This window comes from Burkholderia sp. 10_S31 (assembly GCF_056930375.1).
On the sequence record NZ_JBXOWK010000001.1, the window covers coordinates 1,993,863 to 2,450,859 of the forward strand.

Genomic DNA, 456,997 nt, shown 5'->3' on the forward strand with positions numbered 1-456,997 from the left:
CCGATAGCCCAACTCGAGGCCTACGACGTTCACGTAGAAATCGCGCAGCGTATCGAGCGTCGCCCGATCCGCGCGCAGGTTGTAATGATTGAGTCCGATCACTGTCATGGCAGATTGTCCGGTGCTTGCAAGGTGCGCGGTGCACAGCATCGCGCACTGAACCGCATCCTGTCACCCCCGAATGCCTTTGACCGGCGCAGCCGGACGCGCGAGCCCGCGGGCCGGCAGCGGCGTCGACATCACGATCGACGTGCGCGTTTCGCCGTACAGGTTGATGCGCTCGATCAGTTGCTCGAGGTGCGCCATGCTGACCGCGACGAACCGCATCACGTACGAATCCGCGCCGGTCACGTGATGGCACTCGACCACTTCGGGAATCGTCTCCAGCAGCTTCAGGAATTTCGCCTTCGCCGGCTGCGGCACCGTGATGCCGATCAGCGCGCTCACCGGGTACCCGGCGGCGGCCGGATTGACCCGCGCCGTGTAGCCTTCGATCACGCCGGCCGACTCGAGACGCTTCACGCGTTCCGTCACCGCCGGCACCGACAGGTGAACCTGGCGCGCCAGCTCCGTGTAGCTGATGCGGCCGTTGGCCTGCAGCAGCGCGAGTATCTTCCAGTCGAGTTCGTCCATCGTGGTGGAGTTTTTAAGCTGAAGCAGCCATTTTTCCTTAAAAACCGCCTTCAGCGGCGACCGGACTTTCCCTACGATGACGTTTCAAGCCACGGGATGTCGCGAGGAGCCGGCCATGCTGTTCATCAAGTCCGTCGTGATGGGATTGTCGATCGCGGTGCCGGTCGGCCCGATCGGCATGCTGTGCATCCAGCGGGGCCTGAGCCGCGGCTTTCGTGCTGGGTTCGCGACGGGGATCGGCGCCGCATGCGCCGATGCGATCTACGGGCTGCTCGGTGCGCTGGGCGTCGCCGGCATCGTCACCGCGTTTCCGATGCTGACCGTCGCGCTGAAAATTGGCGGCGGCGCGTTCCTCGTGTGGCTGGCCTGGACCATCGCCCGGCAGGCGCCGGCCGCGTCGGCGACACAACGCGATTTGCCGCGCACGACCGTGCTGCGCGATTTCCTGACGACGTTCGGCCTGACGCTGTCCAACCCGATGACGATCCTGTCGTTCGTCGGCATTTTCGCGGCGCTCGGCCCGCTGGCGGGCACGCATGGCGACGCAATGGGGGCGACCGTCGCGCTGATGGTCGTCGGCGTGTTCCTGGGTTCCGCGACGTGGTGGCTGTGCCTGAGCGGCGCGACCGCCGTATTGCGCACGAAGATGTCGCTGACGTTCATGCACGGGCTGTCGCGCGTGTCGGCCGTCGTGATCGCGGTGTTTGGCGCGATCCAGTTGATCGCGGGTGTGCGAGGCGTCGTATGGTCCTGATGCGCACCGCAGCGCGATCGAACGCGCCCGCTCGCGCACGACGACGGCATCCGGCACCCGAAATCGTGTCCGCAGCGGCACCCGCGACCGCGGGCGCCGCTGCACCGACCGCCCCGGTCAGAACGTATAACTGACCTTGCCGAACGCGGTGCGGCCGAGCGTGTTGTAACCGTACGCGGTCATGTACTGGCGGTCGAACAGGTTCGACAGCGTCGCCGACACCGTCAGGTGCGCATTGATCTTGTACGACGCGCGCAGGTTGACGGTCAGGTACGACGGCAGATACGTCGTGTTGGCCGGGTCGTCGAATGTCGTGCCGCCGTAGCTCGCCGTTGCCCCCGTGCTCAGCGCGTGCAGGTGCAGTTCGTCCCAGGTGTGGTCGATATTCACGCTGACCGTCTGGCGCGGCCGGCGGTTGAGCCAGCTGTCGTTGGTTTCGTCCTGCGGATTCAGGATGCCGACGGCGATGCTCACCGGCGTCGAGCGGCCGATCGTGCCCTTGTACGACAGGTCGATGCCGCGGATATGCGAGCGGCCGATGTTCATCGGCGAGAACGTCGCGGGGTTGTACGCGATCAGGTTGTTGATGCGCGTGTCGTAGATCGCGGCGCTGAACGTGCCGTACGCGGTGTTCGCGTCGAGCGCGGCCTCGACCGAATCGCTGCGCTCCGGATTCAGGTTCGGATTGCCGTAACCGGGGTAGTACAGGTCGTTGAACGCCGGCAGGCGAAACGCATTGCCGTACGACACGCGCGCCGTGTACACCGGCGTGATCGCCCACGACAGCGCAGCGTTGCCGGTGTTCACGGCTTTCCCCGCGATGATCTCGTGACGGCCCGCGACGAACATCGTCACGCTGCCGAGCGTCGCCGATTGATGCAGCGAGAACGCGGAGTCATTGCGCGTCGGCACGCCTTCCGGCATGTCGACGGGCAGGAACGCCTGCTCGCGCGTGAAGTCGTACGCGACTTTCGTCTCGCCCGACAGCGGCAGGCCGAACAGGCGGAAGCCGTGTTCCTGATGCGTCAGCGACGTCGACGAGCTGATGCGCTGCGAGTTGATCTGGTCGGTCGAAATGGACGGGTCGCTCGCATACAGGAACTGGCGGTCGTTCGCATAACCGAACGACTGGTCGAACTGCGTGTCGGGCGTGATGTCGAGATGGAACGCGATGCCGGTCGTCAGCTGATGATCGAGCTGTCGGTTCGCAAAGCCGGCGTTGTCATAGGACAGGTCGGAGCGGTGATACAGCGCGAACGTCGAGATCGACCAGTTGTCGCGTGCGTAGCCGAGGCGTGCATCGAGGTCCTGCGCGTGATACGGATTGCGGCCGTCCTCGTGGTATGGCAACACGGGCCGCGTTGCGTCGATGCCGGCCGTGTTGTAGTCGTGCAGCCCGAGCGAGTAGGTGAGTCCGCCGAGTGCGGCGAGCGGCCCGGTGGAGGGCACGGTGCCCGACGTGCGCAACTGCGTGTCGAAGGTCTTGTTCGAGCCGCCGCCGAACGACACGGTCGTCTGGTTGGGTTGGCCGGCGGCGCGGCGCGTGAACAGCTGCACGACGCCGCCCATTGCGTTCGCACCGAACGACGCGGCGGCCGGCCCCGAAATCACCTCGACGCGCTCGAATGCTTCGGTCGGCAGGTCGGCCCACGGCGCGATGCCGGTGGTCGGCGAGCCGATCCGGATGCCGTCGATGAACACCGCGACCTGGCTGGCCGACGAGCCGCGGATGCTGACCGATGCCGACGCGCCGGGGCCGCCGGTCGTCGAGACGGTCACGCCCGGCAGTGTCGCGAGCGCCTGCGTGATGCTCGGATCGCTCGGCGACAGCCGGTCGAGGTCGGCGCGCGTGAGCACCTGCGTCGTCGCATAGCGCTGGTCGAACGACTCGGGCAGGTGCCGCGTGTCGGTCACGGTGATCGTCGGGAGGTCGGCGCCATTTGCAGGCTGGGACGGCTGCGCGGGTGCCGTGTCGCCAGCGGCGTGGGCGATCGGGGAGAGCAGCGCGGTGGCGGCGGACGTGGCGAGAAGGTGGCGAAGATTCATGATGCGGCGAGCGTGATCGTGTTGCAGGTACGGCGTACGCGCGGGAAGACGCCGCGCATGCCGGCGGCGCAGCGGCGCGACGCTTCCGGCGTGGAAGCGGAGGCGGAAAGATGGGACATCCGAAGGATCCTGAGGTCGGGCCGTCCATGCAACGGGGCGACCGCCAAAGGCGGTGCCTGGCGCGCCGGGACACCCCGCCCGGTGCGGCTGCTTGGACCTCGGGTCGATGGCAGGTCTCCTGGCTCGCGGGTCGTCATTCGCGCCGGCCTTCCCGGTTTCCCAGTGGCGTGGAGTGGCGCGGATTCGCCGCTTACAGTTGCGGGGGCAGCCGCAGATTCGAGGCGCTGCCTCTCCTGCGTTCCCTTTTGATCCCGTCTCCGGGAACCATCAGCGCGCAAGCGTAATGGCGAGCGCTCGGGCGCGTCAATTATCGAAGCACGCGGGGATGCGAAAAAACGTCATTGTTCGGCGAATTTTTTCTATTTCCTTTCGCTCAAGGCGCCCGAACCGCGCTTCATGTCTGATGAAACGGGATCTCGGCGGCGCCGCAATCGCGCCGGAATCGGCTCGGTGCGATGCCCGTCCATCGCACGAACGCCCGCCGAAACGCTTCCTCGCCACCGAATCCGAGATGCGCTGCAATCCGCGCGACCGGCCAGTCCGACTCGCGCAGGCAGCGCCGCGCGACGTCGGCGAGGCACTGCTCGCGCAACACGTGATAGCCGCTGCCTTCGGCGGCCAGCCGCCGCCGCAACGTCGCCTCGCTCACGCCCAGCCACGTCGCCAGCTCGGCGAGCGCCGGCAGCGCCTGCTCGCGCGCGAGCGCCGCATCGAGAAAGCCGCGTACTTGCTGCGCCCATGACACGACGGCCGGCGCCGCATCGATCAGACGAAACGGAAAATCGACGAGGAAGGCGGCAAGCTCACCCGGCTGGCGGATCACGCGGGCATCGAGCCGCGCCGCATCGAACGCGAATCCATAGGTCTTGCGACCGATGTCGACCGGCGCGTTGAACAGCCCGAGCAGCGGCATCGCGTCGTCGCGGCGCGGATGGCCGAGCCAGACTTCGTCCGGCCGCAGCGGCTGCCCGATCAGCCAGCCGAACAACTGCAGATAGCAGAACAGCCCGGTCAGATCGACGAGGCATGCGGCCCGGCTGCGCGTGCGGCGCAGCGAATCCATCCGGAACGTCGCACGAGCGTCGCGCACCGTGAGCGACAGCGTGCCGGCACGCGGCGTCAGCATCTCGCAGAACTCGGCCGCACAGCGGATCGCATCGGCGAGCGTCGCACAACTGAGCAGGCAGCGGCACATCAGATCGACTTCCTGCTTGCGCATCGGCGGATGGCCGTCGCCGCGCGCGACCTGCGCCTCGAGCCGCTCGATCGCGTCGCGGTACAGCGCGACGAAGCCGCCGGGCGTCGCTGCCGTCGCTGCCGTTGCGGTCGTTGCGTCCGGCGTCGCGCGCGGTTGCGCCTGCGGCGCACCGCTGCGCGCCAGTTCGTCGAGCAGGCGCACGCCGAGTCCCGGCAGCACGCGGCCGCGTGCCGGCATTGCGCGCTGTTTCATGTCTCTCCCGATCTGAGCGTTGCGACAGGGGTTGGTGAGCGGGCCGGTAGGGGTTCGCCGACCGTCGCCACGCAAGAATGCTATCCACACCGGTTGCTTCCGGCCTCGCCGGAACGGCGTAGGCGGCCGGTTTTGCTTCCCGCCACGAACCACCCGAGACGACCCGCGAATGATTCAGATCGTAGACGAAATCACCCTCGCGCCCGAGCGCATTTCCGACGTGCTGGCGCTGCTGCACGACCGCTATCTGCCGGGCCATGCGGCGCGTGGGCTCGTGGCGGCCGGCCGCTGGGTGTCACCGCCCGTCGCGGTGCCGGGGCAGCCGAGCACGCTGTGGCTGACGTGGCAGGTTGCCGACGCGCCGTCGTACTACCGGATGCGCGCGCTGACCGACGGCGACGTGGTCGCGTTCTGGATGGCCGTCGACGCGCTGTGCGACACGCGTCGCCGCCATGTGATGACGGACGCCGATGCGCCGCTGCCCGCGCTGACGGAGGTCGACCATGCGGCATGACACGGCCCAGATATACGTTTCGGCGATCGACGATGCCGGCGCATTCGAACGTGCATTGCGCGACGCCGCGCATGCGCTGCCCGGCGCAACCCGCGTGGCGCTCGCGCGCAATCTCGAAGGCTGCTGGGGCGCGGGCGGCTACACGCTCGACGTATTGCGCGACGAACGGGCGACCGTTCAAGCGACGGATTTCACCGCGCTGTCGCGTGTGCCGGGCGTCGTGCGGATCGACGGCGCCGCGTGCCGCGCGATCGGCGGCGGCCTGCGCGAGCCGGCGTTGCGCGACGGCGTATGGCGCACGCTGATGCTGCGTGTGCGGCCGGAGGCCGGCGAAGCGCGCGTGCGCGACCTCGAGCGCGAACTGCTGCGCATGCCCGCGTTCATGCCCGGCATCCGCAACTGGCGGCTGAGCCGGAGCGTGGCGCCCGGCGGGTGGACCCACGTCTGGCAACAGGAGTTCGCGCACGTCGGCGACCTGCTCGGCGAATACCTGCTGCATCCGTATCACTGGGGCTGGGTCGACCGCCGATTCGACGCCGAAAGCCCCGACTGGACGGTCGATGCGCTCTCGCATGCGTTCTGTCCGCTCGCGTCGAGCCTGCTGGCCGACACGGCGGCGTGACGCGCGGCGCGCATACGACCCGCCGCAATGCAAACGACAACACTGGAGACACCACCATGCGAGCCTTGCTGATCGACCGCGTCGGTCATTCCGACGCGCTGCGACTGGCCGACGTTCCCGCACCGAAGCCGGGCCCCGGCGACGTGCTGATCCGCGTCGCGTACGCGGGCGTCAATCCCGCCGACTGGAAATGCCGCGAAGGCTATCTCGGCGCGTTCATGCAGATGACGTTTCCGTTCGTGATCGGTTTCGACGGGGCCGGTGTGGTCGAGGCGGTCGGCGACGGTGTCGAGGGTTTCGCGCCGGGGATGCGCGTGTTCGCGCAGACCGACGTCGGCGCGGGACGCTGGGGCGCGTATGCGGAATACGTCGCGGTGCGTCACGACTCCGTCGTGCGCCTGCCCGATGCGGTGGGCTTCGCGGAAGCGGCGGCCACGCCGACGCCTGCGCTGGCCGCGTGGGCCGGCCTGTTCGACGACGGCGGGCTGCGTGCGGGGCAGACCGTGCTCGTGCACGGCGGCGCGGGTGCGGTCGGCACGTTCGCGATCCAGCTGGCCGCCCAGGCGGGCGCGCGCGTCGCCGCGACGTGCTCGGCGCACAACCGCGCGAGCGTCGAATCGCTTGGCGCGGCGGCGAGCATCGACTATCGCGCGCAGGACATCGCCGCGGTCGTGCGGGCGTGGGCGCCCGGCGGCGTCGATCTCGTGCTCGATGCGGTCGGTGGCGACACGCTGCCCGACGCACTCGACCTGCTGGCACCGGGCGGCACGCTCGTGAACATCATGACGCTCGCGGCGGGCGATGCGCAGCGGCTGGCTACGACGGATGCCGAAGCCGCGCGGCGCGGCCTGCGCACCGCGATGACGTATAGCCGGATGCCGAGCGGCGCCACGCTCGCATCGATCGCCGAACGGCTCGGCCGGCGCGCGTTGCGCGTGCCGCGCTTCGACAGTTTCCCGCTCGAACAGGCTGCACGCGCACTCGATCTCGTTCAAACGGGCGACGCGAAAACCAAGTTCGTGCTGCATGTTGTGGATATCGCGGGCTGACGCCGCACGGTCCGCACGCAACATCACCTTCACCGGAGACATCATGACCGACACCCGAACCGCGACGCTCGCGGGCAAATGCGCGCTCGTAACCGGCGCGAGCCGCGGCATCGGCCGCGCGATCGCGCAGCGCCTCGCGTCCGAAGGCGCGACCGTCGTCGTGACGGCGCGCAGCCTCACGCAATCGGCGACGACTGCCGGCACGCTCGCCGAAACGGTCGCACTGGTCGAACAGGCGGGCGGCCGCGCGATTGCGCTCGCCGCCGACCTGTCGAACCCGGCCGAGCGCGATGCGCTCGTCGGACGCGCGGCCCAGGCCGCCGGCGGCCTCGACATCCTCGTGAACAATGCGGGTGTGGCCGACTACGCGTGCGTCGACGCGATGCCGATGGCGATGTTCGACACGACGATCGAGCACTATCTGCGCATCCCGTTCGCGCTGAGCCAGGCCGCGATCCTGCTGATGCGCGCGCGCGGCGCCGGCTGGATCGTGAATGTCGGCTCGGTCACCGCGCTCGCGCCGCCGCGGCCGTTCGACGATTTCTCGCGCGCGGGCGGCGCGACCGTCTATGCGGCGGTCAAGGCCGCGCTGTCGCGCTTTACGCAAGGCCTCGCGGCCGAACTCGAAGCCGACGGGATCGCGGTGAACCTGGTCGCGCCGAGCACCGCGATCCGCACGCCGGGCGCGGCCCGTTATATCCCCGAAGGCTATCCGACCGAGGACGTCGCGTATCTCGCGGAAACGGCGCTCGCGCTGTGCAGCCTGCCGGCGCGCGAGCGCACGGGACTCGTCACGCACAGCCTGCATTTTCCGCTGTCGCAGGGGCTCGCGGTGCGCTCGCTCGACGGCCGCACGCCGTTGCCGCCGCCCGAGATTCCCGCGTACGCGCATCCCCGCATCGACCCGACAGGACGCTGACATGACGTATTCGATTCGCTTCGACGGCGGCACCGCGGTGATTACCGGTGCGGCCAGCGGCATCGGCAGCGGGCTCGCGCGCCATGCCGCCGCGCTCGGCATGCGCGTGGTGCTGGCCGACCTCGACGCGGCGAAGCTCGACGCGTTCGCCGCGACGCTCGACACCGACGTGCTGTGCGTGCCGACCGACGTCAGCCGGCCGGAGGCCGTCGATGCGCTGGCCGACGCCGCATGGCAGCGCTTCGGCGGCGTCGACCTGCTGTTCAACAACGCGGGCGTGATGGCGACCGGCTTCAGTTGGGAAATCACGCCGGAACGGTTCGAGCGCAGTTTCGCGATCAACGTGCACGGCGTGCTGAACGGGATCCGCAGCTTCGTGCCGCGAATGCTCGAGCGCAACCTGCCGGCGCGCATCGTCAATACCGCGTCGGTCGGCGGGTTCCTGCCGAGCCCGTTGATGTCGCCTTACTCGGCGACGAAATTCGCGGTGGTTGCGCTGACCGAATCGCTGTACGGCGAGCTGAAGATGCTCGGCGCGCCGGTCGGCGTGTCGCTGCTCGCGCCGGGCCCGGTGCAGACGGGCATCTTCAACGACCCGTTCGGCGCCACGCACGACCGGCCCGAGGTGCAGGGTTTCGTCGAGACGATGCGCGCGATGCTGAACGCGCACGGGATTACGCCCGACGCATTCGCCGCGCGGGTGTTCGACGGCATTCGAGACGGGCGCTACTGGCTGATTCCGCAGCCGGAGACGATCGACGGCGCGCTGCAGCGGCGCACCGCGGACATCCTCGCCGCGCGCGATCCGTCCCTGCCGTCGTTGTGAGGTCGCGATGCGGGCCGGCCGTGCGATGTGACCGGCCCACGCGGCATTACATATGCGTGCCGGAGCGCGTGCGGCCGCTCGGATCGCCGCCGCGATCGGGCGGCGTATTGTTCTGATCGATCTTCGCGAGCACGAAGCCGGCGGCCGGCAGCGCGGCGGGCGAACGATGGGTGGCCTGCGCGACAAGGGCGTGCGGCGACGTGGCGGGAAAACCGGATGACGTCACGCCCGGTTGAGCGAACGCCGGGAGGGATGCTGCCGCGAGGGCGGCAGCGACGATCGCGTGCGTGTTCATGGCGACTCCTTCTTCACGACTGACCTGACTGCGGGACGACCTAATCAGTCTAGGGCGCGAAACTTAACGCGACGTGAAGCAGCGGCGGCGTGCGGATGACAGGATGTTCATATCAGTCATCCGCGCGCCGCGACGGTCATGCGGCCGCGGACACCAGCGCGCAGAAGTTCTCGAGATCGACGTTGCCGCCGCTGATCACGATGCCGACGCGCTTGCCCCTCAGTTCGTCCTTCATCCGGCGCGCGGCTGCGAACGACAGGCAGCCGGTCGGCTCGACGACAATCTTCATACGGGTCGCGAAGAAGCGCATGCAGTCGACCAGTTCCGCGTCGGTCGCGGTCAGGATGTCGTCGACGTCGCGCCGCAGGATCGGGAACGTCAGGTTGCCGAGGTGCTGCGTCTGCGCGCCGTCGGCGATCGTGCGCGGCGTGTCGATATGCACGATCGACCCGGACCGGAACGATTGCTGGCCGTCGTTGCCGGCTTCCGGCTCCACGCCGTACAGCTTCGCGTGCGGCGACAGCGCGCGCGTCGCGAGCGCCGTGCCCGACAGCAGGCCGCCGCCGCCGAGCGGCGTGAACACCGCGTCGAGCGGCCCGACTTCATCGAACAGTTCCTTCGCCGCCGTGCCCTGGCCGGCGATCACGTCGGCGTGGTCGTACGGCGGGATCAGCGTGAGCCCGTGCTTTTCCGCGAGCGCGCGGCCGATCTGCTCGCGGTCTTCGGTGTAGCGGTCGTAGGTCACGACGTTGCCGCCATAGCCGCGCGTCGCGGCCATCTTCGCGGCCGGTGCGTCCTGCGGCATCACGATCGTCGCCGGGATGCCGAGGATGCGCGCCGACAGCGCGATCGCCTGCGCATGGTTGCCGGACGAGAACGCGACGACACCGTTGCGGCGCTGCGTCGCGTCGAAGCGCGACAGCGCGTTGAACGCGCCGCGGAACTTGAACGCGCCCATGCGCTGCAGGTTCTCGCACTTGAAGAACACCTGCGCGCCGAGCGCTTCGTCGATCGTCCGCGACGTCATCACGGGCGTGCGGTGCGCGTGGCCTTCGAGCCGTGCCGCGGCGGCCGCGACGTCGTCGTAGGTGGGGAGGGTCGGCGTGGTCATGAGTCGCTCGTCGGAAGAGTCAGTCAACAGGTAAGCGGGCGTGCCATGGGCGCGCATCCGCATCACGCATCATTTCGCATCGTTGTATACGGTCGCGCGCGACACGCCGAGGTGCTGCGACACGATTTCCATCGCGCGGCGCACTTCGAGGAAGCCGTCCGTCTTCAGCGTCTGCATCAGCTCGCGGCGCTGCTCGGTCTTCAGTTCGCGCGGCGTGGTCGCGAGGCGCGTCGCGAACGCGTCGATGCGCTGCCGGATCGCGTCCGCGCCCGCCGGGTCGAGCGTTTCGGCGACCGGTTCGCCTTCGGTGCTGCAGAACTGGTGCAGCATCCCCTGGAAGCCGCGGAACAGCGTGACGTCCGCGTTCAGGCACAGCGCGGCCACGTAGCGGCCGCTCGAATCCTTGATGCCGATCGACGTGCTTTTCGCGGTGCGGCCGTCGGCGAAGCGGTTCGCGTAGTTCGCGAGCACCTGCGGAAAGTCGTCGTCCGCGATGCGGGCGAGGCCGAGTTCGGTCGCCGGATCGCCGACCGCGCGGCCCGACAGGTTGTTGTGAATCGCGAGGATCGCATGCTCGGGCGTGCGCAGGTCGTGCACGACGACCTCGGTGAACGGCGCGAACATCGCGCCGAGCCCTTCGGCGATGCGCAGCACCTGCTCGATCAGCGACGCCTGTTCCGACTGTGGTTTGGAACGGGGCGCGGTCATGCGTTGGCCTGGACGGTGGGGGTGTCGGTCGTTTCCGGCCGCGTGATGTCGGCCAGGAGCGGGCGGGCGATTCGCACGTAGTCGGATGCGTCGAGCACGACCGAGCGGTCGAGGCGGCCCGCGTTGAACGCGATTTCATCGTTCAGTTCGATCAGCGCGGGATCGACGACGAGCGTCACGTTGGCATCGAACGCGAACGGCGGCACGGCGCCCATCACGCAGCGCGTGACCGTGGCGGCGAGTTCGGGCGGCGCGAGCGTCGCCTTGCGGCGGCCGAGCGCGTCGGCGACCTTGCGGAAATCGATCTTCAGGTGGCCGGGGATCACTGCGAGCGCGGTGGCGTCGCCGCCGTCCTTGAACGTGCAGAGCATCGCCTTCGCACCCTGTTCGGGACGCGTGCCGCGAATCGCGGCGATCACGTCGGATTTGCCTTCGGCCGGGTGATCCAGCACGCGGAACCGTGCGCCGGAGGTATTCAACAGTGTGCACAGCGCGTCGAAAACGGGGTAGTCGCTCATGTCGTTCCGGGAAGGAGGAGGCGCATTGCGGTACGCGGGGACGGCGCGCATCGGTTGCCGTCGATGAATTGTCCAAGTATAGACGTTTTGTCATGTGTGTGGCAAAAGCGCGAAGCATGAATCGCCGTGCCTGTCCTCCCACCAACTGCCGAAAGGACGTTTCATATCGTGGAATGCGCGGCGCATTCCCGACGCGTCGCCTTTCCGCCGCTTGAAAATCTGTTTTGCATTGCAAAACGGGCTGCTTATCTCATTGAAAAACAAGAGAAATTTATATCTTATGTCTTATATAAGAGTTGATCGGCGATGCATCGCGCAGCGTTACTATTGAGTCCATGCAGTTCGCTTCGTCACACGGAGCGGGCAGGCTGAACCCTTTACTCAAATGCGCTTCGTTCCCAGGAGATTGACATGTCCCAATATCAAGACGACATCAAGGCAGTGGCTGGCTTGAAGGAAAACCACGGCAGCGCGTGGAACGCCATCAGCCCCGAGTATGCCGCTCGCATGCGTGCCCAGAACAAGTTCAAGACGGGCCTGGATATCGCGAAGTACACCGCGAAGATCATGCGCGCCGACATGGCCGCGTATGACGCCGATCCGGCCAAGTACACGCAGTCGCTGGGTTGCTGGCACGGCTTCATCGGCCAGCAGAAGATGATCTCCATCAAGAAGCACTTCAACAGCACCGAACGCCGCTACCTGTACCTGTCGGGCTGGATGGTCGCCGCGCTGCGCTCGGAGTTCGGCCCGCTGCCGGACCAGTCGATGCACGAAAAGACCTCGGTCAGCGCGCTGATCCGCGAGCTGTACACGTTCCTGCGCCAGGCCGATGCCCGTGAACTGGGCGGCCTGTTCCGCGAGCTCGATGCTGCCAAGGACGCCGCTGCCAAGGCCGCGATCCAGGAAAAGATCGACAACCACGTGACGCACGTCGTGCCGATCATCGCCGACATCGACGCAGGCTTCGGCAACGCGGAAGCAACGTACCTGCTGGCCAAGCAGTTCATCGAAGCGGGTGCATGCTGCATCCAGATCGAGAACCAGGTGTCCGACGAGAAGCAGTGCGGCCACCAGGACGGCAAGGTCACCGTGCCGCACGAGGACTTCCTCGCGAAGATCCGCGCGATCCGCTACGCGTTCCTGGAACTGGGCGTGGACGACGGCGTCATCGTCGCCCGTACCGACTCGCTCGGCGCCGGCCTGACCAAGCAGATCGCCGTGACGAACGCGCCGGGCGACCTGGGCGACCAATACAATGCATTCCTCGACTGCGAAGAGCTGTCGGCCGACCAACTCGGCAACGGTGACGTCATCATCAAGCGCGACGGCAAGCTGCTGCGTCCGAAGCGCCTGCCGAGCAACCTGTTCCAGTTCCGCGCCGGCACGGGCGAAGCGCGTTGCGTGCTCGATTGCATCACGTCGCTGCAGAACGGCGCCGACCTGCTGTGGATCGAAACCGAAAAGCCGCACATCGCGCAGATCGGCGGCATGGTCAGCGAAATCCGCAAGGTGATCCCGAACGCGAAGCTGGTGTACAACAACAGCCCGTCGTTCAACTGGACGCTGAACTTCCGTCAGCAGGCATTTGACGGGATGAAGGCAGCAGGCAAGGACGTGTCGGCATACGACCGGGCGCAGCTGATGAGCGTCGAGTACGACGAGACCGAACTGGCCAAGCTCGCCGACGAGAAGATCCGTACGTTCCAGGCCGATGCGTCGCGTGAAGCAGGCATTTTCCACCACCTGATCACGCTGCCGACGTACCACACGGCTGCGCTGTCGACCGACAACCTCGCGAAGGAATACTTCGGCGACCAGGGCATGCTCGGTTACGTGGCCGGCGTGCAGCGCAAGGAAATCCGCCAGGGCATCGCGTGCGTCAAGCACCAGAACATGTCCGGCTCGGATATCGGCGACGACCACAAGGAATACTTCAGCGGCGACGCAGCGCTGAAGGCGGCGGGCAAGGACAACACGATGAACCAGTTCTCGTAATCGTCTCACCCGCGGCACAACGCCAACCCGTCACATCGCGGGTTGGCGTTTTTTTTATCCGCGCACGGCCTTCACGACATACTGGCTCGTCGGCACCACGTCGATCTTGTCGAAATCGATGAAGCGTGCGCAGCTGTCCATCATCTCCGCGACGTTGCGCTGGAACTTCGCCTCGTCGCCGAGCGCATCGAAGAACGCGTACGGATCGGTCATCGCCGCAGCCGGGAAGCATTCCTCGACGATCGCGTCGTAGCCGGGCGCCGCATGCGTGAGCGCACGCACGACCACGTTCTGCACGTACAGGAAATTGTCCTGCGTATCGATCGCGACGCGCGTATGGTGACCGTGCCACACGTCGAGCCACGCTTCGTGCGTGAGGCGCGGCGGGCGCTTCAGGAACGCGAGCTGCGAGAAGCCGCTCGTGCGCTCGCCGGGCCGCGCCGGAAAACGCGTGTTCGGAATCGGCTGCGACTCGGTGACGAGATACGCGGCCATGTGCGGGACGATCGCGCGCACCGCGTCGTCGAACGGCTGTCGGAACATCGGGTTCGCGCTGTCGATCCACACGGCGACGATCCCGTCGATGCCCGGGTGCGTGTTGGTCTGCTTCAGGCCGGCGGCCGGTGCGACATCGGCGTCGGCGACGTTCACCTGCACGCCGTGCGCGCCGAGCGACAGCAGCTTGTCGGCGAGCTGCGCGCGCACGTTGCGGCTCCACTGCTCGGGCGCGACCTGCGTATCGCGCCACAACACGTAAATGACTTTCTCCATTGTTCCGGCTCCAGGGGGAATGACGGGATCGGCGGCGCTGCCGCCGGGTTTCAGGAAACGCTGACGGCCGCACCGGCCGCATCGTGTGCGCCAGGCGAGAAGCGGTTCGCGGTCAGCGTGAACGACGGTGGAATCGGCGACGTGACGGTTTCGAACAGCCGCTCGTGGCGCGTTGCATGAATGCGCCACACGCCGTCGTGCTTCACGTACTGGTCGTCATAGAACGCGGTACCGTGCAGCAGGTAGTTGTCCTCGAGATTGATCGCGTGATCCTCGAGAAACCACACGCCGCACGCATGATTGGCTGACACTAGCGTGAGCTCGGGGTGATGGCCGTGATGCATCGTCAGGAAGGTCGGCTTGCCGATCAGCGCGCGCAGGCTCGACACAAAGGCATCGCGGCCGTCGTACGCATAGCGGCCGCCGTACAAACGCGCTTCGCAGTCCTCGGTCAGGCATTGCGCGAGCAGCGACCAGTCGTGCGTGTCGACCGCGCGGAAATATCGGTACTTCAGCTGGCGGATCTGCTCGTACTCGTGGAGCGTGCGGGTCGTCTCGTCCATCGCCGTATCTCATGGTGGTGTCGTTCGATGGTAGGAATGAAGCCGCCTGCGTCACATCGTCTGTTCGGACGAACACTGCGGCGGCGCTCACCTTCACCGATACAAGGGCGCCGGTTTCATCCAAACAGGTGATGGCCGGCATCTCGTACGCCTGTAACGTGGCGTCGACGCGGCTTCGATCCGCGCACACGAGACCAAGGAGACGGCATGACCCCGATCGAACGAATGGAAGTGCGCGTGCGCAGGCTCGAGGACGCCGACGCGATCCGCCGCCTGAAGGCGCGCTACTTCACGTGCTGCGACCGGAAGGATCCCAAAGGAATGCGAGATTGCTTCACGCCCGGCACCGTGCACATCGACTACGGCCGGATCGGCACGTTCGAGCACCGCGATGCGCTCGTCGACGTGTTCGAGCAGCTCGGCTGCCACCCGCACATCGTCGAGATGCACCACGGCGTGAATCCCGACATCACCGTGCTCGACGACACGCATGCACGTGGCACGTGGGGCCTGCATTACCAGATGCTCGACACCCGCACGCGCACGCTCACGCAGCTCGGCGCGACCTACGACGACGAATACCGGAAGGTCGACGGCGAATGGAAGATCGCGGCCACGCGTTGCGTCGTCACGTCGACGCTGTCCGCCCGCTATGACGGCGATGCGCCGGGCGTGCTGTTCGCCGGCGCGCAGCCGCCTGCCGCGTGACGGCGCGCACTACTCGCATCGATCGAGAACATCCCCAGGAGACATCGAACATGACACAGAACCACGAGGCGCCGGTTGCCGTCGTGACGGGCGCGTCGCGCGGCGCGGGCAAGGGTATCGCGCGCGCGCTCGGCGCGGCCGGCATGACCGTCTACGTGACGGGCCGCTCGCAGCACGAAGGCGACGCACCGCTGCCCGGTACGATCCACGAGACCGCGCGCGAGATCGATGCGCTCGGCGGCCGCGGGATCGCCGTCGCGTGCGACCACGCGGACGACACGCAGGTGAAGGCGCTGTTCGAGCGCGTCGAGCGTGAAAGCGGGCGGCTCGACATCCTCGTCAACAACGCGACCTACCTGCACGACCAGCTGATCCTGCCGGGCCCGTTCTGGGAGAAGTCGCTCGACCTCGTGAACATCCTCGACGTCGGGCTGCGCTCCGCGTACGTCGCGAGCTGGCATGCGGCGCCGCTGATGGCGAAGCGCCGCAGCGGACTGATCGCGTTCACGTCGTCGTTCGGCGCGAGCTGCTATATGCACGGCGCCGCGTACGGCGCGCAGAAGTCGGGTGTCGACAAGTTCGCGAAGGACATGGCCGTGGACCTGAAGCCGTTCGACGTCGCGGCCGTGTCGATCTGGATGGGGCCGCTGCGCACCGAGCGCACGACCCGCGTGTGGGAAGAACATCCGGACCTGTACAAGGAATTCTCGCTCGTCGCCGAAAGCCCGGAATTCACCGGCCGCGTGATTCGGGCGATCCACGCCGATCCGCAGCGCATGGCGCTATCGGGCCAGGTGCTGGTCGGCGCGGAAGCCGCGCTGCAGTACGGCATCGAGGATCTCGACGGCAAGCAGCCGCCGTCGTATCGCGAGCTGCTCGGCGGGCCCGTGCAGGCGCATCCGGCGATCGTCGCGTAAGGAGCGGGCATGGGCATCCTCGAAGGCAAGGTCGCGCTCGTGACGGGCGCGGGGCAGGGCGTCGGGCAAGGCGTCGCGCACGCGCTCGCGGCCGAAGGCGCGCACGTGGCCGTGGTCGGCCGCACGCGCGACAAGCTGGTCGCGACCTGCGATGCGATCCGTGCACGCGGCGGTGTCGCGGAGCCGTTCGTGTGCGACGTGATGGACGACGCGCAGATCGCGCAATGCGTCGACGCGGTGGTCGAGCGGTTCCGCGGCGTGCAGATCCTGATCAATAACGCGCAGGTCGTGCCGCTCGGCCGCCTGCTCGACGTGACCGACGCGGATTTTCTCGCGGGCCTCGAGTCGGGGCCGATCGCGACGTTGCGGATGATGCGTGCCTGTCATCCGCACCTGAAGGGTTGCGGCGTGATCGTCAATTTCGCGTCGTCGGCCGCGGTGCGCTGGGACACGTCGGGCTACGGCGCCTACGCGGCGACCAAGGAAGCGATTCGCGCGCTCACGCGTGCGGCGGCATGCGAATGGGGCGCCGACGGCATTCGCGTGAACGCGGTCGCGCCGCATGCGCTGTCGCCGGGGCTGAAGGGCTGGGTCGACGCGAATCCGGACGAGGCCGCCGCGTTCTTCCGCACGATCCCGCTGGGGCGCGTGGGCGACTGCGAGCAGGACATCGGGCGCGCGATCGTGTTTCTCGCAAGCCGCGACGCCGCGTACCTGACGGGCGCGACGTTGCCGCTCGACGGCGGGCAGGCGTACTGGGGCTGACGGCGAGCGCGGGGCGACCGCATCGGCGCAGCGTCAATCATGGGCCGGCGTGCATGCGCGAGTGCCGCGCGTCGCGGCCGGCCAACCGGAATCGGAACGTATCGAAGAGAGAACGACATGGGTCGACTGGAAGGGAAGGTGGCGCTCGTCACGGGCGGCGCGCGCGGAATGGGCGCGGCGACATGCAGGCTATTCGTCGAAGAGGGCGCGCGCGTCGTGATCGGCGACGTGCTCGATGCGGAGGGCGAAGCGCTTGCGCGCGAGCTCGGCGACGCGGCGCGCTTCATGCGGCTCGACGTGGCCGACGAAGCGAACTGGGCGCGTGTCACCGATGCGACGGTCGAGCAGTTCGGCCGCATCGACGTGCTCGTCAACAACGCGGCGGTGCTGATGTTCGGCGCGATCACCGAGTTGTCGAAACGCGATTTCGAGCGTGCGGTGTCGGTCAATCTCGTCGGCACGTTCGTCGGCATTCGCACGATCGCGCCGCGCATGATCGCGCAAAAGAGCGGGTCGATCGTCAACATTTCGTCGGTGGACGGGCTGCGCGGCGTGAACGCGCTGGCCGCCTACGTGTCGAGCAAATGGGGCGTGCGCGGGCTGACGAAGGTGGCGGCGCTCGAACTTGGCCATCAAGGCGTGCGCGTGAATTCGATCCATCCGGGCGGCGTGAACACGGCGATGTCGAACCCGACCGGCGCACCGCTCGACGAGGTCAACAAGCACTACACGCACGTGCCGCTGCAGCGCGTCGGCTTGCCTGACGAAATCGCGCGCGCGACGCTGTTTCTCGCGAGCGACGAAGCGTCGTACTGCAACGGCGCCGAGTTGTCCGTCGATGGCGGGATGGCGGCAGGCGCGTATTACCCCGGATTGCCGGGCGCGCCGTTTTGAGCGGTAGCGCACACAACGCATGCGCGACGGATGTTTGTGTACGCAACCTAATTCAGGGTTTGCCTGAGTAGCGAAAACGCGAATTCGGGCCGCGACCGTTCGGGTGCATCGCATGCGAACGGTCGCGCCGGAATTTCCATCTTTGCGGAACCCTTGCGGGGCGGACGTTCCAGCCGTTTCGTCCCCAAAGCGCACGCGTCGACGCAATAAAAGGAACCTGCCGGCAAGCGACATGCCGGCACGTCGTCATAGTTGTTTCTTGTTGCAACGCAACGCCCGACCAATAACGGCGATGGTATGCTGGCCGGCATGGAGTTGTACGGCAGGTTGCTTGCATGGCGAAACTCGCGTTCGCACGCTCATACGAGACATCACATTCTCTCGCCCGCATCGCGGCATCGACACGCGCTCCGCTCGCGTGTCCCGCCTTGCGCGTCGCTTCAACCTGCGCTCCGACCGCATTCCCCATCTCGCGGGCTCGCCCCGCATCCCCCATCCCCGCCCAATACCCAATAATCTGGAGACGTTTCCATGTCGCAAAACTCCCTGGCCGAAGCGACGCACGGCCCGCTGATCGCTCCCCCGGCATTCGTCAAGCATCGCAAACTGATCGAGTGGGTGTCGCGTATCGCGGCGCTCACGGAGCCCGAGCGCGTCGTGTGGTGTGACGGCTCGCAGGAAGAGTACGACGCGCTGTGCCAGGCGATGGTCGACCAGGGCACGCTCACGCGTTTGAACCCGGCGAAGCGCCCGAACTCGTACCTCGCGCAATCCGATCCGTCGGACGTCGCGCGCGTCGAGGATCGCACGTTCATCTGCACGCAATCGCCCGACGACGTCGGCCCGACCAACAACTGGATCGCGCCGGACGAAATGCGCGAAACGCTGAACGGCCTGTTCCGCGGCTCGATGCGCGGCCGCACGCTGTATGTCGTGCCGTTCTCGATGGGCCCGCTCGGCTCGCCGATCGCACATGTCGGCGTCGAGCTGTCCGACAGCCCGTACGTGGCCGTGAACATGCGGATCATGACGCGCATGGGCCGCGAGGTGTATGACGTGCTCGGCGAGGACGGCGAATTCGTGCCGTGCGTGCACAGCGTCGGCCATCCGCTCGAAGCGGGCCAGAAGGACGTGCCGTGGCCGTGCAACCCGGTCAAGTACATCGTGCATTTCCCCGAGACGCGCGAGATCTGGAGCTTCGGTTCCGGCTACGGCGGCAACGCGCTGCTCGGCAAGAAGTGCTTCGCGCTGCGCATCGCATCGACGATGGGCCGCGACCAGGGCTGGCTCGCCGAACACATGCTGATCCTCGGCGTGACGTCGCCGGCCGGCAAGAAGTATCACGTCGCGGCGGCGTTCCCGTCCGCGTGCGGCAAGACCAACTTCGCGATGCTGATTCCGCCGCAGGGCTTCGACGGCTGGAAGGTCACGACGATCGGCGACGACATCGCGTGGCTGAAGCCGGGCCGCGACGGCCGCCTGTACGCGATCAACCCGGAAGCCGGCTTCTTCGGGGTTGCGCCCGGTACCGGCGTGAAGACCAACCCGAACGCGATCTCGACGCTGAAGGAAAACGTGATCTTCACGAACGTCGCGCTGACGGAAGACGGCGACGTGTGGTGGGAAGGCCTGACCGACACGCCGCCCGCGAAGCTGACCGACTGGCAGGGCAACCCGTGGACGCCTGAAATTGGCAAGGAAACCGGCCGCAAGGCCGCGCATCCGAACTCGCGCTTCACGGCGCCGGCGTCGCAATGCCCGTCGATCGACGCGGACTGGGAAGACCCGGCCGGCGTGCCGATCGACGCGTTCATCTTCGGCGGCCGCCGCTCGACGACGGTACCGCTCGTGACCGAAGCGCGCGACTGGGTCGAAGGCGTGTACATGGCCGCGACGATGGGCTCGGAGACGACTGCCGCGGCGGCCGGCCAGCAGGGTGTCGTGCGTCGCGACCCGTTCGCGATGCTGCCGTTCTGCGGCTACAACATGAGCGATTATTTCGCGCACTGGCTGAAGCTCGGCAAGCAGCTCGAAGGCGCGGGCGCGAAGCTGCCGAAGATCTACTGCGTGAACTGGTTCCGCAAGGACGCGAACGGCAAGTTCGTATGGCCGGGCTTCGGCGAGAACATGCGCGTGCTGAAGTGGATGCTCGATCGCCTCGAAGGCAACGGTGGCGGCGGCGAACATGCGTTCGGCGTGTCGCCGGCCTACGACGACCTGCACTGGGACGGGCTCGACTTCACGCGCGAGCAGTTCGACGCGGTGACGTCGATGAACGCCGACGAATGGCGCGAGGAGCTGAAGCTGCATGCAGCGCTGTTCGACACGCTGAAGCTGCGCCTGCCGACCGAGCTGACCGACACGATGAAGAAGATCGAGCAGCGCATCGGCGGCTGACGATCCCAATCGAAGTCATGAAGTAGCGAAGTACCGACGTAGTGGCATCGACGTCCCGCCGCCGGCACCCATTGCCGGCGGCGGGACGTTGTCGTTTCAGCTTCGTTTCAGCTTCGTTTCAGCTTCGTTTCTGCTCGGCACGTGCGCAGGCCGTGCGCCTACGCGCCGCACTGCGCGACCACTTCGTCGACCGCGCGTTGCACGTCGCCGCGCCGGTAGCGCAGCAGCGCGATATCGGCGGGATCCGGCTCGTACGACACGACGTTGCCGCGCCCCGTATAGATCGCGATGTCCGGCAGCAGCGGATGCTCCTGGTCGAGCGACGGCACCGTTTGCGGATTGCCGGCCGCGCGGAAGAACGCCGCGAAGTAGTCGGCGAAGCTCAGGTTCTCGTCGCCGACGAGATACGCCTTGCCCGATTCGCCGCGCTGCAGCGCGCCCCAGATCGCTTCGGACAGCGATTGCGTCGAGATGAAGTTGCTGCCGCCGGCCGGCCCGTACACCGGCAGCCCGGCGAGCTTGCCCTGCGCATAGCCCGTGTACGCGGCGAACATCTCGTTGCGCAGTCCCGGCACCGACCCGACGACGAATGGCGCATTGACGCTGCACACGGCGAACGACACCGACGCGAGCGCGCGCACGCGTTCGTCGGCGAGATGGCGCGAGCGCACGTACGGCACGGTGTCGACGAGCGCCGGCGCGACCTGCGGATAGAAGCTGCCGACCAGCACCGCGCGCTTCACGCCGGCATCGCGCGCGAGCGCGAAGAAGCGCGGCACCGCGTCGACGTTCGCGCGCTCCCAGTGCGCGGCTTCGTCGGTGCCCGGCGGCAGGTGGCGAATGTCGTTGCCGGCCGCGAACACGACCGCGTCGAACGGCGCGAGATCGTCGCGCGTGAAGTTGCCGGCCACGTAGTCGCGCAGCAGCACGTCGAACCGCGCGAGCGCGCTGCCGGGCGGCGGCGGCTTGCGCGCGGCGAGCGTCACGTCGTTGCCTTGCGCGTGCAGATGCAGCGCGGCATGGCCGCCGATGAGGCCGGTACCGCCGATGATCAGGATTTTCATGGTGTCTCCGGTGGCGGCACAGGTGCGCCGCTTGAACTGAACCGATGATTGAACGGATGAAGCCGCGCGAACGGCGGCGGCTCAGAAATTGAAGCCGTTGCCGGTGACGACCGGCATGTTGGTCCAGAAGCCGTTCGGGTCGCGATACCAGCCGGCTGCCGCGAGTGCGCCGCCGTCCACGTGCAGCGTCGTGCCGGTGACCCACGCGGCGAGCGGGCTCGCGAGGAACAGCGCGGCGCCCGCGATGTCGCCGGCCGTACCGAAGCGTCCGAGCGGAATCCAGCGCGGGATGTGCTCGCGATGCTCGGCCGCGACCATCGCGCTGACCGGCACCTGCGGCGTCTCGGTGGTTTCCGGCGCGATCTGGTTCACGCGGATGCCGGCCGGCCCGAGCTCGAGCGCGAGGCTTTTCGTGAAGCCGGTCAGCGCGGCCTTGAACGACGCATAGACGGTGCAGTTCGGAATCGCGCGAAAGCCTTCGATCGACGACACGCCGACGATGCTGCTGCCCGCGCCGCGCTTGCGCAGCAACGGCAGCATCGCACGCGTGACGACGAACACCTGGCGCAGGTTCACATCGAACAGCCGTGCGATGTCGTCGTCGGTATGGTCGTCGAACGGCTTCGCGATCTGCAGGAAATCGCCGACGTTGTTGACGAGCACGTCGAGGCCGCCGAAGCGCGCGTCGATGGTCCGCGCGAATGCGTTGACCGCGTCGCGGCGTGTGACGTCCACGGTGCCGACGAGCGCGTCGACGCCCGCGGCTTCGAGCGCCTGACGCACGTCCTGCGCGCGTACAGGGTCGCTCTCGGCCACCGCGACGCGCGCGCCCGCCGCGCCGAACGCTTCCGCGCACGCACGGCCGATGCCCGCGCCGCCGCCGGTGACCAGCACGGTCTTGCCGGTGTATGAAATCATCAGGACACTCCTTCGAACGGGAAAACCGCGAGCCGCGTCACAGCGACGCAACCAGTTGCGCGTTGTCGATCCGCAGTTCCGTGCCGTTCACGAAGCGCGATTCGTCGGATGCAAGAAACAGCACGAGATTCGCGACGTCCTGCGGATCGCACATGCGCGCCATCGGATCGTTGCCGATCCCGAGCTCGGCCGGATCGAGCCCCGGCATCAGCGCCTGCGTCATCGGCGTCCAGATCCCGTCCGGATGGATCGAGTTGCAGCGGATCCGGTAGCCGCTGCGCTTGCAGTGCACGGCGACGCTGCGCGCGAGCGCCGTCACCGCGCCTTTCGAGCCGGTGTACGCGCACATCATCGGCAGGCCGCCGAGCGCGGCGACCGACGACATCATCACGATCGAGCCCGGCGTGTCGTTGTCCTTCATCGCGCCGATCGCGTACTTGCAGCCGAGGAAATAGCCGTCCGCGTTCACGCGCAGCACGCGCCGCCAGGTGTCGAGGCTCGTGTCCTCGATCGAGCCGACCGGACAGATCGCCGCGTTGTTGACGAGCACGTCGAGGCGGCCGAAACGCTCGAGCGTCGACGCGATCGCGTGCCGCCAACCGTCCTCGTCGGCGATGTCCTGATGCACGAACAGCGCGGTGTCGCCGATTTCGCGCGCGAGCGCGCGGCCCGCGTCCTCGTCGATGTCGGTCAGCACGACGCGTGCGCCCTCGGCGGCCAGCAGCAGCGCATCCGCGCGGCCGACGCCGCTTGCCGCGCCGGTGATCAGCGCGACCTTGTTTGCGACTCGATTCATGTTGGGTCGTTTTGCGTGGTGGTTGAAGGAAGGCGCTCGCCCATGCGGCGCTCGGCGCTCGGCGCCCGGCCGGCCTTGACCGCGTCGAGCGCGGCCGTGCCGTAGATCTGCGCGATCGTGTCGTCGACGCGCGGGTTGGTGCGCAACTCGTGGCCGCCGTCGACCGCAAAGCTCTGGCCGGTGACCCAGCCCGACTCGGGGCCCGCGAGATAACGCACCGCATGCGCGATCGCTTCCGGTTCGCCGAGCGTGCCGAGCGGAATTTGCTCGAGGAAGCTGTCGACCAGCGCGCGGTTGTCGAACATCGGCGCGGTGGCTTCGGAGCGCGTGAGGCCCGGCCGCACCGCGTTCACGCGGATCTTCGCGCCGGCCAGCTCCTCGGCCGCGCCGCGCACCAGCGCCTCGAGCGCCGCCTTCGCGGTGCAGTACGCGCTCAGCCAGCGAAAATTGATTTGCGCGGCCGTCGACGAGATGCAGACGATCGTGCCGCCGCCGCTGTCGGCGAGCCGCGGCGCGGCGTGGCGGATCGCGGTGAACGCGCTGTGCAGGTTCAGGTCGATTTCCGCGCGGAAGCTGTCGGCGTCGTGCATCAGCAGTGGCCGGAACCCGGCGCCGCCGACGGTCGGCACGACGATGTCGAGACGGCCGTCGAGTGCCCACGCGGTGTCCAGCGCGGCCTGCAGGTCGCCGTCGTCGCAGGCGTCGCCCGCGTGGATCGCGACGCGGCTGCCGGGCACCGCGTCGGTCAGGGATCGCTGCGTGCGTTCGAGTGCGTCGCGGCGGCGGCCCATCAGCACGACGGCCGCGCCATCGGCGATGAGCGCCTGTGCGCAGGCCGCGCCGATACCGCCGGCACCGCCCGTGACGAGCGCGGTGCGGCCTGCGAGGGGAAGGGACGAGCGCATCGTTCAGCCCTCCAGCGGCAGGTCCTGCGACCAGTCGACGTGCAGCGTGCGCGCGGCGAAGCGCCACGTGCCGCCGTCGAACACGCAGCGGTCGCGATAGCGCATCCCCCAGTCGAGCTTGCGCTTGACGCCATCGCGCATGTACACGTGACACGCGACGCCGTAGGTCTCGACATCGGCCTCGCCGCCGTCGAGCGTGACGAGCTGGTTGTGCACGTGATGCTGGGTCGTTTCGTAGCGCTCGATCACGCCCATGCCAGCGACGATCGCGTCGCGGTCGTCGAAGCGGAAACCGGGGCCGTCGAGCTGCGCGTCGGCGGTGAAGAGGGTGGCGAGGCGCGGCCAGTCGCGCCGGTCGACGGCTTGCGCGTAACGGCAGGCGAGCTCGTACAGCGCGTGGCGGGGATGCGAATCGGTCATGCGTACTCCCGTGAATGAACGGAAAGACTCGGCCGCGCCGCGAGCGCGGACGCGGCGGCATTGCGACGTCGACGCGCAGGTTCGCATCGGACCGATCGATCCTCATCATCCATACGGAGCAGGGCAAGGATCGGGGAAAACACCGGGATCGACGGCAGCGCATCGTCCGATGCTGCGATGCGGCGGCGAATGCGTAGCCAATTGCAGCAAGCCGCGACAGAGGCTTTCCGGATCCAGGCGACGGCTCGGGCGTTCAGTAATGCCGCAACGCGGAATGTCGAAGGGAACCCGCTTCGCGTTTGCCCCTAGTCGAAATGGACGATGGCCGGCGGGCCGGCGCTGGCTACCGTGCAGTCATCCGGTGCTGCTGCCTGCTTGCCCGAGGCCGGTGCGCCGGACACGAACCGCGACAGCGGCCAACCGGAGGGGACGACGATCATGAGACTGACGACTCGCAAGCTGTGCGTACTGGCGATGGGTACGTTCGCGGCCATGGCAATGGCGCGATATGGTGCCGAGCAGGTCCCGTCGCCACCGTATGCGGCCGGCATCCTGCAATGCCGCACGGTCGACCCGAACGGCCTGCCGACCGGTTGCGTGCCAATCGATCCGTCGCACTTCGGGTTCGCCGCGTTGCGCGGCATGTAACACCGGCGCGGCCGCGCGACGCGCCGATTCGATGCCGCGTCGGCGCCGTCGCGATGCGGCGGCGTTCGGACGGACGGGGCCTGGTCGAGCGCCGCGATACCTGCGATATCCGCGATACACGTGCTGAGTGTCGCCCGGCGCGTGCTGCCCATCCGGTTTCCTGCTGTCGTTCGACTTCCCCGCCCACGGCACCGAGCGCGATTCGCATGCACGCCGTCGAGCGCTCGCATCGGCCAAGCGCCGCTGTTCGTGTCGGGCTTGCCCGGCGGTGCTGCGCCCCGGCTGGCACCTTTCACCGATTCCCTTCACGCCGACCCATTACCCACATGTCATCCGAATATTCCCTGACCCGCCCCCTGAACGTCCGCGACGTGCATCGCTGGGACGCCGAACACGATGTCGTGATCGTCGGCTTCGGCGCGGCCGGCGCGTGCGCGGCGATCGAAGCCGCGAGCGCCGGCGCCGACACGCTGATCGTCGAGCGCGCGTCGAGCTACGGCGGCACGAGCGCGCTGTCCGGCGGCGAGATCTACCTCGGCGGCAGCGGCGGCACACCCGCGCAGCGGCAGGCCGGCTTCCGCGACGACACCGAGGACCTGTACCGCTACCTGATGCTCGCGGGCGGCCGCGACGCGGACGAAGCGAAGGTGCACCTCTATGCGAGCGAGAGCCTCGCGCACCACGACTGGCTCGTCGCGCAGGGCCTCACGTACAAGAACACGTTCATCGCCGAGCGGATCGTCGAGCCGGAAACCGACGACTGCCTGATCTGGTCGGGCAGCGAGGAAGCCTGGCCGTTCAGCGAGGCCGCGAAGCCGTGCCCGCGCGGCCACACGCCGCAATGGCCGGGCTGGGGCGGCGGGCAGATGCTGATGCGCGTGCTGGCCGAGCGCGTGCAGGCGCTCGGCGTATCGACACGCTACGACACGCGCGCACTGGCGCTGATCGTCGACGATGCAGGCGCCGTGCTCGGCGTCGTGCTGCGCGCATACGGCGAAACGGCATGCGTGCGGGCGCGCCGGGCGGTGATCCTGTGCGCAGGCGGCTTCGCGATGAACCGCGACATGGTGCGCAAGCATGCGCCGCAGTTTCTGCGCTCGGACGAACCGATCGGCAGCCCCGGCGACGACGGCTCGGGCATCCTGCTCGGCCAGAGCGCGGGCGGCGCCGCGATCCACATGGACCAGGGCTTCGTGAGCCTGCCGTTCTACGCGCCCGAATCGCTGATCCACGGGATCTTCGTGAACGCGCGCGGCCAGCGCTTCATCAACGAGGACGGCTATCACGGCCGCACCGGCCATCACGCGTTCCACCAGGCCGACGACCGGATCTACCTGCTGGTCGACCAGGCGACCTACCAGGAGCCGCCCACGATCGCGCGGATCGGCATCGCGGCAGCGGGCGAGACGTGGGAGGAAGTCGAGCGCGACCTGCAGATGCCGGCCGGCACGCTGACGGCGACCGTCGAGGTCTACAACCGCCACGCGGCCGAAGGCGCCGATCCGCTGTTCCACAAGGCGAGGAAATGGCTGAGGCCGCTGATCGAGCCGCCATTCGTCGCGCTCGATTGCCGGATCGACTACGCGTTCTATCCGCATTTCACGCTGGGCGGGCTCGATACGCTGCCGACCGGACAGGTGCTCGACGCGGCGCGCGTGCCGGTGGCGGGCCTCTATGCGGCCGGCCGCACGACCTGCGGGCTGCCGCGCTGGGGTGCCGGGTACAGCTCGGGACTGTCGCTGGCCGACGCGACGTTCTTCGGCCGGCAGGCCGGTCGTCACGCCGCGTGCTCGGCGAGCGAGGCGTTGCGCAGCGCCGCATGATGTAGCGCACGCGTCGTGCGGAAAGGGAAAGCGACGACGCCCCGGGCAACCGTGTTGCACCGGGGCGTCGTCGTTTCAGGCGGATGTCGGCGGATCGTCCGTGCGCCGTCAACCAAGGTCGAGCGCGTTCGTCAGATCGCCCGGCGGCGTTGCGCCGCGCGACGCGAACGCCTTGTCGCGCGCGGCGACGCCATCGAGCGGTGCAAGGCCGTGCACGCGGCTGATGAAGCGCAGGATCGAGTTCGTGTCGTACATCGTGTGATCGACGTAGCCCTTCTTCGCGAACGGCGAGATCACGAGCGCCGGAATCCGCGAGCCGGGGCCCCAGCGATCGCCGACCGGCGGCGCGACGTGATCCCACCAGCCGCCGTTCTCGTCGTGCGTCATCACGATCACGGTGTTCGCCCACTGCGGGCCGCGCCGGATGCGCTCGATCACGTTCGCGATGTGGCGATCGCCGGATTCGACGTCCGCATAGCCCGCGTGCATGTTCAGGTTGCCCTGCGGCTTGTAGAACGTGACGGCCGGCAGGCGGCCCGCGTCGATGTCGGCGATGAAGCGGTTGGTCGACGGCTCGTCGCCGAGGCCTGCGTCGCGCAGGTGCTGGCGGCGCGCGTCGGTGCCCGGCGCATAGTTCGCGAAGTAGTTGAACGGCTGGTGGTGGTACTGGAAATCGGGCACCGTGCCCGTGTCGCGGTGCTCGAGCGCGTACTGCCACGCGCCGCTGTACCACGCCCAGTCAACGTTCTTTTCCGACAGGCGATCGCCGATCGTCGCGTAGCCCTGCGGCGGCATCACGCGATGGTCGGCCGGATCCGCATAGGCGGCGTTGCCCGGGTCGGCCGGCGGCACGTAGCTCGGCTGGTACGGCGGCGCCATCGTGTTGACGCCGTAGCCGTCGGGCGTCAGCGGGCCGTCGACCGCGAACTTCGGCGGGCCGTCGAGCGCGGACGCGGGCGAATCGGCGGCGAGCGTCAGGCGCGTGCCGGCCGGGTCGTCGCCGTCGACCTTCGACAGCAGCTTCGCCGCGTGCGGATGCTTGTGCGCGTCCGGATAGATCGGCGGCTGCGCGGAAATCAGGAACATGTGATTCATCCACGAACCGCCAAAGGCCGCCATGAAGAAGTTGTCGCACAGCGTGTATTGCCGCGCGAGGTTCCACAGTCGCAGCGTGTCGGCGGAATTGCGGTAGTGGCCCATCACGAGGCCGCCCGAATCGGCCCACGCGGCGAACTGGTTGTTGCGGCCCGCGGCGATCTGCATCTGGTTCTGGTAGAAGCGGTGCCACAGGTCGCGCGTGATCACGCCGTTCGGCAGCGGCTTGCCTTGCGCGTCGGCGATCCGGAACGGCGCGTTCGGCAGCTTGTCGAGGTCGCGCTCGGCGATCGCGTAGCGCTTGCCACCCACTTCCTGCGCCTGCGGCACGAGCCCGCCCCAGATCTTCGGCAGCACCGGCAGCGACGTCTTGCCGTCGCGATCGAGCTGCTGCGCATGCTCGGGCTTCACCTCGCTCAGCGGATATTGCACGCCCGGGAAATCCCCGTACAGGTTCGTGAAACTGCGGTTCTCCGCATAGATCACGACGATGTGGCGCACCTGCCGGCGCAGCGCTTCGTCGAGCCGCAGGTCGGCGGCGGAGCGCTGCGCACCGCCCGGCGTGGTCTCGCAGCCGCCGAGCGCGACGCCCGCGCCGAGCGCGGCGAAGCCGCCGAGCAGGCGGCGGCGGTCGGGATCAACGGGAAGGTCGTCGGGGCGATCGGGGGTGTCGTTCACGTCGTGTGCTCCTCGAATGGTCGGTTGTCGTTCGATGCGCGGCAGCGTCGCACAGCCTGCCGCGACGCGGGACGGCACGCAACAGCCGGCGTTGCGCACGGGCGGGGCGATGCCCGGTGCGAGGTCGACTGTCACAAAAATGTCACGAAGGCGACTATAACGCGGCCGGCGACGTCGATGAAAGGTATTTGTCGGACGATGCGGGACGCCTGCGTGAGAGCTAGACTGGAAGCACGGGCGGCGCGTTGCGGCGCGCTGTCCGCGCGAACGGCGCCCGGCGGTGCCTTCGCGGTGTCATTCATGCGACGAAACGAGGCGACGATGGCGCGGATGCATTCCGTGTGTGCGTGGCTGCCGATGCCGCGCGCCGGCAGGGCGTGCGGGCTCGAGCAAGCGCGCCGCGCGGCGCGACCGGCCGGCCCGATGCCATGGACAGGAAATTCGATTACGCAGGATTGCTGATCGCGGCGGGCTTCTTCGTGCTGTTCGCCGCGCAGTTGGTGATGCTGCGCCCGGCGTCGACGATGATCGCGTACAGCGACTTCCATCGGCTCGTCGCCGCGCGGCTCGTCGACGATCTCGACATCGGTCCGACGTCGATCACCGGCACGCTGAAGATGCCGCAGGCCGGCACGATGCTGCCTGCGTCCGAAGTCGCGGCCGTGAAGGAGGACGGCACGCCGCCGCGCTTCGTCACGAACCGCGTGACCGACCCGCAGCTGATCGATACGCTGACCGCGGCCGGCATCCGCTTTCACGGCGCGTCCGACACCGGCTGGATCACGTCGCTCGCGTCGTGGCTGGTGCCGCTTGTCGCGTTCGTGTTCATCTGGAACCTGATGCTGCGCAAGCGCGGTGGCCTGCAGGACTTCACCGGGATGGGCAAGAGCCGCGCTCGCGTGTACGTGCAGCAGGAAACCGGCATCACGTTCGACGACATCGCGGGCATCGACGAAGCGAAGGCCGAGCTGCAGCAGCTCGTCGCGTTCCTGCGCAACCCCGATCGCTACCAGCGGCTCGGCGGCAAGATCCCGAAGGGTGTGCTCGTGGTCGGCGCGCCCGGCACCGGCAAGACGCTGCTTGCACGCGCGGTGGCCGGCGAGGCCGCGGTGCCGTTCTTCTCGATCAGCGGCTCGGCGTTCGTCGAGATGTTCGTCGGCGTCGGCGCAGCGCGCGTGCGCGACCTGTTCGAGCAGGCGCAGCAGAAGGCGCCGTGCATCGTGTTCGTCGACGAGCTCGATGCACTCGGCAAGGTGCGCGGCGTCGGCCCGATGTCGGGCAACGACGAGCGCGAGCAGACGCTCAACCAGCTGCTCGTCGAGATGGACGGCTTCCAGGCCGGCTCAGGCGTGATCATCATGGCCGCGACCAACCGGCCGGAGATTCTCGATCCCGCGTTGCTGCGCCCGGGGCGCTTCGATCGTCACATCGCGATCGACCGGCCCGACGTGAACGGCCGCCGCCAGATCCTCGGCGTGCACGTGAAGCGCGTGAAGCTCGCGGCCGACGTCGACCTTGGCGAACTCGCGTCGCGCACGCCGGGCTTCGTCGGCGCCGATCTCGCGAACGTCGTCAACGAGGCCGCGCTGCATGCGGCCGAACTCGGCAAGCCGGCGATCGGGATGGAGGACTTCGACGAGGCGATCGACCGCGCGTTGACGGGGCTCGAACGCAAGAGCCGCGTGATGAACGCGCAGGAGAAGCTGACGATCGCATATCACGAAGCCGGCCATGCGCTCGTCGCGGAAAGTCGCGCACACTGCGATCCGGTGAAGAAGGTGTCGATCATTCCGCGCGGCGTGGCGGCCCTCGGCTACACGCAGCAGGTGCCGACCGAGGATCGCTACGTCCTGCGCCGCAGCGAATTGCTCGATCGCATCGATGCGCTGCTCGGCGGACGCGTCGCGGAAGAGCTTGTGTTCGGCGACGTGTCGACGGGCGCGCAGAACGATCTCGAACGCGCGACCGCGATGGCGCGCCACATGGTCATGCAGTACGGGATGAGCGACAAGATCGGGCTGGTGAGCTTCGACGACGGCGAGGCGCGCACCGGTATCCCGGGCGCATGGCATGCGGGCGACGGCCGCTGCAGCGAGCACACCGCACGGATGATCGACGACGAAGTGCATATGCTGCTGACCGATGCGCATGCGCGTGTCGCGGCGACGCTCGGCGAACGTCGCGATGCGCTCGAGCGGATCGCGCGACGGCTGCTCGCGCGCGAGGTGCTCGAACGCGATGCGTTGCAGGCGCTGATCGACGGGCGCGAGGAGCCTGACTCCGGGCCATCCATGACCGATCGCGGGCCGTGCGCGGGCGCGAATGCGCCGGAGCAGGCGTCGGCGGTCGAGCGCGATTTCGTCGCATACGGGCCGCCGCGCGAACCCGAGCGCTGAAGCGCGGATCTCTCGCGCAGCCCGCGGGCGGCCACGATCGCGCCGCACCGGCGCTGCGACTCACACTTGCCGGCGCGCCATTGCGCCGGCGTTCCTTTTCCTCTTTCCAGTCACGGAGTCGCCATGAGCGAGGCGCACGTATCGGTCGATGTCGCGCAGCATGCGCGTTTCAGTTTCGAAGTCACGTTTGCCGGCACCGAGCTTTCGCCGGTGCTCACCGACGAACCGCCGCCGCTCGGCGCCGGGCGCGGCCCGAATCCCGTCCGGCTGCTGGCCGCGGCGGTTGCGAGCTGCCTCGCGGCGAGCTTGTTGTTCGCGCTCGAGAAACAGCGCGCCGATCCGCAGCCGGTCACTGCGCATATCGAGGTCGACATGGTGCAGAACGAGGCGGGCAGGGTGCGGGTCGGCGCGATGGCCGTGACCTTGTCGGTCGGCAAGGCGTGGGCCGATCTCGCGGCGGCGACGCGCATGCTCGACCGGTTCGATGCGTATTGCGTGGTGACCGAGAGCATGCGCGAAGGCATACCGATCTCGGTGGCGGTGCAGGACGTGAACGGTGCGGTGCTCGACCGCGAGATGACCGGCGTGTGAGCGTGCGTCAGGACTCGGTCGCGGCGGCGACTTCCGCCGCTTCGGCGAGCGCGTCGAGAAAGCGCGTGCGCCACCAGTGCACGTCGGTCTTGCGCACGATCGCCATCAGCGCGTCGTGACGCTGGCGGCGTTCCTCGAGCGGCATCGCGAGCGCGCGCTGGATCGCCTGCGCGGTGCCCTGCGTGTCGTACGGGTTGACGAGCAGCGCGGATTTCAGCTGTTCGGCCGCGCCCGCGAAACGCGACAGCACGAGCACGCCGGGGTCGGCCGCGTCCTGCGCGGCGAGAAACTCCTTCGCGACCAGATTCATCCCGTCGCGCAGCGGCGTGACGAGCGCGACGCGGCTCGCGCGGTAGAGGCCCGGCAAGCGCTTGCGCGCGACCGTGCGGTGGATGTAGCGCATCGGCATCCATTCGAGTTCGCCGTAGTCGCCGTTGATCGCGCCGCACAGGCTGTCCATCTCGCGCCGCAGGTCGTCGTACGCACCGAGATCCTCGCGGCTCGGCGCGGCGATCTGGATCAGCGTCGCGCGGTCGCGGTTCTCCGGATACTGTTCGAGCAGCTGGCGAAACGCATGCACGCGCTGCGGCAAGCCCTTCGTGTAATCGAGCCGGTCGACGCCGACGAGCAGCTGGCGGCGCGAATACTCGTCGCGCATCCGCTCGAACATGTCGATCCCGTCGCGATTCGCCGCGAGCGCCGCGAATTCGTCGACATTGATGCCGATCGGGAACGCGCCGGCCGACAGCGTGCGGCCGAACGCGCGCAGGCGGCCGTCCGGCAGCCGCGCGGCGCCGGCTTCGGCCTCGACGTAGTGTTCGAAGTGCAGCAGATCCGATTCGGTCTGGAAGCCGACGAGGTCGTATGCGAACAGCGAGCGCATCAGCCACTCGTGCTCCGGAATCGCGGCCATGATCGGCGGCGGCGGCATCGGAATATGCAGGAAGAAACCGATCGGGTTCGTGCAGCCCATCGCGCGCAGCTCGGCCGCGAGCGGAATCAACTGGTAGTCGTGAACCCAGACGGTATCGTCGGGGCGCAGCAGCGTGCTCAGCTTGCGCGCGAACAGCTGGTTCACGCGCCGGTAGCCGTCCGCGAAGCGCCGGTCGAACTGCGCGAGATCGAGCCGGTAGTGGAACACCGGCCACAGCACGTTGTTCGAGTAGCCGAGGTAATACGCGTCGTAATCCTGCGGATCGAGATCGATCGTCGCGAGCTGGATGCCGCCGACGTTCTGGATCTGCACGTCGTCGCCATGTGCGGGACGCTCGCCTTCACCGCGCAGCCTGCCGCTCCATCCGAACCAGACGCCGCCCGATTCCTGCAGGCTGTCTTTTACGGCCACGGCAAGCCCGCCTGCCGCGGCTTTACGGGGATCTGCGATGCGATTGGATACGACGACGAGTCGGCTCACCAGCTCTCCTGCGAATGGTTGGGGAAGGTTCGTGCGGCCAGGGCGTGAGGCGGACGCCGCCATCGACGCGAGGTACGATGGGGCCGCGATACGGGCGGACGGGAATCAGGGCACGCGATTCGCCGTTCGAACGTGGAGTGCTTTTTTAGGATACTCGTCATTCGGCCGATTTAAAAGTGCATGACCGGGATCAGCGAATCGGCATACCCGGCGCGATGCGCGTCGTTCCGTGCATTTGGCGGGCGGGACCGGAAATTGCGCGGCAGGGTGCGCGGGGGAAGCGGAGAGGAGAGAGCGGGGGCGCAGACGAGGGCGAGCGATGGTGTTCGTCACGCATGCGCTGTCGATCGCAGCGATTCCGATCGACCGTGGTGCGCGTTGTCGAAGCGACGCGTGCGAGGATGCGTGCCGCGAGGACGTGGAGCATATCGCGACACGCGTGGTGTATCACGTCGGCACGTCCGCGCGGGCACAACGACACCGCCGCACGCAGACAGCACGCAATGCGCAGCCGGGCCGTGTAATGCGCGGCCGCGCATCGTGTCCTGCATGGCAGGAGGCTTGATCGCGTTACACGGCGGTAGCCTGCCAGCGCGACGCGCCGTCGGCCGCGTGAGTGCGCGCGTGTGCCGAGGTCGCATGTTCGCCACCGGCCGGCATCCGGAACGCGGACACCGTCCCCGACAGCTCGCGGCCCTGCGCTTCGAGCGACTTCGACGCGGCTGCGGCCTGTTCGACGAGCGCCGCGTTCTGCTGGGTCGTCTCGTCCATCTGCGTGATCGTCAGGTTCACCTGGTCGATCCCTCGGCTCTGTTCGGCCGATGCCGCCGCGATTTCGCCCATGATGTCGGTGACGCGCGCGACGGCCTGCGTCACGTCCGACATCGTCTTGCCGGCTTCGCTCGCGAGCGCCGAACCATCCTGGATCGTCCGCACCGACGCCGAGATCAGTTCCTTGATTTCCTTCGCGGCGGTCGACGAACGTTGTGCGAGGCTGCGCACCTCGCTCGCGACGACCGCGAAGCCGCGGCCCTGTTCGCCCGCGCGCGCCGCTTCGACGGCCGCGTTCAGCGCGAGGATGTTGGTCTGGAACGCGATGCCTTCGATGATGCCGGTGATGTCCGCGATCTTCGACGAGCTGTGGCCGATTTCCGTCATCGTGTCGACCACGCGGCCGACCACCGAGCTGCCGCGCTGCGCGACGTCCGACGCATTCGCGGCGAGCGTGCTCGCCTGCTGCGCGTTTTCCGCGTTCAGGCGCACCGTCGACGTGAATTCCTCCATCGTCGCGGCGGTTTCCTGCAGCGATGCCGCCTGTTCCTCGGTGCGCTGGCTCAGGTCGAGGTTGCCCGATGCGATCTCGCCCACCGCGTGCGCGATGCTGTTCGACGAATCGCGCACGCGGCCGACGATGCCGATCAGCCGTGTATTCATCGTGTGCAATGCGTCGAGCAGGTCGCGCGTCTCGTCGTTGCCGCTCACGCTGATGCGGCTGCCGAGATCGCCGTTGGCCACCGTGCGCGCGACGTCGACCGCCGCGACGATCGGCACCGTGATCTTGCGCGTCAGCCACAGGCCGCCGCCCACCGCGACCGCGAGCGCGATCAGGCAGATGGCGGACAGCACGTTGCGCTCGGTCGTGTAACGATCCGCGAATGCCTGCGCGATCGCGAGTTCGCGCTCGTGCGTATAGGTTGCGTACGCATCGGTTGCGCGAACAAGTTGCGCGAGCAACGGACGGCAGCGATTGTCGATATCGGCGGTCGCATCTTCCTTCTTGCCGGCCTGCGCGAGCCCGACGATATTCAGCGCGACGGGCCCGTAGCTCGCTTCGACGCGCACGATCTCGGCGACCAGTTCGGGCGCGCGATCGGTCGTGTCGGTGGCGTTCGCCATCATGTCCTTCAGTTTCGCGAGATGGTCCTGCACGTCCTTGTGCGCCTGCTGCACTTCGGCCAGTTCGAGCTGGATGTCGGACGGCGTGGTCACGAGCACCAGGTTGCGCGCGGCGATCGCGCGCCGGTCGACCGACGTACGGATTTGCGCAGCCAGGTTCGCTCGCGCGTTGACGCCGTTCACGTACCGGGAAAACTCGTCGTTCGTATCGGACAGTGCTTTCAGCGCCATGCCCGACACGATCACGACGACCGCGGCGAGCAATCCGAAGCCGCCAAGCAGTTTTGCTTTGATGGTTATTCTGGCGATTTTCACGAGATGCCTCTCTGCGAGTGGGTGGCGAGGGGATTTATTGTTCGACCGGATACGGGCTCGTGCCGTCATTAACGGGTGTATCGGATATTTCTTTACCCTTCGAAAACCCTGATTTCGATTTTTTCTCGCCGGAAACCCCGATGGGAAGGCCTCTTTGATCTAGATCAAAAAAGCCGGCGATCACTGATGATTCTCACGTTCATACGCGGAACTCGATATTGGTCATTATCGAAAGTTAATAGATTCGAGATCGGTTGATCGAACCATCCGATCGATTGCATTTTTGATTGATGGGTGAACTGCGCATTTATTTTTGCGCGGTCTGCGGTGCGATTCGGTCCCGTAAAACGGGTGCACGGACGTGCGCCCGGTCGAACGGCCCGCGACCGGTGCGGCAGGCCGTTCGACGGTCAGAACGTCGTTCGCAGGCCGGCCATCACGCTGCGGCCGCCTTCGGGTGCGAAGCCGCGTACGACCGAGGTCGCGTAGCGGATCTCCTGGTTCGTCAGGTTGTCGCCGCGCAGGTAGGCGAGCCAGTGCGTCGCGCCGACGCGGAACTTGTATGTGAGCATCACGCCGAGCGACGTGTAGCCGTCCGTCGAGAAGTCATTGTCGGGCACGCGGTGCTGCGACCACGCATGCGTGACCTGCGCGCGCGCACCGAACGGGCCATAGCCATAGTCGGCCGCGAGCGTCGCACGCAGCGGTGCGATGCGCGGCAGCGGCTGGCCGGTGTCGACGTTGCGCGCATGTGTGTAGTCGGCGGTCAGCTCCAGGTCGACCGTATGGCCGCGCCGCGAGAACGCGCGCCACTTGCCGTCGAGTTCGACGCCGTAGAACTCGGCGCGCACGCCGCGATAGATCGCTTCGTCGAGCGCCTCGCCGGTGCCGGGCGCGACCGGTTCGCCGTCGTCGTTCACGAGGCGGCCCGTGTTGTATTCGGTCAGGTAGTTCGAAAAGCGGTTGTAGAACACGCCGACGCTGCCGCGGTTCGGGCCGCTCGCATAGCGTAGCGACAGGTCGGTCGACACGGCCTTTTCCTTCGACGCGTTCGGGTTGCCGATCAGGAACTGGCCGGTTGCGTCGTGCGGGCCGTTCGAGTACAGCTCGTAGAAGGTCGGCGCGCGTTCCGTGTACGCGACGTTCGCCGCGACCGACCACACGGGCGTCAGCGAGAACAGGGCGCCGGCTGACACGCTGCCGGCATTGAAGTCGCGCGGCTGCGCGAGCGCGAATTTCTCGACGCCGGCCGGATCGGGATCGACCTTCACGTGCTCGAAGCGGCCGCCGAGGCTCAGCTTCAGCGCCGGGTCGACCTGCCATTCCTCGAGGCCGAACAGCGCGACGCTGTTCGTGCGCGTGGACGGCACGAGCATTTCGTCGCCGAGCGCCGAGAACGTGTTCTGGCCGAACTGCACGCCGATCGCGCCCTCGAACGGGCCGATCCTGCGATGCCGCGCCTCGATGCGCGCCTCGTAGCCGCGGTTGCGGAAGGTCGTCGCCGTTTCGCCGTTGTCGACTTCCTTGTGGCGATAGTCGGTGTACGCGAAATCGAACTTCAGCTTCGTGAACGGGCCGCTCAAGTTGCGCACCTCGGACGCGAGCGCGAGGCGTTCCTGGCGCATCCGCAGGCGCACGTCGTCCTCGGCGACGGAGCCGTAGTTCGATTCGTAGCCGCTGTACGACAGACCCGCGAAACCGTCGGCCCACGTGTACGACGCGCCGACGGCGCCGCCGTGTACGCGGCCGTCGCTGTTCGGGACGTTGCCGGCCGGTTGCGGCGTGTCGGGATCGTCGAGCGCGCGTTGCTGGCTGCTGCGCGCATCGCCGGGAATCCGCAACCTGCTCGTTTCGCGGTCGAATGCGTCGACATGGAACGCGAAGCGGCCGTTGCCGCCCTCGACCTGTGCGGCGCCTGCGCGCACCGAATTCGCGCCGCCATAGCGCGCGTCGAGCGCACCCGTCACGCCTTCGATCGCCTCGCGCGGAATCCGGTTGTCGATCGTGTTGACGACGCCGCCGACCGCGTTGCCACCGTACAGCAGCGCGGCCGGCCCGCGCACGATCTCGACGCGCTCGATCGACAGCGGGTCCTGCGGCACCGCGTGGTCGTACGACAGCGACGATGCGTCGTACGCGGCAACGCCGTTCTGCAGCAGCCGGATCCGGTCGCCATCCATCCCGCGGATGATCGGGCGGCCGACCATCGGCCCGTAGGTGGTGGTCGACACGCCGGGCAGGCCGTCGAGCGTTTCGCCGAGCGAATCGGCCTGGCGGCGCGTCAGCGCGTCGCCGGACAGTTGCACGGTCGGCGCGATCAGTTCGGTGTCGCCGAGCGGGTTCGCGGTCACGAAGATCGGCGCGAGCGGCGTGGCTTGCGTCGGCGTTGGTGTCGATGGGGCGGGCGTATCGGCCTGCGCGTGCGCGACGGCGGCGAACAGCATCAGCGAAACGGGCGAGAGCGGGCGAAGCGGGAGACGAGGGAGGTCGCGCATGGTCGGTGAATCGGTTGGAATGGGTTGGAATCGGATCGGGAAACGGGGCATGCGGGCGTCAATCGATACGATATATTGTTGCATCATCGGCGCGCAGTGACCCGCTGGAACATGATTTGGCGATGCCGGGCCGGCCAATGAGAACGGGGGGCAGCGGGCGAGCACGTGAAATGATATGTTATATCATTTCGAATTCAAAGCAAAACGGCGTCGGGCTGCAGGGTTTTCGACCAACGGCTGAAATAGCTGCGAAAGCAGAGGCGGGTCGTAAAACCGGCGCCGGGGCCGGTGGCCCGCGCAACCTGCCGCGCGATGGATCCGCCGCGCTCGCGCGCGTTTCTCGCCCCGTTGATGCGTATCAAGGCGTTCCGGTTTCCAGCCCGGATACTGGCTCGGTCATCGACCAGACAGGAGCGACACGTGACACAAACCATGAAAGCGGCCGTGGTACACGCGTTCGGCGAACCGTTGCGGATCGAGGAAGTGCCGATCCCGACGCCGGGCGCGGGCCAGATCCTCGTCAACATCAAGGCGTCGGGCGTCTGCCATACCGACCTGCATGCAGCCGACGGCGACTGGCCCGTGAAGCCGACGCTGCCGTTCATTCCCGGACACGAAGGCGTGGGAATCGTCGCGGCGGTCGGGGCGGGCGTCACGCACGTGCGCGAGGGCGATCGCGTTGGCGTGCCCTGGCTCTACACGGCATGCGGTCACTGCGAGTACTGCCACACCGGCTGGGAAACCCTTTGCCACGGACAGCAGAACACCGGCTATTCGGTCAACGGCAGCTATGCCGAATACGTGCTGGCCGATCCAGACTACGTCGGCCATCTGCCGGCGCAGGTGGCGTTCGACGAGATCGCACCGATCCTGTGCGCGGGCGTGACGGTCTACAAGGGCATTCGCGTCACCGACACGCGTCCGGGCCAGTGGCTCGCGATTTCAGGCATCGGCGGGCTCGGTCACGTGGCCGTGCAATACGCGCGTGCAATGGGCCTGCACGTCGCGGCGATCGACGTTTCCCCGGCGAAGCTCGCACTTGCGCGCGAGCTTGGCGCACAGCTGACGATCGATGCGTCGGCCGACGATCCGGCGAAGATCATCCAGAAGGAGATCGGCGGTGCGCACGGCGTGCTGGTCACGGCCGTGTCGCGCAGCGCGTTCGCGCAGGCGCTCGGGATGGTGCGGCGCGGCGGCACGGTGGCGCTGAACGGCTTGCCGCCTGGCGATTTTCCGTTGCCGATCTTCTCGACCGTGCTGAACGGCATCACGGTGCGCGGCTCGATCGTCGGCACACGGCGCGACCTGCAGGAATCGCTCGATTTCGCGGCGGACGGGCTGGTGCGTGCGCATATCCATCGCGACCGGCTCGGCAACATCAACGACATATTCGCGCGGCTGCGCGAAGGGAAAGTCGACGGTCGCGTCGTGCTGACCGACATGCATTGACGCACTCGGGCACGCCGCCGCGACGCGCGGGACGTCGCGGCGGCGCTGCGCTCACGCGCGCATCACGGCGCGAAGAACACGTCGGTGCGGTTCGTCAGGTTGCCTGCGCTGGTCTGGACGAAGAACGGATGGAACGACGACGACGGCAGCACGTCGAGCCCCTGGTAATCGCCGATGAAGAAGCCTTCCGCGTTGGGCGCGATCTTCATGTCGAACGGGCCGCCGACGCGCCGCTCGTCGGCGAACGTCGCGCCGCCGTCGTGCGAGATCTTGCGCCAGAACCCGGTCGGCAGCGTCGTCGTGTTGCCGGCCTGCAGGTCGCGGAAGTCGTAGTAGGTGACCATCACCGCGCCGGCGTTGTTGACGCGCACCGACGGATTGAACGCCGGGCGCCCGGTCGGCGTGTTCACCTGCAGCGGCGCGCTCCAGCTCGCGCCGCCGTCCGTCGACATCGACAGCGCGATCTCGTCGTAGCTGCCGCCGTTGAAGCGGCTGTCCTGCCAGACGACGTAGAGCTGTCCGGACGCCGGATCGATCGCGGGCTCCGGAATGATGTCGCCGGTGCGCACGGGCTCGCCGGTGTTCGGATCGGTCACGCCGACCGTCTGCAGCCCGGCGATCACCTGCGGCTTCGTCCAGGTGGCGCCATCGTCGGTCGACTTGACGAATGCGACCTTGCCGGCCGCCTTGCTGAACGGCGGCTGGATCAGGTCGAAGAAGTCGTAGAGCGTGCCCGTTTTCGGATCGACGACGATCTGGTTGCCGATCGTCTGTTGACGCGACGGCGTGTTGACGATAACCTTCGCGCGGCTCCAGGTCTTGCCGCCGTCGACCGTCTTCGAGAAGAACGTCGGCCCGCGGTAGGCGGCCGTGTGCAGGTTCGCGTACGGGTTGCCGTTCGGCAGTTCGAGGCGGTCCCACACGGCATAGGCGGTGCCGGCCTTCACCGGGTTCGCCGTCACCGATTCCTTGTCGTTGAAGAACTGCGTCGTCGGCTCGTCGTTCGCGATCAGCACGGCCGGGCTGCTCCATGTCTGTCCGCCGTCGGTCGACACCGATGCCGCGACCGCATTGCTGTTGTTCGACTGGTTGAACGAGATCGACACCGAGTACGCGGTGCCGTCCGGCCCGAACGACACCCACGGGTCGGAAGCGCGTTCGTACTTGAGCCCGCCGGGCGCGCACGCGCTGAACGGCTGCGGCGTGCGTGCCCAGGTCGCGCCGCCGTCGAACGTATAACCCGCGACGAGCCCGTGGGCGCCGCCGTTCGACCAGCGGTCCTGCTGCCACACGCCGATCATGTTGGTCGGGTTCGCCGGGTTCACCGACAGCCACGGTTCGACCTCGGCGTTCACGTAGTTCGTGCCGGGGCCGCCGATCGTGCAGGCGGCGAACGGACTCGGGCCGGACACGACCACGGGGTCGGCATGGGCCGCCGCGGCGGCGGCCATCGCTACTGCGGCAGACAGGCGGGTGACGCGGGTGACAAGGGAGGGGGACACGATCGTGCGTCGCATGGACTGCTCCTCGTTGACGTGCGGTGGCGACGGCGCGGCGACGCAACGCGAACCGGTACGCGGCAACGGATGCCGTGCAACGCGTCGGGTCGTGTGGTTCAGGAGGCCGCTTCGGTCATCGCTATCCGCGTGTGCTGGACGCCGCCAGCACGTCGGTTAAGACTCCTCTTCTTTTCATTGCTTGTCGGGCGCGTCTTGGGATGTGGACCCGACGGGAAGGCCAGTCCGTGCATACGACGAATGCAGCGAAGTGGATTGCAATGTAGGCGATCCCTATGCGCCAAGGGATGCAATTTTTTGTAACAGAGCGTAGTCGGAAAGCGTTGCCGAAGCGGTGCGTCAGGAACGCAAAATTTGCCGCCGTGAATGCCGGAAAGGCGAATCGAAAACGCGAATCGCAATCGCTTTCGGTTGCGACGCTCGGGTCGTATCGTATCGATGGCGTGCCGCGTGCCGCGTGCCGCGACTGACGCGACGCGTTGTCCGTGCCGTTCAGCGCTCGGCCGGAAAGCGGTCCTGCAATGCGTGCAGCCAGCGCGCGACGACGTCGAGTTCCGCGTCGGAAAATCCGTCGCACAGCTTGCCGTTCAACTCACGCAGCAGCCCGCGCGCACGCTTGAGCGCCGCATGACCTTCGTCGGTCAGGAACAGGCGCGTGGCGCGCCCGTCGTCCGAATCGGCGTGACGCGCGAGCAGGCCGGCCTTCGCCATCCGGTCGGCGAGCCCCGTCATCGCGGACGGCGCCAGTTGCAGCGCCGCGCCGACTTCACCGATCAGCGCGCCGTCCTGCTTTGCGAGGCAGAACAACACGCCGGCCTGCGCGGCACTCGCGCGCGAATCGGTCTCGGCCTTGCGGTCGACCCAGCGCTGCACGCGCCGCTGGCCGATGTTCAACAGGAAAAACAGTCGTCGGTGTTCGCTCAAGCTCGGTTCCCGGCAGCAATGGAAAGGGACGGGCGGCCCGCTTCGCGCGGCGCGTCGAGCGCTTGCGCGAGCCAGTCGGCGACCGCGGGCCACAACACGGTACCGGGCCGGCTGCGGAAGAAGCCCATGTGTCCGACCGGCCCGCTGCCTGCGGCGTGCGGATCGATCTGGCGGCGTTCGACGGCCGCCCGGGTCAGGTAGCTTACCAGCAGGTCGATCGCGGGCGGGTTCGCCCACGGATCGTCGTCGAAGCCGAGCGCGAGGATCGGCAACCGCTGCTTCGAGAAGCGCTCGGCCGCGCCGAGCGTCGGATCGTCGAAGAAGTAGCGCGGCAGCGTGGTCCAGCGGCTCCATTCTCGGAACACGCCGGCGGGGAGGTCCTCGCCGAGGCCGAGCCGCTTGCCGGGCACGTAGCCGAGCAGCGCGGACGCGAGCGGGCCGAGCACGCGCAGGATCAGCCGCACCTTCAGCCGTTCCGCCGCGCGGGAAATCAGCCGCGTGCTGCCTGCATGCGCGGCGACGAGCACGGCCGCGCGCAGGTGCACAGTGCCGGCCGACAGCCCGATCGCGTGGCCGCCGACGCTGTGCCCGACCGCCAGCAGCGGCAGCCCTTCGTACGCATCGCGTGCCCACGCGATCGCGGCGCCGACGTCGAGCTCGACCCAATCGCGCATGCGCGCCTGCAGCGCGCTCAACCGCGCGGGCCGCGACGCGCCAATGCCGCGATAGTTGTAGGTCAGCGCCGCGAAGCCGCGCTCGGTCAGGAAGCGCGCGAAGCCCGCATACAACCGCTCCGGCACAGCGGTTGCCGGATGGATCAGCACCAGCGCGCGCGGTGGCGCGTCCGGCGACCACAGCGTGCCGCGCAGCGTGTAGCCATCGGCAGCGGAAAACTCGATGGGTTCTGACGTCATGGCCGTTCTCGTTCCGGGTTTTATTTCGTATACGAAATATAGTTCGTGATTTATTTCGTGCGCGAAATATCTATCGAGGAATCATTCGAACGGGTTCCCTGCAACCCGGCGGACGGCGTCGCTACGTGGCGGCCTTTCCATAAAATATTTGCATCTTTGCAAAGCAGAATATTGCGTTTGTCTCATGACGCGGATCGACGTATCTTCACCGGTTCCATCCCGTTCGCCGGCCGCCTGGCCCGGCGGACCAAAGGGCGCCCCCATCACGCGGCAGCCCGCCAACCTCCGGGGAGATCACGTTGTTGAGCCGAATCGTCACAGCGCTGCTGCTCGCGCTAGCCGCGCAGCCGGGCATCGCGAAAGACACCGTCACGCTGCGCGTCGGTGAACAGAACTACTTCAACATCCAGGCGTCGATGGAGGCATCCGGCGTGTTGAAGGACCTGCCTTACTCGATCGAGTGGAAGCACTTCCAGGCCGCCGCGCCCGTCGCCGAGAGCCTGAACGGCAACGCGATCGATATCGGCTTCCTCGGTGATTCCGCGCTGCTCACGCTGGCCGCGCGCGGCGCGCCGGTGAAGGTCGTCGCGGTGTCGCGGCAGAGCCTCGACGGCGTCGCGATCCTCGTGCCGAAGCACTCGCCGGTGCGCACCGTCGCCGACCTGCAGGGCAAGACCATTGCCGTGTGGCGCGGCGCGTGGAGCCAGCAGCTCGTGCTGCGCGCGCTCGAACACGCCGGCTTGCGCGCGGATTCCGTCAAGTATGCGTACCTGATGCCGATCGATGCGACCAATGCGCTCGCGAACGGCTCGGTCGACGCCGTGTCGCTGTGGGAGCCGTTCGTCAGCACGCTTGCGCTGCGGCAGGGCGCGCGGCCGGTGACGACCGCGCAGGGGCTGATGCCCGCGCTCAGCTTCGTCGCCGCGAACGAGCAGGCGGCTACGGCCAGGCGCGCGGAGATCACGGATTTCCTGAGGCGTGTGGTGGCCGCACGCCAGTGGGTCGACAGCCATCCGCGCGAGTACGCGGACCTGTGGGCGAAGCGCGCGAAGCTCGAGCCGGACGTCGCGTACCGCTGGCTCAACAACGCGCACCAGCGCGTGGGCCCCGTCGACGACACGGCCGCGAAGGATGCGCAGAACACCGCCGACTTCCTGCACAAGGCCGGCGTGATTCCGGCCGCGTACGACACGGCGAAGCTGCTCGACCGCTCGTATGCAGGCGCGTTCGCGGTGCCTGCGCAGAAGACGGCCGCCGCTCCGTGACCGTGCCGCCGAGTCGTCCCATTCCGATCCACCGCCAGAATCACCAGAAGGACAACCCGACATGCCTGTCGACATCATCGGCATGATCACCGCGACACCCGGCGCGGAGGTCGACGTACCGGGCGGCGCCGCCGTCCAGCCCGACTATGTGCGGCGCTTCGCGCAGGCGCACGAAGCCGCCGGCTTCGACCAGGTCCTGGTCGGCCATTTCAGCAACGCGGCGGATGGCTTCATCGTCGCGTCGTTCGCGGCCGCCGCGACCGAACGCATCCGCATCCTGCTCGCGCACCGGCCGGGCGTGATCGTGCCGTCGGCCGCCGCGCGGCAGATCGCGACGCTCGACGTCTTCACCGGCGGGCGGCTCGCGCTGAACGTCGTATCGGGAGGCGACGACATCGACCTCCAGCGCGACGGCGATTTCGTGCCGCACGACGCACGCTACCGCCGCACCGGCGAGTATCTCGACGTGCTGAAACGGATCTGGCTCGCCGATGCACCGGTCGATCACGACGGCGCGTTCTACCGGCTGCGCGGCGCGTCGCCGGTCGTGAAAGGCGCGCAGCGGCCGCACGTGCCGATCTATTTCGGCGGTTCGTCGCCGGCCGCGCTGGCCGTGGCCGGGCAGCACGCGGACGTCTACATGACATGGGGCGAGCCGCTCGCCGCGGTGCGCGAGCAGGTCGCGCGCGTGCGGGCCGCTGCGGCGCCGTTCGGACGCGCGCCGCGCATCAGCGTGTCGTTCCGGCCGATCGTCGCGGATACCGAAGCCGCCGCGTGGGAGAAGGCCGAGGCGATCCGCGAACGCGTGCGTGCCGCGCGGCTCGCGAACGGCCAGCCGATCGATGGCCATGCGCCGCAGAACGCGGGCTCGCAGCGGCTGATGGCCGCGGCCGCGCAGGGCGACGTGCTCGACGAGCGGCTGTGGATGGGCGTCGCGAACCTGACCGGCGCGCGCTGGAACTCGACCGCGCTCGTCGGCACGCCCGAGCAGGTCGCACGATCGCTCGGCGCGTATTACCGGCTCGGCGTGTCGACGTTCCTGATTCGCGGTTTCGATCCGCTCGACGATGCGCTGGCCTATGGGGGGGATCTGATTCCGGCGATTCATGCACATGTGGCGGAACTCGACCAGCATCACGCGGCGGCGACGGCATAGGCGACGACGCGACGACGGTCGATTCTTCGTTTCGCCCCGGCATTTCGATCGTGAAGTGCCGGGGCGATTTCATTTCGTGCATCGGTGCGTCGGCCCATCGCGTCAGAACGACGGCAACCCCGGCGGATTCGTCTCCGCGCGCGCCACCGCCTCGCTCTGCAGCCCCCAGCGCGCGAGCGCCTGCCCGTAGCGGCCGTTGCCGATCAGCGTGTTCGTCGCGAGCGTCAGCGCCGGCGCGAGCCCGCTGCCGCGACGCGTCGCGATCGCGACATCGGCGTTCGCCGGCCAGCCCGCGTTGACGACGCCGACCCGGCGGATCTTGCCGTCGCGCGCAGCCTCGTATGCGAGCGACGCGTTCGGATTCAGCTCGGCATCGGCGCGGCCCGACAGCAGCGCGACGCGTGCCGCCGCATCGTCGTCGAAATAGAGCAGTTCGGTCGCTTTCGATCCCTGCGCGACATTGCGGCGGCTCCACTCGAGCAGGATGCGCTCCTGGCTCGTTCCCGCACCGGTGATGATGCGCAGGCCCGCGACGTCCTTCGGTTCGGCGATCCTCGCGATCGGGCTCGCGGTGCGCACGTAGAAGCCGTGCAGCCCGAGCCGGTAGGTCGTGAAGTCGTACTTCTCCTTGCGCTTCTCGGTCACGCCGACGTTCGAGATCACCGCGTCGTACTTGCCGGACGTGAGCCCGAGCGGCCAGTCGGCCCACGCGATCGGCACCAGCACCAGCGTGCGGCCGAGCGCGTCGGCGACGAGCTGCGCGTAGTCGGGATCCGCGCCGACCACCGTGCGCGCATCGGTCGCATAGGTCGACACCGGCGGCGCGTGCGGCGAGATCGCGACCGTGAATGCGCCATCGCGCACCCAGCGATAGTGGCTTGCCGCGCGAATCGCCGCGTCGTCGCGCGATGCGCGGATCCGGCCGGCCTGGCGCGGATCGAGGCCCGCCGTCGCGGCGGCCGCATCGGCTGCATGCCAGCGCAGGCCGGATGCGACCGCGAGCGCGGCGGTCATGAACTGGCGTCGGTCGATCATCGGCGGTCTCCTCGCAGGTCGTGAGCCGCTTGCATCACAGCACCCGCGACAGGAACGCGCGCGTGCGCGGATGAGTCGGCGCGTCGAGCACGACGGCGGGCGGACCCGACTCGACGACGCGGCCGCGCTCCATGAACAGCACGTTGTCCGCGACTTCGCGCGCGAAGCCGATTTCGTGCGTGACGATCACGAGTGTGGTGCCCGAGCGCGCGAGTTCCTTGATCACGTCGAGCACTTCGTTGACCAGTTCGGGATCGAGCGCCGACGTCGGCTCGTCGAACAGCAGCACCTTCGGACGCAACGCGAGCGCCCGCGCGATCGCGACGCGCTGCTGCTGGCCGCCGGACAGCTGGCGCGGATAGGCATCGGCCTTGTCGGCGAGGCCGACGCGCGCGAGCAGCGTGCGCGCGGTGCGCTCGGCGGCATCGCGCGTGACGCCCGCGACGGCAACCGGTGCCTCGATCAGGTTCTCGAGCACCGTCAGGTGCGGAAACAGGTTGAAGTTCTGGAACACCATCCCGACCGCCGTGCGCCGCTTCAGCACGTCGCGCTCCTTCAACTCGTGCAGCACGTCGCCGTCGCGCCGATAGCCGATCAGCTCGCCGTCGATGTCGATGAAGCCGTCGTCGACGCGTTCGAGATGATTGATCGTGCGCAGCAGCGTCGACTTGCCTGAACCGGACGGCCCGACGATCACCGTCACGCTGCCGCGCGGCGCGACGAACGACACGTTGTCGAGCACGCGTTGCAGGCCGAACTGCTTCGATACGTTGTGCACGGCAATTTCGCCGCCGGTGTGCGGCACCGGAGCGACTGCGGCGTGATCGCGGGCCGTTGCGGCGACTGTCGCGTTGCGTGCCGCGGCACGCCGCCACAGCGCACCGACGCGCACCAGCACGAACGTCAGCGCGGACGGCGGCGGGTTGCGCAGCGCGCCGCGCGCATAGTGGCGTTCGACCTGCACCTGGATCGCGGACAGCACGGTCAGGATGATCAGGTACCAGACGGTCGCGACCATCAGCAGCGGAATCACCTCGAGATTGCGGCGATAGATCACCTGGACCGTATAGAACAGCTCGGGCATTGCAAGCACGTACACCATCGACGTGCCTTTGGCGAGCGTGATCAGGTCGTTGAACGCCGTTGGCAGGATCGCGCGCATCGCCTGCGGCAGCACGATCCGCGCGGTCTGACGGCCGCGCGGCAGGCCGAGCGCGGCGGCGGCTTCGAGCTGCCCTTGGTCGACCGCGAGAATGCCGCCGCGAATCACCTCGGCGGAAAACGCCGCGTGGTTCAGCGTCAAGCCGAGCACGGCCGCGAGGAACGGGCTGATCAGGTCGGTGGTCGGCGTGTCGAACCATACGATGTCGGTGAACGGCACGCCGAGCCGCACGTGTTCGTACAGGTAGCCGAGGTTGTTGAGGATCAGCAGCAGCACGATCAGCGGAATCGACCGGAACAGCCACACGAAGGTCCACGCGCTGGCGGCGAGCAGGCGCGAGCGCGACAGCCGGGCCAGCGCGACGAACGCGCCGAGCGCGAAGCCGAACACCGCGCCGAGCAGCGTCAGCACCAGCGTGCGCGCGAGCCCGGACAGCACCGGCGGCGACAGGAACCATTCGGCGAACACGGGCCAGCCCCATTGCGGGTTGCCGAGGATCGAACGCAGCGCGAGCGCGATCAGCACGAGCGCGAGCACGGTGCCGGCCGTGCGCGACCGGTGCCGGGCCGGCACGATCCGCAGGTGCGTGCCGGTGTTGCGCACGCCGTGGGAGGTGAGCGGCGGCAGCGTGCCGCCGAGATGGGTCGTGTCGCTCATGTCGGTGTAGGTCCTCGATCGGGTCGGTCGGAAGCGCCGGGCGTAGCGGGGCGTCGGCGCATCGGCGTTACGCGTGCGCTTCGGCCGCGTCGTCCTGTTTTTGCGCGGCGTCCGGCGCCGCATGACGGCTTGCCTTGCGTGGCAGGCCGAGGTGGTCGCGCAGGGTGCTGCCCGGCAGGTCGCGGCTGTAGCGGCCGCGCGCCTCGAGCACCGGAATCACGAGGTCGACGAAGTCGTCGACGCCCTGCGCCTGTACAGGGAAACCGAGGATGAAGCCGTCGCCGGCACCGGCGTCGTGCCAGCGGATCAGTTCGTCGGCGACGTGCTCGGCCGTGCCGATGAAGTTCGGGCGCGGCGTCGCGACGGCGAGTGCCGTCTCGCGCAGCGTGAGATGCTTGCGTTTCGCGTCGGCCTTGATCCGGTCGGTGGTCGAGCGGAAGCTGTTGCGGCCGAGGTCGCCGAGTTCGGGGAACGGCGCGTCGAGCGCGTACTGCGTGAAGTCGTGGTGATCGAAGTAGCGGCCGAGATAGGCGAGGGCCTCGTCGATCGTCAGCAGGTCGCGGATCGCCTGGTATTTGTCTTCCGCCTCGGCAGCCGTGCGGCCGACGATCGGCCCGACCCCGGGGAAGATCTTCACGTCGCCCGGCTGCCGTCCGTGCTCGACCGCGCTTTGCTTCACGCGCCGCGTGAACGCAGCCGTTTCGTCGAGCGACGGCGAATGCGTGAACACGGCGTCCGCATACTTGCCCGCGAGCCCGATGCCCGTGTCGGACGAGCCGGCCTGGAAGATCACCGGCTGGCCCTGCGGCGAGCGCTGGATGTTCAGCGGGCCGGCGACCTGGAAGAAGCGGCCGTGATGGTCGAGCGTGTGGAGCTTGTCGCGATCGAAGAAGCGCCCGGTCGCGCGATCGCGCACGAAGGCGTCGTCGTCCCAGCTATCCCACAGCCCCTGCACGACTTCGAGGTATTCGTCGGCGATCTCGTAGCGCAGCGCATGCTCGGGATGCGCCTTGCCGAAATTCTTCGCGGTGCCTTCGAGCGGCGTCGTCACGACGTTCCAGCCCGCGCGCCCGCCGCTGATCGCATCGAGCGACGCGAGCTGGCGCGCGACCGTAAACGGCTCGCTGTACGACGTCGAGATCGTGCCCGCGAGCCCGATCTTCCGGGTCGCGACCGCGAGCGCCGACAGCACGGTCAGCGGCTCGAAGCGGTTCAGGAAGTGCGGGATCGACTTCTCGTTGATGTAGAGGCCGTCCGCGACGAACGCGAACGCGATGCCGGCGGCTTCCGCCTTGCGCGCGATGCCGATCGCGAAGTCGAGGTTGATGCTCGCGTCCGGCGGGTTGCTCGGGTGCCGCCATGCGTTCATGTGGCTGCCTGCGCCTTGCAGCATCAGGCCGAAGGGAATCGATCGTCGGGTCGTCATGGGAGCGTCACGCGTTCTGGTCGGGGGTAAGGGAACGTTCGGCCGAAAGGGCCGCCTGTACGGGCGTGATCGACTGCGCGCCGCCGAGCCATTCGGCCGACGCGAGCCGCGCCGCGTAATCGGTCACCGGCGAGTCGATCACGAACGCGTCGACGTCGAGCCGCCGGCTCAGCGCATCGAGCGTGCGGTGCACGCGCTCGGGCGTATCGGCCAGCACGGTCGGGCGCAGCTCGTCGATCCGGTAGTCGGACGCGCCGCTTTGCCGCGCGAATTCGGCAGCGGCCTGCGCGCTCGCGAGGTTGAAGCTCTGGCCGCCGGCGAACTGCAGCTTGAAGATCTTGAGCGATCCGATCAGTTGCTCGGCCTCGTCGCGGGTCGGCGCGGCGACTGCGTACAGCGCGACGAGCGCTCGCGTGCCGCCCGCGTCGCGATACGCGGCCAGCGAGCGCTCGAGGTTCGCGTCGTCGCCGTTGAAGTGTCCCGCATAGCAGAAGCGCCAGCCGTGGCGCGCGGCGAGCGCGCCGCTGTCGGGCGAACCGCCGAGCAGGATGCGTTCGGGCGCGTGTGGCGGCACCGGCATCGCGAGCGCGCCGGCAAGCGGATGATCTTCGGCGACGCCCCAGCCGAGGAACGCATCGAGCGCCGCGAGCTGGCCCGCAAAGTCGGGCTTCTTCGCCTTGTCGTGAAACCACTGCAGCGCGCGTGTGGTCAGCGGCAGTCCGCCGGGCGCCTTGCCGACGCCGAGATCGACGCGGCCCGGCCCGAGCGCGGCGAGCAGCCTGAACGACTCGGCGACCTTGAACGGGCTGTAGTGCTGCAGCATCACGCCGCCCGAGCCGACGCGGATGCGCGACGTGTGCGCGAGCAGGTGCGCGACGACGATCTCGGGCGCGGAGCTCGCGAAGCCCGGCGCGCCGTGATGCTCGGCGACCCAGAAGCGCTCGTAGCCGAGCTGTTCCGCGCGCTGCGCGAGGGTCGTCGTGAAGCGCAGCGCGTCGGCGGCGGTCGCGCCGTCGGCGATCGGGCTCTTGTCCAGCAATGAAAGCGAATAAGACATGGTGTTCGGCGTTCCTGCACAACGCGTGGAAGGGACGGCGCTCAGCTCTTCGGCAAGCCCGGCGGGTTCGTGCGCGACTGGTCGATCGCTTCGGAGGCGAGGTTCCAGCGCTCGAGAATCTGCTGGTAACGGCCGTTCCTGATCAGCCCGTTCAGCGCGACGGTCAGCGGATCGGCGAGCCCGCTGCCGCGGCGCGTCGCGATCGCGATGTCGGCCGTGCGCGGCCAGCCGCCGCTGATCGCGCCGACGAGCCGCGTCTTGCCTTGTTGCGCGCTCTGGTACGCGAGCACCGAGTTCACGCTGAACACGGCATCCGCGCGGCCCGACTGCACGGCGACGATCCGCATCGCCTGGTCGTCGTAGTACTGGACCTGCACCGGCTTCAGGCCGTGCGCGACGTTCTCGCGGTCCCACGCGAGCAGGATTTTTTCCTGGTTGGTGCCGGCGTCGGTCACGATGCGCAGCCCCGCGACGTCCTTCGGTTCGCGGATCGACTGGATCTTGCTGTCGTTGCGCACGTAGAAGCCGACCTGGTCCTTGCGGTAGGTCGAGAAATCGAACTTCTGCTTGCGCTCCTCGGTGACGGTGACGTTCGAGATCACCGCGTCGACTTTCCCCGATTCGAGCGCGAGCGGCCAGTCGGCCCACGCAAGCGGGACGATCTTCAGCTTGCGGCCGAGGCTGTCGGACACGAGCTGGCCGACGTCCGCGTCGAAGCCGATCACCGTGCGCGCGTCGGTCGCATACGAGCTGATCGGCGGCAGGCTCGGTGCAACGCCGATCGTCAGCGTGCCGGCTTCGGCGAACTTGAATGACGCGGGCACCGCGCGCTCGACGGCCGCATCGACCGTGCCGCGCGGACGGCCGCGCTGCTCGGGGCTCAGGTCGAAGGTCGCGGCGGCGGCGGTGATCGCGGTCACGCCGATCAGCGCGGCGGCCAGCGTGCGGATCGCGCGCGGCGTGAAGGGTGCGGCTCGTTGCATGGATGCGTCCTGTCGTTGTCGTGTCGTACGGAATGGAAGTGGATGAGGCGGGGCGTTCAGCGCGGCAGCACTGCTTCAGGCAGCGGCGCCCACAGGTCGGCGAGCGTCGACGTGCGCGACGGATCGGCGAGATCCTTGCCGAAGCGCAGGTGGAAATACGCTTCGGGCTCGATCGACGAATCGAACAGCCGCGTATAGCCGGTGCGGTCGTACAGCGCCCACGCTTCGGGCTGGCGAAAGCCGGTGGTCAGATACACGCGTCGATAGCCCTGCTGCGCGGCGCGCAGTTCGAGCGCGTCGACGATCAGGCGTGCGAGCCCCTGGCGGCGCAGGTCCGCGCGGGTCCAGATGCGTTTGAGTTCGGCGGTTTGCGCGTCGTAGCGCTTGAACGCGCCGCCGCCGATCGTTTCGCCGTCGCGCAGCAGCAGCACGAACGCGCCTTCGGGCGGCGCGAACAGCCCGGCCGGATAACGCGCGAGTTCGTCGCGTGCGGACGCGCGGCTGTCGGGGCGGTACGCGTCGTAGCGCGTCGCGTATTCGTCGATCAGCGCGTCGATCAGCGGCTGGGCGCGGACGTCGAGCGGTGTCGTGTCGATGATGCGGTCGTTCGTGGCCATGGGCATCGCGAAGGGCGCGCGATGCGGACGTTCCTGGCGGGGGCGGGGCACACGGCCCGTCCGGTCTGTTCCGTTATCGCGACGCGGTTGTCGTGATGGCGGCGGCCGTTGGGTATCCTGCGAGACATCCGGCGTGCCGCCGCCGTTTGGAACACGTTAGCGGTGCGGACGGCAAAGGCGAACGAAGCAATTTCGATAAGGATTTCGCGGGGGAAGTCAGAAGGCTTGCAGGGGAAGGGGCGACGAGGAAGGTGCGCATGCGTCGAATTTCCTGTTCCACGCACGCGCAATGCCGAACGGCGAGCGTGAACAGGCCCCTAGGCTGCGCGCACTTCGGCAAGCAGATCGGGATGACGATCCAGAATCTTGAGCAACTTCACCAGGGCAAGCGGAGGGTTCGTCTTGCCGGTTTCGTAGCGCGAGAACGCATTGACGCCGCCGCCGAATAGCTCTGCCGCCTCGCGTTGATCCAGCATCAGCTTCTTGCGCACCTTCGCAATGAACTTCGGGTCGACGATGGTCGAGTTCACCTGCTTGTTGAACTCGCCTATCGCTTCCCCAAGCCGGGTTGCCTCGTCGATATCAAGCACCGACTCTCCGCAGGCCGGACAGAAGTCGCCGGTTATATCGCGAACGACGGTCGAGCGGCCCTTGTACGTGTAAGGGATGTCTCGTGTATCACGGACCAGTTTCGCGGCACCGCACGCAGGACACTTCATTTTCATCGCGCCTTGAAAGACACGATCAACACGTCGTCTATCACGGTCGGTTTCAGATATACGTCGCCGTTCACGGTGCGACGCCAATAGACGTCCTGCCAGATCGTGTGGTCGGCGTAGGTCGTCATGCTCTTGTAGAAATCGGCGGTGTCCAGCGACATCACGACACCGATTGCCTCCGTTTCCGTGAAACCCGGTTGCCGGGCGCCGAATACCGCACTCGTCGTCATCCGGACGCTGCCGATCTCGATGAGTGCCTTGACCCGGGACAGCTTGCAGTGAGGCGTTCTCTTTTCCATCTGCGATCATAACCAAAAGGGTTAATTTGTCAGGTTGGTTAATGGCGCACGCGTGCCGTCCGCGATTACCGGCAGACAGCACAGGAAAGAGATGGATCCGGATTTGGCCTATTGACCGATGAGGCGCGGCGGCGTCGACGCCTCCGCCAGCTGAAACAGGCAATCGCCGCGTTGCACCTGCGCGGGCACGCGCTTGCACACCACTTCGCCGTCGCCCTTGAAGCGATGCAGCACCGGCTCGCGCAGCGGCGTATCGGGGAAGTGCACCCATGCGGCCGGCTGGCCGGCCGTCACCTGGTCGCCGAGTTCGACGAGCGGTTCATACAGCCCGCGTTCGTACGCATAGACGAAGTGGCGATCGCCGTCGACGCGCAGGAAGCGCGTGACGGTCGGCGGCGCGTCGGGCACGAGTGGGCCGCGCAGCAGGCCGATATGACCGAGGTAGTGCAGCAGCCCGTGGCGGCCGAGCCGGATCAGCGCCGGATCGGCCATCCCCGCACCGCCGAGTTCGGTGACGATCGAGATCGCGCCTTGCCGGCGCGCGGCCGATGCCGAATGCACCGGGTTCGGCGCGTGCAGCAGCGCGTTCGGCAGCCCGAAGGCCACGAGCAGCCCGTTGAGCTTCGCGGCTTCGTCGTCGTCGAGCGGATCGATCGCGAGCATGTTGCCGCCCTGGTACAGCAAGGAACTGCCGCCCGAATGCAGGTCGACCAGATACTGCGCGCGCGACAGCAGCGCATGCTCGATGTAGTGCGCGATCATCTGCGTCGGCGTGCCGGCCGGATCGCCGGGGAAGCTGCGGTTCAGGTTGCCCTCGTCGAGCGGCGACACGCGCAGGCCCGCGTCCGCCGCGGGGAAGTTCGCCATCGGCAGCAGGATCAGTTGCCCGCTGATCATCTCCGGATCGATCTCGCGCATCAGCTGCGACACGATGATCTGGCCTTCGTATTCGTCGCCGTGGTTGCCGGCCATCACGAGTGCGACCGGACCGTCGCCGTTGCGGATCGACGCGATCGGGATCGGCAGCCAGCCGTATGCGGAGCGATGCACGGAATGCGGCAGGCGCAGGTAGCCCGCATGCTTGCCTTGTGCATCGAGGTCGATTTCGCAGTGGATGGGATTTCGGTGTGAAGAGGAGGCGGTCATGGCGGCATCGTTCGAAGAACGGGAATCTGCCATCTTATCGGGAAACGCCCGCCGCGCGGCGGGCGCGGTGCGCGCGGCGCCGAATGCCGTCACTCGACCCATGCGCGAAGACACGACATGCGCAACGGGACCAGCCGCGTGCGATGTTGCAGCGCTGAAACGCTTGCGGGCTCGCGCGCGCCGCGTTGCGCGTCAGCCCCTTGTCGCGACAGGGCCGGCACGCGCGATCGCGTCAACGCCCCGACGTTTCAGCTTCGATACGGCCTTCTTCCCACAGCGCCCAGAAGCGGCTGCCGGCACGATACGGATTCGCGCGTCGCGCCGCATGATCGGTAACGCCCTGGCGAAAGGCGCCGTACAGCGTCAGCGGCGGGTTGTCGACGCACACGGCTTCACGGGCGGCGGTCGTGCGGCGCTCGGAAACGAGCCGCCGGATCAGCGAGGCACCGTCGATCACATCCAGTTGATCGATCGTTTCTGCGCGACTGAGGACTTCGACGGTATTCATGTGCGGGCTCCCCTGACATCCTCTTTTCCAGTCAAGGAGCAATAAGAGTGCCAACCATGAAACACCGCGCAACGCTGAGATCGTGCGGGCTTCTGCGGCGATCGTGACGCGCGGCGCGGGCCGATGTTACGGAACACGTCACGTGACATGGCCGTGCGACGCGAACACATGCGCGCACGCGCCGTGCCAGGCAACGTGTTGCGGAAATGAATCGCGGGAAGCGAAGGGACGTACAGGGAAGCGCGGTAACGGGCGACGGAAACGGGCGGCGGAAACGAGGGCGCCAGTGCGTTCAGCTCGCGGCCGCAGGCGCCACGCGGCGGCTGCCGGCCGAATAGAAGCGGTAGATCCCCTTGCCGGCGGACTTCGCATCGTACAGCGCGCTGTCGGCCTGCCGGATCAGTTCGTCGGGCGAGCCGTGCCCGTCGTCGAGCGCGATGCCGATGCTGATCCCGAAGCTCACGGTTTCGCCGATCGACAGCGTATACGGCGCCGAGATTTGCTGGATGATGCGCGCGGCGAGGACCGAGCAGGCCTGCATCGTGGTGGCGTCGAGCGCGACGACGAACTCGTCGCCGCCGATCCGCGCCGCCAGCTCGCCGGCCGGCAGCGTCTTGCCGAGCCGCTCGGCGACCTGCGTGAGCACTTCGTCGCCGGCCTGGTGGCCGAACCGGTCGTTGATCGCCTTGAAGCCGTCGAGGTCGAGATACATGACGGCGAGCGTGGCGCTCGGCAGCCGCGGCCGATGCGCGAGCATCCGCTTGAGTTCCGCATGCAGTTCGTGGCGGTTCGGCAATCCCGTCAGCGCGTCGTGCCGCGCGAGGTGCCGGATGTGCTGCTCGGTGCGGCGGCGCGCGGTCACGTCCTCGACGATGATTACCGCGTTGCCGTCCGGCACGCGATGGCGCGTCAGTTCGAGTTGGCGGCCGTCGGCGAGCGTGATGTCGAGCGGCTCCGGTTCGTCGTGGCTCAGCCAGACGTCGCATTGCGCGGCGAGACCGGCGCCGTCGGGATCGGTGACCGTGTTCGTGCCCAGCGCCGCGACGACGTCGGGCAGCGGCGTGTCCAGCATGATTTCGCGCGGAGAGCCGAACAATTGTGCGGTGCGCCGGTTCGCGACGATCACGCGGCTCTCGCCGTCGATCATGCAGAGGCCGTGCGGCATGTAGGTCAGGGCGGCGTCGAAGTGCGCGACGAGCTCGGCATTGCGCTGGCGTGCGGCGATCAGTGCGACCAGCACGCGGTAATGGCGCTGGACGACCGTGCGCATGGCGGCAAGATAGATCACGAGCGGAGGTAGCAGCAGCCATGCGCCCGGCCGGGAGACCAGCAGCGCGCCGATGCCGATCGGCACGACGCCGAGCGTGACCTGCGTCATCGCGAGCCGCGGCAGCGCCGAATTGCGCGACGCGATCCCGCCGAACACGCCGCCCGCGACCATCACCGACAGCGTGCCGAGCTCGACGTCGGGCGCATCCACGCAGCCCATCACGCCGAGGCCGAGCACGAAGCACGCGGCGAGCGACACGGGCGCATAGCGCCGCGCCCAGTATTCGGCGCGATCGTCGCCGGCGGCGCGGCGTATCGTATATGCGCGTGCGATCGCGAGCCGCGCGGCGAGCAGGGCGACGTCGACGACGAGCCACACGAAACACCACAGTTGCTGGAGCCGGATCAGCGCGATCGCCGCGACGAACGCGCTGGCGAGGCCGGATAGTGCCATCGGCCGCACGTCCTCGAACAGCGTGACGAGCATCGACGGGCGCAGTGCGGCCGTCACGCGGTGATTGCCGCAGGGGGGGGTGGCGAGAACAGCGTTCAGGAGGCGTGCCTTGACTGCCATGGCTTTTTTGACCTCGACACGATGCGATTCACCGCCGGCCGGCCCGCACGGCACGTGGCGGGATGACCGGCGAGCCGGATGCGCACGACATTACCATGAAACATCGACCGAGCGTGCCGTGCGGGCGCGTCGGCAAGTAGTCGTAAACCACGGCCGCGAGAGCCTTGCGCATTCGCCGGCGCGAGGGCAGGATCGTTGCGGACGGGACGATGTCGGGTAGCCGCCCGTGGATCGGATTCGCCGCGCGCCGCACGTGGCCTGCCGATGGCGCGCGATCGGCGGACGGTGCTCGATGCGGCCCCGCGCCGCCGCGTTGCCTCGCGCGGATGCCACCCGCGACCGGCCGCCACAGCCCGTCTGAATCCGATCATAAGAAATCCAATAAGTAATTCATGCGAGAAATACTATAGGCGATATATCCAAAACAATGCCAGAATGCGCGCCGCTCCGAACGCCGCGACACCCGATCGCCGTCCGAGCCGCATCAGGAGGTTATCCCAATGAAAAACCACGGCCTGTCACGGCGGGGTTTTCTGAAAGCCAGCGTGCTGGCGGGCGTCGCGGTCTACGTCGCGCCCATCGGCAGCCGCGCGTTCGCGGCGCTCTTCGAAGAAAAACTCCTCACACCCGTCAAATGGGATAGCGTCACCGGCATCCCCCAATTCCGCATCGACGGCATCGCGAAGGTCACGGGCGCGAAAGTGTTCGCCCGCGACGTGCGCGCGGCCGACATGCCGCACTGGCCGCAGCAGCAGTCGCACGCGCTGATCCTGCGCGTCACGCAGGCCGACCGCATCTACGCAGGTTTCGACCTGTCGCTGCTCGGCGACGAACTGAAACCGGACCGTGTGGTCACGGCCGACGATCTCGCGCGCGACGGCGTCGCATTCCCGGCGTTCTACGGCGACGACATGCTGCTGCCCGCGGGCAAGACGCCCGCGTATCTGGGCCATGCGGTCGCGATCCTCATCTATCACGACTTCGCGCGCTTTCGCTTCGCGAAGAACGCGCTCAAGTTCCGCGACGACGTGATCCGCTACGGCGCTGTCACCGGCCCGCTCGAGCGCGATCCGTGGGGCACGTTCCGCTATGTGCGCGTGGGCGGCAAGACGGCCTACGACGACGATGTCTACTCGAGCCTGAAGGACGCGCCGATCTTCCCGAGCATGATGCGCAAGCACCTGCCGGTCTGGCCGGACGGCAAGGAGCACGGCAAGCTCGACGAGCAGGGGATGTTCCTGGCCGGCCAGATCGCGGCCGAACTCGATCGTCCGTCGGCCGACTGGCTCGTGTTCGACCGCGAGTACAACACGCAGTCGGTCGATACCGCCGCGCTCGAACCCGACAACGCGAACTGCTGGTACGACGCCGCGACGCAGTCGCTGCACCTCGTCGTACCGACCCAGTCGCCGCTCGAAGTGGCGGAGAACGCGGCCGCGATGGTCGCGAAGTGCCGCTTCTCGGTGAAGAAGCTGTTCGTGCATCCGTGCTACACGGTCGGCTACGGCTCCAAGGATCACTTCAACGTGCCGTTCTACGGCCTCGTCTGTGCGCTGTATGCGGACGGCCGCCCGGTGCGGTTCGCGAACGATCGCTACGAGCAGTTCCAGACGTCGCTGAAGCGTCACGCGTTCAAGATGCATTACCGGATCGCGGTGGATCGCAACACGGGCCTGCTGCAGTCGTTCAAGGGCGACTTCGAGGCGAACGGCGGCGGGCGCTCGAACTTCTCGCCGTCGGTCGCGATGGTCGGCGCGACGGCCGCGCAATCGATCTACTACTTCCCGAAGAGCGATCTCGCGGCGGTCGCGATCGCATCGCGCGCGATCGACGCCGGCTCGGCCCGCGGCTACGGCACGCTGCAGAGCATGGCCGCGACCGAGATGGCCGTCGACGAAATCGCCGCGCAACTGAATCTCGATCCGATCGATTTCCGCCTGCGCAACGCGCTGCGTTCGGGGATGAAGAACACGCAGGGCGCGATTCCCGCGGGCGCGCTGCGCGTCGAGGAAGTGCTGGAGCGTGCGAAGCAGCATCCGCTGTGGACGCGGCGCGCCGCGCGCAAGGCCGAATTCGAGGCAGCGAACCCGGGCAGGCGCTACGGCGTCGGCTTCGCGTGCGTGCAGAAGGATTTCGGCACGGGTGCCGAGGCATCGTTCGCGAAGGTCGAATTCGACGAGAACGGCAAGGTGTCGCTGCATCACACGGCCGCCGAGATCGGCACCGGGATGTCGACGTCGCAAGCCGTCGCGGTCGCGAAGTGGCTCGGTCGTCCCGCGACCGAGGTGCGCGTCGCGCTGACCGAATGGCCGGACCTGCCGGTCGAGACGAGCGGCGATCCGTATCTGATGTCGCAGGCCGACCAGGACCGCCTGAGCGCGAACCCGCGCTGGTCGCCGGGCTATGCGTCGCCGTCGAGCGCGACGAACTCCGCGTACTACTTCACGCACAGCACGCGCGAAGCCGCGCGCGCGGTGTTCCGCTACGGGCTGTGGCCGGCCGCGATGTCGATCTGGACGCGCGGCCTCGGCGGCGGCCAGGCCGCGCCGTACACGATCCGCATCGAGGACGCGCGCTGGGTCGACGGCAAGCTGACCGCCGACGGCCTCGAGCCGCTGACGTTCGAGCAGCTCGCGAAGCAGGCGCATGCGCTCGGCCTGCCGACCGGCGCCGTCGTGCACGTGTTCAACCGCTGGCAGTGGACCGACGCCGAGTTTGAAGTAGGCGGCGCGGTCGATCGTCTGCCGATCGACGGGCTGTCGCTGCGCGTCGGCGCGCCGAAGACCGGCGACGATGGCCCGATGCCGGGCACCGCCGCGCCGGCAGGCGCGACCGCGATGCGCGGCACGCTGGCGCCGACCGCGAACGGCTACCGCGTGCTGGACCGCAAGCGCGTGTTCATCCCGCCGACGAGCCGCAACAACGCCGCCGTCACGTACTACACGGCAGTCGGCACGCTCGTCGAGCTGGCCGTGCACGAGGCGACCGGCAAGGTCGAGCTGCTCGCGCATCACTCGATCATGGAGTGCGGCAATCAGATCTCGCCGCAGCTCGTGTCGGGCCAGTTGCAGGGCGGCCTCGCGATGGGCATCGGCCATGCGCTGCACGAGTACCTGCCGCTTTACGAGGATGGCCCCGGCAACGGCACGTGGAACTTCAACCGTTACCAGCTGCCGCGCGCGACCGACGTCGCCGTGTGGTCGCAGACGGGCGACATCCTGCCGCCGCTGTCCGAGACCGATCCGCCGAAGGGAGTCGCCGAAGTGGTGATGATCCCCGTCGTTGGTGCGATCGTGAACGGCATCGCGCATGCGATCGGCCATCGTTTCACCGATTTGCCGGTGACCCCGCAAAAGATTCAGGAGGTGCTCGCATGACGACCGCCCAAACCGCGGCTTCGGCCGCGAGCGCCAGCGCGACGGCGACCGGCGCGTCCGCGCCTGACGCGGCTTCGGCCGCTCCGGCATCCGCGCCGGCCGCACCCGCTGCCGCGCCGGTCGCCGTCGAGCGTCCGCTCGTCCGCTTTCAGCAGAAGCCGCTGTCGGTGAACATCAATGGCAAGTCCGTCGGCCCGATGCAGGTGCCCGAGGAGCTGATGATGATCGAGTTCCTGCACGAGTACGCGGGCCTCACCGGTTCGCGGCTCGGCTGCGGGCAGGGCATCTGCCACGCATGCGTGGTGATCGTCGACAAGCCGGACGGCACGAGCGAGGAAATGCGCACCTGCATCACCGGCGCGCACTTCTTCCACGGCCGTTCGATCCGCACGATCGAAGGCCACGCGAAGCGTAACGAAGCGGGCGAAGTGGTCGAGCTGTCACCGATCCAGCAGAAGTTCCTCGAGCACTTCAGCTTCCAGTGCGGCTACTGCACGCCGGGCTTCGTCAACGCGGCGACGGTGCTGATCGAGCGCCTGAAGCGCGAGCCGATCGCGAAGGCCGACGTCGAGCGCACGATCACCGATGCGCTGAATGCGCACATCTGCCGCTGCACGGGTTACGTCCGCTACTACGAAGCCGTGAAGGACGTGATTTTGACGACGCCGGGACTCGTGAAGGACGCCGCATGAAACGCACATTCGCCCATCGTGCCGCGCGGGCCGCAGGCTTGCCCGCACTCGCGGCCGCCTGCGCGCTGCTGCTCGCCGCCTGCGGCGGCCATGACGCGCCGGCCTCGAGCGCGGCTTCCGGCGCGCCCGGTGCCGACCCGGTCGCGCGCGGCCGCTATCTCGTGAAGGCCGCGGACTGCGCGGCGTGCCACACCGCGAAGGACGGCGCGCCGTTCGCCGGCGGTGCGCCGCTCGAATCGCCGTTCGGCACGTTCTACGGCTCGAACATCACGCCCGACAAGGATCACGGGATCGGCAGCTGGAGCGCGGACGACTTCTACGCCGCGCTGCACGACGGCAAGGCGCCGGGCAAGCGCCTGTATCCGTCGATGCCGTACACGTCGTACCGGCAGCTCACGCGTGCCGATACCGACGCGATGTACGCGTACCTGAAGACCGTGAAGCCGGTTGCGCAGGAAAACCGCGCGCACGAACTCAAGTTCCCGTACAACCTGCGCTTCGGCATGGTGTTCTGGGACATGGTGTTCCTGAAGGACAGCCTGCCCGACGCATCGAGCGGCCAGTCCGCCGACTGGCAACGCGGCCGCTATCTGGCCGGCGCGCTCGGTCACTGCGCGGAATGCCATACGCCGCGCGCGTTCACCGGCCAGCTCGACGGCGCGAAGCCGTTCGCGGGCGCCGCGCTCGGCCGTGTGGCCGCACCGGACATCACGCCGGCCGGCCTCGCTGCGCGCGGCTGGACGGGCACCGACCTGCAGACGTTCTTCGGCGTCGGCATCGCGCCGCAAGGCTCGGCGTTCGGCGAAATGTATCCGGTCGTGCACCTGAGCACGCAATACCTGACGAAGGACGACCTGCGCGCGCTGTCCGTGTACCTGCTCGGCGATACGCCGCCGGCGCCGCAGCCGGTGAAGCCGGTGTCGGCCGACGCCGCGCAGCTCGCGGCCGGCCGCTCGGTGTATCTCGCGGTGTGCGCGGGCTGTCACGGCTTCAGCGGCGAAGGCAAGCCGCACGTGGCGGTGCCGATGAACGGCAATTCGACGCTGCGTCAGGGCGACTCGCGCAACCTGCTGGTCGCGATGCTCGACGGCATCGACGAGCAGAAGTTCGCCGGCTTCGAGAACCTGCAGCCGATGCCGGGTTTCGCGCACACGCTGAGCGACGACGAACTCGCGCAGCTCGCGAACTACCTGCGCGCGACGTGGGGCGGCCAGCCCGCGAACGTCACGCCGGCCGACGTGAAGGCCATGCGTCGATAACGCGTGTGGTGGAGCGGGGCGTCGCGCACGACGCGGCCGGTTTCCGGCTGCGCTCGCGCATGACGTCCCGCTCGAACCTGTCCGACGGCGCCTCAGTAACCGCCGCCCCCTCCGCCACCACCACCTCCACCTCCGCTGCCGCCCGCACCGCCATACCGGCTCATGCCGGGGCCTTGCGATACGCCGCCGCCCGACGACGTACATCCCGCCGACAGCACCAGCATCAGCGCCGCGAGCAGTGCCGCGGCCAGTCTTGCCGAGTTCATTTCACTCTCCTTTCGCCGCGCAGGCTGCGCGGCCACGCGGTTCGCGTGAACCGGCGAGCGCGCGATGACGAAACGTTTCCGGCGGGCGGTTTATTCCATGCTTTTTGCGTATCGGTCCAGATCGACATTCGCACCGACAATTTCCTGTTCTCGCTGGTGCTCGCTGGTGGCGATCGGGTTCGTCGCGTATGCGCGGTACCATCACGCGATCCTGCGCCGCAGCACGCGCGAATTCGGCTGGAAGCACATCGCGTGGCTGCTGCCGTGGTTCGGCGGGCTCTGGCTGCTGTCGTGGCTGGGCGGGATCGGCGGCGGCCTCGGCGCGATCGGTTTCGGCCGGGACAGCCTCGCCGTGTCGGTGTGGAGCGTGATCGTGTACGTGATGGCGCTGCGCTGCGCGCCCGGCCGCGACGAGACGGCCGGGATGATGGTGCGTATGAACCAGACGAGCTGAGTCGCATCGCAACGACGCGCAGCCGGGGCGAGCGGTGCGCCCCGGCGAGTCGCTGCATGACTGGCTACGGATGATGCGTGGCCGGATGCCGCCACTGCGGCGGCATCCGCTCAACGATAGACAAGGTCGGCGCGACGATTCTGTGCCCATGAATCTTCGTCGTGGCCGAGCGCGACCGGTTTTTCCTTGCCGAGGCTGACCGCTTCGAGTTGCGAGGCCTGCACGCCCAGCGTTTCAAGCGCGCTCATGACGGCCTGCGAACGGCGTTCGCCGAGCGCGAGGTTGTATTCGGACGTGCCGCGTTCGTCGGTGTTGCCCTGGATCAGCACATGGCGCGACGGATGGCTGCGCAGGTAGTCGGCATGCGCCTGCAGCAGCGACTGGTATTCCGGCTTCACGGAATACTGGTCGAAGTCGAAATAGACGCTGCGCTTTGCGAGCGGGCTGTTCGGATTGTTGAGATCGTCGGCCGAAACCGTGGCGACCGCCTCGCTCGAGGGCGCCGGTGCCATACCGGCATTCTCGGGCGTTTTCGCCGCGTGGTGGCAACCCGCCAGCAGGGCGAAAGCTGCCAGCACCGCAAATCGGTTCGTTTTGCTCATTGTGCGTCTCCTGCGGTTGACTGCGTGGAAAGCGTCGCGGGTGCGAACCGGCATGTCACGAATCCGGCCGAGACGGCACGAAAGTGCCGGCTTCCGTGCGTCGTGCGATGCACTTTCGTAAGCCAGCGATGTGCCATATGAAAGATTGTCTCCGCAGGAACGCCGAATCACGGCGCCGCTGCAACTAGATTAGGAAAAATGTCACAGCGTGACCAGTTTCTTCGTCTATTTCGCGCGGAAACGGGGCAGGACGCATTCTTGCTTGCGCGAGCGGCGCGGGATGCGCGATTCCGCAGCAGCGGGCAGCGGCGTCACGCGTCGCCGTGCTCGTCCCGGCCGATCACGAGTTCGGTGCGCGACGTGAACAGATAGCGCGGTACGTCCAGGTTCTGCGGCGCGGGCTTGTCGCGGAACACGCGCCCGGCGAGATCGTAGGTCGAGCCGTGGCACGGGCACAGGAATCCGCCCGGCCAGTCGTCGGGCAGGTTCGGCTGCGCACCCGCCTGGAAGCGCGGAATCGGCGTGCAGCCCAGATGCGTGCAGACGCCGACCACCACCAGCAGGTTGCGGCGATTGGCCCGCGCGCGGAACGGATTGCGGCAATAGTCTGGCAACGGCATCGAGAACGGATGCAGCGTGGCGGGATCCGCGACCATCGGCGTGGCTTTCGTCACGGCATCGAGCATCGCGGCCGTCCGGTTGACGATGAAGACCGGCTTGCCGCGCCATCCGACCGTCATCATCGCGCCTTCGGCGAGCCAGCCGATGTCGACCGTGACCGGCGCGCCGGCTGCCAGCGCACTGGCCGGCGGCGACAGCGAGTCGACGAACGGAATCGCGGTCGCGAGGCAGCCGATGCCGCCGGTGACGGTCGTCGCGATGAGCAACGTGCGCCGCTGCACGTCGATCGTTTGAAGCGGCGGGGAAGGGGTGTCCATGACGTGCTCCGCCTTCGTCGAAGGGCGCTGTGCACCAGGAGGGCGCGTGGCGCGCGGGCAACATGCAGCGCCGCGCCCGCAGCGCGTGCGCGTTGTGTTGCGTTGCGTTGCAATCCCGGCTTTTCGCTTGCGCAGGCGCGTGCGGCGCAAGCGTGTCGGGCACGGAATGGCCGCGCACCGGCGCGGCCATTCCAGCGTAGGCAGCGACGATTAAGCGAGGCTTAAACCGCGACCGCCTGTCGGGCGCGAACCAGCGCAGGTATCAGAACTTGTGCCGCAATCCGAGCGCGACGACGACCTGGTTGCTGTTGGCGGATGGCGTCATCGTCCACACGGTTGCGTTGAACGCCGGATTGCCGTTGCCGCCGCTCACGCTTTGATAGACGGCTTCGAGATACGCGTCCGTGCGGTTCGAGAACGCATAGCCAGCCTGCGTGACCACGTGGTTCCATTTCGGGCGCGTCTGGCCCGTGCGCGTGTCGAAACGGCCCATCGTGTACGTGTACGCGGCGGACAGGCTGAACGCCGGCGTGACGCAATAGCGGCCGTCGACCGTGAAGTTGTCGAAGACCAGCGATTCACCCTTCAGCGGCGTGATGCCGCCGCCCTGGAGCACGCCGCTCACGCCGTCGGTGGCCGAGTGCGACCACGCGGCGCCGACCGAATGCAGACCGAACGCATAGCGGCCGGCCACGGCCCAGACCCGCTGGTTGCCGCCCGTGATCGTCGCCGAGCCGTCGACCGTGCTCAGTGCGCCGTCCGGGTTCGACGCGTTGCGGTCGCGGCTGATCTTAAGGTAACCGGCGCCGAGCTTCAGCGGTCCGTTCGCATAGCCGAGCCCCGCGCTCCAGACGGCGTTGTTCGAGAATGCGCCGGCCGTGTTCGAGAACCCGTACAGCGCGCCAAACGTCAGCCCGCGATACGTCGGGCTCGTGTACTTCACCGCGTGATTGATGCGCAGGTTGCGGTTCGAGTCGTCGTTGTCGTACGGGTGTACCGCGAGATTGCCACCCCAGCCGGGGCCCGACGCACCAAGCGGCGTCACGAAATCGAGGATCAGGTCGTACTGGCGGCCGAACGTGAGCGTGCCGGCCGTGCGCGAACTCACACCGATCCACGCCTGACGGCCGAACATGTCGACGCCTTTCTGCGACAGCTTGCCGGTCGTGCCCGAGAAGCCATTTTCGAGCGCGAAGACCGCGGCTGTCCCGCCACCGAGATCCTCACGGCCGCGCAGCCCCCAGCGCGATGCGTTCAATGCGCCGCTCGTCAGCGCGACGCTGCCGCTGCCCGGAGAACCGGCGCCTTGCGTCCGCTGATTGGTTGCGTAGGTGATCGACGTATCGATCAGGCCGTACAGCGTCACGCTGCTCTGCGCGTGCGCGACGCACGGAATGAATCCGGCCACGCAAGCAGCAATCATGGTCTCCGGGAGCGCACTGGTGCGACGGCCGGCGTGCGTCACAGCAGCGCGCGTGCCGGCGGGCTGTCCAGTCTTATAGGAATGCATAGGATTTTTTATCGTTGGTCTCCGGCCCGATCGCCGGTGGGTCGCGTCGGCACGTGGGCCGACGGATCGAGCGGTCATTATTGGAGATCGTGTGACGGTCGATTAAGGCGCTGCACAGGAAAGGTCCGCTGCGAAATTGCGTGGAATCGCAACGTCGCCCGATTTCGGGTTTCCTGGAAACTTGCGCTTAGCGCTGGTGCATCGATTGCAGCGAACTCGACGCGAACGCCGACGCGGGTTGCTGTCATTTTTCCTGATGGATGTACTTTACATCCGATTTACAAGTGCTCCCTCGCATCAATCTGCGCCGTGTCGATGCTTTTTATGCGATGCGCTCCACGTCAAGAAGCAGTTCGCTGTCAGTCAACCTCTGAAAATTTCCGCGACGCACGATTGCCCTGACGCCACTCCGACATGCGGTACATGCCGGAGAGGGTCAACAAGTGGACGTACATGCTCAGGACTGGTTGCGGGAGACGCAAGGGGGTTGCACCATGAATTCAAACATCAGATCAAATTCGACAACGGGCAGGGCGCTTACGCCAGTTCCAGTGTCCCTTGCAGACCGACGGCCAGGTTTGCGGGGTGGTTGCTGCGTCTGTTTGCGCCGAGCAATATCCACAACCACCTGCTCGACATCGGCCTGCGTGAACTCACGCTGCTTCTTTTTGCCCGGTTGAGGTGCGTTGCGATTCGTCTTGGTCGAGTCACCTCGATGCGCTCGGGATGGCGCTTTACCAATCCGGCTGTTATCGCGTTGTGCTTGAAGGGCTTGCGCGACCTGCAGCACGTGACTCAAACGCTTGCGTTCGACAACGGCGGCTTGATCGATCTCGGCCAGCCGGTCGTACTGCCTGCAGGGCAGCACGCGACCCTCTGTTCGGAGTTCCATGCGCCCATCCGGGTACTCCCAAACCTCGATCGTTCGGTCGATCAGCTTCCGATTCTCCGGCGTATCGTCCAGCAAGTACATCACCCGGTCGTACTGCACCGTGAGCGATTTCGTCACTTTCCGCGGCTCGCGCCACGTCATCACCAAGTCGAGATTCTCGTCGGCGCGCAGCGATCGGTGTGCATTGAAGTCGCTCTTCGGCGGCTTTGCGAAGCGTGTGTTGTAGGCGGCCATGAAGGAGGGCGCGTAAGCGTTGGCGTCGGCCACCGTGTTGATCCCACGCAGCCGCATCTCCTTGACCAAGCGATCCTGCAACGTCAGATGTGCTCGCTCGACTCGCCCCTTGGCCGGACTGCTGTTTGCGCAAAACGTATCGATGTTCAGCTCGTACATCGCGCGGCCAAAGTGCGTCACCCGATTACCAGTCTTGCCCGGCGTTGTATTGCGGAACACGCTGTACTTGTCGCTATAGAACGCCCCCGGTTTGCCATGGCGCTCGATATACGCTCGCGTCGCCTCGAAGTAGCTGAAGGTCGATTCGGTCTGCGTGAAGTGCAGCATCATCAACCGGCTCGTCGCATCGTCGACGTATACCAGCAACGTGCAGGCCGGCGCCCGTTCCTCGAACCACCGATGGTCGCTGCCGTCGATCTGGATCAGTTCACCCAGGCACGCCCGCCGTGCTCGTGGCTGATAGACCTTCGGCGGTCGTTGCCGGCGTGGCACCCACAAACCAGCTTCCGTCATCAGCCGCCGTACCGTTTCCTTGGCGAGCTGGATGCCGTGGCATTCCCGAAGCTTCTCGCACGCTAGTGTCGGCCCGAAATCGGCGTAGCGATCCCGGATGATCGTCAGGGCCCGCTGGGCCAACTCCGCATCCAGCCGCCGGTTGCCAGGACCGCCACGCTTGCGCGAGGTCAGGCCCACCGCGCCAGACTCCCGGTATCGAATCACCAGCCGCTCGATCTGCCGGACCGTCAGGCCCAAGCGTTCGGCCGCGCGGCCAGGCTTCACGCCCAAATCCACTACGGCCTGGATTACCTTCAGACGGTCGAGTTCTCTCATGTTCAATGTCACCAGTGCTGTTCGGTGCATCGCCGGCTCCATGATCTGACGGGGAGCCGGCAAGCTTACCGAGGTCCAAACGCGACATTTCTAAATGGCTAGAACACGACATTTCTAAAAAGCTACTACAAGATTTAACGTTGATAATTCACGTTATGTAAAATTCAAGGCATGTCTGGGGAGCCGTGTAGACTAGCCTTGATTGCCTGCAATGCGCTCCAGTGCAGTCAGTGACACTCTGGAAAAGGACGGTATTCCCCTCCCCATTCATCTTCGTATCCGGCAATCCTAAGTCCGGACGCTGTTGTGCCCTCGAATCTCCGGGTCATTGGGTCGAAATGCCATTTCGACGGATCGTGCGGATCAATTGATTGCAATTGCCTGCGCAACTCGGCTGCATTCCAGTGGTCAGGGAAGAAGCTCTTGTTCGTGGCAACGGTTTCCCAACGATTACCGACTTCGATTTCGATCTGTCCTTTGTATGCTCCATGGAGACAGGGGCCACCGAGCGGAGTCACTCGAACGGGATATAGCTTGGGTTCGCCCGGGCCGGCGCCCCAGTCTCGAATTCGCCTTCGCTGTGGACGATTAAGGTGGAAGCCACTCAGTGGCGGGTCATTATTTCGATTGAGATCCCCGAGTATATGCGCAAGGTCCCACGGGAAATTATTATTCGGTTGCGCGCTACTGGATCGAAATCCAAGCGGATCGGTCCAAACTGTTGAATTTGGCCCGTAACGATACAAATTGACTCCAGCAGCCAAGCCTAAAGGGTCCTTGGATATGAAGCCTCCGAGAAACGGGTCGTAGTATCGATGTCGGTTGTAATGTAGCCCTGTTTCTACGTCCCAATACTGCCCTTGAAGACGAATCGGGTTGTAGTCGTTCGTGTTCATTGGAGCCGTCGATCCGCTACTGATGCCCGTAGACCAAACCTCACGTCCGTTGGAATCGATCATTTGGGTTGGGCAACCATTTATATCACGTCGGTAGTAGGAAATCCGACGATTGCGCCAATTTTTGGAACGGGTATTCGCTGCTTCGGCATCGCTAACGCAGGCTAGTGGAACAAACGTATCTGGATAGTAGACCCATTCTTGGTGTTTTCGAACTCGCCCTTCAGGCTGTCTCGGGGCTTGATCCTCATCGAGCATCAAGCCATAGGGCAATCGATATGCTGGATGTCCTCCATCGCCTTCAGCGAGTTCAGCCACGAGCGCATCGCCGTCCCAAAAAAAGTGGCTAACGCTTCGCCGCGCTGTTGTAGCGAATTGGAACGTTGCTTGCGTTCCTGCACCATGCACTGCGAGAGTCGTCTTCCTGAGTCGACGGCGAAAAGCATCATAGATATACTGCGTTCGAATGTTAAGTGCGCCATCGCCTGGTTCAGAGTCCGACGATCGAGGTCGAGTTGCCAACGACTCGATCAGTAGCCCTTGTGCATCCCATTGGAGTGCCAAATCCTGTTGTGATTCACGTTTCCATATCAAATTTCCTCGCTGATCGTACACCCAGCGGGGATCGTTTGATTCCTCATCAAGAATCCGATTTCCGCGGTTGCCCCTTATGTTGATAATCTTTCTTTGCGGCCCATTTCGAGTTCGAATGCTAAGTAAGTCTCCAGCAGAATCGTATGCGAATTCTTGCAATTTACCGGTAGGATCGAGGTGTGCGGTCAGCCTTCCTACAGGGTCATACTGGTAACCCTCGGTGCCGAAGCGGGAGTCACCCTTCCCGATCACTTCGCCATTAGCGTTGTACGCATATTCGCTGGCGAACAAAACGCTGGTGCCAGTGAGCAGTGTATGTTTCGCAAGTAGTCCGTCGGACGTGTACGAGATTTCACGCCGCATCTCTGCTCCAAGATGTTCGAGAATGACTTGTCCGAGTGGATCATGCTCGAATGTAATGGGCATCGCGTCATCGATCTGGATCGAGTTGACTGTATCGAGGGCGTTGTAACCATAGCGAACAGTATGTGTCGTAACGATGCCGCTTACGTTGAGTTGCGTTTGACGCTCAATTCGGTTACCGGCGGCGTCGTATGTATGCAGAATCACAAAATCGTTGCCCTGTCGCTCCTCCGTTACACGACCGACAGCGTCATAAGCTAGCTCGATTCGACTATCTGGATTTTCTGCGACTATCAAATTTCCATGGCAATCGTAGGAAAAAAAATCAGCACGAATCGCATCAGGTTGCCGTGGATCCGGCATTCGTTTCTGCACGAGACGGTCGAGCGTATCCGTTTCATATTCGATCGTTTGTCCCAACGGATCAATGCTACGCAACAACGCACCCGTTGCGCCGTATTCGTACCGCTGTGGTTGACCCCAGTAGTCAACCTCCTCGACTATGCGCCCCAAGGGGTCGCGCTTTATCTGATGCAGTTGGCCGCGCTCATTGACTATACCAACCAGACGAGCTTCAGTGTCGTAGCGGTATTCGACCACGCCACCATCCGGTGCCAAGTGTTTGCTGATATGTCCAAGCGGAGAGTATTCCAATTGGGTGACCTCGCCATCTGGATTGCGATAGCGTGTCAGGTTCCCGTTGGCATCGTAACTGTAAGAGGTTTCCCGTTCTCCCTGTTCGATCGCCCGTATGAGGTTGCCGTTGCGATCATATTCGTAGCGACTCATGTGGCCTAACGCGTTGACTGTCGCGATGATATTGGCTCGGGCATCGAAAGTATATCGGGTGCGATGTCCGAGCGCGTCGATTACCTCTGCGAGATTTCCATCGTGATCGTAGTCGAAGCGCGTCACTGCACCTCGTGGTCCCGTATGCCTGACAAGCTGACCAAGCCAGTTGTACTCGTAGTGCATGCGCGTCTGTATCGGTGTAGTCTGCGCAAGCAGATTGCCATGTTCATCCCATGCGTAGTGCCATTGCCTGTCTCCGGGTGCAGTTACACATATCGGCTTACCAAATTCGTTGTACTGGGCGTATACGGCAGTTCCATCCGGTAGCGTCTGCGTAACCAGATTTCCATATTCGTCATATCTCCATGTCGTAGTGCGCCCGGCTGAATCGATTTTTTCGCTCGTACGGCTCCGGGCATCGTATCGATAATTCGTTACGTTCCCGAGTGGATCGATTCTTGCGACCGGTATGCCTCGCTCGTTCGCCTGTAGGATCGTTTGGTTCCCTAGCGAATTTGTGATCCGCGTTTCCCGATGCGTGATGTCGTAGTCAAAGCGGTAGTCGACGAGGCCGCTTTCACCCCACGCGTGATCGACCCGCCACACATCGTCATCGTAGTGTCGATGGCTGTAGTAGAACGTTATTCCCCGCGCGCTTGTGTGACTTGCCATCCGATGATCGTCGTCATATGTGAACCGATGTGGGTGGTTCATCGCATCGAATACGGTAATCAGATTCCCGTTTCGGTCGTGCTCGTAGCTGACGAGGGGGTGGATACGGCCGCTTGTGTCAATTAGCGTCAAGGTAGCGAGCAGACTTGAATGGCTTCCGATCTGGCTACCGGACCTTGGATCACACCTGATAACGCGTCCGGTTTTACCATCGCTCTTCCATTCAACGAGGCGCACCAGGTTTCGATCCGGTCCGCGCTCGAATGTCCACGCGTTGCCGCTGAGATCGGCCATCCGTTCAATGGGAAGAATCAATGCGGCACCCTCAGTGAGCGTGGCTACCGCATGTTTCCAGCGTTCCGGCAACACAAATTCATGTTCGATCCCGGCATACGTACGCAGGACAAGGCGATCATCTTGCCGGTACAAGGCATGTCCATACTGCCAGTCATATACACAAGTCTGTATCCCAACCGTCTCCGGCATCGTGTCGAAAGCCGTCGAGTGATCCGAAAAATATGCGGCGACACCCACTGTTCCTGAGTTCCGCATCAATTTCAAATGGACATCTGCAAGTGTCCTCCAGCCGACGCCAACTGCTCCATCCTGCATATCGTGGCTCGCATAATGGCGATCCCACACCAACGGGAGGCGGCCGGTGATCGTGAAATCGTGTTGCTGTACAACCACTTCTCCCCTGATTGCATCGACAGGCTCTGCGTGAAGCACCTTGCACCGCAGAAATCCCGACTTCAAATGCAATTTATCCGCCAGCGTCTTCGCCCACTCCGACCCGCGGAATGCCTTGAACAAGCCCTTCGCAAGCGCCGCCATGTTGACGATCGGCGGCCCGCCCACCAGCACGGGTCGTCCGGTCGGAATCGGCAGCATGAATGACGTCGGCAACGACAGATGCTCGCGCTTCGTATGCGCACCGTTGTGCGTCGGCGGCTCCAGCCCGAGCGCCCAGCAACTCATTGCCGGCAACGCCAGAAATGCCATCGGGTCGTTGTTCGCGAGGACGGTCTTGCTGCCCATGTACGCTTCCGCGTCGTTCGATGGGTCCGGATCGGGGGGCGCGAACGATTCGCCGAGCGGGAAATGCAGCGCTGGCGCATGGAATGCGTGCGTGCCGGCGGTAGCACGCAGCATTCCGTTCACGAAGATCGGCCGACCTGCGATGCTGCCCATCCCGACGCCGGCACCCATCGCGTTTGCGATATCGCCTGCAGTCTTTGCACCCTTCAGCGCTTGCGCGACAGTCGGATCCTTCGCCAACTTTTGAAGCTCACCGGAGGCGTCTTTGAGCGTGTCGTCGAGTTTCTTCGCGTCGTCCGGGTGGTCTTTGAGATATTCGACCGCCTTTTCCTCGACGATCGTGAAGGCGATCGCGCCGATGACGCCCAAGGCGGCGTTCACATATTCGCGCAGGTCGAGCATGAACCCGATATGGGGGTGCGGCAGGAACACGGGCGTCGGGCTCGGCGCCACCAACACCGAATGCAGGTCGACGCCGACGACCGGATCGAGATGCTTGACGGCTGGAAGTGCCACGGTTTCGGCCTCCGCTCAGCGCCCGCCGCGCAACGCAGCGACCTTCTCGCTCAACGCGTTGCGCCGCCGGTCCATCGCACCCAGTTGCGACACCATCCACTCGACAACCATCGGCAGGTTACTGTTCGCCCGCATCGGCTCGTCGATCATCAACCCCGCATCGAGCGCATTGAACCCGGCCTCCAGCGCATGTTCGCGCTCCCCTGCCCGCTCCCAGCACACGGCGCTCATCCGCCACGCCTCGACCGTCATCAACCCATCTTTCGCCGCCGTAGTCGACGCCGCCGCACGCTCGTAGCAGTAAGCCGAGTGCGCATAATCCTTGTGCGTCAAATGCACGCTCGCCTCGCCGAACAACCCGTTCGCAACGAGCTTGTGCCCTGCCGGATGCCCGGCCTCGACCGCGCGCATGCCACTGCTGGCGGCGCTCTGGTAAGCCTCGATCGCCCGCGCCCGATCGCGCCATTTCAGATACGCGGCTCCCGCAATCAGGTGCACGACAACGCATTGATCGAACCACTGCTCGCACTCCGCAACCTTCAGTGCCGCCGCACGCAATTCCTCCAGCCGAGAGGGATTACCGCCTTCGATCATCTCGGTCAGCATCACGAAATGCCGTCGAAACTCACCGCTCGGCCCGCGCTCCCCCGATTCCGCCAGCAGCTCACGTGGCACACTCGCCATCGAATACTTGCCTTGCACGACGCGCACCGCGGTGCGATGCCGTTGCATGAGCGCCGCAAACGGCGCGATATCGATACGCGGTACGACAAAGCGCACACGCTCGGCAAGCTGCGGCGCGACCGCAATGATCGACAGCAAATCGTCCATCCATCGCACCCACGCCGCGTTATCCCGCACTTTCAGCGGCTCCAGCACGAAAACCATCGCCGGGAAAATGTCCGGATGGTGCTGCATCAGGCTTTCGGCAACTGCGAAGAGATACAGCATCGGATTCTTGCCATCGTCGTACGGCGCCTGCCAGTCGGCACGCATGCCCTGAGCATCGGATGCCTCCCGCCGGCTGTCGTAGAATGCGATGAGCTCGTCCGCCAACGCTGTCGCATAACCGGCTTCATTGACGAACGACGCCCGCATGGTCCTGACCGCGCACGACGTTTCGTCCTGGACCTGGAAATACAGCCGGACGAGCTCCGCATCCGTCTCGTCGGTCTGCCAGATCATCAATCGCGCGTCCTGCTCTTTCGCGAAACTCATCCAGTCCGAATGCGCATCCATGAACCTGCGCTCCACCGGATTGGTCGGCTGCCAGTTCTGCATTCGTGCGAGCCTCCGTCAGGGATTCAGTTTCAGGACGGCACCTTCGACCGTGTGTTCGGCGGTCGCCGACGACGTCACCGTCTTGCCGTTTACGCTGTGGCTTTCCGTGCCGGTCGACGTCACGTTGATGCCCTGGATCGCGATCGTGCCGTCGCTCTTCATCACGATGCTGGACATCCCGCAGACGAGCGAAAGCTGGTCGCCGGCGTTGACGAGCACCTGATGCTGCACGTTCGTCGTATGGTTCGCGCCGACATTGACGGTGTGTTCGCCGCCGACCGTGTGCGTATGGGCATTCGTGATCGTCGACGTTCGCGTGCCGATCTCTTCGGTGTGCGCCGAGGCCACCAGCGTCTTCATGTCCTTCGACGTCGTCTGATACATCTGTCCGACGTTCAGCGTCTTGCCTTCGCCGATCGTTTCGGTCTTGGCATGTGTGACCGACTCCGTGTGGCTGCCGCCGATCGTCGCCTCACGATCGGACGCGATCGTCACGGTCTCCTTCTTCCCGACCGTTCGTGTCCGGTTCCCGCCAACCCCATGCGTCTCATCCACCCCGATCTGCGCGACCCGGCTCTTGCCGATATTCACCGTTTCGTTCTGCCCGACGCTCCTTTGCCGGTTGTTCTTCACCTGCATCGTCTCGTCGTTCCCGACCGTATGCGTGTGGTTGTTCCCGACAGAAAGCGTGTGATCGGCCTCCGTCTCCGCGTCGAAATTCCGCTCCGCATGCATCCACAGCTGCTCGGCGCCCTTCTTGTCCTCGAACCGGAACGCGTTCGCGTGCTCGGTCGTCCCGCCCGGCGACGACCGCGACAACAATCCGCTCTGCGTCGCACTCCCCGGCAGCCCCCACGGCGGCATCTTCTCGCCGTTGAAAACCCGCCCCGTCACGATCGGCTCGTCCGGATCGCCATTCAGGAAATCGACCACAACTTCATCGCCCACGCGTGGAATCTGCACGCCCCCAAACCCACCCCCGGCCCAAGGACTCGACACCCGCACCCAGCACGACGAATCCTGGTTGCTCTGCCCATACCGATCCCAGCGAAACTGCAGCTTCACGCGCCCATACTGATCGGTCCAGATTTCCTCCCCCGGCGGCCCGACCACGGTAGCCGTCTGCGGCCCATTGGTGCGCGGCCTCGGCGTCTCTCGCGGCGACCGGTAAGGCAGGCTCGACGGCTGCACGATCATCATCGTCTGATGCACGACGGCCTCGGCGCCCTGATCGCTCGCATACGCGTTCTCCTGAAAGCGGTACTGGCACCGCACGATCAAATATTCGCGATTCTGGTCAGCACGCGGGCAATGCTCGAGCGTGAACAGATACCCGGGCGCGGCACCGCGCACGTCCGTCTCGGCACTCGCCCGCTCATGCTCGGCCTGCTGTTCCTCGAGCCTTACGCGGCTGTAATGCGCACCCGGCGCATCGTTGCGATACCCGCCCGGCCATTCGAACGACGCGAAGCTGTCGTGATCGTGGCCGCGCGGATCGACCTTCTGCGACGAAAGATCGGCGCGCGGCTTCGTATAGTCGTAGTCGGTGGTCTGATGCTTGCCGACGCTTACCTCCTGAGCGGGCAGCCACGCGTCGATGTGCTCCTCGTCGGCGATCGCGGTTCGATCCCGTGCGATGTACGGGATCGTTTCGTAGCCGGGCAACGCGACGTGCGACGACATCGCATCGCATAGCACGAGCGTGTGATTGTCGGCCGCGTGCCGGAAATAGAAATAGATGCCCTCGAATTCCATCAGCCGCGACACGAATGCCGTATCGGTCTCGTTGTACTGCACGCAGTACTCGCGCGGCACATAGGATTCGGTCAGCTTGTTCTCGATCGGAAAGCCATACGGCGCCAGCACTTCCTGCACGATGTCTGGCACGGTGCGGTTCTGGAAGATCCGGCAGTCCGAGCGGCGCGTCGCGAGCCACAGCCACGGCCGCACGACGAGCTCGTAGCCGTAGTGCCGTTCGGCGCGCCGGCCGGCCAGCGTCGCGCGTGCGACGATCCCGTTCAGGTATCGCGTCGACAGGTCCTGCTGCTCGATCCGCACGGTCACGGGCTTGCCGAGCAAGTCCTTCAGCGACAGGCTGTGGCTGTCCGCCAGCGCCTCGATCCGGAATTCGAACAGGCGGCCGAGTTCGTCGCTGCCGTCGAGCGTATGGAATTTCAGGTCGTCGCCGTGCGGGCTGTCGAGTGTGAATACGCGATTCACGTCGTTCCCTCCTCGTCGAACCGGTAAGCGAATTCGCCGCCGGCCGCGCTCACCTCGATCGACGCCAGCGCACGCCCTTCGAGCGTGGCCTCGAGAATCGTGCGGCCGATGCGTGGCATCACGGTATGCGTGAGGATCGCGTCGACCATCCGGCCGCCGGATTCGATGGTCCGGCAGCGTTCGACGATCAGCGCGGTCGCCGCGTCGGTGCACTGCAGCCGGATGCCGTGATGCAGGTCGATCCGCTTCTCGAAGCGTCGCAACTGCAGCTCGACGATGCGTGCGAGCGTCGCATCGGTCAGCGGGTAGTAAGGCACGACGGTCAGCCGGCCGAGCAGCGCGGCCGGGAACACGTCGAGCAGCGGCGCGCGCAGCGCATCGGCGAGCGTCTGCATGTCGGGCAGGCGATCAGGATCGCGACACAGCTGCATCACGCGATCGGTGCCGATGTTCGAGGTCAGCAGGATCACGGTATGCCGGAAGTCGATGTCGCGCCCCTCGCCATCCTCCATCCAGCCTTTGTCGAACACCTGGAAGAAAATCTCGTGCACGTCGCGATGCGCCTTCTCGATCTCGTCGAGCAGCACGACGGTGTACGGCCGGCGGCGCACGGCCTCGGTGAGCACCCCGCCCTGTCCGTAGCCGACGTAGCCGGGCGGCGCGCCCTTCAGCGTCGAGACCGTGTGCGCCTCCTGGAATTCGCTCATGTTGATCGTGATCGCGTTGCGCTCGCCGCCGTACAACGTGTCGGCCAGCGCGAGCGCGGTCTCGGTCTTGCCGACGCCGGACGGCCCGCACAGCAGGAACACGCCGTGCGGCTTGGTCGGATCGTCGAGCTTCGCGCGCGCGGTCTGGATCCGCTCGGCGATCAGTTCGACCGCATGCCGCTGGCCGATGACGCGTTCGCCGAGGGTCTCGGCGAGCTTCAGCACGGCCTGTGTCTCGTCGCGCACCATCCGGCCGAGCGGGATGCCGGTCCAGTCGGCGACGACGGCGGCTACGGCATGCGTGTCGACCGAGGGCAGCACGAGCGGTGCGTCACCCTGCAGGCTGGCCAGCGCCTGCTGTGCGGCGGCCAGGCGCGATTGAACATCGGTGCGTGCTGCGGCGGAAAGTTCGCGCGACGGATCGTCGTCGAGCAGCGTCGCGCGCGACTCGACGATCGCCGTCAGCGCTTCGCGCTCGGCCTGCCAGCGCATGTCGAGCCGATCGAGTTCCGTCTGCACGGCGGCAAGCTCGGCATCGATCGCGTCGCGCCGCGCGGTGTCGCCGCTGCCTAGCGCGCATTCGCGCCCGACCCGTTCGCGCTCGACTCGCAGGCCGTCGATGCGCCGCCGCGTGTCCTCGATCGGCGCGGGCACCGCGTGCTGGCTGACGGCAACGCGCGCGCAGGCCGTATCGAGCAGGCTGATCGCCTTGTCCGGCAGCTGCCGCGCGGGGATATACCGATGCGACAGCGTCACGGCGGCCTGCAGCGCGTCGTCGAGCACCAGCACGCGATGGTGGGCTTCGAGTTTCGCGGCGAGGCCGCGCAGCATCGTCACCGCGGCCGCCTCTTCGGGTTCGAGCACGTGCACGAGCTGGAAGCGCCGCGTCAGTGCGGGATCCTTCTCGATGTACTGCTTGTACTCGGACCACGTGGTCGCGCCGATCGTGCGCAGCAGGCCGCGCGCGAGCGCCGGCTTCAGCAGGTTCGCGGCGTCGCCGGTGCCGGCCCCCCCGCCCGCGCCGACGAGCGTATGGACTTCGTCGATGAACAGGATCGCCGGCTGCTCGGACGACATCGCCTCGTCGATCACGCCGCGCAGCCGGCTCTCGAACTCGCCCTTCACGCTCGCGCCGGCCTGGAGCAGCCCGATGTCGAGCAGATACAGCGCAACGTCGCGCAGCGACGGCGGCACGTCGCCGGCGGCGATCCGCAGCGCGAAGCCTTCCGCGACGGCCGTCTTGCCGACACCGGCCTCGCCGACCAGCAGCGGGTTGTTCTGTCGGCGCCGCAGCAGGATGTCGACGATCTGGCGGATTTCCGCGTCGCGCCCGACAACGGGGTCGATCTCGCCGGCCCGCGCGCGGGCGGTCAGGTCGACGGCGAAGCGCGCAAGGGCCGACCCTTCCGCGGGCGGTACACCGCGCACCGCGGCGGCGCCGCCGGCGCCCGAGCCCGCATTGGGATGCGCGGCCGGTGACGCCTCCGGCGAGCCGTCGACGATCGATTCGAGTTCGTCGGCGAGCACGTCGGGCACGATGCGCTCGAACTCGCGTGCGCTCGCGTACAGCACGTTGCGCAACTGCGGCGTCTTCAGGATCGCGAGCAGCAGGACGGCGCCGCGAATCCGCGTCGCGTCGTATTTCAACGTGGCATAGACCCACGCGCGCTCGACCGCGTCGTCGATATGCACGGACAGGTCCGACACCGATCCCGCGCCGCGCGGCAGCCGGTCGAGCGCGGCAACCAGCCCGCGGTCGATGGCCGCCTCGTCGATCCCGAAACGGCGCAGCACGCGCTGCAGGTCGCCGTCAGGCCGTTGCAGGAGCTGCTTGAGCCAGTGCGCGAGTTCGACGTACGGATTGCCGCGCAGCCGGCAGAATCCGGTCGCCTGCTCGAGCGTCTCGTAGAGGAGCGGATCGAGTTTTCCGAACAGGTTGACGCGGCCGATATCGGACATGACGGTTCCCGTTTAGGCGGTTTCGCGATGAAGGGCGGCGCCGGCACGCGGCGGGCCGCCACGGCGCGCGTCGTAGCGGACGACGAGATCGCGTGCGGGCCCCGCTTCGAGCCGCTGCCCGAGCCACGCGGTACGGCCGAGGCCCTGCGGCGCGCCGAGCGCGATCGCCGGTACCGCATCGGCCGCCAGTTCGAGCTGCACGTCCCAGTCGAACTCGATGCCGACGTATTCGCGCACCCATTGCGCGAGCTGCCGCGCGTGCGGGCCGCCCGGCAGGAAGCACCGGTAGGCGTCGAGCGACAGCGGCCCGAGCACGATCCGGAAATGCGACTGCGCGTCGCGCACCGCGATGCCGAGTGCGACGCCGCCGACGCGCAAGGTCGGTCGCGTCGCGCGGATCACGCAGCGCTGCGAGCGTTCGATCGCGACCCAGCGCGGCACGTGCTCGACGATGCGCGCGTCGACGCCGAAATGGCGCCGCAGGATCTGCACGAGCCCTTCCGGATTGCGCGTGTGCCGTACGAGATGGCCTGCATGGAAATAAAGCGCGTGCGGCGCGAGCGTGCCGGCTGCTGGGCGTTCGGCATCGGCCCGCGCGGCCGGCCTGTCGCCATGCGCGGCGCGCCCGACCAGGCTCGCGATGTACGCGTCGAACTGCGCCCTTCCGGGACGATCGAGGCTCACCGTCGGCTGCGCATCGGCCCATGCTCGGTAGAACAGCAGGATCAGCCGGTGATGGAACAGGTCCGCGAACGCGGTGAAGGTCGAGTCGTCGTGTTGCGCTGCGCGTTCGTGCGCGTATTCGGTCAGGTGGGTCGGCAGCGGTCCGTTCGGCCCGAACAGCCCGAAACCGTGGATCGCGATGCGCGGCCGCGCGGTGCCATTGTCATCGTCGTACGCGCCAGCCAGCATCGATGCCGCGAACGCGAGCGACGGCTGCTGCCCGAGCCGCACCGGTTCGTCGCGCGGCCGCGCGGCATGGCCGAGCGGTGCGCGGCCGGGCGACAGCGCATCGAGCCAGCGCAATGCCTCGAACAGGTCGTAGCCATGCGGCGCGGCACGCAGCCGTGCCCACCACGCGTCGCGGCGTGCGTCCTCGGTGGCCGGTCGAGCGCCGGGCGGCGTGCCGTGTTTCATATCGCGGGCCGCCTGCCGATGCGCGCCGGCCAGTGCGCGAGCGTGCCGCGCTGCGCACTGGTCAGCACGCATTCGGCGAACGCGTTGATCGAGACGTGGCGCGCGAAGAACTGTTCGAGCACCGCGCCGAGCAGGAACGGGCTGTCGCCGGAGAACGCATGGTCGTCCACGGTCACGTCGACCTGCACGCCGCGTCCGAACATCAGTGGCCCGAGCGCCGGCAGCCGCCGGAACACGGGCGAGAACGCGACGCGCCGCACGCCGTCGATCTGCCGGCGCATCGCGGCATCGGCCGGGTCGGCGTGCAGGCCGAGCAGCTCGCGCAGCGCATGCGCGCCCTCCTCGTCGTCGAGATCGGTCATCGTCTGCCGGGCCAGCCCGAGATGACGGATGAGCCGCCAGGCCGTCTGCGCGTCGGCGATCGGCGGGCGCGGCCGCGACGGGCCGCGAATCGCGACGATCCGCTCGACGGGGGCCGAGATGCGCAGCGTGAACGCGTTCGCGTCGCCGGGCGGCAGCAGCAGCGCGAGATCGCGGTTCGTGCACAGCGTGTCGACGGACAGGTAGCGCATCGTTTCGTCGTACGGCGCGCACTGGCTGTCGACGAGCGACACGTAGGCCTCGCTGCCGACGTAGCCGGTGCGTGTGCCGTTCGCGCGAGCCTGCGCGGACACCAGCCGAGGCTCGCGCCGCACCGTGTAGTACGCGCCGTAGTTGCCGTCGTCGCTCGCGAACGACGCGTGAAACGGCCGGAATTCGCGCGACTGGCCGTCGTCGCGCTGCTCGCTCGCGAGCCGCTGCACCGCATAGATCTCGTGGTCGAGCGGCCGGCTGCGGTCGACGACGACATGATGCTCGCGCGCGCCCGGCTGCACCCGAATGCGATCGCCGCGGCGCGCGAACAGGTTCACGGCCGGCGTGCAGTTCAGCGCCAGATGCCGCGCATCGACGGCCGCCTCGAGCGCCGCGTCGTGCCGGTCGAACAACACGGTCAGCTCGCACTCGTCGCCGGTGGCGCGCGCAAGTGCGGCGCGCAGCCCGCCGATGCTGAAGAACAGGAAGCGTGCCGGAAACGCGAAATACTCGCGCAGCAGCCGGTAGCCGTGGAAGCTGCGCCCGTCGTCGGGCAGGATCGCCTGCGCCGGATCGAAACCCTCGTGGACGATCGCGTCGGCGTCGAGCGTGTGCAGCCAGCGCGGCGGCTGCCCCGGGTCGTGGCAGACGGCGCCGAGCGCATGCGCGGCGATCAGTTCGAGCAGATGCAGCGCGTCGCGCTCGGGGCCTGCGAGATGAAAGGTCAGCCGATCGAGCGACAGTTGCGAGAGTTTCGTGCCGCCGCGCGCCTTCAGCCGGATGCGCAGCGTGCCGCGCACGTCCTGGCGCGCCGGCACGGCGCCGCGCGGCAGCCACGACGGCGCGCCGGTGACGGCCGCATCGGTCAGCTCGAGCGGCCACAGCGTCAGGTCGTGCGCGGTGCGGAATTCGCACGCGGTCTGCTCGGACGCGGCCGGCCGCGCGCGCAGCGCGGTACCGGCCGGCAACCGCCAGCCCTGCGCGAGGCTGCCTTCGTTCAGCATCGGCGCGAAGCGCATGATCGCCATCGACGGCAACGGCGCGAGATAGCCGGGATACACGGCATCGAGCAGCGCCTGCGTGAAGCGCGGAAACTCGGCGTCCATCTTCAGTTGCACGCGCGCGGTGAGGAAGCTGAAGCCTTCGAGCAGCCGCTCGACGTACGGATCGGGCGGCCCCGATTCGTGCAGCCGCAGCCGCGCGGCGACTTTGGGGAACTGCTGCGCGAATTCGTCGCCGAGCTCGCGCAGGTACGCGAGTTCGCGGTTGTAGTAGTCGAGCAGGCGCGTATCCATCGTGTCAGCTTCCCGCTGCGGACTGCAGCGACATCGCGCCCGTCTCGAGATCGAGGTCGGAGCGCAGCACGAATTCGACCGGGTGCGGAATCGACCACAGCGTGCCGCGGATCTCGAACAGCAGCACGTTGTGACGCCGCTCGCCAGCGCGCCCGCCCGATGCATCGGCGATGCTGCGGACCTCGACGCTGTCGGGCGCGATGCGCGGCTCGAAGCGGACGATCGCGTCGCGGATCGACGCCTCGACCGACATGCGTTCGACGCCCGACATCGGCTTGCCGACGAGCGGGCGCATTCCGTAATTGAGCACCGACGCCTGCGCGTGCGCGAACGCGGCCCAGTCGACGAAGCCGTCCTCGCCGTTGCGCGTATTGAGCAGCCACGCGAGATCGCGCAGCACGGCCGCGCGCAGGCGCTCGGCGCCGATCCATTGCGTGCCGGGCGGATCGGTCGCACGCTGCGGTGCGTCGTCGGTCAGCCGGTCGAGCAGCGCGGGCTGCAGCCGGTCGCGCATGCCGCCGTGCCGGCCGTTGCGGGTTCCCGGGTCGTCCATCGTCATCGGTCCGCCGTCACATCTCGGTGTTTTCCTTGATGTTCCAGCCGACCGACACCTCGGCGCCCTTGCCGCCGTTGTCGTTCTGCTGCCAGTACTGCTTCTTCACCTTCGCGGCCTGGAAGCCGTAATGCATCATCAGACGGTCGGCCGCGTCTCCCGGATCGATGCCCGCGACCTGCGCGGACGTGACCAGCACTTCCTGCAGCGTCACGCGCATGAACTCGATCTGCGAGCCGCCGGTCTTGCACGCGGAGATCTCGACTTTCGGCAAATGCTTGCCGCTCGCGCAGTTCTTGATGATCGCGGGCGCGCCCTTGTCCATGTACGCGGCCACGACGAGATCGTTGAAGCTCGCCTTGCCCGCATTGCCGCCGCTGCCGCTGGCCATCGCGCCCGGCTGGCTCGCGCCCCACGTGAACGACTCGATGTCGGTCCAGCCCTTGTGCTGCGCGTCCGCCGATTCGCCGGTCACGCCGTCCACCTTCATAAACATTGCCACGCCCATTGCCGTCTCCGTTTCGGTGCGAAATCAGGTTGAATGCCGGGTTGAGTGCTGTACGGAATGCCGCTTGCTGCTCACTCGTTCGCCGCCTTCGCGGACGGCAGCCGCGAGATCAGCCGCAGCGACACGGTGAGCCCTTCGAGCTGGTAGTGCGGCCTCAGGAAAAATTTCGACGTGTAGTAGCCGGGGTTGTCCTCGACCTCGTCGACGACCACCTGTGCAGCCGCCAGCGGCTTGCGCGCCTTGGTTTCCTGCGACGAGTTCACGGGGTCGCCGTCGACGTAGTTCATGATCCAGTCGTTCAGCCAGCGCTCCATGTCGTCGCGCTCGCGGAACGAGCCGATCTTGTCGCGCACGATGCACTTCAGGTAGTGCGCGAACCGGCAGCACGCGAACAGGTAAGGCAGGCGGCCGGACAGCCGTGCGTTCGCGGTCGCGTCGGGGTCGTGGTACTCGGCCGGCTGGTACAGCGACTGCGCGCCGATGAACGCCGCGAAATCCGAGTTCTTCCGGTGCACGAACGGCATGAAGCCGTTCTTCGCGAGCTCGGCCTCGCGACGGTCGCTGATCGCGATCTCGGTCGGGCATTTCTGGTCGACGCCGCCGTCGTCGGTCGGGAACGTATGGCTCGGCAGCCCTTCGACCGCCCCGCCCGACTCCACGCCGCGGATCGACGAGCACCAGCCGAACTGCTTGAACGAACGGTTGATGTTGGCGGCCATCGCATACGCCGAGTTCGCCCACGTGTAGCGATCGTGATTCGCGGCGTCGGTGTCTTCCTCGAAGTCGAATTCGTCGACCGGATTGGTGCGCGCGCCATACGGCAGCCGCGCGAGAAAACGCGGCATCGCGAGCCCGACGTAGCGTGAATCCTCCGACTGCCGCAGGCTGCGCCATGCCGCGTATTCGGTGTTCTGGAATATCTTGGTCAGGTCGCGCGGGTTCGACAGCTCCTGCCACGAGTCCATCTGCATCAGCTCCGGCGACGCGCCCGCGATGAACGGCGCGTGCGCGGCCGCCGCGATCTTCGACAGCTCGCCGAGCATCTCGACGTCGGGTGGGCTGTGATTGAAGTAGAAGTCGCCGACGAGGCAGCCGAACGGCTCGCCGCCGAACTGCCCGTATTCCTCCTCGTAGATCTTGCGGAACAGCGGGCTCTGGTCCCACGCGACGCCCTTGTAGCGCTTGAGCATCCGCCCGACCTCGTTGCGCGATGCCGGCAACGCCTTGATCTTCAGCAACTCGTCGGTCTCGGTGTGCGTGACGAGGTAATGCAGGCCGCGCCACGCGCCTTCCAGCGTCTGGAATTCGTCGTGATGCAGGATCTGGTTGATCTGCTCGGACAGCTTCCGGTCGATCTCCGCGATGATCTGCTTCACGCTGCCGTATGCGTCGGTCGTCATGCCGACCGTATGTTCGAGCGCCTGCTGCGCGAGCGTGCGCACCGCGCGCTCGACCGACTCGCGCGCCTCGGCGGTCTTCGGCTTGAACTCCTTCTGCAGCAGCGCGGCGAATTCGCCGTGTGCGGCGGCCGGTTGCGCGGCGTCGTGCGCATCGCGCGTATCGGCACGGGACTGGACAGGATCATTCATCGCGGGCCTCCGGTTGGGTCGCGTTGCCGCCCTGCGTGTCGGCGCGTGGTTCGCGCACGAGCGTCTTCAGCAGGTCGGGATCGTTGATCGCGCGCTCGATCAGCTGTTCGGCGCCATGCTTGCCGTCCATGTACGACAGCAGGTTCGACAACTCGGTGCGCGCATCCAGCAGCCGGCGCAGCGCGTCGACGTTGCGTGCGATCGCCGCCGGCGAGAAATCGTCGATCTGCTCGAACGTCATGTCGACGCTGAGCATCCCGTCGCCCGTCAGCGTGTTCGGCACCTGGAACGCGACGCGCGGCGCGACCGACTTCATCCGCTCGTCGAAGTTGTCGACGTCGATCTCGAGGAACTTGCGCTCCGGCAGGTCCGGCAGCGGTTCGGCGCGCTTGCCCGCCAGGTCCGCGATGACGCCCATCACGAACGGCAGCTGCACCTTGCGCTCGGCGCCGTAGGTCTCGACGTCGTACTCGATCTGCACGCGCGGCGCCCGATTGCGCGCGATGAACTTCTGTCCGCTGCCTGCCGCCTTGGTTCTGTCCGTCATCGTCCACTCCTTCACATCGATCAGATTGCGTGTACGTTGCCGCCGCCTGGGTCGCGGCCCTGCTTCATTCGCTCCGCTCGCCGCTCAGCAGGTCCAGCTTCGGCAGGCTTTCCGGAGCGAGATCCCGGATGATTTCGTAGAAGTCGAGCGCGAGCAGCCGCTGCGCGCGCCGCAGCAGCAGCGGCGCCGGGTGGCTCGGCTCGTGCAGTTCGAAATAGCGGCACATCTTGTCGAGGCCGAGCCGCACGTCGTCGCGGCTCGTGACCTCGGCATCGCGCCAGGCCTGCCCGTTCGGCAAGGTGGCCGGTACGGATGCGGCTTGCGCGGCGCCGGACGCGGCCGGCGTTGCCGGAATCGAACCGTCCGGCGCGGCTGGCTGCGGCACCGGCGCGGGCGCCGGCATCTCGCGGACGATGCGTTGCAACGCCTTCTCCGTATCGCTCTCATCGGGCGCCCATTCGCTACCGAGCCGGTCCGTCACCCGTGCGCGGATCGCGTCCAGCGAGTGCAGCGCGGCGCGCACCGCATCGATCGGCACGCGGCCGTCGTCGCGCGCGGTCGATAGCGCGGCGAGCAGACTGTCGCGACTGACTGCCGCCGGGCCGCCCGCTTCGTCGCGGCCGTCGAGCGCGCGTTCGCCGTCGCGCACGTTCGGGCCGCCATCGAACAGCGGTTGGCGCCGCGCCGCACGCGCGCACTCGTGCGCACCGGCGACATCGGCGAGCGCGTTCATCCGCGGCGTCGGGTCCGGTTCGCCGTCGGCATCGAGGTGCGGATGAAGGTCGTCCCACCAGCGCTCGAGCAGGCTCGCAACGATCGCGAGCCCGTCCGCGTAACCGGCGATGCCGTGCTGCTCGGTCCAGCTGCGCGCGAGATACGCGACGACGCGCAGGTCCTTCGTCCGCTCGCTCAGCGCGAGCGCGAGGCGCTCGACCGTGCGCCAGTCGGGCATCTCGGCCGGGATCACGGTGTCGCCGTACTGCTGCTCGGCGCGCGGCGTCGCCCGCTCCTGAAGCTGCTGGAAGTCGGCGTCGTATTCGAGGTTCGGGCCGCATGGGGCATCGGGCGCGACGTCCGCGAGCACCCGGCCGATCGGATCGGCGCGCGGCGTCGCCGCCGGCAGGCCCGGCGAGGGCGAGGACAACGCGGCGGCGGCTAGCGCCGCTTGGCTGACGTCATTCGAATGCATAGTCGATGCTGACCGGTTTGCTGCCGAAGTCGATCGCCACGGTGCGGTGCAACGGCGGCAGCGAGCCGTTGCGAATCTCGATCTGATAGACGCCCGGTGTCAGCGACACCGAGCGCAGCGGCGGGCTCGCGCCGCGCCGAGCGCCGTTCACATACACATCGCCCCACGGGCGTACGTTGAAGCGGACCTGGACGGTTTCCTGCTTCGTCGGGCGCTGCTCGGCGGCGGCCGGCGCACTGACCGCGGCGACGGCCATGTCGGCCTCCGACGGCAAGGTTCGCGTCGGAACGGACGCGTTCGCGGACGGCGACGCGGCGGCCTCCGACGGTGGCACGTTGACGACGCGCTCCGATGCGTCGAGGCTGCCGGCCGGTGCGATGGTCGAGCTCGAACCGGATGGCGACGGCGTGGCGCCCGCGATGTCCGTGGCGGTCGTCGCCACCTGCGGCGCGGGGACCGTGGCTACGACGGCGGGTGCGCTCGCCGGTGTGGCGGCCAGCGCCGGCTGCGGCACCTGTGCGGACGATCCGGCCGGCAGGCTCGACGGCGGCACGACGATCGGCGTCGGACCGTGCTGGGTGAGCATCGCATCCGGTGTGCTGGCCGAGGAAGCGGTGCCGGCCAGCGGCTGGCTCGCACCGGCTTCGGTTTCATCGGCGATCCGCGTCGGGCGCGACAGATAGGTCGCGGCGATGCCGACGGCGATCAGCGCGACCAGCGCGCCACCTACGTAGGTCGGTATGCGCCGGTTTCCTGCCGCGATGAACGACGGGCGGCGCGGGGGGCGAGCCGGCGGTGATGTACCCGGAGGTGACGCTGAAGTGGAAGCACCCGCCTTCGACGCCGAAGACGTACCATCTTCCGGCCCATCGCGTTCGGCAGCGGGCGTGGCAGACAACGTATCCGGTGTGCTCACTGGACTTTCCGGCGGCTCAGGCTTCGACGACCGTCCGTCCGATGCCGCATCGCCCGACGCCGTCCCGCCTTCACCGACAGCTGTCGCGGCCACAGCCGACGCTTTGTCCGCCGGGCCGGAAGCACCGGAAGCACCGGAAGCACCAGCCACGCCCGAAGCCTCGGAAACACCCGAAGCCGCCTTCCCTTCCCCGCCTCCCCCCGCATCGACCACCGGCGGCGCAACGGCCGCGCCATACCCGCCGCCCGAGCGGTCGACGTCCCGCAACCCGAGTTCGGCCGCGAACGCCGCGACCGACTCCGGCCGATCCGGGATCCGCAACTGCAGCGCGTGATCGATCGCCGCGAGAAACGCCGGGCTGTACATCTCGCCGGCCGGCAACTCGCGCGACGCGAGCGGCCGGTACGTGTCCTTGATGCTGCGCACGACGGCCGCCGGCGGCAACTCGCCCGTGATCATCGCGTGCATCACCGCGCCGAGCGCATAGAGATCCGTCCACGGCCCCTGGCTGAACGCGGGATCATCGGTGTACTGCTCGATCGGCGCGTAGCCGGGCTTGATCATCATCGCGCCGTCGTCGACGAGATCGCCGATCCGTTTGCGTGCCGCGCCGAAGTCGAGCAGGATCGCGCTGCCGTTCGGGCGGATCAGCACGTTGTCGAGCGCGACGTCGCGATGAAAGCATTGCGCGCGATGCAGCGTGTCGAGCGCGCCGAGGAGCGCGCCGACGATGTGGCGCAATTGCGTCTCGCTCATCCGCACGCCGCCGTCGAGCAGTTGCTTGAGCGTGCGTCCTTCATAGAACGGCATGACCATGTACGCGGTGCCGTGGCTTTCCCAGAAGTGCAGCACCTTGACGAGCCCCGGATGGTCGAATTGCGCGAGCAGGCGCGCCTCGTTCAGGAACGCACCGCGTCCCGCGTCGAATGCCTGCGCGAACCGTTCGGAGCGCAGCGACACCGTGTAGTCGCCGCCGCGCGTCGCGAGCATCGACGGCATGTATTCCTTGATCGCGACCGCGCGCCGCAGCGTGCGGTCGAACGCACGATAGACGATGCCGAAACCGCCGATACCCAGCACCTCGTCGAGCTGCAGCTCGCCGAGGCGATGACCGAGCGGCAGCGGCCGCACCGTGAATTCGGGCGCGCCGCCGCGGGTCGCCGTGTCGTGCTCGTTGTCTCTCGATAAAGGGTCCTTCATGTCTACCTCGCGATACCGCATCCGGGTTGCCCGCCGCCGGCCGCTAGCCGCCGAACAGCGTCATGAACAGCGCGTTGTCGGGCACGCCCGTATGCGCATGCGTGCGCAGCGGCGAGCCGTCGGCGCGATTGGTCCACCAGAAGCTCGTCCCGCCGTGCGGATCGAAATAGCCGGACAGCCCGGGCCATGCGGCGAGCGCTGGCCGCTCCGGCAGCGTCGACGGCATCCCGTCGACGGCTTCCGCGGGTAGCCCGCCGCCCGGCGCGAGCCGCACGCGCTCGAGCGTCTGCTCGAGATCGACCGGCGCGCGCGCATGCCGGATCGCGTCGAGCAGCGCATGGCCGATCTGCCAGTAGAACGCGTCGGCGGTGTCCGGCAGCCCGTTCCAGTCGTCGGCCGCCGGCATCGGCAGCGTCACGATCACCGGGTAGTAGCGCCCGACGCGGTCGCAGCTCGGCGCGAGACAGCCCGCCTGCACGCACGACGCACCGGCGCCCGCCGGCACCAGGAAATTCCAGACCGGCGCGACCGTGTAGTGGCGCGCGATCTCGTCCGGGCCGCGCTGGCGCATCGCGGCCATTCCCTGCTGAAGCCAGCGTTCCCACCAGAGCGCGAGCGCGTGCGGCAGACGGCTGTTCACGAAGTCGCCGGCGCCCGGAATCTTTCCGTACCAGGCCGGGGCGTCGCCATCGGCGCGCGTGAGCGGCGGGATGCGGCTCATTGCTTCGGAGGGCATGTAAAGGACTCCATCTGGGGCAGCCTGAACGGATTGCGGACACTGCCGGCATTCACCTGTAGCACGAGCGGTTTGCCGTCGACGGTAAAGCGCGCGATCATCTGGTCCGAGCCGCGCCCGGCCGACACGGCCGCGCGGTCGAACAGCCGATGCAGCGCCCACGGCCCGCCGGTCGTGAAGCCGTCGGTCGCGCCGGCCTGCCCCGACACCTGCAGCCGCACCTGGTTGCTGCCGCGCGGGCCCGGCCAGTCCACCGCGCTCTGCACGAGCGGGCCGTGCGCGTAGCGGACGATCTGGCCGTCGACGTCGAGCACCATCTCCGTGATCGACGGGTCCATTTCGAGCGGCTGGATCTGTACCTTCAGTTGCGCGGTGCGCGCGCCGCCGCCGAAATAGGCGTCGCGGATCACCGCGGCCTTCTCGAACGACGCAAGCATCGCCGTCGCCGCCGGATCGGCATCCGCATTGCGGTTCGCGAAACGCCACGGGTGCGACGTCGTATCGACGATCGACTGCAGGTTCTTCTGGAAGAAATCGTCCATCAGGCCGCCCGGCGCGAACATCTGCGCGAAATCCGCCGGTGCGACGTCGCGCGACGCTCCGCGCGCGAACGGATAGCGGCCCGCGATCGCCTGCCGGCAGAAGTCGCCGACGTTCGCGCCGGCCCGCTGCGCGACGCTGCGCTGCTCGACGGTCGCGACGCTGCCGTTCGCGACGTTCGACAGGTCGTCGAGCACTTCGCGGAATGGCGTGGGCAGCCGCCCGGCCTGCGCGCGCAGCCGCGCGGGCGCGTCGGACGGCGGCGGCTGGGCGCCGCTGCGCAGCGCGTCGTCGGTGGCCGTCAGGTACGTATAGAGCGCGTCGATCGACTTCAGCACCGCGTCGAACGCCTGCGCCTGGTCGCCGCTGCCCGGCGCGAACGCGCGTAGCCCGGCGAAATGACTGTCGACCACCTGCTCGGGGCTCGCGGGCGCCGCGGCGGATGGATTCGCGTCGCTCGCGCCCTGCCCCGCGAAGATCTGCGACAGCGAACTGCGCGCCTCGTCGACCTTGTCCTGGGCGCGCGACGCGAGATTGCGCGCCCCGCCCGGCGTATCGCCGAGCGCCGTGTCGCGCGCCAGCGCGATCATCAGCCGGGTGAGCGGCGAATCCGCCGACGACAGCGCACGCGCGACCTGGATGCTCTGCGCAAGCGTTGCCGTGTGCTGCAGCTTGATGTCGGCGAGATAGTCGTCCCAGATCTTCAGGTAGTCGTTCAGGTACAGCTGGCGGATGTCGCGCGCCCACGCGGCAGCATCGTTCGGCCCGGGGATCTCGGACAGCCCGAGGTTCAGCACCCACACCTCCTCGTGCCCGTACGCATCGACCTCGCCGGCGAGGCGCGGCGAGAACACGTTGCGATAGCCGTTGCGCGTATAGAGGCCCGGCACGCCTTCCGACAGCGGCTTGCCGCCCTGGCGGCGGAACACCAGCGATGCGTCGGGCCCCACCGCGCGCGCGACGCTGAAGTCGAACGCGGAAGTCGCCGGCCGCAGCGTGCGCGTGAGCTGGCGGTACAGCCGCTGGGAGAACGGCACCTGCCGCAGCCGGTCGCGCACGTCGGCCACGAGCCGCTCGTTCATCGGATACGGCGACACCGCCACCCGGTTGCCGAACAGCGCGGCAAGATGCGCGCGCAGCGCCGAGCGTTCGGCCGGCGAGAAATCGGGCGGCAACGAGCGCTCCATTTCGAGGTCGACGACGGCCTGCACGAACGCGGGATCGTAGTGCGCGCTGTCGTACAGCATCAGATAGGCCTTCAGCGCCGCATATGCGTAGTCGGTTTCGTCCGGCCGCGCATCCCTCAGCGCGGATTCCATCCGGCGCGCGGCGATCGGCAGCAGCACGTCGTCGAGCGCGCGCCGGTACACGGCGTCGACGGCCTCGTCGATCTTCTCGCCCTGGAAGAGCCCCCAGCGGTACGCGAGCGGCGGATGCGACCGGTCGACGCCGCCCGCATTCGCGAGCCCGCCGAGCGCATCGAGCACCGGCAGCAGCCGTGCGATGTCGGCCGCATCCGAGAACTTCGCGCTGGCGATCTGCGCATCGACGGCAGGCACGCGCTGCGCGATCCGGTCGAGATACGCGCGATTGTTCGAGTAGCTGCGCAGCCACGCGGCTAGCGCGATCACGCTCACGACGGCCAGCAGCGCGTAGCCGGCGATCTGCAGCACGCGCCGCTTCTGATGCCAGCGCAGGTCGCTGCCGGCGAGCGCGGCTTCGCGAAAGATGTGCTCCTGCAGCAGCGATTTCAGAAAGAAGCTGCGCCCGGTCGAGCCGACCTGCGCGACCGGCGGCACGCCCTCGATCTTCAGGAAGCGCTTGATGCCGCTCATCACGCGGTCGAACGCGGTGCCTTCCTGCGTGCCGCTCGTCAGGTAGACGCCGCGCAGCATCGGCATCGGCTCGAAGCTCGACACGGAAAACACTTCGGCGACGAACTGGCCGAGCATGTCCTGCAGGTCGGCGACCTGCTGCGGCAGCAGGTACGCCATCTCGCGCTGGCGCGCATCGGTCTGCGTGGCGAGCAGCTCGGGCAGCCCGTCGTTCAGCCGCTGGTGCAGCAGCCGGTATTCGCGGTCGAACGCGGCGCGCAGGTCGAAGCCCGGCGCCTCGCTCTGCGCGAGCGGGAACGTGAATCCCCACACCTGCGCGCACTCCGCGCGGCCGAAGCCGCCGAAGTACTCGGCGAAGCCGGCCAGCAGGTCGGCCTTCGTCACGAGCAGGTAGACGGGAAACCGGATGCCGAGCTGCGCGCGCAGTTCGAGCAGCCGCTTGCGCAGCACCATCGCGTGCTGCGTGCGCTCGGCCTCCGACGCGCCGACCAGGTCGGCGACGCTGATCGTCAGCATCGCGCCGTTCAGCGGCTGGCGCGTACGGTATTTCTTCAGCAACTCGACGAAGCCCTTCCACTCGGCTTCGTCGAGCACGCGATTGCCTTCGTGCGTCGTGTAGCGGCCGGCCGTGTCGATCAGCACCGCGTCGTTCGTGAACCACCAGTCGCAGTGGCGGGTGCCGCCCACGCCGCGAATCGCCGCGCGGCCGAACTGCTCGGCGAGCGGGAAACTGAGCCCGGAATTGACGAGCGCAGTCGTCTTGCCCGAGCCCGGCGCGCCGATGAACACGTACCACGGGAGCTGGTACAGATACTGGCGCGACATCCGGTCGAACCAGCGCGCCAGCCCCTTGCGCGCGGTATCGGCCTGCCCGAAGCGGACTTTCTTCAGCAGCGTCGCGGCCTCGTCGAAGCGGCTGCGCAGCTCGTCGAGCTGGGCCTTGGCCGGATCGTCGGCAGTGGCCGGCCCCGGTGCGGCTTCGCGCAACTGGTTGAGCAACTGCGCATTCAGGCGGCTCGCATGCCAGCTTCGCCACGCCACGCGCGCGCCCCACGCGGCGAACAGCACGGCGATCGTCACCGCGCGCGCCCAGGCGCTTTCGAGCGGCTGGACCTCGGCGAACGCGAACAGCGGCCCGGCGAGCCACACGAAGCACGCGAGCAAAACCAGACCGGCGAAGGTCCAGATCTCCCGCGACGGCAACGGCCGGACGAAACGCGCGACAGCCTGGTTCATGTCAGTTGGCCCCCTGCGTCGCGCTCGCGCCGACGGCGGCACTGCCGGGCGCCGGCAGCAGCGTGATCTCGACGCGCCGGTTCAGCGCGCGGTTCGCGGGCGTATCGTTCGGCGCAACCGGATCGAGCGTGCCGCGCCCTTCCGCCGCGAGCCGCTCCGGATGGTCGAGGCGCGCGGCGATCATGCTGCGCACGGCCTCCGCGCGTTCGCGCGACAGGTCCCAGTTCGACGCGAAGCGTGCGGTATGCACCGGCGTGTCGTCGGTATAGCCGGTCACGCGCACGTTGCCGGGCACCTGGTTCAGCGCATCCGCGACGCGCGCGAGCACCGGCGCGTAACGATCGATCACCGACGTCGAGCCGGACTTGAACAGCCCGTCGCCGCGCAGCACGATCACGCTGCGATCGGCGTCGTCGCGCACCGACACGAGGCCGGCTGCGATCTCGGGCGCCAGGAATTTCGCGACGCGCGGCGCCGGCGCCGGGCGCGGCGGTGCCTGCGCGGGCTGCAGCTTCGGCACGTGCAGCGCGTCGATCGATGCGAATAGCTGGTCCGAATGCCCGGCAAGCGCGAGGCGCAGCCCGACGAACACGCCGAAGCCGATCAGCAGCGCGAGCGCCACGCACACCCACAGCGGCACGACGAAGCGGCGCGACACGTCGCGCGTGACGACGTCGCGCCAGTGCGGCGACAGCGCGGGATCGAATTCGCCGCGCACCGAACGGATCGTGTGGGCCAGTTGCCAGCGCAGCGCATCGAGTTCCGCGTGACCGTTGTCGAGCACCCGATAGCGGCCCTCGAAGCCGAGCGCGAGACAGAAGTACAGCAGCTCCAGCAGGTCGAGATGCTGGCGCGGCTGCTGGGACAGGCGTTCGAGCAGATGGAAGAACTTCTCGCCGCCCCAGGTTTCGTTGTGGAACGACACGAGCAGGCTGTGCGACGACCACACGCTGCCGCCCCACGGCGTCAGCGCGGCCGCTTCGTCGAGCGCCGTGCACAGACAGTAGCGCGCGCCGATGATCGCCTCCGACGGCACGCCGGCTTCCTGTGCGCGCGCCTCGAACTGGCGGATCTCGACGACGAGATGCTCGCGCAGCCACGCCGGATTCGGATGATGGACGGTCGAGCGGATCTGCGGCACCAGATTGAGCAGCGGGTTCGCGGCCGCGACGAGCGGGTTCGTGCCGCTCGCGGCCCAGCGGCCGGGGCGCGGCTGCGTGGCCGTCGGCCCGGCCGCACCGGACGCCGTGGCCGGATGCATGCCGCCCGGATTCGGCGGCACGAATCCGCCTGCGCCGGCGGAGATCGAATCGGAGGAAGAATTCATCGCGCTATCCCGCCCTCACCCGCGTATCGCCCAGAACTCCATCGAGAGCCCCGGGAATTCGCCGGCGAAATGAAATGCCAGACCGCCGGAGCGCGCCAGTTGTTTCCACAGGTCGCTGCCCTTGTCGATCTCGAAGTACGTATGACCCGCGTGATACGGGATCTGCCGCGGCGCGACCGGCAACTGGCGCATCGTGATGCCCGGCAGCTGCAACTGCACCAGGTCGCGGATCCGCTCGACCGGGCCGAGCTTTGCCTGCGCGGGAAAGCGCGCGCGCAGGCTGTCGGCCGGCACGTCCGCGCGCACCGCGAGCACGAAGCCGGCCGTGTCGCGCAGCGCGGGATCGGCGAGTGTCGCGACCCGGATGCCGTTGCCCGCGTCGCGCAGCTCGATCTGGATCGCGTTCTGCTCCAGCACCGTCGACAGCGACCGGCGCAGCTCCGTCATCAGTTCGGCGAAGCTCGTGCGCAGGTCGTCGTGCACGTAGACCGCGAGCGACTGCGGGCGCCGCCCGGCCGCCGTGAACGTGCTGAGGTCGCACGCGAGCTTCAGCCAGTCGCAGAACAGCGTCTCAGGATGCGTCGCGACGTCCTGCTGCGCATGCCAGGTCAGCGCCAGATAGCGGTTCACGAGCTGCAGCAGCAGGAAATCCGCGACTTCCGACACGCCGCCGCGCCCCGGTTCCGACAGGCGCTCGCCCAGCGCTTCGCTGCGCTGCGTGAGCAGTCCGTGCAGTTCGCGCGTGTACGCCAGCAACGCGGCATCGCGCTGCGCGACGAGGCGCGGCGGAATGTAGCCGTCGTCGACGAGCAGCCGCGCGTCGGTGCGCCGCTCGACGATGCGTACGACGCCGAGCGCATGCCAGTCGCCCGTCAGCTCGGTGGCGAGCATCAGCCGGACGTTCAGGCGCCCCGTCTGCAGCAGCGCGGGGCCGAGCGCGACCGCGTTCGCATCGGCCACTTCATGCTCGCGCACGACGTAGCGCGCGACGTCCGCATTGCCCCCGTTGGCCGCACCGGCGCCGAACGACACCTCCTCGCCGCCGCCGCGCCACAGCGGCAGCGCGAGCACGACGAGCTGGTCCTTCGCATCGGCCGGCACGTCGAGCGGTTCGGGCAGATCGTCGGGATGCGACAGGTCGAACGGCGTGCCGTCTCGCATCACGCCCGCGGCCGCGCGCAGCGCGACCTTGCCGAGTGCGAGTTGCTCGCGGTCGATCTCGAGCGTGTCGAAGCCCCAGTAGAACCCCTGCAGCGGCAGGCAGCGCAGCGCGACGTAGCGTTCCCAGTGCCGTTCGAGCTGCTGGAAATGCTGCGGCCGCAGGAACATTCCTTCGGTCCACACCACGCGCTGACGCAATGCGGCGACCGGCGTCGCGGACATCGTCGGTTCCGTCATGGGCGCCCCCGTGCGTCGTTCAACGCGAGACCGCCGTTCCTGACCGCGATCGACAGCTTCAGCTCGCCGGGCGACGTCTGCCAGAACTTGTATACGTTGAGCTGCTTCGCGCGCGGCAGCGGCACCGTCAGGCGCCAGCGGTTCTTGTCGAGCATCCGGTATTCGGCGACCACGCCGATCGCGCCGGCCTCGACATTGCCGCGGTAATGCAGCGTGCGCGATTCGCCCGGGCGCAGGATCACGCGGTCGGTGCCGAGCAGGTCCGCGCCGAGGATGTTCTCGGGCTTGTCCTGGAGCGAGAAGAAGTCCGCACCGTCGAACGCCGACGCCGCGCGCAGCTGGAACACCTTCAGCACGATCGGCGAAGGCTTGCGGTTGACGTCCGGGTTGACGTCCGGCGCAACGTCGACCGTGATCGCATACGGCACCGCGGCGGCACGCTCGGTCGCACCGCATCCGGGCAACAACAATGCACATCCCAATACGATGAACCCGCTCGACCGCCATCGCATATTTCACCCTCGCAGCGCAATAATCCCCCCGCCGATTTCCATACGCGAAATTGGCGCTCCGCCTTAAAAAGGGACAATCAATTGACCGGTAATTATGTGACTTGCATATCCTTCCACTAAAATTTCATTCGGCAATTTATTCTTGTAAAAAGCCGGGTCAAATCGCCAATTACGGGCCGGGATCGAAATTGGGGAGGTGACGATGGATTGAATTGAAGTCGGTCATTTTGAGAAGACGTGTTAATCCGACCGGTTCGCCGCGGCGGCCCGGTTCTATTGCATGGATACTTGCTGTATGGACGCAGAACCCAGGCTCGCCGGCTGTCGACGGTGGGTGGCTCGCGCCCCATGGGTCGTGCGCGGCTGTTTGCATGGCCCGAATGACCGGCCCGCTTTTCCGGTCATTGACGGGCGCCGAACAAACAACTGACGAATCCCAAAAGCACAGCGAACTATAGAATCGATTTTCAGGATTAACAAGCCGAAAACCCGTAATCGATTTGAGTAACAACTCGAATGCAATTTGCAAAATGAAACAAAACGTAACGGCGGCTTCGATCGGCATGATTGGCACTAGAATCCAACAGCGTTTGTTCATCACCTTCCAATTACGCAAATATTTCATTTCAGAATGAAAGGCCGATCAACGATCGTGATTTTTCTCGGCGCCTTGTTGCTGGGAATCGGCGGGTGCAGCACGTCGCCCACCCAGTCGGCGGCGCGCGCTGCGGTCGACAGCGCGCGCGCCGCCTATGGCGCCGGCGACTACGGGCGCACGATCGCGATCCTGAGCCGCGCGAAGGAGATCGACGGGGCCGACACCGATACGCAGGTTGCCGCGCACAAGCTGCTCGCGTTCAGCTATTGCGTGACGAACCGCATCGCGCAGTGCCGCGCCGAATTCTCGAAGATTCTCGACCTCAACCCGCGCTTCGACTTGTCCCCCGCCGAGAAGGGGCATCCGATCTGGGGGCCCGCGTTCGAATTCGCGCGCCGCAGACATGCGTCGTCATCCTGACCGAACCGGTTTCCCCGCGAGCGCTTCATCACCGAGCGACGTATGACATGCAACTGATCGTGATCGAACACGCCGGCGAGCCGGTCGAAAGCGACTCCTACGACGCCGTCGTATTCCACCCGCCCGGCGGCACCATCGGCCGGGCCACCGACAATCATCTCGTGCTGCGCGACGACACCCGGCAGATCTCCCGGCTGCAGGCCCTGCTGCAGGTCGGCGACGACGCGTGCCTGCTGAAGAACCTGAGCAGCGTGTCGACGATCGAGGTGAATCGCGAGCCCGTCGGCTATGCGCAGGAGCGCCCGCTCAATACCGGCGACATCATCCGCATCGGGCCGTACGTGCTGAGGGCCGAGCGTGACGACGGACAGGACGCACCTGTCGTTGACATGCCCGCCGATGCCGGCGCGCGCGCCGACCCGCCGCGCGCGCCGGAAGCGGCCGCGCGCACGCATGGCGAAGCGAAAGGCGCCGGCAACCGGCTGTGGGGGCTGCTGCAGGATCGCCTCGTGCCGCGCGGCAAGGCGACGGACGCCGGCACGCGGTCCGGCACGGCACGCAAGAACGCGGAGCAGCCGGCGAGCCGCACCGCGCCGGCCGCATCCTCGGTGCCGTCGCAGCGCGACCTGAATCAGCTGTCGATCGATCCGCTCGACCTGTTCGCGCAGTCGTCGCCCGATATCGGCGCATCGGGCTCGGCGTCATCGGCCGAACGCGGCAACGCGGGGCGCGACGCCCCCTCCGCGACGCAGGCCGACCATGCGCCCGAGTGGACGCAGCACGTGCGCGTGCAGCCGGCGGCGCCGCATGCCGAGACGCAACCGGCCGACGCGCCGGCCCCGCAGCCGCGCCGCGTGCCGACGCCCGATGAATTGCTGAGCGCGTTCTTCGAGGGCGCCGGCCTCGATACGGCCGCGGAATCGCATCAGTGGTCGGCCGAGCAGCTGTACATCGCGGGGCAGTTGCTGGCGCTGTTCGCGAACGGCACGGTCGAGCTGCTATCGTCGCGCAGCATCCTGAAGCGGGAGGTGAAGGCGCACATGACGATGCTGCTCGATCGCGAGAACAATCCGCTGAAGCTGCTGCCGGACGGCGGCGCGGTGCTGCGCCAGATGTTCGGATTGCCGCTGCCGGGCTTCATGTCGCCGCAGAGCGCGGTGAGCGACGCATTCCAGGATCTGCATGCGCACCAGATCGGCATGGTCGCGGGCATGCGCGCCGCGCTGATGGACCTGCTGACGCGCTTTTCGCCGCAACGACTGCGCGAGCGCGACGATGCGATGCGCTGGTACGAGAAGCGCGTGCCCGCGCTCTACAAGGCGAGGATGTGGGATCGCTACGCGGCGACCCATCGCGACACGGTGTTCGCGATCGAAGACGATTTTGCGTCGGTGTTCGGCAAGGCGTTTCTCGCGGCGTACGACGCGGAAGTGGAGAGCTATCGTGGCAGCAGCCGGCATTGAGCGGCGGGCGCTGCCGGTGCCGCATCGCGACGGACGGAAATAATGTCGCGCATTCGCCTTCGTGCGCCGTGGGTCCCGCGTGCTCGACTGGAACGACCGCCACGACCGGGCGTCGTTGACGCGATCGGCGCGGGCATCGCCGGATCACGCGCGGCTTGCGCCCGCGCCCTGTGCGAGCGCAAGCCGCAATGATATGCGACGGCACCGCACGATGCGGACGCAACCATCCCGTACGGAGCGCAGAAAAAAGGCCGGGCAGAACGCCCGGCCTCCGGCAACGCGACGTGCGCGCCGCGCAAACGGCAGCACGCATGCGGTCGAACGGTCGTCAGACCGCCATCACCGTCACCGACTTCGTGACGAGATACGGCTCCAGCGCTTCCGGCCCACCTTCCGACCCGTAGCCCGAATCCTTCACGCCGCCGAACGGCATTTCCGGCCACGGCGTCGCGGGCTGGTTGATCCACAGCATCCCGACTTCGAGGCGCTGCGTCAGCAGGTGCACGTTCGCGAACGAGCGCGTGAACGCGTAGCCGGCCAGCCCGAACGGCAGACGGTTCGCTTCGGCGATCGCGTCCTCGAGCTTGTCGAAACCGCGGATCGCGGCAACCGGGCCGAACGGCTCGTTGTTGAACACGTCCGCTTCGAGCGGCACGTTCGCGATCACGGTCGGCGCGAAGAAGTTGCCTTCCGAGCCGATCCGTTCGCCGCCGGTCTCGATGCTCGCGCCGACCTTGCGCGCGTTGTCGACGACCGACGCCATCGCGGTCAGCCGGCGCGGATTCGCGAGCGCGCCGAGCGTCGTGCCTTCCTCGAGGCCGTTGCCGACCTTCAGCCCTTCGGCGTGCTGGACCAGCGCGCGTGTGAATTCGTCGCGGATGCTGTTGTGCACGAGGAAACGCGTCGGCGAAATGCACACCTGGCCCGCGTTGCGGAACTTCGCACCGCCGGCGGCCTTCACCGCCAGCGCGACGTCCGCATCTTCGGCGACGATCACCGGTGCGTGGCCGCCCAGTTCCATCGTCGCGCGCTTCATGTGCTGGCCTGCGAGCGCCGCGAGCTGCTTGCCGACCGGCGTCGAGCCCGTGAACGTCACCTTGCGGATCACCGGATGCGGAATCAGGTACGACGAGATTTCCGCCGGATCGCCGTACACGAGACCGATCACACCGGCCGGCACGCCCGCGTCGACGAACGCGCGCAGCAGCGCGGCCGGCGATGCCGGCGTTTCTTCCGGCGCCTTCACGAGGAACGAGCAGCCGGTTGCGAGCGCGGCGCTCAGCTTGCGCACGACCTGGTTGACCGGGAAATTCCACGGCGTGAATGCCGCGACCGGGCCGACCGGTTCCTTCACGACCGTCTGCTGCGCGCCGAGATTGCGCGGCGGCACGATCCGGCCGTACACGCGGCGGCCTTCGTCCGCGAACCATTCGATGATGTCGGCGGCCGACAGCACTTCGACACGCGCTTCCGTCAGCGGCTTGCCCTGCTCCTGCGTCATCAGCGCGGCGATCGCGTCGGCGCGCTCGCGCACCAGCGCCGCCGCCTTGCGCATCGTCGCCGCGCGCTCGTGCGCGGGCACCTTGCGCCATGCTTCGAAACCGCGCTGCGCCGCAGCCAGCGCGCGATCGAGATCGGCGATGCCCGCGTGGGCCACCTTGCCGATCGCCTTGCCCGTCGCCGGGTTCACGACGTCGATCGTCTTGCCGCTCGCGGCGTCGACCCACTCGCCGTCGATCAGCAGTTGTGTATCCGTATAAGTCACGTTAGCCATCCAGACACCCCAGTTTTGCGTCGATAAAACGCGCGCTGCCGCGAACGGCCGCGCGCCGGTTGACAGAAAGCGCTGCGTTGCCGGGTGCGCTGCACCCGGTAATGTTCGACGACAGGCGCGCGGCACGCATGCCCGTCGTCATCCGCCACGATCGGCCGCGCTCAGCGCGCGGCCGCCGTCGCCTTGCGGAGTTTCGCGACGTCCGCCGCCTGCACGGCCGGTGCGCCGTTGTTCCAGCCGGCGCGCATGAACGTCAGCACGTCGGCGATCTGCCGGTCGTTCAGCTCGTTCGCGAATGCCGGCATCGGATACGCGGACGGCACGCCGCCGATTACGAGCGTGTCGCTGCCGTTCAGCGTCACGTTGATCAGCGACGATGCATCGGCCTCGAGCACGTTCGGGTTCCCGGCGAGCGGCGCGAGCAGCGGCGCGTAGCCGCGGCCGTCCGCACCGTGGCAATGCAGGCAGTAAGCGTTATACACCTTTGCGCCCGGATCGTTTGCCGGCCGGCCCAGCGCGGTCTGCGTCGCCTTCGGATCATAACGGTAAGGCGGCGCGAGCGTGCCGCCCGCCGCCGGCAACGATTTCAGGTAGCGGGAAATTGCCGCCAGATCGTCGTCGGTCAGTTCCTGCGTGCTGTGGTTGATCACGCTCACCATCGAGCCGAACGCGGTCGCATGCCGGTTCGCGCCGGTCTTCAGGAACTGCGCGACATCCGCGTCGCTCCAGCGGCCGAGCCCCGTATTGTGCTCGCCGGTCAGGTTCGACGCGAACCAGTTGTCGATCGGCGCGCCCGACAGGAACGCCGCGCCGCTTTCGTCCAGCGCCTTCTCCTGGAAGCCGGCGCCGCGCGGCGTATGGCACGACCCGCAGTGCCCGAGCCCCTGCACGAGATAGGCGCCGCGGTTCCACATCGCGTCCCTGGCCGGCTTGTCGGCGTATGGCGTCGTGTCGAGGAACACCGCGTTCCACAGCGCCAGCGGCCAGCGCATGTTGAGTGGCCACGGAATGTCGGATGCACGGTTCGCCTGCTTCACCGGCTCGACGCCGTGCATGAAGTACGCATACAGCGCCTTCACGTCGTCGTCGCGCAGCTTCGCGTATGACGGATACGGCATCGCCGGATACAGGCGATGGCCGTCCTTCGCGACGCCCGCGCGCAGCGCGCCCGCGAACTCGGCTTCCGTATAGCCGCCGATGCCGGTGTCCGGATCGGGGGTGATGTTGGTCGTGTAGATCGCGCCCATCGGCGTGACCATCTTCAGGCCGCCGGCGAACGGCGCGCCGCGCGGCGCGGTATGGCACGCGACGCAGTCGCCCGCTTTCGCGAGATACGCGCCGCGTGCGACCAGTGCGCTGTCGGCCGGCGCCGTTTGCGCGGCCTGCGCCGCCGTGCCGGCCATCAGCGCCGGCAGCACGAGCAGCGATGCGCCGAGCGTGCGGGCAGCGCGATTCAGGTGTTTCAGACGATGCGGGGCGAGGTTTCGCATGATTCGTCCCTCCCCTCAGGCCGTCTTCAGCTGGCTGCCGACGGGCAGCTTGCGCAGCCGCTTGCCGGTCGCCGCGAAGATCGCGTTCGACAGGGCCGCCGCGGTCGCGGCGGTGCCCGGTTCGCCGATCCCGCCCGGCGCGTCGCCACTCTTCACGAGATGAACCTCGATCGGCGGCGTTTCATTGATGCGCATCATCCGGTAGTCGGTGAAGTTGCTCTGCACGACGCGGCCGTCCTCGATCGTGATCTCGCCATACAGCGCGCCCGTGATCCCGAAGATGATGCCGCCCTGAACCTGCGCCTCGATCGTGCTCGGATTCACATACATTCCACAGTCGACCGCGCACACGGCACGCCTGACCTGCACTTCGCCATCCTCCACTGCGACGTCGATGACGATCGAGAAGAAGCTGCCGAACGCGTGCATCACCGATACGCCGCGCCCTTGCCCCTTCGGCAGCGGCGTGCCCCAGCCGGCCGCCTTCGTCGCGACGTCGAGCACGTTGCGCGCCCGCGGCGTCTTGTCGAGCAGCGCGCGGCGATACTGGACAGGGTCGGTCTTGGCCTGCGCGGCCAGTTCGTCGATGAAGCTCTCGACGACGAAGGTGCTGCGCGTCGGCCCGACGCCGCGCCAGAACGCGGTCGGGATGTGGCGCGGCTCCTGGCGCACGTAGTCGACGAGCTGGTTCGGCAGGTCGTACGGCAGGTCGTTTGCAACCTCGACCGCGTCGGGATCCACGCCGTCCTTGAACGCGGGCGGCGCGAAGCGCGCCATGATCGACGAGCCGACGATCCGGTGCTGCCATGCGACCGGCTTGCCGTTCGCGTCGAGGCCGGCCGAGATCTTGTCGTAGTAGTACGGGCGATACATGTCGTGCTGGATGTCTTCCTCGCGCGTCCACACGACCTTCACCGGCGCGTTGACCTGCTTGGCGACCTTCACGGCCTGTCCGATCATGTCCGTCTCGAGGCGCCGGCCAAAGCCACCGCCGAGCAAATGGTTGTGCACGACGATTCTGTCGGGCGCGAGGCCCGTGAGCCGCTGCACGGTATCGCGCGCCCGGGTCGGCACCTGGGTGCCGACCCAGATTTCGCAACCGTCTGCGCGCACCTGCACCGTGCAGTTCACGGGTTCCATCGTCGCGTGCGCGAGGAACGGTTGCTCATAGACGGCATCGATGCGCGTCTTCGCGTTCGCGAACGCGTTGCCGACGTCGCCGTCCTTGCGCGCGACGGCACCCTTGCCGTTTGCCGCGGCTTGCGCGAGATCGGCGACGATGTCCTTCATCGACACCTTCGCGTCCGCACCTTCGTTCCATTTGACGACGAGCGCCGATGCGCCGCGCTTCGCGGCCCACGTGTGATCGCCGACCACCGCGACCGCGTTGTCGACGCGCACGACCTGGCGCACGCCGGGAATCTTCTTCGTCGCGGTATCGTCGACGCTAGCGACCGTACCGCCGAACACCGGGCTGTTCACGATCGCCGCGTACAGCATGCCGGGCAGACGCACGTCGAGCCCGAACTGTGCGGTGCCGTCGACCTTCTCCGGCGAATCGAGCCGCTTCACCGGCTTGCCGATCAGCTTGAAATCCGCCGGCTGCTTCAGCGCGACGTCCTTCGGCACCGGCAGCTTCGACGCGGCAGCGGCGAGTTGGCCGTACGATGCACGCCGGCCGCTCGGCGGGTGCTGCACTTCGCCGTTTTCGGCCCGGCAGGCGGCAGGCTCGACGTTCCATTGCTTCGCGGCCGCCGCGATCAGCAGCGTGCGCGCGGTCGCGCCGGCGCGGCGCAGCGGCTCCCACGCGTAGCGCACCGACGTCGAGCCGCCCGTCAGTTGTCCGCCGAGCAGCGGATCGAGGAACAGCTTCTCGTTCGGCGGCGCATGGTCGAGCGTGACGTTCGACAGCGGCACCTCGAGTTCTTCGGCGATCAGCATCGGCAGCGCCGTGTAGACGCCCTGGCCCATTTCCACTTTCGGCATCACCAGCGTGACCTTGCCGTTGCGGTCGATCTGCACGAACGCGTTCGGCGCGAATACGCCGGCGCGCGCGCTTTCGTCCGCATCGCCGCCGATCACCGAGCGCCGCGCGTCGTCGCCCGCTGCCGGCATGCTGAAGCCGAGCAGCAGGCCGCCGCCCGCCGCCGCGCCGAGCGACATGCCCGCCTTGAGAAACGAACGGCGCGACACGCCCGCGCCGGCCCGACCTGCATCGATCAGTCCTTGCGACATGTCAGCCTCCGCAGAGCCGCATCAAACTCGGATGGATGTGCGTTCGGGAGATGGGGGGGCTGCGCCCCCCCAAGAGAACAAAGTGAGCGTGGAGGTTGTTTCATCTCAGGCTCCCTTCGCAGCATGCTTCACCGCCGCGCGAATCCGGTTGTACGTGCCGCAGCGGCAGATGTTGCCGGCCATCGCCGCGTCGATGTCGGCGTCGCTCGGGTTCGGGTTCGATGCGATCAGTGCCGTGGCCGCCATCACCTGCCCGGACTGGCAGTAGCCGCACTGGACGACGTCGAGCTCGCGCCACGCCTCCTGGACCTTCTGCCCGGCCGGCGTTGCGCCAACGGCTTCGATCGTCGTGATCTTGCGGCCTGCGACGGCCGCGACCGGCAGCACGCACGAGCGTGCGGCGACGCCGTCGAGATGCACGGTGCACGCGCCGCATTGCGCGATCCCGCAGCCGAATTTCGTGCCGGTCAGGCCGACGACGTCACGCAGCACCCAGAGCAGGGGCATGTCGTCGGGGGCGTCGACCGTACGGTTCTCGCCGTTGATATTGAGGGTGACCATTCAGCCTCCGGGGCCGGTGTATTGGGGAAGCGGCGCGACCGGCGCGCCGGGTGGTTCGCCGCCGCGGCGCGGCACGCGGCGGCTGCCGCGCAGCCCGGCCGGGGGCGAGCCGGGCGGTGGTTCAGCGCGGGTTATTCGGCCGCGTCGATGCCCGACAACACCTTGATGACGGGCGGCGCCGAGAACCAGTCGGCCGACTTGATGCGAAATGCGGTGAAGTGCGGGCTCGCGAGGTGCGCGTCGAACGCGGCCTGATCGTCGTAGATCTCGAACAGGTGCAGCGCCGGCGAGCCGTCCTGTTCGCGGAACAGGTCGTAGCGGCGGTTGCCGGGTTCGGCACGGGTTGCCGTGACCATGCCGCGCAGTTCGGCCTCGACGGCCTGCGCGTGCTCGGGTTTCGGAAACACCGAAGCCATCACATAAAGCGCCATGTTTTTACTCCTTGGGAAAGGGAATCGAGCATGCCACAAGCCGGCGTCGGGCGACGCCAGCGTGCAAGCGGACGTGTCGTGTCAGGCCAGTTCGTCCGGCCCCACACGCACGACGACCTTGCCGAAATTCTTGCCGGCGAGCAAGCCGATCAGCGCATTCGGCGCATCGGCGAGATCGGGGACGACATCCTCGAGCGTCTTCACCTTGCCCTGCGCGACCCACTCGCTCATCTCCTTCAGGAACGACGCATAGCCGGTCGCATAGTGATCGAGAATGATGAAACCCTGCATACGGATGCGCTTGCGCAGGAGGGTGCCCATCAGTGCCGGCACGCGGTCACGGCCGCTCGACATTGCGGTGTCGTCGTACGCCGCGTCGTTGTAATGCGCGATGATGCCGCACACCGGCACGCGCGCATGATCGTTGAGCAGCGGCCACACCGCGTCGAACACGGCACCGCCCACGTTCTCGAAATAGACGTCGATGCCGTTCGGGCAGGCCTCCTTCAGCTTGGCCGCGAATTGCGGATCGCGGTGATCGATGCAGGCGTCGAAGCCGAGCGCGTCCTTCACGTATGCGACCTTGTCGGCGCCGCCCGCGACGCCGACCACGCGGCAGCCCTTCAGCTTCGCGATCTGGCCGACCACGGCGCCGACCGCCCCGCTCGCGGCGGCGACGACTACGGTTTCGCCGGCTTTCGGCTCGCCGATCTTGAGCAACCCGGTGTACGCGGTGAACCCGGGCATGCCGAGCACGCCGAGCGCATGCGACGGATGCGCGAAGTCACGGCCAAGCGGAATGAGATCGCTGCCGTCGGACAGCGCATAGTCCTGCCAGCCGCCGCTCGCGACGACCAGGTCGCCTTCGCGATACGCGCTCAGGTTCGATGCGACGACACGGCTGACCGTGCCGCCGACCATCACGTCGCCGAGTTCGACCGGCGGCGCATACGACGGCGCGTCGCTCATCCGGCCGCGCATGTACGGATCGAGCGACAGCCAGACCGTGCGCAACAGCACCTGACCGGCACCGGGCACCGGCACGTCGCCGGTCTCGGTGCGGAAGTCGTTCGGGGTGGGTGCGCCGACCGGGCGCGCGTTCAGGATGATTCTGCGGTTTGCTGCCTTGCTCTGCGGCATGGGAACCTCCGTCAACAGGAATGGATGTGCAACGGGCACGATCGAATCAATGATCGACAACCGCCGTGCGCGAGATTGCGGCCGTGTCGGCGAATCGGCCGGCGCAGCCGCAGCCTCGCGGGTAAAGCAATCGGACTTCAGCGTGAGTAGACCAGTCGTCTAGAGCCCACGCAAAAACAAGGCGCGCCTATGCGCGCCCGGGTTACGGCTGCACACCGTCGGGCTCGACGGGCGGCAGGTTCAGCATCCGCCGTGTTTCGAGCATCGCGCGCTCGAGCGGTTTGCGGTTGCGGTGAATCTTCTCCAGCAGCGTTGCGCCGAGCCACAGCTCATAGAGGATCGCGGCCGTATGGGCTGGATCGTCGACGCCGCCCAGCGAACCGTCGGCCAGCCCGGCCTCGATCCCGCCCGCGAGCCGCTCGATGATCTGGCCGGTGCCCCGCCGCAGGACCGCACGCATTGCCTCCGACAGGTCGGACACCTCCGCGCCGAGCTTCACCGCGAGGCACTTGCCCTCCGGATCGTCCGCGCACTGCGTGTGCAGCCAGTTGCCCCAGTACGTCATCAGGCGCTGCGCGCCCGTGCCGGCCTGATGCTTGAGCAGGTTGTCGAGATGCTCGAGATAGCCATCGAAATACGATTCGAGCAGCGCCTCGCCGAATGCCTCCTTCGAGCCGAAGTAATGGTAGAACGAGCCCTTCGGGATGCCCGCCGCGGCGAGAATCTCGTTCAGACCGACCGCCGAGAACCCCTTGTGGAGCATGATCGGCTTCGCGATATTCAGGATGTGCTGGCGGACTTCCGCGCCCGAAGATGCATTCATGATGGCGTATCTTAGCAACGATTAGACCGGTCGTCTAGTAACGCCGAGCCGGTGAATTGAGCGGCACTTTACCCGAATCGCGCCGCGTCGCGGACGTGTTGTCGCCGCACCGTGGCGCGCATGTCACGCGAGCTTGGGGGCGCGCTTCCTGGCGACTGGCTTTGCCGCCCGCAGGCTGCCGCCGGCAGGTCGACCCGGCGCCCTGCGCACGGGCGGGTGCGCCGTGCGTTCGGCACGCAGCGCGTCGAGTTCGCCGACATACGCGGCATTGGCCGCACGAGCACCGTCGAGCTGGCCTTCGAGCATGCCGCAGCGGTGTTGCGTGTCGGCCAGTTGCGTCTGCAGCGCCGCGAGATCCTTGCGGTGCTGCGTATCGCGCTGTTCGGCGCGCGTGGTGGCTGCGTCGAGTTCCTTTTGCAGCCGTGCGGCAGCGAGCCGTTCGCGATCGATTTCCTGAAGCGCTCGCTTCTCCGATGCGCGCAGGCGCTCCTCGGCCCGGCCCGCGTCGTCGCGCAGCCGGTCGAGCTGCGACGTGAAATCGGCGCGCGCCTGCGCAAGCGCGCGATCGGCGTCCGCGTTGTCGGACTTCAGCCGGTCGACTTCCGCTTGCAGCGCGCGGCGCGATGCCTCGTCGGCCGCCCTCGCCTGTTCGAGTTCCTGGATACGTACCTGCGCCGCCAGCAATGCACCCGTGCGTTGCTCCAGCGCGGTTTCGGTGCGGGACAGGTCGGCTTGCAGCGCGGCGACTTCCGCTTTTGCCGCGACGCGCGCGGCTTCGACTTCGGTGCGCAATGCATCGAGTGCGGCGGCGGCATCGTTGGTCGAGCGGTTCCACAACGCGGCGACGAGTTCGCCCGCTGCCGCCTGCAGATCGGCCGGCAAGTCCGGATGCTCGATGCGCACGCGGCTCTTTTCCCGCAACTCGGCCCAGAACTCGCCGAGCACCGCCGTCGGCGTGCTCATGCTGCCCTTGCGCACGAGCTGGTAAAGCCGGTTCGCGGTGGGCGTGATGCCGAAGCGGAAGAACATCAATGCGCAGACCTCGCGATACAGCTCGCGGGTTTTCGGGAAATCGGCCTTCAGGCGGTCGATTTCTGCGATCAGGCGGGATTCGTCGGCAGCGAGGTCGGACATGGCGGTTTGCTCTGTGATTTTATGAATAATATAACGTAAACCGCTAAATATCCAATCATCCGGCATTATTGATTTGACATTATTTCTATAATGTCGAGATCTGGTTGATCTTCGGCGATGCCGCGCTCGCGCCGTCCGTTTGCACAAAGTTGTTCCTGCCGCGACGACGCGAGCGGAAAGCGCACTCCAGGCGCACGGTGTTCTACGAATTGCATGCCGCGCGGCCGAATGCCATGAATAACGATGCACTCGCCCGCATCGGCGCACCGCGTGAAGTTGAGGAGGCGATCCGGGCAAACCGAGCGCCCGGTCGGCCTCTCGAAACTTATCGGTCAGGTGCAGACGATGGTGGACGAATCCGTCGAGTCGGCCGAGTCGGCCGAGTTTGACGCGGCGCACTCGGTTGCGCGGTGGATCGGGCGGCCCAATCTGGCGCTGAGTAACGCAAGGCGGCTGGACTGCTGGATACCGTCACGGGATCGCGATCGCGAACTGGCTGGCCAGTCCAGTGCCGAACACGGCGACCGTGTCGCCCGCGCTCTCTTCCGCGAGCTGCGCGCTGAAACAGCCGGTGCGAAAAATGTCCGGCATCAGGATCGCGCGATCGTCGTCGATTGCATTGGGCAGCCGGATCTGGCTTGCGTGCGCAAGCGGCACGCGCGTACTCGGCCTGCAGCCCGTTGAACGCGCCGCTGTCGGCCGGGTCGCCAAAGAACGCGATACCCACACTTGGGCTGCCGGGGTTCGCGACGTCGCATTGCGCGGTGTAGCCCGCGCGACAGTACGCGCAACTGCCGCATGCGCTCGTCGATGGAATCAGCACACGATCGCCGCGCCAAAGGTTGCGCACGTCGCGCCCAACGGTCTCGACGATGCCGACACCTTAATGGCCGAGGATCGTGCCCGGCTTCATCCCGCCTAACGTGCCGCACACCATGTGCAGGTCGGTGCGGCAGATCGCACTGGCCGTCAGGCACACGATCGCGTCGGCCGCCGCATTGATTTCGGAATCGGGCACCGTGTCGATGCGAATGTCGTCGATGCCGTGAGATACGACTGCTTTTATATCAGGCCCTCCTTATTCGAACGTTCTCGTACTTGCCGAGAAAGGAAACAACCAAGGAGGCAGACCCGAATTCTCCCCGCCCCGAGAGAAGTGCAGTTTAGTCGGAAGCCGCCGCAGGTTCAGGCCGCAATTAGTTCAAATTCGTTTGATGCTCAACGACGAGCGTTCGATTCGACACGTGAGCGGCGTACGTCGAGCAACCTGGCCACCCACCGTGCCTCCCGCTACGCTGGACCCGCCTGCGCGAATCCGAACGTAAGGCCGAAAGCGTCGAGGATCGTCGTCGCGGTGCTGGCCATTCGCTTGGCCATTGCCTCCGGGGTCTCGCGCATGGCGCCCTGGCGAAGCCAGTGCACCGCCGCCCACACCAATCCACCGCCAAGCACCGTCAGGCAATCCTGCTCCGCTTCCGTTCGGACTCCTTCATAAGGCGGAAGGAGGCGGCCGGCAACGAACGTCACCAATTCATCGAAAAACGCCGATGTCGCCGCGTCGTTGAATACGGTCAGATAGAAAGGCTCATGCGCATGCAGATGCTCAAGAATCAGCGCGGTTTCCACCTCCATTGACTTGACGAAAGCGGCATTCGGCGGGTTCAGCAGCTTGCCTTGCTCCTCGACGAACGCAAAAGCGTTGTCGAGCCTCACCAACGCCGCCCGCTGAGCGGCAGCCTGAAGGTCGGGAAAGTGCTGATAGAACGTAGGACGCGCGACGCCCGCGCGCTGCACCAATTGAGCAATGCTGAGTTTGCTCAGCGGCGCCTCATCGAGCAGTTCGCTCACGGCACGAACGAGAGCGTCGTAACTCCGTTGAAAGCGAGGATCGGCGGGATTAGGGCTTACATCAGGTGGCATAAAAAGATCTGGACACGTGGTTTTGTCTATTTTACATTTGTTCAATAGATTGAGATGCGATGCTCCGACATACCTCTGAAAGGCTATTGAAATGAAATCCTCCGCCCTCGTTCCCCAGCCGCCCCTGAAACCCGTCATCGGTCATCTGATGGAGGTCCTCGGGCCGTCCCCGCTTGCAAAGATGATGGATCTTGCACGCACTTACGGGCCGGTCTATTGGTTCGAGGTGTTCGGGCAAGGTTACTACGTTGTCAGCGGACAAGCACTTGTGAATGAAGTGTGTGATGAAAGCAGATTTCAGAAGTGTGTACACCAATCTCTGCTCGAGCTTAGACCCGCGATCGGGGACGGGTTATTTACGGCATTCAGTGACGAACCGAATTGGGCAAAAGCGCATCGTGTGCTGATGCAGGCGTTCGGCCCGCTCAGTATCTGGTCGATGTTCGACAAAATGGTCGACATCGCTGACCAGATGTTTCTCCATTGGGAGCGGTTCGGCCCGGAGACCCCGGTCGATGTGTCCGATCACATGACTCGACTGACGCTCGATACGATTGCCCTTTGTGCGTTTGATTGTCGTTTCAACAGCTTCTACCGTGAAGACCAGCATCCGTTTGTCGATGCCATGGTCAACACCCTCAGCGAGGCGGGAAAGCGCGAGTTGCGACCAAAACTTGTTTCGAAGTTGATGGTCAATCGCAGTCGAAAGTTCGACGCGGACATTGAAGTCATGCGATCGCTCGCGACCAAAATGATCGAAGACCGGCGGAAGAACCCGCACGACAACGAAGAGTCGATGGACCTGTTGGACCGAATGCTGAACGGCATCGATCCGGTGACGGGAGAGAAACTCGATGATGAGAATATCGTCTTCCAGATGATCACATTTCTCATCGCCGGACATGAAACGACCAGCGGGCTGCTGTCTTTTGCGACCTATTTTCTTCTCAAGAACCCGGATATCTTGCAGAAAGCGCGAGATATGGTCGACGAAATCGTCGGTAGCGAGACACCGCGGATCGAGCATCTCGCACGACTTCGCTACATCGAACACATCCTCATGGAGACGTTGCGAATCTGGCCGACGGCGCCGGCATTCGCGGTGACACCGCTCGCCGACACCACGTTCGGCGGGAAATATGCCGTTTCTCCAGACGACATCATCATGATCCTGACGCCCATGTTGCATCGGGATGTGAGCGTTTGGGGCGAGGACGTCGAGGCGTTTCGTCCGGAGCGATTTGCAGCGGAGAATGCGGAGCAGCTTCCCCCCAATTCATGGAAACCCTTTGGCAATGGTGCGCGTGCCTGTATCGGCCGCCCTTTTGCCATGCAGGAAGCCCATCTCGTTCTGATCATGCTGCTGCAGCGATTCGATTTCTCTTTCGCAGATCCGAACTACGAGCTGAATGTCGCCGAAACGCTCACGCTGAAGCCGACCGGTTTCCGGGTGAACGTGAAACCGCGGGCCCGAGGTGCGCTCAAAGTGCCCGATACGGCCCTTCACGCCCCCCCGAGCGCTCAAAGCACCAGCGTCGCCCCGCTTCAGTCGATCCCTGCCGGCGAAGATCTGTCGAACATGCTCGTCCTCTTTGGGGGAAATACAGGTTCCGCCGAATCCTTTGCTAGACGTATTGCAGGGGACGCGAGTCGTCACGGATTTCACGCCACGTGCGCTCCCCTCGACGACTTCGCAGGAAAAATCGACGGATATCCTGCAATTGTGATCGTCACCGCTTCCTACGAAGGCCAGCCGCCGGACAACGCCAAATCATTCGTCCCGTATGTCGAAGCGCTGGATGACGGTGCGCTGGACGGCGTGAATTTTTCGGTTCTTGGGTGCGGCAACAAACAATGGGCACGGACATACCAGGCGATTCCCAAGCGAGTCGATGAAGCGCTCGAGAAGGCCGGTGCGACGAGAGTGCACTTCAGAGGCGAGCTCGATTCCGGTGGCGACTTCTTTGGTGAATTCGACCGTTGGTATTCCGAAATGTGGAATCGCTTTGCGATCAGCGCCGGGAAGGACGTCTCGGTCGTTCAACATAACGATGTCGCACTGAAAGTAAGCTTCGCCGACAGTTCCCGTGAAAAAGTGCTGAATATCGGCGACATGGCGCATGCGTCCATCGTCGACAATAGAGAGCTGGTTGATATTAGCGTGGCTGGCAGCCGCTCCAAAAAGCATATTGAATTGAAACTTCCGGAAGCGATGACTTACCGGTCGGGAGATTACCTGGCCGTTCTGCCCCGCAACTCGAAAAATAACGTCGATCGCGTCTTGCGTCGATTTCGCGTGAGCTGGGACACTCAAGTGGTGATCGAAGGAACGTCGAGTAATCCACGCCTTCCGCTCGGCCAGGCAATCGGCTGCGGTGAACTGTTTTCGAGCTATGTCGAACTCGCCGTTCCCGCAACTCGATCACAAGTGTCCAGCCTGGCCGCGGCCACGCGTTGCCCGCCCGAAAAGGTCGAGCTCGAGCGCCTGAGCGCCGACGATTTCGAATGCGAGATTCTGGGAAAGCGGACAACCGTCATGGATCTGCTCGAACGCTTCGGCTCCGTCGATCTGTCGTTCGAAAAGTTCCTCGATATGCTGCCCGCGCTGAAAGCACGCCAGTACTCGATCTCGTCTTCCCCGCTCTGGAAGGCAGACCATGTCACGCTGACGGTAGCAGTGGTCGATGCACCGGCGCTCTCCGGCAATGGTCGTCATGAAGGGGTGGCGTCGTCGTATCTCGCGCGACTCAACACGGGTGACAGCCTGTCCGTTGCGGTCAGGCCGTCGAATGCACGCTTTCGACCGCCAGCCGAACCCGATCTTCCGATGATTCTGATCTGCGCGGGTTCCGGTATTGCCCCATTCCGCGGCTTTCTGCAAGAGCGCGCGTTACAGAAACAGCGGGGAGAGAACGTCGGCACGTCGTTACTCTTCTTCGGGATCGATGACCCTGACGTCGACTTTCTCTATCGCGACGAACTCGGCGAATGGGCACGATGTGGTGTGGTCGAAGTGATGCCGGCTTATTCAAACCGCCCGGAGGAAGGTGCTCGCTTTGTTCAAGACAAAGTCTGGCTGGAACGCGAGAAAATCGCCGCACTGTTTGCGCAAGGTGCCACCGTCTTTGTCTGCGGGGATGGAAAGAATATGGCGCCTGCCGTACGTGCCACGCTTGGTCGCATTTATCAGGAGGCAACTGGAGAGAACGATGAAAGCGCCAGCGCGTGGATTGACACGATGGAGCGGGAGCATGGCAGATATGTTGCCGATGTGTTTGCATGACAGCGACGGGGTTCATGCCGCCTCCGGTCGCTTTAGAAAAGGGAAAGAAATTTCGACCTGCCCCGCCACCGCTTCCCGGAACTCGCGCGACTAGTTCTTCGATCCCGGCCTGCGCCCTATTTTCCTCACGCCCTTCACTCTGGTTCCGGTCGAGTTCCGACCGGAACCAGATGGGGAATTTTCCCACTCGCTTCTAAACGGCGTCGCCATGATGGAAAAGGCAGCGTGCGAGCATGGTTCGCAGTCGCGCGAAACTTCGGATATCGGTCGGCAAAAAGATCCAGAGTCCTATATAAACCGATCGGCTCTCCGGTTCATCGTCGCGGCCAACGGCAACGCGATGGCCGTGGCCTCCGCAAGACGCCAACTCTGGTTCGCGCATTCATCCCTCTCTGGAGGCGTTGTTGTTGCGTCACCTCTGGTCGTCTCGAGACCAGACGAGATAGCACAACTGGCGCAATACCCGAACAGGAATCTTCGGCCCTGTCTGGTCCATCGAGCTTCCCTCTCGAGCTTCCCTCTCAAATCGAAATTCGGGCCTCAGCTATACGTCGATCTATTCCGGTTCACGGCTCGTTTCGCAACTCAGGGGGCACACTCCACTCGACCGCGTCGGATCGACCTCATGCCTTTCAATTACTGCAGGCTTCGGAAAGCGACGGGTTAACCACGATCGACCGCCGATGAACACCATGTTAACTTCACCGATCATAAGACTTGATCATTTGACCATATCAGGCATGAGCGTGCCTTCCCACCGAAAACCTCCGCGAATGGCTCCATGCATGCCACCTCCTGATACGTGTAATAGATCACCCATATGTCGCGACAAACGCGGAATGAATGCGCGTTTATTCGTCGTAGGCCACCACATCATCACCAACGAGACAGCCCATGAAGATTGACCTGACGAATCGCATTGCGATCGTGACCGGCGCCGGCGCGGGTCTCGGGCGCGAGCATGCGCTGCTGCTTGCCCGGCTGGGGGCAAAGGTCGTGGTTAACGACCTGGGCAGCGACGTAAACGGCAGAGGCGGCTCCGCCACGGCCGCCCAGCGAGTCGTCGACGAAATCGTCGCTGCCGGCGGCGAGGCGGTCGCGAACAGCGCATCGGTTACCGATTCCGAACAGGTTCAGCACATGGTCGACCAAGCGCTTTCGCGCTGGGGTCATGTCGATATCCTGGTGAACAACGCCGGCATCCTGCGCGACAAGAGCTTCAGCAAGATGACGCTCGACGACTTTCGCGCGGTGATCGACGTTCACCTGATGGGCGCGGTCAACTGCTCGAAGGCCGTGTGGGAATCCATGCGGGAACGGCGCTACGGTCGCATCGTGATGACGACCTCGTCGTCGGGCCTGTACGGCAATTTCGGACAATCGAACTACGGTGCCGCGAAGATGGCACTGGTCGGCCTGATGCAGACACTGGCCATCGAAGGCGAGCGATACAACATCCGCGTGAACTGCCTTGCTCCGACGGCCGGTACACGCATGCTCGAAGGCCTGATGTCGGCGGACACCCTCGACACGCTGTCGCCTGCGTCCGTCAGCCCCGCCGTCGCGGTGCTTGCCGGTGAAGAGGCACCTACTCGGTTGGTCCTGTGCGCAGGCGCGGGCAGCTTCGAGGCCGCACATATCACCTTGACGCCCGGCATCCATCTCGGGACCGGCGACCAGGTCGCTCACCAGCTCGCCCAACGCCTCGACGAGGTGACGAACCGCAGCGGCGAGACGGTTCCTTCATCCGGTGTTGCCCAGGGCGATCTCGAGCTCAAAAAGGCCCGCATCGCCTCTTCGAATACGAAGGAGCATTTCGATGCGTGACGAGTCCGGGACGGCTGCACGCAAACCTGACCGCGATCTGAGTGGCCACACGGCTGACGGACGTCGTCATGCAGGCACCCGGCTTGCTCTACCCCGGTTGTCGCCCCTCGTCGACACGGAACTGGGCATAGCCGAATGGTTCTCCATTGATCAGCCTTCGATCAATAAGTTTGTCGACTTCACAGTGACCGGCAATCGATTTATGTGGATGAGGAACTTGCACGCGCAAGATCGTCCGTCGAAACCATCGCCTACGGGTTTCTCGCGCTTTCGATGCTTTCCGAGTGGGCTTCCAACGCTCTCCCCGAGGTCAAAAGGCAGCAGAACTAGATCAATTTCAGATTGAACAGCGTGCGCTTCACATTGAAGCAGGTCACGATGCGAAACATCACGAGCATCCAGTTGACCGTTGGCGTAATGGTGGAAATTAAGAACCATCACAAGCCAGCCATCGTGGCGGAGTGGATGATGCCGATCAACTCATAATTTCCCTGAATGTTTCCCGGTTCGATCGATTTGAAACAGTAATTTCGCATTCCAGAATTTATTGAATAAATTCGAAAATTTGCCAAGACTCTAGATACTCACTCATTCGATTCCATGACTAGCGAACTCACCCTCTCCCGTCGCGACGTGGAGTTCATTCTTTTCGACTGGCTGCAGGTCGAATCTCTTACCCGTCGGCAACGGTTTGCCGGGCAGGACCGATTCGACTACACATCCGTGCTGGATGTGTACGAATCGCTTGCCACGGATCTCTTCCAGCCGCATAACAAAAAGAACGACAGCAACGAACCCGCATTTGACGGAGAACGCGTCACCATCAACCCGGAAGTGGGTGTCGCATTGCGTGCATTTTCGGCCGCCGGCTTGATCAGCGCCTCGTTCCCCAACGAATGGAACGGCATGAGCCTGCCGAGCACCGTGGAACGGGCCGGCATGGCGTATTTGCTGGCAGCCAATCCGGGAACTGCAGGCTACGCGTTTCTCACCATCGCCAACGCCAATTTGCTAATGGCCCACGGCGAGCGAGACCGGGTGGAGCACTACGTCAAGGCCATGGCGGAAGGGCGATGTTTTGGCACGATGTGCCTGTCGGAGCCGCAAGCCGGATCAAGTCTTGCAGATATCCGCACGCGCGCGGTTCCGAGTAAAGACGGCCGCTACCGCCTGTTCGGCAACAAGATGTGGATCTCCGGTGGCGATCACGAGATTTCCGAGAACATTGTCCACTTGGTATTGGCAAAGATTCCCGATGAAAACGGGCAACTTCCTCCGGGCGTTCAAGGGATATCGCTCTTCACCGTACCGCGCAAGTTGATCAGCGCCGACGGACTGCCTGGCGAGCGAAATGATGTCGTACTCGCCGGTATCAATCACAAGATGGGTTACCGCGGCACTGTAAATTGCCTGCTGAATTTCGGTGAGGGTCGCTACCGTCCGGAAGGCGAAGCGGGCGCAATCGGGGAGATCGTTGGCGAGCCCGGCAAAGGGCTGGCCTACATGTTCCACATGATGAACGAGGCGCGTATCTCGGTCGGCCTCAGCGCCGCCGCGATTGGCTATACAGGCTACCTTCACTCGCTGGATTATGCGAAGACGCGCCTGCAGGGCCGGACACGCGGTGACCGATCGCCCGCATCAGGACAGGCCCCCATCATTCGTCATGCCGATGTCCGGCGCATGCTGCTCGCGCAAAAGGCATATGTATCCGGTGCACTCGCGTTGTGTCTGTATGCGGCTCGACTTAGCGACGATATCCATTCGCAAGAAGACGTCAACGACCGCGAAGAGGCGCATTGTCTGCTTGACCTGCTCACCCCCGTCGTCAAGAGTTGGTCGTCCCAATGGGGCCTCGTCGCCAACGATCTCGCCATTCAGGTTCATGGCGGCTACGGTTACACGCGCGAATACAACGTCGAGCAGTTCTATCGCGACAATCGGCTCAACCCGATACACGAAGGCACATTCGGTATTCAGGCGCTCGACCTGCTTGGTCGGAAGACTCGCGCAAACGGCGGTACCGCCATGACAGCGCTCGACAGGAAAATTGCCACGACGGTATTCAGGGCACGGTCGATCCGTCCGCTCCAGGACCATGCCGGCACACTCGAATGCGCGTGGGAGCGCATCCGCATCGTCACCGACGCGTTGCACCGGCTCGACGACCCGGAAGTCCAGTTGGCGAATGCGGCTGCCTACCTTGAAGCATTTGGCCATGTCGTCGTCGGCTGGCTTTGGCTCGACCAGGCGATCGTGGCCAACACGCTCGAGAACGGCCCTACCGGAAGCGACTTCCATCGCGGCAAGCTCGCAGCGTGCGACTACTTCTTCGGGTGGGAAATGCCCAAGGTAGCTGCGTGTCTCGCCGTGCTCAATCCAGTGGAAACAACCCCTCTGACGATGCCGGAGCATTGGTTCTGACCCGTGTGAGACGCCTCCATTTCGTTGCTTTCGTTTAATTTTTTAGGATATCAATATGATTGATGCTGTCATCGTTTCCACCGCGCGCACGCCGATCGGCAAGGCATATCGTGGCGCATTCAACCTAACGCACTCGCCCACCCTGCTCGGTCACGCAATCAGGCATGCTGTACTGCGCGCCGGTATCGAACCGGATCGCATCGAGGACGCCGTCATCGGTTCGGTACTCAACGCGGGAACCGCCGGCAACAATATCGCCCGACAAGGTGTGCTGGCGGCCGGGCTACCTGCTTCAGTCGGCGCACAAACACTTGACCGGCAATGTGCGTCAGGCCTGATGGCGATCGCCACGGCCGCCAAACAGATCATGTGCGACGGGATGCAGGTCGTTGTCGCGGGCGGCCAGGAAAATATCTCTGCGGTACAGACCCGCTACTTCGAGTGGACGCGCGCCGACCAGGATCCCAACGTGCTGGCCGTGCAACCCGCCGCATACATGCCGATGCTCGAGACCGCCGAGTTCGTTTCCCGCAAGTACGGGATCTCTCGGGAGGTGCAGGATCAGTACGCGCTCGATTCCCAGCTTCGCACTGCCGCGGCACAAACGGAAGGCCGTTTCTCGAACGAAATCGTCCCGATCACGACTCAGATGCTGGTCGTCGACAAAGTGACCGGCGAAACGTCGCGGAAGGAAGTCACGCTCACGCAGGATGAGGGAAATCGTCCCGGCACGACGCTCGAATCGCTTGCCTCTCTCGCACCGGTGGTTGACGGTGGCGTTGTAACCGCCGGGAACGCAAGCCAGCTTTCGGACGGCGCAAGCGCCTGCGTTCTGATGAATGGTAAGACTGCCGAACAGATCGGCGCAACGCCCCTCGGCATCTATCGCGGCATGACCGTCGTCGGCAATGCGCCCGAGGAGATGGGCATCGGTCCCATCTACGCGATCCCCAAGCTCCTGAAGCTTCATGGCCTAAAAGTCGACGACATCGGCCTGTGGGAGCTCAACGAGGCATTTGCATGCCAGGTGCTGTACTGCCGCGACAAGCTGGGAATCGATCCGGCCCGGTACAACGTCAACGGCGGCAGCATTTCGATCGGCCATCCGTACGGGATGACCGGTGCCCGTACGGTCGGCCATGCACTGATCGAAGGCAAACGACGCGGCGCGCGCTACGTCGTCGTATCGATGTGCGTGGGGGGCGGAATGGGCGCAGCCGGTTTGTTCGAAGTTGTCTGACGGAACGCGCCTTTTCCCGCAAAGCGAATGGGGCGGCAGCCCCGCTAATGCGGGGCCACCACCTAATGTTTTCAGTGCTTGCGCCAAGGTTGGAACAACTTTATGCAAACTAACGCGGACCAGCGAACGTCGTCCGCGGGCAGCCGATCGTCGCGCTGAGGTTGCCTGTCAGGGATGGTTGTCGTCGCGTCCGATTCTTCATACACTTTTACGGATCCCTCCTGTCTGGAGACCCGAAATGGTGGACGTCAGATTGAGCGTGCCGCTGGTCGATCAGAGCGGCGCAAAAAAAACGAAGTCAGGATCCAGAGCGCTGAAAAACGCATGCTGGTATGCCGCGGCGTGCATGGTTTCGTACTACCACCGTCCTGGGCCGCGCCTGGGCATGCCGGCGCTATGGCAGGCGGACCAGGGGCTCCCGCCGGAAAAGATCGCCGACTTGTGCGCCATTGAAGGACTCGTGCCACTTGATCAGCCTACGGTCATTACGCCCGAGTGGCTCGCCGCGGTACTGACCGAGTCCGGTCCGATCTGGGCCGCAGGTCATTTTCTGGACAGGCCCGACCAGCCTCGAATCGGTCACGTGATCGTCATCACGGGCATCCAGCAACGCACCGTTCATTATCACGACCCGGAGGGGCCTCCCCCGCGCACGATGCTGCTGGGGACGCTCGATGCCGGAAGGTGGAGACCCGATGGGCTGCTGGTGAAGGATCGGCGCCGCTACTGAATGCGGGCACTGTGCCGCAGTTGCCTGTCGGCGCGTCATCCCGTCACTGTTGTCGTCACATTCAAGCATCTCGGCCGGCTTTGATCACTCATCGAGAGGCGCATTCGCAAGTACGCGCGTGACGAGCCGGGCATGGGCTTCCATTTCGATGACGTATGGCAATGGCGTGATGAAGCTTGCGACATGTAGTGCTGTATTGCTCCGTCATCCATCGCGGTGGTCATGCGGTAACGCCACGGACTTTCCGTGCGACGCCGTTGTAGAAGTAGGTGAAACAGCGCGGCCCTGACGCATACGCGGTATCGATCTGCTCGAACTCGAAACCCGCCCCCTCGATCAGCGACCGGATCGGACGGTTCAGATGGCAGCCGCCGCTGAGGCAGCACCATGCGGGCGTCAGGCGATCCTGCCAACGGCGTACACCGGGTTCCGGCGCAAGGCCGTGCTCGACGAACAGGAGTCGCCCTGCGGGCGCCAGCACGCGTCGGATTTCCCGGAGCGCCCGCCGGCATCAGGGATCGAGCAGAGCGTCCAGGTACTCACCACCGTGTCGACGCTTTCGTCCGACAGCGGAATGCATTCCGCGGACGCCATCAGGAAGTCCACCGGTGCACCGGCTTGCACGGCGCGAGGGCGCGCCATCTCGACCCGTTCCGTCGAAGGTTCCAGTGCGAATACGCCACGTACGCCTTTGCGGTAGAGCGGCAGGTTCCGGCCCGATCCGGCGCCGATCTCGAGCACGCGCCCCGCTGCCCCTGAGATCACACGCTCGCGATACGGCACCAGCATCGCATTGCGCATCGCCATATCGACATCCCCGCTGAAATCGGCCGCGCACGAAACGAAAGAGGCTCGCACCGCGCGAGCCTCTTGTTCATGATGCCATGATCGCCGTTCCGTACCCGTCGACCGCAGTCGATGTATCGGCAGACGAATCCATTCGATATCGATGCGGCGGCATACGACATGCCGCGCCGATCACCCCAGCGGCACCACGCTCCCGAGCAGGATCCGCACGAGCGTCGCCTGGCGCGTCACTCCCGTCTTCGAGAAAATCGCGCGCAGATGCGTGCGCGCCGTGTTCTTGCTGATCCCCGATTCCTCTGCTGCCTCCTCGAGCGTCAGCCCGTTCGTCAGCAGCAGCGCGAGCGACGTTTCGGCGGGCGTCAGGTCGAACAGCTTGCGGATGATTTCCTGTGCGCCCTGCGGCTTGCGGTCGGGATCGCGCAGGAACAGCGTGACGGCCGGCCGGCGCTTGTTGTCCTCCGACCAGTCGGACAGCAGCACGGTGCGCACCAGCAGCCCGAGGCGCGGCTTGTCGAAGCCGCGCGTGATCGGCATCGCCTCGACGATCGCCGCGGCCGTGCCGTGGTGCCCCATCACCGCGTGGCGGATCAGCCGCTTGAGCGTGCGATTCTCCTGCGCATCGGTCGCCTCGATTGTGCCGCGCGCAATCGTCAGACCGTTGTTCTGCTTCAGGATCTCATCGGCGACGCTGTTCATGTCGATGATGGTGCCGTTCTCGTCGAGTGTGATCGTGCCGATCTGCATCCGGTTGATCGCGTTCGCGTAGATCGACCGCTCGACCTCGGCCGTGTCGAGCCGCGAATGCAGCTCGACCGCGCGCTTCAGGTGCGGCAGCAGCAGCGCGCAGATCGCCTTGTCGCGCGCGGAGAACTGCTTCGACGCGTGGTTGCGGCACACGCGGAACCGGCACTCGACGCCCGACGGCGTGCGCAGGTCCGCGCCGAGGATGTAGCGCACGTCCTGCGGCTTCAGGAACTGCTTGTACAGTTCGCTCGACAGCCAGCCCGTATCGCCGAACACGTCGTCGACCGTGACCACGCGATCGGCCGGCAGGCCAACGAACGGGTCGAGCGAATAGTAGTAGTTGTTGTACGAGGCCTCGCCGTCACCCGGCACGACCGGGCCGAATTCCGATGCGTGCACGGACAGCGGCGCGCGACGATCGCTCGCGGCCGCACGCAGGATCAGCGTTACGTAGTTGGCCTGCAGCAGCCGGCGAACCATCTCGAGCGCGCCTGCCCAAGGCGGCGTTTCCATCGGCCCCTGGTAGATGCGCGCCATCAGCTCGCTGAAATCCGCGACGCCGATGTCGGCCTCTTCGCTCGTTGACTGGCTCTCCTGCGGGGCCCATCTCGTCTCCATCAGCACGCTCCATCCTCCATGCAACTTGTATTCGGTGCGATTCATCCGCGCCGCCATGATTAAGACGCGTCTTAATTCCGGCGTCATCGGGACATTCACTGAATGGTGAGCTTTGGCCATTCGGGCGCGCGAACCATCGTCCAATCGGATGATGTGGCGCCCTGCCCGCTGCGCTGGAATGCCCGTCAGGCCGTGCCGACAAGCGTCCGGCGCGGCCTCAGGGAAAACCGCGACGCGGGTTTACCTGATTCAGACCGCATCCGATTCAGACAGGAGTTCCAATGCCGCTCGACCCTCAGGCGCAGGCGCTGCTCGCCGCGCTCGCCCAAGCGCCCGCGATCGATTTCGATCGACTGACCGTTCCCGCGTACCGCGCGAACCTTGCCGGAGGCAACGCCTTCGCACCAGGTGATGCGATTGCCGCCGAAGAGGACTGGCAGATTCCCGCCCCGGGGCGTCAGTTATCCGCACGACTGTATCGGCCCGACGCCGACGGGCCGTTGCCGCTGACCGTGTTTTTCCATGGCGGCGGCTTCGTCGCGTGCGGCATCGATTCGCACGCGAATCTGTGCCGCAGCCTCGCCAGACGGGCGCGCACGCTCGTGCTGTCGGTCGATTACCGGCTCGCGCCGGAAGCGCGCTTCCCGGCGGCCGCGCAAGACGCCTGCGATGCCGTGCGCTGGGCCGCCGCCAGCACGCGCGATCTCGGCGCGCGCGCCGGTGCGATCGCCGTGGCCGGCGACAGCGCGGGCGGCAACCTGGCTGCGGTCGCCGCGCTGCAGCTGCGCGGCTCGGGCGTCGCGATCGCGCACCAGTTGCTGCTGTATCCGGTCGTCGATTGCGCGACCGAGCATCCGTCCTACGAATCGCTCGGCGAAGGCTATTTCCTGACGGCGGACGCGATGCGCTGGTTCAAGCGCCAGTATTTCGACGACGACGCCGACCGCGCATCGCCGCTCGCGAGCCCGCTCGCCGCGGCGGACCTTTCGGGTGCGGCGCCGGCCACCATCGTCAGCGCGGAATTCGATCCGTTGCGCGACGAGGCCGAAGCGTATGCACTGCGTCTCGCGCAGGCCGGCACGCCGGTGTCGCTCGTCCGCTGGCCAGGCCAGCTGCACGGCTTCGCGAGCATGCTCGGCGCGGTCGATGCGGCCGATCGGGTGCTGACGTTCGGCGCCGATGCGCTGCGTCGCGCATTTGACGCGACGGAGGCGCAATGACGCTCGCCGGTACGCTGGAAATCGTCGACGAGCTGCGTGCGGGGCGGATGGTCCTGCTCGTCGACGAAGAGGATCGCGAGAACGAAGGCGATCTCGTGATCGCGGCCGATCACGTGACACCCGAAGCGATCAACTTCATGGCGCGCTTCGGGCGCGGGCTGATCTGCCTGACGCTGACCGCCGAGCGCTGCGAGCAGCTGAGGCTGCCGCCGATGGCCGATCGCAACGGCACACCGTTCGGTACCGCTTTCACGGTCAGCATCGAGGCAGCCGAAGGCGTGACGACCGGCATTTCCGCGGCCGATCGCGCGCGGACGATCCGCGCGGCGGTGCGCTCGGGCGCGCGGCCCGACGATCTCGTGCAGCCCGGCCACGTGTTTCCGATCGCCGCGCGGCCGGGCGGTGTGCTGGTGCGCGCGGGGCACACGGAGGCAGGCTGCGATCTGGCCGCGCTCGCCGGGCTCACGCCCGCGTCGGTGATCTGCGAGGTGATGAACGACGACGGCACGATGGCACGGCTGCCCGAGCTGAAGGCGTTCGCCGCGCATCACGGGCTGAAGATCGGCACGATCGCGGACCTGATTCATTACCGCCGCGAGCACGAATCGCTCGTCGAGCGCGTCGGCGAACGGCCGCTGCATACGCCGTGGGGCCGGTTCCGCGCGATCGAGTATCGCGACACGGTGCACGGCGCACCGCATCTCGCGCTGGTGCGCGGCGAGCCCGATCCGTCGGCGCCCGTGCTGACGCGCGTGCACGAATGCCATTCGCTGCTCGATCTGCTCGACGCCGAGCCGTCCGCGCATTCGTGGCCGCTGCACGCGGCGTTGCAGCGGATCGATGCAGCCGGCTGCGGCGTCGCGGTGCTGCTCGACTGCGACATGCGTGGCGACGCGATGCGGACACCGGCCGGCCATGCACGCCACGACGGCCGCGTCACGGGGATCGGCTCGCAGATCCTGCGCGAGCTCGGCGTGCGGCGGCTGAATGTGCTGTCGAGCCCGTTCCGGCTGCCGGCGCTGTCGGGGCACGACCTGGAGATCATGGCGTTCATCCCGCTCGGTGACGACGATCCGGAAAGCGCACGTGCCGCGCATGCGAGCCCGCTGCGGGCGGCGTGACGCAGCGCGGGCGGGCTCGCGTCGCCCTTCCAGCATCGATCCACGGGTTGCCGTTTGACAGGCTATCGTTTGTTTTTGTTAAATACAGTCTCAGGTTTGTATTTTGACGATACATGCCATAGGCTGTATTTTTCGATTACAAGCGATCGCCTGTCATTTCGCGGAGAGCCCATGGCATTCCCTGTCCAGACCTTGAGCCAGTTGCGCCCCATCCTCGTCGGCTTCCGGAAGTCGGCGGGGTTCACGCAGGCGCAGCTCGCCGCCCGCCTCGGCGTCACGCAGCAGTCGTACGCGCAGCTCGAAGCCAATCCGTCCGCGGTCAGCATCGAACGGCTTTTCAAGGTGCTGAACGTGCTCGGGGTTCGCCTGTCGCTCGATCCACGCACGCCGGACGACCCAGCGGCACCCGACGACACGGCCTCCGCTCCCGCACCCAAGCGCGCACCGGCCGCGCGCGGTCGCTCATCCGGCCCATCCGGCGCGTCCGATACACCGGCCCGCGCACCGGCCGCGGCGAAGGCCCCGTCCGCCGCCGCGCGCAAACGGCCTGCCGCGGCGACACCGGGCAAGCCTCGGGGCACCAAGCGGGAGGACTGGTGACGATGGTCCGCCGCCCCCGCCATGATCGCCTCGACCTGTGGATGAACGGCATCCCGGTCGGGTACTGGGAAGTCCGGCGCGGCGTCGAGCGCCTCGTCTACCTGCCCGCGTGGGTCGACGATCCGCAGGGGCGTCCGCTGTCGCTGTCGTTGCCGTTCACGCCCGGCAACCAGCCGCACCAGGGCGCGATCGTCGCCGACTACTTCGACAACCTGCTGCCGGACAGCCAGCCGATCCGCCGCCGCATCGCGCAGCGCTACCGGCTCGGGTCGACCGCGCCGTTCGAACTGCTCGCGTCGATCGGCCGCGATTGCGTCGGTGCGCTGCAGTTGCTGCCGCCCGACGAGAGGCCAGTAGACCTCCAGGCGATCGACGGCACCGTGCTCGACGATGCGGCCGTGGCCGACGTGCTGCGCCACGCGACCGCCGCGCCGCTGCCCGGCCACGCGGAACCGGACGGCGAGCTGCGGCTGTCGATCGCCGGCGCGCAGGAAAAGACCGCGCTGCTGCGCCACGGCAACCGCTGGCTGCTGCCGTCGGGCAGCACGCCGACCACGCATATCTTCAAGCTGCCGCTCGGGCGCGTCGGGAACATGCAGGCCGACATGCGCACGTCGGTCGAGAACGAATGGCTGTGCTCGAAGATCGTCGCCGCATACGGGCTGCCGGTCGCCGCGTGCGACATCGGCCGGTTCGACGACCAGAAGGCGCTGATCGTCGAGCGCTTCGACCGCCGCCCGTCCCGCGACGGCACGTGGATCCTGCGGCTGCCGCAGGAGGACATGTGCCAGGCGACCGGCACGCCGTCGGGCGCCAAGTACGAATCCGACGGCGGCCCGGGCATCGCGACGATCATGGGGATCCTCGCGAATTCCGCCGATGCCGCGCAGGACCGGATGAACTTCTTCGTCACGCAGCTCGTGTTCTGGGTGCTCGCGGCCATCGACGGTCACGCGAAGAATTTCAGCATCGCGCACCTGCCGGGCAATACGTATCGCAGCACGCCGCTGTACGACGTGCTGTCCGCGCATCCGATCATCGGCACGCGCCGCAACCAGCTGCCGCCGCGACGCGCGCGGCTCGCGATGGCCGTGTGCGGGAAGAATCGCCATTACGTGATCGGCGATATCCAGCCGCGTCACTGGATCGCGCAAGGCGCCCGCGTCGGCCTGACCGAGGACGACGTGCGCGCAGCCATGGCCGACGTGGGCGCACGCACGGAACCGGCGATCGCCGACGTCGCGTCGCGCATTCCAGCGGACTTCCCGGCGGACGTGGCCGATGCGATCTTCGACGGGATGCGCCGCCAGGCGCGCAAGCTCGGTGCGGCCGACTAGGCGATGCGCGCGGCCGCGCACCGGCGGCGGGTCATCCATGCGGACGATGCGCCACCGTGCCGACTCCGCACAATGGTCGCCGTGCCCAATCCCGACGCCCGCCCGACATGGAACCCGCCGCCCTCGATACCGCGTTCAGCCCGTTGCAGATCGGCCCGCTGACGCTGCGCAACCGCCTGATCAAGTCAGCGACCAACGAAGGGATGACGCCGAACGGCGTGCCGTCGCGTGCGCTCGTCGGGTTTCATGAGCGCATCGCCGAAGGCGGCGCCGCGCTGACGACCGTCGCGTACTGCGCGATCAGCGACGACGGCCGCACGTTCGTCGACCAGGCGCGGCTCGATGCGCCGACGGTCCGGCAATTCCGCGCGCTGACCGACGCGGTGCATCGCCACGGCGCGGCGGCGTCCGCGCAGATCACGCACGGCGGCTGCTTCACGTTCCTGCCGTCGCTGTCGACGAAACGGCCGTTGAGCGCGTCGGGCGGGTTCAACAAGGTCGGCGTGATGAGCGGCCGCTTCCTGAAGCGGGCGATGACGCGCGACCAGATGACCGTCATTGCCGACGAATTCGCAAATGCGGCGCGGCATGCGCGTGACGCGGGCTTCGACGCGGTGGAGATCCACATGGGGCACGGTTATCTGCTGAGCCAGTTCCTGTCGCCGCTGTACAACCGTCGCCGCGACGCGTATGGCGGCGATGCGGCGCGTCGCGCGGCGTTCCCCGTCGAGGTGCTGCGCCGCGTGCTCGATGCGGTCGGCCGCGATCTCGCCGTGGTCTGCAAGATCGGCGTGACCGAAGGCGTGCGCGGCGGCGGGACGGCCGACGACGCATGCGAGATCGCGCGGCGGCTCGAGGCCGAAGGCGCGCACTTGCTGATATTGAGCGGCGGGATGAACGTCGAGTCGGTATGGCAGCTGTTCGGCAGCCCGCTGCCGGGCGACGCGCGCGCAAACGCCGACAACGCGATCGTGCGCGCCGCGATGGCGCTGCAGAAACTCACCGAGCCGAAGATGGGCGCGTTTCGGGAGATGTATTTCCTCGAGCATTCGAAGAAAGTGCGCGCGGCCGTCAGGATGCCGCTCGCCTATCTCGGCGGCGTGCGTTCGCGCGAAAACGTCGCGCTGGCGATGCGCGAAGGATTCGACGCGGTGGCGCTTGCCCGCGCGCTCGTGTTCGAGCCGGGCTTCGTAAACGGGCTGCGCGACGGCCGCCTCGCGCAGTCGGGCTGCACGTCATGCAATCGCTGCGTCGTGTCGATGTACACGCCGGGTGGAACTGCATGCGCGCTCAAGGAGCCGCACGACCCGGCGCCGAACCGCGTGCCGGCCGCGGGCGCTTGAAGTCAGGCGGCCGCTGATTCCGTGGCCGCTGCCGCTCAGCCTGCGTCGCGCGCGCGGGCCAGCGCCGCGAGGTTCCCTTCGCCGAATCCGTGGTGTCCCTGCCGCTGCACGATCTCGAAGAAGATCTCGCCGGGCCGGCGCTTGACGAAGGTCTGGAAGAACAGGCGCGGCACGCCGTCGCTGCCGATTTCGCCGTCGATCAGCACCGCGCGGCGGCGCAGCGCATCGAGATCGACGCCGTGCCCCGGCAGCCGCGCATCGACTTCGTCGTAATAGCGCGCCGGCGGCTCGATGAATTCGACGCCGTTCGCGCGCAGCGCATCGACGCTCGCCAGGATGTCGTCGGTCGCCAGTGCGACGTGCTGGACGCCTTCGCCCGGATGGTCCGGCAAATACGCATGCATGAGTTCGGTGCGCCGCGTGCCTTCCTCATAGACCGGAATCCGCACCGCGCCGCACGGCGACACCATCACGCGCGAATCTTCCGACACATGCCAGTGCGCGTCGATTTCGTGGATTTCGCGGAAGTGCAGCAGGTCGTGGTAGAAGTCGAGCCACTCGCGCATGCGCCCCGCGCCGACCGTCTGCGTGAAGTGGTCGACCTGCTGCAGGCCCGTGCCCGCGCAATCGAGATCGGTATGCGCGGTCGAGATGTCGATCGGCCGGAAATCGATGTCGAAGATCGAGATGTCGCCGACGCCGCCGCGCTGGCCGTCCCGCCCGCGCCAGCGGTCGACGAAATAGAGGTGCGAATCGCCGATCCCCTGGATCGCGGGAATCTTCAGTTCGCCGACCCCGATCCGCTCGCCCTCGAACGCCCACGCGCCGAGTTCGATTGCCCGCTCGAACGCGCGCCGCGCGCTGGCCACGCGCAGCCCGATCGCACAGACGCCCATCCCGTATTCCTCCGCATAGCGCGCAGCGAACGAATCGGGTTCGGCGTTGATCAGGAACTGCATCTGTCCTTGCCGGTACAGCGTGACGTTCTTGCTGACATGGCGCGCAATCGCCTTGAACCCGAGCTGCTCGAAGCGTTGCGCGAGCGCGCTCGGCACCGGCGCCGCGAACTCGACGAATTCGAGTCCGGCCATCCCGAGCGGATTGGCGGCCGGATCGGCAACGGGCGGCGTATCGCTGGACAGGGGGTGGGAATTGCCGGGCATTCCAGTCTCCGGAGGCATGCGGTCGATGGGGATGACGCCCGGCGCGTGCGGCACGCCCGGCCGAGGTGACGGCCGGACATCCGCCCGATTCGGGTGCGGTTTTGATGGTCCCGATTTTAACCAGATCGTTCACGGCGGCACACCCTGACCGAACGGGATATTCGTCCATCGCCTAGTGCAAACCCGAAAATCGTTCGATAATCGCACACAATCGAACGATAATCGCGCAATTTAACCGATCGGCCAATTGCCGTGACGGAGCGCGCGCCCTATTCTCCGTTCACCCTTCGACTTCAATGCAGCATCGGACGCGGCGCCGCCGCGATTCCACGATGCGCCGTGCCAGGAGACTTCGCCATGACCCCAACCTTCGACACCCTCGACGCCGCCGCCGGCGCCCGCGCGCGCAGCCAGGCCCGCAAGGCCGCGATCGGCAGCTTTGTCGGCGCCGTCGTCGACTGGTACGACTTCCTGCTGTACGGGATCGTCGCCGCGCTCGTATTCAATTCCGAGTTCTTCCCGAAGATCAGCCCGACGATGGGCACGCTCGCTGCATTCGCGACCTTCGGCGTCGGCTTCCTGTTCCGCCCGCTCGGCGGCGTCGTGTTCGGCCATTACGGCGACCGGCTCGGCCGCAAGCGGATGCTCGTGCTGACCGTGATGCTGATGGGGCTGTCGACCGTCGCGATCGGCCTGCTGCCGAGCTTTGCGACGATCGGCTGGTGGGCGCCCGTGCTGCTGGTGCTGATGCGTGCGATCCAGGGCTTCGCGGTCGGCGGCGAATGGGGCGGCGCGGCGCTGATGGCCGTCGAAAGCGCGCCGAAGCACAAGAAGGCGTTCTACAGCAGCGGCGTGCAGGTCGGCTATGGCGTCGGGCTCGTGCTCGCGACGGGCATCGTGTCGATCCTGAGCCATACGCTCGGCGAGGCCGCATTCAAGTCGTGGGGCTGGCGCCTGCCGTTCGTGTTCAGCATCGTGCTGGTGCTGATCGGACTGTGGGTCCGCAAGAGCATGGACGAGTCGCAGGAGTTCGTCGAGAAGGTCGAACACGGCAACCGCAAGCTGCGCCTGCCGGTGCTCGAGGCGCTGACGCGCCATCCGAAGGCATTCCTGCTGATCGTCGCGCTGCGGCTCGCCGAACTGTTCACGATGTATATCGTCACGGCATTCGCGCTCAGCTATTCGACGTCGAATCTCGGCATGTCGCGTGACCTGTTCCTGAACATCGGCCTGCTGGTCGGTGCGGTGAGCTGCGTGACGATCCCGTGCTTCGCCTGGATGGCGGACCGCTTCGGCCTGCGCCGCATCTACCTGATCGGCGCGCTGATCGGTCTCGCGTCGGCGGTGCCGTTCTTCGTCGCGCTGGAGGCACGTTCGATCGCGTGGATCGTGGTGTTCTCGATCCTGTTGGCCAACGCCGCGCACGACATGGTCGTGAGTGTCCAGCAGCCGCTCTTCACCGAGCTGTTCGGCGCGGAATACCGCTATAGCGGCGCGGGCGTCGGTTATCAGTTCGCGAGCGTGGTCGGCGGCGGGTTCACGCCGTTCATCGCGGTGGCGCTGGTCAGTCTGGCCGGCGGTTCGTGGCACCTCGTCGCCGGTTATCTCGCGGTGGGCTGCCTGATCTCGCTGGTGGTCGCCGCGCGGATGCGGGCGGCGCAGTGAGGGAATGACCGGATGGCCGGCCCGATACGCGGCCGGCCATTTCCGCACCGGCTGCCATCCCCGGCCAGCCGGTCAGGCCCCGCCTCCACCCAACGTCAAACACGGTCAATCCCGCGCGCGGAAGCCCATTTTCCCCTCTGAACATTCCACGCCGCCCGCCGACCAATGGCATCATATGGGCCTACGTCAGTCACCGATACGCCCCCATATCATGTCGAATCTCATCGTCCACGGCGGCAACCCGCTGCGCGGGGACATCAAGCCGTCCGCGAACAAGAACGCCGTCCTGCCGATTCTGTGCGCCACCCTGTTGACCGATCGGCCGCTGCGCCTCGTCGGCGTGCCGGACATCACCGACGTGCGCAAGATCCTCGACATCTTCCGCACGCTCGGCAGCGACGTGTCGGTCGATTTCACGACAGGCATCCTCGAGCTCCACCATCGCAACACGGCGTTCGACCCGGCCGTCCACCGCCTGCCCGAGGCGATGCGCTCGTCGATCATGCTGATTCCGCCGCTGCTCGCGCGCTTCGGCGTCGCGCGCCTCGAGAACGACGTGAAGGGTTGCACGCTCGGCGTGCGCGAAATCGATCCGCACGTCGAAGTGTTCGAGCGCTTCGGCGCGCATATCGAGCGCACGCCCGATTCGCTGATCGTTCGTGCCGACGGCCCGCTGACGGCCAACGATCACTGGCTCGACTACGCGTCGGTGACGACCACCGAAAACTTCGCGCTGTGCGCGACGGCGGCAAGCGGCACGTCGACGCTGATGAATGCGGCGTCCGAGCCGCACGTGCAGGAGTTCTGCCAGTTCCTCGCGATGATCGGCGTCGCGATCGAGGGCATCGGCACGTCGCGCCTGTGCGTGACGGGCGGCGGCAAGCTTGGCGGCGGAGAATTCCGCTTCGCCGAGGATTTCCACGAAATCGCGACGTTCCTCGCACTCGGTGCAATCACGGGCGGCGATATCACGGTCCGCAACTCGTCGCCGGAGCATTTCCCGCTGATCGACCGCACGTTCGCGAAGTTCGGCGTGAACGTTACACACCGTGACGGCTGGTCCCGCGCGGAACGCGACGGCCCGCTGCGCGTGCGTCGGCCGTTCACGCAGAACATCCTGACCAAGGTCGAAGCCGCGCCGTGGCCGTACCTGCCGGTCGACCTGCTGCCGATCTTCATCGCGCTCGGCGTGCGCGCGGAAGGCAGCGCGATGTTCTGGAACAAGGTCTACGACGGCGCGCTCGGCTGGTCCGGCGAACTGTCGAAGTTCGGCGCGCACGTGCTGCTGTCCGATCCGCACCGGCTGATCACGTTCGGCGGGCTGCAACTGACGCCTGCGCGCGTCGAGAGCCCGTACATCATCCGCGTCGCGATCGCGCTGCTGATGGTGGCCGCGAGCATCGAAGGCCGCTCGGAAATCATGAATGCGCTGCCGATCCGCCGCGCGCACCCGCATTTCGTCGAAAACCTGCGTTCGGTCGGCGCGAACGTCGAGTGGACGAGCAGCGAGTAACGGCAATCGGGATGCGGCGAGCGTAACGCGCGCGCCGCATCCGACTGTCCCGCTTTTCACATTCGGCCGGTGGCATCGATACGCCGGAAAACCCTCTTCAGCCATCGGTGGCCGTCGCGTTCGCCCATCGTCATGCGTCCCCGCCAGCGGACCAGAAACCCTCAGCGTTCAGGCAAACGGATTTCGCAACATCGGGCCGCCTTGTACTCGCAAGCCGTCATGCATGTCTTCGGTGTACAGGTATTCACACCCCTCGATCGAAGCAGTTGCCACGATGCACGCGTCGTAGAAAGACAAGCGATGCCACTCCGCCAACCGTCGCGCGAGGTCGTGCGTATCGACAGTGATCGGCACGATATGGCACAAACTCCTGATCGGCTCCAGAAACTTCCCCACCTCACGCCACGGCATCCGCAATTTCCGGTGGCAAACGCTGGCGACTTCATTCAATACCTGAACGCTGATGGTCGGCCGCCGAAGGAACAACGCTTCCGCACGGTTTGCCTTGGTTTCGTCCCCGGACAGCAGATAAAGCACGACATTGCTGTCGACGAACGATTTCTCGAACTCAATCCTGCTCATTCGCATCGTCCCGGCTGAACTTGAAATCGGCGGGCAACTTGCCCCTGAAATGCCTCAAGCGCTGCAGAAGCTCGTCGGGCCTGGGCTTGCGACTTACCGCGAAGACCCGAGGGCTGTCGACCACGATTTCGATATCGTCCCCTTCGCGGAGCTCCAGTGCGTCGACCACACTGGCCGGAAGGCGAACCGCCAGGCTATTGCCCCACTTTGCAACCTGCATATGAGCCTCCATGGATATACGTGAAAGATTGTATATCTTCAATGTGAATCAGCAAGCTAGCCGAATGGACGGTTCGGATATCGCGCACTCGTCTTCCTCCACGACTCGCGCGATAATCGCCCACTCCTGCGCGAACACCGCGCACGTCCTGACACGCCACCACCGCCCCTCGACGATGAAAAAGCCCGATCTCGACCGACGCGACTGGATTGCCGGCCTTGAAAAAGGCCTGATGATCCTCGAGGCGTTCGACAGCCAGCACGCGCGAATGACACCGACACAGGCCGCCGCCCGCACCGGGCTCACGCGCACGGCCGCGCGGCGCTACCTGCTGACGCTGGAATCGCTCGGCTACGTGTACACCGACGGCAAGCTGTACGGCCTCACGCCGCGCGTGTTGCGGGTCGGCTGGTCGTACTTCGATTCGGCGCGCCTGCCGCGCACGGTCCAGCCCTATCTGCAGCAACTGAGCGCATCGCTGAACGAATCGGCCTACGTGAGCGTGCTCGACGGCTGGGAGCTCGTGTTCATCGCCCGCAACGGCGTGTCGCGCGTGATGACGACCGGCTTCGTGCTCGGCGCGCGCGTGCCGGCCCCGCTGACGTCACCCGGCGTCGTGCTGCTCGCGCATCATCCGGATCGGGAGGCGGTCCGCGCATGGCTCGCCGATACCGCACTCGCGCCATTCACGCCGAACACGATCACCAACAAGGCACGCCTGCTCGAACAGGTCGACCACGCGCGCGACGCGGGCTTCGCGGTGATCGAGCAGCAACTGCAGGTCGGCGTGCGCGGCATCGCGGTGCCGCTGAAGAACCGTCACGGCGAAGTCGTCGCCGCGCTGAGCACGAACATGCCGATCGGCGCGGAATCGACGGACGCGGCCGTGCGGCGCGTGCTGCCGCATCTGCAGGAAACCGCGCTCGCGATGCTCAACGTGTTGTAGGGATTCGGGCAAGCGCGTACGCGGTACGCCCCCTGACGGTCACCCGATCCGCCACCACCGTGGCAGCAGATCGCGCACCTCCCGCCTTCGGTAACGATCGTCGATCAGATGCACGACGCCCTCGTCGTGCTCGGTGCGGATCACGCGCCCGGCAGCCTGCACGACCTTCTGCAAGCCCGGGTACAGATACATGTAGTCGTACCCGTTGCCGAAGCGCGCATCCATCGCGCGCCGCATCTGTTCGTTGACGTCGTTGACTTGCGGCAGCCCGAGCGTCGCGATGAACGCGCCGATCAGCCGTTCGCCGACGAGATCCACGCCTTCCGAGAACGCACCGCCGAGCACCGCGAAGCCGACACCGCGCCCGCCCGCGTCGAAGCGCGCGAGAAACGCGTCGCGCTCGCTTTCGGCCATGCCGGGCGCCTGGGCCCACACGGGTACGTCCGGATGGCGCGTCTGCATCAGCGCGACGACGCGCCCGAGATAGTCGAAGCTGCTGAGAAAGCCGAGGTAGTTGCCGGGCCGCGTCGCATACTGCGCGGCGATCAGGTCCACGATCGGTTCGAGCGAACGGTCGCGATCGCGCCAGCGCGTCGACACGTGGCTCGCGACGCGCACGGTCAGTTGCTCGGCGCGAAACGGCCCGTCGACGTCGAGCCAGCCCGTGTCGGCCGGCAGCCCGAGCGTGTCGCGATAGAAATGAAACGGGCTGAGCGTGCCGGAAAACAGCACGGTCGCGCGTGCGGCTTCGTAGCGCGGCGCGAGAAAGCCGGCCGGGATCACGTTGCGCACGCACAGCGTCGACTGGATGCGGCGTCGGCGCCCGGCCGGCGCGCCCCCGTCGGGCTCCGACTCGCGTGGCAGCGGCTCGCCGTGCAGCGTCGCGTCGAAGATCGACGCACCGTCGAACGCATCGGCGAGCACACCGAACTGGATCGCCTCGAAATGAAAGCGCAGCAGCGCATCGCCGTTCGCGCGCGGCGCATCGGTCAGATGCTCGCCGATCGCCGCGACAAGGTTCTGCACGGCCGACACGATCGGGCCAGGAATCTCCGGGTACGCCGCGTAGCGCTCGGCCTGTGCGCGATTCACCGTCCCCCACGCACGCGCGAGCCGGTCGAATGCCTTGCGCAGTGCCGCCGGTGCTGCCTCGCGCGCAGCCGCGAACGCGAACGGGTCGAGCGACGCGCTGTACATCTTGCGTGCGCGATCGAGCAGGTTGTGCGCTTCGTCGACGAGCACGCCGACGCGCCACTGGTTCTGCTGCGCGAGCGTGTGCAGCATCGCGCTGCCGTCGTAGTAGTAGTTGTAGTCGCCGATCACCATGTCGGACCAGCGCGCCAGTTCCTGCGCGAGGTAGTACGGACAGATGTCGTGCGCGAGTGCGGTCTCGCGCACGGTATCGCGATCGAGCAGCCCCGCCCCGATCGCCGCGTCGCGCGCGGCCGGCAACCGGTCGTAGAAACCTTGCGCGAGCGGACACGATTCGCCGTGGCACGCGCGGTCCGGATGCTCGCACGCCTTGTCGCGCGCGACGAGCTCCAGCACGCGCAGCGGCAGCGCCGGCGTACCGGCGCCGAGCGTCGTGGCCGCCTCGAGCGCGAGCGCGCGGCCGGGCGTCTTCGCGGTCAGGAAGAACACGTGATCGAGCTCGCCCTCGCCGCACGCCTTCAGCAGCGGAAATACCGTGCCGAGCGTCTTGCCGATGCCGGTCGGCGCCTGCGCGATCAGGCAGCGTTCGTCGCGCGCCGCTCGATAGACCGACACCGCCAGCTCGCGCTGACCGCTGCGGAATTGCCCGTGCGGAAACGTCAGCGCGCGCAGCGCCGCATCGCGGGCCGCGCGATGCGCGGTCTCGCGCTCGGCCCAGCCGACGAAGCACGCGCACTGCTCGGCGAAGAACGCGGCGAGCACGCTTGCGCTCAGCGTTTCCGTCAGCACGGTCTCGCGCTCGGACACGATGTCGAAATACACGAGCGCGACGTCGATTTCCGCGAGGTCGCGGGCGTCGCACATCAGGTGCGCATAGACCTTCGCCTGCGCCCAGTGCAGCGCGCGGTGATTGGCCGGCATCGCATCGAGGCTGCCGCGATAGGTCTTGATCTCCTCGAGCCGGTTCGCGACCGGGTCGTAGCCGTCCGCGCGCCCGCGCACGGTGAGCGTGCCCCAGGTACCCGCCAGCGCGATCTCGGTCTCGTAGCGCGCGCCGCGCTTCGACGTGACGGCACCGTGACCGGCAATGCCTTCGAGCGCGGTCGGCGCGGGCGTGAAGCGCAGGTCGAGATCGCCGCGTCGCGCGGTGAACTCGCACATCGCTCGCACCGCGACGACATAGCTCATGCGGACAGCCCCGCCGCTTCAACCTGCTCGACGCCGGCGCCTGCCCATTCGACATCGACGACACGCACCGGAATGCCATGTGCGATGCAGTACGCTAGCCAGCGCGTCTGGTTGTCCTGCAGCCGGTCGCCGGGGCCCTTCACCTCGATCAGTTCGTAGCGCTGCTCGTCCGGCCAGAAACGGACGAGGTCGGGTAGCCCCGAACGATTGCCGCGGATGTCGGCGAGCAGGCGCGTGAACCACAGCCGAAGGTGCGCCGGCGGCAGGCAGGCGAGCGCCTGGTCGAGCAGTTCGTCGGTCAGCACGCCCCAGAACACGAACGGCGATTGCAGCCCCATCTTCGTTGCATGGTGCCGGCGAATCGTGTCGCGATATGCCCCCGAGTCGAGTTGGGCGAAACAGCCGGCGAACGCATCGGTGCGGCGCACCGCGAAATCGGGCGCGTGCAGGTCGGCCGGGCCGCGCTGGAACGGGTGAAAGAACGCGCCGGGCACGGCCGCGAACACGGGCTCCCAGCACAGCAGCCCGAACAGCGAATTGATCAGCGTGTTCTCGACGTAGTGAACCGGCGCGTCGGGCTGTGCAAGATGGTCGCGCACCGCGAATTCGACGCTGACAAACGCGTCGGGACGCGCCAGCACGAGCGTTTCGCGCGGCACGTCGGGCGCGCTGCCCGCGCGTTCGACCCGTTGCCCGAGACGGCGCTGCAGGCGCGGCAGCATCCGCTCGACGCGCTGGCGTTCCTCGTCGCTTTCGAAGCCGCTGCGCGCCTCGAGCGCCAGCGTGAGCGCATCGTCGTCGCATCCGCAGCGTTCGAGCACGCGAATGCGCCGATGCCGGCTGCCCGGCCACGCACTGCGCGCATAGGCGTCGAGCGCGGCGGTCCAGTCGGCGCGCCGCTCGCAGGTCTGCCCAAGCGTAAACAGCAGCTTCGCGCGGCGCGTCGCGAGCCACGGCTGCGCGCAGCCGACCGCGTCGATCGCCCGCAGCAGGTCGTCGAACGGCAGGTCGTCGGGCCACGCGTCGAGTGCTTCGCGGCACGTCTGCAGCGCGAGATACGTATCGACGTCGGCTCGCTGCTGGAACGCGCGCGACGACGGCGCGAACGGCACGCTTTCGTACTGGAACACGCCGAGATCGGCGAGCACGAATTCGCTCCAGTCCTGATGAAGATTGCCGAAGAACATCAGCCGCAGCCGGTCGCACAGCGCACCGACCGTCACGCGCAGCACGCGATCGTCGGCCTGCGCGCACCACGCGTCGAGCGGTTGCGCAACCTCGTGCGCGGGCCGCAACCGTTCGAGCCAGTCGGGCTTGCGCTCGCCCGCGTGCGCGGCGAGCGACGGGAACATCTTCAGCAGATCGGCCTTGGTCGACAGCGCGAACAGTTCGTCGAGCGTGAGCGCGGGCGCCGGATCGACCCAGCCGAGTTCGACGAGCGGCGCGGCCGCGTCGAGCGTGCTGCCGATTTCGTCGTACACGAGCTTGCTCGCCCGGAAGTCGGATCCGCTGCGCATCAGCATCCGCACGAGCAACGCGCGCGATGCTTTCGGCAGCCGCGCGAAATGCGCGAGAAACGCGTGTTCGTGCGCGTCGAGCAGGTCGTCGTAACGCTCGCCGAGCCAGGCCAGCGCGCGTTCGAAGTTGGTCAGGTAGTAAAACGCCGGAGGCGTCGGCGATGCAGGCGTCACGGGGATCGATCACTGTACGTTTGTACAGGTCGGAATCATATCAAATGTGACGAAAAATACCGCATGCCGCGCACCGCCCGGCCGCGCCCGCGGGTCCCTCGCCGATCAGAACTGGTAGTTCACCGACATGTCGAACACGCCGTTCGTCGACTGCTGCGTGATCGGGCTGCGCCGTGCACGGCCGACGAGCTGCTCGATCGCGCCGTCCATCGTCACGAACCAGTGCTTGTTGACGAACCAGACCATCGTCACGCCAGCGCCGAACGACTTCATCCCCGCGCCCGACGAATAGGCCGGCAGCCCGGAACGCGCGGACGCCCCCGGGCTCACGCCGAACCAGCTGTTCATGTAGCGCGAATCGGCGAACGACACGGTCGGCCCGGCGAACCAGAAGAAGTGTTCGTTGCTGCCCGGCATCGGCATGTACGCGGAGAAATCGCCGACCCAGCCGTTCGAGCCGCCGATGCTGCGCCGGACGTCCGCGCGCAGCACGAGCGGGAAATCCTTCGAGATCACATAATCGGCCGCGAGCTTCATCACCGGCGCCGCGTTGATGTTGTCGAGCCCGTTCAGGTGGTCGAGATCGTCGGCCGAGCGGCGTCCAAGGTCATAGCCGACCGACATGCTCACGCGCCAGTTGGGCCCGCGCAGCACGTTCGCGCCGAGCCCCTCGCCCGTCGACAGGAAGAACAGGTCGCGATAGCGCAAGTCGAAGTTCGGGCCGCCCATCACGCGATATCGATCGGAGCCTGCGTAGCGCGGCTGCAGCGTCATCGCGGCACCGACGCTGACCTGCCACGTGCGGACGGTCGGGTTGAACAGTTTCTGCAGCGGGACGCCCGCCGAGTATTGCCATTCGCCGAGCGGCGAAGGCGTCTGGGCCGACGCGTCGCGGGCACCGGACGCCGCCAGCGCGGCGAAGGCCGACAGGCCGGACACGAACCGGCGGGTGCCGGGCGACAACAATGGGCGGGCAACGGTCATCAAGGCGGTCTCCGTCGGTTGCGCGAAACGAACCTGAGGGAAAGCGCGTCGCGCCTGACCGGCTGCAACGGCAGGCAGCCGGCGGCGCGAACGTAGCGTGCGCTGAATTAGTGAACATCCTACGCGACGCGCGCGAAGCCGCAAAGCGCCCGTTGAGCACGGGCACTTTGCCGGCCCCCGGCACGCGCCAGAGGATGGTTGCGGAATCAGAAACGCTCGACGTGATAGTCGCCGGCGAGCGCGGCCGGGCTGCGCTTCGACATCATGCGCGAGAAGCCATCCGCGAGCCGCCCGAGCGCGAGCTGCTTCTGGCTCGCGTCCCAGTGCGTGTAGGTGTCGTAGGCGGTGTCGTCGAACGACACGGTGACGGCGACCGGGTGGCCGCTTGCGCGAAAACCGATATGCAGCACGCCGCCCGGCAACTCCTCGATGTGGTAGCGCAACGAACGCGACTCGAAATAGCGGCCCAGCACCTGGGCGATCGCGCGCTTGTCCGGCGATTGCACGTGAATGTCCATGATGGTCCTCCTTTCAGTGATCGCGCGGCCGGCCGCGGTTCGCTGCGCCCGCCCGGCATCCGTATCGGCGGCGGCCGCGATGGCGGATCGCCCTGCGGCAGGCCCGGCGGCACGGGCGGATCGACCGGATCGTCGTGCTCGGGCAGCGTCGGGTCGGGATCGACGTCGGGCGTCGGTTCGGGACGGTGCAGCATGGATCGCGTGTTCATGTCATTCCTGCGCGGCGGCTCGCGCGTGTCGATTGGCGCGGCGACCGGGCGCAAGCGGCGTGCCCGCTCGCCGGTGCGGCCGCGCGGCCGGTCATGCGTCGCAAGCCGCCGTCACGTCACCCGCCCGCGCGTGCGCCCTTCGGCGGCGAGCTGCACCGCGCGCGGACGGATCGGACGGCGCACACACCGCGCGCGCTCCGGCCCAGCGTACACGGTATGTTTCAGTTCGCGAACCTCGTTCCTCCCGTCGAACATGCGCCTCTCGGGCCGATAGACCGGCGATTCGCACTTCCAGGTCGCAAACCGCTCGCACACGTGACTGAAAACGCCACCGCACCCGTTCGCGTCGTAACGTATCCTTTTTCCGTGGGTTCATTCATCACGATGTCCTCTCGTCCATGCCGGCGGCTCTCGGGCCATGTGTTCGCCAGTCCGGCCGGCCCGGCGGCTGCAAGCGCCATGCGGCCCATATTGCGCGGCACGGCGCTTGCGTCCGTCGTTACCAGCAAGGAGGTTCGATCATGACCGTTTTCGCTACCGGCCGCCGCGACGCCGTGTCACCGGCTGCCGGCCTGCTTCCCCTCGCCGTGTCGCGCAAGCCGTCCGATGACAAGACGGAGGAGCGTATCGACGAAGGGCTCGAGGAGACGTTCCCGGCCAGCGATCCGCCCGCCGTTGGCGGTGCGACCCGTATCGACCCCGCCAAGCCGTCCAGCGAACGCGACCGTCGCGCGCCCGACGCCCCACCACCGCCCCGCGATCACGGCTGACGTCGGCACCCGGCCTCCCGATGCGCGGCAGCGTAGCGCCGGGCCGGCACAACCGGAGTGAACTGATGAAACGCATGGAACGTGCATGGCACGAAGTCAGCGGCGCGGCGGGCGTCGTGGCGCTCGCCGCGATCGAGAGCGCGCTGGTATTTGCCATCGTTTTGATAACGGGCGTCGGCCACTGAGCATCATCGCTCGCGGCCCGGTCGCGACTGCCGCCGTGGAAGATGTACAAGCCGACTGGCAAATTTCTCCACGGCCCTGCCGCGCGGCGCCGGCGTGTGCCGCTTGAACGCGGCACGCGTCCTGCTTCCGGATCGTCTCGCTCACGAAGGAGGCGTTCATGTATCGCGTCAACGAAATCATGTCGCGCGACGTGGTGTGCGTCGCGCCGACCGACACGATTCGCCATGCGGCCGAATTGATGCAGCGCTTCGACATTGGCGTGCTGCCGGTCTGCGACGGCACCGAGCTCGTCGCGATCGTGACGGACCGCGACCTCGCGGTGCGCGCGCTGTCGCACGGGCATTCGCCCGACACCGCCGTGAAGGCCGTCGCGTCGACACCCGTGCAGTGGTGTGTCGAGGACGATGGCGTCGGCGACGTCCAGCAGCGGATGGCCGATGTGCAACTGCACCGGATGCCGGTGCTCGACGCCCGGCACCAGATCGTCGGCATCGTGTCGCTGGGCGACATCGCAACGCGCGCAGGCGGCCCGGCACGCGACGAGCTGGCAAATACGCTCGAGGACGTGTCGTTGCCACGCCACCGCTGACCGGCCCCTCGCTCGTGCGGCTCGCGATTCGCGTGCGCCGCGCCGCCTCGATCAGGAGAAAACGCGATGACAACGGACAGACCGTCGCGCACGCATGCGCGGATTGTCGGCGACAGCGGCCATTCGGCCGGCGGACCGGGGCCGGACGTGATGGCCGCCGGCATGCTGGAGGACGATCACGTGCTGACGATGGACGGCGACGACATCGGCAAGGTCACGAACATCATGCTCGACGTCCGCTCGGGCCGGATCGCGTACGCAGTCGTGTCGTCGGGCGGTTTCCTCGGGATCGGCGACAAGCTGCTCGCAGTGCCGTGGAACGTGCTGACGCTCGATGTCGAGCGCCGCTGCTTCGTGCTGCCCGTGCCGACCGAGCGCGTACGCGAAGCGCCGGGCTTCGACAAGGGCCGCTGGCCCGCGATGGCCGATCCGACGTGGGCCGAGGCGCTGCACGCGTATTACGGTGCGTCGCCGTACTGGCTGATCGAGGAAGGCGAAACGGCGCTCGACTCGCCGCCTTACGAGGCGTCGCCGGGCGGCCCGGAGAACGACACGCGGCGGCATTGACCGACGCGCGGGTCTGCCGCACTGGTGATGCGGATCAGCGCGCGGCCGCGACCGAATGCTCGAGCTCGCGCGCGGCGCTCAGGTGCGCCTTCAGCATCGGCAGCATGTTGGCGGCATACGCGCGAAGCTGCGGGTCTCGCCCGTTGCGCGCCTCAGCTTCGTAGAGCCTGATCGTCGCCTCGTGCGCGTTCGGTCCTGCCAGCGCGATATAACCCTTGTCAAACGCATGGCCAGTCTGGGTGCGCAGCGTCGTCACCGCCGGATCGACGAGCATGCGCGCCTGCACGGGCAAACCCTTTTGCGCGCCGAGCCGACGCAATTCCGTGGTCATGCGGCCGTGGTCGTCGAGCATCCGGCGCGCGAACGCCTTCACGTCCGGATTCGACGACCGATCGAGCGCGAGCTGGCTCGCCTGCCATTCCGTCTTGCCGACGATGCCGGCCTTGTCGACGAATTCGGCGTCGATGCCGCTCGGCCGCCGCGTCATGTCCGCTTCGTCGGCAGTCTCGCCCGGACGGATCACACCTGGCGCCACGTGAACGGACGATGCAGGCGGTGCCTGCGCATGCGCCGGTGCGAACGTCGTCGCGCCGAGCGTCGCGAGCATGGCCGGTACCAGCATGCGCGCGGTGCCGGCAAGCACGACGAATCGGCGCGAGTTCCTGACGTTCTCCGTCATCCGGATCTCCGTATCCGTCGACGGATCGGCCCGATCGAACGCCGCAGCCCATCCGTCTTGCGAGGCGATGCGCGGTCGTGAACCTGCGCGTCGATGTTGTCGGAGGCCAGCCCGCGCTCGGCGACGAGCGCCGCCCGGATCCGGGACGCGATCGTCGCATCACGCAGTTGGCCGCCTCCGGCCGACACCCTGCTCGCGAGCTTCGCCGGCACGCGCTCGTCAGCCGATGCGTAGCGCGGCGTCGCGAGCCATGCACACGACGGCACCCGTATGCTCATGATCGGCGCGACGGACGGCATGCGCCCGAGGTGCGTTGGCCTCCCTCTGGTGTCGTCGCGCTGCGTCCTGTCCGATCCCTGCATCGTGCCTCCTCGCGGGTGCGCGGATGCCCGCGTGTCAGCGGTGCCGTCCGGTTGGCGCCGCCCCATCGGCGGGCGACACGTCGGCGATCACGCCGGCGAGTGTCGGCATGTCGACCGGCTTGCACAGATACGCGTCGAAGCCGGCGGCCATCACGCGGCTCCGGTCCGCCGTGCCCGCATGCGCGGTTACCGCAACGACGGGCAGGTGCCCGACGCCGTCGGGCAGATGGCGGATGTGGTCGATCAGCCAGAAGCCGTCGCCGTCGGGCATCGCGAGATCGGACAGCACGACGCTCGGGTGCTGCCGTGCGACCAAGTCGAGCGCATCGTGCCCCGATTGCGCGGTCGATACCTGCGCGCCGAGGGTTTCGAGCGCTGCCGCAAGGCTTGCGCGCGACGTCGCGTCGTCGTCGACCACCAGCACGCGCTGGCCGTCCAGCGCGACCGCCGTGGACGCACCGCTCGGCCGCACCGGATGGCCGGTCGGATCGTCGGCGTCCCACTCCACCGGCAGGACCACGGTCACGGTCGTGCCGCGTCCCGCGCCTGCGCTCGTCGCCGCGACCTCGCCGCCGTGCAGCCGCGCGATGTTGCGCACGATCGACAGGCCGAGCCCCAGCCCGCGTTTCGGCGACGCGGACGCGCCTTCCGGCCGGTTGAACGTATCGAACAGATGCGGCAGGCGTTCCGCGGAAATGCCCTGCCCCGTATCGGCGACCGACAGCCGTACGCGCGCGCCGGCCCGGGTCAGCGACACCTTGATGCGGCCGCCGGGCGGCGTGAACTTGATCGCATTCGACAGCAGGTTCGACAGCACCTGGCGCATGCGCTCGCTGTCCGCGGAGATCACGCAGTTGGACATCGCGCACGCGGTCGACAGTTCGAGCCCGTTCGCCTCCGCGGTCGCGCCGAGTTCGCGCACTGCCTGGTGCACGATGCGCACGAGGTCGACCGGCGCGCGTTCGAGCCGCATCCGCCCCGTCGCGAGCGACGATGCGTCGAGCAGGTCGCCGACCATGCGCGACAGCGATCGCGCGCTGCGATCGATCGCGTCGATCGCCTGGTGCGCGAAGCCTTGACCGTTGTCGCTGCGCAGCACCTCGACCCAGCCGTAGATCACATTCAGCGGTGTGCGCAGTTCATGCGACACAGTGGCCAGCAGTTCGTCCTTCAGCCGGTTCGACTCGTCGGCCTGCACGCGCGCGTCGCGCGCGCCGCGCAACGAACGCAAGTCGCGCCGCTCGTCGCGGCGGCGTTCGTGCGCTTCGCGCAGCGTCATCGACAGGCCGGTGCAGTTGCCCTGCGCGTCGACGATAGGCGACGCCGCGAAGGTCGCGCGAAAGCCGCCGCCGCCGCGGCGCAGGCACAGGATGTCGAGTGGCCCGGCGGGCACGCGCGCATTCGCGAACGATGCGGGAAGCGGATGCAACCGCAGCCAGCGCGGCGCGATCAGCGTCGTGACGTCGTGTCCGATCGCCGTCGCCGCGTCGATGCCGAAGAGGCGCCGCGCGGCCGGGTTCCAGCTCGTGATCCGCCGCGCGACATCGAGGCCGACGATCGCGTCGGGCGATGCGTCGACCACGCGGCGCAGCAGGATGTCGTCGAGCGAGCGCGCCGAGGGTGCCGGTTCGCGGCGCGACGTGCGCGCGTCGTCCTCTTCAGCATCCTCGGCCCCGCGCAGCCGATCGTTTGCAAGCAGCGGCTTGACGGCCGTCACGAGCACGCATTCGACGAAGCTGATCGCGATGAAGGCGCCGGCCTGCGTCAGCCACGCGGGCAGCAGCGCATCGCGCCACCACAGCGCGCCGATCACGGCCACGCTCACGGCGGTCGCGGCTAGGCCGCCGCCGAACGACGTCAGCCACGCCGCAGCCGCGACACCGACGTAGAAAGGCAGCGGCGCAAACGGTTCATGCACGCCGACGACGTGAATCGCCCACGCCTGCAGCGCGGACGCCAGCCCGACGGCCAGCACGACCCATGCGCCCTGCCGAAACAGCTCACGGGTAAAGGTCCTCATCGTGTCCCTGCATCGCGCCGGCAACCGTCGCGCGACGGCATGCCGCCTCAGCGGTCGGCATGCCGTCAAGCGTGCCGCGCGAGCCTTCAGGCCCCCGCAACTCGCGTACCCGCGGGATGGCGTTCGAAGACCTGGCCGCGCAACCCGCGTTGACGGCGTCGCTGTCGCGTCGGTCCGCCGCGTGCCGTGTTTGCGCGGCGCGCGCTTGCAGGTGCGTTTCGATTTTTCATTCGGCGGGTGTAAAAAGGCATCGGTGGCCTATCCCCGGCTGCCGCATACCGGCATCGCGATGCGGCGATCGCGTATTTCTTCCGGCATCGCATCGAACATTGGAAATTTCTATACCGCGGCACCTTCCGCACCGTTCCGCTGTCGATAATAAATATTGCAACGAAGGGAATGCGCGATGCCGATTTTCAAAACGGCCCGCTGACACCTATGGCTGAATCCGCAAACCGTCCGAAGCAACGCGCCGACGCGCGCCGGCTGTCCGGCCGCTCCGCGGCGATGCGCACGCTGCTCGGCCGTATCGAGAAAATTGCTCCGACCCGCGCCAGCGTGATGATTGCCGGCGAAAGCGGGGTCGGCAAGGATATCGTCGCGCGACGGCTGCACGACCTCAGCGCGCGCCGCGACGGGCCGTTCGTCCCCGTGAACTGCGGCGCGATTCCGGCGGACATCGCCGAAGCGCAATTGTTCGGCCACGAGAAAGGCAGCTTCACCGGCGCCGTCGCGCAACGGGAGGGATTCTTCGAAGCCGCGTGCGGCGGCACGCTGCTGCTCGACGAGATCGCGGAAATGCCCGCGGCGCTGCAGGTCAAGCTGCTGCGTGCGCTCGAATCGAACGCGATCGTGCGCGTCGGCGGCACCGAGTCGATTCCGCTCGACGTGCGCATCCTGTCGGCGACCCGCCACAACCCGGCCGAAGCCGTGCGCGACGGCCGGCTGCGCGAGGATCTGTTCTACCGTCTCGCCGCGTTCGCGCTGTATGTGCCGCCGCTGCGCCAGCGCAACGGCGACGTCGAGGCGATCGCACATGAATTCGTCGAGGCCCTCAACGCACGGCACCGCTCGCACAAGCGGCTGACCGACGCCGCGATCGCCGCGCTGCGCGCGTATTCGTGGCCCGGCAACGTGCGCGAACTGCACAACACGATCGAGCGCGCGTACATCCTGGCGGACGACGGCATCGACGTCGCGCTGCCGAAGCCGACGCCGCTGCCCGACCAAACGTCGGACGACGCGATGGCGCTGCCGCTCGGCGCGACGCTGCACCACGCGCAGCAGCGCTTCATCGCGGCGACGCTGGATCACTTCGACGGCAACAAGCCGCAAGCAGCGAAAGCGCTCGGCATCAGCCTGAAGACGCTCTACAACCGGCTCGCGCTGATGCGCGACGGCGGCCACGCCTGAGCGTCGCCGCGCGCGTAACGCGCGGCGGCTCGAGTTGCGTCACCCGGCGCAGGTCAGGCGACCCTGAACTGCCCGACCGTCGTCGCGAGCGCGTTCGCCTGCGTCTGCAGCGCGGTTGCGGCAGCGGTCGACTGTTCGACGAGCGCCGCGTTCTGCTGCACCATTTCGTCGAGTTGCGTGACCGCGCGGTTCACTTCCTGGATGCCGCGCGTCTGCTCGTTTGCGGCGTGCGTGATCTCGGAGATGATCGTCGTCACGTTGGTGACGTTCGACACGATCTCGCGCATCGTGTCGCCGGCCTGGCGCACCTGCTCCGACCCGGCCGACACGCTCGCCACCGTCGACTCGACCAGCACCTTCACCTCGCGCGCGGCCTGCGCGCTGCGTTGCGCGAGGCTGCGCACTTCCTGCGCGACGACCGCGAAACCACGACCCTGCTCGCCGGCACGCGCCGCTTCCACGGCCGCATTCAGCGCGAGGATGTTGGTCTGGAACGCGATCCCGTCGATCACGCCGATGATGTCGCCGATCCGGCCCGACGCTTCCTCGATCTTTCCCATCGTCGCCACGACGTCCGACACGACCACGCCGCCGTGCGACGCGATCCGCGATGCCGCGGCCGCGCGTTCGTCGGCCTGGCCGGCCGCGGCCGCCGACTGGCCGACCGTCGCGGTGATCTCTTCCATCGATGCGGCCGTTTCCTCGAGGCTCGCCGCCGCCGATTCGGTGCGCGACGACAGGTCCTGGTTGCCCGCGGCGATTTCGTTCGCGGCCGTGCGCACCGATTCGCTCGCGTCGCGGATCTGCCGCATCACGTCGTGCAACTTGTCGACGAAGCTGTTGAACGAGCGCGCGATATCGGCCACCTCGTCGCGGCCTTCGGCCGGCAGGCGCTGCGTCAGGTCGCCCGTGCCCGAACCGATCGACGCCATGGCCTGACGCACCTGCGACAGGCGGCGGAACGCGGTCGTGGTGATCGCACCGACGATCAGCGACGCGACGCCGACGATCACGACCAGCGTGATCAGCGACGCGGTCAGCAGCGAGCGCATCCCGGCCGTCGCTTCCGCCTTGTCGAGCAGCACCAGCGCATACCAGTCGGTGCCCGGCACGGCCTGCGCGCGCGCGAGCTTCGCGTCGCCGCCGACGTGCACCTCGACCGGCACGGTAGCCGCGACCAGCGACGCGGCGCTCATGCCGCCGAGCTCGGGCGACACGTCGGTAACCGGCTTCAGCGTGAGCTTCGCGTCGGGATGCGCGACGACGTGGCCGCTGCTGTCGATCAACATGCCGAAGCTCGCGGGCGTCGGGTGGATCGACTTCACGTTCGCGATCACGCTGTCCATCGCGACGTCGGCCGCGACGACGCCCTTCAGCGCGCCGTCGCGCAGGATCGGCACCGCGAACGTGACGACCAGGTTGCCCGTGCCCGCATCGACGTACGGCGGCGTGACGACCGGCTTGCCGGCCTGCGCGGCCTGCTTGTACCACGGACGGCCGGTCGGATCGTAGTCGGGCGGGATACCGGTCGGGTCGGAGAAACGGAACGCCTTGTCCGCGTAGCCCGCGTACACGTTCGTGAAGCCGCCGGCCGCGGCCATCTGCTTGAACACCGACAGCGGATCGGGCGACAGCGCGGCATCCTGCAGCGACGCGATCATCCGGCTTTTCGTCGCGACCCAATCGCCGATGCCGACCACGTGGCCGCTCGCGACGGATGTCAGGTTGCGGTCGATCGCGTCGTCGTTGTACGAGCGCGCGATGAAGTAATTGATCAGCGTGGTGGCGACGAGCGCGAATACGACGATGGCGACGCACGCGGCAAGGATGCGGGTCCGGATGGACGAGAACATGGCAACGACTCAATAAGGGAGCGCGAACGCCCGGTGGACGAATTCACCGGGTAAACGGCATCCGCGCGGCTTACTTGAGGCCGTTGCGTCAATTCGATCAAACGTATGAAGAAATATGCGGCCGGGAACGCCCGTGGCGTCGGCCGCGGCGAGCGTCCGTCACAGACGGCGACTGGTACTCGTATCCGGCTCCTTGCTCGATGTACTGGACGGCATGTCGCGCTCGAGTTCATCCTGCCTGCGCATCCGTTCGCGCAGGTGACGAATCGCGAACACGTGGATGTAGTCGTGCACGCGGGCATCGGACGACAGCGCACGCACTTCGTCGTCGAGCATTGCGCGCAGCTGATCGGCGCCGATCGCACGCTGTTCGGCAACGGCCTTCAATGAATCAAGCAAATTGTCCTGTGACATCGACGGGCTCCTGACGGTCGAGGAACGAAAGGAAAAGATGACGCTACCGGAAGATTAGAAACTGGATGGCCGCCCGGCGTACGATGCGCCGAAACGTGTTTGCGCGAGATCAACGACACGTTGCGTGCCGCCGCGCCGATCCGTTGCCGGACCGGCGGCATGCGCGATTCGCGGCGCCCATGGCCCGCGAACGACTGGAAGGATTGCCACGCCACCCCGCGGCGCGGCACCGCCGATCGCGCAGACGATTGACCGTCGCGCGACGTCGGTGCAGGGGAGAACTTAGACCGTCCGAAATCCTGCGTCAAGCGACGCGCGCAGGCCGCAATTCGTCTGTTCGAATGCACCGGATCGGGGTGCCGGGCACCGTGCGCCGGCCCGCCCCGGCGCGGCTGATCGTCGGTTCGGCGTGTCAGCGGATTCCGATACGCCGCACGCAATGCCTGACAGCAACTTCGGCGCGCGCCGATTGGCAGCGCGGTGTCGGTGGGCGGATACTGATGTCATGAACGATACGTTCATACCCGGTCATCGCTCAGCCGGCCTTCGAGCCGGCACGCGGGGTCCGGTGCAGGAGACCAATCATGGCATATCGCAACTTTTCGGCCCGGAGCGGACAGCGGCGCGCGCGTGCGCTGTCCGCGCCCGCCGTGCCGACCGGTATCCGCCCGCCCGAGGATCTCGACGCGTTGCTCGCGCTCGCGCGCGAATCGGGTTTGCTCGTCACGCTCGACGGGCAGATCGGCCTTGAAAAATACCAGAGCGTCGCGGGATCGGTGCTCGCGCTGCAGCGGTTCGCGGCTGCCCTCCGCGCGCGGGCCGGTGCCGCCACGCCGGTCGTTGCGGGGCCGCGCCGCAAGACGCGCCCTGGCTGGCCGCGGCTGCGCAATCGCACGCCGGGCGGACGAGGACGGCCGCATGGCGTGCGTCGGCGCGCATGCGTACGGCGCGGCGCCGGCTGCCGGCGCGACCAGCGAGTGCTGCGTGCCGCGTGACAGCCTGAACGCAGCCGATGCGGCACGGGGCCGTGTGCGGGCTGCGACGACTGCGATACCCATTCGGCAGCGAGCGCTGCGCGCCGGGCATGCGCCAGCGCAGTGCATGCCGCCATCCACACCGATCCGCCATTTCGCGATCGCGTGCCGCCACGCGCCGTTCCACACGGCGACATCGACGAGAAAAATACCTGCGAGGAAAGTAGTCTGCACGGGGCCAGGAAAGCGGACGGGGTGAAAGACACCCCGTCCGTCGTTCCAAGGCAGCCGCCGGCTGCCTACCCTCGTGCCGGAGAGTTCTTGAGCGGCTCACGCGCCACGCGATGCGTGACGCGGCTCTGGAAATCGGTCGATCGCAACGGCGTCGGATACGTGTCCGTTCGCCCGTGTCGAACGCGTTGAATCGAATCGCAGCGTCGCATACGGACGACAGACCATCCGCCAGGCCGAACGTCGTGTCACTGTCTCACGAGCGGCGCACGACGTTTCTGATGCAGGTCAACGAAAGCTTGCTTCGCATCCATCGCATCGCGATCTTCATGCGTCGCCGCGCACGAGCAGCACCGGCACCTGCGCGAGATGCGCGACCCGGCGCGCGACGCTGCCGATCAACCAGGCGGCGATGCCGCGCCGGCCGTGCGTGCCGACCACCAGCAGTTCCGCATGCCAGTGCACCGCGTCGCGCATCAGCGCATGGGCCACGTCGTCGCTGGTCGGTCGGGTTTCGACGATGCCGCGCTTGGTCGGGTTCCCCGTTGCGTGGAACAGCGGGCCGATCCGCGCCAGCGCATCCTCCCCCTCCGCGCGATACGCATCCTCGAGCGCGCGCACCGGCACGATATCGGTCAGGCGAACCGCGCGATCGACGACATAGGCTGCGTACAGCAACGTCGTCGGCACCGCGAAACCGAGCCCGACGCGCACCGCAAGCAGCGACGGCTCGCTGCCGTCGACTGCGAACATCAGGCGCTGCAGCGGCCCTTCCGACGGCCGCGCATAGTCGGCGGGCACGATCAGCAGCGCGCAGCGTGCGCGCGCGGCCAGCGTGTCGGACATCGCGCCTTCGACGAGCCGAAGCAGCCCGTGGTGCGGATTCGCGCCGACCACGAGCACGTCGGCATGCCATGCCGACGTGTCCTTCGCGAGTGCATCGGCGACCGTGCCGCCCGTGACCGACGTATCGATGATCACCTGCTCGATCTCCGCGCCGCTGCCGGCGAACAGTTCGGCGGTGCGCTCGAGCGTCGCCTGCGCTTCGCGCGTCATCTCCTCGCGCGCCGATGCCAGCAACGCGTCGACGCGCGGGATGTCGGGCAGCACGAGGCGCGGATTGTCGATCGCGCAGACGATGCGCACCTGCATGCCGGGACGCAGCAGCGTTCGCGTGTAGCGCGCGGCGGACAGCGACTCCGGCGTCAGATCGACGGCCAGCGAGATCCGCGCAAGTGGCGGGATGGTCGGACTGGATGGCATGGCGAAGGCCTCCTTGCGGACGCGTCGTCGCGGACGACGACCGGAGCTTCGCGCGGCAACGGCACGCGGCGGACGGACGGCGCGGTCGCAGGGATCGGCGGATGGTCACGCGAAGCGCGGACAAGCGATTCAAACAGCATATGACGTTCGGCCCGCGCGTGCATGATCGTGATCAATACCCGCGCGGGCCGTGCGACGCGGCTGTGGGTGTGGCGGGCGACGACGGGATCAATCGCCTTCGGCACGAACGAACGCGCGTCGAATGTGCGTAATCAAACGCGCGCAATATGCAGGCGGAATTCTAAGAATAATCAGAGGTGTTTCGCGCCAGCCGATTTTCGCGCGAATGAGAAGCGTGAAATCGACCGCGGAATCGGGACGTGCGCGGCATTCCGCGCACGATTTATTTGGACAACGTCGCCCGCACCGTATATTCGCCGCCGAGCGCGGTGCCGTGGTCCGGCCGCACGAAATACCGCGACGCGTCGAGATCGGTCGGCATCGGTTCGACCGGATAACCGTGCTTCTCCCACGCGTCGAGCCCGCCCTTCAGCGCCTTGATGTTGTGCAGCATCTTCTTGCGCTGCATCTTCGCGATCAGGCGTTTCGCGGTGGCCTCGTTCGGACACACGCAATACACGACGATCGGCCGCTGCAGCAGCGCCGGATCGAGCAGGTCAGGCGAATCGAGATCGACCGGCACGGCGCCGGCGATCCGGTACGGTTCGCGTTCGCGGATCGCGCGCGGCCGCACATCGAAGATCAGTGGCGGTTCGTTCGACGTCATCATCTCGACAAGTTGCGGCGGCGAGATGCGCACCTGCGCGAGATAGCGGCGGAACTGCACGCGGCGCACCCAGCGGTACAGCAGGAACGTGATGAAGATTGCGAGGAACGCGTCGAGGATCGTGCCGCCGCTCGCGCGCACCCACAGCACGAACTGGACGATCTGGTCATGCACGGCCGCACCGCCGATGAGCCAGAACGCGGCCCACAACGACGCGCCGGCCAGATCCCAGAACAGGAACACGCCGATGCCGATCGCGGTCGTGCCGAGCAGCGGTGCCGACACGAGGCCGAGGCCCGGCAGGAATTTGGAGAGGACGAGCAGCGGCGCGCCGTATCTTTCGAATACATTACGCGCGAAGCGCAGCGTCGTGTCGAGCGACAGCGAGAAGCGCACGAGCCCATTCAGCAAGCGCCGGCCGCGCGTGCGGCCCATGAAGAACCACAGCGAATCGGCCAGCATCGTCGCGCCGATCGCCGCCGCGAACATGCTTGCCCAGGACGCCTGCCCCATCGCCGCCATCGTACCGCCGAGAATCAGCATCGGCACGGCCGGGACCGGCACGCCGAGCTGCGTGATCAGTACGCTCGCGAACACGGCCCACGGGCCGAGCGACGAGGGAATCGCAATGGGAAAGTGCCACACGGCGGCGCTCCTGGAAGACATGCGGACCGTGCGACGGGGGCGGCCATCGGTACGGCTGGCAGCGATCGCCGCGGCACGTCCGCAGCCGATCCTGCACCACGGTGCATTCTAAACGGGTTTGGCCGGGACCGTACTGAACGGCTGCCGTCGGAGGCAGCCGGCACGCTCACGCGTCGGGGCGCTGCGCGAGCCCCGCGACGTATTCCGCGTACTCGGGAAACGCGGCGGCGAGTGCCGTCGCGTCCGCGAGCTCGAATTCCGCGAACTCGAACCCCGGCGCAACCGTGCAGCCGACGAGCGCGACATGCTCCGGCGACGCGCAGCGCGCGCCGAACCAGCGTCCGGCCGGCACGACGGCCTGGAACACGGTGCCCGGATGCGTGAGCGGGTTGCCGAGCCGGTGGATCGTCAGGCCGTCGTGCTCGTCGAGCACCCACACCTCGAGCGGATCGCCCGCGTAGAAATGCCAGACCTCGTCGGAGCGGATCCGGTGCCACGACGAATACGCACCGTCGCACAGCAGGTAGTAGATCGCGGTCGACGCTGCGCGCTGCGCGCCGTCGGCCGGACGCACGACGGTATCGGCCGCGCGGTAGGTTTCCCGGAAATAGCCGCCTTCGGGATGCGGCTGAAGATCGAACTGGTGAATCAGGTCGGCGGCAGAGATCGGCATGGCGGATGACGTTGGTAAAGTAGGAAACCGGGCACGCGACGCACGGCACGGCCGATCGGAAATGCGATCGGCCGCCGTCGCGTGCCGCTGCGTCGATCGCCGCGGCCATGCACGCGGCGACTGGATCGCGCGCGCAACGCAGCGCGCGCCGATGAAGCGAACACCGTTCGATGCTGCCAGAAGTGCGGGCGACGATGCAACCGGCGCGGCACGATCACGCCCGTGCCGGACGATGCATACGCGATACATCGATACGTCGATCGATGCATCGGACGCATCGCTGCATTCACCACCACGCCGGCATCCGCGCATCAGCGCCCTGCCCGCGAACGCTCACGTGTCGGCGCCGCGCCGCCCCGTCACGCGGTTGCCGCCGCGGCCGGCTCGTCGTGCCTCACCAGCAGCACGGGCCGGTCGGCCGCGCGCAGCAGCGATTCCGCGACACTGCCGAGCAGCAGCCGGCGCAAGCCGTGCCGCCCGCTCGTCCCCATCACGATCAGATCGGCGCCGGCCTCGGCCGCCGTGCGCATCAGCACCACGGCGACGTCCTCGCCGTACGCGTCGAGCGCGCGCACGGTGCCCGGCACATGCTGCTGCGCGAGCACCGCTTTCGCGTCGTCGAGCACGGGCGTCGCCGCATCGGCTGCCGCCGCGTCGCCGTCGCGTTCGGCCGCAAAGCCCGCATCGACGTCGACGAGTTGCGGCCGGTGCTCGACGACATACGCGCACGTGACCTCGCCGCCGGATGCCGCCGCGATCCGAATCGCCTCGTTCAGCGCGAGACGCGCGCTCGGGCTGCCGTCGAGCCCGACGAAAATCCGCTTGTACATGTCCGCCCTCCGACCGGGCACGCGCCGCGCATCGCGCAACGACGCGCCCGTCACCGCAAGCCGGCCCGATGCCGGCTCGCCTGCCGAACAGTCTGCCCCACGTGCCGACGCGCCGGTTGACGCGCGTCAAACGTCGCCGGAACGCCCGCTGCACCGCCCGGCTATCGCATTTTTAGCTGACCCTATTACAAAAAACGTGTAAAACGCGCACAATTTCATCTTGAAAATAGACATCGCACGCGGCCGGTGCGAGTTTTTCCCGGTTTTGCCGCGCTGCCCGAGCGCCACGGGCCACCCCGACACCAGAATGGCCGATCGAATGACCGCCAGTGGAACCCCGTCGCGTGACGCCCGAGGGCCCACGCGCCTCCAGACCATGTTACGCCAGCCGCTCGCGGCCGGCGTCGTTGCGCTGTTCGCCGGCGCGGCGCTGTCGCTCGGCGTCGCGCTGCTCGTTCGCGGGCAGTGGCAAGGCGCCGTCCATTCGCGCTTCGAACGCCGCACGGCGCACGTGACGGCGATGTTGCGCCACGAGCTGCAAGCCGGCGTCGCCGTGCTCGAAAGCACACGCGGCGCGTTCGTGCTCGCGCCGCAGATGACGCCGGAACAATGGCGCCGATACGCCGATACGCTCGACCTCGACAGCGGACGTTCGCCGATCCGGCAGCTCGGCTATGCGCCGCTGTCGCCCGCGACACGCAGCGCCCTCGCCGGCAGCGCGCCGATGCCGGCCGGCCCGCTCGCGGTGGCGGCGCTCAGTGCGCCGGTGTCGAGCGCAGCCACCGTGCATTTCGGCGCATCCGATCAGGTACCACTGGCACGCGCGCTGCACACCGGCGATGTCGCACTCGGCATCCATCCTGCCAACGACGATACGTCCCGCGATACGCGCACCCTCACGCTGTTCCTGCCCGCGACGGCTTCGCCGCACACGGCCGTCACGACGGCCGGCCTCCACGAAGCCGGTGCCGACGGCGTGCTGTTCGCGCAAGTGAGCCCGAGTCGCCTGGTCGAGCGCGCGCTCGACACGGAACGCGGGCTCGACCTGCGGATGAGCGCCGGCGACGATCCGCACCCGATCGCGAGTGCCGAGACGACGACCGACGAGGCCTCCGCGTCGCCCGACCTGATGCGGCGCTCCGACCAGTTGAATTTCGGTGGCACCGTGCTGACGCTCGCCTATTCCGCGGACGGCCGCCCGAGCGCGACCGGCGCGCAGCGCGCGGCTGGCACCGTGCTCGCCGCCGGGCTGATCGCGTCGTTCGCGTTCGCGGCACTCGTCCACGCCCTGCTGCGTGGGCGCGCCGGCAACGTCGATACCGGCGCCAGCAGCCGCGGCATCCTGAACGAGGCGCGGATGATGGGCATCATCCGCTCGTCGATGGAAGCGATCATCACGATCGACGAGAAGCAGACGGTCGTGATCTTCAACCCGATGGCCGAACAGGTATTCGGCGTATCGGCGATGGAGGCGATCGGCGCGCCGCTGTCGCGCTTCATCCCCGAGCGGTTTCGCGCCGCGCATGCGAAGCACGTCGACCAGTTCGGCGTGACGGGCGTGTCCGAGCGGCAGATGGGCCGCCAGCGCGTGTTGTTCGGGCTGCGCGGCAACGGCGAGGAATTCCCGATCGAAGCGTCGATCTCGCAGATCCGCGATGCATCGGGCAAGCTCTATACGGTGATGCTGCGCGACATCACCGAGCGGCAGCGCGCCGAGAATGCGCTGAAGCAGTCTCGCGAGGAACTGCGCGAACTGTCGGCGAACCTGCAGAACGTGCGCGAAGAGGAAAAGACCCGCATCGCGCGCGAACTGCACGACGACCTGGGCCAGCAATTGACCGCACTGAAGATGGACCTGTCGGTCGTCGAGCAGCAACTGCGCGCGCCGGACCATGCGCAACCCGACGTCGGCGTGCTGTCGCACCTGCAGGGCATGCGCCGGCTGATCGACGCGACCGTCGCGTCGGTGCGGCGCATCGCGGCGGACCTGCGCCCCGTGATGCTCGACGATCTCGGCCTCGTGCCCGCGATCGAGTGGTTGGCGAACGACTTCACGAACCGCTACGGCATCGACGTCGAACGCCAAATCGAAACCGGCGGGCTCACGTTCACCAGCACGGGCGCGACCACGCTGTTCCGGATCGTCCAGGAAGCGCTGACGAACGTCGCGCGCCATGCGGACGCGACGCGCGTCACGTTGCGACTCGACATCGAGGAAGGCTTCTGCGTGCTGCGCGTGGCGGACAACGGCCGCGGCGCGGCACCGGGCGGCGCCGTCCACGAGGACAAATCGTTCGGCCTGATCGGCATTCGCGAACGCGCACACATGCTGGGCGGCAGCGTGACGATCGACACCGCGCTCGCGCGCGGCTTCTCGATCACCGTCGCGTTCCCGCTCGGCACCGTTCAACAGGAAACCACCCTCACATGATCAAGGTGCTCATCGCCGACGACCATACGCTCGTGCGCGACGGTCTGCGGCATATCCTCCAGAACGCCACCGGATTCGAAGTGGCCGGCGAAGCGTGCGACGGCCCGTCGACGATCGCGCTCGTACGTTCGACGCCCGCGCAGGTGCTGGTGCTCGACCTGTCGATGCCGGGCCGCAACGGCGTCGAGCTGATCAAGCAGATCAAGGACGAGAAGCCCGCGCTGCGCGTGCTCGTGCTGACCATGCACGCGGAACAGCAATACGCGGTGCGCGCGTTCCGCGCCGGTGCATCGGGCTATCTGACTAAAGAAAGCGCGAGTGCCGAGCTGGTCGGCGCGGTGACCAAGGTTGCGTCGGGCGGCGTCTACGTCAGCCTCGCGATGGCCGAACAGTTCGCGCAGAGCCTGAACGAGCCGGCCGAGACGCTGCCGCACCAGCGGCTATCCGATCGCGAGTTCGACGTGTTCCGCCGGATCGCCGCCGGACAGACGCTGACCGAGATCGCGCAGGCACTGTGCGTGAGCGCAAAGACGGTCAGCACCTACAAGACCCGGATCCTGGAAAAGATGCAGATGCCGCACGAAGCGGCGCTGGTTCGCTACGCGATGCGGCACAAGCTGCTCGACGAAACGGACGACGTCTAGGCGACCGGACCGGCGAACCGTGCCGGCTGCCGGCGCGCTACGCGGCCGTTACTTCGCCGGCACCGGGCACGCGAGATCGCCTTCCTCGCAGGACAGATAGCCCTTCAGCGTCTCGTTGCGCGTCTTGGTCAGATCGTCGAGGCAGGTCGACACGACCATCGGGTACACGCTGCCGCCTTCGGCGTTCGCGCTGGAGAAGTTGCATTCGGCATCGCGGTAGGCGATCCACGCGCGCTGCGCATTCACGAGTTTCTCCGCGAGCGGCTTCGCATCGCGCAGGCGCGCGGTGACGGCCTGGTAGGTGCGGTTCAGTTCCGCGTCGGATTTCTTGTACGCGCGGTCGGCACACGCCGTCATCGTTGCCTGATCCGTCGCATCCGCACAATTCGCCTGCGCATGGACAACGTTTGCCGTCAGCGCCAGCGCGCACAGCAGACCGGTCGAGACACGCATGGATGCTCCTGTTTGTTTTCGTTGATTCGAGGAACGTGGTGTCTGGCTTGCCGCCGCGCCTCGGCGCGCGGCGTCGCAGACCAGCCGGCGCTACCCCTTTCGCTGCGGCTGCCGCAGCGTGCGAGGCCGACCGCGATGCTAGCGCACACGCGGCGGATTGTCAGCCGGCGCGACGCTTGCCGCGGATGCAAAAAAGCCCGCACTCGACATCGAGCGCGGGCTTTTCGCTACGGTCTCGCCGGCGGCCAGGAGGCCGCACTGCGAACGGCTTAGTGGCCGAAGTACACCGACGAACGGTCGGCTGCGGCCGGTACCGTCACGCGCAGGCCCGACTGCGACGTCGCGACCGGGTTCGCGCCGTAACCCGTTGCGTCGGCCTGTGCGCCGGTGTTCTGTGCCGCGGCGATCTTTGCCTGTGCGGCCTGGATGTTTTCCGGATAGTTCATCCAGTCGTTCGGGTTGTAGCCGGCCTTCTCGAGCTGGACCAGCTCGGCACGCACTTGTGCGCGCGTGAGCGGCTGCTGGTTCGATTGGGCGAACGAGACGACCGGTGCGGCCACCAGAGCGGCCAGTGCAACTGCCTTGATCAGCGATTTCATGATGCGTTACCTCCAGATTGTTTTGTCAGGCGCTTCGGACTCGGTAGTCGTTGCGCATGAGTAAAAGTCTAGGCGGCGCGGCTATCAGGGTAAATACTTAAATCGCGAATTCACTGTTGACCGAATTCCGCACAATTGCCATGCCTTCCGCCCAATCATCAGATGATTTTGGTTGCATTCGCACCCAATAGGCACCCAATAGGCGCCCACAAGGCAGCGGCGCGATCGGCATGTACCGCCTGGGCGAACAGATCCACCGGATCCTCGAGAGCCGCCCCGCGGCAGTCGCGTTTGCCCGATGTGAAACGGCGACCGCGTATCAACGAACCTGATCGGCTTCCACATCTCCGATCGACAAGTCGAACAGCAGCGCCTTGAGGCGAATCCGGTCGGCGGCGGCGATTTCGCTGAAAGCGGCGTGGTGAAGCGTCCAGCCCGGCGTCGCCGGATCGGCGTGCACCGCGCGCACCGTGCCGTCGAGCGTCAGTAACGCGATGCGATCCCCGTCCGTGTACGGCAACTGCACGCTCAAAGACTCGCCGGCCGCCGCGAGCGGCCGGTCGACCGCGATCGACAATCCGTTCAGGCTCAGATCGCGAACGATCCCGATGCCGTCGGCCTGCGCCGACCCGCCCGTGCAGCAGGCCGCGATCCGTACCGGCACGCGCGGCTCCGCGCGCGTGCGCAACCGGTCGACGAAGCCCGGCGGCGAAAGCACCATGTACGGCGCGCCGCCCGGGGCCTGTACCGCTTCGACCGTCGCACCAAAGCGCGACACCGCCGACCGGCCGATTGCGACCGCCTCGACGTCGTCGCCGCGGGTGAAATCGAGCACGACCGATGGCTGCGGTTCGACGAACAGCACGCCCGATGCGCCGACTCCGATCAACCGGCAGCGCTGCAGCACGCGGGTCGCGCCGACCCGCCGGCGGATGCCGATCGCGGCACCGGCCGACAGTCCCATGCGTGTGGCGGCCGGCACGGTGTCGTGCGCCGGCGCGGCGGGCTCGTCGTCATCGCGCCTGCGGACGGGCCGGAAGTGATCGAACAGGAATGCATGCTGCGCCGGATCGCGCAGCGTGGTGCCGGCGGGCAGCAGCGCGGCGCCGCCCGCATCGTAGAGATCGAAGCCGAGGGGGACGCCGGCAGAGACGTCATCGCGCGCGAGCGCGACGTGATCGGTGATAAGCCGCATCGGAAAGGCGCGGAGCGACCGCGCGAGCTGTCGTGACAACGCTATTACGGCAGCATCGCGCGAAATCTGAACGGCTCGTTACTCCGAACCGCTGGTCGCGTCGGGTGAAACCGGAGCCGGAGCCTGGGTCGACGACGGTGCCGCCGAAGGCGGGACGGCCGGTGCGGAGCCGAGCCCCCCGCCACCCGTGTTGCCCGAACTCGTCGCGCTGCCTCCCGCGGCCGGCGGCTGCACGGCCTGCGGCTGCGACGCGCCCGCCGACAATGCAGCAGCCGATGCCGCCACCTCGGACGCCGGAATCCATTCCTCGACGATGCCGCCGGATGCCGCCTCGGGCGCCGACGCGGCCGATGCGGCCGATGCCGCCGCTGCGTCCGCCTCGGGCTGACGCTCGATATGCTGCGTCCTGACAGGGGGCGATGCCTTCTTCGGCTCGGGCCCGAACCATCCGTCGAACAGGTCGGTCACTCGCTCGCGCACCGACGCGAACCAGCCGGGCGACGGCTCGGTATCGAATTTCAGCTTCGTGTCGACGATCCGTGCGCGTTGCGCGCGCTGGAAGAAGTCGCCGACGATCGGCAGCGCGCTGTGCGCGCCTTGCCCCCAGTAGTCGCTGCGCAGCGTCACGCGGCCGTCGTCGAAGCCCACCCAGGCCCCGGCGACGAGCCCGGGCTGCATCAGGATGAACCAGCCGTCCGCGTTGTCCTGCGTGGTTCCGGTCTTGCCGGCCACGTCGCCGCGAATTCCGAAGCGCGTGCGGATGCTGCCGCCGGTGCCGCGCGTCACGACGTCGCGCATCACGTCGAGCAGCGTCTTGTCGGTTTCCGCGTCGAGCGCGCGCTCGGGCGGCGCCGGCGCGTATTCGGCGAGCACGTCGCCCTGGCGGTTCTCGATGCGCGTCACCATTTGCGGCTCGACGTACAGTCCGCCGTTCGCGATCGTCGCGTACGACGCGACCATCTCCTTCAGCGTCACGGGGCTCGTGCCGAGCGCCAGCGACGGCACGCGCTCGAGCGGGCTCTCGCGCACGCCCATGTCGCGAGCGAGCCGCGCCACGGCCGCCGGGCCGACCTTTTCCATCACCTGCGCGGTGATCCGGTTGCGCGACAGCGCGACCGCGTCGCGCAGCGTCATCGGCTTGCCCGACGGCGGCACGTCGTCGTTCGGCCGCCAGACCTCGCCGCCCTTCAGCGGAATCTCGACCGCCTGGTCGATGAACGTGTCGTCCGGCTTCATCCCGTTCGCGAACGCGACGCCATAGACGAACGGCTTGAAGGTGGAACCCGGCTGGCGCCGCGCCTGCGACACGTGATCGAACGGCTCGTTCGTGAAGTCGCGGCTGCCGACCCACGCGCGGATCTGCCCGTCGCGCGGATCGATCGCGACGAAGCCGGCCTGCACGTCGGTCTTCGCCTTGCACAGCGCGCGCATGAAACCGTGATCGGCGGCGAGCTGCTTCATCGCGGCCGCATCGTTCTTGCCGGCATCCTGCGCGGCCTTGTACTCAGGCGACTCGCGCATGAAGATGCGGAACACCTCGTTGTCGGTGCCGCAGCCGTCGCGGCCGCTCCACGCGTTGTTCGCGATGCCCTGCAGCTGGTTCGCCTGCTGCGTCAGCGCCTGGGTCGCCATCTGCTGCAGCCGCGAATCGATCGTGGTGCGCACGATCAGCCCGTCCGAATAGATGTTGTAGTCGTTGCGGTCGGCCCACGCGATCAGCCATTTTCGCAGTTGCTGCGCGAAATGCGGCGCGGGTCCGGGCGGCTCCTTCTGGCGCTCGAAGTCGATGCGCAGCGGCCGGCGCTGCAACTGCGCGAACTGCGCGGGCGACAGCTTGCCGTACTTCACCATCTGGCCGAGCACCGTGTTGCGCCGCTGCAGCGCGCGCTCGGGGTTCAGCACCGGGTTGTAGTAACTGTTGCCCTTCAGCATCCCGACGAGCGTCGCGCTGTCGAGCACGTCGAGCTCGTCGGCCGACTTGTCGAAATAGGTGCGCGCGGCCATCTCGACGCCGTATGCGTTGTACAGGAACGGCACCGTGTTCAGGTAGGTCTCGAGGATCTGGTCCTTGCTGTAGACGGCCTCGATCTTCAGCGCGGTGATCGCCTCCTTCACCTTGCGCGTGAGCGTCGGCGCGCGGCCGATCTCGTCCGGATACAGGTTGCGCGCGAGCTGCTGGGTGATCGTCGAACCGCCCTGGCGGTCGCCCGAGAACGTATGGAGCGCGGCCGACGCCGTGCGCTTCCAGTCGAGGCCGTGGTGCTCGTAGAAGCGATGGTCCTCGGTCGCGATCAGCGCATCGACCATGTGCGGCGAAATCTGCTTGAGCGACACCCATTCGCGGTTCGACGGCTTGAATTCGGCAAGCAGCTTGCCGTCGGCGGACAGCACCTGCGCAGGCTGGTCGACGCGCGCCTTGCGGATGTCGCCGATGCTGGGCGTGAACGGAATCAGCACCAGCACGTACAGCACGAACAGCGCCGGCACGGCGGCGGCCGCGCGCAGCACGCCGCGGCGCGTCGGATGACGGAGATGGTGCCAGGCGACGGCCAGAACACGCTTGACGGGCACGGCGGCAGCGGCCGCGACGGGTTGGGCGCGCGCGACCCATTTGGCACAGAAGTCACGCACTGACGACACGTTTCGGCGATTCACGCGGGTGGGGGATCTGCTGGAAAGGCTGCATCGTACCAAACTCGCGCGGCACACCGGCCCGCTGCCGGCCCGCGCCGGTGCAAACAGCGTCCGATCGCGCATTTTTACAACAAAAAAGGCGCGCGCCCCGCAACGGGACGGCGCGCCAAGCCTGGTACAACCGGGTGCCGTGCGCCGGCGTTCAGCGCACCAGAAAACCGTAGGTCAGCGGATCGCGTTCGTCGACGATCCAGTTCGCGAATCCGCAGATGTGCGCGCTGCCCTCCACTTCCGGGATCACGGCCGGGATGTCGCCGACCGTCGTCTCGCGCAGCACGCGTCCCTTGAACACCGTGCCGACGATCGATTCGTTGACGAGCGTGTCGCCGGCCGCGAGCAGCCCGCGCTGGTACAGCTGCGCGACGCGTCCGCCCGTGCCGGAGCCGGTCGGCGAGCGATCGACCTCGCGATCCGCGAACACGCAGCAGTTCGCCTGCGTCGAGCCCGGATGGCGCGGCGCGTTCGCGATGATCGTGCCGTAGATATGGTTGATTTCCGGGATCTCCGGATGCACGACCGGATACTTCGCGTTCGCGGCGGCCTTCACTTCCGCGCCGAAGCGGATCAGCTTCTCCACCGCCGCTTCGCGCACCGGCAGGTCGAACGGCGCGCCGTCGACATAGAAGTAGAACGCGCCGCCGTACGCGATATCGCCGGTCACGGTGCCGAACGACGGCGTGTCGACCGACACGTCGCGCTGCCAGATGAACGACGGCACGTTGACGAAGCGCACGGGCCCCGCGTGCTCGCCGTCCCATTTGACGAACGCCTCGATGAAGCCGCACGGCGCATCGATGCCGACGCGCGTCTCCGGCACCGTGCGCTGCACCCAACCGAGCTCGACCGCGGCGGTCGACAACGCGATCACGCCGTGCCCGCAATGGTCGCTGTAGCCCTCGTTGTGCACGAAGATCACGCCGAAATCCGCATTCGGCGACACCGGCTCGGTCAGGTAGCCGCCGTACATGTCGGCGTGGCCGCGCGGTTCGAACATCAGCGCACGGCGAATCTCGTCGGCGTTCTCCTTGAGCCAGGCGCGGCGCTGGACGATCGTGTCGCCCGGCAGGCGCGGCAGCCCGCTCGTGACGATGCGGAACGCTTCGCCGCCGGTATGGACTTCGACGGTGGAAAGGGATCGGGAGATTTTCATGAGGATCGAAAGCGTGAAGACGAAGGACGGCGCGCCGGCGCCGTCCGGTGACGGTTACTTCGCGTACGGTTCGGGCAGCCCGTTGCGGATCACGTAGACGGTGGTCGGCGCGCCCTTCAGGTCACCGTGTTCGTCGAACGAATAGGTCCCCGCGACCCCCGCGTATCTGGACTTCGCCAACTGCGCGATCAGCTTCGCCTTGTCGGTGGTCGTGCCCGCCTTGACCATCGCGTCGGCGAGCAGCTTCACACCGTCGTAGTAGTTGACACCGTAGACCTGCGTCTCCGTGTGATAGGTGTCGTGGTACTTCTTCAGGAATTCGCGGCCGGCCGGCGTTTTCTCGAGCGCGACGCCGCCCTGCGCGCAGTAGACGATCGACGCCGCGTCGCCCGCGACCTTGCCCATGTCGGCCGAGCAGATGCCGTCGCCGCCGAGCAGCTTCGCGCGCAACCCGCGCTGCTTCATCTGCTTCGCCATCGGCGCGCCCTGCGCCGCGTAGCCGCCGAGGAAGATCACGTCGGGATTGCTGGCCTTGATCTTGGTGAGAATGCCGAGGAAATCGGTCGCCGACGAGTTGGTGTACTCCTGGTCGACGATCTTGATCCCGTTCGCCTTCGCGACGCTCGCGAACTGCTCGGCGACGCCCTGCCCGTAGGCGGTGCGATCGTCGATGACCGCCGCGGTCTTCGCGTTCAGCGTCTTCGCGGCGAAGGTCGCCATCGTGCCGCCGAGCTGTTCGTCGCTCGCGCCGATCCGGAAGATGTTCTTGAAGCCCTGGCGCGTGAGTGCCGGATTCGACGCGACCGGCAGGATCGGCACGCCGGCATTGGCATACACGCGCGACGCGGGAATCGCGACGCCCGAGTTGTACGGCCCGAGCACCGCGACGACGCCCTTGTCGACCAGGTTCTGCGCGACCTGCACGCCAGCCTTCGGGTCGGCCTGGTCGTCCTCGGACACCAGCTTGAACGTGACCGTCTTGCCGGCCACCTTCACACCCGCCTTGTTGAGCTCGTCGACAGCGAGGCGCGCGCCGTTTTCATTGTCCTTGCCGTTCGCGGCTTGCGGGCCGGTCAACGGCGCCGAGTGGCCGATCGCCACGACTTCCTGCGCGTGCGCGGAAGTCAGCGCGCCGGCGGCAACGGCCACCGAAAGCGCAGTTACGAAATGTCGCATGGTGGTGGCTCCCGATTGGTTTTGTGTGAAACCAATGTAGGACACGCGTGGTCACCATGCAAGCAATTTCAAAATAACCCGTACGGCTCTGGTCATGTTTCAGACCAGAATGATGTGGCACGTGTTACTTCGGCGTGATGTCGCGCCGTACGCGCAGGATGTGCTGCTCGACGTAGAAGGCGGCCGCATCGGCATCGCCGGACACGATCGCCTCGTAGATCAGCCGGTGCTCGGACACGTAGAGCCGGATCCGACCCGCGTCGTAGATGCCGTCGTCCTTCAGCCGCTTCCACAGCGGCTGGTCCATCGTCTTCGCGACTTCGTCCGCGATCTTCACGATCAACGCGTCGCCGGTCATCAGCGCGAGCTGCCGGTGGAACAGCCGGTCGCTCTCGTTCCATAGCGCGCGCTGCTGCGGGTCGCCGATATCGGTGATCGTTTCCATCTGCGCGAGATAGCCTTCGGCGACGGGATCGGCGCGGCCGTGCGCGGCCGCGAGGCGAGCGATCGCGGGCTCGAGGATGAGCCGCACGTCGAGCGTCGACGTCGGGCTGAAGTCCGCATCGGGCGCGCCTCGCGAGTCGCCGCGCTGCGCGAGCACGTCGAGCGGCGCCGGCACGACATAGGTGCCCGAATTGCGCTTCGTGAACACCAGCCCTTCGTTCTGCAGCGCGCCGAGCGCCTCGCGCACCGCCGGCCGGCCGACCTGGAACAGCGCCGCGAGCTCGCGCTCCGACGGCAGCCTCGAATCGGCCGCATAGTGCCCCGCACGGATCTCGTCGCGAATCTTCTCCGCGACCTGCTCGTAGATCTGCAGCGGCCGGAAACCGGCTTCGAGGGATTCGGGGCGCGCGGACATCATCTGGGGCTCCTGCCCGGTCGGGGCCGTGGTTCGGGAATGGATGCGCACTATACCGAAGCGGCACCAGGGCCGGTAGGTAGACGGCCCATCTGGACGGATATTAGAACCAAAATCGGCAATCCGCATGATTTTCCGGGTTGCCGGACAGCCGTCAACTGGTATAGATTTGATCCAGACCGTCTGCCGCCGCGAGTCCGGCGGCTTCCGTGGCGAGCGCGCCATGCGCCCGTCGTTCACGCCCACCGACACAACCGACCGACACGATGACCGCTCTCTCCCGCATTCCCGCTTTCGATGCCGCCGAAACGGCCGCGCTGCTCGACTACCCGGCGCTGCTCGCGACGCTCACGCACACCGTCGCCGAATATGCGGCGGGCGAGATCGTCAGCCCCGAACGGCTCGTCGTGCCACTGCAGGCGGGCGGCGTGATGCTGTCGATGCCGTCGAGCGCGCGCGACCTCGCGAGCCACAAGCTCGTCAACGTGTGCCCCGGCAACGGCGCACGCGGGCTGCCGACGATCCTCGGCCAGGTGACTGCATACGATGCGACGACGGGCGAGATGCGCTTCGTGCTCGACGGTCCGACGGTCACCGGGCGCCGCACCGCGGCCGTCACCGCGCTCGGCATCCAGGCACTGCACGGCGCCGCGCCGCGCGACATCCTGCTGATCGGCACCGGCAAGCAGGCGGCCAATCACGCCGAAGCGCTCGCGGCGATCTTTCCGGACGCCCGCCTGCACGTGCGCGGCTCGCGCGCCGACAGCGCGGCCGCGTTCTGCGCCGCGCACCGCGCGCAGGCGCCGCGGCTCGCACCGCTTGACGGCGACGCGATTCCCGATGCGATCGATGTCGTCGTCACGCTGACGACGAGCCGCACGCCCGTGTATCGCGAAGCGGCACGCGAAGGTCGCCTCGTGGTCGGCGTCGGCGCGTTCACCGCGGACGCCGCCGAGATCGACGCCGACACCGTGCGCCACAGCCGGCTCGTCGTCGACGATCCGGCCGGCGCGCGGCACGAGGCCGGCGACTTGATCGTCGCGAAGGTGGACTGGCAACAGGTCTCGTCGCTCGCCGACGTGCTTTGCGGCGCATTCGAGCGCAGCGGGCCGCTGCTGTTCAAGAGCGTCGGCTGCGCCGCATGGGATCTGGCCGCGTGCCGCACGGCGCGCGATGCGCTGGACGCGCGCCAACGCGGCTGATTGGAGGGAGCGACAGCGGCGAGCACCGTCGGCCTGCGCGCGCGTCCGGCATCGCGACGCAGGCGCCGCCGCCTCTTTCCCGCACGCGTTGTAGGAAACGCCCTACAACGCGTCGCAGCGGCCTACACAAACTTCCAATTCGGCCGATTTCTTTTTTGGCAGCGCAACACGATACTGCCGGCATGAATGCCAGCATGCCACCCACCGCCGCGCTCCGGGTGTTCCTCGTCGATCACGCCGTCGCCGTCCGGCAGCGAATCGCGCTGCTCGTCGGCGCGATCCGTGGCGTCGTGGTCGTCGGCGAAGCCGAGGACGGCCAGGACGCGTGGACGCACATCCGCAGCAGTCACGCGGAAGTCGTGCTTGTCGATCTGCGGCTCGCGGACGGCAGCGGTCTCGATTTGATCGGGATGCTGTCGAAGGCCACGCCGCGCGTCGTCACGATCGTGCTGACGAACCACTCGGCGCCGGCATTCAGAGAGGCATGCGCGACGGCCGGAGCCGACTACTTCTTCGACAAGACCGTCGAATTCGACGCCGCATGCCGCACCATCGAATCCCTGGTGCTCGCTCGCGTGCACCACCCCTGACCGAGCCGGAGTGACTCATGTCTACAGCCACCGCCTGCGCCGCCCCGTCCGTCGCGCCTCGGCCAACGGTTCCGCTTCGCGCGGTCGCGCGTACCGAAGCCGCCAAGCATCCGGCCGCGCGCTGCTCGGTCTGCGCGATGCGCTCGATGTGCCTGCCGCCCGACCTGACCGCGGACGAATACGGCCGCCTCGACGCGATCATCTGCTCGACCCGGCAGGTTCGCCAGGGCGACGCGCTGTTCCGCATCGACGATCCGTTTCACAGCATCTACGCGGTGCGCGCGGGCTCGTTCAAGACGGTGATGATGCATCGTGACGGCCGAGAGCACGTGACCGGCTTTCAGATCGCCGGCGAAACGCTCGGCATGGACGGCATCGGCAGCGGCCAGCACTGCTGCGACGCGATCGCGCTCGAGGACAGCGTCGTGTGCATCATCCCGTTCGGCGCGCTTGAGGCGGCATGTCGCGAAATGAAATCGATGCAGCATTTCCTCTACCAGATGCTGAGCAGCGAGATCGTTCGCGAATCGAGCCAGATGCTGCTGCTCGGTACGATGTCGGCCGAGCAGCGCGTCGCGCATTTCCTGCTGAACCTGTCGTCGCGCTTCGAGGCACGCGGCTATTCGGCATCGGAATTCAACCTGCGGATGACGCGCGAGGAGATCGGCTGCTATCTCGGCATGAAGCTCGAGACCGTCAGCCGGATGTTCTCGCGGTTCCATCGGGATTCGCTCGTCGAAACGCGCGGCAAGCGCGTGCGGATCATCGACGCGCAGGCGCTCGCCCTGGTCTGACGCACGGCGGGCGCGGCGAGCGTCATTGCACGGCGGCGCCCGTCGCGACCGCACGCAACGCGGCCGCTTCAGGCCCGCCGGCCTGCCACGCGGACAGCACCTGCTCGGCTTGCGCGAACGCACGGCGCATCACCTCGTTCACGTCGTCGCCGGAGTTGCATGGCAGCGACGCCGGCACGCGATCGTGCATGACCAGCTCGAGCCGCACGTCGTAGGCGCGGCCGCCGTCGGCGGTCGTGCGCAACTCGATCGACAGCCGGCACTCGTCGAGCCGGGCGCGGAATCGTTCAAGCTGCACCAGCTGTGCGCCCGCTTCGGCTTCGAGCGCCGCGCAATCCGTGCATCCGACGCAGACGATCTGCATGCCCACGCCCATGATGTTCCTCCTGACGGGGTCGGCGCTGTCGACCGCGTTATCTTTCCCTGTGTGTCTCTGTCCCGCGCGCGGCGCGATTGCTGCCCCGGCGATCACTGCCCTGGCAGCATTGCAGCCACTCACCTCTGCGCACGAGGCGGTTCACACGCTGAATGTCTGAGAGGCCTTCATTTCGATCCACGTCATCCCGGCCCGCAGCCCTTCGATCGCGGCTTCGTGTTCGGTCGGATATGCATGACTGTGCTCGAACGTGTGATGAAAGCGCGCCGCTCCCGTCCCGTGCTCGACCGACACGCGGCAGCGGAACTCGCCGGATTCGCACGGCCGCGTCTCGACTTCGACCGACCAGTCGCGTTCATGAATCGTGCCTTGAAGTGTCATGCATCCTCCCGCGGTATCAGTCGTCCATCCGGAAGTGACCGCTGTGCAGCAACACCGGTCGGCCGCCGATTTCATCGAGCATTCGTCGTGCCATCGCCTCGATCGCCGAGCGGTGCGCTTCGAACGCCTGCAGCAAATCCCGCTCCAGCAGCGACGGCGCACCGAAATGGTCTTCCAGTGCTTCGGCCGTGATCGCGCATTGCACGCAACGGCCGTCGACCAGCGCCGAAAACGCGACGACCAGATCGCGCGCGCAATATTCGGGCGGTTCCGGTGGAAAGGCAATCTGCATCTGTCCGCCTGTCATCGTCGAGACGATCTCATGACGTGAGCATAGCGGCTCGCACGGCCGCGCACTTGACCCACGTCAACCGGTTCGTTGCGCCGCACGATGGCGGCCCCCTTCGCATGGCCGGACCGGCGTTCAGCCCGCGTCCGCGTCGATCGTCGCACCGCGCTCGGCCAGCAATTCGCGCAGCACGCTGCGATGGCAGCGGCGCTCGTCCTCGCAGTAGCAGCCGATCGAGAACGCACTCGTCGCCGACAGCGCGGCGAGCAGGTCCAGCACCTTCGGCGCGTCGCCGTGCGCCATCTCCGCGCGGAAGTGGCGCGTGAACGCGCGCCATTCGGCGTCGGTTTCGGCAGCCAGCGCCTGCGCGACGAGTTCAGGGCTCGGCGACAGCGTCGGCAGCCATACATCATAGTAGTTGCGCGATGCGAATTCCGCCTTGGGTACGCCGCGCGGCGGTCGCCGCACCGTGCCGATCCTCAGGCCCTCGCCGGCCGCGCGCGGCGTGCCGAGCCGTACGATTCGAATAGCCATGCCGCTCCTTCGTCATGCGTTCGATTCCGCATCGTACCGCCGCGCCGTCGCCGCGCAACAAAAAACCGGCTGCCTCCAGGGGAGACAGCCGGTTTCGGCGATGCAATCGGGCGCCCGTGGGCGCGCCGGTCAGACGCCGCTCTTCAGCACCTTGCCGATCGCATCCGCGACGATGCCGACGTTCGAATCGTTCAGGCCCGCGACGCACATGCGGCCCGAACGCAGGATGTACACGCCGTGCACTTCGCGCAGCGCGTCGACCTGCGATTCGGTCAGGCCCGTGTACGTGAACATCCCGCGCTGCTTCACGTAGCGCGTGAGCGCTTCGCCGCTGACGTGGTCGCGCAGGCCGTCGTGGATCGACTGGCGCATCCGTGCGATGCGGCGGCACATCGCGGCGAGCTCTTCTTCCCACTGCTTGCGCAGCGCGGGCGTATTGAGCACGGTCGCCACGACCTTCGCGCCGTAGGTTTGCGGGTTGCTGTAGTTCGAGCGCACCGCGCCGGCCAACTGGCCCAGCACGCGCTCGGCCGCGGCCGCATCCTCGCAGACGACGCTCAGGCCGCCGACGCGCTCGCCGTACAGCGAGAAGTTCTTCGAGAACGAGTTCGCGACGAGCGCCGGCACGCCGCGGCGGGCCAGTTCGCGCACCGCGAACGCATCCGCGTCGAGGCCCGCGCCGAAACCCTGGTACGCCATGTCGACGAACGGCAGCAGTTCGCGCGCCTCGATCACGTCGATCAGCTTCTCCCACTGGCCTTCGTCGAGATCGACGCCGGTCGGGTTATGACAGCACGCGTGCAGCAGCACGATGCTGCGCGCCGGCAGCGCGTCGATCGCCGCGAGCATCGCGTCGAACTTCAGGCCGCCCGTCGCTTCGTCGTAGTACGGGTAGGTGTTCACCGTGAAGCCCGCGCGCTCGAAGATGAAGCGGTGGTTTTCCCAGCTCGGGTCGCTCAACCACACCTGCGCGTCCGGGAAGTAGCGCTTCAGGAAATCGGCGCCCACCTTCAGCGCGCCCGAGCCGCCGAGCGTCTGCACGGTCGCGATGCGGCCGGTCGCACGCGCCGGGTGATCGGCGCCGAACACGAGTGCCTGCACCGCGTCGCGATACGCGGCGAGGCCGACCATCGGCAGGTAGGGCTTCGGGCCGAGGTCGCGCTGCAGCGCGGTTTCGGCTTCGCGCACGGCACCCATCACGGGAATCCGGCCTTCGGCATCGAAATAGATGCCGATGCTCAGGTTGACCTTCTGATCGCGCGGATCCTTCTGGAAATTCTCGTTGAGCGTCAGGATCGGATCGCCCGGGTACGCGTCGATGTGTTCGAACATGGCTATGTCGGTCTCGTTTGGAAGAAGGGTCGTGGTGCCCGTGTCAGCGCGCGGACGCGCCGTCGCGAATCGCATAGCCCGCATTCTTCTGACGGAAGCGATACCCGATCGCGAGCACCGCGAGCCATACGGGAATCAGGTACACCGACAGACGGAGATCCGGCGTCAGGTACATCACGACGAGAATGCCGGCCATGAATGCCAGGCACAGGTAATTCGTGAAAGGATAGCCCAGACTGCGGAAGGAAGTCTGCTCTCCCGCGATGCGCTTGGCCTGGCGGAATTTCAGGTGGATCAGCGTGATCATTGCCCAGTTGATGATCAGCGCCGACACGACGAGGCCCATCAGCACCTCGAACGCCTTGCCCGGCATGAAGTAGTTGACCAGCACACACGCGCCGGTCGCGAGCGCCGACGCGCCGAGCGCGGCGAGCGGAATGCCGCGCTTGTTCACCGAGCACAGCACCTTCGGCGCGTTGCCCTGCTTCGCGAGGCCGAACAGCATCCGGCTGTTGCTGTACACGCCGCTGTTGTAGACCGACAGCGCGGCCGTCAGCACGACGACGTTCAGCACGTTCGCGACCAGGTTGCTGCTCAGCGCGTGGAAGATCAGCACGAACGGGCTGCCGCCGGTGACGACCTTCTCCCACGGATACAGCGACAGCAGCACCGCCAGCGCGCCGATGTAGAAAATCAGGATCCGGTAGATCACCTGGTTGGTCGCGCGCGGAATGCTGCGCTTCGGATCGTCGGCCTCGGCCGCGGTGATGCCGATCAGTTCCAGCCCGCCGAACGAGAACATGATCGCCGCCATCGACATCACGAGCCCCGATACGCCGTTCGGGAAGAAGCCGCCGTGCTGCCACAGGTTCGCGATGCTCGCTTCCGGCCCGGCATGGCCGCTCGCGAGCAGCCAGCCGCCGAAGCCGATCATCCCGACGATCGCGACGACCTTGATGATCGAGAACCAGAATTCCGTCTCGCCGTACGACTTCACGCTCGCCAGGTTCAGCAGGTTGATCGCGACGAAGAACACCAGCGCCGACACCCAGGTCGGCACGCCGGGCCACCAGTACTGCACGTAGATGCCGACGGCCGACAGCTCGGCCATGCTGACGAGGATGTACAGCACCCAATAGTTCCAGCCGGACAGGAAACCGGTGAAATGACCGACGTACTTGTCGGCGAAGTAGCTGAACGAGCCGGCGACCGGCTCGTCGACGACCATCTCGCCGAGCTGGCGCATGATGAAGAACGCGACGACGCCGGCCACCGCGTAGCCGAGCAGCACGGACGGGCCGGCCATCTTGATCGTCTGCGCGATGCCGAGGAACAGCCCCGTGCCGAGCGCGCCGCCGAGCGCGATCAGCTGGATGTGCCGGTTCTTCAGCCCCCGCTTCAGGCCGTCCTTCTCGTTTCCAGAAACCATGTCTTCTCCATTCTGCCCGCCTCCGCCGGAAGCGGTGCGGCGCGCCTCGGTGTGCCGGGCGCTGTTTTGCTGTGCCGGCAGCCGTTCGTGGAGCCGCCGGGTTGGGGACTGCAATCTTCGCGCGGCGATGCCCGATGCCTGTCGGCAGGCCCGCCATACCGGACGCCGACCGTCGCCCTCGTCCGCATTGCTGCGGACGCACACGAAAATCCGGCGTCAGTTTAGCGTCGCGACCGTGAAATCGGGTTGCGTAACCCGCTCATGCAAACCCTACATTATGAGATAAGATTGCGTCCGGGAGACAGATGAGGAAACAAAAATGCCTGAACCGGTTCTCGATCGCATCGATCGCCACCTGCTGTCGGTGTTGCAGGAGAACGGCCGCGCGTCGAACCTCGACCTGGCGAAGGCCGTCGGCCTGTCGCCCGCGCAGACGCTGCGGCGCCACCGCCGGCTGGAGGAGATCGGCGCGATCCGCCGCTACGAAACCCGTCTGTGCCCCGATACGCTCGGGTTCGGCGTCACCGCGTTCGTGCACGTGACGATGGAGCGCGGGCATATCCGCGACCTGTCGAAGTTCCAGAAACTCGTGTCGGATCTCGCGCAGATCCAGGAATGTTTCTCGGTAACGGGCGATATCGACTACGTGCTGAAGGTCGTCGCGCGCGACCTGAAGGGGCTCTCCACGTTCCTGCTCGAAACGCTGATGCGCATTCCCGGCGTGAGCGGCGTGCATTCGAGCGTGTGTCTCGACGAAATCAAGTGCACGAGTGCGATGCCGGTGGAAGGCTGAAGCGCTGCCGCACGACACCCCGGGCAGCGCGCTCGGCAGCCGTGCTCACCGCACCGCCTCGAACGCGCCGATCAGCAGCGCGCCCGAAGCAATCACGAGGCACCCGCCCGCGCGACGCCGCGTCAGCCGCTCGCCGAGATACGCGCGCGCGATCAGCGCGGCGAACACCACGCTCGTTTCGCGCAGCGCCGACACCGGGCCCATCGGTGCGCGATCCATCGCCCAGATCACGATCCCGTACGCAAGCGCCGCGAATACGCCGCCGCATGCGGCTTTCGCCGTTTCCCCGACGTCCCGCGTGAGCCGCAACGGCCCCGCGCGCAGCCGGTAGTACGCGGCCATCAACAGCGCGGTCAGCACGAACATCCACGCGGTATAGCCGACCGTGCTGCCGCTTTCCCGCACGCCGATCCCATCGACGACGCTGTACGTGGCGATCGATACGCCGGTCGCGAACGCGGTCGGCAACACTTGCGTCATCCGGTGCTGCGCGCCGCGCCCGCGCTCGAGCCCGATCGCCATGATGCCGGCGCAAATCAGCACGAGTCCGCATTGCGCGCCCGCGTTCAGGCGCTCGCCCGCGAACGCCGCCGCGCCCAGCGTGACGAGCAGCGGTGCGGTGCCGCGCGCGACCGGATACGCGACCGTCAGGTCGCCGTGCTCGTACGCGCGCACCAGCAGCAGCGTATAGACGACGTGGATCACCGCCGACGCGACGACGCACGCCCAGCTCGCGGGCGTGATCGGCGCGGCGGCAGGCAGGAACAGCAGCGCGAACAGCCCGATCGCGATTTGCAGCACCGTGGCCGAGCGCAGCCGGTCGCCGCTGCTGCGCACGAGCGCATTCCATGACGCATGCAGGAACGCGGCGCACAGGACGGCAAACAGAACGGGAATCGGCACGTTGAATACTCGCTGACGGCCGGCAACGCGAAATCGTCGCCGCGGGCCGATCATCGTATGAATGCGTCACCCGATTGTCAAAAACGTGCGTGGCGCGACGTCGCGGGCGAACCGGCCCGCCGCGCGCTGCGGCCCGCCCCGCGCGGCATTCGCGGCAACGACCGCACACGCCGCCGAATGTGTCGCCCAGGTGGCATCCGCAGCGTTCCTTTCCGTTTTCTTTCGCACCGCCGCGCGTCGTAATGAAATCGATACCGCGGCGCAATCCTCGCGAAACCGCTCCGCCCCCATATCTTCATACCGGGCTGTTTCAATGCCGGTGCTCTATCAATGAGCTCCGCGCCGAACCGACACGGCGACGGGGCCGACCTCCACCATCTAACACCTACCTGGAGTTTCCCGATGTTCCGTCAAGCCTTGCTCGTCACCGCCTGCGCAGCCGCAACGCTCGCGCTGTTCGCCTGCGGCGGCAGCGACGATCCCACGTCGACACCCGCCGTGTCGTCGCAGGATGCGCTGAAGACCGCCACGCCGATCAAGCACGTCGTCGTGATCTACGGCGAAAACGTGTCGTTCGACCACTACTTCGGCACCTACCCGAATGCGACGAACCCGTCGGGCGAACCGGCGTTCACCGCGAAATCCGGCACGCCGACGATCAACGGGCTGACGGGCACGCTGCTCACCGCGAACCCGAACTTCACGAACACGGCCAACGGCACCGACGCCGCGAACCCGTTCCGCCTCGATCGCACGCAAGCGGCAACCGCCGACCAGAACCATGCGTACACGGCCGAGGAGCAGGCCGAAGACAACGGCCTCGCCGACCTGTTCCCGAAATACACGGGCAAGGCCTCGTCGGGCGGCGCCGGCGCGTTCGGCACGAAGGGCCAGGTGATGGGCTACTTCGACGGCAACACCGTCACCGCGCTGTGGAACTACGCGCAGCGCTTCGCAATGAGCGACAACGCATATACGACGGTCTACGGCCCGTCGACGCCGGGCGCGCTGAACGTCGTGTCGGGCCAGACCAACGGGATGCAGATCGTCAAGACGTCGAAGCAGCCGTCGACGCTCGCCGCCAGCTCGTACTACATCAACGACGGCCAGGGGGGTCTCACGATGATCAACGACGTCGACCCGGGCTACGACGTGTGCTCGAGCACGACCGACCAGGCGATGATGAGCGGCAAGAACATTGGCGACCTGCTGAACGGCGCGAAGATCACGTGGGGCGGCTTCATGGGCGGCTTCAACCTGTCGACGACCAACGGCAACGGCACGACGGGCTGCGCGCGCAGCATGATCGCCACCGCCGTGAACGCCGCGACGGCCGACTACATCCCGCACCACAACTGGTTCCAGTACTACGCGTCGACCGCGAACCCGCAGCACACGCGCCCGAGCTCGGTTGCGGCGATCGGGTCGAGCCTCGAAGCCGACGGCAAGACGGCCGAGCCGGCGAACCACCAGTACGACAGCGACGACTTCTTCGCGGCCGTGAAGGCCGGCAACTTCCCGTCGGTCAGCTTCCTGAAGGCGCCGGCCGCGCAGGATGCGCACGCGGGCTACTCGGACCCGCTCGACGAGCAGGCGTTCGTGACGAAGGTCGTCAACTTCCTGCAGCAGCAGCCCGACTGGCAGAACACGGCCGTGATCGTCACCTATGACGACTCGGACGGCTGGTACGACCACGTGTACACGGCACCGACCCGTTCGTCGTCCGACGCGGTCGACCAACTGAACGGCAACGGCAAATGCGGTTCGGGCGGCACCACCGGCCTGAACGGCGGCACCGTGAACGGCCGCTGCGGCCCGGGCGTGCGCATCCCGCTGGTCGTGATCTCGCCGTATGCGAAGCAGAACTACGTCGACCACACGATGATCGACCAGGCATCCGTCGTGCGCTTCATCGAGGACAACTGGCTCGGCGGCCAACGCATCGGCGGCGGTTCGTTCGATGCGACGGCAGGCGACCTGCGCGGGCTGTTCGACTTCTCGTCGAAGCCGAATACGGCACCGCTGTATCTCGATCCGACGCAAGGCACCGTGCTGAGCGCGGCGCCGGCGATCTGACCGGCATTGCGTAACCGGTAGCAGCAAGCAGCAGGCCGGCGCATCGTGCGCCGGCCCTTTCCATTTAATGCGCCGCCTGTACACGGCGCCCGACTTTCGACCGACAGCATGACAGCTCGTCCCGCGTTCTCGTCTCCCGACGCATCCGGCGCCGCCGCGCCGCGTTCCCCTGCCCGCCTGCTGCGCCGCGCGGCCTTCGTGACCGGCGCGGCCGTGCTTGCCTATGGCGCGTTCGCGGTCGCATTCCCCGCGCGGGTACCCGCGGCGATCGGCGACGTCGTCGCCGACTGGACCGGCGCGAATCCGCATCCGGTCGTGCTGCAGCGCCCGGCCGCGCAGCCGCTTTCCGCGGTTGCGCAGCTCGGGCGCGCGCTGTTCTTCGATCCCTCGCTGTCGGCATCCGGCAAGCAGTCGTGCGCGTCCTGCCATAGCCCCGATCATGCGTACGGGCCGCCGAACGCGCTGGACGTCCAGCCGGGCGGCCTCGTGATGACGCAACACGGGTTTCGGCCGCCGCAATCGCTGATGTACCTGTACCGTCAGCCGAACTTCAGCATCGGCCCCGATGCCGGCGAAAACGATGCCGCGCCGAGCATCGCGCAGCAGGCCGCATCCGCGGCCGGTGTCGTCAAGGCGCAGAAGGTGGCCGGCACGTCGGCCGCGCCGCAGCTCGTGCCGCAGGGCGGGATGTTCTGGGACGGCCGCGCCGATACGCTGCAGCAGCAGGCGTTCGGACCGCTGCTGAATCCGGTCGAGATGGCGAATGCGAACATCGACGACGTCGCACGCAAGCTCGCGCAACCGTCGCATCGCGCGCAGTTCGAGCAGTTGTTCGGCGCGCGCGTGTTCTCCAGCCCGCAGCTTCTGGTGTCGGAGGCGATGTTCGCGATCGCGCGCTATCAGGTCGAGGATCCGTCGTTCCATCCGTACAACAGCAAGTACGACCGCTGGCTCGAGGGCCGCGCGCGCCTGACGCAGGCCGAGTTGCGCGGGCTGCGGCTCTTCAACGATCCGGACAAGGCGAATTGCGCGGGCTGCCATCTGTCGAAGCCCGGCAAGGACGGCCTGCCGCCGATGTTTACCGACTATCAGTACGAGGCGCTCGGCGCGCCGCGCAACCAGTCGCTCGCGCAGAACCGCAATCCGGCGTTCTACGATCTCGGCGTGTGCGGGCCGTTCCGCGAGGATCTGAAGGACCAGACGCAGTATTGCGGAATGTTCCTCACGCCGACGCTGCGCAACGCCGCGACGCGCCAGGTGTTCTTCCACAACGGCGTGTTCCATACGCTCGATCAGGTGATGGCGTTCTACAACGAGCGCAGCATCTCGCCGCAGAAGTTCTATTCGCACGGTGCGGCCGGCAAGGTCGATGAATACGACGATATTCCGGTGAAGTACCGCGCGAACGTCGACGTGACCGATGCGCCGTTCGACCGCAAACCCGGCGACAAGCCGGCGATGACCGCGCAGGACATCAAGGATATCGAAGCGTTTCTCGGCACGCTCACCGACGAGCCGGTGCGCTGAGGGGCCGGCCGCTCGTAGAGCGCGTTGTGCGCCTTGGTCGGCGCGACGTCGGCGTAGCGTTGCGCGAAGGTGGTGTAGGTGTGGCGGGCGGACAGGTCGTTCGGATCGGTCATGCGGCATCCGTCGGCGGGAATCGGGGGTTCGATTCTGCACGATCGGGGCGCGGATGGCGATGTTCGGATTCCGCCGCTGCGGCGCCTGCGGACTAGCGCGGGTTTTCGGCCCGATACGTGCTGTTCGGGCGCAGGACGAGCTTCTTCGTGGCAGCGTCCAGTTCCTTGCCGTGATACAGGTCCATGCACTTCAGGAAGTCGAATTTTACGTCCTTGATTTCCGATTCGACAGCCGGATTCCGGTAATCGCGTGCAAGGTACTTCGCCACCAGCGCATGAACGACATCTGACGCACGCTCCATGTCGTAGTAGGTCCAGTCGCGCAACGCATTGACGCTGCTACCGATATCCTTGCCGACATCCGGCGCCTGCTTGTAAGCAGTAGCCAGGCACTCCGCGAGCACCATGTCCTTGAAGTTCTGGAGATAGGTCCGTGAGCCAGCCTCCGGCGAGGCGTGAGCCTCTCTCCCTGAAACCATCGCCGGTTGAATCGCAACGCACGCCAGCATGATTGCGAGCCGGGTTCTCTTCATGACAAACTCCAAAAATTCGCGCGATCCGTACGATACCGTGCGCCCGGTTCGTTGAAATAGCAGTGGTCGTAACACGTACGTCCGTTAAACAGCGTGGCGTGGCCCTGTGCATCGCTCCACCCCGACACCTCGAACAGGATGACGCCCTGTCGGGCCGCGAGTGGTCCGCCGTTCGAAGGCGGATACTTGACACCCTCGGCCTTCCCCACCGTTGCTCGAGAAAGCGGATCAAGTCCCTGACACGAAAAAAGTATTGCCGATTGTCTCCGCCCGATACCGTTTGTCCAGGAATACGGGGAATCACCATGCCGGCCTCGCCGAGGATGTAGCTCATCCTCACCGCGCACGTATTGCTCCATCGCTCTGTCGGGCTCGGATTGTAGATGTTTTTCTCAACGTATCCACCTATCACTTTCGCAACACGCTCGCCGGAATTGGCCGAATCGTAGATTCGCTGAGATGCCGCCCATGCGACGGCAAATGACGGTCGTTTCACTATGGCTCCTTGTTGTTGGAATGAATTCGATTGGAGGAAACACCATCGGAAAATCGCAATTGCTGGCGCCTTCCGAATCCCCTCGCGGCCCTCGAACTCGAACGTGATGATGCACGAAGTGAAAGTTTTTTGTAATGACGGCGGTCGCGGCAGCACGGACCCGCAAGCCGCTTCGCGTATCACCTCCCCCTCGTTTTCCCCAACGCCGACCACCTTGACTCCCGTTGCCCGATCGACATCACTTCGCACATCACAAGTGTGATCACAGCTCGCAGATCAAACCCAGGAGAACCCGCCTTGGCACCCCGTATCGTCCCGCCCGCACTGAAAGCAATCGAATCGGCAACGATGGCCGAAAAGGTCTACCAGCAACTGCGCGAAGCGCTGATGAGCGGCCGCTTCGCGCCCGGCCAGGCGCTGAGCCTGCGCAGCGTCGCCGAGGCGGTCGGTTCGTCGACGATGCCTGTGCGCGCCGCGCTTGCGCGGCTGCACGCCGAACGCGCGCTGGTCGACGGCCCGAACCGCGCGCTCGTCGTGCCGCCGATGACGCTCGACATGCTCGACGAACTGCGCGACGTGCGGATCGCTCTCGAAGGTTGCATCGCCGAACGTGCCTGCGCGCGGATGACCGACGCGCAGATCGCCGCCGTGCGCAAGACCTGCGCGACGATGCAGGCACAGGCCGAGGCCGGCCGTTCACGCGCGTACCGGCAGAGCAATTTCGCGTTCCACAGCGCGATCTACGCGCACGGCGCGAGTGAAAGCACGCTGGCGATCGTCGAGAACCTGTGGATGCGTGTCGGACCGTTCCTCAACATGGTCGCGCTCGATTTCCCGCACATGCGGCGTTCGATGGACGCGCACCGCGCGATCGTCGATGCGCTCGAACGGCTCGACGGCGCCGGCGTGCGTGCCGGCATCGCGCTCGACATCGGCGGCGCCGCGCATGATCTCGCTGCGACGCTGCGGGCCGAGCAATCCCCGCGGCGCGTGAACGCAAAGCCGTAGCAGCAGAATTTCGCGGCAGCCAGCCCACGAGCGACGCCGCACCCGATAACTTCAACGACGGAGACTACCCGGCATGACAGCTTCCGACCTGCTGAAACCCTATGACGGCCTGCGCGTCCTCGTGACGGGTGGAGCCTCGGGCATCGGTCTCGAGATCGCCGACACGTTCGCCGACTGCGGCGCGCGCGTCCATGTGTGCGATGCATCGCAAGCCGTGATCGCGGCGCTGGCCGACCGGCCGTCGCGCACCGCGATCAGTGCGGCGCTGGCCGACGTAGCCGATCCGGCCGCGGTCGAGCGCGTGTTCGCGGATGTCGCGGCGATGCTCGGCGGCCTCGACGTGCCGGTCAACAACGCAGGCATCGCGGGCCCGACGGGCGGCATCGACGAAATCGACCCGGCGCAGTGGGAGCAGACGGTTGCGATCAACCTGAACGCGCGATTCCAGTTCGCGCGGCGCGCGGTGCCGCTACTGCGTAACACGCAGCACGGCGGCGCGATCATCGCGCTGTCGTCGGTCGCGGGGCGGCTCGGCTACGCGTTCCGCACGCCGTACGCGGCAACCAAGTGGGCGGTCGTCGGTCTCGTGAAAAGCCTCGCGATCGAGCTCGGGCCGCTCGGCATCCGCGTGAATGCGATCCAGCCCGGCATCGTGCGCGGCCTGCGGATGCGCCGCGTAATCGAGGCGCGCGCGCAGCAGCTCGGCACCGGCTACGACGAGATGGAAAAGCGCTATCTCGAGAAGATCTCGCTGCGACGCATGACGGATCCGGCCGAAATCGCCGCGACCGCGCTGTTCCTGTGCTCGCCGGGCGGGCATGGCAGATCTCCGTCTGCGGCAACGTCGAAGTGCTCTGACGCCTCCTGCATCGCTCACCGTAAGGAATCCATCCGTGGCAAACGCTCGCAAAGTCATCATCACCTGCGCGCCGACCGGCGCGATCCACACACCGTCGATGTCGCCGTACCTGCCCGTGACGGCGCATCAGATCGAGACAGCCGCCGTCGCGGCTGCTCAGGCCGGTGCCGCGATCCTGCACCTGCACGCGCGCAACCCGTCGGACGGCAAGCCAACGCAGGATCCGGCAGTGTTCGCCGAATTCTTGCCACGTATCAAGGCGCAGACGGACGCGGTGATCAATCTCACGTCGGGCGGCAGCCCGCACATGACCGTCCCTCGACGATGCATGCCGCCTCCCGACCCGCCGCTCTCACTCCGGATACGTGACGCGCTCCGGCTCGCGCCGCATGATCACCCTCCCGCGGCGAACCGACAGCGTGGCCTTCGCCTGCCGGCGCACGGCTTCGTAGTCGCTGTCCGCGTCGAGCACGACGAGGTTCGCCGGCCGCCCGACGGCGATCCCGTAACCGTCGCCGAGATGCATCGTCGTCGCGCTGTGATCGGTCACGAAGTCGAGGCAGCGCTGCAGGTCCTGGTAGCCCATCATGTGGCAGATGTGCAGGCCGGCGTCGAGCACGCGCAGGATATTGCCGTTGCCGAGCGGATACCACGGATCCTTGATCGAATCCTGCCCGAAGCACACGTTCAGGCCCGCGCGATCGAGCTCCGCGACGCGCGTGAGCCCGCGCCGCTTCGGAAACGTGTCGAAACGCCCCTGCAGATGGATGCTCTCGGTCGGGCACGAGACGAAGTTGAGACCCGCGCGCTTCAGCAACCGGAACAGCTTCGAGCAGTACGCGTTGTCGTACGAGCCCATTGCGGTCGTGTGGCTGGCCGTCACGCGCGCGCCCATCCCGCGCACCCGGGCTTCTTCCGCGAGCACTTCGAGAAAGCGTGAATGCGGATCGTCGGTCTCGTCGCAATGCACGTCGACGAGGCAGCCGGTGCGCTCGGCCAGTTCCATCAGGAAGCGGATCGAGCTGACGCCCTGCTCGCGCGTGTTCTCGAAATGCGGGATCCCGCCGACGACGTCCGCACCGAGATCGATCGCCTGCTCCATCAGCGCACGGCCGCCGTCGAACGACTCGATGCCCTCCTGCGGAAACGCGACGATCTGCAGGTCGATCAGCCCGCGCGCCTCGTCCTTCACTTCGAGCATCGCCTTCAGCGCAGCGAGCGTCGGATCGGTGACGTCGACATGGGTGCGCACGTGCTGGATGCCGTGATCGCGCAGCATGCCGATTGCCGCATGCGCACGCGTCTTCGTGTCCTCGTGCGTGATGGTCGCCTTGCGCTCGGACCAGCGCTCGATCCCCTCGAACAGCGTGCCGCTCATGTTCCAGGCCGGCTCGCCGGCCGTGAGCACGGCATCGAGGTGGATATGCGGCTCGACGAGCGGCGCAATCGCGAGGCGGCCGCCCGCGTCGAGATCGTCAGCGCCGGCCGGCGCTATCGGCGCGGTTTGCGCGTCGATTCGCGCGAACCTGTCGCCATCGATGCCGATCGTGAACAGCCCGTCGCGGCCGCGCAGGCGTGCATTGAAGAGGTTCATGTAGGTCCAGTGCGTCGTGCGGCGCCGGTGCGCCGCGTGGTGGGGAAAAGCGCTGCGGGTGATGTGTGCGGCGCTCAGTTGAAGTCTTCGATCTTCAGGCCGGTCGCCGCGCTCATCTCGTCGTTCGTCACGTCGCGCACGTGTTTGCCGAATATCCACACATGCCGGCCAGGGTCGCGGGCGCGATACGTGCGATCGCCGTAGAACTGGTCGGCCGGCGCCTGCAGAATCTCCGCGCCGGCAGCACGCGCATGCTCGCAATGCGCGTCGATATCCGCGTCGGCAGGAAGGTGCACATGGACGCTCTGCGTGTTGCGGTCGCCGGTGTCTTGCGGCGATGCGATGAAGTCGGCCCATGCGCCGCCGAGCGTGACGAGGCCGTCGCCGAATTGCATTTCGGCATGCGCGATGTCGCCTTCCGGCGTGGTGACGACGATCGAGCGCTCGAAACCGAATGCGCGTTCGAGCCAGTCCAATGCGCCTTTCGGGTCGCGATAGCACAGCGCGGCACTGAAGGACGGTCGGCGAGGCATGGCCATGGGTGTCTCCGGATGATGAACTCGGACTGCCCATTCTCCGCGCACGCGGTGCCGCGATCAACTCCCGTGCCAACGCCACGCGTGTTGTCAATGCGCGATACGGCATGCGCGGCAACCTCGCATCGCACACCGTACCGCCGGCGAAAACGCATGGCATCCGGCTGCGGCAACGGTTTGTGAACGCCGTGTGACGCACTCTTGCGCGACTCGCAATGGAGCGCTCGCGCCCCGAGCGCCGGAATCGGGCGAACGCGCCCCTACACTTGCGCCGAACTTTGATCACCGTCCCACACGCAGGAGCAGTTACATGAACAAAACCCTGATTGCCGCCGCATCCGCCGCCGCACTGTTCGCCCCGTTCGCGCACGCGCAGAGCTCGGTCACGCTGTACGGCCTGATCGACGCCGGCATCGCGTACACCAACAACGTGAATGGCAGCGCCCAGTGGCGCATGGCCAGCGGCACGATCAACGGCAGCCGCTTCGGCCTGCGCGGCAGCGAGGATCTCGGCGGCGGCCTGAAGGCGCTGTTCGTGCTGGAGAACGGCTTCAACGCGAACAACGGCGCGCTCGGCCAGGACGGCAAGCTGTTCGGCCGGCACGCATACGTCGGCCTGAGCAGCGCCGGCTACGGCACGCTGACGCTCGGCCGCCAGTACGACACGATGGTCGACTTCGTCGCGCCGCTGTCCGCGACGGCCGGCGATTTCGGCGATACGGGCTTCGCGCATCCGTTCGACAACGACAACCTGAACCACTCGGTGCGCATCAACAACGCGGTCAAGTACACGAGCGACTCGCTCGCGGGCTTCAAGGTCGGCGCGCTGTACGGCTTCTCGAACTCGACGAACTTCGCCGGCAACCGCGCGTACAGCGTCGCGGCGAGCTACACGAACGGGCCGCTGAAGCTGGCAGGCGCGTACCTGCAGATGAACGGCACGAAGGGCTCGACGAGCGCGAGCCCCGGCGCGACGGACGTGGCCGAGGCGAAGGGCGTCAGCCAGGGCGGCTGGTCGGTGGGCGCGGACCGCATGCGCACGTATGGCGGTGGCGTCAGCTATGTGTTCGGCCCGGCGACCGTCGGCTTCGTCTACACGCGCTCGCAGTACGACAACTCGGGCTCGTTCGGCTCCACCGGCCAGGTCGCGTTCAACAACTACGACGTGAACGTGCGCTATGCGGTGACGCCGGCCGTCAGCCTCGGCGCAGCCTACGTCTATACGGACGGCAGCGTGTCGAACCCGGACAGCAAGCACGGCACCGATCCGAAGTGGCACCAGGTCGACCTGCAGGCGGTGTACAAGCTGTCGCGCCGCACCGACGTGTACGCGGAAGCGATGTACCAGCACGCGTCGGGCCGCGGCTACCAGGCGTTCATCAACACGTCGGGCGGCGCATCGAGCACCGCGAACCAGATCGTCGGCACGATCGGCATGCGCACGCGGTTCTGAGCGCCGATCCGCATGACGTGACGGCGCGTCGCCCGCCGGCCATGCCCCCTGCCGCTGCAGGCGAGGCCGGTCGACACGGGCGACGCGCCCCAATGTTGTGCCATCTGGAAAGCTGCCTGCCGGGAATCGGGGTTTTTGTGACGATGCGCGCTGCATAGACTGGCGTCGACGGTTCGGATCGAACCTAGTTCGCCGAACCGGCCACCTATCCCATCCACAGGAGAACATCGTGAAATCGCTCGTCGTCACCGCCGCCGCTGCCGTCCTGCTTGCCGCACCGGCCCTGTCGTTCGCCCAGTCGGCGCAATCGCCCGTCACGCGTGCACAGGTGCTGCAGGAACTGGTCGACCTGGAGTCGGTCGGCTACAACCCGGCGCGCGGTGAAGCGGGCAACTATCCGGAAGACATCCTCGCCGCGCAGGCGCGCCTGAACGCGCAGCGCATCGCCGGGCATCGGGCCGCGCAAGCCGCGTACGGTCCGGCGGGTGCGCCCGCAACCGAATCCGGCGTCGCGGCGAAGCCCGCGCTGTGACGACATGACGACGCGCGCCACCCGGAGCGATCGTCTGCTCCGGGTGGCGCGCGGTTCATGGCCGCATCATGCGGCCTCTCCCCTCGTAACGTGCGACGTCCGGCGGGCCGATGCTCAGGCGGCCTGCGGTTCGCGGTCGATCGCGTTCAGCATCTCGACGTCGCGCGCGATCATCCCCGGCACCTGCGCGCGCAGCATCTCGACCCAGGTACGCACCTTCGCGTCGACGAAGCGGCGCGACGGATACAGCGCATACACGTTCATCTTCTGCAGGATGTGCCCGGGCAGCACGCGCACGAGCGTGCCGTCGTGCAGCGCGTCGATCGCCGAATACAGCGGCAGCATGCCGATCCCGATGCCGTCGCGGATCGCGAGCGCGAGCGACTCGGCCGTGTTGGTCTGCACCGGCCCCGCCACGTGGATCTGCTCGACGCCCTCGGCGCCTTCGAGCACCCATTCGTGGGTCGGGAAAGCCGGCGTGCAGAGCGTCAGGCACGCGTGTGCACCGAGATCCTCCGGGCGTGCCGGCGCGCCGTGGCGCTTCACGTACTCGGGCGACGCGCACAAGATGCTGAAGGTCGAGCCCAGCAGATGCGACACGAGCTCCGAATCGGGCAGCGACGACGCGGTGACGACCGCCATGTCGCTCGTGCCGTCGAACAGGTCGGGCATGCGCTGCGACAGCGACAGCTCGATCGACACGTCCGGATACTGCGTGTGATAGCGCGTCAGCGCGGGCATCACGTAGTGATGGCCGACGCTCGCGAAACTGTGCATGCGCAGCACGCCGGCCGGCCGCTCGTGCGCGCAGCTCGCCTCTTCTTCGGCGCGATCGACGTCGGCAAGAATCTGCCGGCAGCGCCGCAAATAGCTTTCGCCGGCCGACGTCAGCGCGAGACGGCGCGTCGAACGATTCATCAGACGGGTGCGCAGGCGCGCCTCGAGCTCGGACACGGCGCGCGACATCGCGCCCGTCGTCGAATTCAGCGATTGCGCGGCCGCGGTGAAACTGCCCGTCTCGACGACGCGCGTAAACACCCGCATGTTTTGTAGGGTATCCATTCCTGTAAGCCACCTGTAGCGGAGCCGCTATTTTCCTCCAGCGGATGCGGCAGATTGTTACGCGGCCTGCAACTATCGTTTCCCCGTAGCTGCGTTAATGCCCGCGCGCCGCACTCCTACAATCGGCGCCTCACCAGTCGAACGGGCCTGTCCGGACGCGCCGCGGCACCTTGCCCGGCCCCGCCCCGGCCCCCCCTCTTTTCATGAAGCCACAACCTGCGATCGAGCGACCTTCCGTCGAACCCGCACGATGGAGAGCCTGGCTCGATCCGCTCGGCGGCGCCGCGCGCGACTGGGCCGCGAGCGACGGGACGATCTGGCTCCACCTCGCCAAGACCGTGCTCGCCGCGCTGCTCGCGATGGGCATCGCGATGCGGCTCGAGATGTCGCAGCCGCGCACGGCGATGACGACCGTGTTCGTGCTGATGCAGCCGCTGTCGGGGATGGTGTTCGCGAAAAGCTTCTATCGCGTGCTCGGCACGGCGGCCGGGCTCGTCGCCGCACTCGCGCTCGGCGGGCTGTTCGCGCAGCAGCCGGAGCTGTACATGGCTGGCATCACGCTGTGGATCGGCACCTGCATCGCGCTCGCGGTGCGCAACCGCCACTTCCGCTGGTACGGATTCGTGCTCGCCGGCTACACGGCCGCGCTGATCGGCCTGCCGTCGGTGATGACGCCGCAGACGCTGTTCCAGTCCGCGCTCACGCGCGCCGCGGAAGTCGCGCTGGGCATCGCGTGCTCCGGCGCGGTCAGCGCGCTGATCCTGCCGCTCAGCTCGGCGAAGGCGCTGATGCGCTCGCTGACCGCCCGTCATGTGAAGTTCCCGGCATTCGCGGCCGGCGCGCTGTCGGGCGACCTCGCACGCGGCGATTTCGAACGGCGCTTCGCCGATTTCGTCGACGAGATCGTCGGCTTCGAGGCCAATCGCGCGTTCGCCTCGTTCGAGGATCCGCACATTCGCGCGCGCAGCCGCCGGCTCGCGCGGCTGAACAGCGAGTTCATGAATGCATGCACGCGCCTGCATGCGCTGCACCAGCTCATCAAGCGCCTGCGCGCGAACCGCTCGGACGCCGTGCTCGACGCGCTCGCGCCGCACGTCGACGGGCTCGCGCAGCGGATCACCGCGTTGCGCGACGAGCGCCAGCGCGGGATCGCGTCGACGACCGGCGCGCTGCTCGAACTGCGCCGCTTTCACGGCGCGTTGCCGAAGGCCGCGCGTGCGTCGCGCCGCGAGATCGAGGATCACGCGGCCGGCGGCCTGCTCGACTTCGATACCGCGATCGAGCTGATGTATCGCTTCGTCGGCGAGTATGTCGGTTATGCCGACACCTATGCATCGCTCGACCGCGACGATCATGCGTTCGAACGCTCGGTCACGCATTACGCGGTGAAGACCAATTCGTTCTTCGTCGGCTTCGCATTCCTGCGCACGCTCGTCGCCGTCGGCGCGATGAGCGCGTTCTGGATCGCGTCCGAATGGCCAAGTGGCCCGCTCGCCGTGATCGCCACCGCGATCGCGTGCGCACTGAGCTCGATGTCGCCGCGCGCGCCGAAGTTCGTCGCGCAAATGGCGGTCGGCGCGGCGTTCGCGACCGCGGTCGGCTACGTGTTCCTGTGCTACGTGTATCCGAACATCGACGGTTTTCCGCTGCTGTGCGCGGCGCTCGCGCCGGTGCTCGGCCTCGGCGCGTTTCTCGCGATGCGCCCGGGCCTGTCCGGCTACGGGATCGGTTTCGCGGTGTTCTTCTGCCTGCTCGCAGGCCCCGACAACGCGATCGCGTATACCCCCGAGGTGCTGATCAACAACGGTTTCGCCGTCGTCGTCGCGATGCTTGCCTGTTCGATCGTGTTTGCCGTGGTGTTTCCGACCCACATGCCGTGGCTCACGTCACGTATCGCGCACGATCTGCGCCGCCAGGTCACGCTCGCCTGCGAAGGCGCGCGCCAGGGCCTCTCCGCGCGCTTCCAGTCGAGCACGCACGACCTGATGGCGCAGCTGCGCACGCTGCTCGTCAAGCGCACGCGAGAACATCGCGACGCGCTGCGCTGGATGCTGTCGACGCTCGAAGTCGGTCATGCGGTGATCGACCTGCGCGACGAACTGCACGGGTTCTGCGAATCGAAACCGCCGCAGACGCTGCGCTGGACCGCGTCGGTCGATGCGGTGCTGCGCGAGCTGCCGCGTTTCTTCGACGATCCGACGCCGGTCCACCACGCGCGCACGCTGAAATCCGTGAACCTGGCGATCCGCGCCGCGCAGCATACGCTGCACGCGTGGTACGCGGTGCCCGATGCGCGCCATCGCATGCAGCGCATCGTCGGCTGCCTGCACTTCATCCGCAGCGCGCTGCTGGACAAGGACGCGCCGTTCAACCGCCACCGTCATTGATCGTCGACGGCGCTCGACGGCACTCGACGGCACTCGATGCGTGCGCAACGGCATCCTTGTTCCGATTGGAAATAAGCTCTGCACCCCTGGCGATTAATCTTCAAGCAGTGCGAGCCTATAGTTTCCTCACTGCCAGCGAGACTGGCACTGACCCAGGAGAAACTGAAATGAAGCCGCTGCACCTCGCCCTCGTTGCCCTGTCGCTCACCGCCGCTGTCGCGCATGCCCAGCCCGCGCCGGCCGACCTCGCGCAGCAACCGGCGAACCGCGCCGAAACCGTCCAGGCTGCCGGCCGCGTCGATCGTGCGCAATCGAAGCAGGAAGACCCGAACGCATGCGTCGGCCCCGTCAGCTTCTGCAACGTCTACTTCGGCAGCTGAGCATGACCCCGCGTCGTCACGGCCAGGCCCGCCGCGCACGCATCGCACGCATCGCATGCATCGCATGCGCGCGCGCACGACGCGCCGGCCGATCGCCGCAACGACCCTGCCCGCCACGCCGCTTCGAGTGAAGCGGCGCATGCCGTTTCAGGCGCCGCGTCCCGGCCGCCACCCCACTTCGCGCAATGCATCCAGCAAGCGCGCCTGCCCCAGCCCTTCGACCCGCGCGCCGCGCGATTCGACATCGCTCCCCGCGACCAGCGCGTTCACGATCGCTTCCTCCACCGCTTCCGCCGCCGCGACGAACAGCGCCGAAATGTGGTCGTTGTTCACCATCTTCACGTCCGTCGTCAGCGCACCCTTGCTGCCGTAGTTCGCGGCAGGCAGCCCGTCGTTGCCCGTTGCAAAGGCCAGGAAGATGTCGCCGCTCGAATCCTCGGTGCCGCCGCCGACGCGGGCCAGCCCGACGCTCGCGCGCTGCGCGAGGCGCGTGCACTGATGCGGCAGCAGCGGCGCATCGGTTGCGATCGTGACGACGATCGAGCCCATCCCGGCTTCGCCTGGCGCACCGGGCGCGCGGAACGGCGAAGGCACGTGCCGCAGCACTTCGCCGACCGGGTACCCGGCCACGCGCAGCATCTCGCGCACGCCGTAGTTCGCCTGCACGAGCGCGCCGACGGTCCAGCCGCCCGCGTCGGCCGCGACGACCCGCGACGCGGTGCCGATGCCGCCCTTGAACTCGTGGCAGATCATGCCCGTGCCGCCGCCCACGCCGCCTTCGGCGATCGGCCCCGACTGTGCGGCGGCCAGCGCACACTGCACATGTGCGGCACTTACGTGCTGCCCCCAGATGTCGTTGAGCAGGCCGTCGTAGGTTTCCATCACGACCGGCATGCACCAGTACACGCGGCCGGCCGCCGCTTCGCGTTCGTTCGCGACCAGCGCGTCGCGCACCGTGCCGACGCTGTGCGTGTTGGTATAGGCGATCGGCGTCGTCAGCAGGCCGGCTTCGCGGATCCATTCGAGCCCGGTCGCGTCGCCGTTGCCGTTGAGCACATGCACGCCCGCGAAGCACGGCGAATCGTGCGCGGCGCCCGCGCGCGGTTCGATAACGGTGACGCCGGTGCGGATCGATGCATCGCCGTTCTCGACGCTCAGCGTGCAATGTCCGACCCGCACGCCCGGCACGTCCGTGATCGCGTTGAAGCGGCCCGGCGTGCCGAGTCCGATGCGGATGCCGAGATCCCTCGTGCGCATGATGCAATTCCTCCAGTGTTTCGATGGTTCGATGTTTCGGTACGGCAAGGTAACGACGCCGCGTTCAGAGCGAGCGGAACGCATCGCTGTGGCGCGCCCAGACCGCATACATCGCGAGCGCGGCCGCCAGCAGAACGCCGATGATGATCAGGTCGGTCGGCTTCGTCGCCGTCGCGAGCGTCGTGTAGAGCGTGTACGCGGCGCCCGCGACCGCGACGAGCGGCGTCACGGGCCACAGCGGCATCCGGTAGTGATGTTCGACGTCGCGGCGCACGAACCGGCTCGCGAGCGCGGCCAGCCCGACCACCAGATAGATCAGCAGCAGCAGGTCGACCGTGAACGCGGTCAGTTCGTCGAGGCTCGATACGAACACGAGCCCCGCCGACGGCACCGCGAGCGCGATGGTTGCGAGCCACGGCGATTCCAGGCGCGGATGAATCGTCGAGAACGCGCGGTTGCAGGTGCGCGACCAGAGTGCGTGCCTGCCGCTGCTGTACAGCAGGCGCCCCATCGTGATCACGATCGCGATGATCGCGTTGAACACCGACAGGAAGATCCCGCCGCTGACCACGCGCGACACCGTCGGGTTGCTCAGCGAGCGCACGACATAGCCGATCGGGTCGGCGCTCTTGGTCAGCTCCGTCAGCGACGGTGCGCCGAGCACGATCGCGGTAAGCGGGATCAGTTCGACCACGAGGATCACCAGCAGCGAATAGATCACCGCCTTCGCGACGTTGCGGTTGCCGCCGCGCAGGTCTTCCGCGAGATACGCGGCGGAGCCGAAGCCGTTGTAGCAGAAGATCGCCGTGCCGATCGCGGGCACTATCGCCGCGAGCGTGGCCGGCACCAGCGCATTGCCGCTCGCGACGACCGGTGAGACCAGCACGTCGGCACCGCGATGCGGAGCACCGAAACCGAGCCCCGCGATCAGCATCAGCACGCCGATCTCGACGACGAGAAACGCGCCGGTGATCCACGCATTCGTCTTGATGTTCAGCATGCCGAGCAGATAGCTGAGCAGCACGATCGTCAGCGCGACCGACTGGTTGCTGAAGTGCGTGCCGAGCGCGTTGTTCAGGTACGGCGCCGCGCCGCTCGCGAGCACGGCCGGAATGAACACGCTGACGGACAGCACCGCAATGAAGGTCAGGTAGCCGGGCAGCGTGCCGAACACGCGCTTGGCCATCACGTACTCGCCGCCTGCGCTGCGGTGCGCGGCGCTGAGCTCGGCGTAGCAGAGCGCGAACGCGAGCGCGAGCACGCCGCCGAGCAGGAACGACAGCACCGCACCGCTGCCGGCCTGCTGGATCGCGAACGGCGCGATCACGAAGATCGAGCTTGCGGGCGTCACGCCCGACACGGTGATCATCACCGCGTCGCGCACGCTGAGCGTCTGCGACAACGCGCGCGGCGCGTCTTCCGTGGCAGGCGTCGCTTGCAGCGTGCCCGTCGATTCCGACATCATCGCCATTTCGTTCTCCTGTGCTCCTATGCCCCACATTTTTGAACACCCATACTCGGGTCCGATTGATTGCGTGGCAGTCTAGGAAGCCAATTTCAGGACCGCTATTCCCCCTTCGTGTTACGCCCTTCCGGTGGTGGTATGGATCGTCTCTTCTCCGAAATCGCGATGCACCAGGCGCTCGGCCGCGCAATCGATCATCTCGGCCAGCCGCGCTTCTGGCGTTTCCTGGTGCTGCTGCTCAACGAAATGGTGCCGTTCGACAACGCGCTCGCGACCGCGATCGGCCGCGACGGCGTGCCGCTCGTGCTCGACGAATACGACACGGGCGGCACCGACAGCGCGTCGCCGGTGCCGCTTTACCTCAACGGGTTATATCTGCTCGATCCGTTCCTGCAGGCCGCGCACGACGGGCTCGCCGACGGCTGCTACCGGCTCGAGGAAGTCGCGCCCGACCTGTTCCGGCAGAGCGAGTATTTCCTGAGCTATTTCCGCGATGCGGTCGGCGACGACGAAATCCAGGTCCTGCTGCGGCCGCATCCCGACCTGCTGCTGTCGCTGTCGCTCGGTGCATCCACGCGCTTCGACGTCGAGCCGCTCGGCAAGCTGACAGCCGCGATGCCGTGGGTGCTCGCGGCGATCCGGCAACACTGGCGGCTGGTGGGCGACGCGACGCGCGTGACGCCCGACGCCGATCTCGGCGCGCGCGTCGAGCAGGCGCTCGCGCGCTTCGGCGCGGGCGTGCTGACCGATCGCGAGATGTCGATCGCGCGGATGGTGCTGCGCGGCAATTCGTCGAAGGCGATCGCGGAGCGGCTGGCGATTTCACCGGAAACGGTGAAAGTGCATCGGCGGCATCTCTATGCCAAGCTCGGGATCTCGTCGCAGCCGGAGCTGTTTTCGCGGTTCATTCAGGCGCTCGGGGAAGATGCTGCGGGATAAGCGCATCGCCGAAGGCAGGCCACTTCAACCGCCCGATTCGATGAACCCGCCATCGGGCGCCTGATGCGGCACATACCAGCCGAAATACACCTCGGCCTCGACGATTCGTCCGTCGCGCACATGCAGCCGCTCCGCGTTCCGGAATCGCCTGCCCGCGCTCGTTTCGGCTTCGTACACGACGAACACGTATTCGCCGTGCACGGCGACATCGACGAACTCGAAGCCTGCCAGCATCGCGCTGTTCGGCCAGCAGCGCGCCAGGTATGCATCGCGGTCGAGCCGGTTGTCGAGCGGGCTCGTGAAATGGAAATCCGGCGCGATCAGCGCTTCGATCGCGTCGCGGTCCTTGTCGACATACGCGCGATAGCTCGCGCGCGCAACGTCACCGGGGTTGACAGGCATCGTCGTTACCTCCGCGAAGGGCCGGGACCGACGCGACGGCCCGCGTCGCCCCGAGGCATCGTTCAAATACGTGCAGGCGGCACACACGAGCGCGACCGAGCCCGCGCCCGCAGATAGGCGCGCCCGTCCGGCACGATGCCATTCACGAAAATCCGCACCGCCCGCCGCGCACGCGCCGCACCGCGCTTTCCGCGGCAACTCGCCGATGCCGTGGTTGCCCGTTTCCGCACGCGCGGGCATGATGTCCGCCAGCGTGCCGGCTGGGTCCAGCCGCCTCGGCGGTCCGGCCGTGCCGCGATCGGCGAGCCGTCCGCGCGCGATCGCCGCCATCTTCGAGCAATCCGCGTGCCGGCCGTGGCCGCCCACCTCATTGAGTCCATGTCACTACGCGCATTCAGAACGCTGGTCGCAATCGCCCGATACCGCACCTTCGCGCGCGCCGGTGAAGCGATCGGGCTCACGCAGTCCGCCGTGAGCCTGCAGATCAAGACACTCGAAAGCGAATACAACGTCCAGCTGTTCGACCGTTCGCGCCGCCAGCCGGTACTGACCGAAGCCGGCAACATCCTCGTCGCGCAGGCCGAGCAGGTGCTCGCGATGGTCGACCGGATTCCCGATGCGCTCAGCGACGAGAAGAAGCTCGTCGGCCGCCTGCGGATCGGCGCGATCCAGACCGCGCTGTCGGGCCCGCTGCCCGATGCGCTGCTTGCGCTGCGCGATGCGCATCCGTCGTTGCGCGTGCACGTATCGGCCGGCATGTCGGTCGAACTGGCGAACCGCGTCGCGGCCGGCGAACTCGACGCCGCGATCACGACGCGCCCGGTGCGCCCGCATCCGGCGGCGCTCACCTGGACCACGCTGTACGAAGACCGCTTCTGGCTGCTCGCGCCGCCGCACTACGCGGAGCGCGACGCGCGCACGCTGCTCGAGGCGCTGCCGTTCATCCGCTTCGATGCGCAGGCGTGGGCCGGCCGGATGATCGCCGCCGAGCTGCGCCGCATCGGCGTGCGCGTGCGCGAGGAGATGGTGCTCGACAGCGCAGAGACGATCGCGCGCATGGTCGCGCGCGGGCTCGGCGCGGCGATCGTCGCACTCCCCGACTCGACGCTCGCGCGTCTGCCGCCCGTCACGCGCTTGCCGTTCGGCCAGCCGCAGATGGGCCGCGCGGTCGTGCTGCTCGAACACCAGTCGCGCCCGGCCGAGCGTTTCGCGCGTGCGCTGGCCGCCGAAGTCACCGCGACATCGATGAGAATTTCTCATTGAACACCCGATAATTAACCATTATTCCTGCTGCATTCGCGTGTTAACTTGGCGGCATCGTCACTCTTTCGATCGCGCGCCGCCATGTCGCCCGCTGGATGGACTCCCGCTTCGCTCCGCTGCTCCGCCTGCCTGCCGTCCCGTCCGGCCCACCTGAAGGCACGCCGATGATCGGCCCGATCCTGCTCGCGCTCGCGCCGGTCGCGCTGCTGGTCGCGTTCGGCCACGGCCTGCGGCGCACGGGCTTCATCGCCGATGCATTCTGGCCGCACGCCGAGCGGCTTTGCTACTACGTGCTGCTGCCCGCGCTGTTCGCGGACGGTCTCGCGAATGCACGGCTGCAATCGTTGCCCGTCTTGCCGCTCGCGGCGGCACTGGTCGGGTCGACGGTGCTCGTCGCGGCGCTTCTGCTGCTGGTCCGCCGATGTGTGCAGGTCGACGGCGCCGGCTTCACGTCGGTGTTCCAGGGCGCGGTGCGCTTCAACAACTATGTTGGCACGGCACTCGCCGCAGGACTGTTCGGTGCGCACGGGATCGCGCTCGCGGCCGTGTGCGTCGCGGCGATCGTGCCGACCGTGAACCTGATGTGCGTGCTGGTGTTCGCGCGTTACGGCGAAACGCGGCTCGGCGCGTGGGCGCTCGTGCGCCAGATCCTGTCGAACCCGCTCGTCGTCGGCTGCGCGCTCGGGATCGCGATGCAGGTCACCGGCGTTGCGTTTCCGGCCGCGGTCGAACCGGCCGTGCGTGCGCTTGGCGCCGCGTCGATGCCGCTGGGCCTGCTGTGCGTGGGCGCGGCACTGAGATTCGATGCGGCGCGCGGATGGCTGCGGCCGATGTGCATCGCGTCGGCATTCAAGTTCATGGCGATGCCGCTCGCCACGCTCGCGGCCGGCCGCCTGCTCGGGCTCGGCGATGCCGCCCTCACCATCGCGCTGCTGTTCCAGGCGCTGCCGACGTCGTCCTCGTCATACATCATGGCCCGCCAGCTCGGCGGCGACGCGCCGCTGATGGCCGGTATCACCGCGTTCCAGACGATCGCCGCCGCGCTCGCGATGCCGGCCGTGCTGACGGCGCTCGCCGCAGCGCCCGCGTTTCGCTGACGGGGCGGCCCGGCACCGCCCGTCAACGCCCGTCAACGCCAACACCAGCGGCAATCGCCGTAGAACCGTCCTGAATCCGCGCCGTCGTGCGCCGACACCGTGTCGTTGCGCGAGACACACGCGCCGCCGATGCGCCCCCGGTTCTTCTCGCAGCGCTGCCAAAAACCGCCTATGGTGAATGGAGCGGGTCCGTTCAGCCGTCATTCGACTTCGCGTCGCTCGCACCGGCTGCCACGGCACCGTGTTCCGGCACCATTCCCCGCGATCGTGCGCACGCCCGGCCGTGCGCGCGATTGCGCCGCCCACCGGACTACAAGGAGGTACTCATGAAAGCCGTGCTGCTCGTCAGTTCCGCCGTGCTCGCCATGGCGTCCGTTTCGGCCTCGGCTCAGGGCTCGATCACCAAAGTCGAAAACGGCGCGCTCGTCGCCGCGAACGGGATGACCGTCTACGCATTCGACAAGGACAAGCCCAACGCCGGCACCAGCGCATGCACGGGCCAATGCGAATCCTTCTGGCCGCCGTACAAGGCCAGCGCGACCGACGTCCCGGTCGGCCCCTACACCATCGTCAAGCGCGACGACGGCAGCCCGCAATGGGCCTACAAGGGCAGGCCGCTGTATTTCTTCTCGAAGGACATGAAGCAGGGCGACCGCAACGGCGACAACTTCAAGAACATGTGGCACGTCGTCGCCCCGTAAGCGCGCCTTCCACGCGTTGCGTGTCGGCACGGCCGCGGCACGCGTAAAAAAGCCCGCCCCGATCGCCGATCGGAGCGGGCCTGTGCGTCCTTGCGCCGGCTGTACGACGACACCCGCCGACAAGCAGGCGTCGCGCGCAGCCGGAACGCGCGTCAGCGGTTCGACGGGAAGCTGAACACAGTCCCTTCGCGCACGCCGGCCGACGGCCAGCGCTGCGTGATCGTCTTGCGCTTCGTGTAGAACCGCACCGCATCCGGGCCGTACGCATGCAGGTCGCCGAACAGCGAGCGCTTCCAGCCGCCGAACGAGTGGTACGCGACCGGCACCGGCAGCGGCACGTTGATGCCGACCATGCCGATCTGGATGTTGTCGCCGAAGTAGCGCGCCGCCTCGCCGTCGCGCGTGAACAGGCACGTGCCGTTGCCGTACTCGTGCGCGTCGATCAGCGCCATCGCCTCGTCGAGCGACTTCAGGCGGATCACGCCAAGCACCGGCCCGAAGATCTCGTGCTGGTAGATCGGCATGCCGGGCTTCACGTTGTCGAACAGGCACGGGCCGAGGTAGTAGCCGCCGTCGTGGCCGTCGACCTTCACGCTGCGGCCGTCGACGACGAGCGTCGCGCCCGCCTCCACGCCCGCTTCGACGAAGCTCGTCACCTTCTCGAAATGCTGCTTCGTGACGAGCGGCCCCATGTCGACGCCGGCACCGTTGCCCGGGCCGACCTTCATCTTCGCGATCTCGGCCTTCAGGCCTTCGACCACCTTGTCGCCCGTTTCATCGCCGATCGCGACGACCAGCGGGATCGCCATGCAGCGCTCGCCGCACGAACCGTACGCGGCGCCCATCAGCGCGTTCACCGCATTGCCGATGTCGGCGTCGGGCATCACCACCGCGAAGTTCTTCGCGCCGCCGAGTGCCTGCACGCGCTTGCCGTGCGCGCAGCCGGTCGAGTAGATGTATTCGGCGATCGGCGTCGAGCCGACGAAGCTCACCGCCTTCACACGCGGGTCGGTCAGGATCGTGTCGACGGCTTCCTTGTCGCCGTTCACGACGTTCAGCACGCCCGGCGGCAGGCCAGCCTCGAGCGCAAGCTCGGCCATGCGCAGCGTCGACGACGGCGTGCGCTCGGACGGCTTCAGCACGAACGTGTTGCCGCACGCGACGGCCATCGGCCACATCCACAGCGGCACCATCACCGGGAAGTTGAACGGCGTGATGCCGGCGGCGACGCCGAGCGCCTGGAACTCGCTCCACGAATCGATCGCAGGGCCGACGTTCTTGCTGTGCTCGCCCTTCAGCAGTTCGGGCACGTAGGTCGCGTATTCGACGTTCTCGATCCCGCGCTGCAGTTCGCCCATCGCGTCGGCGAGCACCTTGCCGTGCTCGGCGGTGATCAGCGCGCACAGTTCGTCCGCGTGCTCCTCGAGCAGCGTCTTGAAGCGGCTCATCACACGGGCGCGCTTCAGCGGCGGCGTGTTGCGCCATGCCGGGAACGCGGCCTGCGCGGACGCGATCGCGGCTTCGACGGTCAGCTTGTCGGCGAGCGCGACGCTCTTGTGCGATTCGCCGGTGGCCGGGTCGAACACCGGCTGGACGCGGCTGCCGCCGTCGACGCGCTTGCCGTCGATCAGGTGGCCGACGGTGGAGGTCACATTGCTGTCGTGTTTCATCGTTCAGACTCTTTCGTGAATTCGGTTGTCGCAGGGAGCGGCTCGCGGCTCAGTCCACTTCGTTCAGCGCATCGGACAGCGCGTTGACCAGGTTATCGATCTCGCGCTTTTCGGAGATGAACGGCGGCGCGAGCTGGATCGTGTCGCCGCCGTAGCGCACGTAGAAGCCCTTCGCCCAGCAGCGCATCGCGATCTCGTACGGGCGCCGTGCCGGCTCGCCCGGCAGCGCCGCGATCGTCAGGCCGGCCGCCAGCCCATAGTTGCGGATGTCCGCGATATGGCGCTGGCCCTTGAGCCCATGCACGGCCGCCTCGAAATGCGGCGCGAGGTCGCGCACACGGGCCACCGCGTCTTCCTTCACGAGCAGGTCGAGCGCCGCGACGCCGGCCGCGCAGGCGACCGGGTGCGCCGAGTACGTGTAGCCGTGCGGGAACTCGAGCATGTACTCGGGGCCGCCCGCGGCCATGAACGTGTCGTAGATTTCCTTCGTCGCGATCACGCCGCCGAGCGGCTGCACGCCGTTCGTCACCTGTTTCGCGAAATTCATGATGTCCGGCGTCACGCCGAACGCGTCGGCACCCGTCATTGCACCGGCACGGCCGAAGCCCGTAATGACTTCGTCGAAGATCAGCAGGATGTCGTGCGCGGTACAGATATCGCGCAGGCGCTTCAGATAGCCCTTCGGCGGAATGACCACGCCCGCCGAACCGGAGAACGGCTCGACGATCACGGCCGCGATGTTCGATGCGTCGTGCAGCGTGATCAGGTCGAGCAGGCGATCGGCCAGATCGGCGCCGTTCTCGGGCATCCCGCGCGAGAACTTGTTCTCGGCGAGTTGCGTGTGCGGCAGGAAATCGGCGTCGAGACCCTGGCCGAACAGCTTGCGGTTCGCGCCGATCCCGCCGACCGAAATGCCGCCGAAGTTCACGCCGTGATAGCCCTTCTCGCGGCCGATCAGGCGCGTCTTCGTGCCCTTGCCCTTCGCGCGCCAGTACGCACGGGCCATCTTCAGCGACGTGTCGGCCGCTTCGGAGCCCGAGCCCGTGAAGAACACGTAGTCGAGGCCGGCCGGCGTCAGGTCCTTGATCTTGTTCGCGAGCTCGAACGACTTCGGATGGCCGAACTGGAATGCCGGCGCGTAGTCGAGCTGCGCGACCTGGCGGCTCACGGCTTCGGTGATTTCCGTGCGGCCGTGGCCGAGGCCCGTGCACCACAGGCCCGACAGGCCGTCGAAGATCTTGCGGCCTTCGCCGTCCGTGTAATACGCGTCCTTGGCCGACACGATCATGCGCGGGTCGGACTTGAACTGGCGGTTCGCCGTGAATGGCATCCAGTGGGCGTCGAGCCACGCTGCATCGGTGCGGACGGCGGTCTGATCCTGTTGGGCGGCAATGGTGGTGTCGGTCATGTCGGTCGGCGCGGCGCGCCCCTCCTCCTTATGTTGATATTGCGCATTGTCGGGACGCCAATTAGTCTTTTGAATATCGCAATATCAATGTTCACTTGCGCAACTATGCAAGCAAAGAAACCGAAGAGCCGCGCGCTGCTCGGGCAGCTCAGCGACATGGATCTCCGCCTGCTGCGGGTCTTCAAGGGGGTCGTGCAATGCGGCGGGATGGCGGCGGCCGAGCTGGAACTGAATATCGGCATCTCGACGATCAGCCGCCACGTGAAGGATCTGGAAACGCGCCTCGGCCTCGTGCTGTGCCGGCGCGGCCGCGCGGGCTTCACGCTGACCGCCGAGGGGCAGACGGTGTATGAGGAAACCCTGCGGCTGCTCGCGTCGATGGAAGCGTTTCGCAGCAGGGTCGACGGCATTCACGACAAGATGGGCGGAGAACTGCATGTCGCGGTGTTCGACAAGACGGCCACCAACCCGAACGCGCGGCTCGGCGACGCGATCCGCCAGTTCGCCGACGAAGCCCCGGACGTCGCGCTGAACCTGCACGTCGCGTCGATCAACGAGGTCGAGCGCGGGATCATCGACGGCAGCTATCAGGTCGGGATCATCCCCGCGCACCGCAACTCGGGCAGCCTCGTGTATTCGGAACTGTTCGACGAACGGATGCTGCTGTACTGCGGCCGCCAGCATCCGCTCTTCGACGCGCCGCACGGCAAGCTCACGTGGACGACGATCCGCAACCACGCGTTCGCCGGCCTCGGCTTTCATTCGCCGAACATGGAGCTGAGCCATCGCGCGAAGCTCACGCGCAGCGCGACCGCATCGGACCAGGAATCGATCGCGACGCTGATCCTGTCAGGCCGCTATCTCGGCTTCCTGCCCGACCATTACGCGGAAAGCTTCGAAAACAAGGGATTGATGCAGGCGATCGCGCCGCACCGCTTCAACTACCGGTGCCGGTTCGTGAGCCTGCTGCGGCGCTCGCCGCGGCCGTCGCGGGCGGCGCTGCTGTTCCAGTCGTGCCTCGAAGCCGCGCATGCGGCGGCGCGACCGGGCGGCACCGGCGGCGACGCGTAACCGGGCTCAGGCTTCGCCTGCGCCGCCGTCGGGATGCGACTGCCGCCGCACCCGCATCAGGAAATACACGGCGACCAGCGCGGCTGCGAACCCGGACGCCGCGCCGACGCCGAGCGCCCAGCGCGGGCCGAGATGGTTCGCGACCCAGCCCGCCACCGGCGCGCCGATCGGCGTGCCGCCGAACGCAACCGCGAGCCGCAGCGCCATCACGCGCCCGCGCATCGCCGGCTCGGTCGACAGCTGCATCAGCGCATTGGTCGACGTGGTGAAGGTCATCGCGGCGATCCCGGTCAGCACGAGCGCCGCCGCGAACAGCCAGTAGCTTGGCGCGAGCGCGCCGAGCGTGCAGCCGATCCCGAACGTCGCCGCGCCGATCCACAAGTGCCGGAACAGCGGCCGTTCGCGGCGCGCCGCGAGCAACGCGCCCGAGATCGTGCCGACCGCCATCATCGACGACAGGATGCCGAAGCCGCGCGCATCGACGTGGAACACGCCGGCCGCCATCGTCGAGATGAACAGCGGGAAATTCAGCCCGAACGTGCCGATCAGGAACAGCATCACGAGCGTCGCCTTCAGGTCCGAGCGATGCCAGACGTAGCGGAACCCGTCGAGCAGGCTTCCGCGCGCATGGCCGGCGCGCGTGTTCTCGCGCAGTTCGTCGGCGCGCAGCAGCGACAGCGACGCGAGCACCGCGACGAAGCTGATGCCGTTGAGCACGAACGCCCAGCCCGTGCCGACCGACGCGATGATGAAGCCGGCCACGGCCGGCCCGATCATCCGCGCCGCGTTGAACGACGTCGAATTGAGCGCGACGGCGTTCGCGAGCTCGCGGTCGCCGACCAGCTCCGCGACGAAGGTTTGCCGCACCGGTGCGTCGAACGCCGATGCGCAGCCGAACAGGAACGCGAACAGGTAGACGTGCCACAGCTGCACGATGCCCGTGACCGTCAACAGCCCCAGCGCGAGCGCGAGCCCGCCCATCAGGGCCTGCGTCGTCATCAGCAGCCGGCGCTGATTGAAGCGGTCGGCCGCATAGCCGGTCCACGGCAGCAGCAGGAGCTGCGGGCCGAACTGCAGGGACATCACGATACCGACCGCCGACGCGTCGTGGTGCGTGAGCTGCGTGAGCACCAGCCAGTCCTGCGCGGTGCGCTGGATCCACGTGCCGACGTTGGACACCAGCGCGCCGGCCGCCCACACGCGGTAGTTGAAGCTGCGCAGCGAGCGGAACACGCCCGCGGCCGGCACGCTCATGGCCGCCGCGGCGCGTTGCCGCCGTGCAGCGCGCCGAAGTGCCGCGCGAGAAACAGGCCGAGCGCCAGCACGCCAAGGCCGAGCGCGGCCGCGTCGGCCGTGCGCGCGAGGTCGAAATCGCCGACCCGGCGCAGCAGCACATAGCCGATCGCGAGATTGACGACACCCCACACGACGTTCACCGTCGACGACGACAGCCCGCGGCCGGGCGGATTCGCGAACGGCGTCTGGAACGGCTCGCCGCGCAACCCGCTGACGAGATGCGGAACGGCATTCGCCAGAAAGGCGCCGCCCAAAAAATACGACACGAGATGCAGGATGTTCATGTTCGGGCGCTCCTCCCGCCGGGTGGGTCGATCGGGTTCACGGGCGCGCCGCGTCCTGGAATTCGGCAAGCCGCTGCAGCAGCTGCACGGCCGACGCGAGCTCGGCCTGCTCCTGCGCCGACAGCTGCGCATGCAGCGCGCGAAACAGCCAGTCGTCCTTGGCCGCGCGGTTGGCCTGCAGCCGCCGGCGGAATTCCGGCGTGAGCGCGATCAGCGTTTGCCGGCCGTCGCTCGGATCGGCTGCGCCGCTGACGGCGCCCATCGCTTCGAGCGTCGCCACCGTCATCCGCATCGACTGCGGCCGCACGCTTTCCGCCCGCGCGAGCGCGGAAACGGTCGCGGGGCCGTCGCGGTCGAGCCGCAGCAGCACCGACTTCTGCGAGGACGTGAGATCGTTCGGGTGGGTTTGTTCCCGCATCCGGCGCATGAGCTTGCTGACCGAGATGCGGAGTTCGCCGGCAAGACCGACCACGTGCGGTGCTTCCGGGGGCGAGGATGGCGTGTTCATGAATTCACGATAGCATATATACAGCAAAACTGTACAGTTAAGCTGTATATATCGGTGTGGGGAAAATGCGTGTCCGAGCCTCCGGCGGCCGGGGCGATCCGTTTATGCCCGCTCTGCTGCCCGATCAGGCTCTGCGATAATGCGCACTTCCCGTTTCCGCTCCGCCTCCGCCATGACGCAGCCGTCTGCCCCGCTCGCCACCGACCTTCCGCCGATTTCGTGCCTGCCCGGCGACGCGCTGCCGTGGCTGCCGATGAGCGCCGACCTGCCGGGGCTTGCGATCAAGTATCTGCATATCAATGCGGCGGAAGACACGCTGACCGCGCTGCTGAAGATGCCGGCCGGCGGCACGCTGCCGCGTCACCGTCACGACGGCGAGGTATTCGTCCATACGTTGCAGGGTGCGTGGCGCTACCGCGAGTACGACTGGATCGCGCAAGCCGGCTCGACGGTGCTGGAGCCGGCCGGCTCGGTGCATACGCCGGAAACGCTCGGCGCGCCCGGCGACGACGTGATCACGCTCAACGTGATGCGCGGCGACCTGGTGCTGCTCGACGACGACGGCCGCGAGACCGCGCGCGAGAATTGCCGCGTCGCGCTGCTGCGCCAGCGCAAGCATGCGCGCACGGCGCCGCATGACGCCACGGCGTTCGTCACGCGCTGAGCCAACGGTTTCGGGCCTCGTCGCGCCGCTCTGCGCTTGATGCACGGTCTGCCCGAGGTGGACACGGGCGGACGAATCGCGCCGATGCCACCTGAATCGCCCGTCGTCAAGGCCGGTTCGACCCGCTTGCCACGCATTTCTCTCGACGATAAGATTTTTACAATTGCAGTCCCCCAAGCAGCGCCACCCGGCATTCGTCCGATCATCGGCGCAATCGACCGTCGCGGAATTCGACCATGCGGTTCCGTATGTTCACCACCGGGGCTGGCGACACGCCCGGCTCTTCCCCCGTCACCGCCGCCCATCGACCGGCGCTTGCGCCGTTGCCCGAACTGGAGACCGTGTGCCGTCTCGCCTGCGCGCATTTCGGCGCGGCCGGCGCGTTCGTCACGCACGCTGAAGCCGGCGCGCAGCGCGTGGCGGCGTCCGACGGCACGCTGCCTGCGACACTCGACCCCGTATTCTTCCCGTCGCCTGTCGAGCGCGTAACGACTGCCGACCGACGATGCGTCACGCCCGGCGCCAGCCGTTCGTTGAGCGCCGCACCGCGCGTCGTCGCGGCGTGCGAGCTCGTCGCCCCCGACGGCACGATGCTTGGCGCACTGTGTGTCGCCGACACGACGGACCTGACACTCGATGCCGCACAACGTACTTTCCTGTACGACCTGGCGACGCTGGCCGAACAGGCGATCGGCCGCGCGAGCGCGCAGGCCGCGCTGCGCGAGCGGCTCCACGTCGTCGAGGAGCACAGCGCGCTGACCGCGCTGGCGCTGACCGAAAGCGGCACCGGCGTGTGGGATCGCAACGTGGAAACCGGCGAGATCCACTACTCGGCGGCGTGGAAGGCGCTGCTCGGCTATGCGCCGCACGAGCTGACGAGCCGCATCGAGGAGGCGTACGAACGGCTGCACCCGGACGATGTTGCCGACGTGAAGGCCGCGATGCTCGCGCATTTCGAAAGCCGCACCGACAGCTACGCGGTCGAGCACCGCATCCGCTGCAAGGACGGTACCTACAAATGGATCTGCAGCCGCGGCAAGGTCATCACCCGCGACAGTCATGGACGCGCGCTGCGCATGGTCGGCACGACCACGGACATCACCGCGCTGCGCGAGCTCGCCGGCCGGCTGAGCGAGTCCGTCACGCTCGTCACGAACCTGACCGACCAGGTTCCCGGCCTCGTGTTCCAGCTGCGGCAGACCGCCGACGGTCGCCGGTCCTTTACGTATGCGAGCGCGGGCGTGCGCGACATCTACGAACTGACGCCCGACCAGATCGCCGGCGACGCGGATGCGGTCGAAACCCGGATTCACCCGGCCGACCTGGCTGCGTACCGTCAATCGCTGCTGGCGTCGGCCGCGCGACTGGCACCGTGGCGGCTCGAATACCGCGTGCTGCTGCCGGACCAGGGGATGCGCTGGCGCGAAGGCGACGCGCGCCCGCAACGCATGCCTGACGGTGGCACGGTCTGGCACGGTTTCATCACGGATGCGACCGAGCGCAAGCACATCGAGACCGAACTGCACCGGATGGCGACGACCGACCATCTGACGCAGTTGTCGAACCGCCACGCGTTCATGCGGCAGAGCGAGATCACGTTGCGCAGCGTGCGGACGACCGGTCATGACGCCGCGGTGCTGATGCTCGACCTCGATCACTTCAAGGCGCTGAACGACCGCTGGGGCCATCCGCTCGGCGACCGCGCGCTGCGTCATTTCGCGCGGCTGCTGCTCGCGGAGATTGGGCCCGACGGCATCGTCGGCCGCGTCGGCGGCGAGGAGTTCGCGATCGTGCTGCCGCACGCCGGGATCGACGCGGCGTGCGCGCTTGCACAGCGCGTGCAGCAGCGCGCGGCCGACACGCGGCTCGTGCACGAGGATCAATTGCTCGCGCTGACCGTCAGCATCGGTATCGACGCAATGCGGACGTCGGACTTTGGTGCGTACCAGTCGCTGTCGCGCGCCGACAAGGCGCTGTACGTGGCGAAGGAACGCGGCCGCAACCGGATCGAGGTGTATCGGGCCTAGCCCGTACCCCACGCGGTGCGCCGCCGCGCCGATGCATCATTCGATCAATGCATCGCGTAACCCGACGTGGCGCACACGGCTCGGCACCTCGAACCTCGGCACCTCGAGCAGCACGCAGCCGATGAAGAACGGCACCGCGACGAGGCCGTACATCGCGTCGGTCAGCCCGAGATCCTGCCGCATCCGCAACTGCGCGCAGCCGATGGTGCAGCGATCGAGGATCGACACGATGTAGCAGACGCACAGGAACGGCACGATCCTGCGCGATGCCGACGCGGCGGTACAGCGCGTCGTTGTCCGGCGCGCGGGAACCGGATGCGACGGCGAGCGCGGGCTGCACGAACAGCTTGAAGCCGGGCCGACATCGATCGTCTCCTCGACGAATGCCGATGCGGCACGGGCAGCACACGCGACGCCGGCAACGGCCGGCATTCAGGCGCGCTGCGCGGGTTCACCCTTCACGCCGAGCATCAGCGCGGCGCCGCTCAGCGCGAGCAGCGCGGCCAGCAGGTACACGGCGAGATCCATGCTGCCGGTATGCGTGCGGATCAGCCCGATCACCCACGGGCTGACGATGCCGCTCGTGATCCCGATGCTGCTGATCAGCGCGATCCCGGCTGCGGCCGCGTTGCCCGACAGGTAGCGGGTCGGCACGGCCCAGAAGATCGGCAGCGCGGCGAAGATCAGCGTCGCCGCGATCGACAGGCACGCGAGCATCGCCGCGAAGCTGTGCAGATGCAGCGTCAATGCCGCGAGCGCGAGCCCGCCGCCGATCGTGCAGCACGCGAAGTGCTTGCGGCGCTCGCCGGTGCGGTCCGAGCGGCGCGCGATCAGGATCAGCCCGACCGCGCCGACCGCATTCGGCACGACCGTGTAGAGGCTCACGGCCACGACGTCGGTCACGCCGAAATCGCGGATCATCAGCGGCATCCAGAAATTGAGCGTCAGCGATGCGCAGGTCAGCGAGAAGTAGACGAATGCGAACAGATAGACGCGCGGGTTCGCGAGCGCGGCGAACAGGCTGCGTTTGTCGTGCGCGCCATGCGCGGCGCCGTGCGTACGGCTGTCGCCGCACAGCGCGGCAACGCGCGCCTTTTCGTCGGACGTGAGCCACGCGGCGTCCTGCGGACGGTCGACCAGGTACGTGAACGCGAAGCACGCGAGCACGATCGCCGGCGCGCCTTCGATCGCGAACATCCACTGCCAGCCGTGCAACCCGAGCACGCCGCTCATGTCGCGCATGATCCAGCCCGACATCAGGCCGCCGAGCACGCCCGCGACCGCGACGCCCGCGAAGAACACCGAGATCGCCGCCGCGCGCCGGTTCGCCGGGAACCAGTAGGTCAGGTACAGCACGATGCCGGGAAAGAAGCCGGCCTCGAACACGCCGAGCAGGAAGCGCAGCACGTAGAAATGCGACGGTTGCGACACGAACATCATCCCGGTCGACGCGATGCCCCACAGCAGCATGATCCGCGTGAACGTGCGGCGCGCGCCGAAGCGCGCGAGCAGCAGGTTGCTCGGCACCTCGCAGAACACGTAGCCGACGTAGAACACCGCGGCGCCTAGGCCGTACATCGCATCGCTGAAGCCGAGGTCGTGCTTCATCTGCAGCTGCGCGAAGCCGATATTGATGCGGTCGAGAAACGACACGACGTAGCAGAGGAACAGGAACGGCACGATCCGCCACGCGATCTTGCGGAACAGCAGCGCATCGCCGGCATCCGATGCCGATGCGGACGCCGATGCGGACGCCGATGCCGATGCCGATGCGGACGCGGATTCGTATGAGGAAGTCGACGCCGCGGCACTCGCGTGCGCGATCGTCGCTTCGGCGGGAAGCGATTGGGGCATGTCTCTCTCCAAACGGGCCGCGCGATTTCGAGCGCAGCAGTCTCCGCGGGCGTGCATGCGCCCTGCTTTCTTGTGAGATCGGAATTCGGCGCCGTGCAGCGCGGCGCGATGCCGCCGCCGTTCAGGGGCCTTCAGGAAAACTTCCGGAAAACGACGGGACGTCCGCCCGGACGCCCCGCCGCCGCGACCCGCTCAGTCCTGCAGCGCGTCCCACATTTCCTTGTCGCGCTGCGCGGTCCAGATGCGCGGATGCGTGATGCCACTCGCCTCGTCGAACGCGCGCGACACGTCGAACGGCAAACAGTGTTCGTAGATGAACACCTGGCCGAACTTCGGATCCATCGCTTCGCGCGTGAGCGCCATCGACGCCTTCAGGTCGAGCTGGCGCTCGACGGCCTTGCGGCCTTGCGCGAGCAGCGTCGTCACGAAGTCCTTCGTGTAGTCGAGGCCCTTGTCGACCTCGGCCGGATTCAGCAGCGCGGGGCCACGGCCCGGCACGAGCTTTTCGGCGCCGAGCGCGCGCAGCGCCTCGAGCGTGGCCGGCCACTGTTCGAGCTGCGCGTCGCCGCAATAGCAGGCCGCGTCGTATTCGACCAGGTCGCCCGAAAACAGCACCTTCTGCGACGGCAGCCAGACGATCGTGTCGCCCTTCGTATGGCCCGAGCCGACGTGCATGATCTTCACTTCGAGCTTGCCGAGGAACAGCGTGATCTCGCGCTCGAACACGAGCGTCGGCCAGGTCAGGCCCGGCACCGTCTCGACGCCCGCGAACAGGCGCGGGAAGCGCTCGATCTCCGACTTCATGTCGGCCTCGCCGCGCTCGACGATCATTTCGTAGGTGCCGCGGCTCGCGATCACGTGCTGCGCGCCTTCGTCGAAATACGCGGACGCGCCGAGCACGCGCACCGCGTGGTAGTGCGACAGCACGACGTGCTTGATCGGCTTGTCGGTCACGCTGCGGATCTTCGCGATCAGGTCCTGCGCCATCGCGGGCGTCGCGGTCGTGTCGACGATCAGCACGCTGTCGTCGCCGACGATCACGCCCGAGTTCGGGTCGCCTTCGGCGGTGTATGCGTACGCGTTCTCGGACAACTGCGTCCAGGTGACCTTCTTCTCTTCCAGATCGGCTTGGGATGCGAATGCTTTGGCCATGTTGCGTTCCGTGGCTGCGAGCCATGTGTTGAGGGGAGTGAACGGATCATCGACCTGCATCGATAATTTGTCAATGACAAATACGCTTGCTATTGTCTAATACGGGTAAACCTGCGGGCTGGCGCATCAAATGGCGTCGGATACCATGCGGGGTTTCGTCAACGGAAGAACCATCGCGTGCAGAACCACGAAGTCAGCGCAGACGACGCGCCGCCCAAGGCGCAGCGCGGGATCCAGAGCGTCGAGGTCGGCGGCCGCCTGCTCGACGCGCTCGCGCGCCGGCGCAAGCCGCTCGGGCTGTCGGAGCTGGCGGCCGCGGCCGACCTGTCGACCGCGCAGGCGCATACCTATCTCGTCAGCCTGACGCGGCTCGCGCTCGTGAAACGCGACGCGCTCACCGGCAACTACGAGCCGGGGCCGCTGTCGCTGCGGCTCGGGCTGATGTCGATCGAACGGCAGCCGGCCTATCGCGCGGCGCTGCCGCACGCGGCGCGGCTCGCGGAAACGGTCGGGCTGAGCGTCGCGCTGTCGGTGCCGGGCGCGCTCGGGCCGACGATCGTGCGTATCGAGCACGGCGGCTATCCGCTGCACGTGAACCTGCACGTCGGATCCGTGATGTCGCTCGATACGACGGCGACCGGCCGCGTGTTCCGCGCATTCGGCGACACCGCACTGCTGGACGCGATGGCGGCCAGCCAGGCAGGCGCCGGCGACACGCTCGCGGGCGCGGAAGGCGACCAGCCCACGTCCGATGCCCGCGCGTGGCAGGCCGAACTCGACGCGATCCGCGCACGCGGGATCGAACGCGGCGTGGATCGGCCGAGCCCCGGCGTCAGCGCGATGTGCGTGCCGGTGCTGGACTCGGACGGACGCCTGCAACTCGCGTTGACGGTGATCGGTTCGACCGGGTCGATTGATGTCGGCTGGGACAGCCCGATCGCGACGGCGTTGCGCGATGCGGCGCGGCAAGCCACCGCGTCGCTCGATGCGGGACGCGACGTGCAGTCGTCGCCGCCAGTCGCTACCGCGGCTGCCCAGCGCATGCCGCCCGCGCTCGCTGACGACGCGAAAGCGCAGCGCGGCATCAACGCGCTCGACAGCACGGGCGAACTGCTGCTCGCGCTCGTGTCGGCAGGCCGGGCGCTGCCGCTGCGCGATCTCGCGGCGGCGGCCGGGATGCCGGCCGCGAAGGCGTTTCCGCATCTGGTGAGCCTGCAGAAGATCGGCCTGCTGAGCCGCGACGATGCGGGCTGCTTCGACGGCGGACCGCTCGGCCAGGCGCTCGGCCTGATCGCGATGCAACGCGTGTCGCCGACGCGCGACGCGGAAGCCGAGATCGTCGCGCTGGCGGCGGCGACCGACATGAGCGTCGCCGCGGCCACGCTCGGGCCGCTCGGGCCGACCGTGATCCGCCTCGAGGAATCCGCGCGGCCGCAGCACGTGAGCCTGCAGGTCGGCACGGTGATGTCGCTCGTGAATACGGCGATCGGGCGGATCTTCGCGGCCGGCATGTCCGACGACGTGCTGGCCGGCTTGCTGGCCGACGAGCCTGTGCGCCTCGCCGGCGGCGCGACGCAGGCCGACGCCGCGTTCCGTGCGCGGCTCGCGGCGATCCGTACGGACGAACTCGATTTCGCGTTCGACGCGCCGGTGCCGGGCATCGGGACGATCGCCGCGCCCGTGTTCGATCACACCGGCAACATCCGGCTCGTGATCGCCATCATCGGCTCGTCGCGCGGCTTCCCGCGCGGGCCGGACAGCGAACTCGCCCATACGCTGCTCGCCGCGACGCGCCGGCTGTCGTGGCGGTTCGGGTGGATCGGCGAGTAATCGCCGCCCCTCGCTGCCGCCCCCTTCCTCCCCGCCTGGCACGCCTTTTCTGCTCCTCATTGCGAGGCCGTGCTCGCCGCAGCCTCGTCACGCCTGTCCACTTGGCAATGCCGATTGCGGATGCGGTTCATGTTGCGCAGCAGCAACAAAGATTGTCAGAAATTCTCATATAACGAAATCGAATTTCACAAAGCGGTGACGCTCCTTTATGATTAGGGTTATCCCTAACTCACCACCTACATGGGGCTTCGTCATGCAAACGTCTAATGTCTCCGATCGTTCCACCCAATCCGCTGGCTGGCTCGCACGTGTTGGCGAGCTGCTTGCAGAAGCATGGGCACTGCACCTCGAGAACTGCGAAGTCATCGCTGAAGCGCACGCACGCCTGCCGCGCTAAGCGCTGCGACTGGCCGCCGGCCGGCGGCACGATATCCGGCTGATCCGCTTGCCGGGACGCGCGCCGCAAGGCCGCCGCGTCCGGCATCGGTGTATCGGCGGATAACGTAAAAGACCCGATTTGAACGCGCTCACGCGATGTGAGCGCTGTGATGCAGATGCCAGCGCCGGCACCGCCGAGGTGTTGGCCGCCGCTGACCGGCGTGGCTGACCATTGCTCATGCAATGTGCGGGTGCATCGCACCGCACCGGGTCGTCACGGAAGATTCATCCGTTTTCCCGTTCTACTCGAACTTTCCTCGTACATCTGCCGTCGAGCCGCGCGCACTGGCCGCGACAGCCCGACTCCCCCTTTCTTTCGCACAGCCGCGAACGGCGTCGTCACGACGACGCGCGGTCCGTCGCTGCCGCGGTCACACCTGAATCGACGGCACGTCTTTCATGCACCGCAGCGCGAACATCGAGCGGCTGTGGCGAATGCTCGAAATCCGGTACAGCTTCTCGCGCAGGAAGCGCTCATAGCCGGCCGTGCCATCCACCGCGACCTTGATCCAGTAGTCGTATTCCCCCGACACCAGGTAGGCCTCGAGCACTTCGGGGAGTGCCGCGAGTTCGGCGCCGAAGCGCGCGAGCGCATCGTCTTCGTGGCGATCGAGCGTGACTTCGAGAATCACGATGTCGGCATAGCCGAGCATGCGCTGGTTGACGAGTGCGACGTAGCCGTCGATGTAGCCGTCGAGTTCGAGCTGCCGCGTGCGGTTCCAGCATGCGGTGGTCGACATGCCGATCTGTTCGGCCAGTTCGGCGTTCGACAGACGCGCATTTTTTTGCAGTGCACCGAGGATCTTGCGGTCCTGGTTGTCGAGGGTTTTCGGCGTGCGTTCGCGGGTGGCCATGACAATAAGAATCTTCTACTGAAAATCGGCATTCTAGCCGAATAAGATTCCGGATCGGGGTCGGTTTTGCCGGAAAACAGGAAACCTTTTAACCGGCCCGCTTGATACATTTTCTCCATGCCTGTTGTCCGGCACGCTCCCCGCGACAACCCCTTCGCAGCGGAACGCCCGGCCGCAATCACGAGTTGCGGCGCCGGACACGCAGGCATGCAATGTCCCGCCTCCCGCGCACCTATCCGGTTGCACGGGCCGGCGCCTGATCCTCCGTTTTCCGCACCTCCCGTCATGTCGTTCAGGCTTTATCTGTCGTTCCTCGCTGCGTCCGCTGTCCTCATCTACGCCCCCGGCCCCGTCAACCTACTCACCATGAACCAGGCCCTGCGCGCCGGCTGGCGCCGTGCGCTGCCGTGCGTGTGGGGCGGCACGCTCGCCGTGCTGCTGCAACTCGCGCTGACCGCGCTGTGCCTGAATTCGTTGGTCAACCTCAACGAGCACGCGCTGACCGTGCTGCGCTGGGCCGGCGCCGCGTATCTCGTCTGGCTCGGCTGCAAGCAATGGCTCAGCCGTGCGCCGGCAACCGCGCCGGCCGCATCGACGCAAGCCGGCAGCACCGCACCCGACACCGACACCGGGCGTGCGCTGTTCTGGCGCGGCGTCGCCACCTCCGGCCTGAACCCGAAGACGCTGCTGTTCTTTCCGTCGTTCTTTCCGCAGTTCATCGTCCCGAACGCCGACTGGAGCCTGAACGCGCAGTTCCTGCTGCTGGCGACGACCTTCGCGCTGCTGTTTGCCGGCGGCGTCGCGTCGATGGCGCTGTTCTCGCACCGGCTGAGCCGGGCGCTGAAACGGCCGGCGCGGATGCGCGCGATGAATCGCGTGACGGGCGGGCTGCTGGTCGGGATGGGCGCGATCATGGTCGGCTGGAACTGAGCGACCGCGCGGGTGCCGTTCTGTACCGCCGACGCCGCGCGACCGGTGCCGGTCGACGCGCGGCCGGTACAATCGCGCGATGCCCGAATTGCTCACCTACGGCGGCCTGTTCGCCGTGTCGATGGTCGCCGCGACCCTGTTCCCGCTCCAGTCCGAAGCCGTGCTTGCCGGCCTGCTGCTCGCCGGGCGCGAGCCCGCGTGGGCGCTGGTGCTCGTCGCGAGCGTCGGCAACGTCGCGGGCTCGGCGATCAACTGGGCGCTCGGCCGCGGCATCGAGCACTTCCGCGAGCGCCGCTGGTTTCCGGTGAAGCCGGCCGCGCTCGCGCGCGCCGAGCGCTGGTACGCGCGCTACGGCCGCTGGTCGCTGCTGCTGAGCTGGGCGCCGGTGATCGGCGATCCGCTGACGATGATCGCCGGCGTGCTGCGCGAGCCGCCGTGGACATTCCTCGCGATCGTGACGATCGCGAAGGTCGGGCGGTATCTGGCGGTGGCGTGGCTTGTCGTGCATTGAGGCGCATGAGGCATTGTCCTGCTGGATTGTGTAGGTCTTGCCAGCCGGCAATCAATTTGCCGCTTACCGATAAACGGCACAAAATGCAGCCATGATCCAGTCGTTCAAATGCAAAGACACTCGGCAGTTGTTCGAAACGGGACGTTGCCGACAATTCGCCAACATCGCCGATGTGGCCATGCGTCGTCTTACGCAGCTTGACAATGCGGAAACGCTCGATGCAATGAAGTCTCCGCCCGGCAACCGATTTGAGGCATTAAAAGGTGACCGCATTGGCCAGTACAGCATCGGAATCAACGGCCAATGGCGTGTGTGCTTTACGTGGGGCGATGACGGACCGGCCGATGTTGAAATCGCCGACTATCACTGAATGGAGCTTGACATGACCCGGTTCAAAAACGGTATGCGCCCGGTCCATCCGGGCGAAATTCTTCGTGAGGACTACCTCATCCCGCTCGACATGAGCGCGAATGCGCTGGCTGGCGCACTTGGCGTCACTGCCGGCCGCATCAACGATATCGTCCGTGAGCGGCGCGGCATCACGGCCGATACGGCGCTGCGCCTTGCCCGCTACTTTGGCGGCGATCCGCAAACGTGGCTGAACCTGCAAGCCACGTATGATCTGAAAATCGCCGAGCGTGACCACGGCCGTGAGATCCAGAAGCGTATCGAGCCTCGGGAATTCGCCCACGCCTGACATGACGAGGCGCGAAACCGCACCGCATCCCTGACAACTGACCACCCGTCGCCCGCCTCCGGGCGATCGGGTTGCTGGCTGCCGCGCACCTGAGCGCACCGATTACTTCTTGTCCCCCGCCAGGTCGATCGCCTTGTCCGACCCGACCGCATTGCGCAGCTGGAATTTCTGGATCTTGCCGGTCGACGTCTTCGGCAACTCGCCGAAGCGCACGACCTTCGGCACCTTGAAGCCCGCGAGCAACTGCCGGCAGTGCGCAATGATCTCCTCCTCGGTCGCGCTCATTCCGTTGCGCAGTTCGACGAACGCGCACGGCACCTCGCCCCACTTCGGATCGGGCATCGCGACCACGGCCGCCACCTCGACGGCCGGATGCCGGTACAGCGCATCCTCGACCTCGATGCTCGAGATGTTCTCGCCGCCGGAAATGATGATGTCCTTGCGACGGTCCTTGATGCGGATATAGCCGTCCGGCGTCAGCACGCCGAGATCGCCCGTATGGAACCAGCCGCCGTGGAACGCCTCGTCGGTGGCCTTCGGGTTCTTCAGGTAGCCCTTCATGCAGATGTTGCCGCGGAACATGATCTCGCCGAGCGTCTCGCCGTCGGCCGGCACCGGCGCCATCGTGTCCGGGTCGAGCACCGTCGCGCCCGCTTCCAGGTGATAGCGCACGCCCTGCCGCGCGTTCAGGCGCGCGCGTTCGTCGTCGGGCAGTGCGTCCCAGTGCGCCTGCTTCGCGCACACGGTCGCCGGGCCATAGACCTCGGTCAACCCGTACACGTGCAGCAGGTCGAAACCGATCTCCTTCATCTTCGCGATCACGGCCGGTGCCGGCGCCGCGCCGGCGACCATCGCGTGCACCGTGTGATCGATGCCTGCGCGGAACTCGGCCGGCGCGTTCGCGATCGCGCTCTGCACGATCGGCGCGCCGCAGTAATGCGTGATGCGTTCGCGGCGGATCAGGTCGAACACCGTCTTCGCGTCGAACTTGCGCAGACAGACGTTCACGCCCGCGCGCGCCGCGACGGCCCACGGGAAGCACCAGCCGTTGCAGTGGAACATCGGCAGCGTCCACAGATACACCGCGTGCTTCGGCATGTCCCATTCGAGGATGTTGCTGATCGCCGCGAGATACGCGCCACGATGGTGATAGACGACGCCCTTCGGGTCGCCGGTGGTGCCGGACGTGTAGTTCAGCGCGATCGCCTCCCATTCGTCGGCCGGCAGCGTCCACGCGTAGTCGGGGTCGCCCGCCGCGACGAATGCTTCGTAGTCGGTCGCGCCCGCGAAGCGCGCGGGGTCGGCCGGCATCGCGTCGGCGACGCTGACGATCTTCAGGCCCGGCACTTCGAGCGCCGCACGGTGCGCGAGCTCCGCGTATTCGGTGTCGACGATCAGCACCTTCGCTTCGCCGTGCCGCAGCATGAACAGCACCGACGAGATGTCGAGCCGCGTGTTGATCGTGTTGAGCACGGCGCCCGCCATCGGCACGCCGAAATGCGCCTCGACCATCGCCGGGATGTTCGGCAGCAGCGCGGCAACCGTCTCGCCGCGCGCGACGCCGGCCTGCGCGAGCGCGCTTGCGAGCTGCTTCGCCCGCGTGTAGGTCTCGCCCCACGTGCGCCGCACGTCGCCGTGCACGATCGCGAGGCGCTCGCCGTAGACTTCGGCCGCGCGGACCAGAAAGTCGATCGGCGTGAGCGGCACATAGTTGGCGTCGCGGCGGCCGAGTCCGGCCTCGAACATCTGCGTCATGATCCTGTCTCCCGTTTTCTGTCGATCGGCGCGTGCGTCGACGCCGCGGCGCACGCTTCGATCTCGTATCCAGCCGGAGTGCATGCACCCCGATGCGTTTTGATGTGGTTCAATTGCCGACAGACTAACGGGCGCTATTGTGAGCCGTCTGTCATCGAAACGACAGAGTGCGCTTCGAGCGCTGCGCGTTATCCCTATCCTCGCAAACCCGCACCCATGCACGACCACCCCGTTGCGCCGCCCGACGCGGCCGCTCTCTCGGCCAACGCTCCGGCCAACCCGCCGCTCGAACCGGGCCCGTTGCCCGCCCTGTCCGTGCTGTTCGGCCAGTGCGCGTGGTTCCGCGCACTGGCGCCGGAACACCAGGCGCTCGTGCTCGCGCAGTCGCGCGCCGAACAGCGCGAGGCCGGCGACGTGATCGCGCAGCGGCTCGCGCCGTCCGAATACTGGATCGGCGTGCATCGCGGGTTGCTGAAGCTCGCGATCTTCAACGCGTCGGGGCGCGGCTGCACGTTTTCCGGCGTGCCGTCGGGCGGCTGGTTCGGCGAAGGCAGCGTGATCAAGCGAGAGCTGCGCAAGTACGAAGTCGTCGCCGTCCAGCGCTCGATCGTGCTGTTCGTGCCGGTCGACACGTTCCACGCGCTGCTCGACACGAGCCTGCCGTTCACGCGCTTCGTGATCCATCAGCTGAACAACCGGATGGGCGAATTCATCGCATCGATCCAGAACAGCCGGCTGCTCGATGTCGACGCGCGCGTCGCGCAGGCGCTCGCGCAGCTGTTCAATCCTGCCCTGTACCCGGACACCGGCCCGTCGCTCGCGATCTCTCAGGAGGAACTGGGGATGCTCGTCGGCGTATCGCGGCAGCGGATCAACCAGGCGCTGCAGCAACTCGAGAAACTCGGCGTGCTGCGGCTCGCGTACAACCAGATCGAAGTCGTCGATCTGGCCGCGCTCGCGCGGGTCGGGATGGAACAGATCTGAGCGCGGCCCGATGAACGGAATCGTCGTGGCTGCCGCATGCGCATCCGGTGCGGCAGCCGCTTCCGGATGCTTGCGTCCGCACCCATTTCATCCGACGAATCGGCCTGTCATCGCCGCGCCCCAACCTGACAATTTCGCCAGTTTCGCGTCAGTAACCCGTTCAGCCCCGACGCCTATCATTCGGGTTCCCTTCACCGACGCCTGATCACCGCCTGTCCCGCTGCCTCCATGTGGATCGTCAATCTCGCGCTCAGGCGCCCCTACACGTTCATCGTGATGGCCATCATGATCGTGCTGGCCACCCCGCTTGCGCTGATGCGCACGCCCGTCGACGTGCTGCCTGCGGTCGACATCCCCGTCATCAGCGTGATCTGGAATTACAACGGCTTCTCCGCGAAGGAGATGACCAACCGGATCACGGCCGTCCATGAACGGATCCTCACGACGACCGTCAACAACATCCAGCACATCGAGTCGACGTCGCTGCCCGGCATCGCGGTCGTGAAGGTGTTCCTGCAGCCCGGCGCGAACGTGCAGACGGCGATCGCACAGACGGTATCGTCCGCGCAGGCGATCGTGCGGCAGATGCCGCAGGGCGCGACGCCGCCGCTCGTGATCACCTATTCCGCGTCGAGCATTCCGGTGATCCAGCTCGGGCTGTCGAGCGAGACGCTCAGCGAACAGTCGCTCGCCGACATCGCGCTCAACTTCCTGCGCCCGCAACTGATTACCATCCCGGGCGCGCAGATCCCGTTCCCGTACGGCGGCCGCACGCGCGTGGTCGCGATCGACCTCGATCCGCAGGCGCTGCTCGCGAAGGGCCTCACGCCGGCGGACATCGTCAACTCGATCAACGCGCAGAACCTCGTGCTGCCGACCGGCACCGCGAAGATGGGCCAGACCGAATACCGGATCGACACGAACGCGTCGGCCGACACGATCGCCGACATCAACAGCCTGCCGGTCCAGACCGTCAACGGCGCGACGACCTACCTGCGCGAAGTCGCGTCGGTGCGCGACGGCTTCGCGCCGCAGACCAACGTCGTGCGCCAGAACGGCCAGCGCGGCGTGCTGATGTCGATCCTGAAAACCGGCGACGCGTCGACGCTGAAGGTCGTGTCGGACCTGAAGGCGCTGCTGCCCAAGGTGATCCCGACGCTGCCTGAAGGGCTCACGATCACGCCGCTGTTCGACCAGTCGGTGTTCGTCAACGCCGCCGTGCAGGGCGTGATCCACGAGGCGTTGATCGCCGCCGTGCTGACCGCGATGATGATCCTGCTGTTCCTCGGCAACTGGCGCAGCACGCTGATCATCGCGATCTCGATTCCGCTGTCGATCTTCACGTCGCTGATCGCGCTGTCGGCGCTCGGCGAGACCATCAACATCATGACGCTCGGCGGGCTCGCGCTCGCGGTGGGGATCCTGGTCGACGACGCGACCGTCACGATCGAAAACATCGAGCGGCACCTGCATCTCGGCACGCGCCGGGCCGCCCCAAGCGTGCCGAGCAGCCCCCTCGGGGGGCAGCGACCGGAGGGGGCGTGGGGGTCGTCGTTCAGTACCAACCTGCACGACGCGATTCTGGAAGGCGCGGGCGAGATCGCGGTGCCCGCGTTCGTGTCGACGCTGTGCATCTGCATCGTGTTCGTGCCGATGTTCTTCCTGACGGGCGTCGCGCGCTTCCTGTTCGTGCCGCTCGCCGAAGCGGTGGTGTTCGCGATGCTCGCGTCGTACGTGCTGTCGCGCACGCTCGTGCCGACGCTCGCGATGCTGCTGTTCCGCCCGCAGCAGGCCAGCACCGGCCCCGACCATTCGACGTCGCGCTTCGCACGTATCCATCACGCGTTCAACGCCGCATTCGAGCGGCTGCGCGCGTGGTACGTCGTGCTGCTCAGCATGCTGCTGGTGCGCCGCCGCTTCTACGCGATGTGCTTCCTCGGCTTCTGCGTGCTGTCGACCGGCCTCGTGTTCGTGCTCGGCCGCGACTTCTTCCCGAACGCCGATTCCGGCAACATCCGGCTGCACATGCGCGCGCCGACCGGCTACCGGATCGAGGAAACCGCGCGCCTCGCCGACCAGGTCGAACGCGTGATCCGCGAAGCCGTGCCGCCCGACGAGCTCGGCGCGATCGTCGACAACCTCGGGCTGCCGATCAGCGGCATCAACCTGTCGTACAGCAACAGCGGCACGATCGGCTCGCTCGACGGCGAACTGATGATCGCGCTGAAGCCGGGCCACCACGCGACCGAGCACTACGTGCAGGTGCTGCGCACGCTGCTGCCGCAGCGCTTCCCGGGCGTCGAGTTCTTCTTCCAGCCGTCCGACATCATCACGCAGATCCTCAACTTCGGTCAGCCGGCCGCGATCGACCTGCAGGTGCTCGGCAACGATCTCGCGAGTAACATGGCTATCGCGAGCAGCCTGATGAAGAAGATCAGGCAAATCCCCGGCGCCGTCGACGTGCACGTGCTGCAGCGCAACGACGCACCGACCCTGGTGGCCGACATGGACCGTACGCGCATGCAGCAGCTCAGCCTTTCCGCGCAGAACGTCGCGCAGAACATGCTGATCTCGCTGTCCGGCAGTTCCCAGACGACGCCGTCGTTCTGGATCAATCCGCGCACGGGCGTCCAGTACCCGCTGCAGATCCAGACCCCGCAATACGACATCTCGTCGATCGACGACCTGCTCGGCACGCCGATTTCCGCGAGCGGCCGCACGGGCATGCCGCTGCAACTGCTCGGCAACCTCGTGCAGATCCATCCCGTCGCGAGCCCGGCCGTGATCACGCACTACAACATCCGCCCGGCGATCGACCTGTACGTGAGCGTCGAGGGCCGCGATCTCGGCTCGGTCGCGGGCGAGATCGACCGGATCGTGTCCGACGCGCGCGCGACGCTGCCGCGCGGCACCGACCTGACGGTGCGCGGCCAGGTCGAGACGATGCGCACGTCGTACATCGGCCTCGGCGCGGGTGTCGCGATGGCGATCGTGCTGGTCTACCTGCTGATCGTCGTGAATTTCCAGTCGTGGCTCGACCCGCTGATCATCATCAGCGCGATGCCGGCCGCACTCGCCGGCATCGCGTGGATGCTGTTCATCACCGGCACGCACCTGAGCGTGCCCGCGCTGACGGGCGCGATCATGACGGTGGGCGTCGCGACCGCCAACAGCATCCTGGTCGTGTCGTTCGCGCGCCAGCGCCTCGCGGCCGGCGCGCCGCCGCTCACGGCCGCGCTGGAGGCCGGCGCGACGCGGATCCGCCCGGTGCTGATGACGGCGCTCGCGATGATCATCGGGATGGTGCCGATGGCGCTCGGTCTCGGCGAAGGCGCCGAGCAGAACGCGCCGCTCGGCCGCGCGGTGATCGGCGGGCTGCTGTTCGCCACCGTTTCGACGCTGTTGTTCGTGCCGCTCGTGTTCGGCGGCGTGCATTCACGGCTGGCCCGCCGGCGCGCGCGCCAGGCCGGACACTGACTTTCGCCCACCCCAAACCCGGTTGAATTGGTTGAATTCATGGAAGAGAAACATCACAGCTCCGTCGGCATCCAGGTGGACGAACACGGCATGCACCTGCCGGCGCGCACGTCGGTGTCGCGGCGCGGGCGGATCGTACTGATCGTGATCGGCGTGCTGCTGGCCGCGGGCGCCGCACGCACGATCGTCGTCAACGTGCTGAACCGCAGCCGGCTCGACGCGGTGGCGGAGCAGAACACGCGCCAGTACGTAAACGTCGTGCATCCGGTCGATGCGGCCACCGGCGGCAAGCTGACCCTGCCCGGCACGCTGCGCGGCTTCGTCGAGGCGCCGATCTTTGCGCGTGCGAGCGGCTACGTGCTGCGCTGGCAGGCCGACATCGGCGCGCACGTGAAGCAGGGTCAGGTGCTCGCCGAACTCGATACGCCCGAGCTGAACCAGGAACTCGCGCAAGCCACCGCGCAGCGCCAGCAGGCGCAGGCCGCGCTCGCGCTCGCGAAGACGTCGTTCGACCGCGCGCAGCAGCTGCGCCAGCGCGATGCGGTGTCCCAGCAGGAACTCGACGACCGGCAAGGCGCGTTCAACCAGGGCACCGCGAACCTCGCAGCGGCCGATGCGAACATGCGCCGGCTCACCGAACTGAAGGGCTTCCAGCGCATCGTCGCGCCGATCGACGGGATCGTCACGCAGCGCAACGTCGACGTCGGCGACCTCGTCAATTCCGGCAACGCGGGCCGCTCGCTGTTCACGGTCGTGCAGGCCGACCGGCTGCGCCTCTACGTGCAGGTGCCGCAGGCGTACGCGCAGCAGGTGAAGGTCGGCCAGCACGTGAGCGTCGCGCAGGCCGAACTGCCCGGCCAGACCTTCGACGGCACGATCACGCGCACGTCCCAGGCAATCGACGTGGCGACGCGCTCGCTGCAGATCGAGATCACGCTGCCGAACCCGGACGGCCGGCTGCTGCCCGGCGCCTACGTGCAGGCGACGCTGCCGATGACGCCGGTCGGCCGCCTGCAGATTCCGGCCAACACGCTGCTGTTCCGCGCCGAAGGGCCGACGGTCGCGACCGTCGACGCGAACGGCCAGGTGCGCCTGAAGGCGGTGACGGTCGTGCGCACGATCGGGCAGACGCTCGAAGTCGACGGCCCGCTCACGCCGACCGACCGCCTCGTCGCGAACCCGAGCGACGCGCTCGCGAACGGCGACACGGTCGTCGTGCAGGCACCGCCGGCCGTGAAGCCGGCCTCCGCGGTCGCGGGAGCGAAGTCGTGAGCGCGATGCGCGCCCGCCTGCGCCCCACGGCCGTCGTGACCGTCGTGACCGTCGTCGCGGTGGCAGCCCTCGCCGGCTGCACGGTCGGCCCCGACTACCGGCGCCCCGCCGTCGAGACGCCGGCCGCGTGGCGGCTCGACCCGGCCGATGCGTACTGGCGCCCGGCCGCGCCGGCCCGTGCGCCGCTCGATCCGGCCTGGTGGACCGCGTTCGGCGACGCGCAGCTCGACGCGCTGGAAGCCGACGCGCTGCGCAACAACCAGAACCTCAAGGCCGTCGCCGCGCGCTACGACCAGGCGAAGGCGACGCTCGCGTCGGTCGCGTCCGCGCAGTATCCGGCCGTCGGCCTGAACGCGAGCGGCCAGCGATTCAGGATTTCCGCCGACCGGCCGCAGACCAACTACGCGACGACGAGCATGTCGACCGTGCAGAACGAGATCCAGGTCGGCGCGAGCGTCAGCTACGAACTCGACCTGTTCGGCCGCGTGCGGCGCAGCGTCGAATCCGCGCAGGCCAGCTCCGAACAGGCACGCGACGATTTCGCGAACGCGCGCCTCGTGCTCACCGCCGATCTCGCGTCGAGCTACTTCGCGCTGCGCGAGCTCGACACCGAGATCGACGTCGTCAAGCGTTCGATCGACCTGCAGCAGAAGGCGCTCGACTACGTGAGCGCGCGTCACGACCTCGGCGCCGTATCCGGCCTCGACCTGCTGCAGCAGCGCTCGCAGCTCGATGCGACGCGCACGCAGGCGCAGCTGCTGATCCAGCAGCGCGCGCAGGTCGAGACGGCGATCGCGACGCTGGTCGGCACGCCGGCCCCCGCGTTCTCGCTGCCGCCGCGCGTGGTGCCGATCAACGCGCCCGCGCTGCCGACCGGGATGCCGAGCGACCTGCTGCAGCGGCGCCCCGACGTCGCGTCGGCCGAGCGGGCGATGGCCGCCGCGAACGCGCAGATCGGCGTCGCGCGCGCCGCGTATTTCCCGCGCATCGCGCTGTCGCCCGACATCGGCTGGGACGCGACGCGCTTCTCGGGCCTGTTTACCGTGCCGGCGCTGCTGTGGTCGGTCGGCGCGTCGGTCAGCCAGCCGCTGTTCGAAGGCGGCAAGCTGAAGGCCGGCGTCGATTTCGCGCAGGCCGGCTACGTGGCGGCGCAGGCCAGTTACCGGCAGACCGTGCTCACCGCGTTCCAGGAGGTGCAGAATGCGGTGACGGGCCTGTCGGTGCTGGCGCAGGCCGCGCAGCAGGCGTCTGCCGCCGTCGACGACGCGCGCAAGCTCGTGTCGCTCGCGCAGGACCGCTATGCGGGCGGCCTGACGCCGTTCATCGACGTGCTGACGGCCCAGCAACAGTTGCTGACGAGCGAGCGTCAGGCCGTGCAGATCCAGGGCCAGCGCGCGGCACTCGTCGTGTTTCTCGCGAAGGCGCTCGGCGGCGGCTGGGACAGCGGCGCGACGAACGGCCCCGCACCGACCGACGTCGCGACGGCCGGCCCGCAGCCCGCCGCGGGCGTCGGCCCCTAACCCGGTTACGCGAACCAAGCCTATGAAAGTCCTGATCGTCGAAGACGAACCGAAAGTCGTCGAATACCTGAAGAGCGGCCTGACCGAGGAAGGCTGGGTCGTCGACACCGCGCTCGACGGCGAGGACGGCGCGTGGAAGGCCGTCGAATTCGACTACGACGTGGTCGTGCTCGACGTGATGCTGCCGAAACTCGACGGCTTCGGCGTGCTGCGCGCGCTGCGCGCGCAGAAGCAGACGCCGGTGATCATGCTGACCGCGCGCGACCGCGTCGACGACCGCGTGCGCGGGCTGCGCGGCGGCGCCGACGACTACCTGACCAAGCCCTTCTCGTTCCTCGAACTGATCGAGCGGCTGCGCGCGCTCACGCGCCGCGCGCGCGTGCAGGAATCGACGCTGATCTCGATCGGCGACCTGCGCGTGGACCTGATCGGCCGCCGCGCGACCCGCGACGGCACGCGCCTCGATCTCACCGCACAGGAATTCCAGCTGCTCGGCGTGCTCGCGCGGCGCAGCGGCGAGGTGCTGTCGAAAACGACGATCGCCGAGCTCGTGTGGGACGTGAACTTCGACAGCAACGCGAACGTCGTCGAGACGGCGATCAAGCGCCTGCGCGCGAAGCTCGACGGCCCGTTCGCGGAGAAGTTGCTGCACACGATCCGCGGCATGGGCTACGTACTCGAGGCGCGCGAGGACGCCGACAGCGAGAGGCACGCATGAAACGCTCGATCACCCTGCGTCTGTCGGCGATGTTCGGCATCGTGTCGCTGCTCGTGTTCACGCTGGTCGGCTGCGGGCTGTTCGTGATGATGGAGCGCCAGCTGTTCGCCGAACTGCGCGCGACGATCGACACGCGCGCGAAGGTCGCGCAGATGATCGTGTCGCATGCGACGACGGCCGTGCGCGGCCGCCTGATGCAGGAGAAGCTCGCCGACCTCGAACCGCCCGACGGATCGACGCGCTACCAGATCGAGAGCCCCGACCCCGACTTCCGCTTCGGCCACCCGGTCGACGGCGTGCCCGTCGGGGAACCGTTCGGTGCGTTCCAGCAGTACGCGCTCAACCACAGCAGCTACGACGTGATGACGAAGACCGTCCCGATTGCAGGCAGCGGCGAACGCCCTAACCTGAAGCTGATCGTCGCGTCGTCGTGCGAGCGCACGCAGCGGATGCTGCGCCATTTCGTGTGGACGCTCGCCGCGCTGATCGCGATCGCCACCGTGATCACGCTGCTGCTGGGCCGCGCGGTCGCGCGCTTCGGGCTCGCGCCGCTCGAACGGCTGTCGCAGGATGCGGCGGCCGTCAGCGCCACCAACCGCCGCCAGCGGCTGCAGACCGACGCGCTGCCCACCGAGCTGCGCGATCTCGCCGCGTCGTTCAACGGCGCGCTCGAGCGCATCCAGCAGACCTATGCGCGGCTCGAGGCGTTCAACGCGGACGTCGCGCACGAGCTGCGCACGCCGATCAGCATCCTGATCGGCCAGACCCAGGTCGCGCTGACGAGCCGCGACCGTTCGGTCGACCGGATGCGCCAGACGCTGCAGTCGAACCTCGAAGAGTTCGAACGGCTGCGCGTGATCATCAACGACATGCTGTTCCTGTCGCGCAGCGATCGCGGCGAACGCGCGACCGACCTGAAGCACGTGTCGCTCGCCGACGAAGTGCGGCGCATGCTCGACTTCCTCGAGATTCCGCTCGACGAAGCGAAGCTGCGCGCCGAACTGCACGGCGATGCGCGCGCGGCCGTCGACCCGTCGCTGTTCCGCCGCGCGATGACCAACCTGCTGATCAACGCGATCCAGCATTCGGCGCCGGGCGCGACGCTGAACGTGACGATCACGCGCCGCGACACGCTCGTCGACGTGTCGGTCGCGAACCCCGGCGAGCCGATCGATCCCGTGCAGCGCTCGCACGTGTTCGAGCGCTTCTACCGGCTCGAGGAAGCGCGCGCGAACAGCAAGGAGAATCACGGGCTCGGGCTGTCGATCGTCAAGGCGGTTGCGGAGATGCACGGCGGCAGCGTGTTCGTCGCGTGTTCGGGCGGTGTCAATACGTTCGGCTTCTCGGTGTCGACTCAACCCTGCGGCGGCAGACCGCTGCGCGCGCCCGATGCCGGCGACCCGCAAGGCCTGCAGCCCGCGCACGCACCGCGCGCATTGCACTGACGGCGGTCGCCCCGCCGAGGGCAGTTTTCTTCAATACGGGCCTGCGCCGCTTCTTTAGTCTCGATGCGACTTTGACATTCGCATGGAGGCACCTGATGAGCATGCTGGTTTCGATGGCCGCGTTCGCGCTGGCGTCGTCGATCACCCCCGGTCCCGTCAATATCGTCGCGCTCAGCGCGGGCGCGCGCCACGGTCTCGGCGCAAGCCTGCGCTATGCGGCCGGCGCGACGCTCGGCTTCGTCGCGCTGTTCCTGCTGATTGGCCTCGGGCTACACGCGGCGCTCGCGCGCTGGCCGATGCTGACCACGACCACCCAATGGGCGGGGATCGCGTTCCTGCTTTACCTCGCGCTGCGGCTCGCGCTCGACGACGGCCGGTTGTCGGCCGATCCCGACGCACGGAATGCGGCCGGTCCATCGGCCGCGGCCGGTGCGGCGATGCAATGGCTGAATCCGAAAGCGTGGCTCGCGTGCGTGGCAGCGATGGGCGCGTATGCGGCCGACGGCGACCGCGCGCAGGTGTGGCAATTCGCGGCGCTCTATCTGGTGATCTGCTTTGCGTCGATCGCGTGCTGGGCGTATGCGGGTGCGTCGCTGCGACACCGGCTCGCGAATGCCCGGCGGATGCGGCTGTTCAACCGCGCGATGGCGCTGCTGCTTGCAGGCAGCGCGCTTTATCTGCTCGATATCTAGCGTCGTTGCTTCGGTGTGTGAGGTCGCTGCGGATGCCGCCGGTGGTCGATGGCGGTGGTCGATGGCGGCGGTCGTCGTCGGCAAGCGGTGTGCGGTGCCGGCACCGCCTAACGTTTACCGTTCAGCTCGCGGCGCTTCGATACTGCCCCGGCGTGGCGGCCGCGATACGCCGGAACGCGCGCTGGAAATGCGCCTGGTCGGCAAAGCCCGCATCGAGCGCGACGTCGGCGATCGGCCTGCCGCGGCGCAACTCCGCCCGACCGTACTGCACGCGCCGATCGATCAGGAACGCATGCGGCGTCATCCCGTAGCGAGCGTTGAACGCGCGGATAAGGTACGACGGCGACAGGTCGGCGGCCGCGCAGATCGCATCGAGCGTGACGGCCTGACGGCAATGCGCGGCGATGTAGTCGGCCGCCCGCGCGAGCTTCGCATTGTCGACGCCGCGTCGTGCAGCGCCGGGCAGTTCGCGATCGAGCGCACCGTGCAGCCGCGTGAAGAATTCGACGGCCGCGCTTTCCTTGCCGAGCGGATCGACGCCGGGCGCGACGAGCGTGCGGTAGAAGCGGCCGAATTGCGCGAACAGGTCGCGCCGTTCCGTCAACTTCGGCGAAAACCCGTGAAAATCGCTGTTCGGATCACGCCCAAGCGAATGCTGCAGATGCGCGAGCCACGGCACGTCCACGTAGACCATCCGGTACGCCCATGCGTCGGGGCCGTACGGATTGCATGCATGCACCTGCTCCGGATCGATGATCACGAGCACGCCGCGCCCGACATGCTCTTTCGTCGCCCCGTTCAGGTAGGTACTCGTGCCGCCGACGATCGCGCCGAGCGAAAACGTGTCGTGTGTGTGCTTCGCGTAACAGATCGTTCGCCCGTCGTCGACGGTGCGCGCCTCAATAAACGGCAGCGCGGCGTCGCGCCAGAACGGCGACGGCACGGCGAGGGTGTTGGCGGAACGGCTCACGCGACAGGCTCCCGGATCGGACGGCGAACGCACACCGTACAAGACTGCTCGGCACGATGCAACAGCGAGCCGACGCTTCCTGCCCGAATCGCCTAAGCTTTGAATTCCGGCCGCCGCGGCAGACGCGGCGGATTCCGTTCCCTCTCGTTCCCTCTTCCAACCGGTACGCTCATGCACATCGATCTGACAGGCAAGACCGCGGTCGTCACCGCTTCCACCGCAGGCATCGGGCTGGCGATCGCCGAAGGGCTCGCGCACGCAGGCGCACGCGTCGTCATCAACGGACGCAGCGACAAGTCGGTCGAAGCCGCGCTCGCGCTGCTGCGCACCGCGGTACCCGACGCGAACGTCGACGGCGTCGCCGCCGACCTGTCCGACGCCGCCGGCGCCGTGCGCATCACGCAGCACACGCCCGAGGCCGACATCCTCGTCAACAACGCGGGCATCTACGGGCTGAAGGCATTCTTCGACATCGACGACGACGAATGGACGCACTACTTCCAGATGAACGTGATGTCCGGCGTGCGTCTCGCGCGGCATTACCTGAAGGGCATGCTCGAGCGCAACGCGGGCCGCATCGTGTTCATTTCGTCGGAATCGGGGCTAAACATCCCGGTCGACATGATTCACTACGGGTTCACGAAAACCGCGCAACTGGCGATCGCGCGCGGGCTCGCGAAGGTCGCGGCCGGGACTAACGTGACGGTCAATTCGGTGCTGCCGGGGCCGACGATGTCGGAAGGCGTGCGGGCGATGCTGAAAGCGACGGCCGACGAAACGGGTCGCAGCATCGACGACGTCGCGGTGGATTTCGTGCGCAGCCAGCGCGCGAGCTCGATCATCCAGCGGCCGGCGACGACGGAGGAAGTCGCGAATCTCGTCGTGTACGTGTGCTCGCCGCAGGCGTCGGCGACAACAGGCGCGGCGTTGCGCGTCGACGGCGGCGTGGTCGATACGATCGCGTAGGAGTAACGGGTGCTTGTGGTGGCATCGGAGCGGCGGGTCAATCCAAGAATTGCTTTGCCACGCCGCTGCCGCCGTACGCCGGCCGACCGGGCGGGCGTTAAACACTGGCCCGCGGGGGGAGGATTTTCGTCGGCGCGAACTTGTACCCCATCCTGAACGGCAGCCGGAATGTCAATTGCGCGAGACCGAGATATAGAGACCATAAAAAAATTACCGAATCGGGAATCAGAAACTTAATTTCCAATACATCACCTTGCATGACATTGCTGAACATCGAATTTCGGAAGATACGCTATATCAAATGAACTAGACCTCTTCTCCACCACATCAATCACATCAACTCCAAATTGATTGCTCACTACTATATATTTTTTGTCGACACTAAAGGCAGCATCATAAACGGCACCACCGTACACCTGACTTTCGATAATTTCTATTTTTGACCCCAATGAAAATACAGATATATGCATCACCTGGGGATAACTTACATCAATCTTGTTGGGCAGTCCAAATACAACCAACATCGAGTTATCAAGACTAAATACCCCTCCATGAATGGCATGCCCTACCCTTTGCAGACCCGAAATTTTTACCGTCTTTTTCTATTGCCATTCGACCACGAACGACATCGGTCGCCAAATAACGCCCATCACACGAACTGACAACTTCCGCACTCACGTCACCGAGAGATATTAAAAGCAAAATCAAAGAAGAATATTTTCTCACACCACATCCCATAGCACTTGATATGCATCTTTCATCTCACACCAATACAAAGGAGGACTTTTTGCATCATACGGATTGGCCATTTTAGTTACTGCTAGCCGCTTGAACTCGGAGTCGCTTGGCAAGCTTACATTTCCGCCTTGAAAACCGCAACCCCAAAAGAGGCGCCGGGCGATTTAATTTCCACACCCCTACATCTACAATATAAAACCCAAAACGACTAGAGACAAGTATCGATTCTTGATTGGAGCCAATCGCAACATCACATATCCCGCCATCTATGCCCACCTCATAATCAAACGCAACCTCGACTTTAGCATATAAATAGAAATAAAATCTGCCTGCGACCCACGAAGGTCTACTGCACTTCTATCCAGCAGAGCGACAAGCCATCGACGCCATATTGTTCAATAACTCTTCCCATAACCCGAGGCATCTTCAATGTTCCGGTATCGCCCACCAACTCTTTTTTACCGATATCGAGCAAAAATGACCAACAACCCTCTCCTAATTACTTGGTTACTTCACCGGAGATAAGTTGGGATATTTTTTCTCGAGCACCTTACGAATCGACTCAGCATCTTTGTAACGCGCATGAATGGAGCGCCCATCAGCGAGATCGCATTCACATTGATCCAAGAAAGGTGCACTGGCATCACTTTGCAGCGCAGCAAAAACAACCCCCGTTCGAGGGTCACCGATAAGTTTGTAGATATAACCGTCATAGTACTCCCCACCATAATCGTAATGATTAAGCGGTGTTCGCACCAAAATAACCACCCTCTTATCTTCTCGATCTCGCCCAAAATTCACAAAAAACACATCAGATATTTCCGGGGCCCCATCATCTTTCAAATAGCGATCAAATAATACGTCATGCCAAACGCGGCTTTCATCAGCAAACAGCATATGCGCATCAAGTATATATGGTCTATTATCTTTAGAATAACCAGGCACCTTAGATGTGTTCGCCACAAAATAAATATACACCCCTTGCATCACAGGACCAGCATCAACAAGCGGCGACTGCAATTTATGATTTTCGTCAGCACGAGCCTTCACCGCATCCTGAACGGCGGAGGGGATGGCGGCGCGAGACCAAGGTGTGGACAACAAAAAAAATATCAGAAATGAGATGCTAAATGCAAAAAATCGTTGTTCACGCATAACAGTCAACCCTCGCTCAACGAAAAACTCCCGAGCACCGCAAAGATATTACCTCTCCAAGATCAAATCGCAATCACCCCTCCTCTTGACGCCTTAAATTTGTTTCTGCTACAAAGTTTGACGCATCATTAAGGAAAAAATATGCATAACGAAAAAACTGTTGACGCGCAGGCAATCCACCAGCACCTCCTACCAAGCGAAAACATGCCTTGACGTCAAAATCGCCAGCACCTTTGTCGGCCTTTTTGTCAATTCGAGTTCTGACCCAGAAATAGCCAGCAGAATCCGCAGCCACTTCGGCATCACTTTGAAGAAGAAGTGGATTAGGATCACTCGTAAAATCCCTGGCACAGGGTGGTCTCAAGAATCAAGTGCAACGTTTAGCCAATCCGGCGGCAGTCAATTCCATCGCCATAGCCTCTTCAGGGGTTTTCCAGTTGAGGGTTTGGCGAGGGCGGCCGTTCATCAGTTTGGCAATGTCGTTCAATTGCATCTGGGTGACGCCTGACAGGTCGGCCCCCTTGGGCAGAAACTGGCGCAGCAGGCCGTTGGTATTTTCGTTGCTGCCCCGTTGCCAAGGGGCGTAGGGATCTGCGAACCAGATGTCCAGATTCAGTCGTTCAGCCAGCTCGACATGACAAGTCATTTCCGATCCACGATCGTACGTCAGGCTCTCACGCAGAAAGGCCGGGAGCTTCTTCATCTGGCGCGTGAACCCCTCCAGTGCGTCCTGGGCCGTACACCCATCCATGCGGCACAGCACGACGAACCGGGTCTTGCGCTCGACCAAGGTACCGACGCAGGAGCGATTGAAGGCGCCTTTGATGAGATCGCCTTCCCAATGACCGGGCCATTGGCGCGTTTCGATTGCCTCGGGTCGATGGATGATGCGCAGTTCTTCCGGTACAAAGCTCTTGCGGGCCAACGTCTTGCGCGCGTTGCCGCGCACCGGCTTGTTCTGGCGCAGGGCCTCGATCATCGCCTGCTTCAAGCCGCCGCGGGGATGGGTATAAATCGCCGCGTAGATCGTTTCATGACTGACGCGTTGCTCGGGATTATCTGGATGCATCTCGCGAAGTTTGGCAGCAATTTGCTGCGGCGACCAGCGCCGATAAACCAGGTCGTGATGCACTTGCCAGTACAGCGCGCTTCCTGTTGCCAGCTTCGCCGGACGCCGACTTCGCTCGCGGCGCGCCCGGTAGGCTCTAGCCGCGCTCGTGGCGTCATAACAGCGAGACGATTCCGTACGATTGCGTGCCAGTTCTCGCGTGATCGTCGACGCGCTGCGACCAAGCAGCCTTGCAATCGCCCTGACGCTCGTGTTTCTGGTCCTCTCGATCATGATCGCCGCGCGCTCTTCGGCGCTCAGATGCTGGTATTTCGTCATTGCAACACCCTACCTCATCCAAGGTGTTGCACTTGAAACTAGAGTCTAAGCAGTACTCGCCATATTCCCGATAACCCTTTCTCCAAGTTAGATGAATTAACCCACGCCCACAGAAACGCGGGCCGTCGCCTAGTTTTATATTCTCGCCAGCAATCGCTTTACTCTGAACCTCCGCGGGTCGCTGAGCTATGTATGTTGCGCGATCCCTGCCTTTCAAGAAGCCAAGCCTGCCCAGCCACGCATTCTTATTATCAAAATCGAAGGCCGCATCACTCGCAGAGTAGCTCTCGTACATTTTTCGAAAATATTCCGCATTGCCATTCTCTCTTGTCGAGCATAGTGCACCTGTTTCTTTTAATACCTGACCGAGAAAATGCGCCCTTCGAAGACTGCCATTTCCCAACCCGTATTTACGATACACATGATTGAGCGCCAACCACATCCGCCGAGGCGACTCCCCCCGAGCATCGCTGTTTCCTTCTGTAAATCGCTTATTACTCTCCGCCCATGAAATATCGCCGCCGGCGTCGGGCATTGAACTACGAGGAAGCAGTTGAATTTGCTCTCTCAAATCCAACCAGCCGCATCGTCTGAAGTGACGAATGAACTCAAGCGGATGAAAAAACCACAGCTTCTGCCCTGCTGGAATCCCCGTTTTGTCCCAAAACTGAACTTCCTTCAGGTACTTGAGGAAATCCCTGTAGCCCTTCTCGTTACCGTGGTAAAAGCCGCCCTCATCGAGCAGCCTCGCATAGCGTCCCTCGTTGTTCGTGCTATCCCACTCACTCGGCGCGTGACAGACAAGGCCGCGCAACTGCCGCCGTACCGGGGCAGTCGACAGCACTCTGATCTTGTGAGCTTCCGGCGCCTCCCCTGTCACCGCTGGCACTTCGTGCGAAGCAGCATCGTTCAGCATTTTCTTCAGCGCATCCACATCGCACAGTCCGTCACTGCTGAACGGCGTATTGCCCTCACTGACTTTCTGCCAACCCACAGAAGACAGGAAGTCCGCGTCGGAGAACTTGTGGATGCTTGAATCATTGATATCGATGTAGCCAGCCTTGTCTGCCGCCCAGTTGACCTGCATCCACGTCGCGCGCGCATTTGCCGCCAGAGTCTGGGACGGCGACAGGATGCGGCCAAAGCGCAGCAGCTCGTAGCCATCGCTTGGACAAGGCGGATAAAGCGCCGTCGCACGCTTGTACAGATCGTATTCGTAGTCCTTTTCCTCGACGGGTTGCGGCGTGAGCAGCGTGCGAGTGCCGTCTTGCGCCAGACTCCAGACATTGGTGTATTTCGAGCCGACGCTGAAGTAGGTCTCAACGAGCAACGGCAGGGAGTTTGAGCCCTCTTGACCGGGCTTGAATTCAATCCCATGCAACTTGTTGCGGGCATCGGCCTTCTCAGGCAAACGGCGAAACCTGCTGCCTGCCGGAATGACGAAATACGCATGCCCCCACCAGTCCGTTCCGGTTGGCGGGTTGGGCGTGCCGTTACCCAGCTGCGTACGCCCGAAATACGCGTCGAAATCCTTCGGCAACATGAAGATCTCGAAATGCAAATGCGGCATACCCTCATATTCGCCACGCCACCCCAACACATCCTTGCGCCGAACCTTCTTGCCCTCCCCGGAGACCGCCGGCGTCACCTCCCCCTTGTTCACCGAACCGGTCGGCATGCGCAGGAACTCGGGCATATCCTTGGCGTTCGCACTGTGCTGCTGATACTCGGCCAGCGGCAGCAGATGCATGTACAGCGAATAGAACGTCAGCGTGCGGCCTTCTCCAGTCTCGGTCGTATGCTTGAGCAACACAAATCCCGTATGGCTCACGCCGCCGTCAACCCCATGCTGACAAACGCGATAGGCAACGACCTCGCCGTCGGCAATCGCGTGCACCTTGCCCTTCGTATCGGGCTGAAGATGCACGCCGCAATGCCAGCGCCGATCAAACGCAATCGGATAGACGCCGTGGTCACATTCGAACTTGTCCACCGCATCCATCATCGGATCGGGGTTCGCACCGGTCGGGACCGCGAGACCGGCTTTGGGCAGAAACGGCGGGCTGATAATCATGATCGTTATTGTGTGTGGCTGTATTTGGAGCTGGGCTGGTAGTCGCTCACCGGCAATTACGGCAGGCTGATGGACGTATTGCCGGGCTCTTCGAACGTGAACGAGGCCGCCCTGATACGGAATTCACCCAGACAGTCGAAAACGACGTTGCCGTTCTCGATGGTCATCGACGCGTCGCCGCTGGCCACCATCGCACTAGTTTTGGCGTTCACGAGCACATCCATATCGGGAAAACCGTGCCGTCGGATGTTCGCGAGTGAAACAGACCGGCAGAGAAACGTCTATGGGCCGGACGCCGATATGACGCGACGCTCCCATGCCGTCCGCGAGCAGCCGGTCATACGTATATGGGCAATCGTTATAGAAGGTTTCAGAATGATCGCGGCCACCGCAAAGCGGTGGCCGCGGCACGCGGGATCAAACGCGAAGTCTGTAGACGCGTCGATGGATTTCGTGCGCAGCGAGCACGCGACGTCGATCATCCGGCGGCCGGCGCAGCGGAAGGAAATCGCGAATCTGGTGGTGTACGTGTGCTCGCCGCAGGCTTCGGCGACGACGGACGCCGCGCAGTGCGCCGACGGCGGCGTGCTCGATACGATCGCTTGATGGCGCGGATGGCCCGAATGACGAGCACGGCAGGCGCGGCGACGCGCCTGCCGTGCTATCGGGAAGCGGCCTTGTCCGGCTGGAGCGTGCCCTTGCGATCGGCGTCCATGCAGGTATCGAAGCCGTGTTGCGTGACGACCCCGGCGTTGTCGAATACGACGAAGAAAGTGCGGTGATCGTTGCCGTGCTCGATGAAGTAGTTGTAGCAGACGCCGCTGCCGTTGCGGACCATCCATACGCTGCGCGGGTTGCCGCCCGCGCGGACGACGTCGGCACGGGTTGCACCGTGCCGCGACGCGGCCCTCGCCAGCGGCGTGCGCGAATACGAGAACGGCAGCCACGAGTCGAACCATGCGCAGCCATGCAGCATCAGGCAACTGGCGGCCAGCGACAGCGTCGCTGCGGGACGGGACATCGAAATCAATCGCATGCTTGGAGAAATCTGCTGCGCCCTGCCGGCGTGATCGAAAGCCTCATGCTACTCGACCTTTGGGTCCGGATCGAAAAGAAATGTTGAGACTTGTGTCCGATGCGCCGCATCGCGCCGGTCCGCCCGATTTCGATCGTCACGAATCGTTGGGCTACCGGGCGGATTCGCGCGCACGTGCGCATCGTTGCGCCGATGTGCCGAATCGGTGCAACGGCCGTCATCGTCATGCGACCCATTCGGCCCACAGCATCGTCAGCACCGTCATCAGCGCGGGGCCGACGAACAACCCGATCAGCCCGAACGTCTCGGCACCGCCCAGAATGCCGAACAGCACGAGCAGGAACGGCAAGCGGGTTGAACTGCCGATCAGCACCGGCCGCACGAAATGCTCGGCGACGAACACGACCACGAAGCCGACCGCCAGCACCACGACGGCCCACGCGGTCGCCCCCTGCACGAACAGCCAGAGCGCCGCGCCGCAGAATACGATCGGCGCGCAGAACGGTAGCATCGCGGCGACCGCCGTGACGAGACCGAGCAGCGTCGCGTGCGGCACGCCCGCGAGCGCATACGCGACGCCGAGAATGGCGCCCTCGCCCAACCCGACGACGACCAGTCCCGTTACCGTGCCGTACACGGCCGCGACCATCCGTTCGATCAGATCCGCACCACCGCGGCCGAACGCGCGCCGCGCGCCCTGCAGCAACGCGCCCGACAACTTGTGGCCGGCCCTAAGGATCACGAACAGCGTGACCAGCATGAAGCCAAACTCGAACAACGCATGCGCGAGCTTCGAGCCGAACTGCCGCCCGAATGCGATGAACTTCTCGCCGCTCGCACCGTGCATCGCGGTAGCCGCATGCAGCGGATGACCGAGATTGGCTTGCCACCAATCGGTGATCTGCGCGGCACCGTACGGCAGCCGACTGACGACGTCCGGCAACGGAATGCCGTTGTCCTGGATCGAGTGCAGCCACATGCGCAGGTCGTGCTCCTGCGAGATCGCCTGGCCGAGCGCGAGCGCGACCGGCAGCACGACCAGCAGCGAAACGCCCGCGGTAATCACGGTCGCGATCAGGGTCGGCCGGTCGCGAAACCAGCGGTCCGCTTCGAAACGTTTCAGCAACGGCCACAGCGCAATCGCAATCACGCAGGCCCACGCGATGGCGGGAAGGAAGTCGCGGATCACCCACAGCGCGAGCACCAGCAGCGCCGCATACAGCACGACGCGGGCGATCTGCTGCGCGCGCGGCCGCGCGGCGGAATCCTGGGACGGCGAGACATGTGCGCGCATGGCACCTCGGTCGAAATGAAAAAATGGCGGCTCGCGCAGGCCGGAAGCCTGTACGAACCGCCATTCTATCCATCGGCACCGCAACGGCATGCGCACGCCATGTCATGCATCGTCAAATGCGTGCCGCGAACGCCGCGCCGCCGCGCGATGCAAGCGGGCTCAGGCCACCTTGTCGGCGACGCGATAGCGTTCGAGCCAGTGCGCGTACGGCGCGGGCAGCGTCCACGACGGACGCTCGACGCCGAGCTGCCTGGCCGCGTAGTACGGCCAGTGCGGATCGGCCAGATGCGCGCGGCCGACCATCACGAGATCGAGCTGCTGCTCGGCGACAACGCGATTGGCGAGTTGCGGCGTGTCGATCCCCCATGCGGACGACACCGGCAGGCCGGTCTCGCGGCGCACGCGCTCCGCGACCGGTGCAAGGAACGCCGGGCCCCACGGAATCCGCGCGTCGGGCGTCGAGAAACCGACCGACACGCTCAGCATGTCGAGCCCTTCCTGCTTCATCCGCTGCGTGAGCGCGATCGATTCGGCGAGCGTTTCTTCATCGCGACCGTCGTATTCGATCACGCCAAGACGCGCCGTCAGCGGCAGGTGCTCCGGCCAGACCTGGCGGACGGCCTTCAGCGTGTCGACGAGGAAGCGGCCGCGGTTTTCGGCCGAACCGCCGTACGCGTCGTCGCGCTGGTTCGAATGCACGGAGAAGAAGCTCTGGCCGAGATAGCCGTGCGCGAAATGCAGTTCGAGCCATTCGAAGCCGAGGTCGCGGGCGCGCTTCGCCGATGCGACGAAGTCGGCCTGCACGCGGGCGATGTCGTCGAGCGTCATCGCGCGCGGCATCTTCGGCAGGTGCGCGCCGAACGGTACCGCCGACGGTGCGATGGTCTGCCAGCCGCGCGGATCGCCGTCGGCGATATGGTCGTCGCCTTCCCATGGACGGTTCGCGCTTGCCTTGCGGCCCGCATGCGCGATCTGGATGCCCGGCACCGCACCGGCCGCCTTGATCGCCGCGACCGACGGTGCGAACGCGGCGGCCTGCGCATCGGTCCACAGCCCGGCGCAGCCCGGCGTGATGCGGCCTTCCGGCGACACAGCCGTCGCCTCCGCGATCACGAGGCCCGCGCCGCCGCGCGCGATGCCGGCCAGATGCACGTGATGCCAGTCGTTGACGACGCCGTCTTCGGCGACGTACTGGCACATCGGCGGCACCGCGATGCGGTTGCGCAGCGTGACGTCCTTGAGTTTGAACGGTTCGAACAGGGCAGACATCCACCACTCCTTTGCTTGGTTCTACGAAACGACTGGATGAGCCGCCGAGCGGTACGCACGGCGGAGCGATTCAGGCGGTCGCCGGGCCGGTCGCGCCCGGTGACGCAAACGGCCTGGCGCCGGTCGCGCCGGCGCCGGGCCGGCTTACTGACGGCCGAGCTTCGCGAGCAGCGCCTCGGCAGCGGGTTCCGACGACGCGGGGTTCTGCCCCGTGATCAGCAGCCCGTCGGTAACGACGTGCGGCGCCCAGTCGGCGCTGCGCTCGAACTGCGCGCCGTTGGTCTTCAGCATGTCCTCGACGAGGAACGGCACCACTTCCGTCAGCTCGACGGCCGCTTCCTCGCTGTTGGTGAAGCCCGTCGCACGCTTGCCGCGCACGACCGATTCGCCGGTTTTCGGGTCCTTCACGTGGCGCAGCACGCCCGGCGCGTGGCACACGGCCGCGACCGGCTTGCCGGCCGACAGCGCGCGCTCGATCAGGCCGATCGAATGCAGATCCTCGGCGAGATCCCACAGCGGGCCATGCCCGCCCGGATAGAACACCGCGTCGTAATCGTCGGCCGACACGTCGGCCAGCTTGCGCGTGGCGGCAAGCTCGGCCTTGGCTGCCGGATCCGCATCGAAGCGGCGCGTCGCGTCGGTCTGCGCGGCCGGATCGCTGCTTTTCGGGTCGAGCGGCGGCTGGCCGCCCTTCGGCGATGCGAGCGTCAGCTCGACGCCCGCATCCTTGAACGCGTAGTACGGCGCGGCCAGTTCCTCGAGCCAGAAGCCGGTTTTCTTGCCGGTGTCGCCGAGCGTGTCGTGCGAGGTCAGGACAACCAGAATCTTCATGATCGGACACTCCTTCGAAATGGGGGAACGGGGCCGCGTCGGACGGCAGCCAGCGAGACGCACGCCGCGTGCCGGCGACGACGGTGCGCCTGCCGGTTAGTCCGCTGGCAAGCGTCAACGTGCCGCCCCGTATCGAAAATGTTGCTCGCCTCTATTAGACCAGTCGTCTAGAGGTGGCTCGAAAAAAAACGACGGCGTCTCCTGCACGGCCGGCATCGCGGCGCGAATTGGCATTTTCGCGTCCGGCTGAGTGCGGCAGGAAGCGGCGTCGCATTCATGAGACCGGATGATACCTCCCGATTAGACCGGTCGTCTAGTAACGTCGCATTCGGCCCTGTCGGTGTCATGGCTTTTGCGGCGGGCGCGCTGCGCAAGTCCGTTGCCGATCGCGCCCCGCACGCACGCACCGCCGCGATCGGCTAGCCTTGCAGCGGCCCGTCCGTATCGCCGGCCTCGATCACCGGCATCTCGAGTCGATGGCCGCGGACGCCGTCCGCGAGCAATCCCAGCATCAGGTCCGCCAGCGAACGTCCGGTCGCATGTCCGGTCGGCTGCACCACTGCCGTCACCCGATGCGGACGCGCGACGTCCGGCGGCACGCCGTCATAGACGATCAACGACATGTCGTGCCCCAGACGCACCCCGTTGTCGACCAGCGCGCGGAACGCGCCGCCGCCGGCGATATTGTTGTCGACGAGCAACGCCGTGGGCCGTTCGGTCCGCGCGAGCAACGTCTGCACGCCCTGCTGCCCACCGTCGCGCGTAAACGGACACTCGACGAGCAGCGCCGGATCGGCCTCGATGCCGGCCTCGCGCAGCGCCGCGAGATAGCCGGCACGACGCTGCATCGCGAAATTGAGCGACAGCGGCGCGCTGATCATCGCGATGCGCCGATGGCCGAAGCCGATCAGGCGCCGCACGGCATCGCGCGCGCCCGCTTCGTTGTCGAAATCGAACCATGCGTAGGGTTCGGCGGTTTGCGTGCGGCCATACGCGATGTACGGAAACGCGTTCGACCGCAGGTAGGCGATGCGCGGATCGTCGACCAGCGTGCGCGCGACGATCAGCCCGTCGACGAGCTTGCCGTCGACGAGCCGTCGATACGTGTCCAGCTCGGCGTTCGGCCGCGCGGCCGCGACGATGAAGTCGAGATTGCGCTCGGCGAGCCGCTCCGTGATGCCCGCGACGACTTCGCCGAAACGCGGATCGCCGAGGTCGCCCGCGCCGAACGGATACACGATGCCGATCGCATCGGAGCGCCCCGTCGCCAGCCGGCGGGCGGTCGGGTCCGCGACATAGCCGAGTTCGCGCGCGGCCTTCATCACGCGTTCGCGGGTCGCCTCGCTCACGTCGTCATAGCCGTTCAGCGCGCGACTGACCGTCGTGCGCGACAGCCCGAGCGCCTCCGACAGCGCCTTCAGATTCACCTTCACGTCGCTCCTCGCGTTGTGTTTTCCATCCGTCCGAGCCACTTTCTGGCAATTATTTCCGAACAGTAGTTATTACCGTCAAATATTTATCTTTTGACGTCCAAACCGGTTTGAAATAGCATCCAAACCGGTTTGGACATCGATGCCGCCGTCAGTCGTTCCCTTTCACCGTCAACGGAAAACAACGCCGACATGACTTACTTTCCTTTTTGCCGCGCGACCGCGGCCAAACGTTTGCTGTTCGCCGGCGCCGCACTGGCCGCCTTCTCGTCCGTTTCGCATGCGCAGACCGCCGGCGCTCCCGCGCCGACGCCTCACACGCAGCAGGCATACGACCCCGAAGGCAACTTCACGATGCGCTGGACCCGCGCGGACATCCGCCAGATCGTCGCGCAGTCGCATACGGCCGGCGCCGACAAGAACTCGCTGCCGCAAGCGCTGACGATGCCGGACATCCCGCAGGATTTCCCGCTGATCAATTCCAACGTGTGGGTGTGGGACACCTGGCCGCTGGCCGACCTGCGCGCGAACCAGCTCAGCTACAAGGGCTGGGAGGTGATCTTCTCGCTCACCGCCGATCCGCACGCGGGCTATACGTTCGATGACCGCCACGTCCACGCGCGCATCGGCTTCTTCTATCGCCGCGCGGGCATTCCCGCGTCGCAGCGGCCCGCGAACGGCGGCTGGACCTGGGGCGGCCATCTGTTCCCGGACGGCGCGAGCGTCAAGGTGTTCGGCACGTCGCCGATGACCAACAACGCCGAATGGTCGGGCTCGGCGCGCCTCACGCACGGCGACAACGTCAGCCTGTATTACACCGCGACGTCGTTCAACCGCTCGGCGCCGGGCGGTGCCGACATCACGCCGCCGCAGGCGATCATCACGCGCGCCGACGGCCATATCCACGCCGACGACAAGCACGTGTGGTTCAGCGGCTTCGACGATCACAAGGCGCTGCTGCAACCGGACGGCAACTACTACCAGACCGGCCAGCAAAATACCTACTTCTCGTTCCGCGATCCGTTCGTGTTCACCGATCCGGCGCACCCGGGCAAGACCTACATGGTGTTCGAAGGCAACACGGGCGGCCAGCGCGGCGCCCGGACCTGCACCGAGGCCGATCTCGGCTACGCGCCGAACGATCCGTACAAGGAAGACCTGAACGCCGTGATGAACTCGGGCGCAGTGTATCAAAAGGCCAATGTCGGCCTGGCGGTCGCGACGAACCCGCAACTCACGGAATGGAAGTTCCTGCCGCCGATCCTGTCGGCCAACTGCGTCGACGACCAGACCGAGCGCCCGCAGATCTATCTGAAGGACGGCAAGTACTACCTGTTCACGATCAGCCACCGCACGACGATGGCCGCGGGCGTCGATGGGCCGGACGGCGTCTACGGCTTCGTCGGCAACGGCATCCGCAGCGACTTCCTGCCGCTGAACGGCGGCAGCGGGCTCGTCCTCGGCAACCCGACCGACTTCTCCGCGCCGGCCGGCGCGCCGTATGCACAGGACCCGAACCAGAACCCGCGCGAATTCCAGTCGTATTCGCACTTCGTGATGCCGGGCGGGCTCGTCGAGTCGTTCATCGATGCGATCGGCCCGCGCCGTGGCGGCACGCTCGCGCCGACGGTGAAGGTCAACATCAATGGCACGTCGACGGCGGTCGACCGCACGTACGGACGCAGCGGCCTCGGCGGCTACGGCGACATCCCGTCGAACCTGCCGGCGACGGGCGACGGTCACAACGGCGGCCCCGGCACCCGGCCGTAACCATCACGGCGGCATAGCCTGTCCGTTTTGCAGGTGCGCATCGCGCGAGTCGCGTGTGCGCCTGTCCTTTTGCTACGCAGACCGCGCATGCCGCCCTTGCCGGCGGCATGCGCCCTTCTTTCCCGCTTCGCGCGGCGAAACGGGCCCCCGCATGAGATCGACGTTTTCCCGCTTTTCCTTCCGGCTCGCCGGACTCGTATTCGCGTGTGCGGCTGGCGCGCAGGCGGCGCACGCGGCATGCGCCGCGCCGCCCGCGAACGCGACGCCGCAATGGCGACCCGCCATCCATTACACGCCGCAACGCAACTGGATGAACGATCCGAACGGCCTCGTCTACGAAAACGGCCGCTATCACCTGTTCTATCAGTACAACCCGCTCGGCCACGACTGGGGCAACATGTCGTGGGGCCATGCGACCAGCACCGATCTCGTCCACTGGCGCGAGCAGCCGGTCGCGATGCACGCGAATGCCACGGAGGAAATCTTCTCCGGCTCGATCGTCGCCGACACGCACAACACGTCCGGCCTCGGCACGCCGGGCAAGACGCCGCTCGTCGCGCTCTATACGAGCGTCTACAAGGCCGGTTCCGGTCACGCACCCGGCACGCAGGCACAGTCGCTCGCGTACAGCCTCGACCACGGCGCGACGTGGCAGCCCTACGCGCACAATCCGGTGCTCACGCTCGACCCGGAGTCGAAGCAGTTCCGCGACCCGAAGGTGTCGTGGTACGCACCGGGACGCTACTGGTTGATGACGACCGTCGTCGCCGACGCGCACGTCGTGAAGCTCTACCGTTCCGACGACCTGGTCCACTGGTCGTTCCTGAGCGACTTCACGCTGCCGGACGTGCCGCATGCAGGCGCGCTGTGGGAAATGCCCGACCTCGTGCCGCTGCCCGTCGACGACGATCCGCGGCACATCAAGTGGGTGATGATCGTCAACGTCAACCCGTGGTCGATCGCCGGCGGTTCCGGCGCGATGTATTTCGTCGGCAACTTCGATGGCCGTACGTTCGTTCCCGATCGCGTCGCGCCGGCCGGTTCCGATCCCGCTCAATTCCGCTGGGTCGATCATGGCGCCGACTTCTATGCAGCCGGCACGTTTTCGGGTGCGCCGGGCGCCCGCCCTGTCGCGATCGCGTGGATGAGCAACTGGGACTACGCGGCGAAAGCGCCGACGGCACCCTGGCGCGGCGCGACGACATTGCCGCGCGAGTTGGCGCTGAAGACGATCGGCGGCGAACCCACGCTCGTCGTGACGCCGGCCGCCGCATTCGATGCGTGGGCCGACGGGCGGCCCGCCGTGCATGAAGGCGATCTGAGCGTCGACTCCGCCACGCGCATGCTGCCGGCCGCGACGCGCGGCGTGGTCCAGCGCATCACGGTGACGATCGCGCCGCAGCGCTCGGCCCGCGCGGGCTTGATCGTGCGCGGCTCGGCGGACGGTGCGATCGGCACCCGGATCGTGTACGACACCGCGAAACGCACGCTGACGCTCGATCGCTCCCGCTCTGGCGCAACGGATTTCGCCGGCACCTTCAGCCGCGAGCACATCGTCGATCTGCCGCTCGAGCACGGACGCCTGCAGCTCGAGATCGTCGTCGATCGCGGGTCGGTCGAAGTGTTCGCGAACGGCGGCCGCACGGTGCTGACGGACCTGGTCTTTCCGCCGCTCGATGCGGACCGCGTCGCTGTGTTCGCCGAGCATGGCAGCGCGACGTTCTCGGGGCTGACGGTAACGCAGCTCGATGCGCGCGACCCAGCCCGTGACGCCTGTGCATCGCGCTAGCGATACGGATTGACGGCGGGGGCTGCGCCGCCCGACGTCACGTCAGGCGAGGCAGCCCCCGCCGCTTGTACGCTCAGAGCAGCCCCATCCCGCCCGACGCGATGATTTCCGCGCCGACGATGAATGCGGACTCGGGCGCGCTCAGGTGCAGCACCGTCGACGCGATTTCGTCCGGCGTGCCGAAGCGGCCGATCGGGACGAGGCCCTTGATCTTGTCGGCCGTCTCGTCGAGCGTGGCCGCATCGAGCCCGAGCTTGCCGTACAGCGGCGTCTGGACCGGCCCGGGGCTCACCACGTTCACCCGCACGCCGTGCGGCAGCAATTCCGTCGACAGCGTCTTCGCGAACGAGTTGACGGCCGCCTTGCTCGCCGCATACACGGACGAACCGGGCATCCCGATGTGCGCATTGATCGAGCCGTTGATCACGATCGATGCGCCGCGGTTCAGCAGCGGAACGAGCGCCTGGATCTGGAAATACGCGCCCTTCACGTTGGTGTTGAACACGAGGTCCCACATCGCCTCGTCGCTATCCGCGAACGGCGCGAGTTTCGCGACGCCCGCATTGATGAACACCGCGTCGAGCCGCGCGCCGGACGCCGCGATCGCGTCCGCCAGCGCCCGCGCCGACGCAACGCTGCCGGCCTCGTTGCGGATCGCGAGCGCGCCGTCGCCGAGCGTCTCGCGCGCGGCGGCGAGCGTCCGCTCGTCGCGGCCGGTGATGATGACCCGCGCGCCTTCGGCCGCGAATGCCCGTGCGGCCGCGAGGCCGATGCCGCTGTTGCCGCCCGTGACGAGTACCGTCTTTCCTTCGAAGCGTTGCATGATGTTCTCCTGTGAACCTGTGAGTTGACCGTGAACACAGCATGCGCGCGGCGCCCGGCCATGCCGTACGACCGGCGCGGCAGACATGTTCGAAATCTTCGAACATGTCTGCCGGGGCCTGCCGGTCGCGAGCCCGGCTGACGCTCTCAGCCCGTCACGTCGATCCCGTCGAGCAGCCGCTGCGCGAGCCTCGGTTCGCGCAGTTGCTCGAGCCACCATTGCAGCGCGCGGCCGTCGCGGTCGCCGCGCCACGCAACATACAGCACGTTCGGCTCGCGCGGATCGACCGTTTCCTTCTCCACCAGCTCGCCGCGCGCGAGCAACGACGCGACCCGCCGGCGCGGTACCCAGCCGACGCCGAGCCCGTCGCGCTGCGCGAGGATCTTCGCGCGCATCGACGGCACGGCGAGCACCGCCTGGCCGCCGAGCAGTCCGTACGCACGGCCGGCCGTGCGCCGCGACGAATCGGCGACGACGACTGCGCGATGCGCGCCGATCGCGTCCCGGGTGAGCCGCTCGCTCGCCGATGCCAGCGGATGGCGCGGCGATACCGCGAACACCCATTCCATCACGCCGAGCTCGAACCACTTGAAGCCCGGAATCGCCGGCGGCTCGTTGGTCGCGCCCACGACCAGATCCGCGCGGCCGTCGCGCAGCGCTTCCCAGGTGCCGCCGAGCACTTCGTGCGTGAACCGCAACGACACGCCCGAATCGAGCGCATCGAACGCGTGCACGACCGGCAGCAGCGTGTCGAACTCCAGCACCTCGTCGCTGACGATCCACAGCCGGTCCTCCCAGCCGCTCGCGACCTGCCGCACGCGCTGCGTGAGCCGGGCGACATCGAGCGCGAGGCGCGACGCCTCGTCGGTCAGCAGCTGCCCGGCCGGCGTGAGCTGCAGCCGGTAGCCGCGCCGATCGAACAGCAGCGCGTCGAAACGCGCTTCGAGCTGTCGCGCGGCGTGCGACACAGTCGACGGCGCCTTGCCGAGCCGTGCGGCCGCCCGCGACAGGCTGCCGGTGGCGCGGATCGCATCGAGCAGCGCGAGTTCGTCTTCGGACAGCATGAGTTGCACTCCGGTCGGGGGGGTGTGGTGGATCGTAAGGCAGCGGCGGGCGGCGGTCCAATCGAATGACGCTGTGCGCGGGGTGCGGTGGATGCCGGGCCGGCCGGTATTCATCTTGAAGCGGGTCTCGCGAATCCGGACGGCCTTGCGTCCAGCGCTCATCGCTCCGGCAACGGCACGCGCCTTCCCGGGCCGCCCGAAGTCGTTCGCGTGTTCCCGGAGGCCATTCAGGCGATGAACTTCCGGTATGCTGACCGGCATCAAATCCGGACATCCGAGGTAACCACTGCGATGGACATCGCGATCCGCATCGAAGGCCGTCACGACCTGACCGGGCAAATCTTCCGGCAATTGCGCACCGCGATCGTCGACGGACGGCTCGAGGGCGGCGCTCGGCTGCCGTCGACGCGCGATCTCGCGAAGCAGCTCGGCGTGTCGCGTAAAACGACGCTCGACGCGTTCGAGCGGCTCGTCGCCGAGGGCTACCTGAACACACGCGCGGGCGACGGCACGTTCGTCGCGGACGGCCTCGCGCGGGTTCCGCATGCGGCGGCGGGCTCGACGCCGTCGCTCGTCGAGGACACGCCGCGCGTCCACGCGGTCGACGCACGGGCGCTGTGGGACGACCTGCCCGATGCGCTCGCGATGCCCACGCCGCAGGACTCGCCCGCCTTCGACTTCCGCGGCGGCGTGACCGACAAGACGCTGTTCCCGTTCGACGCATGGCGCCGCTGCCTGCATCACGCATTGCGCCAGCAGGCGCGCGGCCCCGGCCAGTATCACGACCCGGCCGGCGATCCGCAGTTGCGCGGCGCGATCGCGCGCTACGTCGGGTTCAGCCGCGCGGTTGCCTGCGGCTGGGACGACGTGCTCGTCACGCAGGGCGCGCAACAGGCGCTCGACCTGATCCCGCGCGTGGTCGTGCGGCCCGGCGACGTCGTCGCGGTCGAGAATCCCGGCTATCCGCCGGCTCGCGCGGCGTTCGCGTCGCTCGGTGCGACGGTGATCGGCGTGCCGGTCGACGCACACGGCCTTGTCACCGAGCGGCTGCCCGACGACGCACGGCTCGTCTACGTGACGCCGTCGCACCAGTTCCCGCTCGGGATGCCGATGACGCTGGACCGGCGCGTCGCGCTGCTCGAATGGGCGCAGCGCCGCCGCGCGGTGATCATCGAGGACGACTACGACGGCGAGTTCCGCTTCGAAGGCCGGCCGGTGGAGTCGCTGAAGAGCCTCGACCGCACGGGCCTCGTCGCGTACGTCGGCACATTCTCGAAGACGATCTTTCCCGAACTGCGCATCGGCTACGCGATTCCGCCGCGCGCGCTGCGCGGCGCGCTCGCGAAGGCGAAGCAGATCGTCGACTGGCATACCTGCACGCTGACGCAAGCGGCGCTCGCGCGCTTCATGCTCGAAGGCGATTTCGCGCGGCACCTGCGGCGCGTGCAGAAACACTACGACGCGCGCCGCAAGATGCTGCTCGCGCACCTGCGCGGCGACCTCGCGCCGTGGTTCGACACGATCGTGCCGACCGCCGGCATCCACCTGGCCGCGCACCTGAAACCGGGGCTCGACGAAGCCGCACTGGTCCGCGCGGTCCGCGGGCACGACATCGGCCTGTACGGGATCTCGGCATTCCACGTCGGCTCGGCGGCGCGCGCGGGGCTGCTGTTCGGCTATGGCGGAATCGACGCGCTGCGCATCGACACCGCGCTCGCGAAACTCGCCGAGCTGCTGGGTTCGAACAGCTTCGGCAGCTCGCCACTGGTTACCTGAATTTCGCCAGAATTGGTCATTCAAGCGGGCCAGTTGCACGCTTAAAGTGGGTCCTGTCGCGCCACCGTGCGCACCCAACCGAAAAAGGACCTGCCATGCAACCGCGCCTGAACTTCTATACCGCCAGCCCGAACGCGATCAAGGTAATGCGCAACGCCGAGGAATTCATCGCGAAGAGCTCGATCGAGAAGCCGCTCGCCGAGCTCGTCCGGCTGCGCGCGTCGCAGATCAACGGCTGCGCGTTCTGCGTCGACATGCACACCACCGACGCACGCAAGGGCGGCGAGACCGACCGACGCCTGGCGACGGTGGTCGTCTGGCGCGAAACGCCGTTCTTTACCGACCGCGAACGCGCGGCGCTCGAATGGACCGAAGCGCTGACGCTGGTCGCCGACAACCACGTGCCCGATTCCGTCTGGGAAGCCGTGAAGCCGCACTTCAGCGACACGGAACTGTTCGAGCTGTCGATGCTGATCGCGACGATCAACACGTGGAACCGCTTCGCGATCGCGTTCCGCAAGATGCCCGAGTAAGGAGACGACGATGATGCATTCCCGCTCCATGCTCCGCCGCGCGCTCCTGTGCACGGCGCTCGCGCTCGGCGCCGCGCTGCCGGCCGCCGCCCACGCGCACGGTGCCGACGACAACGTGCACGCGATCATGCGGCAGGCCGTGCCCGAAGCGCCCGGCAAGCTCGCCGTCGTCGCGACCGTCGACTATGCGCCCGGTCAGTCCTCCGAAGCGCACAAGCACCTCGGTTCGGTGTTCGCGGTCGTGTCGAAAGGCGAAGTGCTGTCGCAGGTGAACGGCGGCCCGGTGCGCCGCTACCGCGCCGGCGAAGGCTGGTACGAGGCGCCCGGCTCGCGCCACCAGGTGTCGCGCAATGCAAGCGCGACCGAGCCCGCGCAGCTCGTCGTGTTCGGGCTGACGGGCGAGCACGAGCCGCTGAAGTCGCCGATCGATCAGTGACGACGTTTCAGGCGCGCGCGCCGGGCACGCGCCTGTTTCATGACCCAGACCGGTTTCCCCGCCGGTTGCGTGCGGATGCCTCACCGGTTTCCGCCGCTTCGCCCGCCATTTCCCCCCGCCGCTTCCTCATTAGCCGCTCCCTACACAGCGCCCCCCGCACGCGGCCGTCCGTCGCGCGACCTCCCCGCTCGTCCGCACCGCCATGCGACGCACGCCCGATCGCGCTCGTCGCGCGCGAAAACCCTTTCTTGAAATTAACTAACTCATCAATTAGCGTCGTCTGCATGAACGCGAAATCCACCGTCGCCAGGCCGCGCGGGCGCCGCCCGTCGGTGGAGGACTTCGACCTGCGCGATCACATGCTCGATGTTGCGATCCAACTGTTCGCCGAGCGCGGCATCGCCGCGACGACGGTCGCACAGATCGCCACGGCCGCCGGCGTCACGTCGGCGATGGTCCATTACTACTTCACGAATCGCGAGCAACTGCTCGATGCGATCGTCGAGGAGCGGCTCGCGCAAGTCATCGCGTTCGTGTGGCGGCCGACCGCGCCGCAGATCGAAGGCGATCCGTTCGCGCTCGTCGCCGAACTCGTCGACCGGTTCTTCGACGTTACGCATCGCATGCCCTGGCTCCCGTCGATCTGGCTGCGCGAGATCGTTCACGAAGGCGGCCTGCTGCGCGAGCGGATGGTCCGCCGCATTCCGCTCGAGCATGTCGGGCGTTTCGCCGAACGCATCCGTGCCGCGCAGCAGGCCGGCACGCTGAACCCATCGCTCGAACCCGCATTCCTGTTCCATTCGATCATCGCACTCGTGATGCTGCCGCTCGCGACCGCGAAGCTGTGGCAAAGCGCGCGCGGCCTGCCACCGATCGATCGCGACGTGCTGCATCGCCACGTCCGCGCGCTGCTCGACTCCGGACTGCAGCGGCCCGCCCCCGCGCCGGATGCGCGTTCTCGCGCGCCACGGAGGCCGTCGTGAGCACCGCCTGCCCGCTGCCGCTCGCGCTGGCCGCCGCCGCGCTGCTCGCCGGTTGCGGACGGCCGGCAGACACCGGCGCGACCTACCAGGGCTACGTCGAAGGCGAATTCGTCTACCTGTCGTCGTCGCAGGCGGGCACGCTGACGCAACTGTCGGTCGAACGCGGCCAGGCCGTCGCGGCCGGCACACCGGTGTTCGCGCTCGAGGCCGTCAGCGAAACGGCCGCGTTGCAGCAGGTGCAGCATCAGCTCGCGGCCGCACGCGCGCAGCTTGCCGACCTGCAGACCGGCAAGCGCGCGCCGGAGGTCGCGGTCACGCGCGCCCAGCTCGCGCAGGCCACCGCACAAGCCGCGCGGGCCGCCGCGCAACTCGCGCGCGACGAACGCCAGTACGCGGCCGGCGGCGTGTCGAAGCAGCAGCTCGACGATACGCGCACGGCCGCGCAGACCGCCGCCGCACAGACGCGCGAGTTGCAGAACCAGGTCGAAGTCGCCCGTTTGCCGGGCCGCACGCAGCAGGTCGCCGCCCAGGCCGCGCAGGTCGACGCCGCGCAGGCGGCAGTGGCCGAAGCACAATGGAAGCTCGACCAGAAGCGCATCGCCGCGCCCGCCGCCGGGCGCGTGTACGACACGCTGTACCGCGTCGGCGAATGGGTGCAGGCCGGCAATCCGGTCGTGCAGATGCTGCCGCCGCAGAACCTGAAGGTACGCTTCTTCGTGCCGGAGGCGGCCGTGGCGTCGCTCGCCCCCGGGCGTACGATCGCGATCCACTGCGACGGCTGCGCGGCCGACGTGCCCGCACGCATCACCTACGTGTCGCGCGAAGCCGAGTACACGCCGCCCGTGATCTACAGCAACGAGAGCCGGGCCAAACTCGTGTTCATGGTCGAGGCGCGTCCGGCGCCCGCCGACGCGCCGAAGCTGCATCCGGGCCAGCCGGTCGCCGTGAGCGTGCGATGAACGTGCCGCCCGCTCCGTACGCGATCGACGTCGACCGCCTGAACAAGCGGTTCGGCGACAAGCATGTCGTGAAGGACGTATCGCTGCGCGTCGCGCGCGGCGAGATCTTCGGCTTTCTCGGGCCGAACGGCAGCGGCAAGACCACGTCGATCCGGATGATGTGCGGCCTGCTCACGCCCGACTCGGGCAGCGGCACCTGCCTCGGCTACGACATCGTGCGCGACAGCGCGCAGATCAAGCGGCGCGTCGGCTACATGACGCAGCGCTTCTCGTACTGGGAAGACCTGTCGATCCGCGAGAACCTCGATTTCGTCGCGCGCGTGTACGGGATGGCCGACCGCCATGCGGCCGTCGCGCGCGCGCTCGACGGGCTCGGCCTCGCGAGCCGCGCGGACCAGCTCACGGGCGCGCTGTCGGGCGGCTGGAAGCAGCGCCTCGCGCTCGCCGCGTGCATGCTGCACGAGCCGGAACTGCTGCTGCTCGACGAACCGACCGCCGGCGTCGATCCCGCCGCGCGCCGCGACTTCTGGGAAGAACTGCACCGGCTGGCCGCGCAAGGAATCTCGGTGCTCGTCAGCACGCACTACATGGACGAAGCCGAGCGCTGCCACAAGCTCGCGTACATCGCGTACGGCGAACTGCTCGCGCAGGGCACGTCGGCGGAGATCGTCGCGTCGCAGCACCTGTCGACGCGCGCGGTGGCCGGCGAGCACCTGGCCGAACTGTCCGCGCGCTTGCGCACGATGCCGGGCGTCGACCAGACGGTCGTGTTCGGCTCGGTGCTGCACGTGAGCGGCCGCGATCGCGCGCGGCTCGACGCGACGCTCGCGCAGGTGTGCGGCAACGCGTCGTTTCAGGTCGCGCCGATCGACACCGGGCTCGAGGACGTGTTTATTTATATGATGGGCCGCGCGCCCGGCCCCGCCGGCGGAGCGCCGTCATGAGCGCGCGGGCGAGCATGCGCGGCGCGTTCTCGGTCGCGCGCTGGTGGAGCATCGTGCTGAAGGAATTCCTGCAGCTGCGTCGCGATCGCGTGACGTTCGCGATGATCGTCGGCGTGCCGATCATCCAGCTCGCGCTGTTCGGTTTCGCGATCAACACCGATCCGAAGCATCTGCCGACCGCGGTGATCGTTGCCGATTCGAGCCCCTTCACCCGCAGCTTCATCGCCGCGATGCGCAATTCCGCGTACTTCGACATCGTCGAAACGCTGCCCGACGAAGCGGCCGGCCGACATGCGCTCGCGCGCGGCGACGTGCAGTTCGTGCTGAGCGTGCCGGCCGATTTCTCGAGGCGGCTGCTGCGCGGCGAACACCCGTCGCTGCTCGTCGAGGCGGACGCGACCGATCCCGTCGCGACCGCGTCGGCGATCGGCGCGCTGCCCGGTCTCGTGCAGCCCGTCGCGGACAAGGACCTGACGGGCCCGCTCGCGCGCCTGAACGGCCGCCCGGCCGCGTTCAACGTCGTGCTGCACCGCCTGTACAACCCCGAAGGCATCACGCAGTACAACGTCGTACCGGGCCTGATGGGCGTGATCCTGACGATGACGATGGTGATGATGACGGGCCTCGCGATCACCCGCGAACGCGAGCGCGGCACGATGGAAAACCTGCTCGCGACGCCGGTGCGGCCGATCGAGGTGATGACGGGCAAGATCGTCCCGTACGTGTTCATCGGGCTGATCCAGGTGTCGATCATTCTCGCCGCCGCGCGGTACGTGTTCGAGGTGCCGTTCGTCGGCGGCGTGTTCGCGATCTACCTGTCCGCGCTGCTCTTCATTGCCGCGAACCTGACGGTCGGCATCACGCTGTCGTCGCTCGCGCAGAACCAGTTGCAGGCGATGCAGCTCGCGGTGTTCTATTTTCTGCCGAACATCCTGCTGTCGGGCTTCATGTTCCCGTTCGCCGGAATGCCGAAGTGGGCGCAGTTCATCGGCAACCTGCTGCCGCTCACCTACTTCAACCGCCTCGTGCGCGGCATCCTGCTCAAAGGCAACGACTGGGCCGACCTGTGGCCGTCGGTATGGCCCGTCGCACTGTTCACCGTCGTCGTGATGAGCGTCGCGCTGCGCTTCTACCGGCGCACGCTCGATTAGGGGCCGCGCGATGAAACCCGCTTCGCGTCGCCCCTCCCACGCTGCCCGCTGCAGCGCGCTGGCCGCCGTTGCGCTGCTCGCCGGGTGTGCGGTCGGGCCGGACTTCCGCGCGCCCGATCCGCCGGCCACGCAGCAGTACACGCGCGACGCCGCACCCGCTACCACGGCGGCCGCCGGCGGCCCGGCGGGCGACGCGCAGACGTTCGCGTCGTCCGCGCACACGCTGCAACGCTGGTGGACGCAGTTCGGCTCCGAACCGCTGGACCGTCTCGTCGATACCGCATGGCACAACAGCCCGACGCTCGCCGAGGCCCGCGCGCGGCTCGACGAAGCGCGCCAGAACCATGCGGCGCAAGCCGGCGCGACGATGTTGCCGCGCGTCGACGCGAACCTCTCCGCCACGCGCGAGCAGGTCGACATCGCCGCGTTCGGGCTGCCCGCCAACGTGCCGAATCCCGGGCCGTTCACGCTGTATGACGCGTCGGTGAGCGTGTCGTACGCACTCGACGTGTTCGGCGGCAACCGGCGCGCGCTCGAAGCGCTGCGCGCCCAGGTCGACTATCAGGCGTACACGCTCGACGCCGCGCGCCTGACGCTCGCGGGCAACGTCGTCGCGACCGCGATACTGCGCGCGTCGCTCGCGCAGCAAGTCCAGCTCACCCGGCAGCTCGTCGACGCACAGGCGCGGCAGTTGCGCATCGTCGAAGCGCGCTTCGCGGCGGGTGGCGTGTCGCGTGCCGACGTGCATGCGCAGCGCGCGCTGCTCGCGCAGACGCAGGCCTCCTTGCCGCCGCTCGCGGCTCGCTACGCGCAGGCCGGCCACCGGCTCGCGATCCTGCTGGGCGCGCCGCCGTCCGGCGATGCACTGCCCGAGCTCGCGCTCGATGCACTCGCGCTGCCTCGCACGCTGCCGGTCGCGCTGCCGTCGACGCTTGCGCGCGAACGGCCAGACATCCGCGCGGCGGAGGCCGTGCTGCATCAAGCGAGCGCGAACGTCGGCGTGGCCACCGCGAACCTGTATCCGCGTTTTTCGATTTCGGCGGGGATCGGGTCGGAGCGCACGCGCATCGCGGATATCGTCAGCGGGCTCAATGTGTGGAACGTCGGCCTGGGCCTGACGCAGCCGCTCTTTCACGGCGGCGAGCTGCGCGCGAGGAAACGCGCGGCCGAAGCGGCGTACGCCGCCGCGTTCGCAAGCTATCGGGAAACCGTGCTGCTGGCGCTTCAGCAGGTTGCCGACGCGATGCGCGCGGTCGAACACGATGCCGCCGAACTGCAGGCGAGAGACACCGCCGCGCAACAGGCAGCGGCAAGCAACGCCATTGCCGGCGACCGTTATGCGACAGGCGGAATCAGCCTGTTCAACCTGCTCGACACGCAGCGACAGGCCCTGCAGACCGCGCTCGACCGTACCCGCGCGCAAGCCGACCGGCTTGCCGATACGGCGGCGCTGTTCCAGGCGCTGGCGGGAAACTGGGCGGACGATTCGCACCACTGATCGGCACGATGGCTCGGGCATGCTTCGTCAAACCCGCGTGATGGAGAAGCGCGCCCGCGCGACGTGCTCCGCGCGAACCCACGAAAAAAACCGGCCCGAAGGCCGGTTTCTTCATACCGCATGCCGTGAGCGGCGCTTGCGCGCCGCGCGACATCAGAAGCGGTGGATCATGCCGACGCCGACTGCAACCTGGTTCTGGTTCGAACCTGCTGCCACGCCGTCGCCGATCTGGGTCGTCGCTGCCTGGATGCCGCCAGCCTTGTTCAGCGTGTTGCCGGTCGCGTGCTGGTAAGCCTCGAGTGCGTACAGGCCCGTGCGCTTCGACAGGCTGTAGTACTGCGACAGCGTGACCTGGTGGTACTTGGCCGCGCTCGAGATGCCGTTCGACTGCGTTGCCGCCGTGTATGCATAGCCTGCCGCGAAGTCCCACTGCGGCGCTGCCTTCCAGTGCAGCACGGCGCCTGCCGTGTTGAAGATCGCCGTGTTGCGGAACGCCGAACCGACGCCCGGCACGTACTGGACGTTCGTGTACGACACGGACACGTCCCATGCCGGCGTGAACTGGTAGCCGGCCGTCACACCGAGGCGCTGCTGCGTTTGCGCCGTCTGGTAGCCGCTGTTGATCGCCGACACGGCCGGCTGGCCGCCGCTCGTGACCGTCGAGTTGTCGCCCCACACGCCGCCGCCGAGCGTCGAGTTGTTGACCTTCTGGAAGCCGACCGCGACGCCTGCCGGGCCGTTCAGGTACTGGATCGCCGCGCTCCACGTCGAGCCGCGGTTCACGCTGCCTGCGACGCCGCCGAACGAGTACGAACCGCCGACCGTGAAGCCGTAGAACTTCGGCGACATGTAGACCAGCGAGTTGTTCGCGCGGTAGCTCGTATCCAGCGAGTCGATATCACCCGGGTGCGCGCCGTATGCGCCCGTCAGCCACGTCGTCGGGCTGTACGGCGACAGCAGCGTGTAGTACGCGGTGTACTGGCGGCCTGCCGTCAGCGTACCGTAGATCGGGTTCGTCATGCCGACCCATGCCTGGCGGGTGAAGATGCCGCCCGCCCATTGCGATGCGCCGTTGTTCGCGTTGAAGCCGGCTTCCAACTGGAAGATCGCCTTCGTGCCGCCGCCGAGGTCCTCGCTGCCCTTCAGGCCGAAACGGCTGCCGGCCCAAATGCCGGTGCCCATCGACACTTTCGAGTGGCCGCCGCTCGTCGCGCCGGTCGACGGCGCTGCGTTGTTCTGGTAAGCGATAGCGTTATCGACGATACCGTACAGGGTCACGCTGCTCTGGGCGTGGGCTGCGGTAGCGGCTGCGAGACCCACTGCCGTCATGGCGAAAGCGACGCGCTTTTTCATTGATTCTCCGTCCTCAAAGAATGATTTCTTTTCTGGTGTGGTTTTATGCACATGTGCGAGTACATGCCGGTGCGATTCTGACGGATTACCAATCGTTTCCCAATACGCACAGTCGGTCATCGTATGATCGACGCAACGCACGGGTTCACCAAATGGTTACATAACACCTGAAAACGCTTACGCGGTGGGGCTCTCCGGCATTTCCCGGTGAAAACCCTAGCTTTACATTTTTACTGGTGCAACACGACCGTCCGATGTTGTCAGACGCCTTCGGCAACGTTGTTCTTACAAATGCACGACCGCGGCCGACGCCGCGATCCACGCCGCCGCGCAGGATCGCTGACGTTCATGACAGCCACATTTCGGGAAGCGAAATTTGAAAACGTTTCAGCCCGTGCGCGGGAGAACGGATGGGAGCGGCCCGGCGAGCGCGGGTCGAAGGAGGATGCCGGCGCATCGCGCCGGCGACATGCGATGCGACGCGGGTCAGGCGATCCGCGCGTTCACGGCATCGACGAGCGTGTTCATCCGCGCACGGATCGCCGCGTTCGAACCGACCAGCGTGAGCGACGACGCCATGATCCGGTAGATCCGCTTGCGCGGCACCTTCGCCGGCCTCGCCGGATCGAGCCACGCAGCGTGGCCGGCCAGCAGTTCGAGCGTTTCCAGGCCGATCATGATCGGCCACAGGCAGGCGAGCCGCAGCCGCACGAAGCGGCGCGGAATCGCCAGCGTATAGAGGCACGCGTCGCGATACTGCGCGAGCGTCACGCGCAACAGGTCGACCAGCACGCCGCGCGCACGCGCCGACGCGTCGGGTGACATCAGGTCGGCAACGCCCACCCGGTGCGCGGCCAGCACGTCGTCCGGCAGGTAGCAGCGGCCGATCCGCAGGTCCTTCGCGCAGTCGCGCAGGATGTTGGTCATCTGCAGCGCCTTGCCGAACCGGATGCCCTTCTCGCGCATGTCCGCCAGGTCCCAGCCGCGCGCGGCCCGCGTGTGCGCGCCGGTCATGTCGGTCCAGAATTCGCCGACGCAGCCGGCGACCAGGTACGTGTAGCGATCGAGCCTGTCGCGGTTCGGCAGCGACGCGACCTGCCCCGACTGCTCGTCGGGGAACGTGCGCAGATCGAATTCCATCCCCGACGTCAGCGTCGCGACGACCTTGCGGATCGATGCGCGGTCCGCGTCCGGCTGCGCGCGCAGCAACGCGAGCATCGGCTGCATCGAGCCGAGCAGCACGTGCTCGTGCGAATCCGTCTGCATCCGCGTCACGTCCTCGAGCGAGCGCGACAGCATCACGCCATCGCCGAGCCGCTCGATCTCGTCGCGCAGGTCGGTCAGCAGCGCCGCGCGGCGATCGGGCGCGACGAGCGCCGTGTCGGCGATCGTGTCGGCCGCGCGCGCGAGCAGGTAGGCCAGGCCGACCGGGTCGCGCATGCCGTCGGGCAGCACGCGCAGCGTCAGGTAGAAGGAGCGGGAAACGTTCTTCAGCAGGTCGCCGAGCAGGTAGGCGGGATCGGTTCGAGTCGTCATGGGTCGGTAAAAATCGGCCGGCGCGGGCCCCGGACACCCACGGGCGCCGGGCGCCCGCGCCGGCCCGCGAGTCGCCGCATCGTCGTGCGCGGGCGGATGTCGGCCCGGCGCGGCGATGCAAAAGTCCCGCAAGTTTAGTGCATCCGGCGCGCCGGCTCGCGGAGACGGCCGGATCGCACCGCGCGCACCGCCGCGCTTTCCACCATCCCGCGCGCTCGACCCCACAACAAAACAGAAAGGCCGAAGTAATACATATGTAATGATCCGGTGCGACGATCGCGTCCCATTCGATCCCGCGCGGCCCGGCACGACACACGGCGCGGCCGGATCGACCGCCCTTTCATCGACTTCCGTTTCGAAGGTTCATCGACATGCTCCTCACGCGCCCGACCGCCCAGCGCTGCATCCCGTTCGCCTGTGCCGCCGCCCTCCTGCTTGCCGCCTGCGGCGGCGATGAGGTGTCGGCATCCGATCCCACGCAGCCGATCTCCGCGAAGGTCCAGGTGGTCGGCCATCGCGGCGCGAGCGCGCTGCGCCCCGAGCACACGCTCGCGTCATACCGCAAGGCGATCGAGGACGGCGCGGACGTGATCGAGCCCGATCTCGTCGCGACCCGCGACGGGGTTCTCGTCGCGCGCCACGAAAACGAGATTTCGGGCACGACGAACGTGTCGACGCTGCCGCAGTTCGCGAGCCGCAAGGCGACCAAGACGATCGACGGCGCGCAGTTGACCGGCTGGTTCACCGAGGACTTCACGCTCGCCGAGCTGAAGACGCTGCGCGCCCGCGAGCGCATTGCGCAAGTCCGCCCGGCGAACACCACGTACAACGATCAGTTCGAGATTCCGACCTTCGACGAGATCGTCGCGCTCGCGAAGCAGATGTCCGCGCAGACCGGCCGCACGATCCACCTGTATCCGGAAACCAAGCACCCGACCTACTTCCAGTCGATCGACCTGCCGCTGGAGGACCGTCTCGTCGACGCGCTGCTGAAGGATCCGTACACGGCGCGCACGGCGACCGTCTACATCCAGTCGTTCGAGGTCGCGAACCTGAGGGCGATCCGCAACCGGATCAAGTCGAGCCAGCCGAACTGGAAGCTCGTGCAGTTGATGGACGAAGCCGGCCAGCGTCCGTACGACTTCGTGAAGGCGAACGACAAGCGCACCTATGGCGACCTGTCGACGCGCGACGGGATGCGCGAGATCGCGTCCTATGCGAACGGCGTCGGCCCGTACAAGACGTCGATCATCGCGGTCGCCGCGGACGGCACGCTGCAGCAGCCGACGCCGTACGTGCGCTACGCGCACGAAGCCGGCCTCGTCGTGCATCCGTACACGTTCCGCCCGGAAAACAACTTCCTGCCCGCGTCGCTGAAGGACGGCGGCACGCCGGCCACGCGCAACACCGCAGGCTCGGTGCGCGAGATCCAGGCGTACCTGCGCGCAGGCATCGACGGCTTCTTCACCGACGATCCGGCCGTCGGCCGTACAGCCGTCGATACGTTCAAGCGCTGAATCCGCTGAACACGACGAGCCGCTGAACACGCAACCCCCGGGCGCGGCGCGCATCGCGCCGCGCCCGGGGGTTGCCGCGCCGTGGTCAGATCACGCGGAAGTGATGCGTGCCGTCGCGCTTCAACTGGTCGACCAGCCCGTATTCCCAGTCGAGATACGCCTGCATCGCGGCGGCCGCGTTGTCGGTGCCTTCGTACGGGCGCCGGTAGCGGTCGACACGCGGCGACGCCAGATGCGTCTCGCCGTGCTCGAGCGGCAGCCCCGCGTCGATCCACGCGGCCGTGCCGCCGGTCAGCACCGAGATTGCAGCGGAAGCCGGCAGCAACGCACGCGCGTCGTCCGCCGCGAATCGCGCGAGCAGGCTCGATCCGCACGTGAATACGTAGCGCTTCGCCGGCGGGATCGCGGCGAGCGCATCGCGCAACTGCGCACGCACGACGAACCACGCGCCGGGGATATGGCGCTTCACGAAGTTCGCGCTGGTCGTCACGTCGACGATCGCGATCTCGCCCGCAGCCGCCTCCTTCAGGCAGCCCGCGAGCGTCGCGGGCGACACCTCGGTCACCTGCGGCGGCACCGGCACGTCGCGCGGCGGCTGGCCGCGCTCGACGAACGCCGCCGTGCCGGCCGGCTCGATCACGCGCACGTCCCATCCCATCTGCGCGAGCCACGACGCGGTCATGTCCGCACGCACGCCGTCGTCGTCGGCGAGCACGATCCGCGCGCCGCGCACGGCCGCGTGATGGTCGGTCTCCTGCACGAGCTGCCCGCCCGGCGTGCTCAGGAAGCCCGGCAGATGGCCGGCCTCGTATTCCTCCGGCGTGCGCACGTCGAAGCGATACAGCGTACGGCCCGGCTCGTCGAGCGCGGCGACGCCCACGAGCGCAATGCGCGGCACGCCGGCACGCTCGGCCACCGCGCGCGCGGCACGGCGCGCTTCCTCGCGCTGCGTGGTATCGACGTCGTCGGGAAAGCGTCGCGCGGCGCCGCGCTCGAGCGTCTGGCCGGCGAGCGTCCAGCCGATCGTACCGTTGCGCAGCGCGGCGACCGGGTTCGGCAGGCCCGCGTTGATCAGCGACTGCGTGCCGATGATGCTGCGCGTGCGGCCCGCGCAATTCACCACCACCTGCGTGGCCGGATTCGGCGCGAGCGCGCGCACGCGCAGCACGAGTTCCGCGCCCGGCACGCTCGTCGACGTCGGGATGTTCATCGTCTGGTATTCGTCGAAGCGGCGCGCGTCGACGATCACGACGTCGGCCTTCGCATCGATCAGCGCCTGCACTTCCTGCGCGGACAGCGACGGCGTATGGCGCTCGGCCTCGACCCATTCGCCGAACGACTTGCTCGGCACGTTCACGTCGATGAACAGTTCGCCGCCCGCGGCGAGCCAGCCCGCGAGACCGCCGTCGAGCAGCCGCACGTCGGTATAGCCGAGTTGCGCGAGCTTCGCGGCCGCACGCGGCGCGAGATCCTCGCCGCCGGCTTCGCCGAATACGACGATCGGCGTATCGCGGCGCGGAATGCGCGTCCACGCGTCGAGTTCGAGTTTCGACAGCGGAAAGTTGGCGGCCCACAGCGGATGGCCCTGCGCGTACGGATCCTCCTCGCGCACGTCGATCAGCGCGAGTTCATCGCGGGCCAGCAGGCGCGCGCGTACGTCCTGGTACGACGCGACGGGGAAACGGGAAGTGGAATCGGCGGATTGCGTCACGATGTCTCTGTCGGATTCGGTTGAAGTCGGTGAAGAACGATGCAAACGGGAAACGGATGAATCTCGCGCGTGCCGGCGTACGCCCTCAATGGGCCGTATCGACGGCATGCGGCAACGGGCATTCGGTCACGCGTTCGAATAGCCGGACACGAACGGCTTTACGGTGCCGTCGTCCTGGAACACCGCGCGTTCGACCTTGCCGATGTTCGCGCCGTATACGTGGATGCTGATCGACACCTGGTCCGCGAATGCGTTGGTCACGCGATGGACGTCGCCGATGCGCGGCGACACGGCCTCGACCTCGCCAGGCCGCAGCCGCACCGCGTCGCCGGCCGGCACCGGCTTGCCGGTTTCATCGAACCGGTACGGCTGCGAAAGCTCGCCGCCGCGCAGCATCCCGATCAGCCCCCACACCGTGTGGTTGTGGATCGGCGTCGTCTGGCCGGGCCCCCACACGAAGCTGACGACGGAAAACCGCTCGTCGGGATCGAGATGCAGCAGGTACTGGCGGTAGCGCTCGGGATCGGGCTGCGCGAACGCGTCGGGCAGCCAGTCGTCGTGCGCGACGAGGGCAGCGAGCAGCGCGCCGCCCTCGTCGAGGATGCGCGCCTCGTTCGCGCCGGACGCGAGCAGTGCGCCCAGCCCGTCGACGAACGGACGCAGCGGCGTCTGCTGCAACGAAAGCGTACTCATCGGCTGTCTCCTCGAATATGATGCCGAATATGATGGATCGTCATGATGCACCCGAAATACCATGCAGAACAAACATGAAAATTAGCGATATCGACGCTTTTGCAGCGGTCGTCCGCTGCCAGACGCTGAGCCAGGCCGCGACCGAGCTCGGGATGACGCAGCCCGCGATCACGCGGCGCGTGCAGAATCTCGAGGAAGCGCTCGGCGTCACGCTGCTCGACCGCAACACGAAGCCGCCGCGCCCGACCGACATCGGCAGGCAGGTATTCGAGCAGTGCCGCGCGATCCTGCGCGAAGTCGATGCGTTGCGCGAGCTGACGGCCGGCCAGCGGCCGCCCGCCGGCGAATTCCGCGTGGGCCTCACGCAAGGCCTCGGCGAGCTGATGCTGCCCGGCCTGATCGCGCAGCTCGCCGCGCAGTGGCCTGCGCTCGCCACGCAGGTCACGACCGCCTGGGGCGGCATGCTCGTCGAGCGCATCGCGCGCCGCGAGCTCGATGCGGCACTGGTGTTTCTGGCCCGTGAGATGGTGCTGCCGCCGCAGGTCGACGGCGAAAGGCTGCTGGCCACGCGGCTCGTCGCGGTCGGCCGCAAGGGCGACTGGCCGCGCCGCAGCTACCGCCTCGCCGACTGCCACGCGCGCGGCTGGGTGCTCAATCCCGACGGCTGCGGGTTTCGCGCGGGCCTGCGCCGCGCGCTCGACGCGCAGGGGCTGCCGATGCCGGTCACGCTCGACACTCATGGCCGCGACCTGCAATTGCAGAGCGTCGCGAACGGCTTCGGCATCGGGCTGATGCCGAAGCCGCTGCTCGAAGGCAGCCCGCTGCGCGATGCGCTCGACATCGTGCCGCTCGCCGATTTCAAGCCGCAGATCGATCTGTGGCTGCTGCACCGGCAGGATGCCGCGCGCTTTGCGGCGCCGCTCGCGGCCGTGGCCGCGCATGCGCGCACGGCATTCGCGCTGCCGGCTGATGCCGGCGAGCACGACGAGGCCGCTTGACCGCGATCGACGACGCCTCCACGGTGTCGCCCCGTTTGCACTGACCGCCACACCGCTCGGCTCACGCATCGTTTCGATCGGGTGCCGGCGCATCGTGCGACGTCCGGGCCGTCTCCGCGTTCGCGGTTGCGGTTGCGGTTGCGGTTGCGGTTGCGGTTGCGGTTGCGGTTCGCGCGGGCGCGTCGCGTGACGTTCTCCCAGCGTCCATGTTCATCGTTGCGTTTCGCGCCGCAGCCTCGAGCGCCGCGCGTCCGGCCGCCACCGCGATCGCATCGTCCTGCGGCGTATGCACGCGGCTGCACAGCACGTCGCGATAGTGACGTTCGAGCGGATTATGGCGGCTCAGTCCGTGATTGCCCGACAGCTTCAACGCGTGCTCGACCGTGCGGATCGCCTGTTCCGTCACGGCCCGCTTGACGAGGCCGCTCGTCGTCACCGCCGGCGCATCGTTCGCATCGGTGCGCGCGATGTGCGCGTCGAGCAGCACGCGGTTCGTGTGCAGCCACCCTTCGATCTCGCCGACGGCCTCCTGCACGCGCGGCAGCGTCGCGAGCGGCGCACCGAGCCCGCTCGGCGCGCGCGTCGTCGCAAAATCGAGCAGCCAGTCGCGCGACGCGCGCGCCACCGCATCGTAGAGACTGCCGAGCAGCGCGACCATCCAGGCCTGCTGGTCGGCCTGCGCGTCGACATCCGCATGACTCGCGGCCGACACGGCCCACGCATCGGGCGCGCGCACGTCCACCGCATGATCGGCGGGCAGCCGCACGTCGTCGAACACGACCTCGTGGCTGCCCGATGCACGCAGGCCCAGGTGATTCCAGCTTTCGATCACGCGAATGCGCGCATCGTCCTCCGCGTCGCGCTCGCGCCGCACGAGGAACACGCCGACACGCGGCTCGCGCTCGTCGGTGCGGGCCCACACGGCCAGCCAGCGCAGCGCCGGGATGCCGGTGCTGTACAGCTTGTGACCTGACAACCGCCAGCCGTCGCCGTCGCGACGTGCAACCGTTTCGGGCAGGCCGCCGCGCGACGGCGACCCGAGCGCCGGCTCGACGCGCAGCGCATTGATCAGCGCGCCTTCGTCGACCGCACTGTCGAACACCGCACGCCGCAGACGCGCGGGCCAGCGGTTGTCCGCTCGGCCGAGCGCGCGATGCTGCAGATACGTCATCGTCAGCACCAGCGCGGTTGCGGGATCGGCGCGCGCGACCGCGGCCACGATGCGGCTCGCCTGCGCGAGCGTCGCACCCGCGCCGCCATGCTCGCGCGGCACGACCTGCGCGATCAGCCCGGCGCGATGCAGGCGCGCGAAGTTCTCGTGCGGAAAGCGGCCGTCGACATCGTTGCGCGCCGCGTCGGCGGCGAGTTCGGGCGCGAGACGCTCGAGCAGCGCGGCAACGCGTGCGTCGTCGGCAGGCAGGTGACGCAGCGACGACTGCGGCGGCAGCGGCGAGGAAGCGGCAAGGCTGGCGGACATCGGTACGGATTCCCTCGGTGACTGGGTAGCTGGGTGTCTGGGTAACGTAATAGCGGTAACAGCGGAGATCGATCGGCAACTGGCGCGGCGGCTGGTGAAGCCGGCAGCGGCTGGTGAAGCCGGCAGCGGCCGGCCGTAGATTCGCGGACATGATCGTGAGCATGTGTCGTGCATGCATCCGCATTCGAATCGGCCGCGAATCGCATGCCGATCCGGTTCCTGTCACGCGCACAAGCCCCGCGAACACTCGGGCGGCGCCCTTTCGATCCGATCTCGAGCCCACAGCGTATGCGCAACGCACACGCACCCAAACCATGCAAATCTGATATTCAAATCGGGATTGATTATTTCCATTCCGCATGATCCCGACGGTAATCTGCGCTCCATCCCCGCCCCTGCCGGCCGTCGCTAGCCGTGTCGGGCCGTCCTTGCATCGGAGACCCAGATGAGCGTCGAATTCATCGGCATGATCCAGAGCCAGAAGCAGTCGGAAATCCATCCGCCTGCCGGCCCCGTCGTCGACCCCGACTACGTGCGCGACTTCGCACGTGCCCACGAAACGGCCGGCTTCGACCGGATCCTCGTCCCGCACCACTCGACCGGCCCGTCGGCGACGCTGACGATCGCGTTCGCAGCGGCCGCGACCGAACGCATCCATTTCATGCTCGCGCATCGCCCGGGATTCACCGCGCCGACGCTCGCCGCTCGGCAAATCGCGACGCTCGACCAGTTCAGCCGCGGCCGGCTCGCCGTGCACTTCATCTCCGGCGGCTCGGACAGCGAGCAGCAGCGCGACGGCGATTTCCTCGATCACGACGCGCGCTATGCACGCACCGACGAATACCTCGGCATCCTGCGACGCATCTGGACCGAAACGCAGCCGTTCGACCACGACGGCGCGCACTACCGCTTCAAGCAGGGCTTTTCGGAAGTGAAGCCGTTCCAGCGGCCGCACGTGCCGATCTACTTCGGCGGCGCATCGGAAGCGGCGCTGGAAGTCGCCGGCAAGCACGCGGACGTCTATGCGCTGTGGGGCGAATCGCTCGACCAGGTCCGCGACCTGACGACGCGCGTGCGCGCCGAAGCTGCGCAGCACGGACGGCAGGTGCGCTTCTCCGTGTCGTTCCGGCCGATCCTCGCGGCGACCGAGGACGAAGCGTGGGCGCGCGCACACCGGATCCTCGACGAAACGCGCCGGCTGCGGGAAGCGGCCGGCCTCGGCACCGGCGGCCCGCAGCAGAGCGAAGGCGCGCGGCGCCTGCTTGCCGCGGCCGAACGCGGCTCGCGCGTCGACAAGCGGCTGTGGACCGAGATCGCGAAACTCACCGGCGCGCGCTCGAATTCGACCGCGCTGGTCGGCACGCCCGAACAGGTCGCCGACGCGCTGCTCGACTACTACGACCTCGGCGTGACGACGTTCCTGATTCGCGGTTTCGATCCGCTGGAAGACGCGATCGACTATGGCCGTGAACTGATTCCGCGCGTACGCAGCACCGTCGCGGCACGCGACGCGGCGCGCCGTGCCGCCTGACGCGAAGGGGAGCCGCCGATCATGTCCGCCGTCCTGTCCTCGTCCTTGCCCGCGCGCACCGCGTCGGGTCTCGTACTCGCCGATACGCCGCGCCAGCATTTCTGGTTCGATCCGCCCGCGCCGCGCGTCGACGTCGCCGCCGAGCGCCGCCACCGGCAGGAGCGGCTCGCGGCCGCGTTCCGCCTGTTCGCGCGCTTTGGCTTCGCATCGGGCCTCGCCGGCCACATCACCGCGCGCGATCCGGAACTGCCCGACCACTTCTGGGTGAATCCGCTCGGCGTGCATTTCTCGCGGATCAGGGTGTCGGACCTGCTGCTCGTCAACGCGCGCGGCGAAACCGCGATCGGCGACCGGCCGCTGAACAAGGCCGCGTTCGCGATCCATGCGGCGATTCACGATGCGCATCCGCACATCGTCGCGGCCGCGCATACGCATTCGACCTACGGCAAGGCATGGTCGACGCTCGGCCGCCCGCTCGATCCGCTGACGCAGGACGCGTGCGTGTTCTACGAGGACCACGCGCTGTTCGACGACTTCACGGGCATGGTCGTCGATACGAGCGAAGGCGCGCGAATCGCGCATGCGCTCGCAAAGCCCGACGGCACCACGCACAAGGGCGTGATCCTGAAGAACCACGGAATCCTGACGGCCGGCCCGACGGTCGAGGCCGCCGCGTGGTGGTACATCGCACTCGACAATGCGGCGCACACGCAATTGCTGGCCGAAGCGGCCGGCACGCCGCAACCGATCGATCACGCGACCGCGCAGCACACGCACGGCCAGATTGGCGGCCCCGAGGGCGCATTGCATGCGTTCGACAGCCTGTTCGCGCGCGTCGTCGCCGACGAACCCGACCTGCTCGACTGAGCGCCCTTCCGCACGACCGGAACCGGAGACCACACGATGACCGAAACCACCGCACCCGCGCCGACCGGCGCCCCTGACGACAAGCGCCGCCGGCTGCTGCGCGCGGCCGGCGCCGCCGCGCTCGCCGCGCCGGCGATCACGCTCGGCCGCAAGGCCTGGTCCGCGCCGCCGCTGAAGAAGCTCACGTTCGCGTGGAATCAGAACGCGTTCTGCCTGACGCCGATCGTCGTCGCGCAGGAGCACGGCTTCTTCGAGAAGAACGGGCTGAAGGTCGAGCTGATCAACTACAGCGGATCGACCGACCAGTTGCTCGAATCGATCGCGACCGGCAAGGCCGACGCGGCGGTCGGGATGATCCACCGGTGGCTGAAGCCGCTCGAAGCCGGCTTCGACGTGAAGATCATCGGCAGCTCGCACGGCGGCTGCGTGCGGCTCGTCGGCGCGAAGACGGCCGGCGTCACGACGCTGCAGGCGCTGAAGGGCAAGACGGTCGGCGTCAGCGATCTCGCCGCGCCCGGCAAGCACTTCTTCTCGATCCTGCTCGCGAAGAACGGCATCGATCCCGAGCGCGACATCACATGGCGGCAGTATCCGGCCGACCTGCTCGGCGTCGCGGTCGACAAGGGCGAGATCCAGGCGATCGCCGACGGCGACCCGAACCTCTACCTGCTCGAGAAACGCAGCAACGGCGCGTATACCGAACTCGCGACGAACCTGTCCGGCGAATACGCGCGCAAGGTGTGCTGCGTGATCGGCGCGCGCGGCGACCTCGTGCGCAACGACCGGCCGGCGGCCGCCGCGCTCGCGCGCTCGATCGTGCAGGCCACCGAGTACACGCACGACAACCCGAACGAAGCCGCGAAGGCGTTCGCGAAGTATTCACCGAAGATCAGCCCGGACGACCTGCGCAAGCTGTACGCGACGCTGACCTATACGCACCACCCGACCAACGTCGACCTGCAGCAGGAAATCGCGTTCTATGCGGACGATTTCCGCCAGATCAACGTGCTGAAGAAGAGCACCGACCCGCAGCGCTTCGCGCAGCAGGTCTATGCGAACGTGCTGGGGTGACGCGATGTCGACGATCGAACACACGTCCACCGCCCGCACCGCGTCGGCCCCGGCCGCCACTGCTGCCGCTACGCCCCGTGCCGCCTGCACGGCTTGCGACGCGACGCTCGCGGCCCAAGCCCGCCGTGCGCGCACCTGGCCGACCGGCGTCGCCGCGGCGCTTGCGTGGGCCGTGCTCGGCGCGATCACGCATCTGTGGCCGAACCGCGTCGTCGGCTTCACTGACTGGGCGTACACCGACACGTTCGGCACCGCCGCGTGGAGCATCGCCGCGCTGCTGCTGATCGCGGCGACGCTTGGCCATCGCGTGCCGGCCACGCGCGCACGGCTCGCCCGCGTGCGCGCGGCCGGCCCGTGGCTCGTCGCGCTGCCGCTCGTGCTCGCCGCGTGGGAAATCGTCACCGCGAAGACCGGCTGGCTGCCGACGCCGTTCTTCGCGCCGCCGCAGGCGCTGATCGAGGTCTACGTCGACGACTGGCCGCGCCTCGCCGGCAGCGCCGGCAATACGCTGAAGCTGCTCGCGCTCGGGTTTGCGTACGGCGTCGCGGTCGGGTTCGCGGTCGGCGTGTCGATCGGCTGGTCGCGCCGCATCGGCTACTGGGTGCATCCGGTGCTGCGCGTGCTCGGCCCCGTGCCGGCCACCGCGCTGCTGCCGCTCACGTTCTACTTCTTTCCGACGAGCTACTCGGCGGCGGCGTTCCTGATCGCACTGTCGACCGGCTTCCCGGTCGCGGTGCTGACGTGGTCGGGCGTCGCGAGCGTGAACCGGCAGTACTACGACGTCGCGCGCACGCTCGGCGCGAACGCGCGGTTCCTGGTGTTGCGCGTCGCGATTCCGGCCGCGCTGCCGCACGTGTTCGTCGGCATCTTCATGGGGTTAAGCGCGTCGTTCACGGTGCTCGTCGTCGCCGAGATGATGGGCGTCAAGTCGGGACTCGGCTGGTACCTGAGCTGGGCGCAGGGCTGGGCATCGTACGTGAACATGTATGCGGCGCTGATCGTGATGGCGCTGCTGTTTTCCGGGTTGATCGCGCTGCTGTTCGCCGTGCGCGACCGTGTGCTCGCGTGGCAGAAAGGAACCGTCAAATGGTAAGCACCGCCGTTCTCGAACCGTCCGTTGCCACGCCCCCCGCCACGCCGCCGCGCGGCGCGCGCATCGACATCCGCCGCGTGAGCCATGCGTTCGACGGCCCCGGCGGCCCGCTGCCGGTGCTCGACGACGTCACGCTGTCGGTCGCGGCCGGCGAATTCGTCGCGTTGCTCGGCCCGAGCGGCTGCGGAAAATCGACGCTGCTGCGGCTCGTCGCGGGCCTCGACGCCGCGCGGCAAGGCACGATTGCGCAGGACGGCGCGCCGATCGAACGGCCCGATCCGTCGCGCATCGTCGTGTTCCAGGATCCGACGCTCTACCCGTGGCGCCGCGTGCGCGCGAACGTCGCGCTTGGCCTCGAAGCGCGCGGCGTGGCACGCACCGCGCAGCATCGCGTCGACGATGCGCTCGCGCGCGTCGGGCTGCAGGAATTCTCGAACGTGTTTCCGCATCAGCTGTCGGGCGGGATGGCGCAGCGCGTCGCGCTCGCCCGCGCGCTCGTCAACGATCCGCGCCTGCTGATCCTCGACGAACCGCTCGGCAAGCTCGATTCGCTGACGCGGTTGACGATGCAGGCCGAGCTGACCGCGCTGTGGCAACGCGACGGATTCTCCGCGCTGCTCGTCACGCACGATGTCGAGGAAGCGCTGTTTCTCGCGCAGCGCGTGATCGTGTTCGGGCCGCGCCCTGCACGCATCGTCGCGGAACTGCGCGTCGACCTGCCCTATCCGCGCCATCGCGGCGACCCGCGTCTCGCCGGGCTGCGCCATGAAGCGCTGCGGCATCTCGGGCTCGATGCGAGCTGGTAGATGCGCGGTTCCCTTCGCAGGATGGCCGGTGCGCGGCAAGGACCGCGCCGATGAACGCGCCGCCGTTCGCCGACTGGGCGCGCCTGTTCCTGCAACTGCTCTATCGCGCGCAGATCGCGTTCGCACGCATGCTGCATGCGGCCGGCCTGACCGGCGATGCCGACGGACAGGCCACGTGGCCCTGGGCGCACCGGATCGCGCTCGAAACGCTGCGCATCGATGCGGGACTCACGCGCCAGCTCGCGTTCGCGGGCACGGCGACCGCGCTCGCCGTGGCGCTCGGCTGCATCGCACTCGTGTCGCGCAAGTGGCGTGCCGCATCGGCAATCGCCGCGCTGGCCGTGGCGTGGTTCGCGCCGTGGCCGCCGGCGTCGCTGTGGCTCGCGCCTGCGGTGCCCACCAGTTTCCAGCGCAGCCCCGTGCCGTTTTCCGTCGCGAACGTGATGCGCGGCGCGCACCTGTATGCGCAGCATTGCGCGGCCTGTCACGGCGCGGACGGCCGCGGCGAAGGGCCGCTCGCCGCGACGCTCGCGCACTGGCCGCCGACCTTCGCGGGCGCGCTGCTCGCCCGGCGGCTCGACGGCGAACTGTACTGGCGCGTGCGGCACGGCACGCGCGACGCACGCGGCGCGGCATCGATGCCGGGCTTTGCCGCGACGCTCGGCCCGGCCGACACATGGGCCGTGCTCGATTACCTGAAAGCGCTGTCGGCCGGCAGCGGCGCGCGGGCGGAAGGCGCGTGGCCCGTGCCCGTTCCGCTGCCGGCGCTCGACGTGCGCTGCGGCAACGCCACGCCGCAACCGCTCGAGCGCTGGCGCGAAGGCCAGCGCGTGCGCGTCGTCGCGCTCGCGCCGGGCGGCACGCCGCCGCAGGAAGACCCGCGCTGGCAGACGCTGCTCGTCGTTGCCGACGACACGCTTGCACTGCGAGCCACCGGCCCGCGCGCGAACTGTGTCGCATCGACGCCCGATGCATGGCACGCGTTCGCGACGATCGCGGGCGTGCCGCCCGCTACGTTCGGCGGCACGCAACTGCTCGCCGACCGGCGCGGCTGGCTGCGGGCGCGCGCGTTGCCGGGCAGCGCGGGCTGGTCGGCATCCGACCTGCTGTGCCGCTCGGATGCCGCCGCGCGACCGTCGGCTGCGACCCCGAACGTCGATCCGCTGACCGCGCTGCTGCTGCGCGTGGATGCCGAACCCGTGCGCGACGTGCAGGCCGGGCTTCCGCACTGAATCTCCGCACTGAATCTCCGAACTGAATCCCCGAACCGTTTCCCCGCTCGACCGAACTTCACGATGAATCCGACCCGACGCCACTTCCTCGCACAAGCAGGCACCCTCGCCGCCGCCATCACCGCCGCTCCGGCCGCACTCCATGCGCAATCGGGCGCGCGGCCGCTGCTGCGGGCCGGCGACCAGAAAGGCGGGCTGCGCGCGCTGCTCGAAGCGGCCGGTGAACTGAACGGCCTCGCGTACGACATCGCGTGGACCGAATTCCCGGCCGCCGCGCCGCTGGCCGAAGCGTTGAACGCGGCGGCCGTCGACTGCGGACCGATCGGCGACGCGCCGGTGATCTTCGCGCTCGCGTCGGGCGCCCGCATCAAGGTGATCGGCGCGAACCGCTCCGACCCGTACGGCACCGCCGTGCTCGTGCGGCCGGACGCCACGCTGCAAGGCGCCGCCGACCTGAAAGGCAAGCGCATCGGCACCACGCGCGGCTCGATCGGCCATTTCGTCACGCTGAAGGCGCTCGACGCGGCCGGCCTGCCGCCCGATGCCGTATCGTTCCGCTTCCTGCCGCCGGCCGACACGATGCTTGCGCTCGCAACCGGTTCGATCGACGCGTGGGCGACGTGGGAGCCCTATACCGCCCTCGCCGAAACGAGCGGTCGCGCGCGCGTGCTGGTCAACGGTCGGGGCCTGTGGTCGGGCTTGAGCTACGTCGCGGCGACCGACGCTGCGATCGCGTCGAAGCGCGACGTACTGCACGACTTCCTGCAACGCGTCGTGCGCGCGCAGGTCTGGTCGTACCGGCACGTCGACGCGTATTCCGCGGCACTTGCGCGCATCATCGGCATCCCGTCGGCGGCCGCGAAGCTGCAGTTCGAGCGCCGCAACACGCGCTGGCTACCGATCGACGCGACGGTAATCGCCGGTCAGCAGCGCACGGCCGACTTCTACCTGAAGGCGGGGCTGCTGCGCCAGCCGCTCGACGTGCGCGCGACCTTCGACCTCGGCTTCGCGCTCGCGTGACCGGCCGAGCGGCGGCGTACGACCGCCCGAACGGCTTTCGCACGATCTGGCACAATCGCGATTCGACCATCCCGCCTTTTTCAGCCAGCGTCATGCCAGCCATCTCCGAACTCTTCATCTACCCGATCAAGTCCTGCGCCGGCATCGCGCTGTCGCGCGCGCAACTGCTCGAAACGGGCCTCGCATACGATCGCCACTGGCTGATCACCACCCCGGACGGGATGATGATCACGCAGCGCACGCACCCGCGCCTCGCGCTGATCCGCACCGCGCTCGACAGCGATGCGCTCGTGCTGAACGCGCCGGGCATGCCCGAGATCCGCACGCCGCTCGACGGCGACGCGACGCCCGCCACGCCGAAGATGGCCGCGACCGTCTGGCGCGACACCGTCGACGCGATCGACACGGGCGCCGACACCGCCACGTGGCTCACCGAATTCCTCGGCACGCCGTTGAAGCTCGCGCGCTTCAGCGCCGACGCGCGTCGCGGCTGCAACCGCAAATGGACCGGTGACATCGACACGCACACGCAGTTCGCGGACGGCTATCCGCTGCTCGTGATCGGCCAGTCGTCGCTCGACGACCTGAACGCGAAGCTCGTCGCGAAAGGCGCGCCGGCGATCCCGATGAACCGCTTCCGCCCGAACATCGTCGTGTCGGATCTCGATGCGTATGAAGAGGATTTCGTCAAGCATCTCGACGCCGACGGCGAGACGCCCGTGCGCCTGCGCCTCGTGAAGCTGTGCACGCGCTGCCCGATGCCGACGATCGACCAGGTCACCGGTACGCCGAACCCGGACTGGCCGCACGAGCCGACCGACACGATGCAGACCTATCGCGCGAATCCGAACTATGACAATGCGCTGACGTTCGGCATCAATGCGATCGTCGTCGAAGGCGCGGGTGCGTGGCTCAAGGTCGGGCAGTCCGTCGAAGCGGAGATCGGGTTCGGCGACTGAGGGTTGCGGCGGACGACGCGTCGTGTGAGTCGCCGCCATTCGCCGCGACTGCTTTGCACGCGGCGCCTCTTCTACCGCGCCGCCTGAACCGCCGGCAGCCTCACCGCCACGATCAATCCGCCGCCCGCCGCATCGGCTAGCGTCACGCTGCCCTGATGCACGCGCGCGATCTCCCGCACGATCGACAGTCCGAGCCCCGTGCCTTCGACCGTCTGCGTCTTGCTGCCGCGATGGAAACGCTCGAACACGGCGTCGCGCTCGTCAGCCGGAATGCCCGGCCCGTTGTCGATCACGTCGAGGCGCGCATGCTCGCCGTCGCGCGACACGCGCACCGTGATCACCGCGCGATCGCCCGAGTAGCGAATCGCGTTGTCGATCAGATTGCCGATCATTTCGCCGAGCAGGTCCGGCTGCCCGAGCACGTCGACATCGGCCTCGTGCTCGAAACCCAGGTCGATGTCACGCGAACGGGCGACAGGCGACCAGTCGAGCGTCACGCTGCGCGCGAGCCGCTGCAGCGCGACCGGCTGGTGCGCGATCGCATGGCCGCTGTCCGAATCGAGCCGCGACAGCGACAGCAGTTGCTGGACAATTTTCGCCGCCTGCCGCACCGCGCCGTTCACGCGCCGCAGATGCACGTTCACGCGCGGCTGCTCGTCCGGGCGCAACGCCAGCTCGACGCCGGCCTGCACGGCCGCGAGCGGCGTCTTCAACTGATGGGCCGCATCCGCGAAGAAACGCCGCCGCGCGACCTGCATCCGCTGCGTGCGGCCGATGTACTGGTTGATCGACTCGACGAGCGGCGCGAGCTCGCTCGGCATGCCGCCGGTGTCGAGCGGCGTCGGATCGCCGTCGCTGCGCGCGGCGACCGTCGCCGACAGCCGGTTCAGCGGCCGCAGCCCGCGCCCGACGCCGAGCCAGACGATCCCGAGCGCGAGCACGACGAGCAGCCCTTCCTGCAGCAGCGAGCCCATCAGGATCTCGCGCGCGAGCGCCTGGCGCGCCTCGATCGTCTCCCCGACCATCACCCATACGATGCGCGTTTGCGCGGTCGGCACGTCGTGCACCGGCACGCGCAGCGCGGCCATGCGCAACTGATCGCCGCGATAGACGACATCGTAGTAGCGCGTGACGAACAGCGCGCCGTCGCCCTGCGGCAGCGGCAGGTCCGGATAGCCGGTGATCGTGCGGCCGTTGTCCTCGCGGATCAGGTAGTAGATCTTGCCGCCGTCGCCCGATTCGAACATCTCGAGCGCGAGATACGGCAGGTCGACCTCGATCTCGCCCTCGGTGAGGCGAACGCCTTCGCGGATCGACTTCAGCGACGACGACAGCGTGCGGTCGAACGCCACGTGCGCGGCGCTCATCGCGCGCTGATACGTGAGCCACGAGTCGAGCGCGAGCAGCCCGAGCAGCGGCAGCAGCAGCCACAGCGCGACCTGCGTGCGCAGGTTCGGGCGGTGCCACGCCCGCCGCCGGGCCGCCCCGAGGTGGGCTTGCGCGCCCTCCGGGGGCAGCGCACGCAGGTGAGCGTCGGGGTGGTTCATCCGACCGCCTTCGCCTCGAGCAGATACCCGAGCCCGCGCAGCGTGACGATCGCGACGCCGGTGTTCTCCAGCTTCTTGCGCAGCCGGTACACGTAGATCTCGATCGCATCCGCGTTGACCGACTCGTCGAGCCCGAAGATCTTCTCCGACAACGTCTCCTTGTTGATCGCGCGGCCGTTGCGCAGGATCAGCACCTCCAGCACCGAGCGCTCGCGCGGTGTGAGCGGCAGCGCTTCGCCGGCGAGGTGGAAGCTGCGGTCGATACTGTCATACGAAAGCGGCCCGCATTCGACCCGCGCATGCTCGTGGCCGAGGCTGCGCCGGATCAGCGCGCGGGCGCGCGCCTCCAGCTCGGTCAGCTCGAACGGCTTCGCCAGGTAATCGTCGGCGCCGAGATCGAGCCCCTTCACGCGGTCCTCGACCGAGCCGTGCGCGGTGAGGATCAGCACCGGCACCGGATTGCGGCGTGCGCGCAGCCGCCGCAGCACCTCGAGCCCGTCGAGCTTCGGCAGCCCGAGATCGAGGATCACCAGCGCGTAGTCCTGCGTGCGCAGCACGTGATCCGCCGCCTCCCCGTCCGCCATGTGATCGACCGCGAAGCGCGCGGCGCTCAGCGCGTCGTTCAACGACTGCGCCAGGTTCGGGTTGTCTTCGACGAGCAGCACACGCATGGGGACCTCGGGAAATCCATGACACAAAGGACGCTATTGTGAACCGAAATGAAAGCGGGCTGAAAGTGCCTCGCAATTAACATCCGCCTCACTCGAACAACACACACGCATCACTGGAGGAAGACAATGCCGTTTGCACCGAAGCAGCTCGCCGCCGCGCTGGCGATCGTCCTGGGCATCGCCACCGGCGCCGCCATCGCGCAGGTTCCGGCCGGATATCCGGGTAACTACCAGGGTGTCGTCGACACCGCGAAGAAGGAAGGCAAGCTGATCGTCTACTCGACCACCGACACGGGCCTCGTGCGTCCGCTGATCAAGGACTTCGAAAGCCTGTACGGCGTGAAGGTCGAGTACAACGACATGAACAGCACCGAGCTGTACAACCGCTACATCAGCGAGAACGCGGCCAGCAGCACCAGCGCCGACGTGCTGTGGAGCTCGGCGATGGACCTGCAGGTCAAGCTCGTCAACGACGGCCTGATGGCGTCGTACGATTCGCCCGAGAGCCCGAACGTGCCGCAATGGGCGCAATACCAGAAGCAGGCATACGGCACGACGTTCGAGCCGCTCGCGATCGTCTACAACAAGCGCCTGATCCCCGAGAACGAGGTGCCGAAGACGCGCGCCGACCTGATCAAGCTGCTCACCACGCAAGCCGACAAGTTCAAGGGCAAGGTCACGACCTACGACATCGAGAAGTCGGGCGTCGGCTTCAACTACCTGACGCAGGACGCGCACGTGAACGAGAAGGTCACGTGGGAGCTCGTGAAGGCGATCGGCACGACCGGCCCGAAGCTGCAGTCGAGCACCGGCGCGATGATGGAGCGGATTTCTTCGGGCGAGAACCTGATCGGCTACAACATCATCGGCTCGTATGCGTACGCGAAGGCGAAGAAGGACAAGTCGATCGGCTACGTGTTTCCGAAGGACTACACGCAGGTCGTGAGCCGCCTGGCCACGATCTCGAAGAAGGCGAAGAACCCGAACGCCGCGAAGCTGTGGGTCGACTACCTGCTGTCGAAGCGCGGCCAGACGCTGATCGCGAACCAGGCGAACCTGTACGCGATCCGCACCGACGTGACCGGCGAAACCTCGGCCGCGAGCCTCACGAAGGAACTCGGCGATTCGCTGAAGCCGATCCCGATCGGCACCGGCCTGCTCGTCTATCTCGACCAGTCGAAGCGGCTCGCGTTCCTGAAGCAATGGCAGCAGGCAATCAAGCGCTGATCTGCTGACCCGCTGACCGCGGGCCGCCCGCCGCACGTCGCGCGGGTGGCCCTTTCCCCTTACCGATTTCCTAGAGGCGGCCATCCGGATGGCCGCAGGGGTGAACTCATGCTTTCAACCAGCACACGGGCAACGGCGCCGGCCGTTCCGCCCACCACCGACCCGGGCGGCGCGATCCCCGCGCTGCCGGCCAACGGCCTGCAGCCGCTCGCCGGCATGCTGCGCTGGATCGTCGTCGCGGTGCTGACCGTCGCGGTCGCGCTGCCGCTCGGCTTCATCCTGTTCCAGAGCCTGCTGTCCGCACCGTTCTTCGACGCGAACAAGACGCTCGGCGTCGAAGGCTTCCGCTTCATCTTCACCGATCCGGACTTCTGGTTGGCCGTGAAGAACTCGTTCATCATCGCCGGCGGGATGCTGTTCATCTCGATCCCGCTCGGCGGCATCCTCGCGTTCCTGATGGTGCGCACCGACCTGCCCGGCCGCCGCTGGCTCGAGCCGCTGCTGCTCACGCCCGTGTTCGTGTCGCCGATGGTGCTCGCATTCGGCTACGTCGTCGCAGCCGGCCCGGTCGGCTTCTACTCGGTGTGGTTCAAGGAACTGTTCGGGGTGCAGAACGTGCCCTGGAACGTGTACTCGATCTTCGCGATCACGGTGATCGTCGGCCTCACGCACGTGCCGCACGTGTACCTGTACTCGTCGGCCGCACTGCGCAACCTCGGCTCGGACGTCGAGGAAGCCGCGCGCGTGACGGGTGCCCGCCCGTTTCGCGTCGCGCTCGACGTGAGCCTGCCGATGACGATGCCCGCGCTGCTGTTCGCCGGCGTGCTCGTGTTCTTCCTCGGCTTCGAGGTGTTCGGGCTGCCGCTCGTGCTGGGCGATCCGGAAGGCCACCTCGTGCTCGCGACCTACCTGTACAAGCTGACCAACAAGCTCGGCGTGCCGTCGTATCACCTGATGGCCGCGGTCGCGGTGTGCATCGTCGCGATCACGTTCCCGCTCGTGCTGCTGCAGCGCCGCCTGCTGAAGACGGCCAACCGCTTCGTCACCGTGAAGGGCAAGGCCGGCCGCTCGACCGTGCTGCCGCTCGGCGTGTGGCGCTGGGTCGCGCTCGCGATCGTCGCGCTGTGGCTCGTGCTGACCGTGATCGTGCCGATCTCCGGCATCGTGCTGCGCGCGTTCGTGACCAACTGGGGCGAAGGCGTGCCGCTCACCGAAGTGCTGACGCTGTCGAACTTCGTCGAGCTGTTCGAGCAGGACAACCTCGTGCGCGCCATCGTCAACACGCTCGGCATCGGCGTGATCGGCGGCGCGCTCGCGATCGGCTTCTACTCGCTCGTCGCGTTCGCCGGCCACCGCCGCCACGACTGGGCGACCAAGCTGCTCGACTATCTCGTGCTGCTGCCGCGCGCGGTGCCGGGCCTGCTCGCCGGTCTCGCGTTCCTGTGGATCTTCCTGTTCGTCCCGGGCCTGCGCGAGCTGAAGAACTCGATGTGGAGCATCTGGATCGCGTACACGGTCGTGTGGCTCGCATACGGGATGCGGCTCATCCAGAGCGCGCTGCTGCAGGTCGGCCCGGAGCTCGAGGAAGCCGGCCGCAGCGTCGGCGCGACGCGCAGCCGCGTGTCGCTCGACGTCACGCTGCCGCTCGTTCGCTTCGGCCTGCTCGCCGCGTGGCTCCTGATCTTCATGATCTTCGAGCGCGAATACTCGACCGCCGTCTATCTGCTGTCGCCCGGCACCGAGGTGATCGGCGCGCTGCTCGTGTCGCTGTGGGCGACCGGCGCCGTCGACCAGGTCGCCGCGCTCTCTGTCATCAACATCGCGATGGTCGGCGCCGGTCTCGGCGTGGCCCTGCGCTTCGGAGTGAAACTTCATGGATAAGCTCATCGTCGACGACCTGCATCTCAGCTACGGCGCCAACCCGATCCTCAAGGGCGTGTCGTTCGAACTGAAGGCCGGTGAAGTCGTATGCCTGCTCGGCGCGTCTGGCAGCGGCAAGACCACGCTGCTGCGCGCGGTGGCCGGCCTCGAACAGCCGTCCGACGGGCGCATCCAGCTCGACGACCGCGTGTTCTTCGACGGCGCGCAGCGCGTCGACCTGCCCGTCGAGCAGCGCTCGCTCGGCCTCGTGTTCCAGTCGTACGCGCTGTGGCCGCACCGCACCGTCGCCGACAACGTCGGCTACGGGCTCAAGCTGCGCCGCGTCGCGGCGGCCGAACAGAAGCGCCGCGTGCAGACCGCGCTCGACCAGCTCGGCCTCGGTCACCTCGCCGAACGCTTTCCGCACCAGTTGTCGGGCGGCCAGCAGCAGCGTGTCGCCATTGCACGCGCACTCGTCTACAACCCGCCGGTGATCCTGCTCGACGAGCCGCTGTCGAACCTCGATGCGAAGCTGCGTGAAGAGGCGCGTGCATGGCTGCGCGAGCTGATCGTGTCGCTCGGACTGTCCGCGCTCTGCGTGACGCACGACCAGGCCGAGGCGATGGCGATGTCCGACCGCATCCTGCTGCTGCGCAACGGCCGCATCGAACAGGAAGGCACGCCGGCCGAGCTGTACGGCGCGCCGCGCTCGCTGTACACGGCCGAATTCATGGGCAGCAACAACCGGATCGACGCGCGCGTCGCTTCCGTCGATGGCGAACGCGTGACGCTTGCCGGTGACGGCTGGGAACTGCAGGCGCTCGCACGCGACACCTTCGCACCGGGCCAGGACGCGCAGGCCGTGATCCGCCTCGAACGCGTGCAGGTCGCCGACGGCCCGGGCGCGAACCGGCTGCAGGCCGATCTCGTCACGTCGATGTATCTCGGCGACCGCTGGGAATACCTGTTCCATTGCGGCGAGATGCGCCTGCGCGCGTTCGGCCACGTGCCGCGCGCAGCCGGCAAGCACTGGATCGAATTCCCGACCAACGACTGCTGGGCGTTCGCGAAAGCGGGCTGACCCAGGCGCGGCGGCCGGCGCGCCGCCGCACATGCATTCAGGCGCGCATCCCGTTTCGACACAGGTTCGGCGGACGCTTCACGGTGTCCGCCGTGACGTGCTGCGCGCTGCGTAACCGTTTCACCCAACCCACAAGAACCAAGGAGACACCGTCAATGAAGTCACGCGCAGAACGTTCCCTTCGCACCGCCGTCCTGACCGGATCGGCCGTCGCAGCCGGCCTCGCGGCAGGCGCCGCGCACGCGCAGTCGTCGGTCACGATGTACGGGATCATGGACGCCGGCATCGAGTACACGAACCATGCGGCACCGGAGGGCGGCAATGCGTTCAAGCTGAAATCCGGCAACAAGAACACGTCGCGCTGGGGCTTGCGCGGCGTCGAGGATCTCGGCGGCGGGCTGAAGGCCGTGTTCCGCCTCGAAAGCGGGATCGATCTCGCGAACGGCGCGCTCGACGACGGCCCCGACTCGATCTTCGCGCGCCGCGCGACGGTCGGCCTGAAGGGCAAATGGGGCGAAGTCTCGCTCGGCCGCAACTTCACCGTCACCTACGACTACATGCTGCCGTTCGACCCGATGGGTTACGCGCAGAACTACTCGTGGGCGACGTCGTCGATGGCGACCGGTGGCCGCAAGGACGGCCTCTTCACGCGTTCGTCGAACGCCGTGCGCTACGACGGCGAATTCAGCGGCTTCAAGTTCGGTGCGCTGTACGGCTTCGGCAACGTGCCCGGCAGCGTGAAGACCAGTTCGAAGTACGACTTCGCACTCGGCTACGAAACCGGCCCGTTCGCGGCGGTCGTCACGTTCGACCGGCAGAACGGTGCGGCCGACAGCGTCACGCCGGCCGATACCGTCAACACTATCCAGGGCATCCACGCGGGCCTGAGCTATGACTTCGGCAATCTGAAGACAATGGCCGGCTATCGCAACTATCGGCGCACGTATCACACGAGCGCCGCAAACCAGTTGAGCGATATGTATTGGCTCGGCGGCTCGTACCAGTTCACGCCGACGTTCTCGATGATCGCGGCCGTCTATCACCAGAACATCAAGGGTGGCACCGATGCCGATCCGACGCTGGTGTCGGTGCGCGCGCAATACGCGCTGTCGAAGCGTACGGTGCTGTATGCGGCCGGCGCGTTTGCGATCGCGCAGCATGGGGAGAAGGTCGGCGTGTCGCGTGATTTCAACGGGTATGGCACCACGCAGGTCGGCGTGACGGCGGGGATTCAGCAGCGGTTCTGAATCTGACGTGCGGCACGGGCGGCGGCATGAGTCGTCGCCCACCCGCCTCCATGCTGCGCTGTCGCCACGGCCCTGGCGCGTCCTCGTGCGGCGAGCCATACCGCACTACGCGGTCGCACACGTACTAATCGCGCATATCTACGGCAACATGGCCTTCCATCGTTCGATCTGTGCAGGGGGAAGCTTGATCTCTCCATCGCTATCCACCGCAGTATCGAATATTATGGATTCCTTAGTCCATATCAAGCGAACAGCATCCGGGTACTCGTAAGTCCGCTCGGCAAGCAATTGCATGTCGGATGTCCGATAGAGCCGAAGAAGGATCCGATCTCCTCCCAGGTAGGCGTATTGCGCCGTGTAGCGCCCCCCGTCGTTCCTGGAGCGCTCGGTATCAAACTGTGTTGCTCGAGCGCGCACACGCGCATCCTGATAGTAAGAGCCCGCGAAGCACAAAAAAGTGACAGTTGCCAGACCTAAACCGAGCACTTTCATTCCCGACTTCATTCGTGCGGCACGCCCCTCTTTCCGTGCAAGACTGCATAAGATAACTATCAGAATGCACACTGCGATTCCGATCAACGCGATTTCTGCAAGTGCAACCAAACCTGCCCCTTGCATGGCGGTCGCCAATCCGTTCATTCGAAGTACACCGTTATTGGTTCAGCGAGCATGATCGGCCTATAGTCCGAAAATACAATGAAGTCTCCGCCTCGATGGTGCCTGTCTTGCCACTCCCGGAACGAACGGTTCCGGACCGGATAGTAAACCTTCCCTGGTTCATAGAGGTTTGCGGCCGTACTGCCGGACACGACGGGAAAGTCGAACCAGGGCTGCTCTGCGAGATTCGCTGCCGTGTAACTCGGCACGATAACCACACCGTTTTTGCTCCAGTGGCCCAGGTACTGGGATCGTGAATCTGTTGCCCCGTCGAAGGAATAGCCATCCCTGACGTATACGACAATATTCGTAACCGTCGCCTTCCTGTTCTCCGCATCGAAAATGACGCGTGCTACTGCCGCATAAAGGTTGAATGCCCCCAACGCGCCGGTCAGGTCGTCAGGAACACCGGCATCCGGAAGCCGCCGTACGGCCTGCAGTGCCTTCTGCTCAAACGAGCTTTCTACCGCTGCTCGCTGAAACTGGAATCCTTTGTGTAGCTTGCGAATATCGTAGCCGCTGACCGTCCAAGGCGATACTTCTCCGCGACCACGGTAGCGGCCGATAATGTCTTTGAGGGCCTCGTATGCACGCGAACTGTATATATCGGTATTTACCAGGTTATCGTATGCCTTCCTGGCACGCGCGTGCTTGAGGACCCAATCCAGTCTTATGGTAGTCCGATCGACCATTGACTCAGGGTAGAGTTCGCCATTCTGGTTGATCTCGTTCTGCTGATCTTTTGATGTGGGCGAGTAGTTGAGCTGCCCCGCAAACCAACGCTCCATCAGTTTCGCCGAAACTGGCATATGCTCTTTGCGCATTGCATCGGGAATTTGCTGAATATCGAAAGGCGGCACCACCCTTTCCTTCTCCGTCGGCTTCGGTTGCTTGGGCGGAACAGGTGCATCCAACCACTTCTTGAAACGAGAAAACGCAGTCGCGACCTTTTCGATATCGTCCACGCTCTTGTCGAGCGAGTCACGCTTGTCGACCTGCGCAACGGGCATAGATTGCTCTACTGGCGACTCGCTCGCCGGCGGCGCCATTGTCAGTGATAGGCCAAGATCACACGCCGGGATTCCCCATCGTCCCCGTCGCATAGCTTCCATTTCCAAATCAGCTTGTTGATCCTGAAGTACGGAATCCTATCGTTATCGCTCACCGTGGCTTCCCCTCGGGTTGTAGAATCCCGGACCTTACAGATTCACTCACCGGTTCACAACGTTACGCATGCGCCGTTCATCAAGAATCACAGATTCGACGGAGTCGCCAACGCGGAAAACTCGTGTCGTGAAACAAGCGGCAGGCAGTCCCGCGGTTCGGGACAAAGCACCCAAGCATCGTTGTCAACTGTGAACGGCGACCTCGTCATTCGTAGCCCATTCCGAACTCTTGCGCTTGCCGGCTCAGTTCTTCCATTGCATCGATGCTAACCTGATCGCGTTCCGTCTTGTAGCGCGTCAGATCGGACAAGCGCACACAACGGTGCTTTCCGGTTTTGTGATACGGCAGCGCCTTCGATTCGAGAAGCTTTATGAGATGCGGCCGCGACACATTGAGCAAGTCAGCCGCTTCCTGCGTCGTCAGCCCAGCATGAACAGGCACGACCTTGACGGCGTTGCCATCGGCGAGTTCAGCGAGGATGTCAACCAGCAGGCGCAGTGCAGACGTCGGGAGTTCGACTTGATGCGCGCAATTTTCGTCGTCGAAAATCTGGATGCGCTGTATTTCGAGCCTGTCAGATTTTTAGTGTGCCGAGGTCATGAGACGATAACGGAAATAACGTCCTATGACCGAAGCAACCGTGACGAAGAAGAGCAAGAATCCGAAGGCACCGAAGCTGTTTCCCGATGAGCTGATCGATCAGTTGCTTGCCCAGGTGCAGGGCAAGGATGCCGAGTCGATCCTGGGCGAATCGGGTTTGGCCGGCCAGCTCAAGAAGCAGCTGGCCGAGCGCATGCTCGCGGCCGAGCTGAGCCACCATCTGGAAGCCGAGACTGAGCAAGGCAAGGCCGGCAATCACCGCAACGGCACGAGCCCCAAGACGGTCCTGACGCCCAACGGCGAACTGAGGCTGGATATTCCGCGCGATCGGCAGGCGACGTTCGAGCCGCAATTGGTCGGCAAGTATCAACGCCGGCTGCCCGGCTTCGACGACCACGTCATCAGCATGTACGCACGCGGCATGAGCGTACGCGAGATTCAGGGTCATCTGCTGGAACTGTACGGACTGCAGGTGTCGCCCGACCTGATTTCCACGGTCACCGATGAAGTGCTGGCCGACGTCGAGCAATGGCAGCAGCGTCCGCTCGAAGCCATGTATCCGATCGTGTACTTTGACGCGCTGCGACTGAAGATTCGCGACGAAGGTATGGTCAAGAACAAGGCGGTGTATCTGGCGCTGGGTATCCGCGCCGACGGCCGCAAGGAAGTGCTGGGTTTGTGGATCGAGCAAACCGAAGGCGCCAAGTTCTGGCTGAAAGTCTTCAATGAGCTGAAGAACCGCGGCTTGCACGACATCCTGATCGCGGTGGTCGACGGTTTGCGCGGCTTCCCCGAAGCGATCGAGGCGGTCTATCCGGCCGCCCAAATCCAGACCTGCATCGTGCATCTGATCCGCAATTCGCTGAATCTGGCGAGCTGGAAGGACCGCAAGCCGCTGGCCGCCGCGATCAAGCCGATCTACCAGGCCGCCACGGCCGAGGCGGCGGCAGCGGCGCTGGATGCCTTTGCGCAAAGCGAGTGGGGCCGCAAATTCCCTACCGTCGCGGCCATGTGGCAGCGCCAATGGGAGCAGGTGATTCCCTTCTTCGCCTATCCGCCCGAGGTGCGTCGAATCGTATATACGACCAACGCCATCGAGAGCATGCACATGCAGTTGCGCAAGATCGTCAAGAATCGCGGCCACTTCCCGAGCGACGAAGCCGCCAGCAAACTGCTGTATCTGGCCTTGCGCAACATCGAAAAGGATTGGAAGATGCCGCCTATCACTTGGCGGCAAGCAGTCAATCAATTCGCCATTCTGTTCGGCGAGCGATTCACCGCCGCCATCAGCTGAGACTTTTTAACCGACCTCAGCACACGAAATTCCTGACACGTCCTGTATTTCCGTTCGCGTGGCGAGGCAAGCCGCCAGCGCACGCTGCCCTTCGACAGCCGCCTGCACCTCGCGGTCCACGGGCAAGATCGTGTCAGACGTCGACGTATGGGGCATCGCGCACTCCAATATAGGTTTTGGAATGCGAAATCTTAATCTCAGTCAACGAAATTCGATCGAACTCTATGGAACTAGCAACCTCCGGTATCGCTCAATACGTCGCATCCCGCTTCGTCGCCACCTCGCCCTTCCCCTTGAACCGCACCGCCAGCGCCTCCGCCCCCCTCGCCAGCAGCGTCGTATCGACTCCCACCGCGACAAACAACGCCCCCGCTTCCAGATACCGCCGCGCCGCCGCCTCATCCGCGCTGAGAATCCCCGGCGCCTTGCCGGCTGCCCTGATCGCCCGGATCGCGCCGTCGATCGCCGCTTGCACATCCGGATGCCCCGGATTGCCGAGATGCCCGAGATCGGCAGCGAGATCCGCCGGACCGATGAACACGCCGTCCACGCCCTCGACCCGCGCAATCGCATCGATCGCGTCGAGCCCCGCACGCGTCTCGACCTGCACGAGCACGGCCATCTCGTCGTTCGCACGATGCAGATAGTCACCGACCCGATTCCACCGCGACGCGCGCGCCAGCGCACTGCCGACCCCGCGAATGCCGTGCGGCGGATAACGCGTCGCGGCCACCGCCGCGCGCGCTTCGTCGGCGCTCTGCACCATCGGCACGAGCAGCGTCTGTGCGCCAAGATCGAGCACCTGCTTGACGATCACCGGATCGTTCCACGGCACGCGTACGACCGGATGCGACGGATACGGCGCGATCGCCTGCAACTGCGCGAGGATCGTCGGCACCGTGTTCGGCGCATGTTCGCCGTCGATCAGCAGCCAGTCGAAACCGGCGCCCGCGACGACTTCGGCACTGTATGGATCGGCGAGCCCGAGCCACAGCCCGATCTGCGCGTCGCCGCGCGCGAGCGCGGCCTTGAAGACATTCGACGGAATCTGCATCGCTCGCTCACCTCACTCGAAGTAGCACTGGATCGTCCCGAGCGGGCCGTAGTCGACGCTGAACGTGTCGCCCGGCCGCGCTGCGCACGGCCGCGTAAACGAGCCGCCCAGCACGATCTGCCCCGGCTCCAGCGCGACGTCGAAGCGTGACAGCCGATTGGCGAGCCACGCGACGCCATTGGCAGGATGATTCAGCACGCCGGCCGCGACACCCGTTTCCTCGACCACGCCGTTGCGCGACATGATCGCGGCAACCCAGCGCAGATCGACGTCCTGCGGCCGCACCGGCCGCCCGCCGATCACGACGCCCGCGTTCGCCGCGTTGTCGGCGATCGTGTCGAACACCTTGCGCGGCCGCTTCGTATCGGGATCGATCGACTGGCTGCGCGCATCGATGATCTCGAGCGCGGGCACCACGTAGTCGACCGCGTCATACACGTCGAAGATCGTGCAGTTCGGGCCGGTGAGCCGCTTGCCGAGCACGAACGCGAGCTCGACCTCGACGCGCGGCACGATGAAGCGTCCGGTCGGGATCGTGCCGCCGTCGTCGAAGAACATGTCGTCGAGCAGCGCGCCGTAATCGGGTTCGTCGATCTGCGACGTGTTCTGCATCGCCTTCGACGTGAGGCCGATCTTGTGGCCCTTGAGCGTGCGACCTTCCACGAGTTTCAGTGCCACCCACGCGCGCTGGATCGCATATGCGTCGTCGATCGTGATGTCGGGATGGTCGAGCGAGATCTGGCGGATCTGCGTGCGTTCGCGCTCGGCGTCGTGCAGACACCGTGCGAGCTGGTCGATGATGGCGGGTTCGAGCATGGTCGGATCGGGAATGGGTTCAGCCGGCCCGCTTGTAGCGGGCGTGGATGTTGTTGTGTTTGTACGAGCCGCTTTCGCTGAACTCGGTGAGTTCCATCGACAGCGCGAGATAACGCTTCGCGTAGAGCTCCGCGAAATGCGCCTTGATCGCGTCGAACAGCGCGTCGCACGCGGCCTTCTTGGTCTCGTCGCTGCGGCCCGAGCCGATCTTCAGCGTCACGTGGACGAACGCGTCGTCCTCGGTGCCGTCGGCGACGCAGTAGTCCTGCAGCTCGATCGCACGCGAGCGGATGCCGCCCGTCGGAAACACGCCGCCCTGCGCGATCAGCGTGGCGTTGATCGTGCGCAGCAGCGTGGGAATGCGCGCGTCGTCGCGGATGTTCGCGGTGTATTCGACGACGATGTGTGGCATGGCAACGCTCCGGATAGGTGATGCGGCGCTCAGGCGAGCGGGAAGATCGCGTTGATCTGCCCGGTGCCCGAGCTCGCGAAATAGTCGGTGACGATCTCGACGGGCTTGTCGTAGCGATCCCAGCCGAGCAGGCCGAGCAGCATCGCCGTGTCGTGCATCCCGCCTTCGCCGTGACAATGCACGTTGTACTCGGGCAGCATCGCGCAGAAGGTCTTGAAATCGCCCTGCTTCCACAGCTCGACCACGCGCAGGTCGACCTGCCGGAAGAATTCGCGGCTGATCTGGTGGATCGATTCCTCGGGGCTGCCGTTGTCGTTGAAGCGATGCGACAGCGAGCCACTCGCAAGGAATGCGACGTTCGAATCGCTCTTCTCGATCGCTTCGAGCAGCGCCTCGCCGAAGCGCCGGCTCTCGTCGAGCTGATGCCACATGCACCAGCCGGCGATCGACACGACCTTGAAGTGCTGGTCGCCGTTCATGTAGCGCATCGGCACGAGCGTGCCGTATTCGAGCTCGAGGCTGTCGATCTCGTGCGCGCGCGTCGCGATGCCGCGCGCGCTGGCCGTCTCGGCGATCAGGCGGCCGAGTTCCGGGTTGCCCGGATACGCGTACTGCATGTCGCGGATGAAATGCGGCAGCTCGTTGCTCGTGTAGATTCCCGAGAAGCGCGCATTGCAGTTCACGTGATAGCCGGCGTTGACGAGCCAGTGCACGTCCGACACGACGATCGTGTCGACGCCGAGCGCACGGCAGCGCTCGCCGATCAGCCGATGGCCGCGGATCGCTGCCTCGCGGCAGCCGTGATGCTTGCCGGGCAACTCCGACAGGTACATCGACGGCACGTGCGTGACCTTCGCGGCGAGGGACAGTTTGCCCATCATCAAGTCTCCGTATTCTTTTGCGCCGAAACGCCCCGCGCCCGTTACACGCCCCAGCGGGGAATGTGATGCGAACCCATCGAGATGCACACGTTCTTGATCTCCGCGAACACCTCGAAGCTGTACTCGCCGCCCTCGCGCCCGGTGCCCGATTCCTTCACGCCGCCGAACGGCTGGCGCAGGTCGCGCACGTTCTGGCTGTTCACGAATACCATCCCGGCCTCGATGCCGCGCGCGAGGCGATGCACCTTGCCGACGTCCTGCGTCCAGATGTACGACGCGAGCCCGTAGGACGTGTCGTTCGCGAGCCGCAGCCCTTCTTCCTCGTCCTCGAACGGGATCAGGCACGCGACCGGCCCGAAGATCTCTTCCTGCGCGATGCGCATCCGGTTGTCGACGTCCGCGAACACGGTCGGCCGCACGAAGTTGCCGTGGCGAAGATGATCGGCGAGACCGGCCGGCTTGTCCGCGCCGCCCGCGACCACGCGCGCGCCTTCCTGCTCGCCGATGCGGATGTAGCCGGTTACCTTCTCCCAGTGCTGGCGCGTGATCATCGCGCCGAGCTGCGTGCCCGGATCGGACGGGTCGCCGACCACCAGGTTGTTCGCGCGGCGCGCGAATTCCTGCACGAAACGGTCGTAGATCGTGCGCTGCACGAAGATCCGCGAGCCCGCGGTACAACGCTCGCCGTTGATCGAGAAGATCGTGAACAGCGACGCGTCGAGCGCGCGGTCGAAATCGGCATCGTCGAAGATCAGCACCGGCGACTTGCCGCCAAGCTCCATCGAATACTTCTTCAGGCCGGCGCGTTCCATGATCCGCTTGCCCGTTACCGTGCCGCCCGTAAACGACACCGCGCGCACGTCGGGATGGCGCACCAGCGCATCGCCGGCGGTCGCGCCGTAACCCTGCACGACGTTCAGCACGCCCGGCGGAATGCCGGCTTCGAGCGCGAGCCGGCCGAGCTGGTCGGCCGTCAGCGGCGACAGCTCCGACATCTTCAGCACGGCCGTGTTGCCGAGCGCGAGACACGGCGCCGTCTTCCACGTCGCGGTCATGAACGGCACGTTCCACGGCGACACCAGCGCGCACACGCCGACCGGCTGGTACAGCGTGTAGTTCAGCATCTGGTCGTCGACCGGATACGTGCGGCCGTTCATCTGCACGCACACTTCCGCGAAGAAGTTGAAGTTCTCGGACGCGCGCGGAATCAGCTGTTTGCTCGTCTGCGCGATCGGCAGGCCGGTGTCCTGCGTCTCGAGCGCGGCGAGCATCGGCACGTTCTTCTCGATCAGTTCGCCGAGCTTGCGCATCAGCTTCGCACGCTCCTTCGCAGGCGTGTTCGCCCACTTCGGAAACGCTTCCTTCGCCGCGCGCACGGCCGCGTCGACTTCGGCCTCGCCGGCCGACGCGACGTCGGTGATCACGTCGCCCGTCGCAGGGTTCAGCGTCGTGAAGGTCTCGCGGCTCTCGACTTCGCGGCCGTCGATCCAGTGCTTGATGGTCATGCTCTCTCCTTGGGCGACGGGCTCAGCCGGCGCGATAGTAGTCTGCTTCGCCGACGATCGTGTTCACGAGCCGGCCGATCCCTTCGATTTCCGTCACGACCTCGTCGCCCGGTTTCGTGTCCGCCAATCCTTCCGGCGTGCCGGTCAGGATCAGGTCGCCCGGCGAGAGCGTCATGAAGCCGCTGATATGCTCGATCAGCGCGGGCACGTCGAAGATCATGTCGCGCGTGCTGCCGCGCTGCGTCTCCTGGCCGTTCACCGTCGTGCGCAGCGTCAGGCCGCCCGCATCGCCGATTTCGTCCCGGCTGACGAACCACGGCCCGAGCGGCGTGCAGGTGTCGCGGTTCTTCACGCGCAGGTTCGGGCGGTAGTAGTTTTCGAGGTAATCCCGGATCGCATAGTCGTTCGCGACCGTATAGCCGGCGACGTAATCGAGCGCCTGCGCGCGGCTCACGTTGCGCGCCGGACGGCCGATCACGACGGCCAGCTCGCACTCGTAGTGCATGTGCGTTGCATCCGCCGGGCGCACGGTGTGCGACCGGTGGCCGATGAACGTGTTCGGCCCCTTCAGGAAGATCAGCGGCTCGCTCGGCGCGTTGAACGCGAGTTCCTTCGCGTGGTCCGCGTAGTTCAGGCCCAACGCGAACGTCGTGCGCGGCGCGATTGGCGGCAGCCACGTCACCGCGTCCTCGGCGATCACGCGCCCCGTGTCGAGGCGAATCACGCCGTCGCCCGCCGGTTCGGCCGCATGCAGTGCGCCGTTGTAGATCACGCGCGCCGTCTTCATCGTGCGTCCTCCGCAATCAGCGTATGCCGCAACGTGCCGATGCCGTCGGCGGCGATCTCGATGGTGCTGCCCGCGCGGGCGCGCGGTGCGGCGCCCGGAACGCCGAGCAGCAGCACGTCGCCCGCGTCGAACGACATGAAGGCCGTCACGTCGGCGATCAGTTCGCGCACCGGGCGGATCAGCGTGGCGGTCGACGCGGACACCGCCGTGTTGCCGTCGATCCGCACGGTCAGGCCGATCGCGTCGACGTCCCCGAGCGCGGCCGCCAGCACGATCGCCGGACCCAGCGGGCAGAAGCCGTCGCGGCATTTGAAGCGCACGGCCGGACGGTAGTAATCGGGATGCGGAACCGACACGTCGCTCGCAAGCGTGAAGCCGTGCAGGTAGTCGAGCGCCTGCGCGGCCGGCACGCGCGTCGCGCGTCGCGAGAACACGACGGCCACCGACGCGCCGATCTCCAGCGCGTCGATGCCGGCCGGCACCACGACCGCCGCGCCGTCCGCCGCATGCGTGTTGGCCGGCTTGATGTAAAGGATCGGCGCCTGCGGCGGACGGCCGTAAGGCGGTGCGTGCACGGCATCGCCGAGCGCGTCGAGTGCGGCGCGCTCGTTGAGCAGCGCACCGTAGACGGTACCGATGGCGACCGGCAGCGGCGGCGCCGCGGCGGTCCTGCAAGACAGCTCCATGCGTCATTCCCCTGCCGCGCGTCGCGGCGCATCGTCAATAGTTAATATCTTAAATAAACAACCGGACGCTGGCAACCTTGATTACCCTGATATGCGGAATTCATCACCATCGGCTGTTAAGATTGATGCGTCCCCGTCCATTCCCCACCCCCGATGAACCGTACGCTCGACCATCGCAACCTGGCCATGCTGCTGCTCGAGGCCCGCGAAACGCTGATGGGCATGTTCCGCCCCATTCTCAAGGAATTCGCGCTGACCGAACAGCAATGGCGGATCATCCGCGTGCTCGACGGCGAGCCGACACATGCGCTCGAAGCAGGACAGATCGCACGCCGCTGCTGCATCCTGAGCCCAAGCCTGACGGGCGTGCTGGAACGAATGGAACGCGACGGCCTGATTACGCGCATGCGCGCGCAGGAAGATCAGCGCCGGCTGCTGGTGAGCCTGACGCCGCAGAGCAAGAAGCTGGTGACCGAAATCGGTCCGCGTATCGACGAGCAGTATCGTCAGCTTGAAGCGCGTTTCGGCCAGGACGGCCTCGACGACATCTATCGCGCGCTCGACCGGCTGATCGAGCTCGGCAGCGCGTCGTAGGACCTGCCGGCACCGGGCCGCCGCAAGCGGCCGCGAACCTGAACCAGCAGGTGCCGTATCGCGCGGGCGCTCAGTGCAGCGCGCCGCGCATCAGCTCGGTCACCGCGACGCCGCGCGACGTGCGCATGCATTCCTCGACGTAATCGACAAACGGCAGCGGCTCGAAATCGATTTCGTCGCGCACGCGGCGATTGTCGAATACGCGATCGACCGTCGCGAATTCCGCGCAACGCTGCAGCGCCCGGCCGATCACACGCTCGAGCGCAGGATCGTGCCGCCCGAGCACGTCGCGCACCACGAGCGGCAGTTCGGCCGGCACGCATGCCGCGTAGCGCGGCGCGCCCGTCATGCCGGCCGCCTCGTCCATCGCGCGCACGATCTGCGCGACCTGCGGCGCCTCGTCGCCGGCCGACACGTGATACACGTCGTGCATCAGCGTCGGCTTTACGGCCAACAGCATCGTCGCGCGCGCAACGTCGTCGACCGACACGATGTCGATGCGCGTCATCGGCCGCGCGGTGAAGCGGCGCGCCGCATGCGCGACGCGGAACATCCAGAACGAATTCGGCGCGGGCCGCGTGCCGAGCACCGTGTGGCCGACGACATGCGACGGACGCACGACGACGAGCGGCAGGCCGAGCCCGCGCAGGCGCTGCTCCGTTTCCGCTTTCGCGTGCAGGTAGTCGGCTGCGAGCACCGCGCCGGGCAGCCCATCGCCGCCGTGCGCGGCGCCGCTCGCCACCGGGCCGGCCATTTCCTCGTGGACGATCCCGCCGCGGCCGGCATGTGCAAACGCGGTGCCGACATAGACGAAACGCTGCAGCTGCGGCGCGTGCGCGAAGCGCGCGGCGAAACCGAGCGAATCGGCGATGTCCGCCTGCAGGTGCGCACCGTCGGCCGGCGATGCATGGCCCGCGCAGTGGATCACGTGGGTCGCGCCGGCGAGACGCGGCGCATCGGGGCCCTGCCACACGTCGCCGAGCGCGCCGACGACCACGTTCGCGTCGCCGAGACGCGATGCCCAGTACGGCGCAAGCCCCGCGCGCAGCGCCGCTTCGCGCAGACGCGCGACCGCGTGGCCGCGATTCTCGGCACGCACGATACACACGATCCGTTCCAGCAACCCTGCGTTGACGAGCGCCGTCAGCACGGTACTGCCGATGAAGCCGGTGGCACCGGTAAGCACCAGCCCGCCGACGTTGGCCGCCGCGACCGGTGCGCTGGCCGGCGAAACGAGGCTCGTGCGCCAGTTGAGCGACAACGCGGTTTTCCAGATCAGCACGATAGTCTCCTTCGAAGAATCGGCCGGACGGCGCGGCTGCCCCGGGTAGCGGGGTGGCGTACGGCGGTCGGCCGGGCCGGGGCCGACGCACGCCCGGCAATCCCGATCGGGCTGCAGCCCGCGATCGCGTCGATCGCGTCTCCGGAAAGAGGTGGCGGCCCGCCACGGACGGGCGTCCGCAGCGCAGGATCGGGAAATGCCAAGTGTGGGGTCCGATCGCCCGCAAGTCTGTCCTGAAAGTTTCGTGAAAGTGTGCGGATTTGTACGCGAATGTCGGAGTGTGTCGTAGCCGCCGGGCCGTCAAATCATTGAAACGTCCGGTCGGTCGGCATTTTGCGGCGTGCATGACAGGACGACCCGCGCGCGTCGGGTGAGACCGCTTTCAGCGCGGCACTTCGACGCGGCCACCGCCCCAGGTCATCGCATGTCCTCGGCCCGCCAGCGTCCGGTCACGGCGCGCGGATCGCGCTGGCGCCTGCGTTTGCTCGCGCTGCCGGAATCGTGATGGATCGTCAGACGTCGTTTCATCTGAAACCCCAATAGACTCAATTCGGATTTATTGAGGATTATCACTTGCGTTTCACGTCAGTCTATCTAGACTGTTCAAACCAAAACGGTCGAATGTGTCATTTTCTTCAGGAGAAGATCCAATGCGCCTCACCATTCGGATTAATGGCAGCGAATCGGCAACCCGACACGCCTTCGCGGTGCTGTGGGTCGATACCGACGAGGGCCTGTGGTCACGCGAGGCACACCAGGGCATCGATCTTCCGACCTGGGGCAAGGTTCGGGACGTAGAAGGCGCGATGGCCCTCTGCGCGGCCGACAGCGGGAATGCCGTGTGCCAGTTGAAGGGCCTGTCGTTCAGCGCTTCGCAGCGCGAGCAGGGTCCCGCGGTGCTCGCCGGCGAGCACCCGCACGGCGCGTGGCGCCTGCAGGCGGTCGATCGCTCCACGGTGGAGCCGGAATACGAGGAATTTATTTCCGTCGCGCGATAGGTATTTTTGACGGCATTCCTCTGGGGTTTTCGGGTTTATTCCAGTTTCCGCGATATTCATTTCGATATTCAGAAATAAGGCGCCTCTCTCCGAGGCGCTTTTTATTTTCCCGTCTCGAAATTAATCGGGGCCGGGTTAATTGGATCGCGGCGGCGCGGTGGTAACGATCGCACCGCGCCCTCCCGATCGGGCGAACCGGCGAGCGACGCCTCGCCGTCGCTCCCACCTCGTTCCCGCCTCGTTCCGCCCTATCCGGCCTTGAATACGCATCTTTTACGGGGCCGAAACATACTTTCCCCACATGATGTTTACTCATTTATTACAATCACATTATTCCGACTGACTCGCCGCCGTCCGGCGGCCCGACCCGGCCCTTGCATGAGCGTGAAAAAGAAGACCCATCCCGCCGATCCGTACGCCGCCGCGACCAAGCATCCGATGCTCGCGTCGCGCCTGCCGATGTGGCGCTCGAAGTTCGTCGTGATCATGGTGTCCATCGGTTTCGCCGCGCTGATCGGACGCGCGTTCTGGGTGCAGATCGCGAACCAGGATTTCTACGTCGGGGAAGGCCAGAAGCGCTACCAGCGCACGATCGAGCTCGACGCGATGCGCGGGCGCATCGTCGATCGCAATGGCGCGATGCTCGCGGTCAGCCTGTCGACCTATGAAATCTGGGCAAACCCGAAACAGGTCGCCGAAATCGACTATCCGCAGGTCGCGAAGCTGCTCGACATGCCGCTCGCGGAAGTGAAGCGCCGCTTGCGCAACGACCGTACGTTCGTGCTGCTCAAGCGGCAGGTCGACGCCGACACCGCGAGCCGGCTCGACAAGCTCGCGATCGACGGCATCACGCAGATCGCCGATTCGAAGCGCTTCTATCCGGAAGGCGAATCGGCCGCGCACGTGGTCGGCTTCACCAACGTCGAGGACAAGGGCCAGGAAGGCGTCGAGCTCGCGGCGAATGGGCGGCTGTCGGGCACGTCCGGGCAGCGTGAGGTGATCCGCGACCGGCTCGGGCGCATCGTGTCCGACACGCGCCCGCTCGTCCCCGCGCAGCACGGCGCGACGATCGAACTGACGATCGACCGGCGCATCCAGCAGCTCGCGTTCAGCCAGCTCAAGGCCGCGGTGATCGAGAACAACGCGGTGGCCGGCAGCGTCGTCGTGCTCGACGCGCAGAACGGCGAGATCCTCGCGCTCGCAAACTACCCGACCTTCGACCCGAACGATCGCGCCCGGCTGACGGGCCAGCAATTGCGCAACCGCGCGGTGATCGACACGTTCGAACCCGGCTCGACGATCAAGCCGCTCGTCGTCGCGCTGTCGATCGACGAGCGCAAGGTCACGCCCAACACGATCATCAACACGTCGCCGGGCACCTACAAGATCGGCCCGGCCGTGATCCACGACACGTCGAACCACGGCTCGCTGACCGTCTCGCAGGCGCTGCAGAAGTCGAGCAACGTCGCGCTCGCGAAGCTGGCGCTGAACCTGCCGGCCGAAACGATCTGGAACAAGTACCAGGAATACGGGATCGGCCGTGCGCCGGAACTGACGTTCCCGGGCGTCGCATCGGGCCGCCTGCGCGGCTACCAGCGCTGGCGGCCGATCGAGCAGGCGACGATGGCATACGGCTACGGGCTGTCGATGTCGCTGCTGCAGATCGCGCAGACCTACACCGCCTACGCGGGCGACGGCACGCTGCACCCGGTGTCGCTGCTGAAGAACGGCTCCGACCCTCAGACGATCGATGCCCATCGCGGCCACCGCGTGACGTCGCCGCAAACCGCGGCGGCGATCCGCGCGATGCTCGAGTCGGCGGTCGGCGAAGGCGGCACGGGGCGCCGCGCGCGCGTCGACGGCTACCGGATCGGCGGCAAGACCGGCACGGCGCGCAAGCAGGTCGGCGCGACCTATGCGAAGGGCAAGTACCGCGCACTGTTCGCGGGGATGGCGCCGATGAGCAACCCGCGCCTGATCGTCGCGGTGATGATCGACGAGCCACGCGGCAAGGGCTACTACGGCGGCACGGTGGCCGGCCCGGTGTTTTCGTCGGTCACGAGCGGCTCGTTGCAGTTGCTCGGCGTGCCGCCCGACGCGCCGGTCGAGCCGACGCCGAATGCGCCGGCCAAGGCGGTGGCCCCGCAGAAGACGGTCGCAGCGCCGAAGGCCGCGGTGCAACCGAAGACGGCGGCCGCGCAGAAGGCGGCAATGCCGGTGAAGACGGCCGAGCAACCCGGCGCCGGCGCGGCCGTCCAGACGAAGGCGGCAGGCTGAAGCCTGCCGGATGGTACCGGGCGCGGCTGCCGACGCATGCGTGTGCGCTTCGCCGTGCCGAATGCCTCGCACGCGCCCTTGCGCCGTTCCCGCCGTTCCGACGGCCGGTGCAATCCCGCTAACCGGGCGGACCCGGCCGCGCGACCGTCAATGCGCTGCCGCCACCGGCCTCACCATCCTGCCGAGCACGTGCTCGGTCATCCCGCGCGCGAGTTCGCTCTCGCCCATGAACACCGTGCCGACGCCCTCGCTCGACAGCAACGCGGCCTCGTCGCTGCTGTTCGTGCACAGCACGACCTCCAGCGCCGGGTTCAGCGTGCGCGAGATCTCGACGATCTGCCGCACGTCGAATACGTCCGGCAGCGTGACGACCAGCATCCCGGCGCGCGCGATATGCGCCTGCACGAGCACGACCGGCTCGATCGCGTCGCCCGACACGGCCGCGACGCCGTCCGCGCGCAGCTTCTCGACGAGTTCGCGGTTCTGCTCGACGACGACATACGCGATCCCGCGCTCGTCCAGCGCATGTGCGATCCGCGTGCCGACCTTGCCGTAGCCGATGATCACGACCTGGCCGGTCAGGTGCGTCTGCGGCGTCGACATCGGCAGCGCGGCGAGCGGATCGTCGCGAGCCTCGAGTTTGCGCGCGAACGCCGAATGCTTGCGGATCCATACGAGCGCCGGATCGATCATCGCGAACAGCAGCGTGTTCATCGCGATCGAGATCAGCGCAACCGCGAGAATCAGGCTCTGCCCCTCGGCCGACAGCAGTCCGAGCGCCCGGCCAAGACCCGCGAGGATGAACGAGAACTCGCCGATCTGCGCGAGACCCGCGCCGACCGTCAGCGCGGTGTTCAGCGGATAACGGAACGCGATCACGAGCGCGACCGCCGCGAGCGTCTTGCCGATCAACACGATCGCCGCGACCTCGATCACGTGCAGCGGCTCGGCGAGCAGCACCTTCGGATCGAACAGCATCCCGACCGAAATGAAGAACAGCACCGAGAACGCGTCGCGCAGCGGCAGCGTCTCGTCGGCCGCGCGCCGGCTGAATTCCGACTCGCGCATCATCATCCCGGCAAAGAATGCGCCGAGCGCGAACGACACGTCGAACAGCTTCGCCGCGCCGAACGCGATGCCGACCGCCGCGGCGATCATGCAAAGCGTGAACAGCTCACGCGAACCGGTACGCGCGACGAGCCACAGAATGCGCGGAAACACGCGCTTGCCGACCACCAGCATCAGCGCGATGAACGCGGCGACCTTCAGCATCGTGACGCCGAGCGTGCCCCACACGCTGCCGCCGGCCGCGTGCACGTCGCCGGGCGGCGTGCCGCCGAGCAGCCCCGCGACGGGCGGCAGCAGCACGAGCACGAGCACCATCACGAGATCCTCGACGACGAGCCAGCCGACCGCGATGCGCCCATTGACCGTCTCGACGAGCCCGCGCCCTTCTAGCGCGCGCAGCAACACGACCGTGCTCGCGACCGACAGCGCGAGGCCGAACACGAGTGCCGCGCCAACGCTCCAGCCCCATGCGAGCGCGAGCCCGCCGCCGAGCAGCGTCGCGACGGTAATCTGGACGATGGCCCCCGGCAGCGCGATCTTGCGCACCGCGAGCAGGTCGCCGAGCGAGAAATGGAGACCGACTCCGAACATCAGCAGCATCACGCCGACTTCGGCAAGCTGTTGCGCGAGCGACAGATCGCCGACGAAACCGGGCGTGCCGGGGCCGATCACGATCCCGGCAAGCAGATAGCCGACGAGCGGCGGCATTTTCAGCAGCGACGCGAGGTAACCGAAGATCATCGCGAGGCCGAAACCGGCCGCGAGCAACGCAATCAGGCTGACATCATGAGGCATCCCCCCTCCCAAGTTCTTGTAACTATTTAGTAAGGTTCAAGAATGAAAGGATAAGGGATGACACGGAAAAAATGGCGCGCCGCCGCGAAAAATTCACGCGGTGGCGCGCCATTACGGGGTGCAACCCCGGTCGCACGGAACGAACTTCGCGGGCTAGACGGCGCCGCGAGGCGGATCGATCGGGCGGGGCCGGACGCCCCGTCGCCCCGCCAAGTTCGTCAGCGCGACGCCTGCGGGAACCGCGCGCCCGGCGGCGGCTCCGGTCGCGTCGATGGCGTGCTCTTGCGCACCTTCGCGACCTGCGCGGCCGTGACCGGCGCGCCCGTATTGCCCCAGCTCGTGCGCACGAAGTTCGACACGTCCGCGACTTCCTGGTCCGACAGGCGCCAGCCGAACGGCGGCATCGTGAAGGTCGACGGCGCGGTGTGCGTGCCCTCCAGCGCGCTGCCTTCCAGCACGACGTGAATCAGCGACGTCGGATCCTCACCCTGCACGACCGGGTTGCCGGCGAGTGCCGGGAACACGCGCGTGTAGCCGTGACCGTCGCTGCGGTGGCAGGCCATGCAGTTGTCGCGATAGACGGCTGCGCCCGGCTTGCTCGCGTCGCCGGTTTGCAGCGCCTTCGCGGCGGCCGCATCGTACACGTGCGGCTGCTCGCCCTGCACGCGCGGCGGCAGCGTCTTCAGGTAGCGTGCAATTGCAGTCAGGTCGTCGTCGCTCATGTGCTGCATGCTGTGGCCGACCACGTCCGTCATCCCGCCGAACGCGGCCGTGCGCAGCGTGCGGCCCGTCTTCAGGAACTGCACGATCTCGGTTTCGTTCCACGTGCCGAGCCCGGTGCGCGGCTCGCCGCGCAGGCTCGTCGGCACCCAGCCGTCGATCGCCGCGCCGCCGGCCAGGAAGTCGAGGCCGCCCGCGTCGGTCAGCGCGCGCTCCTGCATCGTCGCCGCGCGCGGCGTATGGCACGCGCCGCAATGGCCGAGACCCTGCACGAGATACGCACCGCGCGCGACCACCGGATCGGTGTACGGCGCCGCATCGAACGGCTTCGGCGCCGGCGCGAACATCTTGCGCCAGAACGTCAGCGGCCAGCGCATCGACAGCGGCCACACGATGTCGACCGCGCGGTTCTCGTGCTCGACCGGCGCGACGCCGTGCATGAAGTACGCGTACAGCGCCTTCACGTCGTCGTCGTTCAGGCGCGCGTAGGACGGGTACGGCATCGCCGGATACATCGTGTCGCCGTTCTTGCGCACACCTTCGCGCACCGCGCGGGTGAAGTCGTCGAGCGTCCAGCCGCCGAGGCCCGTCTTCGGGTCTGGCGTGATGTTCGTCGAATAGATCGCACCGATCGGCGTGTCGAACTTCAGCCCCCCCGCGAACGGCTTGCCGCCGCTCGCCGTGTGGCACGCGATGCAGTCGCCCGCGCGGGCAAGGTATTCGCCTCGCTTGATCAGGCTCGCGTCGGCCGACCGGGCCACGGGTGCGGCCGTACCGGACGCCGCCGAAGCCGCCGCCGACTGCGCGAAGGCCAGACCGGCGAAGCCAAACGCCGCCCATGCGGTGCCGATCGCCAGCGCGCGCCGCAGCGGGATCAGGCAGCGCACGGCGTTGTGGTGGTTCATCGTCCTCTTCATGCGGTCACCAGCGGGGCGGGATTTTTCAGGTATTGCTCGCGGATCGCACGTGCCGACCAGTAGGCCAGCGCCGCGATGATCCCGGTCGGGTTGTAGCCGATGCCCTGCGGCAGTGCCGAGGCGCCCATCACGAACACGTTGTGCACGTCCCAGCACTGCAGATAGCGGTTCAGCACGCTCGTCTTCGGGTCGGTGCCCATGATCGCGCCACCGACGAGGTGGGTCGTCTGGTACGCGCGCGAATCGAAATGCTTGCCGAACTCGCGCGTCGACACGCCGATCGCCTTCGGCCCCATCGCCTCCGCGATCTTCTTCATCTGCCCGGTCACGTACTGCGCCATCCTGATGTCGTTGTCCTTCCAGTCGAAGGTCATCCGCAACAGCGGCTGGCCGTACGAATCGCGATAGGTCGGATCGAGGTCGAGGTACACGTCGCGGTACGACATGTTCGTGCCGTGCGCGTCCATCGAGATCGTGTGCGCGTAGTTGTCCTTCACGGCCTTCTTCCACGCCGAGCCCCACTGCGGCGTGCCGGGCGGCGTCGCGATGCCGCTGATCGGCTTCACGCCGGCCTGGTTCACCCACAGCGGCGAGCCGCCGACGAAACCGAGCGGGCCATGGTCGAAGTTGTCCGCGTTGAAGTCGTCCACCGCGACGCCGTTGCCGCCCGCACCGATGAACGGGTTCGTGTACGTGTCCTTGTCGAAGAACGCCTTGATCGTCGACAGGTTCTGGTACGCGAAATTGCGGCCGACGACACCTTCGCCCGAGATCGGGTCGTACGGCTTGCCGATGCCCGACAGCAGCAGCAGGTGCACGTTGTGATACTGGAACGCGGCGACGATCACGAGATCGGCCGGCTGGTGCACTTCACGACCGGCCGGGTCGACGTAGGTGACGCCCGTCGCGCGCTTCTTCGTGTCGTCCAGGTCCACGCGCAGCACGTGGCACTTCGAGCGCAGCTCGAAGTTCGGCACCTGCTTCAGCGCGGGCAGGATGTTCAGGTTCGGCGACGCCTTCGAGTACATGTAGCACGCGTAGCCGCTGCAGTAGCCGCAGAAGTTGCACGGCCCCATCTGCACGCCGTACGGATTCGTGTACGGTCCCGACGTGTTCGCCGACGGCAGCCGATACGGATGCAGCCCGAGCGACTTCGCGGCATCGAAGAAGCGCTGCGCCGAATAGGTATTGAGCTGCGCGGGCAGCGGAAAGTTGTCGCTGCGGTTCGCCTCGAACACGTTGCCGTCGCCGACCACCTTGCCGCCGACCTTGTACGCCTGCCCCGACGTGCCGAACACCTTCTCGGCGAAGTCGAAATACGGCTCGAGCTCGTCGTAGCTGACACCCGTGTCCTGAATCGTCATCCCTTCGGGGATGAATTTCTTGCCGTAGCGCTCTTCGTAGTGGCTGCGCAGGCGCAGTTCCTCCGGCGTGATCCGGAAGTGCACGCCCGACCAGTGCAGCCCCGCGCCGCCCACGCCCTCGCCCGGCAGGAACGCGGCGAGCTGCCGGTACGGCAGCGCGGTGTCCTGCACGCCGTGGCGGATCGACACGGTCGTCTTCGACAGGTCGAGGAACAGCTTCTTGCGGACGTTGTAGGTCAGCTCGTCGATCGTGTTCGGATACGCGCCGTCCGGATAAGTGTCGCGATACTCGCCGCGCTCGAGCGCGACCACGTTCAATCCCGCTTCGGTCAGTTCCTTCGCGAGAATCGCGCCGGTCCAGCCGAAGCCGACGATCACCGCATCGACGTGCGGCTTCTTTTCTGCGGCCATCAGGTACGCTCCCCGTTGATCGAGACCGGGCCATACGGATACGGCTTGCCGTTCTGGTTGACGAAATCCATGAAGTCGGCGCGCGCGCCCGGAAAACCGATCATCTTCCACGCGGCCATGTCGTGATTGCCGCCGTGTACCGGATCGCAGAAGTAGCCTTCGCGCGTGTTCTGCAGCAACTGGCCGAAGAACACGGTGGACGGCACGTCGTCGATCTGCGCGCCGCCCTTCTCCAGCGCGCCGAGCACCGTATCGCGGGTCGGTGCGTCGAGGTCGGCGAACGCCTTGCCGTGAGCCTTTTCGCAATAACGGTTCACCGCCGCGATGCCGAGGCGGTAGATGTCGCGCGGCACGAGCTTGAGCTGGTAGCCGAGCTCGGGCACGCCCTGCTGGAACGGCCCCTGCATGTACCACGTCGCGCCGTGCGCGTACGGGGTTTCCATCTGGCGATCGATGAATTCGGGCACGCCGGATTCGAGCGCGCCGGGGCCTTCCGCGTCGGCCGGAATCATCCGGTCGACCGCGGCCTGGACGAACGCCCACTCCTTCGCATCGAAGAAAGTCGGCTTGTACGGCGCGCGTTCGGCGCCGGCCGACGCGGCGGAGGCATTGCCGGCCGTGGTGGCGGACGACGACGACGAGCGCAGGTCGCAACCGGCGACCGACGCGATCGGCACGAGTGCGACCGACGTGCGCAGGAAGCGGCGACGCGAATTGGGTTTGTCGGGTGGCGTGGACATGGTCGGATGTTGATCGTTGGGGAGCGTGGTTCGGGAGACGCGCATTTCGCATGCGACATGCCCGCCACGGTAGCCATGCCGCGCGCGGCCGGCCGTCCTGTTCTTGCTGTATTGCGAACAACGACGGGCGCCGGCCGCGCAGTGCGCGGCGGCGCCGTCGTGCAGCCGCGCGCGCGCCGGTTCCGGCGCGCTGCGCGGGGTCGACCTCTTCGCGGGTCTATCGTCGGACAAATACCGGTTACCACCCGCATCTGCCCTTCATCGCCATGGCCCTATTCAACTTAGACGCCGCGCCGACCGACGGCAAGCGCAGCGTGCACGACCCTCATTTCGAGCCTGGCGACACGTGCCGCGAATTATAAATGGAACCGGTTCCATATCCAAAGGGTTCGATGCAATTCATTGCATCGAAAAACGCAATAATCGGAAAATCCGGAAGTCGGAATACGCAAGAGCCGCGGCGCGATCGTGTCGTTGCTCGTCGGGGTGGCCGGACGCAGACGCAGGTTTCGCCCGGTCCGCGCATGTCGTTTTTTCGGGAATGCCCTCACCCGCGCCGGTCGGCGCTTTCCGCCGCGACACCGCGACCCGCGTTACCGCCGCCTCGCTCGTGCCAAGACGTCCGCCCCGATCGGCCCGGCGCTCACCACGGCCACAGCATCGACGCGGTCGACAGCGCGAGCGCCGCGCACAGCGGCGAATAACACAGGCTGTCCATCCGCGCGAAACGCGACCCGCGGATCCGCTTGAAGAAGCCGACGTAGCGGAAATCGCCGACCGCGCGCACCGCGAAGATCAATGCGAGCGCAACGACCGCGAACGCGATCGCGCCGGGATACAGGTTCGGCCACAGCCAGCCCGCGCGCGACGCCACCGCGCATGCGCCGGCCAGCAATGCTGCGGCGATGGCGAGTGTGCCGAGCGCGGTCGGCCGCAGCAGCGGCACGCCGTCCTGCTCCGGAATGGCCGCACGCTTGCCGAGCCGTCCGCCGAACGCCCAGTAGACGTGGATGAGTGCGATCGCACAAAGCGTCGGCACGCTGAAATACGCGCCGGTCATGTCGGTAAGGTTCCTTGTCGCATCGTGTCGTTGTGTCGTGATCCAGCCGGAAGGTTGCCGGCGTGCGGCCCCGTTCCGCACCACACAAGACGATACCCAAACCGCACGCTTTGTGCGTTGCGACGTCCGGTCGCAATACGCCACGCCGCGTGTTGCGGTGCAGTGCGCATACCGTCGCACCGGGCCGCCGCTTGACTTCCCTCCGGGCACCACTACCCTTTTATTCCAATACGGCCATCGAGCCGTGCATGCCCACCGTCGCACACGTGCCGTTCACCGGCACGCACGGCCGGACGACCGCAACGCGTCCGGGCATGACAACAATGACGAATACCCATGGAGGCGACTCATGCTGATCGGTGTGCCGAAAGAGATCAAGAACCATGAATACCGCGTCGGCCTCACGCCGGCCGGCGCACGCGAACTCACGCGACACGGCCACACCGTGCTCGTGCAGCGCGGCGCGGGCACCGCGATCGGCCTGCTCGACGACGACTACACGGCCGCCGGCGCAGCACTGTGCGACGACGCGCGCGAAATCTTCGCGCGCGCCGACATGATCATCAAGGTCAAGGAGCCGCAGGCCGCCGAGTGCGCGATGCTGCGGCGCGGGCAGATCCTTTATACGTACCTGCATCTCGCGCCCGATCCCGAGCAGGCGACGGCGCTCGTGAAGTCCGGCGCGGTCTGCATCGCGTACGAAACCGTGACGGGCCCCGGCGGCGGGCTGCCGCTGCTCGCGCCGATGAGCGAAGTCGCGGGACGCATGTCGATCCAGGTCGCGGCGACCCACCTCGAAAGCCCGCGCGGCGGCCGCGGCGTGCTGATGGCCGGCGTGCCCGGCGTGCCGGCCGCGCACGTCGTGGTGCTCGGCGCGGGCGTGGTGGGCACCGGCGCGCTGCAGATGGCGGTCGGCCTCGGCGCGCGCGTCACCGTGCTCGACACGAACGTGGGCCGGCTGCGCCAGCTCGACCTGATCTTCGCGAACCGGATCACGACCGTCTGCTCGAACGCACACACGATCGACGAAGCCGTGCGCGACGCCGACGTCGTGATCGGCGCGGTGCTCGTGCCGGGCGCGTCGGCACCTCGGCTCGTCACGCGCGACATGATCGCGACGATGCGCACGGGCGCCGTCGTCGTCGACGTCGCGATCGACCAGGGCGGCTGCTTCGAGACATCGCATGCCACGACGCACGCGCAGCCGACCTTCGTCGTCGACGGCGTCGTGCACTACTGCGTCGCGAACATGCCGGGCGCGGTCGCACGCACGTCGACGTTCGCGCTGAACAACGCAACGCTCGGCCACGCGCTCGCGCTCGCCGACAAAGGCTGGAAACGCGCGATGACCGACGACCCGCACCTGCGCGCGGGCCTGAACGTCTGCGACGGTCACATCACGTACGAGGCCGTCGCGCTCGCGCTCGGCTTGCCGTACGTACCGGCGGAAGACGTGCTGGCCTGACTCGGGCGGGCCGTCACGCGCCCTTCGGGCGGCCGCGCTTCGACGCGCTGCTGGCGCCCATCGTACGCGCCAGCAGCGGCCGTAGTTGCGCGAGCGTGCGCGTGTTGAGCACGTCGTGCCGCGTGAGCCAGCCGCGCCGCGCCTGGCCGATACCGTATCCGAGGTTGTCGAGATCGTCCGAGCGCTGCGCGTCCGAGCCGATCGCGACCGCGACGCCGGCCTTCGCGGCCTCGCGGCACCACACGTCCGGCAGATCGAGCCGCCGCGGGTCGCTGTCGAGTTCGACGAAGCAGTGGCGCGCGGCGGCCGCGGCGAGCACGCGCGGCACGTCGAGTTCGCACGCGTCGCGTTCGCCGAGCAGCCGGCCGGTCGGATGCGCAAGGATCGTGAAATACGGATGATCGATCGCACGCAGGATCCGCTCGGTCTGCGCGTCGCCCGGCAGGTCGAAGCCGTCGCGCACCGCGCCGACGACGAGGTCGAGCCGGCCGAGCACGTCATCCGGCACATCGAGGCTGCCGTCCTCGCGAATGCCGGCCTCGACACCCTTCAGCAGCACGAAGTCGTCGAACGACGCGTTGACGCGGTCGATCTCGTCGATCTGCCGCACGAGCCAGTCGCAATCGGTGCGGCCGCCGGCGGCATCCGGCATGCGGTCGGTGACGGCGAGATACGCGAGCCCGCGCGCACGCGCCGCGTCCGCCATCGCGCGCAGGCTGTCACGCCCGGCCGATGCATCGGTATGCGCGTGCAGATCGCCATGGACATGCTTGCGTTCGATCAGGGTCGGCAGCGTGCCGGCGCGCGACGCGTCGATCTCGCCGCGGTCCTCGCGCAATTCGGGCGGCACCCAGTGAAGGCCGATCGCCTCGTAGACGGAGGCCTCCGTCGCGCCCGCGATCCGCTCGTCGCCGCGAAACACGCCGTATTCGTTGATCTTCAGCCCGCCGGCCTGCGCGAGCCGGCGCAGCGCGATGTTGTGCGCCTTCGATCCCGTGAAATAGACGAGCGCCGCGCCGAACGCGTCGGCGTCGACGACGCGCAGATCGACCTGCAGTCCGTTGCCGAGCATGACGCTCGAACGCGTCTTGCCGTTCGCGAGCACGCGCGCGACATCGCCGTAGCCGACGAACGCGTCGGCCACCGCGGCCGGATCGCGTGCGGTCACCAGGATGTCGAGATCGCCGACCGTCTCGCGGCCGCGTCGAAAGCTGCCGGCCGGCACCGCTTCGCCGACACCGGCCACGTTGCGCAGCCGTTCGAGCAACGGCATCAGCGATCGCGCGGCATCGGGCAGCAGGAAGCGCTGCGGCTCGCGCTGCAGGCGATCGTCGATCGCGTCGAGCAGGTGCGCTTCGGTCTTCGCGCCGAAGCCCGGCAGCGCGCGCACGTGCCCGCTCTTCGCTTCGGCGCGCAGCTGTTCGAGCGAGTCGACGTGTAGTGCGTCATGCAGCGCCTTCACGCGTTTCGCGCCGAGCCCCGGCACGTCGAGCAGTTCGACGATCGCGCCCGGCAATGCATGGCGCAGCGTTTGCTGGAGTTCGCAGGTGCCGGTCGCGGCGATCTCGCGCAGCTTCGCCGCAAGATCGGCGCCGATCGAAGGGATCCGGCCGGGATCGCCGCCGCTCGCGATCATCGCCGGAATGTCGCGCCCGTAGTCGGCAATCGTACGGGCCGCGTTGCGATAGGCGCGCACCCGGAACGGATTCGCGCCCTGGATCTCGAGCATGTCGGCGATTTCGGCGAACACGGCCGCGCACTCGGCATTGTGGATCGGCATGATCGGCGTGGCTCCCTTCCACGTGGATGGCGCCGTGCGCTGGCGCGCCGGCGTCCGCCCGCCCGGCGCCGCATGTCGACGGCAGCGGGCGCCCGTTGGTCATCCTGCGCCGATTGTCCGTGTCGTGCTGCGCGGGCCGCGCTGTTCGAGCGCCCCCGGCGCCGACGTCAGAGCGATGCGCGCGGCGTCGTCGCGTAGCGACGCTCGTACACCAACTGGCAATGCGTGCAGCGCTCGGCGGCCGGCCGCGCGAGCAAACGCTCGTAGCCGACCGGCGCATCGCAATCGATGCACTCGCCGTAGCTGCCGTCGCGCATGCGCTGCTGCGCGCGCCCGATCGCGCGCAATTCGGCCAGCTTCAGCCCGATCAACGCATGATCCATGTCGACGAACAGATCGGCATTCGCCTCGTCGCCCTCGTCCGGCGCCGCGCCGGCGAGCTCGGCATAAGACTCCGACGCGCGCTGGTCCTCGCTCGTCCGGATGTCCGCCCGCAACGCCTGCTCGCTCTCGGTCAGCCGCCGCTGCAGCGTCTGCCGTTGTTCTTGGTCGAGCGCCATCGCCGTCTCTCCTTTTCCGGGTTCCGCGCAATGAGGCATGCGGTGCGCGGTTGTCGCGCCGGTGCACGGCGGGCCGGCATGCCTGGCTCGCCGCGCCCGGATACGCGTCCGGATGCACAAAGCGCCGGACGCATTCGACGCAGCATAAACCCAATGCACACGCATGTGTTGACCGGCGTCAGCGCCCGCACCGTGTGCACGAAAACCGGGGACCGACGCGAAAACCAGCCAGACTGCATTCGTCTGACGCAGCGGCCGTTGAGGTCGATCAATCCCCTGAAAAAAGTTGCGTCATAGATTGAAAGCATGCGCGGCAAATCCGCGGCTTTCCGGGAGAACGTCATGGTGTTCGGCGTCGTCATCTGGGTGGCCCTTGCGGCCCTGTTCCCGACGATGGTCGTGCCGACGATTCAGCACGCCGTCCAGCCGTCGAGCGCGCAAGCCGCGCCCGACACCCACCCCGCTGTCTCGCCCGCTGCGTTGCCGGCGGCCGGGCAGCCGCCGGCGGATAGCTGAGTTCGGCTTGTGGTTCGCGGTTGCGGTGCACGTCGCATTGATGGCAAAAAATCCCGCCTTCAATACTTCGTAATCCTCTCAATCAAAACGCATTGCGTCCGACGAAGCCGCGCACGACCGTCATCAGGATGATCTTCATGTCGAACCAGAAGCTCCAGTTCTGCATGTAGAACAGGTCGAACTTCACGCGTGCGGCCATCGCCTCGACCTTGCGCGTCTCGCCGCGATAGCCGTTCACCTGCGCCCATCCCGTGATCCCCGGCCGCACGCGATAGCGATACATGTAGCAGTCGATCAGTTGCCGGTAGAAGTCGTCGTGTTCGATCGCGTGCGGACGCGGGCCGACCACCGACATCTGGCCGAACAGCACGTTGAAGAACTGCGGCAGCTCGTCGAGCGACGTGCGCCGCAGGAACGCGCCGACCGGCGTGATGCGCGCATCGTTGCGCGAGGCCTGCCGCACGACACCGGGCTGGGCGCGGTGCGCGCGCATCGTCCTGAACTTGAGGATATGGAACTCGCGCCCGTCGGCACCCTTGCGGCGCTGCCTGAACAAGACAGGCCCCGGGGACGACAGCTTCACCGCGATCGCCAGCACCGCGAGCAGCGGCAGCAGCGGGATCAGCACGGCGACCGCGAACAGCCGGTCGAACGCGAACTTCGCCCACAGTTCCGGCGCCGAGCGCGGCGTGGTCGCGAGGTTGATTGCCGGCATGCCGAGCACGTCGGTCGTGGAACGCTCTACGACCGCCATCTGCCGCACGTCCGGCAACAATCGCAGCTCGACGAACTCGTCGCGCAATTCGCGCACGATGCGCTGGATGCGCGACTCGTGCGACATCGGCAGCGTGAGCCACACTTCGTCGATCTCGCCGGCACGGATCATGCGCCGCAGCACGACCCAGTCGTCGATCACCGGCACGCCGCCGATCCCGTCGGCCGCGGCCCGCGCATCGTCGTCGAACACGCAGGCCGCCGCGAACGGTCCGGCCGGCTCGAGCTGCATTCGCTCGATCGCCACGCGTCCGTAAGCGGTCGCGCCGACGACCGCGACCCGCCGCTGCCGCGCGCGCGGATCGCCGCGCTTCATCGCCAGCGCGCATAGCGCCAGCCTGCCGAGCAGCAGCGCAGCGTCGCCGGACAGCACCGTCCGCGCGATCCAGCGCGTCGTGACCGTGCCGCCACGGTTCATGATCCCCATCGTGCCGACCACCGTCAGCGTGCCCGCGCACACGACGGCAATCACCGTGCGCGTCAGCACGGCGCCGCTGCCGTGCGGCGACACCGCACCGCGCGGCACGCGCAAGATATGCGGCAACAGCGCGACGGTCAGCACGCACAGCAATGCGATCGCGCCGCGCTGCGCATCCGACAGATCACGCCACGCGAGCCCCATCGCGGCTTGCGCGGCGAGGGTTCCGGCCAGCACGAACGCAACATCGGCCGCGGCGATCGCGGCACGCCGCACCGCATTCGTTCCACCCGCCATCGCATGCATCGTCACGCACCGTGCGCGGGCATTCCGCCGTGCATGTCCTGCATGCGCGGCCGCACCGGCAGCACGCGCGCGCCCGCCCGCGAGCCGAGCAACCGGCGATAGTCCGCGCGAATCAGCTCGTAGCACTCGCATGCCTGGCGCTCGAGCCCGTCGCGGTCGAGCACGGTGATGCGGCCGCGACGTTGCCGGATCAGCCCGGCCTCCTGCAGATTGCCGGCCGCCTCCGTCACGCCTTCGCGACGCACGCCGAGCATGTTCGCGATCGTCTGCTGCGTGACGGCCAGTTCGTCGCCGTCGATCCGGTCGTGCGCGAGCAGCAGCCAGCGGCTCAACTGTTCGCTGACCGAGTGATGCCGGTTGCACAGCGCGCTGCGCGAAATCTGCGCCATCGTCGCCTGGCAGTAGTTCAGCAACAGGCGATACGTCGCCGGCGAACGTTCGAATTCCGAGCGCATCACGCAGGTCGGCACGCGATAGGCCATCCCGCCGATGCGGACTTCGACGCGGCTCGACACCGCGGTGCCGCCGACGAGCGTCGCCAGGCCGACCACGCCTTCGCGGCCGACCACCGCGACTTCGACCATCGCCCCGTCCTCCATCAGGTGCTGCACCGACATCATGGCGGTTGTCGGGAAATGCAGGTGGCGCATCGGTTCCCCGACCCGGTCGAGCATGCCGGCCTTGATCCTGACCAGCTCGAGGTGCGGTGCGATGGCACGGATGCTGTCCTCCGGGAGGGCATCGAGGATGGCATTCGCCGAGTAGCTCGAGTGAAGATGAAGCATGTCTGTATCCCTTTTATTGTCCGTGCCGCATGCAGTCGCGTCAGCGGAACTCGTTATCGCAATGCGCATCCGGACGGCGACGCGGGTTGCGGCCCACAACCCTCGATCCAATCGACCCTCGGCTTCACGCCGTGGATCGATTCGGCAGTCCCGTTTCGACACGCTCGCCTGAATAAGCGATTTACGTGCCAATACCCGCTCCATCCTTAATATATAAATGACACGCGATTCAGAACGACCGAATAGCTGGCAGCAAACCGCCGAAAACGTCTCATTTCCGGACACCCACCATCGTCGCGGGGATGGCACGCGATTCGACTGATCAATGACCGCGGCGCTTGCAGTGGCACCAGCGGCGGCGCGCAGAGCTTATCGTTCAAATACTTACAGCCCGTTTTCAATTGTTTCCGTGATGTCTCACGCGCCGCCCGAGCGGCGCATCGCACGCCGAATGACTGTTTTAAACTGTCTCAAATTTGAATCGTCACACTAATTCGCGGCTTTGTAAGCGAACGCACATATCGACTGCAAACCAATGATTCAATTGAACAAATTAACCAACACGCATCGATTGTCAAATAATGTTCAATGCATTCCGGATGTTTTCCTTGTACGATTCACGACATCGCCCGATTGGCTCGCGGTCGACACGGAATTCACGGCTTACCGACAATCCATTTCAATATGATTAATTAATGAAAACATGAATCTCAAATCCATATAACGTTTGCGTTTGCGCTCGAATCGTCAAACTTTGTGAGATGACGAAATGCGCAATTTATCGAATTCAATAGCGTGCTAGCCTTTTCCCGCCATCGGCATTCGAATTCCGACGAACATGAATTCGCACGTGCGTGCCAAATCCCCGTGGATACCGCCGCGCGATGTGCGATCGCCCCTTACGAGGATGCGCCGTGACCCACCAGGCCAATGACGCCGTCGCCCATGCGAGCGGCATGATCGAGCTTTCCCACAGCTTCGACGCCAACCGGTTTCTCGCGGCCCTCGACCGCGACGAACGCGCCACGCTGATCGCCAACCTCCAACTCGTTCACCTGAAATCAGGCCAGGTGCTGTGCGAACCCGGTGAAATGCTCACTGCGGTCTACCTGCCCGTCACGACGGCAATTTCGCTGCAGTACATGTCGTCCGGCGGCATGACGCTCGAAGTGGCCGAGATCGGCAGCGAGAGTGTCGTATGCGACGACGTGATCGGCGGCAGCGGCCGGATGCCGTGCCGTGCCGTCGCATGTCGCGACGGCTTCGTCTACCGGCTCGACCGGCGCATCTTCGCCGCCGCGTTCGACGCGTCGCCGGTGATTCGCCATCTCGTGTTCGTCTGCGTGCGACTGCTGATGGCCCAGGTATCGCAGATCACGTTCTGCAGCCGCCATCACGTACTCAAGCATCAGCTATGCAGATGGTTTCTGCTCGCGTACGACCGGTCGCGCAGCATCGAGATCCAGATCACCCACAGCATGCTCGCGCAAATGCTCGGCGTGCGGCGCGAGACGGTCACGGACGCGGCCGGAGAAATCCAGAAGCTCGGCCTGATCCGCCAGTACCGCAGCTCGATCGTGCTCGCCGACCTGGCGGGCCTCGAGAAACTGTCGTGCGGCTGCCGCGCGATCGTGCGCGACGAGATGAAGCGCATCCTGTCGGCCGACTCGGGCGTGGCTGCCACGGCGCGCGCATGATGCGCGCGGCAAGCCGGCACTCGCGTGCGATCCGAGTCAGCCGACTGTAGGGTGGCGAACAGAACGCCGTGCGTGCGAATGGTCTACTGATGCCGGACTGCCGGGGGGATGTCAGCGCACTGCGCGCGTCCGCCCGAGCGGACGACACCACGCACGCCGGAGCAGCACGTGAAAAACGATATCAGAACCATCCTCAAGCACGTCGCCCATCTCGAAGCCGCGATCGATTCGATCGGTGACGGGGACGACCTCTACGAAGCGGGCCTCTCCTCGCTCGACACGATCCAGTTGATGCTCGCGATCGAGAAGCAGTTCAACATCGAGATTCCCGACGAGATGCTGAACCGCAATCTGTTCCGCAGCATCGACGCGCTCGCGGACACGATCGCAACCCTGCAACGCTCCGAGCATTCCGCATGAGCGCGCTGCTTCCCGAACTCGCGGCCGACGACGACGCACGCCGGCTCGACGAGGCTGCGCACGCGGTCGCGCACATCGCCGCCCAGCATGCGGATGCCGTCGATCGCGACGCGCGCTGCCCCGTCGAGGCGATCGAAGCCATGCGCGCACGCCGGCTGCTGAGCGCGATGGTCCCGACCTCGCTCGGCGGTGCCGGCGCGTCGCTCGCCGACATCGCATCGGCATGCTCCATCCTCGGCCAGGCCTGCGCATCGTCGGCGATGGTATTCGCGATGCACCAGATCCAGGTCGCCTGCATCGTCAACCACGCGGCCGACCAGGGCTGGCACAAGCTGTTCCTGCAGCAGCTCGTGCGCCATCAGTGGCTGCTCGCATCGGCGACGTCGGAAGACGGCGTCGGCGGCAACCTGCGCGCGAGCCAGTGCGCGCTCGAGGCCAACGGCGGCGAATTCCGGCTGAGCAAATCCGCGCCGACGATCTCGTACGGCGACTACGCGGACGGCATCCTCGCGACCGCGCGGCGCGACGCCGACGCGCCGGCGTCCGAGCAGGTGCTCGTCACGCTGCTGCGCGACGGCTATACGCTCACGCGCCGCGGCGAATGGGACACGCTCGGCATGCGCGGCACGTGCAGCAACGGCTTCGTGCTCGACGCACAGGGCGCGACCGTGCAATGCCTGCCCGTACCCTTCGCGCAGATCGCGGAACAGACGATGGTGCCGGTTTCGCACATCCTGTGGGCCGCCGTGTGGATCGGCGTGGCCGGCGACGCGTTCCATCGCGCACACCAGTTCTTCCGCGCGCAGGCACGCCAGACCGACGGCGCGCCATCGCCCGCGTCGCGCCGCATCGCCGAATCGCTCGCGCTGATGCAGGCGATGCAGGCACGCGTCGACAACGTTCTGCGCCTCTATTCGAGCGCGTCCATCCGCTCGTGGTCGGCCGGCATGGCCTGGGCCGCCGAGATCAACACGCTGAAGACCTATGTGTCGTCGACGGCGCTGGAGGTCGCGCAGCAGGCGATGATGATCTGCGGGATGGCCGGCTACAAGCACGGCACGTCGTTCAGCGTCGGCCGCCACCTGCGCGACCTGCACGCGGCGCCGCTGATGATCAGCAACGACCGCATTGCCGCCAATACCTCGAGCCTGCTACTCGCACTGCGTCCCGCGACGCTGGAGAAACATTCGTGAACGATCGCCTCTCCGTGCCCTCCGCTGCCCCCTCCGCCACCCCGTCCGATGCGCCGCTCGACCGTGCGGGCGTCAATCCGCTGCGCGACGAGTTGATCGACGCGGGCCTGCTCGTGTCGACCGGCATCCAGGGCCTGTTCGGCCGCAGCGAGCGATTCGAGCGCGTCGTCGAAGCGCTCGACGCCTTCGTCACGCGTCTCGGTGCCGATCAGCAGGCCGAAGTGCTGCGCTTCCCGCCGGCGATGAGCCGCACCGAATTCGAGCGCAGCGAATACATGAAGAGCTTTCCGCAACTCGCGGGCAGCGTGCATGCGTTCTGCGGCGACGAACAGCGGCACCAGCGCGTGCTGCAGTGCCTCGAGCGCGGCGAGGACTGGACCGAAAGCCAGAAACCGACCTACATCGTGATGACGCCGGCCGCGTGCTACCCGGTGTATCCGGTCGTCGCGCGCGCGGGCGCGCTGCCCGACGACGGCCGCATCGTCGACGTGTTCTCGTACTGCTTTCGCCACGAGCCGTCGCTCGACCCGACCCGCATGCAGCTGTTCCGGATGCGCGAGTACGTGCGGATCGGCACGCCCGAGCAGATCGTCGCGTTCCGCACGACGTGGATGGAACGCGGCACGCGGATGATCGAGGCGCTGCGCCTGCCGAACGCGATCGATCTCGCGAACGATCCGTTCTTCGGGCGCGGCGGCAAGATCGTCGCGAACAGCCAGCGCGAGCAGAACCTGAAGTTCGAGCTGCTGATCCCGATCGAGCGCGACGACCGACAGACCGCCTGCCTGAGCTTCAACTACCACATGGATCACTTCGGGCTGCTATGGGATATCCGCACCGCGACGGGCGACGTCGCGCACACGGGCTGCGTCGGCTTCGGCCTCGAGCGGCTGACGCTCGCACTGTTCCGTCATCACGGCTTCGACATCGACGCCTGGCCCGGCGAAGTTCGCGACGTGCTGTGGGGTACGCGATGAAATTCGTGTCTCGCGCCGGCGAGGACGCGTCGTTCGAGGACGTGCGCCACCGCGCTCGTCACTACCGGCCGCACCCGCTGCACAGTCAGGAGATGGTCTGGAAGCAGACCAACTGCTACGTCGACATGTGGCTCGAGGTGCTCCGGTGGTGGGGCCTCAATCCGTACGCGGCGCTGCCGTTTACGATCGCGCTCGATTTCGAAGGCGACCAGTTCACGTTCTTCAAGTTTCCGCACGACGAACTGGAGCAGCTCTACGGGATCGTCGTGCAGGAGCACTCGATCTACGAACCGCTCGAACTGCACGTCGAGACGCAGGTCGCGCGCGGCCATCTGATGATCGTCGAGGTCGACGCGTGGTTCCTGCCCGACACGCGCGGCAGCAGCTACCGCACGCAGCATACGAAGACGACGATCGGCATCGACTCGATCGATCGCACGCGGCGCCAGATCGGCTACTTCCACAACAGCGGCTATTACGTGGCCGAGGATTTCGACTACAACGGCCTCGTCGGCGGCAGCGCGCCGATGCCGCTGCCGCCGTACGTCGAATGCGCGAAGCGACGGTTCGCGCCGCTCGACGAGCGCGCGCTGTGCGACGCGTCGCTCGCGTCGCTGCAACGGCATTTGCGCCGCCTGCCGGTCGTCAATCCGGTCTCGGCATTCCGGCGCCAGTTGCAGGTCGATGCGAAATCGCTCGCCGATTCGCCGCTCGAACGCTTCCACGCGTACTCGTTCAATTCGGTGCGGCAGCTCGGCGCAAGCTTCGAACTGTTCGGTCACTACACGCGCTGGCTGCAGGCAAGCGGCTGCGTCGGGCCGTTCGCGGAGATTCGCACCGCCTGCGACCGCATCGCATCCGAGTCGATGGTGCTCGAATTCCGGCTGGCGCGTGCCTGCGCGCGCGGCAAGGAAGAACGCGGCGACGCAACGCTCGAAGCGATCGAAACGGCTTACGCCGACCTGATCGACTGCGCGCGTCAGATCGCCCCGCCGCCGCCGCATGCGGCGCCCGTTCGCGTCGACGCGGCCCGCGTGCCGGTGATGCGGTGACGCGCGCGCGCGCCGCGCCCGCGTGGTCGATGCTCGCGACGGCCGCGGGCGCGGTACGCGAGCCGCTCGATCTCCCTGCCGATGGGTGGATCGCAGCCCCTGTTCCCGGCACGGTCGCGCAAGCGCTCGCGCTGGCCGGCCGGCCCGACGATACGGCGTCGCTCGACGAGCGCGACCACTGGTATCGCATCGAACTGCGCGGACACGGGCCGCGCGTGCTGCGCTTTCACGGCCTCGCGACGCTCGCCGAGGCATGGCTCGACGACACGCCGATCCTGCGCTCGGACAGCATGTTCGTCGCGCACGACGTGCCCGTGTCGCTCGACGGCACGCACCGGCTCACCCTCTGCTTTCGTGCCCTCGCGCCGCACCTGCGAGATGCACGCGCCCCGCACCGCGCACGCTGGCGCACCCGACTGGCCGAACCGGCGACGCTGCGCACCGTTCGCACGTCGCTGCTCGGGCACATGCCCGGCTGGTTCCCCCGCTGCGTGCCGACCGGACCGTGGCGGCCCGTCGACGTGCTCGATCCGGCCGACGGCCCCGTTCTAGCCCGTTGCGACTTGCATGCGCGCATCGACGGCGACACCGGCTGGCTCGATGCGGAACTCGCGTTTGCCGCACCGCTGCCCGATGCGTTCGCGGCTCGGCTGTCGTGCGGCGAGCACCACGCGACGCTCGAGCGCAGCGGCGCCGACCGGCTGCACGCGAGCGTCGCGGTGCCGAACGTGCGCCGCTGGTGGCCGCACACGCATGGCGACCCGGTGCTCTACGACGTCGCGCTGCACATCGGCGCCGATCGGCGGCCGCTCGGAGCGACGGGTTTCCGCACGATCGAACAGGATACGGGCGACGACGGCAAGGGGTTCGGGCTGCGCGTAAACGGCGTGCGCGTGTTTGCGCGCGGCGCATGCTGGAGCAGCGCCGCGCCGCTCGCGTTGCACGCGGACGACGCGACCTATGGCCGCTTGCTCGGGCATGCGCGCGACGCCGGCTTCAACATGATTCGCGTCGGCGGCACGATGACCTACGAGGCCGACGCATTCCACGCATGGTGCGACCGTCTCGGGCTGCTGGTCTGGCAGGACTTCATGTTCGCGAACTTCGACTACACGCTCGACGATCGCGCGTTTGCAGACGCCGTCGATCGCGAGGCCGAACAGTTCCTCGCACGCCACCGCGCGTCGCCGTCGCTCGCGGTGCTGTGCGGCGGCAGCGAGATCGCGCAGCAGGCCGCGATGTCGGGGCTCGGGCCGAAGCAGCGCTTCCTCGAACTGACCGCCGAGCGTCTCGCCGGCCAGGCGGCGGCGCGGCGGCCCGACGCGCTTTACGTCCCCGACTCGCCCGATGGCGGCGTACTGCCGTTCATGCCGCGCGAGCGCGTGTCGCACTACTACGGCGTCGGCGCGTACCTGCGCCCGCTCGACGACGCACGCCGGGCCGACGTGCGCTTCGCGAGCGAATGCCTCGCGTTCGCAAACGTGCCGTGCGACGCGATGCTCGCGAGTCTCGGCTGGCCGGGCGTTCATGAGCCGCGCTGGAAGGCGGCCGTGCCGCGCGACCCCGGCACGTCGTGGGATTTCGACGATATTCGGGACCACTATCTGCAGACGCTGTACGACGTGGCGCCCGACCGCTTGCGGCGCGAGGATCCGTCGCGCTACTTCGAGCTGTCGCGCGCGGCGATCGCGGACCTGATGCGGGACACCTTCGCTGAATGGCGGCGCACCGGCTCGCGCTGCGCGGGGGCACTCGTCTGGCAGTTCCAGGACGTGATGCCGGGCGCCGGATGGGGCTTGCTCGATGCGGCGCATCGACCGAAATCGGCGTGGTATGCGCTGCGCCAGGTGCTGCAGCCGGTGCAGGTCCTGCTCGTCGACGAAGGGCTGAACGGCCTCGACGTGCACGTGATCAACGAACGGCCGGCGCCGCTGTCGGCGGCCATCGAACTGGTGGCGCTGCGCGACGGCCGCACGCCGGTCGCGCGGACCGGCGGGCCGGTGCGGATCGCCGCGCACGACACGGTGCGGCTCGGTTCGGCCGAACTGCTCGGACGCTTCTTCGACTGGACCTACGCGTATCGCTTTGGCCCGTGCGAGCACGACACCGTCGTCGCGACACTGCGCGCCGACGACGGCACGCTGCTGTCGCAGGCGTTCTACTTCCCGTCCCGCACGCATCCGGCCGTGTTCGCGCGCCGCGAGCCCGGCATCGAGGCATGCGTGTCGCGCACCGGCGACACGTGGCACGTCGACATCGACACGCGCCACGTCGCGCGCCATGTCCAGATCGACGCGCCGGGCTTCGTGCCGCGCGACGACTGGTTCGATCTCGCACCCGGCACGCCGGCACGCATCGCACTCGTGCCGCTCGACGACACCCGCGACCATCGCGCCGCCGGCGCGCCACCGACCGTCGAGATCCGCGCGGTCAACGCGGCACGAGCCGTGCGCGCGGCACTGGCCGGCTGACGCGGCCGGGGCCGCACATGCGGTCGCGCGGCCGCGCCGCGCACGTCAGTCCGACGATCCCGTGCCGCGCGGCCGCTCGATTCCATATGCTTCCATCCAGCGATAGAGTGTCGCCCGCGACACGCCGAGCTCGCGCGCGGAAGCGGCGACGCGTCCGCGCGTGCGCAGCAGCGCGGTTTCGATCGCTTCGCGCTCGATCGACTTGCGGATGTCGGCAACGGACGGCGAAGCCGCGTCGAGACAGTATTCGAGCTCGAGGTCCTGCGCGGTGATCAGGCGCCCTTCCGTCATCACGACCGCGCGCCGCACGCGGTTGATCAGTTCGCGGACATTGCCTGGCCAGTCGTGCTTGTAGAGCGCCGTGATCGCATCCGTCGAGAAGCCGCGCACGCGATGGCGCGCGTCGCCGCGAAAGCGTTCGAGCATGTGATGCGCGAGCAATTCGATGTCCTTGCCGCGCGCGCGCAGCGGCGGCTGGTCGATGCGCATCACGCAAAGGCGGTGGAACAGATCCGCGCGAAACCGCCCTTCCTCCATCGCTTCGCGCAGGTCGACGTGCGTCGCGGAAACGATCCGCACGTCGACCGGCACCGGATCGCTGCCGCCGAGGCGATGAATCGCGCGCTCCTGCAGGAAGCGCAGCAGGCTCGCCTGGCTCTCGTGCGGCAGGTCGCCGATTTCATCGAGCAGCAGCGTGCCGCCGTTCGCGGCCTCGACGTAGCCGATCTTGCGCGCGTTCGCGCCGGTAAACGCGCCGCGCTCGTAGCCGAACAGTTCCGATTGCAGCAGATGCGGCGGGATCGCTCCGCAGTTGACCGCGACGAACGGACCGTTGCGCCGTTCCGAATGACGATGGATCGCGACGGCCGTCAGTTCCTTGCCGGTTCCCGTCTCGCCGAACACGAACACCGGTGCGTCCGTGCGCGCGAAACGCCGCACCGTATCGAACAGCCGCAGCATCGCGCTGCAGGTGCCGACGACGCCGTTCTCCTGCGATTCGAGGCGTTCACGATCGCGCGCGAACAGGCATTCCATCCCGTACGCATGACCGACCGTATCGGCGATCCGCTGATGCGACGCGGGCAACGTGACGTAGTCGAAGCAATAGTCGCGCAATAGTGCGCGCACGTTCGGCGAGGCCGTCTGACCGGTCTCGATGAGCGCGACCCACACGACATCGCGCATCGACGCGCAGGTGGACGCGATGCTGCCGATCGCGTCGGCGTGGCCGCCGCTCAAGTCGAGGATGCCGCAGGTGATTTCGCCGGAGGTGTCGCGCAGATCGCTCGCCTGCGCGACGATCGTCACTTTCCAGTCGCGTCGCGCGAGCTCCTTGCGGAGCATGACGGACGGTGACTGGCTCCAGTAAATCAGAGGACGCTGCCCGTTAGCCCTCTCCCCGCCGGCGCTCTTATCGCGCGTTATTGGCATATTCATAACGAACCATCACTTTCTCCACTCCGCGAACCGTTCGCGTGCGCTGCGGGCGGCGGCGCATGGCCGCCTGTCCGTGCTGCGTTTCCGCAGCTTTGGCGAAGATCGAAACTGCACACGGCGAGAGCCCCCGGAGGTCGAGCCGGATGTCATCCGGCCTCGTTGTCATCGAACTCGAAGGGAACGCGAGGCCGCGGGAGCCACGGCGTTCCGGCTTTGATGCGACGCGCCGTCAGGCGGAGCGCGTCGGCAAACGGGAATTCCGTCCGCATTTGCGTCGCGTCGTACACGACAGCCGCGCTCGATGCTGAATCGGATGGCCGCCAACCCGCTTTCGGAATGGCTGCCACATTTCATCCACTCCTGAATTTAATCCCGTATCGAGATGGCCTTGTTACCAAACGATAAACATCGATTCAGCCGGTTACACTGCCGCCCCGCCGGCGCGGCGCGCGTTTAGCGATTCAAATTTGATTATCTACGACCATTCCCGTCAATCAGTGGCAAATACTACTTTTCTGCAAGATCGGTGCCGCCCATTGCCCGCGATTCTCGCCGAAATCGCACGGAAAATTCGGGCAGTGTGTTTCGTTCGTCGGTAATCGCGTGCGCCGCGCGGCACCAGCATGACACATCGAACGCAGGCGAACCGCGCGCGCTCGTTACAACGTCGTAACGAAGCGGCTGGCCGTATCGACCCGGGCCCCGGCGTCGTCGCGCCATGCCGGGCCGGTCGATCACGGATTCCACGATGCTGCGGCACACCGCCGATCGCCACGAAACCGGCCGGATCGCCCACTTGCCGACCCAACACGGCATGGACGCCGCGCGTGATGCATACCCGCTGTCGCTGCCGACGCGTCAATACGGCGGGCACCGCACTCGTGCAAGCCGGTATGCGAATTGAAAGAGTCGGACAACGCGCTGTAGCAAGCATGCGCATATCGGCCGGCGCGCCGGAATGGCGGTGTCCGAATGAACGACGTGCGCAGCGCAAGGAAATCGACGGAGCGGCAGACGCCGGCCTGCAAGCGCAGGCAGTCGATCGCGTGCGCCCGGCACCGCAATGCACGCCCCGCCCGTCGTGAGCGATCGCAATCTTCAAGTACAGCTCCCCGGTTCTTCAATCGCGTTCGATGCTGACGTTTCGTGCTGCGTGTTTCGCAGCAGGCCGTCGCGTCGGGTCAATTATGGGAAAGCCTCCCGACGGTCAGTGTGTGCTACCGCACATTGCCCCGCTCGCGGCACGCGGCCGCAACGCGCATCCCGCGCCGACCGTGCGCGAAACGGGTGTGTGAGTACGCTTTCGAACAGACCGGCGCGCACCGCATCCGCATCATGGACATCGCCGCGCTGCACCGAACGCATTCGTGCGGCTCGGCGTGCTGAAGGCTTCACGCGAGGACCGCATCATGGAATGGCATTGTTGTGAATTCGAACATCTGAGCGCCGTCGATCTCTATTCAATCCTGCGCTCGCGCAACGCGGTGCTGGTGGTCGAGGATGCGCACACGCATCTCGACATCGACGGCAAGGATGCGCACGCGCTGCACGTGTTCGCGAGCATGCGCACGGGCGACACGACCGAAGTCGTCGCCTACGCGCGCGTGCTGCCCGGTGACGACGCCGATCCGGACGTCGTGATCGACAAGGTGCTCACGCGCGAGGCATGTCGCGACGACTCCACGCTCGAGCAACTGATGCAGCGCGCGATCACGGCCGCTCAGGCCGCGTGGCCCGACACGGCGGTGCGCACGCACGTTCCAGCGCAGCGCCAGGCATTCTACAAACGCTTCGGATTCCGCAAGGCCTACGGCCCCTATCTCGAACAGGGCGCACCGTTCGTCGGCCTGGTTCGGCCCGCGGATCGCGCTGCCGGCGCGCTGCGTCAGCTGCTGTCGCGAACCGTCTCGGCACCGCGGTCGCGAAGCGAGGACGCGCGCGTCGACGGCCGCGCACACAACCGGCTGTCCGCCGATACCGGAGCCAATCGATGACCACCACACTCCGCCCGGTTCCCGACCCCGGGCTGCCCTGCATCCTTCCCGTCATTCTCGCCGGCGGTTCGGGCACGCGGCTCTGGCCGCTGTCGCGCGAGCAGTATCCGAAACAACTGATCGAGCTGACCTCGAACGAGTCGCCGCTGTCGTCGACCGCACGCCGCCTGAACGGCATCGCGAACGCATCGCTCGGCGACACGCTGCTGCTGGTATGCGGCGAACAGCATCGCATCATGAGCGCCGCACAGGTGCTCGGACGCGCGGCACCCGCGCGCATCCTGCTCGAACCGGCCACACGCAACACGGCGCCTGCGCTGACGCTCGCGGCACTCGACGCCAGCGTGCTCGCAGACGATCCTGTCCTCGCGGTCATGCCGGCCGATCACGTGATCGGCGACGTCGGCGCATTTCAGGAAGCGATCGGGCGCGCGGCACGTTACGCGCAGGAAGGCGCGATCGTCACGCTCGGCGTGCTACCTCGTCGCGCGGAAACCGGCTACGGCTACATCCAGGTCGGCGAACCGCGCACTGGCCGCCTTGGCTGGCAAGGCGGCTACGCGATCGGGCGCTTCGTCGAGAAACCGAATGCCGCACTCGCCGAGCGCTACCTGCATTCGGGCGATTACTGGTGGAACAGCGGCATTTTCGTCACGCGCGCATCGGTCTGGCTGAAGGCGATCCGCGCGCTCGCGCCCGACATCCATGCGGCCTGCGATGCGGCGTGGCGCGCGGGCATCGCCGAGGATCCGTTCTTCCGGATCGACGCGGCGGCCTTCGATGCGTGCCCGTCCGACTCGATCGACTACGCGGTCATGGAACGCCTCGCGGAGAGCCACGAGCTCGGTATCGAAGGCATCGTGGTGCCGCTTTCGGCCGGCTGGTCGGACGTCGGCACCTGGGACGCGATCTGGGAAATCATGCCGAAGGACGATCAAGGCAACGTCGCACGCGGCCCGATCGTGTTCGAGGACACGCAGGACAGTCTCCTGCGCTCGGAGGGGCGATTGATCGCGTGCGTCGGCATGAAGGACGTCGTCGTGATCGAGACGCCCGACGCGGTACTGGTCGCGAACAAGCACGACGTGCAGCGCGTGAAGAACATCGTCGCACGCCTGAAGACCGAGCAGCGACCGCAGGCAAGCGAGCACCGCAAGGTGCAGCGGCCGTGGGGACACTACGATTCGATCGATCTCGGCGAACGGTTCCAGGTAAAGCGGATCGTCGTCGAACCCGGCAAACGGCTGTCGCTGCAGATGCACTATCACCGCGCCGAGCACTGGATCGTCGTGCGCGGCACCGCGAAAGTCACGCGCGGCAACGAGACCTTCCTGCTCAGCGAAAACGAATCGACCTATATTGCGGTCGGCGAGGTACACCGTCTCGAGAATCCCGGCCGGATTCCGCTCGAGATCATCGAGGTGCAGTCGGGCGACTATCTCGGCGAAGACGATATCGTGCGGCTCGACGACCAGTATGGACGGCCGGTCGTCGAAACCGCGCAGTCGCGACCGAGACCGGCAGCGGCAGCGGCACAGCCGACGACGCTTGCATCACGCGCGGCGGGTGAGCCTGGCGAGTCGCAGGAGGAAGCGGCGGAACGCGACGCCATCCGATAGGCGCGTGCGGATCACGCTGGCGCGCTCGCCGCATTTCGCGGTCGACGCGCGGCTCATCCGCATCCGACACGGTGTCAGTCGATGCCTCGCTGCGACCAGCGCGCCTGCCTGACGGCCTCGCGTACGCGCGGCAGCAACGACGGATTCGCGCCGGCCGCGTCCGCCACGGCCGCCGTCGACTGATACGCCGCCGCGCACGCCGCCCCTTGCGGCTGGGTCGCCGATGGCCGCGACGGCCCGCCATCCGCGCAATCCTTGCCGGGGCCGACCCGCACCGGCATGCCCCCGATACCCGACAACCGGTTATCCGCGAGCCGCACGCCTGACACGTTCCCCCACAAGCGAATGCCGTCGAATCGCGCATGCGACACGCGGTTGCCGATTATGGTCACGCGGGCCACCGAACCCGACCACGTGCTGACCTCGATCGCTGCCTGCTGCGTGAGCGGACGCGAATCGGTCCGGCTCGTCGCGGTCTGGATATCCGCGATCACGTTGTTCTCGATGCGGATGTCGGACGCGCCATAGGTCCCGTTGCTGTCCTCCTGCGCGACGAGAATCCCGGAACTGACCGCCACGTTGCGCACGATGTTGTTGGAAATGGTGACGTCCGCGCCGCCGACCACCGTGATGCCTCGTCCCCAAGGATTGCCTTCCAGCGAGTTGCCGGTAATCAGCACGTTGCGTGTCAGCACGCCCTCCGACCGGTAGCTCACGACGGCGATCATGTCGTCGCCCGTGCCACGCACGACGTTGCCCTGGACGAGCACGTCGTGCGAGCCGTGCGTCATGTGAATGCCGTCCGCCAGTGTCGACAGCACCTCGTTGCCGACGATCGCGACGTCCGCGCCGCCGAACACGAAGATGCCCGCGCCGGCGCCGCCGTCGATCACGTTGTCGAGCACCTGCACACCGCGCCCCGTGACCTCGACCTTCGTCGATGCCGGGGTCGTCAGGCGCGTCGTGCCGGTGCCCGCAAGACGGAAGCCGACGAGCGTCGTACCGTCGCCGCGCATCTCGATCGTCTGGTCGTCCGCGGTTGTTGCGATCAGCGTCGCGCCGTAGCCCGACAACACCACATTCGGCTGCCGCACGATCAACGAACGGCCGACCACGTACCGTCCCGGTGCGAATACCAGCCTCTGGCCCGGCTGCAACGCATCCAGCGTGTGTTGCAGCATGTCTGCCTGATCCGCCGTGTCCGCGGCAGGACGCACGTACGCGTCCGGCACATTCGCATGAAGCGCGCCGGGTGCAGGCGCGCCGGATGCTGCCGCGGCGCCGTCCGGCCACGCCGGCCCGCTGGTCATGCAGATGCCGGCGATCACCGCGCACGCGCGGAACACGCATTGCGATCTACGCATATCGAATCGTTTTCCCTGAAATGTCGTCACACGCGTCGGCCTGCGCACCCGAATCGCAGCGTGCCCGCCGAGTTGCCCGCCTGCGCCATCGCCGAAGCGGACGGCGCAATACGTTCGATTGGACCATTCGGTCCAGCCGGGTGTCGGTGCGTCAACAGACCGATGCAGCCTGCCTGAGCGGTGCGATCCCACGTGCCAGCCGGCGATTCGTCGCGCTTGCACGCAGCGCAGCGCCGAACGGTAGGCTCGCGAACCGAGCGACGATCGGCGATGCGTATCATGGCCACCATACGATGCGGCCTTGCGACGGCGTCGCCGCAAGACACCGGGCCCCCCCGATCCAGCGTCGCGGCCACACACGCGGCGCGCCGCGCATCCGGATGCGTCCGCTCTTCGCTCGTCCAGAACCCGTTCATGACCGACCTGACCATCGCCATCTGCAACTACAACCACGGCGCATACCTGCGCGACGCGATCGATTCGGCGCTCGCGCAGACCGCGCCCGGGGTACGCGTGCTGGTCGTCGACGACGGTTCCACCGACGATTCGCGCGACATCATTTGCTCATATGGCGAGCGCGTGACGGCGGTGTTCCAGGAGAATCGCGGTCAGGTCGCCGCGTACAACCGTGCGCTCGAGCATGTCGCGACGCGCTACCTGATCCTGCTCGACGCGGACGACCTGCTCTACGCCGACGCCGCGGCCCGCGTGCTGGCGGCGTTCGCGGCCGGCGACTTCGTGAAGGTTCACTTCCGGCTCCACGTGATCGCGCGGGACGGTGCGATGACCGGCGCGAGCGTGCCGCAGTCGGCCGTCGACACCGATTGCGGCCGCCTGTTGCGCGCGGGCTGGCTGTACCCGTCGCCGCCCGCGTCGGGCAATGCGTATCGAGTCGACGCGCTCAAGCGCATCTTTCCGGTGCCCGTTACGGCCGATAACCGGCATGGTGCCGACTTCTATGCGATCTACGGCATCGCATTGCTCGGCGCCGTCCACATGATCGACGCCACGCTCGGCGGCTATCGCGTGCATCAGCAGTCGAATCCATGCCCGGCCGGCGACGCGGACACCGACACGCCCACCCTTGCCCTCACCAATTCGGAGGACGCTGCGACGGGTGCGCTGAAAGCCGAACGCCGATGGTCGACGCTGCGCATGCTCGCCCGCACGCGTCTGCACGAAGCGTTGCCGAGCGCGCCGCTCGACTTCGCGATCGAAAAGGCCCGTTTCGCCAGCACGCTGTATCACGCGCCGCTCGTGCGGCGCTGGCGCTGGTTCCTGTGCGAATCCGGACGCTACTGGCATACCGTGCTGCGCAACCCGTTCTGGCGCCCTGCGAAGAAAGTGGCCGTCGCCGGGCTGTCGCTCGCGTGCCTGCTGCCGTCATCGACGCTCAGCAACCGCGCGATTCGCTATCTCTCCAATCCGCTCGCGCGCGTGCGCAAGTCGTCCGGACAGCGTGTCGGTACGCGATAGCGTCGTCGAGTCGCGACTTGCGGCACCGAATCGCTTCTTCGGTAAGCCATCGCACCCAGTGGACCGGGCATGCGCTGCACAATGATCCGGACCAGTGGATTCACGCGCACTGACCGCACTTCGCCATTGCCTCACCTCCGGTTGCCGTAGTCGAACGCCGGCATCCGACGTCGAGAAGGATCGAACCGGCACGTAGAACGCGGCATCGATGCGTCACGCTGCATCGTGTTCGGCGCCGTCCGGGAGCATCGACCCGATATCGAATCGACGCGAATCGACCGGCCGCCTCGTCCGCTTCGCATACGCGGGCTCGTCAGCAGGATTCACTGGCCACGACTGGCATGCATTTTTATTAGGAATGCGTAGCTCAATGAACAGGACGACTCAACCGAACGATTCATCGGCTGACCATCGTCGCGATGGAAGACGACAGGCGGGATCGGATCGCTGGACCCAAAGATGACCACAGAGAAGATCGTTCATATCGCCGAAGCGTTCGGTGGCGGCGTGCTGTCGATGCTGACCCAGCTCGCCAACCATGCCGCGGCAACCGGCGTCGACGTCACGGTGCTGCACTCGATCCGACCGGAAACCCCGACCGATTTTTCAACGCTGTTCCGGCCCGATGTGAAACTCGTCCACGTCGACATGGTGCGCGAGGTCAGCGTCACACGGGATCTGGGGAGCTTGCGCGCGCTGGTTCGGAACCTGCGCGACTGCAAACCGACCGCGATTCATCTGCATTCGTCGAAGGCCGGCGTGCTGGGACGGCTCGCCGCCCGGATCGCCGCCCCGAATGCGACGGTCCTCTACTCGCCGCACGGACTCTCGTTCCTGCGCTGCGACGTATCGCGCATGAAGCGGTTCGCGTATCTGAGCTTCGAACGTATCGCGGCGCGCATCGGCGGAACCGTCGTCGCGTGCTCGGGCAGCGAGCTCGGCGAGATCAGGAGTCAGGTCCGGCCGAAATCGGCGGTACTGGTGGAAAACGGCGTCCATGTGGCGGAGATCCCGACGCGTCGCACGCGTGGCGATCGCAGGGTCGTCATCGGGATGAGCGGTCGGGCGTCGTTCCAGAAGAATCACGAAGCATTCGTGCGACTCGCCGCCCAGTTGCGCGGCGCCGATGTCGAGTTTCTGTGGATCGGCGGGAACGCGGCCGAGATCCCGGATCCCGGCCAGCGCCCAGCCGTCGTCTGCAGCGGCTGGGTGACCCGTGCGCGGGCGCTGGCGCTCACGTCGGAACTGGACATCTACGTGCAGCCCTCCCGTTGGGAAGGCATGCCGGTCGCGCTGATCGAAGCGCAGGTTGCCGGCATACCGGCCGTGGTGACGGACGTCGTCGGCAATCGCGACGTGGTGATCCACGGCGTGACCGGCTACGTCGCGACAAACGCCGAAGAGATGGCCGCGTATCTGACCGTGCTCCGCGACGACCGGCAGCTTCGCGAGCAGATGGGCGAGGCAGCCAGGAAACGAGCGATTCAGCGGTTTTCGCTGAACGCGATCCTCCGGCAGTGGCACGCCCTTTACGGACTCGACGCCAGCGAGCCGCGTGTCGACACGCGGGATTTCAAGCCGGTCGCCGCGGATCACGTCGAGGCCTGATTCCGATTTCGACATCCTTTCATTGACATGATCGCTTTCAAGAAACCGAAACAACTCGTCTACAACGGCCGATTCACGACGCAGAAGACGACCGGCGTGCAGCGCGTCGCACGCGAGCTGATCGCCGCACTGATCAAGTTTCAGCCGCAGGACCCGGTGACCGTGCTGGTGCCTCCGCAACCCGGCGTCGCGGTGAGCGGAGCGAAGACGATCAAGGTCGGCTTCTACAAGGGCGTGGTCTGGGAGCAGTTGGTCCTCCCGCTGTTCGCGCGCCGCGGCCGCATCGTCAATCTCGGCAATTCCGCATCCATCTTCATCGGCAACCAGATCATCTACATGCACGATGCGGCGGTATTCGACACTCCCGCCCATTTCTCCCGACCGTTTCGGGTGTGGTATCGGATCATGTTCTGGATCCTGGCGCGAACCTCGGTCTGCGTGCTGACCAACTCCCGCTTCTCGCGCGATCGCCTCGCCCATCACTGCGGCGTTTCGGCGGAGAAAATCAGCGTCGTGCCGCTCGGTGCGGATCATCTCGACGCCCTGGAACCGGACACGAGCGTGCTCGACAAGCATGCGCTGACGCCGGACCGGTTCGTGCTTGCGGTCAGCAGCATGAATCCGACCAAGAACTTCGGCCGGCTGATCGCCGCGTTCCGGCAGATCGACGATCCGTCGGTCGATCTCGTCATCGTCGGGATGCAGAACACCACGGTGTTCGGCAAGCACGACGCCGTCTGCGCGACGGAACCCAACATCAAGTACGTCGGCTACATCAGCGACGAACAACTGAAGGCGCTGTATCAGCACGCGGCATGCTTCCTCTACCCGTCGATTTACGAAGGCTTCGGCATACCGCCCCTCGAAGCAATGCGCTACGGCTGCCCAGCTGTCGTCGGACAATCCGCGGCGCTGCCGGAAGTCTGTGCCGATGCGGCGTTGTACTGCGATCCGTATTCGCAGGACGACATCGCGCAGAAGCTGCGGAGCCTGCTCGATTCCGCCGAGCTCAGGGCCGAGCTCAAACGCAAGGGAAGCGCGCACGCGGAGCAATATCGCTGGAGCCGAAGCGCCGAGATGATGAAGGCGATATTCGAGACGTTGTAGCGCATTCCGTCGTACTGCACGACGAGACCGACTGTCCCCCACCGCACTGTCTCGAGCGTCGTGCCTCCATAGAGTGGAACGACTCTCCGTTATCTGCGCGGTGCGGATCCTCACGGGCCGGCCGCCCCTTCGTCATGACAGCACGCGAAATCAGCCTCGATGTCGCCCGCGGTGCGGGAATCATTCTTGTCGTATACGGACACGTCCTGCGCGGCGTCGTTTCCGCGGACCTCGTGCCGCCCGGCGTGGCCGATACCGTCCTCGCATGGAACGACTACGCGATCTATACGTTCCACATGCCGTTGTTCTTCTTCCTGTCCGGCCTGCACGTCTGCGGTTCGCTGCGCCGCGCGCCACGCGGATTCCTGTGGTCCAAGGTCAGGACGATCGTGTATCCGTACCTGGTCTGGTCGATCGCGCAGGGTGCCGTGCAGATCGCAATGGCCTCTCACGGCACCAATCATCCGTTTACGCTGAATGATTTGCTCGCAATCGGATGGCGACCGTTCGCGCAGTTCTGGTTCCTGTATGCGCTGATGCTCTGCATGATCGGCATCCACGCATTCGCGACGGCGGTGCCCGAGGTCACGCGTATTCCCATGCCGACGCGCGCCCGCGGCCGGCTCGCCGCATGCGCGGTGCTCGGCCTGATGCTCGGCGCGGCAACCCAATGGGGCATCCTGTCGATCACGCTGATGAACGGGCCGTTCTTCGTCGCGGGCGTCCTAGCGTCGCACGCATTGCCCGGCTGGCTCGAGCGCAACAGCGGACCCGCCGCATGCGCCGCAACGGCGACGGCGTTCGTCGCGGCGGTCGTATTCGCTCACCGCTTCGGTAGTGCGACGAGCGTCTGGGCGCTTCCCGCCGCCTTCGCGGGCATCGCGCTGGCGTTGCAACTCGCACACCGGCATGCGTCACGTCCGGCACGCGCGGCATGGCTGGCCGCGATCGGCTGCGCGTCGATGCCGATCTACCTGACCCACATCTTCGCGATGGCTGCCGTACGTATCGTGCTGATGCGCGCCGGGATCACCAGTGTCGCGATACACCTCGCGCTCGGCACGCTGGCCGGCGTCGCGATCCCGATGGTCGCCTACCGGGTGGCCCTGAGGACGGGGCTCGCACGTGTTGCCGGCTTCCCGTCCTGGCCCGGACGCGACACGGCGGTGCGCACGCGCACCGCGTGAGCATCACGGTCAGTGGATGTCGGACGAGCGTCCGGCGGGCGGCAATACGGTTGTCCGGCCTTCCCGCCCGTTCGTTCCCGCGGGCCGCGAGCGGCTGCCGGATGCGGCATGCGCGACATGCACGTCGGACTGCGCACTGCCTGCCGGCCGCTTCGTGAACCAGTTGAACACGATGATCGGCAGCACGATCGGCAGGAAGTTGCGTCCGCTGAACAGGTTCGGTGTACGCATGATTTCCATCATCGACACGAAAAGCACCGCGTGTGCGCAGCACCAGACTCCATTGCCGCTGCGCCAGCCCGCATAGCTGCGGCCAAGCACCCAGCCCAGCACGGCCGCGTCGAGCAACCCGAACCAGCCCCACTCGTAGAAATGGACGAAGATGCCCGACGGATTGTTGAATTCCGGGTCTGCGTAGCTGTTCAGGAACAGGTTGAAGCTGTCGCTTGAGTCGAGCCAAGGCTGAAATGTCGTGCCGATCACCGGAAAGCGCATCAGCCAGTCGAACGTGAACATCGGATGGCCCTGGCCCCAGCCGAGCACGGCGAGCATCCCCGCGCCGTTGTTCAGCGACGTCGAATAGTAGAGGCCAAGCCGTTCGAGTGCGAAGTCGAAGATGTTGTCGTAGATGTTGACGTAATAGGCTTCCCACGACCGGTTGTACTCGTTCGCGATGAACAGCGCGAACAGCAGCGGAATCGCCGCGTACGGCCCGAACGTCAGCAGCCGCGCATACCGGCCGCGCAGCCGGAACCGCACGACCATCAGCGCGAGCGGCATCGTCATCTCGATCAACGCGAGCCGCTCCGCGAAAAGGAAGCTGCGCAGCAGCGTCAGCACCGCGAGCACGGCCATGTAGATCTTGTAGCGGTTCAGGCCTTTCACCGGCGTCCTGAACACGTAGAAATACAGCGCGACGAACGGCGCCGTGGCCTGCGTGAACGAACTCAACCCGGTAACGCGACCGATCTGCTGGAGCATGTCGTACGCGGTGGCCTGGCCATGCAGGAATTCGAGCAGCAGCGCAGGATGCGCGATGATCCCGCTCATCATCACGAGATTGCCGAACAGCGCGAGCAGGAACAGGACATCGAGCACGCGCGCTGGCACCTCGACGGGAGGCGCCGGAGGGCCCCCCCGCGTCCGTGCTTCGGTCGTCGCGAGCCATGCCGCCGCCATCACGACCATCAGGAACAGCGCGCCGACGAACGCATAGAAGCCGTCGAAATAGATCCGCGCAATCGACTTCTGGTCGCCCAGCAGGCTGAGCGACAGCAAGCCGTACAGCGGCAGGATGAACATCAGCACGAGACGTGCCGGATCTTCCCACCAGTAGCCCGTATAACCGCCGGCGGCGCCGCGCACGCGCGCCGCCCCGCGCATCGTCGCCGAGCCGTGTCTCAGCCCGGCCCACGCCCCGCCCGCTCGCCGGTTCATGACACCCTTTCCACCCGTTGCCGCTGTGCCATCACCCCCGTATATCCGGACGCGGCCTGATGCGTGTTCGCATCCGTATAGCCGTAGTCGTACCGTCCGGGCGCCCCCGTGCAGTCGTTCAGGACCACCCCGCGCACGTCGACATGCGCGTGTTCGAGCCGTCGCGCGCTTTCTTCGAGCTCGGTCAGCGTCGTCACGCCGCTGCGCGCGACGAGGAACACGGTTCCCGCGAGGCGGCCGAGCACCAGCGCGTCGGCCACCGGCAGCAACGGCGGGCCATCGATCACGACCATGTCGTAGCGCGACCCGGCCTGCTCGATCAGTTCGGCGAGCGCGGGCTGCAGCAGCAGTTCGCCCGGATCCGGCACGACGCTGCCCATCGCGATGAAATCGAGGCCCGGCACGACGCCGCGCTTGATCGACTCGTCGAGCGTGTGGGTGCCTGCCACCACGTCCGACAGGCCCGGCGCCCGGCTGTAGCGGAACCGCTCGTGCAGCGAACCCTTGCGCAGGTCGGCATCGATCAGCAGGACGCGCCGCCTCGCCGCCGCCACCAGCGACGCGATATTCGCGGCGACGAACGACTTGCCGACGCCCGTCGTCGGCCCCGAGATCAGCACGACGGAATTCGACGCGTCCGGCATCGACAGTTGCAGTGCCACGCGGAAACTGCGCAGGCTTTCGAGCGCCGCGTCCTGCGCGGCAGCCGGCTGCATCGGCGCGCGCGTGTCGCGCCGTCCGGCCTTCGAGTGCAATTCCGCTTGCGCCGCGGCCGGACTGTGCGGCACCGTCGCGAACACGGGGAGCCCCGTCGTCCATTCGATTTCCTCGGCGTCGCCGATCGTGCCGACGACACGCTGCCGGACGATCACGGTCGCCGCGCCCGCGAGCAGGCCCACCATCAGCAGGCCGATCACGGCGACCCCGCGATGCGGCCCGACCGGCTGCTCCGCGACCTTCGCCGTATCGACGATCCGCACGGTGCCGGTCTTGCTGGCCCGCGCGAGGATCATCTGCTGGCGCGTATTGAGCAGGTTCGTGTACAGCGCGGTATCGACGGTCACGTCGCGCTGCAGTTGCAGCACACCCTGCTCGACGGTCGGCAACTGCTGGATCTGCTTGCGTGTCGTGTCGAGCGAACGCTGCGCGTCGGCCAGCTGCGCATCGACGGCCACCACCGCCGGATGCTTCGGCATGAAGCGCGTCAGCAATTCCTCGCGCTGCTGCTGCAGCGTCTGCACGCGCGTCTCGATGTCGACCGACTGCTGGCGCAACGCCAGCGCTTCGTCGCTCGTATTGACCGTGCCGTGTGACGCACGAAATGCGTTGAAGCGGTTTTCCGCCGCTTCCAGTTGCGCCTTCAGCTGCGGCAGCTGGGTATCCATGAAGCGGATCAGCTTGTCGGCCGCCTCGGACTTGCGCTGCGTGTTCTGTGCCAGGTATGCGTCGCCGATCGCATTCAGCACGCGGCTGTCGTGCACGGGATCGATGCCATCGAGCGTCACGCCGATCATGTTCGACTGCTTGCCGCGCTCCGAGATCAGCGCGTTCTTCTGCAGCCAGGTTGTCGCTTCTTCGTCGCTATAGCGCGTCAGGTCGAAGCGAGCGCCGGGCTTGCCGGCCACGTCGCGCACGAATAGGTCGAGCGGCCCCTGCGGCGTCTCGACATGCAGCGGCTGCCCGATGCGGCCCTGCCATGCCGGCCCCGTCCGGCCGAACCAGCCCGTACGCTGCAACGTGTAAGCACCGTCGTCGCCGACGCTCAGCGCGAACCGCTTGCCGAGCAGGCGCTTCGGCACGTCGAAGGTCGGCACGTCGACGCGCTCGGTGCCGTACACATAGCCGCCCGGCAACGGCGACGACAATCCGTCTGCCGCGTTCACGAGCCGCCAGCCGATCAGCGGCAGGTAATGCGGCCGCGCGTCGACCGCCAGATTGGTGCTGTCGATCGCGCGGTCGAGCACCGCGCGGGATTTCAGCACCTCGATCTCGGTCGACGCGTCGGTCTTCAGGTCGAACACCGACGACGGATCGCCGGGCGGCGACGTCGGTTTCGAATCGGTCGGGCTTTGCTCGACCTGGAACAGGATGTCGGTCCGGTAGACGGGGGCCGCGCACAGCGCATACACGGCGCCGGCGAGCGCGCCCGCGAGCGTCGTGCAAAGGATCAGGCGCCGGCCGCCGTACAGGATGCCCCAGTAGCGGCGCACCGGATAGGACGGCCGCAGGGCGGGCCCGCTGTGCGGGTCAGGCAGGGTCGAAGAAGTCATACAACATCAGTCCCGTATGGCGCGACGCGCGGTCGCGGTCACGAAATCCGCCACGAGCGTCACGGCGAGATGGCCTTTGCCGTCAGCGCACCCTGCGCGGACGACGGAATCAGCAGATTGACGACGCGGCTCCAGCGCACCAGCGACGACGCATCGACGAACACGACATCGCGGCGCTCGAGCGGAAACTGGTCGGCCAGCGCGAACGACGCCGGCGAGCTGCCGTCGAGGTGATATACCCGCGGGCGGTTGTCCGGGCCGCGGCGCACGACGAACACCTGGCGCGCGTCCGACGTGTACTGGCTCACGCCGCCCGTGTCGCCGAGTGCTTCGCCGAGGCTCATCCGGCCGTCGGTCAGCGTCAGCGTCGCGGGCCGCGACACCTCGCCGAGCACGAACACCTTCGCGTCGCTCGCCGCGCGCACGCGCACGAGATCGCCGTCGCGCAGCAGGATGTTCGACGGGTTCACGCCCGCGGCGATCAGCGCGGGCAGGCTGACGTTCACGGTCCTGTCGCCGCGCGTCACCGATACCTGCGAGCGGTCGGCCGTCGGGGTGAAGCCGCCCGCGCGGTCGATCGCCTCCGGCAGCGTCATCGGCATGTCGTTGACGATCTGCAGCCCCGGCGTGCGCACTTCGCCGTCGAGATACACGCGCTTGCTGCGATAGGTCTGCACGCGCAGCGCGATCTGCGGCTTGCGCACGTATTCGCCGAGCCGCTTCGTCAGCAGCGCACGCGCCTGCGCCTCGGTCAGCCCGGCGACATGCACGAGGCCCGCATACGCAAACTGCACGTTGCCGTTTGCGTCGACCGTGTAGCCCGTCGCGACCGAGCTGGCACCGACGCCGTCGCCGCCGCCCGCCGTCTGCGGCGTCGGCAGGTTCAGTTCGGGGTGGTCCCAGACGACGATGCCGAGCACATCGCCGGGGCCGATCGCGTATGGCTGCGGCTTGCCGAACAACTGGTGGATTTCCGCATCGACATTGGGTCGCTGGCCCGCATGCTGCTGTGCGACGAACGCCGGCGTGATCTCGATCAGGTCCTCGCGCGATACGTTCTGCACGCCGTCGAGGCCGCCCGAGCCCGATGCGTCGGCGCTCACGCGCGCATTCGCGTCGCGCTCGGCAGGCGCCCGGTAAGTCATGCCTGGCGACAGCGCACATGCGCTCAGTGCGCACGCGGCTGCCACGATCGCGATGCGCGACAGCCACGGTGCGTGCCGGATGCCTGCCGTGCGTGGCCGCGGCGTCCCGAGCGTCGATTCCGGTTGCGTGGTGATTGACATCGTGCCCTTCCAAAACTGTGCGGTAACCCGCCGAACGCGGCGAGTTCCGGCATTACGCTTGCCGGCGCGGCTCGCCTGGCGGTGCCGCGCCTCCCTCTTCACCTCACGTCACTCCGTACGATTCGTCATGAACTGCTCTTCGTCGCTTTCGTCACTCGTCTGCATCGTCATGGCCAGCGTTGCCTGTGCCGCCGGCGCGCAGACTTTGCCCGCCACGTCGGCCGACGCGCCGGTCGCCGTATCGCCCATGCTGCTCGCGCCGGTGCCGCTCCAGCATTCCGCGCAAACCGCAATGGTCAGCGCGACCGCGGAGCCTGCTGCCGCTGCGTCCGAAGTCGCGGCACCTGCCACTGCGCTTCCCGCTGCGAGCACCGCCGCAGCGCCCGAATCGCGCGCCCGCGGCGCGCTGCGCCGACCGCTCGTGCCGATACGGCCGCGCCGCCCGAAAGTGGTTGATACCGCCACGGAAAACGTCTGGCAGACCGGCACGCTGTACACGTCACCCTATGCAAAGCCGCCCTATGCACGGCCGGGCAATCCCCACTGACGCATCCCGATCGATCACGCCACGGCGTGGCCGTGCGCGTGCCGATACGGGATTGGACACCACGGCGAACGGCGCGTCTGTGAGCGACCCCACCGAACGCCGATCTTCACAGGAAACGGGATTCGCCCCCCCGACGCGCCGACGTGTGCGACGCGGCACGCATCATCACGACCGGCCGACCGACACGTTCGCGTACGATCGCGCGGCCGCATCCGGCGTGGCCGGATCGGCGATGCGCGCGACCGGCCATGCGGAGTCGCGCCCCAGCGCCTGCATGCACAGGTCGATCACGATGTCCGTGCCCACCGCGCCGTACACCGCGTGGTCGACCTGCGGCTCGAGGTGCAGGCGCACGTGACGCGAGCGCCGGAACGCGTGCTCGATTGCGCCGAAGTGACGCCGGACATCGTCGATGCCGGGATCGAGCGCGCCATACACCAGCGTCGTCCAGACGTTGCGCTGCGCAAGTTCATGCATCACGCCGCGGGGCGTGCCGCTGCGCGGCTTCCAGCCGACCCGCACTGCGAGCTCCTTCGCCGGCACGCTGACCCGCGCGATCGCATTCGCGGCCACCGCCCGGGCAATCGGACGCAGGTCGCGCCGCTCCCGCACGAGGCGTTTCCACTTCTGCCAGTCGCGCACCGACAGCCAGTAGCCGCGCACCGAGTTGTTCCGCTGCTTCTGTACCGCATCGAGCGTGAGCCCGGCCGGCCACACGAAGCGCGCGAGATTGACCGCGATCACGCCGCCGAGCGACGATGTCTTCACGGCCGCATGCAACGCCGCGTAGGCGCCCGAACAAATGCCGGCAGCGACCACCTCCGGATGACCGAGCGCGCGCAGCCAGTCCGCGGCAGCGGCCACGTCGTCGCTCGACTGCGTCGAATACACGATGCCCGACTGGTCGTCGAGCGCGGCGGGCCCGCTATCGCCGACGCCATGCACGTCGATCCGCAGCGTCGTCACGCCGGCACGCGCCAGCGTGCGGGCAAGCCGCACGCTGAAGCGCCCTTCGCCGCTGCGCGGATTCGTCGACGTGTTCGCGATCACGACCGCCGGGCCGACCGGATTCGCCGGTCGCGTATCGGCGGGACGGCACAGCACGCCGACCAGCCGGTCCGGTCCGACCGCGACGACCTGCTCGGTCATGTCGTTCATGTCGAGCGCGACGGCCGATTCGCCATTCCATGTCGGGTCCGCTCGCGACCCGGTATCGGCGCCGGACGGCGTACGCGGTGCGCGTTCGGCAATCCAGTTCGCGAGCGTGTCGATCGCCGCGAGCGGCAGGCGCGAGCGCGTACCGTCCAGCATCGTCGTCGCCCATTCGCGGAACGGATCGCTCGCCACATGCACGCCGCGTGCGAGCAACGCGTCGCGCAATGCCGGCCCGTCGCCCTGATCGGGCTGGATCAGCAGCATCGCGCCGGGCAACGTCGGCGCATCGCGCACGACGTCGCATAGATCGACCGCCTTCAGCGCATTGACGAAATCGACGGGAAAGCGGTGTCCGAGCACGTTCATGCACGGTTCGTCGCGATGCGCGGCGCGGATGGCCGGCGATGTGATGTCGAGCCACTGGCGCTGCACGAACGACAGCTCGCGCAGGAAGGCGCGGCCACGCACGACCGGTGCAAGCGCCACCAGCGCATCGACGCGCGGCGACGGGCGCGGGCCCATGCCCGCGGCGGCCAGCATCGCGAACAGCGCGCCCGCGCGAATCCCGACGAGCGTCAGCGCGGTCACGCCGGCCTGGTCGCGCAACAGGTCGATCGCGTCGTGAATGCTGCCGATGCACGCGGCATGCCGATCGGCGTCGCGATCGTCGCCCGCCGAGTCACCGGTGCACGGATAGTTGAATCGCAATACGGTGACGCCGTCGCGGGCCAGCCGCTCCGCGATCGCCCGCATCAGCTTGTGCGTCCACGAAGCCTCGTGCCCCAGCGATTCGCACAGGATCACGCCTTGTGTCGTCTGTCCTTCGTGCAGCCACCCCACGCAGCTGCCGAACGTTATCGGCTTCAATCGGTACTCCTCGGATCGGTCTTTGTTATCGAATGCGGACACGCGTTCCGGCGGCGCCACCGGAATCGACCATTCCACGATCATGCGACTACGGCTTCCCGGCTACGGACTACCGCCGCGCCCCTGCGCGACCCGTTCGCCCTTCGTCATGCGTCGTCCTGCCCCCGGTGCCCGGGACGGCGGTTCCCGGCCCGAGTCATCGCCAGGCCCTGTCCGCCCTCAACCAAAACAGTGCGCTCGATTAGAGCACCCGGCCCGAGTGCCCTTCGGTGCGCCAGCTTACAAATGCATTCGCCACTGCGTCGATACAACGATGCGCGCACGGAATCCGCGAACGGTAGGCTCGCGAACACAGTCGTCTCGCGCGGCCCGTATCATTGCCGCTATACGATGTGGCCGTGTCCGGCATCGCCGGACGCAACCGGCGCCCGCCGGAACGGACCGCAAACCGATGCAGCCGGGTCAGCGCCGACCGGCCGCGCGAGTGCACGGCGGCCCGCACTACACCGCCATGCGACACCCACGGCGCCGACCGAGCGAATGTCAAACCTCAAGAAGAACTTCCTGCTGCTGCTGACGTTGCAGATCTCGATGTACGCGGTGCCACTGCTGATCGCACCGCTGCTGACGCACGCACTGGGCCCGGAAGGCTACGGGCAGCTCGCGTTCTCGCTTGCCGTCATCGCGTATCTGACCAACTGCACGAGCTACAGCTTCGACCTGACCGCCACGCCGCGCATCGCGCTCGCCCGCGACAACCGCGCCGAACGCTCTCGCATCTTCTGGGCGACGCTATACGCGCAGATCGGCATCGCGGTGATCTGCTTCGTCGTGCTGGTCGCGCTGACCTTCCTGGTCGAGCGCTTCGGCGAGGACCGCGACCTGCTGCTGATCGGCTTCGGGATGGTGGCCGGCGTGGCGTTCACGCCAGGCTGGTATTTCCAGGGCATGGAGAAGCTGCGCGCGTTGAGCGTGATCCTGTTCATCGGCCGCATCCTGAGCCTGCCCGCGATGTTCGCGCTCGTGCACAACCCGGCGGACATCGACCGCGCGATGATCGTCAACGCCGCCGTCCCGACGCTGTCCGCGATCGCACTGGCCGCCTACCTGTATCTCCACCGCGAGATCGACTTCGTTCGCGTGGGCTTCACCGACATCGCCGAATCGCTGAAAGGCGGCTGGCAGGTGTTCCTCGCATCGACGTCGATCGCGTTCTATGCATCGACCAACACCGTGCTGCTCGGCTTCGTGTCGGGCAACGTCGCGGCCGGCTACTTCGCTGCAGGCGACAAGCTGATCCGCGCGGCGCTCAGCATGCTGCAGCCGCTGAAGGCCGCCACCTATCCGCGCATCAACTACCTGATGCGGCATGCGCGCAACGACGCGTTCTCGTTCCTGCGCAAGCTGTTCGTCGTGCAGGTCGCGATGGTGCTCGGCATCTCGCTCGCGATCTTCTTCGGCGCGCCGCTCGCCGTGCGCATCCTGTACGGTCCTTCGTACGAACCGACGGTCCAGGTGCTGCGCTGGATGGCATTCATCCCGTTCATGGCCGGCATGACCGACCTGTTCGGCGTGCAGACGATGCTGCCGCTCGGGATGAAGTCTGCGTTCACGCGAATCCTGATGTCATCGGGCATTCTGAACATCGTGCTGGTGCCCGTGCTCGCGAAGTACTTCGCGGAACTGGGCGCCGCCGCCGCCGTGCTGACGGCCGAGGCCGCGGTTGCCGCGGCGCTCGCGACCGTCGTCTATCGCGCCGGCATTCCGCTGCCCGGCAGCCCGGTCGCGCGGCGCGGCTAGCGTATCGTCCGTGCGGCCCGGTTTGCTCGGGCAGCCGGAATCCGACGATGTGCCATTCGATGTGCGCGCAACGAACCGCATCGTGCGGATGCACGCTTCGCGCCTTCTTTCTCTTCCTGACGCCCTCACTCAGGTACTTCTTACTCCGCAGCAGACGCTCGATCGGGAACGATGACCGCCTTTTTCCCGTGCTACGCAATTGCATCGAAAAAAGATCGTACGTATCGGTAGAAACACCGATGCTGTAGTCAAACTACATTCGTACGATTGGTCGCTGCAGAGAATCGCTACATCCGATTCGGCAGTGTCGGGCGGTCCGCGTCGCCTCCCGCGTTGTTCGATCGGGCCCAACCGGCCGTAACGATTCCCCGCCTGGCCTGGCATGCCGACGCGCAACCACCCTGCATCGCCAGCCGACTGCGTTCGATGCGAATCCATCGGACGTGCGCAGCTCCAGACATCATCCGAACAACCGGCAATACGATCATGGAGAGCAACATGCGGGACAAACTCTGGCCGGCCGCCGTGCTGGCCGCGACCCTCTGCACCAGCGTCTATGCGGCCAATGTCGATTTCGATTCACGGGGCGACGCCGCCGACGCGTTCGCGTCGTCCGCTTCGCAACGGCGCGCCGACCTCCTCGTGCGCGAGATGACGCTCGACGAGAAACTGCAGTTCATTCATTCGCAATACGAAATGTCAAAAGTGCCGGGCGGTGGCGCCGGCTACATTCAGGGCGTGCCGCGCCTGGGCATTCCCGATCTCGACATGGTCGACTCGGCGACCGGCTCCGGCAGTACGTCGCAGGCCAGCACGACCTTCCCGGCGACGATCGCCGTCGCCGCGAGCTGGGATCGCCGGCTGTCGTACGACTACGGCAAGGCGGTCGCGATCCAGTTGCGCGCGCAAGGGTTTGGCATGGGTCTCGCCGGCGGCACCAACCTCGCACGCGAGCCGCGCGGCGGCCGGCTGTTCGAGTATCTCGGCGAGGATCCGCTGCTCGCCGGCGACCTGCTCGCCGAGCGCACGCTTGCCACGCAGCGGCAGAAGGTTATCGCGACCATCAAGCACTATGCCGGCAACGAACAGGAGCATGGCCGGATGGGCGGCAACACGCAGATCGACGAGCGCACGCTGCGCGAACTCTACCTGCTGCCGTTCGAAATCGCCGCGAAGCGCGGGCGGCCCGGCAGCGTGATGTGCAGCTACAACCGCCTGAACGGCACGTATGCGTGCGAGAACAACCACCTGCTGAACGACGTGCTGAAGAACGAATGGGGCTTCCAGGGCCAGGTGCAGTCCGACTGGGGTGCGACGCACAGCACCGCCGCCGCGATCAACGCCGGGCTCGACGAGGAAGAGGACGTCGGCCCCTCCGTCTACCTGACGCCGGCCGCCGTCAAGCAGGCGATCGCGAACGGCTCGGTGTCGACCGTGCGCCTCGACGACATGGTGCGCCGCAAGCTGGCCGTGATGATCCGCGTCGGCGTGATGGACGATCCGGCCAAGGGTGGCGGCACGATCGATTTCGCGGCCGCGAACCGGTTCGCGCAGGGCGTCGCCGAGCAGTCGATCGTGCTGCTGAAGAACGACGGCAATCAGCTGCCGCTGGCGGCGTCCGCGCTGTCGCGCATCGCCGTGATCGGCGGCCACGCCGATGCCGCCGTGTTGTCGGGCGGCGGCTCGGGCAACACGCGCGATCCGGTCACCGGTTCGTTCGCGGGCTGCGGCGGGCTGACGTTCGGGTCGTCGACGGGCTGCAGCTGGTGGCGCAATCCGTGGCTCAAGGTCGACGTGCCGATCGTCGCGGCGATCCGCGCGCTCGCGCCGGCAGCGCAGGTCACGTTCGCGGGCAACAGCGACCAGCAGTCGCCGTTCCGCGCGTACACGCAGCAGGAAATCGACCAGGCCGCGGCGCTCGCCGGGCGCTCGGACGTCGCGATCGTCGTGGTCGCGCAGCCCGCCGGCGAGGATTTCGGCGACCTGCAGAGCCTGAGCCTCGCAAATCCGTCGAACCAGGACGCGCTCGTCGAAGCGGTCGCGCGCGCGAATCCGCACACGATCGTCGTCGTCCAGAGCGGCAATCCGGTGCTGATGCCGTGGAAGGACAACGTGTCGGCGATCGTCGAGGCGTGGTATCCGGGCGAAGGCGGCGGCAAGGCGATCGCGAACGTGCTGTTCGGCGCGGTCAATCCGTCCGGCAAGCTGCCCGTCACGTTCCCGGCGCGCGACCAGGACACGCCGACGTGGGGGCAAAGCGGCGCGTTCGAGAGCGACCCTGTCTACGCCGAAAAGCTGAACATGGGATATCGCTGGTACGACGCACGCAACGTCAAGCCGATGTATGAATTCGGCTACGGGCTGTCGTACACGCACTTCGCGTATTCGGGGCTGTCGGTGTCGCGGCAACAGGACGGATCGCTCAGCGTCGCGTTTACCGTGCGCAATGACGGCCGCGTCGCCGGCGCGGAAACACCGCAGGTCTATCTCGGCGTGCCGTACAAGGACGAACCGCCGAAGCGGCTGGTCGGCTGGGAGAAAATCCGGCTGAACCCGGGCGAGGCGCGGCATGTGCGCGTGATCGTGTCGCCGCGGATGCAGAGCGTGTGGGATACGTCGCGCAATGGCTGGCGCATGGTGCCGGGCGGGACCGTGTATGTCGGCGCGTCGTCGCGGGATATCCGGCTGCAGGGGAACTGAGCGGCGATAAAGTGACCGGAGGCGCCGCGTGCGGCGCTTCCGTTTTCCATGCCCGAACCGCTCTCCTCGGCCTCGCATGCCGCCTACCGGAGCAACAGCGCCGGCAGCGTCGCCAGCGCGGCGATCCCCGCCGCCATACCAGCCATACCCGCCAGATGCGCAGCGACCGCGAGGCCCGCGGGCAACCGCATCGTCATTCGCTCCCTTCCAGCGTGTCCAGCAACGGCCGCGCGAGATGCGGCACCTGATACACCGTACCGGCGCAGCCGTCGTCCGGCTCATGCTCCGAAACGCGCCCCGCGTCGGCCTCCAGCGCGCCGGATCGACATCGACGGCCGCTGCGACGACACCCGCCCGGCCCGCCGTCTCGCGATTGCGCGCGATCTCCCGCGCAGCCAACTCGATGCGGCGGTCATCCTTCAGCATGACCGCCAGCGCCTCGACGGCGAGACGATCCTGTCGGAATCGTTCGGCTGGATGGCCGCGGCCGATTTCGAGTACCATCCGCCGCAACCGCTGCGGCTCACCACGCAGGCCGAGCCTTGCAGCATGCGGCGCATGGCGGCCGACACGGGGCGAATCGCGAACGCGGCGTCGCCGTTGGTCTGCGTGACAGTGCCGAATCCCGGCCCGATGCGGCGCGCGTCGCGGGCGGGTTCGCCCGCTGCCCCGCCCGCTCGCGGTATCCTTCTCACATGCCGTCGCGTTGCCGCCCCGTTCATCGGCCGGCCCCGCGACGGGCATGTGGATGCGCGGACCGCGCAGCGCATTCGCCCCGGCCGAGACAGAAAGCGCCCGCCGTGCGGGCAACCCATTGCATGCTCCGTGCATGCCGACAACGATCAACGTGACTTACACCCTATCCGCCTCCCGCACGACCGAGCTCGAAATCCGCAAGAGCCGTTTCATCGCATACGCGATCCCCGTCGACGACCGCGACGCCGCGATGCAGGCAATCCAGCGCCTGCGCGACGAGCACCCGACCGCCACCCACGTGTGCTGGGCGCTGCTCGCGGGCGGGCAATCCGGCATGTCGGACGACGGCGAGCCGTCGGGCACCGCCGGCCGGCCGATCCTCGAAGTACTGCGTCATCACGATCTCGACGGTGTGCTCGGCGCGGTCGTCCGCTACTACGGCGGCGTGAAGCTCGGCGCGGGTGGCCTGGTGCGCGCCTATACGGATGCGATCGCCTCCGCGCTGCTCGACGCCGAGCGTATCGAACGCATTCGCCACACGCGGTTCGCGATCGAAATCGGCTATCCGGACGAAGCGCGCGTGCGCCGCTGGATCGAGCAGGCGGGTTACGAGCTGGCGGACAGTGCGTACGGGATGACGGTGAGGCTCGTGATCAAGCTGCCGGAAACGGTCGAAGCGGCAGCGAAAACCGAGCTGTTCGACCTGACGCAGGGGCGCTCGGGCTTCCCTGACCTGTAATGCGCTGCCGACCGCAGTGCGTCGGCGCCACGGATTCGCAACGATCCCCGCGAAAATTCAGATACACGCGGCACTAATTCAGGTGCGCCGGCGCATGGCGAATCCTGCGCCGACCGCGCGGGAAATCTTCGGGCAGGGTTACAGCGATCGCGCGACGCTGTTCACGATCGGCGCGAAATATCGCGATCCGGCGACGGGCGCCACGGGGGCAGCCGCGCGCTCGCCTGGATCGCGGACCGCGACCGTGGCGCGCTCCTGATTTGGGCGTGACGCGCGCCGCGTTGCACCGCGCGCCCCTGTAGCCGCTCCGATCGGCCCGAACCACTCACGCTCAATAAGTATCCGGCACGATCATGTCGTCCGGCGTCGGCCGGCGAATGTAGTCCTCGTGATGCTCGCGCTGCGGCAAATCGATCGTCGGGCGCGGCACCTCGTGATACGGCACCTGGGTCAGCAGATGGTGGATGCAGTTCAGGCGCGCGCGCTTCTTGTCGACCGCCTGCACGACCCACCACGGCGCCTCGGTGATATGCGTGCGCTGCAGCATTTCTTCCTTCGCGGCCGTATAGGCTTCCCAGCGGCGGCGGCTCTCGAGGTCCATCGGGCTCAGCTTCCACTGCTTCAGCGGATCCTCGATCCGGCTCTGGAAGCGCACTTCCTGCTCGTGATCGGTGATCGAAAACCAGTACTTGACGATCTGGATCCCGCTGCGCACCAGCATCTTCTCGAACTCGGGCACCGAGCGGAAAAATTCCTCGTATTCGTCGTCGGTACAGAAATTCATCACGCGCTCGACGCCTGCGCGGTTGTACCAGCTGCGATCGAACAGCACGATCTCGCCGCCGGCCGGCAGATGCGCGACATAGCGCTGGAAATACCATTGCGTGCGCTCGCGGTTGCTCGGCGCCGGCAGCGCCGCCACGCGGCACACGCGCGGATTCAGGCGCTGCGTGATGCGCTTGATCGCGCCGCCCTTGCCGGCCGCGTCGCGCCCTTCGAAAATCACGACGAGCCGGTGCCCCGTGCTCACGACCCAGTCCTGCAGCTTCACGAGCTCGCCCTGCAGCCGGAACAGCTCGCGGAAATACTGCTTGCGCGCTTCCCGGCGCTCCGGCGAAAACAGCAGATCCTCGTGGTCGTCGAAGCGGCGGTCGTCGAGCTCCATTTCGAGTTCTTCGTCGTATGCGTCGACGAGGTCTTCCTCGAAGCGGCGCTGGCGCGACTCCAGCGATGCCGTATCGGTGAAGTTGTCGGTCTCGGTGCGGGTATCGTTGTCGCCCATGGGGCCTCCTTCCTTCAATTGACGCAGCCAAACTCCACCATTATCCCAGCGTCGTGCGTCAAATTGATGAAAAAGGGGCCGACCATGTTGCGGCCGTCGCCCATCGGCTGCTCCGGCAACGGCGGCGCCGGTGCGGCCGGACAGCCCTAGCATGAAAAATGCCGGGCGCGAGCCCGGCATCGAGCGCCGTCGGCACGACCGCCTCGGCGGTCGCGCGTCGGGCCTGCGTCACCGAATGATCCGCGTAACGCCGCGCCCGCGCGGATCGGCCATCGCCTCCGGCGTCTTGCCGTCGATCTTGATCACCTGGATGTCGCCGCTGAAGTCCTGCCCCTTCAGCGTGTAGCCACGTGCCTCGATCTGCTTCGCGAGCTCGCCCTCGATCGGATGGTACGGCTCCCAGAAGATCGTGTTCGGCGGCAGCAGCTGATGATGGAAGCGCATCGCGCCGACAGCCTCCTTCAACGGCATCTTGAAGTCGTAGATGTTGTTGATCACCTGGAAGATCGACGTGAAGATTCGCGAGCCGCCCGGCGTGCCGATCACGAGCGACACCTTGCCGTCCTTCGTCATGATCGTCGGCGACATCGACGACAGCGGACGCTTCTTGGGCTCGATCGCGTTCGCATCGCTGCCGACCACGCCGAACATGTTCGCGACGCCAGGCTTCGCAGAGAAGTCGTCCATCTCGTCGTTCAGCACGATGCCGGTGCCGTCGGCGATCACGCCCGAACCGAAATAGCCGTTGATCGTGTACGTGTTCGACACCGCGTTGCCCCACTTGTCGACGACCGAGAAGTGCGTCGTCTCCGCCTTCTCCGGCATCGACGTGCCGAGGCCCGGCTGCACGCTCTTCGTGTCGGACGGTTCCTTCGGATTGACCTCCGCCGCGCGCTTCGCGATGTACGCGTCGTCGGTCAGCTGCGCGATCGGCACCTTGTAGAAATCAGGATCGCCGAGGTATTGCGCACGATCGGCGAACACGCGCTTCTCGATCTCCGCGATCAGATGGATGTACTGCGGCGAATTGAGCGCCACGCCGTCGAAGTCCTTCTTCAGGTCGGCCTTCATCTTCAGCAGTTGCACGAGGCCGATGCCGCCCGAGCTCGGCGGCGGCGCGGTGATCACGTCATAGCCGTTCCATTTCGCCTGCACCGGCTGGCGCCACACCGCGCGGTATTGCGCGAGATCCTCGGTGGTGATGAGTCCGTTGCCGTCGCCGGTCTTCATCGACGCGGCAATCAGTTCTGCCGTCTTGCCCTTGTAGAAACCTTCGGCGCCGTCGTTCGCGATGCGCGTGAGCACGCCGGCAAGATCGGGCTGCTTGAAATTCGTGCCGGCCTTCATCGTCGAGAAGTACTTGTCGAAATTGGTCTTGCCGCCGAACTCCTTCGACGCATCGACACCGCGCTGCGCCAGCTGTTCGTCGACGACGAAGCCGTCGCGCGCATAGTGGATCGCCGGCGCGAGCACCTGCTTCCACTTCAGCTTGCCGAAGCGCTTCTGCGCTTCCCACATGCCCGCGACCGTGCCCGGCACGCCAACCGCGCGCGGGCCGTACAGGCTCATGCCCTTGACGACGTTGCCGTCCTTGTCGAGGTACATGTCCTTCGTCGCGGCGAGCGGCGCGCGCTCGCGGTAGTCGATGAAGTACGGCTTGCCATCCTTGTAGATCGTCATGAAACCGCCGCCGCCGATGTTGCCGGCTTCCGGATACGTGACGGCCAGCGTGAACGCGATCGCGACAGCCGCGTCGATCGCGTTGCCGCCTTCCTTGAAGATCTGCTGCGCGGCGTCCGCGCTGTACTTGTCGGCCACCGCGACCGCCGAGCTCGTCAGGACCGCCGGCTGCGGTCCTTTCGCATAAGCCGGCGCGTTCGGCAGGAAGCCGACACCGGCCACCGTCGCGAGCACGACGGCGGAAGTCTTGAAGCGATTCAGCGTAGTCATTGCATGTCCCCCATGTGGATCTCCTTCAGGCAGGAAAGGCGCCTGATCCGCACGTATCCGCTGGCACACCGGAGGATATGTGCGGCTTCGTAGTATAGGGGGACAAAAAGGGTCGAACACGCGACGCACGACGAACACGTGCAGATTGTGCGGGCCCGGTCGCACATCCGGTAGAAACGGACACGCGTATCGGTCGAAATTGCGCACTCCGCTCGTTATCGCGCAATGCACAAATCCGAAAGTTGCAAAACTCACGGCCGCTCATGCTGCGCATGCAAAAAATCTGCGATCGAACCGCCCGCTGCGCGGGCCGATCTGAGAAGATAGCGCCCCGCTTTCGCGACGCATCGTTGCTGTCGCTCGCACGCCGCTTCACGTTTCTTCGTTTCGTTCCCTATGGCATCACACAATGCGCATCACGCGTCCGGCTTCGCAGCCGGTGTCGTCGCCGCCGTCCTCGTTGCGCAAACCGGCGCGACCGGCCCCTTGCACACAGGTCTGCTCGCCGCGTTCGCGGCCGGCGTCGCGGGTGGCACCGCGCCCGACTGGCTCGAAGTCGCGTGGTGGACCCGCAAGCGCCGCCTGTGGATCACGCACCGCACCGTCACGCACTGGGGCATCGGCTGGATCGCGCTGCTCGCGCTCGGATGGCACGGACTCACGCATCATCCGCATCCGCTGTGGGCCGCGCCGCTGTTCGGTTTCGCATGCGGCGGCGTGATGCACCTGCTCGCCGACTGGCCGAATCCGCTCGGCGTGCCGTGGATCTGGCGGCGCCACTCGCTGAACCTGTGGAACAGCGGACATTGCGACCTGATCGTCGTGGCCGCCGCATGGGGCGGCGCGCTGTGGCTTGCGCAGTCGCTGTGGACGCGCGCACCGTTCCTCGAACACTGGCTCGGCTGGCTGCATCGCGTGTAATTGCGCGCCGTTTTTGCCGCCGCTGCGCCAGCGCAACGGCGACGTCGAGGCGATCGCGCGCGTGTAGTCGCGTGCAGTCGACGCATCGCGCCGTTGACCCGACGCCCCTCGACCGCAGCCGCCTCCTTCCGCCGGGCCGGCGCCCGTGCACGCCGGCGCCCGTGACCGAACGGACGCCGTTGCCGTTGTCCGCGCACACCCGCACACCTGTTGAAACGCCGTCACCGCGCCTCATCTGCATCTGCGACGCGTGCATTCCCCCGCCCGCGGTGCCCGGCACGCACACGCGACGTCTGGCACACTGACGATTCGCGCGCGGCCGCCCCGTGCGCTCGCACCCCATTTCAACGCTCCGATGGACGTCACCGCCACCCGCCCCGCCAACGCGCTCGACGTGTTCCACCCGGCCGTCGCCGCGTGGTTCCGCCGCACGTTCGCCGCCCCGACCGGCGCGCAGGCGCTCGCGTGGCCGCACATCAAGGCCGGCCGGTCGACGCTCGTCGCCGCGCCGACCGGCTCCGGCAAGACGCTCACCGGATTCCTGTGCGCGCTCGACGACCTCGTGCGCGATGCGCTCGCACACGACGGCGCGTTGCCCGACGCGACGCTCGTCGTCTATGTGTCGCCGCTGAAGGCGCTGTCGAACGATATCCACGTGAACCTCGACGCACCGCTCGCCGGCATCGCCGAGTCGCTCGCGCAGCTCGGTCTGCCGGTGCCGGCGATCCGCACCGCCGTGCGCACCGGCGACACCACGCAGGCCGAACGCGCGGCGCTGCGCAAGCGCGCGCCGCACATCCTCGTGACGACGCCCGAGTCGCTGTACGTGCTGCTGTCGTCGACGTCGGGACGACAGATGCTGTCGAGCGTGCGCTCGGTGATCGTCGACGAGATCCACGCACTAGCGTCGTCCAAGCGCGGCAGCCACCTCGCGCTGTCGCTCGAACGCCTCGACGCACTGGCAGGCCGCGCGTTGCCGCGCATCGGGTTGTCGGCCACGCAGAAGCCGATCGACGCGGTCGCGCGCTTCCTGGTCGGCGGCCCGATCGATGCGCCGCGCGACTGCACGATCGTCGACACCGGCCACACGCGCGAACGCGACCTCGCGCTCGAACTGCCGAACGTGCCGCTCGAACCGGTGATGGCAACCGACGTGTGGGAACAGGTGTACGACCGGATCGCCGCGCTCGCCGCCGCGCATCGCACGACGCTCGTATTCGTGAATACGCGGCGCACCGCGGAGCGCATGGCGCGCCATCTCGCCGATCGCCTCGGCAAGGACGCGATCGCCGCGCATCACGGCAGTCTCGCGAAGGAACATCGCTTCGACGCGGAACAGCGGTTGAAGCGCGGCGAGCTGAAGCTGCTCGTCGCGACCGCATCGCTCGAACTCGGCATCGACATCGGCGACGTCGATCTCGTGTGCCAGGTCGGTTCGCCGCGCGGGATCGCACCGTTCCTGCAGCGCGTCGGCCGCTCCGGGCACCATGTCGGCGGCGTGCCGAAGGGCCGCCTGTTCCCGCTGTCGCGCGACGAGCTGGTCGAATGCGCGGCGCTGCTCGACTGCGTGCAACGCGGCGAGCTCGACGCGTTGCGGATTCCCGAGGCACCGCTCGACGTGCTCGCGCAGCAGATCGTCGCCGAAGTCGCCTGCGCGGAATGGCGGGAGGACGCGCTGTACGCGAGCTTCACGCGCGCGGCGCCGTATGCGCGCCTGTCACGCGAACGCTTCGACGACGTGATGAAGATGCTCGCCGAAGGTTTCACGAGCCGCCGCAGCGTACGCGGCGCGTATCTGCATCGCGACGTGGTCGGCGGCACGGTGCGCGGGCGCCGCAACGCGATGATGACCGCGACGACATCGGGCGGCACGATTCCCGACATGGCCGACTACGCGGTATTGCTCGAACCGCAGGGCATCCAGGTCGGCACCGTCAATGAGGATTTCGCGATCGAGAGCCTGGCGGGCGACGTGTTCCAGCTCGGCAACCAGTCGTACCGGATCATTCGCGTGGAAACGGGCCGCGTGCGCGTCGAGGACGCGCAAGGCCAGTCGCCGAGCATTCCGTTCTGGCTCGGCGAAGCGCCCGGACGCAGCGACGAGCTGTCGGCGGCGGTCGGCCGGCTGCGCGCACGGCTCGACGGGCTGTTCGCCGAAGGCGATCGGCAAGCGGATGCCGGTGGACGCAAACGCGCGAGCGGCGATGCGGCCGGCAAGACCGGCGCGCCCGGCAAGGCCAGGCAATTGCCGGAAGCCCATGCCGTCGCCGATTCGCGAAGCAACGCCGACGGCCCCGCGATCGGCCCGGCCGAAAACCGCCTCGTGCCGGCGCTGCGCTGGCTCGTCGACGATCTGCACCTGTCGCGCGACGCAGCCAGCCAGATCGCCGACTATCTCGCGCGCACGCGCTCGGCACTTGGCGCGCTGCCGACCCAGGACACGCTCGTGATGGAGCGCTTCTTCGACGAATCGGGCGGCACGCAACTGGTGATCCATTCGCCGTTCGGTAGCCGCATCAACCGCGCGTGGGGGCTCGCGCTGCGCAAGCGCTTCTGCCGCAGTTTCAACTTCGAGCTGCAGGCCGCCGCGACCGACGACGCGATCATTCTTTCGCTGTCGCTCGCACATAGCTTCGCGCTCGACGAAGTGTGGCGCTACCTGCGCTCGGCCAGCGCCGAGCACGTGCTGGTCCAGGCGCTCCTCGACGCGCCGATGTTCGGTGTGCGCTGGCGCTGGAATGCGACGACCGCGCTCGCGCTGCCGCGCTTCACCGGCGGCCGGCGCACCGCCCCGCAACTGCAGCGGATGAAGAGCGAAGACTTGCTCGCGACCGTGTTCCCCGATCAGGTCGCGTGCCTCGAGAACATCGTCGGCGAACGCGAGATCCCGCACCATCCGCTCGTCGACCAGACGCTCGACGATTGCCTGCACGACGCGATGGATACCGACGGCTGGCTCGCGCTGCTGCGCCGGATCGAAAGCGGCGCGATCGAGCTGATCGCGCGCGACCTGCCCGCGCCGTCGCCGCTCGCGGCCGAGATCCTGAACGCGAAACCGTATGCGTTCCTCGACGATGCGCCGCTCGAGGAGCGCCGCACGCAGGCCGTGCAATCGCGCCGCTGGAGCGATCCGGAATCGGCCGACGATCTCGGCGCACTCGACGCCGACGCGATCGACGCGGTGCGCGACGAAGCGTGGCCGCTCGTGCGCGATGCTGGCGAAATGCACGACGCGCTGCTCACGCTCGCGTGCGTCGCCGACGGCGAAGCTCAGGCGAACGAAGGCTGGCCCGACCGGCTCGCGGAACTGGCCGAACGCCGTCGCGCGACGAAGCTCGTCACGCCGGACGGTACCGCGCTGTGGGTGCCGATCGAACGGCTGGTCTGCATGCGTGCGCTGCATCCCGACGCACGCGTTGCGCCCGCGCTGAAGGTGCCGGCCGCTTGCGCGACGCCATGGGAAACCGACGCCGCACTCGTCGACGTGATCCGCGCACGGCTCACCGGCTTCGGACCGCTGACGCTGGACGCGATCGCGCGGCCGCTCGGCCTGCCGCCTGCGGTGATCGCGACAGCGCTCGCGGCACTGGAGCGCGAAGGCTACGTGATGCGCGGCCGCTTCACGCCGGGCGTGACGGCCGACGAATGGTGCGAACGCCACCTGCTCGCGCGCATTCATCGCTATACGGTCAAGCGGCTGCGCCGGGAGATCGAACCGGTCGAGCGCGCCGATTTCATGCGCTTCCTGTTCCACTGGCAGCACCTGACGCCCGACACGCGCGGCACGGGCCGCGACGCGCTCGCAGCCGTCGTCGAGCAGCTGGAAGGCTACGAAGCCGCGGCGAGCGCATGGGAAGACGCGCTGCTGCCCGCGCGGCTGACCGACTACACGGCCGGCGGCCTCGACGAGCTGTGCCGCTCCGGCAAGCTCGTGTGGACCCGCATCGGCGCACCGGCCCGCGCGGCGGGTACGCCCGTGAAGACGACGCCGGTCGTGCTGCTGCCGCGCCGCCACCTCGGCGCATGGCAGGTGCTGCGCGACCCCGATGCGCAACCGACGCTGTCCGCGCGCGCGACGCAGGTGCGCGACGCACTCGCCGCGCACGGTGCGATGTTCTTCGATGCGCTGCTCGACGAGCTGCACATGTTGCCCGTCGAACTCGAACAGGCACTCGGCGAACTCGTGTCGGCCGGTCTCGTGAATGCGGACAGCTTTGCCGGACTGCGCGCACTGCTGAAGCCGGCAGTCAAGCGCAGCGCGACGTATGCACCGCGCACGCGACGCGGCGGCGCACTGATCGGCGGGATGGACGATGCGGGCCGCTGGGCGCTCGTGCAACGCGTTTCGGCATCGAACGACGCGCCAACGCCGGCACCGAAGCGTAGTGTGCCCGCGACCGATCCCGATGCGCTCGAACACATCGCCTGGACGCTGCTGCGTCGCTATGGCGTCGTGTTCTGGCGGTTGCTCGAGCGCGAAGCCGACTGGCTGCCGAGCTGGCGCGAACTCGTGCGCGTGCTGCAGCGGCTCGAAGCACGCGGCGAGATTCGCGGCGGACGCTTTGTCGCGGGGCTCGCGGGCGAGCAGTTCGCGCTGCCTGAAGCGATCCCGATCCTGCGCGAACTGCGTCGCCAACCTGGCGACGGCCAGTATGTGTGCGTGACGGGCGCCGATCCGCTGAACCTTGCCGGCACGCTGCTGCCCGGCGACAAGGTGCCCGCGCTGGCCGGCAATCGCGTGCTGTTCCGCGACGGCGTGCCCGTCGCGTCGCTCGTGTCGGGCACGTTCCACTACGCGCCCGAACTGCCGCCCGCCGCGCGCGAGGATGCGCGCCTGCGCCTCGCACGGCGCTACTGACATCGGCTGACACGCGACACGTCGCGGACTACTGAACGCCGCGCGGCATCGACGCACCCGTTCGGGTAGCATCGAACGATTCACCGCGCGAGCGACTGCAGAACGACCGCGCCCAGAACAAGCCTTCCGGAGACTGCTGTTCATGCCCTCGCATGCCGATTCGCCCGCCGTTCATCACGTCGGCTCGCTGACGATTTTCCAGGGCGCTGCGCTGTATATCGGCGCGGTGCTCGGCACCGGCGTCATTGCGTTGCCCGCGCTCGCCGCCGAGGTTGCGGGCCCTGCGTCGCTGCTCGCGTGGGCCGCGCTCGTCGTGCTGTCGGGGCCGCTTGCGGCCACCTTCGCGGCACTTGGCGCGCGCTACCCGGACGCGGGCGGTGTATCCACCTACGCGCGTCGTGCATTCGGGCCGAAGGCCGCGGCGATCGTCGGCTGGTGTTTCTATTTCGCGGTGCCGGCCGGTGCGCCGGCCGCCGCGATGTTCGGCGGTGCATACGTCGCGGCCGTCACGGGCGGCGGGCATGCGACGGTCATCGTCACGGCCGCTGCACTGATCGCCATGGTGTCGGCCGCGAATACGTTCGGCGTCACGGTGTCGGGCCGCATGCAGCTCGTGTTGTCGGCGCTGCTCGTCACGCTGCTGCTGGCCGCGGTGCTCGCGTCCGCGCCGCATGCACGCGCGGAGAACCTGCATCCGTTCGCGCCGCATGGCTGGCTCGCGGTCGGCCAGGCTGCGGCGCTGCTCGTGTGGAGCTTCGCGGGCTGGGAAGCAATCACGCACCTCGCCGCCGAGTTCCGCCGGCCCGCACACGACATGCCGCGCTCGGCCGCCATCGCGGTCGTGGTCGTCGGCTTCCTGTATCTGTCGGTCGCGGCCGCGAGCGTAGCGGTGCTCGGGCCGTCGGCCGGCGCATCGGGCGCGCCGCTTGCGGAACTGATCGCGGGCGGCATCGGCGGTCACGCGCAGGTGCTGGCGGCCGCTGCCGCGCTGCTGCTCACGCTCGGCACGATGAATGCATATTTCGCGGGTGCGGCCAAACTCGGCGCGGCGCTCGGGCGGGATGGCGCGCTGCCCGCGTGGCTCGCGCAAGGCAGCCAGGTCGGCGGCGTGCCGCGCCGCAGTCTCGGCGTGATCACCGTGCTGGCAGCCGTCGCACTCGCCGCGACGACGCTCTCGGACGTCGGGCCGAAACCGCTCGTGCTCGTCACGTCCGGCTGCTTCGTGATGGTGTACGGGCTCGGCGCGGCTGCCGCGCTGAAACTGCTGCCGCGTGGCGGCATCGCGTACCGCTGCGCGTGGATTTCGCTGGTCGCCGTCGCCGGGCTGTTCCTGACGACGGGGTGGTATATCTTGTGCCCGCTGCTGCTCGCGTGCGGTGCGTTGCTTTACCTGCGGATGGCCGGGCAGCGCACATGATCGTGTGCCGATGCCCGCGAGCGGATGAACATGCACCCGCTTGCCGCGATGCGATGCGCCAGCCCGCCGCGAACGGGCCGCGCACCGTTTCGCCGAACACGTCAGGCTGGCACCAGCTCGAAACTGAGCCGCTTGCCGAGTGCGGTGGCCGCGCTCGCGAGCGTCGCGAGCGTGAGGCTCGTGTCGGTTTCATCGAGCAGACGATTGAGCGCGGCGCGGCTGGTCTTCATTCGCGCGGCCATCGCGGTTTTCGTGATGTGCTGCGCCTTCATCTCCTGCCCGATCTGCCACGCGATCACGCGCTTGATCGCGGTGGCGGTGGCCGCTTCGAGATGGCCGTCTTCCTCGAGGAAGGTGTCGAAGTCGCTGCCGATATGCGGATTGTTCGTGGTCGTCATGGGTACTCCAATACATGGCGTTGCCGGCCGGCACAGCGGCGAACCGCACGTGCCGGCGCAACCGGGAAATTCAGATGGCGCGCGTGAGCGCTTTCAGCCGCGCGACGGTCACGTCGAGATCGTCGGACGGCGTGGCCTGCGACTGCTTGAAGAACGCGTGCAGCAGCACCATCGTGTCGCCGACGACCGTGAACAGCACGCGCGCGCTTTGCCTCGGCAACATCACGCGGATCTCCCACAGATCCTTCGACATCTTCCGGACCAGCGGCATGCCGAGCGGCCAGCCCAGTTGAACGGTCTTGATCTCTTCGCCGATCACCCTGCGCTCGATCTGCCCGAGCGCGTTGAGCCATTCGCGCACCGGTTCGTTGCCACGCGCGGTGCGGAAGAACCGCACGCCGAGCGTGAACTGCATTTGCTGTCTCACCATCGTCGTGTCATCGATCGTACCAAAAACGATACGATATGCCAAGCACGACGAGACCCGCTACTGACCGAACGGCTAACGAATGGCGGTGAACGAACGACGGCCGGACGACACGTGGCCCGGCCCTGCGCGGCGTCTCAACGTTCGCGGCGAACCGGCTTGCGCGCGCCGCGCGGCGCGCGATGCGCTCGCGCATCGCCGAACCGCGCCTGCGCGATTTCACGCACGGCGTCGATGAGCGTCCGCGCGACGGGCGACGGTTGCGCATCGGTGCGCAGCACGAGCCCGACCGGTTCGTCGGTGCCCGCGGACGGCAGCGGCAGGCGCGCGAGCGCACCGGCCGACAAGTCGTATTCGGCCGCATAGAGCGGCACGAACCAGACCGCGTCGTTCTCGAGCGCGAGCGCGCGCGCGACCGACACCGACAGCACCTCGATGAACGAATCCAGCGGCGGCGCGCCGCATGCGCCGAGCAATTGCTCGGCCGACTGGCGGATCAGCGTGCCGAACGGCGGCAGCACGACCGGATAGTGCGCGAGTTCGACGGCCGGCGTGGCACTGGCCAGCAGCGGATGGCCGGCGCGCACGACCGCGACGAGCGGCTCGTTGTACAGCTGCTCGAACGCGAGCCCGATCATCCGCTCCGGCTCCGACAGGCGCCCGATCGCGCACTCGATCGCCCCCGCCTTCAGCCGCTCCAGCAGTTCGGCATTCGCGGCTGTGGCGATCCGCACGACGACGCGCGGCCAGCGTGCGGTCAGCGCCTTCATCAGCGCGGGCGCGAGCGATGCCGCAACCGTCGGCAGCATGCCGATCTCGAGCGTCGCCGCGGCCGCGCCGCCTTCGCGCGCGAGCAGCCCGACGCCCTGCCGCAACGCCAGCACGCACGCGTTCGCATGCGGGATGAACAGTTGCGCTTCGCGGGTCGGCTGCGCGCCGTGCCGCCCGCGTTCGAACAGCTTCACGCCGAGAATCGACTCCAGTTCGGCGATCGTCTTCGACACGGCCGGCTGCGTGATCGACAGGCTTTCGGCCGCCTTCTGCACGCCGCCCAGCTGCGCGACCGCGAGAAAACACTGCAGGTGTCGGAATTTGACGCGGCCGTCGGCGATACGGTTATTCATAACGAGTGGTTATGCAAGTGGCGATGTTGTGTCATTTTGCATAACTTTCCGGAAAGCCCCAAGCATTCGGCGCGGCGTCATGCATGGCGCCGCAGCGCGTGGAATCCGGTCGGCTCCCAGATCCGCTTCGCGATCAGCAGGGCCGTACCGCGCTTCTGCCCGAGCGGCGCGGACGACGATTCCGCATGCAGCGCGGCCACCTTGCTGCTCAGCCGCCGCAGCTCCTGCGCGAGTTCCGCGGCGGCCGCCTCGGTCAGCATCCCTTGCGAAAACGTCATCGTCTCGCCCGGGCCGTCGAAACGGCTGCCGAGAAAGTCGTCGAGCACGTGCGCACGGAAATATCGGCGGATCGGCCCGCCCGGCAGCCAGTCGAAATCGCGTGCGACGCGCACGCGGATGCGATCGCCCGGCAGCAGCGCGATCACGTTCATCCGGTCGAGCATCAGCAGGTATTTCACGCACTCGGCCTGCGTCAGGCAGTAGGCCGATACGATGTCCTGCACGGTCCAGTAGTTGACCGCGCAGACGGCGACGAGCAGCAGCTTCTCGTCCGACACGAGCAGCGCCTCCTGCTGTTCGGTCAGCACGCGCAATCGCGGCGCCGATGCCGACGCCTCCTGGACCAGCTCGGCGAGCGTATAGCCGAGCAGCTGCGCGATCTCCGCGATGCGCTCCAGCGTGAAGCGGCCGCTCGCGAACAGCCGCTTCACGCTCGTCTCGGACACGTCGAGCGCACGCGCGACGTCGCGGTAAGTCATTCCCTGCGCCTTCAACTGGCGCTTCAACGTTTCGATGAGTTGGGCGGTCTCGGTCATGTTGGTATCGAAAAATGATGCTCGAGGTCGGATATTAGGCTACTCAAGCATCCAAACAAGCACTTTCAGGTACTTGTCAGCATAATCCGCTCCGTCCTGTCACTCACCGACGGAGCCGCGATGAGCACCCGAACCGACACCACCGCTTTCGACCTGCATCCCGCCGCACCGCGCGACGCTCGCGACACGGATCGCACGCTGCCGCTCGCCACGGTGCGCACGCTGGCCGCCGGCGCGCACGTCGGGGATCTCGTGTTCATCCGCGTGCCGGCCGGCGCGCCCCGCGACGCGGCAGGCAACGCGGGCGCATGGGCCGATCGCTTCGGCATCGTCGTCGATACGTCGGGCAACGAGCCGCTGATCGCCGAGCCGGCCTTTGCGCGAACGAAGCTCACGCCGCTGTCGCGCTTCGTCGCCCGCGCCGACGGCGGACGCATCGCACTGGCGCGCCGCGTCGCCGCACCGACCGCCGACGCGCAGCGCACCGTGCACGCGCTGGCCGAACGGCGGATCGACGCGCTGCTCGGCAGCCGCTTCAGCCTGCTGGCGCGGCGCGGGTTCTGCGCGAACTACGTGAGCGACGTGCTCGGCGCCGAGCACGCCGCGACACCGGCCGCGCTGCTGTGCAGCGGCACGCTGTCGCTCGAATTCGACGGGATCGTCTTCGATCCCGCCCGACCGTAACGACCAAGCACCCAGGACAATCGACGGGCACGCTCGGGGAGACCGGATAACAACAACAACGAAACACAAAAAAAGCAGCGACGGGCTGGCTGGAGGGCCGTGCACGGAGTCGTCACCGACGACGCGAAGCCCGATCGCTTTTTCCGCCGGACAGGCCGCCTGTCCGGCGGATTTTCATTGGCGTCGCCGAACATAACGAATGGTTATGCGATTTGCGAAAAAAGGTCATTTTGCATAACTTTCCGGATTGGCTAAAGTCTTGCCATCCACTTCGCGAAATACCTACCTATCAGGAGACGCCCGATGGATTCCCCCACGATCCTCACGCCGCGCGACTGGCCGTCGCATCCCGCGTATGTCCACCCCGAGTACCGTTCGTCGGTGAAGCGCGGCCCGACGCGCCCGATGATCCCGTTGAAGGAAAAGCTGCGCGACCAGTACGCGCCCGTCTACGGCGCCGAAGATCTCGGCGCGCTCGACCATGATCTGACGAAGAACGCCGTGAAGAACGGCGAGCCGCTCGGCGAGCGCATGGTCGTCACCGGCCGCGTGCTCGACGAAGGCGGCAAGCCCGTGCGCAACACGCTCGTCGAGGTATGGCAGGCGAACGCGGCCGGCCGCTACGTGCACAAGGTCGACCAGCACGACGCACCGCTCGACCCGAACTTCCTCGGCGCGGGCCGCTGCCTGACCGACGACGAAGGCCGCTACCGCTTCCTGACGATCAAGCCCGGCGCATATCCGTGGGGCAACCACCCGAACGCGTGGCGCCCGAATCACATCCACTTCTCGCTGTTCGGCGACTACTTCGGCTCGCGCCTCGTCACGCAGATGTACTTCCCCGGCGATCCGCTGCTCGCGTACGACCCGATCTTCCAGGGCACGCCGGAAGCGGCGCGCGACCGCCTGATCTCGCGCTTCTCGATGGATATCACCGAAGAAGGCTATGCGCTCGGCTACGAATTCGACATCGTGCTGCGCGGCCGCGACGCTACCCCGATGGAGCGCTGAACCATGACGACGCTGAAGCAAACCCCTTCGCAGACGGTCGGCCCGTACTTCGCATACGGCCTGTGCCCGCAGCAATACGACTACGACCTGAAGAGCCTGTTCACGCCGACGATCGCCACGCCGGACGCCGAAGGCGAGCACGTGCTGCTGGTCGGCCAGGTGTTCGACGGCGACGGCAACGTCGTTGGCGACGCGGTGCTCGAATTCACGCAGGTGGACAGCGCCGGCCGCTATCCCGCGTCGCGTGACGACATCGCGAAGTCCGGCTTCACGGGCTTCGCACGCGTCGGCACGGGCACCGATGCGCAGCAGCGCTTCGTCGTCGCGACGGTGAAGCCGGGCCGCATCGCCGCCGACGAAGCACCGCACATCAACGTGACCGTGATGATGCGCGGGATCCTGACCCACGCATTCACCCGTGTGTATTTCGATGACGAAGCCGCGGCGAACGCAGCCGATCCGGTGCTGAACCTGGTGCCGGCCGAACGCCGCGCGACGCTCGTCGCGAAGCGCGACGCGCAGCCGGGCCGGCCCGTCGTGTACCGCTTCGACATCCGCATGCAGGGGCCGGACGAAACCGTGTTCTTCGACGTGTGACACGCAAGCCGGCGCACGCCGGCTGCTCGCACCGAACCGCCGTGTGGCGCGATACCGACAGGCATCGCGTCGCGCGGCGGTTTTTGTTTTCGGGCAACAACATTCGATGCTGTGTCGCAGCACGCCCGAACGGGATCGCAGCTACCGATGTTTGAGGGTCTCCGACCCCGCCATCAAACGCGCGATTGAAACGCATGCTGCGAGCGCATATGAATCGTTTGACGTGCACGATATCGTTTGCGCGTTATGCGGCGTATGCTTTGCTATCCATAACGCACCGATGGAATTGAATCGGAATAAGAAACAATTTCACGAGTCAATGCGCGAGCGCTGCCCCGATGGCCGGTCGCGCATTTTTTCTGACCGGGTGCCTTCAAACGCGTCTGACCGAATCCTGGCAGGCGCGTTTTTTTGTGCGCGCGGCGACGGCCAGCGCGGTGCGCCGCCCCCGTTACTATCTTCACGCCCCGATAATTGGGGCTTTGGCCAGCCAGGCCCGGCATGATTCTCGCCCCCAGTCGCAGTCATGATCCGGGGGGTGTTGTCACCGGGCCTGGTGGGTGGCTGGTGATCGCTGATAGGGGTTTGGCCGGGATATCCCGACGCCGTCCGTAACGTGGATGCCGAGACTTGCCACCGTTGTTGCAGGCCAATCCGTTCACTCTGCATAAACTTCGATGCAAGACACTCAACAACGTGACGCCGTCGATATCTTTGTCGGCGTCGATGTCGGTAAAGGCCACCATCACGCCGTGGCACTCGATCGGAACGGTAAGCGCCTGTACAACAAGGCTCTACCCAACGACGAGGCCAAGCTGCGCGCCCTCATCGCCGAACTCAAGACTCACGGTCGACTGCTGTTCGTCGTCGATCAGCCTTCCACCATCGGCGCGCTTCCTGTAGCCGTCGCCCGCGCTGAAGGCGTACTCGTCGCCTATCTGCCCGGACTGGCCATGCGCCGCATCGCTGATTTGCACGCTGGCGAAGCCAAGACCGACGCCCGCGACGCCGCGATCATCGCCGAAGCCGCTCGTTCGATGCCGCATACGCTGCGCTCGCTTCGCCTGGCCGACGAGCAGCTCGCCGAACTCACCATGCTCTGCGGCTTCGATGACGACCTCGCCGCTCAGGTCACGCAAACCAGCAACCGCATTCGCGGCCTGCTTACTCAGATCCATCCAGCGCTCGAGCGTGTTCTCGGACCGCGCCTTGACCATCCGGCGGTACTCGATCTGCTTGAGCGCTATCCGTCGCCCGCCGCGCTTGCCGGCACCAGCGAGAAAACGCTCGCCAATCGCCTGACCAAGCTCGCTCCTCGCATGGGCAAAGGCTTAGCGGCCGAGATCGTTCAGGCACTGAGCGAACAAGCCGTGACCGTGCCCGGCACGCAAGCCGCTACCATCGTCATGCCCCGTTTAGCCCAACAGCTTGCGGCCTTGCGTCAGCAACGCGACGAGGTCGCTGCCGAAGTTGAGCGACTGGTGCTTGCTCACCCTCTTTGGCCGGTCCTGACCAGCATGCCGGGAGTCGGCGTCAGGACTGCCGCCAGACTCCTGACCGAAGTTGCCCACAAAGCCTTCGCCTCGGCTGCACACCTAGCAGCCTACGCAGGCCTCGCGCCAGTCACCCGACGCTCAGGCTCGTCGATCCGTGGCGAGCACCCATCCAGACGGGGCAACAAGGTGCTCAAGCGCGCCTTGTTCCTATCCGCCTTCGCGGCCTTACGGGACCCAGTCTCACGGGCCTATTACTCGCGCAAGATCCAGCAAGGCAAGCGTCATAACCAAGCGCTCATCGCGCTCGCACGGCGACGCTGCGACGTTCTGTTCGCCATGCTGCGTGACGGCACCATTTACCAACCCAAGTCAGCCCTTAACGCTTGACGAAGGACATAGGGGCACCCCCCCCGCCGCCCGCGGCCCTCCCGGCTAGCGGCGAACCTCCAGATACCGGCTCGGCGTATCGCCGAGGATGCGGCGAAACGCGGATATAAAGGCGCTCGCGCTCGCATAGCCGAGATCGAACGCGACCCGCGTCACCGGCTGCCCGTCGCTCAGGCGCGTAATCGCCGCGAGCATGCAGACCTGCTGACGCCACGCGGCGAAACTCACGCCGGTCTGCGCACGGAACAGCCGCGTAAACGTGCGCGTGCGCCGGCTCACGCCCGCATCGGTCGCCATCTGGTCGAGATCGGCCGCGATCGACGGCGACACGAACAGATGCCGGCAGATCCTCGCGAGGCGTGCATCGGCGGGCAGCGGCGCATGCAGCGACAGCCGCGGCATCGTCGCGATCTCCGCGACCAGCAGCGCCATCAGCTTGCCCGCCCGGCCGTCGACGTCGTACATCGCCGGCAGGTCGATCGCATCGTCGATCAGCTGCCGCAACAGCGGCGACACACAGTACACGCCGCACTGGTCCGGCAGCCCGGCGGCCCGGGCCGCATCGTCGGACACGAACGTGTTGAGCATCGTGACCGGCCCGGTCGTCGTCATTTCGTGGTGCACGCCGGCCGGCACCCAGCACGCACGCTGCGGCGGCACCAGCCAGCGGCCGTGCGGCGTCGACACGCCGATCGTGCCGCGCGACGCGAACGCGAACTGCCCGCGCCCGTGCGCGCGTTCCGGAAACGTCGTACCCGCCGCGTAGTCGTTGGCGGTCACGACCACGCTACGCGGAATGTGTTCGTAGGGATCCAGCAGCGTATTTCTCAAGGCCCGAAGTCCATCATGTGACGCGCCGCGCATCGCGCGGCATCCGGTCGGCATGCCTCATCGCAGCATGAACGACATGGCCGACAGACTGTTCAGCGTGCGCACGACGTGCTCGACCGACGGCCCGTCGAAGCGCAGCGTCACCGCATCGACCCGCTCGAGCGACGGCAGCACGCAGAACAGATCGGCGAGCGCGGCCGTCTGAACGCGTAGCGTGCAGGCGGCCGGTGCGGGCCGATGCGCGCTCGCGCGCCAGCCTGACGACAGCGCATGCGCAACCGTGTCGCGTGCGGCGGCCGCAAGACGCGCGCAGGACGCGGCCGGCGTGAGCGTGTCGCCGCTCGATGCACCGCCGGCCGTCTTGACCGTCTCGAAACGCGCGTCGGGAAACAGCGGCCGGGTTTCCTCGGCGAACACGTCGTCGCCCGACGCCAGTGCGACGTGCGCGCCGTATTCGCGCGCCAGCGCGCCGTACAGCCCGGCCTCGCCGAGCTCGACGCCATTCAGCCACACCTGCGTGAACGCGAAGCTGTTGATGGTGTGCGCGAGCACGCCGCGCGTCTGCGATTTCGCATGAAAGCCGATCATGAACACGAGATCGGGCTGCTGTTCGAGGCCCGCCATCATCCCGAGCGTGCGCGGCTTGCCGAGCACGACGCGCGCACGCGCATCGAGCCCGTCGGGCAGCAGATTGCGATAGCCACCATGCGAGTCGTTGACCCAGACGGCCTGCGCGCCGCCCGCGAACGCGCCTTCGATCGCCGCGTTCGCCTCGGCGGTCATCCAGCGGCGCGCGCGTTCGTATTCCGGATTGCCGGCACGCGTCTGCTCGGCGGCGAATACGCCGGCGACGCCTTCGATGTCGGTCGAGATCAGGATCTTCATGACGGGGAATGACGTCCTTCGTTGTCGTCGTTGAACAGGTTTTCGAGATCGGGCACCGCGACGCGCAGCGACTGCCGCACGTGACCGTCGCGCCCGACGACGGTCACGGCCTGCAGCAGCGCGTCGGCGATCGCGTGCTCGACGCTTTCGGCCGCGGCCATGAACAGCGGATCGAGCGCCGCATCGGCCACGAGGGCCGGCAGCGCGACGGTCGACGCGTCGTGCGCGATCGTGTACGCGGTGGAAAACGCGAGCGCGATGTCGCCGCTGCCGTGTCCGTAGACCGAACCGGTGCGGGCCAGGCCCGCGCCCGCGCGGCGCGCGAGCCGCGACAGTTGTCGCGCGTCGAGCGGCGCATCGGTCGCGAGCAGCAGGATGATCGAGCCTTGCTCGGGCGGCGCTGCATGTGTCGCCTGCGCGACCGAGGCTGCGGCGGCATGCCGCTGCGCGACGATGCGCCCGAGCGGCACGCCGCCGAGCGTCAGCATCGGCAGCCGGCCGAAATTCGCGAGCACGAGCGCGCCGACCGTATACGGCCGGCCGGCCGCGACGGCCACGCGCGACGCGGAGCCGATCCCGCCCTTCAGGTCGAAGCACGACATCCCGCGCCCGGCGCCCACCGCGCCGCGCGCGAAGCCGCGCGCCGCCGTGCGGCACGCGTCGTCGTAATGCGCGGCCGTCACCGCGAACGCCTGGATATCGTTCAGATAGCCGTCGTTGCACTCGAACACGAGCGGGTTGACGGTCGACCAGTCGCGGCCGATTTGCGGATTCGCCGCGATCGCCGCGCGGATCTGCGCCTGCGCGACCGCGCCGACGCCGAACGTGTTGGTCAGCGCGATCGGCGTATCGAGCGTGCCGAGCTCGTCGACCTGCACGAGCCCGACGCTCTTGCCGAAGCCATTGATCACGGCCGCGCCGGCCGGCACCTTGCTGCGGTACAGGTCGCCCGGGTGCGGCTTCACGACGGTGACGCCCGTCTGTACGTCGCCGGCATCGAGCGTCGCATGGCCGACCGTCACGCCCGGCACGTCGGCGATCGTGCCGCGCGGCCCGGCCGGCAGCGTCGCGCTCCACATGGGAACTGCACGCATCAGCGGCGCTCCAGCTTCGGGTCGAGCGCGTCGCGCAGCCCGTCGCCGAGCAGGTTGAACGCGAGCACGGTCAGGAAGATCGCGAGGCTCGGGAAGAGCGCGACGTGCGGTGCGGTCACCATGTCCGCGCGCGCCTCGTTGAGCATCGCGCCCCACTCCGGCGTCGGCGGCTGCGCGCCGAGCCCGAGGAACGACAGGCTCGCGGCCGTGATGATCGACGTGCCGATCCGCATCGTGAAGTAGACGACGACCGACGACACGGTGCCCGGCAGGATGTGCCGCATGATGATCGTCCAGTCGGACGCGCCGATGCTGCGCGCGGCTTCCACGTAGGTCATGTGCTTGAGCATCAGCGTGTTGCCGCGCACGAGCCGCGCGAACGCCGGAATGCTGAAGATCGCGACCGCGCAGATCACGTTGACCATTCCGTTGCCGAGGATCGCGACCACGCCGATCGCGAGCAGTATCCCCGGGAACGCGAACAGCACGTCGGCCACGCGCATCGTGATGCGGTCCCACCAGCCTTCGTAGTAGCCGGCGAGCAGCCCGAAGAACGTGCCGATCAGTGCGCCGAGCGCGACCGAGAAGAAGCCGGCCGCGAGCGAGATGCGCGTGCCGGTGATGATCCGGCTGAAGATGTCGCGGCCGAGCGAATCGACGCCGAACCAGTGCACGGCCGACGGCCCCGCATTCAGCGCGTCGTAGTCGAAATAGTTTTCCGGATCGAACGGCACGATATGCGGGCCGACGAACGCCAGCACGACGAGTGCCAGCACGAAGCCGCCCGCGACGAGCGCGACGGTCTGCTTGCGGAACTTGCGCCAGAATTCGCGCCACGGCGTGCGGATCGCGGTCGATGCGGCCGGCGCCGCGGGCTGGACAGTCGCGTTCATGCGCGCCTCACTTGAACCGGATGGTCGGGTTGATGACCGCGTACAGCACGTCGACGGTCAGGTTGATCAGGATGAACTCGAGCGAGAACAGCAGCACGATCGCCTGGATCACCGGGTAGTCGCGCATCGTCACCGCATCGACCAGCAGGCGCCCGAGCCCCGGCCAGTTGAACACGGCCTCGACGACGATCGAGCCGCCGAGCAGGAAGCCGAACTGCAGCCCCATCATCGTGACGACCGGGATCATCGCGTTGCGCAGGCAGTGCTTGAGCACGACCATCGGCTCGTGCACGCCCTTCGCGCGCGCGGTGCGCACGTAGTCCTCGTTGAGCACCTCGACGAACGATGCGCGCGTGAAGCGCGCCATCACGGCCGCGACCGCGGCGCCGAGCGTCAGCGACGGCAGCACGTAGCTCTTCCATGTGCCGTCCGGCACGACCGGCAGCCAGCCGAGCTTCACCGAGAAGATCTCCATCAGCAGCATGCCGAGCGCGAATGCCGGAAACGAGATGCCCGACACCGCGATCGTCATCCCGAGGCGGTCGGGCCAGCGGTTGCGCCACACCGCCGACGCGATCCCGATCGCCATTCCGAACGCCGTCGCCCACACCATGCTGACGAGCGTGAGCAGCAGCGTCGGCATGAAGCGCTCGCCGATCTCGGTCGACACCGGTCGCTTGCTGCGCGTCGACGTGCCGAAATCGCCGTGCGCGATCTTCACGAAGAAGTTCGCGAACTGCGCAGGCAGCGGCCGGTCGAGCCCGAGGTCGGCGCGCACGAGCGCGACCGTCGCGTCGTCGGCTTCGGGGCCCGCCGCGAGTCGCGCCGGGTCGCCCGGCAGCAGGTGCACGAACAGGAACACCAGCACCGCGACGATCGCGAGCGTGGGCAGCAAGCCGAACAGGCGTTTGACGAGAAAATTCAGCATGGGGCACCGATCGAATCAGTGCGCCGGCAGCTTGCGCCGCCGACGCCACGCAGCGGGCGAACCGCCGTCATTTCACCGAGATTTCGTCGAAGTTGAACGAACCGTCCGGCATCACGTACATCCCGTGCAGGCGCTTGCTGCGCGCATAGACGATCTTCTCCTGCACCAGGAAAATCCACGGCGCGTCGGTCCACACCTGCTTCTGCGCATCCGCGTACAGCGACGCCTTCTTCGCACGATCGGTCGTCTCGAGCGCCTTCGCGAGATCGTCGTCGACGGCCGGGTTCTTGTAGTACGCGGTGTTGTAGAGCTTCGGCGGCGCCGACGTCGACGCGAGCAGCGGCGACAGCGCCCAGTTCGCCTCGCCCGTCGACGCCGACCAGCCGCTGTAGTACATCCGCACCGGTGCGGTCGCCGGATCCTGCGCGCTCTCGACCTTCGCGACCCGCTCGCCGGCCTCGAGCGCCTGCACCTGCACCTTCACGCCGACCTGCGCGAGCTGCTGCTGGACGAACTGGATCAGCTTCTGCGCCGTCGAATGGTTGTATGCGGACCAGAGCGTCGACTCGAAGCCGTTCGGATAGCCGGCCTCCTTCAGCAGCGCGCGCGCCTTCGCCGGATCGTACGGCCACGGCCCGAGCTTCGTCGCGAATTCGACGCCGACCGGAGCGACGCCCGTCTGCGGGGTCGCATAGCCGGCGAACACGACCTTCGCGAGCGCTTCCTTGTTGACCGCGTAGTTCAGCGCTTCACGCACCTTCGGATTGTCGAACGGCTTCTTCTGCGTGTTCAGCGAGATATAGCGCTGGATGATCGACGGCCGTTCGATCAGCTCGACCTTCGGATTGCTCTTCAGGTCGGCCGCCTGCTCGAACGGAATCGTGAACGCGAAATCCGCCTCGCCGGTCTTGAGCAGCGCGGCGCGCGTGTTGTTGTCGACCACCGGCTTCCAGTCGATCGAATCGACCTTCGGATAGCCCTTCTTCCAGTAGCCGGCAAACTTCTTCACCTTCATGTCGTCGGTCTGCTTCCATTCGACGAACTCGAACGGGCCTGTGCCGACCGGATGCAGCGACACGTCGTGCCCCCACTTCTTCAGCGCGGCCGGCGAAATCATCACCGCCGACGGGTGCGCGAGCGTGTTGATGAACGCGGAGAACGGCTCGCGCAGCGTGAACCTCACCGTCATCGGATCGACCACCTCGGTCTTCTCGATCACGCGGAACAGCCCGTAGCGCTTCAGCTTGTTCGCAGGATCCGTCACGCGGTCGAAGTTCGCCTTCACCGCGGCGGCGTTGAAGTCGGTGCCGTCGTGGAACTTCACGCCCGGGCGCAGCTTGACCGTGTATGTCTTCGCATCGGGGCTGGCCTCATAGCCCGTCGCGAGCACGTTGACGAGCTTCATGTCCTTGTCGAAACCGAACAGCCCTTCGTAGAACGACTTGACGACCGCTTGCGACACCGTGTCGTTCGCGTCGTACGGGTCCATCGTCGTGAACGTCGAGTACACGGCGACCACGACGTTCTGTTGCGCGAACGCGGGCACCGCGACCGACAGCGCGAGCGCGCCTGCCCCTGCAGCGAAGAACGCGCGCGGACGGAACATCGGGAACGAATTCGGCTTGTTCATTTTGTCTGGCTCCTGTGGATGATTCGGTAACGCGTGGTGGAAATCGCGGTGTGACTGCATCCGCTCGGGAAAATGACGCCGTTGCCTGGCTCGTGCGCAGCTGCGGTCCATATGTCCTCCGCCGTGCAATCAATACGCGCCGCCGACGCGATGCGTCGCGACGTAATGATCGGGGCCGACCGCAACGAGCGGCGCGACCGTCGGCTCGTCGCCGGCCGCGCGGATCGGGCTCGGAATCTCGTCCGCCGCGAGTTGCCGCGGCGCATGCCGACGCGCCGGGTCGGCCACCGGCACCGCGCTCATCAGCTTCTTCGTGTACGGATGCTGCGGCGCCTCGAACACCGCGCGGCGCGGGCCGATCTCGACGATCTGGCCGAGATACATCACCGCGACGCGATGGCTGATGCGCTCGACGACGGCCATGTCGTGCGAGATGAACAAGTACGCAACGCCGAGCTCGCGCTGCAGGTCGAGCATCAGGTTGACGATCTGCGCCTGCACCGACACGTCGAGCGCGGACACCGATTCATCGGCGATCACGACCTTCGGGTTCAGCGCGAGCGCGCGGGCGATGGCGATCCGCTGGCGCTGGCCGCCCGAGAACTCGTGCGGATAGCGGCGCGCGGCCTCCGGCGGCAGGCCGACCTTGTCGAGCAGCCAGTCGACGCGCGCCTGCGCGTCGCGGCCGCTCGCGACGCCGTGCACGAGCAGCGGCTCCATGATCGAGAAGCCGACCGTCAAGCGCGGATTCAGCGACGCGAACGGATCCTGGAAGATGAACTGGATGTTCCGGCGCAGCGCCTGCAGATCCGCGCCCTTCAGCGCGCTGATGTCGCGGCCGTCGAATTCGATCGAGCCGCTCTGCGATTCCACGAGGCGCAGCAGCGAGCGGCCGGTGGTCGACTTGCCGCAGCCCGATTCGCCGACGAGCGCGAGCGTCTCGCCCGCGCGCAGCTCGAAGCTCACGCGCTCGACCGCATGCACGTATTGCGACACGCGGCCGAACACGCCGCTCTTCACCGGGAACCGCGTGACGAGATCGCGCACGCGCAGGATCGGCGGCGCGGCCGGATCGACGTGCGGCTGCGCATCGACCGCGGCCGCGCCGGAGGTGTCGTTCGCGGCAGGCGCCGGTGCGGCGGCGCTCTTGCCGTCCACCTTCAGCAACGGGAATTTCTCGGGGATATCGGTACCCTGCATCGAGCCGAGCCGCGGCACGGCCGCGAGCAGCGCGCGCGTGTAGCGGTGCGCGGGCGTCGCGAAAATGCGCTCGGACTCGCCTTCCTCGACCTTCTCGCCGCGATACATCACGAGCACGCGATCGGCCACTTCGGCGACCACGCCCATGTCGTGCGTGATGAAGATCACGCCCATGTTCATTTCGTCCTGCAGGCCGCGGATCAGTTGCAGGATCTGCGCCTGGATCGTCACGTCGAGCGCGGTCGTCGGCTCGTCGGCGATCAGGAGCGCGGGCCGGCACGACAGCGCCATCGCGATCATCACGCGCTGGCGCATCCCGCCGGACAACTGGTGCGGATAGCGCGCGAACACGCGGCGCGCCTCCGGAATGCGCACGAGATCGAGCAGCCGCAACGCTTCCGCGCGCGCTTCGGCCGCGCTCTTCGACTGGTGCAGCGCGATCGCCTCGCTGATCTGGTCGCCGACCGTAAACACCGGGTTCAGCGACGTCATCGGTTCCTGGAAGATCATCGCGATGTCCGCGCCGCGGATTCCGCGCATCGCCGCCGCGCTCGCCTGCGCAAGATCGACGATCGCCCCGCCGCGGCGCCGCAACGCGATCCGGCCGCTCGTGATCTCGCCGCCGCCGTGCTCGACGAGCCGCATCAGCGCGAGCGACGTGACCGACTTGCCGGAGCCCGATTCACCGACGATCGCGAGCGTCTCGCCGCGATCGACGTGAAACGACACGTTGCGCACCGCATCGAACGTCGCGGTTTCGCGACGGAACATGACCGACAGGTCGTCGACGGCGACCACGCGCTGCTCCGGCAGCACCAGCGCGGACGGGGTTCGGCTCGAAGTCATGCGAAGGTCTCCTCGTGCGGTCCGGGATCAGGCCGCATCGTCGCGATAGATGCCGACCACCGGCGTCTCGCCGACGCGCGCGTAGCCGCGATACATCCCTTCCGTGTTGAACGGCATCGCGACGTTGCCGTGCGCATCGACCGCGATGATCCCGCCGCGCCCGGCGAGGCGCGGCAGCTTGTTCATCACGGCGTCGTGCGCGGCGTCGGCGAGCGATGCGCCGCGATACGCGATCTGCGCGGCCACGTCGTGCGCGGTCGCAAGCCGGATGAACATCTCGCCGGTGCCCGTCGCGGATACCGCGCAAGTCGCATCGTCCGCGTAGCAGCCGGCGCCGATGATCGGCGAATCGCCGACGCGCCCGGGCTGCTTGTTCGTGATGCCGCCGGTCGACGTCGCCGCCGCGACATGGCCGTTGAGGTCGCACGCGACCGCGCCGACCGTGCCGTGCTTGCGATCAGGATCGAGCGGTTCGGCCGGCTGCCCGGCGCCGAACGAGAAGGTCGCGGCATCGTGATCGAGCATCATGCCGGCTGCCGCCGCGCGCGCCTTGAGCCACTGCGCATGACGCGCTTCGGTATCGAAGTAGCCGGGCTCGGCGAGTTCGAGGCCCTGCGCGGCCGCGAACGCATCGGCGCCCGCACCGGCGAACAGCACGTGCTCGCTCGCCTCCATCACGCGCCGTGCGGCGAGGACCGGATTGCGCACCCGGGTCGCGCTGCAGATCGCGCCGGCCGCGAGCGTCGCGCCGTCCATCACCGCCGCGTCGAGTTCGTGCTTGCCTTCGGCCGTATAGACGGCGCCGCGCCCTGCATTGAAGAGCGGGCAGTCCTCGAGCATCCGCACGGCGACGGTCACGGCGTCGAGCGCGCTGCCGCCGTCGGCGAGCACCTTCTGCGCGGCCTGCAGGATCGCGGTGAGCTCGGCGCGGTACTGGCGTTCGGTGTCGGTATCCATCGCATCGCGCAGGATCGTGCCTGCACCGCCGTGAATCGCGACAATCGCGGGTGAAGTCATGATTTTTTCGGACCGGAGGAAGAAGGGTTGGCGGCCGGCAGCACCGCTTGCGGCTGGATCAGCCATGGCAACAGGAATTCGGTCATCTCGGCCGCGGACTTCGCGGAGCGGTGCGTGCGCAGCGCGACCGCATCGATCAGCGCCTCGATCATCGTCAGCACGGCCGCTTCCGACGTGGCCGCGAAACGCCGTTCGGCCTTCACGTACAGATTCAGCGACGCGACCGGTGCAAGCGGCGAACCCGGCCCATCGGAAATGCCGAGCACGCGTGCGCCACGCGCGGCCGCGCGACGGGCCAGCTCGATCGTGTCCTTCACGTAGCGCGGAAACGCGAGCGCGATCACGAGATCGCGCGAGTCGGCCGTGTACAAGCGCCGCGCCGCATGCGAAGGGCCGCCGAGCAGCGCGAGCGACTGCACGTTGTCGTGGCACACCGACAATCCATGCTCCATCAGCCCGGCCAGAAACGCGCTCGAACCGGCGCCGAGGATCAGCACGCGCCGCGCACCGACGATCGCTTCGACGGCCGCCTCGACATCGGCCGCGTCCAGCTGCGCGCGCGTGTTCCCGATGTTCGTGACGGCCTGGTCGAACACCGCGTCGATCCACGCGGCGCCGCGCACGCCCTGCTCTTGCTCCTGTTCCTGCGCGGAACGCAGCCGCTCGACGGGGCCGAGCGTCGCCTCGAAACCGCGCACGAGCGCCGCGCGCATCGCCGGATAGCCATCGAAGCCGAGCGCCTTCGCGAAGCGATTCGCAGTCGCGATCGATGCATTCACCGCCTGCGCGAGTTCGTCGATCCGCATCGTCGCCGCACGAAACGGATTCGCGAGCACGAACTCGCCCATCCGGCGGTGGATCGGCGTCATCCGCGGCATGGCCGACGCGATGCGCTCTGCGATCGCGGATTCGTCCTGACTGGCATCGTGCGGAACGAGAGGCGTCATACGAATGGTTTTGCAAGGTAGATGAAAATCAATTTACACAATCTATCGGTTGGAAAAAATAAATTTTCATGACGGTGGACATGCGCTGCGTCGTACCGGCCAGGAATCGGGCAATTGTCCGGCCGTTGCGAAGCCCCGCTGCACGGGCGTTGCGCACGCAATCGTCGCGCGTCGCCATGCGTGCCGTGCCCGCCCGCCCATCGGGAATACCCCCAGGCACATTCGAATGCGGATTCGCGACGGCTGGACTCGGCTTCGAATAGCCGGCGTGGACGCAATGCACTGCCATCCGGCTTCCACCCCTCCGTGTTTCAGGCGCCGCGCTGCTCGTGCGGGTTTTCGCACTCGCCTCGATACCTTACAATTCGTCAGCTTTATCGCTGCATGCTCCCTCTTGCAGTCCTGACACCACGGTACACTCGACGCACGCCGTATCAGGGTCCGACGCGCGACAGGCGCGCCGGGCGGCGTCGCGCCTCGTTGCACCCACAACTGGATGCCAGCCATGCCAGATCCCCGTCCCTCGCCCCGCACGACATTCAAGCCGCAGGTCGTGCTGCCCGCGCTCGCGGTCATCGGCGCACTGCTCATCGTGTGCGGGTGGCACCCGAACGAAGCCGGTGCGCTGTTCTCCTCCGGCCAGCAATGGGTCGTCGCGCGTTTCGACTGGTTCTACGTACTCGCCGTCACCACGTTCCTCGTGTTTCTCGTGCTGATCGCGGCGAGCGACTTCGGCAACATCCGGCTCGGCCCCGATGACGCCGAGCCCGAGTTCAGTTTCCTGTCGTGGACGGCCATGCTGTTCGCGGCGGGCATGGGCATCGGCCTCATGTACTTCGGCGTCGGCGAGCCGATGCAGCACTTCCTGAAGCCGCCGACCGTCGACCCCGGCACGCCTGCCGCCGCGCGCGAGGCGATGCTGATGACCTTCTTCCACTGGGGCTTCCATGCGTGGGCGATCTACGGGCTGATGGGGCTCGTGCTCGCGTACTTCGGCTTCCGCTACAACCTGCCGCTGACGCTGCGCTCCGGTCTGTACCCGGTGCTGCGCGAGCGCGTGAACGGCTGGATCGGCCACACGGTCGACGCGTTCGCGCTGGTCGGCACGGTCGCGGGCATCGCGACGACGCTCGGCTACGGCGTGATGCAGATGAGCGCGGGCCTGCATACGGTCGCCGGCTGGGACACGAGCGGCAACGCGTTCCGCATCGGGCTCGTCGCGATCGTCGTGATCCTGGCGGGCGCATCGGCCGCGAGCGGCCTCGACAAGGGCGTGCGGCGGCTGTCGGAGCTGAATCTGCTGCTGGCGTTCCTGCTGCTTGCGTTCGTGGTCGTCGCGGGCCCGACGTCGTTCCTGCTGCGCGCGCTCGGCGACAATATCGGCCAGTATCTGGCGAATCTCGTCGACCTGTCGTTCCGCACCTATGCGTACGCGCCGCCACGCGAGGAAGGCTGGTTCGGCGGCTGGACGATCCTCTACTGGGCGTGGTGGGTATCGTGGTCGCCGTTCGTCGGCATGTTCATCGCGCGGATCTCGCGCGGCCGCACGATCCGCCAGTTCGTGATCGGCGTGTTGCTCGTGCCGACCGCATTCAATCTCGTATGGATGACCGTATTCGGCAACAGCGCGATCTGGCTCGACACGCACGGCGCGGCCGGGGCACTCGCGCAAACGGCTACCCGTGTCGATGCGTTGCTGTTCCGCTTCTTCGATTTCCTGCCGCTGCCGCAGTTGCTGTCGATCGCCGCGATCGTGCTGATCGCGGTGTTCTTCGTCACGTCCGCCGATTCGGGTGCATTCGTGATCGATCAGATCGCGACGCGCGGCGCCGCGCATTCGCCGGTCTGGCAGCGGCTGTTCTGGGCTGGGCTGCTCGGCGTGACGGCAGCCGTGCTGCTGGTCGCGGGCGGGCTCGGCGCACTGCAGGCGATGACATTGATCGCCGCATTGCCGGTCGCCCTGATCATGCTCGCGCTGTGCTACGGACTGTGGCGTGGGCTCGCGGCCGATCGCGTGCACTATTCGCAGGCCGTCGCGCCCGCGACGAGCTTCTGGACCGGCCAGCACTGGCGCCATCGCCTGACGCACATCCTGCGGCAGACGACCGAAGCCGACGCACGCCAGTTCGTCGCGGAAACCGTCGAGCCCGCGCTGCGCAAAGTCGCCGACGAGTTGCGGGCGGGCGGCGTCGACGCGCACGTGCAGCGCGACAGCGAAGACGCGGTACGGTTGACCGTGCCGACCGCGGAACACCGTGACTTCGTCTATGGCGCGCGCGTGACGGCGAAATCCGCCGCCGCGTTCCTCATGCGCGAGGCGGCCGAGCCGGAATCGCAGCGTGCACACGTGTACGGCATCGTCACGTTCTTCGAGGATGGTCGGCTCGGCTATGACGTCGAATACCTGCGCGGCGACGAACTGATTGCCGACGTGCTGCGTCAGTACGAACGCTACGTGTCGCTCGCGGCCGACCAGCGTACGCATCTGCTGAGCCGTGCGCCGGGGCACGCTACGGAGGCCGAATGAACGAGACCGTCACCTTTATCGCGTCAAACCGGCGCGCGGCACCCGACGGAGTCGCACGATGAGCGGCCTCCTGCACGATCGCACCGGCGACGTCGTCGCGCTCGCCACGCTCGCGCTGCTGTACCTCGGCGGCGTCGGCCTCGCGCTGTGGCGGATTCGCACCGCCGCGCGACGCGGCAAGTTCTACTGGATCGCCTGCATCGCGCTACTGGCAGGCGGCGCCATCGTGATGACCGCGAACCTGTCGCCCGTGCCGAACAGCGGTGAAATGCCGCCGGGCTTCGCGCTCGGCGTCGAAGCGGTGCTGCTCGGGCTCGCGCTCGTTGCAGCCGGCTGTGCGTGGCTGATGTTGCGCGCCCGGCGCGGCTGATATCCGCCTTTTGCATGGCCCGCCCTTGTCACGCGTCAACAGCAGCGCGCGTGCCGAACGTCGTGCCGCTTCCCCTCTCCCGATGCGTCATGCGGACGGCGCACGTGCGGTGACGAGCCAGCATGCGGCATCGAAGCGCACGTTCGTGCCCTGCAGGTAGCCGTCGTACTCGGCGCGAACCGTATCGATCACGCGTCGCCGCGTCGCATCGTCCGCGTGCTGAAGCGCGAGCCCGACCGGCCCCAGCCGCGCGATGTAGTCGTCCAGCGCGGACGCCGGCAACGTGCATGCGACATCGATCGGCTCGATCGCGATATCAGCCCAGCCGCTATCCGACAACACCGACGCGATCCGCTGCCGGTCGCCGAATGCGAATTGTCCCGGCGCACCCCGCTGCCGCGCCGGCAGGTTCGGCAGCAACGGCGCCGCGGCGCGTTCAGCCGTCGTCATGAACGGATTGTCGGCCGCGCCGCGCCATGCGACGAATCGCAGTTGCGCGTTCGCGCGCGCCGCACGCCGCAGGTTCTCGAACGCGCGCACCGGATCGTCGAAGAACATCACGCCGAAGCGCGACACGATCAGGTCGAACTGACCGGGCGCAAACGCATGCGTCTGCGCATCGGCATGCACGAAGTCGGCGCCAGGGCCGTCGCGTTCGGCGCGTGCCTTGGCGGCGGCAATCATCCGCGCCGAGATGTCGACACCCGTACAGTGCACGTGCGCGTGCACGCCGCGCCGCCGTGCAATCGCGAGCGTCACCGCGCCCGTGCCGCACCCGACGTCGAGCACGCTGCGTGCGGACGCCGCCGCCGCATCCGCGAGCAGTATCTCGAACGGCTCGAACATCCGGTCGAGCGAGCGCTGCGCGTCGACCCACGCAAGCCCCGACGGGCCGTTCCACAGCGCAGACTGCGCTTCGTTTGCCGGGCTGTCTTTCATCGTCGACTCTCCTTTGTCCGCGTCGTTGATCGTGATCCGGACTATGCTGCTTCAAGCCGGCTTGAGGTCAAGGCCACGACGCTGGCACGCTTCACGCCGAGCACCTGAGCACTTGTCGCGCCCCACTTTTCATAATTCTTACATTCGTGTTGCGTATCGTTGACGGCTTTCCCACGGTGCCTCCCATGCGACGATTCCTCTCTCGCGCGCGATTCGTGCGTTGCGCCCCGCTTGCTGCCCTCGCGGCGCTGTCCGCGTGTTCGAATCACATCGATACACCCGCCGATCCAGCGAGTGCCGCGATCAACGTCCAGGCCGCGTGGGTCGAGATCGGTGATGCGAACCAGGCGATCGCGCGCGTGATCACGAACTACAGCCCCGCGTCCGCGAGCGATCCGCTGTGCCCGCAACTGTCCGTCGACGGCAAGCTGTCGCGCATGACGCTGCGCACCGGCGCCGCGACCATCGCGCAACGGCCGACCGCCAGCGACCCGGCCGATTCGAAACCGTCGAGCTTCCCGGTGTCGGTCTGCGAAACGACGCTGCCGGCCGATGCGCAGACGGCGAGCGTCGCAGGCCGCGCGCTGCCGCTGCCGAAAGCGCAGCCGCAGCGCATCGCGATCATCGCCGACACGGGCTGCCGGATGAAGAAGGCCGACAACGCATGGCAGGCGTGCAGCGACGCGACGGTCTGGCCGTTCGACACGATCGCGGCGAGCGTCGCGAAGCTGTCGCCGGACCTCGTGCTGCACGTCGGTGACTATCACTACCGCGAGAACGCTTGCCCGCCCGACATCGCTGGCTGCAAGGACAGCCCGTGGGGCTACGGCTGGGATACGTGGCAGGCCGACCTGTTCCGCCCGGCCGCGCCGCTGTTCGCGAAGGCGCCGTGGGTCGTCGTGCGCGGCAACCACGAGGAATGCGCGCGGGCCGGCCAGGGCTGGTACCGCTTTCTCGATCCGCACCCGTATTCGACAGCCCGCTCGTGCGACGATCCGGCCAACGACAACGATGCGAACTATTCGGATCCGTATGCGGTGTCGCTCGGCGGCGGCACGCAGGTGATCGTATTCGACACCGCGAAGGTCGGCCGCAATCCGCTGAAGACGACCGACGCGCAATTCCGCATCTACCAGAAGCAGTTCCAGACGGTGGCGTCGCTCGCAGCGAAGGCCGGCATGACGACGACGATCTTCACGAACCACCATCCGATCCTCGCGTTCGCGCCGATCGCCGGCAGCACGCCCGCGCCGGGCAACCTCGCGCTGCAGTCGGTGATGTCGAGCCTGAACGCGCAGGCGTACTACCCGCCCGGCATCCACGTCGCGCTGCACGGGCACGTACACGACTTCCAGGCGATCAACTTCTCGTCCGGGCATCCGGCGACGATCGTGTCCGGCAACGGCGGCGACAATCTCGACGTCGCGCTGCCCGATCCGTTCCCGGCCGACCTGACGCCCGCGCCGGGTGCCGTGATCGAGCGGCTCTCGCATAACAACAGCTTCGGTTTCCTGATCATGGAGCGACGCGCGGCGCCGGCGACCGGTTGGGTGTTCCATGCATATTCGGCGGCGGGCAAGCTGCTCGCGTCGTGCGACCAGTCGGGCACGACGCTCGCATGCGACAAGACGGGGTTCATCGCGCCGTGAGTGATGAAGTTCGATTGCTTGGCGGTTTGACGGGTTTGACGGGTTCGACCGGCCGCCGGTGGTGGACGGCCGGAACGCGGAAACGGCCGGGTTCGTCGGCGGCTTCCGTCGAGCGTTCGGCTGCGGCTTCGGCTTCGGCTTCGGCTTCGGCTTCGGCTTCGGCTTCGGCTTCGGCTTCGGCTTCGGCTTCGGCTGCGGCTGCGGCTGCGGTTTCAGTTTCGGCTTCGGTCGCCGGCAGCGGCTGCACGGCACGCGTACTTGCCGCCGCCTTGCTCGCCGGCGCGGCGCTCGCAACCCACGCCGCACCGTCCGAAACGACCCTGCTCCCCGGCGCGCCGCCGTCGCGCGTCGTCGACACGATCGGCAACGGCACGCCGCAGGTGACCGGCAAGGTCGACGCGGCGACCGCCCGTTTCGCGCCCGACCCGACGCTCGTCGCGCTCGGCCGCCGGATCTTCTTCGATCCGCGCCTGTCCGAGCCGCGCGGCATGTCGTGCGCGGGCTGCCACGATCCGGCGCGCGCATTCGCGCCGACGCTGTCGGCCGCCTCGCTCGCGGGGCCCGGCGTGCCGGAAGGCAGCCGCCACGGGCGCTTCAGCCAGCGCAACGCGCCGTCGCTGCTCTATGTGCGCTACGTGCCGCGCCGCCACTTCTACCAGGACGACGACGCGCCCGCGCCGTCGCCGTTCGGCGGCCTTTTCAGCGACGGCCGCGCCGACACGCTCGCCGAACAGATCCGCGGCCCGTTGTTCGATCCGAACGAGATGAACAACCGGTCGCCGGCCGCGCTGCTGCGCAAGGTTGACGCAACCGAACTGGCGGGCGATCTCGCCGTGCACTTCGGCGCATCGGTGCGGCGCGATCCCGAGCAGCTGGTGCGCGCGCTGGGCTCGGCCGTCGAGGCCTATCTGCAGAGCGACGACATGGCGCCGTTCACGTCGCGCTTCGACGCGTTCCTGCGCACCCGCAAGCCGCTCGCGCCGGCGGAGATGCACGGCCTGGCGCTGTTCCGCAATCCCGACAAGGGCAACTGCATGAGTTGCCACACGCTGTCGGAAACGTCGAACCGGCCGGAGCGCTCGCTCTTCACCGATTTCGGCTACGACGCGATCGCGGTGCCGCGCAACCGTGCGCTGCCCGCGAACCGCGATCCGCGCCATTTCGACAACGGCCTGTGCGACACGGCAACGCGGCTGCGCTGGCCCGAGCCGACGCAGTGGTGCGGCTACCTGCGCACGCCGGGGCTGCGCAACGTCGCGGTCAAGCAGACATTCATGCACAACGGCGTGTTCACGACGCTGCGCGACGCGGTCGCGTTCTACAACACCCGCTCGACCGACCCGGGCTACTGGTATCACGGCGCCAGGACGTTCGACGACGTGCCGGCCGCCTATCGCGGCAACATCAACGTCAATTCGACGCCGATGAACCGCCAGCCGGGCCTGCCGCCCGCGCTGACCGACGCGGAAATCGACGACATCGTCGCGTTCCTCGGCACGCTGACCGACGCGCGCTACGCGCATCTCCTCCCGCCCGCCGCCCATGCGGCCCCGGCTGCCCCGCTCACCGGGTCGCCGGTCGTCCGCACCGCCGCGCCTGCGCGCTGACCCTGGCCGAACGGCCAGGCGCATGCGCGCCCGCTTGCGGCCGCCTCACATACTGGTTATATTTACAGTACTGTATTTATGAACAGTGAGGTGCGCGATGGAACATCTGGTCCGTATCGTCAACGACACCGATCGCCAAGTGCTGGCCTGGCTGCGTGCGCAGGTCGGCGACGCCCGCGTCGAGCGCGCGGCACGCCAGCTCGGGCACACACGCAAGCCCTTTCCTTCCGCGGTATGCCGGTATCTCGGCATGAGCGCGCCGGCCACGCTGCGCCAGGCGGAACGGCCGCGTGCCGCACGCGACTTCTCGGTCGGCGATCGCTACCTGTCGCTGATCCGTCAGCACCTCGCCGCGCATGCGGTCAGCCGATGAAATCGCCGAAATCGTATCGCCGGCGCGTGATGGCGCGGCGGGCCACCGGGGTGAACGCGGCGTGCCGGATTGGCCGGCCCGTGCCGCCGTCACGCCAGCCGAGCCCGATAGCCGACGCGCCAGCCCGGCCGTCACCGGCCCTGCTTACGCAGCGGCGGCCGCGTCGCGTATCAGCCGGCCGAGCGTTTCGATCGCCGCTTCGTGCGCCGTGTCGAACGCCCGCGTGCAGGCAAGCCGGATACACGCATCGAAGCGGTCGGAATTCGAGAAGATCGACCCGGGTGCGATCCTTACCCCGCATGCCAGCGCGGCCTCGAACAATGCTTCGGAACGCACACTGTCCGGCAGCGCGATCCACAGCAGCATGCCGCCGGGCGGCCGGTTCATTCGCGTGCCGGCTGGAAAATGGCGTGCGATCACGTCGATCGTCACGTCGCGCTGCACGCGAAGCTGTTCGCGAAACCGGTGCAGGTGGCGATCGAACGCACCCGAGCCGACGAATTCGGCCACGACGGCCTGCAGCAACGCGGCGTTGTGCCGGCTGTGCGCGAACTTGAGCATCTTCACGCGCGCGTGCCAGCGGCCCGCGCTCATCCAGCCGAGCCGCATTCCGGGCGCCAGCACCTTGTTGAACGACGGGCAGTAGATCACCGTGCCGTCGCGGTCCCATGCCTTCTCGGGCTTCACCGCGTGCGGCGCTTCGACGAGCTCGCGATACGGTTCGTCCTCGATCACGGCCACGCCGCGACGCGAGCACAGCGCGACCAGCGCGATCGTGCCCGGTTCCCGCACCGCGCAGGGCCGATTCAGCCGAGCAGAGCCGACAACCCCACCCGACACATCCTGCCCGCCGCGCGGCATGCACTCCACGCCTTTGCTACCGCACCTTCCACGCACGCTCGAGCCATTCGAACAACGCCATCCCGGCCAGCATCGCGACGACGAATGCGATGCCCTTGACCGAGCCGAGGCCGATCGACACGAGCGCCGGCCCCGGGCAGAACCCGGCAAGCCCCCAGCCGATGCCGAACACGGCACTCCCGACGACGAGCCGCACGGTGATCGTCCGCGCGGTCGGCCACTGGATCGGCAGACCGAGCAGCGACCGCGTCCGGCGCTTCGCCCATGCGAACGCGAACACGGCGACGCCGATCGCGCCGGCCATCACAAACGCGAGCGACGGATCCCAATGGCCTGCCAGGTCGAGAAAACCGAGCACCTTCTGCGGGTTGGCCATCCCCGACACGATCAGCCCGACGCCGAACAGCAACCCCGCCAGAAATGCGAATCCTGCCTGCATGTCAGCCTCCGAGCACGTGCCGCCGCACGAATACGGTTGCGAAGCCCGCGACCATGAACACCGCCGTCGCGACGAGCGAGCGCGTCGCACCGCGCGACAGCCCGCAGACACCGTGACCGCTCGTGCATCCACCCGCATAGCGCGTGCCGATCCCGACCAGCAGGCCGGCCGCCAGCAACGTGCCCCAGCCTGCGTCGACCTGCGGCGTGACGGCGGCACCGGCGATACGCATCATCAGCGGCGCGGCGACCAGCCCGGCGACGAATGCGGCACGCCAGTCGCGCTCCGCGCCACCGGCCGTGAACAAGCCGCCGACGATGCCGCTGATCCCGGCGATTCGCCCGTTGAATGCGACGAGCCACGCGGCGGCAAGCCCGATCAGAACCCCACCGGCAAGCGACAGCCACGGCGTGAAATGAAGCGAATCAAGCTGCATGGCGCGTCCCCTTCGCGGCCGGGCCGCAGAACTGTTCGTACAGCACGCCCATCACCGCGATCGCGGCCGGACTGTCGAGCGAGTAGTGGATGTTCTTGCCTTCGCGGCGCGTGCGGACGAGCGCGTTGTCCCGCAACACGCCGAGTTGCTGCGACAGCGTCGGCTGACGGATATCCAGTCGCGCCTCGAGATCGCTCACGCAGCGTTCGCCCTGCGACAGTTCACACAGCAGCAGCAACCGGTCGGGATTGGACAGCACCTTGAGCAGCGCGCACGCCGATTCGGCAGCGGCGCGCATCTGGCCAGGCTCGGGCAGCCCGGCGGAAGGATCGGCATTCATGGGGATGGTGGCACACGATTAACGAATCAATATTATATCGATTTATATATTGATGACTCGTACTATCGTCCGGCGCCATTACTCGAATGGCGCCATCACCACCGCCCTCCCGTACCACCCGCTACGCCTGCTCCCCGGCAATCGCATCGGCCGCCGCCGCGCGCTTCGCGCCGGCCCGCACCGCGCCGAGCGCCAGCACCGCGATCCCCGCGATCACGCACGGCGCCGCGACGCATGCGAACGCGGTCGGCAGCGGCAACCCCATTGCGAGCATCGCCCCGCCCGCCATCGAGCCGACGACCGATCCGCCGCGGCCGATCCCGTTCGCCCAGCTCACGCCCGTGGTCCGGCATTCGGTCGGATAGAACGCGGCCGACAGCGCGTTCGCGCCGACCTGCGAGCCCGACACGCAGAAGCCGGCTGCGAACACGGCCAGCGCGGCACCCGCCGGCGACGCCGCAAGCACGCCGATCGCCGCGACGAACACACCCGCCGCCGCATAGCTGCATGCAAGCACGCGGTGCGGATCGAAGCGGTCCATCAACCAGCCGAGCACAATCGCGCCGAGCGTGCCGCCGACCTGGAACATCGCGGTCACGCGCGCGGCCGTCTGCAGCGACGCGCCGGTCGTGCGCAACAGCGTCGGCAGCCAGCTCGACAGCAGGTAGATGACGAGCAGGCTCATGAAGAACGTAAGCCACAGCAGCAGCGTGCCGCGCAACAGGTCCGCGCCGAACAGGCGGCCGAGCGGCGAACCGGCCGGCTTGCCGCGCGGCGCGATGAACGACGCGTGCGCGAGATGCGGGTCCGGTGCGATACGCGCGAGCATCGCCGCGATCCGCTCGCGCGCCGCGCCGGTGTTGACGAGGTAGCGCACCGATTCCGGCAGCCGCCACGCGAGCACCGGCAGAAGCAGCAGCGGCGCGGCACCGCCGACGACCAGCACCGTGCGCCAGCCGTCGCGCTCGATCAGCGCCGCGGCCGCGAGCCCGCCGAGCGCGGAGCCGATCGTGAAGCCGCAGAACATCGTCGTCACGAGCAGCGAGCGCCGCCGCGCGGGGCAATACTCGGACGTCAGCGTGATCGCATTCGGCATCGCTCCGCCGAGCCCGAGGCCGGTCACGAAGCGCCACGCGATCAGCTCGGTCAAGCCGCCCGCGCTCGCCGACGCGGCACTCGCGATGCCGAAGCACGCGACACAGGCGAGCAGCAGGCGCTTGCGGCCGAACCGGTCGCCGAACGGCCCGAACACAAGTGCGCCGGCCATCAGCCCGGCGAGCCCGGCACCGAATACCGGCGCGAGCTGCGCGGGTGAAAGGCCCCATTCCGCGCGAATGACGGGGGCGATGAATCCGATCGATGCCGTATCGAAACCGTCGATCGCGACGATCAGGAAGCACAGCGCGACGATCGCGGCCTGAAACGGCGCAACGCGATGCCGGTCGATCCACTCGCTGACGTCGATGGACAGCGTATCGGCCATGATGGTGTCTCCTCCATGAAGGCGGTCGCGCGTGATGTCGTTGGAATGCGCGCCGCCGGATTCGGGCTGAAGCGCGTCAGGCGACGAACTTCAGGCAATCCTCCGCACGCCAGCCGTGCAGCCAGTCGAGCGCATCGTAGAACTGCGCCTGCGTGCGTCCGACCCACAGCGCGTTGCGCACCTGCCGCTCGACGCCCTTCGCGTGATAGATCCGCCCCATCTCCCGCGCCGAATACAGCACGCGCGCGGTGCGCGGAATCCGCACGCGCTCGTACAGCGCGAACGCGGCCTCGAAATCGCCGTCCGTCTGCGCGACGGCCGCGCCGAGCGTCACCGCATCCTCGAGCGCCTGGCACGCGCCCTGCGCGATGTATTGCGTCATCGGATGCGCGGCGTCGCCGAGCACCGTCGCGCGGCCCGCGCTCCAGCGTTCGACCGGGTCGCGATCGGCGGTCGCCCAGCGCTTCCACGACGTCGGCCGGTCGAGCATCTGCTTCGGCAGCGGATGGATGCCGTCGAAGTACGACAGCACTTCCTCCTTGCTGCCCTCGCGCACGCCCCAGGTTTCCTGCTCACGGCTGTGGAACGTGACGACGAGGTTGTATTGCCGTCCGCCGCGCAGCGGGTAATGGACGAGATGGCAATGCGGGCCGGCCCAGACGACCGGCGCATTGATCTGCAGATCCTTCGGCATGTTGTCGACGTCGACCACCGCGCGGTACACGACGTGCCCCGTCACGCGATGTGCGTCGCCGATCAGCGCCTGCCGGATCGCGGACTTCACGCCGTCGCAGCCGATCACCGCGTCCGCGCGATAACGCTCGCCATGCTGGTCGGTCACGGTCACGCCGTTGTCGTCCTGCTCGAACCCGCACACCTGCGTGCTGGTCCGGAATTCGATCAGCGGATGATCCTTGACCGCTTCGTAGATCGACAGGTGAATGTCCGCGCGATGGATCACCGCATACGGGTTCCCGAAGCGTTCGCGATACGCGGCGCCCGTGTCGATGCACGCGACTTCCCGCGCGTCGACCGCATCCATCAGTTGCAACCGGTCGGTGAACACGGCGCGGCCGCGCGCGGCGTCGCCGACGCCCAGTGCGTCGAGCGCGTTGAACGCATTCGCGGCGAGCTGGATGCCCGCGCCGATCTCGCCGATCTGCTCGGCCTGCTCGAGCAGCTTCACGCGAATGCCCTGGCGCGCGAGCGCCAGCGCGGTCGCGAGCCCGCCGATGCCGCCGCCGATCACGAGGACGCGCCGGCCTGTGTTGTGTGTCTCGCTCATGTCTGTCTCCTGCTTCGTGTTACGCGACGTAGTCCGGCTGTCGCTGCGGCTGCGCCGCGTCGAACGCCGGCTCGCGCCGCGCGTGTTCATAAACCGCGAGGCTGCGCGGATACGCGCTCAGGTCGCAGTCCATCCGCAGCGCGTTCGCAACTTGCGGCACGAGGCACACGTCGGCGAGCGTCGGCGCATCGCCGAAACACCACGGGCCCGTGTCCGCGCGCGCGAGCAAGCGCTCGACACCGGCCATTCCTTCCGCGATCCAGTGCCGGTACCACGCACGCTTCTGCTGCGGCGTGACCTGAAGTTCGCTGTCGAGGTAGCGCAGCACGCGCAGGTTGTTGACCGGATGGATGTCGCATGCGATCAGCGTCGCGAGTTCCAGCACGCGCGCGCGCTGCCGCGGTTCCTGCGGGATCAGCCGCGGCGCCGGATGCATCCGGTCGAGGTAGTCGATGATCGCGAGCGACTGGCCGAGACGGAAATCGCCGTCGACCAGCGCCGGCACCGACGCCGACGGATTCACCTGCGCGACGTAGCCGGCCTCGCGATGCTCGCCCGTGCGGATGTTCACGGGCAGCGTGTCGTACGGCAGTCCTTTCAGCGCGAGCGTGATGCGCACCCGATAGGAGGTCGAACTGTTGAAGAAGCTATGCAGTTGCACGATGTAGCCTTTCGAGGAAATCGACGAACGCGCGTCAGACCACGCGCACGGCCAGTTCGCCGAGACGCTCGACGCCGACCTTCATCACGTCGCCCTTGACCACCGCGCCGACGCCTTCCGGCGTACCGGTGAAGATCACGTCGCCCGGTTCGAGGCGGAAGAACTTCGACAGGTCGGCGACCGTTTCCGCGACCGACCAGATCAGGTGCGACACGTCGCTCTTCTGCTTCGTCGTGCCGTTGACGGTCAGCCACACGCCGGCCTGCTCGAAGTGGCCGACTTCGCTCGCCGGATGCACAGGGCCGATCGGCGCGGAACGGTCGAACGCCTTGCCGATTTCCCACGGCCGGCCCATCTCGCGCATCTTCATCTGCAGGTCGCGACGCGTCATGTCGAGGCCGACGGCATAGCCCCACACGTGCTCGAGCGCATGCTCGAGCGGAATGTCCGCCCCGCCCTTGCCAATTACCGCGACGAGCTCGGCTTCATAGTGGTAGTTCTGCGTCTGCGACGGATATTCGAGATCGAGCGTTTCGCCGTAGGCGACCGGCACGATCGAATCGGCCGGCTTGCAGAAGAAGAACGGCGGTTCGCGATCGGGATCGAAGCCCATTTCGCGTGCATGGGCCGCGTAGTTGCGGCCGACGCAGTACACGCGGCGTACGGCGAAGCGGGCGTCGCTACCGGCGACGGGAAGCGCCACCGGCGCTTCGGGCGGGAAAACGTAAGTCATGAACGGCTCCAGCTTGAGCATGAAAGAAGGAACGCGCGCCGCCTTGGCGGCGCACTGGACGAATCGGGGAAATCGGGGAAAAGCGGGAAATGCGGCCGCATCAGTCGCGCGCTTCGCGCAGCAGGTTCAACGCGGACAGCACGGGCCGGTCGGAATAGCTGAACAGCACGCTGTCGGAGGACGCAGACAACCGCACCGGCACCCACGACGGCGCGACGAAGATGTCGTGCGGCTCGAACGCGAACGCGTCGCCGCCGATGTGCGCGGTGCCGCTGCCTTCAACGACGCAATAGATCGTCGCGTCGGTGCTGCGATACGTGCGGCCGTCGAAACCGGCGGGCAGGAACTGCATGAAGGTCGCGATCGTCGGCATCGGCCAGCCGCCCGTCGCGGGGTTCACGTAGCGCAGCTTCACGCCGTCCCATGCGTCGAGCTCGCCGTTGCGGTACAGCCCGTCGAGCGCCTCGCGGGTGCGGGCATATGGATAGCTGAACACCGGCGACGTCGGATCGCTCGCGCGATGCCGCACCGGCACCATGTTGTGACCGAAGCGCGCGAAGCTGTCGCCTTCCGCGCGGCTGACGGGCTGCTCGGCTTCCGGATAGTTCTCTGCGAAGCCCGCATCGAGGTTCGCGACGAGCGGAATGTCGAGCCCGTCGAGCCACACGACCGGCTCGCCGCCGTCTTCCACGGACGGGTTGCCGTGGTCGTGCCACGCCCACGACGGCGTGATGATGAAGTCGCCCGGATGCATCGTCGTGCGCTCGCCGTTCACCGCGGTCCATGCGCCCTTGCCTTCGACGATGAAGCGCAGCGCCGACTGCGTATGCCGGTGACTCGGCGCGATCTCGCCCGGCAGGATCAGCTGCAGGCCCGCGTACAGGGTCGGCGTCATGCTCGACCGGCCGGGCAGCCCCGGGTTCTCCAGCACCAGCACGCGACGCACGGCTTCTTCCGCGCTGATCACGCTGCCGGCCTGCATCACCAGGTCGCGCACCTGCGCGTACTTCCAGATCGCGGGCTGCGCGGCCGGCTGCGGGGTTTTCGGCACGAGGTTGTGCAGCGACCCCCACAACGGCGCGAGGCGCTGTTCGGCGATCCGTGCGTAGTAGTCGGCGCGCGACGTATCCGGGTGTCGGCTGGTCATGATGTCTCCTTGAGGCGGCCGATCGCGGTCGGCGCTGTGTCGGGTCGGGAACCGCGTGCCGCAGTCCGTTAGCGCATTTATATTCGACGCAGACATACCCGGTAAAATGATGAAATCATCTAATCCATATGATTTCGGATATACCTTCCGACACGGAGCGCGCGATGGACTGGACCTACCGGCTGCGATTGCGGCACCTGCAAGTGCTGTTGAGCCTGGCCAGCACGGGCAACCTGAGCCAGTCGGCGGCAGCGCTCGCGACCACCCAGCCCGCGCTGTCGAAATGGCTGAAGGAACTGGAGGAGGACGTCGGGTTGCCGCTGTTCGAGCGGCACGCGCGCGGTTTGCGGCCGACGGCCTACGGCGACGCGCTGATCGAGCACGCGCGCCGCGTGGAGGCGCAGCTCGACGTCGCGCGCGACGACATGGCTGCGCTGCGCGAAGGCGGCAGCGGCCTGGTGACGATCGGCACGTCGGGCGTCGCGGCCGCCGATACGGTGCCGCTCGCGGTGTCGCAGTTGCTGAAGCGGATGCCGCGCGCGCAGGTGCGGCTCGCGGAGAGCACGATGAACCAGTTGATGCCGCAGCTCGCGCGCGGCGAGCTGGACATCGTCGTCGGCCGCTCCGGATCCGCGTCCGTCGATCCGCACCTGCACGCCGAAGCGCTGTATGTCGATCCGGTGGTGTTCGTTGCGCGGCCCGATCATCCGCTCGTCGGCACGGCATCCGTCGGCTGGGACGAGGTGCTGGCCTACTCGTGGATCGTCTGGCCGCCCGGCACGCCCGTGCACAACGCGCTGCAGGTCGCGCTGACGGCCGCCGGCCGCGTGCAGCCGCCGCACTGCGTCGAATCGAATTCGTCGATCCTGAACCTTACGCTGCTGAACAACACCGACCTGCTCGGCGTCGCATCGCACCGCGCCGCACGGCGTTTCGAGCAATTGAACGCGATCCGCATCCTGCCGATACGGCTCGAGGGCCAGGGCGCGGTGTCGATGTACTGGCACCCGGACAGCGCGAATCGCGCGGCCGTGGCCGCCGCGATCGAGTGCCTGCGTGCCTGTGCGGCGCCGCAGGTGGGCGGATGGGAGAAAGTGAAGGCGGATTGAGCGGCGAAGCGGCCCGGCGCGAACCGCGCCGCTTCACCGTGGCGCGTCAGGCGCCGTCGCAGGACGCCGTGTCGTCCAGCATCAGCGTGCCGACCCGCGCAGGCACGAGCGGCGTGCGCGGCACCGGCGGCGTCCAGCCGAACAGCGCCTGCGCGGCCGCGCCGCACACGCGGCCCTGGCATGCGCCCATCCCGCAGCGCGTCTGCAGCTTCGCGGCCGTCCAGCCCGGCGCCGGCGCGACCGCGTCGAAGCGCACGTCCTCGCAACGGCACAGCAGCGTATCGGGCCGCGCGAGCCGGCGAATCGGCTCGCGGATCGTGAAACGCTCGCGCACGGCGTCCGCGAACGCCTGCCAGTGCGCTCGCCGCGCAACCAGCGCGGCGAGCGGCGCCGTCTGCCCGGTGGCCGCGCAGCCGGCGATCTCGCCTTCGACCATCGCCAGCTCGCTGCCGCCGACACCCGTGCACTCGCCCGCCGCGAAATACCCGTCGCGGCTCGTACGTTGGCGCGCGTCGACCGCGACCGCGCCGTTCTCGATCCGGCAGCCGAGATGGCTCGGCAGCACGGTGTTCGGCACGAGGCCGAAGCCGCACGCGAGCCGGTCGCAGTCGACGTCGAATTCGCGCTCGCCCTGCCGGATCCGCACGTGTTCGAGCCGCTTGTCGCCGAACGCTTCGACGACGTATGCATTGGGCCGGTAGGCGGCCGTGACGAGCTTCGCCGCCTGCGCGAGCTTCGACGGCCAGCGCCACAGCTCCGCGCCGAAGCCGGCGACGTCGCTCCACGCCGCCTGTTCGAGCACATGCGACACCTGCGCGCCGGCCTGCCGGGCCGTCGCCGCGCTCGCGAGCAGCAGCGGGCCGCTGCCGGCGATCACCGTGCGCTGCTCGCGCACGTCGAGGCCGTACTTGATCAGTGCCTGCAAGCCGCCCGCGCCGGTCACACCGGGCAGCGTCCAGCCCGGGAACGGCAGCAGCAGCTCGCGCGCGCCGCAGCACAGAATCAGCGTGCGGAATTCGAGCAGGAATCCGCGCTCGTCGTCCTCCAGCAACAATGTGCCCGGCTGCGTTTCGGCGACGATGCGCGTGGCCGCGAGATGCGTGACGTTCGGCTGCCGCAGCACGGCAAGGCGTTCCGCCGCGGCAGGCACTGGCATCGCGGTAGCCGCCTGGCGCCAGATCTGCCCGCCCGCGCGCGGGTTGTCGTCGACGATCGCAACCGTTGCACCGCTTCGTGCGGCAGCCCGCGCGGCCGATAGCCCTGCCGGGCCCGCGCCGACGATCGCGATGTCGACGCTCAGTCGTTCCTGTTTCATCGCGTCCGCTCCACCCGCATCCCGTCGCGGCACAGCGTCTGGCAAGCCAGACGGCGGCGGCCGTCGATCGTCATCCTGCACTCCTGGCAGATGCCCATACCGCAAAACGGCGCGCGCGCCGCACCCGTGCACGACACGCGCGTCGTGTCATCGCCGCTCGCCGCGACGGCGGCCGCGACGGTCGCACCGTCGGCCACCGTCAGCGCGCGGCCGTCCAGATGAATGATCATGTCAGCCTCCGCCGGGCCGCCCTGCACGTTCGGGAATCGGCCTTCGAGGGATGGGGGGACTGCGTCCCCCCAAGCGAACGAAGCGAGCGTGGGGGTCGTTTCATGTCAGCGCTCCGGCTACAGGGGACGTCGTCAGGAAACGTCCCGGCAAATACGGTTCGATGTCGATGGGCGGCCGTTCGCCCGTCATCAACGCGGCGATGAGCCGCGCACTGCCCGGCGCGGTCGTCACGCCGAGCCCTTCGTGCCCGACCGCGAGCCACACGCCTGGCCGCGCCGGATGCTCGCCGAGCAGCGGCAGGCCGTCAGGGCTCGCCGAACGGAAGCCCGTCCATGCGCGAATCCCGTTCAGGTCCGCCAGCTCCGGCAGGTAGCCGACCGCGCGGCGCAGCATGCGCGCGAGCACGGGCGGCTCGATGCGCGCGTCCTCGGTGTCGAACTGGCGCGACGAGCCGATCAGCAACTGGCCGGTCGGCCGCGGCTGCACGTTGAACGCGACCGACGTGCCGTCGCTCGCGTGCGCGCTCGCCGCATAGCCGAGCTCGACGAGCTGGTGCGACACCTGGCCCGGATAGCGGTCGGTGATCAGCAGATGACCCTTCTTCGGGCGCAGCGGCAATTCGGGCAACAGCGTGCGCGCGGCGACGCCGTTCGCGACGACGACGCGTTCCGCGCGCAGCGTGTCGCCGCTCGCGAGCGTCACGCTCGGGCCGTCGACCGCCACCGCGCGATCGCGCCGCAACGTGATGCCCGATGCGCGCTGCAACAGCCAGCTCGCGGCGACGGGCGCATAGAGAATCGCATCGCCGGGGATCTTCAGCGCGCCGCCGAGCCCCGCACGCAGCATCGGCTCCAGCCGCGCGAGCGTCGCCGCGTCGATCAGCTCGCCCGCCACGCCGTGCGCGGCGAGCGTCGCCTGCTTGGTGCGCGCGAGATCCATCTCGTTGGAATCGGCCGCGAGCCACAGCGTGCCGCAGTTGCGGTACGCACAACCTTCCGGCATCTCGCCGGCGAGCACGCGCCACAGCTCGATCGAGTAATGGCTCAGCGCGAGCTCGGCCGCGTTGTCGTCCATCGCGACGAGGTGCCCCATGCCGGCGCCGGTCGCGCCGCCGCTCGCGTCGTCGACGACGAGCACGCGCAGCCCGCGCTGCGCGAGTTCATGCGCGCATGCGGCGCCGACGATGCCGGCGCCGATCACGACGACGTCGGTCCGGGTCTCGCTCACGACACGATGCCCCAGCCGAACGGATCGTCTTCCTCGATCAACAGCGTGGCTTCCGCGCTCAGGTGCGCGCTGCCGCGAATCGTCGGCACGATGCCGCCGTCGGCCTGCGCATAGCTCGCCTGGAACACGCTGCCGATCACGCTCGCCTGCCGCCACACGACACCCGGTTCGAGCTTGCCGTCAGCCGCGAGGCACGCGAGCTTCGCGCTCGTGCCGGTGCCGCACGGCGATCGGTCGTACGCATGCCCCGGGCACAGCACGAAGCTGCGGCTGTCGTGCTCGGGATCGTCCGCGAACAGTTCGATATGGTCGATCTCGCCGCCGTTCGCACCGGTGATGCCCGCGTGCTCGAGCCCTGCGCGCACAGCGGACGAATAGGCGGTCAGCGCGGCGACGTTGTCGCCGGCCACGCGCTGGCCGTGATCGCTGATCAGGAAAAACCAGTTGCCGCCCCACGCGATGTCGCCCTTCACCGGGCCGTAACCCGGCACGTCGACGGCGACGGCCTTCGCATGGCGGTACGCGAGCACGTTGCGCACGCTGACCGACAGGTCGTCGTGCAGCGTCGCCTCGACGGTGCCGACCGGCGTTTCGATCCTGTGCACGCCCGGCTCGATGCGGCCCATGTGATGCAGCGTGCGCACGACGCCGATCGTGCCGTGCCCGCACATCCCGAGATAACCGCTGTTGTTGAAGAAGATCACGCCGGCCGCCGCCTCCGGCGACACGGGTTCGCACAGCAGCGCGCCGACCAGCACATCGCTGCCGCGCGGCTCGAGAATGCACGCGGTGCGATAGCGATCGTGCTCGCGCGCGAGCACGTCGCGGCGCTCGGCCATCGTGCCGTTGCCTAGCGAGGGGAAACCGGACACGACGAGCCGCGTGGGTTCGCCGCCCGTGTGCGAATCGATGATCTGGATGCGCTTCATCATGAGCCGTCCGAAGTGGGGAAAGGAGCATAGCTTCCTCCGTCGTGCGTCCGTCCGCTTGTGGCTTTTCGATGAGGACGGCGACGAAATCGGCATAGTGCGGAACGCCCTTCGCACCCCTTCCGGCTACTGTGCCGATTTCGTCATTCTGCTCCGCGATACGACTCAAGCGTGATGGGTGTTTGCACGGCGATACTGGTTGCACGTCGACGCGCCTGTCGTCGGCCGATACGTAGCAGGAGATTGCAGTGAGCCGAAACGCCATCCCGCGGGCCGGAGTGTTCCCCGCCCTCAGCAACCGGTTCGTGCCGGGCGCTTCCATCGCTTCCATCACCTTCGACGCCGCGCACCGCGCCGGATAGAACCGGGCGAACCGCTGACCGATTTTCCCCCGGCGGTGCAACGGCTTCCCCCGTCGCATCGCCACTTCCGGTCCGGCATGGCCCGCACGGGCCCGTTCGCCGCAACGCCAGCCCGCGCCGCGCATGAACGGTCCCCGGCCCGCCCCGGCCGTTCGAACCGGTCGCGCGCCGGCCGGCAGGTGTGCGCCGCTGCTCCGTCGGAGCGCGGCGCACGCCGCACCTGCCCCGATATTTCCCAGGAGACAAACCCATGCCAGGCCAAGGCAACACACACCCGTCCGTCCCGCTTTCCCGTTCCGTGCCCGCCGACGGCGGTCACGGCAAGTTCAAGAAGCAGCTGTCGCTGACCGACCTGACGTTCATCGGTCTCGGGGCGATCTTCGGTTCGGGGTGGCTATTCGCCGCGAGTCACGTCTCGACGATCGCCGGCCCGGCCGGCATCTTCTCGTGGCTGCTCGGCGGCTTCTCGGTGCTGCTGCTCGGCATCGTCTATTGCGAACTCGGCGCCGCGCTGCCGCGCGCGGGCGGCGTGGTCCGCTACCCGGTGTTCTCGCACGGCCCGCTGCTCGGCTACCTGATGGGCTTCATCACGCTGATCGCGTTCTCGAGCCTGATCGCGATCGAAGTGGTCGCCGCGCGCCAGTACGCGGCCGCGTGGTTCCCCGGCCTGACCAAGGCAGGCTCGAGCGACCCGACCACGCTCGGCTGGCTCGTGCAGGCGGCGCTGCTGTGCTTCTTCTTTTACCTGAACTATTCGAGCGTGAAGACTTTCGCAAAGGCGAACAACGTCATCAGCGTCTTCAAGTTCATCGTGCCGCTGTCGGTGATCGCGGTGCTGTTCACGTTCTTCAAGCCGGCCAACCTGACCGTGCACGGCTTCGCGCCGTTCGGCATGCCGGGCATCGAGATGGCCGTGTCGGCCGGCGGCATCATCTTCGCGTATCTTGGCCTCACGCCGATCGTGTCGGTCGCGAGCGAAGTGCGTAATCCGCAGCGCACGATCCCGATCGCGCTGATCCTGTCGATCCTGCTGTCCACGCTGATCTACGTGCTGCTGCAGCTCGCGTTCATCGGCAGCATCCCGACCGACATGCTCGCCGCCGGCTGGCATGACGTCAGCCGCGCCTTCTCCCTGCCGTACCGCGACATCGCGCTCGCGCTCGGCGTAGGTTGGCTCGCGGTGATGGTCGTCGCCGACGCGATGATCTCGCCGAGCGGCTGCGGCAACATCTACATGAACGCGACGCCGCGCGTCGTCTACGGCTGGGCGAAGACCGGCACGTTCTTCAAGGTGTTCACGCGCGTCGACGAAGCATCGGGCATCCCGCGCGCGGGCCTGTGGCTCACGTTCGGCCTCGCGATCTTCTGGACGATGCCGTTCCCGTCGTGGGAAGCGCTGATCAACATCGTGTCCGCCGCGCTCGTGCTGAGCTACGCGGTCGCCCCCGTGTCGGTCGCCGCGCTGCGCCGCACCGCGCCCGACCTGCCGCGGCCGTTTCGCGCGGTGGCGTTCGGCATCACCGGCCCCGCGTCGTTCGTGATCGCCGCGCTGATCGTCTACTGGTCGGGCTGGGGCACCGTGTCCTGGCTGCTCGGCCTGCAGATCGTGATGTTCGTGATCTATCTGGCGTGCCGCCGCTGGGTGCCGACCGCGCACCTGAGCCTCGCCGAGCAGGTCCGTTCGTCCGCGTGGCTGATCGCGTTCTACGCGGCCATGATCGTGCTGTCGTACTTCGGCGGCTTCGGCGGCACGGGCCAGCTCGCGCATCCGTACGACACGGTCGTCGTCGCGGCCGTGGCGCTCGTGATCTTCTACTGGGGTGCCAACACCGGCATCCGTTCCGACAAGCTGCAGCTCGAAGACGACGAAGACTGACGCACCCGTTTTCCCCTTTCCACACCGGCCGGGCGCACCACGCCCGGCCCCGCATTTTCCGAGGAAGAACCATGCAACTCACAGGTCAGCTCCTGATCGGCCAGTCGGCCATCGCCGGACAGAACGGCACCCTCCACGCGATCGCCGCCGCAACCGGCGAACCGCTCGAACCCGCGTTCGGCGGCGCGAGCCTTCACGACCTGGAGACGGCCTGCGCGCTCGCCGACGACGCGTTCGACACGTACCGCGAAACGCGCCCCGAGCAACGCGCCGCGTTTCTCGACGCGATCGGCCGCAACATCATGGCGCTCGGCGACGACCTGATCGAGCGCTGCGTCACCGAAACGGGCCTGCCGCGCGCGCGCATCGAAGGCGAACGCGGCCGCACGGTCGGCCAGCTCGCGCTGTTCGCGTCGCTCGTGCGCGACGGCGGTTACGTCGATGCGCGCATCGACCCGGCCCGTCCGGAGCGCAAGCCGCTGCCGCGCGTCGACCTGCGCCTGCGCAACCTCGCGATCGGGCCGGTCGCCGTGTTCGGCGCGTCGAACTTTCCGCTCGCGTTCTCGGTCGCGGGCGGCGATACCGCTTCGGCACTCGCCGCCGGCTGCCCGGTGATCGTCAAGGCGCACTCCGCGCATCCGGGCACGTCCGAGCTCGTCGGCCGCGCGATCCAGCAGGCCGTGCGCGAATGCGGGCTGCCGGCCGGCGTGTTCTCGCTGCTGTTCGACGCGTCGCGCGAGATCGGCCAGGCGCTCGTCGCCGATCCGCGCATCAAGGCCGTCGGCTTCACCGGCTCGCGCCGCGGCGGCGTCGCGCTGATGAACATCGCGGCCGCACGCCACGAGCCGATTCCGGTCTACGCGGAAATGAGCTCGATCAACCCGGTGCTGCTGTTCCCGGCCGCGCTCGACGCGCGCCACGACGCGATCGCGCCGCAGTTCGTCGCATCGCTCGCGCTCGGCGCCGGCCAGTTCTGCACGAACCCGGGCCTCGTGCTCGCGGTCGACGGCCCCGCGCTGCGCGCGTTCGAAGCCGCGGCGGCCACCGCAGTGCAAGCGACTGCCGCGCAGACGATGCTGACGCCGCACATCCACGCGAGCTATGCGCAAGGCGTGGCCGCCCTGCGCACGCACGACGCGGTCGAGCTGCTGGCGGAAGGCGCGGAAGGTGGCCGCTACCAGGCGCGCGCAGCGCTGTTCGCGACGTCGGCGGATGCGTTCATCGCCCGCCCCGAACTGCGTGACGAGGTGTTCGGCCCTGCGTCGCTGATCGTGCGCTGCCCGGATGGCGGCACGCTGCATCGCGTGCTGCAGTCGCTCGAAGGCCAGCTGACGATCGCCGCGCATCTCGCCGACGGCGACGCCGCGCTGTTCGCCGCGCTGCGCCCGACGCTGGAGCGCAAGGCCGGCCGCATTCTCGTCAACGGCTTCGGCACCGGTGTCGAGGTCGGCCATGCGATGGTGCACGGCGGCCCGTTCCCGGCCACGTCCGACACGCGCACGACGTCGGTCGGCGCACGCGCGATCGAACGTTTCCTGCGCCCCGTGTCGTACCAGGACGTGCCGGACGCGCTGCTGCCCGACGCAATCCGCGACGGCAACCCGCTGAACGTGCCGCAACGCATCGACGGCGTGCCCGCGCCGCGGGAAGCGCGCGATGTCTGAGCCGCTCGCCGAAGTCGTCCTGTCGCTCGATGACGTGCACGCGCTCGCGCTGCGAGTGCTGACGCACAACGGGATGTCCGACGCGCACGCGCGGGCGATCGCCAACGTGATCACGCAGGGCCAGCGCGACGAGTGCCACTCGCACGGCGTGTACCGGCTGCTCGTATGCGTGCGCTCGCTGAAGAAGGGCAAGGTCGATCCGCAGGCCGTGCCGACGCTGCGCCGGCTGTCGTCGTCGATCGTCGCAGTCGACGCGCATCGCGGCTTCTCGCTGCTGAGCTTCGAAACCGGCCTGCCGGTGCTCGTCGAGATGGCGAAGCAGCACGGGATCGCCGCGATGGCGATCAACCACTGCTACCACTTCTCGGCGCTGTGGCCCGAAGTCGAGGCGATCGCCGCCGAGGGGCTGGCCGGCATCGCGATGAACCCGAGCCACAGCTGGGTCGCGCCGGAAGGCGGCCGCGAACCGGTGTTCGGCACCAACCCGATCGCGTTCGCGTGGCCGCGCCCGGACGGCGTGCCGTTCGTGTTCGACTTCGCGACCAGCGCGATCGCGCGCGGCGACATCGAGCTGCACGCGAAACAGGGCAAGACGATCCCGCCGTACTGGGCGATCGATGCCGACGGCCAGCCGACCACCGATCCGAAGGCCGCGCTGCAGGGCGCGATGCGCACCTTCGGCGGCCACAAGGGCTCGGCGCTCGCGGCGATGGTCGAGCTGCTCGGCGGTGCGCTGATCGGCGACATGACGAGCCAGGAGTCGATGGACTTCGACGAAGGCGTCGGCGCGACGCCGTGCCATGGCGAGCTCGTGGTCGCGTTCGACCCGAAGGTGTTCCTCGGCGACGGGCTCGACGCGGGCCTCGCGCGCGGCGAGCGGATGTTCGCGTCGATCACCGGGCAAGGCGCGCGGCTGCCATCGCAGCGGCGCTTCGACGCCCGCGCGCGCAGCCTCGCGCACGGCGTGCGGATTCCGAAGGCGCTGTACGACGAAATCCTGACGCTGCTCGACTGACGCGCGATCGCGGGGCGCGGCTTCGTCGCCGGCAGAACGGCGATGGCGCCGTCGCCCGTTCCGCCGCCGAGGTCCTGCGCTCGCGTGCGCGGACGCCGCCCGGCGCACCGTCCGCGGCGCCCGCTCCCGCGGGCGCCGCACGCCCGGCGGCTGTGGGATAATCGCTGAGTTTGCCCAGGGCGCAGCTCAAGAGGTTGTTCGCACGGGCGCGAGAGAGGCCTTTATTCCCGTGCCTCCACCCTTTTTCGCGATATTTCTTCAGCCATCACAATGCCCACATACCGTTCCAAAACCTCCACCGCCGGCCGCAACATGGCAGGTGCACGCTCGCTGTGGCGCGCCACCGGCATGAAAGACGACGATTTCTCGAAGCCGATCATCGCGGTCGTCAACTCGTTCACGCAGTTCGTGCCCGGGCACGTGCACCTGAAGGATCTTGGCCAGCTCGTCGCGCGCGAAATCGAAGCCGCCGGCGGCGTCGCGAAGGAATTCAACACGATCGCGGTCGACGACGGCATCGCGATGGGCCATGACGGCATGCTCTATTCGCTGCCGAGCCGCGACATCATCGCCGACTCGGTCGAATACATGGTCAACGCGCACTGCGCGGACGCGATGGTGTGCATCTCGAACTGCGACAAGATCACGCCGGGGATGCTGATGGCCGCGATGCGCCTCAACATTCCGGTGATCTTCGTGTCGGGCGGTCCGATGGAAGCCGGCAAGACGCGTCTCGCGAACCCGGTCACCAAGACCGTCGAACTGAAGAAGCTCGACCTCGTCGACGCGATGGTGATCGCGGCCGACCAGTCGTATTCGGATGCCGACGTCGCCGAAGTCGAACGCTCGGCCTGCCCGACCTGCGGTTCGTGCTCGGGCATGTTCACCGCGAACTCGATGAACTGCCTGACCGAAGCGCTCGGCCTGTCGCTGCCTGGCAACGGCACGGTGGTGGCCACGCACGCCGATCGCGAGCAGTTGTTCAAGCGCGCCGGCCGCCGCATCGTCGAACTGACGCGCCAGCACTACGAGCAGGACGACATGCGCGTGCTGCCGCGCTCGGTCGGCTTCAAGGCGTTCGAGAACGCGATGACGCTCGACATCGCGATGGGCGGTTCGACCAACACGATCCTGCACCTGCTGGCGATCGCGCAGGAAGCCGGTATCGACTTCACGATGAAGGACATCGATCGCCTGTCGCGCATCGTGCCGCAGCTGTGCAAGGTCGCGCCGAACACGAACAAGTACCACATCGAAGACGTGCACCGCGCGGGCGGCATCATGGCGATCCTCGGCGAGCTCGACCGCGCCGGCAAGCTGCACACCGACGTGCCGACCGTGCACGCGCCGACGCTGAAGGATGCGCTCGACCAGTGGGACATCGTCCGCACCGAGGACGCGGCAGTCCGCACGTTCTACCTGGCCGGCCCGGCCGGGATCCCGACGCAGGTCGCGTTCAGCCAGGACACGCGCTGGCCGAGCCTCGATCTCGACCGTGCCGAAGGCTGCATCCGCTCGTACGAGCATGCGTTCTCGAAGGAAGGCGGCCTCGCCGTGCTGACCGGCAACATCGCGCTCGACGGCTGCGTGGTGAAGACGGCCGGCGTCGACGAAAGCATCCACGTGTTCGAGGGCTCGGCCCACGTGACCGAGTCGCAGGACGAAGCGGTCGAGAACATCCTGAACGACAAGGTCAAGGCCGGCGACATCGTGATCGTGCGCTACGAAGGCCCCAAGGGCGGCCCCGGCATGCAGGAAATGCTGTACCCGACGAGCTACATCAAGTCGAAGGGCCTCGGCAAGGCCTGCGCGCTGCTGACGGACGGCCGCTTCTCGGGCGGCACGTCGGGCCTGTCGATCGGTCACTGCTCGCCGGAAGCGGCAGCAGGCGGCGCAATCGGCCTCGTGCGCGACGGCGACAAGATCCGCATCGACATCCCGAATCGCACGATCGACGTGCTGGTGTCGGACGACGAACTCGCGCGTCGCCGCGAAGAGCAGAACGCGAAGGGCTGGAAGCCGGCGCAACCGCGTCCGCGCAAGGTGTCGGCGGCACTGAAGGCCTACGCGAAACTGGTGATGTCGGCCGACAAGGGCGCCGTGCGCGACCTGTCGCTGCTGGACGACTGACGCCCCGGGCAGCGGGCCGCACGAACGGCCCGCCCGGTCGAAAAGCCGCTCTCCGGAGCGGTTTTTTTTCGTCGATGGCAGGCCGAACCGTCGCGCGCTCAGCGACGAAACTCGTCGCTGCGCCCGTCGCTGCCGCCCCCACCGCCACCGTGGCCTCCCTCATGGTTTCCGCCACCTTGCGGCCGGGCGCCGAAACCGCCGCCGCCCGGATTCGCCTGCGGCGGCATCATTCGGGTCACCGCGCCGCCGCCGGGCGCAGGCGCGGGTGCCGGACGCGCGACAGCCGCCGGCGGATGCGCATTGCCGCCCGCGCCCGGCATCGGCGCGGGCGCCGGTGCCGCCTGCGGAGCCGGCACGCGATTCGGGCCGTTCCAGCCGCCGCGCGTGGCCGACGGCCGCGTGTCGTGCTGCACGGGCGGCAGTGCACCGCCCGGTGCGCGCTGGATCGGTTCGCCCGGCTGCGGGTGCCCATAGGCGGGCGGCCTCCCGCCGGGGCCGACGCGCGGCTCGGCACGATGCTCCCAGCGGTCTCGATCGTGATACCACGGCCGATGCCGGTAATAACGGTCCCAGTACGCGCCGATCGCGAACCCGGTCACCGGCACGCCGATGATCGCGCCATATTCCAGCAGCGGCACGTAATTGCCCTGGTACGGATAGTCGAGCTGCTGCGCGTCGATCCAGCCGCGCACGCCCGGCAACGCGACGTCGCACCACGAGTAGTCGCTCAGGCAGCCGAACACGTCCAGCGCGGTGCCGGGCGGAACCTGCGCGACGACGGGATAATCGGGTGCCGGCCCCGCATAGAGTTCGGCCCCCGAGTTGGTGTAGGCGCTGCTTTGCGCGTCGGCGATGCCCGGCACCGCGGCGATGCCGAACAGGGCGACGCACAGACTTCGGATGATCGTGTTGCTCATGTTGCTCTCTCCCGCGCGGTGCCGCCGCGCGTCGGTCAGTGTCGATGGCCCCCGCCGCCCCAGTGTCCGCCACCCCAGTGGCCGCCGCCCCACGGACGGCGCCAGTACCCGCCCCGGTAACCGCCGCCCCAATGCCCCCAGAAGCCGAGGCCGATCGTGACGGGCGGCCCGTACCAGCCCGGGTAGTACGCGGGATAGTAGGCCGGGTAAGGCACATAGGCCGGCGCGGCATAGACCGGAGCCGGCGCGTAAGCGTAGTCGTCCGCCGGCGGCGGCACGGTCGGTGCCGCGGGTGTCGACGCGACCGGTCCGGCGTTTGCCGGCGCTACCGGAATCTCGCGCTGCGACACCGTGGCGGGCACGGGTGCGTAATACGGTGCATAGCCGTAAGGGCCCGTGTAATAGCAGCCGCTCAGCGCGAGCATGGCCAGCACGACGATGGATGGCCTTGCGGCGGGAATCGGGGTCATGTGAAGCTCCGCAGGAATCCGCGCGTCGCCGCGTGGCGCGCGCCTGACTGTAGCTTACGTCCCCTGCATATTTCTGCGGGTTTGATCGGTTACTTTTTGTTTCCCCGCGGCGAATGAAGGGTCGGACTGCGCGGGCATGCCGCGTGCTCCCGCGTCTGCCGCGCCGGCGTTGAAGTTGGTGCAAATGCCCTCAACTTGAATATCGAGTCAGGCTGGCCGGCGCGGACGGGTGTTCGCGGCCCCCGGCGGCCTGAAACCCGCGGACCTCGGCCCGCCCAGACAGGAACGCGGCTCACGCCGCCATCGACATGACTACGCCACGCCCCACGCTTCGGGCGGACACGCCCCTCGATCCGATCATCCAGCTGCTGGCGCTCGCCAGCGAACAGGGTTATCTGACGCACGCCGACCTCGTCGACGCGCTGCCGCCGGAAAGCGACAGCCCCGACGCGCTGGACGTCGTGCGCGCCGCGCTTGCGGACATCGGCATTGCCGTGCTCGACGAGCCGGCCGCGCCGGCGCCGTTCGCGGGTGCGGCACCGGTCGACGTCGATCGCGACGCGCTCGACGAAGGCCGCGCGCTGCTCGGCGATCTCGCCCGCGGCACGAGTGCTTCGACCGATCCGCTCGCGCTGTATATGCGGCGCATCCATGCGGTGCCGCTGCTCAAGCGCGAGGACGAAATCGTGCTCGCCCGCGAAATAGAAACGGGCCGCCATCAGATCCTGCATGCGCTCGCCGGCTGTCCGGCCGCGGTCGATGCGCTGCTCGCGCGCCATGGTGCAACGGGCGCAACCGGCACGGCCGGCGACGAAGGTGCTGACGTCGACGATCGCGAAGACGACACACCCGCGCCTGCGCGCTATGACACGCTGCAAGCTGCAGTCGCGGACGTGCGCGGCGCATTGCGCGCGCATGGCTGCCGCTCGTCCGAATACCGCGACGCGCGCAACCGCCTCGCCGCACTGCTCGGTTCGCTCGCGTGGGTTGCACCGGCCGTCGACGATGCGAGCGGCGTCGTGCGCGCACTCGCCGCCGCGCCGGTCGGCGCCACCCCGGACGCCGATACCGATGCCGCCTGTTTCGACACGGTCGCGCGGCGTGCGCTCGGCGCCGCACTGAGCGACGGCCAGCAGAAGGTGCGCGACGGCACCCGCGCAATGCTGGAGGCGAACCTGCGGCTCGTGCTGTCGATCGCGCGCAAGTACATGAACCGCGGCGTCGACCTGCCCGACCTCGTGCAGGACGGCTGCCTCGGCCTGATGCGCGCGATCGAGAAGTTCGAATACCGGCGCGGCTTCAAGTTCTCGACCTACGCGACCTGGTGGATCCGGCAAGCGGTCGCGCGCGCGGTAGCCGACCGCTCGCGCACGATCCGCGTGCCGGTGCACGTCGGCGACCAGTACCAGCGCGTGCAGCGGCATGCCCTGCGTTTCCGCCAGCGCACGGGCCGCCGCGCGACGCCGGCCGAGCTCGCGACCGAGACCGGGCTCGCCGAGGACAAGCTGCGCGCGGTGCTGGCGCTGCCGGCCGAGCCACTGTCGCTCGACACGCCGCTGCCCGACGCGGACGCCGGCCTCGTCGACCTGATCGAGGACCAGGCATCGGCAAGCCCGTTCGAGCGACTGGCGGACACGCGCATGCGCGAATGCGTGACGTCGCTGCTGCGGTCGGTCACGCCGGCCGAGGCCGACGTGCTGCGCCGGCGGTTCGGCCTCGGTGGTGCCGAACCCGATACCTACGATGCGATCGCGCAGGACGCGGGGATGTCGCGCGAACGCGTACGGCAGATCGAGAAGCGCGCGCTCGCCACGCTGCGCACGGCCGCCGAGGCCGAGGGCGCGCAGTCGTTCCTCGACGCGTAACCGGTCGCGCGGTCGTGCCGCGCTCCGGCACGACCGCGCGGCCCGGATCCGCATGTGCAACGCTTACCATTGACGCACATCAAGTTTTGTTCGCCGCTTGCCGTAACAATGTGCTGAAATGAAAGGTGGACCGGCGCGTTGCGCGCCCTGTCCATTCCGTTTGCGCTTCCCCGGGTCCCGCACCATGCAGACGACCGTCAGCCAGACGCACGAGGAAAACCGGCAGATCGCGGCCTGCCTGCGCGAAGCCGCGCAGTTGCTTGCCGACCAGGGTGCGAATCCTTACCGGGTTGCCGCCTACCGCGCGTCGGCCGACACAATCGAGTCGCTCGACGACGGTATCCGCATGCAGTTCGACGCCGGTGGCGTCGATGCCCTCGACGCGCTGCCGGAGGTCGGCACGGGCGTCGCGCAGGCAATCGCCGAACTGCTGGTGACCGGGCGCTGGCGCCTGCTCGATCGGCTGCGCGGCGACGCGGAACGCGCGTCCGCATTCGAAGCCGTGCCGGGTATCGGTCATGCGCTCGCGCTGCGGATTCACGACCAGTTGCACATCGATACGCTCGAGGATCTCGAACGCGCGGCCCGCAGCGGCCAGCTCGAAGCGATCGCGGGCGTCGGCCCGCGTCGCGCAGCCGGCATCCGCGCGGCGCTCGACGACGTGCTGAGCCGCCGCCGGCGCTGGCAAGGCCACGCACGCGATGCCGGCCCCGGCACCGAACCGCCTGTCGAACTGCTGCTTTACATCGACCGCCTGTACCGCAACAAGGCCGCCGCCGGCATCCTGCCGACGCTCGTGTCACGTCGCCTGAACGCGGACGTCAGCGTGTCGCCGCCCGTGATGCACATGACGAAAGGCGGCTGGCATTTCACCGCGCTGTGCCCGTATCCCGCGCGCCCGCACGAGTCCGGCCGCACCGCGGACTGGGTCGCGCTCTACTTCTACGATGCGTTGCAATGCGAGCACCAGCGGACCGTGGTCACCGAAACGCTCGGTTCGCTCGTCGGCAAGCGCATCGTGCGTGGACGCGAAATGGAGTGCCGCGTGTATTACGCGGGGTGAGGCGCCCGGGGCATCGGCGACCGCCCGTCCCAGGGCACGCTCGGCGCCACCTTTCAACAGGCCGAACCGCTCATGCGCCTTCCGTCTTCCCGCGACGCGCCGGGTGACGATGCGCCGCGATACGCAGCAGCTTGCGAAACGACGGACACTCGAGATGGCTCGGCGCCGGGCACACGGCCGCATGCCGCAGCGCATCGCGCACCGCACCGAGACGGCGGATCGTACGGTCAAGCTCATCGGCCTTGTCGTCGAGCTTCGCTCGATCGATCGCCGGCCGGCCGTCCGCGCCGAACATCGCGAGGATATCGTCGAGCGAAAAACCGGCCTCGCGCCCGAGCGCGATCAGCGCAAGGCGCTCCAGCACCGACTCGTCGTACTGGCGCCGCAGCCCGTGACGGCCGTTCGGCACGATCAATCCCTTTTCCTCGTAGTAGCGCAGCGTCGACGCGGGCAATCCCGAGCGACGCGCGACATCGGCGATGTCCAGACGGCTCATGCTTGACCTCAAGTGAACTTTAGGTTGCAAGATAGCCGCTCGACTCCTTCGACACAAGCCTGGACCGCCATGAACCCGCCGCAACCGACTCGTCTCCCATCACGCCCGGCCGCCGCAACCGTTCGACGCGGGGGCGCGCGATGACCTCACCCGACTTCCTGCCGCGCATCCTGCTGATCGGCGCGGGTGCGACGCTCGTGATGGACCTGTGGGCGCTGCTGCGGCGCAAGGCATTCGGGATTCCGTCGCTCGACTACGCGCTGGTCGGCCGCTGGCTCGGCCACATGATGCGCGGCCGGTTCCGGCATGCGTCGATCGTCGCCGCGCCGCCCGTGCCGGGCGAACGAGCGTTCGGCTGGATCGCGCATTACGCGATCGGCATCGCGTTCGCGGCGCTGCCCGTCGCGATCGCAGGCACGGAATGGGTCGGTGCGCCGACGCTCGTGCCCGCGCTCGTCGCGGGCTTTGCGAGCGTCGCCGCGCCGTTCTTCGTGATGCAGCCGGCGTTCGGGTTCGGCGTCGCCGCATCGCGCACGCCGCAGCCGGGCGTCGCGCGCCGGCGCAGCATCGTCACGCATCTGGTGTTCGGGGCGGGGCTCTATCTGGCGGCGTTCGGGCTGGCGGCGCTGCGCTATTGAGCGCCGCGCACCGCGGTCATTCGCCGCCGCTGTCGATCAGGTTGTGGCGCACGCGCCCGAGCAGGCGCACGAGCGTGTCGCGCTCGTCGCGCGTGAAGCCGCGCAGCCCGTCGTCGGTGACGGTGTCGCCCACTTCCAGCATCTGCGGAAAGATGTCGCGCGACTTGTCGGTCAGCCGGATCACGAACGCGCGGCGATCGTCGTCGTTCGCGACCCGTTCGATCCACCCGCAGCTTTCCATCCGGTCGAGCAGCCGCGTCAGCGAGATCGGCGTGATCTCGAGCCATTCCGCGAGCCGCGCCTGATTCATCTCGCCCTTCCACGTCAGGTACGCGAGCACGCGGCTTTGCGCGCGCGTCAGTCCGATGCGCTTCGCGCGCCGGTCGAACAAGCGTCCCTGCAGGCGGGCCACATCGGTGATCAGGTAGCCGATCCGGTTCTCGTAAGTCTTGTCCATGCGGCGATTATAGGGGCAGGCCGCGAATGTCCCGCGGCTCGAGTCAGGCGATGAGCACGGATATAATGAGCGTGCTTATAATTCGAGCCATACCGGATCGCCCCCACGGCGACCGCCGCACGGAGACGCCCGCTTGAACCCCGCCGCCGACACCCCCGCCTCGCCGCCCACCCTCAATCGGCCGATGCTGACCCTGTCGATCATGCTCGCGACGCTGATCCAGACGCTCGACAGCACGATCGCGAACGTCGCGCTGCCGCACATGCAGGGCACGCTGTCCGCGTCGCAGGACGAGATCACCTGGGTGCTGACCTCCTACATCGTCGCCGCGGCGATCGCGACGCCACTGACCGGCTGGCTGTCCGACCGCCTGAGCATGAAGCGGCTGCTGACGATCTCGATCGCGGGCTTCACGATCGCGTCCGCGCTGTGCGGGCTGTCCGAGTCGCTCGTGCAGATCGTCGGCGCGCGGCTGCTGCAGGGCGTGTTCGGCGCCGCGCTGGTGCCGCTGTCGCAATCGATCCTGCTCGACATCAATCCGCGCGAGAAGCAGGGCCAGGCGATGGCGATCTGGGGGATGGGCGTGATGGTCGGCCCGATCCTCGGCCCGACACTCGGCGGCTGGCTCACCGACAGCTACAACTGGCGCTGGGTGTTCTTCATCAACGTGCCGATCGGCGCGTTCGCGCTGGCCGGCGTGCTGACCTTCCTGCCCGCGCGCGCGCCGCGCCCGCACGTGAAATTCGACGCGTTCGGCTTCGCGACGCTCGCGCTCGCGATCGGCGCGTTCCAGGCAATGCTCGATCGCGGCGAACAGCTCGACTGGTTCGGCTCGTACGAAATCCGCATCGAGGCGCTGGTCGCGGCCCTCAGCTTCGCCTTCTTCCTCGTGCACACGGCGACCGTCGGCAAGGCGTCGTTCTTCAAGTCGGAGCTGCTGCGCGATCCGAACTTCGCGACCGGCACGCTGTTCATCTTCGTCGTCGGCGCGGTGCTGTACGCGACGCGCGCGCTGTTGCCGCCGATGCTGCAGAACCTGATGGGCTATCCCGTCGCGACGACGGGCCTCGTCACCGCGCCGAGCGGTGCGGGCACGATGATCGCGATGCTATTCGTCGGACGATTGTTGAAATACGTGGACGCGCGGGCGCTGCTGTTCGCCGGACTGGCGATTTCCGCACTCGCGCTATGGCAGATGATGCAGTACACGATCGTGTTGTCCGAGGCGGACATCGTGTGGCCCGGGGTGATCCAGGGCTTCGGGCTGGGGCTCGTGTTCGTGCCGCTGAGCGCGCTGTCGTTCTCGACGCTCGCACCCGAGCTGCGCGCGGACGGCACGGCCACCTACAGCCTGATGCGCAACATCGGCAGCAGTATCGGCATCTCGATCGTGCAGACGCTGATGACCCGCAACACGCAGGTCGCGCATGCCGACCTCGCGACCCACATCACGCCGTTCGACCCGGCCGTGCAGGCGCTGGCCGGCAGCCACCTCGACATCGCGCTGCTCGACCGCACGATCAACCAGCAGGCCGCGATGATCGCGTACCTGAACGACTTCAAGCTGATGTTCGTCGCGACGCTGCTGATGATCCCGCTGTTGCTGCTGATCCGCCCGCCGCAGAAAACGGCGAGCGTCGACGTCGCGCACGCGGCGATGGATTGACGATGCGACGGGCATACGCGCGTCGCGGGCCGCAACGTCAGGCCTTCATCGTCCCGGTGCGCACGTAGCGCTCGTGCCACGACAGCGCCTCGGCGAGCAGGTGCGGCGTGTGCTTGCCGAAGCTCTCCCGCGATGCACGCTCGAAGTAGTCCTCGAGCATCGGACGGTAGTCCGGATGCGCGCAGGTCGCGATGATCTTGCGCGCGCGCTGCTTCGGCGACAGGCCGCGCAGGTCGGCGAGCCCCTGCTCGGTGACGACCACCGCGACGTCGTGCTCGGTATGGTCGACGTGGCTCGCCATCGGCACGATCCGCGAGATCGCGCCGCCCTTCGCGGTGCTGGCCGACATGAAGCACGACAGGTAGCCGTTGCGCGCGAAGTCGCCCGAGCCGCCGATGCCGTTCTGGATCTTCGTGCCCATCACGTGCGTCGAGTTCACGTTGCCGTAGATATCGGCCTCGATCATCCCGTTCATCGCGATGCAGCCGAGGCGGCGCACGAGTTCCGGATGGTTGCTGATCTCCTGCGGGCGCAGCAGGATCTTTTCGCGGAACGTCGCGATCTCGTCGGCGAAGCGCTGCACCGCGGCCGGGCTCAACGACAGCGCCGTGGCCGACGCGAAGCTGAGCGTACCGTCGTCGAGCAGGTCGAGCATGCCGTCCTGGATCACTTCGGTGTACGCGGTCAGGTTCGAGAAACCGGCCGAGCTCAGTTCCGCGAGCACCGCGTTCGTGATGTTGCCGACGCCCGACTGCAGCGGCAGCAGGTTTTCCGGCAGGCGGCCGCGCTTCACTTCGTGGCGCAGGAAGTCGATCAGCTGATGCGCGATCTGCTTCGACGTCGCGTCCGGCGCGGAGAACGCGTTGCTGCGGTCCGGCGCGTCGGTCTCGACGATCGCGACGATCTTGTCGACCGGACAGCGCAGGTACGGCTCGCCGATCCGGTCGTCGCTTTTCGTCAGCGGAATCGGCTTGCGGTGCGGCGGCAGCGCCGTGCCGTAGTAGACGTCGTGCATCCCGTCGAGGCCGAGCGGCTGGCGCGAGTTGACTTCGAGGATCACGTGCTTCGCCTGCTCGAGCCACGTCTTGTTGTTGCCGATCGATGCGGACGGAATCAGCAGACCGTCCTCGCGGATGCCCGCGACTTCGACGATCGCGACGTCGAGGTCGCCGTACAGCCCGAACCATGCATATTGCGCGACGTGGCTCAGGTGGACGTCCTGGTAGTCGACTTCGCCGTTGTTGATCTTGTCGCGCAGCGTCGGGTCGGACTGGTACGGCAGGCGCATCGAGATGCCGTTGGTGCGGGCGAGCGCGCCGTCGAGTTCCGGCGCGGTCGATGCGCCCGTCAGCACGTTGACCCGGAAGTCCTCGCCGCGCGCGTGGGCGGCGTCGATGTGGGCGGCGAGCGCGGCCGGCACGGCCTTCGGATAGCCCGAGCCGGTGAAGCCGCTCATCGCGACGGTCATGCCGGGACGGATCAGCGCGGCAGCTTCGTCGGCAGTGCGGACGAGCGAACGCAGGGCGGGAGCGAGGATGCGTGAAGAAGACATGGCTATATATCTGACGCTTTTGGTCTGTCGTTGACGTCGCGGGGGGTGTCTCCTGAGCGACGCAAAGCCCTTGGGGCCGCGAGGGGCGGCCCGGCACCACGGGCACGGCCCGAGTATCGCAGAGGCCATCGCCGCGAAATGTCCGCCGGGTGCAAAAGATACTTACTGAATGCGCCGGGTATCGAACGGCCGTTCTATGACAGACGCGTGAGCCGTTCCGAATGCACGCGAAAGGCATGCGAAAGCAAATGGCCGATTTGCCGCGCGCGGATTACGAATGGCTTAACGTCAATCGACCGATACCCTTCCGGATTCATCGTGTGAACGCAGGGAATCCCATGCAATGGCCGACCGGCGATCACCGCGGCCAATTGTCGCCCGACACCGCCTTTTAGTGCCTGATGCACATCAACCCGGCAACGCGCGCGCGAATCGCCGCCGACCCGCGTGCGAGGCCCGTTCGCCCTTGACAGCCGCGCCATGCGAACCACACTGGATCAGGTATGGCCCGCGCGCGCGAACGCCCGCTTCGCGCATCCGGTTCGCAACCGGCCGAGGTCCGGAATACGCGGTAACACTCCCGCATGTCAGGACATTGGTCGAATAAAAAGCAACAAATTACAAATCCGTATATATTTCGCCGATGGACCAAAGAAAAACCGCAACACGTTCCGAGCCCCCCCTGCCACGCACCTGGGATGCGCGGCTGGCGCGTGCGCTCGTCCGACCGCTGATCGACACGCCGGTCACCCCGAATCACCTCACTACCCTTCGCCTGCTGATCGGCCTCGCCGGTGCCTGGTGCTTGGCGCAAGGCGGCTTCGGCTGGAGCAACGCGGGCGCATTCCTGATCGTGCTGTCGAACTTCGTCGACCACACCGACGGCGAACTCGCGCGCATCAGCGGCAAGTCGAGCAAGATCGGTCACTTTTACGACCTGGCGGCCGACGCGCTCGTGACGGTCGCGCTGTTCGTCAGCATGGGCCTCGGCATCGTCGCCCAAGGCGGCCAGATGGCCGCGTCGCCGGTGCTGCTCGGCGCGGTGGCCGGTGCGGCCGTCGCGCTGATCTTCTTCCTGCGCATGCGGATCGAGTCGATCGCGGGCAAGGCCGGCACCAAGCAGGCATTCGCCGGCGGCTTCGAGACGGAAGACGTGCTCTACCTGCTGCCCATCGTGACGCTCGTCGACGGCGTCCAGCCGTTCCTGCTCGCGGCGTCGATCGGCGCGCCGCTGTTCGCCGCATGGGTCGTGATCGACTGGTGGCGCATCGTCCGCCGCGGCAACCTCCAGCAGAACTCAACCGAAATCCAGGCTTCCAAATGACTCCTAGCACGCGCGACGACTCCGTGCTGAGCCCGGCACGCCCCGCGCCTGCGCGCGCGGCAGCGGCCGAACCCGATCGCGCCGTGGCCGACCGCGTCGGCCGTCTCGACCTCGACCGCCTGCGCGGCGACTACACGCGCCAGGGGTCGTTCCTGTACCTCGACGAATTCCTGCCGGCCGATGCGCACGCGAAGCTCGCGGCCGCCGCCCGCGCGATGCAGGCCGGCCTGAACCGCAACTACCTGCCCGGCCACAAGCAGGGCGGCAGCGTGAGCCGGCACACGATCGACGAGCAGGCGCCGTACATCGCCGAGCTGTACCGCTCGAAGGCGCTGATCGGCTTCCTCGAGAAGATCACCGGCGACAAGCTGATGGTGTCGCCGGACAACGATCCGCATGCGTACGCGCTGTACTACTACACGAAGCCGGGCGACCACATCGGCTGGCACTACGACACGTCGTACTACGACGGCCGCCGCTACACGCTGCTGATCGGCGTGATCGACGATTCGTCGTGCCGGCTCGACTACGAGCTGCATACGCGCAATCCGGACGTGCCCGACGAACCGGGCTCCGTGCAGATCGCCGACGGCGGCATCGTGCTGTTCGACGGCGACAAGCTGCGTCATCGGATCACGCCGCTCGGCCAGAACGAGACGCGCGTGTCGCTGACTTTCGAATACGTGACCAACCCCGGCATGCGGCCGTGGAAACGCTTCATCTCGAACATGAAGGACGCGATCGCGTATTTCGGTTTCCGCCAGGTGTTCAAGCAGCTGGCCACGCGACGGTCGACCGGGTCATGACACGCGCCGGCCTGATCCTGCTGTCCCTCGGAACGGCACTCTTCGTCGCCCTGCTCGCGTGGCAGGGTGTCGGCGCGGTCGCGTCGACGTTCCTCGCGGCCGGCTGGGGCCTCGCGCTCGTCGCGGCGTTCCACGTCGTGCCGCTCGTCATCGACGCGCTGGCGATCTCCGTGATGTTCCGCCGCGGCCAGCCGGGCGCCGAGCTCGGCAACGCGCTGCGTGCGCGCTGGGTCGGCGAATCGGTGAACAGCCTGCTGCCCGCCGGGCAGATCGGCGGCCCGGTGCTGATGGTGCGCCACCTCGCGCAGCGCGGCACGCGAATGGCCGATGCGGCCGCCGCGGTCACCGTCAGCACGACGATGCAGGCGCTCGCGCAGATGGCGTTCGCGTTGATCGGCATCGCCACGTTCAGCCTCTATGCGACGCACGATTCGGTCGCTCACCTGCGCACACCGGCGCTGATCGCCACCGGCGTGCTCGGCGCCCTCGCCGTCGCGTTCTACGCGGCACAGCGGCGCGGGCTGTTCGGCCGCGGGATGCGTCTCGCGTCGAAGCTGCTGGGCCCGCGCGACTGGTCGTCGCTCGCGACCCGCGCGGATGCGATCGACGACGCGGTCGGCGCGCTGTACCGCGATCGCGCGAAGGTCGCGAAGACCTTCGCATTGAGCCTCGTCGGCTGGATCGTCGGCACCGCCGAAGTGTGGCTCGCGCTGCACTTCCTCGGGCACCCGGTCAGCTGGCTCGACGCGCTGCTGCTCGAGAGCGTCGGCCAGGCGATTCGCGGTGCGGCGTTCGCGATCCCGGGCTCGCTCGGCGCACAGGAAGGCGGTTACCTGCTGCTCGCCCCGCTGGTCGGCCTGCCGCCCGACGCGGCGCTCGCGCTGTCGCTCGCGAAGCGCGCGCGCGAACTCGCGCTCGGCCTGCCCGGCCTGCTCTATCTGCATTTCAGTGAAAGAAACTGGCAGCGGCGCCGTGCGCCGCAGCCGCTCGCCGACTGATCGTTCAGATCCGCCGGCTTTTTGGTTGGAGAACCCATGCGAGCCATCATTCTTGCGGCAGGCCTCGGCTTGCGCCTGCAACAACCGCCCGAGGCGCAATTCCCGAAGTGCCTGCTGCGCTTCGACGACGTGTCGCTGCTCGAGCGCCATCTGCGCGTGCTCGACGCCGCAGGCGTCGATGAAATCGTGCTCGGGCTCGGCTTCCAGTCCGAGAAGGTCGAACAGGAATTGAAGCGCCTCGGCCGCACCGCCGAGATCGTGCTGAACGAGCGCTACGACCTCGGCAGCGTGCTGACCGTGCACACCGTCGCCGATGCGATGACGCGCGGCGGCGACGTGCTGCTGATGGACGCCGACGTGCTGTACGACGAGAACATCCTGCATGCGCTGGTGGCCGATTCCGACAAGGCGGTCGACCGCCTGCTGATCGACCGCGACTTCGAGGCCGGCGACGAGCCCGTCAAGCTGTGCCTGAAGAACGGCGTGCCGGTCGAGCTGCGCAAGCAGCTCGCGGTCGACCTCGACTACGACACGATCGGCGAATCGGTCGGCTTCTTCCGCTTCACCGAAGGCACCGCGCGCCGCCTCGCGACGATCGTCGCGGGCTACGTCGACAGCGGCCGCGCGAACATGCCGCACGAGGAAGCCGTGCGCGACCTGCTGCTCGAAGGCGGCCACTCGTTCGACGTCGCCGACGTCACCGGTTCGCCGTGGATCGAGATCGACTTCCCGAACGACGTCGCACGCGCCACGCAAGACATTCTCCCCCTGATTCAACGCACTACCGCAGGAGCCGCGCGATGAACGCACGCGAACCCAACTTCTCCGAATCGCGCAGCGCACGCCTGCGCCGCATGCTCGTCAGCAGCGATCTCGAATTCCTGATGGAAGCGCACAACGGCCTGTCGGCGCGCATCGTCCGCGAAGCGGGCTTCAAGGGGATCTGGGCCTCGGGCCTCGCGATTTCCGCGCAGTTCGGCGTGCGCGACAACAACGAAGCGAGCTGGACGCAAGTCGTCGACGTGCTCGAGTTCATGGCCGACGCGAGCGACCTGCCGATCCTGCTCGACGGCGATACCGGCTACGGCAACTTCAACAACGTGCGCCGCCTGGTGAAGAAGCTCGAGCAGCGCGGCATCGCCGGCGTGTGCATCGAGGACAAGCAGTTCCCGAAGACCAACAGCTTCATCGGCGGCGAGCGCCAGCCGCTCGCCGAGATCGACGAGTTCTGCGGCAAGATCAAGGCCGGCAAGGATTCGCAAAGCGATCCCGACTTCTCGATCGTCGCGCGCGTCGAGGCGCTGATCGCGGGCTGGGGGATGGACGAGGCGCTGCGCCGCGCGAACGCGTATGCGGAAGCCGGCGCCGACGCGATCCTGATCCACAGCAAGCTGTCGCGCCCGGACGAGATTCTGCAGTTCGCGCGTGAATGGAGCGGCAAGGCGCCGCTCGTGATCGTGCCGACCAAGTACTACAGCACGCCGACCGACGTGTTCCGCCAGGCCGGCATCAGCACCGTGATCTGGGCGAATCACCTGATCCGCGCATCGGCATCCGCGATGCAGGCGACCGCGCGCGAGATCTACGAGAGCGAAACGCTGATCAACGTCGAGGACCGCGTTGCATCGGTCAACGAGATCTTCCGCCTGCAGGACGCCGACGAATACTCGGCGGCCGAGCGCATCTACCTGTCGTCGTCGTCGCGCGCGTCGAACGCCGCGATCGTGCTCGCCGCGAGCCGCGGCAAGGGCCTCGAGGCCGTCACCGAAGACAAGCCGAAGGTCATGCTGCCGGTCGCCGGCAAGCCGCTGCTGCGCTGGCTCGTCGACGGCTTCAAGACGCACGGCGTGAACGACATCACCGTGGTCGGCGGCTATCGCGCCGACGCGATCGACACGTCGGGCATCAAGCTCGTCGTCAACGAGCGCCATGCACAGACGGGCGAGCTCGCATCGCTCGCGTGCGCGGCCGAACGCCTGACCGGCGACACTGTGATCTCGTACGGCGACCTGCTGTTCCGCAGCTACATCGTGCGCGACCTCGCGGAGAGCGAGGCCGAGTTCAGCGTGGTGGTCGATTCGTCGCTCACGGAAACCAACCAGAGCGTGCGCGATTTCGCGCTCTGCTCGGCTGAAGACGATCGCGGCCTGTTCGGCCAGAAAACCTATCTGCAACGCGTGTCGAGCGACGTCGCCGCGGGCACGCCGCACGGCCGCTGGATCGGTCTGCTGAACGTGCGCGGCGCAGGCGTCGACCGCCTGAAAGCGATGCTCGCCACGCTGCAGGCGCGTCCCGACTTCGACACGCTCGACATCCCGTCGCTGCTCAACGAACTGATCGCCGCCGGCGAGAAGATCGAGGTGCAGTACGTGCACGGCCACTGGCGCGGCGTCAACGATCTCGAAGACTTCCGCCGCGCGGGCGACTTCGCGCACGGCCAGACGCCGCTGTCCGAACCGAGTGCCGGCAACGGGGGCGCGCAATGATCGAAGCGGCCCAGTTCGTCGAGGCCGCGCGCGAGCGCGGTTTCGACTGGTACGCGGGCGTGCCCTGCTCGTACCTGACGCCGTTCATCAATTACGTGCTGCAGGACCCAACACTGAATTACGTGTCGGCCGCAAACGAAGGCGACGCGGTCGCGCTGATCGCGGGCGCGACGCTCGGCGGCAAGCGCGGCATTGCGATGATGCAGAACTCGGGGCTCGGCAACGCGGTGAGCCCGCTCACGTCGCTGACCTGGACGTTCCGGCTGCCGCAGCTGCTGATCGTCACGTGGCGCGGCCAGCCGGGAGTCGCCGACGAGCCGCAGCACGCGCTGATGGGCCCGATCACGCCCGCGATGCTCGACACGATGGAGATCCCGTGGGAGACGTTCCCGACCGACCCCGAACAGGTCGGCCCGGCACTCGACCGCGCGATCGCGCACATGGACGCGACGGGCCGCCCGTACGCGCTCGTGATGCAGAAAGGCAGCGTCGCGCCGTATGAACTGAAGGCGAACCCGGCGGCGACGCCGCGCGCGCATGTCGCCGCGCAGTCGTCGGCGCGCGCCGAATTGCCCGCCGCGTGGCCGACGCGCCACGACGCGCTGCAGCGCGTGATCGCGCACACGCCGGTCGACTCGACCGTCGTGCTCGCGTCGACCGGCTTCTGCGGCCGCGAACTCTATGCGATCGACGATCGTCCGAACCAGCTGTACATGGTCGGCTCGATGGGCTGCGTGACGCCGCTCGCGCTGGGTCTCGCGCTCGCGCGCCCCGACCTGCGCGTGGTGGCCGTCGACGGCGACGGCGCCGCGCTGATGCGCATGGGCGTGTTCGCGACGCTCGGCACCTACGGTCCGTCCAACCTCACGCACGTGCTGCTCGACAACGGCGCGCACGAATCGACGGGCGGCCAGGCGACCGTGTCGCAGCATGTGTCGTTCGCGGGCGTCGCGGCTGCATGCGGCTATGCGTCGGCCGTCGAAGGCGACACGCTCGACGTGCTCGATGCGACGCTCGCCGCGCAGGCGGACGGGGTCCGGCCATCCGGTACGCAGTTCGTGCGCGTTGCGATCCGCACGGGCGTGCCCGACGGCCTGCCCCGCCCGACCGTGACGCCGGTCGAGGTCAAGACCCGCCTGATGCGCCATATCGGCGCCGCACAGGCCGAAGCCCACGTTGAAGGAGCCCATTGATGCTGCTGCTGAACCCCGGCCCCGTCACGCTGACCGAACGCGTGCGCCGCAGCTTGCTGCAACCCGACCTGTGCCATCGCGAAAGCGAATTCTTCGATCTGCAGGATGAAGCGCGTGCGCGCCTCGTCGCCGCGTATGCGCTCGATCCGGCTGAATGGGCCGCCGTGCTGATGACGGGCTCGGGCACCGCCGCCGTCGAAAGTATGATCGCGGCGCTCGTGCCGCAGGACGGCAAGCTGCTCGTGATCGAGAACGGCGTGTACGGCGAGCGCATCACGCAGATCGCGACGCAGTACGGGATCGCGCACGACGTGCTGAAGCATGAGTGGATGCAGGCGCCCGATCTTGCGCAGATCGCCGCGCGCCTCGACGCGGGCGGCTACTCGCACGTCGCGGTGATTCATCATGAAACGACGACGGGCCGGTTGAATGATCTCGGTGCGATCGCCGAGGTGTGCCGTGCGCGCGGCGTGAAGATGCTCGTTGATGGTGTGAGCAGCTTCGGCGCGGAAGCGATCGACTTTGCCGGTGGCGTGATCGACGCGGTCGCCGCGACCGCGAACAAGTGCCTGCACGGCGTGCCGGGCGCGGCGTTCGTGATCGTGCGCCGCAGCACGCTCGCGAAGGCCGCGAGCCGTACTTACTACCTCGATCTCGGCCGTCTCGCAAAGCTGCAGGATCAGCGGAATACGCCGTTTACGCCTTCCGTGCACGCGTACTATGCGCTCGTCGAGGCGCTGCGTGAGTTTGATGAAGCTGGCGGCTGGCGTGCGCGGCATGCGCATTACAAGGCGCTCGCCGATCAGGCACAGGCCGGCCTCGCCGCGCGTGGAATGCCGCTGGTGCTGCCGGAAGGCGCGTCGTCGGTCGTGCTGCGCGCGTATCGGCTGCCGCAAGGTGTCACGTATGAGACGCTGCATGACGGGCTGAAGGCGCGTGGCTTTGTAATCTACGCGGGCCAAGGCGGGTTGTCGAAGGAGCTGTTCCGGATTTCGACGATGGGCGCGATCCAAGCGGCCGATGTCGATCGGTTGCTTGACGGGTTTACGGCGCTGACGCAGTAAGCGCTGCCCCACCTTCGTCGACGAAAGGCCCGCGAGGGCCTTTTTTTGTTCTTCGAACATTTCTCGGCAACACGGAATCCAGTGTCGGCACCCGCCGCCATGTTCGGCCGCTCGCCTTTGCGCTTGAATCGTCGACCGTTGTGCCAACCGTTGTGCCAAGTGGCTCAAGCACCGAAACCTCATCGCCGGCGATAAAGACCGGCGGTACGGTTTGCGCGGATGACAATCCCGATTCACGTTCGACCGCATGGGCTGCAGTCATGGACAACTCGCGTCACACTCCCGCAATGGCCGCTTCGTCATCCGAACGAATCTCGTCCTTGCGATGTCCACCGGCATCATCAACCGAAACGACCGCGGGCAACGACGGCGCAAGCACGTTTTCCCATTTCGCGACGGCGGCCGAGGCGACCGCATTCCCAAGCACGTTGGTCGCGGTACGTCCCATGTCCAGAAAATGATCGACGCCGATGATAAGGAGCAGCCCGGCCTCGGGGATATTGAACTGGCCCAGCGTCGCGGCGATGACGACCAGAGATGCACGCGGCACTCCGGCCATGCCTTTGCTGGTCAGCATCAGGATGGCAAGCATCGACAACTGCTGCACGAACGACAGATGAACGCCATACGCCTGTGCGATGAACAGCGTGGCAAAGGTGCAGTACATCATCGTGCCATCGAGATTGAACGAGTAGCCGATGGGCAATACGAAGCTCGCGATACGTTCGGGAACACCGAAACGGACCAGTTGTTCCAGCATCTTCGGATAAACGGACTCGCTGCTGGCCGTACTGAAGCCGATCAGCATCGGCACGCGCATGAAACGCACCAGCGAAAATACCCTGCGCCCGAACAACACGGCACCCGCCAATACCATCAGAAGCCATAGCACGATCAGGCTTCCGTAGAATTCGCCCATGAACCGGCCAAAAGTGACGAGCACCGACGCACCGCGTGTCGTCACGACGTTCGCGATCGCGCCGAACACCGCGAACGGCGCGAGCGCCATCACATAGCCTGTCACTTTCAGCATGACGTGAGAAACCTGCTCGAGCATGCGAATGACGAGTTGCGCCTTGTCGCCAAGCGTCGTAAGCCCGACGCTGAAGAAGGCCGCGAACACCACGATCTGCAGGATTTCGTTGTTTGCCATCGCCCCCACAATGCTGCTAGGCACGAGATGCACTACGAATTCCTTGGGCGACAGCCCACTCGTACTCAGCCCGGTCGAGGCGTTTATCGCGGGCAACGGCAAGTTAAGCGCGCTGCCGGGCTTCAGCCAGTTGGCGATCAGCGCGCCCAGCGCGAGCGAGATGAAAGACGCGAAGAGAAACCAGCCCAGCGTCCTGAGCCCGATGCGGCCCACCGCGCGGACATCGCCTATCTTCGTCACACCGATGACGAGCGAGCAGAACACAAGCGGCGCAATGATCATCTTGACCAGGCGTAGAAACACGTCGGCGAGAAGCGAGAAATAGCCGCCGACCTGATTGGCCGCTTCCGCGTCGGGCAGCATCGCATGACAGGCAACGCCGGTTGCGATGCCGAGCATCATCCCGACAACAATGCGCGCAGCAAGAGGAAATTTCATGAGTGTCTCCAAGCGTGTCGTTGACAAACGACATTGATGTGAGGTGGCAGGTCAGGCGCCAAGCCGCATGTAAGCCATATGCGCAACGGCCGCGTCCTGCAGGGCGATGCCGACTGCCTTGTAGATCACGATGTCGGTGGCGTCCCGGGCGCGATGCTCATCGGCGCCGATGACGGACGAAAGATCCACCAACGTCCTGCTCTCGATCAGTTCACGCGACGGACGCAGCAGATCGCCCGTTTCGAATGGCGTCTGCTGCGTCCAGTCCACGACGATGCGAGAGGCCGCGAGCAACGATGCGTCGTCGAGCTCGCGTTGATCGGGACGCGTCGCGCCGATACTCGCGACGAATGCGCCCGGTCGTAGCCATTCGCCGCGTATGACCGGTTCGGATGCACGCGTTGCGACGACGACGATGTCGGCGGCGGCGCACGCTTCGGCATCGACCACCGATACGTCGAGACCGAACCGATGCCCGAGGCTGTCGGCAAGTGCCTCCGCGGTTGCGGCATCGCGGCTGTGAATCAGCACTTCGCGCAATCCGGTTCGTTCAGCCAAGGCCTCTGCATGAGCCCGCGCCTGCACTCCGCTGCCGAACAGTCCAAGGCTTCGGCTCTCCGGACGCGCCAGATGTCGGGCTGCAAGCGCGGTGGTCGCGGCCGTGCGCACGCCCGTGATCGCATCGCCTTCGAGCATCGCGAGGAGCGCACCATCGACGAGCGAAAACAACGCGATGTAAAAGCGGAATTGGCCATCGAGCGTCGTGTACATCTTTATCGCCGCGACCTTGGCAATGCCCAGCATTGCGCTCATTGCGCTGAACTTCACGTCGGACAAGCCGATGCGTGCGCGAGGCTGAACGGCCGCCGCGCCGTTTTGCAGGTCGAGATAGGCAGCGCGAATGGCGTCCGATGCCAAGCGCATGTCGAGCACTGCCGCGATCTGGTCGTTGGTCAAGATCTTCATTGCTGCGGCTCCAGCATCATGCTTTCGACTGCTCCGCCGATCCAGCAGCCCGCGTCGGCGTTGTCGGGGTCTCGCATTTCGACCCGGATGCTGGACGGCTTGCCCATCGCGTACCCTTGATGCACGGTCATGCCCGACGCGCCATGCGCGAGCAGACCGTAGTGCAGCGCACCGTAGAGGGTCGCTGCCCCGGCGATGCCCGTCGCCGCATCTTCGGGATATCCGGACGAGCGCGGAAACTGCCGCGCGTGCACCTCGAGAGGCCGTGTGCGCTCGACGGCAAACGGATAGAGGCCGGTCGATCCGAGCGCGTCACATAACGCCTGCACCTTGTCGAAGGACGGCGTGAGCGCCTGAAGTCGCTGTACCGAGCGCATCGGTATCAGCGTCTTGGTCCGGCTCGTCGTGGCGTTGACAATGCCGAGAGCATCCAGATCGTCAGCATCGATGCGCAGCACATCGCATATCGCGGCGTGCAGCCGCGCGTCTTCGATCGGTTGCACGATGCCTTTGGGCTGGCTCGCTTCGATGGATTGCGTGCTTTCGTCAAAGCGTGCGTCGACGATGCCGCTCAACGTTTCGAGTGTCGCGACGCGGGACGTCCAGCGGCCAAGCCTCCGCAGAAGCCACAATGCGCCGAGCGTCGCATGACCGCACATCTCCATCTCGTGCCGGGGGACGAAGAAGCGCAGGCGATACGTGTTGCCCGTGTTGCGCGGCGCGCACACGAATGCACTCTCGTGACCGTAGCTCGCGGCAATCGCCATCATCTCGTCCGCAGACATGGCATCGGCATCCAGCACGACGGGTGCGGGGTTGCCGCCGCCTCGCCCTGCGGGAAAGACGCGCACGAAATAGAGGCCCCCGTGAGGACGCGACTCGAACTTGGCGTTGGGTGAGCGAGGTAACAAGGAAGGGGCGTTTTCAACCGACATGAACGGGCTCCAGCGTGTAAGTGACGCCAGCATGCCGAAGGGGAAGCAATGTTTCGCCGCCTGTCGGGCCACGACATGCGCACAATCAGGCCAATTGCGCGTTTGGCCCGTCGCGCGGGAGTTCGCGCACACCCGTGTTTTCCCTGAGAACAGGGCTGGGCCTGGGGCGTGCGTGCCCCGGTTACGTGCACGGAAGTTTGAAACGCTATACTGGGACATCCCATTGATACAGCGGCCCACAAGTCCCGCCACATATGGCGGCTACCCACCGCATGCTGCGCCCAAGGGTCATTTCGTGAAGCACTATCCGACCGCCAGTACCCACTTGTCCGAAGATCGCATTGCCGATGTTCGGCAGGTTTCGATCGGCGATTACCGCACGCAGCCCCACGAACATGACGAGTACATGTTTTTGCTGCCGCGCACGGGCCAACTGATCCTGAACGTCGAATCGAACGCCTCGCCTTTGCGCGTGGCGCCGATGTCGTTTGTCGTGGTGCCGCCGCGGCGCCTGCACGACACGCACGGCTATCTGACGCAGCAGGAACACGTCGCCGTCTATGTGGCGAGCGATTTCGTCGCGTACTGCGAGCGCAAGGCGCAAAGGCGTCTGTCGTGCGCGAAGATATCCATCTGGTCTGCGCCATTGGCGCTGCTCAACGCGGTGCGTCTCGCCACCGACACAGGTCAGCGCGACGTCGGCGAACTCGCGGCCTATCGTCGGGAGCTGGCCAACAAGATGTTGGCGGCCACGTGCGTCGAGGCTGGGTTGATCTCGGGCCATCGTCCATTGACGGCCGCCGACGCTCGCCATGAACTCGTGAAAGATATTCGGGCCTTTCTCGACTCGACACTCGATCAATCGATCGGACTCGATCGCATCGCCTACGAGTTCGGCCTGTCGCGGCGCACGTTGACGCGCATGTTTCGCGACGTCACGGGCGAATCCATCGTCGACTACCAATCGCGGCAACGTGTGCGCCACGCGTCGCTGCTGTTGCAATCCCCCGGCATGACGGTCGTCATGGCGGCGGCAGCGGTCGGTCTCGATTCACCGTCCTATCTCGCCCGCCTGTTCCGGAAGCACGGACAGGCGCTACCGCGATCCTTCAAGACGTGACGACGAGAGTCCTGCGCTTCGCCCCACTGCTGGCGCTCGCCACCGCCTCCGCCGCTCAGGCCGCCGACAGCCAGCCTTGCGGTGACGCGACCGTCACGGCCATCGCCCGCTGGGCCGGCATCGCAAGCGCCCGCATCGCCATGCGCGACGCCGACCGGCTCGTCGTCGCATCGGCGTGCAAGGCCATGCCGAACGCGCCGGAAACGACGATCGCGGCCGTCGCGTTCGATTCGCTGCCGAAGAGCAGGAACCCGGACGAAAGCACGAAGCTGCAAGTCGTAGCACTTGTCGAAGGTGGGAAGGTCGTGGCGGCCGAGCGGACGATCGTCGAGGAAGACGCCATCACGGAAGTCGGCCCGGACAGCTATCGCATCGATACCGCGCCATACCGGCTGTCGCCCGACGTGCGCGCGTTCGGCGTCGTGTTCACGAGCAGCGCGCGTGGGCCGAGCTGCCCTGATGCGAACGCAAGCGACGAGTTGACGCTGTGGGTACGCGAAGGCAACCGTATCCGCCCGGTGTTCGGCACCAACCTGTACGGCTGGGTCAGCGTTGAAGGCGAAGCCTGCGGCCCCGGCGTCGGCGATGCCCGCAGCGAAGCGGCAAAGATGACGATCGCGGTCGAGAAATCATCGAGCCACGGCTTCGCCGACCTGTCGATCACGGCACACATCACGAAGACGCAACGCAAGGACGGCGACTACTCGGATACGGGCCAGCGAATCGCGCGCGCGGTCGTCACATACGACGGCAAGTCGTACGGGATCGATATGTTCCGGACCTTCTGGTATTCGCCTGAGGCGCTAAAGCGACTCAAGTGAAGCCGGCGGACGGATCACGCCCCACCCGCCTACTCCACCACCTTCGCCCCAATCGCATCGCCTGACGTCGGCATCCGCAGCCCATCGTCGCGCACACGCCGCGTCTCCCGCGCCGTATACCGATCCTTCAGCCGCAGGAACGGCTTCTCGATCAGGAAGTAGCTCGCCGTCGCCGCCAGCAGCGCCCAAACGATGCCGAGCGGAAACACATGCGCGACCGGCAGATCGGGATTCGCGAACGGCTGCTGCCACAAATACAGGCTGAACGAAATCGTGCCGACGAACACGACCGGCGCGGCCCGCAGCCAGCGCGCGCACCAGAACTCGCTGCGGAAATTCAGCACGACGATCACGATCGCGATCAGCGCGGCCTCGAGCGTCACGCCGTAGGTGGCATTCCAGAACCCGCCGAGCCGATGTTCGGCGAGCGGCATCCCGAACAGCACGATGAAGACGAGCGCCGTCACGATACGCGTCTCGCCGCGCCACGAGCCGATCCACGTCTCGAGCCGTTCGCGGTTGAGCGCCGCGTAGCAGCCGATCAGGATCGGATCGACGCCCGTGTGCAGCATCATCCCGAGCTGCCCGCGCAGCGCCGGCGCGACGAAATACGTCAGCGCGCGCACCAGCGGCACGATCAGGATCAGCGCGGCCAGCCAGCGCGTGCCGGCGCGGCGCATGCCGTACACGAACAGCAGCGGCCAGAACCAGTAGAACTGTTCCTCGAGCGCGAGCGACCAGAAGTGGCCGAGATACCACGCGCCGTCCGGATGCGCCACGTTGTCGCCGGCCAACCCGAACCACGCCGAGTAATTCCATAGATGCAGCGCCGCATACAGCCACTGGCGCCGATCGACGTCGAGCCAGCCGGCGACGGCAAGGACGCCGACGGTCGCGAGATACATGTAGCAGGCCGGCCAGATCCGCAGCGCGCGGCGCACGTAGAACGAGGTCAGCGCGATCCCGCCGGTGCGTGCGAACTCCGCGCGCAGCACGTTGGTGATCAGGAACCCGCTGAGGACGAAGAAGATCAGCACGCCGAGCCGGCCGTCGGCGATCAGCCGCAGCGGCGCGAACCAGCCGGTGTAGCCGCCCGGCAGCACGTGCTCCGCATGGCCGACGACGACCATCGTGACCGCGACGGCGCGCAACCCGGTCAGCTGCTTGACGCGATGGTTCATCGGCTGGTTTCCGTTGGCACGGTGAAGGGATGGCAGACCGACGCCCTCATCCGCAGCGCCGATCTGCCGCCGGGATTTTGTCTGAAAAATATCGGAATGAAATTGTCTAAAAAATCCGGTGCGCATGCCGGCCGGCACGCCGCGCCGCGCGCCCGGGCGCCGGCCGGCGCGCAGCGGCCCGGATGAATGGGCATAATGACAAGCCTTGTCCGGCAGCGGCCGGCCCGATGCAGGCACAACGAATCTTGCGGCGCCGCACTATCCGCGATCCCGGCGCCGCCGTCCGCATCCTGGCCCGTGCCTCGTCCGCCCTCCCGTCGACCCTCACCCGGAGCCAGCCTGTGTACCCACCGATCGAACCCTACGCCCACGGCCACCTCGACACCGGCGACGGCCACCGCATCTACTGGGAGCGCTGCGGCACCCCGTCCGGCAAGCCCGCGGTGTTCCTGCACGGCGGTCCGGGCGCGGGTTGCAGCCCCGACCATCGCCGCCTGTTCGATCCCGAGCGTTACGACATCCTGCTGTTCGATCAGCGCGGCTGCGGGCGCTCGACGCCGCATGCAAGCCTCGACAACAACACGACCTGGGACCTGGTGGCCGACATCGAACGGCTGCGCGAGATGGTGGGCGCGGAACAGTGGCTCGTGTTCGGCGGCTCGTGGGGCAGCGCGCTCGCCCTCGCGTACGCGGAAACGCATCCGCAACGCGTGAGCGCGCTCGTCGTGCGCGGCATCTTCACGATGCGTCGCGCGGAATTGCTGTGGTACTACCAGGAAGGCGCATCGTGGCTGTTTCCCGACCTGTGGGAAGCATTTCTCGCACCGATTCCGGAAGCGGAGCGCGACGACCTGATGGCCGCGTACCATCGCCGGCTGACGGGCGACGACGAAGCCGCGAAGCTCGAAGCCGCGCGTGCGTGGAGCATCTGGGAAGGCCGCACGATCACGCTGCTGCCCGATCCGGCGCTGGCCGCGCACTTCGCGGACGGCCACTACGCGCTCGCGTTCGCGCGGATCGAAAACCACTACTTCGTGAATCGCGGGTTCGTCGACGAAGGCCAGTTGCTGCGCGACGCGCATCGCCTCGCCGGCATTCCGGGTGTAATCGTGCAGGGCCGCTACGACGTCGCGACGCCCGCACGCACCGCGTGGGATCTCGCGAAAGCCTGGCCGGACGCGACGTTCGAGATCGTGCCGGACGCCGGGCACGCGTACAACGAACCGGGCATCCTGAAGGCGCTGCTTGCGGCGACCGACCGGTTCGCTGCGTAGGCGGCACCGCGCGGCACAATATGACGCGGCGCGCTGCAGCCGGCCATGCCGGCCTGCACGCGCCGCAAGCTCAAAGCGCGGCTTCGACGATCGTCCGGCCGCTGATCGCCCGCTCGACGAGCTGTTCGTCCCCGACCTTGCGGATCGCATCGTCGAGCAACCCTTCCGGCTCCTCGGTGGCCACCTTCAGCAGGCCCGACAGGCCGCGCGCGTCGAGCACCACGAGCGTCTCCATCGAATCCGCACGGCTCACGAGCACACGGCGAAACGCCGGGCCTGCGCCGAAGCTCGCGCAAAGCGCGATCGTCTCGTTGCCGAGCGTGTAGTCGAAGGTCTTGATCATGTTTGCCGCCGTTGCATGGGTATGGCTGCGCGCGACGGCGCGGCGCCATGACGTCGACGCACCCGCGCGTGCCGCCGCCGGACCGCGGTCCGGTCCGTTCGCCGGCATCACCATGCTAGGCGGGCAGTATTAACGAAGACTTAAACGGCCGGCATGCGGCGCTTGAGGCCGATCACGCCGTATCACGACGCATCGTCGAGCGGCTCGACCGTCACGCCGACCTTCAGCTCCTGATCCGCGCCGCCGCCGCGAATCACGCCGCGCAGCGGCGTCACGTCCGCATAGTCGCGGCCGATCGACAGCATCACGTAATCGTCGCCCGGCGCACGGTCGTTGGTCGGATCGAGCTGCAGCCAGCCGTCGTCCTCGGGCCATGCCGGGTCGTACACGTCGACCCACGCATGCGACGCATCCGCGCCGATCAGCCGCGGCTGCCCGGGCGGCGGCTGCGTCAGCAGATAGCCGCTCACGTAGCGCGCGGCGAGCCCGAGCGAGCGCAGCGCGCCGATCATCACGTGCGCGAAATCCTGGCAGACGCCCTTGCGCAATCGCAATGCATCGAGCGCGGACGTCGTGATGTCGGTGCTGTTCGGCGTATACGCGAAATCGGCGTGGACTCGCCGCATCAAGTCCCACGCGGCCTGCACGAGCGGCCGCCGCGGCGTGAAGCTCGCGGCCGCATACGCGGCCAGTTCGGGATCGCACGCCACATGCGGCGATGCGAACACGAACTCGCTCGCCGCGTCGTACGGCTGCCCCGCGCGAAACCGCAAGCGCTCGCGTACGGCTTCCCACGCCGTTGCGTGTTCGGCGTCGGGATTCGCGATCGCGGGCGGCGGCGCACCGCGCGCGCCCTGCGACCATACGGGCGGGCTCACGCGCACCGTGCTGCGGCTGCGCACGAGCAGCGCATCGTGAGGCTGGTTCAGCGCGAACGATGCGCGTGCGTTGCCGAACGCGTCGATCTCGGTGCCGACCGCTTCCGGTGCAGGCTCGATGTCGAGTGCGAACGACAACACCTGCTGGCGCGGCGTCGCGAGCGGCTGCAGCCGCGCCTGGTGCTGCGCGGATTCGACGCGTGCCGCGTAGCGGTATTCCGTATCGTGCGTCACCCGCAGCAGGCGGCCGGGCGCGGCAACAGTCGACGTGGTCGGGGTTGCAGGGGTTGCAGGCGTAGCCGCCGCTGCCTCCTTCGCGCTGCCGGAACCCGGCGTGGGCGACGTCTTCGCCGCATGTTTCGTCGTCACCATAGCGTCCTGCCCGCCTCGCGTACGTGACTGAAATAACGCTCGCCGATCCGGTTCGACAAGTCCCATACCGCTTTCACGGTCGTGTCGAGCGCATCGAGCAGCTTGTCGTGGCGGCCGTCGTCGCCGGTTTCGCACAGTTCGTGCAGCGACCACGTGGGCACGTCCGGAATCGTCTCGGCCAGTTCGGACAGCGCATAGCCTTCGCTGCGCTCGACCTTCGTCAGCCGGCCGCGCAGCGCCTGCACGACCCAGCCGAGCGAGCGCGGGTTGTCGGTGTCGAGCACCACAAGCGACAGCAGCGGCGCGACGTCGAAGCCGCGCTGGAAACGCGAGCGGAACGTGATCGTGCTGTCGAACAGTTCCAGCACGAGTTCGAAGCCGTCCTGCCGGTGCACGGCGCCCTCGTCGAACGCGAACTTCAGCACGCTGCACAGGAAGTCCAGCCGGTCGATCTGCCTGCCGATCGACAGCAGCCGCCAGCCGTCGTCGCGCGTCATGTTGTCGGTCTGCGCGCCGGTGATCGCGCCGAGCAGCAGCGCCAGCCGCTCCAGCAACTGCAGCGCCTCGTTGCCGATCTGCTCCTCGGCTTCCGGATGGCTCGCGCTATCGGCGAACAGCTGCGTCGCGTCGTCGATCAGCCGCCATTGTTCGCTCGACAGCCGCTCGCGAATCGCGGCGGCGGCGGCGCGCATCCCGAACAGGCAGGAGGCGATGCCGGACGTGCGGTCCGCGCCGCGCGTCAGCGACGTCGCGAGCGTGTGCTGGAACGCACGCGGCGCATCGACCGCGTTCGGCGCATCGGGGGCGATCAGGCCCGTATCGCGACAGAGCGTGTCGATCAGCTCCAGATGCGCGGGACTGTCGACGTCGTCCTCGCCGCGCAGCCGCTCGAGCGCGGCACGCGCGAGACGCATCAGGCCGTTCGCGCGCTCGGTGTAGCGGCCGAGCCAGAACAGGTTCTCGGCCGCGCGGCTCGCGATCGCGCGCGGGCGCTCGACGAGATCGTCGGGGCCGAGATGCGTTTGCAGCAGCGTCGTCGAATCGACGATGCCTTCGGTCATCACCCACGTATCGACGGTGCTGCCGCCACGCGGCATCGGCGCATTGAACAGCGTATCGCGCGTGCCGACCCGCGACAGTCCGCCCGGCAGGAGCCGCCAGCGCTGCGCGCCGTCGGCGAGCGCGAACACGCGCAGCAGCAGCGGTTTCGGCACGATGCGCGCGCCGCCGCTGCCATCGGGCGCGTCGCGCCCCGGCCAGGTCGGCGCCTGCGACAGCGGCAGGTCGGCCTGCACCGTGTAATGCTCGGGCCGGGCAAGGATGCGCGCACGCCACTCGGCCAGCTGCGCCGGCGTGAGGCGCGCGCCGATCACCGGATCGAACGCGCCGCCCGCCTGCACGTCGGGCGGATACGACGGCTTCACGATGCTGCGCGCGAGTTGCGGCAGCGCATCCGCGCACGCGGCCGCCTCGCCGCACCACCACGAATGCACGGCCGGCAGCGTCAGCGTTTCGCCGAGCAGCGCTTCCGCGAGGCGCGGCATGAAGCCGAGCACGCCCGGCGATTCGAGGAAGCTCGAACCCGGCGCGTTCGCGAGCAGCACGTTGCCCGCGCGCACGGCCTGCAGCAACCCCGGCACGCCGAGCATCGAATCGGGCCGCAGTTCGAGCGGATCGAGCCACGCGTCGTCAACGCGCCGCAGGATCCCGTGCACGGGTTCGAGCCCGCTCAGCGTCTTCAGGAATACGCGGTTGTCGCGCGCGGTCAGGTCGCCGCCCTCGACGAGCGTGAGGCCGAGGTAGCGTGCGAGATACGCATGCTCGAAGTACGTCGCGCTGTGCGGCCCCGGCGTCAGCAGCACGATCCGCGAATTCTTCGAGGCCGGGCTGAGCGCCTGCATGCTCTCCAGCAGCGACCGGTACGCGGACGCGAGCCGCTGCACGCGCAGCCCGCGGAAGCCGCGCGGAAAGAGCCGCGACACGATCAGCCGGTTCTCGAGCAGATAGCCGAGGCCGGCCGCGCCCTGCATGTGCTGCGCGACGATCCGCCATTGCCCGTCGGGGCCGCGCGCGAGATCGAACGCGACGACGTGCAGCCACGTATCGCCCGGCACGCGTGCGCCGCGCATTGCACGCAGGTAGCCCGGGTGGCCGGTGACGAGCGCGGGCGGCAGCAGCCCGCGCTCGAGGATCGTCTGCGGCCCGTACAGGTCGGCCAGCGTCGCATTGAGCAGCCGCACGCGCTGCAGCACGCCGCGCTCGATCGCGACCCAGTCCTCGGGCGTGACGATCAGCGGCAGCAGGTCGAGCGACCACGGGCCGGCCGCGCCGTCGCCCGCGCGTTGCTCGTGGAGCTGGTAGAACAGGCCGTTCTCGCGCATGCGCCGCTGCAGCGCGTCGGCGCGGCGGTCGAGGTCGGCCACGCCGTCGCTGCCGATCGACGTGAAGAAGCTGCGCCAGGCGGGCGCGAGCAGCGGCGCCGTGAGGCCGGCGGCGCTGCCGCGCAGTTCGTCGTAGCGGCCTGCCGCGGACGGCGCCGCGAGCGCGGCGGCCAGTTCCGCGGCGTCCGGCTGCGCGCCGGTATCGAAGAGCGTGGGCATCGCGTCGGCGTCGGCGAGATCGTCGGGGTGAATGGGCGGCACGGTCGGTATCGTTCCGTCGTCAAAGGGCAGCCACGCCCGCGCGCCGCCGCACCGGCGGCCAGGCATGGCAGACGCGGCAGACGCGGCGGGCGGCCGCGGTCTGCCCGCATCCTAGCACTCCGGCGGGCGCGCCGGGAGGTCGCGAACCGCACATCGTCGTCCGTCCTTTCATCCGACGATCAGGGCCGTCGCAGGTCGAGCGTGAACGGGAATTCACGGCTCGGCGCGGCGGCCGATACCGTCATCCGCCCCGGCGTGTGCCCCATCGCGACGAAGCGCGCGAGCCGGCGGCTCTCGGCCTCGTACGCATTGACGGGGAACGTCGCATAGTTGCGCCCGCCCGGATGCGCGACGTGATAGCGACAGCCGCCGAGCGAGCGCTGCAGCCACGTATCGACGATGTCGAACGTGAGCGGCGCATGCACGCCGATGGTCGGATGCAGCGCCGACGGCGGCGCCCACGCCTTGTAGCGCACGCCCGCGACGTATTCGCCGACGGTGCCGGTCGGCTGCAGCGGCAGCGCGCGACCGTTGACGGTCACGACGTGCCGGTTGTCGTTCAGACCGGTCACGCGCACTTCGAGCCGTTCGACCGACGAATCGACATAGCGCACCGTGCCGCCGGGCGCGCCCTCCTCGCCCATCACGTGCCACGGCTCCAGCGCGCCGCGCAGCGACAGCTGCATCCCGTTCACCGCGATCTGGCCAAACAGCGGGAAGCGGAACTCGAAGTGCGGCGCGAACCAGGCCGGATCGAACCCGAACCCGGCGTCGCGCAGCTCGGCCAGCACGTCGTCGAAATCCATCTTCAGGAACGCGGGCAGCATGAAGCGATCATGCAGCGCGGTGCCCCAGCGCGTGAGCGGCGTCGTGTACGGGGCGGCCCAGAAGCGGGCGACCAGCGCACGCAGCAGCAGTTGCTGCACGATGCTCATCCGCGCATGCGGCGGCATCTCGAACGCGCGCAGTTCGAGCAGGCCGAGCCGGCCGGTCGACGAGTCGGGCGAATACAGCTTGTCGATGCAGAACTCGCTGCGGTGCGTGTTGCCGGTCACGTCGATCAGCAGGTTGCGCAGCACGCGGTCGACGAGCCATGGCGGCATGTCCTGCCCGAACAGCAGCTTGTTGCGCTGGATTTCGGCGAACGCGATGTCGAGCTCGTAGAGCTGGTCGTTGCGCGCCTCGTCGACGCGCGGCGCCTGGCTCGTCGGCCCGATGAACAGCCCGGAGAACAGGTACGACAGCGACGGGTGGTTGTGCCAGTAAGCGACCAGGCTCGCGAGCAGGTCCGGGCGGCGCAGGAACGGGCTGTCGGCCGGCGTCGCGCCGCCGAGCACGAAGTGGTTGCCGCCGCCCGTGCCGACGTGCCGGCCGTCGACCATGAACTTCTCGCTCGACAGACGCGACTGCCACGCGGCGTCGTACAGGAATTCCGTCTGGTCGACGAGTTCGTCGAAGCTCCGGGCCGGATGGATGTTCACCTCGATCACGCCAGGATCGGGCGTGACCTGCAGCAGCTTGAGCCGCGCGTCGCGCGGCGGCGGATAGCCTTCGAGCACGAGCTTCACGCCGAGCGCCTGCGCGGTCAGCTCGATCGCGGCGAGCAGGTCGAGATAATCCTCGAGCTCGGCCAGCGGCGGCGTGAACAGGTACAGGACGCCGTTGCGCACTTCGACGCACAGCGCGGTGCGCGTGATCCACGCGGCCGATTCAAAGCGCTCGGGGCGGCGCTTCAGGTCCGGCACGGCGTGCGCGTGCTGTTCGCCCGCCGCGGTGCCGTCGCTGCGCCACTGCATGACGGCTTGCGCCGACGCTTCGCGATGCACGCCGGCCAGATAACGCGGCGCGTCGGCCGTGCCCGCGTAATGCGCACGGAACGCGGCGGCATCCGGCAGCGCGGTGCGCGGCGCGAACGGATCGCGCTCGACCAGGTACGGATAGTCGGCGCCGGTCACCCACGGCAGCGAATCGAGCGGCAGCCGATAGCCCATCGGCGAATCGCCGGGCATGAGGTACATCCGCTCGTCGCGGAAGAACCACGGGCCCGTCTGCCAGCGCGGGCCGTCGAGCCCCGGCACATCGTCCGTGCGCTTGATCGGCAGCACGTAGCCGACCACGCTGTCGAGCCGCTGGTCGAACACCTTGCGCAGCCGCGCGCGTTCGAGCTCGTCGTCGAGGCGCGAGTCGAACGGATCGACGTTGACGGGCAGCCGGCGCTCGCGCCACAGGTAGTACCAGACGTCCTCGTAGCCGGGCCGCACGAATTCGTCGGTCAGGCCGAGGCGCGCGGCCAGCGCATCGATGAAGCGCTTCGCGTCGTCGGTCGTATGCTCGGACGGCTCGCGCTCGTCGGCGAACAGCGACGGATCGTGCCATACGGGCTGGCCGTCGGCGCGCCAGCAGATCGACAGCGCCCAGCGCGGCAACTGCTCGCCCGGATACCACTTGCCCTGCCCGAAATGCAGGAAGCCGCCTTCGCCGTATTCGGCGCGCAGCCGCTGCACGAGTTCGGTCGCGTAGCCGCGCTTGGTCGGGCCGAGTGCATCGGTGTTCCATTCGGCGCCGTCGCGATCGTCGATCGACACGAAGGTCGGCTCGCCGCCTTGCGTCAGCCGCACGTCGCCGCCCGTCAGCGCGCCGTCGACCTGTGCGCCGAGCGTGCGCACGGCATCCCATTGCGACTCCGTATACGGCTTCGTCACGCGCGGCGACTCATACACGCGCGTCACCGCCATCTCGTGCTCGAACGCGACTTCGCATTCGTCGATCAGCCCTTCGACCGGCGCGGCGCTGGTGGGCTGCGGCGTGCACGCGAGCGGGATATGCCCTTCGCCGGCGAGCAGGCCCGAGGTCGGATCGAAGCCGATCCAGCCCGCGCCCGGCAGATAGACTTCGCACCACGCGTGCAGGTCGGTGAAGTCGACCGACGTGCCGCTCGGGCCGTCGAGCGCCTTCACGTCGGGCGTGAGCTGGATCAGGTAGCCGGACACGAAGCGCGCGGCGATGCCGAGATGCCGGCACAGCTGCACGAGCAGCCACGCGCTGTCGCGGCACGACCCGGACGCAAGCTCGAGCGTCTGCTCGGGCGTCTGCACGCCCGGCTCCATCCGCACGAGATAGCCGATATCGCGCTGCAACTGCTGGTTCAGCGCGACGAGGAAGTTCACGGTGCCGGCCGGCGTGAGGTCGACGCTGTCGAGATACGCGCGGAACAGCGGCGCGGCGGTCGTCTGCGGATCGCATGCGAGATACGGCGCGAGTTCGGTCTTCTGCGCATCGTCATAGCTGAACGGGTATTGCTCCGCGCTCGCTTCGAGAAAGAAGTCGAACGGGTTGTATACCGACATCTCGGCGACGAGATCGATCGTGACCTCGAAGTGTTCGGTGCGCTCCGGAAACACGAGTCGCGCGAGATAGTTCGAGAACGGGTCCTGCTGCCAGTTGATGAAGTGCTGCGCGGGCTCGACCGTCATCGAATACGAGACAATCGGCGTCCGGCAGTGCGGCGCGGGCCGCAGCCGCACGATCTGCGGCCCGAGGTTGACGGGCCGGTCGTAGCGGTAGCGGGTGGTGTGATGCAGCGCGACGTGAATGGGCATGGGAGAGCCGCTCGGTTCGGGTTGAGCCGGCCGCACGCGCCGCGTCGCCGTCGTTGCGGCGGCACGGCACGGCGGGTTAGGCGAAGGGGTGCGTCAGACGAGTTCCGGCGACTGCACGACGCTGATCTCGACGCCGACGGTGCTCGCGCCGAGCCCCGTCACGGGCTGCGCGTCGCGATAGTCGAGGCCGACAGCGATGCGCACGTAGCGCTCGTCCGGGCAGCGGTTCATGAACGGATCGAAGCCGACCCAGCCGAGCCCTTCGACATAGGCCTCGGCCCATGCGTGGCCGGCCGGCTGCTGCATCAGCGTGGCGGCCTGCGGCTGCGCGCCGAGCGCCGCCTGCGGCAAGCCCTGCGACTGCGCGGCGTGCGATGCGCCGAGCGCCTGCTGCATGCCGTCGCCGCTCTGCAGCGCGAGCGCTTCCTCTTCCTCGTCGCCGGCCGCGCTCTGCTTCGCGTCGGCGATGCGCTGCATCGCGCTGTCGGCGAGCACGTAGCCCGAGATGTAGCGCGCGGGCACCTTCAGCGCACGCGCGGCCGCGATGAACGCATGCGCATGGTCGCGGCTCGTGCCCTCGCCGCTTTGCAGCGCGGTTTCGGCATCCACCGGCGCGTCGGCCAGGCTCGGCGCATACGCGATGCGGCCGTGCACTTCCGTCATCAGCCAGTGCAGCGCGTCGAGGCTGTGCGGCTCGATCGGCAGCGCCTGCGTGATTTCGAGCACGGTGTCTCCAGCCTTCGTGAGCGCGGTCTCGCGCTCGAAGATCCACGGCGGCGCATAGCCCTCGGGGTTGCCGAGAATGCCTGCGCGGTCCTGCGTCTCGACGACGCCGGCCGCGACCACGACGATCTCGTTCTTCGCGCCGCGGTCGTGGCGCACGAGGTCGATCCGGTTGCCGAGCCCGTCCGCATAGGACAGCGTCGGCTCGACGCCGTCGATCGTGACCTGCCACGCGCGCACGGTCTGCCCGGGCCCCGACTGCGGGCGCAGCCGCAGCCGTTGCAGCGCATGGGTGGCTTGATCGTCGAACCGATAACGCGAAATGTGTCGGATGGCGAGTCGCATGGAAAGTCTCTCAGTCGAAGTTGTAAGCCTGGGCGATATCGACCCCGAGGCTGTTGTTGCGGCCGATGAAGTCGGTCAGGAACTCGTGCAGGCCGCTCTTGAAGATCCGCTCGACCGTCGTGTCGGACAGCATTTGCAGGATCTTCGTGGCCGTGTCGTGACACGGGTGTGTCACGCCGTAATCCTTCGCGAGCAGGTTGAGACTCGACATCACGCGGCCATAGCAATAGCGCAACGAGCGCGGCATGCGGCCGTTCAGGATCAGGTAGTCGGCGATGTTCATCGGCTTGTACTGCACGTCATATACCCAGCGATACGACCGGTGTGCGGCCACGCAGCGCAGAATCGTCTCCCACTGATAGTTGTCGAGGATCGTGCCGACGTGCGACACCGACGGCAGCAGCAGGTGGTATTTGACGTCGATGATCCGCGCGGTGTTGTCCGCCCGCTCGACGAACGCGCCGATCTGCGCGAAATCGAAGATCTCGTTGCGCAGCATCGTGCTGTAGAAGCTGCCGAGAATCAGCGCGGTTTCGCGCTTCACTTCGTCGAGCACCGCCGGCAGCCCGCTCTCCGGCACCGGCTGCGCGAGCGCGCGGCGCAGCGCGAGCCAGGCACCGTTCACGCTCTCCCATGCCTCGCGCGTGAGCGCCGTGCGCACCATCCGCGCATTCGAGCGCGCGGCCTCGATGCACGACAGCACGCTCGACGGGTTGTCGCGGTCGCGCAGCAGGTAGTCGGTCACGGTATCGGCGGCATACGCGTCGTATTTCTGACGATAGCCGTCGTCCGCGCCCGAGCTGACCAGCACCGACGACCATTCGGCCGGCGCGTCGGACGTGCGCGTAAGCGCCATCCGCAGCCCGGCATCGACGATGCGCGCGATGTTCTCCGCGCGCTCGATATAGCGGTACATCCAGTAAAGCCCGCTCGCAGTTCGTCCCAGAAGCATCTCGTGTCCACTCCGTGTTCGTTCGGTTCGCGCGCCGGCTGCGGCGCGCGTGCTCGTGCCCGGCTCAGTCGGCCAGCACCCAGGTGTCCTTGGTGCCGCCGCCCTGGCTCGAGTTGACGACGAGCGACCCCTCCTGCAGCGCGACGCGCGTGAGTCCGCCCGGCGTGATGCGGATCCGGTCCGACACCAGCACGAACGGCCGCAGGTCGACGTGGCGAGGCGCGAGGCCGGCTTCGGTCAGGATCGGCGTCGTGGACAACGCCAGCGTGGGTTGCGCGATGTAGTTCGCGGGCCGCGCGCGCAGCTTCGCGGCGAATGCCTCGAGTTCGGCCTTCGACGCGCACGGCCCGACCAGCATCCCGTAGCCGCCCGAGCCGTGCACTTCCTTCACGACCAGTTCGTCGAGATGGTCGAGCACGTATTTCAGGCTGTCGGCCTCGCCGCAGCGCCAGGTCGGCACGTTCTCCAGCAGCGCCTTGCGGCCCGTGTAGAACTCGACGATCTCCGGCATGTACGAGTAGATCGCCTTGTCGTCGGCGATGCCGGTGCCCGGCGCGTTCGCGATCGTGATGTTGCCGGCGCGGTAGACGTCCATGATCCCGGCCACGCCGAGCACCGAATCGGGGCGGAACGTGAGCGGATCGAGGAACGCATCGTCGACGCGACGGTACAGCACGTCGATCGCCTGGAAGCCTTCGGTCGTGCGCATCGCGACGCGGCCGTCGACCACCTGCAGGTCGCTGCCCTCGACGAGGTGCACGCCCATCTGGTCGGCGAGGAACGAGTGTTCGTAGTACGCGGAATTGTGGATGCCGGGCGTGAGCACGGCGATGGTCGGGTTGTCGGCGTTGCCGCCCGGCGGGCACACGGCCGCGAGCGACTGGCGCAACATCTGCGGATAGGTCTCGACCGGGCGCACCTTGACCTGCTGGAACAGCTCCGGGAAGAGCTGCATCATCGTCTCGCGGTTTTCCAGCATGTACGACACGCCCGACGGCGTGCGTGCGTTGTCCTCCAGCACGTAGAACTCGTTTTCACCGGTGCGCACGATGTCGACACCGATGATGTGCGTATAAACGTTGCCGGGCGGCCGGAAATCGATCATCTCGGGGATGAACGCCTCGTTGTGCGCGATCAGGTGCTTCGGCACGATGCCCGCGCGCACGATTTCCTGGCGGTGGTAGATGTCGTCGAGGAACGCGTTGAGTGCCATCACGCGCTGCTCGATGCCCAGCGACAGCCGGCTCCATTCGGCGCCCGAGATGATCCTCGGCACGATATCGAATGGAATCAGCCGCTCGGCGGCTTGCGCGTCGCCGTAGACGGCGAACGTGATGCCCGTCCTGCGGAACACACCTTCCGCATCGTGGGCCTTCTGGGCGAGGCTCGCAGGGTTCTGCGTGTCGAGCCATTGCTTCAGGCGCGCGTAAGGCGCCCTCACCATCTCGCCGGATTGCAGCATTTCATCGAACGGTTTCATCGAATTGTTCTCCATCGTTCTTCCCCGGCATTGCGCATGCCGGACCGGCGTCACACCTTCTTTGCAAGGAACGTGCCTTGCGCTATCCGCTCGATTCCCCCCTTTTTGCGCCGCGCCGCGCACGTTCGTGCGCCACGCCGCACCACGACGGTGCAGCGAAGGCCCTCTGGGCGGCGTCCGCGCGCCACGATCGCGCGCGACCGATGCCGCGCCTGTCGAACATAGTTCCCCCGCGTGTCACGAATGTGCAATCTGCACCGCACCATATGCACGCGCGCACCGATCGTGCGCGTGATGGCGAATCGTGCCCCCGCACCGTCCGCCCTCGTCTCGGCTTCGCGATCCCCGACGCCCGCCTGCCGGCCGGGATGGCACGCTGCCTGGCCGTCGCGATGGACTCGGGGAAAGGCGGGCCAGCCACGCAATCCGCGCGGCCGGCCCTGGGGAAGTACCGTCTGCGGCCGCACCGGCGTTCGACGCGGTGAACTAACCGGTTAGCCGTGTTCGGCGCCTCAAACTTATGCAGCCGTAATGCCGCCGACAACGCTCATGCATATTTCGACTGACACCGATCGAAAAAAAACATCGGCTGTTTGCGCACGAGGCACGGTAGGCTAGAAGGTTCGTGCAGCGAAACGGCGCCGCCGCCCCGGTGGGCGCCGACCATAAAAAGCGAAGATCGAAATGGAAGCGAAGTGGCTGGAAGATTTCCTGAGCCTTGCGGATACCAAGAGCTTTTCCCGGGCCGCGCGTCATCGGCACCTCACGCAGTCGGCATTCAGCAGACGAATCGCCGCACTCGAAACGTGGATGGACGCGAAGCTGGTCGACCGCAGTATCAACCCGATCGCGCTGACGCCGGCCGGACAGATGTTCCGCGGGCTGGCGGCGGACATCCTGCGCAGCATGTATGCGGCACGCAACCTCGTGAACGGCTACGACCAGTTCGCGGCAAGCGACCAGGTCGTGCGCTTCGCGGTCGCGCATACGCTCGTGTTCACGCTGTTCCCCGAATGGCTCAAGCAGCTGAATGACGAAGTCGGCCACGTGACCGCGCGCGTCAACGCGGTGAACGTGCCCGAAGGCGTGCAGCAGCTCGTCGAAGGTGAATGCGACCTGCTGCTCGGCTATCACCATCCGCAGTTGCCGATCGTGCTCGATCCGAACCACTTCCCGTTCGTCACGCTCGGAGTCGAACGGATCCTGCCGGTGTCGACGCCCGACTCGCGCGGCAAGCCGGTATTCGAACTGCCGGGCGCGCCGGACGCGCCGCTGCCGCTGCTCGCGTATTCGTCGGGCGCGTTCCTCGGGAACGTCGTCGAGATGCTGCTGCTGAACGCGTCGGAATCGTATGCGCTGCATCGGTGCTTCGAGACGCACATGTCCGAGGCGCTGAAGGGCATGGTCGTGGCCGGGCACGGGATCGGCTGGCTGCCGGAAAGCTGCGTGGCGAAGGAGCTCGCGGAAGGTTCGCTCGTCTGCGCGGGTTCGGCGGACTGGATCACCGAACTCGAGATTCGCCTGTACCGGTCCGCGCGCAAGCGCGGGCTCGCGGCCGAACAGCTGTGGACCTACATCATGAACCGGCCGCGCGCCGCGGCCGACAGCACGATCGCGGCCGATCCGATCGCGCCGGCCGTGCGCATTGCGCGCCGCAGTGCCAGCGGCGGCCGATAGCCCCCATCCCCGTCCCTCATCGTCTGACTCGCCGGCGCACGATGCGCGGATAACCGGGCGTCGCGCCGTCATTCCAGCGGCGCCCGGCAACGAGCACTTTCCGGTCCTGCCCGGGGTTTTGATGGAATATCGCACGTTGAATCAAGCGCGTAAAACAGCCAAACGTTTGCGAGTCCGAGCTGTATTTATTTCTATCACAAATATCCCTCCCGAATAACTTGCCGATTTCAACAGCGGAAATAACCTGTTACAGAACAAAATAAAAGTTTCGATTTGCATGGAACGACGATTCGCGCCAAAGCCGTCGCACCCTCTTTTTCGATTTCTACAATGTGTACACCGATTTCATCGCGATGCCTTGAATACAGAGGCAAAACTTCCTTTTATCAGTCATTATTTTCGGCACGAATTCCGGTACCTCTTACGTCGTAAATTTCCCGCCGGGTCATCGCTACCGCTGAGCAAATTTCATGTCCGGCAATATCGCCTTTATTCTGCTGAGAGGCATTCGTCGAATAAATCAGAATCCTATTTAAATAAGACATTTTAAACAGTGTGCCATTCGGGCTACACATAGTTGTTTGTTCAAAACCCATCGTGTATCAATAGCATGTCGCAAAAGCACGCAGATAATTTCGACTCGGAATAAATGCGTTGTCATCGATTCCGGATGGAGGTTGCAATGTCTTCCTCGTCATTTAAACAGCATGCTCGCCCGCGCCTCGGCATCGTCATATTCGCACTCTGCATCCATGCCGTGGCCCAGGGCCAGACCCAAACCGAGAAGCCTGCGTCCGGTGCGGGCCCGGAGCGATATGTGATTTCGTACATCTGCGGTGATGGACGAATCGACGGTACGGCGCCGCTTCCCCCCGACGGCCGTCCGTACAACCTCGGCGTGTCGTTCGTATCGGGCGGCACCGGGCAGCCGCTGTCGAACGTCCAGGTGCGGCTGCGGCGACATGGACGCGTGCTCGTCGAGTTCAAGGCAACGGGGCCGCGCTGTCTGTTCAGCGTGCCCGATGCAAGTTACCGGGTCGAAGGAACCTATCAGGGGGCCACGCAGTTCGCGATCGTCGAAACGGGTGCGCTCACCACGCAGTTGAAATGGTGAGCCCCGCCTGAATCCGCGTGCCGACAGCGCGCAATCACGCCATTCACCGCCATCCATCGAAGCGAGGAACATTGAATGACTCGTGCAGATCGACCGGACGGCTCGCCCGCCCGTCAGCCGAAACCCTCCTGGGGTCCGGGCAGGAATGCGGCGCTCAGCATCGTTGCGTTTGCCGCGATCTTCGGTGCGTTCGCGTATGTCGAGCGCGACGTGGGTGTAGGCAACGCATCCCACACAACCGTGACGCACGACATCGCCGGCGTGATCGGCTCCGCCGTCGGGAAATATCGCAACGCCATTGTGGCCGTGACGGACAACGCTTCCGGCGCCTCCGCGCCCGCCGGCGTCGCATCGACCGTCGCGCAGGCCGCGCCGGCTGCGTCGTCTGCAGCGGCCGCGCCCGTGATGTCCGCCGCGGCCGAACCGACCGTGCGGCCGCAAATGGCGGCCCGCTCTCACGCGAAGCACACGCGCCGTGCGCATGGGTCATCCACGACGCTCGCGGCCAACGCGCACGCCGCATCCGCCGGCACTCGCGCCACGCGCTCATCCGAAGCGCACCGGACGTCGCGCTCGCAAACGCTGGCGCGCACGAAAAAACCCACCGACCCCGAGCCGAGAGTTCAGCCGCATTCGTATATCGCAGACTCGGCGCACATGGAGGCTGCCAGCGTCACGCGCGAGGAGGTGGAAGGCGCCCGCGCCCTGGCCAAGGCGCGCTCGTGCGCACAGATGGACAAATGGAACTGCGTGGAGCAAAACGCGAGCCGGGCACTCGCCATCGACCCGAAGAACAGCGAATCGCGCGCGCTGCTTGGACAAGCGATCCGCAACCGCCTGTGAACCGGCCGGATGCGGCCGGGTCTCGCCACCCGGCAGCGTGACGGTCGGCGACGAGCGTCGTCGGGCATGCAACCGATGTGATCGATTCGAAGTGAGGACATACCGTGGCCAACAATCGTAAACAACAATGCACCACCGTCGCTCCGTCCAACCGGCGGATCCTCCTGCATGCGCCATTGCTGTTGCTGCTCGTCGCGTCCGGCCCCTGCTTCGCCGCCGAAGGCGACGCGGAACCGGGAAGCGCGCGCGAAATCGCCGGGACCAACGGCGCGCGGGATGCGCTGCCGCCCGACATGCAGCCAACGGGGGCGCCGATGCAGGTCGCCCAGGGTTCGGGCGCTCTGCCCCCTCAAGCGCCGACGCCGATCGCGCAGGCGTCCGACGCGTCGGTGCAGATCGCTCAGGCATCGAATATGCCGACCACGGTCGTGGTGGAACCGGAAGCGCCGCAATCGAGCGACCCGGCGCCTGGCGCGCAGTCATCGGGTACGCCGGCGCCGGTCGCGCAGACGCGGGACACGCCGATGCAGCTGGCGCAGGCATCCGACACCGCACCGCCGAATACGCCGGCACCGGCCGCGCAGACGCCGGACGCGCCGATGCAGCTGGCGCAGGCATCCGACACCGCACCGCCGAATACGCCGGCGCCGGTCGCGCAGATGCCGGACGCGCCGATGCAGCTGGCGCAGACATCCGACACCGCACCGCCGAATACGCCGGCACCGGTCGCGCAGATGCCGCCTGCACAGGCCGCCAGCACTCAATCGCCCGATACGCCAGCGCATACCGTCCCAACCACATCCGATCCATCCGCATCCGCTGCGCCGGCGCCGAGCGCGCATACCTCGGACATCCCGCTGCAGCCCGCACAAGCCGCGACCACCACGCCGCCGAATGCGCCGACGCAAACCGCTCAGGCATCCGGCACGCCGATGCCGAACTCGCCCGCGCCCGTGACGGAGATGCCGGGCGCGCAATCGCCGTCGTCCCAAGGGCCGAGTTCACAGACGCCCGGCGCCCAGCTACCCGGCGAATCCATGCAACGATCGCAAGGACCTGACGTCGAAATGCCGAATGCCCAGGCACCGAACCTCCGCACCGCCGACGTCGCGACCGTGCGCAACGACGTGTTCGGCCTCGCCGCGAGCGGCGGCGCGATCAAGGCGCTCGAGGAAGCGAAGGCGCGGCCCGATGCATTCTCGGCCGTCGACATCGCGCAACTGGAAGAACTGTCGATTCGTCAGCAGGTACGAGGCGGACGCGACAAGTCGCGCTCGATGACGAGTGCGGACCGCTTCGACGGACTCGACAGCGCACTGCGCGCGGCGGACGACCTCGACAAGCGAATGCCGGCCACGCCCGAATACACGCCGGTCAGGACGGCGCTGGCGGGCGATCGCACGATCGCCTATGCGGCACGCGGCGACATGAAGACGGCCGTCGCGACGTTCGAGACGATTCCGTCCAACGCTGAAATCTCGATCGACGCGCTGGCGGCCGTCGGCGACGCCTATCTGTACCTGAGCGAGCCGGCCAAGGCGAACGCCGTCTACGCGCGTGCGCTGCAGCAGGCCACCGCGTCACCGACGGATCGCGCGACCCGCGGCTTCCAGTACGGTTCGCGCACGCGTCCGATCGAACTGCGCGAAGGGCTGTTCTGGTCGTACGTCGACCAGGGACGCGCGGCGGACGCGAAGCAGGTGCTCGACGACATGGGCAAGTCGCTGCCGCCGGCCAAACAGGTGACCAACGTCGGTCCGGGAGAAAGCGACTATCTGCGCTACTACCGGCTGCGCGCGCAATACCTGATCTTCACGGGTCATCCCGACGAAGGGATCGCCGCACTCGAAGAACTCGAGAAACAGGTGCCGTTCAACTCGGAGATTCGCGCCGCACACGCCGACGCGGTGTCCAGCCAGTCGCATCCGCGCCAGGCGATCGCGATGTATCGCGCGTCGCTGACCGACCACCCGGACAGTGTCGAGATGCTCGCGGGCCTCGGCCGTGCGTCGCTCACGGCAGACGACTATGCGAGCGCGAAGTACGTCGACCAGACCCTGGGCAACACGTTCCCGGACAGCGGCGCCGTGCGCGGCTTCAAGCGCGACTACAAGGCGTACCGCAGCCCCGTGTTCACGACCGACCTGAGCTACGAGCACGGCAACAGCGCGCTGGCCGACAACAGCTTCACGTCGGACAGCTATGTGTATTCGCAACCGTTCGGCGACAACTGGCGCGTCTTCTCGCACACGTTCTTCGGCTATGCGCAGACCGACTCCGGCAACGTCAGCCGCACGCGGACAGGCGTCGGTGGCGACTACCGGCACGGGCCGCTCACCGTGCAGGGCGAAGTCACGCGCTCGTTCGGCTCGGACGGCCGAACCGGCGGACGCGGGTCGATCGCGTACGCGCTGAACGACTACTGGACGGTCAGCGGCGCGCTCGACACCAACGACAACTCGCTGCCGTGGAAGGCGTATGCCGCGCACATCTGGGGCCGCTCGGCGAACGTCTCGGTCGTGTATCGCCAGAACGACCGTCGCGAGGTCAAGCTGAGCTACGGCGTGAGCCGCTACAGCGATTCGAACCTGCACCAGGAGATCTCGGCGACCGCCACGCAGCGCGTGTACACGTCTGCCAACCAGCTCGTCAACGTATCGCTCGATCTCGGCACCGACAGCAACACGCGCCAGGACGCGCCCTACTTCAGCCCGGGCCGCGACTACGCGGCCGCGGCGACCGTCATGCACCAGCTGATGCTGTGGAAGAAGGGCGACATGGGGCTGAAGCAGCGCATATCGGTGTCGGGCGGCGTATACAACGAGCGCGGTTTCGGCACGAGCCCGCTGTGGAGCGCGCGCCTCGAGCACGCGTGGACGTTCAAGCACGACATCACGCTGAGCTATGGCGTCGAGATCAGCAGCCACGCATACGACGGCGAGCGCGAACGCTCCGAAACCGGCTTCCTGTCGGTCAACCTGCCGTTCTAGCAAGGAGATCGAGTGATGCAATCAAGACGGACCTTCATGTGCGGATGCATGGGCGCATTTGCCGCCTGTTCGCTGTTTCCGGGCGTGACCAATGCCAAGATGATCGACCTGCTGCCGCCGTCCGATCCGGCCGACGGCAAGACGTTTCGCGTGATCTGCATGCATGACGTGCGTGACAACCTGATGGCATCGTTCTCGTCACCTTCGGCTTTGGTGGACCCGTTCGCGGTCGATACCGGCACGCTGACCGCGATCTTCTCGTGGCTGCAGACCAACAACTACCACACCATCACGGTCAAGCAGATCGAAGAGTCGCGGCACGGCGGCAAGCCGCTGCCGCCGCGCGCGGTGCTGCTCACGTTCGACGACGGCTTTCGCAGCCACTACACGAAGGTGCTGCCGCTGCTCGAGCGCTTCAAGTATCCGGCCGTGATGGGCATCGTCACCGCGTGGATCGATACACCGCCGGATACGCCGATCCGCATCAGCGACAAGATCCAGGTGCCGCGCGACTCCTTCCTGTCGTGGGACGAGGTGAAGAAGCTCGGCCAGTCGAACCTCGTCGAGCTCGGCTGCCATACCCACAATCTCCATCATGGCGCAATCGCGAATCCGCAAGGCAACGAGTTGCCGGCGACCACGTCGCACCTCTATCTCCAAAACGAGAAACGCTATGAAACCGACGCCGAATTCCAGGCTCGCGTACACGACGACCTGCAGACCTGCGTGCAGCAGATCCGCGAACATACAGGCATCGTCGCACGTTCGATGGTGTGGCCATACGGCGCGGAAAACCAGCCCGTGCGCCAAATATCGACGTCGCTCGGGATGGACATCCAGTTCAGCCTCGACTCCGGTCCGAATACGCCGGACGTACCTCTGGACCGGCTGAGACGGATCCTGATGATGTACGACGTCGACATCGGCGGGTTCGAGCGCTCGATGCGCGAGCCGGCGTCCAACCGCGGCGACGTCGACGTGCCCGAGCGCACCGTGCAGGTCGATCTCGACCAGGTCTACGACCCGGATCCCGGGCGGCAGGAAGCGAATCTCGGCAAGCTGGTCGAGCGCATCTACCGGATGCAGCCGAAATCGGTGTATCTCCAGGCGTATGCGGACCCGAAAGGCACCGGCGTGGCCGAAGCGGTGTATTTCCCGAACCGGCACCTGCCGATGCGCGCCGACCTGTTCTCGCGCGCCGCGTGGCAGCTCAACACGCGTTCCAACGTGCAGGTGTACGCGTGGATGCCGGTGCTCGCGTTCCGGCCGCCGGCCGACAAGCAGCGCGGGCTCGAGGCCGTGAGTGCATACGGCGGCGCACCGGCCCGCGAGAACGGTACGCGCATGTTCCGGCTGAGCCCGTTCGATCCGGACGCGCGGCTGATGATCGAGCAGATCTACGAGGATCTCAGCAAGCACGCGTCGTTCAGCGGCATCCTGTTCAGCGACGACGCCGTGCTCGACGACTACGAGGATGCGGGCCGGCATGCGCTGCGCACCTATGCTCAGTGGGGGCTGCCGGCCGACGTCGGCAAGATCCGCGAGAACCCCGACCTGATGAAGCGCTGGACGCGCCAGAAGTCGCGCTACCTGATCGACCTGACCCGCCAGCTCGAACAGATCGTGCTGGCCCACCAGAACGTGGGCGACGTGCTGACCGTGCGCAACATCTTCGCGATGCCGGTGCTCAAGCCCGAATCGGAAGCGTGGTACGCGCAGAACTACGACGATTTCCTCGCCACCTACGACTACGTCGCGCTGATGGCGATGCCGTACATGGAGCAGGCGAAGGATCCCAATGGCTGGCTGGACCAGCTCGTCAAAGCCGTGCGCGCGAAGCAGCGCGGGCTGCAGCGCACCGTGTTCGAACTGCAGTCGTACGACTGGCACGCGCAGAAGGCGGTGCCGGCCAGCACGCTGCTCACGCAGATGCGGCGGCTGCGCAGCGAAGGCGCGGTGAATTTCGGCTACTACCCGGACAACTTCCTGAACGGCCAGCCGGAGCTCGATGCGATGCGCGACGTGATGTCGCTGAAGAGCCGCCTCGACCCCACCTCGATCAACGCGCTGATGCAGATGCAGCATACGCAGGGGACCAAGACACCATGACCACCCATAGCATCATCCAGCGCCTGCAGGACTTCGTCTTCTACTATCCGTTCTTCATGTCGTACCTGTGGATGATCGGCGGTGTCGTGCACTACTTCCTGCTCGAGGAAGGCCGCGAGCTGTCGATGCGCACGATCGCGTCGAGCGGCATCCCGAAGATCTCGATCGTCGTGCCGTGCTTCAACGAAGCGGCCAACGCGCGCAGCGTGATCCGTCACCTGGACGCAATGGACTACCCGAACTACGACATCATCGCGGTCAACGACGGCAGCAAGGACCGCACCGGCGAGATTCTCAACGAGCTGGCCGTCGAGATCCCGCGGCTGCTCGTGATCCATCACGCGCGCAACGAGGGCAAGGCGGTCGGGCTCACCACCGCGGCAGCCGTATCGAACGCGGATTACCTGCTGTGCATCGACGGCGACGCGCTGCTCGCGCACGATGCGATCGGCTGGATGCTCGAGCATTTCCTGACCGATCCGGGCGTCGGCGCAGTCACCGGCAACCCGCGCATCCGCACGCGCACGTCGCTGCTGGGGCGCATGCAGGTCGGCGAATTCTCGTCGATCGTCGGGCTGATCAAGCGCACGCAGCAGGTGTACGGCCGCATCTTCACGGTATCGGGCGTGATCACGATGTTCCGCAAGACCGCGCTCGCCGATGTCGGCTACTGGAGCTCGGACATGCTGACCGAGGACATCGACATCAGCTGGAAACTGCAGTGCCGCGACTGGCGCGTCGTGTACGAGCCGCACGCGCTCAGCTGGATCCTGATGCCCGAGACGCTGAAGGGGCTCTACCGGCAGCGGCTGCGCTGGTCGAAAGGCGGCATCCAGGTGCTGCTCAAGTACGCGGGCACGCTCGCGCGGCCGACGCAGATGATGATGTGGCCGCTGTTCGCCGAGTACCTGATCGGCATCGCGTGGGCGTACTCGATGTCGTTCATCCTGCTGCTCGCGCTGATCGACCTCGTCTACCCGCTTCCGCAGAGCTGGCATGTGTCCGTGGTGCCGCACTGGCACGGGATGCTGCTGGTCGCGACCTGCATCCTGCAGCTGATCATCGGCAGCATGATCGATCGTCGTTACGACGAGAAACTCCTGATGTACTTCCTTGACACCATCTGGTACCCCGTCGCGTTCTGGCTGATCAGCATGATCACCACCGTCGTCGCCCTGCCCGCCGTGTTACTGCGGGGCCGCGGCAAACGCGCCGTTTGGGTCAGTCCCGACCGAGGCATTCAACATGAAGAACGCGCCGATTATTGACCTTTCCCTGCGCGCGCCGCGCGAACTGATCGCCGAGCGCGGCAACATCGTCGGACCCGTGCTCGTCGCGTGGTTCCGCCTCGTGCGGCCCGCGCTGGTCGGGGGTGTCTGGGCATCGATTTGCATCTATACGTATCGCTACCTGCTGCCGTTCAACCAGGCCGAGATGCCGATCGAGCAGATCGTGTTCTACGTGACGAGCATCGCGCTGATCGCCGGCACGATCGTCACATGGCTGATCGCCGGGCGCGTCGTGCATCCGCTCGCGTACCGGTTGCGCGTGTCGAAAATGCTGCGGCGCTCGGCCGGCGTAAAGGCGCGCTCGGTGCCGGCAACCGCGCTCGCGGGTGCCCGCCGGCGCGGTGCGCGGCGCACGACGCGCATTCTCGTCGCGTCGCACGACGCGAACGGCTCGATCTCGGGCATCGAATGGGTCGCGCATGCGGGACCGCAGCCCCGCGAGTAGGTCACCGGAAACGTGCCGCGCCGGGCGCGACGCATGCCGCACGGCGCGACACCGCTCCTGAAATCGTGCTGCCGCGCGTCGCGCGCCAGCCGGCAACTTCCTGTAGACGAGGTGAATCATGTGCGGAATCGTCGGAGCAAGCGGCCTGAAGAATCAGGTGCCGCAACTGGTCAATGCGCTGAGCCGGCTCGAGTATCGCGGCTACGATTCGTGCGGCATCGCCGTGCTGCGTGATGGCCGCCTGCGCAGCGAACGCACGTTGCGACGCGTGGCGGACCTGCAGGACCGCGTGCTGACGCTCGGTCTCGAAGCGCAGACCTGCATCGCGCACACGCGCTGGGCGACGCACGGCGCGCCGTCGGAAATGAACGCGCACCCGATCATGTCGGGCGACACGATCGCGGTCGTGCACAACGGGATCATCGAAAACCATGAGGCATTGCGCGCCGAACTGCGCGAGGGCGGCTATACGTTTCGCGGCGAAACCGACACCGAAGTGATCGCGCACCTGATCCACAGCGTGTATAGCGACGACCTGTTCGATGCCGTCATCCGCGCGGTCAAGCGGCTGCACGGCGCGTATGCGATCGCCGTGCTGAGCGCGCGCGAACCGCAGCGGCTCGTCGCCGCGCGCGCCGGCTCGCCGCTCGTGATCGGCATCGGCGCGGACCAGAACTATCTCGCGTCCGACTGCGCGGCACTCGGCGACCTGACCGACCGCTTCGTCTACCTGGAAGACGGCGACGTCGCGCTGATCACGCCGGAGCGCATCGACGTCGTCGATTCGGTCGGTTGCGAAGCCAGGCGTCCGCTGTGCGAGGTCAAGGCACGCAATGACGACGCCGCGCTCGGCCCGTACCAGCACTTCATGCAGAAGGAGATCTTCGAGCAGCCGAAGGCGATCGCCGCCACGATCGACGGCATCGACACGATCTCGCCCGCGCTGTTCGGCGGCAACGAAAGCACCCGTGCATTGTTGTCGAGAACCCGGAGCGTGCTGCTGCTCGGCTGCGGCACCAGCTACTACGCGGGCCTGACGGCGAAATACTGGCTCGAGGGTATCGCGGGCATCCCCGCACAAGTCGAGATCGCGAGCGAGTACCGCTATCGCGATACCGTGCCCGATCCGCGCACGCTCGTCGTCGGCATTTCGCAGTCCGGCGAGACCGCCGACACGATCGGCGCGATCGAGCGCGCGCGCGGGATGGGACAGGACCTGTCGATGGCGATCTGCAACGTCGCGACCAGCTCGATCGCGCGCACGGCACCGCTCTGCTTCCTGACGCGTGCCGGCATCGAGCTCGGCGTCGCGTCGACCAAGGCGTTCACGACGCAGCTCGTCGCGCTGTTCCTGCTGACGCTGGCGCTTGCGCAGCAGCGCGGCCGGCTCGACGCGGCGCATGTGGCAATGCACCTGAAGAAGCTGCACGAACTGCCGGAGCGCATCGGCCACGCACTCGCGCTCGAAACGCAGATCATGGGCTGGGCCGCAAAGTTCGCGCGCACCGAGAACGCGCTGTTCCTCGGTCGCGGCATTCACTATCCGATCGCGCTGGAAGGTGCGCTGAAGCTCAAGGAAGTGTCGTACATCCATGCGGAAGGCTATCCGGCCGGCGAGCTGAAGCATGGCCCGCTCGCGCTCGTCACGAGCGCGATGCCGGTCGTCACGATCGCACCGGACGACCGCCTGTTCCAGAAGCTGAAGTCCAACATGGCCGAGGTGCGCGCACGCGGCGGACGGCTGTACGTGCTCGCGGGCAATCATCTCGAGATCGACACCGACCGCGACACGCACCTGATCCGCGTGCGCGAATCGGGCGACGCGCTGTCGCCGATCGTCAACGTGATCCCGCTGCAGTTGCTCGCGTATCACGTCGGCTGCGCGCGCGGCGCCGACGTCGACAAGCCGCGCAACCTCGCGAAATCGGTCACCGTCGAATGATGCGACGGCCGTTCGTGGCGCACGCATTTTCCATGCGCACACACGCGGCCCGGCGTGCCGCCGCGTGGCGCGTCGCAACCGCGCTGTGCGGCGCGTGCGGTGCCGTCGCCACGCCGTCGTACACGTGCGCCGGCGCACCGGTCGTGCATACGGTCGCCGTGCAGGAACCCGCGGCGCCACCGGAAAGCGGCGACCCGCGGCGCTTCATGCACGGGATCGGCGTGGCCGACGCCGGCGGCGGGCGGCGCTGGGTGTTCTTCAGCAGTTCGGGCATCGTGCCGCACGGCGCGCTGCGCAACGGCAACTGGCCGCATGACGTGTATGTCGGCCAGTGGCTGCCGGGCAAGCCGCGCTTGCTGCGCGTCCATACGTTCATCAGCCGCCCGGAAGCGCAGGAACCCGTATCGATCGCGCAGAATCCGCGCGGCGACATCTTCGTCACGTTCGAGGACGGCTGGAACACGCCGCAGGTGGTCAGCCAGCGATACGGTGTCTATCGGCGCGACCTGAAGCCGATCAAGCCCTACCCGAACGATGTCGAGGCGGGCGGCCACTCGGGGCACGTCGCCGCGGTGGGCGAACGCTTCGTCGTGTTCTATTCCGCAGACTGGATCGACGGCGGCGGCGTCGACAACCTCGGCACCGGCGACGGCGTCTACGTGAAAACCTACGATGCCGAAGGACGCGTGCTGAACCATGTGTCGGTCGCGCCGCACCGCCGCGAGTGGTGGCCCGTGGTCGCGGGCTCGCCGCACCGCGCGCTGCTGGTCTGGCAGAAATACATCGAAGGCAGCACGGACGCGACGCTCGAATACGCGATGTTCGATCCGGTCACGGCGAAGCTCGACACGCTCGGGCCGCTGAACGACGCGATCCAGTACTACGTGTATTCGTCGGCCTATGTGCCGGCGGTCGACCGTTTCATCGTCGTCACGACGACCGCTGACCATCACAGCGTCGCGATGCTGATCGATCCGGACGGGCGTCGCCTCGCCACGCTCGACTGCCTGCCGGCGTCGGTGCGCGAGTCCGGGATCGGCGTCGACGGCACGCATGCGTATGTGCCGACTCGCGACGGGCGGCTTCTGACGCTGGCGCTTTCGCCAACGGGCATGTCGGTGAGCGGCGTGCAGCGCTCGCCGGTTCCGTGGGGCGCGACCGGCATCGCCGGGTTCCCGGCACGCGACGGGGCGATGCATTTCGTATCGCTGACACCGTCCGGGACGCGCGAAGCGGATTTTGACACCGCACGGGAAGCGCCGTTGCCGAAGGCCGACGCGCAGTGTCCGACACATTGAGATCGTGGCGCGTCGATCCGGATCGACGCGATTCGCCCGCGCATTTGCGCCGCTGCCCGAATCGTACGGCGCGATCGCTCCGCACGCATTCGGCGGCCGGGTAGCTGGACACGCTGCTGCCTGCCGGCCGGCCGGCCCGCTCCCGGCCACGCCCATGCTTTCGCGCTGCAGTCGCCAGCGCCGCCCGTAGCGGATAGACTGTCGCCCGATTCCTTCATCGGCCGCGGCGCACGCGTCCTATGCCGCCGCCAGAACGCCCCGCCACGGAGAACGAATGCTGAAGCGCCAGTGGTTTTCGCTGTTGCTGCTGACGGTGTGCCTGATCGCCACGCGCGCGTCAGCACAGGGCTCGCTCGAGCTCGAGACCGGCGGCACGCCGCGCGTCCTGACGCGCCAGGCGCTGCTCGCGCGCACCGACGCGACGGACATCCACGTGCCGCGCGACATTGCGTACGGCCGGCCGATGACGTTCCGCGCGGTGCCGTTCGCCGCCCTGCTCGGCGACACGCCATTGCCTGCCGACGGCGTGCTCGAAACACGCGCGGCCGACGGTTTCGCCGCACAATTGCCGCTGGATCTCACGCGCCGCCGCACACCGGCCGGCGCCGTCGCATGGCTCGCGATCGAGGATCCTGCGCACCCGTGGCCGAAGCTGCCGGGCAAGCAGGTCAGCGCAGGGCCGTTCTATCTCGTGTGGTTGGGACCGGACGCGTCGTCGGTACGGGGCGAACAGTGGCCGTATCAGATCGTGCGCATCACGATCGAATCGTCGCCGCTCGCGCGCTGGCCGTCGCTCGCCGTCGATCCGGCGCTGCCTGCGAACGATCCGGCCCGCGCGGGCCAGCGACTATTCGTCACGCAATGCCTCGCATGCCATCGTCTCGACGGCGCGGGCAGCAGCCAGGCCGGCCCCGACCTGAACGCGCCGATGAATCCGGTCGACTACTTCCAGCCCGCCGCGCTGCGCCGCTACATCCGCAATCCGGCATCGGTGCGCGACTGGCCGGGCCGCGCGATGCCGGCGTTTCCGCCCGATCAGCTGAGCGACCGGGAGCTCGACCAGGTCGTCGCGTACCTCACGTACATGGCGCGGCGCAAGGCCGGCAAGTAAGCCGCGCCTGTCACGTGCCCATCAGGCGCCCGCTTCCTGCGCGCTCTGCAGCACCGCGCGCAGCAGCACGTCGGCGCCTGCCGCCGACCATTCCGGCGTGATCGCCTCGGCCTCGTTGTGGCTCAGTCCGTCGACGCAGGGCACGAAGATCATGCCGGTCGGCGCGACGCGCGCGACATAGCACGCGTCATGGCCCGCACCGGACACGATGTCCATGTGCGACAGCCCGAGTGCCTGCGCAGCGTCGCGCACCGCGTCGATGCAGCGTGGCGCGAACGGCACCGGCGGATATGTGAAAATCTGCTCGATCTGCGCGCCGAGGCCGGCGTCGGCCGCCACGCGCGCCAGCTCCGCACGCAGCGCCGCATCGAGTTCATCGAGCACCGCATCGTCGGGATGGCGGAACTCGACCGTGAAGAAGCAGCCGCCCGGTACCGTGTTGCGCGAATTCGGCCGCGCCTCGATCATCCCGACCGTCGCGCGCGCGTGTGGCGAATGGCGACGGCCGAGCGCATCGACGAACTCGATCATCCGCGCGGCACCCACCAGCGTGTCGCGCCGGAACTCCATCGGCGTCGTGCCCGCGTGCGCATCGACGCCCGTCAGCGTCACCTCGTACCAACGCTGCCCCTGCCCGGCCGTCACGACGCCGATCGTCTTGCCCGCGCGTTCGAGAATCGCGCCCTGTTCGATATGCAGTTCGTATGCGGCATGCACCGGATAGCCGCCGACGGGCTCGGCGCCCGCGTAGCCGATCCGCGCGAGTTCCTCGCCGATCGTCTTGCCTGCGCCGTCGGTGCGGGACAACCCGTATTCGAGCGGATAGACGCCCGAGAACACACCGGCCGAGATCATCGCCGGCGCGAAGCGCGAGCCTTCCTCGTTGGTCCAGATCACGACGTCGATCGGGCGCTCGGTCTCGATGCCCGCATCGTTGAGCGCACGCACGACCTCGAGGCCGCCGAGCACGCCGTAGATGCCGTCGTAGCGGCCGCCGGTCGGCTGCGAATCGGCGTGCGAGCCCGTCATCACCGGTGCGGCGTCGGGATTGCGGCCCGCGCGTCGTGCGAACACGTTGCCCATCTGGTCCACCCGCACCGTGCAGCCGGCGTCGCGCGCCCACTGCACGAACAGGTCGCGCGACTCGCGGTCGAGATCGGTCAGCGCGAGACGGCAGACGCCGCCCTTCGGCGTCGCGCCGATCTGCGCCATCCGTTCGAGCGATGCCCACAGCCGCGCGCCGTCGACGCGCAGTACGCCCGCGAGGTCGTCATGCATTGCCGGCCTCCGCTGCATCGTCGCGCGGCGCGGCCTGCAGCGCATAGCGGAAATCGCAGCGCTTGCCGCCCTGCATGATCGTGCTCGTGCGCGTCAGCGCGATGCGCGGGTCGTAACCCTCGATGAAGTAGCTGTCGCGCGCGCAGCTCAGCAGGTGGCCGATCTCGCCGAGCCCCATCGCGTGATACATCTCCGCATAGCTGCAGCGATGCACGTCGTAGTCGTAGTGCGCGTCGTCCGCGCGATGCACCTCGACGTCGAGCGCGTCGTCCTTCTCCCACAGCACCTGCAGCGCGATGAACGACTGCACGCTCGTGCCGTCGTGCTCCTGCGCGGCGAACGTGCGGCCTGCGTCGACAGCCGCGCCGCGCACGGCTTCGGCGATCACGGCCTGCGCGCGCTCGGTGCCGAACTCGCGCTTCATGATCTCGTAGATCGGCTTGATGATTTCCGCTTCGATGCGGCGCCGCGCGAGGATACCGAGGCGCGTGTCCTCGGGTGCCGCCGCGGATGCATGGGTCGTGTCGGTCATGGGGTTCGTCTCCATCGTCATTTCGTTGCGGTGCGCGCGCCGCCGAGCACGTCGACGACGGCCCACTTGCCGTCGCGTACCTGGTAGATCGTGAACGCAGGGTCCTTCAGGTTGCCTTGCTGATCGAACGCGACCCGGCCGGTCACGCCGGGCCGGTCGATCGCGCGCACCGCCGCGACCAGCTTCGCGGGCTGCGTCGTGCCGGCCTTCTGCGCGGCCGCGATCAGCGTGGCGGCCGCGTCGTACGCGAACGGCGCATGCAGTTCGATCGGCGCATGAAAGCGTGCGCGGTATTGCGTGTCGAACGCCTTGCCGCCCGGCATCCGGTCGAGCGGCAGGCCCGGTTCGAGCGCCGTCACGCCGTCGCCGTCCTTGCCGGCGAGCGACAGGAAGGTCTGGCTCACGAAGCCGCCGGCGCCGAGCAGCGGCGCGCTCACGCCGAGCTGGCGCATCCGGCGCGCGATCGGCGCGGCCTGCGCGTCGAGCCCGCCGAAGAACACGAGATCCGCGCGCTTGCCCTTGATCGCGGTCAGCACGCCGCTGAAATCGGTCGTCTTGTCGTTCACGTACTGGCGATCGACGATCGTGCCGCCGTTCGCCTGCACGCCCTTGATGAACTGGTCGGCCAGCCCCGCGCCGAACGACGTGCGATCGTCGATCACCGCGATGCGCTTCGCCTTCAGCGTCTTCACCGCATAGGCACCGGTGAAGTTGCCGCCCGTATCGTCGTGACCCATGATGCGGAACGCCGTCGCATAGCCCTGCTGCGTGTACGGGTGGCCGGTGGATGCCGGCGCGATCTGCGGGATGCCCGCATCGCGATAGACGCGCGACGCCGGCACGCTGCAGCCCGTATTCCAGTGACCGACGACGCCGATCACGTGCTGATCGACCAGTTGCTGCGCGACCGCGACGGCCGTGCGCGGATCGGATTGGTCGTCGGCCGCGACGAGCTTGTAGACGACCGGCTTGCCGCCGATGCTCGGATGCTTCGCGTTCGCGTCGTCGATCGCGAGCTGCGCGCCGTTCTGCAGGTCCTTGCCGATCCGCGCGGACGGGCCGGTGAGCGGCGCGGCAAGACCGATCAGGATCGTCTGCGGCGCGGACTGCGCGAAGGCGGGAACGGCAGCGATCAGCGTGGCCACGGAGAATGCGAGGCTGGCGGGAAGAAAAGCGATTTTCATGTGCGGGGGTCAGTGATTCGGATCAAAACATGAAAAATATTAAATATTCAGCATCTTCGCCCCAAATACTCAATTGTTGGATGCTTATGCCATTCCCGACACAATAACGTAATTGCCTGTAAATACAGGGTATTTTCACGTTGTCACTTACCCTGATTTTTCGATAAAATTCGATACATGAAAAATATCGAACAATTGCCACACGATCCGCCGCTGCGTGCCGTCCGCGCGTTCGAGGCATTCGCGCGCCTCGGGTCGGTCACCGCGTCCGCGCGCGAGCTCGACATCACGCCATCCGCGGTCAGCCACCAGTTGCAACTGCTCGAAGCGTTCATCCAAACGCCGCTGACCGTGCGCGAAGGCCGGCTGCTCGCACTCACCGACGAGGGGCGCGACTATTACCGCTCGATCAGCGCCGCGTTCTCGGTGCTGCGCAGCGCGACGCGCTTCGTGCGCGACCGGTCGTCGCTGCGGCAGATCACGATCAGCCTGATTCCGCTGCTCGGCATCGGCTGGTTCATCCCCCGGCTGCATGCGTTCCTCGCCGACAACACCGACGTCGACGTGACCGTGCTGTATGCGCATCACCGCAACTATCGAAGCGACGCGTCGGACCTGTCGATCCGCTTCGGCACCGGCGACTGGCCCGGCTATCGCTGCGAACGGCTTCTGCCGGGCGCGATGGTGCCGATGTGCAGCCCGACATTCCTGAAACGCCACGGGCCGTTCCGCACTCCGGCCGATCTCGCGCACGCGCCGCTCGTGCACGACGAGGATCGCAGCACCTGGGTCAACTGGCTGCAGGGCGCCGGCGTGCGGCACGTGTCGCACGCGGTGGGGCCGATGTTCGAGGACGGGCAACTGACGCTGAGCGCCGCGCGCGCGGATCTCGGCGCGGCGCTGCTGCGCCCGCGGCTGGTCGAGCGCGAACTGGCGAGCGGCGAACTCGTGAAGCTGTTCGACCATGCGCTCGACGACGGGCGCGACTACTACCTGTGCACGCGCGAGGATGCGGACATGCCGGACGGGGCGAGACGGCTCGCCGACTGGCTGAGAAAGATCGCCGCCTGAACGCCCGCGCCGCCGGCTGTCGGCGAGCCGTCATGCTTGCCGGGCGAGCCGGCGCCTTGCGGACGGCCGCATGCATATATATGATATGCATATCATATATCGGAGGCTGCAATGAGCCGTATCCTGATCGATCTGTCGAATGGCCAGCTCGACGAACTGGCCGCCATCGTCGAGACTGAGCAACGCCCTCGCGCCGCGATCATTCGCGACGCGATCGACGCGTATATCGCGCAACACAAGCGAGCGCATGCCGATAACGTATTCGGCCTGTGGAAGGATCGCGCGGTCGACGGGCTCACCTATCAGGAGGCACTGCGTTCAGAATGGTAAAAGCACTCTTCGACATCCGCGGCACGGCCACGCATTCGGGCCGCGCGCTTGCGGCCCACGCATGCGTCGTGCCGCACCGGCCGCCGCATGCCTGCACCGTGTTCGGTCTCTGGAAAGCGCGTGCGCTCGACGGGCTCGCCTATCAGGAGGCACTGCGCGCGGAATGGTAAAGGCACTCTTCGACACCAACATCCTGATCGACTATCTCGGCGGCGTGGAGTCCGCGCGCGCGGAGCTGGCCCGCTACGACTATCGGGCGATCAGCATCGTGACCTGGATGGAAGTTCTGGTCGGCACGACGGCCGGCGACGATGCGCCGATCCGCGCGTGGCTTTCGTCGTTCGACATCATCCCGCTCGACAGCACGGTGGCCAATCGCGCCGTAACGATTCGCAAGGAACGTCGCATTCGTCTGCCCGATGCAATCGTCTGGGCATCGGCGCAAGTGAACGGCCTGCTGCTCGTATCGCGCAACACGAAGGATTTTCCGCTCACCGAGCCGGGCGTGCGGGCACCCTATCGGATCTAGCGCGAGCGAAGTCCGTCATGCATGCCGGAGGTCCGCGCATCGCGCCGTCGCCGCGCATCACACTGCCCGCCCCCATCCTCGCTCGGCCGCATAGGCGACCGTCGCGCGCGCCAGCTCCTGCGTGCTGTCGACCAACGCGAACGGCGCATCGCGCAACGCCCGCGCGGCGATCGGAATCTCCGTGCAGCCCATCACCGCGACACCCGCGTCGCGTCGCGCCAGCGTCGCGAGCGCGCGTGACAGGCACCGCACCGACGCATCGATCTTCCCCGCCTTGACGGCCGCGATGCACGCGGCGATATCGCGCTGCGCGGCCACGCCTGGCATCACCGGCTCGAATCCGCGCGCACGCAGCGCTGCCTGGTAGAAGCCCGATACCAGCGTGCCGCCGGTGGCGAGCACCGCGACACGCCGCACGCCGGCCGGCAACGCGGCCACCGATGTCTCGACGATATGCAGGATCGGCACCGCGCTGCGTTCGCGCAGCGGCGCATACCAGTGATGCGCCGAGTTGCACGGAATCGCGATCACGTCGACACCGCAGCGGTTCAGCAGCGCGACGCCGTCGAGCAGTGCCGGCAGCGGATCGGCCCCGCCGCCGATGATCGCGCGCGAGCGATCGGGCGTCTGCGTCAGGTTCGCGACGATCATCGGCAGGTGCTCCTGATCGCAGCGCGCGCGCGTCAAGCGAATCACGCGATGCATGAAGTCGACCGTGGCCAGCGGCCCCATTCCGCCCAATACGCCGACGAGCGCCATGATGTCTCCTTCACGCGCGCGGCGGCCGCGCGCAGATCGCGGATACGACGGCCGAGTTGCCGATCACCAGCAACAACGTGCGCAATATCTCGCAGAACGGATCGACCGCCGCGAACAGCACGAACGCGGCCTCGAAAGGCAGGTGCAGCGCCGCGCATGCCATTCCGGCAAGCGACACCGTCACGACGCCCGACGTGCCGGTCGACGCAAACCCGGCCAGCACCGATGCGACCAGCACGACACAAAGCTCGCCCGGGCCGAGCGAGCGTTCGTAGAGTTGCGCGACGAACAGCGTCGCGCTTGCGTAATAGACCATCGGCCCGACGCGCAGCAGCGACACGGCGAGCGGCACGACCAGCTCGACGCGCGCGCGTGCAAAGCCGAAGCCGTCGGCCAGGCACTCGATCATGCTCGGCATGCAGGCCACGCTGCTGCGCGTGGCGAGCGCCATCGCGAACGGCGTGCGCAACCCGGCGAGCGTCTCGGCCAGCGTCGCGCCCGAGCGCTTCCAGATCACGGCGATCGCCGCCGCGATCAGCACGAGGGTGACGACGACGAACGCCGCGACGAAGCGGACCATCGCCTCGAGCGGCCCGAACCCGGACGTGCCGATCTGCGCGGCGCCGCCGCAGAACAGCACGATCGGCGTCGGATACGCGAGCCAGTGCATGATTTTCTGGCACGTGAAATACACGGTCTCCAGCGTCTGGCTCAGCGCCGCCGAGATGCTCGCCGGCACGCGCCCCGACGCGAAGCCGAAGAACAGCGAGAACACCAGCGCCTTCAGCGTGTCGCCGCTCGCGAGCGCCGCGAAAAAGTTGCCGGGCACCAGCGCGATCAGCATGTCGGCGAGACCCGACGACTTCTCCGCGGGGTCGGTGCCGTACAGCGTCATCACGGTATCGCTCGCCGCGCCGTCGCTGCCGACGAGCGCGCCGAACGCCTTCAGCGTCGCGGTCGACAGATGCTCGCCCGGGCGCATCGCGATCAGCACGACCGCGCCGACCACCACGACGAACACCGACACGCAGCCGAAGATCGTGATCACGCGCATCACGAGATCCGACGCGTTGCCGTCGCGCAGCAGCCGCTGCAGGCTGAAGATCACGGCGGCGGTCATGAACGGCAGCGCCGTCATCTTGAGCAGGCCGACGTACACCTGGCCCACGTAGTCGAACTTCGGCGCGGCCGCCGGCCACAGCGCGCCCGCCACGATCCCGAGCGCGAGGCTGCCGAATACCGTCAGCGGATGGATCGCGAACGCATGCAGCCGCTCGATGCGGGGTGTGATCCGGATGTTCTCGTTCATGTTCATGCTAGTGACCCATCGCATCGAGCAGGGATTTCACGTCGAGCCGCTTGTTGCGCTCGGCCAGGAACTGGTTGACGAACGCGAGCAGCGTCGGCGCGGACACCGGCACGCCGACGGCGAGCGCATCGGTCAGGTCGTCGAAGGTCGCGACGCGCAGCCGGATCGGCGCGGACGGGTCGTCCTGCATCACGACCTTGATCGCGAGCTCGTCGCGATACACGGCCGTGACCGCGCCGGCGTTCAGCGCGTCGAGCGTCGCCTGCCAGCTCGGATAGCTGCGCACCTGCGCGGCCGGGAAGTCGCTGCGCACGTATTCGGCGTAGGCCGAGCCCGCGACGACACCGATCGTGCCGCGGTAGTCGCGCACGACTTCGGGCAGCGGCCGCCCTTTCGCGAGTTCCGCGAAGCGGACGCGGTTGATCAGCAGCGCGCGCCGCAGGCTGATATACGGCGCGCTGAAGCGGATCACCTGCGCCCGCGGCAACGTGCGCGACAGCTTGCTGATCGCGACGTCGGCCTGCCCCGTTGCGAGCAGTTGAACGACGTCGTCGAACGTGCGCGCATCGCGGTCGAACTGCACGGACACGCCGAGCTTCTTCGCGAGTTCGTCGGCGAGGTCGATGTCGACGCCCGCCAATGCGCCGCTGCGCGACATGAAGAACGGCGGCTGATCGACGCCGAGCACCGCGACGACGAGCGTGCCGCGCGTGACGATCCGCGCGAACTCGGGCGCGAGCAGCCGGCCGTCGGGCATCGGCACGAGCCCGGTCGCCGTGGTGGCGGGCGCCGCCGGCACGGCCGGCGCGGCGGTATCGACGGCCAGCGCCGGCGCGGCGCACGACACGGCGACGATTGCCCAGAGCGCACCGTGCAAATGCCGAAGCAGGCAGCGGCGCTCGCCGAAGATGGCGCGAAACCACGCAAGCAGCGCGCGTGCGGCGCGTCCGGAAAAGAGGTTCATGGCGAAGTGGGACGGAGCGTGTCGAACGACCGCGCAGCCGTTCGTGCCGAACGGGCGCCGGGCCCTGGCGCGGAGCGCGTGGCCGTTGCTTGGCGCCGCCCGCTCCCGCACGCCCAATGTGTCAGAAGCGCCAACTGGCCGAAATCCGCCGGAAGGCCCGGCCCGGACGGCACGGGCCGTCCGGATGGCCCGCCGGAACGAGGGCCGGAAGCAGATAGAAATTCCCGATGCCGCGGATTAAAACAAGCAATTTCACAAACCCAGGGTGAACCCGGATACTGGCAACACTTCATCAACACCACCGCAAAGGAACTCGCAAGATGCCGATCATCAACACCCAAATCAAACCGTTCAAGGCAACCGCATATCACAACGGCGATTTCGTGCCCGTGTCCGAAGAGAACTTCAAGGGCAAGTGGTCCGTCGTCGTGTTCTACCCGGCCGACTTCACGTTCGTCTGCCCGACCGAGCTGGGCGACCTCGCCGACCGCTACGCCGAATTCCAGAAGCTGGGTGTCGAGATCTACGGCGTGTCGACCGATACGCACTTCACGCACAAGGCATGGCACGACACGTCGGACACGATCGGCAAGATCAAGTACCCGATGATCGGCGACCCGACGCTCACGCTGTCGCGCAACTTCGACGTGCTGATCGAGGAAGAAGGGATGGCGCTGCGCGGCACGTTCGTGATCAACCCGGAAGGCGAGATCAAGCTGTGCGAAATCCACGACAACGGCATCGGCCGCGACGCAGGCGAACTCCTGCGCAAGGTGCAGGCTGCGCAGTACATCGCGGCGCACCCGGGTGAAGTGTGCCCGGCCAAGTGGACGCCGGGTTCGGAAACGCTGACCCCGTCGCTCGACCTGATCGGCAAGATCTGACGATCGCGCCGCGCGCCTCGCACGAGGCGCGCGTCATGCAAGACGGGCCGCCTCGTGCGGCCCGCGCCCTCCTCCGGCACGACGTGCCCGACCAGCATTATCAATACGGAATCCGAAACGCCATGCTCGACGCCAATCTCAAGAATCAACTGAAAGCGTACCTCGAAAAGATCACGCGCCCGATCGAACTCGTCGCGTCGCTCGACGACAGCGCGAAGTCACAGGAACTGCTTGCGCTGCTGAACGAGATTGCGTCGCTGACGTCGCGCGTGACGGTGACCGAACGCCGCGACGACGCCGAGCGCAAGCCGTCGTTCTCGATCGGCGAACCCGGCAAGCCGGCCGGCATTCGCTTCGCCGGCATCCCGATGGGCCACGAATTCACGTCGCTCGTGCTCGCGCTGCTGCAGACGGGCGGCCATCCGATCAAGCTCGACGACGACGTGATCGAACAGATCCGCGCGCTCGACGGCGACTACGCGTTCGAAACGTATTTCTCGCTGTCGTGCCAGAACTGCCCGGAAGTCGTGCAGGCGCTGAACGTGATGTCGCTGATCAACCCGCGCATTCGCCACGTCGCAATCGACGGCGCGCTGTTCCAGAACGAAGTCGAAGCGCGCCAGGTCATGGCCGTGCCGACGATGTTCCTGAACGGCGAATCGTTCGGCCAGGGCCGCAGCAGCGTGAAGGAAATCCTCGCGAAGCTCGATACGGGCGCGAGCGAGCGGGCCGCGAAGTCGCTGGAAAACAAGCCGGTATTCGACACGCTGATCGTCGGCGGCGGCCCGGCCGGTGCGGCCGCCGCGATCTACTCGGCGCGCAAGGGCATCGCGACGGGCGTCGTCGCCGAGCGTTTCGGTGGCCAGGTACTCGACACGATGGCAATCGAGAACTTCGTGTCGGTGCAGGAAACCGAAGGGCCGAAGTTCGCCGTCGCGCTCGAGCAGCACGTGAAGCAGTACGACGTCGACATCATGGACGTGCAGCGCGCCGACGCGCTGATTCCGGGCGACGTGCACCAGATCCGCCTCGCGAACGGCGCGGTGCTGAAGGCGAAGACGATCATTCTCGCGACCGGTGCGCGCTGGCGCGAAATCAACGTGCCGGGCGAGCGCGAATACCGCAACCGCGGTGTCGCTTACTGCCCGCACTGCGACGGCCCGCTGTTCAAGGGCAAGCGCGTCGCGGTGGTCGGCGGCGGCAACTCGGGCGTCGAGGCCGCGATCGACCTGGCCGGCATCGTGAAGGAAGTCACGCTGATCGAATACGGCGCGCAACTGCGCGCGGACGAAGTGCTGCAGCGCAAGCTGCGCAGCCTGCCGAACGTGACGATCGTCACGCAGGCGCAGACGACCGAGCTGACCGGCGACGGCAGCAAGCTGAACGGGCTCGTCTACAAGGATTTGCGCTCGGGTGACACGAAGCGCGTCGATCTCGAAGGCGTGTTCGTGCAGATCGGTCTCGTGCCGAACACCGAATGGCTGAAGGGCACGATCGAACTGTCGAAGCACGGCGAGATCGTCGTCGATGCGCGCGGTGCAACGTCAGTGCCGGGCGTGTTCGCGGCCGGCGACGTGACGACGGTGCCATTCAAGCAGATCGTGATCGCGGTCGGCGAAGGTGCGAAGGCATCGCTCGGCGCGTTCGATCACCTGATCCGGCAAGACGTGTCGCCGGCTACAGCCGACGCGCCGCAGGCCGAAGAAGCGATCGCCGCGTAACGCGCGCCGCGCCGCACCGATTCGTCTCTCTTGGCCCCGCATGCCCTGGTCGGCGTGCGGGGCCCTTTTTCATCCGGTGTCGAGCGGCGCTGCGCGAGCGCGGCGGCTCCCTTCTCACTGGCTTACGCCGGGTCCGGCATTCGCCGGTGCAGACGCCTTGAAGCTGCTCGACTGCCTGACCAGCTGGTCGGTCATCGCGGCGCCCACCGCATTCGCGCCCGCCGACGCATGCGGTCGGTCGCCACTCGGCGTCGCCACGTATTGCGGCGGCGGCAACGACGGGTCGAGCTTCGCCGATTCACGCACGAGCGCAGCGGTTTCAGGCGTTTCGGATTTCATGACGGGCGCCGCTGCCGCGTGCCGTTCAAGCCCGTCGCGCTTGCGCGCCGCGCGTTGAGTCGGCTGACTCGGGGGGCTCGCTTGCGCGGCCTGAACCGGGGGTGACGATTGTGCCGGCTGCGCCGCTTGCACCGGTGCTTGTACCGGTGCTTGCACTGCTTGCGCGGGCTTGGCCTTCGCCGGGGTCGAATCCTCCGGCTCGACCGTCACGACGTGAACGGTCGGCGGCGGCGCACTCGGCTTCGCCGGTGGCGCCTGCGCGGCGACGACCGGCGCGACGGGGGCGGATGGTGGCGCCGCGCTCGTGCGCGCGGGAGCCGCGGCTGGCGGCCGCACGGCCGCTTGTTGCGGCACGGCCTCGTCCACATGCGCGGACGGGACGGCAACCGCCGCAGGCGGCGCGATCGTGCCTTGTGCGGTATGGCCGTCGTTCGCCGTTGTCACGGCGGCGACAGGTGCTGCGGAATCGCCGATGCCGGCCTCCGCGATCGCGCGATGGTCCGCACGCAGGAGCATCACGTAGCCGGAGCCTGCCGCAGCAACCAGCAATCCGCCGGCGATCATCAATGTCTTTCGGGTACTAGTCATGCTTGCTCACCGATCTTATCGACGTGAACAAGCCATCATACGCGTGCGTTCGCGCGAGATCCCGCATGAATACATTTGGTTGCATTGATGCCGACGCAGGGCCGGCGGGACCGTACTACGCTGCGTCGCTCTATCGTCAGACGGTTCGACACCGGCTGCCTTCCGCCCGTCAGATGCAGAAGATCGCGACCGCCATCCCGCCGAACAGCGCCCACTTGACGACGTAGTACACGGTGCGGTTCCCCGCCTTCAGCCGCTTGCCGGCGCGGCGAATCGCATACAGATACTTGAACGCATGATTGAGCCCGCCCGTGCGGTCGCCCGTTTCGTTCGGCGATGCGGCCGCGCGCATCGGCAGTTGCCCGAAAAAGTCTGCCATTCGCGCTGCAGCACTGCGAGTTCCGGAAAGTGCCGCGTGTCGAGAAACGGTGTGGTCGGCACCGACGAGAACGCGTACGAAAAACAGTTCAGCGGCGCGGTGAAGGTCGAGTGATCGGATAGTTGCCTGAACAACCTGTGCCGAATCTTGCCGCGTCGGTGCGTATGCACGACGCACGCAATGAACACGATCAACAGGACCCAGCGCATCGATATTTCCCCGTAACTTGTTTGCCGGAATTCCAGGTACGGGGAAAATTGCCTGCGCTGACGCGCTGGTAATGCGATGTGCTTCAGCAAGACGCGGCGAGGATGTCGATCGGCGCATGCCAAAACGCCGAAAAGCCCGTGCGAACGGGCTTTTCGACGCAATCGGAACGCGCGCGCGGCATATACCGAAGCGTGCGCATGCGGCAATTATTCCGGAAACGGCAAATCAGTTTGTCCGTCCGCGCGCATACCGAACGTGTTGAGCGTCATCGCCACGAGCGCGTAATAGCCGAGCAGCGCGACGAGATTCACGACGGTCTCGTGGCCGAAACGTGCCTGTGCGCGCGCGAACGTCGCATCGCTCACGCGCTGTGTGTCGTACAGCTCGGTCGCGAATGCATGGATCAGCGCATCGTCGTCCGATTCGAACGCCGGTGCGACGCCACGCCGGATCGCGTCGGCCGTCGCGGCCGGCACACCGGCATCGAGCGCGATCGGATGGTGGATGTGCCACTCGGCCTGCGAGCGCCAGCGCGCGGCGGTCACGAGGATCGCGAGCTCCGACAGGCGCAGCGACAGACCCGTGCGATAGCGGCAGAACGCGCCGAGCCGCTGCGCGTGCTGCGCGAGCTCGGGGCTCGCGATCCAGCCGAGGAACGGCCCGTTCAGGTTGCCGCGCGGGCCGCTGAGGATCTCGGCGAGCACGGCCTTCTGTTCGTCGGTGGCCGATGCGGGATCGAAGGGAGGCAGTCTGTCAGTCATGGTGAGGGTTCGATGAGGTCGGGGTTCACGCGCCGGCCGATGCGAGCGCCGCATCGATCGCGCCGGACAGCCGTTCGACGATCGTGTCGATCTGCTGCGCGGTACAGACGAACGGCGGTGCGACCAGGATGTGATCGCCGTGCACGCCGTCAATCGTGCCGCCCATCGGATACACCATCAGGCCGCGCTGCATCGCCTCGCGCTTGACTGCCGCATGCAGCTTCAGCGCGGGATCGAACGTCGCCTTGCTGTCACGATCGCGCACGAGTTCGACGCCGACGAACAGCCCACGGCCGCGCACGTCGCCGATATGCGGATGCGCACCGTAATGCGCGCGCAGCGAAGCACGCAGTTGCTCGCCGCGCGCCTTCACGTTGTCGAGCAGCTTCTCTTCGGCGATCACGCGCTGCACTTCGAGCGCGGCCGCGCAGGCGGTCGCATGGCCGAGATACGTGTGGCCGTGCTGGAAAAAGCCCGAGCCGTCGACGATCGTCCGGTAGATGCGATCGCTCACCAGCGTTGCGCCGATCGGCTGGTAACCCGCGCCGAGCCCCTTCGCGATCGTCAGCAGGTCGGGCGCGACTCCGTCTTCGTCGCATGCGAACAGATAACCGGTGCGCCCCATCCCCGACATGATTTCATCGAGAATCAACAGTACACCGTACTTGTCGCACACCGCGCGAATCTTCTTCAGGTAGGTACGCACCGGCGGCACGGCACCGGCCGTCGCGCCGACCACCGTTTCCGCGACGAACGCCGCGACGTTTTCCGCACCGAGTTCGACGATCTTCTG

At 67.3% G+C, this 456,997-nt stretch carries 387 protein-coding genes, 9 pseudogenes and 1 riboswitch (2 of these 397 only partly in view); of the genes and pseudogenes, 175 read left to right on the forward strand and 221 right to left on the reverse strand.

Annotated features, from left to right (window positions below; translation table 11 throughout):
- A protein-coding gene (locus AC1Z3W_RS08975; protein WP_483507464.1) for a VOC family protein crosses the window boundary here: on the reverse strand, positions 1-108 show its 5' portion. It extends 303 nt beyond the left edge of the window; only the first 108 of its 411 coding nucleotides appear in the window; it begins with the start codon at positions 106-108; the stop codon falls past the left edge of the window.
- Between the two features lie 63 nt (positions 109-171).
- Complete coding sequence (locus AC1Z3W_RS08980; protein WP_057925101.1) at positions 172-633, reverse strand: Lrp/AsnC family transcriptional regulator; 462 nt, start codon at positions 631-633, stop codon at positions 172-174.
- A gap of 115 nt (positions 634-748) precedes the next feature.
- On the opposite strand from AC1Z3W_RS08980, the gene AC1Z3W_RS08985 reads away from it, so the two are divergent.
- Positions 749-1,387, forward strand: coding sequence for a LysE/ArgO family amino acid transporter (locus AC1Z3W_RS08985; protein ID WP_483507465.1), 639 nt, complete (start codon positions 749-751; stop codon positions 1,385-1,387).
- Between the two features lie 117 nt (positions 1,388-1,504).
- Here AC1Z3W_RS08985 and AC1Z3W_RS08990 read toward each other — a convergent pair whose 3' ends face one another.
- Together AC1Z3W_RS08990 and AC1Z3W_RS08995 are read right to left on the reverse strand one after the other, a co-directional pair.
- Positions 1,505-3,433, reverse strand: coding sequence for a TonB-dependent receptor domain-containing protein (locus AC1Z3W_RS08990; RefSeq protein WP_057925103.1), 1,929 nt, complete (start codon positions 3,431-3,433; stop codon positions 1,505-1,507).
- Between the two features lie 211 nt (positions 3,434-3,644).
- A riboswitch (cobalamin riboswitch) is annotated at positions 3,645-3,837 on the reverse strand.
- A gap of 110 nt (positions 3,838-3,947) precedes the next feature.
- On the reverse strand, positions 3,948-5,003 hold the full coding sequence (locus AC1Z3W_RS08995; RefSeq protein WP_483507466.1) for a helix-turn-helix domain-containing protein: 1,056 nt from the start codon (positions 5,001-5,003) through the stop codon (positions 3,948-3,950).
- 169 nt (positions 5,004-5,172) lie between these two features.
- On the opposite strand from AC1Z3W_RS08995, the gene AC1Z3W_RS09000 reads away from it, so the two are divergent.
- Genes AC1Z3W_RS09000 through AC1Z3W_RS09020 form a run of 5 tightly spaced genes read left to right on the forward strand, consistent with a single transcriptional unit; the run spans position 5,173 to position 8,933 of the window.
- Positions 5,173-5,517: a hypothetical protein gene (locus tag AC1Z3W_RS09000; RefSeq protein ID WP_057925105.1), complete on the forward strand. Its 345-nt coding sequence runs from the start codon at positions 5,173-5,175 to the stop codon at positions 5,515-5,517.
- Complete coding sequence (locus tag AC1Z3W_RS09005) at positions 5,507-6,139, forward strand: Dabb family protein (protein WP_483507467.1); 633 nt, start codon at positions 5,507-5,509, stop codon at positions 6,137-6,139. The genes AC1Z3W_RS09000 and AC1Z3W_RS09005 overlap by 11 nt, the downstream gene beginning before the upstream one ends.
- 56 nt (positions 6,140-6,195) lie before the next feature.
- Complete coding sequence (locus tag AC1Z3W_RS09010; RefSeq protein ID WP_483507468.1) at positions 6,196-7,188, forward strand: NADP-dependent oxidoreductase; 993 nt, start codon at positions 6,196-6,198, stop codon at positions 7,186-7,188.
- 43 nt (positions 7,189-7,231) lie between these two features.
- On the forward strand, positions 7,232-8,107 hold the full coding sequence (locus AC1Z3W_RS09015) for an SDR family NAD(P)-dependent oxidoreductase (RefSeq protein ID WP_483507469.1): 876 nt from the start codon (positions 7,232-7,234) through the stop codon (positions 8,105-8,107).
- A gap of 1 nt (position 8,108) precedes the next feature.
- Positions 8,109-8,933: an SDR family NAD(P)-dependent oxidoreductase gene (locus AC1Z3W_RS09020; protein ID WP_124832044.1), complete on the forward strand. Its 825-nt coding sequence runs from the start codon at positions 8,109-8,111 to the stop codon at positions 8,931-8,933.
- Between the two features lie 46 nt (positions 8,934-8,979).
- On the opposite strand, the gene AC1Z3W_RS09025 is transcribed toward AC1Z3W_RS09020, so the two are convergent.
- The 4 genes from AC1Z3W_RS09025 to AC1Z3W_RS09040 all read right to left on the reverse strand — a co-directional run bounded on the left by AC1Z3W_RS09025 (position 8,980) and on the right by AC1Z3W_RS09040 (position 11,565).
- Positions 8,980-9,228, reverse strand: coding sequence for a hypothetical protein (locus AC1Z3W_RS09025; protein ID WP_124832042.1), 249 nt, complete (start codon positions 9,226-9,228; stop codon positions 8,980-8,982).
- 136 nt (positions 9,229-9,364) lie between these two features.
- The gene (locus AC1Z3W_RS09030) at positions 9,365-10,339 is read right to left on the reverse strand and encodes a threo-3-hydroxy-L-aspartate ammonia-lyase (protein ID WP_124832040.1); all 975 of its coding nucleotides are present in this window, start codon (positions 10,337-10,339) and stop codon (positions 9,365-9,367) included.
- Between the two features lie 69 nt (positions 10,340-10,408).
- Positions 10,409-11,047: a helix-turn-helix transcriptional regulator gene (locus AC1Z3W_RS09035; protein WP_057925112.1), complete on the reverse strand. Its 639-nt coding sequence runs from the start codon at positions 11,045-11,047 to the stop codon at positions 10,409-10,411.
- A complete protein-coding gene (locus AC1Z3W_RS09040) occupies positions 11,044-11,565 on the reverse strand; it encodes a YbaK/prolyl-tRNA synthetase associated domain-containing protein (RefSeq protein ID WP_057925113.1) in 522 nt (173 codons plus the stop codon). Before AC1Z3W_RS09040 ends, AC1Z3W_RS09035 begins: the two co-directional genes overlap by 4 nt.
- 411 nt (positions 11,566-11,976) lie before the next feature.
- On the opposite strand from AC1Z3W_RS09040, the gene AC1Z3W_RS09045 reads away from it, so the two are divergent.
- Entirely contained in the window at positions 11,977-13,563 is a 1,587-nt protein-coding gene (locus tag AC1Z3W_RS09045) for an isocitrate lyase (RefSeq protein WP_057925114.1), read from the forward strand.
- Between the two features lie 54 nt (positions 13,564-13,617).
- Here the strand turns inward: AC1Z3W_RS09045 and AC1Z3W_RS09050 are convergent, their stop codons facing one another.
- Both AC1Z3W_RS09050 and AC1Z3W_RS09055 read right to left on the reverse strand, forming a co-directional pair.
- A complete protein-coding gene (locus AC1Z3W_RS09050) occupies positions 13,618-14,334 on the reverse strand; it encodes an EthD domain-containing protein (RefSeq protein WP_483507470.1) in 717 nt (238 codons plus the stop codon).
- 50 nt (positions 14,335-14,384) lie between these two features.
- Positions 14,385-14,897, reverse strand: a complete 513-nt coding sequence (locus AC1Z3W_RS09055) for a nuclear transport factor 2 family protein (protein ID WP_483507471.1) — start codon at positions 14,895-14,897, stop codon at positions 14,385-14,387.
- A 207-nt stretch (positions 14,898-15,104) separates the two neighbouring features.
- Between AC1Z3W_RS09055 and AC1Z3W_RS09060 the strand changes: the two genes are divergently transcribed.
- From AC1Z3W_RS09060 to AC1Z3W_RS09080, 5 genes are all read left to right on the forward strand, one after another.
- Positions 15,105-15,605: a nuclear transport factor 2 family protein gene (locus AC1Z3W_RS09060; RefSeq protein ID WP_483507472.1), complete on the forward strand. Its 501-nt coding sequence runs from the start codon at positions 15,105-15,107 to the stop codon at positions 15,603-15,605.
- Between the two features lie 50 nt (positions 15,606-15,655).
- Entirely contained in the window at positions 15,656-16,522 is an 867-nt protein-coding gene (locus AC1Z3W_RS09065) for an SDR family NAD(P)-dependent oxidoreductase (RefSeq protein ID WP_057925118.1), read from the forward strand.
- 9 nt (positions 16,523-16,531) lie between these two features.
- Positions 16,532-17,287 carry an SDR family NAD(P)-dependent oxidoreductase gene (locus AC1Z3W_RS09070; protein ID WP_057925119.1) on the forward strand — a complete coding sequence of 252 codons (756 nt, stop codon included), beginning with the start codon at positions 16,532-16,534 and terminating at the stop codon, positions 17,285-17,287.
- Positions 17,288-17,404: 117 nt separating this feature from the next.
- Entirely contained in the window at positions 17,405-18,181 is a 777-nt protein-coding gene (locus AC1Z3W_RS09075) for a glucose 1-dehydrogenase (protein WP_124832030.1), read from the forward strand.
- A gap of 531 nt (positions 18,182-18,712) precedes the next feature.
- Positions 18,713-20,578 carry a phosphoenolpyruvate carboxykinase (GTP) gene (locus AC1Z3W_RS09080; protein ID WP_175824703.1) on the forward strand — a complete coding sequence of 622 codons (1,866 nt, stop codon included), beginning with the start codon at positions 18,713-18,715 and terminating at the stop codon, positions 20,576-20,578.
- A 158-nt stretch (positions 20,579-20,736) separates the two neighbouring features.
- Here AC1Z3W_RS09080 and AC1Z3W_RS09085 read toward each other — a convergent pair whose 3' ends face one another.
- The 5 genes from AC1Z3W_RS09085 to AC1Z3W_RS09105 form a co-directional block, all read right to left on the reverse strand.
- Complete coding sequence (locus AC1Z3W_RS09085; protein WP_175824704.1) at positions 20,737-21,642, reverse strand: NAD-dependent epimerase/dehydratase family protein; 906 nt, start codon at positions 21,640-21,642, stop codon at positions 20,737-20,739.
- An 81-nt stretch (positions 21,643-21,723) separates the two neighbouring features.
- Entirely contained in the window at positions 21,724-22,560 is an 837-nt protein-coding gene (locus tag AC1Z3W_RS09090; protein ID WP_057925123.1) for an SDR family NAD(P)-dependent oxidoreductase, read from the reverse strand.
- 37 nt (positions 22,561-22,597) lie between these two features.
- Positions 22,598-23,356 carry an SDR family oxidoreductase gene (locus AC1Z3W_RS09095; protein WP_124832024.1) on the reverse strand — a complete coding sequence of 253 codons (759 nt, stop codon included), beginning with the start codon at positions 23,354-23,356 and terminating at the stop codon, positions 22,598-22,600.
- On the reverse strand, positions 23,353-24,261 hold the full coding sequence (locus tag AC1Z3W_RS09100) for an SDR family NAD(P)-dependent oxidoreductase (RefSeq protein ID WP_057925125.1): 909 nt from the start codon (positions 24,259-24,261) through the stop codon (positions 23,353-23,355). Before AC1Z3W_RS09100 ends, AC1Z3W_RS09095 begins: the two co-directional genes overlap by 4 nt.
- A gap of 3 nt (positions 24,262-24,264) precedes the next feature.
- Positions 24,265-24,681 carry a nuclear transport factor 2 family protein gene (locus AC1Z3W_RS09105; protein WP_124832020.1) on the reverse strand — a complete coding sequence of 139 codons (417 nt, stop codon included), beginning with the start codon at positions 24,679-24,681 and terminating at the stop codon, positions 24,265-24,267.
- A gap of 438 nt (positions 24,682-25,119) precedes the next feature.
- On the opposite strand from AC1Z3W_RS09105, the gene AC1Z3W_RS09110 reads away from it, so the two are divergent.
- Together AC1Z3W_RS09110 and AC1Z3W_RS09115 are read left to right on the forward strand one after the other, a co-directional pair.
- The gene (locus AC1Z3W_RS09110; protein ID WP_057925184.1) at positions 25,120-25,329 is read left to right on the forward strand and encodes a hypothetical protein; all 210 of its coding nucleotides are present in this window, start codon (positions 25,120-25,122) and stop codon (positions 25,327-25,329) included.
- 326 nt (positions 25,330-25,655) lie between these two features.
- Complete coding sequence (locus tag AC1Z3W_RS09115; protein ID WP_483507473.1) at positions 25,656-27,152, forward strand: FAD-dependent oxidoreductase; 1,497 nt, start codon at positions 25,656-25,658, stop codon at positions 27,150-27,152.
- Between the two features lie 108 nt (positions 27,153-27,260).
- On the opposite strand, the gene AC1Z3W_RS09120 is transcribed toward AC1Z3W_RS09115, so the two are convergent.
- Positions 27,261-28,925 (reverse strand): acid phosphatase, encoded by a 1,665-nt coding sequence (locus AC1Z3W_RS09120; RefSeq protein ID WP_483507474.1) that lies wholly within the window; start codon positions 28,923-28,925, stop codon positions 27,261-27,263.
- A 428-nt stretch (positions 28,926-29,353) separates the two neighbouring features.
- Here AC1Z3W_RS09120 and ftsH point away from each other — a divergent pair, with 428 nt between their 5' ends.
- Positions 29,354-31,321 (forward strand): ATP-dependent zinc metalloprotease FtsH, encoded by a 1,968-nt coding sequence (ftsH, locus tag AC1Z3W_RS09125; RefSeq protein ID WP_175824706.1) that lies wholly within the window; start codon positions 29,354-29,356, stop codon positions 31,319-31,321.
- A 123-nt stretch (positions 31,322-31,444) separates the two neighbouring features.
- The gene (locus AC1Z3W_RS09130; protein ID WP_057925131.1) at positions 31,445-31,912 is read left to right on the forward strand and encodes an OsmC family protein; all 468 of its coding nucleotides are present in this window, start codon (positions 31,445-31,447) and stop codon (positions 31,910-31,912) included.
- A 7-nt stretch (positions 31,913-31,919) separates the two neighbouring features.
- Here the strand turns inward: AC1Z3W_RS09130 and otsA are convergent, their stop codons facing one another.
- The 4 genes from otsA to AC1Z3W_RS09150 form a co-directional block, all read right to left on the reverse strand.
- A complete protein-coding gene (gene otsA / locus AC1Z3W_RS09135) occupies positions 31,920-33,326 on the reverse strand; it encodes an alpha,alpha-trehalose-phosphate synthase (UDP-forming) (protein ID WP_124832018.1) in 1,407 nt (468 codons plus the stop codon).
- A gap of 570 nt (positions 33,327-33,896) precedes the next feature.
- Positions 33,897-35,537 (reverse strand): methyl-accepting chemotaxis protein, encoded by a 1,641-nt coding sequence (locus AC1Z3W_RS09140; RefSeq protein WP_483507475.1) that lies wholly within the window; start codon positions 35,535-35,537, stop codon positions 33,897-33,899.
- 410 nt (positions 35,538-35,947) lie between these two features.
- Positions 35,948-38,032 (reverse strand): TonB-dependent receptor, encoded by a 2,085-nt coding sequence (locus tag AC1Z3W_RS09145; RefSeq protein ID WP_483507476.1) that lies wholly within the window; start codon positions 38,030-38,032, stop codon positions 35,948-35,950.
- Positions 38,033-38,226: 194 nt separating this feature from the next.
- Positions 38,227-38,394: a hypothetical protein gene (locus AC1Z3W_RS09150; protein ID WP_185734321.1), complete on the reverse strand. Its 168-nt coding sequence runs from the start codon at positions 38,392-38,394 to the stop codon at positions 38,227-38,229.
- Between the two features lie 58 nt (positions 38,395-38,452).
- Here AC1Z3W_RS09150 and adhP point away from each other — a divergent pair, with 58 nt between their 5' ends.
- A complete protein-coding gene (gene adhP / locus AC1Z3W_RS09155; RefSeq protein ID WP_057925136.1) occupies positions 38,453-39,481 on the forward strand; it encodes an alcohol dehydrogenase AdhP in 1,029 nt (342 codons plus the stop codon).
- A 62-nt stretch (positions 39,482-39,543) separates the two neighbouring features.
- Here the strand turns inward: adhP and AC1Z3W_RS09160 are convergent, their stop codons facing one another.
- From AC1Z3W_RS09160 to AC1Z3W_RS09170, 3 genes are all read right to left on the reverse strand, one after another.
- Positions 39,544-40,998, reverse strand: a complete 1,455-nt coding sequence (locus tag AC1Z3W_RS09160) for a sialidase family protein (protein ID WP_483507477.1) — start codon at positions 40,996-40,998, stop codon at positions 39,544-39,546.
- 492 nt (positions 40,999-41,490) lie between these two features.
- Complete coding sequence (locus tag AC1Z3W_RS09165; RefSeq protein WP_057925138.1) at positions 41,491-41,922, reverse strand: MarR family winged helix-turn-helix transcriptional regulator; 432 nt, start codon at positions 41,920-41,922, stop codon at positions 41,491-41,493.
- Positions 41,919-42,836 (reverse strand): alpha/beta hydrolase family protein, encoded by a 918-nt coding sequence (locus AC1Z3W_RS09170; RefSeq protein ID WP_057925139.1) that lies wholly within the window; start codon positions 42,834-42,836, stop codon positions 41,919-41,921. The genes AC1Z3W_RS09165 and AC1Z3W_RS09170 overlap by 4 nt, the downstream gene beginning before the upstream one ends.
- A gap of 299 nt (positions 42,837-43,135) precedes the next feature.
- Between AC1Z3W_RS09170 and AC1Z3W_RS09175 the strand changes: the two genes are divergently transcribed.
- Together AC1Z3W_RS09175 and AC1Z3W_RS09180 are read left to right on the forward strand one after the other, a co-directional pair.
- Positions 43,136-44,101 (forward strand): ABC transporter substrate-binding protein, encoded by a 966-nt coding sequence (locus tag AC1Z3W_RS09175; RefSeq protein WP_175824711.1) that lies wholly within the window; start codon positions 43,136-43,138, stop codon positions 44,099-44,101.
- 61 nt (positions 44,102-44,162) lie between these two features.
- Positions 44,163-45,257: an LLM class flavin-dependent oxidoreductase gene (locus tag AC1Z3W_RS09180; RefSeq protein WP_483507478.1), complete on the forward strand. Its 1,095-nt coding sequence runs from the start codon at positions 44,163-44,165 to the stop codon at positions 45,255-45,257.
- A gap of 102 nt (positions 45,258-45,359) precedes the next feature.
- Here the strand turns inward: AC1Z3W_RS09180 and AC1Z3W_RS09185 are convergent, their stop codons facing one another.
- From AC1Z3W_RS09185 to AC1Z3W_RS09235, 11 genes are all read right to left on the reverse strand, one after another.
- Positions 45,360-46,292: an ABC transporter substrate-binding protein gene (locus tag AC1Z3W_RS09185; protein ID WP_124832008.1), complete on the reverse strand. Its 933-nt coding sequence runs from the start codon at positions 46,290-46,292 to the stop codon at positions 45,360-45,362.
- Positions 46,293-46,326: 34 nt separating this feature from the next.
- Positions 46,327-48,111: an amino acid ABC transporter permease/ATP-binding protein gene (locus tag AC1Z3W_RS09190; RefSeq protein WP_124832006.1), complete on the reverse strand. Its 1,785-nt coding sequence runs from the start codon at positions 48,109-48,111 to the stop codon at positions 46,327-46,329.
- A 67-nt stretch (positions 48,112-48,178) separates the two neighbouring features.
- A complete protein-coding gene (locus tag AC1Z3W_RS09195; protein ID WP_124832004.1) occupies positions 48,179-49,537 on the reverse strand; it encodes an LLM class flavin-dependent oxidoreductase in 1,359 nt (452 codons plus the stop codon).
- A gap of 7 nt (positions 49,538-49,544) precedes the next feature.
- Positions 49,545-50,594 carry an LLM class flavin-dependent oxidoreductase gene (locus AC1Z3W_RS09200; RefSeq protein ID WP_057925144.1) on the reverse strand — a complete coding sequence of 350 codons (1,050 nt, stop codon included), beginning with the start codon at positions 50,592-50,594 and terminating at the stop codon, positions 49,545-49,547.
- 41 nt (positions 50,595-50,635) lie between these two features.
- Positions 50,636-51,577, reverse strand: a complete 942-nt coding sequence (locus tag AC1Z3W_RS09205) for an ABC transporter substrate-binding protein (RefSeq protein ID WP_057925145.1) — start codon at positions 51,575-51,577, stop codon at positions 50,636-50,638.
- A gap of 56 nt (positions 51,578-51,633) precedes the next feature.
- A complete protein-coding gene (locus AC1Z3W_RS09210; RefSeq protein WP_057925146.1) occupies positions 51,634-52,194 on the reverse strand; it encodes a GNAT family N-acetyltransferase in 561 nt (186 codons plus the stop codon).
- A gap of 317 nt (positions 52,195-52,511) precedes the next feature.
- A complete protein-coding gene (locus tag AC1Z3W_RS09215) occupies positions 52,512-52,913 on the reverse strand; it encodes a type II toxin-antitoxin system MqsA family antitoxin (RefSeq protein WP_124832348.1) in 402 nt (133 codons plus the stop codon).
- A 2-nt stretch (positions 52,914-52,915) separates the two neighbouring features.
- Positions 52,916-53,212 (reverse strand): type II toxin-antitoxin system MqsR family toxin, encoded by a 297-nt coding sequence (locus AC1Z3W_RS09220; protein ID WP_483507479.1) that lies wholly within the window; start codon positions 53,210-53,212, stop codon positions 52,916-52,918.
- A gap of 108 nt (positions 53,213-53,320) precedes the next feature.
- Positions 53,321-54,358, reverse strand: coding sequence for a succinylglutamate desuccinylase/aspartoacylase family protein (locus AC1Z3W_RS09225; protein WP_124832000.1), 1,038 nt, complete (start codon positions 54,356-54,358; stop codon positions 53,321-53,323).
- Between the two features lie 232 nt (positions 54,359-54,590).
- Positions 54,591-54,866, reverse strand: a complete 276-nt coding sequence (locus AC1Z3W_RS09230) for a hypothetical protein (RefSeq protein WP_057925149.1) — start codon at positions 54,864-54,866, stop codon at positions 54,591-54,593.
- A gap of 292 nt (positions 54,867-55,158) precedes the next feature.
- Positions 55,159-56,709: a sensor domain-containing diguanylate cyclase gene (locus AC1Z3W_RS09235; protein WP_057925150.1), complete on the reverse strand. Its 1,551-nt coding sequence runs from the start codon at positions 56,707-56,709 to the stop codon at positions 55,159-55,161.
- 500 nt (positions 56,710-57,209) lie between these two features.
- Here AC1Z3W_RS09235 and AC1Z3W_RS09240 point away from each other — a divergent pair, with 500 nt between their 5' ends.
- The 3 genes from AC1Z3W_RS09240 to AC1Z3W_RS09250 are packed head-to-tail and all read left to right on the forward strand — an operon-like array spanning position 57,210 to position 62,037.
- The gene (locus tag AC1Z3W_RS09240; protein ID WP_483507480.1) at positions 57,210-60,086 is read left to right on the forward strand and encodes a xanthine dehydrogenase family protein molybdopterin-binding subunit; all 2,877 of its coding nucleotides are present in this window, start codon (positions 57,210-57,212) and stop codon (positions 60,084-60,086) included.
- Positions 60,083-60,778, forward strand: coding sequence for a (2Fe-2S)-binding protein (locus tag AC1Z3W_RS09245; RefSeq protein WP_483507481.1), 696 nt, complete (start codon positions 60,083-60,085; stop codon positions 60,776-60,778). Before AC1Z3W_RS09240 ends, AC1Z3W_RS09245 begins: the two co-directional genes overlap by 4 nt.
- Positions 60,775-62,037, forward strand: coding sequence for a cytochrome c (locus AC1Z3W_RS09250; RefSeq protein WP_175824720.1), 1,263 nt, complete (start codon positions 60,775-60,777; stop codon positions 62,035-62,037). The genes AC1Z3W_RS09245 and AC1Z3W_RS09250 overlap by 4 nt, the downstream gene beginning before the upstream one ends.
- A 92-nt stretch (positions 62,038-62,129) precedes the next feature.
- Here the strand turns inward: AC1Z3W_RS09250 and AC1Z3W_RS09255 are convergent, their stop codons facing one another.
- Positions 62,130-62,303, reverse strand: a complete 174-nt coding sequence (locus tag AC1Z3W_RS09255; protein ID WP_175824721.1) for a hypothetical protein — start codon at positions 62,301-62,303, stop codon at positions 62,130-62,132.
- A 166-nt stretch (positions 62,304-62,469) separates the two neighbouring features.
- Here AC1Z3W_RS09255 and AC1Z3W_RS09260 point away from each other — a divergent pair, with 166 nt between their 5' ends.
- Positions 62,470-62,757 (forward strand): hypothetical protein, encoded by a 288-nt coding sequence (locus AC1Z3W_RS09260; RefSeq protein ID WP_175824722.1) that lies wholly within the window; start codon positions 62,470-62,472, stop codon positions 62,755-62,757.
- A 110-nt stretch (positions 62,758-62,867) separates the two neighbouring features.
- Here the strand turns inward: AC1Z3W_RS09260 and pal are convergent, their stop codons facing one another.
- The 22 genes from pal to AC1Z3W_RS09370 form a co-directional block, all read right to left on the reverse strand.
- Positions 62,868-63,359 carry a peptidoglycan-associated lipoprotein Pal gene (gene pal / locus AC1Z3W_RS09265; protein WP_057927261.1) on the reverse strand — a complete coding sequence of 164 codons (492 nt, stop codon included), beginning with the start codon at positions 63,357-63,359 and terminating at the stop codon, positions 62,868-62,870.
- A gap of 311 nt (positions 63,360-63,670) precedes the next feature.
- Positions 63,671-64,297, reverse strand: coding sequence for a ubiquinol-cytochrome c reductase iron-sulfur subunit (petA, locus tag AC1Z3W_RS09270; protein ID WP_057927260.1), 627 nt, complete (start codon positions 64,295-64,297; stop codon positions 63,671-63,673).
- A gap of 262 nt (positions 64,298-64,559) precedes the next feature.
- A complete protein-coding gene (locus tag AC1Z3W_RS09275) occupies positions 64,560-65,807 on the reverse strand; it encodes a porin (RefSeq protein WP_057927259.1) in 1,248 nt (415 codons plus the stop codon).
- A gap of 457 nt (positions 65,808-66,264) precedes the next feature.
- The gene (locus AC1Z3W_RS09280) at positions 66,265-67,794 is read right to left on the reverse strand and encodes an ISNCY family transposase (protein WP_483507482.1); all 1,530 of its coding nucleotides are present in this window, start codon (positions 67,792-67,794) and stop codon (positions 66,265-66,267) included.
- A 197-nt stretch (positions 67,795-67,991) separates the two neighbouring features.
- Positions 67,992-72,635, reverse strand: a complete 4,644-nt coding sequence (locus AC1Z3W_RS09285; protein ID WP_483507483.1) for an RHS repeat-associated core domain-containing protein — start codon at positions 72,633-72,635, stop codon at positions 67,992-67,994.
- A 15-nt stretch (positions 72,636-72,650) separates the two neighbouring features.
- Complete coding sequence (locus AC1Z3W_RS09290) at positions 72,651-73,916, reverse strand: hypothetical protein (protein WP_124831974.1); 1,266 nt, start codon at positions 73,914-73,916, stop codon at positions 72,651-72,653.
- A gap of 15 nt (positions 73,917-73,931) precedes the next feature.
- Positions 73,932-76,136, reverse strand: a complete 2,205-nt coding sequence (locus AC1Z3W_RS09295; RefSeq protein ID WP_483507484.1) for a type VI secretion system Vgr family protein — start codon at positions 76,134-76,136, stop codon at positions 73,932-73,934.
- A complete protein-coding gene (tssH, locus tag AC1Z3W_RS09300; protein ID WP_483507485.1) occupies positions 76,133-78,802 on the reverse strand; it encodes a type VI secretion system ATPase TssH in 2,670 nt (889 codons plus the stop codon). Before tssH ends, AC1Z3W_RS09295 begins: the two co-directional genes overlap by 4 nt.
- Positions 78,803-78,814: 12 nt before the next feature.
- Positions 78,815-79,939, reverse strand: coding sequence for a type VI secretion system baseplate subunit TssG (tssG, locus tag AC1Z3W_RS09305; protein WP_175824727.1), 1,125 nt, complete (start codon positions 79,937-79,939; stop codon positions 78,815-78,817).
- Positions 79,936-81,807 carry a type VI secretion system baseplate subunit TssF gene (gene tssF / locus AC1Z3W_RS09310; RefSeq protein ID WP_057927225.1) on the reverse strand — a complete coding sequence of 624 codons (1,872 nt, stop codon included), beginning with the start codon at positions 81,805-81,807 and terminating at the stop codon, positions 79,936-79,938. The genes tssG and tssF overlap by 4 nt, the downstream gene beginning before the upstream one ends.
- A gap of 4 nt (positions 81,808-81,811) precedes the next feature.
- The gene (tssE, locus tag AC1Z3W_RS09315; RefSeq protein ID WP_057927279.1) at positions 81,812-82,360 is read right to left on the reverse strand and encodes a type VI secretion system baseplate subunit TssE; all 549 of its coding nucleotides are present in this window, start codon (positions 82,358-82,360) and stop codon (positions 81,812-81,814) included.
- A gap of 16 nt (positions 82,361-82,376) precedes the next feature.
- Positions 82,377-82,868, reverse strand: a complete 492-nt coding sequence (locus tag AC1Z3W_RS09320) for an Hcp family type VI secretion system effector (RefSeq protein WP_057927224.1) — start codon at positions 82,866-82,868, stop codon at positions 82,377-82,379.
- Between the two features lie 71 nt (positions 82,869-82,939).
- Positions 82,940-84,457, reverse strand: coding sequence for a type VI secretion system contractile sheath large subunit (gene tssC / locus AC1Z3W_RS09325; protein ID WP_483507486.1), 1,518 nt, complete (start codon positions 84,455-84,457; stop codon positions 82,940-82,942).
- The gene (tssB, locus tag AC1Z3W_RS09330) at positions 84,450-85,004 is read right to left on the reverse strand and encodes a type VI secretion system contractile sheath small subunit (RefSeq protein ID WP_124831964.1); all 555 of its coding nucleotides are present in this window, start codon (positions 85,002-85,004) and stop codon (positions 84,450-84,452) included. Before tssB ends, tssC begins: the two co-directional genes overlap by 8 nt.
- A 64-nt stretch (positions 85,005-85,068) precedes the next feature.
- Entirely contained in the window at positions 85,069-86,193 is a 1,125-nt protein-coding gene (gene tssA / locus AC1Z3W_RS09335; RefSeq protein WP_483507487.1) for a type VI secretion system protein TssA, read from the reverse strand.
- The gene (locus AC1Z3W_RS09340) at positions 86,180-88,309 is read right to left on the reverse strand and encodes a serine/threonine protein kinase (RefSeq protein ID WP_483507488.1); all 2,130 of its coding nucleotides are present in this window, start codon (positions 88,307-88,309) and stop codon (positions 86,180-86,182) included. The genes tssA and AC1Z3W_RS09340 overlap by 14 nt, the downstream gene beginning before the upstream one ends.
- A 43-nt stretch (positions 88,310-88,352) precedes the next feature.
- Complete coding sequence (gene tagF / locus AC1Z3W_RS09345; protein ID WP_483507489.1) at positions 88,353-89,045, reverse strand: type VI secretion system-associated protein TagF; 693 nt, start codon at positions 89,043-89,045, stop codon at positions 88,353-88,355.
- Positions 89,027-92,656: a type VI secretion system membrane subunit TssM gene (gene tssM / locus AC1Z3W_RS09350; RefSeq protein WP_483507490.1), complete on the reverse strand. Its 3,630-nt coding sequence runs from the start codon at positions 92,654-92,656 to the stop codon at positions 89,027-89,029. The genes tagF and tssM overlap by 19 nt, the downstream gene beginning before the upstream one ends.
- A 1-nt stretch (position 92,657) precedes the next feature.
- On the reverse strand, positions 92,658-93,983 hold the full coding sequence (locus tag AC1Z3W_RS09355; RefSeq protein ID WP_057927219.1) for a DotU family type VI secretion system protein: 1,326 nt from the start codon (positions 93,981-93,983) through the stop codon (positions 92,658-92,660).
- 15 nt (positions 93,984-93,998) lie between these two features.
- Positions 93,999-95,381, reverse strand: a complete 1,383-nt coding sequence (gene tssK, locus AC1Z3W_RS09360; RefSeq protein ID WP_124831954.1) for a type VI secretion system baseplate subunit TssK — start codon at positions 95,379-95,381, stop codon at positions 93,999-94,001.
- Positions 95,378-95,893 (reverse strand): type VI secretion system lipoprotein TssJ, encoded by a 516-nt coding sequence (gene tssJ / locus AC1Z3W_RS09365; protein ID WP_057927217.1) that lies wholly within the window; start codon positions 95,891-95,893, stop codon positions 95,378-95,380. Before tssJ ends, tssK begins: the two co-directional genes overlap by 4 nt.
- A gap of 169 nt (positions 95,894-96,062) precedes the next feature.
- Complete coding sequence (locus tag AC1Z3W_RS09370) at positions 96,063-96,458, reverse strand: hypothetical protein (protein ID WP_141661849.1); 396 nt, start codon at positions 96,456-96,458, stop codon at positions 96,063-96,065.
- A gap of 66 nt (positions 96,459-96,524) precedes the next feature.
- Between AC1Z3W_RS09370 and AC1Z3W_RS09375 the strand changes: the two genes are divergently transcribed.
- Entirely contained in the window at positions 96,525-96,911 is a 387-nt protein-coding gene (locus AC1Z3W_RS09375; protein WP_175824733.1) for a TssQ family T6SS-associated lipoprotein, read from the forward strand.
- 47 nt (positions 96,912-96,958) lie between these two features.
- Entirely contained in the window at positions 96,959-98,374 is a 1,416-nt protein-coding gene (gene tagH, locus AC1Z3W_RS09380; protein ID WP_124831950.1) for a type VI secretion system-associated FHA domain protein TagH, read from the forward strand.
- A gap of 328 nt (positions 98,375-98,702) precedes the next feature.
- Here tagH and AC1Z3W_RS09385 read toward each other — a convergent pair whose 3' ends face one another.
- The 10 genes and pseudogenes from AC1Z3W_RS09385 to AC1Z3W_RS09430 all read right to left on the reverse strand — a co-directional run bounded on the left by AC1Z3W_RS09385 (position 98,703) and on the right by AC1Z3W_RS09430 (position 109,810).
- Positions 98,703-100,148 (reverse strand): NAD-dependent succinate-semialdehyde dehydrogenase, encoded by a 1,446-nt coding sequence (locus AC1Z3W_RS09385; RefSeq protein WP_124831948.1) that lies wholly within the window; start codon positions 100,146-100,148, stop codon positions 98,703-98,705.
- 161 nt (positions 100,149-100,309) lie between these two features.
- Positions 100,310-101,638 (reverse strand): cytochrome c, encoded by a 1,329-nt coding sequence (locus AC1Z3W_RS09390; RefSeq protein ID WP_175824734.1) that lies wholly within the window; start codon positions 101,636-101,638, stop codon positions 100,310-100,312.
- 15 nt (positions 101,639-101,653) lie between these two features.
- Positions 101,654-103,873: a xanthine dehydrogenase family protein molybdopterin-binding subunit gene (locus tag AC1Z3W_RS09395; protein WP_483507491.1), complete on the reverse strand. Its 2,220-nt coding sequence runs from the start codon at positions 103,871-103,873 to the stop codon at positions 101,654-101,656.
- A 105-nt stretch (positions 103,874-103,978) separates the two neighbouring features.
- On the reverse strand, positions 103,979-104,434 hold the full coding sequence (locus tag AC1Z3W_RS09400; RefSeq protein ID WP_057927211.1) for a (2Fe-2S)-binding protein: 456 nt from the start codon (positions 104,432-104,434) through the stop codon (positions 103,979-103,981).
- A 131-nt stretch (positions 104,435-104,565) separates the two neighbouring features.
- Positions 104,566-104,865 carry a putative quinol monooxygenase gene (locus AC1Z3W_RS09405; protein ID WP_057927210.1) on the reverse strand — a complete coding sequence of 100 codons (300 nt, stop codon included), beginning with the start codon at positions 104,863-104,865 and terminating at the stop codon, positions 104,566-104,568.
- 81 nt (positions 104,866-104,946) lie between these two features.
- Positions 104,947-106,005 carry an NADP-dependent oxidoreductase gene (locus tag AC1Z3W_RS09410; RefSeq protein ID WP_124831944.1) on the reverse strand — a complete coding sequence of 353 codons (1,059 nt, stop codon included), beginning with the start codon at positions 106,003-106,005 and terminating at the stop codon, positions 104,947-104,949.
- A gap of 202 nt (positions 106,006-106,207) precedes the next feature.
- Entirely contained in the window at positions 106,208-106,828 is a 621-nt protein-coding gene (locus AC1Z3W_RS09415) for a TetR/AcrR family transcriptional regulator (protein WP_057927209.1), read from the reverse strand.
- A 123-nt stretch (positions 106,829-106,951) separates the two neighbouring features.
- Positions 106,952-107,962, reverse strand: coding sequence for a DNA-binding protein (locus AC1Z3W_RS09420; RefSeq protein ID WP_057927208.1), 1,011 nt, complete (start codon positions 107,960-107,962; stop codon positions 106,952-106,954).
- Between the two features lie 480 nt (positions 107,963-108,442).
- Positions 108,443-109,028, reverse strand: a pseudogene (locus AC1Z3W_RS09425) (alcohol dehydrogenase catalytic domain-containing protein); the annotation flags it as partial.
- Positions 109,029-109,252: 224 nt separating this feature from the next.
- Positions 109,253-109,810: a TetR/AcrR family transcriptional regulator gene (locus AC1Z3W_RS09430; protein ID WP_244104796.1), complete on the reverse strand. Its 558-nt coding sequence runs from the start codon at positions 109,808-109,810 to the stop codon at positions 109,253-109,255.
- 163 nt (positions 109,811-109,973) lie between these two features.
- On the opposite strand from AC1Z3W_RS09430, the gene AC1Z3W_RS09435 reads away from it, so the two are divergent.
- The 5 genes from AC1Z3W_RS09435 to AC1Z3W_RS09455 all read left to right on the forward strand — a co-directional run bounded on the left by AC1Z3W_RS09435 (position 109,974) and on the right by AC1Z3W_RS09455 (position 119,386).
- Complete coding sequence (locus tag AC1Z3W_RS09435; RefSeq protein ID WP_124831938.1) at positions 109,974-113,165, forward strand: bifunctional cytochrome P450/NADPH--P450 reductase; 3,192 nt, start codon at positions 109,974-109,976, stop codon at positions 113,163-113,165.
- A gap of 894 nt (positions 113,166-114,059) precedes the next feature.
- On the forward strand, positions 114,060-114,992 hold the full coding sequence (locus AC1Z3W_RS09440; protein ID WP_483507492.1) for an SDR family NAD(P)-dependent oxidoreductase: 933 nt from the start codon (positions 114,060-114,062) through the stop codon (positions 114,990-114,992).
- A 600-nt stretch (positions 114,993-115,592) separates the two neighbouring features.
- A complete protein-coding gene (locus AC1Z3W_RS09445; RefSeq protein WP_124831934.1) occupies positions 115,593-117,416 on the forward strand; it encodes an acyl-CoA dehydrogenase in 1,824 nt (607 codons plus the stop codon).
- A 55-nt stretch (positions 117,417-117,471) separates the two neighbouring features.
- Positions 117,472-118,656, forward strand: coding sequence for an acetyl-CoA C-acyltransferase (locus AC1Z3W_RS09450; RefSeq protein WP_057927164.1), 1,185 nt, complete (start codon positions 117,472-117,474; stop codon positions 118,654-118,656).
- A gap of 238 nt (positions 118,657-118,894) precedes the next feature.
- Entirely contained in the window at positions 118,895-119,386 is a 492-nt protein-coding gene (locus AC1Z3W_RS09455) for a papain-like cysteine protease family protein (RefSeq protein WP_082664736.1), read from the forward strand.
- A 396-nt stretch (positions 119,387-119,782) separates the two neighbouring features.
- On the opposite strand, the gene AC1Z3W_RS09460 is transcribed toward AC1Z3W_RS09455, so the two are convergent.
- Entirely contained in the window at positions 119,783-120,193 is a 411-nt protein-coding gene (locus tag AC1Z3W_RS09460) for a class I SAM-dependent methyltransferase (RefSeq protein ID WP_483507493.1), read from the reverse strand.
- Between the two features lie 171 nt (positions 120,194-120,364).
- On the reverse strand, positions 120,365-121,555 hold the full coding sequence (locus tag AC1Z3W_RS09465) for a helix-turn-helix transcriptional regulator (RefSeq protein WP_057927272.1): 1,191 nt from the start codon (positions 121,553-121,555) through the stop codon (positions 120,365-120,367).
- Positions 121,556-121,836: 281 nt separating this feature from the next.
- Here AC1Z3W_RS09465 and AC1Z3W_RS09470 point away from each other — a divergent pair, with 281 nt between their 5' ends.
- From AC1Z3W_RS09470 to AC1Z3W_RS09490, 5 genes are all read left to right on the forward strand, one after another.
- Positions 121,837-122,775 (forward strand): alpha/beta hydrolase, encoded by a 939-nt coding sequence (locus AC1Z3W_RS09470; RefSeq protein ID WP_483507494.1) that lies wholly within the window; start codon positions 121,837-121,839, stop codon positions 122,773-122,775.
- Positions 122,772-123,896, forward strand: a complete 1,125-nt coding sequence (ribBA, locus tag AC1Z3W_RS09475) for a bifunctional 3,4-dihydroxy-2-butanone-4-phosphate synthase/GTP cyclohydrolase II (protein ID WP_483507495.1) — start codon at positions 122,772-122,774, stop codon at positions 123,894-123,896. The genes AC1Z3W_RS09470 and ribBA overlap by 4 nt, the downstream gene beginning before the upstream one ends.
- 171 nt (positions 123,897-124,067) lie before the next feature.
- Positions 124,068-124,496 (forward strand): helix-turn-helix domain-containing protein, encoded by a 429-nt coding sequence (locus AC1Z3W_RS09480; protein ID WP_057927160.1) that lies wholly within the window; start codon positions 124,068-124,070, stop codon positions 124,494-124,496.
- 2 nt (positions 124,497-124,498) lie between these two features.
- Complete coding sequence (locus AC1Z3W_RS09485; protein WP_057927159.1) at positions 124,499-125,833, forward strand: type II toxin-antitoxin system HipA family toxin; 1,335 nt, start codon at positions 124,499-124,501, stop codon at positions 125,831-125,833.
- A gap of 107 nt (positions 125,834-125,940) precedes the next feature.
- Positions 125,941-127,176, forward strand: coding sequence for an NADH:flavin oxidoreductase (locus AC1Z3W_RS09490; protein ID WP_483507496.1), 1,236 nt, complete (start codon positions 125,941-125,943; stop codon positions 127,174-127,176).
- Between the two features lie 35 nt (positions 127,177-127,211).
- Here the strand turns inward: AC1Z3W_RS09490 and AC1Z3W_RS09495 are convergent, their stop codons facing one another.
- Positions 127,212-128,339: a 4-hydroxyphenylpyruvate dioxygenase family protein gene (locus AC1Z3W_RS09495; protein ID WP_124831924.1), complete on the reverse strand. Its 1,128-nt coding sequence runs from the start codon at positions 128,337-128,339 to the stop codon at positions 127,212-127,214.
- A gap of 357 nt (positions 128,340-128,696) precedes the next feature.
- Here AC1Z3W_RS09495 and shiA point away from each other — a divergent pair, with 357 nt between their 5' ends.
- Both shiA and AC1Z3W_RS09505 read left to right on the forward strand, forming a co-directional pair.
- Positions 128,697-130,004, forward strand: coding sequence for a shikimate transporter (shiA, locus tag AC1Z3W_RS09500; protein ID WP_057927156.1), 1,308 nt, complete (start codon positions 128,697-128,699; stop codon positions 130,002-130,004).
- A 211-nt stretch (positions 130,005-130,215) separates the two neighbouring features.
- A complete protein-coding gene (locus AC1Z3W_RS09505) occupies positions 130,216-131,517 on the forward strand; it encodes a UDP-N-acetylglucosamine 1-carboxyvinyltransferase (protein ID WP_057927155.1) in 1,302 nt (433 codons plus the stop codon).
- A gap of 168 nt (positions 131,518-131,685) precedes the next feature.
- On the opposite strand, the gene AC1Z3W_RS09510 is transcribed toward AC1Z3W_RS09505, so the two are convergent.
- Positions 131,686-132,099: a PIN domain-containing protein gene (locus AC1Z3W_RS09510; protein WP_483507497.1), complete on the reverse strand. Its 414-nt coding sequence runs from the start codon at positions 132,097-132,099 to the stop codon at positions 131,686-131,688.
- The gene (locus tag AC1Z3W_RS09515) at positions 132,086-132,319 is read right to left on the reverse strand and encodes an AbrB/MazE/SpoVT family DNA-binding domain-containing protein (RefSeq protein ID WP_057927271.1); all 234 of its coding nucleotides are present in this window, start codon (positions 132,317-132,319) and stop codon (positions 132,086-132,088) included. The genes AC1Z3W_RS09510 and AC1Z3W_RS09515 overlap by 14 nt, the downstream gene beginning before the upstream one ends.
- 175 nt (positions 132,320-132,494) lie before the next feature.
- On the opposite strand from AC1Z3W_RS09515, the gene AC1Z3W_RS09520 reads away from it, so the two are divergent.
- Positions 132,495-133,265 (forward strand): IclR family transcriptional regulator domain-containing protein, encoded by a 771-nt coding sequence (locus tag AC1Z3W_RS09520; protein ID WP_057927153.1) that lies wholly within the window; start codon positions 132,495-132,497, stop codon positions 133,263-133,265.
- A gap of 39 nt (positions 133,266-133,304) precedes the next feature.
- Here the strand turns inward: AC1Z3W_RS09520 and AC1Z3W_RS09525 are convergent, their stop codons facing one another.
- From AC1Z3W_RS09525 to AC1Z3W_RS09540, 4 genes are all read right to left on the reverse strand, one after another.
- A complete protein-coding gene (locus AC1Z3W_RS09525; protein WP_124831922.1) occupies positions 133,305-135,605 on the reverse strand; it encodes an ATP-dependent DNA helicase in 2,301 nt (766 codons plus the stop codon).
- On the reverse strand, positions 135,602-137,296 hold the full coding sequence (locus AC1Z3W_RS09530; protein ID WP_483507498.1) for a VRR-NUC domain-containing protein: 1,695 nt from the start codon (positions 137,294-137,296) through the stop codon (positions 135,602-135,604). Before AC1Z3W_RS09530 ends, AC1Z3W_RS09525 begins: the two co-directional genes overlap by 4 nt.
- A gap of 105 nt (positions 137,297-137,401) precedes the next feature.
- Positions 137,402-138,280, reverse strand: coding sequence for a MipA/OmpV family protein (locus tag AC1Z3W_RS09535; protein ID WP_057927150.1), 879 nt, complete (start codon positions 138,278-138,280; stop codon positions 137,402-137,404).
- Positions 138,281-138,486: 206 nt separating this feature from the next.
- A complete protein-coding gene (locus AC1Z3W_RS09540; protein WP_057927149.1) occupies positions 138,487-138,798 on the reverse strand; it encodes a hypothetical protein in 312 nt (103 codons plus the stop codon).
- A gap of 730 nt (positions 138,799-139,528) precedes the next feature.
- Here AC1Z3W_RS09540 and AC1Z3W_RS09545 point away from each other — a divergent pair.
- The 3 genes from AC1Z3W_RS09545 (at position 139,529) to AC1Z3W_RS09555 (ending at position 141,119) form a co-directional block, all read left to right on the forward strand.
- Positions 139,529-139,777, forward strand: coding sequence for a hypothetical protein (locus AC1Z3W_RS09545; protein WP_124831919.1), 249 nt, complete (start codon positions 139,529-139,531; stop codon positions 139,775-139,777).
- A gap of 343 nt (positions 139,778-140,120) precedes the next feature.
- Positions 140,121-140,552, forward strand: coding sequence for a CBS domain-containing protein (locus tag AC1Z3W_RS09550; RefSeq protein WP_057927147.1), 432 nt, complete (start codon positions 140,121-140,123; stop codon positions 140,550-140,552).
- 66 nt (positions 140,553-140,618) lie between these two features.
- Positions 140,619-141,119: a PRC-barrel domain-containing protein gene (locus tag AC1Z3W_RS09555; protein WP_483507499.1), complete on the forward strand. Its 501-nt coding sequence runs from the start codon at positions 140,619-140,621 to the stop codon at positions 141,117-141,119.
- A 34-nt stretch (positions 141,120-141,153) separates the two neighbouring features.
- Here AC1Z3W_RS09555 and AC1Z3W_RS09560 read toward each other — a convergent pair whose 3' ends face one another.
- The 3 genes from AC1Z3W_RS09560 to AC1Z3W_RS09570 form a co-directional block, all read right to left on the reverse strand.
- Positions 141,154-141,741 carry a DUF4142 domain-containing protein gene (locus tag AC1Z3W_RS09560; RefSeq protein ID WP_409364288.1) on the reverse strand — a complete coding sequence of 196 codons (588 nt, stop codon included), beginning with the start codon at positions 141,739-141,741 and terminating at the stop codon, positions 141,154-141,156.
- A gap of 53 nt (positions 141,742-141,794) precedes the next feature.
- A complete protein-coding gene (locus tag AC1Z3W_RS09565) occupies positions 141,795-142,076 on the reverse strand; it encodes a BON domain-containing protein (protein ID WP_242431838.1) in 282 nt (93 codons plus the stop codon).
- A gap of 118 nt (positions 142,077-142,194) precedes the next feature.
- Complete coding sequence (locus AC1Z3W_RS09570) at positions 142,195-144,180, reverse strand: hybrid sensor histidine kinase/response regulator (RefSeq protein ID WP_483507500.1); 1,986 nt, start codon at positions 144,178-144,180, stop codon at positions 142,195-142,197.
- 375 nt (positions 144,181-144,555) lie between these two features.
- Between AC1Z3W_RS09570 and AC1Z3W_RS09575 the strand changes: the two genes are divergently transcribed.
- Positions 144,556-145,593: a sigma-54-dependent transcriptional regulator gene (locus tag AC1Z3W_RS09575; protein WP_175824891.1), complete on the forward strand. Its 1,038-nt coding sequence runs from the start codon at positions 144,556-144,558 to the stop codon at positions 145,591-145,593.
- Between the two features lie 53 nt (positions 145,594-145,646).
- Here AC1Z3W_RS09575 and AC1Z3W_RS09580 read toward each other — a convergent pair whose 3' ends face one another.
- Together AC1Z3W_RS09580 and AC1Z3W_RS09585 are read right to left on the reverse strand one after the other, a co-directional pair.
- Entirely contained in the window at positions 145,647-147,446 is a 1,800-nt protein-coding gene (locus AC1Z3W_RS09580) for a methyl-accepting chemotaxis protein (protein WP_483507501.1), read from the reverse strand.
- Between the two features lie 159 nt (positions 147,447-147,605).
- Entirely contained in the window at positions 147,606-147,860 is a 255-nt protein-coding gene (locus AC1Z3W_RS09585) for a DUF3562 domain-containing protein (RefSeq protein WP_057927141.1), read from the reverse strand.
- A gap of 99 nt (positions 147,861-147,959) precedes the next feature.
- Between AC1Z3W_RS09585 and AC1Z3W_RS09590 the strand changes: the two genes are divergently transcribed.
- Both AC1Z3W_RS09590 and AC1Z3W_RS09595 read left to right on the forward strand, forming a co-directional pair.
- Positions 147,960-148,112 carry a hypothetical protein gene (locus AC1Z3W_RS09590; RefSeq protein WP_160327457.1) on the forward strand — a complete coding sequence of 51 codons (153 nt, stop codon included), beginning with the start codon at positions 147,960-147,962 and terminating at the stop codon, positions 148,110-148,112.
- 332 nt (positions 148,113-148,444) lie between these two features.
- A complete protein-coding gene (locus tag AC1Z3W_RS09595) occupies positions 148,445-148,855 on the forward strand; it encodes a hypothetical protein (protein WP_057927140.1) in 411 nt (136 codons plus the stop codon).
- 537 nt (positions 148,856-149,392) lie between these two features.
- Here AC1Z3W_RS09595 and AC1Z3W_RS09600 read toward each other — a convergent pair.
- The 4 genes from AC1Z3W_RS09600 to AC1Z3W_RS09615 all read right to left on the reverse strand — a co-directional run bounded on the left by AC1Z3W_RS09600 (position 149,393) and on the right by AC1Z3W_RS09615 (position 153,263).
- Positions 149,393-150,328 (reverse strand): universal stress protein, encoded by a 936-nt coding sequence (locus AC1Z3W_RS09600; protein WP_057927269.1) that lies wholly within the window; start codon positions 150,326-150,328, stop codon positions 149,393-149,395.
- A 403-nt stretch (positions 150,329-150,731) separates the two neighbouring features.
- Positions 150,732-151,760: a DedA family protein/thiosulfate sulfurtransferase GlpE gene (locus tag AC1Z3W_RS09605; protein ID WP_057927139.1), complete on the reverse strand. Its 1,029-nt coding sequence runs from the start codon at positions 151,758-151,760 to the stop codon at positions 150,732-150,734.
- A gap of 166 nt (positions 151,761-151,926) precedes the next feature.
- Positions 151,927-152,433, reverse strand: a complete 507-nt coding sequence (locus tag AC1Z3W_RS09610) for a cupin domain-containing protein (protein ID WP_057927268.1) — start codon at positions 152,431-152,433, stop codon at positions 151,927-151,929.
- Between the two features lie 359 nt (positions 152,434-152,792).
- A complete protein-coding gene (locus AC1Z3W_RS09615; protein ID WP_057927267.1) occupies positions 152,793-153,263 on the reverse strand; it encodes a universal stress protein in 471 nt (156 codons plus the stop codon).
- A 319-nt stretch (positions 153,264-153,582) separates the two neighbouring features.
- Here AC1Z3W_RS09615 and AC1Z3W_RS09620 point away from each other — a divergent pair, with 319 nt between their 5' ends.
- Both AC1Z3W_RS09620 and AC1Z3W_RS09625 read left to right on the forward strand, forming a co-directional pair.
- On the forward strand, positions 153,583-155,694 hold the full coding sequence (locus AC1Z3W_RS09620) for a PAS domain S-box protein (protein WP_483507849.1): 2,112 nt from the start codon (positions 153,583-153,585) through the stop codon (positions 155,692-155,694).
- Positions 155,691-156,338 carry a response regulator gene (locus AC1Z3W_RS09625; protein WP_006755659.1) on the forward strand — a complete coding sequence of 216 codons (648 nt, stop codon included), beginning with the start codon at positions 155,691-155,693 and terminating at the stop codon, positions 156,336-156,338. Before AC1Z3W_RS09620 ends, AC1Z3W_RS09625 begins: the two co-directional genes overlap by 4 nt.
- Before the next feature lie 48 nt (positions 156,339-156,386).
- Here AC1Z3W_RS09625 and AC1Z3W_RS09630 read toward each other — a convergent pair whose 3' ends face one another.
- The 7 genes from AC1Z3W_RS09630 to AC1Z3W_RS09660 all read right to left on the reverse strand — a co-directional run bounded on the left by AC1Z3W_RS09630 (position 156,387) and on the right by AC1Z3W_RS09660 (position 164,467).
- A complete protein-coding gene (locus tag AC1Z3W_RS09630; protein WP_483507502.1) occupies positions 156,387-156,791 on the reverse strand; it encodes a lysozyme inhibitor LprI family protein in 405 nt (134 codons plus the stop codon).
- 269 nt (positions 156,792-157,060) lie between these two features.
- Complete coding sequence (locus AC1Z3W_RS09635) at positions 157,061-157,390, reverse strand: DUF4148 domain-containing protein (RefSeq protein WP_483507503.1); 330 nt, start codon at positions 157,388-157,390, stop codon at positions 157,061-157,063.
- A 319-nt stretch (positions 157,391-157,709) separates the two neighbouring features.
- The gene (locus AC1Z3W_RS09640; RefSeq protein WP_483507504.1) at positions 157,710-158,585 is read right to left on the reverse strand and encodes a PilZ domain-containing protein; all 876 of its coding nucleotides are present in this window, start codon (positions 158,583-158,585) and stop codon (positions 157,710-157,712) included.
- Positions 158,586-158,663: 78 nt separating this feature from the next.
- Positions 158,664-161,225, reverse strand: a complete 2,562-nt coding sequence (locus AC1Z3W_RS09645) for a penicillin-binding protein 1A (RefSeq protein ID WP_483507505.1) — start codon at positions 161,223-161,225, stop codon at positions 158,664-158,666.
- A gap of 196 nt (positions 161,226-161,421) precedes the next feature.
- Entirely contained in the window at positions 161,422-162,429 is a 1,008-nt protein-coding gene (gene lhpH, locus AC1Z3W_RS09650) for a trans-3-hydroxy-L-proline dehydratase (RefSeq protein WP_059450264.1), read from the reverse strand.
- Positions 162,430-162,483: 54 nt separating this feature from the next.
- Positions 162,484-163,605 (reverse strand): branched-chain amino acid ABC transporter substrate-binding protein, encoded by a 1,122-nt coding sequence (locus AC1Z3W_RS09655; protein ID WP_057927133.1) that lies wholly within the window; start codon positions 163,603-163,605, stop codon positions 162,484-162,486.
- A 124-nt stretch (positions 163,606-163,729) separates the two neighbouring features.
- Positions 163,730-164,467 carry a FadR/GntR family transcriptional regulator gene (locus AC1Z3W_RS09660; RefSeq protein ID WP_483507506.1) on the reverse strand — a complete coding sequence of 246 codons (738 nt, stop codon included), beginning with the start codon at positions 164,465-164,467 and terminating at the stop codon, positions 163,730-163,732.
- A gap of 263 nt (positions 164,468-164,730) precedes the next feature.
- Here AC1Z3W_RS09660 and lhpI point away from each other — a divergent pair, with 263 nt between their 5' ends.
- The 3 genes from lhpI to AC1Z3W_RS09675 all read left to right on the forward strand — a co-directional run bounded on the left by lhpI (position 164,731) and on the right by AC1Z3W_RS09675 (position 167,050).
- The gene (gene lhpI / locus AC1Z3W_RS09665; RefSeq protein ID WP_483507507.1) at positions 164,731-165,666 is read left to right on the forward strand and encodes a bifunctional Delta(1)-pyrroline-2-carboxylate/Delta(1)-piperideine-2-carboxylate reductase; all 936 of its coding nucleotides are present in this window, start codon (positions 164,731-164,733) and stop codon (positions 165,664-165,666) included.
- Between the two features lie 182 nt (positions 165,667-165,848).
- A complete protein-coding gene (locus AC1Z3W_RS09670) occupies positions 165,849-166,256 on the forward strand; it encodes a response regulator transcription factor (protein WP_057927130.1) in 408 nt (135 codons plus the stop codon).
- 17 nt (positions 166,257-166,273) lie between these two features.
- Positions 166,274-167,050: a helix-turn-helix domain-containing protein gene (locus AC1Z3W_RS09675; RefSeq protein ID WP_124831893.1), complete on the forward strand. Its 777-nt coding sequence runs from the start codon at positions 166,274-166,276 to the stop codon at positions 167,048-167,050.
- Positions 167,051-167,072: 22 nt separating this feature from the next.
- Here the strand turns inward: AC1Z3W_RS09675 and AC1Z3W_RS09680 are convergent, their stop codons facing one another.
- The 6 genes from AC1Z3W_RS09680 to AC1Z3W_RS09705 all read right to left on the reverse strand — a co-directional run bounded on the left by AC1Z3W_RS09680 (position 167,073) and on the right by AC1Z3W_RS09705 (position 171,391).
- Positions 167,073-167,426 carry a metal ABC transporter ATPase gene (locus tag AC1Z3W_RS09680; RefSeq protein ID WP_483507508.1) on the reverse strand — a complete coding sequence of 118 codons (354 nt, stop codon included), beginning with the start codon at positions 167,424-167,426 and terminating at the stop codon, positions 167,073-167,075.
- A gap of 141 nt (positions 167,427-167,567) precedes the next feature.
- Positions 167,568-167,807: a hypothetical protein gene (locus AC1Z3W_RS09685; protein ID WP_057927127.1), complete on the reverse strand. Its 240-nt coding sequence runs from the start codon at positions 167,805-167,807 to the stop codon at positions 167,568-167,570.
- Positions 167,808-167,823: 16 nt separating this feature from the next.
- Positions 167,824-168,114: a DUF1488 family protein gene (locus tag AC1Z3W_RS09690; RefSeq protein WP_057927126.1), complete on the reverse strand. Its 291-nt coding sequence runs from the start codon at positions 168,112-168,114 to the stop codon at positions 167,824-167,826.
- 117 nt (positions 168,115-168,231) lie between these two features.
- Entirely contained in the window at positions 168,232-168,630 is a 399-nt protein-coding gene (locus tag AC1Z3W_RS09695) for a DUF488 domain-containing protein (RefSeq protein WP_124831889.1), read from the reverse strand.
- Between the two features lie 129 nt (positions 168,631-168,759).
- A complete protein-coding gene (locus tag AC1Z3W_RS09700; protein ID WP_057927124.1) occupies positions 168,760-169,962 on the reverse strand; it encodes an amino acid aminotransferase in 1,203 nt (400 codons plus the stop codon).
- 43 nt (positions 169,963-170,005) lie between these two features.
- Positions 170,006-171,391 (reverse strand): amino acid permease, encoded by a 1,386-nt coding sequence (locus AC1Z3W_RS09705; protein ID WP_057927123.1) that lies wholly within the window; start codon positions 171,389-171,391, stop codon positions 170,006-170,008.
- A 319-nt stretch (positions 171,392-171,710) separates the two neighbouring features.
- On the opposite strand from AC1Z3W_RS09705, the gene AC1Z3W_RS09710 reads away from it, so the two are divergent.
- On the forward strand, positions 171,711-172,184 hold the full coding sequence (locus tag AC1Z3W_RS09710) for an Lrp/AsnC family transcriptional regulator (protein WP_044843065.1): 474 nt from the start codon (positions 171,711-171,713) through the stop codon (positions 172,182-172,184).
- 45 nt (positions 172,185-172,229) lie between these two features.
- Here the strand turns inward: AC1Z3W_RS09710 and AC1Z3W_RS09715 are convergent, their stop codons facing one another.
- The gene (locus AC1Z3W_RS09715; protein ID WP_057927122.1) at positions 172,230-173,141 is read right to left on the reverse strand and encodes an EamA family transporter; all 912 of its coding nucleotides are present in this window, start codon (positions 173,139-173,141) and stop codon (positions 172,230-172,232) included.
- A gap of 348 nt (positions 173,142-173,489) precedes the next feature.
- Between AC1Z3W_RS09715 and AC1Z3W_RS09720 the strand changes: the two genes are divergently transcribed.
- A complete protein-coding gene (locus tag AC1Z3W_RS09720; RefSeq protein WP_124831883.1) occupies positions 173,490-175,163 on the forward strand; it encodes a phospholipase C in 1,674 nt (557 codons plus the stop codon).
- 108 nt (positions 175,164-175,271) lie between these two features.
- Positions 175,272-176,690 (forward strand): cytochrome-c peroxidase, encoded by a 1,419-nt coding sequence (locus AC1Z3W_RS09725; RefSeq protein ID WP_483507509.1) that lies wholly within the window; start codon positions 175,272-175,274, stop codon positions 176,688-176,690.
- A 205-nt stretch (positions 176,691-176,895) separates the two neighbouring features.
- On the opposite strand, the gene AC1Z3W_RS09730 is transcribed toward AC1Z3W_RS09725, so the two are convergent.
- Together AC1Z3W_RS09730 and AC1Z3W_RS09735 are read right to left on the reverse strand one after the other, a co-directional pair.
- The gene (locus AC1Z3W_RS09730; RefSeq protein ID WP_057927265.1) at positions 176,896-177,336 is read right to left on the reverse strand and encodes a type VI secretion system amidase immunity protein Tai4; all 441 of its coding nucleotides are present in this window, start codon (positions 177,334-177,336) and stop codon (positions 176,896-176,898) included.
- A gap of 244 nt (positions 177,337-177,580) precedes the next feature.
- A pseudogene (locus tag AC1Z3W_RS09735) lies at positions 177,581-177,670 on the reverse strand (type VI secretion system amidase effector protein Tae4); the annotation flags it as partial.
- A gap of 459 nt (positions 177,671-178,129) precedes the next feature.
- Here AC1Z3W_RS09735 and AC1Z3W_RS09740 point away from each other — a divergent pair.
- The 3 genes and pseudogenes from AC1Z3W_RS09740 to AC1Z3W_RS09750 all read left to right on the forward strand — a co-directional run.
- Complete coding sequence (locus AC1Z3W_RS09740; RefSeq protein ID WP_483507510.1) at positions 178,130-178,840, forward strand: GntR family transcriptional regulator; 711 nt, start codon at positions 178,130-178,132, stop codon at positions 178,838-178,840.
- A 73-nt stretch (positions 178,841-178,913) separates the two neighbouring features.
- A pseudogene (locus tag AC1Z3W_RS09745) lies at positions 178,914-179,698 on the forward strand (SDR family oxidoreductase).
- Positions 179,699-179,733: 35 nt separating this feature from the next.
- Positions 179,734-180,033: pseudogene (locus AC1Z3W_RS09750) on the forward strand (3-keto-5-aminohexanoate cleavage protein); the annotation flags it as partial.
- Positions 180,034-180,051: 18 nt separating this feature from the next.
- Here the strand turns inward: AC1Z3W_RS09750 and codA are convergent.
- Positions 180,052-181,293, reverse strand: a complete 1,242-nt coding sequence (codA, locus tag AC1Z3W_RS09755; protein WP_124831879.1) for a cytosine deaminase — start codon at positions 181,291-181,293, stop codon at positions 180,052-180,054.
- A gap of 74 nt (positions 181,294-181,367) precedes the next feature.
- Positions 181,368-181,832, reverse strand: a complete 465-nt coding sequence (locus AC1Z3W_RS09760; protein WP_483507511.1) for a VOC family protein — start codon at positions 181,830-181,832, stop codon at positions 181,368-181,370.
- 307 nt (positions 181,833-182,139) lie between these two features.
- Here AC1Z3W_RS09760 and AC1Z3W_RS09765 point away from each other — a divergent pair, with 307 nt between their 5' ends.
- Positions 182,140-183,282, forward strand: a complete 1,143-nt coding sequence (locus AC1Z3W_RS09765) for a porin (RefSeq protein WP_124831875.1) — start codon at positions 182,140-182,142, stop codon at positions 183,280-183,282.
- Between the two features lie 229 nt (positions 183,283-183,511).
- Complete coding sequence (locus AC1Z3W_RS09770) at positions 183,512-183,814, forward strand: DUF4148 domain-containing protein (RefSeq protein ID WP_057927114.1); 303 nt, start codon at positions 183,512-183,514, stop codon at positions 183,812-183,814.
- A gap of 114 nt (positions 183,815-183,928) precedes the next feature.
- Here the strand turns inward: AC1Z3W_RS09770 and AC1Z3W_RS09775 are convergent, their stop codons facing one another.
- Positions 183,929-184,876: a LysR family transcriptional regulator gene (locus tag AC1Z3W_RS09775; RefSeq protein ID WP_124831873.1), complete on the reverse strand. Its 948-nt coding sequence runs from the start codon at positions 184,874-184,876 to the stop codon at positions 183,929-183,931.
- Positions 184,877-185,079: 203 nt separating this feature from the next.
- Between AC1Z3W_RS09775 and AC1Z3W_RS09780 the strand changes: the two genes are divergently transcribed.
- Positions 185,080-187,263 (forward strand): FUSC family protein, encoded by a 2,184-nt coding sequence (locus tag AC1Z3W_RS09780; protein WP_483507512.1) that lies wholly within the window; start codon positions 185,080-185,082, stop codon positions 187,261-187,263.
- 167 nt (positions 187,264-187,430) lie between these two features.
- Positions 187,431-187,643, forward strand: coding sequence for a hypothetical protein (locus AC1Z3W_RS09785; protein ID WP_124613565.1), 213 nt, complete (start codon positions 187,431-187,433; stop codon positions 187,641-187,643).
- Between the two features lie 147 nt (positions 187,644-187,790).
- Here the strand turns inward: AC1Z3W_RS09785 and AC1Z3W_RS09790 are convergent, their stop codons facing one another.
- Together AC1Z3W_RS09790 and AC1Z3W_RS09795 are read right to left on the reverse strand one after the other, a co-directional pair.
- Positions 187,791-188,900, reverse strand: a complete 1,110-nt coding sequence (locus tag AC1Z3W_RS09790) for a DmpA family aminopeptidase (protein WP_483507513.1) — start codon at positions 188,898-188,900, stop codon at positions 187,791-187,793.
- A gap of 64 nt (positions 188,901-188,964) precedes the next feature.
- Entirely contained in the window at positions 188,965-190,371 is a 1,407-nt protein-coding gene (locus AC1Z3W_RS09795) for an APC family permease (RefSeq protein WP_057927109.1), read from the reverse strand.
- A 132-nt stretch (positions 190,372-190,503) separates the two neighbouring features.
- On the opposite strand from AC1Z3W_RS09795, the gene AC1Z3W_RS09800 reads away from it, so the two are divergent.
- Positions 190,504-191,304 carry a helix-turn-helix transcriptional regulator gene (locus tag AC1Z3W_RS09800; RefSeq protein WP_124831867.1) on the forward strand — a complete coding sequence of 267 codons (801 nt, stop codon included), beginning with the start codon at positions 190,504-190,506 and terminating at the stop codon, positions 191,302-191,304.
- 24 nt (positions 191,305-191,328) lie between these two features.
- On the opposite strand, the gene AC1Z3W_RS09805 is transcribed toward AC1Z3W_RS09800, so the two are convergent.
- Entirely contained in the window at positions 191,329-191,706 is a 378-nt protein-coding gene (locus AC1Z3W_RS09805) for a nuclear transport factor 2 family protein (RefSeq protein WP_483507514.1), read from the reverse strand.
- 378 nt (positions 191,707-192,084) lie between these two features.
- Between AC1Z3W_RS09805 and AC1Z3W_RS09810 the strand changes: the two genes are divergently transcribed.
- The 3 genes from AC1Z3W_RS09810 to AC1Z3W_RS09820 all read left to right on the forward strand — a co-directional run bounded on the left by AC1Z3W_RS09810 (position 192,085) and on the right by AC1Z3W_RS09820 (position 194,767).
- Complete coding sequence (locus tag AC1Z3W_RS09810) at positions 192,085-192,969, forward strand: LysR family transcriptional regulator (RefSeq protein ID WP_483507515.1); 885 nt, start codon at positions 192,085-192,087, stop codon at positions 192,967-192,969.
- Between the two features lie 164 nt (positions 192,970-193,133).
- Complete coding sequence (locus AC1Z3W_RS09815; RefSeq protein WP_057927263.1) at positions 193,134-194,066, forward strand: AEC family transporter; 933 nt, start codon at positions 193,134-193,136, stop codon at positions 194,064-194,066.
- A gap of 326 nt (positions 194,067-194,392) precedes the next feature.
- On the forward strand, positions 194,393-194,767 hold the full coding sequence (locus AC1Z3W_RS09820; protein WP_057927106.1) for a COG4315 family predicted lipoprotein: 375 nt from the start codon (positions 194,393-194,395) through the stop codon (positions 194,765-194,767).
- A gap of 152 nt (positions 194,768-194,919) precedes the next feature.
- Here the strand turns inward: AC1Z3W_RS09820 and AC1Z3W_RS09825 are convergent, their stop codons facing one another.
- Both AC1Z3W_RS09825 and aptA read right to left on the reverse strand, forming a co-directional pair.
- On the reverse strand, positions 194,920-196,437 hold the full coding sequence (locus AC1Z3W_RS09825; protein ID WP_124831861.1) for a CoA-acylating methylmalonate-semialdehyde dehydrogenase: 1,518 nt from the start codon (positions 196,435-196,437) through the stop codon (positions 194,920-194,922).
- 49 nt (positions 196,438-196,486) lie between these two features.
- Positions 196,487-197,845, reverse strand: coding sequence for an omega-aminotransferase AptA (gene aptA, locus AC1Z3W_RS09830; RefSeq protein ID WP_057927104.1), 1,359 nt, complete (start codon positions 197,843-197,845; stop codon positions 196,487-196,489).
- Positions 197,846-197,932: 87 nt separating this feature from the next.
- On the opposite strand from aptA, the gene AC1Z3W_RS09835 reads away from it, so the two are divergent.
- Complete coding sequence (locus AC1Z3W_RS09835; RefSeq protein WP_082664734.1) at positions 197,933-198,916, forward strand: LysR family transcriptional regulator; 984 nt, start codon at positions 197,933-197,935, stop codon at positions 198,914-198,916.
- 6 nt (positions 198,917-198,922) lie between these two features.
- Here AC1Z3W_RS09835 and AC1Z3W_RS09840 read toward each other — a convergent pair whose 3' ends face one another.
- The 3 genes from AC1Z3W_RS09840 to AC1Z3W_RS09850 are packed head-to-tail and all read right to left on the reverse strand — an operon-like array spanning position 198,923 to position 201,004.
- Positions 198,923-200,170, reverse strand: coding sequence for an MFS transporter (locus AC1Z3W_RS09840; protein WP_057927102.1), 1,248 nt, complete (start codon positions 200,168-200,170; stop codon positions 198,923-198,925).
- Positions 200,167-200,496: a hypothetical protein gene (locus AC1Z3W_RS09845; protein ID WP_057927101.1), complete on the reverse strand. Its 330-nt coding sequence runs from the start codon at positions 200,494-200,496 to the stop codon at positions 200,167-200,169. Before AC1Z3W_RS09845 ends, AC1Z3W_RS09840 begins: the two co-directional genes overlap by 4 nt.
- 37 nt (positions 200,497-200,533) lie before the next feature.
- A complete protein-coding gene (locus tag AC1Z3W_RS09850) occupies positions 200,534-201,004 on the reverse strand; it encodes a MarR family winged helix-turn-helix transcriptional regulator (RefSeq protein ID WP_057927100.1) in 471 nt (156 codons plus the stop codon).
- Between the two features lie 172 nt (positions 201,005-201,176).
- Between AC1Z3W_RS09850 and AC1Z3W_RS09855 the strand changes: the two genes are divergently transcribed.
- Together AC1Z3W_RS09855 and AC1Z3W_RS09860 are read left to right on the forward strand one after the other, a co-directional pair.
- Entirely contained in the window at positions 201,177-201,668 is a 492-nt protein-coding gene (locus AC1Z3W_RS09855) for a 2,4'-dihydroxyacetophenone dioxygenase family protein (RefSeq protein ID WP_057927099.1), read from the forward strand.
- A 236-nt stretch (positions 201,669-201,904) separates the two neighbouring features.
- Positions 201,905-203,695, forward strand: coding sequence for a sensor domain-containing diguanylate cyclase (locus tag AC1Z3W_RS09860; protein WP_483507516.1), 1,791 nt, complete (start codon positions 201,905-201,907; stop codon positions 203,693-203,695).
- Between the two features lie 96 nt (positions 203,696-203,791).
- Here AC1Z3W_RS09860 and AC1Z3W_RS09865 read toward each other — a convergent pair.
- The 3 genes and pseudogenes from AC1Z3W_RS09865 to AC1Z3W_RS09875 form a co-directional block, all read right to left on the reverse strand.
- Positions 203,792-204,041 (reverse strand): annotated as a pseudogene (locus tag AC1Z3W_RS09865) (MFS transporter); the annotation flags it as partial.
- Positions 204,042-204,127: 86 nt separating this feature from the next.
- Positions 204,128-205,549, reverse strand: a complete 1,422-nt coding sequence (locus AC1Z3W_RS09870) for an MFS transporter (protein ID WP_483507517.1) — start codon at positions 205,547-205,549, stop codon at positions 204,128-204,130.
- A gap of 192 nt (positions 205,550-205,741) precedes the next feature.
- Positions 205,742-206,701 (reverse strand): MBL fold metallo-hydrolase, encoded by a 960-nt coding sequence (locus AC1Z3W_RS09875; RefSeq protein WP_483507518.1) that lies wholly within the window; start codon positions 206,699-206,701, stop codon positions 205,742-205,744.
- Between the two features lie 177 nt (positions 206,702-206,878).
- Between AC1Z3W_RS09875 and AC1Z3W_RS09880 the strand changes: the two genes are divergently transcribed.
- On the forward strand, positions 206,879-208,531 hold the full coding sequence (locus AC1Z3W_RS09880) for an IclR family transcriptional regulator (RefSeq protein WP_483507519.1): 1,653 nt from the start codon (positions 206,879-206,881) through the stop codon (positions 208,529-208,531).
- A gap of 809 nt (positions 208,532-209,340) precedes the next feature.
- Here AC1Z3W_RS09880 and AC1Z3W_RS09885 read toward each other — a convergent pair.
- Positions 209,341-209,823, reverse strand: coding sequence for an Lrp/AsnC family transcriptional regulator (locus tag AC1Z3W_RS09885; RefSeq protein WP_006755380.1), 483 nt, complete (start codon positions 209,821-209,823; stop codon positions 209,341-209,343).
- A gap of 285 nt (positions 209,824-210,108) precedes the next feature.
- Between AC1Z3W_RS09885 and AC1Z3W_RS09890 the strand changes: the two genes are divergently transcribed.
- The 4 genes from AC1Z3W_RS09890 (at position 210,109) to AC1Z3W_RS09905 (ending at position 211,961) form a co-directional block, all read left to right on the forward strand.
- The gene (locus AC1Z3W_RS09890) at positions 210,109-210,753 is read left to right on the forward strand and encodes a LysE family translocator (RefSeq protein ID WP_124831843.1); all 645 of its coding nucleotides are present in this window, start codon (positions 210,109-210,111) and stop codon (positions 210,751-210,753) included.
- A gap of 79 nt (positions 210,754-210,832) precedes the next feature.
- Complete coding sequence (locus AC1Z3W_RS09895) at positions 210,833-211,264, forward strand: YqaA family protein (RefSeq protein WP_483507520.1); 432 nt, start codon at positions 210,833-210,835, stop codon at positions 211,262-211,264.
- A gap of 91 nt (positions 211,265-211,355) precedes the next feature.
- Complete coding sequence (locus tag AC1Z3W_RS09900) at positions 211,356-211,634, forward strand: type II toxin-antitoxin system RelE/ParE family toxin (protein ID WP_483507521.1); 279 nt, start codon at positions 211,356-211,358, stop codon at positions 211,632-211,634.
- 12 nt (positions 211,635-211,646) lie between these two features.
- Positions 211,647-211,961: a HigA family addiction module antitoxin gene (locus tag AC1Z3W_RS09905; RefSeq protein WP_057930197.1), complete on the forward strand. Its 315-nt coding sequence runs from the start codon at positions 211,647-211,649 to the stop codon at positions 211,959-211,961.
- Between the two features lie 102 nt (positions 211,962-212,063).
- Here the strand turns inward: AC1Z3W_RS09905 and AC1Z3W_RS09910 are convergent, their stop codons facing one another.
- Positions 212,064-213,716, reverse strand: a complete 1,653-nt coding sequence (locus tag AC1Z3W_RS09910; protein ID WP_124831837.1) for an acyl-CoA synthetase — start codon at positions 213,714-213,716, stop codon at positions 212,064-212,066.
- Between the two features lie 216 nt (positions 213,717-213,932).
- Here AC1Z3W_RS09910 and AC1Z3W_RS09915 point away from each other — a divergent pair, with 216 nt between their 5' ends.
- The 7 genes from AC1Z3W_RS09915 to AC1Z3W_RS09945 all read left to right on the forward strand — a co-directional run bounded on the left by AC1Z3W_RS09915 (position 213,933) and on the right by AC1Z3W_RS09945 (position 223,824).
- On the forward strand, positions 213,933-214,700 hold the full coding sequence (locus AC1Z3W_RS09915; protein ID WP_185734309.1) for a Crp/Fnr family transcriptional regulator: 768 nt from the start codon (positions 213,933-213,935) through the stop codon (positions 214,698-214,700).
- 228 nt (positions 214,701-214,928) lie between these two features.
- Positions 214,929-218,177: an efflux RND transporter permease subunit gene (locus tag AC1Z3W_RS09920; protein ID WP_483507522.1), complete on the forward strand. Its 3,249-nt coding sequence runs from the start codon at positions 214,929-214,931 to the stop codon at positions 218,175-218,177.
- Positions 218,178-218,216: 39 nt separating this feature from the next.
- Positions 218,217-219,449: an efflux RND transporter periplasmic adaptor subunit gene (locus AC1Z3W_RS09925; protein ID WP_124831833.1), complete on the forward strand. Its 1,233-nt coding sequence runs from the start codon at positions 218,217-218,219 to the stop codon at positions 219,447-219,449.
- Between the two features lie 5 nt (positions 219,450-219,454).
- Positions 219,455-220,969, forward strand: a complete 1,515-nt coding sequence (locus AC1Z3W_RS09930) for an efflux transporter outer membrane subunit (RefSeq protein ID WP_483507850.1) — start codon at positions 219,455-219,457, stop codon at positions 220,967-220,969.
- A 22-nt stretch (positions 220,970-220,991) separates the two neighbouring features.
- Positions 220,992-221,687, forward strand: coding sequence for a heavy metal response regulator transcription factor (locus AC1Z3W_RS09935; RefSeq protein WP_057930191.1), 696 nt, complete (start codon positions 220,992-220,994; stop codon positions 221,685-221,687).
- Positions 221,684-223,132 carry a heavy metal sensor histidine kinase gene (locus tag AC1Z3W_RS09940; protein WP_483507523.1) on the forward strand — a complete coding sequence of 483 codons (1,449 nt, stop codon included), beginning with the start codon at positions 221,684-221,686 and terminating at the stop codon, positions 223,130-223,132. Before AC1Z3W_RS09935 ends, AC1Z3W_RS09940 begins: the two co-directional genes overlap by 4 nt.
- A 95-nt stretch (positions 223,133-223,227) precedes the next feature.
- Positions 223,228-223,824: a LysE family translocator gene (locus AC1Z3W_RS09945; RefSeq protein ID WP_057930193.1), complete on the forward strand. Its 597-nt coding sequence runs from the start codon at positions 223,228-223,230 to the stop codon at positions 223,822-223,824.
- A gap of 121 nt (positions 223,825-223,945) precedes the next feature.
- Here the strand turns inward: AC1Z3W_RS09945 and AC1Z3W_RS09950 are convergent, their stop codons facing one another.
- Entirely contained in the window at positions 223,946-224,794 is an 849-nt protein-coding gene (locus AC1Z3W_RS09950) for an AraC family transcriptional regulator (RefSeq protein ID WP_483507524.1), read from the reverse strand.
- Positions 224,795-224,965: 171 nt separating this feature from the next.
- On the opposite strand from AC1Z3W_RS09950, the gene AC1Z3W_RS09955 reads away from it, so the two are divergent.
- A complete protein-coding gene (locus AC1Z3W_RS09955) occupies positions 224,966-225,760 on the forward strand; it encodes an SDR family NAD(P)-dependent oxidoreductase (protein ID WP_057930195.1) in 795 nt (264 codons plus the stop codon).
- Positions 225,761-226,008: 248 nt separating this feature from the next.
- Here AC1Z3W_RS09955 and AC1Z3W_RS09960 read toward each other — a convergent pair whose 3' ends face one another.
- From AC1Z3W_RS09960 to AC1Z3W_RS09985, 6 genes are all read right to left on the reverse strand, one after another.
- On the reverse strand, positions 226,009-226,284 hold the full coding sequence (locus AC1Z3W_RS09960) for a hypothetical protein (RefSeq protein WP_124835854.1): 276 nt from the start codon (positions 226,282-226,284) through the stop codon (positions 226,009-226,011).
- A gap of 721 nt (positions 226,285-227,005) precedes the next feature.
- Entirely contained in the window at positions 227,006-227,653 is a 648-nt protein-coding gene (locus AC1Z3W_RS09965) for a hypothetical protein (RefSeq protein WP_124835853.1), read from the reverse strand.
- A 73-nt stretch (positions 227,654-227,726) separates the two neighbouring features.
- Positions 227,727-228,017: a hypothetical protein gene (locus AC1Z3W_RS09970; protein ID WP_483507525.1), complete on the reverse strand. Its 291-nt coding sequence runs from the start codon at positions 228,015-228,017 to the stop codon at positions 227,727-227,729.
- A gap of 3 nt (positions 228,018-228,020) precedes the next feature.
- Positions 228,021-228,995: an IS30 family transposase gene (locus AC1Z3W_RS09975; protein ID WP_483507851.1), complete on the reverse strand. Its 975-nt coding sequence runs from the start codon at positions 228,993-228,995 to the stop codon at positions 228,021-228,023.
- A complete protein-coding gene (locus AC1Z3W_RS09980; RefSeq protein ID WP_483507526.1) occupies positions 228,877-231,114 on the reverse strand; it encodes a hypothetical protein in 2,238 nt (745 codons plus the stop codon). The genes AC1Z3W_RS09975 and AC1Z3W_RS09980 overlap by 119 nt, the downstream gene beginning before the upstream one ends.
- A 56-nt stretch (positions 231,115-231,170) precedes the next feature.
- On the reverse strand, positions 231,171-231,326 hold the full coding sequence (locus tag AC1Z3W_RS09985) for a hypothetical protein (protein WP_185734521.1): 156 nt from the start codon (positions 231,324-231,326) through the stop codon (positions 231,171-231,173).
- 217 nt (positions 231,327-231,543) lie between these two features.
- Between AC1Z3W_RS09985 and AC1Z3W_RS09990 the strand changes: the two are divergent.
- A pseudogene (locus AC1Z3W_RS09990) lies at positions 231,544-231,720 on the forward strand (oxidoreductase); the annotation flags it as partial.
- 55 nt (positions 231,721-231,775) lie between these two features.
- Here AC1Z3W_RS09990 and AC1Z3W_RS09995 read toward each other — a convergent pair.
- From AC1Z3W_RS09995 to AC1Z3W_RS10015, 5 genes are all read right to left on the reverse strand, one after another.
- Positions 231,776-232,150, reverse strand: a complete 375-nt coding sequence (locus AC1Z3W_RS09995; protein ID WP_175824775.1) for a hypothetical protein — start codon at positions 232,148-232,150, stop codon at positions 231,776-231,778.
- Positions 232,151-232,373: 223 nt separating this feature from the next.
- Positions 232,374-233,444 (reverse strand): AI-2E family transporter, encoded by a 1,071-nt coding sequence (locus AC1Z3W_RS10000; RefSeq protein ID WP_057929822.1) that lies wholly within the window; start codon positions 233,442-233,444, stop codon positions 232,374-232,376.
- 159 nt (positions 233,445-233,603) lie between these two features.
- Positions 233,604-234,713: an NADH:flavin oxidoreductase/NADH oxidase gene (locus AC1Z3W_RS10005; RefSeq protein ID WP_124834163.1), complete on the reverse strand. Its 1,110-nt coding sequence runs from the start codon at positions 234,711-234,713 to the stop codon at positions 233,604-233,606.
- A gap of 144 nt (positions 234,714-234,857) precedes the next feature.
- Entirely contained in the window at positions 234,858-235,544 is a 687-nt protein-coding gene (locus AC1Z3W_RS10010; protein ID WP_483507527.1) for a type 1 glutamine amidotransferase domain-containing protein, read from the reverse strand.
- Positions 235,545-235,963: 419 nt separating this feature from the next.
- Positions 235,964-236,977, reverse strand: a complete 1,014-nt coding sequence (locus AC1Z3W_RS10015) for a substrate-binding domain-containing protein (protein ID WP_483507528.1) — start codon at positions 236,975-236,977, stop codon at positions 235,964-235,966.
- A gap of 189 nt (positions 236,978-237,166) precedes the next feature.
- Here AC1Z3W_RS10015 and AC1Z3W_RS10020 point away from each other — a divergent pair, with 189 nt between their 5' ends.
- Positions 237,167-238,744: a glycoside hydrolase family 68 protein gene (locus AC1Z3W_RS10020; protein ID WP_057929818.1), complete on the forward strand. Its 1,578-nt coding sequence runs from the start codon at positions 237,167-237,169 to the stop codon at positions 238,742-238,744.
- A 151-nt stretch (positions 238,745-238,895) separates the two neighbouring features.
- Positions 238,896-240,533, forward strand: a complete 1,638-nt coding sequence (locus AC1Z3W_RS10025; RefSeq protein WP_057929817.1) for a glycoside hydrolase family 32 protein — start codon at positions 238,896-238,898, stop codon at positions 240,531-240,533.
- Between the two features lie 73 nt (positions 240,534-240,606).
- On the opposite strand, the gene AC1Z3W_RS10030 is transcribed toward AC1Z3W_RS10025, so the two are convergent.
- Positions 240,607-241,356 carry an SDR family oxidoreductase gene (locus AC1Z3W_RS10030; protein WP_124834171.1) on the reverse strand — a complete coding sequence of 250 codons (750 nt, stop codon included), beginning with the start codon at positions 241,354-241,356 and terminating at the stop codon, positions 240,607-240,609.
- Between the two features lie 146 nt (positions 241,357-241,502).
- Complete coding sequence (locus AC1Z3W_RS10035; protein ID WP_057929815.1) at positions 241,503-242,420, reverse strand: LysR family transcriptional regulator; 918 nt, start codon at positions 242,418-242,420, stop codon at positions 241,503-241,505.
- A gap of 291 nt (positions 242,421-242,711) precedes the next feature.
- Here AC1Z3W_RS10035 and pdxR point away from each other — a divergent pair, with 291 nt between their 5' ends.
- From pdxR to AC1Z3W_RS10075, 8 genes are all read left to right on the forward strand, one after another.
- A complete protein-coding gene (gene pdxR, locus AC1Z3W_RS10040) occupies positions 242,712-244,196 on the forward strand; it encodes a MocR-like pyridoxine biosynthesis transcription factor PdxR (RefSeq protein WP_483507529.1) in 1,485 nt (494 codons plus the stop codon).
- A 95-nt stretch (positions 244,197-244,291) separates the two neighbouring features.
- Positions 244,292-244,729, forward strand: coding sequence for a carboxymuconolactone decarboxylase family protein (locus tag AC1Z3W_RS10045; protein ID WP_057929813.1), 438 nt, complete (start codon positions 244,292-244,294; stop codon positions 244,727-244,729).
- Between the two features lie 10 nt (positions 244,730-244,739).
- The gene (locus tag AC1Z3W_RS10050) at positions 244,740-245,165 is read left to right on the forward strand and encodes a cupin domain-containing protein (protein WP_082664935.1); all 426 of its coding nucleotides are present in this window, start codon (positions 244,740-244,742) and stop codon (positions 245,163-245,165) included.
- A 284-nt stretch (positions 245,166-245,449) separates the two neighbouring features.
- Positions 245,450-246,148, forward strand: coding sequence for a TetR/AcrR family transcriptional regulator (locus tag AC1Z3W_RS10055; protein WP_057929812.1), 699 nt, complete (start codon positions 245,450-245,452; stop codon positions 246,146-246,148).
- Positions 246,145-247,107 carry an HlyD family secretion protein gene (locus AC1Z3W_RS10060; protein WP_483507530.1) on the forward strand — a complete coding sequence of 321 codons (963 nt, stop codon included), beginning with the start codon at positions 246,145-246,147 and terminating at the stop codon, positions 247,105-247,107. Before AC1Z3W_RS10055 ends, AC1Z3W_RS10060 begins: the two co-directional genes overlap by 4 nt.
- Positions 247,104-248,051, forward strand: coding sequence for an ABC transporter ATP-binding protein (locus AC1Z3W_RS10065; protein ID WP_124834174.1), 948 nt, complete (start codon positions 247,104-247,106; stop codon positions 248,049-248,051). The genes AC1Z3W_RS10060 and AC1Z3W_RS10065 overlap by 4 nt, the downstream gene beginning before the upstream one ends.
- On the forward strand, positions 248,048-249,202 hold the full coding sequence (locus AC1Z3W_RS10070; RefSeq protein ID WP_057929809.1) for an ABC transporter permease: 1,155 nt from the start codon (positions 248,048-248,050) through the stop codon (positions 249,200-249,202). Before AC1Z3W_RS10065 ends, AC1Z3W_RS10070 begins: the two co-directional genes overlap by 4 nt.
- A gap of 10 nt (positions 249,203-249,212) precedes the next feature.
- Positions 249,213-250,700, forward strand: a complete 1,488-nt coding sequence (locus AC1Z3W_RS10075) for an efflux transporter outer membrane subunit (protein ID WP_124834175.1) — start codon at positions 249,213-249,215, stop codon at positions 250,698-250,700.
- A gap of 153 nt (positions 250,701-250,853) precedes the next feature.
- On the opposite strand, the gene AC1Z3W_RS10080 is transcribed toward AC1Z3W_RS10075, so the two are convergent.
- Positions 250,854-252,053, reverse strand: a complete 1,200-nt coding sequence (locus tag AC1Z3W_RS10080; RefSeq protein WP_057929807.1) for a porin — start codon at positions 252,051-252,053, stop codon at positions 250,854-250,856.
- 486 nt (positions 252,054-252,539) lie between these two features.
- Positions 252,540-253,589, reverse strand: a complete 1,050-nt coding sequence (locus tag AC1Z3W_RS10085; RefSeq protein ID WP_124834176.1) for a phytoene/squalene synthase family protein — start codon at positions 253,587-253,589, stop codon at positions 252,540-252,542.
- Between the two features lie 371 nt (positions 253,590-253,960).
- On the opposite strand from AC1Z3W_RS10085, the gene AC1Z3W_RS10090 reads away from it, so the two are divergent.
- Complete coding sequence (locus AC1Z3W_RS10090; RefSeq protein WP_057929805.1) at positions 253,961-255,106, forward strand: glycerophosphodiester phosphodiesterase; 1,146 nt, start codon at positions 253,961-253,963, stop codon at positions 255,104-255,106.
- An 85-nt stretch (positions 255,107-255,191) separates the two neighbouring features.
- On the opposite strand, the gene AC1Z3W_RS10095 is transcribed toward AC1Z3W_RS10090, so the two are convergent.
- A complete protein-coding gene (locus tag AC1Z3W_RS10095; RefSeq protein WP_483507531.1) occupies positions 255,192-256,817 on the reverse strand; it encodes a rhodanese-related sulfurtransferase in 1,626 nt (541 codons plus the stop codon).
- A gap of 126 nt (positions 256,818-256,943) precedes the next feature.
- The gene (locus tag AC1Z3W_RS10100; RefSeq protein ID WP_057929803.1) at positions 256,944-257,510 is read right to left on the reverse strand and encodes a cysteine dioxygenase family protein; all 567 of its coding nucleotides are present in this window, start codon (positions 257,508-257,510) and stop codon (positions 256,944-256,946) included.
- 74 nt (positions 257,511-257,584) lie between these two features.
- Here AC1Z3W_RS10100 and AC1Z3W_RS10105 point away from each other — a divergent pair, with 74 nt between their 5' ends.
- Complete coding sequence (locus tag AC1Z3W_RS10105) at positions 257,585-258,508, forward strand: LysR family transcriptional regulator (RefSeq protein ID WP_057929802.1); 924 nt, start codon at positions 257,585-257,587, stop codon at positions 258,506-258,508.
- Positions 258,509-258,569: 61 nt separating this feature from the next.
- Here the strand turns inward: AC1Z3W_RS10105 and AC1Z3W_RS10110 are convergent, their stop codons facing one another.
- Positions 258,570-259,985 (reverse strand): acyl-CoA dehydrogenase family protein, encoded by a 1,416-nt coding sequence (locus AC1Z3W_RS10110; RefSeq protein ID WP_483507532.1) that lies wholly within the window; start codon positions 259,983-259,985, stop codon positions 258,570-258,572.
- A 445-nt stretch (positions 259,986-260,430) separates the two neighbouring features.
- On the opposite strand from AC1Z3W_RS10110, the gene AC1Z3W_RS10115 reads away from it, so the two are divergent.
- The 8 genes from AC1Z3W_RS10115 to AC1Z3W_RS10150 all read left to right on the forward strand — a co-directional run bounded on the left by AC1Z3W_RS10115 (position 260,431) and on the right by AC1Z3W_RS10150 (position 268,564).
- Positions 260,431-261,516: an LLM class flavin-dependent oxidoreductase gene (locus tag AC1Z3W_RS10115; protein WP_483507533.1), complete on the forward strand. Its 1,086-nt coding sequence runs from the start codon at positions 260,431-260,433 to the stop codon at positions 261,514-261,516.
- A 21-nt stretch (positions 261,517-261,537) separates the two neighbouring features.
- Positions 261,538-262,383, forward strand: coding sequence for a class II aldolase/adducin family protein (locus AC1Z3W_RS10120; protein WP_057929799.1), 846 nt, complete (start codon positions 261,538-261,540; stop codon positions 262,381-262,383).
- Positions 262,384-262,419: 36 nt separating this feature from the next.
- The gene (locus AC1Z3W_RS10125) at positions 262,420-263,454 is read left to right on the forward strand and encodes an ABC transporter substrate-binding protein (protein ID WP_124834178.1); all 1,035 of its coding nucleotides are present in this window, start codon (positions 262,420-262,422) and stop codon (positions 263,452-263,454) included.
- Positions 263,455-263,458: 4 nt separating this feature from the next.
- On the forward strand, positions 263,459-264,547 hold the full coding sequence (locus AC1Z3W_RS10130; RefSeq protein WP_124834179.1) for an ABC transporter permease: 1,089 nt from the start codon (positions 263,459-263,461) through the stop codon (positions 264,545-264,547).
- Positions 264,541-265,353, forward strand: a complete 813-nt coding sequence (locus AC1Z3W_RS10135; RefSeq protein WP_057929797.1) for an ABC transporter ATP-binding protein — start codon at positions 264,541-264,543, stop codon at positions 265,351-265,353. Before AC1Z3W_RS10130 ends, AC1Z3W_RS10135 begins: the two co-directional genes overlap by 7 nt.
- 50 nt (positions 265,354-265,403) lie before the next feature.
- Positions 265,404-266,585, forward strand: a complete 1,182-nt coding sequence (locus tag AC1Z3W_RS10140; protein WP_124834180.1) for a c-type cytochrome — start codon at positions 265,404-265,406, stop codon at positions 266,583-266,585.
- A gap of 63 nt (positions 266,586-266,648) precedes the next feature.
- Complete coding sequence (locus AC1Z3W_RS10145) at positions 266,649-267,605, forward strand: ABC transporter substrate-binding protein (protein ID WP_057929795.1); 957 nt, start codon at positions 266,649-266,651, stop codon at positions 267,603-267,605.
- 92 nt (positions 267,606-267,697) lie between these two features.
- Entirely contained in the window at positions 267,698-268,564 is an 867-nt protein-coding gene (locus AC1Z3W_RS10150) for an MOSC N-terminal beta barrel domain-containing protein (RefSeq protein WP_175824787.1), read from the forward strand.
- Positions 268,565-268,635: 71 nt separating this feature from the next.
- On the opposite strand, the gene AC1Z3W_RS10155 is transcribed toward AC1Z3W_RS10150, so the two are convergent.
- Positions 268,636-270,111: a sensor histidine kinase gene (locus AC1Z3W_RS10155; RefSeq protein ID WP_242431958.1), complete on the reverse strand. Its 1,476-nt coding sequence runs from the start codon at positions 270,109-270,111 to the stop codon at positions 268,636-268,638.
- Positions 270,108-270,782: a response regulator gene (locus AC1Z3W_RS10160; RefSeq protein WP_057929794.1), complete on the reverse strand. Its 675-nt coding sequence runs from the start codon at positions 270,780-270,782 to the stop codon at positions 270,108-270,110. The genes AC1Z3W_RS10155 and AC1Z3W_RS10160 overlap by 4 nt, the downstream gene beginning before the upstream one ends.
- A gap of 126 nt (positions 270,783-270,908) precedes the next feature.
- On the opposite strand from AC1Z3W_RS10160, the gene AC1Z3W_RS10165 reads away from it, so the two are divergent.
- From AC1Z3W_RS10165 to AC1Z3W_RS10180, 4 genes are all read left to right on the forward strand, one after another.
- Positions 270,909-272,009, forward strand: a complete 1,101-nt coding sequence (locus tag AC1Z3W_RS10165) for an ABC transporter substrate-binding protein (protein WP_483507534.1) — start codon at positions 270,909-270,911, stop codon at positions 272,007-272,009.
- Positions 272,010-272,117: 108 nt separating this feature from the next.
- Positions 272,118-273,890 carry an ABC transporter permease gene (locus AC1Z3W_RS10170; RefSeq protein WP_057929792.1) on the forward strand — a complete coding sequence of 591 codons (1,773 nt, stop codon included), beginning with the start codon at positions 272,118-272,120 and terminating at the stop codon, positions 273,888-273,890.
- Positions 273,883-274,950, forward strand: a complete 1,068-nt coding sequence (locus AC1Z3W_RS10175; RefSeq protein ID WP_483507535.1) for an ABC transporter ATP-binding protein — start codon at positions 273,883-273,885, stop codon at positions 274,948-274,950. The genes AC1Z3W_RS10170 and AC1Z3W_RS10175 overlap by 8 nt, the downstream gene beginning before the upstream one ends.
- A 155-nt stretch (positions 274,951-275,105) precedes the next feature.
- Entirely contained in the window at positions 275,106-276,197 is a 1,092-nt protein-coding gene (locus tag AC1Z3W_RS10180) for a porin (protein ID WP_124834184.1), read from the forward strand.
- 138 nt (positions 276,198-276,335) lie between these two features.
- On the opposite strand, the gene AC1Z3W_RS10185 is transcribed toward AC1Z3W_RS10180, so the two are convergent.
- From AC1Z3W_RS10185 to AC1Z3W_RS10195, 3 genes and pseudogenes are all read right to left on the reverse strand, one after another.
- Positions 276,336-276,836: a hypothetical protein gene (locus AC1Z3W_RS10185; protein ID WP_244104804.1), complete on the reverse strand. Its 501-nt coding sequence runs from the start codon at positions 276,834-276,836 to the stop codon at positions 276,336-276,338.
- Positions 276,833-277,864: a DUF6402 family protein gene (locus AC1Z3W_RS10190; RefSeq protein WP_244104805.1), complete on the reverse strand. Its 1,032-nt coding sequence runs from the start codon at positions 277,862-277,864 to the stop codon at positions 276,833-276,835. The genes AC1Z3W_RS10185 and AC1Z3W_RS10190 overlap by 4 nt, the downstream gene beginning before the upstream one ends.
- A gap of 361 nt (positions 277,865-278,225) precedes the next feature.
- Positions 278,226-278,594: pseudogene (locus tag AC1Z3W_RS10195) on the reverse strand (helix-turn-helix domain-containing protein); the annotation flags it as partial.
- A gap of 52 nt (positions 278,595-278,646) precedes the next feature.
- Here AC1Z3W_RS10195 and AC1Z3W_RS10200 point away from each other — a divergent pair.
- Entirely contained in the window at positions 278,647-279,915 is a 1,269-nt protein-coding gene (locus AC1Z3W_RS10200) for an IS256 family transposase (protein ID WP_483507536.1), read from the forward strand.
- A gap of 250 nt (positions 279,916-280,165) precedes the next feature.
- Here AC1Z3W_RS10200 and hpaI read toward each other — a convergent pair whose 3' ends face one another.
- From hpaI to AC1Z3W_RS10235, 7 genes are read right to left on the reverse strand one after another with little or no spacing between them, the layout of a single operon-like run.
- A complete protein-coding gene (gene hpaI, locus AC1Z3W_RS10205) occupies positions 280,166-280,969 on the reverse strand; it encodes a 4-hydroxy-2-oxoheptanedioate aldolase (protein WP_483507537.1) in 804 nt (267 codons plus the stop codon).
- Positions 280,970-280,981: 12 nt separating this feature from the next.
- On the reverse strand, positions 280,982-281,785 hold the full coding sequence (hpaH, locus tag AC1Z3W_RS10210) for a 2-oxo-hept-4-ene-1,7-dioate hydratase (RefSeq protein ID WP_483507538.1): 804 nt from the start codon (positions 281,783-281,785) through the stop codon (positions 280,982-280,984).
- A 19-nt stretch (positions 281,786-281,804) separates the two neighbouring features.
- On the reverse strand, positions 281,805-282,197 hold the full coding sequence (locus tag AC1Z3W_RS10215; RefSeq protein ID WP_057928246.1) for a 5-carboxymethyl-2-hydroxymuconate Delta-isomerase: 393 nt from the start codon (positions 282,195-282,197) through the stop codon (positions 281,805-281,807).
- A 29-nt stretch (positions 282,198-282,226) separates the two neighbouring features.
- Positions 282,227-283,075, reverse strand: a complete 849-nt coding sequence (gene hpaD / locus AC1Z3W_RS10220; RefSeq protein WP_057928247.1) for a 3,4-dihydroxyphenylacetate 2,3-dioxygenase — start codon at positions 283,073-283,075, stop codon at positions 282,227-282,229.
- Positions 283,076-283,119: 44 nt separating this feature from the next.
- Entirely contained in the window at positions 283,120-284,583 is a 1,464-nt protein-coding gene (gene hpaE / locus AC1Z3W_RS10225) for a 5-carboxymethyl-2-hydroxymuconate semialdehyde dehydrogenase (protein ID WP_057928248.1), read from the reverse strand.
- A 22-nt stretch (positions 284,584-284,605) separates the two neighbouring features.
- A complete protein-coding gene (locus tag AC1Z3W_RS10230; protein WP_124834187.1) occupies positions 284,606-285,370 on the reverse strand; it encodes a fumarylacetoacetate hydrolase family protein in 765 nt (254 codons plus the stop codon).
- Entirely contained in the window at positions 285,367-286,056 is a 690-nt protein-coding gene (locus AC1Z3W_RS10235; RefSeq protein WP_124834188.1) for a fumarylacetoacetate hydrolase family protein, read from the reverse strand. The genes AC1Z3W_RS10230 and AC1Z3W_RS10235 overlap by 4 nt, the downstream gene beginning before the upstream one ends.
- A 153-nt stretch (positions 286,057-286,209) precedes the next feature.
- Here AC1Z3W_RS10235 and hpaR point away from each other — a divergent pair, with 153 nt between their 5' ends.
- A complete protein-coding gene (gene hpaR, locus AC1Z3W_RS10240) occupies positions 286,210-286,650 on the forward strand; it encodes a homoprotocatechuate degradation operon regulator HpaR (RefSeq protein ID WP_057928251.1) in 441 nt (146 codons plus the stop codon).
- A gap of 70 nt (positions 286,651-286,720) precedes the next feature.
- On the opposite strand, the gene AC1Z3W_RS10245 is transcribed toward hpaR, so the two are convergent.
- Positions 286,721-287,932, reverse strand: a complete 1,212-nt coding sequence (locus AC1Z3W_RS10245; RefSeq protein ID WP_124834189.1) for an SDR family oxidoreductase — start codon at positions 287,930-287,932, stop codon at positions 286,721-286,723.
- Between the two features lie 650 nt (positions 287,933-288,582).
- Between AC1Z3W_RS10245 and AC1Z3W_RS10250 the strand changes: the two genes are divergently transcribed.
- Entirely contained in the window at positions 288,583-288,930 is a 348-nt protein-coding gene (locus AC1Z3W_RS10250) for a DUF3564 family protein (RefSeq protein WP_057928253.1), read from the forward strand.
- Positions 288,931-289,308: 378 nt separating this feature from the next.
- Complete coding sequence (locus AC1Z3W_RS10255) at positions 289,309-291,207, forward strand: peptidoglycan D,D-transpeptidase FtsI family protein (protein WP_483507539.1); 1,899 nt, start codon at positions 289,309-289,311, stop codon at positions 291,205-291,207.
- A gap of 147 nt (positions 291,208-291,354) precedes the next feature.
- Here the strand turns inward: AC1Z3W_RS10255 and AC1Z3W_RS10260 are convergent, their stop codons facing one another.
- From AC1Z3W_RS10260 to AC1Z3W_RS10280, 5 genes are all read right to left on the reverse strand, one after another.
- On the reverse strand, positions 291,355-293,070 hold the full coding sequence (locus AC1Z3W_RS10260; protein ID WP_057928255.1) for a cation:proton antiporter domain-containing protein: 1,716 nt from the start codon (positions 293,068-293,070) through the stop codon (positions 291,355-291,357).
- A gap of 218 nt (positions 293,071-293,288) precedes the next feature.
- A complete protein-coding gene (locus tag AC1Z3W_RS10265) occupies positions 293,289-294,707 on the reverse strand; it encodes a cytochrome c (protein ID WP_483507540.1) in 1,419 nt (472 codons plus the stop codon).
- Entirely contained in the window at positions 294,704-296,482 is a 1,779-nt protein-coding gene (locus AC1Z3W_RS10270) for a GMC family oxidoreductase (RefSeq protein ID WP_057928257.1), read from the reverse strand. Before AC1Z3W_RS10270 ends, AC1Z3W_RS10265 begins: the two co-directional genes overlap by 4 nt.
- The gene (locus AC1Z3W_RS10275; protein ID WP_057928258.1) at positions 296,482-297,222 is read right to left on the reverse strand and encodes a gluconate 2-dehydrogenase subunit 3 family protein; all 741 of its coding nucleotides are present in this window, start codon (positions 297,220-297,222) and stop codon (positions 296,482-296,484) included. Before AC1Z3W_RS10275 ends, AC1Z3W_RS10270 begins: the two co-directional genes overlap by 1 nt.
- Positions 297,223-297,865: 643 nt before the next feature.
- On the reverse strand, positions 297,866-298,282 hold the full coding sequence (locus tag AC1Z3W_RS10280) for a DUF3995 domain-containing protein (RefSeq protein ID WP_057928259.1): 417 nt from the start codon (positions 298,280-298,282) through the stop codon (positions 297,866-297,868).
- A gap of 349 nt (positions 298,283-298,631) precedes the next feature.
- On the opposite strand from AC1Z3W_RS10280, the gene ald reads away from it, so the two are divergent.
- The gene (ald, locus tag AC1Z3W_RS10285; protein ID WP_057928260.1) at positions 298,632-299,747 is read left to right on the forward strand and encodes an alanine dehydrogenase; all 1,116 of its coding nucleotides are present in this window, start codon (positions 298,632-298,634) and stop codon (positions 299,745-299,747) included.
- 13 nt (positions 299,748-299,760) lie between these two features.
- Here ald and polX read toward each other — a convergent pair whose 3' ends face one another.
- Positions 299,761-301,527: a DNA polymerase/3'-5' exonuclease PolX gene (polX, locus tag AC1Z3W_RS10290; RefSeq protein ID WP_057928261.1), complete on the reverse strand. Its 1,767-nt coding sequence runs from the start codon at positions 301,525-301,527 to the stop codon at positions 299,761-299,763.
- A gap of 167 nt (positions 301,528-301,694) precedes the next feature.
- A complete protein-coding gene (locus tag AC1Z3W_RS10295) occupies positions 301,695-302,087 on the reverse strand; it encodes a TraR/DksA family transcriptional regulator (RefSeq protein WP_124834193.1) in 393 nt (130 codons plus the stop codon).
- A gap of 306 nt (positions 302,088-302,393) precedes the next feature.
- Between AC1Z3W_RS10295 and AC1Z3W_RS10300 the strand changes: the two genes are divergently transcribed.
- On the forward strand, positions 302,394-302,603 hold the full coding sequence (locus AC1Z3W_RS10300; RefSeq protein ID WP_057928263.1) for a hypothetical protein: 210 nt from the start codon (positions 302,394-302,396) through the stop codon (positions 302,601-302,603).
- Positions 302,604-302,685: 82 nt separating this feature from the next.
- On the opposite strand, the gene AC1Z3W_RS10305 is transcribed toward AC1Z3W_RS10300, so the two are convergent.
- Positions 302,686-304,092 (reverse strand): undecaprenyl-phosphate glucose phosphotransferase, encoded by a 1,407-nt coding sequence (locus AC1Z3W_RS10305; RefSeq protein WP_124834194.1) that lies wholly within the window; start codon positions 304,090-304,092, stop codon positions 302,686-302,688.
- Positions 304,093-304,103: 11 nt separating this feature from the next.
- Positions 304,104-304,886, reverse strand: a complete 783-nt coding sequence (locus tag AC1Z3W_RS10310) for a Crp/Fnr family transcriptional regulator (protein ID WP_057928264.1) — start codon at positions 304,884-304,886, stop codon at positions 304,104-304,106.
- A gap of 914 nt (positions 304,887-305,800) precedes the next feature.
- On the opposite strand from AC1Z3W_RS10310, the gene AC1Z3W_RS10315 reads away from it, so the two are divergent.
- The 6 genes from AC1Z3W_RS10315 (at position 305,801) to AC1Z3W_RS10340 (ending at position 312,696) form a co-directional block, all read left to right on the forward strand.
- A complete protein-coding gene (locus AC1Z3W_RS10315; RefSeq protein ID WP_173938507.1) occupies positions 305,801-306,583 on the forward strand; it encodes a Crp/Fnr family transcriptional regulator in 783 nt (260 codons plus the stop codon).
- Between the two features lie 168 nt (positions 306,584-306,751).
- Entirely contained in the window at positions 306,752-307,003 is a 252-nt protein-coding gene (locus AC1Z3W_RS10320; protein WP_057928325.1) for an acyl carrier protein, read from the forward strand.
- Positions 307,000-308,196, forward strand: a complete 1,197-nt coding sequence (locus AC1Z3W_RS10325) for an acyl-CoA dehydrogenase family protein (RefSeq protein WP_057928265.1) — start codon at positions 307,000-307,002, stop codon at positions 308,194-308,196. Before AC1Z3W_RS10320 ends, AC1Z3W_RS10325 begins: the two co-directional genes overlap by 4 nt.
- Positions 308,193-309,173: an amino acid--[acyl-carrier-protein] ligase gene (locus tag AC1Z3W_RS10330; protein ID WP_057928266.1), complete on the forward strand. Its 981-nt coding sequence runs from the start codon at positions 308,193-308,195 to the stop codon at positions 309,171-309,173. The genes AC1Z3W_RS10325 and AC1Z3W_RS10330 overlap by 4 nt, the downstream gene beginning before the upstream one ends.
- Complete coding sequence (locus AC1Z3W_RS10335; protein WP_124834196.1) at positions 309,170-310,225, forward strand: DUF1839 family protein; 1,056 nt, start codon at positions 309,170-309,172, stop codon at positions 310,223-310,225. The genes AC1Z3W_RS10330 and AC1Z3W_RS10335 overlap by 4 nt, the downstream gene beginning before the upstream one ends.
- Positions 310,222-312,696, forward strand: coding sequence for a glycoside hydrolase family 2 protein (locus tag AC1Z3W_RS10340; protein WP_483507541.1), 2,475 nt, complete (start codon positions 310,222-310,224; stop codon positions 312,694-312,696). Before AC1Z3W_RS10335 ends, AC1Z3W_RS10340 begins: the two co-directional genes overlap by 4 nt.
- Positions 312,697-312,741: 45 nt before the next feature.
- On the opposite strand, the gene AC1Z3W_RS10345 is transcribed toward AC1Z3W_RS10340, so the two are convergent.
- Positions 312,742-314,133 (reverse strand): sigma-54 dependent transcriptional regulator, encoded by a 1,392-nt coding sequence (locus AC1Z3W_RS10345; protein WP_057928269.1) that lies wholly within the window; start codon positions 314,131-314,133, stop codon positions 312,742-312,744.
- A 1,409-nt stretch (positions 314,134-315,542) separates the two neighbouring features.
- On the opposite strand from AC1Z3W_RS10345, the gene AC1Z3W_RS10350 reads away from it, so the two are divergent.
- Together AC1Z3W_RS10350 and AC1Z3W_RS10355 are read left to right on the forward strand one after the other, a co-directional pair.
- On the forward strand, positions 315,543-316,127 hold the full coding sequence (locus AC1Z3W_RS10350; RefSeq protein WP_483507542.1) for a GNAT family protein: 585 nt from the start codon (positions 315,543-315,545) through the stop codon (positions 316,125-316,127).
- Positions 316,124-317,746: a mannose-1-phosphate guanylyltransferase/mannose-6-phosphate isomerase gene (locus AC1Z3W_RS10355; RefSeq protein WP_483507543.1), complete on the forward strand. Its 1,623-nt coding sequence runs from the start codon at positions 316,124-316,126 to the stop codon at positions 317,744-317,746. Before AC1Z3W_RS10350 ends, AC1Z3W_RS10355 begins: the two co-directional genes overlap by 4 nt.
- A 74-nt stretch (positions 317,747-317,820) precedes the next feature.
- Here AC1Z3W_RS10355 and AC1Z3W_RS10360 read toward each other — a convergent pair whose 3' ends face one another.
- Entirely contained in the window at positions 317,821-319,110 is a 1,290-nt protein-coding gene (locus tag AC1Z3W_RS10360) for a right-handed parallel beta-helix repeat-containing protein (protein WP_483507544.1), read from the reverse strand.
- 414 nt (positions 319,111-319,524) lie between these two features.
- Between AC1Z3W_RS10360 and AC1Z3W_RS10365 the strand changes: the two genes are divergently transcribed.
- The 4 genes from AC1Z3W_RS10365 (at position 319,525) to AC1Z3W_RS10380 (ending at position 324,488) form a co-directional block, all read left to right on the forward strand.
- Positions 319,525-320,586: a glycosyltransferase family 2 protein gene (locus tag AC1Z3W_RS10365; RefSeq protein ID WP_483507545.1), complete on the forward strand. Its 1,062-nt coding sequence runs from the start codon at positions 319,525-319,527 to the stop codon at positions 320,584-320,586.
- 459 nt (positions 320,587-321,045) lie between these two features.
- Positions 321,046-322,194, forward strand: a complete 1,149-nt coding sequence (locus AC1Z3W_RS10370) for a glycosyltransferase (protein ID WP_124834200.1) — start codon at positions 321,046-321,048, stop codon at positions 322,192-322,194.
- A 27-nt stretch (positions 322,195-322,221) separates the two neighbouring features.
- Positions 322,222-323,301, forward strand: a complete 1,080-nt coding sequence (locus AC1Z3W_RS10375; protein WP_057928275.1) for a glycosyltransferase family 4 protein — start codon at positions 322,222-322,224, stop codon at positions 323,299-323,301.
- 134 nt (positions 323,302-323,435) lie between these two features.
- Positions 323,436-324,488, forward strand: a complete 1,053-nt coding sequence (locus AC1Z3W_RS10380) for an acyltransferase family protein (protein WP_483507546.1) — start codon at positions 323,436-323,438, stop codon at positions 324,486-324,488.
- Positions 324,489-324,497: 9 nt separating this feature from the next.
- On the opposite strand, the gene AC1Z3W_RS10385 is transcribed toward AC1Z3W_RS10380, so the two are convergent.
- The 3 genes from AC1Z3W_RS10385 to AC1Z3W_RS10395 are packed head-to-tail and all read right to left on the reverse strand — an operon-like array spanning position 324,498 to position 329,481.
- Positions 324,498-325,925, reverse strand: coding sequence for an oligosaccharide repeat unit polymerase (locus tag AC1Z3W_RS10385; protein ID WP_260428297.1), 1,428 nt, complete (start codon positions 325,923-325,925; stop codon positions 324,498-324,500).
- The gene (locus AC1Z3W_RS10390; protein WP_124834202.1) at positions 325,922-328,195 is read right to left on the reverse strand and encodes a polysaccharide biosynthesis tyrosine autokinase; all 2,274 of its coding nucleotides are present in this window, start codon (positions 328,193-328,195) and stop codon (positions 325,922-325,924) included. Before AC1Z3W_RS10390 ends, AC1Z3W_RS10385 begins: the two co-directional genes overlap by 4 nt.
- A 59-nt stretch (positions 328,196-328,254) precedes the next feature.
- Positions 328,255-329,481, reverse strand: coding sequence for a polysaccharide biosynthesis/export family protein (locus AC1Z3W_RS10395; protein WP_057928279.1), 1,227 nt, complete (start codon positions 329,479-329,481; stop codon positions 328,255-328,257).
- Positions 329,482-329,608: 127 nt separating this feature from the next.
- On the opposite strand from AC1Z3W_RS10395, the gene AC1Z3W_RS10400 reads away from it, so the two are divergent.
- The gene (locus AC1Z3W_RS10400) at positions 329,609-330,028 is read left to right on the forward strand and encodes a hypothetical protein (protein ID WP_483507547.1); all 420 of its coding nucleotides are present in this window, start codon (positions 329,609-329,611) and stop codon (positions 330,026-330,028) included.
- Between the two features lie 165 nt (positions 330,029-330,193).
- Here AC1Z3W_RS10400 and AC1Z3W_RS10405 read toward each other — a convergent pair whose 3' ends face one another.
- Positions 330,194-332,050, reverse strand: coding sequence for a serine aminopeptidase domain-containing protein (locus tag AC1Z3W_RS10405; protein WP_057928327.1), 1,857 nt, complete (start codon positions 332,048-332,050; stop codon positions 330,194-330,196).
- Between the two features lie 540 nt (positions 332,051-332,590).
- On the opposite strand from AC1Z3W_RS10405, the gene AC1Z3W_RS10410 reads away from it, so the two are divergent.
- The 4 genes from AC1Z3W_RS10410 to AC1Z3W_RS10425 all read left to right on the forward strand — a co-directional run bounded on the left by AC1Z3W_RS10410 (position 332,591) and on the right by AC1Z3W_RS10425 (position 338,244).
- Positions 332,591-333,850, forward strand: a complete 1,260-nt coding sequence (locus tag AC1Z3W_RS10410; RefSeq protein ID WP_483507548.1) for an oligosaccharide flippase family protein — start codon at positions 332,591-332,593, stop codon at positions 333,848-333,850.
- 498 nt (positions 333,851-334,348) lie between these two features.
- A complete protein-coding gene (locus AC1Z3W_RS10415; protein WP_483507549.1) occupies positions 334,349-336,550 on the forward strand; it encodes a glycoside hydrolase family 3 C-terminal domain-containing protein in 2,202 nt (733 codons plus the stop codon).
- 829 nt (positions 336,551-337,379) lie between these two features.
- Positions 337,380-337,985 carry an IMPACT family protein gene (locus AC1Z3W_RS10420; RefSeq protein WP_409364311.1) on the forward strand — a complete coding sequence of 202 codons (606 nt, stop codon included), beginning with the start codon at positions 337,380-337,382 and terminating at the stop codon, positions 337,983-337,985.
- A 94-nt stretch (positions 337,986-338,079) separates the two neighbouring features.
- A complete protein-coding gene (locus AC1Z3W_RS10425; protein WP_483507550.1) occupies positions 338,080-338,244 on the forward strand; it encodes a hypothetical protein in 165 nt (54 codons plus the stop codon).
- A 72-nt stretch (positions 338,245-338,316) separates the two neighbouring features.
- Here AC1Z3W_RS10425 and ppk2 read toward each other — a convergent pair whose 3' ends face one another.
- A complete protein-coding gene (gene ppk2 / locus AC1Z3W_RS10430; RefSeq protein ID WP_057928282.1) occupies positions 338,317-339,267 on the reverse strand; it encodes a polyphosphate kinase 2 in 951 nt (316 codons plus the stop codon).
- Between the two features lie 228 nt (positions 339,268-339,495).
- On the reverse strand, positions 339,496-341,217 hold the full coding sequence (gene ggt / locus AC1Z3W_RS10435; RefSeq protein WP_057928283.1) for a gamma-glutamyltransferase: 1,722 nt from the start codon (positions 341,215-341,217) through the stop codon (positions 339,496-339,498).
- Positions 341,218-341,613: 396 nt separating this feature from the next.
- Between ggt and AC1Z3W_RS10440 the strand changes: the two genes are divergently transcribed.
- The 3 genes from AC1Z3W_RS10440 (at position 341,614) to AC1Z3W_RS10450 (ending at position 348,413) form a co-directional block, all read left to right on the forward strand.
- On the forward strand, positions 341,614-342,138 hold the full coding sequence (locus tag AC1Z3W_RS10440; protein ID WP_057928284.1) for a metal-dependent hydrolase: 525 nt from the start codon (positions 341,614-341,616) through the stop codon (positions 342,136-342,138).
- Positions 342,139-342,493: 355 nt separating this feature from the next.
- Positions 342,494-346,996, forward strand: a complete 4,503-nt coding sequence (locus AC1Z3W_RS10445) for an Lhr family helicase (RefSeq protein WP_483507551.1) — start codon at positions 342,494-342,496, stop codon at positions 346,994-346,996.
- Positions 346,997-347,138: 142 nt separating this feature from the next.
- Positions 347,139-348,413 (forward strand): APC family permease, encoded by a 1,275-nt coding sequence (locus tag AC1Z3W_RS10450; RefSeq protein ID WP_057928286.1) that lies wholly within the window; start codon positions 347,139-347,141, stop codon positions 348,411-348,413.
- Between the two features lie 101 nt (positions 348,414-348,514).
- On the opposite strand, the gene AC1Z3W_RS10455 is transcribed toward AC1Z3W_RS10450, so the two are convergent.
- The 4 genes from AC1Z3W_RS10455 to AC1Z3W_RS10470 form a co-directional block, all read right to left on the reverse strand.
- Positions 348,515-348,811 (reverse strand): XRE family transcriptional regulator, encoded by a 297-nt coding sequence (locus AC1Z3W_RS10455; RefSeq protein ID WP_006758577.1) that lies wholly within the window; start codon positions 348,809-348,811, stop codon positions 348,515-348,517.
- 70 nt (positions 348,812-348,881) lie between these two features.
- Entirely contained in the window at positions 348,882-349,241 is a 360-nt protein-coding gene (locus AC1Z3W_RS10460; protein WP_483507552.1) for a type II toxin-antitoxin system RelE/ParE family toxin, read from the reverse strand.
- Between the two features lie 134 nt (positions 349,242-349,375).
- Positions 349,376-350,362: a pca operon transcription factor PcaQ gene (gene pcaQ, locus AC1Z3W_RS10465; protein ID WP_057928287.1), complete on the reverse strand. Its 987-nt coding sequence runs from the start codon at positions 350,360-350,362 to the stop codon at positions 349,376-349,378.
- A gap of 77 nt (positions 350,363-350,439) precedes the next feature.
- Positions 350,440-351,177, reverse strand: a complete 738-nt coding sequence (locus AC1Z3W_RS10470; protein WP_057928288.1) for a helix-turn-helix domain-containing protein — start codon at positions 351,175-351,177, stop codon at positions 350,440-350,442.
- Positions 351,178-351,297: 120 nt separating this feature from the next.
- On the opposite strand from AC1Z3W_RS10470, the gene AC1Z3W_RS10475 reads away from it, so the two are divergent.
- From AC1Z3W_RS10475 to AC1Z3W_RS10490, 4 genes are all read left to right on the forward strand, one after another.
- Entirely contained in the window at positions 351,298-351,861 is a 564-nt protein-coding gene (locus AC1Z3W_RS10475; RefSeq protein WP_057928289.1) for a YiiX/YebB-like N1pC/P60 family cysteine hydrolase, read from the forward strand.
- 303 nt (positions 351,862-352,164) lie between these two features.
- Entirely contained in the window at positions 352,165-352,872 is a 708-nt protein-coding gene (gene pcaH / locus AC1Z3W_RS10480) for a protocatechuate 3,4-dioxygenase subunit beta (RefSeq protein ID WP_057928290.1), read from the forward strand.
- A 3-nt stretch (positions 352,873-352,875) separates the two neighbouring features.
- The gene (pcaG, locus tag AC1Z3W_RS10485) at positions 352,876-353,469 is read left to right on the forward strand and encodes a protocatechuate 3,4-dioxygenase subunit alpha (RefSeq protein WP_057928291.1); all 594 of its coding nucleotides are present in this window, start codon (positions 352,876-352,878) and stop codon (positions 353,467-353,469) included.
- A 677-nt stretch (positions 353,470-354,146) separates the two neighbouring features.
- A complete protein-coding gene (locus AC1Z3W_RS10490) occupies positions 354,147-355,352 on the forward strand; it encodes an IS110-like element ISBma3 family transposase (RefSeq protein WP_124618186.1) in 1,206 nt (401 codons plus the stop codon).
- A gap of 45 nt (positions 355,353-355,397) precedes the next feature.
- On the opposite strand, the gene AC1Z3W_RS10495 is transcribed toward AC1Z3W_RS10490, so the two are convergent.
- From AC1Z3W_RS10495 to AC1Z3W_RS10535, 9 genes are all read right to left on the reverse strand, one after another.
- Positions 355,398-356,183, reverse strand: a complete 786-nt coding sequence (locus tag AC1Z3W_RS10495) for an AraC family transcriptional regulator (RefSeq protein WP_483507553.1) — start codon at positions 356,181-356,183, stop codon at positions 355,398-355,400.
- 57 nt (positions 356,184-356,240) lie between these two features.
- Positions 356,241-357,068: a M55 family metallopeptidase gene (locus tag AC1Z3W_RS10500; RefSeq protein ID WP_057928293.1), complete on the reverse strand. Its 828-nt coding sequence runs from the start codon at positions 357,066-357,068 to the stop codon at positions 356,241-356,243.
- A complete protein-coding gene (locus tag AC1Z3W_RS10505; protein WP_124834210.1) occupies positions 357,065-358,162 on the reverse strand; it encodes a DmpA family aminopeptidase in 1,098 nt (365 codons plus the stop codon). Before AC1Z3W_RS10505 ends, AC1Z3W_RS10500 begins: the two co-directional genes overlap by 4 nt.
- On the reverse strand, positions 358,162-359,055 hold the full coding sequence (gene gsiD / locus AC1Z3W_RS10510; protein WP_057928295.1) for a glutathione ABC transporter permease GsiD: 894 nt from the start codon (positions 359,053-359,055) through the stop codon (positions 358,162-358,164). Before gsiD ends, AC1Z3W_RS10505 begins: the two co-directional genes overlap by 1 nt.
- A gap of 7 nt (positions 359,056-359,062) precedes the next feature.
- A complete protein-coding gene (gene gsiC / locus AC1Z3W_RS10515) occupies positions 359,063-359,983 on the reverse strand; it encodes a glutathione ABC transporter permease GsiC (RefSeq protein ID WP_057928296.1) in 921 nt (306 codons plus the stop codon).
- A 67-nt stretch (positions 359,984-360,050) separates the two neighbouring features.
- Positions 360,051-361,613, reverse strand: a complete 1,563-nt coding sequence (gene gsiB, locus AC1Z3W_RS10520; RefSeq protein WP_124834211.1) for a glutathione ABC transporter substrate-binding protein GsiB — start codon at positions 361,611-361,613, stop codon at positions 360,051-360,053.
- A gap of 129 nt (positions 361,614-361,742) precedes the next feature.
- Positions 361,743-363,659 (reverse strand): dipeptide ABC transporter ATP-binding protein, encoded by a 1,917-nt coding sequence (locus AC1Z3W_RS10525; protein ID WP_483507554.1) that lies wholly within the window; start codon positions 363,657-363,659, stop codon positions 361,743-361,745.
- Between the two features lie 27 nt (positions 363,660-363,686).
- Positions 363,687-364,676 (reverse strand): isoaspartyl peptidase/L-asparaginase family protein, encoded by a 990-nt coding sequence (locus AC1Z3W_RS10530; protein WP_124834213.1) that lies wholly within the window; start codon positions 364,674-364,676, stop codon positions 363,687-363,689.
- On the reverse strand, positions 364,673-365,623 hold the full coding sequence (locus AC1Z3W_RS10535; RefSeq protein ID WP_057928300.1) for a MurR/RpiR family transcriptional regulator: 951 nt from the start codon (positions 365,621-365,623) through the stop codon (positions 364,673-364,675). The genes AC1Z3W_RS10530 and AC1Z3W_RS10535 overlap by 4 nt, the downstream gene beginning before the upstream one ends.
- A gap of 505 nt (positions 365,624-366,128) precedes the next feature.
- Between AC1Z3W_RS10535 and AC1Z3W_RS10540 the strand changes: the two genes are divergently transcribed.
- Both AC1Z3W_RS10540 and AC1Z3W_RS10545 read left to right on the forward strand, forming a co-directional pair.
- Positions 366,129-368,150, forward strand: a complete 2,022-nt coding sequence (locus tag AC1Z3W_RS10540; protein WP_124834215.1) for a BCCT family transporter — start codon at positions 366,129-366,131, stop codon at positions 368,148-368,150.
- 58 nt (positions 368,151-368,208) lie between these two features.
- Entirely contained in the window at positions 368,209-368,520 is a 312-nt protein-coding gene (locus AC1Z3W_RS10545) for a hypothetical protein (RefSeq protein ID WP_057928302.1), read from the forward strand.
- An 87-nt stretch (positions 368,521-368,607) separates the two neighbouring features.
- On the opposite strand, the gene AC1Z3W_RS10550 is transcribed toward AC1Z3W_RS10545, so the two are convergent.
- Positions 368,608-369,459 (reverse strand): class I SAM-dependent methyltransferase, encoded by an 852-nt coding sequence (locus AC1Z3W_RS10550; RefSeq protein ID WP_483507555.1) that lies wholly within the window; start codon positions 369,457-369,459, stop codon positions 368,608-368,610.
- A gap of 185 nt (positions 369,460-369,644) precedes the next feature.
- On the opposite strand from AC1Z3W_RS10550, the gene AC1Z3W_RS10555 reads away from it, so the two are divergent.
- Positions 369,645-371,108 carry a metallophosphoesterase family protein gene (locus AC1Z3W_RS10555; RefSeq protein WP_483507556.1) on the forward strand — a complete coding sequence of 488 codons (1,464 nt, stop codon included), beginning with the start codon at positions 369,645-369,647 and terminating at the stop codon, positions 371,106-371,108.
- Here AC1Z3W_RS10555 and AC1Z3W_RS10560 read toward each other — a convergent pair.
- Positions 371,095-371,355: a hypothetical protein gene (locus tag AC1Z3W_RS10560; RefSeq protein ID WP_483507557.1), complete on the reverse strand. Its 261-nt coding sequence runs from the start codon at positions 371,353-371,355 to the stop codon at positions 371,095-371,097. The genes AC1Z3W_RS10555 and AC1Z3W_RS10560 overlap by 14 nt on opposite strands.
- Before the next feature lie 22 nt (positions 371,356-371,377).
- On the opposite strand from AC1Z3W_RS10560, the gene AC1Z3W_RS10565 reads away from it, so the two are divergent.
- Positions 371,378-372,715, forward strand: coding sequence for a cytochrome-c peroxidase (locus AC1Z3W_RS10565; protein WP_483507558.1), 1,338 nt, complete (start codon positions 371,378-371,380; stop codon positions 372,713-372,715).
- Positions 372,716-372,812: 97 nt separating this feature from the next.
- The gene (locus tag AC1Z3W_RS10570; protein ID WP_057928306.1) at positions 372,813-373,088 is read left to right on the forward strand and encodes a CppA family protein; all 276 of its coding nucleotides are present in this window, start codon (positions 372,813-372,815) and stop codon (positions 373,086-373,088) included.
- 144 nt (positions 373,089-373,232) lie between these two features.
- Here AC1Z3W_RS10570 and AC1Z3W_RS10575 read toward each other — a convergent pair.
- The 9 genes and pseudogenes from AC1Z3W_RS10575 to gtdA all read right to left on the reverse strand — a co-directional run.
- Positions 373,233-373,859: pseudogene (locus AC1Z3W_RS10575) on the reverse strand (aminotransferase-like domain-containing protein); the annotation flags it as partial.
- Between the two features lie 106 nt (positions 373,860-373,965).
- The gene (locus AC1Z3W_RS10580) at positions 373,966-374,388 is read right to left on the reverse strand and encodes a YeeE/YedE family protein (RefSeq protein WP_057928307.1); all 423 of its coding nucleotides are present in this window, start codon (positions 374,386-374,388) and stop codon (positions 373,966-373,968) included.
- A 1-nt stretch (position 374,389) separates the two neighbouring features.
- Positions 374,390-374,824, reverse strand: a complete 435-nt coding sequence (locus AC1Z3W_RS10585; RefSeq protein ID WP_057928308.1) for a YeeE/YedE family protein — start codon at positions 374,822-374,824, stop codon at positions 374,390-374,392.
- Complete coding sequence (locus AC1Z3W_RS10590; RefSeq protein ID WP_175827090.1) at positions 374,814-375,164, reverse strand: ArsR/SmtB family transcription factor; 351 nt, start codon at positions 375,162-375,164, stop codon at positions 374,814-374,816. Before AC1Z3W_RS10590 ends, AC1Z3W_RS10585 begins: the two co-directional genes overlap by 11 nt.
- 121 nt (positions 375,165-375,285) lie before the next feature.
- Positions 375,286-376,647, reverse strand: coding sequence for an MFS transporter (locus AC1Z3W_RS10595; protein ID WP_124834218.1), 1,362 nt, complete (start codon positions 376,645-376,647; stop codon positions 375,286-375,288).
- 76 nt (positions 376,648-376,723) lie between these two features.
- Positions 376,724-377,932: a 3-hydroxybenzoate 6-monooxygenase gene (locus AC1Z3W_RS10600; protein WP_057928332.1), complete on the reverse strand. Its 1,209-nt coding sequence runs from the start codon at positions 377,930-377,932 to the stop codon at positions 376,724-376,726.
- 19 nt (positions 377,933-377,951) lie between these two features.
- The gene (maiA, locus tag AC1Z3W_RS10605) at positions 377,952-378,593 is read right to left on the reverse strand and encodes a maleylacetoacetate isomerase (RefSeq protein WP_124834219.1); all 642 of its coding nucleotides are present in this window, start codon (positions 378,591-378,593) and stop codon (positions 377,952-377,954) included.
- Between the two features lie 34 nt (positions 378,594-378,627).
- On the reverse strand, positions 378,628-379,326 hold the full coding sequence (locus tag AC1Z3W_RS10610; RefSeq protein WP_057928333.1) for a fumarylacetoacetate hydrolase family protein: 699 nt from the start codon (positions 379,324-379,326) through the stop codon (positions 378,628-378,630).
- 100 nt (positions 379,327-379,426) lie between these two features.
- Positions 379,427-380,473, reverse strand: coding sequence for a gentisate 1,2-dioxygenase (gene gtdA, locus AC1Z3W_RS10615; protein ID WP_483507559.1), 1,047 nt, complete (start codon positions 380,471-380,473; stop codon positions 379,427-379,429).
- Between the two features lie 164 nt (positions 380,474-380,637).
- On the opposite strand from gtdA, the gene AC1Z3W_RS10620 reads away from it, so the two are divergent.
- A complete protein-coding gene (locus tag AC1Z3W_RS10620; RefSeq protein ID WP_124834221.1) occupies positions 380,638-381,582 on the forward strand; it encodes a LysR family transcriptional regulator in 945 nt (314 codons plus the stop codon).
- Between the two features lie 46 nt (positions 381,583-381,628).
- Here the strand turns inward: AC1Z3W_RS10620 and AC1Z3W_RS10625 are convergent, their stop codons facing one another.
- From AC1Z3W_RS10625 to AC1Z3W_RS10640, 4 genes are all read right to left on the reverse strand, one after another.
- Complete coding sequence (locus AC1Z3W_RS10625) at positions 381,629-382,897, reverse strand: NAD(P)/FAD-dependent oxidoreductase (protein ID WP_057928314.1); 1,269 nt, start codon at positions 382,895-382,897, stop codon at positions 381,629-381,631.
- A complete protein-coding gene (locus AC1Z3W_RS10630) occupies positions 382,894-383,127 on the reverse strand; it encodes a 2Fe-2S iron-sulfur cluster-binding protein (RefSeq protein WP_011658575.1) in 234 nt (77 codons plus the stop codon). Before AC1Z3W_RS10630 ends, AC1Z3W_RS10625 begins: the two co-directional genes overlap by 4 nt.
- A 100-nt stretch (positions 383,128-383,227) precedes the next feature.
- Positions 383,228-384,355: an NAD(P)/FAD-dependent oxidoreductase gene (locus AC1Z3W_RS10635; protein ID WP_057928315.1), complete on the reverse strand. Its 1,128-nt coding sequence runs from the start codon at positions 384,353-384,355 to the stop codon at positions 383,228-383,230.
- Entirely contained in the window at positions 384,352-385,284 is a 933-nt protein-coding gene (locus AC1Z3W_RS10640) for a 4-hydroxyproline epimerase (protein WP_124834238.1), read from the reverse strand. The genes AC1Z3W_RS10635 and AC1Z3W_RS10640 overlap by 4 nt, the downstream gene beginning before the upstream one ends.
- Before the next feature lie 612 nt (positions 385,285-385,896).
- On the opposite strand from AC1Z3W_RS10640, the gene AC1Z3W_RS10645 reads away from it, so the two are divergent.
- From AC1Z3W_RS10645 to ilvD, 4 genes are all read left to right on the forward strand, one after another.
- A complete protein-coding gene (locus AC1Z3W_RS10645) occupies positions 385,897-387,522 on the forward strand; it encodes an APC family permease (RefSeq protein ID WP_483507560.1) in 1,626 nt (541 codons plus the stop codon).
- A gap of 71 nt (positions 387,523-387,593) precedes the next feature.
- Positions 387,594-389,186, forward strand: a complete 1,593-nt coding sequence (locus tag AC1Z3W_RS10650) for an aldehyde dehydrogenase (NADP(+)) (RefSeq protein WP_124834225.1) — start codon at positions 387,594-387,596, stop codon at positions 389,184-389,186.
- Complete coding sequence (locus AC1Z3W_RS10655; RefSeq protein WP_175827093.1) at positions 389,179-390,201, forward strand: Ldh family oxidoreductase; 1,023 nt, start codon at positions 389,179-389,181, stop codon at positions 390,199-390,201. Before AC1Z3W_RS10650 ends, AC1Z3W_RS10655 begins: the two co-directional genes overlap by 8 nt.
- Before the next feature lie 270 nt (positions 390,202-390,471).
- Positions 390,472-392,331 carry a dihydroxy-acid dehydratase gene (gene ilvD, locus AC1Z3W_RS10660; protein WP_057928321.1) on the forward strand — a complete coding sequence of 620 codons (1,860 nt, stop codon included), beginning with the start codon at positions 390,472-390,474 and terminating at the stop codon, positions 392,329-392,331.
- Positions 392,332-392,429: 98 nt separating this feature from the next.
- Here the strand turns inward: ilvD and AC1Z3W_RS10665 are convergent, their stop codons facing one another.
- Both AC1Z3W_RS10665 and AC1Z3W_RS10670 read right to left on the reverse strand, forming a co-directional pair.
- The gene (locus AC1Z3W_RS10665; RefSeq protein WP_175827094.1) at positions 392,430-393,248 is read right to left on the reverse strand and encodes an SH3 domain-containing protein; all 819 of its coding nucleotides are present in this window, start codon (positions 393,246-393,248) and stop codon (positions 392,430-392,432) included.
- A 35-nt stretch (positions 393,249-393,283) separates the two neighbouring features.
- Entirely contained in the window at positions 393,284-393,718 is a 435-nt protein-coding gene (locus AC1Z3W_RS10670) for a hypothetical protein (protein WP_124834228.1), read from the reverse strand.
- 308 nt (positions 393,719-394,026) lie between these two features.
- Between AC1Z3W_RS10670 and AC1Z3W_RS10675 the strand changes: the two genes are divergently transcribed.
- Entirely contained in the window at positions 394,027-395,583 is a 1,557-nt protein-coding gene (locus AC1Z3W_RS10675) for a sigma-70 family RNA polymerase sigma factor (RefSeq protein ID WP_175827096.1), read from the forward strand.
- Positions 395,584-395,767: 184 nt separating this feature from the next.
- Positions 395,768-396,646, forward strand: coding sequence for a helix-hairpin-helix domain-containing protein (locus AC1Z3W_RS10680; protein ID WP_057930035.1), 879 nt, complete (start codon positions 395,768-395,770; stop codon positions 396,644-396,646).
- A 70-nt stretch (positions 396,647-396,716) separates the two neighbouring features.
- Here the strand turns inward: AC1Z3W_RS10680 and AC1Z3W_RS10685 are convergent, their stop codons facing one another.
- Positions 396,717-397,142, reverse strand: coding sequence for a helix-turn-helix domain-containing protein (locus tag AC1Z3W_RS10685; RefSeq protein ID WP_057930036.1), 426 nt, complete (start codon positions 397,140-397,142; stop codon positions 396,717-396,719).
- Between the two features lie 140 nt (positions 397,143-397,282).
- Here AC1Z3W_RS10685 and AC1Z3W_RS10690 point away from each other — a divergent pair, with 140 nt between their 5' ends.
- Positions 397,283-397,780: a DUF2938 domain-containing protein gene (locus tag AC1Z3W_RS10690; protein WP_057930037.1), complete on the forward strand. Its 498-nt coding sequence runs from the start codon at positions 397,283-397,285 to the stop codon at positions 397,778-397,780.
- A gap of 16 nt (positions 397,781-397,796) precedes the next feature.
- Here AC1Z3W_RS10690 and AC1Z3W_RS10695 read toward each other — a convergent pair whose 3' ends face one another.
- Positions 397,797-398,237, reverse strand: a complete 441-nt coding sequence (locus AC1Z3W_RS10695) for a MarR family winged helix-turn-helix transcriptional regulator (RefSeq protein WP_057930038.1) — start codon at positions 398,235-398,237, stop codon at positions 397,797-397,799.
- Positions 398,238-398,370: 133 nt separating this feature from the next.
- Here AC1Z3W_RS10695 and AC1Z3W_RS10700 point away from each other — a divergent pair, with 133 nt between their 5' ends.
- Positions 398,371-399,903: a DHA2 family efflux MFS transporter permease subunit gene (locus AC1Z3W_RS10700; RefSeq protein WP_057930039.1), complete on the forward strand. Its 1,533-nt coding sequence runs from the start codon at positions 398,371-398,373 to the stop codon at positions 399,901-399,903.
- Between the two features lie 37 nt (positions 399,904-399,940).
- Here the strand turns inward: AC1Z3W_RS10700 and scpC are convergent, their stop codons facing one another.
- Positions 399,941-401,455: a succinyl-CoA:acetate CoA-transferase ScpC gene (scpC, locus tag AC1Z3W_RS10705; protein WP_057930040.1), complete on the reverse strand. Its 1,515-nt coding sequence runs from the start codon at positions 401,453-401,455 to the stop codon at positions 399,941-399,943.
- 643 nt (positions 401,456-402,098) lie between these two features.
- Here scpC and AC1Z3W_RS10710 point away from each other — a divergent pair.
- Genes AC1Z3W_RS10710 through AC1Z3W_RS10740 form a run of 7 tightly spaced genes read left to right on the forward strand, consistent with a single transcriptional unit; the run spans position 402,099 to position 409,326 of the window.
- A complete protein-coding gene (locus AC1Z3W_RS10710; protein ID WP_057930041.1) occupies positions 402,099-402,779 on the forward strand; it encodes a CDP-alcohol phosphatidyltransferase family protein in 681 nt (226 codons plus the stop codon).
- Positions 402,776-403,585 (forward strand): HalD/BesD family halogenase, encoded by an 810-nt coding sequence (locus AC1Z3W_RS10715; RefSeq protein ID WP_057930042.1) that lies wholly within the window; start codon positions 402,776-402,778, stop codon positions 403,583-403,585. The genes AC1Z3W_RS10710 and AC1Z3W_RS10715 overlap by 4 nt, the downstream gene beginning before the upstream one ends.
- Positions 403,582-404,583 (forward strand): HpnL family protein, encoded by a 1,002-nt coding sequence (locus AC1Z3W_RS10720; protein WP_057930043.1) that lies wholly within the window; start codon positions 403,582-403,584, stop codon positions 404,581-404,583. Before AC1Z3W_RS10715 ends, AC1Z3W_RS10720 begins: the two co-directional genes overlap by 4 nt.
- Positions 404,584-404,619: 36 nt before the next feature.
- Positions 404,620-405,387 carry a phosphocholine cytidylyltransferase family protein gene (locus AC1Z3W_RS10725; protein WP_057930044.1) on the forward strand — a complete coding sequence of 256 codons (768 nt, stop codon included), beginning with the start codon at positions 404,620-404,622 and terminating at the stop codon, positions 405,385-405,387.
- On the forward strand, positions 405,384-407,069 hold the full coding sequence (gene aepX, locus AC1Z3W_RS10730; RefSeq protein WP_483507561.1) for a phosphoenolpyruvate mutase: 1,686 nt from the start codon (positions 405,384-405,386) through the stop codon (positions 407,067-407,069). The genes AC1Z3W_RS10725 and aepX overlap by 4 nt, the downstream gene beginning before the upstream one ends.
- On the forward strand, positions 407,066-408,262 hold the full coding sequence (gene aepY, locus AC1Z3W_RS10735; RefSeq protein ID WP_124835720.1) for a phosphonopyruvate decarboxylase: 1,197 nt from the start codon (positions 407,066-407,068) through the stop codon (positions 408,260-408,262). Before aepX ends, aepY begins: the two co-directional genes overlap by 4 nt.
- Positions 408,262-409,326 carry a 2-aminoethylphosphonate aminotransferase gene (locus tag AC1Z3W_RS10740; protein WP_483507562.1) on the forward strand — a complete coding sequence of 355 codons (1,065 nt, stop codon included), beginning with the start codon at positions 408,262-408,264 and terminating at the stop codon, positions 409,324-409,326. The genes aepY and AC1Z3W_RS10740 overlap by 1 nt, the downstream gene beginning before the upstream one ends.
- Positions 409,327-409,600: 274 nt before the next feature.
- Here AC1Z3W_RS10740 and AC1Z3W_RS10745 read toward each other — a convergent pair whose 3' ends face one another.
- Genes AC1Z3W_RS10745 through AC1Z3W_RS10755 form a run of 3 tightly spaced genes read right to left on the reverse strand, consistent with a single transcriptional unit; the run spans position 409,601 to position 412,818 of the window.
- Positions 409,601-410,917 (reverse strand): dicarboxylate/amino acid:cation symporter, encoded by a 1,317-nt coding sequence (locus AC1Z3W_RS10745; protein WP_057930048.1) that lies wholly within the window; start codon positions 410,915-410,917, stop codon positions 409,601-409,603.
- 51 nt (positions 410,918-410,968) lie between these two features.
- A complete protein-coding gene (locus tag AC1Z3W_RS10750) occupies positions 410,969-411,883 on the reverse strand; it encodes an ornithine cyclodeaminase family protein (protein ID WP_124835722.1) in 915 nt (304 codons plus the stop codon).
- Positions 411,880-412,818 (reverse strand): PhzF family phenazine biosynthesis protein, encoded by a 939-nt coding sequence (locus AC1Z3W_RS10755; RefSeq protein ID WP_483507563.1) that lies wholly within the window; start codon positions 412,816-412,818, stop codon positions 411,880-411,882. The genes AC1Z3W_RS10750 and AC1Z3W_RS10755 overlap by 4 nt, the downstream gene beginning before the upstream one ends.
- Before the next feature lie 295 nt (positions 412,819-413,113).
- Between AC1Z3W_RS10755 and AC1Z3W_RS10760 the strand changes: the two genes are divergently transcribed.
- Both AC1Z3W_RS10760 and AC1Z3W_RS10765 read left to right on the forward strand, forming a co-directional pair.
- The gene (locus AC1Z3W_RS10760) at positions 413,114-413,938 is read left to right on the forward strand and encodes an AraC family transcriptional regulator (RefSeq protein WP_057930051.1); all 825 of its coding nucleotides are present in this window, start codon (positions 413,114-413,116) and stop codon (positions 413,936-413,938) included.
- Entirely contained in the window at positions 413,935-414,759 is an 825-nt protein-coding gene (locus AC1Z3W_RS10765; RefSeq protein ID WP_483507564.1) for a PA3715 family protein, read from the forward strand. The genes AC1Z3W_RS10760 and AC1Z3W_RS10765 overlap by 4 nt, the downstream gene beginning before the upstream one ends.
- Before the next feature lie 29 nt (positions 414,760-414,788).
- On the opposite strand, the gene AC1Z3W_RS10770 is transcribed toward AC1Z3W_RS10765, so the two are convergent.
- Positions 414,789-415,940 (reverse strand): acyltransferase family protein, encoded by a 1,152-nt coding sequence (locus tag AC1Z3W_RS10770; RefSeq protein ID WP_483507565.1) that lies wholly within the window; start codon positions 415,938-415,940, stop codon positions 414,789-414,791.
- Between AC1Z3W_RS10770 and AC1Z3W_RS10775 the strand changes: the two genes are divergently transcribed.
- Positions 415,932-416,126: a hypothetical protein gene (locus tag AC1Z3W_RS10775; protein WP_124835727.1), complete on the forward strand. Its 195-nt coding sequence runs from the start codon at positions 415,932-415,934 to the stop codon at positions 416,124-416,126. The genes AC1Z3W_RS10770 and AC1Z3W_RS10775 overlap by 9 nt on opposite strands.
- A gap of 155 nt (positions 416,127-416,281) precedes the next feature.
- Entirely contained in the window at positions 416,282-417,214 is a 933-nt protein-coding gene (gene pip, locus AC1Z3W_RS10780) for a prolyl aminopeptidase (protein ID WP_483507566.1), read from the forward strand.
- Positions 417,215-417,284: 70 nt separating this feature from the next.
- Here pip and AC1Z3W_RS10785 read toward each other — a convergent pair whose 3' ends face one another.
- The 7 genes from AC1Z3W_RS10785 to AC1Z3W_RS10815 all read right to left on the reverse strand — a co-directional run bounded on the left by AC1Z3W_RS10785 (position 417,285) and on the right by AC1Z3W_RS10815 (position 428,548).
- A complete protein-coding gene (locus tag AC1Z3W_RS10785; RefSeq protein ID WP_483507567.1) occupies positions 417,285-417,557 on the reverse strand; it encodes a hypothetical protein in 273 nt (90 codons plus the stop codon).
- A 182-nt stretch (positions 417,558-417,739) separates the two neighbouring features.
- Positions 417,740-418,807 carry a transglutaminase family protein gene (locus AC1Z3W_RS10790; RefSeq protein ID WP_057930055.1) on the reverse strand — a complete coding sequence of 356 codons (1,068 nt, stop codon included), beginning with the start codon at positions 418,805-418,807 and terminating at the stop codon, positions 417,740-417,742.
- Positions 418,801-421,407: a circularly permuted type 2 ATP-grasp protein gene (locus AC1Z3W_RS10795; RefSeq protein ID WP_124835732.1), complete on the reverse strand. Its 2,607-nt coding sequence runs from the start codon at positions 421,405-421,407 to the stop codon at positions 418,801-418,803. The genes AC1Z3W_RS10790 and AC1Z3W_RS10795 overlap by 7 nt, the downstream gene beginning before the upstream one ends.
- Before the next feature lie 221 nt (positions 421,408-421,628).
- Complete coding sequence (locus tag AC1Z3W_RS10800; protein WP_124835731.1) at positions 421,629-425,048, reverse strand: transglutaminase family protein; 3,420 nt, start codon at positions 425,046-425,048, stop codon at positions 421,629-421,631.
- 93 nt (positions 425,049-425,141) lie between these two features.
- A complete protein-coding gene (locus AC1Z3W_RS10805; protein WP_057930057.1) occupies positions 425,142-426,116 on the reverse strand; it encodes a transglutaminase family protein in 975 nt (324 codons plus the stop codon).
- Positions 426,117-426,126: 10 nt separating this feature from the next.
- A complete protein-coding gene (locus tag AC1Z3W_RS10810; RefSeq protein WP_483507568.1) occupies positions 426,127-427,068 on the reverse strand; it encodes an alpha-E domain-containing protein in 942 nt (313 codons plus the stop codon).
- Positions 427,069-427,132: 64 nt separating this feature from the next.
- On the reverse strand, positions 427,133-428,548 hold the full coding sequence (locus AC1Z3W_RS10815; protein ID WP_483507569.1) for a circularly permuted type 2 ATP-grasp protein: 1,416 nt from the start codon (positions 428,546-428,548) through the stop codon (positions 427,133-427,135).
- 684 nt (positions 428,549-429,232) lie between these two features.
- Between AC1Z3W_RS10815 and AC1Z3W_RS10820 the strand changes: the two genes are divergently transcribed.
- Positions 429,233-430,225: a LysR substrate-binding domain-containing protein gene (locus tag AC1Z3W_RS10820; RefSeq protein WP_057923770.1), complete on the forward strand. Its 993-nt coding sequence runs from the start codon at positions 429,233-429,235 to the stop codon at positions 430,223-430,225.
- A 386-nt stretch (positions 430,226-430,611) separates the two neighbouring features.
- On the opposite strand, the gene AC1Z3W_RS10825 is transcribed toward AC1Z3W_RS10820, so the two are convergent.
- Positions 430,612-430,821, reverse strand: a complete 210-nt coding sequence (locus tag AC1Z3W_RS10825) for a hypothetical protein (RefSeq protein WP_483507570.1) — start codon at positions 430,819-430,821, stop codon at positions 430,612-430,614.
- A gap of 86 nt (positions 430,822-430,907) precedes the next feature.
- Here AC1Z3W_RS10825 and AC1Z3W_RS10830 point away from each other — a divergent pair, with 86 nt between their 5' ends.
- The 9 genes from AC1Z3W_RS10830 to AC1Z3W_RS10870 all read left to right on the forward strand — a co-directional run bounded on the left by AC1Z3W_RS10830 (position 430,908) and on the right by AC1Z3W_RS10870 (position 443,366).
- Entirely contained in the window at positions 430,908-431,339 is a 432-nt protein-coding gene (locus AC1Z3W_RS10830; RefSeq protein ID WP_124832724.1) for a hypothetical protein, read from the forward strand.
- 75 nt (positions 431,340-431,414) lie between these two features.
- The gene (locus AC1Z3W_RS10835; protein WP_124832725.1) at positions 431,415-432,182 is read left to right on the forward strand and encodes a hypothetical protein; all 768 of its coding nucleotides are present in this window, start codon (positions 431,415-431,417) and stop codon (positions 432,180-432,182) included.
- Positions 432,183-432,286: 104 nt separating this feature from the next.
- Entirely contained in the window at positions 432,287-435,172 is a 2,886-nt protein-coding gene (gene pgaA / locus AC1Z3W_RS10840) for a poly-beta-1,6 N-acetyl-D-glucosamine export porin PgaA (protein WP_124832726.1), read from the forward strand.
- A 15-nt stretch (positions 435,173-435,187) separates the two neighbouring features.
- Positions 435,188-437,281 carry a poly-beta-1,6-N-acetyl-D-glucosamine N-deacetylase PgaB gene (gene pgaB / locus AC1Z3W_RS10845; RefSeq protein ID WP_124832727.1) on the forward strand — a complete coding sequence of 698 codons (2,094 nt, stop codon included), beginning with the start codon at positions 435,188-435,190 and terminating at the stop codon, positions 437,279-437,281.
- The gene (pgaC, locus tag AC1Z3W_RS10850; protein ID WP_057923775.1) at positions 437,278-438,549 is read left to right on the forward strand and encodes a poly-beta-1,6-N-acetyl-D-glucosamine synthase; all 1,272 of its coding nucleotides are present in this window, start codon (positions 437,278-437,280) and stop codon (positions 438,547-438,549) included. Before pgaB ends, pgaC begins: the two co-directional genes overlap by 4 nt.
- Positions 438,527-439,015: a Biofilm PGA synthesis auxiliary protein PgaD gene (locus tag AC1Z3W_RS10855; protein ID WP_124832729.1), complete on the forward strand. Its 489-nt coding sequence runs from the start codon at positions 438,527-438,529 to the stop codon at positions 439,013-439,015. Before pgaC ends, AC1Z3W_RS10855 begins: the two co-directional genes overlap by 23 nt.
- Positions 439,016-439,133: 118 nt before the next feature.
- Complete coding sequence (gene glmS, locus AC1Z3W_RS10860) at positions 439,134-440,957, forward strand: glutamine--fructose-6-phosphate transaminase (isomerizing) (RefSeq protein WP_483507571.1); 1,824 nt, start codon at positions 439,134-439,136, stop codon at positions 440,955-440,957.
- Between the two features lie 32 nt (positions 440,958-440,989).
- Entirely contained in the window at positions 440,990-442,255 is a 1,266-nt protein-coding gene (locus tag AC1Z3W_RS10865) for a hypothetical protein (RefSeq protein WP_483507572.1), read from the forward strand.
- Positions 442,256-442,529: 274 nt separating this feature from the next.
- A complete protein-coding gene (locus tag AC1Z3W_RS10870) occupies positions 442,530-443,366 on the forward strand; it encodes a c-type cytochrome (protein ID WP_483507573.1) in 837 nt (278 codons plus the stop codon).
- Positions 443,367-443,387: 21 nt separating this feature from the next.
- Here AC1Z3W_RS10870 and AC1Z3W_RS10875 read toward each other — a convergent pair whose 3' ends face one another.
- Genes AC1Z3W_RS10875 through AC1Z3W_RS10885 form a run of 3 tightly spaced genes read right to left on the reverse strand, consistent with a single transcriptional unit; the run spans position 443,388 to position 446,360 of the window.
- Positions 443,388-444,644, reverse strand: coding sequence for a Zn-dependent hydrolase (locus AC1Z3W_RS10875; RefSeq protein WP_124832731.1), 1,257 nt, complete (start codon positions 444,642-444,644; stop codon positions 443,388-443,390).
- Entirely contained in the window at positions 444,637-445,176 is a 540-nt protein-coding gene (locus AC1Z3W_RS10880) for an L-2-amino-thiazoline-4-carboxylic acid hydrolase (RefSeq protein ID WP_124832732.1), read from the reverse strand. Before AC1Z3W_RS10880 ends, AC1Z3W_RS10875 begins: the two co-directional genes overlap by 8 nt.
- Before the next feature lie 17 nt (positions 445,177-445,193).
- Complete coding sequence (locus AC1Z3W_RS10885; protein ID WP_124832733.1) at positions 445,194-446,360, reverse strand: branched-chain amino acid ABC transporter substrate-binding protein; 1,167 nt, start codon at positions 446,358-446,360, stop codon at positions 445,194-445,196.
- Between the two features lie 177 nt (positions 446,361-446,537).
- On the opposite strand from AC1Z3W_RS10885, the gene AC1Z3W_RS10890 reads away from it, so the two are divergent.
- The 4 genes from AC1Z3W_RS10890 (at position 446,538) to AC1Z3W_RS10905 (ending at position 448,290) form a co-directional block, all read left to right on the forward strand.
- Positions 446,538-447,431 carry a LysR substrate-binding domain-containing protein gene (locus AC1Z3W_RS10890; RefSeq protein ID WP_124832734.1) on the forward strand — a complete coding sequence of 298 codons (894 nt, stop codon included), beginning with the start codon at positions 446,538-446,540 and terminating at the stop codon, positions 447,429-447,431.
- Positions 447,432-447,542: 111 nt separating this feature from the next.
- Positions 447,543-447,761 (forward strand): ribbon-helix-helix protein, CopG family, encoded by a 219-nt coding sequence (locus AC1Z3W_RS10895; RefSeq protein WP_057923781.1) that lies wholly within the window; start codon positions 447,543-447,545, stop codon positions 447,759-447,761.
- Complete coding sequence (locus tag AC1Z3W_RS10900; RefSeq protein WP_162840540.1) at positions 447,755-447,931, forward strand: hypothetical protein; 177 nt, start codon at positions 447,755-447,757, stop codon at positions 447,929-447,931. Before AC1Z3W_RS10895 ends, AC1Z3W_RS10900 begins: the two co-directional genes overlap by 7 nt.
- Complete coding sequence (locus AC1Z3W_RS10905) at positions 447,925-448,290, forward strand: type II toxin-antitoxin system VapC family toxin (protein WP_057923782.1); 366 nt, start codon at positions 447,925-447,927, stop codon at positions 448,288-448,290. The genes AC1Z3W_RS10900 and AC1Z3W_RS10905 overlap by 7 nt, the downstream gene beginning before the upstream one ends.
- 57 nt (positions 448,291-448,347) lie before the next feature.
- On the opposite strand, the gene cuyB is transcribed toward AC1Z3W_RS10905, so the two are convergent.
- From cuyB to AC1Z3W_RS10920, 3 genes are read right to left on the reverse strand one after another with little or no spacing between them, the layout of a single operon-like run.
- Positions 448,348-449,049, reverse strand: coding sequence for a cysteate racemase (gene cuyB, locus AC1Z3W_RS10910; RefSeq protein ID WP_483507574.1), 702 nt, complete (start codon positions 449,047-449,049; stop codon positions 448,348-448,350).
- A 10-nt stretch (positions 449,050-449,059) separates the two neighbouring features.
- The gene (locus tag AC1Z3W_RS10915) at positions 449,060-450,364 is read right to left on the reverse strand and encodes a dicarboxylate/amino acid:cation symporter (RefSeq protein ID WP_057923784.1); all 1,305 of its coding nucleotides are present in this window, start codon (positions 450,362-450,364) and stop codon (positions 449,060-449,062) included.
- 1 nt (position 450,365) lies between these two features.
- Complete coding sequence (locus tag AC1Z3W_RS10920) at positions 450,366-451,322, reverse strand: ABC transporter substrate-binding protein (protein ID WP_483507575.1); 957 nt, start codon at positions 451,320-451,322, stop codon at positions 450,366-450,368.
- Positions 451,323-451,642: 320 nt separating this feature from the next.
- Between AC1Z3W_RS10920 and ahpC the strand changes: the two genes are divergently transcribed.
- Positions 451,643-452,206 carry an alkyl hydroperoxide reductase subunit C gene (gene ahpC / locus AC1Z3W_RS10925; protein WP_483507576.1) on the forward strand — a complete coding sequence of 188 codons (564 nt, stop codon included), beginning with the start codon at positions 451,643-451,645 and terminating at the stop codon, positions 452,204-452,206.
- Between the two features lie 122 nt (positions 452,207-452,328).
- Positions 452,329-453,927 (forward strand): alkyl hydroperoxide reductase subunit F, encoded by a 1,599-nt coding sequence (gene ahpF, locus AC1Z3W_RS10930; protein ID WP_124832736.1) that lies wholly within the window; start codon positions 452,329-452,331, stop codon positions 453,925-453,927.
- Positions 453,928-454,041: 114 nt separating this feature from the next.
- Here ahpF and AC1Z3W_RS10935 read toward each other — a convergent pair whose 3' ends face one another.
- From AC1Z3W_RS10935 to AC1Z3W_RS10950, 4 genes and pseudogenes are all read right to left on the reverse strand, one after another.
- The gene (locus AC1Z3W_RS10935; protein WP_057923786.1) at positions 454,042-454,854 is read right to left on the reverse strand and encodes a hypothetical protein; all 813 of its coding nucleotides are present in this window, start codon (positions 454,852-454,854) and stop codon (positions 454,042-454,044) included.
- A 169-nt stretch (positions 454,855-455,023) separates the two neighbouring features.
- A pseudogene (locus AC1Z3W_RS10940) lies at positions 455,024-455,442 on the reverse strand (hypothetical protein).
- A gap of 207 nt (positions 455,443-455,649) precedes the next feature.
- Positions 455,650-456,204, reverse strand: coding sequence for a carboxymuconolactone decarboxylase family protein (locus AC1Z3W_RS10945; protein WP_057923788.1), 555 nt, complete (start codon positions 456,202-456,204; stop codon positions 455,650-455,652).
- Positions 456,205-456,229: 25 nt separating this feature from the next.
- Positions 456,230-456,997, reverse strand: partial view of an aspartate aminotransferase family protein gene (locus tag AC1Z3W_RS10950; protein WP_057923789.1) — the 3' portion only. Its footprint extends 567 nt past the window's final position; only the last 768 of its 1,335 coding nucleotides appear in the window; the start codon falls outside the window, past its right edge; the stop codon is at positions 456,230-456,232.

What these genes read in the sequence shown, in the direction of transcription:
- AC1Z3W_RS10470 (WP_057928288.1), bottom strand. Translation starts at nt 351,177, where the DNA reads ATGACCGAGACCGCCCAACTCATCGAAACGTTGAAGCGCCAGTTGAAG.
- AC1Z3W_RS10055 (WP_057929812.1), top strand. Translation starts at nt 245,450, where the DNA reads ATGAACGCGAAATCCACCGTCGCCAGGCCGCGCGGGCGCCGCCCGTCG.
- tssA (WP_483507487.1), bottom strand. Translation starts at nt 86,193, where the DNA reads ATGCATTCGAATGACGTCAGCCAAGCGGCGCTAGCCGCCGCCGCGTTG.
- ald (WP_057928260.1), top strand. Translation starts at nt 298,632, where the DNA reads ATGCTGATCGGTGTGCCGAAAGAGATCAAGAACCATGAATACCGCGTC.
- AC1Z3W_RS09695 (WP_124831889.1), bottom strand. Translation starts at nt 168,630, where the DNA reads ATGGCTATTCGAATCGTACGGCTCGGCACGCCGCGCGCGGCCGGCGAG.
- AC1Z3W_RS09585 (WP_057927141.1), bottom strand. Translation starts at nt 147,860, where the DNA reads ATGTCACAGGACAATTTGCTTGATTCATTGAAGGCCGTTGCCGAACAG.
- AC1Z3W_RS10800 (WP_124835731.1), bottom strand. Translation starts at nt 425,048, where the DNA reads ATGCCCATTCACGTCGCGCTGCATCACACCACCCGCTACCGCTACGAC.
- AC1Z3W_RS09815 (WP_057927263.1), top strand. Translation starts at nt 193,134, where the DNA reads ATGATCGGCCCGATCCTGCTCGCGCTCGCGCCGGTCGCGCTGCTGGTC.
- AC1Z3W_RS10020 (WP_057929818.1), top strand. Translation starts at nt 237,167, where the DNA reads ATGACTTACTTTCCTTTTTGCCGCGCGACCGCGGCCAAACGTTTGCTG.
- AC1Z3W_RS10235 (WP_124834188.1), bottom strand. Translation starts at nt 286,056, where the DNA reads ATGGAGCTGTCTTGCAGGACCGCCGCGGCGCCGCCGCTGCCGGTCGCC.
- AC1Z3W_RS10650 (WP_124834225.1), top strand. Translation starts at nt 387,594, where the DNA reads ATGCAACTCACAGGTCAGCTCCTGATCGGCCAGTCGGCCATCGCCGGA.
- AC1Z3W_RS10490 (WP_124618186.1), top strand. Translation starts at nt 354,147, where the DNA reads ATGCAAGACACTCAACAACGTGACGCCGTCGATATCTTTGTCGGCGTC.
- AC1Z3W_RS10070 (WP_057929809.1), top strand. Translation starts at nt 248,048, where the DNA reads ATGAGCGCGCGGGCGAGCATGCGCGGCGCGTTCTCGGTCGCGCGCTGG.
- AC1Z3W_RS09535 (WP_057927150.1), bottom strand. Translation starts at nt 138,280, where the DNA reads ATGACCGTTGCCCGCCCATTGTTGTCGCCCGGCACCCGCCGGTTCGTG.
- AC1Z3W_RS10165 (WP_483507534.1), top strand. Translation starts at nt 270,909, where the DNA reads ATGCCGTTTGCACCGAAGCAGCTCGCCGCCGCGCTGGCGATCGTCCTG.
- AC1Z3W_RS10255 (WP_483507539.1), top strand. Translation starts at nt 289,309, where the DNA reads ATGAGCGTGAAAAAGAAGACCCATCCCGCCGATCCGTACGCCGCCGCG.
- AC1Z3W_RS10410 (WP_483507548.1), top strand. Translation starts at nt 332,591, where the DNA reads ATGTCAAACCTCAAGAAGAACTTCCTGCTGCTGCTGACGTTGCAGATC.
- AC1Z3W_RS10005 (WP_124834163.1), bottom strand. Translation starts at nt 234,713, where the DNA reads ATGTCTGCCCTGTTCGAACCGTTCAAACTCAAGGACGTCACGCTGCGC.
- AC1Z3W_RS10585 (WP_057928308.1), bottom strand. Translation starts at nt 374,824, where the DNA reads ATGCAGCTTGATTCGCTTCATTTCACGCCGTGGCTGTCGCTTGCCGGT.
- AC1Z3W_RS10715 (WP_057930042.1), top strand. Translation starts at nt 402,776, where the DNA reads ATGACTCCTAGCACGCGCGACGACTCCGTGCTGAGCCCGGCACGCCCC.
- AC1Z3W_RS10115 (WP_483507533.1), top strand. Translation starts at nt 260,431, where the DNA reads ATGAGCGTCGAATTCATCGGCATGATCCAGAGCCAGAAGCAGTCGGAA.
- AC1Z3W_RS09775 (WP_124831873.1), bottom strand. Translation starts at nt 184,876, where the DNA reads ATGGATACCCTACAAAACATGCGGGTGTTTACGCGCGTCGTCGAGACG.
- AC1Z3W_RS09170 (WP_057925139.1), bottom strand. Translation starts at nt 42,836, where the DNA reads ATGACGTCAGAACCCATCGAGTTTTCCGCTGCCGATGGCTACACGCTG.
- AC1Z3W_RS10440 (WP_057928284.1), top strand. Translation starts at nt 341,614, where the DNA reads ATGGCATCACACAATGCGCATCACGCGTCCGGCTTCGCAGCCGGTGTC.
- AC1Z3W_RS10895 (WP_057923781.1), top strand. Translation starts at nt 447,543, where the DNA reads ATGAGCCGTATCCTGATCGATCTGTCGAATGGCCAGCTCGACGAACTG.
- AC1Z3W_RS09190 (WP_124832006.1), bottom strand. Translation starts at nt 48,111, where the DNA reads ATGAGCGACACGACCCATCTCGGCGGCACGCTGCCGCCGCTCACCTCC.
- gsiD (WP_057928295.1), bottom strand. Translation starts at nt 359,055, where the DNA reads ATGAACGCGACTGTCCAGCCCGCGGCGCCGGCCGCATCGACCGCGATC.
- AC1Z3W_RS09995 (WP_175824775.1), bottom strand. Translation starts at nt 232,150, where the DNA reads ATGCGATTGATTTCGATGTCCCGTCCCGCAGCGACGCTGTCGCTGGCC.
- AC1Z3W_RS09525 (WP_124831922.1), bottom strand. Translation starts at nt 135,605, where the DNA reads ATGAGCTATGTCGTCGCGGTGCGAGCGATGTGCGAGTTCACCGCGCGA.
- AC1Z3W_RS10215 (WP_057928246.1), bottom strand. Translation starts at nt 282,197, where the DNA reads ATGCCACACATCGTCGTCGAATACACCGCGAACATCCGCGACGACGCG.
- AC1Z3W_RS09485 (WP_057927159.1), top strand. Translation starts at nt 124,499, where the DNA reads ATGGTCCGCCGCCCCCGCCATGATCGCCTCGACCTGTGGATGAACGGC.
- AC1Z3W_RS09245 (WP_483507481.1), top strand. Translation starts at nt 60,083, where the DNA reads ATGACGACCGCCCAAACCGCGGCTTCGGCCGCGAGCGCCAGCGCGACG.
- AC1Z3W_RS09160 (WP_483507477.1), bottom strand. Translation starts at nt 40,998, where the DNA reads ATGCGACGCACGATCGTGTCCCCCTCCCTTGTCACCCGCGTCACCCGC.
- gsiC (WP_057928296.1), bottom strand. Translation starts at nt 359,983, where the DNA reads ATGCTGAATTTTCTCGTCAAACGCCTGTTCGGCTTGCTGCCCACGCTC.
- AC1Z3W_RS10300 (WP_057928263.1), top strand. Translation starts at nt 302,394, where the DNA reads ATGCGCGGCAAATCCGCGGCTTTCCGGGAGAACGTCATGGTGTTCGGC.
- AC1Z3W_RS10460 (WP_483507552.1), bottom strand. Translation starts at nt 349,241, where the DNA reads ATGGTGAGACAGCAAATGCAGTTCACGCTCGGCGTGCGGTTCTTCCGC.
- AC1Z3W_RS09000 (WP_057925105.1), top strand. Translation starts at nt 5,173, where the DNA reads ATGATTCAGATCGTAGACGAAATCACCCTCGCGCCCGAGCGCATTTCC.
- AC1Z3W_RS09840 (WP_057927102.1), bottom strand. Translation starts at nt 200,170, where the DNA reads ATGAGCGTGCCGGCCGCGGGCGTGTTCCGCTCGCTGCGCAGCTTCAAC.
- AC1Z3W_RS10100 (WP_057929803.1), bottom strand. Translation starts at nt 257,510, where the DNA reads ATGAGTACGCTTTCGTTGCAGCAGACGCCGCTGCGTCCGTTCGTCGAC.
- AC1Z3W_RS10825 (WP_483507570.1), bottom strand. Translation starts at nt 430,821, where the DNA reads ATGGGTTTTGAACAAACAACTATGTGTAGCCCGAATGGCACACTGTTT.
- AC1Z3W_RS10900 (WP_162840540.1), top strand. Translation starts at nt 447,755, where the DNA reads ATGGTAAAAGCACTCTTCGACATCCGCGGCACGGCCACGCATTCGGGC.
- AC1Z3W_RS09595 (WP_057927140.1), top strand. Translation starts at nt 148,445, where the DNA reads ATGGCATATCGCAACTTTTCGGCCCGGAGCGGACAGCGGCGCGCGCGT.
- AC1Z3W_RS09625 (WP_006755659.1), top strand. Translation starts at nt 155,691, where the DNA reads ATGATCAAGGTGCTCATCGCCGACGACCATACGCTCGTGCGCGACGGT.
- AC1Z3W_RS10305 (WP_124834194.1), bottom strand. Translation starts at nt 304,092, where the DNA reads ATGGCGGGTGGAACGAATGCGGTGCGGCGTGCCGCGATCGCCGCGGCC.
- AC1Z3W_RS09505 (WP_057927155.1), top strand. Translation starts at nt 130,216, where the DNA reads ATGTCGAATCTCATCGTCCACGGCGGCAACCCGCTGCGCGGGGACATC.
- hpaR (WP_057928251.1), top strand. Translation starts at nt 286,210, where the DNA reads ATGAACCGTACGCTCGACCATCGCAACCTGGCCATGCTGCTGCTCGAG.
- AC1Z3W_RS09860 (WP_483507516.1), top strand. Translation starts at nt 201,905, where the DNA reads ATGCGGTTCCGTATGTTCACCACCGGGGCTGGCGACACGCCCGGCTCT.
- AC1Z3W_RS10345 (WP_057928269.1), bottom strand. Translation starts at nt 314,133, where the DNA reads ATGAATATGCCAATAACGCGCGATAAGAGCGCCGGCGGGGAGAGGGCT.
- AC1Z3W_RS10875 (WP_124832731.1), bottom strand. Translation starts at nt 444,644, where the DNA reads ATGCATGACGACCTCGCGGGCGTACTGCGCGTCGACGGCGCGCGGCTG.
- AC1Z3W_RS09810 (WP_483507515.1), top strand. Translation starts at nt 192,085, where the DNA reads ATGTCACTACGCGCATTCAGAACGCTGGTCGCAATCGCCCGATACCGC.
- AC1Z3W_RS09400 (WP_057927211.1), bottom strand. Translation starts at nt 104,434, where the DNA reads ATGGTCACCCTCAATATCAACGGCGAGAACCGTACGGTCGACGCCCCC.
- AC1Z3W_RS09690 (WP_057927126.1), bottom strand. Translation starts at nt 168,114, where the DNA reads ATGACAGGCGGACAGATGCAGATTGCCTTTCCACCGGAACCGCCCGAA.
- AC1Z3W_RS10350 (WP_483507542.1), top strand. Translation starts at nt 315,543, where the DNA reads ATGGAATGGCATTGTTGTGAATTCGAACATCTGAGCGCCGTCGATCTC.
- AC1Z3W_RS09800 (WP_124831867.1), top strand. Translation starts at nt 190,504, where the DNA reads ATGGATCGTCTCTTCTCCGAAATCGCGATGCACCAGGCGCTCGGCCGC.
- AC1Z3W_RS09005 (WP_483507467.1), top strand. Translation starts at nt 5,507, where the DNA reads ATGCGGCATGACACGGCCCAGATATACGTTTCGGCGATCGACGATGCC.
- pdxR (WP_483507529.1), top strand. Translation starts at nt 242,712, where the DNA reads ATGGACATCGCGATCCGCATCGAAGGCCGTCACGACCTGACCGGGCAA.
- pgaC (WP_057923775.1), top strand. Translation starts at nt 437,278, where the DNA reads ATGACCACCCATAGCATCATCCAGCGCCTGCAGGACTTCGTCTTCTAC.
- AC1Z3W_RS10680 (WP_057930035.1), top strand. Translation starts at nt 395,768, where the DNA reads ATGCAGACGACCGTCAGCCAGACGCACGAGGAAAACCGGCAGATCGCG.
- AC1Z3W_RS09630 (WP_483507502.1), bottom strand. Translation starts at nt 156,791, where the DNA reads ATGCGTGTCTCGACCGGTCTGCTGTGCGCGCTGGCGCTGACGGCAAAC.
- AC1Z3W_RS09765 (WP_124831875.1), top strand. Translation starts at nt 182,140, where the DNA reads ATGAACAAAACCCTGATTGCCGCCGCATCCGCCGCCGCACTGTTCGCC.
- AC1Z3W_RS09390 (WP_175824734.1), bottom strand. Translation starts at nt 101,638, where the DNA reads ATGCGAAACCTCGCCCCGCATCGTCTGAAACACCTGAATCGCGCTGCC.
- AC1Z3W_RS09145 (WP_483507476.1), bottom strand. Translation starts at nt 38,032, where the DNA reads ATGCGCGACCTCCCTCGTCTCCCGCTTCGCCCGCTCTCGCCCGTTTCG.
- AC1Z3W_RS10530 (WP_124834213.1), bottom strand. Translation starts at nt 364,676, where the DNA reads ATGACTTCACCCGCGATTGTCGCGATTCACGGCGGTGCAGGCACGATC.
- AC1Z3W_RS10905 (WP_057923782.1), top strand. Translation starts at nt 447,925, where the DNA reads ATGGTAAAGGCACTCTTCGACACCAACATCCTGATCGACTATCTCGGC.
- AC1Z3W_RS10065 (WP_124834174.1), top strand. Translation starts at nt 247,104, where the DNA reads ATGAACGTGCCGCCCGCTCCGTACGCGATCGACGTCGACCGCCTGAAC.
- AC1Z3W_RS09975 (WP_483507851.1), bottom strand. Translation starts at nt 228,995, where the DNA reads ATGATCGAGAGGACCAGAAACACGAGCGTCAGGGCGATTGCAAGGCTG.
- aepX (WP_483507561.1), top strand. Translation starts at nt 405,384, where the DNA reads ATGAACGCACGCGAACCCAACTTCTCCGAATCGCGCAGCGCACGCCTG.
- AC1Z3W_RS09615 (WP_057927267.1), bottom strand. Translation starts at nt 153,263, where the DNA reads ATGTACAAGCGGATTTTCGTCGGGCTCGACGGCAGCCCGAGCGCGCGT.
- AC1Z3W_RS10710 (WP_057930041.1), top strand. Translation starts at nt 402,099, where the DNA reads ATGGACCAAAGAAAAACCGCAACACGTTCCGAGCCCCCCCTGCCACGC.
- AC1Z3W_RS10785 (WP_483507567.1), bottom strand. Translation starts at nt 417,557, where the DNA reads ATGATCAAGACCTTCGACTACACGCTCGGCAACGAGACGATCGCGCTT.
- hpaH (WP_483507538.1), bottom strand. Translation starts at nt 281,785, where the DNA reads ATGCTCGAACCCGCCATCATCGACCAGCTCGCACGGTGTCTGCACGAC.
- AC1Z3W_RS09565 (WP_242431838.1), bottom strand. Translation starts at nt 142,076, where the DNA reads ATGAGCATACGGGTGCCGTCGTGTGCATGGCTCGCGACGCCGCGCTAC.
- AC1Z3W_RS09980 (WP_483507526.1), bottom strand. Translation starts at nt 231,114, where the DNA reads ATGATTATCAGCCCGCCGTTTCTGCCCAAAGCCGGTCTCGCGGTCCCG.
- AC1Z3W_RS09355 (WP_057927219.1), bottom strand. Translation starts at nt 93,983, where the DNA reads ATGAATTCTTCCTCCGATTCGATCTCCGCCGGCGCAGGCGGATTCGTG.
- AC1Z3W_RS10270 (WP_057928257.1), bottom strand. Translation starts at nt 296,482, where the DNA reads ATGGCCGCAGAAAAGAAGCCGCACGTCGATGCGGTGATCGTCGGCTTC.
- AC1Z3W_RS09545 (WP_124831919.1), top strand. Translation starts at nt 139,529, where the DNA reads ATGACCGTTTTCGCTACCGGCCGCCGCGACGCCGTGTCACCGGCTGCC.
- AC1Z3W_RS10935 (WP_057923786.1), bottom strand. Translation starts at nt 454,854, where the DNA reads ATGACTAGTACCCGAAAGACATTGATGATCGCCGGCGGATTGCTGGTT.
- AC1Z3W_RS09370 (WP_141661849.1), bottom strand. Translation starts at nt 96,458, where the DNA reads ATGCCGATCGAAGCCGCCGTTACGTTTTGTTTCATTTTGCAAATTGCA.
- glmS (WP_483507571.1), top strand. Translation starts at nt 439,134, where the DNA reads ATGTGCGGAATCGTCGGAGCAAGCGGCCTGAAGAATCAGGTGCCGCAA.
- AC1Z3W_RS10445 (WP_483507551.1), top strand. Translation starts at nt 342,494, where the DNA reads ATGGACGTCACCGCCACCCGCCCCGCCAACGCGCTCGACGTGTTCCAC.
- AC1Z3W_RS10390 (WP_124834202.1), bottom strand. Translation starts at nt 328,195, where the DNA reads ATGACTTCTTCGACCCTGCCTGACCCGCACAGCGGGCCCGCCCTGCGG.
- AC1Z3W_RS10360 (WP_483507544.1), bottom strand. Translation starts at nt 319,110, where the DNA reads ATGCGTAGATCGCAATGCGTGTTCCGCGCGTGCGCGGTGATCGCCGGC.
- AC1Z3W_RS10140 (WP_124834180.1), top strand. Translation starts at nt 265,404, where the DNA reads ATGAACGCGCCGCCGTTCGCCGACTGGGCGCGCCTGTTCCTGCAACTG.
- AC1Z3W_RS09220 (WP_483507479.1), bottom strand. Translation starts at nt 53,212, where the DNA reads ATGGAAAAGAGAACGCCTCACTGCAAGCTGTCCCGGGTCAAGGCACTC.
- AC1Z3W_RS10500 (WP_057928293.1), bottom strand. Translation starts at nt 357,068, where the DNA reads ATGAAGATCCTGATCTCGACCGACATCGAAGGCGTCGCCGGCGTATTC.
- AC1Z3W_RS10185 (WP_244104804.1), bottom strand. Translation starts at nt 276,836, where the DNA reads ATGAACGGATTGGCGACCGCCATGCAAGGGGCAGGTTTGGTTGCACTT.
- aepY (WP_124835720.1), top strand. Translation starts at nt 407,066, where the DNA reads ATGATCGAAGCGGCCCAGTTCGTCGAGGCCGCGCGCGAGCGCGGTTTC.
- AC1Z3W_RS10080 (WP_057929807.1), bottom strand. Translation starts at nt 252,053, where the DNA reads ATGAAAAAGCGCGTCGCTTTCGCCATGACGGCAGTGGGTCTCGCAGCC.
- AC1Z3W_RS10050 (WP_082664935.1), top strand. Translation starts at nt 244,740, where the DNA reads ATGATGCATTCCCGCTCCATGCTCCGCCGCGCGCTCCTGTGCACGGCG.
- AC1Z3W_RS10175 (WP_483507535.1), top strand. Translation starts at nt 273,883, where the DNA reads ATGGATAAGCTCATCGTCGACGACCTGCATCTCAGCTACGGCGCCAAC.
- AC1Z3W_RS10325 (WP_057928265.1), top strand. Translation starts at nt 307,000, where the DNA reads ATGAGCGCGCTGCTTCCCGAACTCGCGGCCGACGACGACGCACGCCGG.
- AC1Z3W_RS09115 (WP_483507473.1), top strand. Translation starts at nt 25,656, where the DNA reads ATGTCATCCGAATATTCCCTGACCCGCCCCCTGAACGTCCGCGACGTG.
- AC1Z3W_RS09890 (WP_124831843.1), top strand. Translation starts at nt 210,109, where the DNA reads ATGTCGTTCAGGCTTTATCTGTCGTTCCTCGCTGCGTCCGCTGTCCTC.
- AC1Z3W_RS09130 (WP_057925131.1), top strand. Translation starts at nt 31,445, where the DNA reads ATGAGCGAGGCGCACGTATCGGTCGATGTCGCGCAGCATGCGCGTTTC.
- AC1Z3W_RS09045 (WP_057925114.1), top strand. Translation starts at nt 11,977, where the DNA reads ATGTCCCAATATCAAGACGACATCAAGGCAGTGGCTGGCTTGAAGGAA.
- AC1Z3W_RS09935 (WP_057930191.1), top strand. Translation starts at nt 220,992, where the DNA reads ATGAAAGTCCTGATCGTCGAAGACGAACCGAAAGTCGTCGAATACCTG.
- AC1Z3W_RS10695 (WP_057930038.1), bottom strand. Translation starts at nt 398,237, where the DNA reads ATGGACAAGACTTACGAGAACCGGATCGGCTACCTGATCACCGATGTG.
- AC1Z3W_RS09490 (WP_483507496.1), top strand. Translation starts at nt 125,941, where the DNA reads ATGGAACCCGCCGCCCTCGATACCGCGTTCAGCCCGTTGCAGATCGGC.
- tssM (WP_483507490.1), bottom strand. Translation starts at nt 92,656, where the DNA reads ATGAACCAGGCTGTCGCGCGTTTCGTCCGGCCGTTGCCGTCGCGGGAG.
- pcaG (WP_057928291.1), top strand. Translation starts at nt 352,876, where the DNA reads ATGACGACGCTGAAGCAAACCCCTTCGCAGACGGTCGGCCCGTACTTC.
- AC1Z3W_RS10085 (WP_124834176.1), bottom strand. Translation starts at nt 253,589, where the DNA reads ATGACGACTCGAACCGATCCCGCCTACCTGCTCGGCGACCTGCTGAAG.
- AC1Z3W_RS09675 (WP_124831893.1), top strand. Translation starts at nt 166,274, where the DNA reads ATGTCTACAGCCACCGCCTGCGCCGCCCCGTCCGTCGCGCCTCGGCCA.
- AC1Z3W_RS09030 (WP_124832040.1), bottom strand. Translation starts at nt 10,339, where the DNA reads ATGACCACGCCGACCCTCCCCACCTACGACGACGTCGCGGCCGCCGCG.
- AC1Z3W_RS10545 (WP_057928302.1), top strand. Translation starts at nt 368,209, where the DNA reads ATGAGCGGCCTCCTGCACGATCGCACCGGCGACGTCGTCGCGCTCGCC.
- AC1Z3W_RS10295 (WP_124834193.1), bottom strand. Translation starts at nt 302,087, where the DNA reads ATGGCGCTCGACCAAGAACAACGGCAGACGCTGCAGCGGCGGCTGACC.
- AC1Z3W_RS10425 (WP_483507550.1), top strand. Translation starts at nt 338,080, where the DNA reads ATGGCGAATCCTGCGCCGACCGCGCGGGAAATCTTCGGGCAGGGTTAC.
- AC1Z3W_RS09215 (WP_124832348.1), bottom strand. Translation starts at nt 52,913, where the DNA reads ATGAAGTGTCCTGCGTGCGGTGCCGCGAAACTGGTCCGTGATACACGA.
- AC1Z3W_RS09445 (WP_124831934.1), top strand. Translation starts at nt 115,593, where the DNA reads ATGACTAGCGAACTCACCCTCTCCCGTCGCGACGTGGAGTTCATTCTT.
- AC1Z3W_RS09705 (WP_057927123.1), bottom strand. Translation starts at nt 171,391, where the DNA reads ATGGTTTCTGGAAACGAGAAGGACGGCCTGAAGCGGGGGCTGAAGAAC.
- AC1Z3W_RS10130 (WP_124834179.1), top strand. Translation starts at nt 263,459, where the DNA reads ATGTCGACGATCGAACACACGTCCACCGCCCGCACCGCGTCGGCCCCG.
- AC1Z3W_RS10540 (WP_124834215.1), top strand. Translation starts at nt 366,129, where the DNA reads ATGCCAGATCCCCGTCCCTCGCCCCGCACGACATTCAAGCCGCAGGTC.
- AC1Z3W_RS10275 (WP_057928258.1), bottom strand. Translation starts at nt 297,222, where the DNA reads ATGTCCACGCCACCCGACAAACCCAATTCGCGTCGCCGCTTCCTGCGC.
- AC1Z3W_RS09460 (WP_483507493.1), bottom strand. Translation starts at nt 120,193, where the DNA reads ATGGCGATGCGCAATGCGATGCTGGTGCCGTATCGCGAGCGTGTGATC.
- AC1Z3W_RS10000 (WP_057929822.1), bottom strand. Translation starts at nt 233,444, where the DNA reads ATGCGCGCACATGTCTCGCCGTCCCAGGATTCCGCCGCGCGGCCGCGC.
- AC1Z3W_RS09785 (WP_124613565.1), top strand. Translation starts at nt 187,431, where the DNA reads ATGAAGCCGCTGCACCTCGCCCTCGTTGCCCTGTCGCTCACCGCCGCT.
- AC1Z3W_RS10790 (WP_057930055.1), bottom strand. Translation starts at nt 418,807, where the DNA reads ATGGTGACGACGAAACATGCGGCGAAGACGTCGCCCACGCCGGGTTCC.
- AC1Z3W_RS10745 (WP_057930048.1), bottom strand. Translation starts at nt 410,917, where the DNA reads ATGAAATTTCCTCTTGCTGCGCGCATTGTTGTCGGGATGATGCTCGGC.
- pal (WP_057927261.1), bottom strand. Translation starts at nt 63,359, where the DNA reads ATGAGCAAAACGAACCGATTTGCGGTGCTGGCAGCTTTCGCCCTGCTG.
- AC1Z3W_RS09715 (WP_057927122.1), bottom strand. Translation starts at nt 173,141, where the DNA reads ATGATCGGCCCGCGGCGACGATTTCGCGTTGCCGGCCGTCAGCGAGTA.
- AC1Z3W_RS09495 (WP_124831924.1), bottom strand. Translation starts at nt 128,339, where the DNA reads ATGCCCGGCAATTCCCACCCCCTGTCCAGCGATACGCCGCCCGTTGCC.
- AC1Z3W_RS10180 (WP_124834184.1), top strand. Translation starts at nt 275,106, where the DNA reads ATGAAGTCACGCGCAGAACGTTCCCTTCGCACCGCCGTCCTGACCGGA.
- AC1Z3W_RS10890 (WP_124832734.1), top strand. Translation starts at nt 446,538, where the DNA reads ATGAAAAATATCGAACAATTGCCACACGATCCGCCGCTGCGTGCCGTC.
- AC1Z3W_RS09515 (WP_057927271.1), bottom strand. Translation starts at nt 132,319, where the DNA reads ATGCAGGTTGCAAAGTGGGGCAATAGCCTGGCGGTTCGCCTTCCGGCC.
- AC1Z3W_RS10280 (WP_057928259.1), bottom strand. Translation starts at nt 298,282, where the DNA reads ATGACCGGCGCGTATTTCAGCGTGCCGACGCTTTGTGCGATCGCACTC.
- AC1Z3W_RS09020 (WP_124832044.1), top strand. Translation starts at nt 8,109, where the DNA reads ATGACGTATTCGATTCGCTTCGACGGCGGCACCGCGGTGATTACCGGT.
- pgaB (WP_124832727.1), top strand. Translation starts at nt 435,188, where the DNA reads ATGCAATCAAGACGGACCTTCATGTGCGGATGCATGGGCGCATTTGCC.
- petA (WP_057927260.1), bottom strand. Translation starts at nt 64,297, where the DNA reads ATGGACACCCCTTCCCCGCCGCTTCAAACGATCGACGTGCAGCGGCGC.
- AC1Z3W_RS10920 (WP_483507575.1), bottom strand. Translation starts at nt 451,322, where the DNA reads ATGAACCTCTTTTCCGGACGCGCCGCACGCGCGCTGCTTGCGTGGTTT.
- AC1Z3W_RS08980 (WP_057925101.1), bottom strand. Translation starts at nt 633, where the DNA reads ATGGACGAACTCGACTGGAAGATACTCGCGCTGCTGCAGGCCAACGGC.
- AC1Z3W_RS09640 (WP_483507504.1), bottom strand. Translation starts at nt 158,585, where the DNA reads ATGCGGCTTATCACCGATCACGTCGCGCTCGCGCGCGATGACGTCTCT.
- AC1Z3W_RS09480 (WP_057927160.1), top strand. Translation starts at nt 124,068, where the DNA reads ATGGCATTCCCTGTCCAGACCTTGAGCCAGTTGCGCCCCATCCTCGTC.
- AC1Z3W_RS09225 (WP_124832000.1), bottom strand. Translation starts at nt 54,358, where the DNA reads ATGACCGCCTCCTCTTCACACCGAAATCCCATCCACTGCGAAATCGAC.
- AC1Z3W_RS09870 (WP_483507517.1), bottom strand. Translation starts at nt 205,549, where the DNA reads ATGCCCCAATCGCTTCCCGCCGAAGCGACGATCGCGCACGCGAGTGCC.
- AC1Z3W_RS09095 (WP_124832024.1), bottom strand. Translation starts at nt 23,356, where the DNA reads ATGAATCGAGTCGCAAACAAGGTCGCGCTGATCACCGGCGCGGCAAGC.
- AC1Z3W_RS10810 (WP_483507568.1), bottom strand. Translation starts at nt 427,068, where the DNA reads ATGCTTCTGGGACGAACTGCGAGCGGGCTTTACTGGATGTACCGCTAT.
- AC1Z3W_RS09835 (WP_082664734.1), top strand. Translation starts at nt 197,933, where the DNA reads ATGTTCACTTGCGCAACTATGCAAGCAAAGAAACCGAAGAGCCGCGCG.
- AC1Z3W_RS09955 (WP_057930195.1), top strand. Translation starts at nt 224,966, where the DNA reads ATGCACATCGATCTGACAGGCAAGACCGCGGTCGTCACCGCTTCCACC.
- AC1Z3W_RS09235 (WP_057925150.1), bottom strand. Translation starts at nt 56,709, where the DNA reads ATGGCAGTCAAGGCACGCCTCCTGAACGCTGTTCTCGCCACCCCCCCC.
- AC1Z3W_RS10625 (WP_057928314.1), bottom strand. Translation starts at nt 382,897, where the DNA reads ATGAAACAGGAACGACTGAGCGTCGACATCGCGATCGTCGGCGCGGGC.
- AC1Z3W_RS10415 (WP_483507549.1), top strand. Translation starts at nt 334,349, where the DNA reads ATGCGGGACAAACTCTGGCCGGCCGCCGTGCTGGCCGCGACCCTCTGC.
- hpaD (WP_057928247.1), bottom strand. Translation starts at nt 283,075, where the DNA reads ATGGGCAAACTGTCCCTCGCCGCGAAGGTCACGCACGTGCCGTCGATG.
- AC1Z3W_RS10125 (WP_124834178.1), top strand. Translation starts at nt 262,420, where the DNA reads ATGACCGAAACCACCGCACCCGCGCCGACCGGCGCCCCTGACGACAAG.
- AC1Z3W_RS10190 (WP_244104805.1), bottom strand. Translation starts at nt 277,864, where the DNA reads ATGCCCGTTGCGCAGGTCGACAAGCGTGACTCGCTCGACAAGAGCGTG.
- AC1Z3W_RS10750 (WP_124835722.1), bottom strand. Translation starts at nt 411,883, where the DNA reads ATGAAGATCTTGACCAACGACCAGATCGCGGCAGTGCTCGACATGCGC.
- AC1Z3W_RS09845 (WP_057927101.1), bottom strand. Translation starts at nt 200,496, where the DNA reads ATGAACATCCTGCATCTCGTGTCGTATTTTTTGGGCGGCGCCTTTCTG.
- AC1Z3W_RS09395 (WP_483507491.1), bottom strand. Translation starts at nt 103,873, where the DNA reads ATGTCGCAAGGACTGATCGATGCAGGTCGGGCCGGCGCGGGCGTGTCG.
- AC1Z3W_RS09075 (WP_124832030.1), top strand. Translation starts at nt 17,405, where the DNA reads ATGGGTCGACTGGAAGGGAAGGTGGCGCTCGTCACGGGCGGCGCGCGC.
- AC1Z3W_RS09685 (WP_057927127.1), bottom strand. Translation starts at nt 167,807, where the DNA reads ATGACACTTCAAGGCACGATTCATGAACGCGACTGGTCGGTCGAAGTC.
- AC1Z3W_RS09290 (WP_124831974.1), bottom strand. Translation starts at nt 73,916, where the DNA reads ATGCAGAACTGGCAGCCGACCAATCCGGTGGAGCGCAGGTTCATGGAT.
- AC1Z3W_RS09410 (WP_124831944.1), bottom strand. Translation starts at nt 106,005, where the DNA reads ATGCCGCAGAGCAAGGCAGCAAACCGCAGAATCATCCTGAACGCGCGC.
- ggt (WP_057928283.1), bottom strand. Translation starts at nt 341,217, where the DNA reads ATGACTACGCTGAATCGCTTCAAGACTTCCGCCGTCGTGCTCGCGACG.
- gtdA (WP_483507559.1), bottom strand. Translation starts at nt 380,473, where the DNA reads ATGACCAGCCGACACCCGGATACGTCGCGCGCCGACTACTACGCACGG.
- AC1Z3W_RS09065 (WP_057925118.1), top strand. Translation starts at nt 15,656, where the DNA reads ATGACACAGAACCACGAGGCGCCGGTTGCCGTCGTGACGGGCGCGTCG.
- AC1Z3W_RS09960 (WP_124835854.1), bottom strand. Translation starts at nt 226,284, where the DNA reads ATGTTGGTTGTATTTGGACTGCCCAACAAGATTGATGTAAGTTATCCC.
- AC1Z3W_RS10010 (WP_483507527.1), bottom strand. Translation starts at nt 235,544, where the DNA reads ATGAAGATTCTGGTTGTCCTGACCTCGCACGACACGCTCGGCGACACC.
- AC1Z3W_RS09025 (WP_124832042.1), bottom strand. Translation starts at nt 9,228, where the DNA reads ATGAACACGCACGCGATCGTCGCTGCCGCCCTCGCGGCAGCATCCCTC.
- AC1Z3W_RS10550 (WP_483507555.1), bottom strand. Translation starts at nt 369,459, where the DNA reads ATGAAAGACAGCCCGGCAAACGAAGCGCAGTCTGCGCTGTGGAACGGC.
- ahpC (WP_483507576.1), top strand. Translation starts at nt 451,643, where the DNA reads ATGCCGATCATCAACACCCAAATCAAACCGTTCAAGGCAACCGCATAT.
- AC1Z3W_RS10755 (WP_483507563.1), bottom strand. Translation starts at nt 412,818, where the DNA reads ATGTCGGTTGAAAACGCCCCTTCCTTGTTACCTCGCTCACCCAACGCC.
- AC1Z3W_RS10150 (WP_175824787.1), top strand. Translation starts at nt 267,698, where the DNA reads ATGCCAGCCATCTCCGAACTCTTCATCTACCCGATCAAGTCCTGCGCC.
- AC1Z3W_RS09230 (WP_057925149.1), bottom strand. Translation starts at nt 54,866, where the DNA reads ATGAATACCGTCGAAGTCCTCAGTCGCGCAGAAACGATCGATCAACTG.
- AC1Z3W_RS09635 (WP_483507503.1), bottom strand. Translation starts at nt 157,390, where the DNA reads ATGAAATCGCTGATCAAGGCAGTTGCACTGGCCGCTCTGGTGGCCGCA.
- AC1Z3W_RS10265 (WP_483507540.1), bottom strand. Translation starts at nt 294,707, where the DNA reads ATGAAGAGGACGATGAACCACCACAACGCCGTGCGCTGCCTGATCCCG.
- AC1Z3W_RS09780 (WP_483507512.1), top strand. Translation starts at nt 185,080, where the DNA reads ATGAAGCCACAACCTGCGATCGAGCGACCTTCCGTCGAACCCGCACGA.
- codA (WP_124831879.1), bottom strand. Translation starts at nt 181,293, where the DNA reads ATGAACCTCTTCAATGCACGCCTGCGCGGCCGCGACGGGCTGTTCACG.
- AC1Z3W_RS09915 (WP_185734309.1), top strand. Translation starts at nt 213,933, where the DNA reads ATGCACGACCACCCCGTTGCGCCGCCCGACGCGGCCGCTCTCTCGGCC.
- AC1Z3W_RS09210 (WP_057925146.1), bottom strand. Translation starts at nt 52,194, where the DNA reads ATGGCCACGAACGACCGCATCATCGACACGACACCGCTCGACGTCCGC.
- tagF (WP_483507489.1), bottom strand. Translation starts at nt 89,045, where the DNA reads ATGCCCTCCGAAGCAATGAGCCGCATCCCGCCGCTCACGCGCGCCGAT.
- AC1Z3W_RS09710 (WP_044843065.1), top strand. Translation starts at nt 171,711, where the DNA reads ATGCCTGAACCGGTTCTCGATCGCATCGATCGCCACCTGCTGTCGGTG.
- AC1Z3W_RS09200 (WP_057925144.1), bottom strand. Translation starts at nt 50,594, where the DNA reads ATGTCTTATTCGCTTTCATTGCTGGACAAGAGCCCGATCGCCGACGGC.
- AC1Z3W_RS09820 (WP_057927106.1), top strand. Translation starts at nt 194,393, where the DNA reads ATGAAAGCCGTGCTGCTCGTCAGTTCCGCCGTGCTCGCCATGGCGTCC.
- AC1Z3W_RS10380 (WP_483507546.1), top strand. Translation starts at nt 323,436, where the DNA reads ATGACAGCACGCGAAATCAGCCTCGATGTCGCCCGCGGTGCGGGAATC.
- AC1Z3W_RS10685 (WP_057930036.1), bottom strand. Translation starts at nt 397,142, where the DNA reads ATGAGCCGTCTGGACATCGCCGATGTCGCGCGTCGCTCGGGATTGCCC.
- AC1Z3W_RS09205 (WP_057925145.1), bottom strand. Translation starts at nt 51,577, where the DNA reads ATGCAACGAGCCGCACCCTTCACGCCGCGCGCGATCCGCACGCTGGCC.
- AC1Z3W_RS10865 (WP_483507572.1), top strand. Translation starts at nt 440,990, where the DNA reads ATGCGCACACACGCGGCCCGGCGTGCCGCCGCGTGGCGCGTCGCAACC.
- AC1Z3W_RS10110 (WP_483507532.1), bottom strand. Translation starts at nt 259,985, where the DNA reads ATGTCCGCCAGCCTTGCCGCTTCCTCGCCGCTGCCGCCGCAGTCGTCG.
- AC1Z3W_RS10725 (WP_057930044.1), top strand. Translation starts at nt 404,620, where the DNA reads ATGCGAGCCATCATTCTTGCGGCAGGCCTCGGCTTGCGCCTGCAACAA.
- AC1Z3W_RS09600 (WP_057927269.1), bottom strand. Translation starts at nt 150,328, where the DNA reads ATGCCATCCAGTCCGACCATCCCGCCACTTGCGCGGATCTCGCTGGCC.
- AC1Z3W_RS09610 (WP_057927268.1), bottom strand. Translation starts at nt 152,433, where the DNA reads ATGCCGATCTCTGCCGCCGACCTGATTCACCAGTTCGATCTTCAGCCG.
- AC1Z3W_RS10365 (WP_483507545.1), top strand. Translation starts at nt 319,525, where the DNA reads ATGACCGACCTGACCATCGCCATCTGCAACTACAACCACGGCGCATAC.
- AC1Z3W_RS09385 (WP_124831948.1), bottom strand. Translation starts at nt 100,148, where the DNA reads ATGGCTAACGTGACTTATACGGATACACAACTGCTGATCGACGGCGAG.
- AC1Z3W_RS10620 (WP_124834221.1), top strand. Translation starts at nt 380,638, where the DNA reads ATGGACTGGACCTACCGGCTGCGATTGCGGCACCTGCAAGTGCTGTTG.
- ribBA (WP_483507495.1), top strand. Translation starts at nt 122,772, where the DNA reads ATGACGCTCGCCGGTACGCTGGAAATCGTCGACGAGCTGCGTGCGGGG.
- AC1Z3W_RS08995 (WP_483507466.1), bottom strand. Translation starts at nt 5,003, where the DNA reads ATGAAACAGCGCGCAATGCCGGCACGCGGCCGCGTGCTGCCGGGACTC.
- lhpI (WP_483507507.1), top strand. Translation starts at nt 164,731, where the DNA reads ATGACCGCTCTCTCCCGCATTCCCGCTTTCGATGCCGCCGAAACGGCC.
- AC1Z3W_RS09085 (WP_175824704.1), bottom strand. Translation starts at nt 21,642, where the DNA reads ATGAAAATCCTGATCATCGGCGGTACCGGCCTCATCGGCGGCCATGCC.
- AC1Z3W_RS10775 (WP_124835727.1), top strand. Translation starts at nt 415,932, where the DNA reads ATGGTTCATCGGCTGGTTTCCGTTGGCACGGTGAAGGGATGGCAGACC.
- AC1Z3W_RS10590 (WP_175827090.1), bottom strand. Translation starts at nt 375,164, where the DNA reads ATGAATGCCGATCCTTCCGCCGGGCTGCCCGAGCCTGGCCAGATGCGC.
- AC1Z3W_RS10815 (WP_483507569.1), bottom strand. Translation starts at nt 428,548, where the DNA reads ATGAAACCGTTCGATGAAATGCTGCAATCCGGCGAGATGGTGAGGGCG.
- tssG (WP_175824727.1), bottom strand. Translation starts at nt 79,939, where the DNA reads ATGAAACACGGCACGCCGCCCGGCGCTCGACCGGCCACCGAGGACGCA.
- AC1Z3W_RS09420 (WP_057927208.1), bottom strand. Translation starts at nt 107,962, where the DNA reads ATGTCCGACCTCGCTGCCGACGAATCCCGCCTGATCGCAGAAATCGAC.
- shiA (WP_057927156.1), top strand. Translation starts at nt 128,697, where the DNA reads ATGACCCCAACCTTCGACACCCTCGACGCCGCCGCCGGCGCCCGCGCG.
- AC1Z3W_RS10045 (WP_057929813.1), top strand. Translation starts at nt 244,292, where the DNA reads ATGCAACCGCGCCTGAACTTCTATACCGCCAGCCCGAACGCGATCAAG.
- AC1Z3W_RS10355 (WP_483507543.1), top strand. Translation starts at nt 316,124, where the DNA reads ATGACCACCACACTCCGCCCGGTTCCCGACCCCGGGCTGCCCTGCATC.
- AC1Z3W_RS09875 (WP_483507518.1), bottom strand. Translation starts at nt 206,701, where the DNA reads ATGGCCAAAGCATTCGCATCCCAAGCCGATCTGGAAGAGAAGAAGGTC.
- AC1Z3W_RS09240 (WP_483507480.1), top strand. Translation starts at nt 57,210, where the DNA reads ATGAAAAACCACGGCCTGTCACGGCGGGGTTTTCTGAAAGCCAGCGTG.
- AC1Z3W_RS10135 (WP_057929797.1), top strand. Translation starts at nt 264,541, where the DNA reads ATGGTAAGCACCGCCGTTCTCGAACCGTCCGTTGCCACGCCCCCCGCC.
- tssF (WP_057927225.1), bottom strand. Translation starts at nt 81,807, where the DNA reads ATGGATACGCGCCTGCTCGACTACTACAACCGCGAACTCGCGTACCTG.
- AC1Z3W_RS09795 (WP_057927109.1), bottom strand. Translation starts at nt 190,371, where the DNA reads ATGGCGATGATGTCGGAATCGACGGGCACGCTGCAAGCGACGCCTGCC.
- AC1Z3W_RS09195 (WP_124832004.1), bottom strand. Translation starts at nt 49,537, where the DNA reads ATGACGACCCGACGATCGATTCCCTTCGGCCTGATGCTGCAAGGCGCA.
- tssB (WP_124831964.1), bottom strand. Translation starts at nt 85,004, where the DNA reads ATGACGGACAGAACCAAGGCGGCAGGCAGCGGACAGAAGTTCATCGCG.
- scpC (WP_057930040.1), bottom strand. Translation starts at nt 401,455, where the DNA reads ATGTCTTCTTCACGCATCCTCGCTCCCGCCCTGCGTTCGCTCGTCCGC.
- AC1Z3W_RS09555 (WP_483507499.1), top strand. Translation starts at nt 140,619, where the DNA reads ATGACAACGGACAGACCGTCGCGCACGCATGCGCGGATTGTCGGCGAC.
- AC1Z3W_RS10945 (WP_057923788.1), bottom strand. Translation starts at nt 456,204, where the DNA reads ATGACTGACAGACTGCCTCCCTTCGATCCCGCATCGGCCACCGACGAA.
- tssE (WP_057927279.1), bottom strand. Translation starts at nt 82,360, where the DNA reads ATGGACGACCCGGGAACCCGCAACGGCCGGCACGGCGGCATGCGCGAC.
- AC1Z3W_RS10170 (WP_057929792.1), top strand. Translation starts at nt 272,118, where the DNA reads ATGCTTTCAACCAGCACACGGGCAACGGCGCCGGCCGTTCCGCCCACC.
- AC1Z3W_RS10450 (WP_057928286.1), top strand. Translation starts at nt 347,139, where the DNA reads ATGCCCTCGCATGCCGATTCGCCCGCCGTTCATCACGTCGGCTCGCTG.
- AC1Z3W_RS09040 (WP_057925113.1), bottom strand. Translation starts at nt 11,565, where the DNA reads ATGAGCGACTACCCCGTTTTCGACGCGCTGTGCACACTGTTGAATACC.
- AC1Z3W_RS10420 (WP_409364311.1), top strand. Translation starts at nt 337,380, where the DNA reads ATGCCGACAACGATCAACGTGACTTACACCCTATCCGCCTCCCGCACG.
- ppk2 (WP_057928282.1), bottom strand. Translation starts at nt 339,267, where the DNA reads ATGGGCGACAACGATACCCGCACCGAGACCGACAACTTCACCGATACG.
- AC1Z3W_RS10665 (WP_175827094.1), bottom strand. Translation starts at nt 393,248, where the DNA reads ATGAGCAACACGATCATCCGAAGTCTGTGCGTCGCCCTGTTCGGCATC.
- AC1Z3W_RS10885 (WP_124832733.1), bottom strand. Translation starts at nt 446,360, where the DNA reads ATGAAAATCGCTTTTCTTCCCGCCAGCCTCGCATTCTCCGTGGCCACG.
- AC1Z3W_RS10335 (WP_124834196.1), top strand. Translation starts at nt 309,170, where the DNA reads ATGAAATTCGTGTCTCGCGCCGGCGAGGACGCGTCGTTCGAGGACGTG.
- tssK (WP_124831954.1), bottom strand. Translation starts at nt 95,381, where the DNA reads ATGACGGAACCGACGATGTCCGCGACGCCGGTCGCCGCATTGCGTCAG.
- AC1Z3W_RS09060 (WP_483507472.1), top strand. Translation starts at nt 15,105, where the DNA reads ATGACCCCGATCGAACGAATGGAAGTGCGCGTGCGCAGGCTCGAGGAC.
- AC1Z3W_RS10880 (WP_124832732.1), bottom strand. Translation starts at nt 445,176, where the DNA reads ATGACCGACACGACCCATGCATCCGCGGCGGCACCCGAGGACACGCGC.
- AC1Z3W_RS10025 (WP_057929817.1), top strand. Translation starts at nt 238,896, where the DNA reads ATGAGATCGACGTTTTCCCGCTTTTCCTTCCGGCTCGCCGGACTCGTA.
- AC1Z3W_RS09720 (WP_124831883.1), top strand. Translation starts at nt 173,490, where the DNA reads ATGTTCCGTCAAGCCTTGCTCGTCACCGCCTGCGCAGCCGCAACGCTC.
- AC1Z3W_RS09180 (WP_483507478.1), top strand. Translation starts at nt 44,163, where the DNA reads ATGCCTGTCGACATCATCGGCATGATCACCGCGACACCCGGCGCGGAG.
- AC1Z3W_RS09010 (WP_483507468.1), top strand. Translation starts at nt 6,196, where the DNA reads ATGCGAGCCTTGCTGATCGACCGCGTCGGTCATTCCGACGCGCTGCGA.
- AC1Z3W_RS09455 (WP_082664736.1), top strand. Translation starts at nt 118,895, where the DNA reads ATGGTGGACGTCAGATTGAGCGTGCCGCTGGTCGATCAGAGCGGCGCA.
- AC1Z3W_RS10475 (WP_057928289.1), top strand. Translation starts at nt 351,298, where the DNA reads ATGAGCACCCGAACCGACACCACCGCTTTCGACCTGCATCCCGCCGCA.
- AC1Z3W_RS10250 (WP_057928253.1), top strand. Translation starts at nt 288,583, where the DNA reads ATGCGCCTCACCATTCGGATTAATGGCAGCGAATCGGCAACCCGACAC.
- AC1Z3W_RS09855 (WP_057927099.1), top strand. Translation starts at nt 201,177, where the DNA reads ATGACGCAGCCGTCTGCCCCGCTCGCCACCGACCTTCCGCCGATTTCG.
- AC1Z3W_RS10230 (WP_124834187.1), bottom strand. Translation starts at nt 285,370, where the DNA reads ATGAAGACGGCGCGCGTGATCTACAACGGCGCACTGCATGCGGCCGAA.
- AC1Z3W_RS08985 (WP_483507465.1), top strand. Translation starts at nt 749, where the DNA reads ATGCTGTTCATCAAGTCCGTCGTGATGGGATTGTCGATCGCGGTGCCG.
- tssC (WP_483507486.1), bottom strand. Translation starts at nt 84,457, where the DNA reads ATGAATGATCCTGTCCAGTCCCGTGCCGATACGCGCGATGCGCACGAC.
- AC1Z3W_RS09805 (WP_483507514.1), bottom strand. Translation starts at nt 191,706, where the DNA reads ATGCCTGTCAACCCCGGTGACGTTGCGCGCGCGAGCTATCGCGCGTAT.
- lhpH (WP_059450264.1), bottom strand. Translation starts at nt 162,429, where the DNA reads ATGAAAATCTCCCGATCCCTTTCCACCGTCGAAGTCCATACCGGCGGC.
- AC1Z3W_RS09760 (WP_483507511.1), bottom strand. Translation starts at nt 181,832, where the DNA reads ATGGCCATGCCTCGCCGACCGTCCTTCAGTGCCGCGCTGTGCTATCGC.
- AC1Z3W_RS09090 (WP_057925123.1), bottom strand. Translation starts at nt 22,560, where the DNA reads ATGATTTCATACACCGGCAAGACCGTGCTGGTCACCGGCGGCGGCGCG.
- AC1Z3W_RS10375 (WP_057928275.1), top strand. Translation starts at nt 322,222, where the DNA reads ATGATCGCTTTCAAGAAACCGAAACAACTCGTCTACAACGGCCGATTC.
- AC1Z3W_RS09255 (WP_175824721.1), bottom strand. Translation starts at nt 62,303, where the DNA reads ATGAACTCGGCAAGACTGGCCGCGGCACTGCTCGCGGCGCTGATGCTG.
- tagH (WP_124831950.1), top strand. Translation starts at nt 96,959, where the DNA reads ATGCAACTGATCGTGATCGAACACGCCGGCGAGCCGGTCGAAAGCGAC.
- AC1Z3W_RS10580 (WP_057928307.1), bottom strand. Translation starts at nt 374,388, where the DNA reads ATGCAGGCAGGATTCGCATTTCTGGCGGGGTTGCTGTTCGGCGTCGGG.
- AC1Z3W_RS10795 (WP_124835732.1), bottom strand. Translation starts at nt 421,407, where the DNA reads ATGCCCACGCTCTTCGATACCGGCGCGCAGCCGGACGCCGCGGAACTG.
- AC1Z3W_RS09825 (WP_124831861.1), bottom strand. Translation starts at nt 196,437, where the DNA reads ATGAAACACGACAGCAATGTGACCTCCACCGTCGGCCACCTGATCGAC.
- AC1Z3W_RS09055 (WP_483507471.1), bottom strand. Translation starts at nt 14,897, where the DNA reads ATGGACGAGACGACCCGCACGCTCCACGAGTACGAGCAGATCCGCCAG.
- AC1Z3W_RS10155 (WP_242431958.1), bottom strand. Translation starts at nt 270,111, where the DNA reads ATGAACCACCCCGACGCTCACCTGCGTGCGCTGCCCCCGGAGGGCGCG.
- AC1Z3W_RS09905 (WP_057930197.1), top strand. Translation starts at nt 211,647, where the DNA reads ATGACCCGGTTCAAAAACGGTATGCGCCCGGTCCATCCGGGCGAAATT.
- AC1Z3W_RS09965 (WP_124835853.1), bottom strand. Translation starts at nt 227,653, where the DNA reads ATGCGTGAACAACGATTTTTTGCATTTAGCATCTCATTTCTGATATTT.
- gsiB (WP_124834211.1), bottom strand. Translation starts at nt 361,613, where the DNA reads ATGAACAAGCCGAATTCGTTCCCGATGTTCCGTCCGCGCGCGTTCTTC.
- AC1Z3W_RS09520 (WP_057927153.1), top strand. Translation starts at nt 132,495, where the DNA reads ATGAAAAAGCCCGATCTCGACCGACGCGACTGGATTGCCGGCCTTGAA.
- AC1Z3W_RS10145 (WP_057929795.1), top strand. Translation starts at nt 266,649, where the DNA reads ATGAATCCGACCCGACGCCACTTCCTCGCACAAGCAGGCACCCTCGCC.
- AC1Z3W_RS10830 (WP_124832724.1), top strand. Translation starts at nt 430,908, where the DNA reads ATGTCTTCCTCGTCATTTAAACAGCATGCTCGCCCGCGCCTCGGCATC.
- AC1Z3W_RS10870 (WP_483507573.1), top strand. Translation starts at nt 442,530, where the DNA reads ATGCTGAAGCGCCAGTGGTTTTCGCTGTTGCTGCTGACGGTGTGCCTG.
- AC1Z3W_RS09790 (WP_483507513.1), bottom strand. Translation starts at nt 188,900, where the DNA reads ATGCGCACGAGGGATCTCGGCATCCGCATCGGACTCGGCACGCCGGGC.
- AC1Z3W_RS09320 (WP_057927224.1), bottom strand. Translation starts at nt 82,868, where the DNA reads ATGGGCGTGGCAATGTTTATGAAGGTGGACGGCGTGACCGGCGAATCG.
- AC1Z3W_RS10030 (WP_124834171.1), bottom strand. Translation starts at nt 241,356, where the DNA reads ATGCAACGCTTCGAAGGAAAGACGGTACTCGTCACGGGCGGCAACAGC.
- AC1Z3W_RS10105 (WP_057929802.1), top strand. Translation starts at nt 257,585, where the DNA reads ATGAAAATTAGCGATATCGACGCTTTTGCAGCGGTCGTCCGCTGCCAG.
- AC1Z3W_RS10610 (WP_057928333.1), bottom strand. Translation starts at nt 379,326, where the DNA reads ATGACTTACGTTTTCCCGCCCGAAGCGCCGGTGGCGCTTCCCGTCGCC.
- AC1Z3W_RS10805 (WP_057930057.1), bottom strand. Translation starts at nt 426,116, where the DNA reads ATGCGACTCGCCATCCGACACATTTCGCGTTATCGGTTCGACGATCAA.
- AC1Z3W_RS10770 (WP_483507565.1), bottom strand. Translation starts at nt 415,940, where the DNA reads ATGAACCATCGCGTCAAGCAGCTGACCGGGTTGCGCGCCGTCGCGGTC.
- ilvD (WP_057928321.1), top strand. Translation starts at nt 390,472, where the DNA reads ATGCCCACATACCGTTCCAAAACCTCCACCGCCGGCCGCAACATGGCA.
- AC1Z3W_RS10120 (WP_057929799.1), top strand. Translation starts at nt 261,538, where the DNA reads ATGTCCGCCGTCCTGTCCTCGTCCTTGCCCGCGCGCACCGCGTCGGGT.
- AC1Z3W_RS09405 (WP_057927210.1), bottom strand. Translation starts at nt 104,865, where the DNA reads ATGGCGCTTTATGTGATGGCTTCGGTGTTTCCGAAACCCGAGCACGCG.
- AC1Z3W_RS09415 (WP_057927209.1), bottom strand. Translation starts at nt 106,828, where the DNA reads ATGAATGCATCTTCGGGCGCGGAAGTCCGCCAGCACATCCTGAATATC.
- AC1Z3W_RS10645 (WP_483507560.1), top strand. Translation starts at nt 385,897, where the DNA reads ATGCCAGGCCAAGGCAACACACACCCGTCCGTCCCGCTTTCCCGTTCC.
- AC1Z3W_RS10160 (WP_057929794.1), bottom strand. Translation starts at nt 270,782, where the DNA reads ATGCGTGTGCTGCTCGTCGAAGACAACCCGAACCTGGCGCAGTCGTTG.
- AC1Z3W_RS09105 (WP_124832020.1), bottom strand. Translation starts at nt 24,681, where the DNA reads ATGACCGATTCGCATCCCCGCCACGCGCTGTACGAGCTCGCCTGCCGT.
- AC1Z3W_RS10640 (WP_124834238.1), bottom strand. Translation starts at nt 385,284, where the DNA reads ATGAAGCGCATCCAGATCATCGATTCGCACACGGGCGGCGAACCCACG.
- AC1Z3W_RS10670 (WP_124834228.1), bottom strand. Translation starts at nt 393,718, where the DNA reads ATGACCCCGATTCCCGCCGCAAGGCCATCCATCGTCGTGCTGGCCATG.
- polX (WP_057928261.1), bottom strand. Translation starts at nt 301,527, where the DNA reads ATGCCGATCCACAATGCCGAGTGCGCGGCCGTGTTCGCCGAAATCGCC.
- AC1Z3W_RS10535 (WP_057928300.1), bottom strand. Translation starts at nt 365,623, where the DNA reads ATGACGCCTCTCGTTCCGCACGATGCCAGTCAGGACGAATCCGCGATC.
- AC1Z3W_RS10595 (WP_124834218.1), bottom strand. Translation starts at nt 376,647, where the DNA reads ATGGCCGATACGCTGTCCATCGACGTCAGCGAGTGGATCGACCGGCAT.
- AC1Z3W_RS09940 (WP_483507523.1), top strand. Translation starts at nt 221,684, where the DNA reads ATGAAACGCTCGATCACCCTGCGTCTGTCGGCGATGTTCGGCATCGTG.
- AC1Z3W_RS09725 (WP_483507509.1), top strand. Translation starts at nt 175,272, where the DNA reads ATGACAGCTCGTCCCGCGTTCTCGTCTCCCGACGCATCCGGCGCCGCC.
- AC1Z3W_RS09100 (WP_057925125.1), bottom strand. Translation starts at nt 24,261, where the DNA reads ATGCGCTCGTCCCTTCCCCTCGCAGGCCGCACCGCGCTCGTCACGGGC.
- AC1Z3W_RS09920 (WP_483507522.1), top strand. Translation starts at nt 214,929, where the DNA reads ATGTGGATCGTCAATCTCGCGCTCAGGCGCCCCTACACGTTCATCGTG.
- AC1Z3W_RS09470 (WP_483507494.1), top strand. Translation starts at nt 121,837, where the DNA reads ATGCCGCTCGACCCTCAGGCGCAGGCGCTGCTCGCCGCGCTCGCCCAA.
- AC1Z3W_RS09850 (WP_057927100.1), bottom strand. Translation starts at nt 201,004, where the DNA reads ATGAACACGCCATCCTCGCCCCCGGAAGCACCGCACGTGGTCGGTCTT.
- AC1Z3W_RS09670 (WP_057927130.1), top strand. Translation starts at nt 165,849, where the DNA reads ATGAATGCCAGCATGCCACCCACCGCCGCGCTCCGGGTGTTCCTCGTC.
- AC1Z3W_RS10600 (WP_057928332.1), bottom strand. Translation starts at nt 377,932, where the DNA reads ATGAGCGAGACACACAACACAGGCCGGCGCGTCCTCGTGATCGGCGGC.
- AC1Z3W_RS09540 (WP_057927149.1), bottom strand. Translation starts at nt 138,798, where the DNA reads ATGGACATTCACGTGCAATCGCCGGACAAGCGCGCGATCGCCCAGGTG.
- AC1Z3W_RS10090 (WP_057929805.1), top strand. Translation starts at nt 253,961, where the DNA reads ATGCTCCTCACGCGCCCGACCGCCCAGCGCTGCATCCCGTTCGCCTGT.
- AC1Z3W_RS09450 (WP_057927164.1), top strand. Translation starts at nt 117,472, where the DNA reads ATGATTGATGCTGTCATCGTTTCCACCGCGCGCACGCCGATCGGCAAG.
- AC1Z3W_RS10260 (WP_057928255.1), bottom strand. Translation starts at nt 293,070, where the DNA reads ATGCCTCATGATGTCAGCCTGATTGCGTTGCTCGCGGCCGGTTTCGGC.
- pcaH (WP_057928290.1), top strand. Translation starts at nt 352,165, where the DNA reads ATGGATTCCCCCACGATCCTCACGCCGCGCGACTGGCCGTCGCATCCC.
- AC1Z3W_RS10200 (WP_483507536.1), top strand. Translation starts at nt 278,647, where the DNA reads ATGACCGAAGCAACCGTGACGAAGAAGAGCAAGAATCCGAAGGCACCG.
- AC1Z3W_RS10035 (WP_057929815.1), bottom strand. Translation starts at nt 242,420, where the DNA reads ATGCTGTCCGAAGACGAACTCGCGCTGCTCGATGCGATCCGCGCCACC.
- tssH (WP_483507485.1), bottom strand. Translation starts at nt 78,802, where the DNA reads ATGTCCGATATCGGCCGCGTCAACCTGTTCGGAAAACTCGATCCGCTC.
- AC1Z3W_RS09570 (WP_483507500.1), bottom strand. Translation starts at nt 144,180, where the DNA reads ATGAGGACCTTTACCCGTGAGCTGTTTCGGCAGGGCGCATGGGTCGTG.
- AC1Z3W_RS10820 (WP_057923770.1), top strand. Translation starts at nt 429,233, where the DNA reads ATGGAAGCGAAGTGGCTGGAAGATTTCCTGAGCCTTGCGGATACCAAG.
- AC1Z3W_RS09080 (WP_175824703.1), top strand. Translation starts at nt 18,713, where the DNA reads ATGTCGCAAAACTCCCTGGCCGAAGCGACGCACGGCCCGCTGATCGCT.
- cuyB (WP_483507574.1), bottom strand. Translation starts at nt 449,049, where the DNA reads ATGGCGCTCGTCGGCGTATTGGGCGGAATGGGGCCGCTGGCCACGGTC.
- AC1Z3W_RS10400 (WP_483507547.1), top strand. Translation starts at nt 329,609, where the DNA reads ATGAACTGCTCTTCGTCGCTTTCGTCACTCGTCTGCATCGTCATGGCC.
- AC1Z3W_RS09700 (WP_057927124.1), bottom strand. Translation starts at nt 169,962, where the DNA reads ATGTTCGAACACATCGACGCGTACCCGGGCGATCCGATCCTGACGCTC.
- AC1Z3W_RS09660 (WP_483507506.1), bottom strand. Translation starts at nt 164,467, where the DNA reads ATGATGTCCGCGCGCCCCGAATCCCTCGAAGCCGGTTTCCGGCCGCTG.
- AC1Z3W_RS09655 (WP_057927133.1), bottom strand. Translation starts at nt 163,605, where the DNA reads ATGCGACATTTCGTAACTGCGCTTTCGGTGGCCGTTGCCGCCGGCGCG.
- AC1Z3W_RS10505 (WP_124834210.1), bottom strand. Translation starts at nt 358,162, where the DNA reads ATGCGTGCAGTTCCCATGTGGAGCGCGACGCTGCCGGCCGGGCCGCGC.
- AC1Z3W_RS10690 (WP_057930037.1), top strand. Translation starts at nt 397,283, where the DNA reads ATGACCTCACCCGACTTCCTGCCGCGCATCCTGCTGATCGGCGCGGGT.
- AC1Z3W_RS10455 (WP_006758577.1), bottom strand. Translation starts at nt 348,811, where the DNA reads ATGACGACCACGAACAATCCGCATATCGGCAGCGACTTCGACACCTTC.
- AC1Z3W_RS09435 (WP_124831938.1), top strand. Translation starts at nt 109,974, where the DNA reads ATGAAATCCTCCGCCCTCGTTCCCCAGCCGCCCCTGAAACCCGTCATC.
- AC1Z3W_RS10720 (WP_057930043.1), top strand. Translation starts at nt 403,582, where the DNA reads ATGACACGCGCCGGCCTGATCCTGCTGTCCCTCGGAACGGCACTCTTC.
- AC1Z3W_RS09280 (WP_483507482.1), bottom strand. Translation starts at nt 67,794, where the DNA reads ATGCACCGAACAGCACTGGTGACATTGAACATGAGAGAACTCGACCGT.
- AC1Z3W_RS10675 (WP_175827096.1), top strand. Translation starts at nt 394,027, where the DNA reads ATGACTACGCCACGCCCCACGCTTCGGGCGGACACGCCCCTCGATCCG.
- AC1Z3W_RS09250 (WP_175824720.1), top strand. Translation starts at nt 60,775, where the DNA reads ATGAAACGCACATTCGCCCATCGTGCCGCGCGGGCCGCAGGCTTGCCC.
- AC1Z3W_RS09925 (WP_124831833.1), top strand. Translation starts at nt 218,217, where the DNA reads ATGGAAGAGAAACATCACAGCTCCGTCGGCATCCAGGTGGACGAACAC.
- AC1Z3W_RS09185 (WP_124832008.1), bottom strand. Translation starts at nt 46,292, where the DNA reads ATGATCGACCGACGCCAGTTCATGACCGCCGCGCTCGCGGTCGCATCC.
- AC1Z3W_RS10630 (WP_011658575.1), bottom strand. Translation starts at nt 383,127, where the DNA reads ATGATCATTCATCTGGACGGCCGCGCGCTGACGGTGGCCGACGGTGCG.
- AC1Z3W_RS10310 (WP_057928264.1), bottom strand. Translation starts at nt 304,886, where the DNA reads ATGCTTCATCTTCACTCGAGCTACTCGGCGAATGCCATCCTCGATGCC.
- AC1Z3W_RS10075 (WP_124834175.1), top strand. Translation starts at nt 249,213, where the DNA reads ATGAAACCCGCTTCGCGTCGCCCCTCCCACGCTGCCCGCTGCAGCGCG.
- AC1Z3W_RS09110 (WP_057925184.1), top strand. Translation starts at nt 25,120, where the DNA reads ATGAGACTGACGACTCGCAAGCTGTGCGTACTGGCGATGGGTACGTTC.
- AC1Z3W_RS09680 (WP_483507508.1), bottom strand. Translation starts at nt 167,426, where the DNA reads ATGGGCGTGGGCATGCAGATCGTCTGCGTCGGATGCACGGATTGCGCG.
- pcaQ (WP_057928287.1), bottom strand. Translation starts at nt 350,362, where the DNA reads ATGAATAACCGTATCGCCGACGGCCGCGTCAAATTCCGACACCTGCAG.
- tssJ (WP_057927217.1), bottom strand. Translation starts at nt 95,893, where the DNA reads ATGCGATGGCGGTCGAGCGGGTTCATCGTATTGGGATGTGCATTGTTG.
- AC1Z3W_RS09375 (WP_175824733.1), top strand. Translation starts at nt 96,525, where the DNA reads ATGAAAGGCCGATCAACGATCGTGATTTTTCTCGGCGCCTTGTTGCTG.
- AC1Z3W_RS09440 (WP_483507492.1), top strand. Translation starts at nt 114,060, where the DNA reads ATGAAGATTGACCTGACGAATCGCATTGCGATCGTGACCGGCGCCGGC.
- AC1Z3W_RS09730 (WP_057927265.1), bottom strand. Translation starts at nt 177,336, where the DNA reads ATGAAGAGAACCCGGCTCGCAATCATGCTGGCGTGCGTTGCGATTCAA.
- ahpF (WP_124832736.1), top strand. Translation starts at nt 452,329, where the DNA reads ATGCTCGACGCCAATCTCAAGAATCAACTGAAAGCGTACCTCGAAAAG.
- AC1Z3W_RS09035 (WP_057925112.1), bottom strand. Translation starts at nt 11,047, where the DNA reads ATGACCGCGCCCCGTTCCAAACCACAGTCGGAACAGGCGTCGCTGATC.
- AC1Z3W_RS09900 (WP_483507521.1), top strand. Translation starts at nt 211,356, where the DNA reads ATGATCCAGTCGTTCAAATGCAAAGACACTCGGCAGTTGTTCGAAACG.
- AC1Z3W_RS09510 (WP_483507497.1), bottom strand. Translation starts at nt 132,099, where the DNA reads ATGAGCAGGATTGAGTTCGAGAAATCGTTCGTCGACAGCAATGTCGTG.
- AC1Z3W_RS09885 (WP_006755380.1), bottom strand. Translation starts at nt 209,823, where the DNA reads ATGGCCACCCGCGAACGCACGCCGAAAACCCTCGACAACCAGGACCGC.
- AC1Z3W_RS10385 (WP_260428297.1), bottom strand. Translation starts at nt 325,925, where the DNA reads ATGAACCGGCGAGCGGGCGGGGCGTGGGCCGGGCTGAGACACGGCTCG.
- AC1Z3W_RS09550 (WP_057927147.1), top strand. Translation starts at nt 140,121, where the DNA reads ATGTATCGCGTCAACGAAATCATGTCGCGCGACGTGGTGTGCGTCGCG.
- AC1Z3W_RS10555 (WP_483507556.1), top strand. Translation starts at nt 369,645, where the DNA reads ATGCGACGATTCCTCTCTCGCGCGCGATTCGTGCGTTGCGCCCCGCTT.
- AC1Z3W_RS10570 (WP_057928306.1), top strand. Translation starts at nt 372,813, where the DNA reads ATGGAACATCTGGTCCGTATCGTCAACGACACCGATCGCCAAGTGCTG.
- aptA (WP_057927104.1), bottom strand. Translation starts at nt 197,845, where the DNA reads ATGACCGACACCACCATTGCCGCCCAACAGGATCAGACCGCCGTCCGC.
- AC1Z3W_RS10915 (WP_057923784.1), bottom strand. Translation starts at nt 450,364, where the DNA reads ATGAACATGAACGAGAACATCCGGATCACACCCCGCATCGAGCGGCTG.
- AC1Z3W_RS09275 (WP_057927259.1), bottom strand. Translation starts at nt 65,807, where the DNA reads ATGCATTCCTATAAGACTGGACAGCCCGCCGGCACGCGCGCTGCTGTG.
- hpaI (WP_483507537.1), bottom strand. Translation starts at nt 280,969, where the DNA reads ATGCAGATTCCGTCGAATGTCTTCAAGGCCGCGCTCGCGCGCGGCGAC.
- AC1Z3W_RS09070 (WP_057925119.1), top strand. Translation starts at nt 16,532, where the DNA reads ATGGGCATCCTCGAAGGCAAGGTCGCGCTCGTGACGGGCGCGGGGCAG.
- AC1Z3W_RS10835 (WP_124832725.1), top strand. Translation starts at nt 431,415, where the DNA reads ATGACTCGTGCAGATCGACCGGACGGCTCGCCCGCCCGTCAGCCGAAA.
- AC1Z3W_RS09620 (WP_483507849.1), top strand. Translation starts at nt 153,583, where the DNA reads ATGACCGCCAGTGGAACCCCGTCGCGTGACGCCCGAGGGCCCACGCGC.
- AC1Z3W_RS10395 (WP_057928279.1), bottom strand. Translation starts at nt 329,481, where the DNA reads ATGTCAATCACCACGCAACCGGAATCGACGCTCGGGACGCCGCGGCCA.
- ftsH (WP_175824706.1), top strand. Translation starts at nt 29,354, where the DNA reads ATGGACAGGAAATTCGATTACGCAGGATTGCTGATCGCGGCGGGCTTC.
- AC1Z3W_RS08990 (WP_057925103.1), bottom strand. Translation starts at nt 3,433, where the DNA reads ATGAATCTTCGCCACCTTCTCGCCACGTCCGCCGCCACCGCGCTGCTC.
- AC1Z3W_RS09945 (WP_057930193.1), top strand. Translation starts at nt 223,228, where the DNA reads ATGAGCATGCTGGTTTCGATGGCCGCGTTCGCGCTGGCGTCGTCGATC.
- AC1Z3W_RS10655 (WP_175827093.1), top strand. Translation starts at nt 389,179, where the DNA reads ATGTCTGAGCCGCTCGCCGAAGTCGTCCTGTCGCTCGATGACGTGCAC.
- AC1Z3W_RS09560 (WP_409364288.1), bottom strand. Translation starts at nt 141,741, where the DNA reads ATGCTGGTACCGGCCATGCTCGCGACGCTCGGCGCGACGACGTTCGCA.
- AC1Z3W_RS09015 (WP_483507469.1), top strand. Translation starts at nt 7,232, where the DNA reads ATGACCGACACCCGAACCGCGACGCTCGCGGGCAAATGCGCGCTCGTA.
- AC1Z3W_RS10525 (WP_483507554.1), bottom strand. Translation starts at nt 363,659, where the DNA reads ATGACTTCGAGCCGAACCCCGTCCGCGCTGGTGCTGCCGGAGCAGCGC.
- AC1Z3W_RS09465 (WP_057927272.1), bottom strand. Translation starts at nt 121,555, where the DNA reads ATGGAGACGAGATGGGCCCCGCAGGAGAGCCAGTCAACGAGCGAAGAG.
- AC1Z3W_RS09910 (WP_124831837.1), bottom strand. Translation starts at nt 213,716, where the DNA reads ATGACGCAGATGTTCGAGGCCGGACTCGGCCGCCGCGACGCCAACTAT.
- AC1Z3W_RS10740 (WP_483507562.1), top strand. Translation starts at nt 408,262, where the DNA reads ATGCTGCTGCTGAACCCCGGCCCCGTCACGCTGACCGAACGCGTGCGC.
- AC1Z3W_RS09580 (WP_483507501.1), bottom strand. Translation starts at nt 147,446, where the DNA reads ATGTTCTCGTCCATCCGGACCCGCATCCTTGCCGCGTGCGTCGCCATC.
- AC1Z3W_RS10370 (WP_124834200.1), top strand. Translation starts at nt 321,046, where the DNA reads ATGACCACAGAGAAGATCGTTCATATCGCCGAAGCGTTCGGTGGCGGC.
- AC1Z3W_RS09895 (WP_483507520.1), top strand. Translation starts at nt 210,833, where the DNA reads ATGCCCGAATTGCTCACCTACGGCGGCCTGTTCGCCGTGTCGATGGTC.
- hpaE (WP_057928248.1), bottom strand. Translation starts at nt 284,583, where the DNA reads ATGACCATCAAGCACTGGATCGACGGCCGCGAAGTCGAGAGCCGCGAG.
- AC1Z3W_RS09050 (WP_483507470.1), bottom strand. Translation starts at nt 14,334, where the DNA reads ATGGAGAAAGTCATTTACGTGTTGTGGCGCGATACGCAGGTCGCGCCC.
- AC1Z3W_RS09930 (WP_483507850.1), top strand. Translation starts at nt 219,455, where the DNA reads ATGCGCGCCCGCCTGCGCCCCACGGCCGTCGTGACCGTCGTGACCGTC.
- AC1Z3W_RS09340 (WP_483507488.1), bottom strand. Translation starts at nt 88,309, where the DNA reads ATGAAGGACCCTTTATCGAGAGACAACGAGCACGACACGGCGACCCGC.
- AC1Z3W_RS10855 (WP_124832729.1), top strand. Translation starts at nt 438,527, where the DNA reads ATGAAGAACGCGCCGATTATTGACCTTTCCCTGCGCGCGCCGCGCGAA.